Annotated in this window: 400 protein-coding genes, 1 tRNA gene, 3 rRNA genes, 4 pseudogenes, 5 CRISPR repeat arrays and 1 riboswitch (2 of these 414 running past the window's edge); of the genes and pseudogenes, 137 read left to right on the forward strand and 271 right to left on the reverse strand. The window is 72.5% G+C overall.

Annotation, left to right across the window (positions count from 1 at the left end):
- Positions 1–120: the start of a hypothetical protein gene (locus GA0070608_RS29195; RefSeq protein ID WP_245716009.1), read on the reverse strand. Its footprint begins 129 nt before the window's first position; 120 of the gene's 249 nt are visible here — the first part of the coding sequence; its start codon is at positions 118–120; the stop codon falls past the left edge of the window.
- 343 nt (positions 121–463) lie between these two features.
- Between GA0070608_RS29195 and GA0070608_RS29200 the strand changes: the two genes are divergently transcribed.
- Both GA0070608_RS29200 and GA0070608_RS32415 read left to right on the forward strand, forming a co-directional pair.
- Positions 464–952, forward strand: coding sequence for a hypothetical protein (locus GA0070608_RS29200; RefSeq protein WP_245716010.1), 489 nt, complete (start codon positions 464–466; stop codon positions 950–952).
- Between the two features lie 461 nt (positions 953–1,413).
- The gene (locus tag GA0070608_RS32415) at positions 1,414–1,689 is read left to right on the forward strand and encodes a hypothetical protein (RefSeq protein WP_141719594.1); all 276 of its coding nucleotides are present in this window, start codon (positions 1,414–1,416) and stop codon (positions 1,687–1,689) included.
- A 37-nt stretch (positions 1,690–1,726) separates the two neighbouring features.
- Here the strand turns inward: GA0070608_RS32415 and GA0070608_RS29205 are convergent, their stop codons facing one another.
- Together GA0070608_RS29205 and GA0070608_RS29210 are read right to left on the reverse strand one after the other, a co-directional pair.
- Complete coding sequence (locus tag GA0070608_RS29205; protein WP_091632564.1) at positions 1,727–2,623, reverse strand: IS3 family transposase; 897 nt, start codon at positions 2,621–2,623, stop codon at positions 1,727–1,729.
- Positions 2,620–2,922, reverse strand: a complete 303-nt coding sequence (locus GA0070608_RS29210) for a transposase (protein WP_176733888.1) — start codon at positions 2,920–2,922, stop codon at positions 2,620–2,622. The genes GA0070608_RS29205 and GA0070608_RS29210 overlap by 4 nt, the downstream gene beginning before the upstream one ends.
- Before the next feature lie 597 nt (positions 2,923–3,519).
- Between GA0070608_RS29210 and GA0070608_RS29215 the strand changes: the two genes are divergently transcribed.
- The 4 genes from GA0070608_RS29215 (at position 3,520) to GA0070608_RS29230 (ending at position 6,463) form a co-directional block, all read left to right on the forward strand.
- The gene (locus GA0070608_RS29215) at positions 3,520–4,140 is read left to right on the forward strand and encodes a hypothetical protein (RefSeq protein ID WP_091632567.1); all 621 of its coding nucleotides are present in this window, start codon (positions 3,520–3,522) and stop codon (positions 4,138–4,140) included.
- Between the two features lie 289 nt (positions 4,141–4,429).
- Positions 4,430–5,071 carry a GGDEF domain-containing protein gene (locus GA0070608_RS29220; RefSeq protein ID WP_091632570.1) on the forward strand — a complete coding sequence of 214 codons (642 nt, stop codon included), beginning with the start codon at positions 4,430–4,432 and terminating at the stop codon, positions 5,069–5,071.
- 146 nt (positions 5,072–5,217) lie between these two features.
- The gene (locus tag GA0070608_RS29225) at positions 5,218–5,661 is read left to right on the forward strand and encodes a hypothetical protein (protein WP_141719596.1); all 444 of its coding nucleotides are present in this window, start codon (positions 5,218–5,220) and stop codon (positions 5,659–5,661) included.
- Positions 5,662–5,791: 130 nt separating this feature from the next.
- Positions 5,792–6,463: a hypothetical protein gene (locus GA0070608_RS29230; protein ID WP_091632578.1), complete on the forward strand. Its 672-nt coding sequence runs from the start codon at positions 5,792–5,794 to the stop codon at positions 6,461–6,463.
- An 18-nt stretch (positions 6,464–6,481) separates the two neighbouring features.
- Here GA0070608_RS29230 and GA0070608_RS29235 read toward each other — a convergent pair whose 3' ends face one another.
- The gene (locus GA0070608_RS29235; protein WP_091632580.1) at positions 6,482–6,910 is read right to left on the reverse strand and encodes a hypothetical protein; all 429 of its coding nucleotides are present in this window, start codon (positions 6,908–6,910) and stop codon (positions 6,482–6,484) included.
- A 235-nt stretch (positions 6,911–7,145) separates the two neighbouring features.
- Here GA0070608_RS29235 and mobF point away from each other — a divergent pair, with 235 nt between their 5' ends.
- From mobF to GA0070608_RS29250, 3 genes are all read left to right on the forward strand, one after another.
- Positions 7,146–11,393, forward strand: a complete 4,248-nt coding sequence (gene mobF / locus GA0070608_RS29240) for a MobF family relaxase (protein WP_176733896.1) — start codon at positions 7,146–7,148, stop codon at positions 11,391–11,393.
- Positions 11,393–12,262, forward strand: coding sequence for a DUF3800 domain-containing protein (locus tag GA0070608_RS29245; RefSeq protein ID WP_091632589.1), 870 nt, complete (start codon positions 11,393–11,395; stop codon positions 12,260–12,262). Before mobF ends, GA0070608_RS29245 begins: the two co-directional genes overlap by 1 nt.
- A gap of 361 nt (positions 12,263–12,623) precedes the next feature.
- Complete coding sequence (locus tag GA0070608_RS29250; protein WP_091632593.1) at positions 12,624–12,974, forward strand: histone-like nucleoid-structuring protein Lsr2; 351 nt, start codon at positions 12,624–12,626, stop codon at positions 12,972–12,974.
- 7 nt (positions 12,975–12,981) lie between these two features.
- Here the strand turns inward: GA0070608_RS29250 and GA0070608_RS29255 are convergent, their stop codons facing one another.
- The 5 genes from GA0070608_RS29255 to GA0070608_RS29270 form a co-directional block, all read right to left on the reverse strand.
- The gene (locus tag GA0070608_RS29255) at positions 12,982–13,161 is read right to left on the reverse strand and encodes a nucleotidyltransferase family protein (RefSeq protein ID WP_091632596.1); all 180 of its coding nucleotides are present in this window, start codon (positions 13,159–13,161) and stop codon (positions 12,982–12,984) included.
- Between the two features lie 44 nt (positions 13,162–13,205).
- Entirely contained in the window at positions 13,206–14,210 is a 1,005-nt protein-coding gene (locus tag GA0070608_RS29260; protein WP_091632599.1) for an ATP-dependent DNA ligase, read from the reverse strand.
- 173 nt (positions 14,211–14,383) lie between these two features.
- Entirely contained in the window at positions 14,384–14,533 is a 150-nt protein-coding gene (locus GA0070608_RS32930; RefSeq protein WP_176733897.1) for a hypothetical protein, read from the reverse strand.
- A 26-nt stretch (positions 14,534–14,559) separates the two neighbouring features.
- The gene (locus GA0070608_RS29265; RefSeq protein ID WP_091632602.1) at positions 14,560–15,549 is read right to left on the reverse strand and encodes a transporter; all 990 of its coding nucleotides are present in this window, start codon (positions 15,547–15,549) and stop codon (positions 14,560–14,562) included.
- A complete protein-coding gene (locus GA0070608_RS29270) occupies positions 15,546–16,433 on the reverse strand; it encodes an ABC transporter ATP-binding protein (RefSeq protein WP_091632607.1) in 888 nt (295 codons plus the stop codon). The genes GA0070608_RS29265 and GA0070608_RS29270 overlap by 4 nt, the downstream gene beginning before the upstream one ends.
- A gap of 121 nt (positions 16,434–16,554) precedes the next feature.
- Here GA0070608_RS29270 and GA0070608_RS29275 point away from each other — a divergent pair, with 121 nt between their 5' ends.
- Positions 16,555–17,217 (forward strand): response regulator transcription factor, encoded by a 663-nt coding sequence (locus tag GA0070608_RS29275; protein ID WP_091632612.1) that lies wholly within the window; start codon positions 16,555–16,557, stop codon positions 17,215–17,217.
- Positions 17,217–18,302, forward strand: a complete 1,086-nt coding sequence (locus GA0070608_RS29280) for a sensor histidine kinase (protein WP_091632615.1) — start codon at positions 17,217–17,219, stop codon at positions 18,300–18,302. The genes GA0070608_RS29275 and GA0070608_RS29280 overlap by 1 nt, the downstream gene beginning before the upstream one ends.
- 299 nt (positions 18,303–18,601) lie before the next feature.
- Here GA0070608_RS29280 and GA0070608_RS29285 read toward each other — a convergent pair whose 3' ends face one another.
- From GA0070608_RS29285 to GA0070608_RS29355, 15 genes are all read right to left on the reverse strand, one after another.
- A complete protein-coding gene (locus GA0070608_RS29285; RefSeq protein ID WP_141719597.1) occupies positions 18,602–19,909 on the reverse strand; it encodes a pyridoxal-dependent decarboxylase in 1,308 nt (435 codons plus the stop codon).
- Positions 19,819–21,075, reverse strand: coding sequence for an MFS transporter (locus GA0070608_RS29290; protein ID WP_245716011.1), 1,257 nt, complete (start codon positions 21,073–21,075; stop codon positions 19,819–19,821). The genes GA0070608_RS29285 and GA0070608_RS29290 overlap by 91 nt, the downstream gene beginning before the upstream one ends.
- Before the next feature lie 265 nt (positions 21,076–21,340).
- Positions 21,341–21,865 (reverse strand): MarR family winged helix-turn-helix transcriptional regulator, encoded by a 525-nt coding sequence (locus GA0070608_RS29295; protein WP_141719598.1) that lies wholly within the window; start codon positions 21,863–21,865, stop codon positions 21,341–21,343.
- Positions 21,866–22,049: 184 nt separating this feature from the next.
- On the reverse strand, positions 22,050–23,126 hold the full coding sequence (locus GA0070608_RS29300) for a M23 family metallopeptidase (protein ID WP_091632632.1): 1,077 nt from the start codon (positions 23,124–23,126) through the stop codon (positions 22,050–22,052).
- Complete coding sequence (locus tag GA0070608_RS29305) at positions 23,123–23,614, reverse strand: hypothetical protein (protein ID WP_091632637.1); 492 nt, start codon at positions 23,612–23,614, stop codon at positions 23,123–23,125. The genes GA0070608_RS29300 and GA0070608_RS29305 overlap by 4 nt, the downstream gene beginning before the upstream one ends.
- Positions 23,611–23,829 carry a hypothetical protein gene (locus GA0070608_RS29310; protein ID WP_091632640.1) on the reverse strand — a complete coding sequence of 73 codons (219 nt, stop codon included), beginning with the start codon at positions 23,827–23,829 and terminating at the stop codon, positions 23,611–23,613. The genes GA0070608_RS29305 and GA0070608_RS29310 overlap by 4 nt, the downstream gene beginning before the upstream one ends.
- Positions 23,830–23,834: 5 nt before the next feature.
- A complete protein-coding gene (locus tag GA0070608_RS29315; protein ID WP_091632643.1) occupies positions 23,835–24,101 on the reverse strand; it encodes a hypothetical protein in 267 nt (88 codons plus the stop codon).
- Positions 24,098–24,703: a hypothetical protein gene (locus tag GA0070608_RS29320; RefSeq protein ID WP_091632646.1), complete on the reverse strand. Its 606-nt coding sequence runs from the start codon at positions 24,701–24,703 to the stop codon at positions 24,098–24,100. The genes GA0070608_RS29315 and GA0070608_RS29320 overlap by 4 nt, the downstream gene beginning before the upstream one ends.
- The gene (locus GA0070608_RS29325) at positions 24,703–26,553 is read right to left on the reverse strand and encodes a type IV secretory system conjugative DNA transfer family protein (RefSeq protein WP_245716012.1); all 1,851 of its coding nucleotides are present in this window, start codon (positions 26,551–26,553) and stop codon (positions 24,703–24,705) included. The genes GA0070608_RS29320 and GA0070608_RS29325 overlap by 1 nt, the downstream gene beginning before the upstream one ends.
- Positions 26,553–28,127, reverse strand: coding sequence for a hypothetical protein (locus GA0070608_RS29330; RefSeq protein WP_245716013.1), 1,575 nt, complete (start codon positions 28,125–28,127; stop codon positions 26,553–26,555). Before GA0070608_RS29330 ends, GA0070608_RS29325 begins: the two co-directional genes overlap by 1 nt.
- A complete protein-coding gene (locus GA0070608_RS29335; protein WP_091632650.1) occupies positions 28,124–29,590 on the reverse strand; it encodes an SCO6880 family protein in 1,467 nt (488 codons plus the stop codon). The genes GA0070608_RS29330 and GA0070608_RS29335 overlap by 4 nt, the downstream gene beginning before the upstream one ends.
- Before the next feature lie 21 nt (positions 29,591–29,611).
- Positions 29,612–31,795 (reverse strand): hypothetical protein, encoded by a 2,184-nt coding sequence (locus tag GA0070608_RS29340; RefSeq protein WP_141719599.1) that lies wholly within the window; start codon positions 31,793–31,795, stop codon positions 29,612–29,614.
- A gap of 3 nt (positions 31,796–31,798) precedes the next feature.
- Positions 31,799–32,488 carry a hypothetical protein gene (locus tag GA0070608_RS29345; RefSeq protein WP_141719600.1) on the reverse strand — a complete coding sequence of 230 codons (690 nt, stop codon included), beginning with the start codon at positions 32,486–32,488 and terminating at the stop codon, positions 31,799–31,801.
- Between the two features lie 12 nt (positions 32,489–32,500).
- A complete protein-coding gene (locus GA0070608_RS29350) occupies positions 32,501–32,869 on the reverse strand; it encodes a hypothetical protein (protein WP_245716015.1) in 369 nt (122 codons plus the stop codon).
- 2 nt (positions 32,870–32,871) lie between these two features.
- Positions 32,872–33,843 carry a MinD/ParA family ATP-binding protein gene (locus tag GA0070608_RS29355; protein ID WP_176733898.1) on the reverse strand — a complete coding sequence of 324 codons (972 nt, stop codon included), beginning with the start codon at positions 33,841–33,843 and terminating at the stop codon, positions 32,872–32,874.
- Positions 33,844–34,249: 406 nt separating this feature from the next.
- Here GA0070608_RS29355 and GA0070608_RS29360 point away from each other — a divergent pair, with 406 nt between their 5' ends.
- From GA0070608_RS29360 to GA0070608_RS29380, 5 genes are all read left to right on the forward strand, one after another.
- Entirely contained in the window at positions 34,250–34,717 is a 468-nt protein-coding gene (locus GA0070608_RS29360) for a hypothetical protein (RefSeq protein ID WP_245716016.1), read from the forward strand.
- Positions 34,718–35,005: 288 nt separating this feature from the next.
- Positions 35,006–36,205: an IS110 family RNA-guided transposase gene (locus tag GA0070608_RS29365; protein ID WP_141719626.1), complete on the forward strand. Its 1,200-nt coding sequence runs from the start codon at positions 35,006–35,008 to the stop codon at positions 36,203–36,205.
- Between the two features lie 261 nt (positions 36,206–36,466).
- On the forward strand, positions 36,467–37,666 hold the full coding sequence (locus GA0070608_RS29370) for an IS110 family RNA-guided transposase (RefSeq protein WP_141719627.1): 1,200 nt from the start codon (positions 36,467–36,469) through the stop codon (positions 37,664–37,666).
- A gap of 486 nt (positions 37,667–38,152) precedes the next feature.
- Positions 38,153–39,463: direct repeats of the CRISPR family, unit length 28 nt; unit sequence CTGCTCCCCGCGCACGCGGGGGTGATCC.
- Positions 39,464–39,557: 94 nt separating this feature from the next.
- Positions 39,558–39,860, forward strand: coding sequence for a transposase (locus GA0070608_RS29375; protein ID WP_176733888.1), 303 nt, complete (start codon positions 39,558–39,560; stop codon positions 39,858–39,860).
- Entirely contained in the window at positions 39,857–40,753 is an 897-nt protein-coding gene (locus GA0070608_RS29380) for an IS3 family transposase (RefSeq protein ID WP_091632405.1), read from the forward strand. The genes GA0070608_RS29375 and GA0070608_RS29380 overlap by 4 nt, the downstream gene beginning before the upstream one ends.
- A gap of 66 nt (positions 40,754–40,819) precedes the next feature.
- Positions 40,820–41,945: a CRISPR direct-repeat array (repeat unit 28 nt; unit sequence CTGCTCCCCGCGCACGCGGGGGTGATCC).
- Between the two features lie 165 nt (positions 41,946–42,110).
- On the opposite strand, the gene istB is transcribed toward GA0070608_RS29380, so the two are convergent.
- The 21 genes from istB to ald all read right to left on the reverse strand — a co-directional run bounded on the left by istB (position 42,111) and on the right by ald (position 74,610).
- Positions 42,111–42,902: an IS21-like element helper ATPase IstB gene (gene istB, locus GA0070608_RS29385; protein ID WP_088999046.1), complete on the reverse strand. Its 792-nt coding sequence runs from the start codon at positions 42,900–42,902 to the stop codon at positions 42,111–42,113.
- On the reverse strand, positions 42,899–44,401 hold the full coding sequence (gene istA, locus GA0070608_RS29390; protein WP_088999612.1) for an IS21 family transposase: 1,503 nt from the start codon (positions 44,399–44,401) through the stop codon (positions 42,899–42,901). Before istA ends, istB begins: the two co-directional genes overlap by 4 nt.
- A 180-nt stretch (positions 44,402–44,581) precedes the next feature.
- Positions 44,582–50,225: a CRISPR direct-repeat array (repeat unit 28 nt; unit sequence CTGCTCCCCGCGCACGCGGGGGTGATCC).
- A gap of 225 nt (positions 50,226–50,450) precedes the next feature.
- Entirely contained in the window at positions 50,451–50,861 is a 411-nt protein-coding gene (gene cas2e, locus GA0070608_RS29395; protein WP_091632662.1) for a type I-E CRISPR-associated endoribonuclease Cas2e, read from the reverse strand.
- Positions 50,861–51,829, reverse strand: a complete 969-nt coding sequence (cas1e, locus tag GA0070608_RS29400) for a type I-E CRISPR-associated endonuclease Cas1e (RefSeq protein WP_091632665.1) — start codon at positions 51,827–51,829, stop codon at positions 50,861–50,863. Before cas1e ends, cas2e begins: the two co-directional genes overlap by 1 nt.
- Entirely contained in the window at positions 51,826–52,509 is a 684-nt protein-coding gene (gene cas6e, locus GA0070608_RS29405; RefSeq protein ID WP_091636463.1) for a type I-E CRISPR-associated protein Cas6/Cse3/CasE, read from the reverse strand. Before cas6e ends, cas1e begins: the two co-directional genes overlap by 4 nt.
- Before the next feature lie 9 nt (positions 52,510–52,518).
- Positions 52,519–53,241 (reverse strand): type I-E CRISPR-associated protein Cas5/CasD, encoded by a 723-nt coding sequence (gene cas5e, locus GA0070608_RS29410; RefSeq protein WP_091632668.1) that lies wholly within the window; start codon positions 53,239–53,241, stop codon positions 52,519–52,521.
- Positions 53,238–54,404, reverse strand: a complete 1,167-nt coding sequence (cas7e, locus tag GA0070608_RS29415) for a type I-E CRISPR-associated protein Cas7/Cse4/CasC (protein ID WP_091632671.1) — start codon at positions 54,402–54,404, stop codon at positions 53,238–53,240. Before cas7e ends, cas5e begins: the two co-directional genes overlap by 4 nt.
- Before the next feature lie 2 nt (positions 54,405–54,406).
- On the reverse strand, positions 54,407–55,087 hold the full coding sequence (gene casB, locus GA0070608_RS29420) for a type I-E CRISPR-associated protein Cse2/CasB (RefSeq protein WP_091632676.1): 681 nt from the start codon (positions 55,085–55,087) through the stop codon (positions 54,407–54,409).
- Complete coding sequence (gene casA, locus GA0070608_RS29425) at positions 55,084–56,769, reverse strand: type I-E CRISPR-associated protein Cse1/CasA (protein ID WP_091632680.1); 1,686 nt, start codon at positions 56,767–56,769, stop codon at positions 55,084–55,086. The genes casB and casA overlap by 4 nt, the downstream gene beginning before the upstream one ends.
- 243 nt (positions 56,770–57,012) lie before the next feature.
- On the reverse strand, positions 57,013–59,898 hold the full coding sequence (locus GA0070608_RS29430; protein ID WP_091632683.1) for a CRISPR-associated helicase/endonuclease Cas3: 2,886 nt from the start codon (positions 59,896–59,898) through the stop codon (positions 57,013–57,015).
- A gap of 293 nt (positions 59,899–60,191) precedes the next feature.
- A CRISPR array of direct repeats spans positions 60,192–61,074; the repeat unit is 28 nt; unit sequence CTGCTCCCCGCGCACGCGGGGGTGATCC.
- A gap of 65 nt (positions 61,075–61,139) precedes the next feature.
- The gene (locus tag GA0070608_RS29435; RefSeq protein WP_091621200.1) at positions 61,140–61,919 is read right to left on the reverse strand and encodes a transposase family protein; all 780 of its coding nucleotides are present in this window, start codon (positions 61,917–61,919) and stop codon (positions 61,140–61,142) included.
- A gap of 67 nt (positions 61,920–61,986) precedes the next feature.
- Positions 61,987–64,395: direct repeats of the CRISPR family, unit length 28 nt; unit sequence CTGCTCCCCGCGCACGCGGGGGTGATCC.
- 185 nt (positions 64,396–64,580) lie between these two features.
- Positions 64,581–65,708: a tyrosine-type recombinase/integrase gene (locus tag GA0070608_RS29440; RefSeq protein WP_091632686.1), complete on the reverse strand. Its 1,128-nt coding sequence runs from the start codon at positions 65,706–65,708 to the stop codon at positions 64,581–64,583.
- A gap of 116 nt (positions 65,709–65,824) precedes the next feature.
- A tRNA-Pro gene (locus GA0070608_RS29445) sits at positions 65,825–65,898 on the reverse strand.
- Between the two features lie 200 nt (positions 65,899–66,098).
- Complete coding sequence (gene der, locus GA0070608_RS29450; protein ID WP_091632690.1) at positions 66,099–67,502, reverse strand: ribosome biogenesis GTPase Der; 1,404 nt, start codon at positions 67,500–67,502, stop codon at positions 66,099–66,101.
- Positions 67,499–68,179, reverse strand: a complete 681-nt coding sequence (cmk, locus tag GA0070608_RS29455) for a (d)CMP kinase (protein ID WP_091632696.1) — start codon at positions 68,177–68,179, stop codon at positions 67,499–67,501. Before cmk ends, der begins: the two co-directional genes overlap by 4 nt.
- 155 nt (positions 68,180–68,334) lie before the next feature.
- A complete protein-coding gene (locus GA0070608_RS29460) occupies positions 68,335–69,105 on the reverse strand; it encodes a pseudouridine synthase (RefSeq protein WP_091632700.1) in 771 nt (256 codons plus the stop codon).
- The gene (gene scpB, locus GA0070608_RS29465; protein ID WP_411970796.1) at positions 69,092–69,976 is read right to left on the reverse strand and encodes an SMC-Scp complex subunit ScpB; all 885 of its coding nucleotides are present in this window, start codon (positions 69,974–69,976) and stop codon (positions 69,092–69,094) included. The genes GA0070608_RS29460 and scpB overlap by 14 nt, the downstream gene beginning before the upstream one ends.
- 227 nt (positions 69,977–70,203) lie before the next feature.
- Entirely contained in the window at positions 70,204–71,247 is a 1,044-nt protein-coding gene (locus GA0070608_RS29470) for a segregation and condensation protein A (RefSeq protein WP_091636467.1), read from the reverse strand.
- A gap of 53 nt (positions 71,248–71,300) precedes the next feature.
- On the reverse strand, positions 71,301–72,224 hold the full coding sequence (locus GA0070608_RS29475; RefSeq protein ID WP_091632707.1) for a ParA family protein: 924 nt from the start codon (positions 72,222–72,224) through the stop codon (positions 71,301–71,303).
- A 266-nt stretch (positions 72,225–72,490) separates the two neighbouring features.
- Complete coding sequence (locus GA0070608_RS29480) at positions 72,491–73,483, reverse strand: site-specific tyrosine recombinase XerD (protein WP_091636469.1); 993 nt, start codon at positions 73,481–73,483, stop codon at positions 72,491–72,493.
- A gap of 11 nt (positions 73,484–73,494) precedes the next feature.
- Positions 73,495–74,610 (reverse strand): alanine dehydrogenase, encoded by a 1,116-nt coding sequence (gene ald, locus GA0070608_RS29485; protein WP_091632710.1) that lies wholly within the window; start codon positions 74,608–74,610, stop codon positions 73,495–73,497.
- 160 nt (positions 74,611–74,770) lie between these two features.
- Between ald and GA0070608_RS29490 the strand changes: the two genes are divergently transcribed.
- Positions 74,771–75,160, forward strand: coding sequence for a TM2 domain-containing protein (locus GA0070608_RS29490; RefSeq protein ID WP_091636474.1), 390 nt, complete (start codon positions 74,771–74,773; stop codon positions 75,158–75,160).
- Positions 75,161–75,270: 110 nt separating this feature from the next.
- Here the strand turns inward: GA0070608_RS29490 and GA0070608_RS29495 are convergent, their stop codons facing one another.
- From GA0070608_RS29495 to GA0070608_RS29555, 13 genes are all read right to left on the reverse strand, one after another.
- The gene (locus tag GA0070608_RS29495) at positions 75,271–75,876 is read right to left on the reverse strand and encodes an NUDIX domain-containing protein (protein WP_091632713.1); all 606 of its coding nucleotides are present in this window, start codon (positions 75,874–75,876) and stop codon (positions 75,271–75,273) included.
- A gap of 67 nt (positions 75,877–75,943) precedes the next feature.
- On the reverse strand, positions 75,944–77,695 hold the full coding sequence (locus GA0070608_RS29500) for a CTP synthase (protein ID WP_091632716.1): 1,752 nt from the start codon (positions 77,693–77,695) through the stop codon (positions 75,944–75,946).
- Positions 77,696–77,845: 150 nt separating this feature from the next.
- The gene (locus GA0070608_RS29505) at positions 77,846–80,233 is read right to left on the reverse strand and encodes a hypothetical protein (RefSeq protein WP_141719602.1); all 2,388 of its coding nucleotides are present in this window, start codon (positions 80,231–80,233) and stop codon (positions 77,846–77,848) included.
- Positions 80,233–81,399 (reverse strand): glycosyltransferase family 4 protein, encoded by a 1,167-nt coding sequence (locus GA0070608_RS29510; protein ID WP_091636479.1) that lies wholly within the window; start codon positions 81,397–81,399, stop codon positions 80,233–80,235. Before GA0070608_RS29510 ends, GA0070608_RS29505 begins: the two co-directional genes overlap by 1 nt.
- A gap of 55 nt (positions 81,400–81,454) precedes the next feature.
- The gene (gene murJ, locus GA0070608_RS29515; RefSeq protein ID WP_091632719.1) at positions 81,455–83,158 is read right to left on the reverse strand and encodes a murein biosynthesis integral membrane protein MurJ; all 1,704 of its coding nucleotides are present in this window, start codon (positions 83,156–83,158) and stop codon (positions 81,455–81,457) included.
- 1 nt (position 83,159) lies between these two features.
- Positions 83,160–84,026, reverse strand: coding sequence for a hypothetical protein (locus GA0070608_RS29520; protein WP_091632722.1), 867 nt, complete (start codon positions 84,024–84,026; stop codon positions 83,160–83,162).
- A 61-nt stretch (positions 84,027–84,087) separates the two neighbouring features.
- A complete protein-coding gene (locus GA0070608_RS29525; RefSeq protein WP_091632725.1) occupies positions 84,088–85,023 on the reverse strand; it encodes a copper transporter in 936 nt (311 codons plus the stop codon).
- Positions 85,024–85,050: 27 nt separating this feature from the next.
- Positions 85,051–86,229 carry a putative cytokinetic ring protein SteA gene (gene steA, locus GA0070608_RS29530; RefSeq protein ID WP_091632728.1) on the reverse strand — a complete coding sequence of 393 codons (1,179 nt, stop codon included), beginning with the start codon at positions 86,227–86,229 and terminating at the stop codon, positions 85,051–85,053.
- A gap of 119 nt (positions 86,230–86,348) precedes the next feature.
- Entirely contained in the window at positions 86,349–88,106 is a 1,758-nt protein-coding gene (gene recN, locus GA0070608_RS29535; RefSeq protein WP_091632731.1) for a DNA repair protein RecN, read from the reverse strand.
- A 127-nt stretch (positions 88,107–88,233) separates the two neighbouring features.
- Positions 88,234–89,118 (reverse strand): NAD kinase, encoded by an 885-nt coding sequence (locus GA0070608_RS29540; protein ID WP_091632734.1) that lies wholly within the window; start codon positions 89,116–89,118, stop codon positions 88,234–88,236.
- A 73-nt stretch (positions 89,119–89,191) separates the two neighbouring features.
- Positions 89,192–90,052: a TlyA family RNA methyltransferase gene (locus tag GA0070608_RS29545; RefSeq protein WP_091632740.1), complete on the reverse strand. Its 861-nt coding sequence runs from the start codon at positions 90,050–90,052 to the stop codon at positions 89,192–89,194.
- A 21-nt stretch (positions 90,053–90,073) separates the two neighbouring features.
- Positions 90,074–90,418 (reverse strand): hypothetical protein, encoded by a 345-nt coding sequence (locus GA0070608_RS29550; RefSeq protein WP_245716175.1) that lies wholly within the window; start codon positions 90,416–90,418, stop codon positions 90,074–90,076.
- Between the two features lie 28 nt (positions 90,419–90,446).
- Positions 90,447–91,058, reverse strand: coding sequence for a phasin family protein (locus GA0070608_RS29555; protein ID WP_091632743.1), 612 nt, complete (start codon positions 91,056–91,058; stop codon positions 90,447–90,449).
- A gap of 113 nt (positions 91,059–91,171) precedes the next feature.
- On the opposite strand from GA0070608_RS29555, the gene GA0070608_RS29560 reads away from it, so the two are divergent.
- Entirely contained in the window at positions 91,172–91,510 is a 339-nt protein-coding gene (locus tag GA0070608_RS29560) for an SCP2 sterol-binding domain-containing protein (protein ID WP_091636485.1), read from the forward strand.
- Between the two features lie 30 nt (positions 91,511–91,540).
- On the opposite strand, the gene GA0070608_RS29565 is transcribed toward GA0070608_RS29560, so the two are convergent.
- Positions 91,541–92,557 (reverse strand): HAD-IIA family hydrolase, encoded by a 1,017-nt coding sequence (locus tag GA0070608_RS29565; protein ID WP_091632748.1) that lies wholly within the window; start codon positions 92,555–92,557, stop codon positions 91,541–91,543.
- The gene (locus GA0070608_RS29570) at positions 92,554–93,498 is read right to left on the reverse strand and encodes a tetratricopeptide repeat protein (protein ID WP_245716019.1); all 945 of its coding nucleotides are present in this window, start codon (positions 93,496–93,498) and stop codon (positions 92,554–92,556) included. Before GA0070608_RS29570 ends, GA0070608_RS29565 begins: the two co-directional genes overlap by 4 nt.
- On the opposite strand from GA0070608_RS29570, the gene GA0070608_RS29575 reads away from it, so the two are divergent.
- Positions 93,457–95,121, forward strand: a complete 1,665-nt coding sequence (locus tag GA0070608_RS29575; RefSeq protein ID WP_176733901.1) for a hypothetical protein — start codon at positions 93,457–93,459, stop codon at positions 95,119–95,121. The genes GA0070608_RS29570 and GA0070608_RS29575 overlap by 42 nt on opposite strands.
- Positions 95,122–95,212: 91 nt before the next feature.
- On the opposite strand, the gene rrf is transcribed toward GA0070608_RS29575, so the two are convergent.
- From rrf to tyrS, 4 genes are all read right to left on the reverse strand, one after another.
- Positions 95,213–95,329, reverse strand: a 5S ribosomal RNA gene (gene rrf / locus GA0070608_RS29580).
- 89 nt (positions 95,330–95,418) lie between these two features.
- Positions 95,419–98,530 (reverse strand): 23S ribosomal RNA (locus GA0070608_RS29585).
- 374 nt (positions 98,531–98,904) lie between these two features.
- Positions 98,905–100,420 (reverse strand): 16S ribosomal RNA (locus GA0070608_RS29590).
- The 16S, 23S and 5S rRNA genes sit together here, the layout of an rRNA operon.
- Before the next feature lie 644 nt (positions 100,421–101,064).
- Positions 101,065–102,351: a tyrosine--tRNA ligase gene (tyrS, locus tag GA0070608_RS29595; protein WP_091636488.1), complete on the reverse strand. Its 1,287-nt coding sequence runs from the start codon at positions 102,349–102,351 to the stop codon at positions 101,065–101,067.
- Positions 102,352–102,457: 106 nt separating this feature from the next.
- Here tyrS and GA0070608_RS29600 point away from each other — a divergent pair, with 106 nt between their 5' ends.
- The gene (locus GA0070608_RS29600; RefSeq protein ID WP_411970797.1) at positions 102,458–102,841 is read left to right on the forward strand and encodes a PaaI family thioesterase; all 384 of its coding nucleotides are present in this window, start codon (positions 102,458–102,460) and stop codon (positions 102,839–102,841) included.
- Positions 102,842–102,902: 61 nt separating this feature from the next.
- On the opposite strand, the gene GA0070608_RS29605 is transcribed toward GA0070608_RS29600, so the two are convergent.
- From GA0070608_RS29605 to GA0070608_RS29615, 3 genes are all read right to left on the reverse strand, one after another.
- Positions 102,903–104,219, reverse strand: a complete 1,317-nt coding sequence (locus tag GA0070608_RS29605; protein ID WP_091632754.1) for a hemolysin family protein — start codon at positions 104,217–104,219, stop codon at positions 102,903–102,905.
- A 131-nt stretch (positions 104,220–104,350) separates the two neighbouring features.
- Positions 104,351–104,995 (reverse strand): hypothetical protein, encoded by a 645-nt coding sequence (locus GA0070608_RS29610; protein WP_091636493.1) that lies wholly within the window; start codon positions 104,993–104,995, stop codon positions 104,351–104,353.
- 84 nt (positions 104,996–105,079) lie between these two features.
- Positions 105,080–105,562 (reverse strand): GNAT family N-acetyltransferase, encoded by a 483-nt coding sequence (locus GA0070608_RS29615; protein WP_091632757.1) that lies wholly within the window; start codon positions 105,560–105,562, stop codon positions 105,080–105,082.
- A gap of 145 nt (positions 105,563–105,707) precedes the next feature.
- Between GA0070608_RS29615 and GA0070608_RS29620 the strand changes: the two genes are divergently transcribed.
- Positions 105,708–106,718 carry a zinc-dependent alcohol dehydrogenase gene (locus tag GA0070608_RS29620; protein WP_091632761.1) on the forward strand — a complete coding sequence of 337 codons (1,011 nt, stop codon included), beginning with the start codon at positions 105,708–105,710 and terminating at the stop codon, positions 106,716–106,718.
- A 143-nt stretch (positions 106,719–106,861) separates the two neighbouring features.
- Here GA0070608_RS29620 and GA0070608_RS29625 read toward each other — a convergent pair whose 3' ends face one another.
- A complete protein-coding gene (locus tag GA0070608_RS29625; RefSeq protein ID WP_091632764.1) occupies positions 106,862–107,311 on the reverse strand; it encodes a cyclic nucleotide-binding domain-containing protein in 450 nt (149 codons plus the stop codon).
- A gap of 209 nt (positions 107,312–107,520) precedes the next feature.
- Here GA0070608_RS29625 and GA0070608_RS29630 point away from each other — a divergent pair, with 209 nt between their 5' ends.
- The 3 genes from GA0070608_RS29630 to GA0070608_RS29640 all read left to right on the forward strand — a co-directional run bounded on the left by GA0070608_RS29630 (position 107,521) and on the right by GA0070608_RS29640 (position 112,247).
- On the forward strand, positions 107,521–110,295 hold the full coding sequence (locus tag GA0070608_RS29630; RefSeq protein WP_411970753.1) for a cation-translocating P-type ATPase: 2,775 nt from the start codon (positions 107,521–107,523) through the stop codon (positions 110,293–110,295).
- Positions 110,296–110,344: 49 nt separating this feature from the next.
- Complete coding sequence (locus GA0070608_RS29635; protein WP_091632768.1) at positions 110,345–111,241, forward strand: universal stress protein; 897 nt, start codon at positions 110,345–110,347, stop codon at positions 111,239–111,241.
- 124 nt (positions 111,242–111,365) lie between these two features.
- Positions 111,366–112,247 carry a universal stress protein gene (locus GA0070608_RS29640; protein ID WP_091636496.1) on the forward strand — a complete coding sequence of 294 codons (882 nt, stop codon included), beginning with the start codon at positions 111,366–111,368 and terminating at the stop codon, positions 112,245–112,247.
- Between the two features lie 48 nt (positions 112,248–112,295).
- On the opposite strand, the gene GA0070608_RS29645 is transcribed toward GA0070608_RS29640, so the two are convergent.
- Together GA0070608_RS29645 and GA0070608_RS29650 are read right to left on the reverse strand one after the other, a co-directional pair.
- On the reverse strand, positions 112,296–112,919 hold the full coding sequence (locus tag GA0070608_RS29645; RefSeq protein WP_091632772.1) for an FMN reductase: 624 nt from the start codon (positions 112,917–112,919) through the stop codon (positions 112,296–112,298).
- Positions 112,919–114,055, reverse strand: coding sequence for an LLM class flavin-dependent oxidoreductase (locus GA0070608_RS29650; protein ID WP_091632775.1), 1,137 nt, complete (start codon positions 114,053–114,055; stop codon positions 112,919–112,921). The genes GA0070608_RS29645 and GA0070608_RS29650 overlap by 1 nt, the downstream gene beginning before the upstream one ends.
- Before the next feature lie 196 nt (positions 114,056–114,251).
- Here GA0070608_RS29650 and GA0070608_RS29655 point away from each other — a divergent pair, with 196 nt between their 5' ends.
- Positions 114,252–114,833 carry a GNAT family N-acetyltransferase gene (locus GA0070608_RS29655; RefSeq protein ID WP_091636501.1) on the forward strand — a complete coding sequence of 194 codons (582 nt, stop codon included), beginning with the start codon at positions 114,252–114,254 and terminating at the stop codon, positions 114,831–114,833.
- Here GA0070608_RS29655 and GA0070608_RS29660 read toward each other — a convergent pair.
- Positions 114,793–115,398 carry a DNA-3-methyladenine glycosylase gene (locus GA0070608_RS29660; RefSeq protein ID WP_091632779.1) on the reverse strand — a complete coding sequence of 202 codons (606 nt, stop codon included), beginning with the start codon at positions 115,396–115,398 and terminating at the stop codon, positions 114,793–114,795. The genes GA0070608_RS29655 and GA0070608_RS29660 overlap by 41 nt on opposite strands.
- An 801-nt stretch (positions 115,399–116,199) precedes the next feature.
- On the opposite strand from GA0070608_RS29660, the gene GA0070608_RS29665 reads away from it, so the two are divergent.
- Together GA0070608_RS29665 and GA0070608_RS29670 are read left to right on the forward strand one after the other, a co-directional pair.
- Positions 116,200–116,616, forward strand: coding sequence for a DNA-binding protein (locus tag GA0070608_RS29665; RefSeq protein WP_091632784.1), 417 nt, complete (start codon positions 116,200–116,202; stop codon positions 116,614–116,616).
- 50 nt (positions 116,617–116,666) lie between these two features.
- On the forward strand, positions 116,667–117,023 hold the full coding sequence (locus tag GA0070608_RS29670) for an MmcQ/YjbR family DNA-binding protein (RefSeq protein ID WP_091632789.1): 357 nt from the start codon (positions 116,667–116,669) through the stop codon (positions 117,021–117,023).
- Positions 117,024–117,065: 42 nt separating this feature from the next.
- On the opposite strand, the gene argH is transcribed toward GA0070608_RS29670, so the two are convergent.
- The 11 genes from argH to GA0070608_RS29725 form a co-directional block, all read right to left on the reverse strand.
- The gene (gene argH, locus GA0070608_RS29675; protein ID WP_091632792.1) at positions 117,066–118,529 is read right to left on the reverse strand and encodes an argininosuccinate lyase; all 1,464 of its coding nucleotides are present in this window, start codon (positions 118,527–118,529) and stop codon (positions 117,066–117,068) included.
- 14 nt (positions 118,530–118,543) lie between these two features.
- Positions 118,544–119,749: an argininosuccinate synthase gene (locus tag GA0070608_RS29680; RefSeq protein ID WP_091632795.1), complete on the reverse strand. Its 1,206-nt coding sequence runs from the start codon at positions 119,747–119,749 to the stop codon at positions 118,544–118,546.
- Positions 119,746–120,261 (reverse strand): arginine repressor, encoded by a 516-nt coding sequence (locus tag GA0070608_RS29685; RefSeq protein ID WP_091632798.1) that lies wholly within the window; start codon positions 120,259–120,261, stop codon positions 119,746–119,748. Before GA0070608_RS29685 ends, GA0070608_RS29680 begins: the two co-directional genes overlap by 4 nt.
- The gene (gene argF, locus GA0070608_RS29690) at positions 120,258–121,235 is read right to left on the reverse strand and encodes an ornithine carbamoyltransferase (RefSeq protein ID WP_091632801.1); all 978 of its coding nucleotides are present in this window, start codon (positions 121,233–121,235) and stop codon (positions 120,258–120,260) included. Before argF ends, GA0070608_RS29685 begins: the two co-directional genes overlap by 4 nt.
- A complete protein-coding gene (locus tag GA0070608_RS29695) occupies positions 121,232–122,581 on the reverse strand; it encodes an acetylornithine transaminase (RefSeq protein ID WP_245716021.1) in 1,350 nt (449 codons plus the stop codon). The genes argF and GA0070608_RS29695 overlap by 4 nt, the downstream gene beginning before the upstream one ends.
- The gene (argB, locus tag GA0070608_RS29700; protein WP_091632805.1) at positions 122,578–123,645 is read right to left on the reverse strand and encodes an acetylglutamate kinase; all 1,068 of its coding nucleotides are present in this window, start codon (positions 123,643–123,645) and stop codon (positions 122,578–122,580) included. Before argB ends, GA0070608_RS29695 begins: the two co-directional genes overlap by 4 nt.
- Positions 123,642–124,814: a bifunctional glutamate N-acetyltransferase/amino-acid acetyltransferase ArgJ gene (gene argJ / locus GA0070608_RS29705; protein WP_091632809.1), complete on the reverse strand. Its 1,173-nt coding sequence runs from the start codon at positions 124,812–124,814 to the stop codon at positions 123,642–123,644. Before argJ ends, argB begins: the two co-directional genes overlap by 4 nt.
- A 115-nt stretch (positions 124,815–124,929) precedes the next feature.
- Positions 124,930–125,931 carry an N-acetyl-gamma-glutamyl-phosphate reductase gene (gene argC, locus GA0070608_RS29710; protein WP_091632813.1) on the reverse strand — a complete coding sequence of 334 codons (1,002 nt, stop codon included), beginning with the start codon at positions 125,929–125,931 and terminating at the stop codon, positions 124,930–124,932.
- 411 nt (positions 125,932–126,342) lie between these two features.
- Complete coding sequence (locus tag GA0070608_RS29715; RefSeq protein WP_091632816.1) at positions 126,343–127,368, reverse strand: NAD-dependent epimerase/dehydratase family protein; 1,026 nt, start codon at positions 127,366–127,368, stop codon at positions 126,343–126,345.
- An 8-nt stretch (positions 127,369–127,376) separates the two neighbouring features.
- Positions 127,377–128,171, reverse strand: coding sequence for a glycosyltransferase family 2 protein (locus tag GA0070608_RS29720; protein WP_245716022.1), 795 nt, complete (start codon positions 128,169–128,171; stop codon positions 127,377–127,379).
- Positions 128,168–129,373, reverse strand: coding sequence for a nucleotide sugar dehydrogenase (locus GA0070608_RS29725; RefSeq protein WP_091632819.1), 1,206 nt, complete (start codon positions 129,371–129,373; stop codon positions 128,168–128,170). The genes GA0070608_RS29720 and GA0070608_RS29725 overlap by 4 nt, the downstream gene beginning before the upstream one ends.
- Before the next feature lie 232 nt (positions 129,374–129,605).
- Between GA0070608_RS29725 and GA0070608_RS29730 the strand changes: the two genes are divergently transcribed.
- A complete protein-coding gene (locus GA0070608_RS29730) occupies positions 129,606–131,435 on the forward strand; it encodes an AfsR/SARP family transcriptional regulator (protein WP_176733902.1) in 1,830 nt (609 codons plus the stop codon).
- Here GA0070608_RS29730 and GA0070608_RS29735 read toward each other — a convergent pair.
- From GA0070608_RS29735 to GA0070608_RS29790, 12 genes are all read right to left on the reverse strand, one after another.
- Entirely contained in the window at positions 131,405–133,249 is a 1,845-nt protein-coding gene (locus tag GA0070608_RS29735) for an ABC transporter ATP-binding protein (RefSeq protein WP_091632826.1), read from the reverse strand. The genes GA0070608_RS29730 and GA0070608_RS29735 overlap by 31 nt on opposite strands.
- A complete protein-coding gene (locus tag GA0070608_RS29740; RefSeq protein ID WP_091632831.1) occupies positions 133,246–133,785 on the reverse strand; it encodes a TlpA family protein disulfide reductase in 540 nt (179 codons plus the stop codon). The genes GA0070608_RS29735 and GA0070608_RS29740 overlap by 4 nt, the downstream gene beginning before the upstream one ends.
- Before the next feature lie 29 nt (positions 133,786–133,814).
- Positions 133,815–134,366, reverse strand: coding sequence for a MauE/DoxX family redox-associated membrane protein (locus tag GA0070608_RS29745; protein WP_091632835.1), 552 nt, complete (start codon positions 134,364–134,366; stop codon positions 133,815–133,817).
- Positions 134,367–134,809: 443 nt separating this feature from the next.
- The gene (locus GA0070608_RS29750) at positions 134,810–135,280 is read right to left on the reverse strand and encodes a S26 family signal peptidase (protein WP_091632838.1); all 471 of its coding nucleotides are present in this window, start codon (positions 135,278–135,280) and stop codon (positions 134,810–134,812) included.
- Between the two features lie 2 nt (positions 135,281–135,282).
- A complete protein-coding gene (pheT, locus tag GA0070608_RS29755; RefSeq protein ID WP_091632841.1) occupies positions 135,283–137,862 on the reverse strand; it encodes a phenylalanine--tRNA ligase subunit beta in 2,580 nt (859 codons plus the stop codon).
- 40 nt (positions 137,863–137,902) lie between these two features.
- Positions 137,903–138,994, reverse strand: a complete 1,092-nt coding sequence (pheS, locus tag GA0070608_RS29760; protein WP_091632846.1) for a phenylalanine--tRNA ligase subunit alpha — start codon at positions 138,992–138,994, stop codon at positions 137,903–137,905.
- Between the two features lie 167 nt (positions 138,995–139,161).
- Positions 139,162–140,055 (reverse strand): TrmH family RNA methyltransferase, encoded by an 894-nt coding sequence (locus GA0070608_RS29765; protein WP_091632850.1) that lies wholly within the window; start codon positions 140,053–140,055, stop codon positions 139,162–139,164.
- A gap of 32 nt (positions 140,056–140,087) precedes the next feature.
- Entirely contained in the window at positions 140,088–140,480 is a 393-nt protein-coding gene (gene rplT / locus GA0070608_RS29770) for a 50S ribosomal protein L20 (protein ID WP_088947486.1), read from the reverse strand.
- A gap of 31 nt (positions 140,481–140,511) precedes the next feature.
- Entirely contained in the window at positions 140,512–140,706 is a 195-nt protein-coding gene (gene rpmI, locus GA0070608_RS29775; protein WP_007458415.1) for a 50S ribosomal protein L35, read from the reverse strand.
- 19 nt (positions 140,707–140,725) lie between these two features.
- Entirely contained in the window at positions 140,726–141,352 is a 627-nt protein-coding gene (gene infC, locus GA0070608_RS29780; RefSeq protein WP_091632855.1) for a translation initiation factor IF-3, read from the reverse strand.
- A 337-nt stretch (positions 141,353–141,689) separates the two neighbouring features.
- Positions 141,690–142,163, reverse strand: coding sequence for a PH domain-containing protein (locus GA0070608_RS29785; protein ID WP_091632860.1), 474 nt, complete (start codon positions 142,161–142,163; stop codon positions 141,690–141,692).
- Between the two features lie 69 nt (positions 142,164–142,232).
- A complete protein-coding gene (locus GA0070608_RS29790) occupies positions 142,233–143,123 on the reverse strand; it encodes a Crp/Fnr family transcriptional regulator (RefSeq protein WP_245716023.1) in 891 nt (296 codons plus the stop codon).
- 214 nt (positions 143,124–143,337) lie between these two features.
- Here GA0070608_RS29790 and GA0070608_RS29795 point away from each other — a divergent pair, with 214 nt between their 5' ends.
- From GA0070608_RS29795 to GA0070608_RS29805, 3 genes are read left to right on the forward strand one after another with little or no spacing between them, the layout of a single operon-like run.
- Positions 143,338–144,129, forward strand: a complete 792-nt coding sequence (locus tag GA0070608_RS29795) for a hypothetical protein (RefSeq protein ID WP_245716162.1) — start codon at positions 143,338–143,340, stop codon at positions 144,127–144,129.
- The gene (locus GA0070608_RS29800; RefSeq protein WP_091632866.1) at positions 144,126–146,405 is read left to right on the forward strand and encodes a hypothetical protein; all 2,280 of its coding nucleotides are present in this window, start codon (positions 144,126–144,128) and stop codon (positions 146,403–146,405) included. The genes GA0070608_RS29795 and GA0070608_RS29800 overlap by 4 nt, the downstream gene beginning before the upstream one ends.
- Positions 146,402–147,232: a hypothetical protein gene (locus tag GA0070608_RS29805; RefSeq protein ID WP_245716024.1), complete on the forward strand. Its 831-nt coding sequence runs from the start codon at positions 146,402–146,404 to the stop codon at positions 147,230–147,232. Before GA0070608_RS29800 ends, GA0070608_RS29805 begins: the two co-directional genes overlap by 4 nt.
- A gap of 27 nt (positions 147,233–147,259) precedes the next feature.
- Here the strand turns inward: GA0070608_RS29805 and GA0070608_RS29810 are convergent, their stop codons facing one another.
- The 30 genes and pseudogenes from GA0070608_RS29810 to pyrR all read right to left on the reverse strand — a co-directional run bounded on the left by GA0070608_RS29810 (position 147,260) and on the right by pyrR (position 179,876).
- Complete coding sequence (locus GA0070608_RS29810) at positions 147,260–148,297, reverse strand: DMT family transporter (RefSeq protein WP_245716025.1); 1,038 nt, start codon at positions 148,295–148,297, stop codon at positions 147,260–147,262.
- Entirely contained in the window at positions 148,294–149,139 is an 846-nt protein-coding gene (hisG, locus tag GA0070608_RS29815; protein ID WP_091632871.1) for an ATP phosphoribosyltransferase, read from the reverse strand. The genes GA0070608_RS29810 and hisG overlap by 4 nt, the downstream gene beginning before the upstream one ends.
- 45 nt (positions 149,140–149,184) lie before the next feature.
- Positions 149,185–149,448, reverse strand: coding sequence for a phosphoribosyl-ATP diphosphatase (locus tag GA0070608_RS29820; protein ID WP_088947482.1), 264 nt, complete (start codon positions 149,446–149,448; stop codon positions 149,185–149,187).
- A gap of 112 nt (positions 149,449–149,560) precedes the next feature.
- On the reverse strand, positions 149,561–150,058 hold the full coding sequence (ribH, locus tag GA0070608_RS29825) for a 6,7-dimethyl-8-ribityllumazine synthase (RefSeq protein ID WP_091632874.1): 498 nt from the start codon (positions 150,056–150,058) through the stop codon (positions 149,561–149,563).
- Between the two features lie 2 nt (positions 150,059–150,060).
- The gene (locus GA0070608_RS29830) at positions 150,061–151,323 is read right to left on the reverse strand and encodes a bifunctional 3,4-dihydroxy-2-butanone-4-phosphate synthase/GTP cyclohydrolase II (protein ID WP_091632877.1); all 1,263 of its coding nucleotides are present in this window, start codon (positions 151,321–151,323) and stop codon (positions 150,061–150,063) included.
- Between the two features lie 114 nt (positions 151,324–151,437).
- Positions 151,438–152,136: a nicotinamide mononucleotide transporter family protein gene (locus tag GA0070608_RS29835; RefSeq protein ID WP_091632882.1), complete on the reverse strand. Its 699-nt coding sequence runs from the start codon at positions 152,134–152,136 to the stop codon at positions 151,438–151,440.
- Complete coding sequence (locus tag GA0070608_RS29840) at positions 152,136–152,831, reverse strand: riboflavin synthase (protein ID WP_091632886.1); 696 nt, start codon at positions 152,829–152,831, stop codon at positions 152,136–152,138. The genes GA0070608_RS29835 and GA0070608_RS29840 overlap by 1 nt, the downstream gene beginning before the upstream one ends.
- Before the next feature lies 1 nt (position 152,832).
- Complete coding sequence (gene ribD / locus GA0070608_RS29845; RefSeq protein WP_091632889.1) at positions 152,833–153,894, reverse strand: bifunctional diaminohydroxyphosphoribosylaminopyrimidine deaminase/5-amino-6-(5-phosphoribosylamino)uracil reductase RibD; 1,062 nt, start codon at positions 153,892–153,894, stop codon at positions 152,833–152,835.
- Positions 153,895–154,052: 158 nt separating this feature from the next.
- A riboswitch (FMN riboswitch) is annotated at positions 154,053–154,227 on the reverse strand.
- Positions 154,228–154,309: 82 nt separating this feature from the next.
- Entirely contained in the window at positions 154,310–155,266 is a 957-nt protein-coding gene (locus tag GA0070608_RS29850) for a GGDEF domain-containing response regulator (protein ID WP_091632893.1), read from the reverse strand.
- 1 nt (position 155,267) lies between these two features.
- The gene (rpe, locus tag GA0070608_RS29855; RefSeq protein WP_091636513.1) at positions 155,268–155,948 is read right to left on the reverse strand and encodes a ribulose-phosphate 3-epimerase; all 681 of its coding nucleotides are present in this window, start codon (positions 155,946–155,948) and stop codon (positions 155,268–155,270) included.
- 208 nt (positions 155,949–156,156) lie between these two features.
- A complete protein-coding gene (locus tag GA0070608_RS29860; protein WP_091632897.1) occupies positions 156,157–157,902 on the reverse strand; it encodes a M28 family peptidase in 1,746 nt (581 codons plus the stop codon).
- Between the two features lie 157 nt (positions 157,903–158,059).
- The gene (locus GA0070608_RS29865; RefSeq protein ID WP_091632902.1) at positions 158,060–159,667 is read right to left on the reverse strand and encodes an RsmB/NOP family class I SAM-dependent RNA methyltransferase; all 1,608 of its coding nucleotides are present in this window, start codon (positions 159,665–159,667) and stop codon (positions 158,060–158,062) included.
- Positions 159,664–160,590, reverse strand: coding sequence for a methionyl-tRNA formyltransferase (gene fmt, locus GA0070608_RS29870; protein ID WP_091632905.1), 927 nt, complete (start codon positions 160,588–160,590; stop codon positions 159,664–159,666). Before fmt ends, GA0070608_RS29865 begins: the two co-directional genes overlap by 4 nt.
- A gap of 4 nt (positions 160,591–160,594) precedes the next feature.
- Positions 160,595–161,155, reverse strand: coding sequence for a peptide deformylase (gene def, locus GA0070608_RS29875; RefSeq protein WP_091632908.1), 561 nt, complete (start codon positions 161,153–161,155; stop codon positions 160,595–160,597).
- Positions 161,156–161,197: 42 nt separating this feature from the next.
- Positions 161,198–161,496: pseudogene (locus GA0070608_RS29880) on the reverse strand (cytochrome P450); the annotation flags it as partial.
- On the reverse strand, positions 161,497–162,480 hold the full coding sequence (locus GA0070608_RS29885; RefSeq protein ID WP_091632912.1) for an AAA family ATPase: 984 nt from the start codon (positions 162,478–162,480) through the stop codon (positions 161,497–161,499).
- Positions 162,481–162,804: 324 nt separating this feature from the next.
- Positions 162,805–164,943, reverse strand: coding sequence for a primosomal protein N' (locus GA0070608_RS29890; protein ID WP_091632915.1), 2,139 nt, complete (start codon positions 164,941–164,943; stop codon positions 162,805–162,807).
- A 65-nt stretch (positions 164,944–165,008) separates the two neighbouring features.
- Complete coding sequence (gene metK, locus GA0070608_RS29895; protein ID WP_091632919.1) at positions 165,009–166,202, reverse strand: methionine adenosyltransferase; 1,194 nt, start codon at positions 166,200–166,202, stop codon at positions 165,009–165,011.
- Positions 166,203–166,290: 88 nt separating this feature from the next.
- On the reverse strand, positions 166,291–167,499 hold the full coding sequence (gene coaBC, locus GA0070608_RS29900) for a bifunctional phosphopantothenoylcysteine decarboxylase/phosphopantothenate--cysteine ligase CoaBC (RefSeq protein ID WP_091632923.1): 1,209 nt from the start codon (positions 167,497–167,499) through the stop codon (positions 166,291–166,293).
- A gap of 14 nt (positions 167,500–167,513) precedes the next feature.
- Positions 167,514–167,777, reverse strand: a complete 264-nt coding sequence (gene rpoZ / locus GA0070608_RS29905; protein ID WP_007075826.1) for a DNA-directed RNA polymerase subunit omega — start codon at positions 167,775–167,777, stop codon at positions 167,514–167,516.
- A 43-nt stretch (positions 167,778–167,820) separates the two neighbouring features.
- Positions 167,821–168,354: a nucleoside/nucleotide kinase family protein gene (locus GA0070608_RS29910; RefSeq protein WP_091632927.1), complete on the reverse strand. Its 534-nt coding sequence runs from the start codon at positions 168,352–168,354 to the stop codon at positions 167,821–167,823.
- Positions 168,355–168,379: 25 nt separating this feature from the next.
- The gene (gene mihF / locus GA0070608_RS29915) at positions 168,380–168,697 is read right to left on the reverse strand and encodes an integration host factor, actinobacterial type (RefSeq protein ID WP_007458370.1); all 318 of its coding nucleotides are present in this window, start codon (positions 168,695–168,697) and stop codon (positions 168,380–168,382) included.
- Positions 168,698–168,875: 178 nt separating this feature from the next.
- Complete coding sequence (pyrF, locus tag GA0070608_RS29920; protein WP_091632930.1) at positions 168,876–169,712, reverse strand: orotidine-5'-phosphate decarboxylase; 837 nt, start codon at positions 169,710–169,712, stop codon at positions 168,876–168,878.
- 131 nt (positions 169,713–169,843) lie between these two features.
- Positions 169,844–171,118, reverse strand: a complete 1,275-nt coding sequence (locus GA0070608_RS29925; protein WP_091632934.1) for an adenosylmethionine--8-amino-7-oxononanoate transaminase — start codon at positions 171,116–171,118, stop codon at positions 169,844–169,846.
- Positions 171,119–171,256: 138 nt separating this feature from the next.
- A complete protein-coding gene (locus GA0070608_RS29930; RefSeq protein ID WP_091632939.1) occupies positions 171,257–172,279 on the reverse strand; it encodes a quinone-dependent dihydroorotate dehydrogenase in 1,023 nt (340 codons plus the stop codon).
- A gap of 145 nt (positions 172,280–172,424) precedes the next feature.
- A complete protein-coding gene (gene carB / locus GA0070608_RS29935; RefSeq protein WP_091632943.1) occupies positions 172,425–175,826 on the reverse strand; it encodes a carbamoyl-phosphate synthase large subunit in 3,402 nt (1,133 codons plus the stop codon).
- A complete protein-coding gene (gene carA / locus GA0070608_RS29940) occupies positions 175,819–176,982 on the reverse strand; it encodes a glutamine-hydrolyzing carbamoyl-phosphate synthase small subunit (RefSeq protein WP_091632946.1) in 1,164 nt (387 codons plus the stop codon). Before carA ends, carB begins: the two co-directional genes overlap by 8 nt.
- Entirely contained in the window at positions 176,979–178,256 is a 1,278-nt protein-coding gene (locus tag GA0070608_RS29945) for a dihydroorotase (RefSeq protein WP_091632950.1), read from the reverse strand. The genes carA and GA0070608_RS29945 overlap by 4 nt, the downstream gene beginning before the upstream one ends.
- The gene (locus tag GA0070608_RS29950) at positions 178,253–179,179 is read right to left on the reverse strand and encodes an aspartate carbamoyltransferase catalytic subunit (RefSeq protein WP_091632955.1); all 927 of its coding nucleotides are present in this window, start codon (positions 179,177–179,179) and stop codon (positions 178,253–178,255) included. Before GA0070608_RS29950 ends, GA0070608_RS29945 begins: the two co-directional genes overlap by 4 nt.
- A 115-nt stretch (positions 179,180–179,294) precedes the next feature.
- A complete protein-coding gene (gene pyrR / locus GA0070608_RS29955) occupies positions 179,295–179,876 on the reverse strand; it encodes a bifunctional pyr operon transcriptional regulator/uracil phosphoribosyltransferase PyrR (protein WP_091632958.1) in 582 nt (193 codons plus the stop codon).
- 283 nt (positions 179,877–180,159) lie between these two features.
- Between pyrR and bldD the strand changes: the two genes are divergently transcribed.
- Entirely contained in the window at positions 180,160–180,648 is a 489-nt protein-coding gene (bldD, locus tag GA0070608_RS29960) for a transcriptional regulator BldD (protein ID WP_091436620.1), read from the forward strand.
- Between the two features lie 120 nt (positions 180,649–180,768).
- On the opposite strand, the gene nusB is transcribed toward bldD, so the two are convergent.
- The 5 genes from nusB to GA0070608_RS29985 all read right to left on the reverse strand — a co-directional run bounded on the left by nusB (position 180,769) and on the right by GA0070608_RS29985 (position 184,401).
- Positions 180,769–181,179, reverse strand: a complete 411-nt coding sequence (nusB, locus tag GA0070608_RS29965; RefSeq protein ID WP_176734024.1) for a transcription antitermination factor NusB — start codon at positions 181,177–181,179, stop codon at positions 180,769–180,771.
- A gap of 23 nt (positions 181,180–181,202) precedes the next feature.
- Positions 181,203–181,760, reverse strand: coding sequence for an elongation factor P (gene efp / locus GA0070608_RS29970; RefSeq protein WP_091632965.1), 558 nt, complete (start codon positions 181,758–181,760; stop codon positions 181,203–181,205).
- A gap of 106 nt (positions 181,761–181,866) precedes the next feature.
- Complete coding sequence (gene aroQ, locus GA0070608_RS29975; RefSeq protein WP_091632969.1) at positions 181,867–182,298, reverse strand: type II 3-dehydroquinate dehydratase; 432 nt, start codon at positions 182,296–182,298, stop codon at positions 181,867–181,869.
- A complete protein-coding gene (aroB, locus tag GA0070608_RS29980) occupies positions 182,295–183,371 on the reverse strand; it encodes a 3-dehydroquinate synthase (RefSeq protein WP_091632973.1) in 1,077 nt (358 codons plus the stop codon). Before aroB ends, aroQ begins: the two co-directional genes overlap by 4 nt.
- Before the next feature lie 64 nt (positions 183,372–183,435).
- Positions 183,436–184,401 (reverse strand): helix-turn-helix transcriptional regulator, encoded by a 966-nt coding sequence (locus GA0070608_RS29985; protein ID WP_091632976.1) that lies wholly within the window; start codon positions 184,399–184,401, stop codon positions 183,436–183,438.
- A gap of 80 nt (positions 184,402–184,481) precedes the next feature.
- Between GA0070608_RS29985 and GA0070608_RS29990 the strand changes: the two genes are divergently transcribed.
- Positions 184,482–185,210, forward strand: coding sequence for an alpha/beta fold hydrolase (locus tag GA0070608_RS29990; RefSeq protein WP_091632980.1), 729 nt, complete (start codon positions 184,482–184,484; stop codon positions 185,208–185,210).
- A gap of 49 nt (positions 185,211–185,259) precedes the next feature.
- Here the strand turns inward: GA0070608_RS29990 and GA0070608_RS29995 are convergent, their stop codons facing one another.
- The 27 genes and pseudogenes from GA0070608_RS29995 to GA0070608_RS30135 all read right to left on the reverse strand — a co-directional run bounded on the left by GA0070608_RS29995 (position 185,260) and on the right by GA0070608_RS30135 (position 217,717).
- Positions 185,260–185,763 carry a shikimate kinase gene (locus GA0070608_RS29995; protein WP_091636522.1) on the reverse strand — a complete coding sequence of 168 codons (504 nt, stop codon included), beginning with the start codon at positions 185,761–185,763 and terminating at the stop codon, positions 185,260–185,262.
- A 70-nt stretch (positions 185,764–185,833) separates the two neighbouring features.
- On the reverse strand, positions 185,834–187,012 hold the full coding sequence (aroC, locus tag GA0070608_RS30000) for a chorismate synthase (protein WP_091636518.1): 1,179 nt from the start codon (positions 187,010–187,012) through the stop codon (positions 185,834–185,836).
- 211 nt (positions 187,013–187,223) lie between these two features.
- A complete protein-coding gene (locus tag GA0070608_RS30005; protein ID WP_091636526.1) occupies positions 187,224–188,144 on the reverse strand; it encodes a glycosyltransferase family 2 protein in 921 nt (306 codons plus the stop codon).
- The gene (locus GA0070608_RS30010) at positions 188,141–188,755 is read right to left on the reverse strand and encodes a glycosyltransferase (RefSeq protein WP_245716163.1); all 615 of its coding nucleotides are present in this window, start codon (positions 188,753–188,755) and stop codon (positions 188,141–188,143) included. The genes GA0070608_RS30005 and GA0070608_RS30010 overlap by 4 nt, the downstream gene beginning before the upstream one ends.
- Before the next feature lie 74 nt (positions 188,756–188,829).
- Positions 188,830–189,312 carry a glycosyltransferase family 28 protein gene (locus GA0070608_RS30015; RefSeq protein WP_091632989.1) on the reverse strand — a complete coding sequence of 161 codons (483 nt, stop codon included), beginning with the start codon at positions 189,310–189,312 and terminating at the stop codon, positions 188,830–188,832.
- Between the two features lie 225 nt (positions 189,313–189,537).
- Entirely contained in the window at positions 189,538–190,800 is a 1,263-nt protein-coding gene (locus tag GA0070608_RS30020) for a hypothetical protein (RefSeq protein WP_091632992.1), read from the reverse strand.
- Complete coding sequence (locus GA0070608_RS30025) at positions 190,797–191,699, reverse strand: sulfotransferase domain-containing protein (protein WP_091632995.1); 903 nt, start codon at positions 191,697–191,699, stop codon at positions 190,797–190,799. Before GA0070608_RS30025 ends, GA0070608_RS30020 begins: the two co-directional genes overlap by 4 nt.
- Positions 191,700–191,707: 8 nt before the next feature.
- Positions 191,708–193,354 (reverse strand): lipopolysaccharide biosynthesis protein, encoded by a 1,647-nt coding sequence (locus tag GA0070608_RS30030; RefSeq protein WP_091632998.1) that lies wholly within the window; start codon positions 193,352–193,354, stop codon positions 191,708–191,710.
- Complete coding sequence (locus GA0070608_RS30035) at positions 193,351–194,706, reverse strand: O-antigen ligase family protein (RefSeq protein ID WP_091633002.1); 1,356 nt, start codon at positions 194,704–194,706, stop codon at positions 193,351–193,353. The genes GA0070608_RS30030 and GA0070608_RS30035 overlap by 4 nt, the downstream gene beginning before the upstream one ends.
- A gap of 3 nt (positions 194,707–194,709) precedes the next feature.
- Positions 194,710–196,332 carry a P-loop NTPase family protein gene (locus GA0070608_RS30040; protein WP_091633007.1) on the reverse strand — a complete coding sequence of 541 codons (1,623 nt, stop codon included), beginning with the start codon at positions 196,330–196,332 and terminating at the stop codon, positions 194,710–194,712.
- Positions 196,325–196,876 (reverse strand): acyltransferase, encoded by a 552-nt coding sequence (locus GA0070608_RS30045; protein WP_091633010.1) that lies wholly within the window; start codon positions 196,874–196,876, stop codon positions 196,325–196,327. The genes GA0070608_RS30040 and GA0070608_RS30045 overlap by 8 nt, the downstream gene beginning before the upstream one ends.
- Before the next feature lie 95 nt (positions 196,877–196,971).
- Complete coding sequence (locus tag GA0070608_RS30050; RefSeq protein WP_091636530.1) at positions 196,972–198,900, reverse strand: hypothetical protein; 1,929 nt, start codon at positions 198,898–198,900, stop codon at positions 196,972–196,974.
- A gap of 221 nt (positions 198,901–199,121) precedes the next feature.
- Entirely contained in the window at positions 199,122–200,822 is a 1,701-nt protein-coding gene (locus tag GA0070608_RS34095) for a glycosyl hydrolase (RefSeq protein ID WP_091633013.1), read from the reverse strand.
- 153 nt (positions 200,823–200,975) lie between these two features.
- Positions 200,976–201,800, reverse strand: a complete 825-nt coding sequence (locus tag GA0070608_RS30060; RefSeq protein ID WP_091633017.1) for a shikimate dehydrogenase — start codon at positions 201,798–201,800, stop codon at positions 200,976–200,978.
- Positions 201,800–203,002 carry an endolytic transglycosylase MltG gene (gene mltG, locus GA0070608_RS30065; protein ID WP_091633021.1) on the reverse strand — a complete coding sequence of 401 codons (1,203 nt, stop codon included), beginning with the start codon at positions 203,000–203,002 and terminating at the stop codon, positions 201,800–201,802. The genes GA0070608_RS30060 and mltG overlap by 1 nt, the downstream gene beginning before the upstream one ends.
- Positions 202,999–203,460, reverse strand: coding sequence for a Holliday junction resolvase RuvX (ruvX, locus tag GA0070608_RS30070; RefSeq protein WP_091633024.1), 462 nt, complete (start codon positions 203,458–203,460; stop codon positions 202,999–203,001). Before ruvX ends, mltG begins: the two co-directional genes overlap by 4 nt.
- A 73-nt stretch (positions 203,461–203,533) precedes the next feature.
- Complete coding sequence (gene alaS, locus GA0070608_RS30075) at positions 203,534–206,212, reverse strand: alanine--tRNA ligase (RefSeq protein ID WP_091633028.1); 2,679 nt, start codon at positions 206,210–206,212, stop codon at positions 203,534–203,536.
- Positions 206,209–206,514: a hypothetical protein gene (locus tag GA0070608_RS30080; protein ID WP_091633032.1), complete on the reverse strand. Its 306-nt coding sequence runs from the start codon at positions 206,512–206,514 to the stop codon at positions 206,209–206,211. Before GA0070608_RS30080 ends, alaS begins: the two co-directional genes overlap by 4 nt.
- Before the next feature lie 26 nt (positions 206,515–206,540).
- Positions 206,541–207,002 carry a DUF948 domain-containing protein gene (locus tag GA0070608_RS30085; protein ID WP_089000990.1) on the reverse strand — a complete coding sequence of 154 codons (462 nt, stop codon included), beginning with the start codon at positions 207,000–207,002 and terminating at the stop codon, positions 206,541–206,543.
- Positions 207,003–207,153: 151 nt separating this feature from the next.
- The gene (locus GA0070608_RS30090) at positions 207,154–207,777 is read right to left on the reverse strand and encodes a hypothetical protein (RefSeq protein WP_091636534.1); all 624 of its coding nucleotides are present in this window, start codon (positions 207,775–207,777) and stop codon (positions 207,154–207,156) included.
- 2,728 nt (positions 207,778–210,505) lie between these two features.
- Positions 210,506–212,020 (reverse strand): replication-associated recombination protein A, encoded by a 1,515-nt coding sequence (locus GA0070608_RS30105; RefSeq protein WP_091633042.1) that lies wholly within the window; start codon positions 212,018–212,020, stop codon positions 210,506–210,508.
- Positions 212,021–212,093: 73 nt separating this feature from the next.
- A complete protein-coding gene (locus tag GA0070608_RS30110) occupies positions 212,094–212,315 on the reverse strand; it encodes a hypothetical protein (protein ID WP_091633047.1) in 222 nt (73 codons plus the stop codon).
- 140 nt (positions 212,316–212,455) lie between these two features.
- Positions 212,456–213,826, reverse strand: coding sequence for an MFS transporter (locus GA0070608_RS30115; protein WP_091633052.1), 1,371 nt, complete (start codon positions 213,824–213,826; stop codon positions 212,456–212,458).
- Positions 213,823–214,419: an ArsR/SmtB family transcription factor gene (locus GA0070608_RS30120; RefSeq protein WP_091633056.1), complete on the reverse strand. Its 597-nt coding sequence runs from the start codon at positions 214,417–214,419 to the stop codon at positions 213,823–213,825. Before GA0070608_RS30120 ends, GA0070608_RS30115 begins: the two co-directional genes overlap by 4 nt.
- 85 nt (positions 214,420–214,504) lie before the next feature.
- Positions 214,505–214,936: pseudogene (locus GA0070608_RS30125) on the reverse strand (sugar nucleotide-binding protein); the annotation flags it as partial.
- Between the two features lie 158 nt (positions 214,937–215,094).
- Positions 215,095–216,900 carry an aspartate--tRNA ligase gene (gene aspS, locus GA0070608_RS30130; protein WP_091633062.1) on the reverse strand — a complete coding sequence of 602 codons (1,806 nt, stop codon included), beginning with the start codon at positions 216,898–216,900 and terminating at the stop codon, positions 215,095–215,097.
- A 130-nt stretch (positions 216,901–217,030) separates the two neighbouring features.
- Positions 217,031–217,717, reverse strand: coding sequence for a hypothetical protein (locus tag GA0070608_RS30135; RefSeq protein ID WP_091633066.1), 687 nt, complete (start codon positions 217,715–217,717; stop codon positions 217,031–217,033).
- 472 nt (positions 217,718–218,189) lie between these two features.
- On the opposite strand from GA0070608_RS30135, the gene GA0070608_RS30140 reads away from it, so the two are divergent.
- The gene (locus GA0070608_RS30140; protein WP_091633070.1) at positions 218,190–218,792 is read left to right on the forward strand and encodes a hypothetical protein; all 603 of its coding nucleotides are present in this window, start codon (positions 218,190–218,192) and stop codon (positions 218,790–218,792) included.
- On the opposite strand, the gene GA0070608_RS34205 is transcribed toward GA0070608_RS30140, so the two are convergent.
- The 3 genes from GA0070608_RS34205 to GA0070608_RS30150 form a co-directional block, all read right to left on the reverse strand.
- On the reverse strand, positions 218,789–218,956 hold the full coding sequence (locus GA0070608_RS34205; protein WP_342672644.1) for a hypothetical protein: 168 nt from the start codon (positions 218,954–218,956) through the stop codon (positions 218,789–218,791). The two genes, GA0070608_RS30140 and GA0070608_RS34205, sit on opposite strands and share 4 nt — an antisense overlap.
- A gap of 133 nt (positions 218,957–219,089) precedes the next feature.
- A complete protein-coding gene (locus GA0070608_RS34210) occupies positions 219,090–219,254 on the reverse strand; it encodes a hypothetical protein (protein WP_323135688.1) in 165 nt (54 codons plus the stop codon).
- A 103-nt stretch (positions 219,255–219,357) separates the two neighbouring features.
- Positions 219,358–220,407 (reverse strand): S1 family peptidase, encoded by a 1,050-nt coding sequence (locus tag GA0070608_RS30150; protein ID WP_091633074.1) that lies wholly within the window; start codon positions 220,405–220,407, stop codon positions 219,358–219,360.
- A 255-nt stretch (positions 220,408–220,662) separates the two neighbouring features.
- On the opposite strand from GA0070608_RS30150, the gene GA0070608_RS30155 reads away from it, so the two are divergent.
- Positions 220,663–221,493: a GDSL-type esterase/lipase family protein gene (locus GA0070608_RS30155; RefSeq protein WP_091633077.1), complete on the forward strand. Its 831-nt coding sequence runs from the start codon at positions 220,663–220,665 to the stop codon at positions 221,491–221,493.
- A gap of 178 nt (positions 221,494–221,671) precedes the next feature.
- Here GA0070608_RS30155 and GA0070608_RS30160 read toward each other — a convergent pair whose 3' ends face one another.
- Positions 221,672–222,148, reverse strand: coding sequence for a winged helix-turn-helix transcriptional regulator (locus GA0070608_RS30160; RefSeq protein ID WP_091633082.1), 477 nt, complete (start codon positions 222,146–222,148; stop codon positions 221,672–221,674).
- Between the two features lie 56 nt (positions 222,149–222,204).
- On the opposite strand from GA0070608_RS30160, the gene GA0070608_RS30165 reads away from it, so the two are divergent.
- Positions 222,205–222,720: a PaaI family thioesterase gene (locus GA0070608_RS30165; RefSeq protein WP_091633087.1), complete on the forward strand. Its 516-nt coding sequence runs from the start codon at positions 222,205–222,207 to the stop codon at positions 222,718–222,720.
- A 293-nt stretch (positions 222,721–223,013) separates the two neighbouring features.
- Here GA0070608_RS30165 and GA0070608_RS30170 read toward each other — a convergent pair whose 3' ends face one another.
- The 3 genes from GA0070608_RS30170 to GA0070608_RS30180 all read right to left on the reverse strand — a co-directional run bounded on the left by GA0070608_RS30170 (position 223,014) and on the right by GA0070608_RS30180 (position 226,145).
- Positions 223,014–223,946, reverse strand: a complete 933-nt coding sequence (locus GA0070608_RS30170; RefSeq protein ID WP_091633092.1) for an acyl-ACP desaturase — start codon at positions 223,944–223,946, stop codon at positions 223,014–223,016.
- A 69-nt stretch (positions 223,947–224,015) separates the two neighbouring features.
- The gene (hisS, locus tag GA0070608_RS30175) at positions 224,016–225,344 is read right to left on the reverse strand and encodes a histidine--tRNA ligase (protein WP_091633097.1); all 1,329 of its coding nucleotides are present in this window, start codon (positions 225,342–225,344) and stop codon (positions 224,016–224,018) included.
- Between the two features lie 84 nt (positions 225,345–225,428).
- Positions 225,429–226,145, reverse strand: a complete 717-nt coding sequence (locus tag GA0070608_RS30180; protein ID WP_091633100.1) for an MBL fold metallo-hydrolase — start codon at positions 226,143–226,145, stop codon at positions 225,429–225,431.
- 345 nt (positions 226,146–226,490) lie between these two features.
- On the opposite strand from GA0070608_RS30180, the gene GA0070608_RS30185 reads away from it, so the two are divergent.
- Together GA0070608_RS30185 and GA0070608_RS30190 are read left to right on the forward strand one after the other, a co-directional pair.
- Entirely contained in the window at positions 226,491–227,378 is an 888-nt protein-coding gene (locus GA0070608_RS30185) for a peptidylprolyl isomerase (RefSeq protein ID WP_091633103.1), read from the forward strand.
- 64 nt (positions 227,379–227,442) lie between these two features.
- Positions 227,443–228,279: a peptidylprolyl isomerase gene (locus GA0070608_RS30190; protein ID WP_091633108.1), complete on the forward strand. Its 837-nt coding sequence runs from the start codon at positions 227,443–227,445 to the stop codon at positions 228,277–228,279.
- 324 nt (positions 228,280–228,603) lie between these two features.
- Here GA0070608_RS30190 and GA0070608_RS30195 read toward each other — a convergent pair whose 3' ends face one another.
- From GA0070608_RS30195 to ruvC, 8 genes are all read right to left on the reverse strand, one after another.
- Positions 228,604–231,051, reverse strand: a complete 2,448-nt coding sequence (locus GA0070608_RS30195; protein WP_411970798.1) for a RelA/SpoT family protein — start codon at positions 231,049–231,051, stop codon at positions 228,604–228,606.
- 234 nt (positions 231,052–231,285) lie between these two features.
- Positions 231,286–231,852: an adenine phosphoribosyltransferase gene (locus tag GA0070608_RS30200; protein WP_091636539.1), complete on the reverse strand. Its 567-nt coding sequence runs from the start codon at positions 231,850–231,852 to the stop codon at positions 231,286–231,288.
- A 146-nt stretch (positions 231,853–231,998) separates the two neighbouring features.
- The gene (gene secF / locus GA0070608_RS30205) at positions 231,999–233,192 is read right to left on the reverse strand and encodes a protein translocase subunit SecF (RefSeq protein WP_091633116.1); all 1,194 of its coding nucleotides are present in this window, start codon (positions 233,190–233,192) and stop codon (positions 231,999–232,001) included.
- Between the two features lies 1 nt (position 233,193).
- On the reverse strand, positions 233,194–235,119 hold the full coding sequence (gene secD / locus GA0070608_RS30210) for a protein translocase subunit SecD (RefSeq protein WP_176733903.1): 1,926 nt from the start codon (positions 235,117–235,119) through the stop codon (positions 233,194–233,196).
- 258 nt (positions 235,120–235,377) lie between these two features.
- Positions 235,378–235,719, reverse strand: coding sequence for a preprotein translocase subunit YajC (gene yajC, locus GA0070608_RS30215; RefSeq protein ID WP_218107611.1), 342 nt, complete (start codon positions 235,717–235,719; stop codon positions 235,378–235,380).
- A 138-nt stretch (positions 235,720–235,857) separates the two neighbouring features.
- Positions 235,858–236,928: a Holliday junction branch migration DNA helicase RuvB gene (gene ruvB / locus GA0070608_RS30220; RefSeq protein ID WP_091633127.1), complete on the reverse strand. Its 1,071-nt coding sequence runs from the start codon at positions 236,926–236,928 to the stop codon at positions 235,858–235,860.
- On the reverse strand, positions 236,925–237,527 hold the full coding sequence (gene ruvA, locus GA0070608_RS30225; protein WP_091633131.1) for a Holliday junction branch migration protein RuvA: 603 nt from the start codon (positions 237,525–237,527) through the stop codon (positions 236,925–236,927). The genes ruvB and ruvA overlap by 4 nt, the downstream gene beginning before the upstream one ends.
- A complete protein-coding gene (gene ruvC, locus GA0070608_RS30230; protein ID WP_091633135.1) occupies positions 237,524–238,051 on the reverse strand; it encodes a crossover junction endodeoxyribonuclease RuvC in 528 nt (175 codons plus the stop codon). Before ruvC ends, ruvA begins: the two co-directional genes overlap by 4 nt.
- Positions 238,052–238,243: 192 nt before the next feature.
- On the opposite strand from ruvC, the gene GA0070608_RS30235 reads away from it, so the two are divergent.
- Entirely contained in the window at positions 238,244–239,026 is a 783-nt protein-coding gene (locus GA0070608_RS30235; RefSeq protein ID WP_091633139.1) for a 3-hydroxybutyrate dehydrogenase, read from the forward strand.
- A gap of 14 nt (positions 239,027–239,040) precedes the next feature.
- Positions 239,041–240,960: a helix-turn-helix domain-containing protein gene (locus GA0070608_RS30240; RefSeq protein ID WP_091633142.1), complete on the forward strand. Its 1,920-nt coding sequence runs from the start codon at positions 239,041–239,043 to the stop codon at positions 240,958–240,960.
- 11 nt (positions 240,961–240,971) lie between these two features.
- Here the strand turns inward: GA0070608_RS30240 and GA0070608_RS30245 are convergent, their stop codons facing one another.
- Together GA0070608_RS30245 and GA0070608_RS30250 are read right to left on the reverse strand one after the other, a co-directional pair.
- Positions 240,972–241,580, reverse strand: a complete 609-nt coding sequence (locus tag GA0070608_RS30245) for a TetR/AcrR family transcriptional regulator (protein WP_091633146.1) — start codon at positions 241,578–241,580, stop codon at positions 240,972–240,974.
- 11 nt (positions 241,581–241,591) lie between these two features.
- A complete protein-coding gene (locus GA0070608_RS30250; RefSeq protein ID WP_091633149.1) occupies positions 241,592–243,160 on the reverse strand; it encodes an MFS transporter in 1,569 nt (522 codons plus the stop codon).
- Positions 243,161–243,715: 555 nt separating this feature from the next.
- Here GA0070608_RS30250 and GA0070608_RS30255 point away from each other — a divergent pair.
- Positions 243,716–244,312 (forward strand): hypothetical protein, encoded by a 597-nt coding sequence (locus GA0070608_RS30255; RefSeq protein WP_091633153.1) that lies wholly within the window; start codon positions 243,716–243,718, stop codon positions 244,310–244,312.
- Positions 244,313–244,613: 301 nt separating this feature from the next.
- A complete protein-coding gene (locus GA0070608_RS30260) occupies positions 244,614–245,474 on the forward strand; it encodes an SPFH domain-containing protein (protein ID WP_091633156.1) in 861 nt (286 codons plus the stop codon).
- A gap of 40 nt (positions 245,475–245,514) precedes the next feature.
- Here GA0070608_RS30260 and GA0070608_RS30265 read toward each other — a convergent pair whose 3' ends face one another.
- The 4 genes from GA0070608_RS30265 to GA0070608_RS30280 form a co-directional block, all read right to left on the reverse strand.
- Positions 245,515–246,552, reverse strand: coding sequence for an aminotransferase class V-fold PLP-dependent enzyme (locus GA0070608_RS30265; RefSeq protein ID WP_091633161.1), 1,038 nt, complete (start codon positions 246,550–246,552; stop codon positions 245,515–245,517).
- A gap of 189 nt (positions 246,553–246,741) precedes the next feature.
- Positions 246,742–247,983: an RNA polymerase sigma factor gene (locus tag GA0070608_RS30270; protein ID WP_091633166.1), complete on the reverse strand. Its 1,242-nt coding sequence runs from the start codon at positions 247,981–247,983 to the stop codon at positions 246,742–246,744.
- Positions 247,984–248,050: 67 nt separating this feature from the next.
- Positions 248,051–248,422: a YciI family protein gene (locus GA0070608_RS30275; protein WP_091633169.1), complete on the reverse strand. Its 372-nt coding sequence runs from the start codon at positions 248,420–248,422 to the stop codon at positions 248,051–248,053.
- A 41-nt stretch (positions 248,423–248,463) separates the two neighbouring features.
- Positions 248,464–249,099 (reverse strand): DUF998 domain-containing protein, encoded by a 636-nt coding sequence (locus GA0070608_RS30280; RefSeq protein ID WP_091633172.1) that lies wholly within the window; start codon positions 249,097–249,099, stop codon positions 248,464–248,466.
- A gap of 150 nt (positions 249,100–249,249) precedes the next feature.
- Between GA0070608_RS30280 and GA0070608_RS30285 the strand changes: the two genes are divergently transcribed.
- Positions 249,250–249,675: a hypothetical protein gene (locus GA0070608_RS30285; protein WP_091633177.1), complete on the forward strand. Its 426-nt coding sequence runs from the start codon at positions 249,250–249,252 to the stop codon at positions 249,673–249,675.
- A gap of 78 nt (positions 249,676–249,753) precedes the next feature.
- Here GA0070608_RS30285 and dnaE read toward each other — a convergent pair whose 3' ends face one another.
- The gene (gene dnaE, locus GA0070608_RS30290) at positions 249,754–253,284 is read right to left on the reverse strand and encodes a DNA polymerase III subunit alpha (protein WP_091633181.1); all 3,531 of its coding nucleotides are present in this window, start codon (positions 253,282–253,284) and stop codon (positions 249,754–249,756) included.
- A 235-nt stretch (positions 253,285–253,519) separates the two neighbouring features.
- Between dnaE and GA0070608_RS30295 the strand changes: the two genes are divergently transcribed.
- Together GA0070608_RS30295 and GA0070608_RS30300 are read left to right on the forward strand one after the other, a co-directional pair.
- Complete coding sequence (locus GA0070608_RS30295) at positions 253,520–254,068, forward strand: RNA polymerase sigma factor (RefSeq protein WP_091636542.1); 549 nt, start codon at positions 253,520–253,522, stop codon at positions 254,066–254,068.
- Positions 254,065–254,634 carry a hypothetical protein gene (locus GA0070608_RS30300; protein ID WP_091633185.1) on the forward strand — a complete coding sequence of 190 codons (570 nt, stop codon included), beginning with the start codon at positions 254,065–254,067 and terminating at the stop codon, positions 254,632–254,634. The genes GA0070608_RS30295 and GA0070608_RS30300 overlap by 4 nt, the downstream gene beginning before the upstream one ends.
- A 10-nt stretch (positions 254,635–254,644) precedes the next feature.
- Here GA0070608_RS30300 and GA0070608_RS30305 read toward each other — a convergent pair whose 3' ends face one another.
- Positions 254,645–256,087, reverse strand: a complete 1,443-nt coding sequence (locus GA0070608_RS30305; protein ID WP_091633188.1) for a serine/threonine-protein kinase — start codon at positions 256,085–256,087, stop codon at positions 254,645–254,647.
- Positions 256,088–256,282: 195 nt separating this feature from the next.
- On the opposite strand from GA0070608_RS30305, the gene GA0070608_RS30310 reads away from it, so the two are divergent.
- The 3 genes from GA0070608_RS30310 to GA0070608_RS30320 all read left to right on the forward strand — a co-directional run bounded on the left by GA0070608_RS30310 (position 256,283) and on the right by GA0070608_RS30320 (position 258,326).
- Positions 256,283–256,903, forward strand: coding sequence for a hypothetical protein (locus GA0070608_RS30310; protein WP_091633191.1), 621 nt, complete (start codon positions 256,283–256,285; stop codon positions 256,901–256,903).
- Positions 256,904–257,037: 134 nt separating this feature from the next.
- Positions 257,038–257,379, forward strand: a complete 342-nt coding sequence (locus GA0070608_RS30315) for a PadR family transcriptional regulator (RefSeq protein WP_091633194.1) — start codon at positions 257,038–257,040, stop codon at positions 257,377–257,379.
- Positions 257,376–258,326: a permease prefix domain 1-containing protein gene (locus GA0070608_RS30320; RefSeq protein ID WP_091633198.1), complete on the forward strand. Its 951-nt coding sequence runs from the start codon at positions 257,376–257,378 to the stop codon at positions 258,324–258,326. The genes GA0070608_RS30315 and GA0070608_RS30320 overlap by 4 nt, the downstream gene beginning before the upstream one ends.
- Positions 258,327–258,490: 164 nt before the next feature.
- Here the strand turns inward: GA0070608_RS30320 and GA0070608_RS30325 are convergent, their stop codons facing one another.
- Positions 258,491–258,697, reverse strand: coding sequence for a DUF397 domain-containing protein (locus GA0070608_RS30325; RefSeq protein WP_091633201.1), 207 nt, complete (start codon positions 258,695–258,697; stop codon positions 258,491–258,493).
- A complete protein-coding gene (locus tag GA0070608_RS30330) occupies positions 258,688–259,605 on the reverse strand; it encodes a helix-turn-helix domain-containing protein (RefSeq protein ID WP_245716026.1) in 918 nt (305 codons plus the stop codon). The genes GA0070608_RS30325 and GA0070608_RS30330 overlap by 10 nt, the downstream gene beginning before the upstream one ends.
- A 246-nt stretch (positions 259,606–259,851) precedes the next feature.
- Between GA0070608_RS30330 and GA0070608_RS30335 the strand changes: the two genes are divergently transcribed.
- The 4 genes from GA0070608_RS30335 (at position 259,852) to GA0070608_RS30350 (ending at position 263,884) form a co-directional block, all read left to right on the forward strand.
- On the forward strand, positions 259,852–261,135 hold the full coding sequence (locus tag GA0070608_RS30335; RefSeq protein WP_091636551.1) for a sensor histidine kinase: 1,284 nt from the start codon (positions 259,852–259,854) through the stop codon (positions 261,133–261,135).
- Entirely contained in the window at positions 261,132–261,851 is a 720-nt protein-coding gene (locus GA0070608_RS30340; RefSeq protein ID WP_091633205.1) for a response regulator, read from the forward strand. The genes GA0070608_RS30335 and GA0070608_RS30340 overlap by 4 nt, the downstream gene beginning before the upstream one ends.
- Positions 261,852–261,932: 81 nt before the next feature.
- The gene (locus tag GA0070608_RS30345; RefSeq protein WP_091636555.1) at positions 261,933–262,826 is read left to right on the forward strand and encodes an ABC transporter ATP-binding protein; all 894 of its coding nucleotides are present in this window, start codon (positions 261,933–261,935) and stop codon (positions 262,824–262,826) included.
- Positions 262,823–263,884, forward strand: a complete 1,062-nt coding sequence (locus GA0070608_RS30350) for an ABC transporter permease (RefSeq protein WP_091633209.1) — start codon at positions 262,823–262,825, stop codon at positions 263,882–263,884. The genes GA0070608_RS30345 and GA0070608_RS30350 overlap by 4 nt, the downstream gene beginning before the upstream one ends.
- Positions 263,885–263,950: 66 nt before the next feature.
- Here GA0070608_RS30350 and GA0070608_RS30355 read toward each other — a convergent pair whose 3' ends face one another.
- The 8 genes from GA0070608_RS30355 to pgsA form a co-directional block, all read right to left on the reverse strand.
- The gene (locus GA0070608_RS30355) at positions 263,951–264,613 is read right to left on the reverse strand and encodes a ribonuclease FAU-1 family protein (RefSeq protein WP_245716027.1); all 663 of its coding nucleotides are present in this window, start codon (positions 264,611–264,613) and stop codon (positions 263,951–263,953) included.
- Positions 264,614–264,842: 229 nt separating this feature from the next.
- A complete protein-coding gene (locus GA0070608_RS30360; RefSeq protein WP_091633213.1) occupies positions 264,843–265,592 on the reverse strand; it encodes a YebC/PmpR family DNA-binding transcriptional regulator in 750 nt (249 codons plus the stop codon).
- A gap of 244 nt (positions 265,593–265,836) precedes the next feature.
- Positions 265,837–266,445 (reverse strand): pyridoxal 5'-phosphate synthase glutaminase subunit PdxT, encoded by a 609-nt coding sequence (gene pdxT / locus GA0070608_RS30365; protein WP_091633216.1) that lies wholly within the window; start codon positions 266,443–266,445, stop codon positions 265,837–265,839.
- Positions 266,446–266,523: 78 nt separating this feature from the next.
- Positions 266,524–267,441 (reverse strand): pyridoxal 5'-phosphate synthase lyase subunit PdxS, encoded by a 918-nt coding sequence (gene pdxS / locus GA0070608_RS30370; protein ID WP_091633219.1) that lies wholly within the window; start codon positions 267,439–267,441, stop codon positions 266,524–266,526.
- 179 nt (positions 267,442–267,620) lie between these two features.
- Positions 267,621–268,115, reverse strand: coding sequence for a hypothetical protein (locus tag GA0070608_RS30375; RefSeq protein ID WP_091633222.1), 495 nt, complete (start codon positions 268,113–268,115; stop codon positions 267,621–267,623).
- 12 nt (positions 268,116–268,127) lie between these two features.
- On the reverse strand, positions 268,128–269,288 hold the full coding sequence (locus tag GA0070608_RS30380; protein ID WP_091633226.1) for a glycosyltransferase family 4 protein: 1,161 nt from the start codon (positions 269,286–269,288) through the stop codon (positions 268,128–268,130).
- A 3-nt stretch (positions 269,289–269,291) separates the two neighbouring features.
- Positions 269,292–270,236: a phosphatidylinositol mannoside acyltransferase gene (locus GA0070608_RS30385; RefSeq protein WP_091636563.1), complete on the reverse strand. Its 945-nt coding sequence runs from the start codon at positions 270,234–270,236 to the stop codon at positions 269,292–269,294.
- A gap of 43 nt (positions 270,237–270,279) precedes the next feature.
- Positions 270,280–270,912, reverse strand: coding sequence for a phosphatidylinositol phosphate synthase (pgsA, locus tag GA0070608_RS30390; protein WP_091633229.1), 633 nt, complete (start codon positions 270,910–270,912; stop codon positions 270,280–270,282).
- Between the two features lie 251 nt (positions 270,913–271,163).
- On the opposite strand from pgsA, the gene GA0070608_RS30395 reads away from it, so the two are divergent.
- Positions 271,164–273,323, forward strand: a complete 2,160-nt coding sequence (locus tag GA0070608_RS30395; RefSeq protein ID WP_091633231.1) for an elongation factor G-like protein EF-G2 — start codon at positions 271,164–271,166, stop codon at positions 273,321–273,323.
- Between the two features lie 383 nt (positions 273,324–273,706).
- Here GA0070608_RS30395 and GA0070608_RS30400 read toward each other — a convergent pair whose 3' ends face one another.
- Together GA0070608_RS30400 and GA0070608_RS30405 are read right to left on the reverse strand one after the other, a co-directional pair.
- A complete protein-coding gene (locus GA0070608_RS30400) occupies positions 273,707–274,765 on the reverse strand; it encodes an aldo/keto reductase (RefSeq protein WP_091633236.1) in 1,059 nt (352 codons plus the stop codon).
- Between the two features lie 140 nt (positions 274,766–274,905).
- Positions 274,906–275,418, reverse strand: a complete 513-nt coding sequence (locus GA0070608_RS30405; protein ID WP_176734026.1) for an HIT family protein — start codon at positions 275,416–275,418, stop codon at positions 274,906–274,908.
- Positions 275,419–275,641: 223 nt separating this feature from the next.
- On the opposite strand from GA0070608_RS30405, the gene GA0070608_RS30410 reads away from it, so the two are divergent.
- Together GA0070608_RS30410 and GA0070608_RS30415 are read left to right on the forward strand one after the other, a co-directional pair.
- The gene (locus GA0070608_RS30410) at positions 275,642–276,385 is read left to right on the forward strand and encodes a D-Ala-D-Ala carboxypeptidase family metallohydrolase (protein ID WP_245716028.1); all 744 of its coding nucleotides are present in this window, start codon (positions 275,642–275,644) and stop codon (positions 276,383–276,385) included.
- Positions 276,386–276,575: 190 nt separating this feature from the next.
- The gene (locus tag GA0070608_RS30415) at positions 276,576–277,313 is read left to right on the forward strand and encodes a D-Ala-D-Ala carboxypeptidase family metallohydrolase (protein ID WP_245716029.1); all 738 of its coding nucleotides are present in this window, start codon (positions 276,576–276,578) and stop codon (positions 277,311–277,313) included.
- Positions 277,314–277,440: 127 nt separating this feature from the next.
- Here the strand turns inward: GA0070608_RS30415 and thrS are convergent, their stop codons facing one another.
- A complete protein-coding gene (gene thrS, locus GA0070608_RS30420; RefSeq protein ID WP_091633250.1) occupies positions 277,441–279,450 on the reverse strand; it encodes a threonine--tRNA ligase in 2,010 nt (669 codons plus the stop codon).
- Positions 279,451–279,656: 206 nt separating this feature from the next.
- Positions 279,657–280,577, reverse strand: a complete 921-nt coding sequence (locus tag GA0070608_RS30425; protein WP_091633252.1) for an ADP-ribosylglycohydrolase family protein — start codon at positions 280,575–280,577, stop codon at positions 279,657–279,659.
- A 73-nt stretch (positions 280,578–280,650) separates the two neighbouring features.
- On the opposite strand from GA0070608_RS30425, the gene GA0070608_RS30430 reads away from it, so the two are divergent.
- A complete protein-coding gene (locus GA0070608_RS30430) occupies positions 280,651–281,340 on the forward strand; it encodes a response regulator transcription factor (protein WP_091633255.1) in 690 nt (229 codons plus the stop codon).
- A gap of 29 nt (positions 281,341–281,369) precedes the next feature.
- On the forward strand, positions 281,370–282,758 hold the full coding sequence (locus tag GA0070608_RS30435; RefSeq protein ID WP_176733904.1) for a HAMP domain-containing sensor histidine kinase: 1,389 nt from the start codon (positions 281,370–281,372) through the stop codon (positions 282,756–282,758).
- 230 nt (positions 282,759–282,988) lie between these two features.
- Here the strand turns inward: GA0070608_RS30435 and GA0070608_RS30440 are convergent, their stop codons facing one another.
- Together GA0070608_RS30440 and GA0070608_RS30445 are read right to left on the reverse strand one after the other, a co-directional pair.
- The gene (locus GA0070608_RS30440; RefSeq protein WP_091633257.1) at positions 282,989–284,014 is read right to left on the reverse strand and encodes an adenosine deaminase; all 1,026 of its coding nucleotides are present in this window, start codon (positions 284,012–284,014) and stop codon (positions 282,989–282,991) included.
- Entirely contained in the window at positions 284,011–284,808 is a 798-nt protein-coding gene (locus GA0070608_RS30445) for a trans-aconitate 2-methyltransferase (protein WP_091633259.1), read from the reverse strand. The genes GA0070608_RS30440 and GA0070608_RS30445 overlap by 4 nt, the downstream gene beginning before the upstream one ends.
- Positions 284,809–285,047: 239 nt before the next feature.
- Here GA0070608_RS30445 and GA0070608_RS30450 point away from each other — a divergent pair, with 239 nt between their 5' ends.
- Entirely contained in the window at positions 285,048–285,242 is a 195-nt protein-coding gene (locus tag GA0070608_RS30450; protein WP_091633261.1) for a hypothetical protein, read from the forward strand.
- A 115-nt stretch (positions 285,243–285,357) separates the two neighbouring features.
- Here GA0070608_RS30450 and GA0070608_RS30455 read toward each other — a convergent pair whose 3' ends face one another.
- From GA0070608_RS30455 to GA0070608_RS30485, 7 genes are all read right to left on the reverse strand, one after another.
- Positions 285,358–285,561, reverse strand: a complete 204-nt coding sequence (locus GA0070608_RS30455; RefSeq protein WP_091633263.1) for a cold-shock protein — start codon at positions 285,559–285,561, stop codon at positions 285,358–285,360.
- A gap of 289 nt (positions 285,562–285,850) precedes the next feature.
- Positions 285,851–286,123: a DUF4235 domain-containing protein gene (locus tag GA0070608_RS30460; protein WP_091633265.1), complete on the reverse strand. Its 273-nt coding sequence runs from the start codon at positions 286,121–286,123 to the stop codon at positions 285,851–285,853.
- Positions 286,120–286,470, reverse strand: coding sequence for a DUF3618 domain-containing protein (locus GA0070608_RS30465; protein ID WP_091633268.1), 351 nt, complete (start codon positions 286,468–286,470; stop codon positions 286,120–286,122). The genes GA0070608_RS30460 and GA0070608_RS30465 overlap by 4 nt, the downstream gene beginning before the upstream one ends.
- Positions 286,467–286,901 (reverse strand): phage holin family protein, encoded by a 435-nt coding sequence (locus GA0070608_RS30470; protein ID WP_091633270.1) that lies wholly within the window; start codon positions 286,899–286,901, stop codon positions 286,467–286,469. Before GA0070608_RS30470 ends, GA0070608_RS30465 begins: the two co-directional genes overlap by 4 nt.
- Positions 286,902–287,465: 564 nt before the next feature.
- The gene (locus tag GA0070608_RS30475) at positions 287,466–288,662 is read right to left on the reverse strand and encodes a mechanosensitive ion channel family protein (protein WP_091633274.1); all 1,197 of its coding nucleotides are present in this window, start codon (positions 288,660–288,662) and stop codon (positions 287,466–287,468) included.
- 82 nt (positions 288,663–288,744) lie between these two features.
- On the reverse strand, positions 288,745–289,566 hold the full coding sequence (locus GA0070608_RS30480) for a DUF1206 domain-containing protein (protein WP_091633277.1): 822 nt from the start codon (positions 289,564–289,566) through the stop codon (positions 288,745–288,747).
- A 60-nt stretch (positions 289,567–289,626) separates the two neighbouring features.
- Positions 289,627–289,992 carry a hypothetical protein gene (locus GA0070608_RS30485; protein WP_091633280.1) on the reverse strand — a complete coding sequence of 122 codons (366 nt, stop codon included), beginning with the start codon at positions 289,990–289,992 and terminating at the stop codon, positions 289,627–289,629.
- A 90-nt stretch (positions 289,993–290,082) separates the two neighbouring features.
- On the opposite strand from GA0070608_RS30485, the gene GA0070608_RS30490 reads away from it, so the two are divergent.
- Together GA0070608_RS30490 and GA0070608_RS30495 are read left to right on the forward strand one after the other, a co-directional pair.
- The gene (locus GA0070608_RS30490; protein ID WP_091633283.1) at positions 290,083–291,309 is read left to right on the forward strand and encodes a cysteine desulfurase-like protein; all 1,227 of its coding nucleotides are present in this window, start codon (positions 290,083–290,085) and stop codon (positions 291,307–291,309) included.
- Positions 291,306–291,593, forward strand: a complete 288-nt coding sequence (locus tag GA0070608_RS30495; RefSeq protein ID WP_091633286.1) for a GNAT family N-acetyltransferase — start codon at positions 291,306–291,308, stop codon at positions 291,591–291,593. Before GA0070608_RS30490 ends, GA0070608_RS30495 begins: the two co-directional genes overlap by 4 nt.
- Before the next feature lie 58 nt (positions 291,594–291,651).
- Here the strand turns inward: GA0070608_RS30495 and GA0070608_RS30500 are convergent, their stop codons facing one another.
- The gene (locus tag GA0070608_RS30500) at positions 291,652–293,148 is read right to left on the reverse strand and encodes a glycoside hydrolase family 3 protein (protein ID WP_091633288.1); all 1,497 of its coding nucleotides are present in this window, start codon (positions 293,146–293,148) and stop codon (positions 291,652–291,654) included.
- 178 nt (positions 293,149–293,326) lie between these two features.
- Between GA0070608_RS30500 and GA0070608_RS34100 the strand changes: the two genes are divergently transcribed.
- Both GA0070608_RS34100 and GA0070608_RS30505 read left to right on the forward strand, forming a co-directional pair.
- Positions 293,327–293,449 (forward strand): hypothetical protein, encoded by a 123-nt coding sequence (locus tag GA0070608_RS34100; RefSeq protein WP_255474757.1) that lies wholly within the window; start codon positions 293,327–293,329, stop codon positions 293,447–293,449.
- 95 nt (positions 293,450–293,544) lie between these two features.
- Positions 293,545–294,495, forward strand: a complete 951-nt coding sequence (locus GA0070608_RS30505) for a TIGR03557 family F420-dependent LLM class oxidoreductase (protein WP_091633290.1) — start codon at positions 293,545–293,547, stop codon at positions 294,493–294,495.
- Positions 294,496–294,538: 43 nt separating this feature from the next.
- Here the strand turns inward: GA0070608_RS30505 and GA0070608_RS30510 are convergent, their stop codons facing one another.
- Entirely contained in the window at positions 294,539–295,357 is an 819-nt protein-coding gene (locus tag GA0070608_RS30510; protein ID WP_091633293.1) for a PH domain-containing protein, read from the reverse strand.
- 145 nt (positions 295,358–295,502) lie between these two features.
- On the opposite strand from GA0070608_RS30510, the gene GA0070608_RS30515 reads away from it, so the two are divergent.
- A complete protein-coding gene (locus tag GA0070608_RS30515) occupies positions 295,503–297,134 on the forward strand; it encodes a RecQ family ATP-dependent DNA helicase (RefSeq protein WP_091633297.1) in 1,632 nt (543 codons plus the stop codon).
- A gap of 67 nt (positions 297,135–297,201) precedes the next feature.
- On the forward strand, positions 297,202–297,705 hold the full coding sequence (locus GA0070608_RS30520) for a hypothetical protein (RefSeq protein WP_091633299.1): 504 nt from the start codon (positions 297,202–297,204) through the stop codon (positions 297,703–297,705).
- 68 nt (positions 297,706–297,773) lie between these two features.
- On the opposite strand, the gene GA0070608_RS30525 is transcribed toward GA0070608_RS30520, so the two are convergent.
- Positions 297,774–298,547 carry an ABC transporter permease gene (locus GA0070608_RS30525; protein ID WP_091633303.1) on the reverse strand — a complete coding sequence of 258 codons (774 nt, stop codon included), beginning with the start codon at positions 298,545–298,547 and terminating at the stop codon, positions 297,774–297,776.
- Positions 298,540–299,505 (reverse strand): ATP-binding cassette domain-containing protein, encoded by a 966-nt coding sequence (locus tag GA0070608_RS30530; RefSeq protein ID WP_091633307.1) that lies wholly within the window; start codon positions 299,503–299,505, stop codon positions 298,540–298,542. The genes GA0070608_RS30525 and GA0070608_RS30530 overlap by 8 nt, the downstream gene beginning before the upstream one ends.
- 103 nt (positions 299,506–299,608) lie before the next feature.
- Between GA0070608_RS30530 and GA0070608_RS30535 the strand changes: the two genes are divergently transcribed.
- Positions 299,609–300,367, forward strand: coding sequence for a TetR/AcrR family transcriptional regulator (locus tag GA0070608_RS30535; protein WP_091633310.1), 759 nt, complete (start codon positions 299,609–299,611; stop codon positions 300,365–300,367).
- A 107-nt stretch (positions 300,368–300,474) separates the two neighbouring features.
- Positions 300,475–301,512 carry an AraC-like ligand-binding domain-containing protein gene (locus GA0070608_RS30540; protein WP_091633312.1) on the forward strand — a complete coding sequence of 346 codons (1,038 nt, stop codon included), beginning with the start codon at positions 300,475–300,477 and terminating at the stop codon, positions 301,510–301,512.
- Between the two features lie 140 nt (positions 301,513–301,652).
- Here the strand turns inward: GA0070608_RS30540 and GA0070608_RS30545 are convergent, their stop codons facing one another.
- The 8 genes and pseudogenes from GA0070608_RS30545 to GA0070608_RS30580 all read right to left on the reverse strand — a co-directional run bounded on the left by GA0070608_RS30545 (position 301,653) and on the right by GA0070608_RS30580 (position 310,480).
- Entirely contained in the window at positions 301,653–302,636 is a 984-nt protein-coding gene (locus tag GA0070608_RS30545; protein ID WP_091633315.1) for a DNA topoisomerase IB, read from the reverse strand.
- Positions 302,620–303,573, reverse strand: a complete 954-nt coding sequence (locus GA0070608_RS30550; RefSeq protein WP_091636573.1) for a glycosyltransferase family 9 protein — start codon at positions 303,571–303,573, stop codon at positions 302,620–302,622. The genes GA0070608_RS30545 and GA0070608_RS30550 overlap by 17 nt, the downstream gene beginning before the upstream one ends.
- Positions 303,570–304,271, reverse strand: coding sequence for an SDR family oxidoreductase (locus tag GA0070608_RS30555; protein ID WP_091636577.1), 702 nt, complete (start codon positions 304,269–304,271; stop codon positions 303,570–303,572). Before GA0070608_RS30555 ends, GA0070608_RS30550 begins: the two co-directional genes overlap by 4 nt.
- Before the next feature lie 64 nt (positions 304,272–304,335).
- A pseudogene (locus GA0070608_RS30560) lies at positions 304,336–305,856 on the reverse strand (PfkB family carbohydrate kinase); the annotation flags it as partial.
- A 13-nt stretch (positions 305,857–305,869) separates the two neighbouring features.
- Positions 305,870–306,526, reverse strand: coding sequence for a D-sedoheptulose-7-phosphate isomerase (locus tag GA0070608_RS30565; RefSeq protein ID WP_091636580.1), 657 nt, complete (start codon positions 306,524–306,526; stop codon positions 305,870–305,872).
- A complete protein-coding gene (locus GA0070608_RS30570) occupies positions 306,523–307,740 on the reverse strand; it encodes a glycosyltransferase (protein WP_091633318.1) in 1,218 nt (405 codons plus the stop codon). The genes GA0070608_RS30565 and GA0070608_RS30570 overlap by 4 nt, the downstream gene beginning before the upstream one ends.
- The gene (locus tag GA0070608_RS30575) at positions 307,725–308,702 is read right to left on the reverse strand and encodes a glycosyltransferase (RefSeq protein WP_091636583.1); all 978 of its coding nucleotides are present in this window, start codon (positions 308,700–308,702) and stop codon (positions 307,725–307,727) included. The genes GA0070608_RS30570 and GA0070608_RS30575 overlap by 16 nt, the downstream gene beginning before the upstream one ends.
- Entirely contained in the window at positions 308,699–310,480 is a 1,782-nt protein-coding gene (locus GA0070608_RS30580) for an HAD-IIIA family hydrolase (RefSeq protein WP_091633322.1), read from the reverse strand. The genes GA0070608_RS30575 and GA0070608_RS30580 overlap by 4 nt, the downstream gene beginning before the upstream one ends.
- Before the next feature lie 186 nt (positions 310,481–310,666).
- Here GA0070608_RS30580 and GA0070608_RS30585 point away from each other — a divergent pair, with 186 nt between their 5' ends.
- Positions 310,667–311,095 carry an SRPBCC family protein gene (locus tag GA0070608_RS30585; RefSeq protein ID WP_323135689.1) on the forward strand — a complete coding sequence of 143 codons (429 nt, stop codon included), beginning with the start codon at positions 310,667–310,669 and terminating at the stop codon, positions 311,093–311,095.
- A 142-nt stretch (positions 311,096–311,237) separates the two neighbouring features.
- Entirely contained in the window at positions 311,238–312,005 is a 768-nt protein-coding gene (locus GA0070608_RS30590) for a polyprenol monophosphomannose synthase (RefSeq protein WP_091633331.1), read from the forward strand.
- Positions 312,006–312,178: 173 nt separating this feature from the next.
- Here GA0070608_RS30590 and GA0070608_RS30595 read toward each other — a convergent pair whose 3' ends face one another.
- Complete coding sequence (locus tag GA0070608_RS30595; protein ID WP_091633336.1) at positions 312,179–313,783, reverse strand: phytoene desaturase family protein; 1,605 nt, start codon at positions 313,781–313,783, stop codon at positions 312,179–312,181.
- Positions 313,784–313,853: 70 nt separating this feature from the next.
- Here GA0070608_RS30595 and GA0070608_RS30600 point away from each other — a divergent pair, with 70 nt between their 5' ends.
- Positions 313,854–315,287 carry an aldehyde dehydrogenase family protein gene (locus tag GA0070608_RS30600; protein WP_091633339.1) on the forward strand — a complete coding sequence of 478 codons (1,434 nt, stop codon included), beginning with the start codon at positions 313,854–313,856 and terminating at the stop codon, positions 315,285–315,287.
- A 106-nt stretch (positions 315,288–315,393) separates the two neighbouring features.
- On the opposite strand, the gene GA0070608_RS30605 is transcribed toward GA0070608_RS30600, so the two are convergent.
- The gene (locus tag GA0070608_RS30605) at positions 315,394–315,795 is read right to left on the reverse strand and encodes a ChaB family protein (protein WP_091636587.1); all 402 of its coding nucleotides are present in this window, start codon (positions 315,793–315,795) and stop codon (positions 315,394–315,396) included.
- 163 nt (positions 315,796–315,958) lie between these two features.
- Between GA0070608_RS30605 and GA0070608_RS30610 the strand changes: the two genes are divergently transcribed.
- The 4 genes from GA0070608_RS30610 to GA0070608_RS30625 all read left to right on the forward strand — a co-directional run bounded on the left by GA0070608_RS30610 (position 315,959) and on the right by GA0070608_RS30625 (position 318,359).
- Positions 315,959–316,939 (forward strand): YihY/virulence factor BrkB family protein, encoded by a 981-nt coding sequence (locus tag GA0070608_RS30610; RefSeq protein ID WP_091636591.1) that lies wholly within the window; start codon positions 315,959–315,961, stop codon positions 316,937–316,939.
- A 55-nt stretch (positions 316,940–316,994) separates the two neighbouring features.
- Complete coding sequence (locus GA0070608_RS30615) at positions 316,995–317,411, forward strand: DUF2795 domain-containing protein (RefSeq protein ID WP_091633342.1); 417 nt, start codon at positions 316,995–316,997, stop codon at positions 317,409–317,411.
- Between the two features lie 52 nt (positions 317,412–317,463).
- Entirely contained in the window at positions 317,464–317,925 is a 462-nt protein-coding gene (locus tag GA0070608_RS30620; RefSeq protein ID WP_091633345.1) for an SRPBCC family protein, read from the forward strand.
- A 173-nt stretch (positions 317,926–318,098) separates the two neighbouring features.
- Positions 318,099–318,359, forward strand: coding sequence for a hypothetical protein (locus GA0070608_RS30625; RefSeq protein ID WP_091633348.1), 261 nt, complete (start codon positions 318,099–318,101; stop codon positions 318,357–318,359).
- Between the two features lie 115 nt (positions 318,360–318,474).
- Here the strand turns inward: GA0070608_RS30625 and GA0070608_RS30630 are convergent, their stop codons facing one another.
- Complete coding sequence (locus tag GA0070608_RS30630) at positions 318,475–319,683, reverse strand: MFS transporter (RefSeq protein WP_091633351.1); 1,209 nt, start codon at positions 319,681–319,683, stop codon at positions 318,475–318,477.
- 154 nt (positions 319,684–319,837) lie between these two features.
- On the opposite strand from GA0070608_RS30630, the gene GA0070608_RS30635 reads away from it, so the two are divergent.
- Positions 319,838–320,050 carry a hypothetical protein gene (locus GA0070608_RS30635; protein ID WP_091633354.1) on the forward strand — a complete coding sequence of 71 codons (213 nt, stop codon included), beginning with the start codon at positions 319,838–319,840 and terminating at the stop codon, positions 320,048–320,050.
- Positions 320,051–320,061: 11 nt separating this feature from the next.
- Here the strand turns inward: GA0070608_RS30635 and GA0070608_RS30640 are convergent, their stop codons facing one another.
- Positions 320,062–320,625: a TetR/AcrR family transcriptional regulator gene (locus GA0070608_RS30640; protein ID WP_091633358.1), complete on the reverse strand. Its 564-nt coding sequence runs from the start codon at positions 320,623–320,625 to the stop codon at positions 320,062–320,064.
- Positions 320,626–320,770: 145 nt separating this feature from the next.
- Here GA0070608_RS30640 and GA0070608_RS30645 point away from each other — a divergent pair, with 145 nt between their 5' ends.
- On the forward strand, positions 320,771–322,468 hold the full coding sequence (locus GA0070608_RS30645; protein WP_176734027.1) for an ABC transporter ATP-binding protein: 1,698 nt from the start codon (positions 320,771–320,773) through the stop codon (positions 322,466–322,468).
- Between the two features lie 125 nt (positions 322,469–322,593).
- Complete coding sequence (locus GA0070608_RS30650; RefSeq protein ID WP_091633366.1) at positions 322,594–323,202, forward strand: class I SAM-dependent methyltransferase; 609 nt, start codon at positions 322,594–322,596, stop codon at positions 323,200–323,202.
- Between the two features lie 51 nt (positions 323,203–323,253).
- Here the strand turns inward: GA0070608_RS30650 and GA0070608_RS30655 are convergent, their stop codons facing one another.
- On the reverse strand, positions 323,254–323,703 hold the full coding sequence (locus GA0070608_RS30655; RefSeq protein ID WP_091633370.1) for a hypothetical protein: 450 nt from the start codon (positions 323,701–323,703) through the stop codon (positions 323,254–323,256).
- A gap of 163 nt (positions 323,704–323,866) precedes the next feature.
- Here GA0070608_RS30655 and GA0070608_RS30660 point away from each other — a divergent pair, with 163 nt between their 5' ends.
- Positions 323,867–324,244, forward strand: coding sequence for a DUF6401 family natural product biosynthesis protein (locus GA0070608_RS30660; RefSeq protein ID WP_091636595.1), 378 nt, complete (start codon positions 323,867–323,869; stop codon positions 324,242–324,244).
- 189 nt (positions 324,245–324,433) lie between these two features.
- On the opposite strand, the gene GA0070608_RS30665 is transcribed toward GA0070608_RS30660, so the two are convergent.
- The gene (locus GA0070608_RS30665) at positions 324,434–325,300 is read right to left on the reverse strand and encodes a mechanosensitive ion channel family protein (RefSeq protein ID WP_091633373.1); all 867 of its coding nucleotides are present in this window, start codon (positions 325,298–325,300) and stop codon (positions 324,434–324,436) included.
- A 189-nt stretch (positions 325,301–325,489) separates the two neighbouring features.
- On the opposite strand from GA0070608_RS30665, the gene GA0070608_RS30670 reads away from it, so the two are divergent.
- The 3 genes from GA0070608_RS30670 to GA0070608_RS30680 all read left to right on the forward strand — a co-directional run bounded on the left by GA0070608_RS30670 (position 325,490) and on the right by GA0070608_RS30680 (position 329,726).
- The gene (locus GA0070608_RS30670; protein WP_091633377.1) at positions 325,490–327,613 is read left to right on the forward strand and encodes an ATP-binding SpoIIE family protein phosphatase; all 2,124 of its coding nucleotides are present in this window, start codon (positions 325,490–325,492) and stop codon (positions 327,611–327,613) included.
- 40 nt (positions 327,614–327,653) lie between these two features.
- Entirely contained in the window at positions 327,654–328,331 is a 678-nt protein-coding gene (locus GA0070608_RS30675; RefSeq protein ID WP_091633380.1) for an HAD family hydrolase, read from the forward strand.
- A 105-nt stretch (positions 328,332–328,436) separates the two neighbouring features.
- The gene (locus tag GA0070608_RS30680) at positions 328,437–329,726 is read left to right on the forward strand and encodes a cation:proton antiporter (protein WP_091633384.1); all 1,290 of its coding nucleotides are present in this window, start codon (positions 328,437–328,439) and stop codon (positions 329,724–329,726) included.
- Between the two features lie 64 nt (positions 329,727–329,790).
- Here GA0070608_RS30680 and GA0070608_RS30685 read toward each other — a convergent pair whose 3' ends face one another.
- Positions 329,791–330,732 carry an NAD(P)/FAD-dependent oxidoreductase gene (locus tag GA0070608_RS30685; protein WP_176734028.1) on the reverse strand — a complete coding sequence of 314 codons (942 nt, stop codon included), beginning with the start codon at positions 330,730–330,732 and terminating at the stop codon, positions 329,791–329,793.
- A gap of 150 nt (positions 330,733–330,882) precedes the next feature.
- Here GA0070608_RS30685 and GA0070608_RS30690 point away from each other — a divergent pair, with 150 nt between their 5' ends.
- A complete protein-coding gene (locus GA0070608_RS30690; protein ID WP_091636598.1) occupies positions 330,883–331,098 on the forward strand; it encodes a DUF3072 domain-containing protein in 216 nt (71 codons plus the stop codon).
- On the opposite strand, the gene GA0070608_RS30695 is transcribed toward GA0070608_RS30690, so the two are convergent.
- Both GA0070608_RS30695 and GA0070608_RS30700 read right to left on the reverse strand, forming a co-directional pair.
- Positions 331,092–331,607: a metallophosphoesterase family protein gene (locus GA0070608_RS30695; RefSeq protein ID WP_091633393.1), complete on the reverse strand. Its 516-nt coding sequence runs from the start codon at positions 331,605–331,607 to the stop codon at positions 331,092–331,094. The genes GA0070608_RS30690 and GA0070608_RS30695 overlap by 7 nt on opposite strands.
- A 145-nt stretch (positions 331,608–331,752) precedes the next feature.
- Entirely contained in the window at positions 331,753–331,980 is a 228-nt protein-coding gene (locus GA0070608_RS30700) for a hypothetical protein (RefSeq protein ID WP_091633397.1), read from the reverse strand.
- A 216-nt stretch (positions 331,981–332,196) separates the two neighbouring features.
- Between GA0070608_RS30700 and GA0070608_RS30705 the strand changes: the two genes are divergently transcribed.
- From GA0070608_RS30705 to GA0070608_RS30720, 4 genes are all read left to right on the forward strand, one after another.
- On the forward strand, positions 332,197–333,000 hold the full coding sequence (locus tag GA0070608_RS30705) for a helix-turn-helix domain-containing protein (RefSeq protein ID WP_091633401.1): 804 nt from the start codon (positions 332,197–332,199) through the stop codon (positions 332,998–333,000).
- Positions 333,001–333,114: 114 nt separating this feature from the next.
- Positions 333,115–333,699, forward strand: a complete 585-nt coding sequence (locus GA0070608_RS30710; RefSeq protein WP_091633406.1) for a general stress protein — start codon at positions 333,115–333,117, stop codon at positions 333,697–333,699.
- A gap of 252 nt (positions 333,700–333,951) precedes the next feature.
- Positions 333,952–334,422, forward strand: a complete 471-nt coding sequence (locus GA0070608_RS30715; protein ID WP_091633409.1) for a MarR family winged helix-turn-helix transcriptional regulator — start codon at positions 333,952–333,954, stop codon at positions 334,420–334,422.
- 10 nt (positions 334,423–334,432) lie between these two features.
- Positions 334,433–335,419, forward strand: a complete 987-nt coding sequence (locus tag GA0070608_RS30720) for a pirin family protein (protein ID WP_091633413.1) — start codon at positions 334,433–334,435, stop codon at positions 335,417–335,419.
- 69 nt (positions 335,420–335,488) lie between these two features.
- Here the strand turns inward: GA0070608_RS30720 and GA0070608_RS34105 are convergent, their stop codons facing one another.
- Positions 335,489–335,617 carry a hypothetical protein gene (locus tag GA0070608_RS34105; protein ID WP_266316137.1) on the reverse strand — a complete coding sequence of 43 codons (129 nt, stop codon included), beginning with the start codon at positions 335,615–335,617 and terminating at the stop codon, positions 335,489–335,491.
- Positions 335,618–335,755: 138 nt separating this feature from the next.
- Here GA0070608_RS34105 and GA0070608_RS30725 point away from each other — a divergent pair, with 138 nt between their 5' ends.
- Entirely contained in the window at positions 335,756–337,345 is a 1,590-nt protein-coding gene (locus GA0070608_RS30725; RefSeq protein ID WP_091633417.1) for a phospholipase D family protein, read from the forward strand.
- A 51-nt stretch (positions 337,346–337,396) separates the two neighbouring features.
- Here GA0070608_RS30725 and GA0070608_RS30730 read toward each other — a convergent pair whose 3' ends face one another.
- On the reverse strand, positions 337,397–338,149 hold the full coding sequence (locus tag GA0070608_RS30730; protein WP_245716031.1) for a hypothetical protein: 753 nt from the start codon (positions 338,147–338,149) through the stop codon (positions 337,397–337,399).
- Between the two features lie 354 nt (positions 338,150–338,503).
- Between GA0070608_RS30730 and GA0070608_RS30735 the strand changes: the two genes are divergently transcribed.
- The gene (locus GA0070608_RS30735) at positions 338,504–339,331 is read left to right on the forward strand and encodes a SigB/SigF/SigG family RNA polymerase sigma factor (RefSeq protein WP_091633424.1); all 828 of its coding nucleotides are present in this window, start codon (positions 338,504–338,506) and stop codon (positions 339,329–339,331) included.
- Between the two features lie 122 nt (positions 339,332–339,453).
- Here the strand turns inward: GA0070608_RS30735 and GA0070608_RS30740 are convergent, their stop codons facing one another.
- The 3 genes from GA0070608_RS30740 to GA0070608_RS30750 are packed head-to-tail and all read right to left on the reverse strand — an operon-like array spanning position 339,454 to position 342,248.
- Entirely contained in the window at positions 339,454–340,044 is a 591-nt protein-coding gene (locus GA0070608_RS30740; RefSeq protein WP_091633428.1) for a GNAT family N-acetyltransferase, read from the reverse strand.
- Complete coding sequence (locus tag GA0070608_RS30745; protein ID WP_091633431.1) at positions 340,041–341,567, reverse strand: APC family permease; 1,527 nt, start codon at positions 341,565–341,567, stop codon at positions 340,041–340,043. The genes GA0070608_RS30740 and GA0070608_RS30745 overlap by 4 nt, the downstream gene beginning before the upstream one ends.
- 39 nt (positions 341,568–341,606) lie before the next feature.
- Positions 341,607–342,248: a GOLPH3/VPS74 family protein gene (locus GA0070608_RS30750; RefSeq protein ID WP_091633434.1), complete on the reverse strand. Its 642-nt coding sequence runs from the start codon at positions 342,246–342,248 to the stop codon at positions 341,607–341,609.
- Positions 342,249–342,374: 126 nt separating this feature from the next.
- On the opposite strand from GA0070608_RS30750, the gene GA0070608_RS30755 reads away from it, so the two are divergent.
- From GA0070608_RS30755 to hrpB, 3 genes are read left to right on the forward strand one after another with little or no spacing between them, the layout of a single operon-like run.
- A complete protein-coding gene (locus tag GA0070608_RS30755; RefSeq protein ID WP_091633437.1) occupies positions 342,375–343,217 on the forward strand; it encodes a helix-turn-helix domain-containing protein in 843 nt (280 codons plus the stop codon).
- Positions 343,218–343,254: 37 nt separating this feature from the next.
- The gene (locus GA0070608_RS30760) at positions 343,255–343,455 is read left to right on the forward strand and encodes a DUF397 domain-containing protein (RefSeq protein WP_091633441.1); all 201 of its coding nucleotides are present in this window, start codon (positions 343,255–343,257) and stop codon (positions 343,453–343,455) included.
- 29 nt (positions 343,456–343,484) lie between these two features.
- Positions 343,485–346,013 (forward strand): ATP-dependent helicase HrpB, encoded by a 2,529-nt coding sequence (hrpB, locus tag GA0070608_RS30765; protein WP_091636602.1) that lies wholly within the window; start codon positions 343,485–343,487, stop codon positions 346,011–346,013.
- Between the two features lie 86 nt (positions 346,014–346,099).
- On the opposite strand, the gene GA0070608_RS30770 is transcribed toward hrpB, so the two are convergent.
- Complete coding sequence (locus GA0070608_RS30770) at positions 346,100–346,825, reverse strand: PP2C family protein-serine/threonine phosphatase (protein WP_091633445.1); 726 nt, start codon at positions 346,823–346,825, stop codon at positions 346,100–346,102.
- A 230-nt stretch (positions 346,826–347,055) separates the two neighbouring features.
- Here GA0070608_RS30770 and GA0070608_RS30775 point away from each other — a divergent pair, with 230 nt between their 5' ends.
- The 4 genes from GA0070608_RS30775 (at position 347,056) to GA0070608_RS30790 (ending at position 352,122) form a co-directional block, all read left to right on the forward strand.
- The gene (locus GA0070608_RS30775; protein ID WP_091633450.1) at positions 347,056–349,668 is read left to right on the forward strand and encodes a glycoside hydrolase family 9 protein; all 2,613 of its coding nucleotides are present in this window, start codon (positions 347,056–347,058) and stop codon (positions 349,666–349,668) included.
- A 198-nt stretch (positions 349,669–349,866) separates the two neighbouring features.
- Positions 349,867–350,784 (forward strand): hypothetical protein, encoded by a 918-nt coding sequence (locus tag GA0070608_RS30780; protein WP_091633453.1) that lies wholly within the window; start codon positions 349,867–349,869, stop codon positions 350,782–350,784.
- 74 nt (positions 350,785–350,858) lie between these two features.
- The gene (locus tag GA0070608_RS30785) at positions 350,859–351,116 is read left to right on the forward strand and encodes a hypothetical protein (RefSeq protein WP_141719604.1); all 258 of its coding nucleotides are present in this window, start codon (positions 350,859–350,861) and stop codon (positions 351,114–351,116) included.
- 472 nt (positions 351,117–351,588) lie between these two features.
- Positions 351,589–352,122, forward strand: coding sequence for a GNAT family N-acetyltransferase (locus tag GA0070608_RS30790; RefSeq protein WP_091633460.1), 534 nt, complete (start codon positions 351,589–351,591; stop codon positions 352,120–352,122).
- Between the two features lie 16 nt (positions 352,123–352,138).
- On the opposite strand, the gene GA0070608_RS30795 is transcribed toward GA0070608_RS30790, so the two are convergent.
- From GA0070608_RS30795 to GA0070608_RS30805, 3 genes are read right to left on the reverse strand one after another with little or no spacing between them, the layout of a single operon-like run.
- Positions 352,139–353,104 (reverse strand): TIGR03885 family FMN-dependent LLM class oxidoreductase, encoded by a 966-nt coding sequence (locus GA0070608_RS30795; protein WP_091633467.1) that lies wholly within the window; start codon positions 353,102–353,104, stop codon positions 352,139–352,141.
- Positions 353,105–353,161: 57 nt separating this feature from the next.
- A complete protein-coding gene (locus GA0070608_RS30800) occupies positions 353,162–354,574 on the reverse strand; it encodes an NADP-dependent succinic semialdehyde dehydrogenase (protein ID WP_091633470.1) in 1,413 nt (470 codons plus the stop codon).
- A 12-nt stretch (positions 354,575–354,586) separates the two neighbouring features.
- The gene (locus GA0070608_RS30805) at positions 354,587–354,850 is read right to left on the reverse strand and encodes a DUF6343 family protein (RefSeq protein WP_091633473.1); all 264 of its coding nucleotides are present in this window, start codon (positions 354,848–354,850) and stop codon (positions 354,587–354,589) included.
- Positions 354,851–355,026: 176 nt separating this feature from the next.
- On the opposite strand from GA0070608_RS30805, the gene GA0070608_RS30810 reads away from it, so the two are divergent.
- Both GA0070608_RS30810 and GA0070608_RS30815 read left to right on the forward strand, forming a co-directional pair.
- Positions 355,027–355,638 carry an antibiotic biosynthesis monooxygenase gene (locus tag GA0070608_RS30810; RefSeq protein ID WP_091633476.1) on the forward strand — a complete coding sequence of 204 codons (612 nt, stop codon included), beginning with the start codon at positions 355,027–355,029 and terminating at the stop codon, positions 355,636–355,638.
- Between the two features lie 173 nt (positions 355,639–355,811).
- Positions 355,812–356,663 carry a GDSL-type esterase/lipase family protein gene (locus GA0070608_RS30815; RefSeq protein ID WP_091633478.1) on the forward strand — a complete coding sequence of 284 codons (852 nt, stop codon included), beginning with the start codon at positions 355,812–355,814 and terminating at the stop codon, positions 356,661–356,663.
- A 96-nt stretch (positions 356,664–356,759) separates the two neighbouring features.
- Here GA0070608_RS30815 and GA0070608_RS30820 read toward each other — a convergent pair whose 3' ends face one another.
- From GA0070608_RS30820 to GA0070608_RS30825, 3 genes are all read right to left on the reverse strand, one after another.
- On the reverse strand, positions 356,760–357,518 hold the full coding sequence (locus GA0070608_RS30820) for an EcsC family protein (protein ID WP_091633481.1): 759 nt from the start codon (positions 357,516–357,518) through the stop codon (positions 356,760–356,762).
- 38 nt (positions 357,519–357,556) lie between these two features.
- Entirely contained in the window at positions 357,557–357,700 is a 144-nt protein-coding gene (locus GA0070608_RS32935) for a hypothetical protein (protein WP_176733905.1), read from the reverse strand.
- Between the two features lie 103 nt (positions 357,701–357,803).
- Entirely contained in the window at positions 357,804–358,652 is an 849-nt protein-coding gene (locus GA0070608_RS30825) for a peptidase M23 (protein WP_091633484.1), read from the reverse strand.
- A gap of 417 nt (positions 358,653–359,069) precedes the next feature.
- Here GA0070608_RS30825 and GA0070608_RS30830 point away from each other — a divergent pair, with 417 nt between their 5' ends.
- From GA0070608_RS30830 to GA0070608_RS30840, 3 genes are read left to right on the forward strand one after another with little or no spacing between them, the layout of a single operon-like run.
- Positions 359,070–359,990: a proteasome assembly chaperone family protein gene (locus tag GA0070608_RS30830; RefSeq protein WP_091633487.1), complete on the forward strand. Its 921-nt coding sequence runs from the start codon at positions 359,070–359,072 to the stop codon at positions 359,988–359,990.
- A gap of 37 nt (positions 359,991–360,027) precedes the next feature.
- The gene (locus GA0070608_RS30835; protein WP_091633490.1) at positions 360,028–360,825 is read left to right on the forward strand and encodes an exodeoxyribonuclease III; all 798 of its coding nucleotides are present in this window, start codon (positions 360,028–360,030) and stop codon (positions 360,823–360,825) included.
- A 28-nt stretch (positions 360,826–360,853) separates the two neighbouring features.
- A complete protein-coding gene (locus tag GA0070608_RS30840) occupies positions 360,854–361,168 on the forward strand; it encodes an antibiotic biosynthesis monooxygenase family protein (protein ID WP_091633493.1) in 315 nt (104 codons plus the stop codon).
- 142 nt (positions 361,169–361,310) lie between these two features.
- Here GA0070608_RS30840 and GA0070608_RS30845 read toward each other — a convergent pair whose 3' ends face one another.
- Entirely contained in the window at positions 361,311–361,988 is a 678-nt protein-coding gene (locus GA0070608_RS30845; protein WP_091633496.1) for a class F sortase, read from the reverse strand.
- Positions 361,989–361,996: 8 nt separating this feature from the next.
- The gene (locus GA0070608_RS30850) at positions 361,997–362,641 is read right to left on the reverse strand and encodes a hypothetical protein (protein ID WP_091636609.1); all 645 of its coding nucleotides are present in this window, start codon (positions 362,639–362,641) and stop codon (positions 361,997–361,999) included.
- Between the two features lie 140 nt (positions 362,642–362,781).
- Between GA0070608_RS30850 and trmB the strand changes: the two genes are divergently transcribed.
- The 5 genes from trmB to GA0070608_RS30875 all read left to right on the forward strand — a co-directional run bounded on the left by trmB (position 362,782) and on the right by GA0070608_RS30875 (position 370,091).
- A complete protein-coding gene (gene trmB / locus GA0070608_RS30855; RefSeq protein ID WP_091636606.1) occupies positions 362,782–363,498 on the forward strand; it encodes a tRNA (guanosine(46)-N7)-methyltransferase TrmB in 717 nt (238 codons plus the stop codon).
- A gap of 111 nt (positions 363,499–363,609) precedes the next feature.
- Positions 363,610–366,114 (forward strand): DEAD/DEAH box helicase, encoded by a 2,505-nt coding sequence (locus GA0070608_RS30860; RefSeq protein WP_091633499.1) that lies wholly within the window; start codon positions 363,610–363,612, stop codon positions 366,112–366,114.
- Between the two features lie 233 nt (positions 366,115–366,347).
- Positions 366,348–366,992, forward strand: a complete 645-nt coding sequence (locus GA0070608_RS30865; protein ID WP_091633505.1) for a hypothetical protein — start codon at positions 366,348–366,350, stop codon at positions 366,990–366,992.
- Positions 366,993–367,166: 174 nt separating this feature from the next.
- Entirely contained in the window at positions 367,167–368,954 is a 1,788-nt protein-coding gene (locus GA0070608_RS30870) for a hypothetical protein (RefSeq protein ID WP_245716032.1), read from the forward strand.
- A 60-nt stretch (positions 368,955–369,014) separates the two neighbouring features.
- The gene (locus GA0070608_RS30875; protein ID WP_245716033.1) at positions 369,015–370,091 is read left to right on the forward strand and encodes a glycosyltransferase family 2 protein; all 1,077 of its coding nucleotides are present in this window, start codon (positions 369,015–369,017) and stop codon (positions 370,089–370,091) included.
- 45 nt (positions 370,092–370,136) lie between these two features.
- On the opposite strand, the gene GA0070608_RS30880 is transcribed toward GA0070608_RS30875, so the two are convergent.
- From GA0070608_RS30880 to GA0070608_RS30895, 4 genes are read right to left on the reverse strand one after another with little or no spacing between them, the layout of a single operon-like run.
- Positions 370,137–371,081 carry an ABC transporter substrate-binding protein gene (locus GA0070608_RS30880; protein WP_091633509.1) on the reverse strand — a complete coding sequence of 315 codons (945 nt, stop codon included), beginning with the start codon at positions 371,079–371,081 and terminating at the stop codon, positions 370,137–370,139.
- The gene (locus GA0070608_RS30885; protein WP_091633512.1) at positions 371,081–372,019 is read right to left on the reverse strand and encodes an ABC transporter ATP-binding protein; all 939 of its coding nucleotides are present in this window, start codon (positions 372,017–372,019) and stop codon (positions 371,081–371,083) included. Before GA0070608_RS30885 ends, GA0070608_RS30880 begins: the two co-directional genes overlap by 1 nt.
- A 25-nt stretch (positions 372,020–372,044) precedes the next feature.
- Positions 372,045–373,136: a FecCD family ABC transporter permease gene (locus GA0070608_RS30890; protein ID WP_245716034.1), complete on the reverse strand. Its 1,092-nt coding sequence runs from the start codon at positions 373,134–373,136 to the stop codon at positions 372,045–372,047.
- Complete coding sequence (locus GA0070608_RS30895) at positions 373,133–374,179, reverse strand: FecCD family ABC transporter permease (RefSeq protein WP_091633517.1); 1,047 nt, start codon at positions 374,177–374,179, stop codon at positions 373,133–373,135. The genes GA0070608_RS30890 and GA0070608_RS30895 overlap by 4 nt, the downstream gene beginning before the upstream one ends.
- A 153-nt stretch (positions 374,180–374,332) precedes the next feature.
- Between GA0070608_RS30895 and GA0070608_RS30900 the strand changes: the two genes are divergently transcribed.
- On the forward strand, positions 374,333–374,692 hold the full coding sequence (locus GA0070608_RS30900; protein ID WP_091636620.1) for a YciI family protein: 360 nt from the start codon (positions 374,333–374,335) through the stop codon (positions 374,690–374,692).
- Between the two features lie 7 nt (positions 374,693–374,699).
- Here GA0070608_RS30900 and GA0070608_RS30905 read toward each other — a convergent pair whose 3' ends face one another.
- The gene (locus GA0070608_RS30905) at positions 374,700–375,140 is read right to left on the reverse strand and encodes a cytidine/deoxycytidylate deaminase family protein (protein WP_091633522.1); all 441 of its coding nucleotides are present in this window, start codon (positions 375,138–375,140) and stop codon (positions 374,700–374,702) included.
- A 170-nt stretch (positions 375,141–375,310) separates the two neighbouring features.
- Here GA0070608_RS30905 and hrpA point away from each other — a divergent pair, with 170 nt between their 5' ends.
- Positions 375,311–379,333 (forward strand): ATP-dependent RNA helicase HrpA, encoded by a 4,023-nt coding sequence (hrpA, locus tag GA0070608_RS30910; protein ID WP_091633525.1) that lies wholly within the window; start codon positions 375,311–375,313, stop codon positions 379,331–379,333.
- A gap of 16 nt (positions 379,334–379,349) precedes the next feature.
- On the opposite strand, the gene GA0070608_RS30915 is transcribed toward hrpA, so the two are convergent.
- Complete coding sequence (locus GA0070608_RS30915) at positions 379,350–380,678, reverse strand: FAD-dependent oxidoreductase (protein WP_091633530.1); 1,329 nt, start codon at positions 380,676–380,678, stop codon at positions 379,350–379,352.
- Between the two features lie 73 nt (positions 380,679–380,751).
- Positions 380,752–381,681 carry a LysR family transcriptional regulator gene (locus GA0070608_RS30920; protein WP_091633535.1) on the reverse strand — a complete coding sequence of 310 codons (930 nt, stop codon included), beginning with the start codon at positions 381,679–381,681 and terminating at the stop codon, positions 380,752–380,754.
- Positions 381,682–381,716: 35 nt separating this feature from the next.
- Here GA0070608_RS30920 and GA0070608_RS30925 point away from each other — a divergent pair, with 35 nt between their 5' ends.
- From GA0070608_RS30925 to GA0070608_RS30950, 6 genes are all read left to right on the forward strand, one after another.
- Positions 381,717–382,448, forward strand: coding sequence for a succinate dehydrogenase cytochrome b subunit (locus tag GA0070608_RS30925; protein WP_091633538.1), 732 nt, complete (start codon positions 381,717–381,719; stop codon positions 382,446–382,448).
- 1 nt (position 382,449) lies between these two features.
- Positions 382,450–384,387, forward strand: coding sequence for a fumarate reductase/succinate dehydrogenase flavoprotein subunit (locus tag GA0070608_RS30930; protein WP_091633541.1), 1,938 nt, complete (start codon positions 382,450–382,452; stop codon positions 384,385–384,387).
- Entirely contained in the window at positions 384,384–385,148 is a 765-nt protein-coding gene (locus GA0070608_RS30935) for a succinate dehydrogenase/fumarate reductase iron-sulfur subunit (protein ID WP_091633546.1), read from the forward strand. Before GA0070608_RS30930 ends, GA0070608_RS30935 begins: the two co-directional genes overlap by 4 nt.
- Before the next feature lie 697 nt (positions 385,149–385,845).
- Positions 385,846–387,030, forward strand: a complete 1,185-nt coding sequence (locus GA0070608_RS30940; protein WP_091633550.1) for a zinc-dependent alcohol dehydrogenase — start codon at positions 385,846–385,848, stop codon at positions 387,028–387,030.
- A 109-nt stretch (positions 387,031–387,139) separates the two neighbouring features.
- Positions 387,140–388,141, forward strand: coding sequence for a serine hydrolase (locus GA0070608_RS30945; protein WP_245716035.1), 1,002 nt, complete (start codon positions 387,140–387,142; stop codon positions 388,139–388,141).
- Positions 388,142–388,252: 111 nt separating this feature from the next.
- Positions 388,253–389,398, forward strand: coding sequence for an MBL fold metallo-hydrolase (locus GA0070608_RS30950; protein ID WP_091633559.1), 1,146 nt, complete (start codon positions 388,253–388,255; stop codon positions 389,396–389,398).
- Positions 389,399–389,404: 6 nt separating this feature from the next.
- Here GA0070608_RS30950 and GA0070608_RS30955 read toward each other — a convergent pair whose 3' ends face one another.
- Positions 389,405–390,916, reverse strand: coding sequence for a deoxyguanosinetriphosphate triphosphohydrolase family protein (locus tag GA0070608_RS30955; protein ID WP_091636623.1), 1,512 nt, complete (start codon positions 390,914–390,916; stop codon positions 389,405–389,407).
- A gap of 189 nt (positions 390,917–391,105) precedes the next feature.
- On the opposite strand from GA0070608_RS30955, the gene GA0070608_RS30960 reads away from it, so the two are divergent.
- The 6 genes from GA0070608_RS30960 to GA0070608_RS30985 all read left to right on the forward strand — a co-directional run bounded on the left by GA0070608_RS30960 (position 391,106) and on the right by GA0070608_RS30985 (position 399,298).
- The gene (locus GA0070608_RS30960; RefSeq protein ID WP_091633562.1) at positions 391,106–393,679 is read left to right on the forward strand and encodes a Tex family protein; all 2,574 of its coding nucleotides are present in this window, start codon (positions 391,106–391,108) and stop codon (positions 393,677–393,679) included.
- A gap of 415 nt (positions 393,680–394,094) precedes the next feature.
- Positions 394,095–394,529 (forward strand): hypothetical protein, encoded by a 435-nt coding sequence (locus tag GA0070608_RS30965; RefSeq protein ID WP_091633565.1) that lies wholly within the window; start codon positions 394,095–394,097, stop codon positions 394,527–394,529.
- A 253-nt stretch (positions 394,530–394,782) separates the two neighbouring features.
- Entirely contained in the window at positions 394,783–395,496 is a 714-nt protein-coding gene (locus tag GA0070608_RS30970; RefSeq protein ID WP_281186169.1) for a sugar transferase, read from the forward strand.
- Positions 395,493–396,641, forward strand: coding sequence for a DegT/DnrJ/EryC1/StrS family aminotransferase (locus GA0070608_RS30975; protein WP_091633569.1), 1,149 nt, complete (start codon positions 395,493–395,495; stop codon positions 396,639–396,641). The genes GA0070608_RS30970 and GA0070608_RS30975 overlap by 4 nt, the downstream gene beginning before the upstream one ends.
- A complete protein-coding gene (locus GA0070608_RS30980) occupies positions 396,638–397,282 on the forward strand; it encodes an acetyltransferase (RefSeq protein WP_091633573.1) in 645 nt (214 codons plus the stop codon). Before GA0070608_RS30975 ends, GA0070608_RS30980 begins: the two co-directional genes overlap by 4 nt.
- A 144-nt stretch (positions 397,283–397,426) precedes the next feature.
- On the forward strand, positions 397,427–399,298 hold the full coding sequence (locus GA0070608_RS30985; RefSeq protein WP_091633577.1) for a nucleoside-diphosphate sugar epimerase/dehydratase: 1,872 nt from the start codon (positions 397,427–397,429) through the stop codon (positions 399,296–399,298).
- 183 nt (positions 399,299–399,481) lie between these two features.
- Here the strand turns inward: GA0070608_RS30985 and wecB (GA0070608_RS30990) are convergent, their stop codons facing one another.
- Genes wecB (GA0070608_RS30990) through GA0070608_RS31005 form a run of 4 tightly spaced genes read right to left on the reverse strand, consistent with a single transcriptional unit; the run spans position 399,482 to position 403,999 of the window.
- Positions 399,482–400,606: a non-hydrolyzing UDP-N-acetylglucosamine 2-epimerase gene (wecB, locus tag GA0070608_RS30990; protein WP_091633580.1), complete on the reverse strand. Its 1,125-nt coding sequence runs from the start codon at positions 400,604–400,606 to the stop codon at positions 399,482–399,484.
- Positions 400,603–401,841 carry a glycosyltransferase family 4 protein gene (locus GA0070608_RS30995; protein ID WP_091633583.1) on the reverse strand — a complete coding sequence of 413 codons (1,239 nt, stop codon included), beginning with the start codon at positions 401,839–401,841 and terminating at the stop codon, positions 400,603–400,605. Before GA0070608_RS30995 ends, wecB (GA0070608_RS30990) begins: the two co-directional genes overlap by 4 nt.
- The gene (locus GA0070608_RS31000; RefSeq protein WP_091633587.1) at positions 401,838–402,965 is read right to left on the reverse strand and encodes a polysaccharide biosynthesis C-terminal domain-containing protein; all 1,128 of its coding nucleotides are present in this window, start codon (positions 402,963–402,965) and stop codon (positions 401,838–401,840) included. The genes GA0070608_RS30995 and GA0070608_RS31000 overlap by 4 nt, the downstream gene beginning before the upstream one ends.
- Complete coding sequence (locus tag GA0070608_RS31005; RefSeq protein ID WP_091633591.1) at positions 402,959–403,999, reverse strand: SDR family NAD(P)-dependent oxidoreductase; 1,041 nt, start codon at positions 403,997–403,999, stop codon at positions 402,959–402,961. Before GA0070608_RS31005 ends, GA0070608_RS31000 begins: the two co-directional genes overlap by 7 nt.
- Before the next feature lie 280 nt (positions 404,000–404,279).
- On the opposite strand from GA0070608_RS31005, the gene GA0070608_RS31010 reads away from it, so the two are divergent.
- On the forward strand, positions 404,280–405,719 hold the full coding sequence (locus GA0070608_RS31010; RefSeq protein ID WP_091633594.1) for a hypothetical protein: 1,440 nt from the start codon (positions 404,280–404,282) through the stop codon (positions 405,717–405,719).
- A gap of 48 nt (positions 405,720–405,767) precedes the next feature.
- Here GA0070608_RS31010 and GA0070608_RS31015 read toward each other — a convergent pair whose 3' ends face one another.
- The 6 genes from GA0070608_RS31015 to GA0070608_RS31040 all read right to left on the reverse strand — a co-directional run bounded on the left by GA0070608_RS31015 (position 405,768) and on the right by GA0070608_RS31040 (position 413,109).
- Positions 405,768–406,919 carry a glycosyltransferase family 4 protein gene (locus tag GA0070608_RS31015; protein WP_342672645.1) on the reverse strand — a complete coding sequence of 384 codons (1,152 nt, stop codon included), beginning with the start codon at positions 406,917–406,919 and terminating at the stop codon, positions 405,768–405,770.
- Positions 406,916–408,238 carry a glycosyltransferase family protein gene (locus GA0070608_RS31020; protein WP_245716037.1) on the reverse strand — a complete coding sequence of 441 codons (1,323 nt, stop codon included), beginning with the start codon at positions 408,236–408,238 and terminating at the stop codon, positions 406,916–406,918. The genes GA0070608_RS31015 and GA0070608_RS31020 overlap by 4 nt, the downstream gene beginning before the upstream one ends.
- On the reverse strand, positions 408,238–409,527 hold the full coding sequence (locus GA0070608_RS31025) for a lipopolysaccharide biosynthesis protein (RefSeq protein ID WP_091636632.1): 1,290 nt from the start codon (positions 409,525–409,527) through the stop codon (positions 408,238–408,240). Before GA0070608_RS31025 ends, GA0070608_RS31020 begins: the two co-directional genes overlap by 1 nt.
- Positions 409,528–409,726: 199 nt before the next feature.
- The gene (locus GA0070608_RS31030) at positions 409,727–410,845 is read right to left on the reverse strand and encodes an acyltransferase family protein (protein WP_091633601.1); all 1,119 of its coding nucleotides are present in this window, start codon (positions 410,843–410,845) and stop codon (positions 409,727–409,729) included.
- A complete protein-coding gene (locus GA0070608_RS31035; protein ID WP_091633604.1) occupies positions 410,842–412,104 on the reverse strand; it encodes a glycosyltransferase in 1,263 nt (420 codons plus the stop codon). Before GA0070608_RS31035 ends, GA0070608_RS31030 begins: the two co-directional genes overlap by 4 nt.
- A 60-nt stretch (positions 412,105–412,164) precedes the next feature.
- A complete protein-coding gene (locus GA0070608_RS31040; protein WP_091633607.1) occupies positions 412,165–413,109 on the reverse strand; it encodes an NAD-dependent epimerase/dehydratase family protein in 945 nt (314 codons plus the stop codon).
- A gap of 243 nt (positions 413,110–413,352) precedes the next feature.
- On the opposite strand from GA0070608_RS31040, the gene GA0070608_RS31045 reads away from it, so the two are divergent.
- Positions 413,353–414,282, forward strand: coding sequence for an NAD(+)/NADH kinase (locus tag GA0070608_RS31045; RefSeq protein ID WP_091633611.1), 930 nt, complete (start codon positions 413,353–413,355; stop codon positions 414,280–414,282).
- Positions 414,283–414,777: 495 nt separating this feature from the next.
- Here the strand turns inward: GA0070608_RS31045 and pgm are convergent, their stop codons facing one another.
- Positions 414,778–416,424 (reverse strand): phosphoglucomutase (alpha-D-glucose-1,6-bisphosphate-dependent), encoded by a 1,647-nt coding sequence (pgm, locus tag GA0070608_RS31050; RefSeq protein ID WP_091633616.1) that lies wholly within the window; start codon positions 416,422–416,424, stop codon positions 414,778–414,780.
- A complete protein-coding gene (glgC, locus tag GA0070608_RS31055; RefSeq protein WP_091633620.1) occupies positions 416,421–417,653 on the reverse strand; it encodes a glucose-1-phosphate adenylyltransferase in 1,233 nt (410 codons plus the stop codon). The genes pgm and glgC overlap by 4 nt, the downstream gene beginning before the upstream one ends.
- Positions 417,654–417,722: 69 nt before the next feature.
- Between glgC and glgA the strand changes: the two genes are divergently transcribed.
- From glgA to glgB, 5 genes are all read left to right on the forward strand, one after another.
- Positions 417,723–418,925 (forward strand): glycogen synthase, encoded by a 1,203-nt coding sequence (glgA, locus tag GA0070608_RS31060; protein WP_091633625.1) that lies wholly within the window; start codon positions 417,723–417,725, stop codon positions 418,923–418,925.
- Positions 418,926–418,966: 41 nt separating this feature from the next.
- A complete protein-coding gene (locus tag GA0070608_RS31065) occupies positions 418,967–419,482 on the forward strand; it encodes a DUF3592 domain-containing protein (RefSeq protein ID WP_141719606.1) in 516 nt (171 codons plus the stop codon).
- Positions 419,483–420,241: 759 nt separating this feature from the next.
- Positions 420,242–421,084: an SDR family oxidoreductase gene (locus GA0070608_RS31070; protein WP_091633631.1), complete on the forward strand. Its 843-nt coding sequence runs from the start codon at positions 420,242–420,244 to the stop codon at positions 421,082–421,084.
- Positions 421,085–421,165: 81 nt separating this feature from the next.
- On the forward strand, positions 421,166–423,259 hold the full coding sequence (locus GA0070608_RS31075; RefSeq protein ID WP_091633635.1) for an alpha-1,4-glucan--maltose-1-phosphate maltosyltransferase: 2,094 nt from the start codon (positions 421,166–421,168) through the stop codon (positions 423,257–423,259).
- Positions 423,247–425,349, forward strand: coding sequence for a 1,4-alpha-glucan branching protein GlgB (gene glgB, locus GA0070608_RS31080; RefSeq protein WP_091633639.1), 2,103 nt, complete (start codon positions 423,247–423,249; stop codon positions 425,347–425,349). Before GA0070608_RS31075 ends, glgB begins: the two co-directional genes overlap by 13 nt.
- 431 nt (positions 425,350–425,780) lie before the next feature.
- On the opposite strand, the gene GA0070608_RS31085 is transcribed toward glgB, so the two are convergent.
- Both GA0070608_RS31085 and GA0070608_RS31090 read right to left on the reverse strand, forming a co-directional pair.
- Entirely contained in the window at positions 425,781–427,805 is a 2,025-nt protein-coding gene (locus GA0070608_RS31085) for a family 10 glycosylhydrolase (RefSeq protein WP_459382606.1), read from the reverse strand.
- 178 nt (positions 427,806–427,983) lie between these two features.
- Entirely contained in the window at positions 427,984–429,024 is a 1,041-nt protein-coding gene (locus GA0070608_RS31090; protein WP_091633643.1) for an App1 family protein phosphatidate phosphatase, read from the reverse strand.
- Positions 429,025–429,158: 134 nt separating this feature from the next.
- Between GA0070608_RS31090 and GA0070608_RS31095 the strand changes: the two genes are divergently transcribed.
- From GA0070608_RS31095 to GA0070608_RS31110, 4 genes are all read left to right on the forward strand, one after another.
- On the forward strand, positions 429,159–430,778 hold the full coding sequence (locus tag GA0070608_RS31095; RefSeq protein WP_091636641.1) for a hypothetical protein: 1,620 nt from the start codon (positions 429,159–429,161) through the stop codon (positions 430,776–430,778).
- A 67-nt stretch (positions 430,779–430,845) separates the two neighbouring features.
- Positions 430,846–431,643, forward strand: a complete 798-nt coding sequence (gene yaaA / locus GA0070608_RS31100) for a peroxide stress protein YaaA (protein WP_091633646.1) — start codon at positions 430,846–430,848, stop codon at positions 431,641–431,643.
- 101 nt (positions 431,644–431,744) lie between these two features.
- Complete coding sequence (locus tag GA0070608_RS31105) at positions 431,745–432,422, forward strand: hypothetical protein (protein WP_091636645.1); 678 nt, start codon at positions 431,745–431,747, stop codon at positions 432,420–432,422.
- A 120-nt stretch (positions 432,423–432,542) separates the two neighbouring features.
- On the forward strand, positions 432,543–433,517 hold the full coding sequence (locus GA0070608_RS31110) for a TAXI family TRAP transporter solute-binding subunit (RefSeq protein ID WP_091633648.1): 975 nt from the start codon (positions 432,543–432,545) through the stop codon (positions 433,515–433,517).
- Positions 433,518–433,809: 292 nt separating this feature from the next.
- On the opposite strand, the pseudogene GA0070608_RS31115 reads toward GA0070608_RS31110, so the two are convergent.
- Together GA0070608_RS31115 and GA0070608_RS31120 are read right to left on the reverse strand one after the other, a co-directional pair.
- A pseudogene (locus GA0070608_RS31115) lies at positions 433,810–435,213 on the reverse strand (sensor histidine kinase); the annotation flags it as partial.
- 7 nt (positions 435,214–435,220) lie between these two features.
- Positions 435,221–435,889, reverse strand: a complete 669-nt coding sequence (locus GA0070608_RS31120; RefSeq protein WP_176733906.1) for a response regulator transcription factor — start codon at positions 435,887–435,889, stop codon at positions 435,221–435,223.
- A 93-nt stretch (positions 435,890–435,982) separates the two neighbouring features.
- On the opposite strand from GA0070608_RS31120, the gene GA0070608_RS31125 reads away from it, so the two are divergent.
- Positions 435,983–437,242 (forward strand): hypothetical protein, encoded by a 1,260-nt coding sequence (locus GA0070608_RS31125; protein ID WP_245716038.1) that lies wholly within the window; start codon positions 435,983–435,985, stop codon positions 437,240–437,242.
- Positions 437,243–437,471: 229 nt separating this feature from the next.
- The gene (locus GA0070608_RS31130) at positions 437,472–438,020 is read left to right on the forward strand and encodes an acyltransferase (RefSeq protein ID WP_091633655.1); all 549 of its coding nucleotides are present in this window, start codon (positions 437,472–437,474) and stop codon (positions 438,018–438,020) included.
- Between the two features lie 64 nt (positions 438,021–438,084).
- Here the strand turns inward: GA0070608_RS31130 and GA0070608_RS31135 are convergent, their stop codons facing one another.
- The 6 genes from GA0070608_RS31135 to GA0070608_RS31160 all read right to left on the reverse strand — a co-directional run bounded on the left by GA0070608_RS31135 (position 438,085) and on the right by GA0070608_RS31160 (position 448,142).
- Positions 438,085–439,368, reverse strand: a complete 1,284-nt coding sequence (locus GA0070608_RS31135) for a nucleotide sugar dehydrogenase (protein WP_091633659.1) — start codon at positions 439,366–439,368, stop codon at positions 438,085–438,087.
- Positions 439,369–439,373: 5 nt separating this feature from the next.
- Positions 439,374–440,930 (reverse strand): glycosyltransferase family 2 protein, encoded by a 1,557-nt coding sequence (locus GA0070608_RS31140; protein ID WP_091633663.1) that lies wholly within the window; start codon positions 440,928–440,930, stop codon positions 439,374–439,376.
- Entirely contained in the window at positions 440,927–442,543 is a 1,617-nt protein-coding gene (locus GA0070608_RS31145) for a glycosyltransferase family 4 protein (protein WP_425413248.1), read from the reverse strand. Before GA0070608_RS31145 ends, GA0070608_RS31140 begins: the two co-directional genes overlap by 4 nt.
- Positions 442,544–442,767: 224 nt before the next feature.
- Positions 442,768–445,026, reverse strand: coding sequence for a glycosyltransferase family 4 protein (locus tag GA0070608_RS31150; RefSeq protein ID WP_245716172.1), 2,259 nt, complete (start codon positions 445,024–445,026; stop codon positions 442,768–442,770).
- A 2-nt stretch (positions 445,027–445,028) separates the two neighbouring features.
- Positions 445,029–446,543 (reverse strand): glycosyltransferase, encoded by a 1,515-nt coding sequence (locus GA0070608_RS31155; protein ID WP_091633666.1) that lies wholly within the window; start codon positions 446,541–446,543, stop codon positions 445,029–445,031.
- Between the two features lie 57 nt (positions 446,544–446,600).
- Complete coding sequence (locus GA0070608_RS31160) at positions 446,601–448,142, reverse strand: glycosyltransferase family 4 protein (protein ID WP_091636664.1); 1,542 nt, start codon at positions 448,140–448,142, stop codon at positions 446,601–446,603.
- Positions 448,143–448,375: 233 nt separating this feature from the next.
- Here GA0070608_RS31160 and wecB (GA0070608_RS31165) point away from each other — a divergent pair, with 233 nt between their 5' ends.
- The 3 genes from wecB (GA0070608_RS31165) (at position 448,376) to GA0070608_RS31175 (ending at position 453,090) form a co-directional block, all read left to right on the forward strand.
- Positions 448,376–449,461: a non-hydrolyzing UDP-N-acetylglucosamine 2-epimerase gene (wecB, locus tag GA0070608_RS31165; RefSeq protein ID WP_091633669.1), complete on the forward strand. Its 1,086-nt coding sequence runs from the start codon at positions 448,376–448,378 to the stop codon at positions 449,459–449,461.
- Between the two features lie 63 nt (positions 449,462–449,524).
- Positions 449,525–450,952, forward strand: coding sequence for a glycosyltransferase (locus tag GA0070608_RS31170; protein ID WP_218107612.1), 1,428 nt, complete (start codon positions 449,525–449,527; stop codon positions 450,950–450,952).
- A complete protein-coding gene (locus tag GA0070608_RS31175; RefSeq protein ID WP_091633673.1) occupies positions 450,949–453,090 on the forward strand; it encodes a glycosyltransferase in 2,142 nt (713 codons plus the stop codon). Before GA0070608_RS31170 ends, GA0070608_RS31175 begins: the two co-directional genes overlap by 4 nt.
- 69 nt (positions 453,091–453,159) lie before the next feature.
- Here GA0070608_RS31175 and GA0070608_RS31180 read toward each other — a convergent pair whose 3' ends face one another.
- The 4 genes from GA0070608_RS31180 to GA0070608_RS31195 form a co-directional block, all read right to left on the reverse strand.
- Positions 453,160–454,752, reverse strand: a complete 1,593-nt coding sequence (locus GA0070608_RS31180; protein ID WP_091633678.1) for a glycosyltransferase family 4 protein — start codon at positions 454,750–454,752, stop codon at positions 453,160–453,162.
- Positions 454,753–454,782: 30 nt separating this feature from the next.
- Positions 454,783–455,811 (reverse strand): Gfo/Idh/MocA family protein, encoded by a 1,029-nt coding sequence (locus GA0070608_RS31185; RefSeq protein WP_091633684.1) that lies wholly within the window; start codon positions 455,809–455,811, stop codon positions 454,783–454,785.
- Entirely contained in the window at positions 455,808–456,917 is a 1,110-nt protein-coding gene (locus GA0070608_RS31190; RefSeq protein WP_091633688.1) for a DegT/DnrJ/EryC1/StrS family aminotransferase, read from the reverse strand. Before GA0070608_RS31190 ends, GA0070608_RS31185 begins: the two co-directional genes overlap by 4 nt.
- A gap of 103 nt (positions 456,918–457,020) precedes the next feature.
- Positions 457,021–457,671, reverse strand: coding sequence for a TetR/AcrR family transcriptional regulator (locus GA0070608_RS31195; protein WP_091633691.1), 651 nt, complete (start codon positions 457,669–457,671; stop codon positions 457,021–457,023).
- Positions 457,672–457,820: 149 nt separating this feature from the next.
- On the opposite strand from GA0070608_RS31195, the gene GA0070608_RS31200 reads away from it, so the two are divergent.
- The 3 genes from GA0070608_RS31200 to GA0070608_RS31210 form a co-directional block, all read left to right on the forward strand.
- Positions 457,821–458,720, forward strand: a complete 900-nt coding sequence (locus GA0070608_RS31200; RefSeq protein ID WP_091633694.1) for an ABC transporter permease — start codon at positions 457,821–457,823, stop codon at positions 458,718–458,720.
- Positions 458,713–459,522, forward strand: a complete 810-nt coding sequence (locus tag GA0070608_RS31205; RefSeq protein WP_091633698.1) for an ABC transporter ATP-binding protein — start codon at positions 458,713–458,715, stop codon at positions 459,520–459,522. Before GA0070608_RS31200 ends, GA0070608_RS31205 begins: the two co-directional genes overlap by 8 nt.
- A gap of 187 nt (positions 459,523–459,709) precedes the next feature.
- On the forward strand, positions 459,710–460,171 hold the start of the coding sequence (locus GA0070608_RS31210) for a bifunctional cytidylyltransferase/SDR family oxidoreductase (RefSeq protein ID WP_091633703.1). 1,071 nt of this gene lie beyond the right edge of the window; only the first 462 of its 1,533 coding nucleotides appear in the window; the start codon lies at positions 459,710–459,712; its stop codon lies beyond the right edge, outside the window.

The following is a 460,171-nucleotide window of genomic DNA, read 5'->3' on the forward strand; positions in this document are numbered from 1 at the left end:
CCGCACCGTGGCATCCAACCCCGCCGGGCCGACCAGCTGCGGGCGCGCTCGCATCGCGCTGATCTGGTCCACCTCACGCGCCGAGGTAGCGAACAACTCATCGAACTCCGCCAGCCGCAACGGCTGCTCCGCCAGCGGCAGCGTGCAGGCGCCGGCCTCCTCGAACAGGGCGCCATCGGCGCCAGCCGTACGACGATAAGCCTGTACCTAGGTACCGGTTGCGACCCCTTCGACGTCCGCGATCACAGCAGGAGGAGGACCCGGATGAGTCTCGACTAGCCACCAATGCCACTCGATTAAGCATCACACCGGAACTAAATCCTCATCACCTGAGCGCCGCGCACCCACAGGGTGTGCGGCGCTTCCGCGTTCACAGGAAGGCTCGTCCTTGACAGCAAGTCAGGTAACGATCACACCAAAATCATGCGACACGGATCGTGTCTTCAGTTGCTTCCCCATCCAAGTGCAGATAAGCACCGTCACACTGAAAATCCGACCCTGCCGACGCTGGCTAGACGCCCACGCCGACCCCGCGACCACCACCCTGTATATCGGCCTCGACGCCTCAACCCGCGACCGCCGCCGCGCCCCCGCCATCGCCACCGGCTGGAACCCCTGGACCACCCGCTTCCCCCTACTCGACCCGCCGCACCTGACCAAGCAGGAACTGTTGGACTCGGCCCGGCAACTCGGCCTACGCCCACCACGGCTCTACGCCCTCGGCCTACCACACAACAACTGTGGAGGCGCATGCGTCCGCGCCGGCAAACACCACTGGGCACGACTACTACACGTCCTGCCCGACCACTACACCGCCGCCGAAGCAGCCGAAACTCAACTACGCGAAGAACTCGGCGACGTCGCCATCCTCACCGAACAACGCCACCGCCAACGCCACCGACTCCCCCTGACCGAGCTGCGCCGCCGCCTCGCCACCGGGCAGCGTCCGTGACCTTCGCCCACCACCGCCAGCCGGAAAGTTGACGGCTGGTGCCGACGCTGGCACCAGCATTCTCTGCGGCGCCACGGCAGCCCAGGCTTCGAGTTTGACCGATGAACGGTGGCGCCGGCCGCCGTCTCCGCCACGGGCTCACCGACCGCGCCAGGCGGGCCGCGATCTCTCCCGCTGTCCTCAGCCCAGATATTGCCTCGGCCCGCACTGGTCCAGACCGTTGCTCCCGCAGACAACGGCCGACACGGCCGCTCGCTACGCTCGCAACCAGCCGCGTCGGCCTGCCAGCTCCGTCGTCCGCCCTACGATGGATCGCCCGCCACCACCCGAGCAGGCCCGCCGCCCAGCGAACAACGCTTTGACGTTGACAAAACGCCTTCAAAAAGGGTATAGTAGTAGCTCTTCTGATGGAGACGGCGAACCTTCATCAGAAGCCCACACGGCGACCCCAAGGAGCAGCCATGCCGTTTAGACCCCTCACCGATTCCGAACGCGCAATGGCACGCCACCTACCGCTGTGTGGTCACTGGCAGTGCCACGCGACGCGACCCCAGGTACTCGACGAGCAGGCAGACGTGGTGATGGTTCGTGATTGCGCCGGCCAGTACCACCTGTTCCGCGATGGCACCGACCACGGTTTGATCCTCAAAGCCGACAAAGACCGCTGGTCGCTGACCCGCGAGCGTCACGCTCACATCGCCTCAGCCGAAGGCGAACGCTGGGAGCTCTGGGCTTGACCCGTTTCGACGGACAGGGTCAATGTGTTGATCTTAGTCAGGCTGCCTGGACGGCTGGTTGCAGGTGCGGGCCGGTGGCTTCGAAGGCGGCGGGGCTGAGGTAGCCCAGGGTCGAGTGCCGGCGGCGGGTGTTGTACCACCCTTCGATGTACTCAAATATGGCTTGGTGGGCGGCTTGATGGGTGGGCCATGGCTGGCGGTGCAGCAGTTCTGTCTTGATGGTGGCGAAGAACGATTCGGCGACCGCGTTGTCCCAGCACTGCCCGCGCCGTCCGACGGACAGGCGGATGCCGTGACGTTGCGCGAGGCGGGCGTGCTGGGCGCTGCTGTATTGGGCGCCGCGATCCGAGTGGAAGACCAGTCCAGACTTGGGTCGGCGCCGCACGAGGGCGTCGGTGAGAGCGGCGTCGATCAGGTCGGTTTTGAGGTGGTCGGCGATGGCCCAGCCGACGATGCGGCGTGAAGCCAGGTCGATAACGGTGGCCAGGTAGAGCCAGCCCTGCCAGGTGTTGATGTAGGTGATGTCCCCGCACCAGCGGGAATCGAGGGCGGCCGGATCGGTGGTGAAGTCACGCCTGACCAGGTCAGGGCGTCTGCTGGCGTTCGGGTCCGGGATCGTCGTGGCCCGCCACCGGCGAGGGCTCTTACCGGCCAGTTCAGCGGCGCGCATCAGCCGGGCGACGCGTTTACGGCCGTGCCGCATGCCGGCGTCGGCGAGGTCGGCGTGGATCCGTGGCGCCCCGTAGGTGCCCTTCGACCCCGCATGAACCTGGATGATCTTCTCGGTGAGCTGGGCATCAACGCGCCCACGGACGGACTGGACACCGGATGTGCGCTGGTAGTAGGCGGACCTGGAGACCTCGAGCAGCTCACACGCACGCTTGACGTTGTGTTTGCCGGCTCGCTCCGCCTCGATGAACGGGTGCACGTTCACCGGGTCTCCTTCGCGAAGAAAGCCGTCGCCCGCTTGAGGATGTCCACGTCCTCGCGCAACCTGCGGTTCTCCCGCCTCAACTGCGCGAGCTCGTCTCGTTCGCCGGTGGTCAGCCCGTCGGCGCGGACGCCGGTGTCGAGTTCGGCCTGCTTGACCCAGTCACGCACCGCGGTCTCGGTCAGGTCGAAATCCTGGCTGACCTGTCGAAGCGTGCGGTCACCGCGCTGGCACAACTCGACGATCTCGGCCTTGAACTCCGGCGTGAACGAACGCCGAGGCCGCGGCCGCTTCTTCCCCATGCTCTCCATGATGATGGACATCCTCCCGGAGACCCCAGGTCCCCTGATCTTGGATGTCCGTCAAAACGGGGCAGGCCCACTCGTCGCCGAGTCGGACCCTGTGTGCGCCGGTGGATGGGACGCGTTGCGACGTGAGTACGTGGCACGCCACTTGCCGAGCGGACGGGTGATGGCACGATGGGACACGCAGTACGGCCTGCTCGCCCGAGCCGCTCGCCGCTACCTTCGCGTTACCACCAGCAGCCCGCCACACCGGTGACGCCACCGGCGGGCGTCGCCGAATCTTGCGCCGTCAATGCTCGCAGCGCCGGGCCGCTGACGGACAGGGCAACGGCCGGGGGTTAGTTTGGCGAACTCCCCCCGGCCGCCTGGTGCCGACGCCACACAGGCCCCCAAAGGCCCATACGCCGAGCACGTGCCCGCCATCCTACGACAGCCCAATCATCGACCAACGAAGCAGTAAGCATGGTCAACGCTCGTCTCGAACGGCTCGCCCATCCCCTACAGCCGTCCCACCGACCGATACGGCATCATCGGCGCATGCCCACCCGCGATGCCCACAGCGGCAACCACGTAGGTCGCACCCAGGCTGCGGCGATGCTCGGCATCTCCGTCAGCCACCTGGACCGGCTCTACGGCGAACGGGCCACCAGCGGCTTCCCTGAGCGCGTCGACGGCACCAGATGGCGCACCGACGACATCGCCGCCTTCCAACTGCCCCGGGACAAGGCCCGACGCGCCGCCAGCGCCGCCGTGGACCGCAGCGGCGATCCCGACGAACTCGTCAACACCACCACCGTCGCGCACATGCTCGGCTATCAAAGCGTCGACTCCCTGCAAGGACGCAATCGGATCTGGCCACTCCTACTTGAGCGCGTCGACGACGAATCGCTCACTCCCACCGGCCGCAAGCGCCGCCGCTGGAGGCGCCGCACCGTATGGGACATCGCCGGCAGCCGCACCGGCCAAGGCGCGCCCCACACCGGTCGCCCCCGGGCCACTCCCCACGGCCACCCAGACCGCTCCGGCGACCCCGACGAACTCGTCGGCACCGTCGAGGCCGCCCGCGTGCTCGGCTACAACCACCCGACCGCCCTACCCGACGACGTACTTCGCCAGGCGGACGAAGACACCACCGGCCCGAAAGGCCGCCACCGCCGCAAGTGGAAGCGCGCGACGTTATGGGCGATCCTCGATGAATCAGAGCAGCGCCGATAGCTTCCCGCAGACTCGAAACCGGTACCCGCTCGCACTGCCCGCCGGTCGGTGGCGGGTCGCAGGCCCGGTCCTGACGGACCGGAAACCGGAAGCGGCCTCCGGCCGCACGCCGCGAGTTGGTCGGCGTAGCCGCCGGCATCCCACCATCAAGATCAAGATCCTGACGTCCGAACAGGACAGACACAGGTAGCCAGCAGACCTAAAACCGGGTATAGTAATAACTGTTCGGAGGGGACGGCGAACCCCCACCGCACACCACACACAAACCCCCAACCCAGGGAGAGCGCACATGCTCACCGCATCCACGATCCTGCTCGCAACCACCACCGCGTCATGCATCGCCCTTCTCATGCGCAACACGAAGCTTCGCGCAGACCTGGCCACCGCCCGCCACGAAGCCGACCACGACGCGCTGACCGGACTGCCGAACCGCCGCGCCCTGCTCCGGCACCTCAACACCCTGCTCGCAGACCCCGCCCGCCCGGTAGCCGTCGCCCTTCTCGACCTCAACCGCTTCAAAGAGATCAACGACGAACACGGCCACACCGCCGGGGACCTCGTGCTCTGCCAGGTAGCGAACACCCTGACAGCGCTCGACCTTTCGCGCGCGAAGGTCGGTCGAATGGGAGGCGATGAGTTCATGATCATCACCGACGACGGCATGCAGACCGCCCGGATCAACGCCAAGGCCGCCGCTCAGGCTCTCGACGCAGCGACGGTCGCCCTCGGGGAAACGAACTTCGGTTGTTACGCCAGTCTCGGGCTCGCCCTCGCGGACCACAACGAGGTGACCGCCGCCGACCTACTCAGCCGAGCAGACGCAGCCATGTACGCGGCCAAGCGACGCGGCGGAGGCGTCAAGGAGTGGCACCCCAACATCGGCGCGACCGTCACCACGAAGCGCCCTAAGCAGCGCCGCCGCTACCGGTAGCCGGCATCCGTTCGGATGGCCCGAAGCACTGAATAGGCCTCCGGCCACCCGGACGAAAAAGCCCTCAGCGGTCAAGCAACAGGTGTTCGAGCGGGACAGCGAACCCCGCTCGAACACCCCACCAAACCCCACAGCAGGAGTCCCCCATGACAGCACCAGCCGGCCCCACCATGCTCCTACCAACCCTGCCCGCCGACCAGCGCACACGGCACATCATTCACCTGCTCAACACTGCCCGACGCCGCATGGCACAGGCGCTCACCGTCCTGCACCTCTGCGAGCACGCCCCGACGTGGCCCACCACACGCATCAACAACACCGCCGCCGCCATCGAGCTGCGCGCCGCCACCGTCGCCCTGATCAAGTACGCCCGCCGCCACCGCTGCGACGCCTGCAACCCCGGCCGCATGCGCCACACCCTGCGCCTGGCCGCCCTCCTGCTCGACCTCTGGCAGAGCAGCAAACACCACGCGCAGCGACCCGACCTGTACTCCATCACGCTCGCCCACCGCGCCGAACGGCTCTTCGGCGATACCGCCGGATGGGTCACCACCGGCGACCACCGCCGCCTCCTCGGTCAAACCGACTGATCGACGCGCCGCCCGGCCGCCAACTCGGCGGCCGGGCCGCCGCACCGCGACGGCATCAACGCGCGTCGAGCACGCCGCCGCCGGCTACCGCTCCCGCCCCTCACCCCCACGACGAACGGAAGGCAGAACCTTGAGTCCCCTCAGCCGCGCCGATCGGATCACCATCGCTCACGTCTGCCAGGACTGGGCTCCCACCTATCACAACGGCCCGTTCAACTTCTCCACCGCTGAGACCGTTCGCTACCTCGCCGACGGCCACCTAGAAGCCCTCACCGACCGGCACGGCCGAGACACGATCTGGCGCGCAGTCGCCGCACACCTCGCCGCCCACCCCGACACCCTCACCGCGCCCCGCACCACCCAAGCGCTGCGCGATCAGCGCCGCGCCGAGCGCGCCGCCCGCGCCGCCGCATACCTGGACGCGGCCCGCGACCACCACCGCCGGGACCTGCCGTACGAAGCACTCGCCCTCATCGACCGCGCCGAGCTGCGCTCGCCCTCGTACGACAACTTCGACCGCTTCCGCGCCAGCGTGCACCGCAAGTTCCCCCCGTACGCCCCTACCAACCTGGACGGGACCGAACTGCGCTACCGCCGCACCCTGCCCCTGGCCAACCCCACAGCGCCCGTCGCCTTCCACGGCGCGCGAGAGCAGCAATGGGTCTACCCCGGTCGACAGGTCATCGTCGGTCCCTGGCCCACCCCGACCCCCGAGCAGTGCACCGCAGTGGAACAGGACGGACTCTGGCTGGACGAAGGAACCGCCCTCGTATGCGTCGGCTGCGGGCTGGACATGACCTGATCCGCACTCGCCTTCCGCTCAGCCGCCGGCCGCCGGGCCGGCGGCTGACGCCGTGTCGTCCACCAGGCCCCCGCGCAAAGAGTTGTCCGCCGCGCGGGGACGGCCGCGACGACGCGGCACCACCGCGCCGAGCTGCGCGACGCGCTCCCGCACCCCTGCCCCGTCCGCCATGCGCCGCAGCGCTCGCACCCTACTGACGTCCATTCCGGACAACTCAGCGGCCAACGCGTCATCACGCAGAACCGCCGCCAGGACCACCACCGCCAACTCATGCGCCGCCGTCGCGTCGCGGACCTCCCCGTCGAGCTTCGCCAGCACCTCAGCGCGCCGCTGCGCGACCTCAGCGACCGCCGCCCCGAACTGCGCGACCGCCCGCACCGCACGCCGCTCCACCTCTTGCCGCGCCCTCAGCGCGCGGACCGCATCATTCCCCGTTTGACTCGCCATGCAACGACCGTATCGACATTCCACGACCACCAACACATTCCCAGCCCATCAATCTGCCAATTCGTTCGACAGTAGCCGCAATTCCAGAACTCATTTGCCAACCACTCCCCACCTAGCCACACGTACACCTGCCTGCCCAAACACACTTATCATGATCATCTAGCCACCTTGGATGCGATACACCCTCTTGCATTCTCTGTAGCCGCTAATGGTGTTGATCTTCTACGGTTTCGGCATGTTGGCCATCACGCGTATCTCGCCGGGCAGCGGATACCGGTACGTGATGGAACAGGTCGCCGCCGGACGGCACGACCTGCGCGCCCCGACCAGCGATGACCCCACCGCCTACTACACCGACCCCACCGCGCGAGGCGAGAGTCCTGGGTGGTGGGCCGGTGACGGCGCCGCGGTGCTGGGCGTGAGCGGTTGGGTCACCGAGAGGCAGATGCGTCTGCTCATCGGTGAAGGCCGGCATCCGCGCGTCGGCCATCAGCTCGGGCAGCGGTGGCGCACCTACGCGCCGCAGACCGACGAGTACCGGGCTGCCGCCGCACAGCGGGCGCTGGACCTTCTCCCGCCGGATGCGACGGTCGAGCAGCGCGACAAGGCGTGGTACGACGCGATGACCGCCCCGGAACGCCGAGCCGTCTCCGGGTACGACGTCACCGTATCCCCGGTCAACAGCGTGTCGTTGCTGTGGGCCTTCGGGGATGACGACGTCAAACGCGACGTCATGGCCGCCCACCACGCCGGTGTCCGCGCGGTGCTCGCTCACCTTCAACGCCACGGCGCCTACGCCCGCGCCGGCGCCGGCGGTGTCCGGCAGCTCGACACCGCCGGCCTGGCGGCCATGGTCTTCGACCACCGCCTCAGCCGCGCACGCGACCCCCAACTGCACGCGCACATCGTCATCAGCGCCAAGGTCCTCGCCCACACCCACGACGCAGACCCCCAATGGCTGGCACTGGACGGCAAGGCCCTCTACCGCGCCGCGATCGGCGCCCGGATCGCCTACGAACGCGCGATCGAAGCCGAGCTAGGCAACCGCCGCGGCATCACCTTCGCACCCCGCCCCGACTCCGAGATCCGCGAAATCGTCGGCATCAGCGACGCGTCTCTGCGCCACTACGCCAAACGCCGTACCGCCATCACCGAACACCTCCAGCACACCCCGAACCCGCAACAGCGCACCTCGGACCGAGGATGGCGTGCGCGGGCGCAGCACGCCACCCTGCGGACCCGCCGACCACACAAGGGCGCCGAGTCCACGCACGAGGCGGTGCGGCGGTGGCTTGCCGAAGACCGCAAGGCTGGCCTCGACACCAATGGTCAGGTCGACCGTCTGCTCGCCGGCCACGCCCACGACAACACCGCCGACACCGCGGCCAGGGTGCTGCGCCGTGCCCGGCGGATCGCTGGGAGCGCCGCTGCCGTGGACGAGGCCGTGTTGCGGGCCGCCGCCGCCCAGCTCCGCGTTCCGCGCGCTCACTGGCCGCGCGTCCTCGACGCCGCCGTGCGCGCCGACGAACGCCTCGCGGTCGCCCGCGCCGTGCACACCCTCAGCCGCGAACGCGCCGTCTTCAGCCCCGACCACCTCGAACTCGCCATCGGCCGAACCCTCGGCATCACCCCGGGCCACTCCCCCACCGACGACTGGCGACGCGTGCAGCAGCTCGCCACCACAGCCGTCACCCAGCACGCCGCGGGCCTGCGCGTCCTCACACCTCCCGCGCTCCTGCAGTGGGGCCCCAACCTGCGACGCGCCAGCGACCAGCACAGCGAATACACCCGCCACCGCGACCTTCACCTGACCACCCGTAGCGTCCTGGCCGCCGAGCACCACGTCATCGCCTACGCACGCCGACGCGGCGCCCGACCCGCACCCACCCACGCCATCAACGCCGCCATCACCGAATCGAACCTGCGGGGCGAGAAGACCGACGTCCTACGGTTCATCGTCGGTGACGACCGCCGCGTCACCGGCGTCATCGGCCCTGCCGGCAGCGGCAAGACCCACCTGCAACGGGCCGTCGTCGCCGCCGCGGCCCGCGCGGGAGTACCCGTGCTCGGTCTCACCGTCGGCCAGGCCGCCGCGAACCTGCTCGCCGACGCCACCCGTCGACCCGGCGGCACGGCGCTGCGTACCGAGAACATCGCCCGGTGGCTGCACGCCCGACAGCGGCCACCCGCCGGCACCAGCGCCCGCGACTGGCAGTTCGCGCCAGGACAGTGGGTCATCATCGACGAGGCGTCCCAGGTCTCCAGCCACGACCTCGCCCGCCTCACCCTCCAACTCGACCGTGTGCGCGGGAAACTGATTCTCGTCGGCGACCCCCACCAGACCTCCGCCGTCGGCCCCGGCGGACTGCTGCGGTACCTCGCCACGCTCGGCATCACCCGCACCCTCGCCGACGTGCACCGCTTCCACCAGCCGTGGGAAGGGCCTGCCTCACTGCGGCTACGCCACGGCGACATCACCGTCCTGGCCGACTACGACCGACACCACCGCCTCATCGGCGGACACCGCGCCGACCTCGTCGACCAGATGCTCACCCGCTGGCTCGCCGACACCACCGCCGGGCGGCGCAGCCTGATCCTCGTCGACACCAACGACGAGGCATCCGACATCGCCCACCGCGCCCGCGCCATGCTCATCGCCGCCGGCCACGTTCAGCGCGGCCCATCGGTGCGCCTGGGCGACGACAACATCGCCAGCGTCGGCGACATCATCGTCACCCGACGCAACGACCGGCGCATCGCCGCTGGCCCTGACTACGTCACCAACCGCGACCAGTGGCGCATCAACGCCGTCGCCCGCGACGGCCAACTGCACGTCACCAACGTCGTCACGGGCACCACGACCGTGTTGCCGGCCGCCTACACCGCCCGGCACACCCACCTCGCATACGCCCAGACCGTCGACACCGTCCAAGGGCAAACCGTCGACACCGCCCGCGCGCTCATCGACGACAGCACCTCTTTGGAGCGCGTCTACGTCATGCTGACCCGCGCCCGAACGCTCAACGAGGCATACGTCGTCACCGACGACGAACCCCGCGAAGGCACCCCATTTGCGCCGCCCACCGCGGCCGTCGCCGTGCTCGCCGACATCATGCGCCGCACCGCACCCGAGCGCTCCGCCACCGAGACCGAACAGCAGCTCCTTGCAGACGTCGACGCCCTGCACGTCTGGACGCCGATCTACGACGACCTCGCCGCCCGCGCCCGCATCCCCGAATACCTCGCCATCGTCCGCCAACTACGAGGTCCCGCCGTCGCCGACCGTCTCGCCCGCGACCTCGCCCTGCCGGCGCTTATCACCCGACTCACCACCTACGCCGCCGCCGGACACGACCCCCGCGACGTCCTGAGCCGCGTCATCCGCGGCCGCGAGCTGGACAGCGCGGAAGACCTCGCCGCTGTCCTGTCCTGGCGCATCGACCGCCTGATGCAACGCGCCACCGCGGACCCGGCCGTCGCCGAGCGTCCTGAGCAGTGGGGCACCTACACCGATCGCCTGCCAGCCAACGTGACCGGCGACATCGGCGACGCGCTGCGCCAGGTCGCCGCGATCTGTGACCGCCGCACCGACGCACTCGGCCGGCTCGCCGCGCACGACCGGCCCGCCTGGACGGCAGCTCTCGGCGACCTACCCACCGACGACGCGGGCCGCCAGCAATGGCTCACCCGCGCGAAAGTCGTCGCCGCCTACCGCGACACCTACCAGTACACCGGCGAGCACCCCATCGGGCCCGAACCACACACCAGCGACATCAGCCGCTGGAACGCCTGGCACCGCGCCCGACTCGTCCTCGGCACCGCCACCCTCGCCGGACAACTCACCACCGCACCCGACACCGAACTCACCCGCCTCATCACCGCGCAGCAGACCGCCGACCGTGCCGCACCCACCTACGTCGGCGACGACCTCCGCGCCGCCTACCGCACCCTCACCGATGCCGAACACCAGCGCCACGACCTCACCCACCAGGTCGCCACCACCAACACCGCACACCAACAGGCGCGTACACAAGCTCAGCGGCTGCAACCGCGCTGGTGGCACCACGGCCCCGCACGCACCCGGCGCCTCACCGTCCAACGCGACGTGCTCACGTACGCCACCACCGCCGCCCACCAGATCAACCACCTCCAGCAGCAGCTCGTCCGCCTCGACCACCAGATCGCGGGCAGCACCCGCCGGGCCACGGCCCTCGACGGCCAGCACGCGACCTGGAAACGCTGGTACGACGGCGCCCTGCCCACGCGCTACGCCGGACTCGCCGCCGCCGCCGAACAAGCCCGCCGCGCCGCCAGCCGCAATACCGCCCTCGCTGACGCCGTCGCCGCCACCACCGCCCGCGTCACCGCCGTGCACGACACCCGTCCGGCACCCCAGAGCACACCTGTCCCCGCACAGCTGCGCGAACACGCACACGACGCACAGCAGCGCATCGCCGCTGAACATGAAACGGAGATCGACTGATGTTTCCCAGTGCGTTCGTCGACGAGTCCTTCTGGCAACCACAGGGCCGCCCCGGCGCCTACCTCATGTCCGCCGTCATCATCGACCAAGACGACGTCGCCCCCGCCCTCGCCGCCGCCAGCGCCGCCGCACGCGGCCAGCCCTACCACTCCAGCGAGCTCTACCACCGCGGACACGTCGGCATCATCGAAGACATGCTCGACGTCGCCGCCAACCACGCCGGCTGGTCCGCCGTCTCGCTACAAATCCCCCTCGACACCCGACCAGCCGAAACCCCCAACGACAGCACGCGCTCCATCCACCGCGTCCTCGGCGAACGCGAATACGCCCGACAGGCCAGCCTCGAACAACTCCTGCGCTACCTCAACACCCAACGCGTACGCGACGTCTACCTCGAAAGCCGCGCCAGCCACCGCGAATGGCAACAAGCACGCACCGAAAACCGCCGCATCCCCACCACCGACCGCAACGACGTCCGCACCTACCGACGGCTGCTCGAACAACACGCCATCAGCCACCGTGTACGCATAGTCCACATCAAAGACCACACCCACCCCGGACTTTGGCTCGCTGACGCCGTCGCCTGGTCCGTCGGCCGCGCCATCCGCACCAACGAGCCCCAATGGTTCAACCGCATCACCGACACAGCCACCATCATCGAAGCCACCACAGGCAAAGAACTCCACATTAACGAGAGAGGGGCCGCTCCACCAACCGGCGAACGCGACCCCCACAACCTGAGCCAACGCGCCCAGATCATGTCCTCACCAATAGCCTACCCGACAACCACACCACCCGACCACACCCCGAACATCTACACCACACTGCTACACCAAGCACAACAAGTACGCGACCAGCCGCCCCGCTAGCCCAGCAACTGTTGAACAACATGCAATTACTCACCGCCAGAGTCCAACAACTCCAAGAAACCGTCGAGAGACTGGCGCCCCAACCAAGAGCCGCCACGCAACCCCCGGAACACACCCCAAAACTCCCAGCGCAGATCTCCTCGTCACCGCAACAGCCTTCGAGCGCCGAGCCCGACCTTTCGTAGAAAGCGGAGCGAGGAAGTGTGCTCAACGCGCAAACCTGCTCGCCGTTGAGAAGTCCTGCATCATGCTCCAGCGTTCCCCGCGACGGCTACCGCCGTCCGGTTGGCCCAACGGACATCCCGCAAGCTATTGTGCACCCCGTGTTTGTAGACACGACTTGCCTCGAAAGGATGCCGTCATGGCCAAGCAGGTTATTCACAAGCTAGTTGACGACTTGGACGGTGGAGACGCTGTCGAGACCGTCAAGTTCTCACTCGACGGCGTTCAGTACGAGATCGATCTGTCGAGCACCAACGCCGAGAAACTGCGTGGCGCGTTCGCACCGTACGTCGCTCACGGCACGAAGGTAGGCCGCGGTGGCGTAGTCATCGGCGGGCGGGCCGTCCGCGGCCGGGCAGCTACCACCGCCGACCGCGAGCAGAACAAGGCAATCCGTGCCTGGGCAAAGAAAGCCGGCAAGGAAATCTCCGACCGAGGCCGGATCCCACAAGAAGTCGTCGACGAATACCATGCCAAGGCAGGCCGCTAGCCCTGTTTCACGTCACGACGTGGACGCCAGGCCAGCGTTCGGCGGGGCGGTGGCGGGCAAGTCGTTGCCGGGATCGCTCCGGGCTGATCCGACTCGGGTTGCGCCGCCACACTCCGTCGAGCAGATCGTCAAGGCCGTGCGGTGCACAGACCTCGATCTGGTCGTGCGCGTCGAGCTGGACGGCCACGGCGGCTGGTCAGTCGTGGCCTACAGGTCGGACAGCGATAGTCCTCATGGTTCGTCGAAGTAGCCTTCGACTTCTCCGAGTAGCAGCGGTACGTCGTACACCGACATGTCTGGCCTGGCCCGCGCGTATCGGACCCGGTGCCTCCACCGCTGGTGTTCGAACGCCATGTCCGCCTCGATCTCCACCACCGTTGTCGGCTCCACCTGCACGTACCGCAACGCCTCTGGCCGGTCCAGCTGCCCAGACCACGATGCCGGCAACGGCTGCGGCCACGGATGCACCACGGTGGCGCGGCGGTGTTGCAGAGGCCGCAGCGGCGACACAAGCAGTCCGAGTTCCTGCCGCTGGTCGGTGTGCAGCGGGTGAGTGCGGCCTGTGTATCGGAGCCGGCCCCACCGATCGAACCGACCCAGCAGCAGCGTTTCTAGGCTGTGGAGGCTGCCGGTCACCCCGGCGACGATTGCTTCCGTAGTGAGATGCCTCCGAAACTTCCACCAGCCGGAACGCCGTCCCGGCTGGTATCGGCTCCCGAGCCGCTTGGTCACGACCCCCTCGATGCCGGTCGCGACGGTCCATTCGGTCAGCCAGTCTGACACTTGCCCCATGTCCGTTGTCTGTGGCGTCAGCGTGAGCTGGGCGGGGGCGCCACCGAGCAGGCGCTCCAGTTGTGCCCGCCGGTCCGATAGGGGCAGGTCCAGGACCGGCCGACCGTCGGCGGCGGCTAGCAGGTCGAACAGCACGTAGTGGGCCGGGTGGTCGTTGACCATGCGTAGTAGACCGCGACCGGCGGTGACTCGCCGCTGAAGCAGCGCAAAGTTTGTCCGGCCGCGTTCCCAAACGATCAGCTCACCGTCCAGCACCACTCCGGGTGGGAGCGTTCGCACGGCCCGGGTGATGTCCGGAAAGTATGTGGTCAGGTTCCTGCCAGCACGCGACTGTAGGTAGACGCGGTCATCCTCGTGGAATGCGATGCACCTCCACCCATCCCACTTGGGTTCGTGGATTAGGTCGGTGCCTTCGGGTACAGCGTCGACTGGCGTGGCGAGCATCGGTGCGACGGGACGCCGTAGAGGCGGGTCTGTCGCACCGACCCGACGTTGCCCGAGGCTCACCGCCTTCCCGGGCTGTGAGTGTTTCTCATCGCCGCCCCCTCGCCCATCGTGCGGGAGGGCCACCGACGAGGGGTGTAAATCGACTAAGTGCGTGTTTGAGATGGGGTTGATCAGGTCCGGTTGAAGGTCAGGTCGAGGAAGATGTCGTTCGCGCCGGCGCCGCCGGCGATGGCGGCCGGCGATGAGTCGGACGGGATGATGGCCAGCAGGGGCGCGCCGCCGGCTAGGGCCGCGGCGGCGATGTAGGTAAGTGTGCGCATGGGGCCTCCCGTGGACGGCTTCGCGGTCATGCGACGCGGCGGATGCGGCGGACGGCGAGGTAGAGCAGCAGGGCGGCGACGGCGACGAAGATGCCGGTCTCGATGCCCTGGAACAGCCAGAATCGGGTTCCGGGCTGGTAGAGCTGCCAGTTGTAGGCGCCCGAGGTGATGCCGAGGTCGGCGCCGCACGCGGCTCCCGGTCCGGTGGCGTCGGGTGCGCAGGCGATCTGCGCGTTGGCCGTGATCATCTTGCCGGAGGCGTCGCGGATGCCGTAGGACAGGATCCAGTCGCCGGCGGCCGGGTTGGTCTGCTCGGTGGCGTCCTTGAGCGGGAAGGTCACGACGCGGGCGGGCAGGTAGTGTGGCCGGGCGAGTGTCGTCAGGGCGATGCGCAGCCCGAGGAACCCGACGAGCGTGGCGGACATCGCGGGCAGCACCTTGGGCCAGATGGTGCCGGCGAAGATGCCGAGCGTGACTGCGAAGATCGTGTAGCCGATCGGGGCCGTGCCCTGCATGTCGAAGAAGAAGATGTTGAAGCGGCCGTGCTGCCCGGCCTGGCTCATCGGGTTCAGCCACCACGAGACGCCCAGTCCGTAGACCAGCGAGGCGACGAGCGCGACGGCGCCGGCGACCCCGAACTTGACCAGTGCCCAGTGTCCCCGGCTGACGCCCTGGGTCCAGACCATGCGGTGGGTGCCCTGCTCGATCTCGCGGGCGACCAGCGGCGCACCCCAGAACAGTCCGACCAGCAGCGGCAGGACGAGGAAGAGCACACCGATCATGGTCATCACGCCGTACTGGCCGTTGAACTGGATGGACGCCTTGCCGCAGGTGTCGGCGTCGGCCGGGATCATCGAGGCGGTACCCAGCGCGCGGACGCAGTCGTCCAGGCCCAGGTCGGCGAAGGTGTGCCGCATGGCCAGACCAGTGGGGACCATGAACACGGCGAGGAGCGCGAGGCCGATCGCGGTGAACAGTGCTTGCTTGCGGTGCTGCCGCCAGGCGAGCCAGATCATGCCGGCACCTCCCACGCGGCGTGCGGCCGGGAGTCGCCCTCGCCGAGGTAGGCGAGGATGAGGTCTTCCAGAGTCACGTCGTACGCCTTCCATGCCGGATCTCGCAGCGCAGTGTTCGTGCGGACCAGCAGCGTGGACTGCCGATCGGTGTGCTCAGCCCGCACGACCTGCGCGACCCCGGCGGGCAGCGGGCCACCGTATCGAGGGCCGACCAGCTGCCGGTGCTCGGCGAGCAGGGCGCTGACGTCGCCGACGAGCTTCACCTGCGAGGCGTGCAGCACGATGAGGTAGTCGCAGGTACGTTCGAGGTCCGCCAGGATGTGCGAGGACAGCAGCACCGTGGTGCCCGTCTCGGCGACGACGCCCATCAGCGCTCGGAGGAACTCGCGCCGGGCCAGCGGGTCGATGCTGGCGACCGGCTCGTCGAGCAGAAGAAGCCGTGGGCGCTTGGCCATCGCCAGGGCGAGGGCGACCTGGGCCCGCTGACCGCCGGACAGCTTGCCGACCGGCTTGTCGCGCGGGATACCGATCTGCGCCAGCCGGCGGTGCGCCAGCGCCGTGTCGAAGCGCCGGTTCAGCTTGGCGCCCATGGTGAACAACTCGTCCGCCGTGAAGTCCCGGTACAGCGGCGTGTCTTGGGCCACGAAACCGACCTCGGACAGGACGGCGATGTCGTCGTACGGCGTCCGGCCGAAAACCCGTACGGCGCCGTCGTCCGGCCGCAGCAGACCGACCGCCAGGTGCAACAAGGTGCTCTTGCCTGCCCCGTTGGGACCGACCAGCGCGGCCACCCTCCCGGCCGGCAGGCGCAGCGAGCAGTCCCGCAGCGCCCAGGCTCTGCCATACGTCTTCCCAAGTCGGTCAGTCTCGAAGACGATGTCCATCCGTAACCCTTTCATCCTGCTGACACGGTTTGCAGGTTTCGGTTCTACGCGGACGCCGGTGTCAGGACGGTGCCGCCGGGTGACACCGTTCTGACACCCGCGCCGTGGCAGGGTAGGGATCATGCGCGTGCTGGTAGTCGAGGATTTCGAGGTGCTGGCCCGTACGGTGGGTGTCGGACTGCGTCGTGAGGGCATGGCGGTCGACGTGGTCCTCGACGGCGGCGCGGCCCTCGATCACCTGGCTGTGACCCGCTACGACGTGGTGGTGCTCGACCGCGACTTGCCGGGCGTGCCGGGTGACGAGGTGTGCCGGCGGATCGTGGGCGAGCACTCGGCGACCCGGGTGCTGATGCTGACCGCGGCCTCGTCGGTGAAACAGCGGGTCGACGGCCTGGGCCTCGGCGCCGACGACTACCTCGCCAAGCCCTTCGACTTCGCCGAGCTGGTCGCGCGGGTGCGGGCGCTCGGCCGGCGGCCGGGTACGGCCGTGCCACCGATCCTGGAGTACGGGGATCTCACGCTCGACCCCGGCCGCCGGGTCGCGACCCGCGACGGACGCCGGCTGGAGCTGAGCCCGAAGGAGTTCGCCGTCCTGGAATGCCTGCTCGCCGCGCACGGCCGGCTCGTGTCGGCGGAGGATCTGCTCGAACGGGTCTGGGACGAGGCGGCGGACCCGTTCACCACGGCGGTGAAGACCACCATCCGGCGGCTGCGGACCAAGCTAGGCGACCCTGCGCTCATCCACACCGTTCGCGAGGGCGGTTACCGGATCGGCGAACCGTGATGCGCGTCCGGATTCCCCGGCGGAGCCTGCACGTCCAGCTCACGCTGCTCTACGCCGTACCCTTCCTGATCTCCGGCGTCGTGCTGCTCGCGATCCCGCTGCTGGGCAACAACGAGGCCACCCCGGTGGGCCCGGTCGCGGACCCCGTCGGCGTCCCCAGCGACGGCGGTCACCTGGACCGGCAGTTCACCACCTCGGCGTGGGCCATAGCCGGCATGGTGGTGGTCTCCCTGCTGCTCGGCTGGTTCGTCGCCGGCCGGTTCCTGCGCCCTCTGCGCACCATCACCGCCACCGCCCGGGAGTTCTCCGCCAGCGACCTGCACCGCCGGCTCGGCCGGACCGGTATACACGACGAGTTCACCGACCTGGCCGAGACACTCGACGACCTGTTCCAGCGGTTGCAGGCCGCTTTCGAGTCGCAGCGGCACTTCGTCGCCAACGCCTCGCACGAACTGCGTACCCCGCTCACCGCCGAGCGGACGGTGCTCCAGGTGGCGCTCGCCGACCCGGACGCCACCGCCGAGACGCTGCGGGCGGCGTGCCACGAGGTCCTCGCGCTCAGCGACCAACAGGAACGCCTCATCGAGGCGCTGCTCACCCTGGCGCACGGCGAACAAGGCCTCCAAGTGCACACCCCACTCGACGTCGCCGGCACCGCCGCCGAGGTCCTCGCCGCCCGCCACCAGGACGCCGGCCGGCGAGGCATCCGGATGCACGCGGCCCTCGAACGGGCACCGGCGACCGGCGACCCCGACCTGATCGAGCGCCTGGTCGTCAACCTGGTCGACAACGCCGTGCGACACAACGCACCGGGCGGCTGGGTCGAAATCAGCACGACAACCACCGCGACCGGCGCCGCCCTCCGGGTCAGCAACTCCGGCCCGGTAGTGCCATCCGGCGAACTCGACGCGCTGTTCCAGCCGTTCCGCCAGGTCGGCAACCACCGGACCAGACACCCCGACGGACACGGACACGGACTCGGCCTGGCCATCGTCCGCGCGATCGCCGAGGCACACGGGGCGACCCTCGACGCCCAGGCCCGGCCCGCCGGTGGTCTCGACATCGAAATCGGGTTTCCCGGATAAATCAGCCCGAGGACGGATCCTACCCAACTCAGAATGCGAGCGGCTGGCTTCGTGTGGCTGGGGTGCCGTCAGGTGCGGCGGGGATGCCTCTTAGGCGGCGGCGTTGATTGCGCCGGCAGCTTGCTTTACCACATCGGACCACCACCACGGATGATCGTTTACGAGGAGGCATGGCGCCGAGGCAATCGCCGTCACGGGGCCGGACAACTGGATGCCGCGCTCGTGCAGCGCCTGCACGAAGACGTCGATGTTGTCTGGGGTTCTCCACTGGCTGGGGCCCCGGGTTGATTACCACCTGGTTACCGTAGCCATGAGCTGTGGAAAGGATCGCTGGTAGCCGCAGCATGTCGGGCTGATCGGTAGGCGCGAAGGTGGTCGACGCTGTACTGCGCGAGGTCGGTCACGAACTGGTCGACGTGCTGGTAGGTCATGCCGGGGTGGCAGGTGATTCGGCTGATTCTGCCGTCGGTCAGCAGGGTCCATCGAGCGGTGACGTCTGGTGGCGGTGTGGGCAGGACAACGGCTGGTGCGCCTGGGCGGCGCCAGTTCGGCCAGCCGATGTCGTGGAGTCGCTGTTCGGTGTAGGCGGCCAGGTCGATGCCGTACTGGACCCGTTCGCGGAGTCCCTGGCGGCCGAGGCGGGCGACGACATGCCAGAGCATGATGGTGGCCAGACCGCCGCGGGCGTCGATGAGGTCGCCGCTGCGGTTACTGCTTGTTAGGGCGGCTGTGGCGTGTCGGCGGCGAGTGACGAGGACGCCAGCCGGCACGGGTAGGCCGAGAACGCCGTTGCCGCTGATGCTGATGCTGTCGGCTCCGTCGGACAGGTCGAACGGTGGAGGGGCGTCGGTGAGGGCCAGCGGGATGCCGGTGCCTGCGGCGTCGCTGTGGACGTGCCGTCTGATGATGGCGAACTGGTCCAGGCGTCGGTGGATCTCTGCGACGTCATCCGCGGCGTCGGTCCAGGGTGTGCCGATGCTCGCCACGACGATGGCCGCCGGGCCGCGGTGGTGGGCGAGTTCGTGGGTGAGGTGGTGGTAGTTCATTTCGCCGGTCTCGGTCGTCTGGATGGCGATGGAGTGCAGTCCGAGGATCCGTGCCGCGTTCGGCACGCTGGGGTGCGCGGCGGCCGAGTGGTAGACGACTGCCGGGCCCAAGCGGATGCGTGCCAGGTGTAGGGCGCGCAGTGTGGCGTCGGCGGCGTTGTTGGTGACGCAGCCCCACCAGCGTTCGGGGGCGCGGAACAGCCCGGCGAAGAAGCTCACGGCTTCGCGTTCGAGGTCGTGGCAGTGGTTGAGGTGGGTGGGGTCGGAGTCGGTGTCGCCGCTGTTGTAGATCGCGAAATCGAGCAAGGGAGCAAGGGCGCGGAATCCGGTGGTGGCGGCGGTGCCGGTCAGGTCGGTTCGGCGTGCGGTGGTGAGTCGCTCGCACAGCGCGGCCAGCCGGGAGCCCAGGTCGGGATCAGGGTGAGCGGTGTGGGGCATCAGTGTTCCTTCGTTGGTCGGGGGATGCCGTGTCAGGGGTGCAGGCGTGAGGCCGCGGCGGCGGCTGCGGCGGGCAGCAGCGCGGCGAGCGCCAGGGCGATGCTGGGCCCGCAGGGCTGCCACAGGGCGGCGCAGAGTGCGGTGCCGCCTCCTCCGCCGGTGAAGATCGCGAGCATGAGCAGGCCGGTGGCGCCGCCTCGCTGCTGTGGGCTCACGTGGCGGGTGACTTCTGCGGTGAGCAGCATCTGCGCGGTCGCCGAGGTGGCGAACGCGGCCGTGGCTGCTGAGGCGACGCCGAGCGGCCTGGGATCGAGTGCGGCATAGCAGAGCGTGCCGGCGAGGAGCAGGCTGGCTGCCGACAGGACGTGCCGGGCGGGTAGCCGTCGGGCGGCGACGGCGGCACCTCGGGCCAGGCCGGCACCGACTGCGGCGCCGGGCAGCAGGAGCAGCCCGATGTCCATCGTGCTGTAGCCGAGCGTGGTCAACAGGTGGGGTGCGGCGTAGAGAACGGCGAACAACCCTGCGTAGACGCCCGCGCCAGCGAGCGCCGCGCGCCGAAACCATGGGGCCGCCAGCACGCCGTCGACGACGAACCTGTCTGTGCGGCGGCGGCTGCGGATGGCGAGGGCCAGCGCGGCAGCTGCGGTGGCTGCCGCGGACGCCGCGATGGTGAGAGCACTGGTGTGCTGAGCAGCGGTCTGGGCGGTCAGGAGAGGTCCGGCTGCCACAGCGGCGAGTAGTCCTGCCCCGGGCCAGTCCAGCGATTGCCGCTGGCGTCGAGGGGTGGTCAGGGGCCAGCAGAGCGGGATCGCGGCGATGGACAGCACGGGCAAAGCCAGGGCCACGCGCCAGGACCAGGCTGCCGCGAGTGCGCCGGCCAGCGGCGCGGTAGCGCCGAAGGCAGCCAGGCACGCGCCGAAGCGGGCCAACGCCGTAGGGCGTTGTGATGCGGGTAGGCGGGCTGCCGTTGCGAGGCTGGTGGCTTTGACCGCGCCGGATCCCACTGCCAGCAAGATGCGGCCCGTAACGGCGACGGCCAGGTTGGGAGCCACGACACAGGCCAGTGTTCCGGCGGTAAGCAGGGTGACGGCGATCAGAAGGACCGGTCGGTCACCCCACAGGTCGATCATGCGCCCACCAGTGACGGCGCCGACGCCGATGCCCACGGCGTAAGCGGTGAGCAGCCATGCCAGAGCTGGGCCGCTGGCGTGCAAATGCCGGGCGGCGTCCGGGAGCGCGACGGCCGCGGCGCTGACGCCGTAGACCGCAGGCCCGTACAACAGGCCCAACCGCCACCCCGCCCCTGCGGTGATGCGTCCGGCGATGACTCGGGCCGGCTTCGGGCTCGACAGTGTTACCTGTGTGGTCATCGGATTCTCACTTCCGTAGCCACCGCTTAAGCGGGGGCCTGCATGGAGGCGGCGCCTTGGACAAGCGCCCCAACCAGCAATTCGGCCGGTACGGCACCGCTTACGGCCGAGGCCGGCGTGACGAGGACGCTGGGGCCGCGGACGGTGCTGACGCACGGGGCGGCGTGTTGGGCCCTGCGGCTGGTCATCGCGTGTTCCCTCCCGTGGCAGGGGTGTCGTTGGGGTGGCTGCGGGTGGCCACCACTCGCAGCACCTTCGTGAGGGCGTCTCTTGGTGGCATCCCTGGAGCGGCGAACAGTTCCGCCTGCTGTAGGTGGACGCGGTGTTGCAGCTCGCGTGCCAGTTCCACGCCGGCTTGTGTGGGTCGGACGACGATTCGTCTGCGGTCACGCTCGTGCAGTTGGCGACGCACAAGGTCGCGCTCGACAAGGTCGCGGAGCACTTTGGTGAGGGTGGCTTTGGCGATGCCGACTTCCACGGTGATGGCGCGGGTTTCGATGACGCGGTGGGTGCAGATGAGCACCAGCACGTCGTAGCTGGTCCAGGTGAGGTCGGCCTCGCGCAGCACGGTGCGTTCCAGCAGGGCGCGGACGCTGTTCGCGGTGCGGCACAGCTGTGCCACCGCGTCGGGACGCGGTGGTGCGACGGGGCGGGTGTTGACCGGTGGGCGGTAGACACCGGCGGTCTGCCGGCGGTGGCTGTGGTTCATCGCGGCCTGCACAGGTGTCGTGGTCGGCGCAGGGTGTTGCGGTCGCGGCGCTGGCCCTTGCCGCCGGCACGGTCGGCCGGTGGCGGCGGTTGTGGTGTGGGCATGCGCGGGTGCCCGCTCTGATCGGTGCGCATCTTCACCCCCGTGATTGGTGCGCTATCGATGTGCTGTTGAAGGCCCGGGTTTAGCTGCTGTCGCCGAGTGGGGCGCCGCGTTCACGCATGAACGGCACCGGGTCGGTGGAGTTGGCGTTGCTGACGTCGCAGCGCGACTGGTCGCAGACCGCCTGGTGGGTTTCGAAGTGCAGGTGTGGGCCGGAGGAGTGGCCGCTGGTGCCGACCAGGCCGATGGGCTGGCCCGCCTGGACGGTGTCGCCGTCGCGGACGTCGGGGCGGCGGACCATGTGGCAGTAACGGGTGCCGTAGCCGCCGGCGTGCACGAGGTCGACGTACCAGCCGCATCCCCGGGTGCTCGGGCTGCCGTCGATGTCGCAGTTGCCGGTGCTCGGGTCGCAGCCGGACCACACCACCTCACCGGCGCTGGCCGCACGGATGACGGTGTTGCGGGGCACGCTGAGGTCCACGCCGGCGTGCAGCCGGCCAGCGCGCGGCCCGTAGCCGCTGCCCACTTTCGCGCGCAACGGCACGGTCCAGCCCGACGCCGCCACGTTCGGTGCGCTGCCGCAGGAGGCGAGACTCGCCCCGGGCAGCTCGCCGATCGCGTTGACGCCGACCACGGCCGCGACAACCTGCTCGGCGTCCTGCTCAAACTCGCCGTAGCGGTCGGGGAACGCCGAGACCTGTACCCGCTGCGCGGCAACGGTGAGCGGTATCTTCTCCCAGCCGTCGATGCGCAGCAGCTTGTCGTAGAACTTGGCGCTGGCGTAGACGGGATCGAGGATCTGCGCGGGAGTGCCCCATCCTTGGCTGGGCCGCTGCTGAAACAGGCCAAGGGAGTCACGGTCGCCGCCGCGCAGGTTACGCAGACTGGACTCGACCATCGCCGTCGCTACCGCGATGACCCAACCTCGGGCAGGTATCCCCCGCTGCTGACCGACCGCGATGATCGTGGCCGCGTTGGTGACCTGCTCACTGGTCCACCGGCCGACTCCGCCATGAGCACCGGCACTGCTCGCGGTCTGCGCCGCTGTGGGGCCGCAGGCCGCCGCCGGCGCCTCGGTGATCACCGACGCCACCGGCAGCACGCACAGCAGCAGCGCGGCCACCACCGCTACGACGAGCCCGGCCCGGCCCCGGCTCATCGGCGGTTACCCGAGTTCCTGCCGACGGTGGCCACCAGCCACCGCTGGTCGTCGCGCACGCACACCACGCGGATCACGCCTGCGTCCGTGCCGACGTCGACCTCCGCCCGGGTGTCGCTGGCGGACACGACACGGGCGGGCGCGGTGATGCGGGTGGCGGGCACGTTGGCCGGGTCGACGGTGTCGAGCAGGTCCGCGTAGGCCGGCACCGCGTAGGGTCGCAGTTCAGCGCGCCACCGGGCGGCCGGCACTGCGGGGCGGGCCCAAAGTCCGACGAAGCGGGCCGCCGCGGTCGCGGCAGCCTGATCGGCAGCGGCGGAGCGGGTGGGCAGCACCCCGTCCGGGTCCGCCGCCAGTCCCGATGGCGGCTGACCGGCTGAGATGCTGGTAGCCGGCGCCGCTGGGGCCTGGTACGTCGGGTTCGCGCATCCGCCGGTCAGCAGCACGGCCGCCGCCAGGGCCTGGGCGGTGAGGTGGTCGCGGGTCATGTCGGCTCCGCGGGCTCAGCGTCCGGGGCGGGCGCCGGGCCGAGCGCGGTGTTGACGCACTGTCCGAGCACACGTAGTTGGTGGTGCACGTCGACCAGCGCGGCGCGGCGCTGCGCCGAGAGTTGCCCGGCGGAGGCGTCAACGAAGTCGTTGATATCGATGTGCAGGTAGGTGAGGCTGGTGATGATCGCGGTGAGGCGAGCGTCGCGTGACATCGCGTCTACTCCTCGATGTCGCGGTGGTAGTCGCCGTCGAGGTAGCCGTCGCTGGCCCAGTCCAGCTCGGTGTTGCGTCGTGTCTGCTGGTCGATGTCCGTCCACTGCGGCTTCTCCTCGGGGTTGCGGCTGTTGCCGTATGCCTCGTTGGGGTCTTCACGCAGGCCGGTGATGAAGTCGTCGAGGGTGTCGACCCCGACGCGCAGCCCTGCCAGGGCAGCCTCGAAGCGCTGCCAGTCCCACACGTTGGTGATCTCGGCGGGATGTGTCATCGGCTGGTCTCTCCTTCCTGGGCTACCGCCGCGGCGGGCGCCGGGCGTGCGTCGATGTCGGCGCGCACGGCGTCTTCGGCCGGTGTCGGCCACGGCTGCGACCAGACGGCGTCCGGGCTGGGTTCGCTGTGCTGGCCGTAGCGGCAGCGGGTGTAGTCCCACTGCTGCCAGCGGGTGCGTGCGCGGTGCAGCGCCTCGTGCCAGCGCAGCGGCGCGTCAGGGTCAGCTGTGGTCGAGTAGGCGTGGTGCCACGACACCGCCAGGGCGGTCAGTTCCTCCACCAGCGGCGGGTGTGCCGGCCAGCAGGCTCCGAAGTCCTGGGCCAGCCCGTAGCGGTCGGACAGCCAGCGGGTCCACGCGATGAGCCACGCCCACAGCTCCCGGGCGCGGTCGCGGTCCAGCTCCCGCCAGCAGTGCCGTGCCGGCACGAAGCCAGTCGGTGAGTCGAGGGCGTCGACGCGCTCGGACAGCGTCACGTGGGCCTCGGCGAGTTGTTCCACCGAGCCGCGCAGCGTGTCGATCAGCGCGGCGAGTTCGGCGGTGGCGCGTTCCTGCGGTGACGCCTGCTCAGGGATGTGGAACAGGAAGGTGCGGTCCGGCATCAGCTGGCCCTCCTCAACCGTGCGTTGAAGGCGTCCTGCGCGGTGTGGAATCGGTCGGCGTCCGGGCGTTCCCACCACGCCTGCTGCACCACCTCGACCGGTGGCATGTTGCCCAGCAGCACCAGGGCGTGCCCGGTCGGCAGGGTGCGCAGTTCCGCCAGGTCGACCAGGTGCTCGCGGCGGGTGTTCTCCTGCACGCTCGCCTTCCCGCCACCCCAGGACGCGGACGAGGACAGTTCCTGTACCTGCCCGAGGAGGGCTTGGGCGTCTTTGAGGGCGTTGACGTCCTGCGTGCCGCCCATCACGAAGCGGGCGTTCGCGCCGTCTCGGAGGGCTTGGCCGCCGTCGCGGCCCCAGCGTTCTTCGAGTTGATGGGTGTTCTGGCAGGCGATCGACAGGGCGATACCGGAGCCGCCGCCCTCGGACGCCAGCGCCGGTAGTGAGGGCAGCGGCGCGATGTTGGTGATCTCGTCGCCAACCAAATACAGGCAGGGCTCGACCCGGCCGCCCGGGGATACGAACGAGCGTTGCAGGGTGCGGTAGATGATGTCCTCAGCGATGGCGGCGAACAGCGGCGCGGTCAACGCCTGACCGCTGCGGGTGCCAACCAGGTAGAGGGTGCCGGACTCATCCAGCCACTGCTCGGGGTCGAACTGCTGCCCGCGAGGCGGTGAGCAGGCGTGCAGGATACGGGGGTTGCTGAACGCATCAAGCGCGCCGAACACCACCGACTGGATGGCGTCACGGCTACGGCCGGAGGACTCGCGGTGGAAGGCGAGGCGATCGGCCCACACCGTCTGCCCGTGGTGGCGCAGGATCCGCTCGGCGCGCGGCACGCTCGGGTTGGCCGCCCAGCTCGCCACCTCGGTCATGGTGGCGTGCTCGTCGAGGGCGGCGGCGTGCAGCAGCCCACGGATGATCGCCGCCGCCTGGTCCTGGAAGTATTGACCGTTGTCGACGTTGCCCTTGAGCCCGGCACCAGCGGCGAAGCCCTTGGCGCGCAGTGCCGCGATGTCCGGGTCGTCCGCGCCGTCGATCGGTGACCAGCGCAGCCGAGGCACCCCCGGCACCTGGCCCTGCGGTTCGAAGATCCACGTCGGACCGAGCGCGGCACGCAGGTCGTAGGTGACGGAGGCGACGTCGAGGCGGGTGGAAGTGGTGATGACCGCGCCGCGAGCGTCGGCGACCCTCGGGATGATGTAGCGGGACGTCTTGTTCGCGAACCGGGCCGCTCCGGCGAGCAGCTCGGTGTACTCGTTGGCGAGATAGAGCGGTTCGCCAGTGAGGGCGTGCCGGCCGAGTAGCCGGGCCACTTCGAGGGGATCGCTGCGGCGGCGCTCCTTGACCGTCACCATGCCGGCAGAGTCCGTGTCGCGGATCGTCAGGCCAGGTCGCAGCACGTCAACGCGACGCAGCACCGCTTCGGCGGTCACCACCCGGTCCAGGTCCTTGCGGCCGGCGAACCCACGCCGCCGCGCCCACCGGCGAGCCACCCACAGCGCCGGCACACCGACCCCGGCGAGAGCAGCGATGAACAGGACGATCCACAGCCCGTACAGCAGCGGGCCCGGCGGCAGGTCCTGGCGGGCTGCGCCCGGCCACGCCTGCTCGGGGTCGCCTGGCGCGGTGACGAACCGGGCGGCGATGCCGGGCATGTCGGCCGGTGAGCTGTCTGGCCACGCGGCGTGGGTGAGTAACCCGCCCACCTGCCCGGCCAGCCACAAGGTGACCGTCCCGGTCAGGACGAGCAGGACGGCGATGCCGGCCAGGGTCAGTCGGGCGAGGATGTCGGCGCGGGCCACCCCACGGCGGGGCAGCCGATGCCCGGGAGACATCAGCGAGCCGGCCATCACCGCACCGCCTCGGCCTCGTCCGGCTCCCCCGGCGAGGCGGTCGCTGCGCGGGGGGTCTGCCGCATCCGACTGTCGGTGTCGACCATCTGCCGCTCGATGGCGGAGAGCTGGTGCTTGACGACGTAGGAGCGCAGCCCCACCTTCCACAGCCCGACACCACGACGTAGGTGCAGCAGCAGGTTCGTCTCCACGTCGGTGGTGCCCAGGAACTCGCGGGCCGCGTCCAGGGAGCCGGGCGCCTGCCTGTAGGACACCCGCACACCGGTGTCCTCGATCAGGCCCCGGGCGATACGGACCTGCTCGGAGTCGGCGGCGCCGCTGGCGGCGAGGTCGGAGAATCGGTGGAACGCGAGGATGTTGGCCGTGCCGAGGGCTCGGGCGAGCTTCAGCTGTTCGCGCATTCGCCGCATGAGCCCGAGGTGGCGGCTGACGAGGGCGAACTCGTCGTAGAGGCAGACGCGGGTCGGGGCGTCCGGGCGGGTCAGCTCCGTCTCCAGCCACGACTGGGCGCAGGTCATCGCCATCGCCGTCATCTGGTCCGAGGCGCGCACCGCCCGCAGGTCCAGGATCGCGCCCGGCTGGTCGAAGTCGATTGTCAGCGTCGACGCGGCCGGGGCGTCGAAGATCCCGCCGAGCGCGCCGGTGATCAGCCGCTCCAACGCCAGGCGCACGCGGCGGCTGTCGGCGGTGAACTGGTCGACGTCGTAGTGCACGCCGGCCAGCCGGTGCGCCCACCGCGGCGGGTCGCCCATCGCGGCGAGGACCCGCGACAGCGTCGGAACATCCATCCGGTCCGGGCTGGTGCCGTCATCGGCGCGGGTCACCGCGTCGAGGGCGTATTCGACCAGGGACCGTTCGGCCTCACCGAGCAGGCCGCCGAGCTGGATCTCCAGCAGCCCTTCCAGCAGCAGCAGTCGGCGGGCCCGCTGGAGCTGCAACCACTCCGCCTCACCCTGCCCCGGCAGCCGGCGGATCCCCGCCAGAGGGTTCATCACCACCCCCGACCCCGGGCCGACGCGCACCGGGCGGATGCCGGCGGCGGTGGCGAGGGTGTCGTACTCGCCCTTGACGTCGACGATGTAGAACCGCACCCCGAACGGCACACCACGAAACGCGATGGTCTTGAGCAGCGACGACTTCGCCGACCCGATCTCCCCGGTCACCACCATGTTTGGGGCGCTCAGCACGCCCGCCCGGTACAGCTCGTGGATGCCGAAGACAAACCCGGCGCGGGAGTACACCTCCTGCCCGATCAGCGGCCCGTCCACCCCCAACCCCGGGTCCGCGACGAACGGGTACACGCTGCACAACTGCGCGCTCGTGGTCACCAGCGGCGGAAGCCGCAGCCGCCAATACACCCGCCCCGCCGCCCGCCCGAACGCGCCACGCCCATCCACAGACGGCGGACCCAGCAGCCGATCCGACAGCCGCCGCACCGCCCGCTGCTCCCGCACCAGATCCGCCTGCGCTGCCGCGAGGTCACGGCGGGCAGTCGAGTCGGCGAGGCGCTGCGACCACGACCCTTCCCGGCGCACCCGAGGCGCGGCACTCCCTTTTCCACGTGCGGTCATGCGAACCACCCCCGCATCGGCTTGAGCCCACGCGCCAGCGGCAACGCCCCGGCCCCGAACGCCTGGTCCTGCTCGCCGTAGAGCACGACCGCGTGGCAGCCGCAGCGGCCCAGCACCCGCCGCATCGCACGCACGTCGTGGCGCAGCTGCTCGGGACTGTCGGCGGTCACGGTGACCAGCACCGCGTACCGATAGCGCACGTGCCCCGCGGCCTGCTCCCGGTCGACCTGCTCGACCGCGCGGGCCTCCTCGTCCTCGCGGGCGGTGCGCACCAGCCGCATTCGCCGCTTGGTCACCTCGTCCCCGGCACGGGCGACCTTGTCCCGCCGCGTCGCCAACTGCGCCAACTGCGCCGGCACCGGCTCCGCCACCACCGTCACCGCGCGCCGCCCGACCGTGCGGGTGAACAGCGGCGTCATCCACGTCATCGGCACCGCCTGCCGCGGCATCTCATACACCCACAGCGTCTGCGAGAACCCCGAGTCGTGCCGATACGCCGACCAGCCCACCGTCTCCGCCGCCACCGGCCCGCCCGCGTACGGCGCCACCTGCGCCTCGACGTCCTCCGGGTCGAACTGCCCGCGCAGCACCGCCGCATACTCACGCGGCGTCAACCAGCCACCAGCGTCGATACCGGCCTCACGCACCGCCGCCTGCACACCGGTCAGCTTGTCCAGCACCACCGCGGCGATAGCGGCGTCCGTGCCGCCCGCGTCCGCAACTTCCCCCGACAGCTTCCGCACATCGAACACCGCCGTGAGGAACACGTCGTGGCGTTGGGTGCCCGGCCCCGCCGCCGCAGTCAGCTCCGCCAGCGACCGAAACGCCCGCGTGCCCGTGTCCACCGCCTGACCGAGGTAACGCTGCGCCCGGTTCCCGACGTCCGGCACCGCCCGCGCCGTCACCGCCCACCGCACCAGGCCGCTGTCGGCGTACTCGGTGCCCAGCAGGTTCAACACGTCCGCCCACGAGGCGAGGCGCTGCTGCTGCACCGCCGTGTCCGCCAAGACCAGGTTGCTGCCCGCGCACGATAACGTCGCGGTCACCGTGCCCTCCCGACGGTGATGCAGCAGCCCCACCTCCGTCAGCCCGTCGGCAGCCACCGCCGCCAACCACTGATAGCCCGCCGCCGGCCCCGGCAGATGCAGATGCGCGGTACCCGGGTTCGCCGCCCACACCGCCCCCCGGTAACGGTCCTGCCCCGCCGCCCGCTGCACCAACGCGCCCACGACGATCGGCGTCCACTCGGTGACCCGCCTACCCCGGATCCGCAGCAGCCCCACGGTCAGCAGCAGCACCGCCGCCGCGAGCATCCCGGCAGCAGCGCCCTGCCGGCCCACCGCCAGAAGGTTCGCGGCAATGACCAGACAGATCACTCCGGCAACCGCCGTGCCGATCTGCCCCCACGAGAACCCCAGCATCGACCCCCGCGTCGAGCGCGGCGGAAACTGGAACTGAGTCACAACCTCCCCCTCTCCACTGATCTAGACCGGCACGATCGGAACCTCGGCAGCACCACCAGCGGCAACGCCCTGCCCACCGCTCCGGCCCGCCGCACCGCCACTGGCCCTGCCCTCGTCCTCGGGCGGCAGCGGGTCACCGCCAGAACTCGGCGGTCCCGCGCTCACGCCCGGCGGGGCAGAAGCCCCGCCGCCCACGCCAGCACCACCAGGGCTGGACAGCGGCGCGCTGCCAGCGGGTACACCGGCGCCCGAACCGCCCGACGTAATCGCCTGGTCTTGGGACGCCGCTTCCCCATTGGCCCGTCCGAGGGTCTCGCTGTCGTCCGCGGGCTGCGACAGCGGACTCCCGCTAAGGCTCGGCGATCCTGCGCTCGGACCCGACGGGGCAGCAGCCCCGCCGCCCACACCGGTGCTGCCGGGGGCATCATCGCCCGAGCCGGCCGACGCGGACGCCTGTTTCTGAGCTTCCTGCGGTGTCACCGGCAGGGCACCTTGCTCGCCGGTGGCGTCACCCGGCATGGTGAGTTGCCCGCGCGTCACGTCACCCTGGGCGGTGCGGAAATCCCGCTGCACCCCGGCAGCCTCGTCGGCGTTTTCACCCCCAGCGTCCTGCTCGCCGCCCGTAGAACTTGCGGGCTGACCGAACTGGTCGCTGTCGCCCCTGCCGCGCAGTGCCTCCACCTCATCCGGCAGCCCCGCCAGCGCACCAGCCGGGCCGGTGGGAGACGCCGGGATGGTGGGGATAGCGTCGGCGTTGCCCTGCATCAGCGACGCCGCATCCAGGTCGCCCCCACCGTCCGACGGGTCGGCTAGACGCCGCGACGCGGCGTCGAGCCCGACCGCCCCGGCTGCCGAGGTCAGGAACCCTCGGGCGTCGACATCGGCGAGATAGCCGTCCCACATGCTCGTCAACCGCAGCAGAATCCACGGCGCGAGAACCATCAACACGATGATGAACAGACCCCGCAGCACGTTGACCACGTTGTCGCTCTCATAGGTAGTGCGGGTGCCGTAGATCCACAACGCCGCGATAAAGAACTTCGACGCCGCCAGCGCGTTGCAGGTCCAGAACCACTTCCGACCCCACGCGCGGGTTTCAGTCATGACCTGCCCGGTCATCGCCATCGCTCCGAACAACGCCGCCCCTGCGGCCAGCAACGAGCGAAACACCAGCATCACGAACACCACCACCAGGCCGAACACGCCGACCACCGCGACAACGAAGGCCAACAGAACCGTGCCCGTGTCCGCAGTCAACGCGTTCAAGGCGTCGACCCACATACTCGGCTGCCACTCCCGCTGCTGGTTACGGGCGATCAGCGCCAGCGTCGCCTCATCCCAAGCCGCCATCAGCAGATACGCGATGCCGCCGGCGAACGCGATGCCGAACATCGCCCGGACCAACCCGCCCAGGCTCGACAGCGGTCCCGGCCCGCTCACCCGCAGCCCGTTGATCGCCGTGGAGATCACGAAGACGATCAGCACCATCACGATCAGCACGCCGGAGATGTCGTTGTAGACGCCGTAAAACGGCTCATCAACCACCGTCGACGACTGCGTAAACACGACCTCGGCGAGCTTGCCCAACGCCCACGCGAACCCCGCCACCGCGATATCGGCCAGGCCCTCGAACCCCGTGCGCGCCGCTTCCTTCACCTGGGCGCCGACCTTGCAGGACACGTCCAACGGCCCGCACTCCGACGACGCCTTCAGCGACGACGACGCCACCAACACCGACCGTAGCGCGCGGCAACGCTCGGCCTTCGCCGTCCACCGCGACGCGTTCGGTACGTCCTGCGCTGCTTTCGCGTCCAGCCGCTCGCAGCGCACCGGCTGCTCACCGACGGTCGGCAGCCGCTCGTCGAGCACCGACGGCGTGCCGTCCGGCGGCGGGGACTGCACCGTCACCGCCACCGCGTCGCAGTGCTCCTGCTCGATGGTGCTGGCTGCCGCGCTGCACACGGTCGTCCAACTCTTCCCTGCCTGCCACCGGGCCCACGGCAGGCACCAAGCAACCTGCGGCTGTGTCAACGGCTCGGCGCCGGTGCCGGGCCGAGTGTCAACCGGCGGGGCCGGGCACGCCGGGCCTGACGATGACGGCGACGGCGTTGGTGCCGCTGCGGCGGACGCGGGGAAAACCAACGCGACCGTCGTCGACGACACCACCGCGAGCAGCAGACGCAGCACCACGGGCAGGGCAGCCATCGCTCACACCGTCCCCGGCGCCCACGACCGCACGCCGAGCACATCGACCAAGGGCTGCATGTCCCTCGGCCCGCCGTCACGGCGGGTGCCACGCTGATCCGGCGGCGGCACCGGCACCGCACGCTCCGCACCCACCAGACGCCACCGGCCCTGCACCCACCGCACCGTCGCCGACTGCACGTACCATCCGCCCGCCAACCCGGCGCCCGGGTCTCCTGGATTGCCGGTGTTGCCGCTCAGGGTGCAGACGAGCATCCGCACCGCCACGTCGCGGTCCTCGGGCACGACCACGTCGAGGTCCATGTCGGGCACCCACACCCGCACAACGACCGTCTGCGCAATCGTCGGCTCGTCGGCCGGCGGCCCAACGAGGGGCTGCACCGCTGGTGCGGCGCCCTTGGCGGCGATCAGCTCCACCAGGGCCTGCCGGCTCGTCACGTCCCGTGTACCGGCCGCCGCCAGCACCTGAGTGAAGGCCGCTGCCGCGTCCGCGCCACCGCGCGGTGTGGCAGGGAAACCGACCGGCACCCCGGACTGCATCCGCTCGACGTACCGGGCAGCCACCTGCTGCTGCCGAACGCTCGCGCGCCCGATAGCGAACACCGCCGCGCCAATGACCATCACCCCGACCAGTACCGCCACGAGGGCACCTGGCCGGTGGCCGGTGCTCGGCTTGAACTCCGCTCGACTCATCGCCGCCCCCGGTCAGATTTCGCTGAGCAGGAACGCGATGATCGACGTAGCCGACCCGACCACAATCGCCACCAGACCGGCCTTCCACATCATCGACTTGCCACGGTCGCTGATGATGTGCGCGCCGAAGATCGGCCCAATCCCGAACGCGATCGCCCCCGCCGCCAACCCCGCCACCGCCGAGATGACCCCGAGGAACAGAGCAGCGTTCGCGAGCTTGTAGAACAGATCCGAGCGCGGCACTGCCGCCGGGTCCGGGCTGATCCGGCTGAAGTCGAAGCCGCCACCCGACGGTTCGGGCGTCGGCGTAGGTGTCGGCGCCAGAAGCGCCACCACGCCAGGGGCACGCACCGTCATGACAGCCGCAAGCTGATGCAACACGATTACTTCTCCCCGTTCGGGGCCGACCTTGGGCCGTTGGCAGCCACAGGGTCAGCCGGACATCTGTCAACAACTGCCGCGGCGACCTCGGTCAATGCCGACCGTGTGGCCTTCGTCAACACCCGCGGGTCCAGTGGATCCGGGTGCACGAGCGTCGGGTCGTATGGCACGCGTACCAGCACCGCTGCAGATTGGCGCGCCAGCTGCTCTACCGCTCGCACCTCACGCGCCACGGACGGCGACGTCGCCATGACGACCACCACGGCCCGGTCAGGCACCTGCGTCAGTCCCGCGGTGCGCATGTGTGCCAACAGCCGCAAGGTGTGCTGCACCGAGTCCACCGTCGCCCGCGACACCAACACCGGAACCGTCGCCCAACTCAACGCCCGCCACGTCGACGCGCTGTGCGCCGTCGGCAAATCCAGCAACGCCAACTGGAACACCGCGCGCAGATGAGCGACCACCCCGAACAGCTCCGGCCACGTCGGCGGTCGCCGCTTCGACGACAGTTTGCTTTCCCCCACCAGCACCCGCAGGCCCGTCGGACCAACCTGCGTCAGCCGCTCCGCTACGCTGCCGGCCGCCAGATCCGCGCCAGCCGTCACCGCGTCCCACACCGTCGATGAGCTACGGCGGACCACTCGGTGCTCCAGACCGCCCCACGCCCGCAACGTGGCGTCAACCGCGACCACCGGATCAGGCACCGCAAGCGCCAGGAGACCACCCAGCGCAGCGGTCAACGCAGACCGCCCCACCCCGCCGTCCGCCGACGACACGCAGACCAGTGGGCATCTTTCGCTCAGCAGCGCCGCCCGCCACCACAGTGACTCCACCCGCCTGCCCGCACCGAACTCGCGGGGGATTCCCCGCCTCGCCGCCGCATCCGCACGGCGACGCCATTGCAAGGTCAACGCCTGAACCCGGGCGGCAATCTCTTCAGGGGTAGGCGCCGGCGGAAAGGTCCTCTGCCCCACCGCCGGCTCCCCCAGCCCGCCACCGCGCTCACCCAAAGGCACGCCAGCGGTGGCCTGTTCGGGCTGCCCGTCTGATGGATCTTGCACGTCCGCCTCCCGAAGGCTTGCCGTACAGCACTAGCCGCCGCCCACATCGAGGCGGCCGGTCCCCCGTTGCTGTCACGACCTGGACGCTGACCAAACGAAGCAGGCCCACAGAGTCCAGCGCAAACGCTCCAACGCCGACCTCCCACAAACCGAGAAGCCACCTCACCGGCAGCGGCCCGATCCGCTACGCTCACCCAGCGCACTTCACCTGATGTGAAGTGCACTTCATGAGAGATACTGCGAGCTAAGCACGGACTACACAGCGAGGTCAACTAAAGTTCTGAGTTGCAGCTACAAGTGGTTGAAGTTGGGAGGCTCCATGGAGGACAGACCAGCCGACCAGACCGAGGCCGCAACCTCCGAGCTCATCCAAAGCAGACTCCGCGCCCTCTTCGCCGCCAGCCCGCCGGGCAGGGCGCCATACACAGAACACGAAGTCGCAGTCGCACTCACCAAAGCCGGCCACAAGATCACCGCGAACGGTATCCGCCACCTACTTAAGGCACCACGAATCAACCCCAAGGCCTCGACCGTCCGCGGCCTTGCAAAGTTCTTCAACGTGCCGGTCGGCTATCTCCTCGGCGACAGCAAACAGCCCGAGGATCCCAATCCAAGAGTCCGCGTGATGACACGATCCATCACAAAACTCTCACCCGCCGCTCAAGACGGCCTCCAAGTGATCATCGACAACCTGCTCCGAGTCGAAGAGGACGCGCGCGGCGGCGAAAGCAGGATCGACACGCAACGGCCCGACCCCGATCGCCGACAGGAAAGCACGGACCAGTAAGGCTTTTCCCTGGATATTGCCGGTGCGAATGCCTACACCAGACAGCCCCCCGTTACCTTTTTGATTGTCCCCAGTCGGGGACCCTCGGTCGCCCGGCCCGGTATGACTTACTTCCCCTGTCGTGTGGATGATCCGGGGGGTGTTGTCGCCGGGTCGGGTGGCGTCGGCGGACCGCTGATAGGGACACGGCCACCCGTGTTGGGGTAGGTCTCTTCGTAACGTGGCTGCCGGCAGTCCGACGCCTGACCAGCGGCCGGGGCCACGAGAGGATGCGTGGAGGCGGGTGTGGTGCACGACGGTTACGGCGTCTACCTCGGGTTGGACGTCGGCAAAGAAGGCCATCACGCGGTCGGGTTGGGCCCGGACGGCAAGCGGCTGCACGACGCGCCGTTGCCGAATACCGAGGCCCGGCTGCGGCAGCTGTTCGACAAACTCGCCCGTCACGGCACGGTGTTGGTGGTGGTCGACCAGCCGGCCTCGATCGGCGCCTTGCCGGTCGCGGTGGCTCGGGCGTGTGGGCATCAGGTGGCCTATCTGCCAGGGCTGGCGATGCGTCGGATCGCTGACCTGCACCCGGGTTCGGCGAAGACTGACGCTCGTGACGCCTATGTCATCGCTGACGCGGCCCGCACCCTGCCGCACACGCTGCGGCGGGTCGACATCGGCGACGAGACCTTGGCCGAGTTGGAAGTCCTGGTGGGCTTCGACGACGACCTTGCTGGCGAAGCCACTCGAGTGTCGAACCGTATCCGGGGCCTGCTGACGCAGATCCACCCCGCCCTGGAACGGGTCCTCGGCCCGAAAGTGCATCACAAGGCGACCCTGGAGCTGCTGTCGCGCTGCGGCGGTCCGGTCGGGTTACGCAAGGCCGGCCGCCGCAAACTGATGTCCATCGCCGGGCCTCACGCACCACGCATGGGTGAGCGCCTCGTCGAGCAGGTCATGATCGCCCTCGACGAGCAAACCGTCACCGTCCCCGGCACCCAAGCTGCGGAGACGATCCTGCCCCGCCTCGCCGACAGCCTCCGCGACGTCCTACGACAACGCGACCAAATCGCCGACCAGGTCGAGAGGATGCTTGATGCGCACCCTCTTGCCCCGGTCCTGACCTCGATGCCCGGCATCGGCGTCAGGACCGCAGCCCGGATCCTGCTCGAAGTCGGCGACGGCACCGCCTTCGCCACCCCCGGGCACCTCGCCGCCTACGCCGGCCTCGCCCCGGTAACCCGACGATCCGGCAGCAGCATCCGCGGCGAACACCCACCGCGAGGCGGCAACAAAAACCTCAAACGCGCGTTCTTCCTCGCCGCGTTCGCGTCCCTCGCCGACCCCGTCAGCAGGGCCTACTACGACCGCAAACGCGCCGAAGGCAAACGCCACAACGCCGCACTCATCTGCCTCGCCCGACGCCGCTGCGACGTCCTCTACGCCATGCTCCGCGACAAGATCCCCTACCAACCCCGCCCCACCACACCCATCGTCGCTTGACGAAACCCATAGGGACACCCCCCCGTTACCTTTTTGATCGTCCCCAGCCGGGGACCCTCGGTCGCCCGGCCCGGTATGACTTCCTGCCCCTGTCGTTTGGATGATCCGGGGGGTGTTGTCGCCGGGTCGGGTGGCGTCGGCGGACCGCTGATAGGGACACGGCCACCCGTGTTGGGGTAGGTCTCTTCGTAACGTGGCTGCCGGCAGTCCGACGCCTGACCAGCGGCCGGGGCCACGAGAGGATGCGTGGAGGCGGGTGTGGTGCACGACGGTTACGGCGTCTACCTCGGGTTGGACGTCGGCAAAGAAGGCCATCACGCGGTCGGGTTGGGCCCGGACGGCAAGCGGCTGCACGACGCGCCGCTGCCGAATACCGAGGCCCGGCTGCGGCAACTGTTCGACAAACTCGCCCGTCACGGCACGGTGTTGGTGGTGGTCGACCAGCCGGCCTCGATCGGCGCCTTGCCGGTCGCGGTCGCTCGGGCGGCCGGGCATCAGGTGGCCTATCTGCCAGGGCTGGCGATGCGTCGGATCGCTGACCTGCACCCGGGTTCGGCGAAGACTGACGCGCGTGACGCCTATGTCATCGCTGACGCGGCCCGCACCCTGCCGCACACGCTGCGGCGGGTCGACATCGGCGACGAGACCTTGGCCGAGTTGGAAGTCCTGGTGGGCTTCGACGACGACCTCGCCGGCGAAGCCACCCGAGTGTCGAACCGTATCCGGGGCCTGCTGACGCAGATCCACCCCGCCCTGGAACGGGTCCTCGGCCCGAAAGTGCATCACAAGGCGACCCTGGAGCTGCTGTCGCGCTGCGGCGGTCCGGTCGGGTTACGCAAGGCCGGCCGCCGCAAACTGATGTCCATCGCCGGGCCTCACGCACCACGCATGGGTGAGCGCCTCGTCGAGCAGGTCATGATCGCCCTCGACGAGCAAACCGTCACCGTCCCCGGCACCCAAGCTGCGGAGACGATCCTGCCCCGCCTCGCCGACAGCCTCCGCGACGTCCTACGACAACGCGACCAAATCGCCGACCAGGTCGAGAGGATGCTTGATGCGCACCCTCTTGCCCCGGTCCTGACCTCGATGCCCGGCATCGGCGTCAGGACCGCAGCCCGGATCCTGCTCGAAGTCGGCGACGGCACCGCCTTCGCCACCCCCGGGCACCTCGCCGCCTACGCCGGCCTCGCCCCGGTAACCCGACGATCCGGCAGCAGCATCCGCGGCGAACACCCACCCCGAGGCGGCAACAAAAACCTCAAACGCGCGTTCTTCCTCGCCGCGTTCGCGTCCCTCGCCGACCCCGTCAGCCGGGCCTACTACGACCGCAAACGCGCCGAAGGCAAACGCCACAACGCCGCACTCATCTGCCTCGCCCGACGCCGCTGCGACGTCCTCTACGCCATGCTCCGCGACAAGATCCCCTACCAACCCCGCCCCACCACACCCATCGTCGCTTGACGAAACCCATAGGGACACCCCCCCGAGGCGGCCGAGTTGGCGAGCCTGGACTTGACCATGCTCCTCGTCACGACCGAGTGACGCAGCAAATCCGCCGTGCGAGAACTACTCACCCAACAAGGCATCATCACCGTAGAAATTGGCTCGCTACATCTACTACGAACGCCTCCACACCGCTTGCCCGACATTTCCGGGGCCGGTAGTCGGCCGCCGATCGAGGAAGAGAGACGTGATTACACCAGCTTTTCGGAACAACTCGGACGCCACACTGAGCTGATCACCCATCAACCGCCACATTGGATGGGGCGTAAGTCCCGTACGACCCGAGCCGACACCACCGACGCAACACTCGCCACCGACACCCTGCTCACGCACCCCGCTAGGCTGAACTCAGCACCTCATCGCCTAGGTCCGGAAGGGACGATCTTGCAGGACCTAGTGAATGAAAACTGCCCTGTTGATCTCTAGAGCTGCAGGTCAGCAAGTCTGCTCCCCGCGCACGCGGGGGTGATCCCTACCTGACGTTCCTCCGGCAGCAAGGGCAAGCCTGCTCCCCGCGCACGCGGGGGTGATCCCGACTGCGCTGCTGATGCTGGCCAACCCGACCGACTGCTCCCCGCGCACGCGGGGGTGATCCCACCTCTGCGACGGGCAAGGCGCTGGCGCTCACCTGCTCCCCGCGCACGCGGGGGTGATCCGGTCGGTAGCTCGGCCGGGGAGCACGACGACGACTGCTCCCCGCGCACGCGGGGGTGATCCCACGATTTGCGCGTGGCTGGCCTGGCAGAACCACTGCTCCCCGCGCACGCGGGGGTGATCCGTCTGCGGACCGCGCTGCGGGCATCAGCGACGACTGCTCCCCGCGCACGCGGGGGTGATCCGGCGATCAGGTAGACGTACCCGCCTTCCCTGGTCTGCTCCCCGCGCACGCGGGGGTGATCCGATCGGGGGCGGGTGTGGCTATCGGCGAGGGCTCTGCTCCCCGCGCACGCGGGGGTGATCCGCCGACGAGATACCGCTGGTCGCCGACGCCCTCCTGCTCCCCGCGCACGCGGGGGTGATCCCCAGTTCGTCCAGAGGCTCTGCCTTGATCGCGACTGCTCCCCGCGCACGCGGGGGTGATCCCGGCGGTAAGCGTGTCCATCCAGCCGACAAGAGCTGCTCCCCGCGCACGCGGGGGTGATCCGTCCGTCACGGCTCACTCCAGGGACAGCTCGACCTGCTCCCCGCGCACGCGGGGGTGATCCGGGTCGAGCGGAGACGTCGCCGACGTGGAGGATCTGCTCCCCGCGCACGCGGGGGTGATCCGAGGAAGAGATGGATGCGAAGCAGTTCGCCGCGCTGCTCCCCGCGCACGCGGGGGTGATCCCTACTGACTTCCGTAGTTACTGACTTACTGAGCCTGCTCCCCGCGCACGCGGGGGTGATCCCCAGTGGAGCCCGCCGTGACCCTTCGGCAACTCCTGCTCCCCGCGCACGCGGGGGTGATCCTCCCCTGAAAGGTGGCCGCCTGGTCGATCTTGACTGCTCCCCGCGCACGCGGGGGTGATCCGGAGCGGAACCGCAATGCTTGCCAACAGGGTAGCTGCTCCCCGCGCACGCGGGGGTGATCCCGGCTTCGATGGGTTGAGCAAGATCCTCACCGGCTGCTCCCCGCGCACGCGGGGGTGATCCCGCTGAGACGGCGGCCGGCGACCGCAGCGGAATCTGCTCCCCGCGCACGCGGGGGTGATCCCTTGAAGCGGGTCGCCGACCAGGCCGACAAGACCTGCTCCCCGCGCACGCGGGGGTGATCCGGACCCGTACGCCAGCTGGGCCTGCCCCGTTTTGACGGACATCCAAGATCAGGGGACCTGGGGTCTCCGGGAGGATGTCCATCATCATGGAGAGCATGGGGAAGAAGCGGCCGCGGCCTCGGCGTTCGTTCACGCCGGAGTTCAAGGCCGAGATCGTCGAGTTGTGCCAGCGCGGTGACCGCACGCTTCGACAGGTCAGCCAGGATTTCGACCTGACCGAGACCGCGGTGCGTGACTGGGTCAAGCAGGCCGAACTCGACACCGGCGTCCGCGCCGACGGGCTGACCACCGGCGAACGAGACGAGCTCGCGCAGTTGAGGCGGGAGAACCGCAGGTTGCGCGAGGACGTGGACATCCTCAAGCGGGCGACGGCTTTCTTCGCGAAGGAGACCCGGTGAACGTGCACCCGTTCATCGAGGCGGAGCGAGCCGGCAAACACAACGTCAAGCGTGCGTGTGAGCTGCTCGAGGTCTCCAGGTCCGCCTACTACCAGCGCACATCCGGTGTCCAGTCCGTCCGTGGGCGCGTTGATGCCCAGCTCACCGAGAAGATCATCCAGGTTCATGCGGGGTCGAAGGGCACCTACGGGGCGCCACGGATCCACGCCGACCTCGCCGACGCCGGCATGCGGCACGGCCGTAAACGCGTCGCCCGGCTGATGCGCGCCGCTGAACTGGCCGGTAAGAGCCCTCGCCGGTGGCGGGCCACGACGATCCCGGACCCGAACGCCAGCAGACGCCCTGACCTGGTCAGGCGTGACTTCACCACCGATCCGGCCGCCCTCGATTCCCGCTGGTGCGGGGACATCACCTACATCAACACCTGGCAGGGCTGGCTCTACCTGGCCACCGTTATCGACCTGGCTTCACGCCGCATCGTCGGCTGGGCCATCGCCGACCACCTCAAAACCGACCTGATCGACGCCGCTCTCACCGACGCCCTCGTGCGGCGCCGACCCACGTCTGGACTGGTCTTCCACTCGGATCGCGGCGCCCAATACAGCAGCGCCCAGCACGCCCGCCTCGCGCAACGTCACGGCATCCGCCTGTCCGTCGGACGGCGCGGGCAGTGCTGGGACAACGCGGTCGCCGAATCGTTCTTCTCCACCATCAAGACAGAACTGCTGCACCGCCAGCCATGGCCCACCCATCAAGCCGCCCACCAAGCCATATTCGAGTACATCGAAGGGTGGTACAACACCCGCCGCCGGCACTCGACCCTGGGCTACCTCAGCCCCGCCGCCTTCGAAGCCACCGGCCCGCACCTGCAACCAGCCGTCCAGGCAGCCTGACTAAGATCAACACATTGACCCTGTCCGTCGAAACGGGTCAAGCCCAAGCATCCTGCCCAAGACCACCTGCTCCCCGCGCACGCGGGGGTGATCCGGTCCTCCGGCCGGACTCGGCAGGCAAGGACGACTGCTCCCCGCGCACGCGGGGGTGATCCGCCCTCGACGCCGTCCGCTGGCCCGCCGCCCAGCTGCTCCCCGCGCACGCGGGGGTGATCCCGGCATCGGCGCCCGGGTGCGGGAGGACTGGGTCTGCTCCCCGCGCACGCGGGGGTGATCCCGATGTCCGCAACGTGTTCTACGCCGGCAAGGCCTGCTCCCCGCGCACGCGGGGGTGATCCGGTGCGGGTGCCGTCATCGCTGCTGCGCCGTCCCTGCTCCCCGCGCACGCGGGGGTGATCCGTCGGACATGAAGAAGGGGCCGGCAGTGGGAGTCTGCTCCCCGCGCACGCGGGGGTGATCCGGACTGATCAAGGTTTTGGTCGGCTACCGGCTCCTGCTCCCCGCGCACGCGGGGGTGATCCCACCGAGGCCGCGCCAGTAGCCGGCGTGGGCGACTGCTCCCCGCGCACGCGGGGGTGATCCCGGGGATGACCAGCTCCGCCAGCTCATCCTGGCCTGCTCCCCGCGCACGCGGGGGTGATCCCTACGCCAGCGGCGGCGCGGTCTACGTCAACGCCTGCTCCCCGCGCACGCGGGGGTGATCCGTGCCTGCTCGACTGCTACGTCAGCGGTAATAGCTGCTCCCCGCGCACGCGGGGGTGATCCCGGCGAGTCTCCGCCCTTGACGATCCAGCGCATCTGCTCCCCGCGCACGCGGGGGTGATCCCGCCTGCCGCATTGCCGGCACCGCCCTCACCGGCTGCTCCCCGCGCACGCGGGGGTGATCCACCGCTTTCCTCTGTCGCTTGTCGTACCACACCCTGCTCCCCGCGCACGCGGGGGTGATCCCACGCTCAGCGGTACATTGACTCACTTAACTGACTGCTCCCCGCGCACGCGGGGGTGATCCCCGCGGGGTGACGACGGCCGGCTGGATGATGGGCTGCTCCCCGCGCACGCGGGGGTGATCCGGGGGACAGAGGGGCCGAAGGCCCCATTACCCCCTGCTCCCCGCGCACGCGGGGGTGATCCTGATCGCCGTCAAGTTCGACCGGCCGTGCTCGGCTGCTCCCCGCGCACGCGGGGGTGATCCCGGCATCGTCTGGGCGGTCCGCCGGATCACCGCCTGCTCCCCGCGCACGCGTGTCAACGGCCAATCAGATCTCCCCGTAGGCGGCCAGTAGTTTTCCCCGCTGGCGGCCATGGTTTCTCCCCAGTGGCGGCCAGATAGTTCCCCGCCTGTGGGGTGGTGCTGGGGTCAGTGCAAGGCTTTGACGCCCTGTCCGGCGGTGGCTTGGTTGAACCGGTAGCTGTCACCCTGGGTCACGACGACGTGGGCGTGGTGCAGGAGTCGGTCGACGGTGGCGGTGGCCAGGGTCTTGGGCATGATCTCGTCGAAACCGGACGGGTGCAGGTTCGAGCTGACCGCGAGGCTGCGGCGTTCGTAGGCGGCGTCGACGAGGCGGTAGAACCCTTCGGCGGCGTCCGGGGAGACCGGTAGCAGGCCGATGTCGTCGATGATGATCAGGTCGGTGCGGATCAGTCTGGCCATGGCTCGGGCGACGGAGTCGTCGGGGCGGTGGCGGCGGACCATGACGCCGAGGTCTTCGATGGTGAACCAGGCGACGGTCATGCCGGCCTCGACGGCGGCTTGGCCGAGGGCTTCGCAGAAGTGGCTCTTGCCGGTGCCGGACGGGCCGCAGATGGACAGGTTCTCCTTGCGCTGCACCCATTCCAGGCTGCGCAGGGCGTCCTGGGTCGGCCGCGGGATCGAGGAGGCCTGCTCGTCCCAGTCGCCGAAGGTTTTGCCGGCGGGGAACGCGGCGCGTTTGCGCCGGGTGCGCAGGTTGGCCTGGTCCCGGCCGGCTGCCTCCTCCGCGAGGAGGACCCGCACGACTTCGGCCGGGTCCCAGCGTTGCGCTTTCGCGGTGGGGATGAGGTCGGCCATGGCCCGGCGCAGGTGCGGCAGTTTCAGCCGGCGGGTGAGCTCGATCGCTTCGGTCAGCGGGTCACCGGCTGCGCCGGTGACCCGCAACGGGGTGATGGTCACTGTTCTCCAGTCGTCGTGCCGAAGGTTGACCAGGCAGAGGTGCCTGGTTGCAGGCTGTGGGTTTCGCTGGCCCGAGTGGGTGGGGTGTCGTCGTCGCGTTGGTGGGCCAGGATGCGGATCAGGTCGTTGTCGGCGAACCTGCCCGCCAAAGCGGCGGTGCCGAGGGCCCGGTCGACGTGGTCGACGCCGTGCAGCTTCGCGAGAGCGACGGCTTCGGCCATCTTGCGGCGCACCCCGCGGACCCCGGCGGCTGCGGCCTCGACCAGCCACGCGGCGGCGCCGGGGCCGAGAGCCAGGAACGCGGCCTCGTCGGCGGTGCGGGCCCGCGGCACCCGATCGGCGGTGTCGGACTGGCGTGATCGGGGCGGGTAGTGCTCGTCGAGGATCGACGGGCGGCCCGGCTGGGCCCGCTGGTGGCGGGCGACCTCGGCCGGCCCGTCCTCGCTGACGGCGGTGACGATGAGTTCGTCGCCGTGGAACCGGGCCCAGACCCGGGTGTCGACCAGGTGGTGCGGGACCGAGTAGCGGACTCCGTCGACGGAGATGGTGCAGTCCCAGTTCACTCGGCGGGTGGTGCCGAACGCGACGGTGAACGGCTGCGCCGGCAGCGGATGCAGCCGGTCGCGTTCGTCCAGGAGGGCTTCGGCCGGGCGGCGTCGGGTGTCGCGGTGGATGCGGGCGTTGACCTCGTCGGTGAAGTCGCGGCAGGCCGCCTCCAGTTCCGCGAACGTGCGGTACTGGCCGAGCAGGTTCGCGCTGGTCGGGACCAGGTCCGCCTTGGCGATCTTCACGGTGTTCTCGGCGCCGCCCTTGGACTGCGGGTCCGCCGGCACGCAAGTGCGGATCGTCATCCCGTAATGCCGGGCCACCTGCACGATCTCCGGATTACGCACGGCGATGTCCGCGACGTGCTCCACCGTGATCGTCTTCTCGTTGTCGGTCAACACATAGGCCGGCACCCCACCCAGGCGCCGCAGGGTGGCATCCAGGCAGGCCACGACCGTCGGCAGGGTCTTGTCCAGCACCGGGATCACGACCCGGAACCGGGACCAGGGCAGCCACGCGCACCACAACGTGGTCCGCCGGCCGCCGATGCGTGGGCCTTCGCCCCAGTCGAACTGAAGCCACAAACCGGGCTCGGGGATCCACGGGCGGAACACCCGTCGCTGCCCGGCCTGCCAGGACTTCTTCACCGCCGCGACCGCCCGGCGGGTGGTGCGCTCTCCGCCGGCGAAGCCCATCGTGGTGATCCGCCGGTGCACCACATCGGCGCGGACCCGGCCACCCGAGCGGGCCACCAACTCCTCGATCTTGTCCATGAACTCGTCGATCGGCCGAGCCCGCTGGGTCCGCTCCTCGGGGCTGCGTCCCTCGGCCCGCAACTTCACATACCGGGCCACGGTGTGGTGATCACACCCGGCCAGCTCGGCCGCCGCACGGTAACTACCCGTGAGGTCGTATGCCTCCAAAATTTCCACGATCTCCCTGCCGCGTTTCACGCCGCCGACCCTCGCCGACCAGCGTCTCGTCATGATCAGCGGGGAGGTATCTGGCCGTCCACGGGGAGAACCCTGGCCATCAGCGGGGCGGTAAATGGCCGCCTATGGGGATCTTTCACTGGCCGCCGACACACGCGGGGGTGATCCCATGGCACCACCCAGCAAGGGGCTCCGGGGAAGCTGCTCCCCGCGCACGCGGGGGTGATCCCTGCACCACCTGCATCTGCAACCCCTGCATGGACTGCTCCCCGCGCACGCGGGGGTGATCCGCGGTGGCTGGAGGCGTACGAGCGGGACGAGAGCTGCTCCCCGCGCACGCGGGGGTGATCCGAAACCCAAGCCGGTCAAGAAGGCGGCTGGGCGCTGCTCCCCGCGCACGCGGGGGTGATCCGTCGGCGCGGGCGAGGAAGTCGTTGGCGATGGCCTGCTCCCCGCGCACGCGGGGGTGATCCCGATGACCGACACGAGCGGTGACATGTCGAACGCTGCTCCCCGCGCACGCGGGGGTGATCCCACACCGACCGATCGCACGGACTCGGCCGCCTCCTGCTCCCCGCGCACGCGGGGGTGATCCGTCGGAGGTCCGTACGGCCATCGCGTCGCAGCACTGCTCCCCGCGCACGCGGGGGTGATCCCGACGTCACGCCCTGGTCGACGAACCGGGCGTACTGCTCCCCGCGCACGCGGGGGTGATCCCGTGTGGGAAGGCGCGGTCCGGAGCAGCAAGACCTGCTCCCCGCGCACGCGGGGGTGATCCCTGGGTCGCCCACTGCAACATGGCGTTCGTGCGCTGCTCCCCGCGCACGCGGGGGTGATCCTGATGGTCAACGAGCTCGCCGGTGCAGGCGGACCTGCTCCCCGCGCACGCGGGGGTGATCCTCAACGACCCGGGTGCCAGACGAGGCAGCTCCCCTGCTCCCCGCGCACGCGGGGGTGATCCCTGGTGGAGGACCACGGCAATCTGCTGGCCTACCTGCTCCCCGCGCACGCGGGGGTGATCCCGCGGCGAGCAGCTCGTCGGCGTCCTTCTCCAACTGCTCCCCGCGCACGCGGGGGTGATCCCATGCGCCGCGCCCACTCCATCTGCCAGTGGTACTGCTCCCCGCGCACGCGGGGGTGATCCAGACCCGACCGGCAACGCCGTCCTCGTCACCCTCTGCTCCCCGCGCACGCGGGGGTGATCCCGAATCCGGCGACACGGTCCTTGCCGTCGGGGGCTGCTCCCCGCGCACGCGGGGGTGATCCCATCCGTGCCGTACGGGGTCAGGCGCGGCTTGACTGCTCCCCGCGCACGCGGGGGTGATCCCGTCCTGAGCGAGACGCTCACCCTCGCCCGGACCTGCTCCCCGCGCACGCGGGGGTGATCCCTCGAGTTCGAGTTCTTCCTCGCCGACCGGTTGCTGCTCCCCGCGCACGCGGGGGTGATCCGGGCGCCGCGGCCGGCGAGATCGGCAGGGTGCTCTGCTCCCCGCGCACGCGGGGGTGATCCCGAGGCGCAGGGGCCGATCAACGACCAGGGCTGCTGCTCCCCGCGCACGCGGGGGTGATCCCGCCTTCCACTTCTTGCGGGGCATCGCCCGCAGCCTGCTCCCCGCGCACGCGGGGGTGATCCCAGGCAACATGCCGCTATCCCGGTTGCGCGTTGCTGCTCCCCGCGCACGCGGGGGTGATCCGAACCCGCCAACGGCAGCCGCCGCGCCAGCGAGCTGCTCCCCGCGCACGCGGGGGTGATCCCGCCTTGTTGGTCTTCTCGCCGTCGGCGACGTACTGCTCCCCGCGCACGCGGGGGTGATCCCCCCGATGGTGTACGGCGAGGGCGAGACGTGGACTGCTCCCCGCGCACGCGGGGGTGATCCCGCCGCCGGCTCGACGCCGAGCACCACGCTGCTCTGCTCCCCGCGCACGCGGGGGTGATCCGGTGCGCGCCTCGCGGACGTTGCACGAGCGGCACTGCTCCCCGCGCACGCGGGGGTGATCCTCGGGTCTTTGCCCGGGCGCGCGGCGACTCCGTCTGCTCCCCGCGCACGCGGGGGTGATCCACGATCGCCCCGTTGCAGGAGCCGGTCGAGGTCGCCTGCTCCCCGCGCACGCGGGGGTGATCCCTGGGCCGGCGACGCCACCGCCGAGTACGCCGTCTGCTCCCCGCGCACGCGGGGGTGATCCCTTCGGGTGACGCTCCATGGGTGTCACCCCCCGCTGCTCCCCGCGCACGCGGGGGTGATCCCTCTTCACTCGCGCATCGCCTTGCGCGTCATGACTGCTCCCCGCGCACGCGGGGGTGATCCGTAGAGCTGGGTGTTGGCGGCGGTCTTCACCGTCTGCTCCCCGCGCACGCGGGGGTGATCCTCGCGGGACGCGACCGAGCCGTCACCGTAGATCCTGCTCCCCGCGCACGCGGGGGTGATCCTGCCCTGGTACGCCTCGGGCTTGCCCTGCTTGTCTGCTCCCCGCGCACGCGGGGGTGATCCCGCGCTGCTCGTGCACCGCGTGCCTTCTGCTGCCTGCTCCCCGCGCACGCGGGGGTGATCCCACGTCGTGTGTGGATAATGCCAGTTATCCACACTGCTCCCCGCGCACGCGGGGGTGATCCCACCTGGGCAAAGCTCCTGGGGGTGTGACGGTGCTGCTCCCCGCGCACGCGGGGGTGATCCCATCAATCTCCCGTGGCCGGCCCCCGGCCGGCCCTGCTCCCCGCGCACGCGGGGGTGATCCCGTTGAACAGTTCTTCCGTGGCTAGTCCGGTTGCTGCTCCCCGCGCACGCGGGGGTGATCCTGTCCACCTAAGTTGATCGCCGGCCGCCCACGCCTGCTCCCCGCGCACGCGGGGGTGATCCCCGCCGTCTTTGCCCGCTGATCCGGTCCGCAGACTGCTCCCCGCGCACGCGGGGGTGATCCCTGGCGGCGGGCCTCCAGCACGATCGTCTGTCCCTGCTCCCCGCGCACGCGGGGGTGATCCCCGCTCGTACTCGTCGCCGAGCGCGCCGGCGTACTGCTCCCCGCGCACGCGGGGGTGATCCCCCCGGGTGGCCTGCCTCGACCCGGGCCTGTCCCTGCTCCCCGCGCACGCGGGGGTGATCCCAAGGCCGAGGCGGTGTGGCCGATTGCCGAACTCTGCTCCCCGCGCACGCGGGGGTGATCCCGCGGCCACGGACACCGTGAGGACGCTCAGCGACTGCTCCCCGCGCACGCGGGGGTGATCCCAGGGCCACGCCGGCCGCGTCGCGGGCAATCGGCTGCTCCCCGCGCACGCGGGGGTGATCCGGTCACGGCGCGCGAAGTCACCGCCGACCAGCTCTGCTCCCCGCGCACGCGGGGGTGATCCCGCGGGACCAGCGACGCTCGCCAAGATGCGGACCTGCTCCCCGCGCACGCGGGGGTGATCCCTCCCCGCGGACACGAGGCCACCGAAGAACCACCTGCTCCCCGCGCACGCGGGGGTGATCCCACCGCGCCGGCGATGCCCATGAAGTTCTCGGCCTGCTCCCCGCGCACGCGGGGGTGATCCGTACGAGGAGACGGGCAGCGTCAAGGCCGCGAACTGCTCCCCGCGCACGCGGGGGTGATCCCACGTTCACGGCCGTGAGGCCGGAGAAGTGACTCTGCTCCCCGCGCACGCGGGGGTGATCCCGGGCAGGTCAACGTCGTCAGGCCACACGGTCACTGCTCCCCGCGCACGCGGGGGTGATCCCCCCGAGGTCACGTCGACACACCGACCAACGGTCTGCTCCCCGCGCACGCGGGGGTGATCCGGTGGCGCACGACCCGGGCGCGGCCCGCCCGGCCTGCTCCCCGCGCACGCGGGGGTGATCCAGAGGCGGAGACGGTCTACATGTACGCCCAGGCCTGCTCCCCGCGCACGCGGGGGTGATCCGCCACAGACCGGCTGCCGCGAGCAGGGCCGCCCCTGCTCCCCGCGCACGCGGGGGTGATCCCTCGCGGCGATCCGGACTGGCGTCCGCAACCAACTGCTCCCCGCGCACGCGGGGGTGATCCCGGTCAACATGTGCCGCGACCGGCCCCATTGGACTGCTCCCCGCGCACGCGGGGGTGATCCCGGAGGAGCGCGCAAGGGCGGCGGAGCAGGAGCCTGCTCCCCGCGCACGCGGGGGTGATCCTGGGCGATCCGGCAGGCTGCGGAATGAGTTCCGCTGCTCCCCGCGCACGCGGGGGTGATCCCACGATGGCCGCCGAGGCCGGCAAGATCCAGATCTGCTCCCCGCGCACGCGGGGGTGATCCGTCGAGATCGCGGTGGTGCGGGGCACGGCCCTCCTGCTCCCCGCGCACGCGGGGGTGATCCCACGCTGCGCACCCAGCGGCCGCCGGTCTTGGCCTGCTCCCCGCGCACGCGGGGGTGATCCGTTGTTCGGCCGGTGAGCGGCTGGACTAACGACCTGCTCCCCGCGCACGCGGGGGTGATCCTCGCGCAGAATGAAGATGAGATTCCGCACCGGGCTGCTCCCCGCGCACGCGGGGGTGATCCGGCCGGTGCCGACGCCCGGGCCCGGCGGTACCCCTGCTCCCCGCGCACGCGGGGGTGATCCCTCGGCCTGGCCGGCCTTGTCGAGGCCGTTGACCTGCTCCCCGCGCACGCGGGGGTGATCCACGCGGCAGCCCACGCCTCGCGGTTGCGCAGTCGCTGCTCCCCGCGCACGCGGGGGTGATCCGCCGGCCACCGCCAGATACTGCGCTGCCTCGTCCTGCTCCCCGCGCACGCGGGGGTGATCCCCGGCCCGCCCAGTAGGCCCGGCCGACGTCAACCTGCTCCCCGCGCACGCGGGGGTGATCCCATGATGTCGCGAAACGCCTGAATAGCCGGGGACTGCTCCCCGCGCACGCGGGGGTGATCCCGCGATTGCCGGGCTGTGGAATCGGACCGTGGGCTGCTCCCCGCGCACGCGGGGGTGATCCCGACAACGTCAACGCCCGTAAGCTGCGGAAACTCTGCTCCCCGCGCACGCGGGGGTGATCCGTCCAGGGCGAGACGCTTCGTTCGATCCGCTCTCTGCTCCCCGCGCACGCGGGGGTGATCCGCAGACCGGCCGGCGCCACTTCGAGGCCCCCGACTGCTCCCCGCGCACGCGGGGGTGATCCGTCGTTAGGGAATCGCCCAGCCGCGCCGTAGTGCTGCTCCCCGCGCACGCGGGGGTGATCCGACCTCGGCGGCCCCGGCCGCCACGAAGAGCACCTGCTCCCCGCGCACGCGGGGGTGATCCTGTTGTTGTCGACGATGACCGGGGTGCCGTTGGCTGCTCCCCGCGCACGCGGGGGTGATCCCGTGCTGCCGCCAATGCCGGTCACATCCGTGTACTGCTCCCCGCGCACGCGGGGGTGATCCCGACTCGGTGATCGTGGGGCGGGCGGCGTCTGGCTGCTCCCCGCGCACGCGGGGGTGATCCGTCGGCCAAGTAGCGGGTGCATCCGGGCTTGTGCTGCTCCCCGCGCACGCGGGGGTGATCCGGTCACCCACCGGCGCGGCGCCGCCAAGCTGGCCTGCTCCCCGCGCACGCGGGGGTGATCCGTCCAAGACCCCGCCCGAGGCGGCGCGCCACGACTGCTCCCCGCGCACGCGGGGGTGATCCCGCAACAGGGGCAGACGCCCGTAGCGGATGCCTCTGCTCCCCGCGCACGCGGGGGTGATCCGTTCTCCCCCGGTCTGATCCCGGTCCCGACACACTGCTCCCCGCGCACGCGGGGGTGATCCCGAAGCCGTCTTCTCGCTGTTGGTCGCCCTTCACTGCTCCCCGCGCACGCGGGGGTGATCCCGGTCTACATCTACCGCGACCGGCCCCATTGGACTGCTCCCCGCGCACGCGGGGTGATCCCAGGTGGCGGGCCGCAGTGCACGGCGTCAGTGCTGGGCCGGCTGCGGAAGAACTCCCGGTCCCAGGCGGCCTGGACCTGGGGCCGACGGGCAGGCAGACGCAGTGTCTGCAGGTCGTCAGCGAGCAGGCCGTAGTCCTATCCAGCCGATTGATCGGTCTTCATGATCAGATTCCGCACCAGCACGGGGCATGATCACATCTCATCTAACAGGAGACGCTATAGAAATCAACTACTTCTTTTTCCTTCGCTTTGCGTGGGGATCGTCGGCACTCCGTCGCTGGCTTCTGGGACCCGGCGGCCAAACCTGCGGCGTTTGGAGGCTTTGCTCCACCCGGAGGACAGCGCAGGGTTGTACGACTTCCGTTCTGTCGGCCGGCGCATCAACGTGACCCCGTCAAAATCTACGGGTTCCCAGTGGTGGTCGTGCACCTTGAAGGAAAGCCGCTGCTCGCCCGGCTGTTGATAGACGAGCAGCGCCCGGCCCGGTCCGGCCATTTCGAGGACCTTGGCCCAGAGTCGGCTACGGATCCGACTGCTTATGTATCCCACGTATACCCCGGCGGAGATCTCCAGTAGCCACTGCGTCAGGTGCCCTCGAAGCCCTTCGGGGCACGCAGTGAGGATGATGACGGTCATCAGAAGTCCACGTCTCCGCTGTAGTTCCGGCCACCGGCCAGCTCGAAACCGCCTTCGTCCCAGAGGCGTACGGTGTCGTTGCCGGCTTGCTCGTCGACCTCTTCCTCGTCGATCGGCCCGGCAGATCCGTCGGTAAGCAGCAGACTTCGGATGTCACGGGCGCAGCGGCCGAGGAGTGCGCCGTCGTGCACCCGGTCGCGCACGGCCCGGCGTGTGTCAGCGCCGATGTCAGTCGACTCGCTGGCCGCGATCTCGAAGGCAACCGGGATGGTGATCTCGGCCTTGTAGAGGTCGGCGATGTCGTAGACGAATGATCGTTCGTGGCCGGTGTGGACAAAGCCGAGTCCGGGTGAGGCCCCGAGGGCGACGATGACCGCGTGCACTATCCCGTAGAGGCAGGCATGAGCCGCTGACAGCGCCTGATTGACCGGGTCGCTGCCGGAAAAGTCGTCCGGGTCGTACTCACGGTTGTTCCAGGCCACACCGGTCCGCAGGGCGTGCTCGCGGTAGGAGCGGCGTACCCTCGCACCCTCCTTGCCACGCAACTGCTGCATGGTGAGGTTGGTGGTGTCCTCGCCGGGGAACCGCATCCGGTACATCGCTCGCGCGACCTGGAGCCGTCGGTCGCGGTGCGACACGGCGGCGGCCTGGGCTACGAGGAGTCGGCTCGACCGGGCGAGGGTACGACCGTGCGCGTAGTAGCGGACGCCGTGCTCGCCGACCCAGACGACGGTGGCGCCGTTGTCGGCGATCAGCATCATCGCCTGCTGCGTGATGCTGGTGCCCGGCCCGAGCATCAGGGCACCGAGGGTAGCCGCCGGAATGTGCACGATTCCCTTCTCGTCGGTGGCCGTGATCGCGTTGCTGTCTCGATGGATGACGCAGCGTTCGAGGTAGACGAAGCTGATCCGATCCTGCGCACGGCTGAGATCCGGCAACTCGGCCGGCGGCACGCCGGGGATCTTCACGGGGCGACCTCGGCGGGGGCGAGGGTCAGCAACCCACAGCCGTATGCGCGGGCGTGCCCGATGCCCCGGGTGAGTACGCCCCGGAACAGGGTCGGGTCGTTGACTTCGAGAACGCCGTCGTAGGTGGCCGTGACCAGGGTGACCGGGCGTTGACCGTGGTTGCGGGTGAAGCGGTGGACCTGGCGGTTGTAGGTGACGAGGTTGAGTTCCCCGTCGGCCTGCCGGACGACGGTGAACCCGTTGCGTTCCGTGCGCCTGGTCAACCATTCGACCTGTTGAACGGGGGTGACATGACCGTACCGCTGGGTCGTCGGGGTGTCCTGGTTCCGGCGTCCGGTCCGGGTGGGATTCGCGGTGAGCCGGAAGGCCCATCGCTGGCCCTTGTCGAGGGATTCGAGCAGTCGAGCGTACGGTCGGGTTTCCCAGGTTTCGGCGCTGCTCGGCCAGCCGGCCTGCTCGACCATGTGGGTCAGGTCGGGTGCGGTCGGGCTGACGACGTAGAGCATGACCTTCCGGTCCCGTCCCTGGTCAAGGCGCCACAGGGTACGGGCGTCGTCGCGGGTGTGGTCCTCGAGGCGGGGGAAGCCGGACAGGACAGCGGCGTGCATTGCCTGCGGTGAGGCGAGCAGTTTGCGCGCGTCCCGTCGGGCCGGATTCACGAGGAATCGGGTGAGGTACATCGTCATCCCTTACAGCGCCGCAAGCGGATCGTGGTAGGCCGGCGCATGGGCGCCGGGGGCTGCGGTGGCAACCGGAGGACGACCGTCGGGGTTCGGCACGACGACCCGGGTCCGGATGACCGCCCGCCACGCGTACTGCCGGTGGGCAGGGTCGAAGCTGATCGGCTGGTCCGGCAGAGTTTCGGTGACTTCCGCCCCGGGTGGCGCGTCGCTGAGCACCTCTAGCGGAACGGTCATTTCACCGCGCTCACGGAGGCGTTTCGATGCCTGCCACGGCCAGTCGCCGAGCACCTCGGCGACTGTGCCGGAGTGGACGCCGAGGGAGATCGGTGCCACCGGAGGGCAGGAGCGGCGGCCGAGATAGAGCGGGAAGTGCGGCCGGCGTACCGCTTCGTGCAGCCCGTCGAGCAGCGTCTGGTCACCGCCGATCGCGGCGAGGAACACCGCGTCGGAGAGGTAGTAACGGTGGGTCAGCGGCATGCTGTCGCGGCCGTCGAGGGTGCGCGCGACCTGGAAGTCGCGCAGTATCTGGCCGGGCTGGTCGATCCGAACCCCGAAGTCGAGGCGGAGCAGTTCGGTAAGGGGGTCGGTACGCCGCAGTCCCCGGGCTGCGGCCAGCATCCCGATGACTCCGCTCTTGGTGGGGGCGACCTCGGTGTGCCGCTGGGTGAAGCGGCTGGTCGCGCCCCAGGACTGGAGCGGACCGGCCAGCCGCAGCAGCAGGACGTTCATGCCGGCGTACCGAGACGGTCGGCGACCGCCGCCCCGACAGCGTCGACCAGTCCGGGCAGCGGCAGCACCTCGCCGAGGGGTGCCAGGGTTGCGGTACGGCTGCCGACGTGGGTGACCCAGGCGGCGACAGCAGGGTCGCCATACGCCTGCTCGACCTCGGTCGTGTGCGCGGCGAGCTTCTCGGCGGCGGCGGTGACCACGCCGGACCGGTCGCCGAACTGCCTCTCCCGGACAGGCTCCTCGAAGGCCCCGACCAGGTTGATCGACTGGGTGTCGCGCAGCCGCACCATGACCGCGTCGGGGCGAGTGCCGTTGGCGAAGGTGTTCCGCTTGCCGGACGGCATGCTGGTGGTAAAGGCGAGCAGGAACGCCTCCACGGCCTGTCGGGTGGCGGCGAGGTCGCCGAGGGTGTCGTGCAGCCGGTCGACGTCGACGGTGGCGTACCGGTAGAGGGTGGAGGAGTTGAACTCGATCGTGCCGATCATGCCGGCACCGGTTTCCTGGTTGTCGTGCTTACGGTCGTCGACTGCGGTGTAGTAGTCGAATTCGTTGTCGACGGCGTGCACGCTGAGGGCGTGGGCGACCTGGACGGCCGCATCGACGTTCAGGTCGGGCACCTCGGCGACCATCCGGCCGAACATGGCGATGTCGATGGAATGGTCGGTGTCGGCCAGCTTCTGGAGCTGCTTGGCGTCGAGCTTCGCACCGGTCCGCTCGGCCTCGATCGCGGCCCGCGCCAGGTTCTCCTGCTGGCGGTGGCTGAGGAAGAGGAGATAGCCGGACTCGACATCGGTGCCTTGCCCCGGCTCCTTGCCCTTCTTCGCCGCCGCCTCCTTCTTGGCTGCTGCTTCCTTCTTCACCAGGCCGGCGGCCTTGAGGACCTCTGCCGCCAGGACGGAGGCCTTGTCCTTCAGCTCGGGGTCGAGGTCGGCGATCCGGGCGGCGACGGCTTCCCCGACACGCTTGGTGCGCTCGCCGAGCTGGGCGTCGTCGAGAGAGTCGGCGAACGCCAGCCGCACCGCCCGCTTCCACGCCTGGGACGAGACCCGGGCCCGGCGGACCCCGCCATAGGTGGCGGTCTTGGGGGAGCCGGAGTCGTCCCTGTTGACGTTGCTCGGCGGCAGGGTGTGCAGGATGTGGACGTCCAGGATGGTCCGGGTCATGGTCACTCCTCGGTGGCGGTCTGGTTGGGTGCCGGGTCGGTGGCGTTGGCCTCGTGGCGGTCCTTGGGATCGGGCTGGCGGTAGAAGTCGCGGCCCCACCGGCCGCGAACTTGGGCCGGCCCCCACGGCTTCTGCAGAGCAACCAGATCCTCGGCGAGCACCCCGTAGTCGAGGGGTATCCGCTTGTCCCGCAGGAGCCGGACCAGGCTGCGCAGGTGGGTGGTGGCGGAGGGGTACGTGGTAGCGGTGCCGAGGGCGGCGAAGCGACGGTGTACGGCCTCGGCGCTGGCGGACTGCCGGGCCAGCAGGCTGACCGCCGCACCCAGGCCGATGCCGTCCTGATGCATGGGAAGATCGCGGATCGACTGCTGGTGCACCGCGTACAGGGTGAGCACGGTGTGCATGGCCTGTTCGGTGTGGGTCACGGTGTCGTCGCTGAGCCACCCCTGGTCGAGGTGGTCCTCCGTCACCCGGGTCTGTTCCAGGATCGTGAAGTCGGCGGCAGGTTCCCGGCCGACCGCGCGACGCAGCCGGGCCAGGACGGCCACGGCGGAGCTGGATTCCCTCAGGTAGCCGTCCTGCAATCCCGCGACCTTCGCGGCGACGTACCCGCCGAAGGGGCCTCGGCGACGGGCATGGCGGACGGTGGGGCTGTCGTTGTCGGCGGGGACTGTAACGGTCACGCCGGCACCTCCTGGGAAGCGGACGGGGTGGCGAGGGTGGTGGCAAGCGGCAGCGCCCGGCGCATGGCGTCGCGAAAGAACCTGTCGGCCAGTGGGCTGCTGAGGTGCTTTTTCTTTTCCGAATCCACGTAGCGGCCGGCCCAAGCCTGCGGTCCGGACCACTCGACCAGGTTGCTGCCGAGGCTCCAGACGCATCGCCTCACCTGCGTCTGCCACTGGATGCGGGCCTGCGTCGGGTCGTCGGCCGGGCCGAGGCCGGCCAGCCACTGCCGGAACAGGACGTCCAGTTCGGCGTAGGCGAGTTCGGCGGCCCGGTCCGCGGCAATGGCCGGGGGGTCTTCGGACCTGTCCCCGTACCCGCCACCGGCCCGGCAGAGGTTGGCGGCGAGCCCGCGCAGGACCTTGACGGCGGCCTCGGCGTCGGCCGCGCCGTCGACGATGGTGGTGGTGAGCGGACCGGCCGGGTCGAATGCCTGCACGGTCATGGTCAGCCCGTCGTGGTAGATCTCGTCCACCACCGACATGTTGTTGCCGTAGACGACGCCGACCGCGCGGGTGGTGACCCGGTATCGATCGTCGATCAGCCCTTTGATCCGCAGCCGGGCCAGCCACTGGCTGACCGCCGGTGGGCGCCGGGCCGGAGCGTCGGCACCCGGTTTCTCGGCACGCGCCGGCAACAGCCGGTCCAGCCCGCGCCAGAGGGCCCGGGTGTGGTCATGCAGGCCGGGCAGGTAGACGACGGGGAGCCCGAGCTTTTTCTCCTGGTTGGGGCTACGCCGCCAGCCGCTCATCGGTTCCTGGCGGTGCAGATTCGTCCAGGCGATCCGGTCACCGTTGGCGATCATGGCGCCGGTGATGCCGGTCTGGTCGCCGAAGAGCCGGATCCGCCGGGACTGCCAGGTGTAGAGGTTGAGCACGCCGTGTGGACCCCGCTCCCGCTCGCCCTCCTCGGCCGGGCCATGCGGGTCGCGTTCCCAGACCGGGGAGTCACGCTCGGGATCCTGCTGGAGATAGGCGCTGTCGAGGGGGACGAGGTTGAGCAGCAGGGTCTCGCGAAGCGTCCGGCCTTCGAGGTAGATCAGGCCCAGGGAGCCACCGGACGCGGGGCCGATGGGGTAGCCCTTGCCGCCGCTGACCCGGTCGTCGCCGACCGCCCCGGACTTGATGCCGGAGGTGTCGTACGCCTGGCAGTGCACCAGCCACACGGCGGCCTCCGCCAGGGTCAGCCGTTCCAGGCCGGGTCCCAGCCGGGTGGTCAGGTATGGCGCGTTGTTCGGCACGTCGGCGATGAACCGTTGCAGGCCGAACACGTCGTTCTGCTTCTGCGTGCGCAGGCCGGCGACCTGATAGAACGGCGTGACCGGGTGTAGCAGGTCGAAGCGGTCCCGGTATTCGTCGAGGTAGCTGGCGATGTCGCCGGCCGGCAGGCCGGGCTGCCGCCACAGATCCTGCCAGGCGCGTTCGTCCTCGGGGCCGCCGACTGCGCGGTGCAGGACGGCGAGCAGGAGTCTTAAGATCGCGGACGTCTGCGTCGGCAGGTCACCGGCGACGGCTCGCAGCTCCGCCGCCTGGGCGAACAACTCGGGGAGGGAAGTCAGGCGACGGCGGCCGGCCAGGTCGAGCACCGGGATCCAGGGTTGCCCGATCAGGGAAAAGGAGGGCGTAGGTTCCGACATGAGCATTCTCCGTCGCGTTGACCAGCAGAGACGGGATAGACGAAGTTTTCACTACGAATAGCTCGACCGAGGGACTCTAACCGTTCCCGCCTTACAGCGGGGTGATCCGTTTTCGCTACGGATATTCGCCGTGCTCCCTGCGTATGCAGGGTTTCGGCAGGTCAGCGCGGCGGCAGTGACGCCCACCCGCGCCGAACCGGCCTGCTTCGCCGGCTCTTGTCCGGTATCGGACAGTCGGCGGCTGATCACTCACCGGCCGACCTTCTCGACCCGTAGACCGCTGTCCTGGTCGTAGGTCAGGCCGAAGTCGGTGAGCCGACTTCGGCCCTGTTCGTCGAGGTCAAGGATCAATTCCCCGCCGAGAAGCCGGTCCTTCTCCCAGGCCGGGAACGTGTTCCGCTGCTCCAGTTCGGCGATGACCCGATCGATGCCCCCGTTGACGGTTACCGCTCGCGGCAGTGGCAGGGCACAGCGCAGCATGGTGCGAGCCACCGTTCGAGGTGCCTCGAAGTCGATCGGCACCTCGACGTCACCGCCCCGGTCGAGCCACGGCGGGGTCACCAGCTTTTCGCCTCGGCGTATCAGGATCAGCACCTCCAGCGCCTCGGCCCCGTCGTCACGGACGTGGGCCCGCCCACGCCGCTCGTTGCCGTTCGCGGCCTCGCTGTCGCCCACGCTGGAGTCGAGCCAGCTCACCAGGCTCGCCCCCGGCGCCCGGACCGGCCCGACCCGGAAGGTGTCCGCCCGTTTGCGCGCCGCCTCGGCGCGGTCGTCGGCCTGGATCGCCGCCTCGGCCAGTGCTGCCTGCCACGACGGCGGACCCACCGGCCCGGTGCCGTACGCGGTCTGCACCAGGGGGGCGATGTCCTGCGGCAGGCCCAGTGCCCGGCCGCCGTCGAGATGCGGCAGCAGGACGGCGGCGGCCCGGAGCAGGGCGTGGTGCTGATACACCCTGGCCGACCCGGGGACCGGGGTGGGCGGGACCGTCGTCCAGTCGGCGCCGGTCACCAAACAGCGGGGCTGTGCCAACCCGGCGGGGCGGCCGGAACGCCGGTGCCGGTGCAGGCGTCCGAGTCGTTGCAAGATCAGGTCCACCGGTGCCAGGTCGGTCACCAGCAGGTCGAAGTCGATGTCCAGGGACTGCTCGGCGACCTGGCTGGCGACGACGACGTGGCAGGTGGGCCGGGTCCGTCCCAGCTTCGCGAGATGCTCGGGCGGACCGAAGGTGTCCCGTAGCCAGGTGTCCTTGGCGGCCCGATCAGCGGCCATGAAGCGGGAATGCGCCACGCTGACCGGGATTCCCGGACCAAGTTGCCTCCGCAACTCGTCGGCGGTTTCCAGCACGCGGGCGACGGTGTTGCGGATGACCAGGACACATCCGCCGTCGGCGAGGTCGGTCCGGAGTCGGTCGGCGAGGACGGCCAGGTCGTCGTCCGTGCGTTCCAGCCGTACGTCGAAGCTCCGGCCGGACGCCTCGCACCCGGCCACGGCCGGCACCCGGTCCACGCCCGAGACGCTGAGCAGCGGATACCGTTGCTCGTCGCGGAGCACCTGATACTCGTCGGCGATTTCGCCGCCCCCCACACCGGACCGATGCCGGCGGCGTACACCTCGGCGGGGGCCGAGCCGGCCGATGTCGTACGCCCGCATCATGTCCGCCCGCCGACGAGCCGGGAGGGTCGCGGAGAGAATGACCACCGGTACGCCGTGCGCGCCCAGCCACTCCAGGGCCCGGTCGAGATACTGGCTCATGTAGACGTCGTAGGCGTGGGCCTCATCGATGACAACCACCTTGCCGGCCAGACCAAGATGCCGCAATGCCACGTGACGGGCCTGCAACGCGGCGAAGAGCAACTGGTCGACGGTGCCGACCACGAAGCTCGACAGCATCTTCCGCTTACGCCCGGCCAGCCAGCCGTGCGCGGCGGTGGCCGTGCCACCCTCGTCCACCCCGATGGCGCTGGGCAGCACACCGCGATAGAGGCGAGAGTGTTCGTCGTTGAGAATCGCCTTGCCGTGAGCCACCGCCGCATCCCGGGCACCCCGGCCGCGGTCAGCGTCCGGCAGCCGGCTCAACCAGCCAAGCACCCGGCTGAACATCGCGTCACTCGTCGCCCTGGTGGGCAGCGCCACAAAGCACCCGCCCGCCCCGGTACGTGCGGCGATGATCTCCACGGCCGCGAGGGCAGCCTCGGTCTTCCCCTCGCCCATCGGCGCCTCGACGATCAGCAGCCCCGGCAGCGGCATGATGCGGGCCTGCTCCACCACCGCCGCCTGCACCGGGTACGGCTGGGACCCGGCCGGCATCTCGAACCGCCGGGAGAAGAAGGTTGCCACGTCAAGGTTGACGGTGTCGACGGCCTGCCACGGGGTGGGCAGATCCAACTCCTCCCACGCCTGCTCAAGCCGATCGGGAGCATCCTCCTGCCGGAAGCCGTACGGGAAGAACTGCTCATTGCTGGCGATCCAGTCGGCGACGATGACGATCGCGGTTAGCAGCACCTGTACCGGCTGCGGCAGAATCACCTCCCGCCACGCGGCCAGCCGGTCAGCGGCGGCAACGCGACGGGTCATCCAACCGAGTAGTTCGTCCTGCACGCCGGGCCAGATCCCGCCCACACCGAGCAGGTACGGCCGATCGCGGATCTGCAACAGATCGGCGTCGGTCGGCGGGACCCCGTGGTGACCGCCGACCACCACCGTGTACGTCTCGGCATGCGCCCGGTCCCAGCCGTGCCGGGCGGTCAGCCAGTCGGTGAGAACGACCTGCCCGGCCGCCCCGTGCGGTGCAAGCAGACGGCTCGCCTCGACCTGACGGTCGAAGGTGAAACCGTGGTCCCGCATCGTCTTCCGTAAAGGCTCGACCTGCCAGGTAAAAGCGGGTGTGGCCTTTCCGATGTCGTGAATGCCGGCGAGCCAACGCACCAGGATGCGCCCGTCGTCAAAGCCGCCGGGAAGCGGCCCGGCGATGTGCTGCCGCACCGTGGCCGGCAGCCAGACGTCCCACAAGAGCCCGGCCACATCGGAGCTGTCAGCGAAGTGCCGGAACAGCGGCAGCCAGACCAACCCTCGGTCGCGGTTCGTTTTACCCCAGACGAGACGCGCAGTCTCGCTAAGGCCACCCCAATCGGTCACGCCAGACAGAAAACCAGAGGGGTGTGACAATACGAACCACCTCAGCATCTACCGTGAAATGGTGTTCGCACCACCCGTAGAGGTCCTACGGGCGATCCGCTGCCCCCAACCTCACGTCTACGTCCAATGCGCGTTACGCGCGTGCAATTCACGAACCCCAGGAGCATGACCGACCGATAGGCTGACCCGAGCGGACAGCACCAACCCCCGCGCGATCCACACGATCGGTGATCTTGGGAGCCAAAGTGAACAAAAACCAGAAAGTTGATCTATAGCGCCACAGGTCAGAAAGCCTGCTCCCCGCGCACGCGGGGGTGATCCAAGGGATAAGAAAAAGGCCCCCGAAAGCTCGGGCTGCTCCCCGCGCACGCGGGGGTGATCCCGAGGCGCAGGATGGCGTCATCACCTTTTCGTTCTGCTCCCCGCGCACGCGGGGGTGATCCCTTGACCTCGTGCTGGTCGTCGCTGCCCCACTTCTGCTCCCCGCGCACGCGGGGGTGATCCGGTGGAGCAGGTGATCGACCGCTATGACGCTGCCTGCTCCCCGCGCACGCGGGGGTGATCCGGCGCAGCGGGAGAACTGGAAGGCACGCAAGCGCTGCTCCCCGCGCACGCGGGGGTGATCCGGTGGGCCGCTCGAAGGCGAAACCAACGACCAGCTGCTCCCCGCGCACGCGGGGGTGATCCATGAGGTGGGCGACCTGCGCGCGGTTGAAGGTCCTGCTCCCCGCGCACGCGGGGGTGATCCCTCGAAGCCGGGCGACACCCTGTCGGAGCACGTCTGCTCCCCGCGCACGCGGGGGTGATCCCCGCTCGCGGGCGGATCGGCCATGGCCGGCCTGCTGCTCCCCGCGCACGCGGGGGTGATCCCCGCCGCCTGCATTTCCGCCTCGGTGCTGGCGTCTGCTCCCCGCGCACGCGGGGGTGATCCGGCACAGTCATCATCGACCGCACCAGCCGGTACCTGCTCCCCGCGCACGCGGGGGTGATCCACGTCCGTAGTCGGCGATGCTGGTCGAATCCTCCTGCTCCCCGCGCACGCGGGGGTGATCCCCCGGGTGAGGGCCTGTCGATGTACACCCCGGTCTGCTCCCCGCGCACGCGGGGGTGATCCGGCGTGGGGACACGACATCACGGGCGTGTGGAACTGCTCCCCGCGCACGCGGGGGTGATCCCTGTAGTGGGTACCTAAGGGACGTCTCGTAACTGGGTGAAGGCGTTGCCTGGGACGGGGTCGGCGGTCAGCCGGCGAGGATGATGTTGTGGAGGTTGGCGATGCCGGAAGCGGCGTCGGCCAATGTGTGGGCGGCGCGGCGGTAGTCGCGCAGGATCTTGAAGCACTTCATCCTGGCCAGGGCGTGTTCGACCCCCGCTCGGACGGTGCGGTGTTCGACGTTGAGGGCTTCCTTCCAGGTCGGCAGCGAGCTGCCGTCGGCGGGCTTGCGGTACGGCATGATCACCTCGGGGTTACCTCGGTAGCCGCCGTCGGCCATCACCGGCCGCCCGTTCAGCTTCTGGTCGATGTCTGAGGTGCGGTAGACGATCGTGTCGTTGCGGTTGCCCGGCTGCGGATCGCCAACGGCGATGACCAGGCGGGTGCTGGCGTCGATGGCGACCTGCAGGTTCGTCGAGTAGCGGTAGTTCTTGCTGCGGGCGGCCAGGCGGTGATCGCGGGTGGGGATCAGGGTGCCGTCGACGATGGCGATCTGTTCGACCGGCCGTTTACGCACTGGTGCCAGGGCCAGTAGCGGCGCGAGGGTGTCGATGACCCGGTGCGCCGCGGAGTGCGACACCCCGAACAGCGGGCCGATCTGCCGCATCGTCAGGTTCGTACGCCAGTAGGCGGCCACCAGCAACACCCGATCCGGGAGGTCGAGGGCCCACTGCCGGCCCGGCCGGCCGTCGGCGATGCCGTCACCGCCGCGCTCGGCGACCAGCCGGACCAGCCTGCGGAACTGGGCGGGCTGCAACCCGGTGAACGGAAAGACCCACTCCGGACGGGCTGCCGAGATCACCTGCACCCCACCATGATCCACGATGGACGCGAGACCCAGTTACGAGACGTCCCTTAGGCAGGCTGACAAGCCCCTGCTCCCCGCGCACGCGGGGGTGATCCCCGGCTGGCGCAGATCGAGCGCCGCCGGCAGGACTGCTCCCCGCGCACGCGGGGGTGATCCCTCGCGGGACGCCCTGGCGGAGGTGCGGTCGCTCTGCTCCCCGCGCACGCGGGGGTGATCCCCGGAGTGGTCGTGTCGGCCCCCTCGCCGACCGCTGCTCCCCGCGCACGCGGGGGTGATCCCGGGGGGCCCGCCGTGGTCTACCGCGCCAACCCCTGCTCCCCGCGCACGCGGGGGTGATCCTGTCAATGACGGTCGATTCGGGCTGAAACCCTCCTGCTCCCCGCGCACGCGGGGGTGATCCCTCGCGGGGCTGGTGGGTCAGGTGCTGTCCACCCTGCTCCCCGCGCACGCGGGGGTGATCCGTCGGGGTGTGTGGCGACGTGAACGGGTGCGGTCTGCTCCCCGCGCACGCGGGGGTGATCCGGTCAGGCCGAGCTTGACGGCGATCTCGGAGACCTGCTCCCCGCGCACGCGGGGGTGATCCGTACCCGCAGCCCGTCGACGAGCTGCTGCCGAACTGCTCCCCGCGCACGCGGGGGTGATCCGTGGGCACGTGCCCTCAACCACCGCATCGTTCTCTGCTCCCCGCGCACGCGGGGGTGATCCCAGCGACAAGACCCGCCGACCCACCGGCCGCACCTGCTCCCCGCGCACGCGGGGGTGATCCCTGGTGGAGGACCACGGCAATCTGCTGGCCTACCTGCTCCCCGCGCACGCGGGGGTGATCCGGCCGTCCGGGCGGCCGTCGAGGACGGCATTTTCTGCTCCCCGCGCACGCGGGGGTGATCCCGCCGTGAGTGTGCCGATCCCCCTGGCGGTGGCCTGCTCCCCGCGCACGCGGGGGTGATCCCGAGATCACGGCCTGCCGCTCCGCCCGCAGGCCCTGCTCCCCGCGCACGCGGGGGTGATCCGCCGTCCCGCTTGTGCCAGATACGGCCGTTGTACTGCTCCCCGCGCACGCGGGGGTGATCCCGTCATCAACCCGCTTGTGCGGCTGGGTGGTGACTGCTCCCCGCGCACGCGGGGGTGATCCCGCGTCGAAGGCCCCGTTCAGGGTCGGCCCGGCCTGCTCCCCGCGCACGCGGGGGTGATCCCATGCCGCCACTGGGGGCGTCGGGCGCGCTCGCCTGCTCCCCGCGCACGCGGGGGTGATCCGGCCGTCCGGGCGGCCGTCGAGGACGGCATTTTCTGCTCCCCGCGCACGCGGGGGTGATCCCGCCGTGAGTGTGCCGATCCCCCTGGCGGTGGCCTGCTCCCCGCGCACGCGGGGGTGATCCCCGGACGCCCCGCACGCCGTGAAGACGCCGGTGCTGCTCCCCGCGCACGCGGGGGTGATCCCTCGTCGGCGCGCTCCTTGGCCCGCGTGATGCCCTGCTCCCCGCGCACGCGGGGGTGATCCCGAGATCACGGCCTGCCGCTCCGCCCGCAGGCCCTGCTCCCCGCGCACGCGGGGGTGATCCGCCGTCCCGCTTGTGCCAGATACGGCCGTTGTACTGCTCCCCGCGCACGCGGGGGTGATCCCGTCATCAACCCGCTTGTGCGGCTGGGTGGTGACTGCTCCCCGCGCACGCGGGGGTGATCCCGCGTCGAAGGCCCCGTTCAGGGTCGGCTCGGCCTGCTCCCCGCGCACGCGGGGGTGATCCCATGCCGCCACTGGGGGCGTCGGGCGCGCTCGCCTGCTCCCCGCGCACGCGGGGGTGATCCCGGCACCACCCACCCCACCGGACGGTCGTGGGAACTGCTCCCCGCGCGCGGGGGGGTGATCCGACGCCATCCGTCCGGCCGCATGGGAGCAACAACTGCTCCCCGCGCACGCGGGGGTGATCCCACCCTCTGCGTCAACCCGTGGCACCTGGAGCCCTGCTCCCCGCGCACGCGGGGGTGATCCGCAGGGACACGCGCGGATGGCTGAGCGGTTCGTCTGCTCCCCGCGCACGCGGGGGGTGATCCGTCGGCTATCCGCTGGTCGCGGGGACTTCGGGCCTGCTCCCCGCGCACGCGGGGGTGATCCCACCGAGGCGGGTCGCAAGAACATGGCCATGCTCTGCTCCCCGCGCACGAGGGGGTGATCCCTGTTCAGGCCCGGCCCGGTGTATGCCCGCTACCTGCTCCCCGCGCACGCGGGGGTGATCCCTCCCGCCGACGCCCCGCCGTGTCGTGGTCCTGCTGCTCCCCGCGCACGCGGGGGTGATCCCTCGCGTTGGATGTTGCGCCACAGATCGAAGTCCTGCTCCCCGCGCACGCGGGGGTGATCCCGCCCACGGGTTGGCCTGCGGATGCCGTTCCCCCTGCTCCCCGCGCACGCGGGGGTGATCCGGCCTGCAAGGAATCCAGCAGCCCGGCCGGTGACTGCTCCCCGCGCACTCGGGGGTGATCCCACACCAACCACGTTCACATATCCGCCTACCAATTACTCTCCGCGCCCGCCACAACCGTCCGCCGCCGGCAGGAGTAGCCAGGTGCGCTGGGATCTCCCCGGTATCAGACCTTCGCATGCAGCGACAGGATCGCCTTGTGGAACCTGTCCAGGCGACGGGCATGCTTGGGCCCGATGCGCGGCACTCACCCTCCCGACAGCAGGGCATTCTCCATGAGTTCGGCTGCTCTTCGTTCGGCGTCCGGAAGGACGTGGGTGTAGACCATTCTGGTCATCCGACCCTCGGCGTGACCGAGCCGATGTTGCATCACGTGCTCAGGCACGCCCCCATCCGCCCCGGCGGTAGCCGACGTGTGACGCGCATCGTGCAAAGCAATCACAGGCAGGCCTGCCGCCCGGCACGCGAGCTCCCACTTGTCGGTGAAGTACTTCGGGTAGTACGGCTTGCCATCCTCCCGGCAGAAGACGTAGCCCAGATCCTGATAGGCAATGCCCGCCGCAGCCTTCTCGGCCAACTGTGCTTCGTGATGAGCTTCGAGAACCGCGACAACGAGGCCTCCGATCGCGATGGGTCGCGTACTCCTGCCCTTCGGGCTCTTCTCCACCACGCCCGCGCTCGTCGTCGTCCGTTGCCAGTCCACGAACAGAACTCCACGCGCAAGGTCAAGCCTCGCCCATTTCAAGCCGGCCAGCTCACCGCGCCGCATGCCCAGTACGACAGCGAGCACCCAGGCCGCGTGAAGTCGATGCGTCACGTGGAACTTCAGGAAGACGGCGGCTTGTGGTGCCGTCCACACACCTTTGCGGCCCATCGTCGGCCGCTGAACCTTCTTGGGCTGACGCACACCTTCGATGCTGATACCGAGGTCCTTGAGGGCCTTCATGAGGACCCGATGGACAATGCGGACGGTCGTGGCCGACAGCGGTCCGCCTTTCTTGTTGCCCGAGCGGAGCAGCGTCTTGTAGAACTCGTGGATGACGCGCTTGTCCAAGGCGTAGAGCTGCCGAGAGCCGATGTGTGGATTGACGTAGCACCGGATGAGGTCACGGTAGTTGCACAGCGTGGTTTCTTCGACGTCGAGTTCACGTTCGTCCAGCCAGCCCTGCAGTTCAGCGGCGACGCTGCCGTCGGCGGCCAGGCCTGCATGCCCGAAGGACTGCAGCGCGGCCTTCTCGGCAGCCGCTGCGGCTTTCTGACTGGGGAAACCTCGGCGCTTCTGCTGGCGCCGTTTCCCGTCCTGCCCTGCCGGCAGATCGATGACGTAGTACCAGGCCGTCTTCTTACTCGCGAGACGGTAGCTGCTGACGGTCATGAGGACACCCCCGTGGTCACGACGTGAGACCTACGGTTCAACCGTAGCGATCACTGTGACCACGTCCGTGACCACAAGATCATCGATGATCTTGTGGGTGCCCTGCTCAATACCCGTCGGGACGGCCGGATTCGAACCGACGACCCCTTGACCCCCAGTCAAGTGCGCTACCAAGCTGCGCCACGTCCCGATACTCCCGCGCGAATCTCCCCGCGGCAGCCGGTACAGCTTAGCGCAGGATCTTCACGCCGTCCGCACTGCCCCTCCCGGGGCCGGTAACGCATCGTCCATCCCACTACCCCTACGGCGTCCTAGGAGGATAGGGAAGTTGGCGGGGCGGCAAAAAGCCGGGTGGGAGCACGCTCCCACCCGGCTTTTTGAACGAGCGGGTCAGCCGTGCGCCTTGCCCCGGCCGCCCGGGCCGAGCTTCTTGCGGGGGCGTACGGAGATCTCGATCGGGCTGCCCTCGAAGCCGAACTCCTCGCGCAGCTTGCGCTCGACGAACCGCTGGTAGCCCGCGTCCAGCGGAGCGGTGGTGAACAGCACGAAGCGCGGCGGGGCAACGCCCGCCTGGGTGGCGAAGAGAATCTTCGGCGCCCGTCCGCCACGCACCGGGTGCGGGGTGGCCTGCACCAGCGCGGTCAGCCACGCGTTGAGCTGCGCGGTCGGCACCCGGGTCTCCCAGCTGGCCAGCGCCTTGCGCAGCGCCGGCGCGAGCTTGTCGACCGCCCGGCCGGTCTGCGCCGACAGGTTGAGCCGGATCGCCCACGGGATCCGCCGCAGCTCGCGATCGATCTCCTTGTCCAGGTAGTACCGACGGTCGGCGTCGACCAGGTCCCACTTGTTGAAGGCGATCACCAGCGCCCGACCGGTCTCGGTGACCATGGACAGGATCCGCTGGTCCTGCTCGCTGATCGGCTCGCTGGAGTCCAGCAGCACCACGGCGACCTCGGCGGCCTCGATCGCCCCGGCGGTCCGCAGGCTGGCGTAGTACTCGGTGCCGCTGGCCTGGCCGACCCGCTTGCGCAGGCCCGCCGTGTCGACCAGCTGCCAGGTCTCCCCGCCGATCGCGACCAGGCTGTCGACCGGGTCGACTGTGGTGCCGGCGACCGCGTCGACGACCGCCCGTTCCTCTCCCGAGAAGCGGTTGAGCAGGCTGGACTTGCCAACGTTCGGCCGGCCGACGAGGGCCACCCGGCGCGGGCCGCGCGGGCGGTTCTCGACGATCTTCGGGGCCTCCGGCATCGCGCTCATGATGGCGTCGAGCAGGTCACCGGAACCGCGCCCGTGCAGCGCCGACACCGGGAACGGCTCACCCAGACCCAGCGACCACAGCGAGGTGGCCTCCATCTCGATGGCGGTGTTGTCGGCCTTGTTCGCGACCAGGATGACCGGCTTGGCGCTGCGGCGCAGCATCCGTACGGCCGCCTCGTCCACGTCCGTCGAGCCGACCATCGCGTCGACCACGAACAGCACCACGTCGGCGGTGACGACCGCCGTCTCGGCCTGCGCCGCGATCGCGGCCGCCCGATCCTTGGCGTCGGGCTCCCATCCGCCGGTGTCCACCACGGTGAACTGCCGGCCGCCCCACTGCGCGTCGTACGGGACGCGGTCCCGGGTGACGCCGGGGACGTCCTCGACGACCGCCTGGCGGCGACCGATGATCCGGTTGACCAGGGTCGACTTGCCCACGTTGGGGCGGCCGACCACAGCCACGACCGGCTGCGGACCGGTCGGCTCCTCGTTGGCGGCGTCCGGCTCCCGCAACTCGACCCACCCGTCGATGTCGGTCATGCCACTCCCCGATCGGTCAGCAGGTCGCGCAGCCGCGCGACGACCTCGTCGATGCCCAGCTCGGTGGTGTCCAGCACCACGGCGTCGGCGGCCTGGGCCAGCGGATGGGCCTTGCGGGTCGAGTCGAGCCGGTCCCGCCGGGCCAGGTCGGCCGCGGTTGTCGCCACGTCGGTGGCGTCCTCGGCGCTGCGCCGGGCGGCCCGGGCCGCCTCGGAGGCGGTGAGGTAGACCTTCAGGTCTGCGTCCGGGGCCACCACGGACCCGATGTCGCGGCCCTCGACCACGATCCGGCCCGCATCGGCGATGATCTCGCGCTGCCGGGTGACCAGCAGCACACGCACCGCCGGCACGGCGGCCACGGCGGAGACCGCTCCGGTCACCTCCGGCCCGCGGATCTCCGCGTCGACGGTCACGCCGTCGGCGGTCACGCCGTACCCCTTCGGGTCGGTGCCGATACGCAGGTCCACCTCGCCGGCGACCTTGGCCACCGAGCCGGCGTCGGCCAGGTCGATCCCCGAGCGCAGCACCGCCCAGGTGATGGCCCGGTACATGGCGCCGGTGTCGAGATAGCGGGCACCGAGGCCGACGGCGAGCCGCCGGGAGACGGTGGACTTACCTGAACCGGACGGCCCGTCCACAGCGACCACACATCGCCCGGCCCGTTCGTTTTCCTCCACCGTTGTCCTCCTCAGCCCGTACCTCACGACACGCCCAACGCGTCCCGCAAGCGGTTGTCCAAACGCTCTCAATGATGCCCGGGCGTCGCGCGGAAGGCGCCACCGGCGCCGGGCCGCCACGGAGCCTACCGGCAGCCGTACCCCGAACCCGGGGGTCAGTCACCCACGGCCTTGAACAGGGCGGCGACCTCCGCGTTGGTCAGCCGCCGCGTCCGCCCCGCGCGCAGGTCGCCCAGCCGGATCGGCCCGATCGCGGTACGCACCAGCCGGCTCACCGGGTGGCCGACCTCACCGAGCAGCCGGCGGACGATGTGCTTGCGCCCCTCGTGCAGGCTCAGCTCCACCTGGGCGCTGCGTCCCAGCGTGTCCACCACCCGGAAGGAGTCGACCTTCGCCGGGCCGTCCTCCAGCTCCACGCCGGCCATCAGCTTCTTGCCGAGGTTACGCGGGATCGGCCCGGACACCTCGCACAGGTACGTCTTCTGCACCCCGTACGACGGGTGCATCAGCTTGTGCGCGAGGGTGCCGTCGTTGCTGAGCAGCAGCAGGCCCTCGCTGTCCGCGTCGAGCCGCCCGATGTGGTAGACGCGCTGCTCCACCCGGTTGCCGAGGAAGTCCGCGAGTGCGGTGCGCCCCTTCTCGTCGGCCATCGTGGAGACCACCCCACGGGGCTTGTTCATGGCCAGGTACACCAGTCGGGTGTCGGCGACGAGGCGCTCGCCGTCGACGTGGATCACGGCGGTGGCGGGGTCGACCTTGTCGCCGAGGTGGGCGACCCGGCCGTCGACGGTGACCCGGCGGCGGAAGATCAGGTCCTCGCAGGCGCGCCGGGAGCCCACGCCGGCGGCGGCCAGCACCTTCTGCAGGCGCTCAGCCCCCTCGTAGGCGGGCGCGTCGGGGCGGGGCGTGCGGTCATCGCGTGGCATCGGCAAGCTCTTCTACGTCGTCGGGAAGGAACGGGGCCAGCGGCGGGAGGTCGTCGACGCTGTTCAGCCCGAGCTTCTCCAGGAACATCGTGGTGGTCCGGTAGAGGAACGCCCCGCTGTCCGGTTCGGTGCCGCACTCCTCGACCAACCCGCGGGAGACCAGGGTACGGATCACCCCGTCGCAGTTGACACCCCGGATGGCGGAGATCCGCGACCGGGTGACGGGCTGCTTGTAGGCGACCACGGCCAGTGTCTCCAGCGCGGCCTGGGTCAGTCGCACCGACTGCCCGTCCAATACGAACCGTTCCACGTAGGTGGCGTATTCCGGCCGGGTGTAGAGACGCCAGCCACCCGCCGCCCGGCGCAGCTCGAAGCCGTGCCCGGCGGCCGTGTAGCCCGCGGCGATCTCGTCCAGCATCGGCCCGATCCGCTCGGGGGACTGCTCCAGCACCTGGGCGAGCGTCAGCTCGCTGACCGGCTCGTCCACCACCAGCAGGATCGCCTCCAACGCCCCACGCAGCTCGGCGTCGTCGAGCTCCGGCGCCGGCTCGGGCGTCGCCCGCCGCCGCCCCGTCGGCCCCTTCGCCGGTACGCCCCCCGTCGGCCCCTTTCCCGCCGGTACGCCTCCAGCGCCGCGCTCCCCTTCGGCCCCCTCCGGCCCCGCTGCCCCCGCCTGGCCTGCTGGCTCCGCCGGCTGCCCCTCGGTCTCGGTCGGCTCCTCCGACCCCGCCGGCTCCTTCGGCTGACCCGAGGCCGCGGTCGGCTTCTCCGGCCCTACCGGCTCCTCCGACTGACCCGCGGTCGCGGTCGGCTCCTCCGGCCCCGCCGGCTGACCCGCGGTCACTGTCGCGAATCCCGAGCCCACCTCCACCTCGAACGCGGCCCCGGCCCCCTCGAAGCCCGCGCCCAGCTCCGCCGCGTGTGCGATGTCGGGGTCTCCGGCGATCTTGGTAGGTTCTGGCCCCTCTAGGGGCTCGGAGCTACCAAGATCGCCGGTGTCGGGGGTGTCGGGAGCGACGGAGGGAGGCGTGGGGCGCTGCCAGGGTGGTACCCAGGCAGCGGCCTGGTCGGCCAGGGAGTCCCGACGTTCGTCGCTGCTCATCCCGCTCGCTCCTCCGTCGTCGCCGCCCCGCTTTCGCCCGCCACCACACCCGGCGCCGCACCGCTGTCCTCCGCCGCCGCACCCGACGTCGGATCCGGGCGCGGGCCGGAGCCCGGCGGCTCCGACGGGGGCGAGGCCGACTCGGACGGGGTGCCCGCGTACTCGTCGATGTGCAGGTCGGGGCCGCTGTCGGCGGGACCGGTCCAGCGTACGGTCAACTCCTCCAGCGCCTGCTCCTGGACGAAGGCGACCAGGCCCTCCCGGTAGAGCTCCAGCAGCGCCAGGAACCGGGCCACCACCTCCAGGGTGGCCTCACAGTCGGCGCAGAGCAGCGAGAAGGTGGCCGTGCCGGCCCGGCGCAGCCGCTCGCTGAGGATGGCCGCGTGCTCCCGGACACTGACCCGGACCATGTGCACGTGGGCGATGGACACCTCGGGCACCGGCCTCGGCGTCATCGCCCTGATCGCCAGCTTCAGCAGCCGCTCGGGGCCGATGCCGAGCACCAGGTCGGGCAGCGCGTCGGCGTACCGTGCCTCCAGGGTCACCGCCCGGGGGTAGCGCCGGCCGCCGACCTCCTCCAGCGCGGCGATGTGCGCCGCCGCCTCCTTGTACGCCTTGTACTGCAACAGCCGGGCGAAGAGCAGGTCCCGCGCCTCCAACAGGGCGAGGTCCTCCTCGTCCTCGACCTCGGCGGCGGGCAGCAACCGGGCCGCCTTCAGGTCGAGCAGGGTCGCGGCGATGAGCAGGAACTCGCTGGCCTCGTCCAGGTCCCACTGGTCGCCCATCGCGCGGATGTACGCGATGAACTCGTCGGTGACCCGGTGCAGCGCCACCTCGGTGACGTCGAGCTTGTGTTTGCCGATCAGTTGGAGCAGCAGGTCGAACGGGCCGGTGAAGTTCGCCAGCCGGACGGTGAACCCGCCGCTTCCCGTCGCCCCGGGCACACCCGCCGGGTCTGTCGGCACCTCGGCGGCGGCCTCGGCGGCCCGCACGGGCGGCTGCTCCGGCGTCGTCGGAGGGTCGAGGGGTGGCGCGGTCACCGGAAGACCGTAGTCCACGTCCCGCCCGGCACGGCGCGAAGGTGCATCCCGGCCTACCGCTCGGCCTGGGCGGCGATCACCTCGCGGGCCAGCTGGCGGTAGTTGCGGGCGCCCGACGAGGCCGGGTCGAGCGTGGTGATCGGGGCACCGGCGACCGTGGACTCGGGGAACTTGACGGTCTTGGTGATCACCGTCTGGTAGACCTTGTCGCCGAACGCCTCCACCACCCGCTGGAGCACCTGACGGCAGTGGGTGGTGCGGCTGTCGTACATGGTGGCGAGGATGCCCTCGAGCTCCAGGTCGAAGTTGAGCCGCTCGCGCACCTTGTCGATCGTGTCCAACAACAGGGCCACACCGCGCAGGCTGAAGAACTCGCACTCCAGCGGGATGAGCACGCCGTGCGCCACGGTCAGCGCGTTGATCGCCAGCAGGCCCAGCGAGGGCTGGCAGTCGATCAGGATGTAGTCGTATTCCTTTCGGACCGACCGGAGCACGCGGGCCAGGGCCATCTCCCGGGCGACCTCGTTGACCAGCTGGATCTCGGCCGCGGAGAGGTCGATGTTGGCCGGCAGCAGGTGCAGCCCCGCCACGTCGGTCTTGATCAGGACGTCCTCGGCGGTGACGTCGTCCTGCATGAGCAGGTTGTAGACCGACAGGTCGAGGTTGTGCGGGTTGACCCCCAGCCCGACCGAGAGGGCGCCCTGCGGGTCGAAGTCGACCAGCAGCACCTTGCGGCCGTACTCGGCCAGCGCGGCGCCCAGGTTGATGGTCGTGGTGGTCTTGCCCACGCCACCCTTCTGGTTGGCCATCGCGATGATCCGCGCCGGGCCGTGCCGGTCGGTCGGCATCGGCTCGGGAATCGGCTTACGCATCGTGTATGCCGCTGGATCCGCCGGACCGAGACCCGCCCCGAGCGTGGCCTGCTGCTCGCGGAGTTCCGTCGTCCAGGTCTCGGCACGGTCACCATTGCCCGCCATGTGCTCGTTGCCCCCTCCCGACGACCACCCGGCGTCGGAGCCGTCCGACGTCCCTCGCGGCGCCGCTGCGCACCCCGGTCTGCATCACCATCGCCCCAGGAGGTCCGCGCCGATGCCGACTGTACGCCACCGGCCGGCGGCCCGGTCGCACCCGCTCGGCGTGTCGCCGCCCCCGCCGAGCAGGCCAGCCGCCGGTGACGTCCACGGCGGACCACCCCGGGCACCGACTCCGCCGCCGGCGGCCACCCCGGCGGTCCGGCCCGCGCTCAGCCGCGTGCCCGGGGGTGGGCGGTGGCGTACACCTCACGCAGCCGCTCGACCGTCACCAGGGTGTAGACCTGGGTGGTGGTCACCGAGGCGTGGCCCAGCAGTTCCTGCACCACCCGCACGTCCGCGCCGCCGTCGAGCAGGTGGGTGGCGTAGGAGTGACGCAGGGTGTGCGGGGAGACCGCCTCCGGCCCGTCCACCGGCAGCCCGGCCCGCTGGGCGGCGCGACGCAGGATGGTCCAGGCGCCCTGCCGGGACAGCGCACCGCCGCGGGCGTTGAGGAAGACCGCCGGGGTGCCCCGGCCGGCGGCGGCCAGCCCGGGCCGGGCCCGGACCAGCCAGGCCCGCACCGCCTCGATCGCGTACCCGCCGATCGGGACCAGCCGGTTGCGGCCCCCCTTGCCGCGCAGCAGCACGGCACCCTCGTCGACGTCCAGGTCGTCCACTGCGGCACCGACCGCCTCGGAGATCCGCGCCCCGGTGCCGTACAGAAACTCCAACAGCGCCCGGTCACGCAGCGCGAGCGACGCACCCTCGCCGGCAGCGGTCACCGCGCCGGCGGTCTCCAGCAGCCGCACCACGGCGTCGACCGGCAGTGCGCGGGGCAGCCTGCGCGGCGGGGTGGGTGGGCGGACGTCCCGGCTCGGGTCGGCGCCGGTCAGCCCCTCGCGCAGCGCGAACCGGTGCAGCCCGCGTACCGCGCTGGCGGCCCGCGCGGCGGAGGAGACCGCGAGCGGCGGGTGCTCGTCGTCGCCGGCGCGCAGCCGGGCCAGGTGCGCCTCGACCTGCCCGGGGCCGACGGCGGCCAACTCCGGCACACCGGCCGCCGCCAGAGTGTCCAGGTAGCGCTCCAGATCCCGCCGGTACGACGACAGCGTGTTCGCCGACAGTCCCCGTTCGACGGTGAGGTGGTCGAGGTAGCCGCGCACGGCACGGCGCAGGGCCGGCGCGGGCTCCGCGCCCGCGCCGGCTCCGTCCGGTGTGCCGGTCAGCCCGCCACCCCTCAGGCCAGCGCGTCGGCCAGCGCGAGGGTCGCCATGCCGTGCGCCTCGCCGACCGGGCCGTAGGTGACCTGGCCGTCGTGGGTGTTGAGGCCCAGTGCCAGCGCCGGGTCGCGACGCAGCGCCTCGCGCCAGCCGTGGTTGGCCAGCTCCAGCGCGTACGGCAGGGTGACGTTGGTCAGCGCGTAGGTGCTGGTGTGCGGCACCGCGCCCGGCATGTTCGCCACGCAGTAGAAGATCGATTCGTGCACCTGGTAGGTCGGCTCGGCGTGCGTGGTGGGACGTGAGTCCTCGAAGCAGCCGCCCTGGTCGATGGAGATGTCGACCAGCACGCTGCCCGGCTTCATCCGGGAGACCATCTCGTTGGAGATCAGGGTCGGGGCCTTCGCGCCGGGCACCAGCACCGCGCCGATGACCAGGTCCGCGTCCAGCACGGCCCGCTCGATCTCGTACGCGTTGGAGGCCACCGTCTGCAGGTGGCCGCGGTAGATGGCGTCGGCCTGGCGCAACCGGGCCACGTTCTTGTCCAGCAGCAGCACCTCGGCCTGCAGGCCGAGCGCGATCGCGGCGGCGTTCATGCCGGAGACACCGGCGCCGATGACCACCGTCTTCGCGGCGTACACACCGGAGACGCCGCCCATCAGGATGCCGCGCCCGCCGCCCTGCCGCTGGAGGTGGTAGGCGCCCACCTGCGGGGCGAGCCGACCGGCCACCTCGGACATCGGGGCGAGCAGCGGCAGCGACCGGTCGGGCAGCTCGACGGTCTCGTACGCGATGCCGGTGACCTTGCGGTCGACCAGCGCGTCGGTGCACACCTTCGAGGCGGCCAGGTGCAGGTAGGTGAAGAGCACCTGCCCCTCGCGCATGCGGTGGTACTCCTCGGCGATCGGCTCCTTGACCTTGAGCACCAGCTCGGCGGTTTCCCACACCTCGTCGGCGGTGGCCAGGATCTTGGCCCCGGCGGCGGCGAACTCGTCGTCGCTGATGCTGGACCCGACCCCGGCGCCGGACTCGACGAAGACCTGATGACCACCGCGGACGAACTCGTTGACGCCCGCCGGCGTGATCGCCACGCGGTACTCGTGGTTCTTGACCTCGCGGGGGATTCCGACCTTCACGATGCAGACACCTCTCTTCGGGGCTGCGCTCCCCCGACTGCGCGGCGCCACGGCGGCCCCTTTGCCGCCGCGGTCCACCGGTCCCGCCGGCGGCAGTCTAGGCGCGCCGCCGCCCCCGTTGAGGCAGCACAGTGACATCCGGTGCCCGTGCACGCTGACGATGTGTCAGGTGTCAACCAGGGCCGCCGGAGGGACGTCACCTCAGCCGTCAGGACAGTGTTCATCCATTATCGTCCCACTCTTCGGGTGCCGCTGCGGACAGGAGGCCGGTGGATCACTAGGGTGTCGCCTCATGACCACTCCTCCTTACCAGCCCGGATACCCGTCGGGCGTCTCCGACAAGAGCAAGATCGTTGCGGGTCTCCTCGGCATCCTGCTCGGCACCTTCGGTGCCGGCCGGTTCTACACAGGTCACACCAAGCTCGGTGTCCTGCAGCTCGTGGTGAGCCTGGTGACCTGCGGCGCCGGCGGGCTCTGGGGCCTCATCGACGGCATCCTGATCCTGGTCAACGGCGGCACCGACGCGCAGGGACGCCCGCTGCGCGACTGATACCGACAACCGATGACCAAGGGGCCGTGCGGCGAACCGCACGGCCCCTTCCGTCGTACCCCCGTCGGCGGGCCGCCGGAGGATGGCCCGGTGGCTCGCCGACGGCTCGCTCAGCGCGGCAGCGGCGCGTCGGCCCGGCGCAGCGCCGACCAGCCGGTGTCGCGGGCCCGGGCGGCGGCGAGCAGCCCGGCCACGCAGGAGGCGTTGGTGATCTCGCCCGCGAGGACCATGCCGACCGCCTCGTCCAGGTCGACCCGGACCACCTGGAGGTCGGCCTCCTCCTCGCGCCGCTCGTGCCGCCGCTCCGCCGGCACGTCCGCCAGGTCCCGGGCCAGGAACACCCGGACCAGCTCGTTGGTGAAGCCCGGCGAGCTGTGCAGGTCCACCAGGACGTCGAGCCGCCCGGCGGTCAGGTCGACCTCCTCACCCAGCTCCCGCACGGCGGCGGCGGCCAGGTCCTCGCCGGAGACGTCGGTCAGCCCGGCGGGCAGCTCCCACAGATGCCGCCCGACCGGATGCCGGTACTGGCGGATCAGCACCACCTGACCGGCCGCGTCGAGCGCCACCACGGCGACCGCGCCGACGTGCCGGACGAAGTCACGGACCCCCGTCCCGCCGCCCGGCATGGTCACCTCCTCGCTGACCACGTCGAAGACCGGGCCCCGGTAGCGCTCGGTGCGCGACCGCACCTCGTAGCGGTGCTCGACGGCGCTCACGACGCCCCTCCACTCCGCGTGCCGGCGTCGCGAGGCGCCCCGCCGCGCTGCCCGATGGTTCGCCCGCTCACGAGGCCGACGCCGCCTTCGCGGCGGCGCCGCCGTTGCGGGCGGCCTTCTTCGCCGCCGCGGTCTCGACCGCGTCCAGGTCGACCGGGAGCTGGTCGGCTTCCGAGTAGGCCACCGCCGCCTTCACGAAGGAGGCGAACAGCGGGTGCGGCCGGGTCGGCCGGCTCTTCAGCTCCGGGTGCGCCTGGGTGGCGACGAAGAACGGGTGCAGGCTGCGGTCCAACTCGACGAACTCGACCAGCCGCCCGTCCGGCGAGGTGCCGGAGATGTGCAGGCCCGCCTTGGTCAGCGCGTCGCGGTAGGCGTTGTTCACCTCGTACCGGTGCCGGTGCCGCTCGCTGACCTCGGTACTGCCGTACGCCTCGGCGACCAGCGAGCCCTCGGTGAGTGCCGCCGGGTACGCGCCCAGCCGCATGGTGCCGCCCAGGTCGCCCCTGCCGGCGACGATGTCCTCCTGGTCGGCCATGGTGGCGATGACCGGGTGCGCGGCCTCCTCGTCGAACTCCAGCGAGTTGGCGCCCTCCAGACCGGCCAGGTGCCGGGCCACCTCGATGGTCATGCACTGTAGGCCGAGGCAGAGGCCGAGCAGCGGGATGCCGTTCTCCCGGGCGTACCGGGCGGTGCCGATCTTGCCCTCGATGCCGCGCACCCCGAAGCCACCCGGGATCACGATGCCGTCCACGCCGGCCAGGGCGGCTGCCGCGCCGGCCGGGGTGACGCACTCGTCGCTGGGCACCCAGCGCAGCTGCACCCGGGCCCGGTGGCCGAAGCCGGCGGCCCGGATCGCCTCGCTCACCGACAGGTACGCGTCGGGCAGGTCGACGTACTTGCCGACCACGGCGACGGTGACGGTGTGCCGGGGCTGGTGCACCCGGTCCAGCAGGTCGTCCCAGCTGGCCCAGTCGACGTCGCGGAAGGAGAGGCCGAGCCGGCGCACCACGTACGCGTCGAGGCCCTCCCGGTGCAGCACCTTCGGGATGTTGTAGATGCTCGGCGCGTCCGGGGCGGCGACGACCGCCTCCCGGTCCACGTCGCAGTAGAGCGAGAGCTTCTCCTTGAGCTTCTCCGGGATCTCCCGGTCGCAGCGCAGCACGATCGCGTCCGGCTGGATGCCGATGTTGCGCAGCTGCGCCACCGAGTGCTGGGTCGGCTTCGTCTTCAGCTCGCCCGACGGCGCCAGGTACGGCACCAGCGAGACGTGCAGGTAGAAGCAGTTGTCCCGGCCAAGGTCGTGACGGACCTGGCGGATCGCCTCCAGGAACGGCAGCGACTCGATGTCGCCGACGGTGCCGCCGACCTCGGTGATCACCACGTCCGGCACCTGGCCGTCGTCGTCCGGGTCGGCCATCGCCAGGACCCGTGACTTGATCTCGTTGGTGATGTGCGGGATGACCTGGACCGTGTCGCCCAGGTACTCGCCGCGCCGCTCCTTGGCGATCACGTCCGAGTAGATCTGGCCGGTGGTGACGTTCGCCTTGCCGGAGAGCGCCCGGTCCAGGAACCGCTCGTAGTGCCCGACGTCGAGATCCGTCTCGGCGCCGTCCTCGGTCACGAAGACCTCGCCGTGCTGGAACGGGTTCATCGTCCCCGGGTCGACGTTGAGGTAGGGGTCGAGCTTCTGCATCACCACGCGCAGTCCGCGCGCGGTGAGCAGGTTGCCGAGGCTGGAGGCGGTGAGGCCCTTACCCAGCGAGGAGGCGACTCCCCCGGTGACGAAAATGTGCCTGGTCGTCCGTGCTGATGGGGCCAAGGCCTGCTCCCGTGTCGTCCGTCGCGGTCGTGCAGACCGCCGTGACGATCAGCAAAGTGATCACGCGATCCACGGGATTCCACGCTAACACCTCACCCACCCCCTCCGCCGGGCGCACCCGGACCGGACGGCGGGGTGTCCCGCCCCGAATCAGGAGGCTGTGACCTCGGTCGATGACCGGCCGGCCGGCGCGCGCTCCCCGGCGTCGGTCCCGGCCGTCGGCCCGTCCGCCCCGCGGCCCGTCCCCGGGGCGCGCGGGGCCGGGGGCGCCGGCGCGGCGGACGGCTGCGCACCCGGGTTCGGCGTACGGGCGACGTCCTCCCCCGCGCCGGCCGGTGCCGGCCGGTCCGGTCCGTCGCCGTCCGGTCCCCCGCCGGTGTCGCCGTCCGACCCGCCGCCCGACCCGCCGGGCCCCTCGTCGCGCTGACGGCCCGCGTCGGGCAGCGTGCGGTCCGTGGAGTGGTCGAGCACCCGCAGCGCGGCCAGCGCCGCCATCGGCACCACCAGGGCGGCTGCCGCACCGGCGACGTCCAGGGCGTCGCCGGCCAGCACCCCGCCGATCACTGCGGCGACGGCGGTGCCGGCCATCGCCGCCCGCATCGCCGGGTAGATGCCGAACAGCCGCTTCAGCCCGCCCCATGGCTGGAGCAGGGCAAACCAGACCAGCAGCGCGCCGGCCAGGGCCAGCACGGTCAGCGGGCTGTTGACCAGGGTCTCGAAGTTCGCCGTGCTGGAACGGTGCACGGTGAGCCCGCCGGTGCCGTCGCCGACGGCGGCCAGGAACCGGCCGAGGCTGCCCCGCTCGGCGGCAGGCCGACGCACGTCGAGCACCGCGAAGCCGATGGTCAACGCGAGCCCCGCCATGGCCGCCCAGGCCAGCCGGCTGACCGTCAGCCAGCCACCGGCACTGATCGCCGCGGCGACGCTCAGCCCGGCGGTCAGGGCGATCGCGCCGATCGGATCGGCTCCCAGGTACGGACTGCCGACGACCAGCACGGCGGCGCCACCGACGGCCACCATCACGGGTGGCCGCCAGGACCGGCGGACCCGCTGGGCCAGCCACCCCGCGCTCAGCAGCGCGCCGGCCAGGAACACCCCGAGCCCGACGGTGCCCAGCCCGGCGTACCGGCCGCCTTCCAGGGCGGAGTAGCCGACCACCCCGTTGAGCTGGAGGCGGGCGCCGGTGAGCACGTCCATTCCCACGGTCAGCGTGGTCAGGCCGGCCACCGCGCCGAGCGGGCCGAGGGTGCTCGCGTATCCCGGCGTGAGCCGGACCACCGCGGTGGCGGCGGCCAGCAGCAGCACGGTCACCCCGGCGAAGTACACGCCGGCGTGCTCCCCCCGCCACCAGGGCACGACATCGGCGAGCAGGGCGGCCGGTACGGCGAGGGCCGCCGCGACGAGCAGCAACTCCACGACCGCCACCACCCGCCGCGACACCGGCTCCGGGCCGTACGGGCCGGCGTGCCGGCGGGCCCGGCGCAGCAGCGGCAGCACCGCAACGGCCAGCAGCACCTGGGCGCCGGCCAGCAGAGTGAAGAACCAGTCGGCCACCCGGCGCTGGGCGGCCGCCTCCTGGTCGGCGTCCGCGGGCTCGGCGATCGCGGCGGCGAGGTCCGCCGGCCGGCCGCCGACCGACTCGGCCGGCCGGCCGAGGAAGAGCCGCTCCGGCATCGGCCGGCCCAGCGCGGTGAGCGCGGTCGGCGCGAGGTCGACCAGTTGCAGGTAGCCCTCCCGACCGGTGCTGGTCGAGGTGAGCCACCCGCGTTCCCAGCCCGGCCCGTCGGCCACGGCGACGTGCAGCCGGGACGGGGAGTCGGTGTCGGACACCCCGGCGACGAGCACCAGCGATCGGGGCGGCCGGGCGGCCAGCACCCGGGCCAGGCGGGTGTCCGCCTCGCGCGCGTGCGCGGCCCGGGCCGCCGGGTCCTCGCCGGCCACCGTGCCGAGGTCGACGATGCTCAGCACGCAGGAGCCGAGCAGCTTGGCCGGGTCCGCGGGGAGCGCCGGCGCGTACCGGTCGACGCGGCCGAACGGCCGGGCGGCGGCCACGGCCGCACCGGGCCCGACCGCCACCGAGCAGCGCACCGACTCCGCCAGCGCGCCGGGCACCGTGCCCCAGGGCAGCCGCTCCTGGTTGTGCAGGACGACGCTCTCCTGGTCGGGCAGGTTCGCGCCGATGCCGTCGGGCTGCTCCACCGTAACCTGGGCCGGCGGACAGGCCCCGGCCTGCCGGCTGCCGTTCCAGGCGGCGTAGCTGCCGGCGCCGAGGGTCAGCCAGCCGTCCACCGGGCAGGTCGGCCGGTGCGCGGAACGGACCGACAGGGAGCCGATCGAGCCATCCTGGGCCATCCGCCACAACGTCGGCGTGGTCTGCGGGTCGACGTCCTCCCAGCGCAGCCCGGCCACCCCGACCAGCACCACGAAGTCAGCGGTACGCTCGGGCGGCGCCTCCCGTTCGGGACGGGCGGCCAGCGCGGTGATGCCCAGCACCACCACGACCAGGGTCAGCAGGATCGGGGCGATTCTGCGCCGCATCACCGGCGTCCCGTCGACGGGGCGTCGGCGCCGGGAGCGGCCGGTCCGGCGCCGTCCGGGGCCAGCTCGGCGTAGAGCGCCGCCAGTTGGGCGAGAGTGTCCGCCTCGGTGGGCCAGGTGGCGGCCCGCTCGGCACCGCGCCGCCCCAGCCCGCTCCGCCCGGCCTCGTCGTCGAGCAGGGCGCGCACGGCCGCGTCGACTGCCTCCACGTCCCCCGGCGGCACCAGCACCGCGGCGTCGCCGACCAGCTCCGGCAGGCCGCCGACCGCGGTCGTCACCAGTGGTACGCCGGCCCGCATCGCCTCCTGCGCGAAGAGCTGACGGGCCTCCCAGTCGCTCGTCACCACCGCCAGGTCGGCTCCGGCGAGCAGGTCCGCCACGTCGGTGCGGTGCCCGAGCAGGGTCACCGGGGCCCGGGCGGCGGAGATCCGGGCCGCCAGCGGCAGGTAGGCGGGGCCGCTGCCGGCGATCACCACGACCGGTGCCGGTGTCCGGGTACGCCACCGGGCGGCCGCGTCGATCAGCACGTCGTACCGCTTCTGCGGGTGCAGCCGGCCGACGGACAGGATCAGCGGCTGGTCCGGCCCGACGCCGAACTCGGCGCGGACGGCGACGCGGCGGCGGCGCGGCGCGGGCAGTGCCGGCGCCGCGACCGGGGCGAGGCGGGCATCCGTCGCGCCCAGTGCGGCGGCCCGCTCGACCAGGTCGGCGGAGGCGCCGAGCGCCACCCGGGCACTCCGGGCGACGACCCGCTCGACGAGACGGGACACGCTGCCGCGCAGGCCGCCCGCGAGTACCGCGTTGTGCCAGGTGACCACGAGCGGGGCCGCCGGGCGGGCGAGCACGGCGACCAGCCCGGCGCGCAGACCGTGGGCGTGCAGCACGTCGACCGGTTCGGCGGCGAGCGCCCGGCGCAGCGCGGTGACCGCGCGGGCGTCGGCCGGGGTCGGGCTGGCCGGGATCTCCACCGGCACGAAGCGGGCGCCCACGCCGGTGAAGTCGAACTGTTCCTGTGTCGCGGCGGGCCCGCAGACCAGCACGGAGGCGCCCGCGGCGGTCAGGCCCTCGGCCAGCGACCGGACGTGCTGCCCGACGCCGCCGGTGCTCGAGGCGAGCAGCAGGGCCACCGTGCCGTGCCAGTCGGGAACCGGTGTCGGTTGCGTCACCGCGACCACCCCCGCTCGCCGGTCGCCGTCGGCCGGTCACCCGTCCTGCACCCGCTCACCGGGACACCGTCTCCTTCCCGCCACCCCGTTCCGGGGGGATGTCACCCTCGCCCGTCGCGTCGGCGGAGGCCGCCGGCCCACGCCGGCCCACCCTGCCCAGCCGCCGGAGCACCCCGGCGAGCAGCGGCGTCACGTCCCGCCGGTCGACCAGCCAGACGACGGCGAGGAACACGACGCCGACCAAGACTCCGGACAGCATGCCCTGCACGAGTGCGCCGAGTGTCGTCGGGGTGCCGCCGGCAGCCGTGTCCAGCAAACGGGCGACAGCCGTTCCGGCGAGCGCGGCCAGGGCGCCGGCGAGCAGTCCGGCGGCGCCAGCCCGGGCCGCGCCGGCGAGCGCGGAACGCCCGGCCGCGCGCCGTACGGCGACGAGCAGCAGCCCGCCGAGCAGCACCATCCCGACCGAGTTGGCCAGGCCCACCGCGAGCACCCGGTCCCGCAGCGGGAGCAGAGCGCCCAGGACGAGGGCGGTGGCCGGCACCGCCAGGAACCCGACGGCGGTGGCGACGGTGGCCACCCGGGTCTCGCCCCGGGCGTAGAGGGCCCGGCTCAGTAGCGCGTAGAGCCCGTATCCGAGCAGGCCCGGCGCGAACCCGGCGATCGCCCCGGCAGCCGCGTCCGCCGCGGACGGCGCGAAGAAGAGGTGACCGACGGGGATGGCGGTCCCGGCCAGCGCGGCGGCGCCCAGGCAGCTGAACAGCAGCACGCCGCGCACGGCCGGCGCCAGGGTGCTCCGGTAGCCGTCCTCGTCGCCGGCGGCGTGGGCCGCCGCCAGCGTCGGGTACGCGGCGACGGCCAGCGGCACCGCCAGCACTGCCCACGGCAGCAGGTAGACGGTCTGGGCCAGGTTGTAGACGCCCGGGCTGTCTGCGGCGCCGTAGGTGACCTGGTTGAGGCTCACCATCAGGGCGACCTGCTGGGCGGTGACGGTCACCGCGCCGGCCACCACCAGCCCACCCACGCGGGCGCGGGCGTCGGCGGGGAACCCGAACCCCGGCCGTGCCCTCAGCCGCAGCCGGCGGACCGGAACCAGCAGCGACAGGGAGAGCACGACCACGCCCAGCGTGGTGCCGACGGAGAGCAGCAGTTCCCCGCCGACGCTCACGTCCGCGACCGTGGCCAGCGGCCCCTCGACCGCGGTGAAGACCAGGTAGACCACGATGACGGTGAGGCTGGACAGCAGCGGCGCGAGGACCGGCCAGGCGAACCGCCGGTGTGCCTGGAGCACCCCGGTGAGGACGATGCCCACCCCGTACAGCGGTAGTTGCGGAGCGAAGATCCGCAACATCCGCTCGCCGCTGTCCTGCTGGGCGGCGGTCAGTCCGTCGCCCAGCAGCGCGACCGCCGGCCCGGCGAGCAGGGCCACCAGCACGGCGAGGGGCACCAGGAGGCTCACCGTCCAGGTGAGCAGCGCGCCCGTGGTGCGGGCCACCGCCGCCCGGTCACCCGCCGCTACGGGACCGGCCAGCAGCGGTACGACCAGGCTCGCCAGCGCGCCACCGGCGACGATCTCGAAGATGAAGTTCGGCACCGCGTTCGCGACCACGTAGGTGCCGCCGAGGTCGGTCGGCGCGAGCGTCCAGGTGAAGACGGCGGTGCGGCCGAAGCCGGCGAGCCGGCTGACCACGGTGAGGACGGCGATGAGCGCGGCCGCTCCGGCGACACGGCCGGCGCCGGCGAGGGGTGCCGGGGTCGTCACGTCAGTCGGCGCGACGGCCCAGCGCGTCGAGCTCGCGCAGCCCCGGGGTGCGCTGGATGACCTGGGTGAAGCTGACCTTCTCGCTGGCCGCGGTGAGGCCGGCGAGCACGGCGAGCAGTCCTGCCCGCCCGAGGGGCCCGGTACGGGCGGCGAGCGCCACGCCGAGCAGCGCGCCGAGCGCGTTCGCCCCGCTGTCGCCGAGCATCACGTCCTCGTCGAGGTCGGCGGGGAGCAGCCCGGCGGCGGCGCCGACGGCACCGGCGGCGATCCCGCCGTGCGGGCCGCTGGTCAGCGGGGCACCGAGCAGGATGCCGGACTTCAGCGCCCGGCCGGGACGCAGGTCGAGCAGGTTGAGCAGGTTCGCGGTGCCGGCGATGACACCGGCGCCGAGCAGCACGTCGACACCCCGGCCGAACGGGCCCTGTCGTTGGCGGCGCCGGTGCCCGGCGACCCGGGGGTCGGCGGCGAGCAGCGCGGCGGCACCGAGGCCGGCGGCTCCCACCCCGACGACCTTGACCAGCCCGGCGGTGACCCGTCCCTCGCGCAGCGCGGCCAGGTGCCCGGCGAAGCCCTTGGCCGCCTTCTGCTCCGGCCGTGCACCGACCACGTCGTCGTAGAGCCCGACCGCCCCGGCGCCCACCCCGGCGACCAGGGCAGCGGCGCCCGACGGGCCGCTGGAGGCGCCGAACGCGCCCGCCCCGGCGGCACCGGCCGCGAGGGCGGGGCCGGCGGCCAGGGTCAGCGTGCGGCCACGGAAGTTGGTCCGGTCGAGCGCGGGCCCGGCCGGTGAGGTGCGCACCTCGCGCAGTGCGTACCGGGCGGCGGCGGCGCCCGCGCCGGCGATCAGTAGTCGACCGAGCAGGCTCACGCGGTCACCGCCCGTCGTACGTCGGTGAGGCGGGATCCGGACACCGGGGTACGTCGTCGCATCACTGGGGCATTCTAGGCAGCAGGGTGGCGTTGTCGGCGATGCCGTACTGCCCGGCCTTCTTCACGGTCACCTGCTCCACCAACGCGAGGGCGGTGACGAGCTGGCCCTGGACGGTGTTGGCGTTGTCGACGGTGGAGATGCTCTGCACCAGCACGGGGTCGCTCCGGACGGCGGCCACCACATTGCCGCCGGCCGACCCGTTGCCGCCGACGACGATCGTCCCGGCCCGGTCGAACTGCTCGGCGACCTTGAGCACCGACTCGTCCTTCTTCGCCGAGTCCTTGTCCACGTACGGCTGTCCGCTGACCAGGACGACGGCCTCCGCCGACGCGGTGACCGGCTTCTCGGTGGTCAGGTAGTTGGCGTTGATGTAGGCGGCGAGCACCGCCCGCCGGTCGGCCTCGCTGACCGGGGTGGCGCCGGGCGCCCGGTCGAGCAGCACGCTGGCCAGCAGCGCGCTGGACGTCTCCACCCCGTTGCTGTTACTCGGCAGGTCGGTGGTCGGCGCGCCGGTGGGGCGCGCGGCGGTGACCGCCAACTCCAGCAGGTTGTTGTTGTTGTCCGGTTCGATGAACTTGTCCTGGAGGTCGACGCGGCTCACCTGGGCCCCGGCGAGCTGGAGCATCTTGACCACGGCCTCGGTGTGGTCGCGCCCGACGGGCAGGCTGACCACCACCACCCGCTTGCCGGTCAGCGTGCCCGGCAGGACGACCTCGGCCATCTGGGCCGCGAAGTCCTCCTCGAGCTCCAGTTCCTTCTGCATGCTCTGGACCGCCTGGCGCATCTGCTGGTTGTCCTTGCGCAGCCCGTTGACGGTCTCCTTGAGCGAGTCGGCCACCGGGCCGTTCAGGGCGGCGGTGCCGACCACCAGACCGATCGCCAACGCGAGGAAGACCGCGGTCAGGGACACCACGTGGTACCGGAAGTTGATCACACCTGCAGCCTCTTGATCGGTCGGACGCTAGAAAAGCTGTTCAAGCTGGAACACGAAATTGTTCCACCACTCGGAGACCACGCCCAAATAGGCCTTGCCGACGGTGGAGACCGCCACGGCCGAGGCCATCGCCGCGATCGCGGAGAGCACCAGCAGCAGCAGCGACGACCCGGAGATGTTCTGTCGGTAGAGCCGGCTCACACCCTTGGCGTCGACCAGCTTGCCGCCGACCTTGAGCCGGGTCAGGAACGTGGAGGCCATTCCGCCGCGGCCCTTGTCGAGGAACTCGACCAGGGTGGCGTGGGTGCCGACGGCCACCAGCAGCGAGGCGCCCTTCTCGTCGGCCAGCAGCATGGCCAGGTCCTCGCTGGTCGCCGCCGCCGGGAAGGTCACCGCCGGTACGCCGAGGCCGTTGACCCGGGCCAGGCCGGGCGCCCGGCCGTCCGGGTAGGCGTGCACGATCACCTCGGCGCCGCAGCGCAGCACGTCGTCGGTGACCGAATCCATGTCCCCGATGATCACGTCCGGCGTGTAGCCGGCCTCCACCAGCGCGTCCGCGCCGCCGTCGACGCCGATCAGGACCGGCTTGTACTCGCGGATGTAGGGACGTAGCACGTCCAGGTCGGCCTTGTAGTCGTAGCCGCGCACCACGATCAGGCAGTGCCGCCCCTGCATCGCGGTCTGGATATCGGGCACGCCGACCCCGTCGAGGAGCAGGTCGCGCTCCTGGCGGAGGTAGTCCATCGTGTTGGCGGCGAACGCCTCCAACTGGACCGAGAGCCCCTCCCGGGCGTCGGCCATCGACTTGGCCACCGACTCGGCGTCCTGGAGGCTGCCGTGCGCCACCGGCTCGTCGCCGACGAAGACGGTGTTGCCCTCGATCCGGACGGTGTCGCCCTCCCGGACCCGTTCGAAGACCGCCTCCCCCAGGTCGTCCAGGAGCGGGATACCAGCCGCGACCAGCACCTCCGGCCCCAGGTTCGGGTAGCGGCCGGAGACCGACGGCTTCGCGTTGAGCACGGCGCCGACACCGACGGCGACGAGCGAGTCGGCGGCGACCCGGTCGAGGTCGACATGGTCGATGACCGCGATGTCACCGGGGCGAAGCCGGCCGACCAGGCGTTTTGTCCGGCGATCGAGGCGCGCGGTGCCGAGGATCCTGCCCGGTTCCGTGTTCCGGGTCCGGCGCAACGTGGGTAGACGCATCGTGACCATCCTGGCATGTGAGGCAGGCAAATCCGTCGCGACATGCCTGAGCAGGGCTGACTACCCAGAGAAGCACACTAGCGCGCAGGCCGGTGTGCCGGTGCTCACAATCGCCGACCTCACGGGCGCCTCTCCCGGGTCGCCACGGCGAGAAGCTCCTCAGCGTGCGCGATACCCAGGTCGGAGTCGGGCAAACCCGCGAGCATCCGGGCCAGCTCCCGGGCCCGCTCGGTGTCCTCCACCACCCGGACCCCGCTCGTGGTGACCGCCCCGCTCGTGTCCTTCGCCACCACCAGATGCCGGTCGGCGAACGCGGCCACCTGCGGCAGGTGGGTGACGACCAGCACCTGATGGCTGCGGGCCAGCCTCGCCAGCCGCCGGCCGATCTCCACCGCGGCCTGGCCGCCGACCCCGGCGTCGACCTCGTCGAAGACCAGCGTGGGTGGCCCACCCGAGCCGGCGAAGACCACCTCGATGGCGAGCATCACCCGGGACAGTTCCCCGCCGGAGGCGCCGCGCTGCAACGGCAGTGAGGGTGCGCCCGGATGGGCCAGCAGGCGCAGCTCGACCTCGTCGCCGCCGTCCGGGCCGACACCGACCTCGGTGCCGTTGACCGGCAGGGTCGGCTCGGCGCGGCCGGCCGCGCGGGGCAGCACCGCCACCTCGATCCGGGCGTGCGGCATGGCCAGCCCGGCCAGCTCGACGGTGACCTGCTCGGCGAAGCGGGTCGCCGCCTCCTGCCGCGACCCCGACACCCGGCCGGCCAGATCGGCCACCTCGCCGGCCAGCCGGGCTGCCTCCCGGTCCAGCTCGTCCAGGAGATCGTCGGAGGTGTCCAGGTCGGCCAGCCGGGTGCGGGCCCGCTCGGCCCAGGCGATCACCCCGTCGACGTCGTCGGCGTACTTGCGGGTGAGCGCCCGCAGCGCCGCCCGCCGCTCGTAGACCGTCTGCAACCGGGCCGGGTCGGCGTCCAGCGCCGCGAGGTAGGCCGACAGCTCGGCGGAGACGTCCGTGACGAGGGTCGCCGCCTCCTCCAACCGCCCCGCCAGCTCGCCCAGCGCCGGGTCCGTGCCGGCCTGCGCCTCCAGGGTGCGGCGGGCGGTGCCGAGCAGCGCCGCGGCGTCCGGCGTCTCGTCGGTCGCCTCCACACCGCCGGCCACGCACTGCTGGGCCACCTGCGCCGCGGTACGCAGCCCCTCGGCGTGCTCCAGCCGCTGCGCCTCCGCTTTCAGCTCGGCGTCCTCGCCGGGCTGCGGGTCGACCCGGGTGATCTCGTCGAGGCCGAGCCGCAGCAGGTCCGCCTCCTGGTTGCGCTCGCGGGCGTTGCGCCGCCGGTCGGTCAGGTCGTCGGCCACCGCGCGCCAGCGGGCGTACGTCTCGCGCAGCGCGTCGAGAAGCTTCTCGTGTTCGGGGCCGGCAAACCGGTCCAGCGCGGCCCGCTGCTCGGCCGGCCGCAGCAGCCGCAGCTGGTCGGACTGGCCGTGCACGGCCACCGCCTGCTCGCCCACCTCGCCGAGCATCGACACCGGCATGCTCCGCCCGCCCAGATGTGCCCGGGAGCGGCCCTCCACCGTGACGGTGCGGCTCAGCAACACCGAACCGTCCTCGTCGGGCTCACCGCCCGCGTCGATGATCCGCGCGTGCACGGTGGCGGCGACGCGGCCGTCGAGCCGCAGCCGGCCCTCGACCACCGCCCGGCCCGGCTGGGCGCGGACCCGCCCGGCGTCGGCACGCCCCCCGAAGAGCAGGCCGAGGCCGGTGACCACCATGGTCTTGCCCGCACCGGTCTCGCCGGTGATGACGTTCATGCCACCGGTCAACGGCAGCGTGGTGTCCTCGATGACGCCCAGTCCGGTGATGCGCAGCTCTTCCAGCACAGCAACCGACAGTAGACGCGGGCCCCGACAGTTGACCAGCCGGCGTGGGCGCGCCGGTGCGTCCGCCCGCCGACACTCCGGCCGGGGCGAACCGGACGCGGCCGGTCGGCGCCGGCCCGGCCGGGGGTCACCGGCGGTTGCCGCGCCAGCCGTGCACGGGCAGGTCGAACTTCGCCACCAGCCGGTCGGTGAACGGACGGTCCCGCAGCCGCACGACGCGCACTGGCAACGCGCCACGCCGCACGGTGACCCGGGCCCCGGGTGGCAGGTCGTAGACCCGCCGGCCGTCGCAGGACAGCACCGCGAGGGTGGTGAACGGGTCGACGGTGATGGCGAACGTGGACGTGGGCGCGGTGACCAGCGGCCGGCTGAACAGCGCGTGGGCGCTGATCGGCACCAGCAGCAGGGCCTCCACCTCCGGCCAGACCACCGGGCCGCCGCCGGAGAACGCGTACGCCGTCGAGCCGGTGGGGGTCGCGCAGACCACCCCGTCGCAGCCGTACCGGGACAGCGGGCGGCCGTCCACGTCGACGAGCAGCTCCAGCATCTGGGCGCGCTCGCCCTTCTCGACGCTGATCTCGTTGAGGGCCCAGGACTCGATGGTCGGCCCGCCGTCGAACTCGGCGGTCACGTCGAGGGTGAGCCGTTCGTCGACGGTGTAGTTGCGCCCGACCACGTCGCGTACCGCGCTGTCCAGGTCGTCGATCTCCGCCTCGGCGAGGAAACCGACCTTGCCGAGGTTGATGCCGATCAGCGGCACCTTCGCCGGTCGGGCCAGCTCGGCCGCGCGCAGGAAGGTGCCGTCCCCGCCGAGCGCGAAGACGATCTCCGCGCCCTCGGCCGCCTTCAGGCCGGTCACCGGGACCACTCCGGGCAGGTCGAGGTCGTCGGCCTCCTCGGCGACGACCCGCACCTCGAAGCCGGCCGCGATGAGATCGGCGGCGACGGCGCGGGCGTGCTCGGTGCTGCGCCGGCGGCCGGTGTGCGTCACCAGCAGGGCGGTACGGCTCACCGGGACGGCCGTCCCGTCGCGCCCGCCCGGCTGTCGCGTGGCACACCCACGACCCCGGGGCTCGCCAGCTCGCTCACCCGGCCACCTCCTCCGTCGCCGCGTCCGGCCGGTCGGCGGACGGCACCGGGCCACCCGGCCCGGCGGCGACCACCGCCCGCACCCGCTCCGGGTCGGCCGGCGGTGCGCCCCGGCGTAACCATACGAAGAACTCGACGTTGCCGCTCGGCCCCGGCAGCGGGCTCGCGGCCACGTCGGCCAGGCCGAGGTCGAGCCGGGCCGCCGCGGCGGCCACGTCGAGCACCGCCTCCGCCCGCAGCAGCGGGTCGCGAACCACCCCGCCGGCGCCGACCCGCTCCTTGCCGACCTCGAACTGCGGCTTCACCATCAGCGCCAGGTCACCGTCGGGCCGGGTGCAGCCGGCCAGCGCCGGCAGCACCAGCCGCAGCGAGATGAACGACAGGTCGGCGACCGTGAGGTCGACCGGTCCGTCGATGACCTCCGGCGTCAGCGTACGGACGTTGGTGCGTTCGAAGACCCGCACCCGGGGGTCGTTGCGCAGCGGCCAGGCGAGCTGTCCGTAGCCGACGTCGACCGCGACGACCTCCGCCGCGTCGGCGCGCAGCAGCACGTCGGTGAAGCCGCCGGTGGAGGCGCCCGCATCCAGGCACCGCCGACCGGCCACCGTCAGCCCGCTCGGGGCGAATGCGGCCAGCGCGCCGGCCAGCTTGTGCCCGCCCCGGGAGACGTACTCGGAACCGGGGTCCTCGCCGGTGACCAGGAGCGGGTCGGCCGGGTCGACCATCGCGGCGGGCTTGCGGGCCAGCACCCCGCGCAGCTGGACCCGGCCGGCCTCCACCAGCGCGGCGGCCTGTTCCCGGGACCGGGCCAGCCCGCGGCGGACGAGTTCGGCGTCCAGCCGGTTACGACGTGCCATGCGTGGTTCTTCTCCGGTCGGTCAGGCCTGGTCGATGGTGGCGAGGGTTTCCCGCAGCGTCTCGTACGCCGCCTCGTACTGCGCGATCTGGTCGGCCGGGGCGAGCGTCGCGGCGTTGGCCATCGCCCGCACGGCGGCGTCCACGGCGGGATGCCGGTCCTCGCCGACGTCCTCGACAGGCTCGGGGATCGACGGCGGAGCGGAGGGCGACGCCGGCCGGGCCGGTGCTCCCTGCGCCGCCGCCGGTCGCACGGCGGCGCCGGGCGGCGGACCGGGGCGGTAGGGGCCGGTCGCGGAGCCCTGGCCGGCACCGGGCAGGCCGGGGCGGGCGCCGGGCGGCGGGCCGGGACGGAAGGGGCCGGTCACGACCTTCTCCCAGCCGGGGCCGGGCAGGTCACGCCTCGCCCTCCGGCGGCGGCTTGCGGGCCGGCGCCTTCTTCGCCGGCCGCACCGGCGCCGCGTCGCCGCCCTCGGCCGGGGCGAGGGCGGACGGCGTCCGCTTGGCCACCGCTTTCTTGGCGACGGCCTTCTTGGCCAGTGCCTTCTTCGCGACGGTCGGCCGCGCGACCGGAGCGACCGGGGCCGGGGCCGCCGAGGTGGGTACGGCCGGCTCCGCGGCCCCCGGGGCGGCCGACGTTCCGGCACCGGCGGGCACCGGGCGTGACGGCTCGGCCGTGCTGGCGGGCGCGGGAGTGCCGAGGGTCGATCTGGTGTCCCGGAGTTGGCGCTCCAGCCCGTGTACCCGTCGGGTCAGCTCGGCGACCTCGTCGGCGGTGGCGAGCCCCACCGCGCCGAGAGCCCGGTCCACCTCGAACCGGACCAGCTTGGTCAGCGCCTCACGGTTGGCCGCGCCGGTGGAGACCAGTTCCTCGGCGAGAGTCTGCAACTGGGCGGCGGTCGCCCCGCCCGAGCCGACGAGCCGGCGAACCGCGTCCTGGGCCTTCTTCCGGGGCGCCTCCGTCAGGCCCATGGCCAGCTCGAGATAGGCGCGCCACGCGTCCTGCATGCCTCATTCCTTCCGCGGGGCGGGGGTGTGCAGGTGTCACGCTACCGGGCGCCCGGCGACGCCCTGTGCGGTACGGTGCCGGGGACGGCGTGGCGAGCGGCGAGGGGGCGATCGTGGCCAGCGTGGACGAGTGCCGGCAGGCGTTGCGTGATCTGGCAGCCCGGCTGGACCACAACGCGGACACCGTGCGGGAGAAGGTCGACTTCGACCGGACGCTGGCCTGCCGGATCACCGACCTGGAGACCGCCTTTCACGGTCGGCTCTCCGGCGGCCGCCTGGTCGACCTGACCGACGGCGACGATCCGAAAGCCAAGATCGCACTGAGCACCAGCAGCGACGACCTGCTCGCGCTGGTCCGCGGCGAGCTCGACGTCACCCGCGCGGTCACGTCCCGGCGGGTGTCGATCAAGGCGAACCCGCTCGACCTGATGAAGCTGCGCAAGCTGCTCTGAGGTTCGCCGGCCGAGGATGCCGGCGGGCGGTCAGCCGGACAGGCCGAGCTCGGCCAGCGCCTTCTCCGCCTCGGCCGACCCGGAACGGATCCGCGCCGGCTGCGCTGCCCAGGCGGCCCCGCAGAGCGCCGCCAGGGCGTCCAGTGTGCGGCCCGCCCCGGACAGCTCCAGCGTGTCGTCCCGCGAGGCCACCGACCATCCGCCGGCGTCCGCCGGGCCCGGGACCCGCACCACGGCCGCCGGGTCGAAGAGCCCCGCCAGATCCATCGAGACGTACGTCGGCCTGCGGTGTGGCGGGGCGGCGAGCAGTTCGGCCGCGTCGCTCACGCCGGTGAGCACCAGCAGGCTGTCCAGCCCGGCCCGACGGGCGCCCTCGATGTCGGTGTCCAGCCGGTCGCCGACCAGCAACGTCCGGCCCTCCCCGGCGCGGCGGGCCGCCGTGGTGAACAGTGCCGGCTCGGGTTTGCCGACGACCATGTCGGGATCCCGCCCGAGCGCGGTCCGCAGCACGGCGACCAGGGCACCGTTGCCCGGCAGCGGTCCCCGCCCGCTGGGCAGCGCCGGGTCTGCGTTGGTGGCGACCCAGGTCGCGCCGCCCCGTACGGCCACCGACGCCTCGGCCAGATCCGCCCAGCAGACCTGCGGACCGAACCCCTGCACCACCGCGACCGGCGACTCGTCGGCCCGGGACACCGGGGTCAGCCCCACCGCACGCAGCTCGGCCCGCAGCGCCTCCGTACCGACGACCAGCACCGCGGCGCCGGCGGGAAGCCGGTCACGGAGCAACTCGGCGGCGGCTGCCGCAGAGGTGAGCACCTCCTCGGGCCGGGCGGGCACGCCCATCCCGGTGAGCAGGTCGGCCACCTCGCTGGAGCGGCGCGAGGCGTTGTTGGTCGCGTACGCCACCGACCGGCCCTCGGCGTGCAGCCGGCCGACCGCCTCGACCGCACCGGGGACCGGCCGGTCGATCAGGTAGATCACGCCGTCCAGGTCGAACACGACCAGGGCGTACCCGTCGACCAGCCGTTCCCCGGCACCTGTCGTCATCGCTGCGCGGTGTCCGACCCGCCGGTGACCGTGGGCTTGTCGCCACCGTCGCCGGCCGCGGTGTCGTCGCCGGCTGGCCCTGCGACGACGGCAGGCGCCTCGTCCTCCACCAGGTCGTCGTCGGCCAGGTCGTCGTCGGCAGCCTCGTCCGCCGGCACCGTGTCCTCGTCCTGCCGCTCGTCGCCGTCCGCCGAGTCGTCCCGCCGATCGTCGGCGTCCTCTTCGGTCGGCTCCGCGTCGCCGCCGAGGTCGGCGTCCGGTCGGGCCGGCACCGCGCCCGGGGCACCGGGCCCGGAGGCGATCTCCTCGGCGGACTCCTCGTCCTCCTCGTCGCCCTCGATCACCACACCGTCGAGCTCCAGCAGCCGCTCGGCGGCGTCGGTCTCACCCTCGGTGTCGACGTCGGACGCCCGGGAGAACCACTCACGGGCCTCGTCGCGACGACCGACCGCGAGCAACGCGTCGGCGTACGCGTACCGCAGCCGGGCCGTCCACGGATCGGCCGTCTCGCTGGTCAGCTCGGGGACCTGGAGCATGGCCACGGCGGCGTCCTTCTGGCCCAGGTCGCCGCGCGCCCCGGCCGCCACGATCAGCAGTTCGGTCGCCACGGCCTGGTCCAGCTTCTCCCGGTCCGCGCCACGGAACAGGTCGATCGCCCGCTCCGGCCGGCCCAGCGCCCGCTCGCAGTCCGCGAGCACCGCCAGGTGGCTCTGCAACCCGCTCATCCGGTGGTACGTACGCAACTCCGCGATCGCGGTCTGCCACTCTCCCGCGTGGTACGCGGCCAGACCCACCGCCTCGCGGACGGCGGCGATCCGGGACGCCAGCCGACGGGCTGCCAGCGCGTGCGCCAGCGCCTCGGCCGGGTCCTCGTCGATCAGCTGACCCGTCGCCACCAGGTGCCGGGCGACCGTCTCGGCGACCGGCTTCGCCAGCGACAACAGCTCGGCCCGGACGTCCTTGTCGAGGTCGGTCGCGACGATCTCGTCGGGCAGCGCGGGGGCCGCCGTACGCTCCCCCTCCGCCTCCGGACGCTCCCGCCGGTCGTCGCGACGCTCTCCGCCACGGAAGCCGCCGTCACGACGGTCATCCTGGCGCTCTCCGCCACGGTAGCCACCCTCGCGGTCACCGCCCCGGAAACCGCCCTGGCGATCGCCGCCCTCGCGGCGCTCTCCACCACGGAAGCCACCCGGACGGTCGCCGCCCTCACGACGCTCGCCACCGCGGAAGCCACCTTCGCGCGGCGGACCCGAACGGAAACCGCCCTCACGACGCTCGCCACCACGGAAGCCGCCCTCGCGGTCACCGCCCCGGAAACCGCCCTGGCGATCGCCGCCCTCGCGGCGCTCTCCACCACGGAAGCCACCCGGACGGTCGCCGCCCTCACGACGCTCGCCACCGCGGAAGCCACCCTCGCGCGGCGGACCCGAACGGAAACCACCCTCACGACGCTCGCCACCACGGAAGCCACCCTCGCGGTCACCACCCTCGCGACGCTCTCCACCACGGAAGCCACCCGGACGGTCACCGCCCTCACGACGGTCACCGCCACGGAAGCCACCTTCACGCGGCGGACCCGAACGGAAACCGCCCTCACGACGCTCACCGCCACGGAAACCACCCTGGCGGTCACCACCCTCGCGACGCTCACCGCCACGGAAACCGCCCTCGCGGTCACCACCACGGAAGCCACCCGGACGGTCACCGCCCTCACGACGGTCACCACCGCGGAAACCACCCTCGCGCGGCGGACCCGAACGGAAACCACCCTCACGACGCTCACCGCCACGGAAACCACCCTCGCGGTCACCACCACGGAAGCCACCCGGACGGTCACCGCCCTCACGACGGTCACCACCACGGAAACCACCCTCGCGGTCGCCACCTTCACGACGGTCACCACCACGGAAACCACCCTCGCGGTCGCCACCTTCACGACGGTCACCACCACGGAAACCACCCTCGCGCGGCGGACCCGAACGGAAACCACCCTCACGACGCTCACCGCCACGGAAACCGCCCTCGCGGTCACCACCACGGAAGCCACCCGGACGGTCACCGCCCTCACGACGGTCACCACCACGGAAACCACCCTCGCGCGGCGGACCCGAACGGAAACCACCCTCACGACGCTCACCACCGCGGAAACCACCCTCGCGGTCACCACCACGGAAGCCACCCGGACGGTCACCGCCCTCACGACGGTCACCACCACGGTAGCCGCCGGAACGCTCGTCACCGTCTCGGCGGAAGCCACCTTCGCGGCGGTCGCCGCCTCGGGAACCCTCGCGGTCGCCGCGGAAGCCGCCTGGGCGATCGCCGGTGTCGCGGCGGGGGGCGCCGCCATCGCGGGAATCGCCATCGCGTGGACCGGACCGGAAGCCTCCCTCGCGGCGGTCGCCGCCGCGGAAGCCGCCGTCACGGCGGTCGCCGCCGGCGGGCCCGCCTCGCTGGCCGCCCCGGTCATCCCGGTACGGGGGCCGGTCGTCGCGGCGCGGCGCTCCCTCGCGTCCGCCCGAACGGTCTTCGTAGCGACGGGGACGATCTCCGCCCTGCGATTCTGAACTCACAGGTACATCCTTCCTCATTGCGTCACCAACGACGCTACGCAGTCGAGGGCCGACCCGGATGGGGCGGCCCTCGACTGGAAAAGTTGTCCGGCGGTGTCCTACTCTCCCACACCCTCCCGAGTGCAGTACCATCGGCGCTGGAGGGCTTAGCTTCCGGGTTCGGAATGTTACCGGGCGTTTCCCCTCCGCCATGACCGCCGTAACTCTATCGACATATCAAACAACACCACACACACGCGTGGGTTTGTTGTTCGTTTGCCAAGAGTTGCACAGTGGACGCGTAGCAGCTTAGTAGTCAAGTCCTCGGCCTATTAGTACCGGTCAACTGAACCCGTTACCGGGCTTACATTTCCGGCCTATCAACCCAGTCGTCTAGCTGGGGGCCTTACCCCCACAAAGTGGGGTGGGATACCTCATCTTGAAGCAAGCTTCCCGCTTAGATGCTTTCAGCGGTTATCCCTTCCGAACGTAGCTAACCAGCCGTGCCCCTGGCGGGACAACTGGCACACCAGAGGTTCGTCCGTCCCGGTCCTCTCGTACTAGGGACAGCCCTTCTCAAGTATCCTACGCGCACGGCGGATAGGGACCGAACTGTCTCACGACGTTCTAAACCCAGCTCGCGTACCGCTTTAATGGGCGAACAGCCCAACCCTTGGGACCTGCTACAGCCCCAGGATGCGACGAGCCGACATCGAGGTGCCAAACCATCCCGTCGATATGGACTCTTGGGGAAGATCAGCCTGTTATCCCCGGGGTACCTTTTATCCGTTGAGCGACACCGCTTCCACTCGCAAGTGCCGGATCACTAGTCCCGACTTTCGTCCCTGCTCGACCTGTCAGTCTCACAGTCAAGCTCCCTTGTGTACTTGCACTCAACACCTGATTGCCAACCAGGCTGAGGGAACCTTTGGGCGCCTCCGTTACCCTTTAGGAGGCAACCGCCCCAGTTAAACTACCCACCAGACACTGTCCCTGAACCGGATAACGGTCCGAAGTTAGATACCCAAATCAACCAGAGTGGTATTTCAAGATTGCCTCCACCCATACTGGCGTATGGACTTCACCGGCTCCCACCTATCCTACACAAGCTAATTCGAATACCAATGTCAAGCTATAGTAAAGGTCCCGGGGTCTTTCCGTCCTGCCGCGCGTAACGAGCATCTTTACTCGTAATGCAATTTCGCCGGGCCTGTGGTTGAGACAGTGGGGAAGTCGTTACGCCATTCGTGCAGGTCGGAACTTACCCGACAAGGAATTTCGCTACCTTAGGATGGTTATAGTTACCACCGCCGTTTACTGGCGCTTAAGTTCTCCGCTTCGCCCCGAAGAGCTAACAGGTCCCCTTAACGTTCCAGCACCGGGCAGGCGTCAGTCCATATACATCGAATTACTTCTTCGCATGGACCTGTGTTTTTAGTAAACAGTCGCTTCCCCCTGCTCTCTGCGGCCATACAACGCTCCACCCGCATGGGGCTTCACGTCTCCGGCCCCCCTTCTCCCTAAGTTACGGGGGCAATTTGCCGAGTTCCTTAACCACAGTTCGCCCGATCGCCTCGGTATTCTCTACCTGACCACCTGTGTCGGTTTGGGGTACGGGCCGCTAAGAACTCGCTAGAGGCTTTTCTCGGCAGCATAGGATCACTGACTTCACCTGAATCGGCTCGGCATCACGTCTCAGCCTTCATGCACCACGGATTTGCCTATGGTACGGCCTACACGCTTACCCCGGCACAACCACCGGCCGGGCTCAGCTACCTTCCTGCGTCACCCCATCGCTTGACTACTACCCGCCAGGTTCCCACGCTCCCCAAACATTGACCCGAAGGTCGCCGCCGGTTCGGATGGTTAGCACAACGAGATTCATCAGGGACGCTCTTTCGCGGGTACGGGAATATCAACCCGTTGTCCATCGACTACGCCTCTCGGCCTCGCCTTAGGTCCCGACTCACCCAGGGCGGATTAGCCTGGCCCTGGAACCCTTGGTCATCCGGCGGAAGGGTTTCTCACCCTTCTTTCGCTACTCATGCCTGCATTCTCACTCGTGCCGCGTCCACAACTGGGTCACCCCGCTGCTTCACTCGCGGCACGACGCTCCCCTACCCATCCACACACCTGCACAAGGAATCAAGTCCAAGCGAGGATAAAATGTGAATGCCACAGCTTCGGCGGTGTGCTTGAGCCCCGCTACATTGTCGGCGCGGAACCACTTGACCAGTGAGCTATTACGCACTCTTTAAAGGGTGGCTGCTTCTAAGCCAACCTCCTGGTTGTCTATGCGACCCCACATCCTTTTCCACTTAGCACACGCTTAGGGGCCTTAGCTGGTGATCTGGGCTGTTTCCCTCTCGACTACGAAGCTTATCCCCCGCAGTCTCACTGCCGCGCTCTCACTTACCGGCATTCGGAGTTTGGCTGATTTCGGTAAGCTTGTGGGCCCCCTAGACCATCCAGTGCTCTACCTCCGGCAAGAAACACGCGACGCTGCACCTAAATGCATTTCGGGGAGAACCAGCTATCACGGAGTTTGATTGGCCTTTCACCCCTAACCACAGGTCATCCCCCAACTTTTCAACGTTGGTGGGTTCGGCCCTCCACGCGGTCTTACCCGCGCTTCAGCCTGCCCATGGCTAGATCACTCCGCTTCGGGTCTAGGACACGCGACTGAATCGCCCTATTCAGACTCGCTTTCGCTACGGCTCCCCCACACGGGTTAACCTCGCCACATGCCACTAACTCGCAGGCTCATTCTTCAAAAGGCACGCCGTCACCCCGCAAGGCTCCGACGGATTGTAGGCGAACGGTTTCAGGTACTATTTCACTCCCCTCCCGGGGTACTTTTCACCATTCCCTCACGGTACTTGTCCGCTATCGGTCACCAGGAAGTATTTAGGCTTACCAGGTGGTCCTGGCAGATTCACGGCAGATTACAGGGGTCCGCCGCTACTCGGGAATACCCACAGAAGGTCAGCAACTTTCACCTACCGGACTTTCACCGTCTACGGTCAGCCATTCCAGACTGTTCGACTAGCCACTAACTTTGTAACTTCTCGAACAAGTGTCAGCTCGTTCAGCAGGGTCCCACAACCCCGACCACGCAACCCCTGACAGGTATCACACGCAGCCGGTTTAGCCTCGATCCGCTTTCGCTCGCCACTACTCACGGAATCACTAAATTGTTTTCTCTTCCTACGGGTACTGAGATGTTTCACTTCCCCGCGTTCCCTCCACACACCCTATGTGTTCAGGTGTGGGTGACTGGACATGACTCCAGCCAGGTTTCCCCATTCGGACACCCTGGGATCACAGCTTGGTTGACAGCTCCCCCAGGCCTATCGCGGCCTCCCACGTCCTTCATCGGCTCCTGGTGCCAAGGCATTCACCGTTCGCCCTTGACAACTTGACCACAAAGATGCTCGCGTCCACTGTGCAATTCTCAACAAACGACCAACCCACAACCAGATCCACCCCACACCAGCACCACCACAGTGATCGGTATGCGAGGCCAGGTCATGCCTGGCAGCCCGACGAGCTCACGCTCGCCAACGGCTCCGAAAGAAACAACCACCGGTTGTTCTTTCAGGACCCAACAGGGTGCTCTACATCCTCCCTCAGCCGCACCAGAACAATCCGTTCCCACCACCCCAAAAGGCAGCTGTACTAGGTTGCCCCGGCCGTTGCCGAAGAAAAACTCGCCAGTGTCTCCGCCATCGAGCACCCCACCACCACATGCGGGCAGTGCGGGCTCCTTACCGACTTTCGTCGGAAGGTGCTCCTTAGAAAGGAGGTGATCCAGCCGCACCTTCCGGTACGGCTACCTTGTTACGACTTCGTCCCAATCGCCAGCCCCACCTTCGACGGCTCCCTCCCTTACGGGTTGGGCCACCGGCTTCGGGTGTTGCCGACTTTCGTGACGTGACGGGCGGTGTGTACAAGGCCCGGGAACGTATTCACCGCAGCGTTGCTGATCTGCGATTACTAGCGACTCCGACTTCACGGGGTCGAGTTGCAGACCCCGATCCGAACTGAGACCGGCTTTTTGGGATTCGCTCCACCTCACGGTATCGCAGCCCATTGTACCGGCCATTGTAGCATGCGTGAAGCCCTGGACATAAGGGGCATGATGACTTGACGTCATCCCCACCTTCCTCCGAGTTGACCCCGGCAGTCTTCGATGAGTCCCCGCCATAACGCGCTGGCAACATCGAACGAGGGTTGCGCTCGTTGCGGGACTTAACCCAACATCTCACGACACGAGCTGACGACAGCCATGCACCACCTGTGACCGCCCCCGAAGGACCTCACATCTCTGCGAGTTTTGCGGCCATGTCAAACCCAGGTAAGGTTCTTCGCGTTGCATCGAATTAATCCGCATGCTCCGCCGCTTGTGCGGGCCCCCGTCAATTCCTTTGAGTTTTAGCCTTGCGGCCGTACTCCCCAGGCGGGGCGCTTAATGCGTTAGCTGCGGCACAGGGAACCGGAGAGGCCCCCCACACCTAGCGCCCAACGTTTACAGCGTGGACTACCAGGGTATCTAATCCTGTTCGCTCCCCACGCTTTCGCTCCTCAGCGTCAGTTTCGGCCCAGAGACCCGCCTTCGCCACCGGTGTTCCTCCTGATATCTGCGCATTTCACCGCTACACCAGGAATTCCAGTCTCCCCTACCGAACTCTAGCCTGCCCGTATCGACTGCAGGCCCGCAGTTGAGCTGCGGGTTTTCACAGTCGACGCGACAAGCCGCCTACGAGCTCTTTACGCCCAATAAATCCGGACAACGCTCGCACCCTACGTCTTACCGCGGCTGCTGGCACGTAGTTGGCCGGTGCTTCTTCTGCAGGTACCGTCACTTACGCTTCGTCCCTGCTGAAAGAGGTTTACAACCCGAAGGCCGTCATCCCTCACGCGGCGTCGCTGCATCAGGCTTCCGCCCATTGTGCAATATTCCCCACTGCTGCCTCCCGTAGGAGTCTGGGCCGTGTCTCAGTCCCAGTGTGGCCGGTCGCCCTCTCAGGCCGGCTACCCGTCGTCGCCTTGGTAGGCCATCACCCCACCAACAAGCTGATAGGCCGCGAGCCCATCCCAGGCCGAAAAACTTTCCACCAAACACCATGCGGTATAAGGTCATATTCGGTATTAGCCCCCGTTTCCGAGGGTTATCCCAAAGCCTAGGGCAGGTTGCTCACGTGTTACTCACCCGTTCGCCGCTCGAGTACCCCGAAGGGCCTTTCCGCTCGACTTGCATGTGTTAAGCACGCCGCCAGCGTTCGTCCTGAGCCAGGATCAAACTCTCCAACAAAAACTTGTTGAAAAACTGTCCCGGCAACAAACAAATGTTGCCAAAGGAATCCAAGACCAGCCAAACCGAAGCCTGACCAATCCCGGGGTATAAATCATTTTGGCACTGGCTTATCAAGCACCCTGTTGAGTTCTCAAAGAACAACCACACACCGCCCAGAAACCCCACACCGTGGAGCACCCGACCCGGGGCATTTCGTTCGCATCCCCGCCGCTCTCGCGCCGGGCACTTTTACTACGCTACCCGGTGATTTCCGCCGAGTCAAACCGCTCTGTAGCGATCCGCACCACTTCAACCCTATTTCCGGGCGCCACCTGACAACGGCTCTCGCCGTTCCCGACAGTGGCTTCCGGCAGGCCGGCCGCTCTGCGATTTCCCGCGAGCTCGCCCGGTTCCCTACCGGCGATGAACCATACCCGGTCGGCTCCGCCTCGCCAAATCCGCCTCGCGGCAGACTCGGGGCACCGCCCGGCCCGGGTACCGGAAAGTGCAACTCTCCGGCCCCGAAGCTCAATCCTGCGCCCGGCCGCCGGTGCTTTCGCCCCGATTCGTCCGTTCCGCGCTGGCAGAGAGAAAGTTACGCCCCCGGCGGATTGATCGTCAAATCCGCCGGGGGCGTCCCGCGTCACATCCGCGACGTACGACTATCCGCGCAGCTCGACCCCGGCGAACGACCGCTTGCCGCGACGCAGCACCAGGTACCGGCCGTGCAGCAGCTCGTCGAGGCCCACCGTGGCGTCAGTCTCGGTGACCCGGGTGTTGTTCACGTAGGCGCCGCCCTCGGCGATCACCCGGCGCGCCTCCTTGAGGCTCGGCACCAACCCGGAGTCGCGTAGCAGCCCGGCGACGTCGGGCAGCTCGTCGACGTGGACGAGGCCGGCCTCAGCCAGCGCGGCCCGCAGCGTCGCCGGCGCGAGGTCGTCCAGCGAGCCACGGCCGAAGAGCGCCTGGCTCGCGGCGACCACCTGCGCCATCTCCCGCTCGCCGTGCACCAGGGTGGTCAGCTCCTCGGCGAGCGCCCGCTGTGCCGCCCGGGCCGCCGGCCGCTCGGCGGTCTCCTTCTCCAGCGCCTCCAGTTCCTCGCGGGAACGGAAGCTGAAGTAACGCAGGTAGCGACCCACGTCCCGGTCGTCCACGTTGACCCAGAACTGGTAGAACGCGTACGGGCTGGTCATCTCGGGGTCGAGCCAGATGGCGCCGCCCTCGGTCTTGCCGAACTTCGTCCCGTCGGACTTCGTCACCAACGGCGTGGTGAACGCCTGCACCGGGCCGGCGCCGCGCCGGCGGATGTAGTCGACGCCGGCGGTGATGTTGCCCCACTGGTCCGAGCCGCCGAACTGGAGCTGGCATCCGTGCCGGCGGTGCAGCTCGAAGAAGTCGTTCGCCTGGAGCAGCTGGTAGCTGAACTCGGTGAAGCTGATGCCGCTCTCCAGCCGCGCCCTGACCACCTCCCGCGCCAGCATCTTGTTGACCGGGAAGTGCTTGCCGACGTCACGGAGGAACTCGACCACCGACATCTCGCCGGTCCAGTCCAGGTTGTTGACCAGTCGCGCCGCGTTCTCGCCCTCGTACGAGACGAAGGGGGCGAGCTGGTCGCGGATCCGGGCCACCCAGCCGGCGACCACCTCGGGCGGGTTGAGGGACCGCTCGGCGCTCTCCTTCGGGTCGCCGATCTGCCCGGTGGCGCCGCCGACGAGCAGCAGCGGCCGGTGCCCGGCGAGCTGGAGCCGACGGGCCGTGGCGACCTGCATGAGGTGGCCGACGTGCAGGCTCGGCGCGGTCGGGTCGAAGCCCACGTAGTAGGCGGCGGAACCGCCGTCGAGCAGCGTACGCAGCTCGTCGAGGCCGGTGGAGTCCTGGATCAGGCCCCGCCACCGCAGGTCGTCGGTCAGGGAGTCCCGCCCGGGAGGCGGGGGGCTGCTGTCGGTCACGGTCACCGATTCTCCCCCATGACCGGGGACGGACCGTACCGGGTTTGCCGGGTGGGCCGCGGCGTAGGCTGGCCGCGCCCTGATCGAGGAGGAGAACGCCGTGGAGATGCCGGATCTGACGGGCGGCTTCGTCGCCCTGCTCGGCCTCAAGCTGGACGAGGTCGACGGGAACCGTGTGGTGATCCGCTGGCAGGTCCGCCCTGAGCTGCACCAACCGTTCGGGATCCAGCACGGCGGCGTGTACTGCTCGGTGGTCGAGACGGCCGCCAGCATCGGCGGTTCGCTGTGGCTGGGCGATCGGGGGCGCGTCGTGGGCGTGTCGAACCAGACCGACTTCCTCCGGGCGGTCCACGACGGCGAGCTGAGCGCCGTGGGCACCCCCGTGCACCGGGGACGCAGCCAGCAGCTCTGGCAGGTGGAGATCACCGACGCCGACGACCGGCTCGTGGCCCGCGGCCAGGTCCGGCTGCAGAACCTCTACCCGGCCTGACCGCGCCGCGGCGACGCGGCCCGCGGCGGGGGCACGACGGACAGCCGCTCGTCCGCGTGGCTCAGCCCCGGGCCTCGTCCAGCACGGCCTCGGCGTCGGGGGTCGACTCGGCCCGTCGGCGCAGCCGCACTCCGGTGATCGCGCGGTGGTCGATGCGGGTCACTTCCAGCTCCCAGCCGTCCACCGTGACGCTCTCCCCCGCGACGGTGGGGATGTGGCCGAGGCAGGTGAGCACCAGACCCGCGATGGTGGTGTAGTCGCCGCCCGGACGGCCCGGCAGCTCGACCCCGAGATCGACCAGGTCGTGCACGGGGAACGTGCCGGGAAGCGACATCGCGCCGTCCGGCTCGGTGCGCACGGAGCGCACGTCCCGGTCGGTCTCGTCGTAGATCTCCCCGACGATCTCCTCCAGGATGTCCTCCAGGGTGACGATCCCGTCGACGGCGCCACGCTCGTCGACCACCAGGGCGATGTGCTGGCGTTCGGCCTTGAACTGCCGCAGCGCGTCCACCACGGGCAGGGAGTCCGGCAGCAGCATCGGTGGTCGGGCGCACTCGTCGACCGGCCGGTCGTCGGGCACCCCGACCAGGTCACGCAGGTGGATCACCCCGACCGCGTCGTCGAGCCCGCCGTGCCGGACCACCGGCGCCCGGGAGTGGCCGGTGGCGGCCAGCAGCAGCCGCGCGGCCTCCGCCGTGGTGCCGCTGTCGAGCGTGAAGACCTGCAACCGGGGTACGAGCACCGCCCGCAGCTGCCGGTCGGCGATCTCCACGGCACCGGCGATGATGGTCCGCTGCTCCTTGGTGAAGCCGTGGTTGCCGGCGACGATGTCACGCAGCTCGTCCGGGCCGATCTCGTCGGGCTCGTGCTTGGGGTTCAGCCCGACCAGACGTACCACCAGGTCGCTGGTGGCGCCGAGGGCCCAGACGGCCGGGCGGGTCGCGGAGGCCAGCAGATCGAGCGGGCGGGCCACCAGCAGCGCCCACCGCTCCGCGGCCTGCATGGCGATCCGTTTCGGGGCCAGCTCCCCGAAGACCAGGGTGACGAAGGTCAACGCGAGGGTGACCAGCACGATCGCGAGGGTCTCGGCGGCGCCGCCGAACGCGCTGAGCAGCGGTACGAGAGGCTTGGCCAGCGACACGGCCGCCGCCGCCGACGCCAGGAAGCCGGCGAGGGTGATCCCGATCTGGATGGTGGCCAGGAAACGGTTCGGATCCTTGGCGAGACGGGCCAGCACCCGGCCGGCGCGGCTGACGCGTTCCAGCCGTTGGATCTGGCTGTCCCGCAGTGAGACCAGCGCCATCTCGCTGCCGGCGAAGACCGCGTTGAGGATGACCAGGACACCGACCAGGGCCAGTTGGGTCCAGATGCTCTGCACGCCTGGCTCTCCTCACGCGGGACCGGTGCCCGCCGGCACGACGGGCACCGCCGGCCGAAGGTCACGGCCGGCGTAGGCCAGTCTGTGCCCGCCGGGCCGGCCGGTGAATCCTCATCCGGTGCCCGAAGTGATCAGGTCCGCGCGGCGGCCGGCCCGGCGGGCAGGTCGAGGGCGTACGAGCGGCCCTCGGGGCGGAAGCCCAGCCGGTGGTAGTACGGGGCGACCATGCCGGGTGGGGTGACGACCCGGCGGAAGCCCCGGTCGGTGAAGAGGCTGCTGCGCCGGTAGACGAACTCGCCCGGGGTGAAGTCCCGGAACCGCCGGGTGACGTAGTCGAGGTCGACCTGTGCCACGCCGTCCGCCGCGGCGTGCGACAACACCACGCCGACCACCTCGTCGGCGCGGACGACCAGGAACGCCGTACGTTCGGCGACGGTGCCGGGGGGCCAGCGGAAGCCGGGGTTGAACCGGGCGATGTCGGCGGCGTGCACCCGCAGCGTGTGGGCCAGGAACTGGTCGTCGACCCCGACCTCGACCACCTGGTAGGTGGCCTCGTCGTGGCGGGTGGCGAGCATGGTCCGCAGGTACCAGACGTTGATCACGGCGAGCACGACGTTCAGCCCGACCATCGGCCAGACCTGCACGGCGGCGTTGTAACCGATCAGGATCAGACAGCCGACCAGGTTCAGGGCACGCAGCCGGAGGATGCGCGTCTGCAGCAGCGACCAGACCAGCAGCGCCGAGCCGGTCCAGCCGATCAGTTCCAGCCAGTTCACCCCGCGAGAGTAGTGGTCGCGCGGATGCGGTGGCCGGGTGGGCGCCGCGGTCGGGCCCGGCATGCCCGGTCACCTGCGGATGGGTCAGTCGCCGGCGAACTCCAGCACCCACTCCTGCACCTCGGCGCCCCGGCCGTTGGCGTACCCCTTGTCCTCGCCGGTGACGACGAAGCCGCACTTGCGCAGCACCGCGAGCGAGGCCCGGTTGTCCTTGGCGGCGCGGGCGCGCACGGGTCGCTGGGGCAGCTCGCGCAGCAGCGTGGCGAGCGCCGCCGTGGCGTGCCCCCGGCCCCAGCGGCGCGGGTCGATCCAGTAGCTGACCTCCGTCTGCTCGTCGGCGGGAAAGGCGACCACGTGGCCGACGACCTCGTCGTCGACGACCACCGTGCGGGCGACGATCCGCTCGTCGGCGCGCACGCGGCGCCAGTGGTCGTCGAACCGCCCCCGGTCGGCCGGGTCCGCCGGCCCGAAGGCGGCCATCCAGTTGGCCTCCGCGTCCTGCTCATGGGCGAAGAAGAAGGGCAGGTCGTCGTCGCGTACGGGGCGCAGGCGCAGCTCGGCGGTCACGGGCCCGAGGATAGGGCCGGCCACCGACAACCACGCTCGCCAGAGGGCCGGAGGTCCTGTTCACGGTGGTCCTCCGGCTCTGCCCGGCGCCGGTCCCGCCCGGCAGAGTGGTGGTCGAAAGCGAGAAGCGAGCTGGGAGGCCCCGATGCGCGCCACGGTTGTCACCGCGTTCGACCGTCCGCTGGAGATCCTCGACGTGCCCGTGCCGCAGCCCGGTCCCGGCCAGTTGCTGGTCCGGATCGAGGCCAGCGGACTGTGCCACACCGACATCCACGCCGCCCGCGGCGACTGGCCGGTCAAACCGAACCCGCCCTTCGTCCCGGGCCACGAGGGGGTCGGCATCGTCGAGCGGGTGGGCGCCGGGGTCACCGAGCACGCCGTCGGCGACCGGGTCGCGCTGCCGTGGCTCGGCTGGGCCTGCGGCACCTGCGACTACTGCGTCACCGGTTGGGAGACGCTGTGCGAGTCGCAGCGCAACACGGGCTACGCCATCGACGGCGCGCACGCCGAGTACGCGGTCGGGTCGGCCCGCTACGCCGTACGGGTGCCCGAGGGCGTCGACCCGGTGGAGGCGGCTCCGTTGACCTGCGCGGGTGTCACCACGTACAAGGCGGTCAAGGTCGCCGGGGTACGGCCGGGCGACCGGGTGGCGATCTTCGGCATCGGCGGCCTCGGTCACCTCGCCCAGCAGTACGCCCAGCTGCACGGCGGTGAGACGGTGGCCGTCGACGTCACCGACGAGAAGCTGGCACTGGCCGCCTCCCTCGGCGCCGCGCACACGGTCGACGCGGCCCGGGTCGACCCGGTCGAGGCGATCACCGCGCTCGGCGGGGTGGACGTGGCCGTCGTGCTGGCCGCGAGCCCGACCGTGATCGCGCAGGCCCACGGTTGCCTGCGCCGCGGCGGCCGGCTGGTGCTGGTCTCGCTGCCGAAGGAGAACGCGATGACCCTGCCGGTCTTCGAGACCGTACTCAAGGGGATCACTGTGATCGGCTCGATCGTCGGCACCCGGGCGGACCTGGCGGAGGTGTTCCGGCTGCACGCGGCCGGCCGTACCCGGGTGATCCACGAGGTGCGCAAGCTCGATGAGATCAACGATGCCATCGAGGACGTGCTCGCCGGCCGGGTCGCCGCCCGCCTGGTGCTCCAGCCCTGACCCCGCGGCCCGGCCGCCGTTGCCGCGGCGGCCGGGTCGACGGTTCCGACCGGCGCGGACCCCGGCGGCGGGCCGGCCCGGGTGGTCTCTGCCGACGACGGCGCGGGCCGGGCTGGTCCGCCGGCGGGCGGGGCGCCCACCGGTTAGCCGTAGAGGTCGAGCAGCCGGCCCCGGGCCGCGTGCAACCGGTCCACCACGACGCTCATGAAGCGGGTGGTGAGCTGCCGGCCGAGCGCGTCGTCGGACTCCATCAGCCGGCGCACCCCCTCCGCGGTGAACTCCACCGCCGTGCTGCGTTGCGCGGCCACCGCCCCGAACTGCCAGCGGTACGGCGGGAACAGCCACGACCAGCCCAGCACCCCGCCCGGGCCGATCGTCTCGATCTCCACGTCGCCCCGGCCGGGCACCTCGAAGTCGAGCGTCACCCGACCGGTGCGGACCAGCCAGAAGCGCTCGGCCGGCCGGTCGGCCCGGAACAGCCGGTGCCCGGGGTGCCAGACCACCGGCCGGGCGTGGCCGGCCAGCCGGGGCAGCCACGGCTCCGGCAGCCCGGCCAGGAACGGATGTGCGCGTAGCACGTCCACGGTGGTCATGCGGTGCCCCTTTCGTCGGGCGGGGCCGGCGGTGGCCGGGTGCCCGCGACGGGTCGTCCCGTCCCATCCCACCGCACGACGGAGTCGGGCGGCAGGGCCGTTGGTCCCGGGCCGCGCGGGCGGAACTCCCCTGGCGGGTTCGCACCCGGCGCGGCGAGGGTGAAACCGGGACGGTGCGCCGCGACGGCGCCACGGCATGGCGGAGGGTGATGTGGGACAGTCCGGAGAACGGCGGCCACGGGGACGTACCGGTGCCTGCTGACATCTCGACCAGGCCGGTGACCGGGCTCAGCTCGGCACAGGCCGCCACCCGGCTGCGCGCGGACGGGCCGAACGCGGCCGTCGCGCCGGCCCGCCGGCACCTGGGCGGCCGGGTCCTGCACCAACTCACCGACCCGCTGGTGGCGTTGCTGCTGGCCGCCGCCGTGGTCACCACCGTGCTGCGCGACTACCCGGACACCGCGGTGATCGTGCTGGTGGTGCTGGTGAACACCGCCATCGGGGTGGTGCAGGAGGTCCGCGCCGACCGGGCGATCGCCGCGTTGGACCAGCTCGCCGCGCCCACTGCCCGGGTCGTCCGGGACGGCCGGGACGTCGTCCTGCCCGCCGCCGAGATCGTCCGTGGTGACCTGGTCCGGGTCGAGGCCGGCGACGTGGTCCCCGCCGATCTGCTGCTCGCCGAGGCGGCCCGGCTGAGTGTCGACGAGTCGGCGCTGACCGGCGAGTCGGTGCCGGTGACCCGGGCCGTCGGCGAGGAGGCCAGCGCGGGGACGGTGGTCACCACCGGACGGGCCACCGGCACGGTGGTACGCACCGGCGCCGCGAGCGCACTCGGCCGGATCACCGCCCTGGTGGCGTCCACCCGGCCCGCCGCCACCCCGTTGCAGCGTCGACTCACGGGGCTCGGCCGGGTGCTCGGTCTCGCGGCGGTGCTGCTCTCCGGTCTGGTCTTCGTCATCGGCGTCGTCGGCGGGCGGCCGGTGGTCGACATGGCGGTCACCGCGGTGAGCCTGGTGGTGGCGGCCGTGCCCGAGTCACTGCCAGCGGTCGTCACCCTCGCCCTCGCCCTCGGCGCCCGCCGGATGGCCGGGGCACGGGCCATCCCCCGCCGGCTGCACGCGGTCGAGACGCTCGGCTCCGTCACCGTCATCGCCTCGGACAAGACCGGCACGCTCACCGAGGGCCGGATGGCGGTGCAGCACGCCGTCACCGGCGACGGCTCCCGCTACGGCGTCACCGGCAGCGGCTACGCGCCGCACGGTGCCGTACACCGGCGGGGTACGCCGGTGGCCGTACCGGACGACCTGCGCCGGCTGGCGCGGGCCGGACTGCTCTGCAACGACGCGACCCTGGCGCCGCCCACCGACGAGCGGCCGGGCTGGGCCGCCGTCGGCGATCCGCTGGAGGCGGCGCTGGTCGCCTTCGCCGCCCGGTGCGGGCTTGACCCGGAACGCACCCGGGCGGCGTGGCCGCGGGTGGCCGAGCACCCCTTCGACCAGGAACTGCGCCGGATGACCACCGTGCACCGCTGCTGCGACCGGCGGTACCTGGTGGTGTGCAAGGGCGCGCCGGAGAACGTGCTGGCCGCCCCACTGGTCGACGCCTCCGCCGAGGAGATCGCCGAGCTGACCTCCGCCGCGCACCGGCTGGCCGCCGAAGGGCTGCGGGTGCTGGCGATCGCGTCCGCCGTGGTGGACGCCCCGCCGGCCGACCCCGCCCGGCCGGCCGGGCTGCGACCTGTGGGGCTGGTCGCCGTCGGCGACCCGCTGCGCCCGGGCGCGGCCGACATCGCGGGCAGCTTCGACGACGCCGGGGTCCGGCTGGTGCTGATCACCGGCGACCATCCCGCGACCGCCGCGGCGATCGGTGGCCAGTTGGGGCTCTGGCGCGAGGGCGACCCGGTGGTACGCGGGGACGACGGCGACCCGGCGCGGGCGGACCCGCAGGCGCGGGTGTTCGCACGGACCCAGCCGGAGCAGAAGCTCGACATCATCGCCGGCCTGCAGTCGCGGGGGCACGTGGTGGCGATGACCGGCGACGGGGTGAACGACGCTCCGGCGCTGCGCCGGGCCGACATCGGGGTGGCGATGGGCGGCGGCACGGAGGTCGCCCGGCAGGCCGCCGACCTGGTGCTCGTCGACGACGACCTGTCGACGGTGGCCGCCGCGATCGGCGAGGGCCGCCGCATCTACGACAACATCCGGCGGTTCCTGCGCTACGCGCTCTCCGGCGGCGTCGCCGAGATCGCGGTGATGCTGCTCGGCCCGTTGTTCGGGCTGGCCGTGCCGCTGCTGCCGGCGCAGATCCTCTGGGTCAACCTGCTCACCCACGGCGTGCCGGGGGTGGCGCTGGGCGCGGAGCCGGCGGAGCCGGGCACGCTGCGCCGGGCGCCCCGCTCACCGTCCGAGTCGGTGCTCGGGGCCGGTCTGGGTCGGGACGTGCTGGTCACCGGCGGCCTGATCGCCGCCGTGGTGCTCGGCGCCGGCGTGCTCGCCGCGCACTGGGACCGGCCCTGGCAGTCGGTGGTCTTCGTGGTGCTCGGCCTGGCGCAGCTCGGGGTGGCGCTCGCGGTCCGCGCGCCACGACCGCACGGTACCCGGCGCGGCAACCACGCACTGCCGGTAGCGGTGGCAGTCTCCGCGCTGCTCCAGGTCGCCGGGGTGCTGCTGCCCCCGCTGCGGGAGTTGCTCGGCACCCAGCCGCTCGACGCGGTGGAACTGCTGGCCTGCGCCGCCGTCAGCGTGTTGCCCGGGTTGGTGCTGCGGCTGGCCCGCCGCCCGGCCGGCCGGGCCACCCAGGCGGACGAGGCCGCACCGGACAGGGCCCCGCAGGACGGGCCCGCCGCCACGGACGGGGCCACGCCCGACGCTCTGGCCGGGGCCCGCCCACCCGCTCAGCGCGCGCCGTCATCGGTCGGCCCGGCCGATGGCCAGGGGCCCGTGATCCGGGACCAAGGTCCCGGTGCGCGGGACGACCTCCTCTGACCGGTAGCGTGCGGATGGAGCAGGATGAAGGTGGACGAAGGAGGAGTCAATGACCATCAACACCGGTGCCCCCGTCATGGTGGGTGTGGACGGTTCGGCCGCCGCACTGGACGCGGTCCGGGTGGCGGCGCGGGAGGCTGCGGAGCGGCAGCGTCCGCTGCGGGTCGTACACGCCTTCATCTGGCCGCTGACGCGCGCCCCGCTCGGCGCCGCGGCGGGCGCCCCGGCCGGCGCCGGCCTGCGCAACCAGGCCGAGCGGTACGTGGCCGAGGCGATCACCGCGGCCACCAAGGTCGCCCCGGACGTGCCGGTGACCGGTGTGGTGATCGACGGCGCGGCGACCCCCGTCCTGCTCGGGGAGTCCCAGGACGCCGCCCTGCTGGTGCTCGGCAACCGCGGCCTGGGCGGCTTCGCGGGGCTGCTGCTCGGCTCGGTCACCGTGCAGGTCTCCGCCCACGCGCAGGTCCCCGTCCTCGTGGTGCGCGGCGAGCAGCGCACCGAGGGCCCGGTCGTGGTGGGCGTCGACGGCTCCGAGTGCTCCCTCGAGGCCGTCGCGTTCGCCTTCGACGAGGCGAGCCGCCGGGGTGCCCCGCTGGTCGCGGTGCAGGCCTGGCTCTATCCCACGCCGGTCGGCCCGGGTGACATCCTGCCCCTGGTGTACGACCTGGACGCCCTCGCCGCCGACGAGGAGCGGGTGCTCGTCGAGTCCCTCGCCGGCTTCGCCGAGCGCTACCCCGACGTGCCGGTGCAGCACCGGCTGGTCCGTGGTTCCCCGGGCGGGGTACTGGTCGAGGAGTCGAAGAGGGCCCAGTTGGTGGTCGTCGGGGCGCGCGGCCGGGGCGCGCTGGGCGGGCTGCTGCTCGGCTCGGTCAGCCACGCGGTGCTGCACCACGCGCACTGTCCGCTGGTGATCGTGCGGACCCCGAAGGGTGCCGCGAGGTCCTGACCCGGTCACCACCGCGACGCCGTCGTGCCGGCCACTCCCCCCGGCCGGCACGACGGCGTCCGGGTAAATGCCGGTGAGTCGGCGGTGGCACGTCGACAATGACCTGATCGACCTGGGAGGACTCATGAACCGACCCGTGGTGGTGGGTGTGGACGGATCGGCGGCGAGCCTGGTGGCGGCGGAGCACGCCGCACGGGCCGCCGTGCTGCGGTCGCGTCCGCTGCACCTGGTGCACGGCTACCTGCATCCGCTCGGTTACGGCGTGCCCATCAACCCGTACGACGTGGGGTTGCCGGCGCCGACCGAGGAGGCGCAGAAGATGTTGGAGACGACGGCCGCTGACCTCGTCGGGCGCTGTCCGGGGCTGACCGTCGAGGTGCGCCAGGTGGCCGGCGGGCCGGGTGCGACGCTGGTCGCGGAGTCCCGGCAGGCCGAGTTGGTGGTGGTGGGCAGCCGGGGGCTGGGCGGCTTCGCCGGGTTGCTGCTCGGCTCGGTCGGCACGCAGGTGGCCGCCCACGCGCACTGCCCGGTGCTGGTGGTGCGCCCCGCCGAGGAGCCGATCCCGGTCGCCGGGCCGGTGCTGGTCGGCGTGGACGGGTCGGAGTCCGCCGAGCTGGCGGTCGGGTACGCCGCCGACGAGGCGGCCCGCCGTGGCGACGGGCTGGTGCTGGTGCACGTCCAGCCGCCGGACGGGGACCGCCGGGTGCCGGACGAGGTGACGGAGACTCAGGCCGCCGCGCACGCGGAGTCCGCCGAGCTGCTGGCCACCGCCGCGGCGGCGGTCCGTGGCAGCCACCCGGGGCTGGTCGTCGAGGGGCGGTTGCTGCGGGCACCGAAGGCCGAGCAGGCGCTTGTCGAGGCCAGCGGGGACGCGGCGCTGGTGGTGGTCGGTTCCCGGGGCCGGGGCGGGTTCACCGGGCTGCTGCTCGGCTCGGTCAGCCAGGCCCTGGTGCAGCACGCGCGCTGCCCGGTGCTGGTCGCCCACCCGTACGGTCACGCCCGCTGACGTGCCCCGACCCGCCGGCCCCGAGCGGGGTCGGCGGGTCGGCGGCGGTCAGTGGCCCCGGCCGCCGAGGAGTTCCTCGAAGCTGGTGGTGAGGGCGAACGGGTCGGCGGGGCCGACGGACGGCGGACGGCGGTGGATCTGCTCGGCCAGCTCACCCCCGGCGCGGACGATCCGCGCCCGCAGCGCGCCGTCGGCGGCGCCGGCGGACCAGTCCTCCGGCGCGGCGAAGACCGCGGTGGGCACCACGACCGCGCGCAGGTAGGCGAACATCGGGCGGACGGCGTGCTCCAACGCCAGCGAGTGCCGGGCCGTTCCGCCGGTGGCGCCGGCCAGCACCGGCCGGTCCGCCAGCGCGCCGGATTCGACCAGGTCGAAGAACGACTTGAACAGCCCGTTGTACGAGGCGTGGAAGATCGGCGTGACGGTGATCAGCCCGTCCGCTCCGGTGACCGTGTCGAGCACCTCCCGCAGTGCGGGCGACGGGAAACCGGTCAGCAGGTGGTTGACGATGTCGTGGGCGTGCTCGCGCAGCTCGACGGGGCGTACGTCGACGTCGTCGCCGCGCCGGGCCAGCTCGTCGCGGGTGGCCGTGGCGAGCTGGTCGGCGAGCAGCCGGGTCGACGAGGGCTGCCCCAGCCCGGCCGACACCACGGCGAGGGTGCGGCGGGTCATCAGCCCTCCTCCGTCCCGGCACGGTCCGCCGCGTCCCGGGCGACGGCGTCCCGGTTCGCGGTGTCGCGGGCGGCGGCGTGCAGGGACTCGTGGGTGGGGGCGGTCGGCACGTGCGCCGGACGCAGCGACTCGAACTCCTTGCGCAGCACCGGGACGACCTCCTCGCCGAGCAGGTCGAGCTGCTCCAGCACGGTCTTCAGCGGCAGGCCGGCGTGGTCCATGAGGAACAGTTGGCGCTGGTAGTCGCCGACGTAGTCGCGGAAGCCCAGCGTGCGGTCGATGACCTGCTGCGGGCTGCCCACGGTCAGCGGGGTCTGCGCGGTGAACTCCTCCAGCGACGGGCCGTGGCCGTAGACCGGCGCGTTGTCGAAGTAGGGCCGGAACTCCCGGACCGCGTCCTGCGAGTTGCGCCGCATGAACACCTGCCCGCCGAGGCCCACGATGGCCTGGTCGGCGGAGCCGTGACCGTAGTGGGCGTACCGCTGCCGGTAGAGCGCGACCATCCGCTGGGTGTGCTCGCTGGGCCAGAAGATGTGGTTGGCGAAGAAGCCGTCGCCGTAGTAGGCGGCCTGCTCGGCGATCTCAGGGCTGCGGATCGAGCCGTGCCAGACGAACGGCGGCACGCCGTCGAGCGGACGCGGCGTCGACGTGAACGACTGCAGCGGGGTGCGGAAGCGGCCCTTCCAGTCGACGACGTCCTCACGCCAGAGCCGGCGCAGCAGGTCGTAGTTCTCGATGGCGAGGGGGATACCGTTGCGGATGTCCTGGCCGAACCACGGGTAGACCGGCCCGGTGTTGCCGCGTCCCATCATCAGGTCCACCCGGCCGTCGGCGAGGTGCTGGAGCATCGCGTAGTCCTCGGCGATCTTCACCGGGTCGTTGGTGGTGATCAGCGTGGTGGAGGTGGAGAGCAGCAGGCGCTCGGTGCGGGCGGCGATCCAGCCCAGCATGGTGGTCGGCGACGACGGCACGAACGGCGGGTTGTGGTGCTCGCCGGTGGCGAAGACGTCCAGGCCGACCTCCTCGGCCTTGAGCGCGATGGTGACCATCGCCTTGATCCGCTCATGCTCGGTCGGCTCGCGACCGGTGGTCGGGTCGACCGTGACGTCGCCGACGGTGAAGACTCCGAACTGCATGACCAGCTCCTCGCGTTGTCCCGGCCGGGGCCGCTGCGGCTCCCGGACGCACGGCACAACATATTTGACGAGTCAACTATTCCATGGCCGGTGGCGCCACCAGTGGCCGCCGTCACCCCCACCACCGACCCGCAGGACGACGGAGCTGACCTGCGATCGGTTGACGCCAGCGGAGTTCCGGCAAATGATCGAGTTCATGAAGATGATCATGAGGGATCGTTGCCCGGCGGACCTCGACCGCTGTGTCGAGGCGCTCGCCGTCGTACACCACACCGACGGTTACCCGCTGAACTGGCCGGTCGACCCGCACGGCTGGCTGAGTCCCGCCGGGCTGCTGCACGCCTGGATCGCCGAGGACCCCGGGGGAACCCTCGCCGGCCACCTGGCTGTCGACCGGGTCACGGGCCCCTGCCCGATGGAGGCGGTCACCGTCTCGACCTCCGCGGATCCGCCGACGAGCCGACCGGCCGCCGAGGTCAGCCGGCTCTTCGTCGTGCCCGCGTACCGCCGGCAGGCCGTCGGTCGGCGCCTGTTGAAACAGGCGCAACAGTGGGCCGGGTCCCGGGGGCTGGCCCTGATCCTGGAGGTCGTCGACGACGGAAGATCCGGCGCGGTCGCCACGTACGAGGCCACCGGCTGGCAGCTCAACCACCTCAGCCAGGCGGACTGGACCGGTCCCGGCGGCGAGCCCGTCCGGCTGCGTCACTACCGGTATCCGTCCCAGGACGACAGCGGCGTCACGACCGCCGACGGGGAACGTGCCGGCGGTATGCGCTGACGGTCGGGTCGCCTGCGATCCAGAACCGCCACGGCACGTCGTGCGCAGCGGCCACCCCGACCCTCGGGCCAGCGGAGATGACTGCCGGCGAGACCGGGCGCGTGGGTGGCGTCAGCAGGAGTGGCCCCTTGCCGTCGATGACCGAAGTGCCGTTGGCTTCGGCGGTGACCCCCAGCGCGACCACCAACCGAGCTGGCCCCCGCGCAAGGTCGCGGTCAGCTATCTCCCCACGACGCTTGCGGGCTACGTCCAGTCCGTCAACGACCTCGCCCGCGCGCAGCAGGACTGCCGCTGCCTCCCCCGCACGGCCCAGAACGATGTTCAAGCACCAGTGAACACCGAACACGAAGTAGGTGTAAGCGTGCCCGGACGGCCCGAACATGACCTTGGTCCTGGGCGTGGGCCCCCGGTGGGCATGTGAGGCGGGGTCTTCCCCGGTGCCGGCGTACGCCTCGACCTCTGTCAGCCTGATCCGGACGCCCTCCGCCGAGATCTCCCAGCCGAGCAGCGTCTGCGCCGTCTTGGGTACCTCTGCCGCTGGAGCACGAAGCCAGGAGTAGTCCACCAGTCCAGGAAACGCCGGAAGCTGGCGATCGACAACCGGACAGCGATGATGCCGCCGGACGGACTAGTCCCCGCCACCACCTGCATCGCCGCCAGCGCCTCCGTCTGGCGGAGGGTGAAGCGGGTAATCGCCGGCCTCGTCGCCGGGCCGGGAGACTCGCGGCTTCAACAGATGGATCACCATGAGCACCAGGAGGATTAGCGAGACCGCGACAACGAAAACAAGCCCCACCATCTCAATCACCGACGCCACGAAACGAATCTACGATCGCCCGGGGGTGGAGTCCAGGCGACGACCATTACGCCCCACCCACCCGACAGACGAGCGGTTCGCATCCAGCTCGCAAGAGGTTGACGGACGGCGGGGAGCGGTGTGAGTTGTCGAGAGGTATTTCCGCTGCCGCCGCTGCCGCCGGCACCCGGCGTGCGGGACGGCCACGATCCGGAGCGGCTGACCGCACGGGAGATCTTGGTACGCAACGGCCCCTCCAGGGGCCACCCCCTACCAAGATCTCCCGTCATCCCACAAAACGGAACGGCCTTCCCGAAATGCGGACGCTGAGCCTCCCCATTGCTCGAGCCTCGTCCACCGGGCGACGATTCCAGCCCTCGGGCCAGTGACCCTGCCGGATCTTGCCCAGCGCGCTGTGCAGCGGCCGGTCAACTCGCTCGCGCAGATCCTCAGACAGGTGGAGTAGACGCATCCGCCCACACCGTCGACCAGCGGTCGGCGGCTACCGACACACCCCTGTCGCTTCAACAAAGCATTGACAACGGCTCGTTGATGCGCTGGGATGGGGGCATGACCGAAGCCTTCACCGCACCCGACGCCAGTCGTTCCCGGGCCCACCGCACCTACGCGGCGCTACACCGGATCGCCGAGCGGCACGCCGACACCGAGACCCGGCGCCGCCGACACACCAACCCCTACCTGCCGGACTCCTTTGAGGCGATCGCGCTGGTCACCGCGCTCGCCGCCGGTGGAGCCGAGCTCGAGCCCGGCGAGGAACCCGCCGACGAGGCGGACCTCATCGCTGCGCTCACCCTCGTCCCACATCTGCGCGCCGAGGTCGACACGATGGAGGCGGGGCTGCTCACGCTGGCCCGGGGGCGTGGCCTGACCTGGCAGCAGATCGCGTACGGGCTCGGGCTCGGCAGCGCGCAGGCCGCCAAACAGCGCTTCGAACGGCTCTCGGCCCGCACCGCCGCCACCGACTGACGCCGCCGATGGGCCAGACTGTGCGCGGGAGCGGTGCCGAGGAGGACGCGATGACCCGCGAGGAGATGCTGTCGTACTGCCTGGAAAAGCCGGGGGCCTGGCTGGACCAGCCGTGGGAGGGCGACGAGGTGGTCAAGGTCGGCAGCCGGATCTTCGCCTTCCTCGGCTCCTCCGACGGCGACGACCCGAGCGTCGGCGTCAAGTGCGGCCCGAGCCGGGAGGTGGCCGACGAGTGGCTGCACCGGCATCCGGACGACGCGCGGCCGTCGCCGTACATCGGGCGATCCGGCTGGAACCGGCTGCGCCTGGCCGGCGGGATCGACGAGGAGGAGCTGATCGAGGCCGTCGACGGGTCGTACGACGCGGTGGTGGCGAAGTTGCCGAAGCGGGAGCGCCCGGCGGGCTGAGTCCCGCGCGGCGCCGGCGGCGCCGCGCGGGACTCGGCAGGCTCAGCGAGGCACGACCACCTCGGCGGCCCACTCCCGCCAGCCGACGAGCTGGTCGGCGGCGGTGGCGAGCTGGTCGGCCACCGGGCCCGGGCCGGTCGAGCCGGGCGTCGTCCTGGCGGCGAGCGCCGACCGGACCGAGAGCACATCCCGCACCGACGGGTCGAGGTGCTCGCTGACGGCCGACAGGTCGGCGTCGGAGACCTCGTCCAGCGCACAGTCCCGGGCCACGCAGAGCGCCACCAGCCGGCCGGTGATCTCGTGTGCGTCACGGAACGGCACGTTCCGACGGACCAGCCAGTCCGCGACCTCGGTGGCGAGGGAATAGCCGACCGGCGCGGCGGCGACCAGGCGGTCGGCCCGTACGGTCATCGTGGAGATCATCCCCGCCAGGGCCGGCAGCAGCAGCTCCAGGGTGTCGACCGCGTCGAAGGCCGGCTCCTTGTCCTCCTGCATGTCCCGGTCGTAGGACATCGGCAGGCCCTTGAGCATGGTGAGCACGCTCACCAGCCCGCCGACGAGCCGGCCGGACTTGCCCCGGGCCAGCTCGGCGATGTCCGCGTTCTTCTTCTGCGGCATGATCGACGAACCGGTCGCGAAGGAGTCGTCCAGCTCCACCCAGCCGAACTCGTGCGACGTCCAGAGCACCACCTCCTCGCCGAGGCGGGACAGGTGCACCCCGATCATCGCCGTCACGAACAGGAACTCGGCGACGAAGTCCCGGTCGGCGACGGCGTCCATCGAGTTGGCGAAGGACGTACGGAAGCCCAGTTCCTTGGCGACGGCCACCGGGTCCAGCGGCAGGCCGGAACCGGCGAGCGCGCCCGCACCGAGCGGACTGACCGCCGTCCGGTGATCCCAGTCGCGCAGCCGCTCCAGGTCCCGCAGCATCGGCTGCACGTGGGCCAGCAGCCAGTGCCCGAAGGTGACCGGCTGGGCGTGCTGGAGGTGCGTCATGCCGGGCGCGGCGGTCTCCACGTGCCGCTCGGCCTGCTCGACCAGTGCCTCGGCCAGCTCGACCAGCCGACCGGCCACGCCCCGGGCGTGGTCACGCAGGTAGAGCCGCAGGTCGGTGGCGACCTGGTCGTTACGCGACCGGCCGGCACGCAGCTTCCCGCCCAGGCTGCCGAGGCGCTCCAGCAGACCGCGCTCCAGGGCGGTGTGCACGTCCTCGTCGTCGATGGTCGGGCGGAACTGCCCGGAGGCACAGGCCGCCTCCAGGTCGTCCAGGGCGGCGAGGATCCGGCCCAGCTCCTCAGGGTCGAGCAGGCCGGCTCCGGCGAGCACCCGGGCGTGCGCCCGGGAACCCGCGATGTCGTACGGGGCCAGCCGCCAGTCGAACTGCACGCTCACCGACAGTCGGGCCAGCGCCTCGGCGGGGCCGCCGGCGAACCGGCCGCCCCACAGGCTGGTGCGGTTGGTGGCGGCGCTGTTCTCGGTCAGGCTCTTGTCGTCCACGCCGTCCATTGTCGTTGCCATGCTCAGAAGCCTCCCAGCCGGGCGTCCCGCGCGGCGGCCATCTTGCTCGGCAGGCCCCAGAGCTGCACGAAGCCCTTCGCCTGGGACTGGTCGAAGGTGTCCCCCGTGTCGTAGGTGGCCAGGCCGAAGTCGTAGAGACTCGCCTCGGAGCGCCGCCCGGTGACGGTGGCCCGGCCGCCGTGCAGGGCCAGCCGCACCTCGCCGGTGACGTGCCGCTGCGCGTCGTCGATGAACGCGTCCAGCGAGTACTTCAGCGGGGAGAACCAGAGGCCGTCGTAGACCAGCTCGCCCCAGCGCTGGTCGACGCCGCGCTTGAACCGGGCCAGGTCCCGCTCCACGGTCACCGCCTCCAGCTCCTGGTGGGCGGTGATCAGCGCGATCGCGCCCGGCGCCTCGTACACCTCGCGGCTCTTGATGCCGACGAGGCGGTCCTCGACCATGTCGAGCCGGCCGACGCCCTGGGCGCCCGCACGCCGGTTGAGCTCCAGGATCGCCTGGTACGGGGTGACGGTCTCGCCGTCGATCGCCACCGGCACGCCGGCGTCGAAGGTGATCACGACCTCGTCGGCGTCGCGCTCCTGCGCCGGATCGGAGGTGTACGAGTACAGGTCCTCGACGGGGCCGTTCCAGATGTCCTCCAGGAAGCCCGTCTCGACTGCACGGCCCCACAGGTTCTGGTCGATGGAGTACGGCGACTTCGCCGACACGTCGATCGGCAGCCCCTTCTCCTCGGCGAAGGCGATCGCCTTGTCCCGGGTCCAGGCGAAGTCCCGAGCCGGCGCGACGATCCTCAGGTCGGGCGCGAGCGCGGCCAGGCCAACCTCGAAACGGACCTGGTCGTTGCCCTTGCCGGTGCAGCCGTGCGACACGATGGTGCCGCCGTGCTTGCGGGCCGCGGCCACCAGGTGCTTGACGATCAGCGGCCGGGACAGCGCGGACACCAACGGATAGCGGTCCATGTAGAGCGCGTTCGCGCGGATGGCCGGCAGGCAGTACTCGGCGGCGAACTCGTCGCGCGCGTCGACCACCTCCGACTCCACCGCGCCGCAGTCCAGGGCGCGCTGCCGGATGGCGTCGAGGTCCTCGCCGCCCTGCCCGACGTCGACCGCCACCGCGATCACCTCGGCGCCGGTCTGATCGGCCAGGTACGGAATGGCCACGGAGGTGTCGAGCCCTCCGGAGTACGCAAGAACGACCCGCTCGGTCATGGTGAGGTGTTCCCTTCGACGTTCTCTTCCCGGCGGGCCCAGCCGGCGAGCTTGTCGCCGAGCGCGGCCCCGCCGACAGCCTCACGGGCCACGACGAGGATGGTGTCGTCGCCGGCGATGGTGCCGACGACCTCGGGCAGGCCCGCTCGGTCCAACGCGCTGGCCAGGTACTGGGCAGCGCCCGGCGGGGTGCGCAACACGGCGATGTTGCCGCTGGCGTCGACCCCGTTGAGCAGCTCGTGCAGCAGCCGGACCAGCCGGGCCGGTGCCGCCTCGGCGTCGCGCAACGGCCGGTGACCGTCCTCGGGGATCACGTAGACGGCCCGCCCGTCGCCGCCGCGCGCGGTGACCGCGCCCAACTCCTTGAGATCCCGGGACAGGGTGGCCTGGGTGACCTGGACGCCGTCGCCGGAGAGCAGGTCGGCCAGCTCGGTCTGCGAGTGGATCGCCTTTTCCCGGATCAGCTCGACGATGCGGCCGTGCCGGGCGGCGCGGGTCAGCGGGGCGGTCATGGTGTCTCCCTGGTCGCGGCGACGGCTGGCGCCGCCGCGTCCGGGGCGGCGGAGGCGGCCCCGAGGAGGAACGTCAGCAGCGCCTTCTGGGCGTGCAGCCGATTCTCCGCCTGGTCGAACACGACGCTCTGCGGGCCGTCGAGCACCTCGTCGGTGATCTCCTCGCCCCGGTGCGCGGGCAGGCAGTGCAGCACGACGGCATCGGGTGCGGCGTGCCCGAGCAGCGCGGCGTTGACCTGGTAGGGCAGGAACGGGGTGATCCGGTCCAGCCCGTCGTCCTCCTGCCCCATCGAGGTCCAGGTGTCCGTGGCGACCACGTCGGCGCCAGCCACCGCCGCGACCGGGTCGGTCAGCGCCCGCACCGAACCCCCGGTGCTGGCGGCGATCTTCTCGGCGCGGGCGACCACCTCCGGGTCGGGGCCGAAGCCGGCCGGCCCGGCGACCCGGACGTGCATCCCGGCGGTGGCGCCGGCCAGCAGGTAAGAATGGGCCAGGTTGTTCGCGGCGTCGCCGACGTAGGCCAGCGTCCGGCCGATGGTGCCGCCGCAGTGCTCACGCACGGTGAGCAGGTCGGCCAGGAGTTGGCAGGGGTGGAAGCCGTCGGTGAGCGCGTTGACCACCGGCACGGTGGCGCCGTCGGCGACCTCGGCGATCCGGTCGTCGCCGTGGGTACGCAGCACGATCGCCGCGACGTAGCGGGACAGCACCCGGCCGGCGTCGGCCAGGGTCTCACCCCGCCCGAAGTGGGTGACCTGGGTGTCCACCACGAGGGGATGCCCGCCCAACTCGGCGATGCCGACGTCGAACGAGAACCGGGTACGCAGGCTCTGCTTGTCGAACAGCACCGCCACCGACCGTGGCCCGGCCAGCGGCCGGTGGCCGAAGCGGTCGGCCTTCATCCGGGCCGCGAGGTCGAGCACGTTCGCCTGCTCGGCGGGGGTCAGGTCGTCGTCCCGCAGGAAGTGCCGGATCATGCGTTCGTCTCCGTCGTACTCAGCGTCGGCGTCGCGGCCCCGATGGGCGGCGTCGAGATCTTGGTGACTTCTGGCCCCTCCAGGGGCCGTTTCTCACCAAGATCCGGAGCAGCGCCGGGGGTGCGGACAACGCCGGCCGGGATCACACCGGTAGCGGTCGGGGCAGCGCCCGCAGCAGCCGGGGACGCCGCGGCGAGGGCGGCCGGGAGAGCGGCCAGAAAGGCGTCGACCTGGGCGGCCGTGAGGATCAGCGGCGGGGCGAGCCGCACCACGCCGGGCTGCACCGGGTTGACCAGGAAACCGGTCTCCCGCAGTGCCTCGGCGAGCACCTTCGCGACGGGCGCGGCGAGCACCACGCCGAGCAGCAGGCCCGCGCCACGTACGCCGTCGACCAACGGGTGGCCGAGCGCCTCGATCCCCCGACGCAGCCGCTCGCCGACCCGCTTGACGTGGTCGAGCAGCCCCTCGCTGGCGATGGTCGACACCACCGCGAGGGCGGCGGCACAGCTCACCGGGTTACCGCCGAAGGTGGTGCCGTGCGAGCCGGGGGCGAGCAGTTCGGCGGCCCGGCCGAAGGCCAGGCAGGCGCCGATGGGCAGGCCGCCGCCGAGCCCCTTGGCCAGGGTCACCACGTCGGGCTCGACCCCCTCGGCCTGGTGCGCGAACCAGTGCCCGGTACGGCCGACACCGGTCTGCACCTCGTCGAGCACCAGCAGCGCGCCGTGCCGGGCGGTGATCCGACGAGCCGCGGCCAGGTAGCCGGCCGGTGGGACGACCACGCCGTTCTCCCCCTGGATCGGCTCCAGGATCACCATGGCGGTGGCGTCGGTGACCGCCGCCTCCAGGGCCGCCACGTCGCCGTAGTCGACGTGGCTCACCTCACCGGGCAGCGGACGGAACGGATCGGCCTTGGCCGGCTGGCCGGTGAGGGCGAGCGCGCCCATGGTCCGCCCGTGGAAGCCGCCCCGGGTGGCGACCACGTGCGAGCGGCCGGTGAGCCGGGAAAGCTTGAACGCCGCCTCGTTGGCCTCCGCGCCGGAGTTGGCGAAGAAGACCCGCCCGGGCCGCCCGGCCAGAGCCAGCAGCAGCTCGGCCAGGGCCACCGGCGGTTCGGCGACGTAGAGGTTGGAGACGTGCCCGAGGGTGGCGACCTGCTTCGACACGGCCGCCACCACGGCCGGGTGGGCGTGACCGAGGGCGTTGACCGCGATGCCGCCGACCAGGTCGACGTACTCCCGGCCGGCGTCGTCGACCACGACGGCGCCGGCGCCGGAGACGAGGGCGAGCGGCGGCGTGCCGTAGTTGTCCATCATGGACTGCGCCCAACGCTCGACGAGCGTACTCATCCGGCGACCGTGCCTTCCTGGTTGACGACTGCGGGGCTCGTGGAGACGGCCCTCGCGCTCACGGAGTCCTCTTTGTTCGCGACTGCGGGGCTTGGTCGCTCCGCTCCCGCACTCCTCGCGCTCACGGAGCCCTCCCTGTTCGCGACTGCGGGGCTTGGTCGCTCCGCTCCCGCACTCCTCGCGCTCACGACCATGGTTCCGAATCCTTCCGAGGTGAAGACCTCCAGCAGCGTGGAGTGGGCGACCCGACCGTCGACGACGTGCGCGGCGGGTACCCCGTCCCGCACCGCCCGCAGGCACGCCTCCATCTTGGGCACCATGCCGCTTTCCAACGACGGCAGCAGCGCCGCCAGCTCGTCGACGGTGATCTCGCTGACCAGGCTGGAGGTGTCGGGCCAGTCGGCGTAGAGGCCCGGCACGTCGGTGAGGACGACCAGCTTGCGGGCGTCGAGGGCGACGGCGAGCGCGGCGGCGGCGGTGTCGGCGTTCAGGTTGTGCAGCACCCCGTCGGCGTCGGGCGCCACGGTGGAGATCACCGGGATGCGGCCGGCCGCGATCAGGTCGCTGACCGCCGAGACGTCGACCGACTCGACGTCGCCCACCTGCCCGACGTCGACCGGTTGCCCGTCCACGTACGCGGGCCGCCGCACGGCGGTGAACAGCCCGGCGTCCTCGCCGGAGAGACCCACCGCGAACGGGCCGTGGGCGTTGATCAGGCCGACCAGTCCCCGGCCCACCTGGCCGACCAGGACCATCCGGACCACGTCCATCGCCTCCGGGGTGGTGACCCGCAGGCCGCCCCGGAACTCGCTGGCGATGCCCAGCCGGGCGAGCATGGCGGAGATCTGCGGGCCGCCGCCGTGCACCACGACCGGCCGGAGGCCGGCGTAGCGCAGGAAGACCATGTCGGCGGCGAAGGCCCGCTGGAGCTCGGGATCGATCATGGCGTTGCCGCCGTACTTGACCACGACGGTCGAGCCGGAGAAGCGGGCCAGCCAGGGCAGCGCCTCGATCAGCGTGGCCGCCTTGACCTGGGCACGGGTGACGTCGGTGGAGAGGCTCATGTCGAGTAGGCCGAGTTCTCGTGCACGTACGCGTGGGACAGGTCGTTGGTCCAGATCGTGGCCTCGGCGGCACCGGCGTGCAGGTCGATCCGGAGGGTGACGTCCCGCCCGGTCAGGTCGACCTTCGACCGGTCCTCGGCCGCGGCGCCGGAGCGGCACACCCAGATTCCGTTGACCGCGACGTCGATGCCGTCGGGCTCGAACGCGGCGGCGGTGGTGCCGACGGCCGCGAGGATCCGGCCCCAGTTCGGGTCGTTGCCGAACAGTGCGGTCTTGACCAGGTTGTTGCGGGCCACAGACCGCCCCACCTCGACCGCGTCCTCCTCGCTCGCCGCGCCGACGACGTCGATGGCGATCTGCTTGGTGGCGCCCTCGGCGTCGGCGATGAGCTGCTGGGCCAGGTCGTGGGCGGCGGCGGTGACCGCGGCCGTCAACTCGGCCCCGGTCGGCGCGATGCCGCTCGCGCCGCTGGACAGCAGCAGCACCGTGTCGTTGGTCGACATGCAGCCGTCGGAGTCGATCCGGTCGAAGGTGACCCGGCACGCCTCGCGCAGGGCGGCGTCGAGGGCCTCCGGCCCGGCCACCGCGTCGGTGGTCAGCACGCAGAGCATGGTGGCCATCGCCGGGGCGAGCATGCCGGCGCCCTTGGCCATGCCGCCGACGGTCCAGCCGCTGCCCCGGGCCACCGTGGTCTTGGGCCGGGTGTCCGTGGTCATGATGGCCTCGGCGGCCGTCGGGCCGCCGTCGCGCGACAGCCGGCGGATCGCCGAGCGTACGCCGGGGAGCAGCTTCTGCATCGGCAGCCGCTCGCCGATCAGGCCGGTCGAGCAGACCGCCACGTCGGCGGCGCCGAGCATCAGCCGCGGACTGGCCGAGGTGAGCGCGGCGGCGGTGTGCTCGGCGGTGGCGTGGGTGTCCTGGAACCCGGCCGGCCCCGTGCAGGCGTTGGCGCCGCCGGAGTTGAGCACCACGGCGCGGGCGACGCCGCCGCGCACCACCTGCTGGGTCCAGAGCACCGGCGCGGCCTTCACCCTGTTGGCGGTGAACACGCCCGCGACGCCGGCATCCGGGCCGTCGTTGACGACCAGCGCGATGTCGCTCGCGCCGCTGGCCTTGAGCCCGGCGGCCACCCCGGCCGCCCGGAACCCCCGCGGAGTCGTGACACTCACAGCAATGCTCCTTCGTTCGCGACTGCGGGACTCCACTGCGCTGCACTCCTCGCGCTCACCGATCCTGCTCCTTCGTTCGCGACTGCGGGGCTCCGCTGCGCTGCGCTCCTCGCGCTCACGGTGCGATCCCCCAGACGGACAGGCCCGTCGTCTCCGGAAGGCCGTACATGAGGTTGGCGTTCTGCACGGCCTGGCCGGCGGCGCCCTTGCCGAGGTTGTCCAGCGCGCTGAGCACGATCATCCGGCGCGAGTCGACGTCGACCGTGGCCTGTAGGTGACACGAGTTGGAGCCGAGGGTGGCGGCGGTGTGCGGCCAGGCCCCCTCCGGCAGGACGTGCACGAAGGGCGAGTCCGCGTACGCCTCGGCGAGCACCGCCCGCGGGTCGACGCCCCGGGCCGGCACGGCGGTCACAGTGGCGAGGATGCCCCGGGGCATCGGTGCGAGCACCGGCGTGAGCGACAGGCCGGTCGCGCCGGTGGCCTGCTTGATCTCCGGGACGTGCTGGTGGGTGCCCACGCGGTAGGGCGACAGGTCTCCCATCACCTCGCTGCCGAGCAGGTGCGGCTTGGCCGCCTTGCCGGCGCCGGAGGTGCCGGAGGCGGCGACGACCACCACGTCGGCCGGGGAGGCGGCGCCGGCGGCGATCAGCGGGGCGAGGGCCAGGATGATCGCGGCGGCGTAGCAGCCGGTGCTCGCCACCCGGGTGGCGCCGGCGATCAGCTCCCGCTGGCCGGGCAGTTCGGGCAGGCCGTAGGTCCACGGGCCGGCGTGCGTGCCGCCGTAGTAGTTGGCCCAGGCGTACGGGTCGGCGAGGCGGTGGTCGGCGCCGAGGTCGACGACGCGGACCTCAGGCGAAAGCTGGGCTGCCAGCGCCGCCGACTGGCCGTGCGGCAGGGCCAGGAAGACCAGGTCCGCGTCTGCCAGCGTCGCCGCGTCCGTCTCGCCGAGGACCATGTCCAGGCCGGCCAGCTGCGGATGTACGACGTCGAGCCGGTGCCCGGCCTGGCTGTGCGCGGTGGCGGCGACCAGGTCGAACTCCGGGTGCCCGGCGACCAGGCGGATCAGCTCGCCCCCGGCGTAACCGCTCGCCCCGGCGACCGCGACTCGGATACTCATTCCCACCTCCGCATGACTATGCAGCGAAGGCTAACAAACGAAGATCCCCTTCTGCAAGTTCATACAGCAACCCGCATGACCATGACCCCACCCCCTTCACCCCCCTTCACCCCGCCCCATGCCCACGCCCGCCCCACGCCCACGCCCACGCCCGCACCATGCTCCACGTGCGCCGATCTTGCAGCTTGCGCCCCCGATATGCGACGGAACACCCCATTCGCCCGGGCAGAAAGTGCAAGATCGGCGCGGGAGAGGGCGGGGAACGGCGCGGGAGAGGGCGGGGAACGGCGCGGGAGAGGGCGGGGGACGGCGCGGAGGGGCGGGGTGGACGGCGCGGAGGGGCGGGTGGGGGGACGCGTGGGTTGGAGTGGGGCGGGGTGGGGGGACGCGGGGTGGGAGGGGCGGGGGCGGTCAGAGGCGGCCCTCCTGGACTGCCCGGGTCACCCACGGGATCACCTCGTCGAGCATCTCGTCCAGCGAGGTGGTCGCGGTGAAGCCGAGCACCTCCCGGGACTTGGTCACGTCCGGCACCCGCTTCTGCACGTCGTACTGGTAGGGATCGTCGGAGACGTACCGGAACGGCACGTCCGGTCCCTTGATCTTGCGCCAGATCAGCTCGGCCAGCTCCAGCACCGTGGTCGACTCGGCCGTGGAGAGGTTGAAGTCCTCGTTGTGCGCCGCCGGATGCTCGATCGCCGTGGCGATGCCCCGGGCCAGGTCGCCGCCGTAGGTGTAGTGGCGGACCTGGTTGCCCTCACCCAGGATGTGCAGCGGGTCCTGCCCCTTCACGATCTTCTGCACCAGGTCGGGCACGACGTGCGACATGGCCAGCTTGACGTTGCCGGAGAGCACCTCGGCCTGGCCCAGCGCACGCCCCTCCCCGATGCCGACGCAGTTGAACGGCCGCACGATCGTGTACGGGATCTGGTACTGCTCCCAGGCCGCCCGGGCGTAGTACTCCACGGCCAGCTTCTGGAACCCGTACGACGACAGCGGCGGCGGGATGCGGCGCTCGTCGCCCTCCTGGCTCGGCCAGTGCCCGGTGGACTCGAAGACCATCGAGGAGGAGAGGTAGGTGACCTTCACCAGTCGGCCGTCCCGGTGGGCGCGGATCGCCGCGTCGCAACTGGCCGCCATGATCCGCTCGTTGGTGGCGAGCAGGTCGTAGGCGTACGCGTGGAAGTAGGAGATGCCGCCGATCATCGCCGCTCCGGCGACCAGGTGGTCGCAGCCGTCGAGCAGCTCGGTGAGCAGGTCCGCGTCCCGGGCGTCGCCCTCGACGAACCGGAACCGGGGGTGCTCGTCATAGCTGTGGGTGACCGGGCCGTACTTGGAGAAGTCGTCGATGCCGACGACCTCGTGACCCCGGTCCAGCAACTCGGAGACGAGGTAGCCGCCGATGAAGCCGGCCGAACCAGTTACCAGGACCTTCGCCACGTGCGCTCCTATGCGGTCTTCTCGAACTTGGTGCTGCCCTGCGGGTCGCGCTGGCCGGGTACGACCCCGGTCGGGGCGGCACGCCCGGCCAGCTTCTCCCGACTCAGCCGTCGACCGTATGCGAAGAAATACCAGCGCAGGTAGCCGGGCAGGAAACGACCCAGGTCGAAGTGGGACTCCCCCAGCGGCCGGTCCAGCCAGATCGTGGGGATCTCGGCCACCGGCAGCCGCAGCCGGGTCGCCTTCGCGGTCAACTCCAGCCCGATCTCGAAGCCGGTCCGCGACTCGATCCCCACCTCGCGGACGAACGTGGTGTCGTACGCCTTGAAGCTGTTGGTGGCGTCGCGGGTGCCGACCCGGGCGAGGGTGTAGAGGCTGCGCCCCGCCCAGCGCGACATCATCCGCTTCAGCCGGGGCCCGCCGACCTGCTGGCCGCCGGGCATGTAACGGGACGCGGCGGCCACCACCACCCCCCGGTCGACCAGCCGGGCCAGCTCGTCGATCTGGCGGGGGTCGTCACAGCCGTCGGCCATGGTCACCACCACGACCGGGGCGAGCGCCGCGTCGATGCCGAACCGGATCGCGTTGGCCGGACCGCGGCCGTAGGTGTTGAGCACCGCCCGTACCCGCGGATCGGTGCGGGCGACCTCCTCGACGTACGGCACGGTGGTGTCCTCGGGCATGTCGTGCACGACCAGCACCTCGGCGGGCAGCAGCATCTCCCGGAGCATCCGCTCCAGGCAGCGCAGGATCGCCTCGCCCTCGTCGTAGACCGGGACGATCACCGATACCCGGGGCCTCACACCCGCACCCCCTGCCCGGTCAGGCCCCACATGTCGATCACCGGCTTGTCGGTCTCCAGGCGGGCGTACTGCTCGTGCGGGGCGGCGATGACCAGCAGGTCGGCCCGGCGCAGCACCTCATCCAGGTCGACGAACCGGTCGTCGACCACGTGGGGGTCCGTGCAGAGCGTCTCGCGGGTCTTCAGCGCCAGGATCTTGCGCAGCTTGTACGCCAGGCTCTCCCGGGGATCGTCGCTGCCGCCCTTGAAGGCCATGCCGAGGATGCCCACGGTCAGCTCGGACAGGTCGAAGCGCTCCTCCAGGCGGGACACCAGGTAGAGCGGCAGCCCTTCGTTGATCAGCATGGCGGAGTGGCCGAGCACGAAGTTGTTCCGGTTGAACGCGGCCAGCTGCATGGTGTCCTTGAACAGGCACGGCCCGGCCGCGAACCCGGGCATCGGCAGGTCCGCCGCGCGCGGGTAGTCGTACGCCACGGCGTGCCGGATCCGGGCGAAGTCCAGCCCGAAGTCGTTGGCCATCATCCAGAACTGGTTGGCGGTGGCGAACTTGATGTAGCGCCACGTGTTGGTGAACAGCTTCGCCAGCTCGGCCTCCTCCGGTTCGAGCGGCACGATCTGCTCGGTGAGGTGCCGGAACAGCTTCTCCGCCCGGGCCAGCGCCCCCGGCGTACGGGCGGCGACGATCTGCGGCAGCGCGAACAGCTCCGTCATCGCCCGCCCCTCGGCGATCCGCTCCGGGCAGAACGCCACGTCGGCGCGGATGCCCTTGCCGGCGAGCAGCTTCTCGGTCAGCGCGGTGACCCCGGGGTAGACGGTGCTGCGCAGCACGACGAGCTGCCCGTCGCGCAGATGCTCGGCGCAGCGCTCCAGGGCCCGGGGCACCGCGCCCAGGTCCGGATTGAGGTGCTCGTCGACCGGGGTGCCGACCACCACGACGAGGTGCTCGGAGACGCCGACGCTCGCCGGGTCGGTGGTGGCCCGCAGCCGGCCGGCGGCGACCGCCTCCGCGAGCGCCTCGGCCGCGCCGGGTTCGGCGAAGGGCAGGGTGGCCGCGTTGACCGTGGCGACCGCGTCGGCGTTGATGTCGTACAGCAGCACGGACAGGCCGCGCGAGGCGAAGGCGATGCCCAGCGGCAGCCCCACCCGGCCGCAGCCGCCCACGATGCAGACATCCACGGTGGTGAACGGCGGATCCTCGGACATGACTGGACTCCCGTGGGGGTGGCGGGGTGTGACTCCGACTACATCCGGAATCCAAGCAGGTTAACCGCTCGGATGTGACTCGCGGGTAGCCAAAAATGCCGACGGCGCTGACCTTTCAGCCGATACTCGGCTCAGCCATTCCCACTTCACCGTAATTGCATCGACTGACATGATTGGCCGGCGATGGTGTGGGGCCGGGAGACCGGCCCGCGGGGGCACAGCGGAGGTCGCATTGGAGCTGACGTTCCGGATTCTCGGCCCGGTCCGGGTCTGCCGCGACGGTGGGCCGCTGCGCCTGCCCCCGGGGCGCCCCACCGCCATGCTGGTCACCCTGCTGCTGCACGCCGGCGTCGCGGTGCCGGTCGAGCGGCTGCGCGAGGAGCTCTGGGCCGGGCCCGCCCCCGCGTCGGCGGTGGCGAACCTGCGCAGCCACGCCAGTCAGCTGCGCCACCTGCTCGCCGCGCCCGACGAGCCGGCCCGACTGCACGCCCAGCACGGTGGCTACCGGCTCCGGGTGGGCCCCGGTGAACTGGACGCGGCCGAGTTCGAGCGGCTGGCCGCCGAGGGCCACGCGGCCCGGGCCGCCGGTCAGCCGGCCGTCGCGGCGCCGCTGCTGGCACGGGCACTGGCCCTCTGGTCGGCAGCGGACCCGCCACCGGCGTACGGGCCGGCGACCGCCACCGCGTTCGACCGGCTGCGCGAGCGCCGCACCGCCGCCCGGGAGGCGTACGCCGCCTGCCGGCTCGACCTCGGCGACCGGGGCAGTCCGGAACTGCTGGCCCTGCTGCACGGGCACCTGGCGGAGAACCCGCTGCGGGAGCCCGGTTGGGCACTGCTGATGACCGCCCAGTCCCGGGCCGGAGACCCGGCCGCCGCCCTGGAGACGTACCGGGCCGCGTCCCGGGCCCTCGCCAGGGAACTGGGGATCGCCCCCGGCCCCGAGCTGACCGGGTTGTACCGCGCCCTCCCGCGACGCGATCTCCGCCCACAGCCGTCCGCGGGCCGACCGGCCGTGCACGCCCGGGACCGCCCCGCCCGGGTCCGGCCCGTGCTGGTGCCGCACGAGCTCCCCTGCGCCGCCGCGCCCTTCGTCGGCCGGCGCGCCGAGCTGACCCGGCTGCGCACCGCGCTGACCGGTGCCCGGGAGTACCCGGTGACCGTTACCGCGTACGGCATGGCCGGCGTCGGAAAGTCGGCGCTCGGGCTGCGCGCGGCGGTCGCGGTGCTGGAGGCCTTCCCCGACGGCCAGCTCCACCTCGACCTGGGCGGATCGGTGGCCGGCACCCCGCTTCCACCGGCCGAGGTGGCGGCCCGGGTGCTCCGGTCGTTCCGGGACGCCGCCGGCGAGCCGGAGCCGGTCGGTCTCGCCGAGGCACGGGCCCGGGTACGGTCGTTGCTGTTCGGCCGGCGGGTGCTGTTGGTGCTCGACAACGCCGCCGACCCGGCGCAGGTCGACGGCCTGCTCCCGGCACGGGGCGGCTGCGCGCTGCTGGTGACCAGCCGCTGCCCGGTGCCCGACGGGGACACCCGGCCGCTGCGGGTGGACCCGTTGCCGCCCGGCGACGGGCTGGCCCTGCTGCGGGCCGCCGCCGGGGACCGCCGGGTGGACGAGGAGCCGGAGGCGGCCTCGGCGGTCGTCGCGCTCTGCGAGGGTCTGCCGCTGGCGCTGCGCACCGTGGCCCGCCGGCTGACCGAGGGGCCGCACTGGTCGATGGCGCGGCTGGCCCGGCTGCTGCGCGACGAGCGCTACCGGCTCGCGGAGACCGGACTGCGACCCCGGCTGACCGCGAGCTACCGCCGGCTCGGCCCGGCCGCGCCGCTGTTCCGCCGGCTGGGCGGCAGCAGGAGCGAGCCGATCACCGCCGAGACGGCCGCCACGCTGACCGGCCTGCCGCCGGAGGACACCGTGCGGGCGCTGGACCGGCTGGTGGCGGCGCAGCTCGCCGAGCCCACCGGGCCGGGCCACTACCGCATCGGCGAGCTGGTCCGCCTCTACGCCGCCGAGCTGGCCGCCGTCGAGCCACCACCCGGTCAGACCGGCGCGGCAGCGTCCTCCCGGTAACCACGGGCCTGGAGGGTGAAGAGCCGGGCATACCCGCCGCCCGCGGCGAGCAGCTCGTCGTGCCGGCCACACTCGGCGATCCGGCCGTCGGCCAGCACCACGATGGTGTCCGCGTCCCGGACGGCGTTGAGCCGGTGCGAGATGAGCAGGCTGGTCCGCCCCCGACGCAGCTCGCGCAGCCGGGTGTGCAGGTCGTGCTCGGCCTCGGCGTCCAGGCCGGAGCTGGGCTCGTCGAGGATGAGCAGGTCGCGGTCGGCGCGCAGGAAGCCGCGGGCCAGCGCCACCCGCTGCCACTGGCCGCCGGAGAGGACCACCCCGGCCTGTGGATCGTCCCGGTCCGGGCCGTCGAAGAAGATCCGGGTGAGCAGGGTGTCATAGCCCCGGGGCAGCGCGGTCAGGGCCTCGTCGATGCCGGCCTGCCGCGCGGCGGCCCGCAGCCGGTCCGGGTCGTCGCGGGCGTCGAGGTCGCCGAGGGCGATGTTCTCCGCGGCGGAGAGGTCGTACGGCATGAAGTCCTGGAACACCGCGCCCAGCCGCTGCCGCAGCTCCGCCGGGTCGAACTCACGCAGGTCGGTCCCGTCCCACCGGATCGTGCCGCGCTCCGGGTCGTAGAACCGGCAGAGCAGCTTGACCAGCGTGCTCTTTCCGGCGCCGTTCAGCCCGACCAGCGCGGTGGTCCCGCCGGCCGGCAGGAACAGGTCGACCCCGCGCAGCACCCAGGGATGCCGCGGCGAGTACCGGAACCAGACGTCACGCAGCTCGATGCCGTCCCGCAGCGGCGGCACCGGCCGGGCGGTGGGCGGCGCCGGCAGGTCGGGCTCGGCCCGGATGACCTGGTCGTAGTGATCGAACAGGAGCAGTGCCTGGTGGATCGCGCCGAACTGGCCGACCAGCCCGCCCAGCGCACCCTGGACCCCGGGCACGGCCGCCAGGTAGAGCACCACGTCGCCGGCGGTGAGCCGACCACCGGCGGCAGCCGTGACGGTGTAGACCACGCCCGCCCCCGCCACCCCGGCGCCGAGCAGGCCGAGCAGGCCCTGGGCCCACAGCTCGCGGCGGTCCAGCCGCTGCTCCACCCGGTGCATGCCGTGCAGTTCGTCGAGCATCCGGTCGCCGAAGAACCGGCCGAGGCCGAAGAGCCTGACCTCCTTGGCGGCCGGCACGCCCACCAGCAACTGGGCGAAGAAGAAGTCACGCCGCTGGAAGTGCTCCAGGTGCAGCACCATCGCCACCCGAGCCCGGTTGAGGCGCAGTTGCATCCAGAGTGTGGGCAACGCCGCCGCCAGCACCAGCAGACCGATGGTTGGGCTGAGCACCAGCAGGACGCCGAGGAAGCCGCTGAGCGCGAGCAGGCTCTGCACCGCGCCGAGGGCGTTGCCGGTGAGCTGGGTCGGCCCCAGGTGACCGGTCTGCTGGGCGGCCTGCAACCGGTCCTGGAACTCCGGGTCCTCCAGCCGGACCAGACCGACCAGGCGCAGCACCGCGTCGTACAACCTCCGACGCACCAGCCGGGACACCGCCCGGATGCGCTCCTTCTCCACGTACCCGCGCAGGTGGGGCAGGACGACGCCCGCCGCGGCGGTGACCGCGAGCCCGACGCCGAGCAGGGCCAGCGACGCGTCCGCGGGACGGCCGCCGGACAGGCGGTCCAGGACGAGCTTGGTCAGCGCGGCAACGAGCACCGGTGTCACCCCGGCGAGGATCGCCAGCAGCAGGTCGGCTGCGGTGCCCGTGGGGGCCGCCCGCCAGGTGATCCCCAGGGCCGCCCGGGCGTGCCGGACGGCCCGGCGGGGCGCCAGTCGGGGCCCGGTCACCGTGCTACCGGCAGGTCCAACCGGGCGATGCCGAACGCGGCCGACGCGACCACCCCGCGCTCGTCGAGCAGGCCGAACGCCGGGTAGCCCTTGACCCCGAACGCGAGCGGCAGCGCGCCGCTGCCCGGCTCGATGAAGACCGTCGCCAGCCCGGCGAACTGGGCCGCGTACGCCTCGGTCTCCCCACCCTTGCCGACCACCACGATCCAGACGTGCTCCGCTCCGCCGGGCATCGTCCGTGCCCGGTCGATCAGCAGCGGGACCTGCTCGGCGCAGTGCTCGCAGCTCGGCGTCATGAACGCCACCAGCGTCATCGGCGGCAGGTCGGCGCGGGTACGTACCTCGCCGTCCACCGTGGTGGAGACGAAGTCGCCCGGGGCGGAGCCCGCCTCCAGCATCACGGCCGGCGGCTGGGACTGCCTGTCGCTGAGCAGCTCGGTGTGCTCACGCAGCCGGCGGACCACGCCGAGCGTCAGCACCAGGTTGAGCAGGCCGAGCGCGGCGACGAGGACGACAGCGACGGTCAACAACGCCATGGGGAGCTCCTTCGGATTGCCGGGCGGGGTCAGGGGCGGCCGGCCGGGCGGGTCGCCCGGGACACGGTGGGGGCGAAGAGGGCGACCAGGTCGTCGAGGCGGACCACCACGGCGGCCAGCGGGACGGCCAGCCCGGCGGCGAGCAGCGTGGTGGCCGGCGACGGCGAGGCACCGGCGGTGGCCCCGGCGAGCAGCCCGAGCAGCGCCACCACGGCGAGGGCCAGGTTTCGCACGACGTGCCGCGGGCCGATCGGGGCGTCCGCGGCGCCGAAACAGCGGCAGGCCGGGCGGGCGCCGCGACGCAACGCGCCGACGATCGCGGCGGTGAGAACGCCGAGCAGCCCGGCGGCGATCAGCAGCCCGACGGGGACGGTGGACGGCACGGCGAGCAGGACGACCACGGCAGCCTCGGTGGCGACCGCGATCCGGGCGACCGGGGCGGTCCACCGCGCCGGCACGCCGAACTGCCCGACCGACCCCACGAACCCGGCAAAGCCCGCCCGGGTCCGCAGCTTGCCGAGCACCGCGGCGAGAAACACCAGGCCCAGCAAGATCCGCGCAGCCAGTTCCACCGCTCGCATCCGTCGGCACCTCCTCGTCACGGGGGGCCCACGCTAGGAGCGGCGGATACATCGCGGATACACCGGCGCGCGCCGGTGGTGGCGTCGGCTGTAGGCCCGGTGTACCGGGCGGCCTTAGCGTGCCGACATCTGTCGATCCCTGGTGAGAGGAGGTGAACGGATGTTCCGTCGACTGGAGCGCCTCGGCGAACGGATGCTCGGCGTGTTCGTCCCGAAGGTGACGGCCGCGGCCGGCTGTCCACCGGACCCGTGGTGTGCGGCGTGTGGCACGTGCCATCTCAAGCGGTGCAGCTACACCCCTACCTGCAAGACGACGTGCGGCTCGTGCGGGTACTACTGCAGCGCGGGAGCGAGCACGATGACCGCTCTGTGCTGATTTCCGGCACCGGTGTGCCGCGCGGCCCGGTGCCGCGCGGCACGCCACCCCCGGCGTGCCCCGAAGGTCACCCCGTGCGGGGTCTCGGCCGGACGAGCACTCCGAGCAGGTCCGACTCGGGGATGTAGCCGCACTCGCGGGAGTCGTAGCTGAACGGCGGGTTGTCGCCGAGCACCACCAGCTGCCCGGATGGCACGAGCCGCTCCGGTCGCTGCCGCAGCAGCGGCACCCGGTCGACCGGCACCGGCTCCCCCGGCACCGCGTACGCCCGCTTGATCAGCAGGCCCGGCCCGGTGTCGCCGGGCTCGGCCTGACGGCCGGCGGTCATCGCCGCCGGGGCCGCCACCACGACCACGTCGCCGGGGCGGACCCGGGCCAGCGGCACCCGCCGGGCCAGCACCCGGTCACCCGGGCGGAGCGTCGGCTCCATGCTGCGGCCCACGACGGAGACCAGCAGCAGGTGCCGGCGGGCCCAGAGCAGGCCGACGGTGGCCGACGCGAGCACGCCGGCCACCACCAACCATCCGAACGTCGGCACGCTCAGGCGCCGCGCAGGGTGGCGCCGAAGCGTTCCGCGGCGCGGGCGACCGCCGCGTCCCGGGCGGCCACCGCCTCCTCCACGGTCAGCGTCCGGTCCGGGGCCCGGAAGGTGAGCTTGTACGCCAGCGACCGGCGGCCCGCCCCGAGCTGCTCGGAGGCGTACACATCGAAGAGGCGCACCTGCTCCAGCAGCCCACCGGCGCCCTCGACGAGGGCCTGCTGCACCTGCTCCGCCGGCACCGAGGAGTCCAGCACCAGCGCCACGTCGATCAGCGCCGGGGGGAAACCGGAGACGACCGGCGCGGACGCCACCGGGGCGGCCGGCAGCGCGTCCAGGTCGAGTTCCATGGCGCTGGTCCGCCGGGGCAGCTCCAGCGCCGCCACGACCGCCGGGTGCAGCTCGCCGGCGTGCCCGACCACCGTGCCGTCGACCAGCAGCTCGGCGCACCGGCCGGGGTGCCAGGGGGCGTACTCGGCGGCCCGGACCTCGATCCGGTGTGCGGGGACGTCGGCGGCGGCGAGCACGTTCCGGCCGGCCTCCACGGCGTCCGCCCAGCCGGCCGGGCGGCCCGCACCCCACCAGCCGGCCGGCTCGACGTCGCCGGTCAGGACGACGGCGACGTGCCGGGGCTGGTCGGGTACCACCGCGTCGGCGGCGGCGAACTCCTCGTCGCTGGGTCGCCGGTCCACGCCCATCGCCGGCGGGCGGCCGGCGCCGGGACGCGGGTGGAACACCGCGCCGATCTCGTAGAGGGCGAGGTCGCGGTGGCCCCGGCCCAGGTTGCGCTTGACGATGCCGAGCAGCGGGCCGAGCAGCGTGGTGCGCAACAGCGGCTCCTCCTCCGACAGCGGGTTCGCCAGCCGCACCGCCGGCCGGCGCGGATCGTCCGCGGGCAGGCCGAGCTGGTCGGCCAGCCCGGGGGCGACGAACGGGTGCGCGAGCACCTCCACGTACCCCCGCTCGGCGAGCGACCGGGCCACGGCCCGGCGGCGGCGCTGCTGCCAGGTCAGGCCGCGGCCGGGCGGCGCGGTCGGCAGCACCGACGGCACCCGGTCGTACCCGTCGAGGCGGACCACCTCCTCGACCAGGTCGGCCGGGTCGGTCAGGTCGGGCCGCCAGGTCGGCGGGGTGACGCTGAGCGCGCCGCCGGTGCCGGCGGCCACGCCGACCTCGCCCGGGTCCTCGGCCAGCCGGTCGGCGCCCCGGGCGACCGTGCAGCCGACCTGCTCCAGCAGGGCGACCACCCGCGCCGGTGGGTAGCTCACCCCGATCCGCCGGGTCGGCAGATCCGCCGGCAGGACGACCGGGGTACGCGGCCGGACGTGGTCGATGTCGAGGATCTCGTCACCGGCCGCGCCGCCGGCGTGCTCGGTGAGCAGCCGGACCGCCCGTGCGATGGCGACCAGCGGCAGGGCCGGGTCGACGCCCCGTTCCCACCGCTTCGCCGCCTCGCTGAACAGCTTGTGCCGGCGGGCGGTGCGCCCCACCATCACCGGATCCCAGTGGGCGGCCTCGAGGAGCACGTTCGTCGTCCCGGCGACGACCTCGCTGGTCTCGCCACCCATCACGGCGGCCAGCGAGATCGGGACGCCGGCCCCCTCGCCCGCGAGGGGGTTCGGCAGCCCGGCGTCGCAGATCACCATGTCCTCGGGCGCGAGGACGCGGGTCACCCCGTCCAGGGTGGTGAGCTTCTCCCCCGCCCCGGCGCGGCGGACCACCAGCGGGCCGGCGATCCGGTCGGCGTCGAAGGCGTGCATCGGCTGGCCCAGTTCGAGCATCACGTAGTTGGTGATGTCGACCGGCAGCGAGATGCTGCGGATGCCGGCGACGGTGAGCCGCCGCTGCATCCAGCCGGGGCTCTGCACCGTCGGGTCGACGCCACGGACGAGGCGGGCGGCGAACCGGTCGCAGCCGGCCGTGTCGCGCACCTCGACCGGGTACGCCGGGGTGTCGGTGCCGCCGGGCGCGGGCGCCAGGCCCGGATCGCGGAACGGCACGCCGAGGGCGTGCGACAGCTCCCGGGCCAGGCCGCGGATGCTCATCGCGTACCCCCGGTCGGGGGTGATCTCCAGCTCGACCACGACGTCGTCGAGCCCGACGACGGGCCGTGCGTCGTCACCCGGCTTGGCCGGGGTGTCCTCGGGCAGCACGATGATGCCGTCGTGGTCGTCGCCCAGGCCCAGCTCCCTCGCCGAGCAGATCATGCCGTTGGAGTTGCGCCCGTACGTCTTACGCGCGCCGATGGCGAAGCCGCCGGGCAGCACGCCGCCGGGCAGGATCACCACGACCCGGTCGCCGGGGGCGAAGTTGCGCGCCCCGCAGACGATCTCCTGCGGCTCGCCGGTGCCGTTGGCGTCACCGACGTCGACCCGGCAGAACCGGATCGGCTTCTTGAAGCCGGTCAGCTCCTCGATCTCCCGGACCTCGCCGACCACCAGCTGACCGGTGACGGTCTCCCGCAGGTCCTCGACGGACTCGACCTCGATGCCGAGGTCGACCAGGGCCTGCTCCAGGTCGCCGGTGGGCAGGTCGGCGGGGAGGTCGACGTACTCCCGCAGCCAACTGACAGAAACTCGCATGACTTCAGACCACCGTTCCCATGACTCGTACCCGCATCGCCTACGCCCCGGCCCCGAACGCGCGGGTGAACCGCACGTCGCCCTCGGCCATGTCCCGCATGTCGCTGACCCCGTGCCGGAACATCACCGTCCGGTCGATGCCCATGCCGAACGCGAATCCGGAGTAGACCTCGGGGTCGATGCCGCAGGCGCGCAGCACCCGTGGGTTGACCATGCCGCAACCGCCCCACTCGACCCAGCGCGGGCCGTCGCGGTGCTCCGGGAACCAGACGTCGAACTCGGCGGACGGCTCGGTGAACGGGAAGTAGTGCGGCCGGAAGCGGGTCTTCGCACCCTCGCCGAACATCGCCCGGGCGAAGTGGTCGAGGGTGCCGCGCAGGTGCGCCATGGTGATCCCCCGGTCCACCACGAGGCCCTCCACCTGGTGGAAGACCGGCGCGTGGGTGGCGTCCAGCTCGTCGGTGCGGTAGACCCGCCCGGGCACGATCACGTAGATCGGCGGCTTGCGGGTCAGCATGGTGCGTGCCTGCACCGGCGAGGTGTGGGTACGCAGGACGAGGCCCGACCCCGCCGGTTCGCCATCGCCCCCACCGGTGGGGGCGATGTGGAAGGTGTCCATCAGGCCCCGCGCCGGGTGGTCGGCCGGGATGTTGAGGGCGTCGAAGTTGGTCCACTCCAGCTCGACCTCAGGGCCCTCGGCCACCTCGTAGCCCATGCCGACGAACAGGTCGTTGATCTGCTCCATCAGGGTGCTGACCGGGTGCCGGGCGCCCCGGGGCCGCCGGTCGTGGGGCAGCGTCACGTCGACGCGCTCCTCCACCAGCACCCGCTGCGCCTGCTCCCGTTCCAGGACCTCCTGGCGGGCGGCGTACCCGGCCTCGACGGCGCGGCGGGCCTCGTTGACCCGCTTGCCGGCGTCGGACTTGGCGGCCGGCGGCAGCGCGCCGATCTCACGGCGGGCCAGCGAGATCGGCGACCGGTCGCCGAGGTGCGCCGGACGCAGCGCGGACAGCGCGTCCGGGTCACCGGCCTCGGCGAACGCCTTCTCGGCGGCAGCGACGGCCTCGGCCAGGGCGGCCGGGTCGAGCAGGGCGACCTGCTTCGGATCGTACGGATCGTTGCGGTAGCTCATGACGTACGGGCACTCCCTCACGGCGGCGCCAGCCTCACTCAGGCGGCGAAGCGAGTCTACGGACGCGCGGCTGTGCCGTAGCCCGCCGGTGGGAGTTGCGCGGAGAGCAGGTCAGGCCCGCCGCCCGCCGACACCGGCGGGCTGGCTAAACGAACGCCGTGGCGCGTTCATGGGCGGAGGCTCTCCCCTGCGGTCGGTGCCTGCGACAGCCGGGTCACACCCCGGCGCTGTGCTCTCGCTGAAGCGTACAGGCAGACGGCGGCGGCCGCCGCAAGGTTAAGGCTCTCGGCGCGCCCGTGCAGGGGCACCCGGACCCGGGCGTCGGCGGCGGCGGTGAGCCTCTCGGGCAGGCCGTGCGCCTCCGAGCCGAAGAGCCAGGCGGTGGGGGTGGCGAGCCGGCCGTCGTCGCCGAGGTCGTCGAGGTCGTCCTCGCCGTAGCCGGTGGTGGCGAACACGGTGAGCCCGGCGGCGCGCAGCGCCGCGACCACACCCACCGGATCGGGCGCGCGGACCACGTCGACGTGGAAGAGGCTGCCGGCCGACGCCCGCACGCACTTGCCGTTGTACGGGTCGACGGCCTCTCCGGCGAACACCACCGCGGCGGCCCCCGCGGCGTCGGCGGTGCGCAGCACGGTGCCGGCGTTGCCCGGGTCACGGATCTCGGCGAGCACGGCCACCAGACGGGGCCCGGCGGCCAGGGCCTGCTCCAGGGGCACGTCGAGGTGCCGGCAGACGGCGACGAGGCCCTGCGGGGCGACGGTCTCGGCCAGCGCGGCGAGCGCCTCGTCGGTCACCTCGGAGACGGGCACGTCGGCGGCGGCCGCGCGGGCGGCCAGCTCGGCGTGCCGGTCCAGGGCGGCGGGCGTACCGAAGAGCTCGGTGACCACCCCCGGGCGGGCCAGGGCCTCGCGGACCGCCTGCGGCCCCTCGGCCAGGAAGCGGCCGGCGGCCTCGCGGTCCCGGCGGCGCTGCAACCGGCGGGCGGCGGCCACCCTGGGGGTACGCGGGGTGAAGGGGCCGGAGACAGCGTCGAGGCGTCTCCCGCGCGATGATGACTGCATGGGAGACGCCTCGATCTACTGGTGCGCGGGGATCAGGCGGCCTGGGCCGCCGCGCCGCCGGTGCCCTCGGCCGTGACCGCGGCCCGGGCCAGCTCGACGATCGCCGCGAAGGAGGCGGCGTCGTTGACAGCCATGTCGGCCAGGATCTTGCGGTCAACCTCGATGCCGGCCAGGCGCATGCCCTGGATCAGGCGGTTGTAGGTCATCCCGTTGGCACGGGCGCCCGCGTTGATCCGCTGGATCCACAGCTGCCGGAAGTCGCCCTTGCGGTCACGACGGTCCCGGTAGGCGTACTGCATCGAGTGCAGCACCTGCTCCTTGGCCTTGCGGTAAAGGCGGGAGCGCTGACCGCGGTAGCCGCTCGCGGATTCCAGCAGGGTACGACGCTTCTTCTGGGCGTTCACAGCCCGCTTGACGCGTGCCATCTCAACTCCTAATTACGTAAGGTGGCGCGCGTCAGCGGCCGAGCAGCTTCTTGATGCGCTTGACATCGGCCTTGGCCAGCACGACGGTGCCGGTCAGCCGACGGGTCTGGGTGGAGGGCTTCTTCTCCAGGTTGTGCCGGAGGCCGGCCTGCTGGGCAACGATCTTGCCCTTGCCGGTCACCTTGACCCGCTTGCCCATCCCCGTGTGGCTCTTCATCTTCGGCATGTGGAACGTCTCTCCCCTGTTACTCGCCGCTGTTGTCGGCGACTGTGCCGGTGTCAACGGCCGCTGCGGGCTCGCCGTCCGGGGCGACGCCCTCGGCGTCCCGCTCCCTCGGCCCGCCCCGGGTGGCCGTCGCGGCGACCGCGGCGGCCTTCGTGGCGCGGTGCGGCGCGAGCACCATGATCATGTTTCGACCGTCCTGCTTGGGAGCGGCCTCGACGTACCCCAGCTCCGAGATCTCCGACTCGAGCCGGCGCAGGAGCCGGTAACCCAGCTCCGGGCGGCTCTGCTCGCGACCGCGGAACATGATCGTCACCTTGACCTTGTCGCCGGCCTTCAGGAACCGCACCACGTGACCCTTCTTGGTCTCGTAGTCGTGCGGGTCGATCTTCGGCCGGAGCTTCATCTCCTTGATGACGGTCTGTTGCTGGTTACGCCGCGCTTCGCGCGCCTTGAGTGCGCTCTCGTACTTGAACTTGCCGAAGTCCATGAGCTTGCACACCGGCGGGCGCGCCATCGGCGCAACCTCGACCAGGTCCAGGTCTACGTCCGCGGCCAGCTGAAGGGCGCGCTCCAGCGGGACGATGCCCACCTGCTCACCCTCGGGGCCGACCAGTCGGACCTCACGTGCCCGGATCTGCTCGTTCACGCGTGGTTCGACGCTGATGGGGCCTCCTCGAGTCAAAGTCTCTGCGTGGCCGACCCCTGCGGCTCCCGGGTGGGAGCCGACCCGGAAAGCAGAAGGCCCCGGCGCATGCCAGGGCCCGCTCGACCGGTCAGCACGATCACATGATCGCGCATCCGGCGCCGGGACGTGCCCGGAACCGGTGACCGGACCCGGCCACCGTGATGGCGACTCGGGTGGGAGCAGGCGCTCCTCTTTCATGGCTGTGTGCCCGCGTGCGACTGCGCACACGCGAAGACAGCCTGGTCGACTCAGTCACACTACACCCCTCGCCCGAGCACCCCCAAACCGGGCACCCTGCTCAGCGGCCGGTGGCGCTCTCGGCGAGCCGGGCCTGGTGCGCCTGGTGCAGCCGGCGCAGGGCGCGGACCCCCTCGACGGCCAGTTCCTTGTCGGCGGCCTGCAGGGCGACCATCGGCAGCAGGTCGTCGTCGTGCAGCTCCAGGCTGGCCCAGGGCGCACCCCGATCGAAGCGGACCCCCCGTACGACCTCCCACGGCAGCTCGTACGAGCCGACGACGTTGCGCACCCGCACCCCGCGCGCGTCCGCCTCGACCCGGGGGCGGGTGAAGATCAGGAAGGCGAGCGCCCCGAGGACGCCGAGACCGACCATCGCGATCTGGTCACCGCGCTGGAAGCTGCCGTAGCCGTTGCCGGTCGCGCCGCTCAGCGAGGTGGCCACCAGGCTGAACACCACGAACAGCACAGCCGCCGAGATCCAGCAGACCACCCGGATGCGGTGCGGACGGAGCTGGACGGACTCGATTTCGCTCACCCCACCAGTCTGCCACCCGCTCCGGGCCGTTCCCGCGCCGCCACACGTTTCCGACACCGGCACGCCCCGTCAGCCGTCCTCGGCCTCCAGCTCGCCCAGTTGCCGCAGGCGGGGCAGGTCGCGAACGGTGATCCGGCGATAGTCCGTGTCGACCAGACTCTCCGTGCGCAACTCACGGAGGGCCTTCTGGATGGAGGTCTCGGCGGCGCCGCAGATGCTCGCAAGCTCGGGCTGCGTGAGCCGCACGTCGATGACGACGCCGTCGCGGCCCTGGCGGCCGTGGGTGCGACAGAGTTCGGCGACGACCCGGGCGACCCTGATCATCACCGGGTACGAGGTGAAGTCGATGCGTCGCCGGTTGGACCAGCGCAGCCGGTCCGACACCATCGCCGCCAACTCCAGGGCGGCGTCCGGGTACTCCTTGAGGAACGCCTTGAACCGGTCGGGCTGGATGACCCGGTAAGTCGCTGGCCCGCAGGTGGTGACACTTGCCGAGCGGGGCCGGTCGTTGAGGGCCGACATCTCGCCGACGAGGTCACCGCCGACGCGCAGGGCCAGCAGCGCGGACCGCCCGTCCGGGAGAGTCGCGGTGACCTTCGTCAGCCCCTCCTCCAGCAGCACCAGGTGCGACTCCCGTACGCCCTCGTGGATGACGATCTGTCCGGGCGGGACCCGCCGGCGGACGCCCAACTCCAGCAGGGCGATCCGGACCGGAGGGCCGAGCCGTTGCAGGAACGTGCCGTAGGGCCAGGTGACGTCGGACAGCTCGGCTGGTCCTCGCATCAGCGGTCTCATCCTCCTCGGCCAGCGACAGCCGTCGAAGCGTAGCCGGCCCTGCGCGTAACGCGATGTCCGCAGACGCCGGGCGGCAGCGACCGCGAGTTGGACGATCACCAACGCCAGCAGGACGCCCGGCGGCCAGCCGACCGCGAGCAGCAGCTCCATCAGACCGATCCTCATGCGACCAGGACACCGCCTGACCGCGCGCCGGAGACCCGCACAGGAGGGGATGACGCCCTGACGACAGTTCCGGCGATGCCGTACTTCTACGGGGTTCCGCAGAGCCTGCCTCGGTTCGATGTCTCCTGCGGTGCCCGCCTGTGGGGCGGGTCGGGCGAGGAAGGGCGGCACGACGATGCGACATCCCGAGCGACGACTGTTGATATCCGTGGACATGGAGCGGTACAGCCGGCGCACCAACCTCCAGCAGTACGAGGCGCAGCAGCACTTCCGAGAACTGCTGCACGAGGCCGCCGGCGACGTCGGTCTGAACCGGGTCGCCTGGACGACGCAGCAGGCCGGGGACGGCGAGCTGGCGATCCTTCCCCAGGACGTGGCCGAGTCCCGCGTCATCGGCCGGTTCGTACCGGAGCTGAACAGGCGGCTGCGCAGCTACAACAGCAGCCGGGTGCCAGCCGCCCAGATCCGCCTGCGGGTCGCTGTCCACCAGGGACTCGTCCACCTCGACGGGGCCAACGGCTTCCCCGGCAACGCCGTCGTCTTCGTCTGCCGGCTGTGCGAGGCGAAACCCGTCAAGCGCGCCCTGGCGGCCTTTCCCGACGCCGGGGTGGCACTGATCGTGTCGGCGGAGATCTACCGCGACGTCGTCACCGAGTACCCGGAGGAGATGCGTCCGGAGCGGTTCCGGCGGGTCGAGGTCGTCCATCCGGACAAGGGGTTCCAGGAAGACGCGTGGCTCTGCGTCGTGGACGAGGACATGTCCGCCCCGTCGGCGGCGGAGAACTCGACGCCGACGCCGCCCGCACCACGAAACATGGGGCCCGGTGCGGACCACCGACAGGAGGCGTCGGACTCTCCGTCGACCCGGACACCGCGCACGGGCGGCATCCGGACGGGCGACATCCGGGTCGACGGCCAGAACGCGATCGGGCCCGGCGCCACGGCGATCGGCTCCGTCGGCCGCGATCTGACCTTCGGCGGCGGACGGGAGGGCCGGGCACGGTGACTGCACCCGACTTCCCGTACCCGCACGGCGTCGGCGACGACGGCGCAGGCGACCCGGACGGGCACCGGGACGTCCCCGGCGACGACGGGTACGACCGTCCCGAGGAGGGCCCGGCGGCGACAGGCCCCGACCAGGGTCCACCGGACAGACCGGTGGACCCGGCAGAGTCGTCGGACGGCGGCGAGGCGGACGAGCCGGAGGAGCCGCTCGACTCGGGAGATGTGATCCGCAGGCTGGCCGATCTGCTCGGCGGTGCCACGATCGGCCTCGGCGACGTGCGTGTACGGGGGCAGAACGCCACCGGTCACGGCGCCGTCGCGATCGGCACCGTCAATGTCACCACTGCAGGAACCGACGGCACGGGGCGGATCTGGTACGAGCGTCTGAGCGAGACCGACGTCCGGGAACTGGCGCAGGGGTACGCGCCGACGTCGAGCGACCAGCAACTCGACCGTCACCTCAAGCGCCGCCACCTGGTGTGCCTGTCCGGCCCATCCTCAAGTGGCCGGTTCACCTCCGCCGTCCTCGCCACCGTCCGCAGGCACGGGCACGACCGCGCCTGCGTCCTGGGCGCGGAACAGCCCGACGACCTGCTCGGACCGAGCGAACGGTTGCCCGGCGGACGCGGGTACGTGCTCCGGCTCGCGGATACCGCGGCGAACGCCGTCGACGGGTTCACCCTGGTGGCGCTCGCGGCTCGGGCCGAGGCGACCGGTATGACGCTGATCCTGGTGGGCGATTTCTCCCGGCGCCGTCAGGATCTCGCCGGCCACGTGGTGGAACATCGGGTGCCGCCCGCGGTGGAGGTGTTCAGGGCGCGACTGCGCCAGCAGCTGACGGGACGATGCGTCGGCTGGTGCCCGGACGGCTGCGACGGCATCTGTGTGGAGCGGTATCTCGACGACGGATGCGTCACCCATCCGCTGCTCTCGGCCTACCTCGCCGGCGAGCCCCGTCCGGGCGAGGTCGTGCCCGTGGTGGAGCTGATCGCCCGATCGGTTCCGCACGGCCCCGCCCTGACCGAGAGGTTGGAGCAGCTACTCCCCCGCCAGTTGCGGGAACGCGCCACGCAGATCCTCGACATCGGCCGGCACGACGGCCCGGACGGGGTCGACGGTTGGGCTGCCGACCAGGCCCGCGCGTTCCGGCTGGCCTGTGCCGTGCTGGCCGGGCAGCCGGTGGCGGAGATCCGTCAGGCGGCCGAACGCCTGGCCGGGGCCGACCTCACCGGGATTCCGTCCACCGGTCCCCGGCTGCGCGGCCCGGACCTCGACACGCTCCTCGGATCGACGCTGCGCCAGGCCGTCGTCGTGGTCAGCGACGAACGCGCCGCGGGTGGTCAGCGGATCGAATTCGGCACCGGCAGCGAGCAACTCCGGTCGACGTTGCTGGAGGTCGCCTGGACGGACTGGTGGCTGCCCGGACAGCTGCTCGGCTGGCTGGCGGACCTGGTCCGCTCCGACGTGCCGGGAGTCCGGCAGGCCGCCGCGGGCGCCATCGGCTGGTCGGCCGGACGGGACGTGCGGGCAGCCCTGGAGACGGTCGGCGACCTGGCCCGGGAACGGCGGGCGGGCGTCCGACAGGCCGCCGCCATCGTGCTGGTCGCGATGGCGATGCAACCCGGCCTGCGACAGCGCGTGCGGACCGAACTCGACCAGTGGGCGGCAGGGCCGGCGGCGCACCTACGGGACACCGTCGCCCGGGCGTACGGCCTCGGACTGGCCCGCCTCTGGCCCGACGCCGCCCTGACGCAACTGCGTCTGGTGGCGCAGGCCCGCATGCAGCGGCGGAACAACTCCGTGGTCCGGGGCCTGGTCGAGGTCTACCGGGACGGTCACGCGGCCACGCTCGTGCCGGAGCTGGTCGACTGGACCGCGTCCGAGGACCCGGAGGTGCGGCTGCACGCGGCGCGGACGCTGCGCGTCCTCGCCGACCGGTGGGCGGAGCCGCCCAGGGAGCACTGGCCGGAGCTGCTGGATCTCGTCCGGCGGCGGATTGTCGGGCCGGGCGACGTCGCCGCGCTGTGGGCCGCGGCGCTGGGCATGCCGCAGACGGCCTACCGATCGTGGCGGACGCTCGGCTTCTGGCTGAACCGGGCGGACGGCGACCCCGAGGTCGCGGCCCACTGCCTGGCCCTGCTCCGGCACGTGATCGCCGGTCGGCCGCCGCTGTGCCACCGCCTCGACCACCAGATCCGCCACGTCTGGCGGCCCATCATGCCGCGCAACGACCTGCTCGACGCCGTACACGCACTCATCGACGAGGACCTGTCATGACCACTCACCCCACCGGGCCTCCCACCACGGGAGCGTCCGTGCCGTCACAGCCGGAGCGCCGCCGCTGGTGGCACGCCTTCCTCCCGCCGGCCGAACCGGTCACCCTCTTCCCGCCGCCGGCGCCACCGGTCCCCAGCACGGTGACGTTCCGGCACGACGTGCCGCAGCCGATCCTGGTCCCGGCGTGGGGAGACGCCTTCGACTTCCGCCTGCACGCCGTCTACACCTGGACCGCGCAGAACATGGCCTACGAGGAGCTGCGGCTGCGGGCCGAGCGGCATCTCGCCTGGGCGGGCGGCATCGTCCGAGATCGGGCGGTGGACCTGGCCCGGCAGTACGAGCCGCACCGCTCACACGACCTGGAGCGGGCGCTGAACGACCGGCTGACCGGTCAGCGCTGGCCCCGGGAGGGTTCCCAGCCGCACTTCTGGGTGCAGGTGCGGGTCAGCCCGGACGAGCGGGTGCGGGAGCGGCTACGGCCGTACTGGGAGGAACGGATCAAGCTCGAATGCGACCACGAGCTGCAGAAGATCAGGGCCCAGCAGGCGGACGAGTTGACGCGCCGGTGGTGCACCGTGCTGCAGAGCCTCGAGGACGATCCGGTGACCGCGCACGCGGCCCGGCTGACCGGTGAGCAGTTCGCCGAGGTCTTCCGTCGCTATGTGCAGGAGCGTCGGGAGACGGTGCCGGACCTGGTGGCGCTGCTACGCGAGGCCGTACGTGGACACGGCGACCTCGGCATGGGGCCGTCGGAGTACACCGAGGCGTGGGACGCGGCGATCCGGACGTACGAGCGACGCCACGGGCTCTCCGATCGGGTGAACTGACGGCCGCGACCGTCGGATCATCGGGGCCTACTTCGGCGTCGATGATCCGGCGGTCGCGGCGGGAACTGCCGGACCATCGCTGGCGGGCGGGGCGGCGCGGGTGCTCCGGCGGCCGGTACCTCGGCCGGCGAGCAGGGCGGCCAGCAGGGTGAGCAGCGCCCCGGCGAGCACCGGCAGCCGCAGACCGGGGCCACCGGGCAGCAGCGCGTCCAGCAGCAGGGCGCCGCCCAGTTGCCCGGCGACCAGGGCGAGCCCGGTCCGCAGCACGCCGACCGCCGGGACCCCGACCAGCAGGGCGGCCACGATGACGACGCCGAGCAGGCCACCGGTGTAGAGATACCAGTCGCCCGGCCAGGTCGGGGCCGGCCCGGTGAGGGCGCCGGCCAGCCCCGCCACCAGCAGCACGACGGGCGTGGCCGTGGCGAAGTTGACCACCATCCCGGCGGCGGCCGAACCGGCGGCGGAGACCCGCGCGTTCAGCGCGGACTGGAGCGCGACTGCCAGCCCACCGGCCACGGCGAGCAGGACCAGACCGAGGGCGAGGTCGCCGACGGGCTGGCCGAGCTGGGCCAGGGCCACGGCGGTCACGCCGAGCAGCGCCCCGGCCACGCGGGCCCGGGTGAGCGCCAGCCGCCCCACCGGGGCCAGCCCGGCCCGGTCCACGGCCAGCCCGCCGAGGCTGCCCCCGGCGACCTGGGCGATGGTGAAGACGGCCACCCCGAGCACCGGCACGATGTACACACTGAGCAGCACGATGGCCGCGCCGCCGAGCCCGCCCAGGTACGCCCACCAGGGCAGCCGGGCCCGGCGCAGCGCGACCAGGCCGGTCCGCGCCGACGGCAGCGCCAACGCCCCGAGGCCGACCAGCAGTGCCCCGCCGAGGTTGTTGACCACCGCGCCCAGGGTCGCGTTGCCGGCCCGCTCGCCCAGCTCGGCGTTGACCGTGCCCTGGACCGCCGAGGCGACCCCGGCGAGGGTGACCACGGTCAACGCCGCCCACGGCGGCAGACCGCGCGAGACCGGGGGCGACGCCGGGCCGCCCGCCGCCACGGGAGGGCGTCTCACAGCCGGCAGGCGTGGATGTTGGTGACCAGGATCGCGCGGGCGCCGAGCTCGTACAGCTCATCCATGATCCGGTGCACGTCGTCGCTGAGCACCATCGCCTGCACCGCCACCCAGCCCTCGCGGTGCAGCGGGGAGACGGTCGGCGACTCGATGCCCGGGCTCAGCGAGCTGGCCCGGTCGAGCAGGCCGGCCGGCACGTCGTAGGCGAGCATCACGTAGCGGCGGGCGACCAGCACGCCGTGCAGGCGGCGCAGCAGTTGCGCGGCCTGCGGGTGGGCCGGGGCGTCGGCGCGGCGGACCAGCACCGCCGAGGAGCGCAGCAGCGGCTCGCCGAAGACCACCAGGCCGGCCTGGCGCAGTGTGGTGCCGGTCTCGACCACGTCGGCGACCACGTCGGCGACACCGAGCCGGATGGCGTTCTCCACCGCTCCGTCGAGGCGGATCACGTCGGCTTCGACGCCCAGCTCCGTGAGGTGCCGCTCGACCAGCCCCGGATAGGCGGTGGCGATCCGGTGCCCGCCCAGCTCCCGCACGTCGTCGACATCCTCGGGGCGGGCGGCGAAGCGGAAGGTGGCCCGGCCGAAGTCGAGATCCACGACCTCCTCGGCCGGCGCGCCGGAGTCGATCAGCAGGTCGCGGCCGGTGATCCCGACGTCGAGGTCGCCGGAGCCGACGTAGGTGGCGATGTCCTTCGGGCGCAGGTAGAAGAACTCGACGTCGTTGGGCTCGTCCCGGCAGACCAGGTCCTTCGGGTCGGTGCGCTGGCGGTAGCCCGCCTCGCGCAGCATCTGGGCGGCCTTCTCGGCCAGGGCGCCCTTGTTGGGTACGGCGACACGCAGCATGACGGAGTGCTCCTTCGATCGATTCTGATCAACGACGGGGCGCACTCACAGATGTCGGTATACGTCCTTCAGGTCGAGACCGCTGGCGAGCATCAGCACCTGGACCTGGTAGAGCAGCTGGGAGATCTCCTCGGCGGTACGCTCCGGCCCCTCGTGCTCGGCGGCCATCCACGACTCGGCCGCCTCCTCGACGACCTTCTTGCCGATGAAGTGCACGCCCTTCTCGAGCGCGGCGACCGTGCCCGAGCCGGGGGTGCCCGCAGCGGCCTTGGCCTGCAGCTCGGCGAACAACTCCTCGAACGTCTTCACGAAAGGCGATTCTTCCAGTCGTCCGGCTGGCCCGGACGCGCCGGGTCAGGCCCTGCTCACCGACCGGGACCGCGCGGGAATCCCACCCGGCGTCGGCACGCCCGGCGCCGGGTCAGCCGCCGAAGCCGACCCGGTGGCCGTTGCTGGCGAGGCCGCGGATGGCCAGGGCGGCGTCGAGGGCCGCGACGGTGGCCGACCAGCCCTTGTCCTCCGCCGAGCCGGGCAGCCCGGCCCGATCCCGGGCCTGCGCGATGGTGTCGACGGTGAGGACGCCGTGCGCGACGGGCTTGCCCTCGTCCAGCGCCACCCGGGTCAACCCGTCGGTGACGGAGCGGCAGACGTAGTCGAAGTGGGCGGTGGCGCCCCGGACCACCACGCCGAGCGCTACCACCACGTCGCAGTGCCGCGCGAGGGCCTGGGCCACCACGGGCAGCTCGACCGAGCCGGCCACCCGGGCGGTGACCGCCCGGGCCCCGCACGCCTGTGCTGCGGCGACCGCCCGGTCGAGCATGTGGTCGGTCAGCTCGCCGTGCCACCGCGCGGCGACCACACCGACGGTCATCCCGGCGGCGTCCACCGCCGTCACGCCCGGTTCACCGAAACCCGCCATGCCTAAGCTCCGATCTCGTCACCGGGGACCGGGTGGCCCATCGGGGCCTCGGTCACCTCGTCCAACTCCAGCAGGTGCCCCATCCGGTCCCGCTTGGTGCGCAGGTAGCGCACGTTCTCCGGATGTGGTCGCACCGGCAGCCCCTCGCGGCCGGTGACGGTCAGCCCGTAGCCCTCCAGGCCGGCGCGCTTGGCCGGGTTGTTGGTGAGCAGCCGCATCGAGCGCACCCCGATGTCGTAGAGGATCTGCGCGCCGGTGCCGTAGTCCCGGGCGTCGGCCGGCAGGCCAAGGTCGAGGTTGGCGTCCACCGTGTCCCGGCCCTGGTCCTGGAGCTGGTACGCCTGGAGCTTGTGCAGCAGCCCGATGCCGCGCCCCTCGTGGCCGCGTACGTAGAGCACGACGCCCCGCCCCTCCTGGGCGACCCGGTCCAGCGCGGCGTCGAGCTGTGGGCCGCAGTCGCAGCGCACCGAGCCGAACACGTCCCCGGTGAGGCACTCGGAGTGCACCCGCACCAGCACGTCCCGCCCGTCGCCGATCTCGCCCGTGACCAGGGCGACGTGCTCGGCCGAGTCGTGCTCGCTGCGGTAGCCCAGGGCCCGGAACACGCCGTGCCGGGTGGGCATCCGGGCGTCGGCGACCCGCTCCACCTGCTTCTCGGTCCGCCGCCGGTACGCGACCAGGTCGGCGATGGTGACCAGGATCAGCGAGTGCTCGACGCAGAACTTCTCCAGGTCGGGCACCCGCATCATGGTGCCGTCGTCGTTGACCAGCTCGCAGAGCACGCCGGCGGGGCGCAGCCCGGCCAGCCGGGTCAGGTCGACGGCGGCCTCGGTGTGCCCGGGCCGGCGCAGCACGCCGCCCTCGCGGGCCCGCAAGGGCACCACGTGCCCGGGACGGGCCAGGTCGGCCGGGCCGGTGCCAGGGTCGGCGAGCAGCCGGATGGTGTGCGCCCGGTCGGCGGCGGAGATGCCGGTGCTCACCCCCTCCCGGGCGTCCACGGTCACCGTGTAGGCGGTGCCGCGCCGATCCTGGTTGGTGTGGTGCTGCGGCGGCAGGTCCAGCCGGTCACACTCGCCCTCGGTCAGCGGCGCGCAGATGTAGCCGGACGTATGGCGCACCATGAACGCGAGCAGCTCCGGCGTCGCCAGTTCGGCGGCGAAGATCAGGTCGCCCTCGTTCTCCCGGTCGGCGTCGTCGACCACGACGACGGGCCGGCCGGCGGCGATGTCCGCCACCGCCTGCTCGATGCTGCCAAAGGCGGTCATGCCGACCCTCCGCTTCGCTCCGTGCCGCCATGAGCCATCCGGACTGCGCCTCTGATTCGCTCGCTCATGCCGACCCTCCGCTTCGCTCCGCGCCGCGCCTTCTGATTCGCTCGCTCATGCCACGGCCTCCGAGTAGGTCGACGGGATCGGGGCGGGCGCCGGTCGGGCGACCCGCGAGGTGTGCCACCAGGCGACGAGGCCCCAGGCACAGAAGCCGCCGTAGACGAGGTACATGGCGGCCGATGGATAGAACCCGCCGCGCAGCAGCAGCGGTACGCCGACCGCGTCGACGGCGATCCAGATCAGCCAGAAGTCCACCCAGCCACGAGCCATGCCGTAGGTGGCGAGCAGGCTGCCGGTGAGGATCCAGGCGTCCGGTAGCGGCCCCCAGGAGCCGAGCGCGGCGAGCACCGGGTACCCGGCGGCGATGCCGATCCCGGCCGCGACCAGCAGGCCGAGGCGCTCCCGGCCGGTGGCCCAGCGGGGTGCCACCGCGACCCCGTCCCCGTCGCCGCTCCGGCGGCGGTTGCGCGACCAGCGCCACCAGCCGTAGACGCTGACCGAGAAGAAGAAGACCTGCCGGCCGGCCTGCCCGTAGAGGTCGTGCGCCTGTGGCGTGGCGAAGACGCCGCCCAGGAAGACGGTGAACAGCAACGCGTTGCCGATCATGCCGACGGGCCAGGCCCAGACCACCCGGCGCAGGCCGAACACCGCCGACGCCAGCCCGAAGCCGTTGCCGACGATCTCCCGGACCAGCACCGGCGAGCCGGCGAGGCTGACCTGCGCGTCGAGCAGCCACCCGAGCGGGCCCATCAGGCCACCTCGCCCGGCGCGACGGCGCCCGGCAGACCGCCGCGCGGGTCGACGGCCGACAGCCCGCCGCGCAGGTCGGCGTCCGGGGCGGCGGGATCGGCCAGCCGGGCGCCCAGCAGCCGCTCGACGTACTTGGCGAGCACGTCCACCTCGAGGTTGACCGGGTCGCCGACCCGGCGGGCACCGAGGGTGGTCAGCTTCAGCGTGGTGGGAATCAGCCCGACCGCGAACCAGTCCGGGCCGACCCCGGCGACGGTCAGCGAGACGCCGTCGACGGTGATCGAGCCCTTCTCCACCACGTACCGGGCCAGGGCGGCGGGCAGCCGGAACCGGACGGTCTCCCACTGCGCGGCCGGCTCGCGGGCGATGACCTCGCCGACGCCGTCGACGTGCCCCTGCACGAGGTGCCCGCCGAGGCGGCTGTTCAGCGCGGCGGCCCGCTCCAGGTTGACCTGGTCGCCGGCCCGCAGCGCGCCCAGCGCGGAGCGGCGCAGCGTCTCCCCCATCACGTCCGCGGTGAACGTCCCGTCGGAGACGTCGACCACGGTCAGGCAGACGCCGTTGACCGCGATCGAGTCACCGTGCCGGGCGTCCGAGGTGACCAGCGGACCGCGGACCGCGACCAGCGCCGAGTCTCCCGCCGTCTGCGTGATCCGGACGACCTCACCCAACTCCTCGACGATTCCGGTGAACATGTCAGCCCTCCCTCTTCCGGGGCAGCGCGGTGATCCGCAGGTCGGGTCCGACCTGCGTAACGTCGATGAACTCCAGGTCGATGGCCTCGGCGATGGTGGTCACACCGGCGTCGAGCAGGGCGGTGGGGCCGGCGCCGAGCAGCCGGGGCGCGACGTAGCCGACGATCTTGTCGACCAGGCCGGCGGCCAGGAAGGCCCCGGCCAGCTTCGGGCCGCCCTCCAGCAGCGCGGCGCGGACCCCGCGCCGGTGCAGCTCGGCGAGCAGCGCCGGCAGGTCGACCCGGCCGTCGGGCCCGGCGCCGACCTCCGCCGCGGTGGCGATCCACGTGCGGGCCGCACCGTCGCGGACCCGGGCGTCGGCGGGCGTACGTCCCGCCGAGTCCACCACCACCCGCAGTGGCTGCCGGATGGCGAGCGTGCCGTCACGCAGGTTGCGGGCGGTGAGCCGGGGGTCGTCGACGAGCACCGTGCCCACCCCGGCGAGCACCGCGTCGACGGTTCCGCGCAGCGCGTGCACGTCCATCCGGGCGGCCTCGGAGGTGATCCACATGCTGGTGCCGTCGGCCGCCGCCGACCGGCCGTCGAGCGTCGCGGCGAACTTCCAGATCACGTACGGCCAGCCCCGGCGCATCGAGGTGAGCCAGGCGATGTTGCCGGCCTCCGCCTCGTACGCGCGTACCCCCGTGTCCACCTGGACCCCGGCGGCGCGCAGCGTGGCGGCGCCCCCGGTGGCGAGCGGGTTGGGGTCGGGCACGGCGATGACGACCCGGTCGACGCCGGCCCGGACCAGCGCGGTGCTACAGGGGCCGGTGCGGCCGGTGTGATCGCAGGGTTCCAGAGTGACCACGGCGGTGCCGCCGCGAGCCCGCTCCCCCGCCTGGGCGAGCGCGACGATCTCGGCGTGCGGTCCCCCGGTGTAGGCGTGGAACCCCTCGCCGACCACCTGCCCGGCGGCGTCGAGCAGCACGCAGCCGACCACCGGGTTGGGGCTGGTCGTGCCGAGACCGCGCGCGGCGAGTTCCACCGCGCGACGCATCGCCTCGTCAACGGAGACGCCGGCCATGCCCTGCCCTCTCACTCGCCGGTCGACGCGCGGGCGGTCATGGGAGGCAACGGCATGGGGCCGCGAGCGTGCGGCGGCGGAATCCGGGTACGGCACAGCCGCCCCGGGGGGCGCGCACGGCACGCTGAGTCAGCGGCCGGGCAGGGCCCGTCCGTCCCGCGCGCTGTCTCCCATCCGGACTGTCAGGGGGCGGGGGTTTCCCGCTCCCAACCGTCGGCCCCGGATTCTCACCAGGTCCACCGGGCGGCACGAGGCCGACCGGGTCGCGGGCTTACCACGGTCACGCCGTGGATCACCGCCGGTTCGGAATTTCACCGAGTCCCGCCAGCGCGTGGTGGGTACACGGGCAGTCTTACACGCCGTACGGGGGGTGGCGCCACCCGGGCGAGGTAGTTCACAGCAACAGGGCACGAAATCACGTAACCCCGCGCCGCCGGTCCACCGCCACGTACGAGCCGGGTTGGCTCTTGGCCACGGTCTTCATCTCGGAGGCGACCGCGATCGCCTCCAGCGGGTCGGTGAACCGCTTGCCCGGGTCGGAGAGGGAGACGCCGATCGAGAGGGTGACCAGGGCGGACCGCCGGATGTTGCCCCGGCGGTCCTTCAGCTCCACGTAGCCGCGCGCGGCGTCGACCGGGTCGTAGAGCGAGTCGGCGGCCTTCTCGAAGTCGGCGGAGACCCGGGAGGTGAGCGGCCGGACCTGGTCCGGGGTGCAGACGATGACGAAGTCGTCCCCGCCGACGTGCCCCAGGAAGGCCGGTGGCAGCCCGACCGAGACCACCGCCCGGTGCAGGCTGCGGGCCAGGGCGGAGATGAAGTCGTCGCCGCGGACGAAGCCGTACCGGTCGTTGACGCTCTTGAACCGGTCGATGTCGATGTAGCCGACGGCGTAGTCGACGCCGTTGCGGACCCGGTCGGCGATCTCCCGGCGGATCCGGCTGTTGCCGGGCAGCCCGGTCAGCGGGGAGACCTCCCGGAACTCCTTGTTGCGACGCAGCGTGGAGCTGACCCGGGCGACCAGCTCCGCGGTGTCGAAGGGCTTGACCAGGTAGTCGTCGGCGCCGGCGCTGAGCCCGTGCACCTTGTCCACCGTCATGCCCTTGGCGGTCAGCATGATCACCGGCAGGGCCGAGGTCATCGGGTCGGCGCGCAGCCGCCGGGTCAGCTCCAGCCCGTCGATGCGCGGCATCATCAGGTCGACCACCGCCAGGTCGGGCCGTTGCCGCTCGATCGCCTCGAGCGCCTCCTGGCCGTCGCTGGCGTGGATCACGTCGAAGCCGTGCAGCCGGAGGTTGAACTCGACGAAGCGCACGATGTCGTCGTCGTCGTCGACGACGAGGATGACGTCCTTGCGGTCGCCGTCCGGTTCCACGTCAGGCCCCGGAGGCGGCGCGTTCCGCGAGTGCCCGCAGCTTCCGGACGGCCTCGGCGGGGTCGTCGGCGCCATAGACGGCGGTGCCGGCGACGAACGCGTCGGCACCCGCCTCGGCCGCCTGCTCGATGGTGTCGGCGGCGATCCCGCCGTCGACCTCGATGCGCAGTTCGAGGTGGCCGGCGTCGACGTGCCGGCGGGCCGTACGCACCTTGTCCAGCAACTGCGGGACGAACCGCTGCCCGCCGAAGCCGGCCTTGATGGTCATGATCAGCAGCGTGTCGAAGCTCGGCAGCAGCTCCAGGTAGGGCTCGATCGGGGTGTCCCGGTCGATCGCCAGCCCGGCCTTGGCCCCCGCGGAGCGCAGGTCCTTGGCCAGGGCCACCGGGTCGTCGCACGCCTCGGCGTGGAAGGTGACGTTGTACGCCCCGGCGTCGGCGTACCCGGGCGCCCACCGGCGCGGATCCTCGATCATCAGGTGCACGTCGAAGGGCAGCTCGGTGGCGGCCCGCAGGCTCTGCACCACGGGCAGCCCGATGGTCAGGTTGGGCACGAAGTGGTTGTCCATGACATCCACGTGCAGCCAGTCCGCGGCGTTCTCGACAGCGCGGACCTCCTCGGCGAGGCGGGCGAAATCGGCGGCGAGAATGCTGGGCGCGACGATGGGCGGCGGTACGGTCACCCGGCCAGTGTACGAACGCGGCCAGCGGCCACCCACAGCGCGCCACCCACCGAACAACCGGTGATCCGACGGTGACCGGTAGTGCGGAACCGGCGGTCCGGGCGGCTCGGCCTGAACGTGGTGCTGCCCTCGCCGCAGGCGTGGGGCGGCCTGCCGGTCACCTGAGCGGGGCGGCCACCACGGATGGCCGCCCCGACCCGTGCCGCGCCTAGCTGGCCTGGAGGGTGACGTCGTCGACGACGAAGCTGGTCTGCAACGAGTAGTCCTCCGTGCCGGTGAACTTCACCGTCACCGTCTGCCCCGCGTACGCCGCCACGTTGAACGACCGCTGCACGTAGCCCGCCGCCGCGTTCAGGTTCGAGTACGTCGCCAGCGTCGCCGACCCCACCTGCACCACCAGCCGGTCGTACGCCGTGCTCGACGTCGTCTCGGCCGTGTCGATGTGCAACCAGAACGACAACGTGTAGCTGGCACATCCCGCCGGGATCGTCACCGACTGCGACAGGGTTTCCGTCCGCGTCGTGCCGGAGCCGGCCAGCCACGCCTTGTACGAGCCCGACCGGGCCGGCTGGGCGCTGTCGTTCGTGATCACTCCAGACGACGCCGTCCACGGCGACGTCCCGTTCTCGAACCCACTGTTGCCGATCACCTGCCCACCGGCGCAACCACCACCCCCACCGACGGTCAGGGTGTAGCTGGCGGAGCGCGACACCCCGCCGGAGCCCGCGCCGGTGACCGTGACGGTGTAGGTGCCCGCCGGGGCCGAGGCCGACGCGCTGACCGTCATGGTGGCGGAGCCGCCGGAGGTGACCGACGACGGGCTGAACGACACGGAGACCCCGGCCGGGGCGCCGGTCGCCGACAGGCCGACCGTCTGGGCGGTGCCGCTGGTGGTGGCCGTGCTCACCGTCGCCGTGGTCGACGCGCCCGGCTGCACCGAACCCGACGTCGGGCTCACCGCGACCGAGAAGTCGTTGGTGACCGTGCCCACGGCGGTCTGCCAGATGGCGTACGCGATCCCGTCGGCGCTGCGGTTGAGCACCGTGGCGCTGACGTTCGAGGTGGTGTCGCAGGACCGGTGGTAGCACGGGTCGTACGCCGAGCCGGACGTGCCGCCCCACTTGGCCGCCTGCGCCGTGGTCTTCCGGGCGCTGGCGCCCGAGGCGTACCCGGAGGTCTGGATGCCGGCCTGCTGGAACGAGTAGTCGTCGGAGCGGCCCTGGCCCTCGACGTTCTCCTCCGGCTGGATGTTCAGCGAGTCCCAGTACGCCTTGAGCGGCGCGGCGGTGGTGGAGGTGATCCGGTTGATGAAGTAGCCACCGTTGGTGGAGCCGACCATGTCGAAGTTGTAGTAGCCCTTGATGTAGCCCTTCTGGACGGTGCTGAGGGAACGGACGTAGAAGTCGGAGCCGTTGAGGCCCTGCTCCTCGTCGGTCCACCAGGCGAACCGGACCCGCTTGGTCATGGCCGGGTTCTGCTGGGCCAGCACCAGCGCGTTCTCCAGCAGCGCCGACGAGCCGGAGCCGTTGTCGTTCATGCCCGGGCCCGCGGACACGCCGTCGAGGTGCGCGCCGAACATGACGACCTGGTCGGCGGGGCCGCCGGGCCACTCGGCGATCAGGTTGTTCGACCGGTACGTGCAGTCGGTGCAGACCTGCTCGGTCACCGTGTACCCGGCGGCCTGGAGCTTCGTCTTGACGTACGTGAGGGAGGCCGTGTAGCCGGCGGTGCCGGCCCGCCGGTTGCCGCCGTTCTGGGTGGCGATGGTCTGGAACTGCGTGAGGTGGGCCTGGACGTTGGCCACCGCGATGTCCGGCGCGGCCAGGGACTGCGCGGCGGGCGCGGGCGCGGCGGCGGACTGCGCCGGGGCGGCCGACGCCGGCATGCCGGCCAGCGCCGCCGCGCCGGTGAGCACGGCGAGCGCGACGCCGGCGGTCAGGACTCTTCGCTTCATGGACGCTCCTCGATAAAGGGGGACGCCTGATGATGCCATCCAGGAATACGAATGGGCGAGCACGAACTGAGCCGACCGACACCGCCGCGCCGACCCGTGTGGTCCACACAGGTCGGCGCGGCGGTGCAAAGCGGGGCAGTGCGGGTCGATGCGCCGCTCAGGTGCGGCGAAGCATCGCGAGGAACATCGCGTCGGTGCCGTGCCGGTGTGGCCACAGCTGCACCGTCGGCCCGGCGCCGAGACCGGGCATCCCCGCCGGCAGCAGCGGCCGGGCGTCGACGAAGTCGACCGGCACGCCGGAGCGGCGGGCCGCCTCGGTCACCGTCACGTGCGTCTCCACGGTGTGCGGGGAGCACGTCACGTAGGCGACCAGCCCACCCGGACGGGTCGCGCGCAGCGCCGCGGCCAGCAGCTCGCGCTGCAACCGGGTCAGCGGGGGCAGGTCCGAGGGCTGACGCCGCCAGCGGGACTCCGGCCGCCGGCGCAGCGACCCCAGCCCGGTGCAGGGCGCGTCGACCAGCACCCGGTCGAAGTGCCCCTCCGGCAGGTCCGGGTCCGCGCCGACGGTGCGGCCGTCGATGTTCAGCACGGTCACCGGCAGGCCCCGGGTGGCCTGGGTGACCAGCCGGGCCCGGTGCTCGGAGACCTCCACCGCGGTCACCCGCGCGTCCCGCTGGGCGGCGAGGGCGCCGAGCAGGCCGGACTTGCCGCCCGGGCCGGCACACAGGTCCAGCCAGTGCCCGTCCGGGCCGTCGAGCGGGGCCACCGCCAGGGCGTTGGCCACCAACTGGGAGCCCTCGTCCTGCACGTGGGCGCGGCCCTGCGCGATCGCCGGCAGGTCGCCGGGCGCCCCGCCAGCGAGATAGACCGCGTACGGGGAGAAGGCCCCCGGTGCGCCGCCGGCCGCGTCGGCCAACTCCGCCGCGTCGGCCAGCCCCGGCCGGGCACACAGGTGCACCGGCGGGCGCTCGTTGTTCTCGATGAGCAGCCGGGTGGTCTCGCCGAGGTCTCCGCCGAGCGCCTCGGCGAAGGCCCGCACGATCCACTGCGGATGGCTGTACGCCAGGGCGAGGTGGCCGATCGGGTCGCTCTCCGCCGACGGGGCCAGCTTGGCCACCCAGGCGTCGGCGTCCCGGCCGGAAACCTCGCGCAGCACCGCGTTGGCGAAGCCCGTCGCGCCGGGGCCCACCGCCCGGACCAGGTCGACGGTCGAGGAGACCGCGGCGTGCGCCGGCACCCGGGTGTGCAGGAGTTGGTACGCCCCGAGCCGCAGCGCGTCGCGCACCGGCGGGTCGATGCGCTGCACGTCCCGCCCGGCGGCGTCGCTGAGGATCGCGTCGATGGTGCCGAGGTGCCGCAGCGTGCCGTAGGTCAGCTCGGTGGCGAAGGCGGCGTCCCGGCCGGTCAGCCCGGCGTCCCGCAGGAACAACGGAAGCACCAGGTTCGCGTACGCGTCGTCCCGGTGCACCGCCGCGACCGCCTCGTAGGCCACCTGGCGGGGCAGGTCCGCCGCCGGACGAACCGGGCGCCGGCCGCCGTCGCGGCGGTCACCGCCGGCCCGGTCGCCCCACTGGCCGCCCCGCGCCGGCCGATCGCCGCGCTGGCCGCCCGAGGCACGCTCACCGCGCCCACCGAACCGGTCACCACCGGATCGCTCACCGCGCCCACCGGAACGCTCGCCGCCGAACCGCTCACCGTCGGGTCGCTCGCCGGGTCGTCCGGCGGAGTGACGGTCGCCCGTGGGCCGTTCCGTAGGGCTCGTCACGCGAGTTCCTCCCCGCTCGTGACCCGGACGCCCCGCGCCCAGTCGGTCGCCGGCATCGCCCGCTTGCCCGCCGCCCGGACCTCGCCGAGCCGCACCGGGGTCGTGGCCGTGCCGACCAGCAGTCGGGACTTCTCCACCAGCAGCTCGCCCGGCTTCAGCTCCGGGCCGTCGGGCACCGGCGTGACCGGGCCCAGCTTGACGCGCTCACCCCGCAACGTCGTCCACGGGCCGGGCGCCGGGGTGCAGGCCCGGATCCGCCGGTCCACCGCGAAGGCGGGATCGGACCAGCGCACCCGGGCGTCCTCCACGGTCAGCTTCGGCGCCAGCGACACCCCGTCGGCGGGCTGCGGCTCGGCCCGGGCGGTGCCGTCGTCGATCGCGTCGAGGACGGCCACCAGCAGACCGGCACCGGAGTGGGCCAGCCGCTCCAGCAGGTCGCCGGACGTGTCGGTCGGACGGATCTCGTCGGTCAGCGTGCCGTAGACCGGGCCGGTGTCCAGCCCTTCTTCCAGCTGGAACACGCTCGCGCCGGTCAGCTCGTCGCCGTGCAGCACGGCGTGCTGCACCGGCGCGGCCCCGCGCCAGGCGGGCAGCAGCGAGAAGTGCAGGTTGATCCAGCCGTGGCGGGGGATCTCCAGGGCGGCCGGCGGCACCAGCGCGCCGTAGGCGACCACGGGGACGCAGTCGGGGGCCAGCTCGCGCAGCCGGTCCAGGAACTCGGGCTCACGCGGCCGGGCGGGGGTGAGCACCTCGATGCCGTGCTCGTCGGCCCATGCCCCCACCGGGGAGCGGACCAGGCCACGACCACGACCGGCGGGAGCGTCCGGCCGGGTCACCACGGCGACCAGCTCGTGACGGGAGGCCGCCACGGCGGCCAGGGCGGGAACGGCGACGGCCGGCGTACCGGCGAAGATCACGCGCACGGGCTCACCGACCCAGGCCGAAAAGGCTGCCGGAGGCGTGCGGGTTGAGCTTCACCATCGGCGGGGTGGCCGGGTCGTACCACTCCGCCTGGCGGATCGCCTTCATCGCCTCCTTGCGCCCGGCCGGGTCCAGCCGGTCCAGGAAGAGCACCCCGTCGAGGTGGTCGGTCTCGTGCTGCACACAGCGCGCCATCAGGCCGGTGCCGACGATCTGCATCGGGTCGCCGTAGCCGTTGAAGCCCTTGGCGATCACGTTCTGCCGGCGCTTCGTGTCGAAGTAGAGGCCGGGGATGGACAGGCAGCCCTCGGGACCGTCCTGCTCCTCGGAGTCGGGAAACTCCAGCACCGGGTTGACCAGATGGCCGACCACGTCGTCGACGTCGAAGGTGAACACCCGCAGGCCCACACCGAGCTGCGGCGCGGCGAGGCCGGCGCCGTTCTGCTCACGCATCGTGTCGGTCAGGTCGGCGATGAGCTTGCGCAGCTCGACGTCGAAGTCGACCACCGGATCGGCCGGCGTGCGCAGCACCGGATCCCCGAACAGACGGATGGGCTGGACGGTCACTCGGCATGGCTCCTTCGGCGGGCGGGCTGGTGCCGTACCAGTCTACGGAGTGCCGCCGGCCGCCCCGGCCGGCGGACCGCGATCCGGCGCGGACGGCTGCGTGTCGATGGTCACCGGGAGGGTCTCGTAGCCGCGCAGCGCCAGCCGGCCCGGTGCGGTGGCGGGGCGGCCAGGGCCAGCCCGGGCAGCCGACGCAGCAGCAGCGGGAAGGCAACCTGCGCCTCCAGCCGGGCCAGGCCGGCACCGAGGCAGTAGTGCGGACCGGCGCCGAAGGACAGGGGGTGGCTCTGCTCCGGGGGCGGGCGGCGTGGTTCCCGGTCCCGCCGTCGCGGGCGGGCGGCTCAGACGGCGGTGCCCGCCTCCCCGGCCAGGACCGCGTCGCCACCGAGCAGGGCGTGCTCGGGCAACGGCAGCTTGATCCGGTGGGCGGCCTCCCAGTCGTGGATCAGGCCGGGCCGTGCCTGGGCGGCGAAGTAGTCCACCGCGCTCATCCCACCGACCACCGGCTCGTCCACCTCGGCGACGAGTTGGGCCGGCACCAGCCGGAAGCCGCTCTGCAGGGCGGCGCTGAGCCGACGGTGCCCGTCGACGACGAAGAAGTACTCCCCGGTGTAGCCGATCCGCAGCGGCTCCAGCGCCTCGTCGCCGCCGGCGGCGACCTCGCCGACGAACTCCGAGTCCCACAGGTCACGCAGGTGGGCGATGTCCTCGGTCGGGTAGACCCGGCCCGGGTCGAGCAGCAGCAGCGGCGGGGCGTCGCGCAGCACGTCCGCGCACAGCCGGCCCTCGTACGCGTCGATGATGTGCTCGATGACCTCGCTGGCCGGGGCGCGGGTGGTGTCGCAGATCAGGTCGTAGTTGCGCAGCCGGGCCTTGTCCACCCCGTAGCGGACGATGAACCGGCCGCGCTCGCTCTCGCTGCGTTCCCGCAGCTTGGCCTTGGCCTCCTCCTGGGAGGCGTAGCTCTCGGCCGGGCCGGAGGGACGGTCGAGCACCCGGCGGGCCGCCTCGCCCGGCTCGGTGATCATGTGCACCTTGAGCGCGTCGGTGAAGAAGTGCCAGGCCAGCCGGGAGTCCATGACCAGCCGCTCGCCGGAGGCGGCGATGTCCCGCTGGAGCTGGTCGACGTAGCCATCGACGGCCTGGTCCAGCTCGGCGTGCAGGTTGAGCTGGAGCGCGGTCATCTGTCGGTCCTGCGCCATCTGGCGGTAGAGGTCACCGACGCTGACCCGGCGCAGGCCGAGCCGCTTGGCGATCTGAACGGAGACGGTGCTCTTGCCGCTGCCGAGGTCACCATTGAAGACGATCGACTGACGAACGGTCACGACTGGTCCACCCCTGATCACCGGCTGTTTGACATCATCGACATCGCGCCGAACCGACGCGCTCCCGCCATCGTCGCGCGATCCTGCGACAACTCCAGCTCGGCGCCTCTGGCGCCGCGCCGCGACCTGGAGCCGTCGTACGCCCGGGCATGACGGGCGATGCTATCACCCGCCCCACCGCGTGCCGCCGGACACGGCGTGCGACGACGGGCCAGGCCAGCCGGCCCCGACCGGTGTGGCCGCGCGGCGGCGTCGACGGACCCGCGTCGGAGGACGGCAGTCCCCCGACGGCGGTGTTGACCTGCGCCCCGGGCTCCGGCCCGCTCAGAAGAGGGCCAGCGGATCGACCTGGAGCCGGACCGGGTCGGCGGCCTTGCGGGCGGCGCGCACCCCGGCCGCCGAGTGCAGCGCGCCGGCCAGCGCGGCGGCCCGGGCCCGGGGCACCCGGACCAGCATCCGCTCCCGCTCCCCGTCGGCCGGCACCGGCCCGAGCAGTTCGGCCTCCGCCGGCAGCCGGGCCTCGGCCAGCAGGTCGGCCACCGCGGCCGGCGAACCGGTCACGCTGGCCATCCGCACCGCCGGCGGGAAGCCCAGTTCCCGTCGCTCGGCCAGTTCCCGGGCAGCGAACCAGCCGGCGTCCCAGCGCAGCAACGCCTGCACGGGGGCGAGGGCGCCGTCGGCGACCACCACCACCCGGCCGCCCGTGGCGGCGGGACGGGCCAATGCGGCAGCCGCCAGCCAGCGGCGCAGCGCTTCCTCCCCCGCCCGCAGGTCGGCCCGGGTGAGCAAGGCCCACGAGTCGAGCAGCAGCACCGCGCCGAAGCCACCCTCGGCGACCGGCTCGGCGCCGGGGGTGGCGATGACCAGGCCGGCGCCGCCCGGGACCGTGGCCAGCACCTCCTCGCGGCCCGAGGTGCGCACCGGCACGCCGGGGAAGGCCCGGCCCAGCTCCTCGGCGGTGCGCCGGGCGCCGGTGACGGAGGCGCGCAGCCGCCGTCCGCCACACTCCGGGCAGGCGTACGCGGCGGCGACCCGCCCGCACCAGCGGCAGGCCGGGGTGCCCTCGGCGGAGGGCAGCGCGAGCGGTCCGGCGCAGTGCGGGCACCGGGCCGGGGTGCGGCACTCGGCGCAGGCCACCGAGGGCAGGTAGCCACGGCGGGGCACCTGGACCAGCACCGGCAGGTCGGCACGGAGCGACTCCCGGGCGGTGGTCCAGGCCAGGCTGGGCAGCCGGGCGGTGGCCGCCCCGGGGTCCCGGGCCAGCTGCGGGTCGTCGCCGGTGGGCGCGATCACCGGCATCCGGGCCCGGACGGTCGCCCGGTCGGGCAGCACCTCGCGGGCCCATCCGGTCTCCACCAGCAGCTGTGCCTCGGCGGTGCGGGTGTACCCGCCCACCAGGGCGGCGGTGTCGCCCTGGTGGGCGCGGGTGAGCAGCACGTCCCGGGCATGCGGGTAGGGGGCGCGGGGCTCCGCGTGCAGGTCGTCGCCGTCGTCCCAGATCGCCACCAGCCCGAGTCGGGCGACCGGGGCGAACATCGCGGCCCTGGTCCCGACCACCACCGCCACCTCGCCGCGCCGGGCGGCGAGGAACGCGCGGTAGCGCCGGGCGGGGCCGAGCGCGGCGGAGAGACAGACGTGCCGCCCCGGACCCAGGGCGTCGTGCAGCGCGGCGTCGAGGCGGTCCAGGTCGCGGTTGTCGGCGACGACCACCACCGCGCCCCGGCCGCCGGCCACGGATGCGGCGACAGCCTCGGCGTACCGGGCGGGCCAGTCCTCCCCCGGCAGCGCCGACCAGACCGCCCGGGGGGCCCGACCGTCGGCGAGCGCCCGGAGCATGGCCGGCCCGGCCGGGTAGTCCCGCCAGGCGTCGGGACCGGGTGCGGCCACCGGAGCGGGGTCCCCCGGGTCCTCGCCGGGCCGCGGCTGGTCGCCGCCCGGGGTGTCCGACGGTTCGGCGACGCCCGCCCCGGCCGGGCCGCCGTCCGGCCCGGTGGCGTCCCCGGCGGGCCCGGTGGCGTCCCCGGCGGGCCCGGTGGCGTCCCCGGCGGGCCCGGTGGCGTCCCCGGCGGGCAGGGCGGAACCCTCGACGGGCAGGGCGGAACCCTCGGCGGGCGCGGTGGAGCCCTCGGCGGGCAGGGCCCTGGCGCGGACGTCTTTCTCGACCCGGGCGTGCCGGGGCGGGACGGCTAGGCGGAGCACGTCGGCGAGGCTGCCGGCGTAGCGGTCCGCGACCGCCCGGGCCAGCCGGGCGACCTCCGGCGCGAGTACCGGCTCCGGCGAGACGACCTTCTCCAGGTACGCCAGCCGGCCGGTGTGTCCCGAGTCGTCGGCCCGTTCCAGCAGCCAGCCGTCGACGAGCTGCCCCGCGAAGCGGACCTTCACCCGTGCGCCGGGGACGGCGTCGGCGTCCAGCTCGGCCGGGACGAGGTAGTCGAACGGGCGGTCCAGGTGGGCCAGCGGCACGTCGACGCAGACACGAGCGACCGGCGACCCCTGCGCGGGTCGCCGGTCGCTGCGCCTGGTGCCGGTCAGGCTCCCGCGGCCGACTTGAGGTCGGCGGCCCGGTCGGTGCTCTCCCAGGTCAGATCCGGCAGCTCCCGGCCGAAATGGCCGTAGGCAGCGGTCTGCTGGTAGATCGGACGGAGCAGGTTGAGGTCCCGGATGATGGCGGCCGGGCGCAGGTCGAAGACCTCGGAGACGGCCTTCTCGATCGAGGCGACCGGCACGGTCTCGGTGCCGAAGGTCTCGACGAAGAGGCTGACCGGGTGGGCCTTGCCGATCGCGTACGCGACCTGGACCTCGCACCGCTCGGCCAGGCCGGCGGCGACCACGTTCTTGGCCACCCACCGCGTCGCGTACGCCGCCGAGCGGTCGACCTTCGACGGGTCCTTGCCGGAGAACGCGCCACCGCCGTGCCGGGCGTAGCCGCCGTACGTGTCGACGATGATCTTTCGTCCGGTCAGGCCGGCGTCGCCCATCGGGCCGCCGATCTCGAACCGGCCGGTCGGGTTGACCAGCAGCCGGTAGCCCTCGGTGTCCAGGCCGAGGCTCTCCAGCTCCGGGGCGATGACATGCTCGCGCACATCGGGGGTGAGCAACGAGTCCAGCGAGATGTCCGCGGCGTGCTGGCTGGAGACGACCACGGTGTTCAGCCGGACGGGGCGCAACCCCTCGTACTCGATGGTGACCTGGGTCTTGCCGTCCGGGCGCAGGTAGGGAATCGTGCCGTCCTTGCGGACCTGGGAGAGCCGTCGGGCCAGCCGGTGGGCCAGGGCGATCGGCAGCGGCATCAGCTCCGGTGTCTCGGAGCAGGCGAAGCCGAACATCATGCCCTGGTCGCCGGCGCCCTGCGCGTCCAGCGCGCTCTCCGACGCCCCGGTACGCAACTCGAAGGCGTTGTCGACGCCCTGCGCGATGTCCTCGGACTGGGCACCGATGGAGACGCTGACGCCGCAGGAGGCGCCGTCGAAGCCCTTCTTCGACGAGTCGTAGCCGATGTCGAGGATGGTCCGGCGGACGATGGTCGGGATGTCGGCGTACGCCTTGGTGGTCACCTCGCCCGCGATGTGCACCTGACCGGTGGTGATCAGGGTTTCCACCGCGACGCGGCTGCGTGGATCCTCGGCGAGCAGGGCGTCGAGAATACCGTCGCTAATCTGGTCGGCGATCTTGTCCGGGTGGCCTTCCGTGACCGATTCGGAAGTGAAGAGGCGGCGTGTCACGGCACTCCTAAATTGTGGAAGTCGTTCCGCGGCAGTGTAATCATCCGCGTTGAAGCCTGGACCCTTCGGTCGTGCCCGATTCCAGCCGTCAGGAACGACCGGGCAATCGGGCCACCACGAGATCCCAGACACCGTCGGCGAGGTCCTCCTTGGACCGTTCGGGCATCCGGTTGACCGAACCGTCCACACCGATAACCGTCGCCGCGTTGGTGTCGGCGCCGAAGCCCTTGTCGGGCCCGACCTCGTTGATGACGACGAGGTCCGCCCGTTTGCGGGCGAGCTTGGCCCGGCCGTTGGCCTCGGCGTCGCCCGTCTCCGCGGCGAACACCACCAGCACCTGCTCCGGGCGACGGCGTCGGCCCAGCTCGGCCGCGATGTCCGGATTTGTGACGAGCTCGATGGTGGGCGCGCTGCCGTCGTCCGACTTCTTGATTTTGCCAGGCGCGTAGGTCGCCGGACGGAAATCGGCCGGAGCCGCCGCCATCACCACCGCGTCGGCGTCGGCGGCCGCCGCCAGGGTGGCGTCGCGCAGCTCGCCCGTGGTGCCGACCCGGACCAGGTCGACGCCGGCGGGATCGGGCAGCGAGACGTTGGCCGAGATCAGGGTGACCCGGGCGCCCCGGGCCACCGCGCAGCGGGCGAAGGCGTAGCCCTGCTTGCCCGAGGAGCGGTTGCCCAGGAAGCGGACCGGGTCGAGGGGCTCGCGCGTGCCGCCGGCGGTCACCACCACGTGCCGCCCGGCGAGGTCGGCGGGGGCCTCGACGCCCCGCGCGAGGGCCCGGCTGGCGACCGCGAAGATCTCCGCCGGATCGGGCAGCCGGCCCTTGCCGGTGTCCGCTCCGGTGAGCCGGCCGACGGCGGGCTCGACGACCCGCACGCCCCGGGCGCGCAGCGTCGCGACGTTGGCGACGGTGGCCGGGTGCTCCCACATCTCGGTGTGCATGGCCGGGGCCAGCACGACCGGGCAGCGGGCGGTCAGCAGCGTGTTGGTGAGCAGGTCGTCGGCGAGGCCGTGGGCGGCCTTGGCCAGCAGGTCGGCGGTGGCCGGCGCGACCACCACCAGGTCGGCCTGCTGACCGAGTCGGACGTGCGGCACCTCGTGCACGTCGGACCAGACGTCGTCGGCGACTGGTTGGCCGGAGAGCGCGGCCCAGGTCGGGGCCCCGACGAAGCGCAACGCCGACGCGGTCGGCACGACCCTGACCTGGTGGCCCGATTCGGTGAAGAGGCGCAGCAGCTCACACGCCTTGTAGGCGGCGATGCCGCCGCCTACCCCGAGGACGATCCGGGGGGACATCGACGCGCGGCGGATTACGGCTGGTCGGTCGGCTCGGCGGTGAGCAGGCCCGCGTTGATCTCGCGCATGGCGATGGAGAGCGGCTTCTCCTGCGGCGTGGTCTCGACCAGCGGGCCGACGTATTCCAGCAGGCCCTCACCGAGCTGGCTGTAGTAGGCGTTGACCTGGCGTGCACGCTTGGCGGCGAAGATAACCAGCGCGTACTTCGAGGTCGTCTTCTCGAGAAGCTCGTCGATCGGCGGGTTGGTGATGCCTTCGGGGTTTGCGATGGATCCCACGAATTAACCTCTGCGTCTATCGCACCGCGCGCGGTGCTGGCGGTCAACCGCGCACATGCGGTGGCGCCGTAGCCAGGAAAGAAGAACCGGACAAGCCTAACAGCTCGTCGACGACCCGCCCGGTGCGGTCGTGCGCGAGGGTGTGTTCGAAGGCGGCCAGCGTGGCCTGCGTGGGGACGACTCCGGGCGGGTGCAGCAGCACCAACCGGGCGTCGGGAAGCGCCGCCCGGACCAGCAGCGCGCCGGCGAGGTCGAGGCCGACCAACACCGGCTGACCGGCGGCGAGCCGGGACCACAGCGGTTCGTACGGGGTGCCGCGCCGGTGGGGCCCGGCCCGGCTCCACTCCAGCAGCTCGCCGGCGGCGAGCATCCGGTCGAACTCGGCCGGGGCCAGGAAGAGCCGGTCGACGCCGTCCAGCTCGCGCTCGCGGCGGGGTCGCGTGGTGGCCGGCACCGGGATCCAGACGGACGGAGAACGCGCCCGGACGCGCTCGACGACACTCTCCGTGCCGGAGCCCGAAGGCCCCGCCAGGACAGTGAGCCGAGCCGCCGGGCGCGCCTCGTCATCCGTGCTCACTGCTTGTTTCTACACGCAGCCAGCCTCAGTTGGCGGCGAACTCTCCAAGCAGTGCCTTGCGCTGCTGCTCGCCGAGGCCACGCAGGCGACGGCTGTCGGCGATCTTGAGCTTCTCCATGATCTGGGTGGCCCGGATCTTGCCGATACCCGGCATCGCCTGCAGCACGGCGGAGACCTTGAGCTTGCCGACGACGTCGTCGGACTCGGCACGCTCGAGGACGGCTCCGAGGGTGGTCTTGCCCTGCTTGAGCTGCTCCTTCAGCTCAGCACGGGCCTTGCGGATCTCCGCGGCCTTCTCCAGCGCGGCAGCGCGCTGTTCCGGGGTCAGTGACGGGAGCGGCACCAGTTCTCCTCAGGTCCCTATCGCGACGGGCGGATCGCACCGCCGCATCTGTGAAACGTGATGTGGCTGTGAACCAAGGGGTCCATGGTTCCCAGCGCGGGGAAAACTAGCGGGCGACGACGTATTCGGCAACGTGGGCGCGCGATGATCATCGCAAAGTGACCGACCCGTCAGTCAGTCACCGGGCGCCGAGAGCCGCCCGGCAGTCGGTCAGGGCCCGGTCGGCGGCGGCCCGCAGGGCGTCCGGATCCGGTCCCGCGCCCAGCACCTCACGGGAGTACGAGGGCAGCACCGCGGGCAGTGCGGAGCCGAAGACGACGCGTAGATCCGCCGCCGTGGCGCCCTGCGCCCCGAGGCCCGGGGCGAGCAACGGACCGTTCACGGCGGACAGGTCGTGACCGGTGTCACCGATGGTCGCGCCGACCACCAGCCCGATGCTGCCGAGCGGCTTCGCACCCGCGTTGAGCTGGGAAATCTCGTCGATGACGAGCTGCGCGACGGTGCGTCCGTCGGCGGTGCGGGCGCGCTGCACGGCGGCCCCCTCGGGGTTGGAGGTGAGCGCCAGCACGAAGACCCCACCGCCGTGTTCGGCGGCCAGTTCGAACATCGGCGCGAGCGCGCCGACGCCGAGGTACGGACTCGCGGTCACCGCGTCCACATGGACCGGGCTGGATGGGTCGAGGTACGCCGAGGCGTAGGCGGCGACGGTCGAGCCGATGTCGCCGCGCTTGACGTCCAACAGAACGAGCGAGCCGGCAGCGCGTAACTGTCGGATAGTTGACTCAAGAATCGCCATACCTTTCGAGCCGAACCGCTCGAAAAAGGCCGACTGGGGCTTGATCACCGCGACCCGGTCACCGAGGGCTTCCGTGACCGTCCGGGCGAACCGGTCAAGCCCCCGGATGTCGTCGTCGAGCCCCCAGCGGGCCAGCAGCCCGGGGTGCGGGTCGATGCCGACGCAGAGCGGTCCCCGCTCGGTGACGGCCCGGTGCAGGCGGGTGCCGAAGCTGTCCATCCGGTTCTCTTCCTCTCCTGCGCACCCCGGGGCGGCACCGCCGGGGCAAGTCGCGTCCAGTGGGCGGCAGGCGCCGCCCGCGTACTCCCGCCGGCGGATGACCGGCGGGTGACCGTCCAGTGCCCGGCCGCTCAGCCGGCCCGCACGGCGGCGGCGACCCCGGCGGCGATCCGGGCCAGGTCGGCGTCGTCGGTGACGTACGGCGGCATGGTGTAGACCAGGTCACGGAACGGCCGCAGCCAGACCCCCTCGGCGACCGCGGCGGCGGTGGCGGCGGGCAGGTCCACCTCGCGGTCGAGCTGGACCACGCCGATCGCGCCGAGCACCCGCACGTCGGTCACCCCCGGCACGCCGCGCAACGGCTCCAGGCCGGCCCGCAGGCCCGCCCGCACCCTCGCCACCTGCCCCGCCCAGTCGCCGGCCCGCAGCAGGCCGAGGGAGGCGTTGGCGACCGCACAGGCCAGCGGGTTGCCCATGAACGTCGGGCCGTGCGCCAGCACCCCGCCGGCGGAGATGCCGCGGGCGACCTCCGCCGTGCAGAGCGTGGCGGCCAGCGTCAGGTATCCCCCGGTGAGCGCCTTGCCCACGCACATCACGTCGGGCGCCACCCCGGCGTGCTCGGCGGCGAACATGGTGCCCGTCCGCCCGAAACCGGTGGCGATCTCGTCGAAGATCAGCAGCACCCCGTGCGCCCGGGTCACCTGGCGCAGCACCCGCAGGTAGTGCGGATGGTGGAAGCGCATACCGCCGGCGCCCTGGACCACCGGTTCCACGATGACCGCGGCCAACTCGTGGGCGTGCCGCTCGACCGCCTCGACCAGGGCCGCCTCGTAGGCCGGGTCGGGCGGGGTGTCGAAACCGCCGGGCGGCACGGGGGCGAAGACCTGCCGGGGCAGCACGTCACCCCAGAGGTGGTGCATGCCGCCCTCCGGGTCGCAGACGCTCATCGGGTGGAACGTGTCACCGTGGTAGCCGCCCCGCCAGGTGCCCAGCCGGCGGCGCTGCGGCCGGCCGGTGGCCCGCTGGTACTGCAGGCACATCTTGACCGCGACCTCGACGCCGACCGAGCCGGAGTCGGCCAGGAAGACGTGCTCCAGCCCGTCCGGGGCCAGCTCGATCAGGGTGGTCGCCAGGCGCACCGCGGGCTCGTGCGTGAGCCCGCCGAACATCACGTGGCTCATCCGGCCGAGCTGGTCGGTCACCGCCGCGTCGAGCACCGGGTGCCGGTAGCCGTGGATCGCCGCCCACCACGACGACATCCCGTCGACCAGCTCCCGCCCGTCGGCTAGCCGCAGCCGTACGCCCTCGGCGCTCTCCACCACGTAGGGCGGGCTGGCCGGCGGCAGCGCCCCGTACGGATGCCAGACATGCGCCCGGTCGGCAACCAGGATCTCCTCAGGCGTCACCCGCCCTCCCCTCTCTCCCCGCCCTGCCCTCCCCCGCCCCCGTTCGCGCTCCCCGCGATCTTGCACTTTTGGCCCGCGGTACGCCCGGTGTGAGCGATATGTCGGGGCAGGAAGTGCAAGATCGCGGGGAGAGCGGGGTCATGGGGTGAGGGTGGGGGTGGCGCGGATGGCGGCGCGGACCAGGGCCGGACCGCGGTAGATGAAGCCGGTGTAGAGCTGGACCAGGGCGGCGCCGGCGTCGAACATCCTCGCTGCGGCGTCCGGGTCCACGATGCCGCCGACGCCGATCACCGGTAGTCGGCCGTCGGCCTCCCGGTGCACGAAGGTGACCACCTCGCGGGCGCGGTCGGCGAGCGGGCGACCGGAGAGGCCGCCGGTCTCCGCGCCGCGGGCCCGGTCGACCGGGGCGAGCCCGTCGCGCGCCAGCGTGGTGTTGGTGGCGATCACCCCGGCCGCGCCCCGGGCCAGGCAGACCTCCAGCAGCTCGGCGATCGCCGGCTCGGTGAGGTCCGGGGCGATCTTCACCAGCACCGGCTTCTCCCCCACCAGCGCCGCCAGGATGGCGTCCAGGTGTGCCCGGTCCTGTAGGGAGCGCAGACCGGGGGTGTTCGGCGAGGAGACGTTGACCGCGAAGTAGTCACCGTGCTCGCGCAGCGCCCGGTACGAGGCGAGATAGTCCTCCACCGCCTCGTCCAGCGGGGTCACCTTGGACTTGCCGAGCGAGATGCCCAGCGGCGCCCCGATCGGGCGGGGCAGCGCCGTGAGCCGGGCCGCGAGGGCCTCGGCACCGGCGTTGTTGAAGCCCATCCGGTTGACCACCGCCTCGCTGGCCGGCAGCCGGAACAGCCGGGGCCGGGGGTTACCCGGCTGCGGACGCGCGGTGACCGTACCGACCTCGACGAAGCCGAAGCCCAGCGCCGGCCAGGCGGGCAGCGCCACGCCGTCCTTGTCCATCCCCGCGGCGAGCCCGACCGGGTTGGGGAACTCGACGCCGAACACCGTGCGCGGCGCGCGGACGGCGTACCGGGCCCGCAGCACGGCCAGGGCCGCCGGCCGGCGGGAGAGCCCCGCCAGCCGGCGCAGCGTCCACTCGTGCGCGACCTCGGCGTCGCCGCCCCCGAGCCGGAACAGCCCCGGCCGGACCACCCGCTCGAAGATCACCGCGTCCTTCCCCGTGCCGGACCGCCGGTGCCCGCGCAGGCGACACCTGTCTCGGCAACCCCACGGCCGCGAAGGTCCGCCGGCAGCGGTCCCGGGGTGAGCAGCCACTCCCGGACCGACGGACGCGCCACGGGGGCGGCGGCCGTCACTCGGCGGCCCGCAGGGCGGCGTGCAGCTCCTGGAGCGGGCGCACCTGCATGTCGCCTCGGATCAGTGCCTCGATGCCCATCACCGCCGCCGCCGCGCCCGGCACCGTGGTGATGCACGGGATGTCCGCCGTGACGGCGGCGCTGCGGATCTCGTAGCCGTCCGAGCGCGCGCTCGCGCCCGAGCCCTGCGGGGTGTTGATCACCAGCGCCACGTCGCCGCCGAGGATCAGGGACACCGCGTCCTCGCCCCCGCCGGACTCGTAGTGCTTGCGGATCTGCTCGCAGGCGATGCCGTGCCGGCGCAGCACCTCCGCCGTGCCGGTGGTGGCGACGATCTCGAACCCGAGGTCGGCCAGGCGCTTCACCGGGAAGATCATGCCGCGCTTGTCCCGGTTGGCGACCGAGACGAAGATCTTCCCGCCGGTCGGCAGCGAGCCGTACGCGGCCGACTGAGACTTGGCGAAGGCGTGCCCGAAGGCGGTGTCGATGCCCATCACCTCGCCGGTGGACTTCATCTCCGGGCCGAGCAGCGAATCCACGCCCTTGCCGGTGGGGGTGCGGAACCGCTTGAACGGCAGCACCGCCTCCTTGACCGCGATCGGGGCGCCGGCCGGCAACGAGCCGCCGTCCCCGGTGGACGGGAGCAGCCCCTCGGCGCGCAACTCGGCGATGGTGGCGCCCAGCGCGATCCGGGCCGCCGCCTTCGCCAGCGGCACCGCCGTCGCCTTGGAGACGAACGGCACCGTCCGGGACGCGCGCGGGTTCGCCTCCAACACGTAGAGCATGTCGTCCTTCAGCGCGTACTGCACGTTGAGCAGGCCGCGCACGCCCACGCCCCGGGCGATCGCCTCCGTGTAGCGGCGGACCTGGGCCACGTGCGAGCCGGCCAGGGTGATCGGCGGCAGCGCGCAGGACGAGTCGCCGGAGTGGATGCCGGCCTCCTCGATGTGCTCCATCACCCCGCCGAGATAGACCTCGCCGTCGGCGTCGCAGAGCGCGTCCACGTCGATCTCGATGGCGTCGTCGAGGAACCGGTCCACCAGCACCGGATGGTCCGGGGAGATCTCGGTGGCCCGCCCGATGTAGCCACGCAGCGTGGGGTCGTCGTAGACGATCTCCATGCCCCGCCCGCCCAGCACGTACGACGGCCGGACCAGCACCGGGTAGCCGATCTCGTCGGCGATCGCCTTCGCCTCGTCGTACGAGGTCGCCATGCCGTGCGCCGGGGCGCGCAGCCCGGCCCGGGCCAGCACCGCCCCGAACGCGCCCCGCTCCTCGGCCAGGTGGATCGACTCCGGGGAGGTGCCGACGATCGGCACGCCCGCGTCCTTCAACCGCTGCGCCAGGCCCAGCGGGGTCTGCCCGCCGAGCTGGACGATCACCCCGACCACGCCCGGCCCGCCGGCCGCCCTGCCGGAGGAGTCCTCCGCGTGCCAGACCTCCAGCACGTCCTCGAAGGTGAGCGGCTCGAAGTAGAGCCGGTCGGCGGTGTCGTAGTCGGTGGAGACGGTCTCCGGGTTGCAGTTGACCATCACGGTCTCGTAGCCGGAACCGGCCGCGCCGCCGAGGGGCGCGCTTCGCAGCGCTTGAACGGCGTGCACGCAGGAGTAGTCGAACTCGATGCCCTGGCCGATCCGGTTCGGCCCGGAACCCAGGATCAGCACCTTCGGCCGGGCCGACGGCACGACCTCCGTCTCCTGGTCGTACGTCGAGTAGTGGTAGGGCGTGGTCGCCTCGAACTCGGCGGCGCAGGTGTCCACCGTCTTGTAGACCGGACGGACGTCGAGGCGGTGCCGCAGCGTCCGTACACCGTCCTCGGCGGCCAGCTCCGGACGTAGCGCGGCCAGCTGCCGGTCCGACAGGCCGGCCCGCTTGGCCCGGCGCAGCAGCTCGGCGTCGAGCACCGGGGCGTCCACGATCTCCGCGCGCAGCTCGACGAGGGCCGCGATCTGGTCCACGAACCAGGGGTCGATCCCGCCGGACGCGGCGGTGACCTCGGCGACCGACGCGCCCAGCCGCAGCGCCCGCTCGACGGTGTAGAGCCGGCCGTCGTGCGGCATCCGCAGCGCGGCGAGGGTGTTCTCCTTCGTCACTCCGGCCGGGTCGACGCCCGTAGCGGCGGCGACGACCGAGTCCGGCACGGTCCAGAACCCGGCTGCCTTCGTCTCCATCGAGCGCATCGCCTTGTTCAGCGCCTCGCTGAAGTTGCGGCCCAGGCTCATCGCCTCGCCGACGGACTTCATCGTGGTGGTCAGCTCCGGATCGGCGCCCGGGAACTTCTCGAACGCGAACCGGGGGATCTTCACCACCACGTAGTCCAGGGTCGGCTCGAACGCCGCCGGGGTCTTCAGGGTGATGTCGTTGGGGATCTCGTCGAGCGTGTAGCCGATGGCCAGCTTCGCGGCGATCTTCGCGATCGGGAAGCCGGTGGCCTTGGAGGCCAACGCCGACGACCGGGACACCCGGGGGTTCATCTCGATCACCACGATCCGGCCGTCGGCCGGGTTGACGGCGAACTGGATGTTGCAGCCGCCGGTGTCCACCCCGACCTCACGCAGTACCGCGATGCCCAGGTCGCGCAGTTGCTGGTACTCACGGTCGGTGAGCGTCATGGCCGGGGCGACGGTGACGCTGTCGCCGGTGTGCACGCCCATCGGGTCGACGTTCTCGATCGAGCAGACCACCACGACGTTGTCGTGCCGGTCGCGCATCAGTTCGAGCTCGTACTCCTTCCAGCCGAGCACGCTCTCCTCGATGAGGACCTCGTGCACCGGGCTGGCCGACAGTCCGTCGCCGGCGATGCGGGCCAGGTCCTCCGGCGTGTGCGCCATGCCGGAGCCCAGGCCGCCCATGGTGAACGACGGCCGGATCACCACCGGCAGGCCCAGCTCGGCGGCCGTGTCCTCGACCTCCGCCATCGAGTGGCAGACCCGGGAGCGGGGCACCAGGCCCGCCGGGTCGTCGAGACCCAGGCGTACGCCGGCCTTGGCGACGATGTCCTTGAACAGCTGCCGGTCCTCGCCGCGGTTGATCGCCTCGATGTTGGCGCCGATCAGCTCCACGCCGTACTTGTCGAGCACGCCGGCCTCGTGCAGGGCGACGGCGGTGTTCAGCGCGGTCTGCCCGCCGAGGGTCGGCAGGATCGCGTCGGGGCGCTCCTTGGCGATCACCAGCTCGACGAACTCCGGGGTGATCGGCTCGACGTACGTGGCGTCGGCGAACTCGGGATCGGTCATGATCGTCGCCGGGTTCGAGTTGACCAGGCTGACCCGGATCCCCTCGGCACGCAACACCCGGCAGGCCTGGGTGCCGGAGTAGTCGAACTCGCAGGCCTGCCCGATCACGATCGGCCCGGAGCCGATCACCAGGATGTGCTTGAGATCGGTCCGCTTAGGCATCTGTGCGCCCCTCGCTCTCGGTCCGGCCCTCGATCAGCTCCGCGAAGCGGTCGAAGAGGTAGTCCGCGTCGTGCGGACCGGCTGCCGCCTCCGGGTGGTACTGGACGGTGAAGGCGGGCACGTCCCTCGCCCGCAGCCCCTCGACCACGTTGTCATTGAGGCAGACGTGTGACACCTGGACGCCACCGAACTCGGTCTCGATCACCTGGTCGGGTACGACCGCGCCGGCCACGGCGCCCGGGACCTCGACCGCGAAGCCGTGGTTGTGGCTGGTCACCTCGACCTTGCCGGTGACCCGGTCGAGCACCGGCTGGTTGATCCCCCGGTGGCCGTAGCCGAGCTTGTACGTGCCGAAGCCCAGCGCCCGGCCGAGGATCTGGCTGCCGAAGCAGATGCCGAACAGCGGCACCCTACGGCGTAGCACCTCCCGGGCCAGGGCCACCGGCCCGTCGGCGGTTGCCGGGTCGCCCGGGCCGGGCGAGAAGAAGATCGCGTCCGCACCGGTGGCGAGCAGGTCGTCGATGGTGGAGTTGGCCGGGAGCACGTGGGTGGTGACCCCCCGGGCGGCGAGCCGGCGCGGGACGTTGCGCTTGATGCCCAGGTCCAGCGCGGCGACCGTGAACCGGTGCGCACCGACGGCCTGCACCACGTAGGGCTTCGCGGTGGTGACCTCGGCGGAGAGGTCCGCGCCGACCATCTCCGGGGACTGCCGCACCCGGGCCAGCAGCGCCCGGGGGTCGGTCTCGACGCTGGAGATGCCGACCCGCATGGCGCCGCGCTCACGCAGGTGCCGGGTCAGCGCCCGGGTGTCCACGCCGCTGATGCCGACCACGCCCTCGGCGGCCAGCCGCTCCTCCAGCCCGCCGGTGGCCCGCCAGTTCGAGCCGATCCGGGCCGGGTCGCGGACCACGTAGCCGGCGACCCAGATCCGGCCCGACTCGTCGTCCTCGCCGTTGACGCCGGTGTTGCCGATGTGCGGGGCGGTCTGCACCACCACCTGGCGGTGGTAGGACGGGTCGGTCAACGTCTCCTGATAGCCGGTCATGCCGGTGTTGAAGACCGCCTCGCCGAAGGTCTCCCCGACGCTGCCGTACGCCTCGCCGTGGAACGTCCGCCCGTCCTCCAGGACGAGGATCGCCGATTGTCTGCGGGTCACTTGAGAGCCTTTCCGTCCAGGACCGTCGGCTCGCCGCGCAGGAAGGTCGCCACGATGCGACCTGGCAGCGTCATGCGGGCGTACGGGGTGTTGCGGCTACGACTGGCCATTTCCGCCGGCTCGATGGTGCGGCGGGCGGCCGGGTCGACCAGGGTCAGGTTGGCCGGCACGCCGGGAGCGGGGTCGAGGCCGTGCTCCTCCAGCCCGGCGATCCGGGCCGGGGTGCGCGACATCCGCTCGGCGATCAGGTCCCACCGTGGGCCCAGCACGTCGAGGGCGATCGACAGCGCCGTCTCCAGGCCGAGCATGCCAGGCCGGGCGTACGCCCACTCGCACTCCTTGTCCTCCACCGCGTGCGGGGCGTGGTCGGTGGCGACGATGTCGATCACGCCCTCGACCAGGGCCGCCCGCAGCGCGGCGATGTCGGTCGCGGTGCGCAGCGGCGGGTTGACCTTGTAGACCGGGTCGTAGGTCTCCGCCCGGGAATCGGTGAGCAGCAGGTGGTGCGGGGTGACCTCGGCGGTGACCCGGACGCCCCGGGCCTTGGCCTGGCGCAGCACCTCGACGCTGCCGGCGGTGGAGACGTGGCACACGTGCAGCCGGCTGCCGACGTGCTCGGCGAGCAGCACGTCCCGGGCGATGATCGCCTCCTCGGCGACCGCCGGCCAGCCGGTCAGGCCGAGCCGGGTCGAGACCTCGCCCTCGTGCATCTGCGCGCCCTCGGTGAGCCGGGGCTCCTCGGCGTGCTGGGCGATGGTCCCGTCGAACGCCTTCACGTACTCCAGCGCCCGGCGCATCAGCATCGGGTCGGCGACGCAGTACCCGTCGTCGGAGAAGATCCGCACCCGGGCCGCCGAGTCGGCCATCGCACCCAACTCGGCGAGGCGCTCGCCGGCCAGGCCGACGGTGACCGCCCCGATCGGCTGCACGTCCACCAGCCCGGCCTCCCGGCCGAGCCGCCAGACCTGCTCGACGACGCCGGCGGTGTCGGCCACCGGCGAGGTGTTGGCCATCGCGCAGACCGCGGTGTAGCCGCCGAGTGCCGCCGCCCGGGACCCCGACTCGACGGTCTCGGCGTCCTCCCGGCCGGGCTCACGCAGGTGGGTGTGCAGGTCGACCAGGCCGGGCAGGGCGACCAGCCCGGTGCCGTCGACGACGGTCGCGTCCGGCGCGGCCAGTCCGGCACCGACGGCGGCGACGACGCCGTCGCGGATCAGCACGTCGGTCGGCGCGGCGCCGACGACGCTGACGTTGGAGATCAGGTATGAGCTCACCGGTTGTTACCCCCGAGCAGCAGGTAGAGGACGGCCATCCGCACGGAGACCCCGTTGGCGACCTGTTCGACGATGGTGGAGCGGGGCGAGTCGGCGACCTCGGGCGTGATCTCCATCCCCCGGTTCATCGGGCCGGGGTGCATGACGATCGCGTGCTCGGGCAGCCGGCGCATCCGCGGGCCGTCCAGGCCGTAGCGGCGGGCGTACTCGCGGGCGGACGGGAAGTAGGAGTCGTTCATCCGCTCCCGCTGCACCCGCAGCATCATCACCACGTCCGACTGCGGCAGTACCGCGTCGAGGTCGTAGGAGACGTCGGTGCCGGGCGCGAGCGCCTGCGCGATGTGGACGGGGATCAGGGTCGGCGGTCCGACCAGGGTCACCTTGGCGCCGAGCGTGGAGAGCAACAGCACGTTGGAGCGGGCCACCCGGCTGTGCAGGACGTCCCCGACGACCGCGACCGACAGGCCGGCCAGCCGGCCCAGCCGGGAGCGCATCGTGTACGCGTCGAGCAGCGCCTGGGTCGGGTGTTCGTGGGTGCCGTCGCCGGCGTTGACCACCGAGCCGTCGACCCAGTCGGCGAGCCGGTGCGGGGCGCCGGAGGCCGGGTGCCGGACGACCACCGCGTCGGCCCCCATCGCCTGGAGGGTCAGCGCGGTGTCCTTCAGGCTCTCACCCTTGGTCACGCTGGAGCCCTTGGCCGAAAAGTTGATCACATCGGCGCTGAGCCGCTTCGCCGCCGCCTCGAAGGAGATCCGGGTCCGGGTGGAGTCCTCGTAGAAGAGGTTGACCACGGTGCGCCCGCGCAGCGCGGGCAGCTTCTTGATCTCCCGGCCGGCGACGGTGGCCATCTCGGCGGCCGTGTCCAGGATCGCGGTGGCGGTGGCGGCGTCCAGGTCGGCGCCGGAGAGCAGGTGCCTGATCACTGTGTCCGCCTTTCGTTCGCGACTGCGGGGCTCCGCTGCGCTGCACTCCTCGCGCTCACCGGGGCCTGCCTTTCGTTCGCGACTGCGGGGCTCCGCTCCGCTGCACTCCTCGCGCTCACCGGGTACCCCCGTACAACTTGACCTCGTCGGTGCCGTCGGTCTCCGCGAGGGTGACCTTCACGCTCTCGGCGAGGGAGGTCGGGATGTTCTTGCCGACGTAGTCGGCGCGGATCGGCAGCTCGCGGTGTCCGCGGTCGACCAGGACGGCGAGCTGGACGGACGCCGGCCGCCCGACGTCGTTGAGCGCGTCGAGCGCGGCCCGCACCGTACGGCCGGAGAAGAGCACGTCGTCGACCAGGATGACCCGCCTGCCGTCGATGCCGCCGGGCGGCACCTGGGTCGGCCCGACCGCGCGGGTGGCGTGCCGGCGCAGGTCGTCGCGGTAGAGGGTGATGTCGAGCACGCCGACCGGGACGGTCACGTCCTCGAAGGTGCTGATCCTGGCGGCCAGCCGCCTCGCGAGCGGGGCGCCCCGGGTGGGGATGCCGAGCAGCACGGTGTTCTCGGCACCCTGGGTCTTCTCCAGGATCTGGTGGGCGATGCGGTCGACCACGCGCTGAACATCGGCGCTGGCGAGGATCACCTTCACCGAGGGTTGTCGCGGCGACGGCGACTGCACAGTCGGTGGGTAGGCCACGGCGGACCTCCTTCCCCGCCTCACGGGACGGGTCGTTAAAGGACGTCGGATGCCGGCACCGGACCGCGAACGGCCTGGACCGGGGCTTCCTGCCACGTTACCAGTGGTCACCGGCAGGAACGCCGCCGGCTGCTGACCCCCTGGTCAGCCCGGCGAAATGGTGACAACTTCCCCGATGATCCCAACGGTAAGGTCACGACCACTTGACCAGTTGTACCAATCCCCGTACCGTCACGCTCCGTAGCGACCCTGGGAGAACCCCGAGCAGCACTGGGAGTGTTTAATGCCCTCTGAATACGCCAAGTCTCTGGGCGCCCGCCTGCGCTCCATCCGCCAACAGCAGGGCCTGTCCCTGCAGGGTGTGGAGGAGAAGTCGAACGGGCGGTGGAAGGCGGTGGTGGTCGGCTCCTACGAGCGTGGCGACCGCGCCGTCACGGTGTCGCGCCTGGCTGAGCTGGCCGACTTCTACCGCGTACCCGTCTCGGAGCTGCTGCCCGACGGCAGCGGGGTTCGTCACGAGCCCACCAGCAAGATCGTCCTCGACCTGGAGCGGCTGTACGACGAGGCCTCCGAGGAGCTGGCCTACGTCGCCCGGTACGCCCGCGCCATCCAGCAGCAACGCGGTGACTACAACGGCCGCGTGCTCTCCATCCGCGCCGACGACCTGCGCGCCCTCGCCATCGTCTACGACGCCTCGCCGTCCGGCCTGATCGAGCGGCTCACCGAGCACGGTGTGCTGGTCGCCGACCCGCGGGCGTTCTTCGCCAGCTGACCTCGACCGCGAAAGGGCCCGTGCCGTCCGGCACGGGCCCTTTCGTCGTCGTTCGTGTCGCGTCCCCACCCGCCGTCACCCCGCCGGGTGTGACCCACGTCGGGTGTGACGTGTGCCGCGTCAGCGGGTGGCGTACTCGGCGATGCGGCCGAGGATGCCGTTGAGGAAGCGCGGCGAGTCGTCGGTCGACATCTGCCGGGCCAGTTCGACGGCCTCACTGATGGCCACCGCATCGTCGATCTCGTCGACGTAGAGCAGCTCGTAGACCGCGATCCGGGCGAGGTTACGGTCGACCGCCGGCATCCGCTCCAGCGTCCACCCCTCGGCGTAGCTGGCGATCACCTCGTCGATCCGGTCGAGGTGGGCGGCGACACCCTCGACCAGGCCCACCGCGTATCCCAGGTGCTCGGGGCGGGGTTTTTCGATCCGCTCGATGTAGCCGGCGAGCACCTCGACCGGCGGGCGGTCCCGTAGGTCGGCCTCGAAGAGCACGTCCAGCGCCCGCTTGCGCGCCTTGCGGCGCGCCGGCATCTGCTGCTTGGGGCCCTCGGCCATCAGGCGCGGCCGAGGTAACGGCCGTCGCGGGTGTCGACCTTGATCTTCTCGCCGGTGGTGATGAAGAGCGGCACCTGCACGGTCGCGCCGGTCTCGACGGTGGCCGGCTTGTTGCCACCGGTGGACCGGTCGCCCTGCAGGCCCGGCTCGGTGTAGGTGACCTCCAGCACGACGCTGGTCGCCAGCTCGATGTAGAGCGGGAGGCCCTCGTGGGTGGCCACGGTCGCCTCGGCTTCGGGCAGCAGGTAGTTCGCCGCCTCACCGACGGTGGCGCCCGGCACGGTGATCTGGTCGAACGTCTCCAGGTCCATGAAGACGTAGTCGTCGCCGTCGGCGTACAGGTATTGCATGGTGCGCTTGTCCACGGTCGCGGTCTCGACCTTGGTGCCCGCGTTGAAGGTCTTGTCGACCACCTTGCCGGACAGCACGTTCTTCAGCGTGGTACGCACGAACGCACCACCCTTACCGGGCTTGACGTGCTGGAACTCAACGACGGACCAGAGCCCTCCGTCGAGGTTGAGTACCAGGCCGTTCTTCAGGTCGTTGGTGGTGGCCATTTCCTGCCTTGATCATCAATTGGCGGACAGACCTGGCAAGTCTACTAGTTGCGCCGAACGCCGCTGCCCGCCGCTGTCCGCGACGTTTCCACCGCCGCTCCCGACGTCAGCGGGAGCGGGCGGCCAGATGGTGCAGGGCCAGGCGGTAACCGTCGACGCCGAGGCCGCAGATCACCCCGGTCGCCACCGCCGACACCACCGAGTGGTGCCGGAACTCCTCGCGGGCGTGGATGTTGGAGATGTGCACCTCGACCAGCGGCCCACGCAGCATGGCGCAGGCGTCCCGGACCGCGTACGAATAGTGTGACCAGGCGGCCGGGTTGAGCACCACGGCGGCGCCCTCGTCGGCGGCGGTGTGCAGCCATCCCAGCAGCTCGTGCTCGGCGTCGGTCTGCCGGACCGTCACGTCCAGGCCGAGCTCCCGCCCGGTCGACTCGCAGAGCGTCACCAGGTCCGCGTAGCTGGTCGCCCCGTAGACGTCCGGCTGTCGGGTGCCGAGCCGGCCGAGGTTCGGGCCGTTGAGCACGTGGACCTTCATGCGGCCACCTTGCGGTAGGCCGCCGCCAGCAACTCGTCGTCCGGGCCCTCCAGGATCGCCGGCCGGGCCAGCCCGTCCAGCACGACGAAACGCAGCTGGCTGCCCCGGGCCTTCTTGTCCACCCGCATCGTGGCGAGCAGTCCCGGCCAGGCCTCGGCCGGGTAGCTGGTGGGCAGGCCGAGCGCCGCCATGGCCGTGCGGTGCCGCTCGGCGGTGGGGGCGTCCAGCCTGCCGGCCAGCCGGGCCAGCTCACCGGCGTAGACGACGCCGACCGACACCGCGTGGCCGTGCCGCCAGCGGTAGCCCTCCGCCTTCTCGATGGCGTGGGCCAGGGTGTGGCCGTAGTTGAGCACCTCCCGCACGCCCGCCTCGCGCAGGTCGCCCGAGACCACGTCGGACTTCACCCGGATCGCCCGCTCGATCAGCTCGCGGGTCACCGGCCCGGTCGGGTCGGTGGCCGCGGCCCGGTCCCGTTCCACCAGGTCGAGGATCACCGGGTCGGCGATGAAGCCGCACTTGACCACCTCGGCCAGGCCGGCGGCAAGGTCGGTCTGCGGGAGGCTGTCCAGCGTCGCCAGGTCGGCGAGGACGCCGACCGGCGGATGGAACGCCCCGACCAGGTTCTTGCCGGTGGCGGTGTTGATCCCGGTCTTGCCACCCACCGCAGCGTCGACCATGCCCAGCAGCGAGGTCGCCACCGGCACCCAGCGCACCCCACGTAGCCAGCAGGCCGCGACGAAGCCGGCCAGGTCGGTCACCGCGCCGCCGCCGACACCCACCACCGCGTCGGTACGGGTGAAGCCGGCCTCGCCCAGCCGGTCCCAGCAGGTCGCCGCGACGTCGATGTGCTTGCCCGCCTCGGCGTCCGGCACCTCGATCAGCAGCGGCGCGACGCCGGCCGCGCGCAGCCGCCCGCCGATCGCGTCGGCCAACTCCTTGAGCGGGCGCGCGTGCAGCACCGCCACCCGGGTCGCGTCGGGCAGCAGGCCGGGCAGCGCGTCGAGCAGGTCGCGTCCCACCAGCACGTCGTACGGGCGCTCGCCGCCGACCGGGATCCGGGTCACCTCGTCCATCGCCGGCAGCCTAGTCCAGCCGCCCTGTCCCGGGCGGGACCTGTCCACTTCGTGGCCACCCCGGTCACCCGGACACCCGCGCCGCCCAGCCGGTCAGCCGGCGGGCGTGCTCGGCGACCTCGTCGCGCAGCGCGTCGGGACGCAGGACGGTGAACGGCCAGCCCAGCCCCGAAAGCAGTTGGGCCATCCCGTCCAGGTTCTCCGCGCGGGCGCGCAGCAGCACGCCGCCGGCGGTCGTGGTCAGCTCGGCCACGCTCGGCGGGACGCGGCGTCGGGCGGCGACCAGATCAGTCTCCAGCAGCACCTCGACGTCGTGGGCGTACGGCACGCGGGCCAGCGAGCGGGTCACCTGGGCCACCGCGTCGAAGCCGTCGGGCGCGGTGAAGGTCTCCTCCCCCTGTTCCACCGCGCCGATCCGGTCCAGCCGGAACGTGCGCATCTCCCCGCGCAGGTGGTCGTGGCCGGTGACGTACCACCGACCGGCGTGGAAGACCAGCCCGTACGGGTCGAGTTCCCGGCGGGTCGCCGCGCCCGAGAAGGAACGGTGCTCCAGCCGCACCCGGCGCCGCTGCCGGGTGGCTGCCCCGAAGGTGAGCAGCGTTCCGGTCGCGGGTCGGGCCTGCGACGTGGAGCGGCGCAGGGTGAAGCCGAGGTGCTCCTGCACGGCGGCGAGGCGGTCGGCCAGCGGGGGTGGGAGCACCCGGCGGATCTTGGCCAGGGCGGTCGCGGTCGCCGGCTCCTCGGTGCCCAACCCGAGCCGCTCGGCGGCGACCAGACCGAGCAGCACGGCGACGGCCTCGTCGTCGGTGAGCATCAGCGGTGGCAGCTTGTAGCCGGGGCCCAACCGGTAGCCGCCGTCGCGGCCCCGCTCGGCGGTCACCGGGATGCCCAGCTCGGCCAGGGTCGTGGCGTAGCGGCGCACGGTGCGCCCGTCCACCCCGAGCCGGCGGGCCAGCTCCGCCCCGGTGAGCCGGTGATGGCTCTGGAGCAGTTCGAGCATGCCGAGCACCCGGGCGGCGGGATGTGACACGGGCCATTCCTAAAAGCGGGCGGAAAGCGTCCTGATTCAATCGTACGGTGGCTCCGGACGACGAGAGAGGGAGGTCGCAGATGGCGACGTTCGTGCTGGTTCCGGGTTTCTGGCTGGGCGGTTGGGCGTGGCGCGAGGTGACCGCGGCGCTGCGCGGGCAGGGCCACGAGGCCCACCCGGTGACGCTGACCGGAGTGGCCGAGCGCGCCCACCTCGCCGGGCCGGAGGTGGGCCTGGAGACGCACACCACCGACATCGTCCGGTTGATCGAGGTGGAGGACCTGCACGACGTGGTGTTGGTGGGGCACTCCGGCGGCGGGCTGCCGGTGACCCAGGCCGCGGACCGCGTCCCGGACCGGATCGCCCGGGTGGTCTACGTGGAGAGCGGGCCGATGCCGGACGGCATGTCGCAGTTCGACAGCAACCCGCCGGAGGAGCAGGAGCGGCTGCGCGCCGAGATCGGCGCCGGGCACCTGCTACCGCCGCCCCCGTTCGACCCGGCGGCGGACCCGGAGAACCTGGCCGGGCTGGATTCCGCCGCGCTCGCACTGCTGCGGCAACGCGCCACCGCCCACCCGCTGCGCGCCGCCACCGACCCGGTCCGCCGCACCGGTGGGCGCGCGGTGCCGACGGCCCTGGTGGCCAGCACCTTCCCGATCGAGGTGGTCGAGGGCATGATCGCGCAGGGCCACCCGTTCTTCGCCGGGCTGGCCGGCGGTCAGCTGCACGCGCTGCCCACCGGGCACTGGCCGATGCTCAGCGAGCCGAAGGGCCTGGCCGACGTGCTCGACCGGATCGCCCGCGACTGACGGCCGGCGGAACGCGGCGTGCCCGGACCGCGCACGCCGGCATCCCGGCTCAGCGCTTCAGCAGCGCGACTATCTCGGCGGCGATCTCCGCCGGGGACCGTCCGTCGGTGACGACCGTCGCGGTGGCCACCTCGGCGTAGAGCGGGCGGCGCTGGTCCAGCAGATACTTCAGCGTCGCCCGGGGGTTGATCGCCAGCAGTGGACGGCCCGCGCCGAGCCCCACCCGCTTCACGGCGTCGGACAGGTCGACGGAGAGGTACACCACGGCGTGCCCGACCAGGGCCGCGCGGTTCTCCTCGGCGAGGACCGCGCCGCCGCCGAGGGCGAGCACGCCCCCGCACGAGGCCAGCCCCGCCGCCACCGCCGCCCGTTCGAGGGTACGGAAGTGGTCCTCACCCTCGTCGATGAAGATCTCCGAGATCGGCTTGCCCGCCTGCCGCACGATGTCCAGGTCGGTGTCGCGGAACTCCACGCCGAGCAGCTCCGCGAGCGCCAGCCCGACGGTGGTCTTGCCGGAGCCGGGCGCCCCGACCAGTACGCAGACCGGCGCCATCAGCGGCACCGCCGGTCGGCAGCGCGTCCCGGCCGGCGGGCTGCCACACGCTCTGGCCGCTGGCCCGCGCTCACCGGATCACCAGCGCGTCGAGGTAACCGGCCAGGTTGCGGCGGATCTCGGCGACCGAGTCGCCGCCGAACTTCTCGGTGGCGGCCTCGGCGAGCACCAGCGCCACCATCGCCTCGGCGACGACGGCGGCGGCGGGCACCGCGCAGACGTCCGAGCGTTGGTTGATCGCGGTGGCCGGCTCGCCGGTGGTGACGTCCACCGTCGCCAGGGCCCGGCTCAGCGACGAGATCGGCTTCATCGCGGCCTTCACCCGCAGCGGCTCGCCGGTGGTGATGCCGCCCTCCAGCCCGCCGGCCCGGTCGGTGACCCGACGCACGCCGGTCGCGGTGGGAATGATCTCGTCGTGCGCCTCGGAGCCCCGGGAGCGCGCCTGCTGCCAACCGTCCCCGATCTCCACGCCCTTGATGGCCTGGATCGACATCAGGGCGGTCGCGAGCCGGGCGTCGAGCTTGCGGTCCCACTGGACGTGGCTGCCCAGGCCCGGCGGCACCCCGTACGCCAGCACCTCGACCACGCCGCCCAGGGTGTCGGCGGCCTTCTTCGCGGCGTCGACCTCGGCGACCATCCGGGCGCTGACCTCGGGGTCGAGGCAGCGCAGCGGGTCGGCGTCGATGCGGGCGGCGTCGGTGGGCGTCGGACGGAGCCCCGGCTTGACCGCGACCGGGCCCAGCTCCACCACGTGGGAGACGATCTCGATGCCGAGCGCCTGCCGGACCAGCGCCTTGGCGACCGTGCCGACGGCGACCCGGGCAGCGGTCTCCCGCGCGCTGGCCCGTTCCAGGATCGGCCGCGCGTCGGTGTGGCCGTACTTCTGCATGCCGGCCAGGTCGGCGTGGCCCGGACGGGGGCGGGTGAGCGGCGCGTTGCGGGCCTGGCGGGCCAGCTCCTCCTCGTCGACCGGGTCGGCGGCCATGACGGTGCGCCACTTGGGCCACTCGGAGTTGCCGACGCGGATCGCGACCGGGCTGCCGAGCGTCACCCCGTGCCGGAGCCCGCCGATGATCTCGACCTCGTCCTGTTCGAACGCCATCCGCGCGCCCCGGCCGTAGCCGAGCCGCCGCCGGGCCAGCTCACCGGCGATCTCCCCGGTGGTCACCTCGACGCCGGCGGGTACGCCCTCCAGCATCGCGACGAGGGCGGGTCCGTGCGATTCCCCTGCAGTCAACCAGCGCAACACAGCGGTCAGTCTGTCACGCCCGGTGCCCACCGGCGTGCGGTGCCCGCCTCGTCCCGCCCTGCGGACGCGACACGGCTCACCGGGGGCCTCGGCCGCGGCGGTTCCGGGTGGCGCTCGCCCGGCCGCCGCCCGGACCCGACCCGCCGGTGGGACCCGCGCCGCCCGGGGCCGGTCCGGTACACGCCGGAACCGGACCCGGGCGGCGCGGGGCTCAGATGCCCCGGCCCCGCTTGTGCAGGGTGCGCAGTACCGCGTCGGCGCGGATCACCCGCCCGGCCACGGCGAGGGCCAGGTACGCCCGCGGCTCGCGCGGGTTACGCCGGATGGTGTGCCGGGCCCAGCGCATCGCGCCCCGCCGATCGCCGGACGCGGCCCGGGCGAAGGCGATCTGCCCGGTGACCCGCGCCTCGCCGGCGGGCTGGGTGCCGAACTCGGGGTAACGCTCCAGCAGCCACTGCAACGCCTCGGAGATGGTGTCCCAGCGCTGCGCGAAGTAGGACCGCTTGTGCCAGCGCACCAGCACGTACGGCGTGCGCAGGTTGCGCAACGGCGCGCTGCGGGCGGCCCGGAGCAGGAACTCGTAGTCCTCCGCGTAGCTGCCCGGGATCTCCTCGTCGACCAGCCCGAACCCGTCGCGCAGCGCGGCGGCGCGGATCAGGAAGGTCGACGGGTGCAGCTCCGTCATCCGGTCCCGCAGCAGGTCGGCCAGGGTGACCGAGTCCTTCGGCAACGCCCGGTCGACGGTGTGCCCGTCGTAGCTGACCCGGATCCCGCAGCTGACGAACTCCGCCTCGGGGTGGGCGGCGAGCGCCTCGACCTGGGCCCGCAGCTTGCCGGGCAGCCACTCGTCGTCGTCGTCGCAGAATGCGACGAGCTCACCGGTGGCGGCCAGCACCCCGGAGTTGCGGGCACCGGCCAGGCCGGGGGCACGCTCGTTGCGGATCACCCGGACCAGCCGGTCCGGGCGGGACAGCTCGGCCAGCGAAGCGTCCGGCTCGGACTGGTCGTACACCACCACCACCTCGATCGTGCCGGGGTGGTCCTGGTCGAGGATGGCGCGTACGGCGGCCCGGAGCAGCTCCGGACGGTCCCGGGTGGGCACCACCGCGCTCACGCTCGGGTGTTCGGTCATCGCCGCTCTCCGTTCCGGTCCGGCCGTGCCCACGGCCGCCACCTCGTCCGCTGCCGCCGTCCGGTCGACGCGGCCACCAGGTCCTCCACGATCCGCCCCACCTGCTCGACCGCCGCGCGGCGTGCTCGCGACGCGTCCGGGTCGGCCGCGACGGCGAACCGGGACGGGTCGGCGAGGCCGGCGGTCAGCGCCTCGAACAGCGCCTCCCGGGTCTCGGCCAGCGCCACCATGCCGGCCGCGCCCAGGCGACGGGCGAACAGCTGCTGGTGGTCGTCGACGTGCTCGCCCCGGGCCGGGTCCCGTGGGACGACGATCGGCAGGTGACCGTGCCGTCGGGCCTCCAGGATGGTGGCCGGGCCGCCGTGGCAGACCACCAGGTCGGCCTCGGCCATCGCGGTCTGGAGCTCGTCGTGGCCGAGGAAGGCCACCGCCCCGGGCACCCCGGGGACCCGGGTGTGTCCGTGCTGGACGGTCAGCCCGACGTCCTCGGCGAGGGCGGGGTGCCATTCCTCCAGCCAGCCGACCAGGCGGTCGAACGGATGCTTGTCGGTGCCGACGGCGACCAGCAGCCGGGCCCGGGCGAGGTCGCCGGAGTCGCGCGGCTGGGGCAGCCGGTTGGCGGGCGCCGGCCGGGGCCGGCCGGGGGCGACCCGGTGCACGGGGGCGGTTCCGGTGCTCTCGGCGCTCACAACAGGGTCCCCACGACGGTGGCCTCCGGGTACTGCCGGCGCTGCTCGTCCCACTGCACGAGCATCGCGGAGAGGAACGGCCGGCAGAGCCGGGCGGTCAGGGTCGGGGTGTCGATCCGGTCGTACACCTCGATGTAGACGGTCGGCACGCGCCGCAGCCGGGCGAGCACCACGAACGGGACGGCCACCCCGGCGCCGGTGGTCACCACCGCGGCGACCCGGCGCGACCGCAGCACCCGCCAGGCGAGGACGGCGTTGCGCAGCAGGTTCGGCACGTTGCGGGTGGTCGGGTGGTGCGCCGGGATCAGGTCCTCGCCGGCGAGCAGCGAGAGCGCCTCGGGTGTGTCGAAGGTGACCCAGCATCGAGGCCAGCGTTCGTACCACGGGCGTAGGGCGAGCAGTTGGGCCAGATGGCCACCGCTGGAGCCCACCAGGAGCAGAACCCCGGGCGCGCCGGCATCCTCGGTTGTCGTTCCCACGCGACTCCCCACAAGTTCGCTTGGATGTTCGGTGGCCGCCACCCGACAGCAGATCACACGTCCTGCGGCCGTCAAATAGGGCGACCGGACGACTGGTAGATCTCCGCGGGTGGCGGATCGGGCGTGTCGCGCCGGCCGCCGACATCGACGGTCGTTACGACCTGGAGTTCTTCCGTCACTTTCCGGAGTGGACGGCGGACCGCAGGCTCCGGTGATTTCGGCGGATCAGCCGCTATGTCGTTTCTCGATGACGTCCAGCAGGGCGGGATGCAGCGCGGCGTTCCAGCCCGCGCCGGCGTCGGCGAGCCGCCAGGTGCGCAGCCACATCTCCAGCAGGTAGGCGTCGGTCACCAGCCGCCGGGGCGCCGGCCCGAGCCCCAGCTCGGCGCCGTACCGGTCGAGGTGGGCGTCGACGGCCCGCGCCGCCGCCGAGGCCGGCTCGCCGCGCAGCACCAGGGCCCGCTGGAACGCGTCGTGCGCCAGGTCGAAGCCGAGCGGCACGTCCGGTGCGCTGTGTTCCCAGTCCCAGGCGACGAGACGCCCGGCGTGCACGCCGAGGTTCCAGGGCACCCAGTCGCCGTGCCAGTGCCCGAACTCGACGGCCGTGTCGCCGTGCCGGCTGGTCAGAGCGGCCACGGCGGCGACCGCCCGGGCCCCGTCCGGTACGTTGGCGGCGGCACGTCCGGCCTCGGCGGCGAGCCGGGCCAGGAACGCCGACCCGGCCAGGGGACGCGGTGGTGCCGGTGGGCGGCCCCGGCGGGCCACCGCCAGCAGCGCCGCGATCCGCGGCGGTTCGCCGGCCGACACCCCCCGCACGGCCGGCGGCAGCGGCTCGACCAGCGCGACCGCCTGCCCGTCGGTGGCCGACTCGGTAAGCAGCCGGGGTGCCGCCGGGTGGTCGGGCGCGCCGGTCACCGTGGGCAGTTCGCGCAGGGCCGCCGCCTCGGCGGTCACCAGTGCACGGGTGGCCCCGTTCCAGCCGATCTTCGCGTAGCCGAGGGCCCGACCGTCCGGGGCGAACAGTTGCAGGGTGGGCTTGTGGTTCGGATCCGGCGGGCGGACCCCGCAGGCCGCGTGGACCGCCGCCTCGCCGAGCGCGGCGCCCAGTCGCCCGGCCAGCAGCGCCTCGTCGGCCGCGACCCCCTCGGGCAGCGACACGGTCAGCCGGGGGAACGGGGCCAGGTCGACCGCACCGACCCGCGCCAGCGTGCCGAGCGCGGCCCGCACCGCCCGCACCTTCGGCGGGCGCAACGCGTTGTACGCCAGCAGCGAGGCAGCCGTGGCCCGGGGCGCGCCCAGCGGCAGCAGGAACCGGGCCCGGGCGAGCGACGGGACGACCGCGTACCGGGCGACGGCGCGGTGCCCGGGCGGCGGCGGGCCGCCCACGGTCAGGGCGATCCGCTCGTCGCCGAACACGGCCCGGGTGACCCAGCCCAGCCCGTCGGTCCGCGACCGGGGGTCGGCCGCGTCAGTGGCCCGCGCCGTCACGGGGCCCGGTCCGGCCAGTCGAGCTCCAGCCCCAGCCGCTGCCGCAACGCGTCGTTGTACGGGCGGTAGTACTCGGTCAGCTCGGCGCGCACCGCCGGCTCCAGCGGCGCCGAGCGACGGTCGTTGTAGACCTTGAAGTCGGGCAGGTCGTGCGGGGGCAGGCCGAGGAAGTCCAGCGTCCGGCGATAGGTCGACCGGGCGTCGCGGTAGAGGTCCTCGCTGGGCAGGAAGAGGATCTGTTGCCGGTCGAACCGCTCCAGCCACGGCTCCAGATGTTCCAGGTAGCGGCCCCGGGCCCGGTAGGTGTACCAGTCGTACGGCTCGCTGAAGTGCTCCGGCTCGGCGATCAGCCGTTCCCGCTCCCCCGCCGTCCGTTCCTGCTCGGCGGCCAGCGCGGCGGCGAACTCCAGCGGCTCGATGCCGTGCGTCCGCCGCTCCTTCCAGTGCGAGTACGCCCGCTCCACCGGATCGCGCAGCAGCACGATCAGCCGCACCGACGGCATCAGCGCGGCGACCCGCTGCGCCGCGAGGGGATGGAACATGTACAGCGGCGCCGCCTCGCCGACCCGTACCGGCCCGCCGTGCCGCTTCTCCAGCGCCTCCCGCTGGCGTTGCGTCGGGAAGTGCGACCGGTACCAGGGCTCGCCGCGCCGCCAGTGCTCCTCGAAGTAGTGCGCGGACTTGGTGTTCCAGGCCGGGAAGAGCCGGGGCACCAGCGGGTGCTGGATGAGGTAGTTCCACAGCGAGGTGGTGCCGCCCCGCTTGGTGCCGATGACGAGGAAGTCCGGCAACGGCCGACGGTCGCTGGTACGCACCCCGTACTCGACGAGTGACTCCCGCACCCGATCTGTCACCTGGGTCGGTACGAGCTGCTTCACCCGGTCTCGGATGGACGACACGACGGACCTCACCTGCCCTTCGATTCCTCCGGGGCGGGCCCGGCGGCGGCCGGGGCCGCCTCCTGCCGCCCACGGACCTGCACCATGGTCACCCGGATGCGGCGTCGCACCCGGGGCAACGTCAACAAGCCGACGCAGCCGGCAGCCAGTACGGCCACGGCCACGGCCAGGCCGCCGATCCCCCGCCCGCCGGCCAGCACCCCGACCGCCGCCGCGGCGCCGACCCCGGCGACGGTGGCCGCCCCGGCGCGCAGCATCGCCGCGTCGACCAGCGGCTCCCCGATGACGGCCCGGGCACAGCCGACCGAAGTTAGGTTCTCGGTGGCGATGCCGAGCGCCCATGCCAGCGCCGCCCCGGTCGCGCCGTGCGCCGGGATCAGCCACAGGCCGAGGGAGACGGTGACGAGCAGCCCGGCCAGCGTGGCGACCAGGTGCAGCCCGCTGCGCCCGCCCATCAGCAGCAGGCTCTGCACGTTGCCGACCCCGGTGTTGACCAGCATGGCCAACGCGAGCACGGTCATCGCGGGGGCGCCGGCGGTGAACTCGGGCCCGAAGAGCTGGAGGAAGGCCAGCCCGAAGACGGCGAGCAACAGGTAGACCGGCCAGGACAGCACCAGCCCCCACGTGGTCAGTTGCCGGTGCACGGCCGCCGCCGCAGCCCGGTCGCCCCGCCCCAGCAGCCGGGACAGCTGCGGCGACACCGCGACCCGGAGCCCCTGCATGGCCAGTTGGCCGGCGAGGATGTAGCGCCCGACGGCGCCGAACACACCGGCGTCGGCCGGCCCGGCGAGCACCGACGTGAGCAGCACGCCGACCCACATGTTGCCGGCGTCGATGGCGGCGGACGCGGCCCGGGGCAGCGCGAATCGCCAGAACGCCGACCAGTCCTGCGGTTCGGGCCGCAGCGTCGCGCCCCGGCCGACGCCGAGCGGGCCGGCCACCAGCGTCAGGCAGGCCAGCAGGGCGAGCGCCGCCGGCACCAGCCAGCCGGTCATGCCGGCCAGCAGGCCCCCGCCGGCCAGGGCCGCCGCGCCGACCAGCACCGGTCGGGCCACCGGCAGCAGGAAGAACTGCACCCCGACGTACGCCCGGATCGGGCGCACGCAGCGCAGCGCGGCGAGCAGCAGCGTCATCGCCACCACCACCGGCACCGCGGCGAAGCTGACCGTCAGCAGGGCCGCGCCGTCGACGCCGGAGCCGTCGAACAGGCTCGGGGCGAGCCTGTCGGCGGCGAGCACCCCGCCCACGGCGACGACGACCGCCGCCAGCAGCGGCGGGACCAGCGCCACCGGGAGCATCCGGGCGGCGTCACCCCGGGCGCCGAGGCGCCGGCGGGGCAGCGCCCACATCAGCCCGGTCTCCGCGCCGAGGGTGCACACGGCGGTGGCGACGGTGACCACGCCGATCGCGGCGAAGAACGCCCCGGAGCCGACCGTGCCGTAGCCACGGGTGATGACGACCGCGAGCAGGAAGCCGAAAAGTCCGCTGGTGGCCGCCCCGATCAGCCCGGCCACGCCGCTGCGGACGCTGCGCCGCGTCTCCGTGTCGTCGGCGGGCGGGCCGGCCGGGGCGGTGGCCGGCGACCGGCCCGGGGCCGATCCGCCCGGTTCGGCGGCCGGGTGGGGCCCGGCCGGCGGGTGGGTGGCGGCGGTCATGCGGGCACCGCTTCCGGGCGCGGGAGACGGGGGCGGTGCAGGCGGGCCGCCCTCTCCCGCTCGGTGAGCGCCATCGCGAAGGCGACCGCGAAGAAGGCGACCGCGAGGTTCTGGTTGGCCATGCCGTAGAAGGGGATCTGCACCAGGCAGACGACCGGCACCACGGCCAGCCACTGCCCGGCGGCGGAGCTGGCCCGGGCGCAGATCAGCGCGGCGGCCACGAACCAGGCGAGGAAGCACAGCAGCGCGGGGACGCCGTGGCTGAACAGCACCATCCACAACTGCCCCTGGGTGCCGATCGGCGCCTCGGCGCTGACGGTGTCCACGTTCACCGGCGCGCCATAACCGAGCCAGGGCGACTCCCGTACCCGCCGGATCACCTCGACGTAGAGCGACAGCCGGTCGGTGTTGGTGTCGCTGGACTCGACCCGGTTGCCGATCAGCTGGGTGACCGGGATGAACAGGGTGACGAGGCCACCGGTGACCACCACCCCGACGATCGACGCGGCCACCCGGACGTTGCCGCGCAGGGCGGCTCGGACGCCGAGCACCGCCAGCCCGGCGCCGAGGCTGAGGAACATCGCCCGGTTGAGCGTGAGGAAGGCTGGGGCCAACGACAGCGGCAGCGACGCCAGCAGCGCCCAGCGCAGCACGCCACGCTTGCGCAGCATGGTGAAGGCCACCACGCAGGGCAGCGTCATCGCGTACGCGCTGCCGTAGTTGTTGGTGTACGCGAACGGCGCGGCCGGCCGGTAGATCGGGTTCAGCGACCGGGCGCTGTATTCCGCGGTGGTGAGATGGACCATGTCCTGGATGAACGGGGTGTTCGCCACCCCGCCCGGCAGCAGCACCTCCACCGGGGTGGTCAGCGCGAACCGGGGCGCCAGCACGCCCAGCCAGCCCAGGGCGACCAGCGCGAACCAGAAGGCGCAGAGCGGCACGAGCACCGCAACCTGGTCGGGGCGTTCCCGGGTGACCGCGTAGACGTAGACGCCGACCACCAGCGCGGTGAGATAGAAGGCGAGCCGCAGGGCGAACGTCAGCAGCGAGGCCGGCGTCTGGAGCTGGGTGGCGCTGACCACCACGATGGTCAGGAACAGCAGCCAGATCCCGGCGGCCGGGGGCAGCGGCACCCGCCCCCGGATGAACAACAACGCGAACAGCAGCGCCCCGAGCAACGGCCACCCGAGGTAGAACGCGCCGGCCAGCCACCACACCGGCACCATGCCGAACATCAACGCCAGCGGCCAGAGCGGCAGCCGTGGCGGGGCCGGCGGCTGCGGCAGCCGTACGGCGTCGCCGCCTGGGCCGCCGCCCGGCTCGGTCGTCGCCGGCGCGCGGGTGACGGGCACGGATCAGCCCCGGCCGCTGTGGGTCAGTACGAAGCCGAGCGGGGTGACCCCGGCGGCACGCAGCCGCTCCACGAGCCGGCGCAGGTCGCCCTGCCGGGTCCGGTCCTGCTCGACCACCACGACCGCGGTGCCCTGCCGAGCGACGGCGACCCCGCGTTCGTCGGATTCGGCCGGCGGGGCGTTGAACAGCACCAGGCTGTGGTCGGCGCCCTGCCGCCAGGTGCCGAACCGGACGCTGCCCGCGCCCACGTTCACCGGGTCGGTGCTCGCCACCTTCCCGTTTGCGCCGGCCGCCATCGAGGTGACCCGGGGCAGGGTCAGCGTGGCGTCCGGGTCGGTGGACGGGCGGGCGCCGATCGGGTGCGGGGACGGGCGGCGGACCGCCGCCGACTCCGGCGTACCTGCGCCCTTGCCGTCCACCGGCGAGCCGGCCGGACGGGGCTTCGGGAGGGCCGGGCGGGACGGGTCCGCCGCGGCGGGCAGCCGTTCCCGGTCGGCGAGCACGGTGGTGCGCAACCGGTCGGCCCGGCCACTGTCGTCGGCGACGAAGACCTCCCGGCCGACGGCCGCCAGGGCCACTGCCAGCCCGGCGGTGATGGCCGTGGGGTCCTCCTCCCGGGCGGTCAGCAGGGACACCCGGGCGGGTTGGCGTACCCGCTCGGCGATGGCCATCGCCACGTACCGGATGTCGGCGTCGACCGCCTCCCGGCCACCGCGCCACCGGCGGCTGCGGACCGTGCCGAGCAGCGCCAGCCCGGTGGCGTCGCGACCGTCGTCGACCGACCGGATCCGCCGGTCCATCGACTCCCAGGCGTACGCCAGCACCACGCCGAGCAGCATCCCGCCGAGCAGGCCGGCGAGCAGGTAGAGCGGGCGGTTGCCGGCCGAGGAGGCCAGGGCCCGCTCGGCGGTCTGGGTGACCCAGCCGGGGTTGACGTCGACCGCGGCGATCTCGGTCCGCGCGGCGTTGAGCTGGGTGAGCTGGTTGTTGATTCCGGTGAGCTCGGTCACCGCGGCGTCGACGGTGCCCGCCCGGGCGTTGTTGACCCGCTTCTGGAGGGCGGCCTGCTGGGCGGCGACCTTGGCGATGCTCTCGTCGTACGAGCGCAGCATCTCCTCGCGCTGCTTCTCGTACATCGCCCGCCGCACGTCGATGTACGCCTGGGCGGCGAGGTTGACGCCGTCGACCGCCTGCTCGGCGGTGGGGGCCTGGTAGACGAAGCGCAGGATCTGCCCGCCCGTGGGCACCTCGACCTCCAGGGCGTCGCGCACCGCGCGCGGGTCCAGCCCGCCCGAGTCGGCCAGCCGCTGCACCACGTCGGTGCCCGTGGCGATGCCGCTCTCCACGTTCATGTTCACCGCCCGGTCGGCGTTGGCGCCGCTGGGCGTGAACGCGTCGGTGACGACGGGACGGACGGCCACGACCGCGCTGGCGGTCACGGCGGTGGGGACGAGCACCACGTAGCCCACCGCGGCGAGCAGGCCGACCGCGGCGACGGCTCCGACCAGCCGGATCCGGTGCAGCGGGACGCGGAGCAGGTCGGTCAGCGTGACGGTGCGGCCCGGTGTGCCGCCACCACCGACGGGGGTGTCCGTGGGCCAGGAACCGGGGGAAGCATCAGTCATGGAACTTCTTCACCGTCTGTTGTGGATTTCCGGCGACCACGACCCGCGGCGGCACGTCCGTACGGACCACCGTGGCGGCGCCCACGACACTGTCCCGGCCGATCCGCACGCCCTTCAGCACCAGGGCGTGCGCCCCGATCCACACGTTGTCCTCGACCGTGATCGGGGCGCGGGTCGCCGGGACGGGCGGGTCGTGCCGCTGTTCGGGTGGCAGGTTGTGGAAGTCGTTGTCCAGCAGCTCGCAGTCCGAGAGCAGGCACCGGTCGCCGATCGTGACCGACGTCCAGGTGCCGATCCAGGTGGCGTTCAACAGGCAGTCGGCGCCGACCCGCACCTCGCCGGGGCCGGCGAAGCGGACCAGCTTGTTGATCCGGGTGCCGTCGCCGATGCTCACCCGTACGCCCCGGCGCAGCCGGATCCGGCCGCGGATCTCCACGCCCCGACCCAGCGTCAGCCGGGGATAGCGCAGCGTGTACCAGCCGCGCTTGACCGCGAAGACGACCCGCACCACGAGCCCCCTGCGGTTGCCACCCGCGCCGACCAACGCCCCTCCCCCACGTCGTGCGGGCCGGCGACGGCTGATCCGTCGCCGGCCCAATGTGAACAATCTACCGATGTTCCGTTACGAACAGTCGACCGTCACTGCACGGAGAAGAAGGTCGACGGCGTTGACCACGTCACGCCGGCGGTCGCCGGGACCACCGTCGCCGTCGTTCCGTTGACCGCCGGGGCGACCGTCGGGTCGAACGGCACGCTGCGCAGCGTTCCGTCGGTGGCACCGTACACGACCCGGCCGCCGACCCAGGCCATGCCCCGCACGGTCGACCAGGTCACCCCGGTGGTGGGCAGGGTGAACTCGGTGGCGCCGAGGTAGTTGCCGTCGATCTCGAAGTACCGGTAATAGAGGCCGCTGGCGCCCGTACGGGTGTAGTAGAGGCGGCCGTCGAGGTAGAAGGCGCCGGTCATCACCGCGGGGTTGAACCAGTCGTTGTAGCCGGACGCCTCCCACGGCGCGCCGATCGCGCCGCCGTTGAACAGCGAGATGTCGATCCGGCTGCCGGTCGGGGTGCCGGCGACGGTGTGCGACCAGTAGATCCGGTCGCCCACCCGCCAGGTCGCGCCGGCCGCCGTGTAGTTGGGCTGGCTGACCGTGGCCGGGGTGCCCAGGCTGGTGCCGTCGAACGGAACCTTGGCCAGTTCCCCGGCGCCGGTGCCGACGTAGAGGTTGCCGGTGGTCTCGGTCGGCGGGTTCTTCGGGGTGATGGTGCGCCCGCCGGCCAGCGGGAACATCCCGAGCCGGCCGTGGTACTCGTTGCCCATGCCGTCGGAGTTGTGGCCGAAGTAGAGGCCGTCGGTGCCGCGCCAGAGCACCGGCACCGAGGAGCCCCAGTTGCTGGTGCCGGCCGGCATCGACGCGCTGCCGCTGCGGCGGGGGTTCCAGTTCACCGGCATGCCGGTGGCGGGGGTGACCGCGGCGATGCCGAGCCGGTCGACCGCGCCGTTGCCGGCGTTGTCGCTGGCGTTGGGGTTGTTCACCCAGCGGAAGTGCCCGCCGAGGTAGATGACGTTGTCGGCGACCTCGACGGAGGTGATGGTGTCGTTGCCGGTGTAGTCGACCCAGGTGCCGAGCTGCCCGGACCCCTGGGCGGCGGTCTCGAAACGCACCAGCGCGTCGCAGTACGCGGCCGGCCAGCCGGAGCCGCCGTTGGTGCCGACGACGAACCAACTGCTGTCGGCGCCGAACTTGACGTCCTGCACGTAGTGCACGAAGGTCGCCGGCGCCGCGCACGGCGGGACGAACTTCTCCGTGCTCCAGTCCCGCACGGTCGGGGTGCCCGAGAGGTCGACCAGCGCCATCTGGTTGCGCGGCAGGTCGTTGACGAACTTGAAGTTGCCGCCGACCACCAGGGTGTTGCCGTCCGGGGAGACGTCGATGGTCCAGACGTACGAGGTGGTCTCGTGCCGCCCGACGGTGGCGTTCACGTCGAAGGTCGGGTCGATCGCGCCGGTCGTGGCGTTGAGCCGGCCGAGGCCGGCGTGCGCGGTGCCGTTGAGCCAGTTGAACGCACCGGCCACGTAGAGCCAGTTGCCGTGCAGCGCCAGGTCACGGACGGTGCCACCGTCGGAGCGGCCGACCCAGCTGTCGACGATCTCGCCCGTGGCGGGGTTGAGCGCCACCAGGTTCTTACGGGAGACGCCGTTGACGTTCTTGAAGGTGCCACCGACGATCAGCGTGCCGCCGGGCCCGGCGACCAACGTGTTGACCGCGCCGTCCAACACCGGCAGGAAGCTGGTCGAGATCGTGCCGGTGGCCCGGTCGTACGCGAAGAGGTAACGCTGGGTGGTCCAGGCCGCGCTGGCGGTCTGCCTGATCTGGGTGAAGCTGCCACCCACGTACACCGTGGAGCCGACCTGCGCGAAGGCGCGGGTCTCGCCGTCCCGGGCGTGCGGTGTGGCGTCGGCCGGGTTGGCCGAGACCAGGGTCGCCGTTTCGGGAGCCGGCACCACGGCGGCGGAGGTCCCGGTGGGGACGGCCAGCACGACGGCGGCGGTCACGACTGCGACCACCGCCGCCCGGGTACGGAGTCCGGCGAATCGCCGAGAGAGCGGGATTTCGGGCACGCTACGCCTCCATGTCGGGAGAGAACCCGCGTAGCGTGCCTGCTCGACCCCGGCTGGCGATATCCGCCGATTGGGCGGTCAGTGCATCGGCAACATGACACCGCACACAGGGAGTCAGATGTCCGACTCACCCCCATCACGTTGCGTCGAATTGTGAACGCACGGTGTCAGCGGGCGCCCCCGGTGGGCTGCCGGAGATAGCTGTCGCGCCCGGCGCGGGCGAACCCCGCCACCGACGAGGCGTCGTGGTTCATGGTCATGTCGCAGGTGTTCGACCGGCGGGTCATCCCCGGGGAGTTGAAGTAGATCGCCGCCTTGATCTTCGGGTGCGCCTTCAGCGCCGCCGGGAACTCCTCGAACCAGCGCCGCTTCGCGTCCGGGTCGGCCGTGTCGAAGTTGGTGCCGAACTCCGCGAGCATCCGTGGCTTGCCGACCCCGACGCGGTGCTCGTCCAGCCACCGGTAGAAGCCGCCGATGGTGGTGGCCGGGCTCTTCCAGACCTTGCTGCCGTTGCAGACGTGGAAGTTGTACGGGTCGTAGCCCACCCAGTCGACGTACCGGTCGCCGGGATAGAGGGCGGTGTAGCGGTTGTAGTGACCGGACCAGCCCATCATCGTCCAGACCCAGACCGCGTTCTTCGCGCCGGCCGCGGCGAACCGGTCGTGCACGTACCGCCAGGCGCGGACGAAGTCGGCGTCACTGCCCTTGGCCGGTTCGTCCTCCGGCTCGTGGTCGAAGCCCATGAACACCGGCACGCCGGTGTCGCGGATCCGGCCGGCGACCGCGTCGATGGTGGCGTCGTACCGGCCGCTGTAGACGTCCTGCCAGGTCAGCACGGTGCCGGAGGAGAAGATCCGTGACTCCCAGGCGAAGAACATCAGTCGCCCCTCACGCATCTGCTGTTGCTGGTAGGCGTCGGGGAAGGCGCCGTTGCTGCCGGCGTTGGAGAAGTCGTGGTAACGGTGCACGACGTCGAACTTCCGCCCGACCTGCGCCTCCACCTCGGCGACCGCGGCGCCGTGGTCCCACCCGTCGCCGGCACCGGCCGGGGAGTACATCCCCCACCAGGCGCCGCACGAGGGCACGAGCCGGCTCGACACGTCGCCGCACCGGTCCGTCCCGCCCGAAGGGCTCGCCGTCGGGCTCGGGGAGGTGCGGGTGGGGCTGGCGCTGGGCGTCGGCCTCGGCGCGGGGCTCGGCGCGACCGTCCGGCTCGGCGACGGCGCGGCGCTGGTCACCACCGGCGTCGGCCGGGCGTCGACGTCGTAGCTGATCTCCAGGCGCGGACGCAGGTCAGGGTTGCGGTTCTCCGTCGCCGCCCAGTAGATCCTGGTCTCCAGGCCCGTCTGTGCCAGCGAGACCGTCCAGGTGCCGTTGCCCTTCACCAGGGCCGAGACGTCCCACTCGTTGAAGCCCGGCGCCACACCGGAGACGGTGTCCAGCACCGCCCCAGGCAGGGCCGGCGTCGGCCGCGCCGCGCGGGCGTCCAGCGGGGAGGCGTGCGCGGTCACCGTCGCCGGGAACTTCTGCCACGCGTGCACCCGCAGCGTGGCCCGCACGTTGACCGCCGTCGCCGGCAGGGTGGTCACGGCGAACTGGACGACCGCCTCCCGGTTGCCCCGGGGGTTGCCGTCGCAGCGGACCGCACAGGTCGCCAGCGTCGTCTTCGCGCCATTGTCCCCGTCCTGCGACACCATGGTCGCCGTGGTGTCTGCGGTCGCCCGGATCGACAGTTCGTCGGCGGCCAGCAGCGGCATCGTGGTGGCCACGATGCCGGCCACGACCGTGGCGCCGGCCACGCCGAGGACGACGGCCTTGCGCCGTGGGCCGGGGTGCCGGGTGAGGCGGTGCAGTCCGTGCCTGCTCAAGGAGTACTCCCTGTGTGTCGGGCGGTGACGGTCAGCAGCGTAACCACGGCCACGGCGTGACGTGGGGAGGACAGCCGGACCTAAGCGCGTCTTAACCGTCGCCTAAGGATGCCCTGGCGGACCACAGGGGACACTCCCGTCCCATGTCGGCGGTCAGGTGGCGCGGGCGGCGGCCAGTGCGGCGGCCATCGCGGCCCGGGGCGCGGCGACGCCGGTGAAGTGCTCGAACTGGCCCACCGCCTGGGCCAGGAGCAGGTCGAGCCCGGAGACGATCCGGCAGCCGGCGGCCTCGGCCGACGCCGCCAACGGCGTCGGCCACGGGTCGTAGAGCGCGTCGAAGACCACCGAGCCGGGCCGCCAGGCGGCCGTCACGGCGAGCGGGTCGGCGCCCCCCTTCGGCACGGTCGAGATCACCACGTCGGCGTCGAGGTGAGCGGCCGCGTCGTCCCACGCCGCCGCGCGCATCGGCACGTCGACCGCACGTGCCACCGGGCGGATGTCCTCGGTTGCGGCCATCCGACGAGCCACCACGGTCACCTCCCGGGCGTCCAGCCGGCCCGCCGCAGCCACCGCCGCGCGCGCCGTGCCACCCGCGCCCAGCACGGTCACCGTCGCACCGGGCCGTACCCCGGCGTCGGTGAGCACCTCGACCATGCCGACGACGTCGGTGTTGTCGGCGTACCAGGAGCCGTCCGGCCGGCGTACCAGCGTGTTGGCGGCACCGACGGCGGCGGCGACCGGCGAGACCTCGGCGGCCACCGCGAGCGCCGCTTCCTTGCCCGGCATCGTCACCGACAGCCCGGCCCACTCCGGGCCCAGGCCGGCGACCAGGGCCGGCAGCTCCGCCGCCGCGCACTCGATCCGGGTGTACGACCACCCGGTCAACCCCGCCGCCGCGTAGCCGGCGTTGTGGATCACCGGGGAGAGGGAGTGCGCGATCGGCTTGCCGAGCACCCCCGCCCGCCGTGCGGTCGTCATCAGATGACCCCGGCCTCCCTGGCCTTGACCTTGTTCCGCTCATGCTGCTCGACCGTCTCGGCGAACTCGGAGTGCCCCTCCTTGTCGATCGCCACGAAGAAGAGCCACTTGCCGGGCGGCGGGTCCATCGCGCCCTCCATGGCCTGCTTGCCCGGGTTGTTGATCGGAGTAGGGATCATGCCCCGCAGCTTGCGGCTGTACGGGTTCTTGGTGTCGAGCAGCTCTTTCTCGGTCATATCGGCGGAGGTCTTGGTGTCCTTGCCGATGAGCTCCAGGTAGTAGTTGACCGTGACGTCCATCTCCAGGCAGTTGCACGGGAACTCGCCGTACGCCCGGTTGTAGGCGACCCGGGCGACCTTGCCCAGGTCCTCCTTGTTGCCGGCCTCGGCCTGGGCCAGCGACGCGACGATCAGCGCCTCGTACGGGCTGATGCCGCCGCGCTCCTTCTGGACCCGGTCGGCGAACTGCATCGCACCAGCCACGGTGAGGAAGTTCTCGACCATCTGCTCGATGATGGTCTCTGCGGTCGCCTTCGGCGGGATCTCGTAGGTGTCCGGGTAGAGGAAGCCCTCGATCGCCGGCTTGACCTTCTTGCCGTCGGTGCGCTTGAACCACCAGTCCGGCACGCCCCGGGCGATCGGGTCCTTCGCCGCCGCCTCGAAGTCCTTCACCGGGATCTTGGTCTCCTTGGAGAGCAACTGGTAGACGTTCTTCGCCGTCCGGCCCTCCGGGATGGTGACCCCGTTGACGATCCGGTTCTTCAGGTCGAGCATCGCGGTGACCGCGCTCTCGCCGCTCATCTGCTTGCGAAGCTTGTAGGTGCCCGGCTGGATGTTCTTGCTGCGGGCGTTCGCCTCGGCGGCCTCGATGAAAGCCTTGGTGCTCTTCACCACGTCGGCGGCGACCAGCGCGTTGCCCATGTCGGCGATCAGCGCGCCCTGCTTGATCTCGACCGACACCTCGCCGGTGCCGGCGCCGTCGTAGTCGGGGGTGACGAAGTAGCCCTGGATCCGGTCGAAGCCGTAGAAGGCGCCACCACCGATCCCGCCCAGCAGGGCCAGGGTGAGCAGCAGAGCCAGGACCGTCCTGCCCCGCCCGCCACCGCCGGAGCCGCCCTTGCGCTTACGCACGGCGCCGCGCCGGTGCTTGCCCTTCTCTCCCCGGTCCTGCTCGTCGAACCCGAGGTCCAGATCGTCGATCATCGCGTCCGCCTCCGCTGCGTTTCCAGCCAGCTCTGCAGAATCTCCACCGCGGCGGCCTGGTCGACCACCGCCCGTTGCCGTTTCCCCCGGACACCACGCTCGGCAAGCCTACGAGACGCCACCACCGTAGACATCCTCTCGTCGGTGAGCGCCACCGGAACGGGCGCTATTACCGCGGCCAGTCGGTCAGCGTACGCCTTCACGTGTACGGCCGCGGGGCCGTGCTTGCCGGCGAGATTGACCGGAAGGCCGACGACGACCTCCACCGCCTCGTGCTCGGCCACCAGCGCCTTGAGCGCGGCCATGTCGGCCGGCACCGCGTCCGGCGCCGCGCCGAGGTCGCGGGAGAGGGTCACCAGCGGGGTGGCCAACACGCCGTGCGGGTCCGAGCGGGAGACCCCCACCCGGACCTGCCCGACATCCACCCCGAGCCGGACACCCCGGGACAACTCGTTCACGCGCGGGAACTCCCCCTGTAATGGCCAACCAGGGCGGACCGTGCGGGTCCGCCCTGGTCGCTACGGTCACGCATCACGCCTCGGCGATCGCCTTCTCGACTGTGAGGAGCAGCTTCGGCGCCTCCGCGGCGGGCAGGCCGCCGCCCTGGGCAAGGTCGGGACTGCCCCCGCCGCGCCCGGAGAAGGCCGCCTTGACCAGGTCCGACGCGGCCAGGCCCCGGCTACGGGCGGCCGGGTTCACCGCGACGACCAGCGATGCCTTGCCGTTGGCCCGGGCCGCCACCGCGACGACCGCCGGCCGCGCCGGGTCGATCCTGCCGCGGATCTCCTGGGCGAGGGTCCGTACGTCGTTGCCGGCCGCGCCCTCCGGCGCCTCGGTGCCCACGTACGCGACCCCGTGCACGTCCTTGGCCTGCGCGGCGAGCGCCGCCGCGCCGCCGAGCACCAACTGGGCCCGCAGCTTCTCCAACTCCTTCTCGGCGTCGCGCAGCTGCGTCACGGTCTGCTCGACCCGGTCGGCGACCTGGTCGTTGGGCACCCGGTACAGCTCGGCGAGGCGGGACACCAGCAGGTGCTCGCGGGCCAGGAAGTTGAAGGCGTCCATGCCGACCAGGGCCTCGACCCGGCGCACCCCGGAGCCGATCGACGACTCGTTGAGGATCTTCACCAGGCCGAGCTGGCCGGAGCGGGCGACGTGGGTGCCGCCGCACAGCTCGCGGGCGTAGTCGCCGACCTCGACGACCCGCACCTCCTCGCCGTACTTCTCGCCGAACAGCGCCATCGCGCCGATCCGCCGCGCCTCCTCCAGCGAGGTGATGAAGGCGTGCACCTCCAGGTCGGCGAGGAGCACCTCGTTGACCTGCTGCTCGACGTCGCGCAGCACGCTCGGCGCCACCCCGGTCGGGGTGTTGAAGTCGAACCGCAGCCGGCCCGGGGCGTTCAGCGAACCGGCCTGGGTGGCGGACTCGCCGAGGAAGTTGCGCATCGTCTGGTGCACCAGGTGGGTCGCGGTGTGCGACCGGGAGATGGCCCGCCGGCGGGTGGTGTCGATCTCGGCGTAGCCGGTCTCGCCGGCCCGCACCTCGCCCCGGAGCACCCGGGCGCGGTGCACGATCAGGCCGGGCACCGGCTGCTGCACGTCGAGCACCTCGACCTGGCCACCGCCCACCGTGATCATGCCGAGGTCGGGCTGCTGCCCGCCGCCCTCGGCATAGAACGGGGTGGCGTCGAGCACCAGCTCGACCATGTCGCCCTCGACCGCCGCCTCGCGGGGGCCGTCGACGCCGAGCACCGCCCGCACCGTCGACTCCCGGGACACCTCGCCGTACCCGGTGAACCGCACCGGCCCGCCCGAGTCGAGCACCGACCGGTACGCCGACAGGTCGGTGTGCCCGGTCTTGCGCGCCTGCGCGTCGGCCTTGGCCCGGGAACGCTGGTCGGCCATCAGCCGGCGGAAGCCCTCCGCGTCGACCTTGAGGCCCTGCTCGGCGGCGATCTCCAGGGTCAGGTCGATCGGGAAGCCGTACGTGTCGTGCAGCTGGAACGCCTTCTCACCGGAGAGCGCCGGCTTGCCGGCGGTGCGGGTCTCGGCGATCGCCGTGTCCAGGATCGTGGTGCCGGCCCGCAGGGTGGACAGGAAGGCGTCCTCCTCCGCGTACGCGTACTGCGAGATCCGGTCGAAGTCGGCGGCCAGCTCCGGGTACGACGGGGACATGCAGTCCCGGGCCACCGGCAGCAGCTCCGGCAGCGCCCGATCCTGCCAACCGAGCAGCCGCACCGACCGGATCGCCCGGCGCATGATCCGGCGCAGCACGTAGCCACGCCCCTCGTTGCTCGGGGTGACCCCGTCGCCGATCAGCATGAGCGCCGTACGCACGTGGTCGGCGATCACCCGCAGCCGGACGTCGTCCGGGTGCGACTCGCTGGCGACCTGCCCGGAGTGGGCGCCGTAGCGCTTGCCGGTCAGCTCGGCGGCCCGGTCGAGGATCGGCCGGACCTCGTCGATCTCGTAGAGGTTGTCGACGCCCTGGAGGATCGACGCCATCCGCTCCAGGCCCATACCGGTGTCGATGTTCTTCGCCGGCAGGTCACCGAGGATCGGGTAGTCCTCCTTGCTGGTGCCCGGACCCCGCTCGAACTGCATGAAGACGAGGTTCCAGAACTCCATGTAGCGGTCCTCGTCGACCGCCGGGCCGCCCTCGCGGCCGTACTCCGGACCCCGGTCGTAGAACAGCTCGGAGCACGGACCGCACGGCCCGGGGATGCCCATGGACCAGAAGTTGTCCGCCTTGCCCCGGCGGACGATCCGCTCCGCCGGCACGCCCACCGAGCGCCAGATCTCGTACGCCTCGTCGTCGTCGAGGTAAACCGTCGGCCAGACCCGCTCCGGGTCCAGCCCGTAGCCACCCTCCGCGACCGACTTGGTGACCAGGTCCCAGGCGAGCGGGATCGCCCCGTCCTTGAAGTAGTCACCGAAGGAGAAGTTGCCGTTCATCTGGAAGAACGTGCCGTGCCGGCTGGTCTTGCCGACCTCGTCGATGTCGGGCGTGCGGATGCACTTCTGGACGCTGACCGCCCGCCGGTACGGCGGGGTCTGCTGCCCCAGGAAGTAGGGGACGAACTGCACCATGCCGGCGTTGACGAACAACAGGTTCGGATCGCTGATGGCGGGCAGCGGAGCGGACGGCACCACGGCGTGCCCGTTCGCCTCGAAGTGGGCGAGGTACCGCCGCTTGATCTCCGCCGTCTTCATCGCTGGTGTTCCTCCGGAAAGATCTCTCGGTCGCCGATGCGCGGGTCCTCGCGCAGCTCGGCGAACTGGTCGTCGAACGCCTCGCCCTGGGCGAACGCCTCGTGGATCTCCTGCTCGCGCTCGGCCATCGCGACCCGGACGTCCTCCACGAAGCTACGCAGCGACTCCGCCAGCCCGCCAGCGGATTCGGTCAACGTGCTGGCGACGCCGGCCGGGGTGTACGCCTGCGCGGTGCGGGTGGCCTTGCGGACCACCACCACGCCGACGGCCAGCCCGATGCCGAGCCAGAACAATCGCCTCATTCCGAGCTCCTCCTGGTCGTACCGGGTCAGCGGTTGCCGCGCTTGGCGGCCCGCCGCTGCTGCTTGATGGTGTCGCGCACCTCACGCTCGGTCTCGGCGTGCCGGCGGGCCGAGGCGGCCTTGCGGACGCCGTAGCCGAAGGCGGCCACCTTGACCAACGGGTTGGCGGCGGCGGCGGAGACGACGGTCGCCAGGTTCGCGACGTTGGCGGTGACGTTCTGCGCGTGGCTGGTCATGGTGTCGACCTTTGCGAGCTGGAGGTTGACCCCGTCCAGGGAGGTCTGCACCTGCTCCAGGGCGGTGTTGACGTTCTTCACCGTGGTGTTCACGTCACCGAGCAGCGGCGCGGTCCGGTCGTTGAGGTCGTTGATCATCCGGGTGGTGGCGTCCACGGTGTGCCGCAGCCGCAGAATGGGCAGCGTCAGGATCAGCACCAGCATCGCGAACGCGATCGCCGCGATCAGCGCCGCGACCTCGAAAAAGCCCACGCCTGTCCTCCTCAAGCAGAGTTCCGGGAACCCTACGTCCCCGGAACGCGCGATCGTCCTACCCACACCGCCGCTCGGCGACCCGCGAATAGCTGGCGAGGGCTGACGGATCCGCCAGCCCCAGACCCTACCGTCCGTGATGGAAACCGGCTCAGGACGGTGAGGGTGTCGGTGTCGCGAGCGGATCCTCGCTGATCGTCGGGAAGGGATCCTCGCCGGTGAGTGACGGATCGGTGCTGGGCTGGGGCCGGGTCCGCTCGTCGTCGATCGCGTTGCGAACCTTCACCGACACCAACGAGCCGGAGCACTGCTCCGCGGCGGTCGCCGGGTCGGGCGACGGCACCACGGCCGGCTCACCGTCCACGGGCGGCGGCACACACGCGGGCTCGCGTACCCAGAGGTCGAGGGTCAGCTCGTCCCGGCGCCAGCACGTGTAGCTTCCCTTCGCCGGTTGCTCGGGGCAGCGGGTCACCTTCCACGGCCGCCATCCGTTGCCGGTCAGCGCCCGTTCGTAGACCTGTGCCGTCTCCTCCGGCGACCGCTCGGACGTGGCCGTGCGTTCGCGCAGCCGGCAGTCGAGCAGACACCACCGGCTGCCGCTGACGTCGTCGACGGGCTGCACCGCCGCCCAGCCCGGCACGTCCAGCTCGTCGAGGGTGTCGAAGACCGGATCGTGGCTGAGCGTACGAATGCCGAAGTAGAGCGGGATCGCGCCGAGCAGCACCACGCTGACCAGGGCGAGAATGCCCATCCGCAGCCGCCGCCGCTCGCGCATCTGGCGGCGCAGCTCGGACCGCGCGCCACGCAGCCCGCCAGGGCCGGGCTCGTCGTCGTCCGGTGACTCCGGCTCCGCGGGCCGGCGCAGCGCCGGTCCGTCGGTCGGCTCACCGGGCGGTACGACCGCTGCGGCGGCCCGCGCCACCACCGGTTCGCCCCCGCCCCCGGCGGCGGCACCGGCGGGACACCCGACGGCTCCGGCCGCCCAGGCTCGCGGTGTGGCGGGAGGGCCCGCCCGGCCGTACGGTCCTCGGGCCCGGGGCGGGGCGCCGGGGCGGCAGCCCGGGCCACCCCGGCCGGCCCGACGGGGCCGGGCCGGGGGCCCTCGCCGGACGTCGGCTCGGGCCGGTCCCGCCCGTCAGCCGGTGGCCGGACGGCACCGGGACCCGCACCGGGCCGGGCCTGGCCGGGCGGAGCCGCGGCCGGACCGGCCGGGCCGGACGCGATCTGATCAGGCCGGACCTGGCCGGACGGGGCAGGCCCGGGACGGCGCGGCCCGGGCGGCGGCGCGCTCGGGCCGGCGACAGCCGGTGACGGCACGACGCCGGGCGCCGCGCCGGTGGCACCGGGTGGCGGCGCGTCCGGTCGTGCGGCACCCCGAGCAGGACCAGCCGGGCCGCCGTCGGGCCGTGCAGCACCCCGAACGGGACCAGCCGGGCCGCCGTCGGGACGCGCAGCACCCCGAACGGGACCAGCCGGGCCTGCGTCCGGATGCGCAGGACCCGCCGGGCTGGCGTCGGGACGCGCGGTGCCCCGGGCGGGTCCGGCCTGGGTCGCGTCGGGGCGGGCCCGGCCGACCTGGGCGCCGCTCGGCAGCGGGGGGCCGGCCGCCGTGGGTCGGGCGGCGCCCCGAACCGGCGGCGGCCCGGGGTGCGGGCTGTCGGCAGCCCGGGGCGGCTCGGCCCCGGGCCGGGCCCGGCCGGCCGGCTGTCCGCTCTCGGTGGCGTCGGTGGGCCGTGGCGGCTGCACACCGGGCCGGGCCCGGCCCGCGGGCGCGGGGCCGGTCTCGACGCCGCGCTGCTCCGCTCCGGGTGGCGTCGGCGACGGACCGCCCGGAGCGGGCGGCGGCACGGACCGCTTGACCGTCGGCAAAGCGGGATCGGTGTGGTGGGCGCGGCCGGCCTGCCGCAGCCAGTCGGCCGGGCGCTCCGGTCGACCGGCCCGGGAGTCACCGGGCTGGCGTTGCCGCCCCGTTTCCCCCTCGACCGGGCGCGGCGCGTGAGCCGGGATCTCCACCTCGTCCGGGGATGCCGGCCGACCCGGGGGCGGGACCAGCGTGTCGTCCGCACGCCGCGCGGCTGGCTGGCCGGCCTCCGTGGCGTGCCGGGCCCGGCCGGAGGCCTCATCGTCGCCAGCCGGACGCCGGCCCCGACCCGCGATCCCGGCGTCGTCGGCTGCGGCGCGCCGGCCACGGGGGGCGGGGCCGTCCGGCCGCTGCACCCCGACACCGGGCGGCGCGGCGGGCGCACCGGGTACCGGCGGGGCGTTGCCGGACCGGGGCACCGGCGGGGCGTTGCCGGATCGGGGTACTGGCGGGGCGTTGCCGGATCGGGGTGCTGGCGGGGCGTCCGCCTCGGCGGCGCGACGCCGGCCGGTCGGCGCCCCGGGACGTCGACCGTGGTCGGTCCCCTCAGCGCCGGGCACCGGCGGGATGGCGATCGGCACGGGTCCGGTGCCGTCCGCCGGCACCGGCACGTCGGCATCGACCGAGCCCCGCCGCATCCGGCCGGACCGGGGATCACGTCCGTCGGCCGGGGCGCCGCGCAGTTCGCCGGTCGGCGGACCGGCCGGCGGCTGGGGGGCGCCGGGAGGCGGGACGCTGACCCGGGCGGCGCCCACGGCACCGCCCGGCCGCCCGGCGGCATTCAGTGGCGGCGTACCACCTGGCACCGCCGCCCGGCCGTCGGAACGCCGACCCGGCACCGACCCGGCCGGGTGCGGCGCGTCGACGGGCGGGGGCACCGGCACGCCCGGATGCTGCCCGGTCGGCACGCCGACGTGGGAGCGGACGGGCGGTCCTGGCTGCGGCCCGGTCGGTGCGCCGGCATGAGGGTCGGCGGCCGGTCCGGGCTGCGGCCCGGACCGAGGGCTGGCCTGCGGGCCTGCCGGGAAGCCGGCCTGCGGCGTCCCCGGATGGCCCCCCTGTGGGCCGGTCGGTGTGCCCGCCGGAGGAGTCCCCTGCGGACCCGCCACGGTGCTGGCCGGCGGACCGGCCTGCGGACCCGTCGGGGAGCCCGGGACCGGGCGGGGCCGCTGGTCCGGTCCGTCCGGTCCGGGTTGCGGCCGACCGGCCGCCGGGGGCCGGCGGACGGGCTGGTGCGGGGGGACGGGACCGGGGGCCACGGGGCCGACCGGCCGGGGTGGTTCCGGCGCACCGGGCCAGGGCCCGTCCACCGGACGGGGCCGCGGGGGCTCCGCCTCGCCACGGCGCACCGGGGGCGCGGCGGACGGACCGGGGCCGCGGTGGGGCGGCGGGGCGGCCGGGCCCGGGAGCGTCGGGCCACCCGGACGCTGGCCGGGAGGCGAGGCGGGTTCCGCCCCGTCCGGACCCAGCTCGGACCGCTGCTGCTTGGCCGACCGCAGATCGTCGATCCAGCCGAATTCCTCGCCGCTGGCCGGTTCCTCGGGCTCGGCCTCGGCCTTGCCCCGCCCCCAGCGGCGGCCCTTGGCGCGAGAGTCACGCCGCTCGTCGGGGCCGTCCTCCGGTCGCTCCGAACCACGCGATTTCACTGCTGATGACCCTCTCCGGCGGCGTCACTGCCGCTCTCTCGCGCCGCACCGGCGCCACTCGTGTCCGTCTGGCGGCCGTTGCCCGCCGATCCGCTCGCGACCGTCACCGGCGCCTGCGGGGGCACGGCCGGGGCCGGCAACCCCCGGACGATGCGGCGCAGCAGCGGCAGCCGGGTGGCCACCGAGCGCTCGGCACCGTGCTGGCTGGGCCGGTAGTAGTCGGCGCCGACGAGATCGTCGGGAGCGTACTGCTGGGTGACCACACCGCGCTGGTCGTCGTGCGGATAGCGGTAGCCGGTCCCGTGCCCCAGACCCTTGGCGCCCGCGTAGTGCGCGTCGCGCAGCCCGCGTGGCACCGGCCCGCCCCGGCCGGCGCGCACGTCGGCGATGGCCGCGCCGATCGCCATGGTGGCCGAGTTGGACTTCGGCGCGGTGGCCAGGTGGATCACCGCCTGGGCGAGGTTGAGCTGGACCTCGGGGAGGCCGACATACTCCACGGCGTGCGCGGCGGCGGTTGCCACGCTCAGCGCGGTCGGGTCGGCCATGCCGACGTCCTCGCTGGCGAAGATGACCAGGCGGCGGGCGATGAACCGGGCGTCCTCGCCGGCGACCAGCATCCGGGCCAGCCAGTGCAGCGCGGCGTCCGCGTCCGAGCCGCGCATGCTCTTGATGAAGGCGCTGACGACGTCGTAGTGGGCGTCGCCGGCCCGGTCGTAGCGTACGGCCGCCACGTCGACCGCCTGCTCTGCGGTGGCGAGGTCGATCCGCCCGGCGCCGAGAGCCGTGGCGGAGGCCGCCGCCGCCTCCAGCGCCGTGAGCGCCTTGCGTACGTCGCCGGCCGCGAGGCGTACGAGATGGTCTTCGGCCTCGGCCTCCAGGGTGAGCGCGCCGCCGAGGCCGCGCTCGTCGGTGACCGCGCGGCGCAGCAGGTCGCGCACCGCCGCGTCGTCCAACGACTGGAGGGTGAGCAGCACGCAGCGCGACAGCAGGGGCGAGATGACCGAGAAGTACGGGTTTTCGGTGGTCGCCGCGAGCAGTGTGACCGTGCGGTCCTCGACGGCGGCGAGCAGCGAATCCTGCTGGGTCTTGCTGAACCGGTGCACCTCGTCGATGAAGAGCACCGTCTGCGGGCCGCCGGAGCGGCGCTGGCGGCGGGCCGTCTCGATCACCGCACGCACGTCCTTGACCCCGGCGGTGAGGGCCGACATGGCGACGAAGCGGCGGTCGGTGGCCCGGGCCACCAGGTGCGCGATGGTCGTCTTGCCGCTGCCGGGCGGGCCCCAGAGGATGACCGACATCGGCGCGGTGGCCGAGACGAGCTGACGCAGCGGGGCACCCGGCGCGAGCAGGTGCTCCTGCCCGACCAGCTCGTCGATGCTGCGCGGACGCATCCGGACGGGCAGGGGTGAATCCTCCCCCACCGCCGTGAACCCGTCCACACCGACGGAACCCGCGGGCGCGGGGGGCGCTCCGGCGGGTTCACCGAGGGAGAAGAGGGCGTCGGACTCCATCAGGGGAACAGTACCGGGCCCGGCCGACAGCGCCGGAAGCGCCGTCGGTCGGGCCCTCGCTGATCATTTACGGTCAGCCGCGGCCGGGACGCCGGCCCCGGTACCACCGGCCGCCGCCACCACCGCCACCGCCGCGCGGGCCGTTGCCCACCCCGGCCAGGTAGAGCGAGAGCAGCAGCAGGCCGATCAGCACGAGGGTGTTCCAGTTGAACAGGTCCGGGGCACCGAAGTCGGTGTTGAGCAGGTCGATGAGCAGGGCGAAGCCGAAAACGATCGCCGCGAGAATGGCGAGCATGGCGTTCCTCCGGTGGGGGTTACCAGTGGGTCGGCGCAGGATGTACCCAATCGGTCCGCCCGCCAATCTCCACCATGGAACGGTCGACAGAAACCCTTCGCGGAGGGTTTCCGCCGACCGTGCCGCGGGACGGCGACCGGTCAGCTGCCGTGGACCGGGGCGGATACGGACGCGGCGTCCACCCCCGGGCGCCCGCCCGCCGGCTCGACGGGACCGGGCACCGGCACGGCACCGGCCCCCGGCTCGGTTCCGGGGCCGGGCCCGGCGACGCCCTCGGGCCGGCGGCCTGCCCGCCAGGCGGGCAGGTAGAGCGGGGCGGCGGCAGCCAGCACCACAGCGCCGACGAGCAGCGCGGTGCTGATGCTCGTCGCCTGGGCCAGCATGGTGAGCACCACCCCGCCGATCGCCCCCGCCGGCTGGGCCACCATCGAGTTCAGCGAGATCACGCTGGTCCGGTAAGGTCCGTCGACCTGCCGGTGCAGCAGTCCCATGTGCAGCGGGTTCGACGCGCCGTGCACGGTGTAGCAGGCAAGATAGGCGACCAGCACGCCGACCGGGCCGGCGAAGAGTCCCATGCCGACCACGGTGAGGCCCTGCAGGATCCGCAGCAGCGCCGCCCCCGGTGCGGCCCCGGGCCAGCGCAGCAGCAGCGGGGTGAGCGCGGCGCCGGCCGCCGAGGCGAGCCAGGCCGCCGAACTGGCCGGCCCCAGCAGCGCGGCGGCCCGGTCCGCGTCGCCGACCACCTCGGCGAGACGCAGGGGCAACAGGGACTCGAAGGTGACCATGCCGAAACCCCAGAACAGCTCGACGGCGACCAGCGCGAGCAGGACCCGGGAGCGGCGCAGCAGCCCGACCGCCTGCCCGACCATCCGTGGCGCCTCGACGACCGACGCCCGCAGCGCCCCGGGGCCCTTCGCGGGCCGAACCTCCACCAGCAGCACCAGCAGGGCGACCAGGGCCACCGCCTGGAACGCGAACGCGACCAGCACCGGCACGGTGAGCGCGCTGACCGGCCCCAGCGGACCGAGCGCGACCAGGCCGCCACCGATCAGCGCCCCGGCGCTGATGGCGACGCCGATGACAGTGCCGGCATGGCCGAGGCCGCGCTCGTACGCGGCCTTTGGATCGGCGGCGAGGGTGGCGTCGACGTACCAGGACTCCATCGGGCCGCTGTCCAGCGCCCGGAAGACGCCCTGCAACGCCCAGACCAGGAAGAACAGCGCGAACGAGTCGGCCACGGCGAAGAGCGCGAGCGCGGCGAGATTGACCAGCCAGGCCGCCACCAGGACCGGGCGGCGTCCGAGGGCGTCGGCGAAGCCCCCGGTGGGCAACTCCAGCGCGAGGACGAGCACGCCCTGGGCGGTGAAGACCAGGCCGATCTGGGTCAGCGAGAGGCCGCGCTCCTGCATCAGCAGGATCATCACCGGGACCATCAGGCCGGTCGGCAGCCAGCGCAGGCCGTGCAGCACCAGGAAGCGGCGCCGGACCTGGCGTACGGACAGCGTGCTCACCGGTTCCCCTCCACCCGGGGGAACGCGGCGAGGAAGACGAGCACAGCCTCCGCCTCCGGCTCGTCGGGCACCGGTTCGTCACGGTAGCGCTGGAGCAGCTGCCACAGCTCGTCGTTGAGAGCCCGCAGGCGCGCCGGGCCGAGCGTCAGCAGTACGTCGCTCATGCCGGCGGCGTCCCGCCATTCCCGGGAGTAGCCGTGCTCGACGGCCATCCAGCGCTCGGCCTGCTCGGCCAGCAGTCGCACCTGGTCGGCCTGGATCCACTGCACCGCCGCCCGGGCGTCCGGGTCGTCGTCGAAGTCGGTCGGCTCGAAGCTGCTGATGTCGTGCGCCGCGCGCCACCACCGCTGCCGGCCGGTGCCCCGGTCGGGATCCTCGGTCACCAACCCCACCTCGGCGAGTTGGCGCAGGTGGTAGCTGGTCGCCCCGGTGTTGGTGTCCAGCTTCCCGGCCAGCGTGGTCGCGGTCGCGGGACCGTCCGCGCGCAGCGTGCCGAGCAGCCGCATCCGCAGCGGATGGGCGAGGGTACGCACCTGCCGGGCGTCCAGGTGGACGGCACGCGGTGCGTTCGAGGGCGGGGATGCGTTCTCCATGAACGCACAATAACTCTGCACAGAATCTATGCACAAGAGTTATGCATACTATATGGCATGATGGGTGCGTGGTCGCCCGCAGGCGTCAGGGGGCGACCAGCTCGCGGATGCCGCGCAGGCGGGTCGGCAGCAGGGCGGCGGCGCGCAACGAGTCGAGGCGTACCTCGGCGGGGCGGACGAGCCCGGAGTCGGCGAGCGTGGTCGTCTTCAGGCCGGCCGGATCGAGGCCGAAGCGCGCCGCCACCAGCAGCCCCATTTCGGCCCGACTCACCGCGTCCGGGCCGCCCACGTTCAGTGGGCCGGCGTACCGGCTGTCGACCAGGCCCAGCACGACGGCGGCCAGGTCAGCGACGTGCACCGGGCAACGGACCTGGTCGGTGAACAGGACGGCCTGCCCCGCGAGAGCGTCCAGACAGAGCCGGATCTGCTTGCTCCGCTCGTGCCCCACGATCAGCGAGGTCCGCACCAGCGCGGCATCCGGATCGATCGCCCGCACGGCGGTCTCCGCCGCCGCCTTCGCCGCGCCGTACGGGAAGACCGCGCCCCCGCCTCGGCGCTCGCGTCCCGCTCTTCCCGTCGATCAAGAAGTTTGCGTCACGTCGTCCGGGCGAATCATGACGCAAACCTCTTGATCGACACGCGAGTCGGGCCGGCGAGCCGGCGGTTGGGGGTTGGTCAGGTGGGGTCGGCGACCGGGGCGGCCGGGCCGGCGGTGCCGGTGTGCGGCGCCGCCGCCGGCTTCGGCTTGGCGTCGATGCCGGCCTCGGTACGCTGCTGCGCGGTGATCGGCGTCGGCGCGCCGGTCAGCGGGTCGAAGCCGCCGCGGGTCTTCGGGAAGGCGATGACCTCGCGGATCGAGTCCGCGCCGGCGAGCAGCATGCAGACCCGGTCCCAGCCGAACGCGATGCCGCCGTGCGGCGGGGCACCGTACTTGAACGCCTCCAGCAGGAAACCGAACTTGTCCTGCGCCTCCTCGGGGGTGATGCCGAGCAGGTCGAAGACCCGCTTCTGCACGTCGCCCCGGTGGATACGGATCGAACCGCCACCGATCTCGTTGCCGTTGCAGACGATGTCGTACGCGTACGCCAGCGCCCGGTCCGGCGCCTCCTCGAACCGGCCCACCCACTCGGAGTTCGGCGAGGTGAACGGGTGGTGCACCGCCGTCCAGCCACCGTCGTCGGTACGTTCGAACATCGGCGCGTCGACCACCCAGCAGAACGCCCAGGCGCTCTCGTCGACCAGGCCGGCCCGCTTGGCGATCTCGATGCGGGCCGCGCCGAGCAGCTCCTGCGCCTCACGCGTGTTGGTGCTGGCGGCGAAGAAGACCGCGTCACCCGGCTTGGCGCCGACCGCGTCGGCGAGCCCGCCCAGGTGCTCGGCGGAGAGGTTCTTCGCCACCGGCCCGCGTGCCTCGCCGGTCTCGGCATCGAGCACCACGTACGCCAGGCCACGCGCGCCGCGCGCCTTGGCCCAGTCCTGCCAGCCGTCGAGCTCCTTGCGGCTCTGCGCCGCGCCGCCCGGCATGACGACGGCGCCGACGTAGCCGCCCGCGTCGATCGCGCCGGCGAAGACCCGGAACTGCGTGCCGCGCAGGTAGTCGGTCAGCTCGGTCAGCTCGACGCCGTAGCGCAGGTCCGGCTTGTCGGAGCCGTACCGGGCCATCGCGTCGTGCCAGGTGATGCGCGGGATCGGCCGGGAGATCTCGTGGCCGGCCAGGTCCTTCCAGAGCGTCGAGACGATCGCCTCACCGAGGTCGATGACGTCGTCCTCGGTGACGAAGGACATCTCGATGTCGAGCTGGGTGAACTCCGGCTGCCGGTCGGCGCGGAAGTCCTCGTCGCGGTAGCACCGGGCGATCTGGTAGTACCGCTCCATGCCGCCGACCATCAGCAGCTGCTTGAACAGCTGCGGCGACTGCGGCAGCGCGTACCAGCTGCCGGGCTGAAGCCGCACCGGCACCAGGAAGTCGCGCGCGCCCTCCGGCGTGGACCGGGTCAGCGTCGGGGTCTCGATCTCCAGGAAGTCCCGCTCGTGCAGCACGGTGCGGGCAAGCTGGTTGGCCCGCGAGCGCAGCCGCATCGCCTTTGCCGGCCCGCTGCGGCGCAGGTCGAGGTAGCGGTAGCGCAGCCGGATGTCGTCGCCGGCCTCGACCTGGTCGTCCACCGGCAGGGGCAGCGGCGCCGCCTCGGAGAGCACCTCCAGCTCGGCGGCGGTCACCTCGATCTCGCCGGTCGGCAGCTCCGGGTTCTCGTTGCCCGCCGGGCGGCGGGTCACCTCGCCGGTCACCCGGACGCAGAACTCGTTGCGCAGCGCGTGCGCGTCCTCCTCGCGGAACACCACCTGGACCACGCCGGAGGCGTCACGCAGGTCGACGAAGATCACGCCGCCGTGGTCGCGCCGGCGGGCCACCCACCCGGCGAGCGTCACCGTGGTGCCGGCGTCCGTCGCGCGCAGGCTGCCGGCGTCATGGGTACGGATCACGGCTTGCGTCTCCTCATCTGCGGTACGTCCTTACCCCTGGCATTCTGTCAGCCTCGCCGGGCACGGGTCCGCACCACCCGTCGACCGTCCGTGCTCCGCACCGGTCGACCGTCGACTCCGACGGCGAGCCTCAGTCGTCCGGGATGTTCCAGGCGGTGGAGCGGATGACCACCGCCCGCTCGTTGCTGATCGAGACGACCTCGATCAGCACCATCCGCCAGTCGTCGCGCCGCTCCCGGGCCTGGGTGTAGTTCGTGTGGATGCAGAGCCAGCCGCCCTTGCGCAACGGCACCTCGTCCTCATCGGCGATGGGCGCGGCGCGGATCGCGTCCCAGCATTCCTGGGGCTTCATGCCGGCGCGCGCCGCCTCGCTACCCCGTACCCCGGACCGGAGCTGGATGTACGGCGCCCCCGCCTGGCAATCCGCCTCCAGCGCGAACTCCGCGCCGTTGAAGCCGACGTTCGCGCGCGGCTCGTCAAGGTCCACGTACATCTCCGACGAGCAGTCCGCCGGCTTGAGAGTCAGGCTCTGCGCCTCGTAGCTCGTCTTGTAGACGGTCTGTGGGTTCAACTCTGGGGGTTCGCCCGGCGAACGCGGCGTGTCCCCCGGCTCGCCACTTCCGCCGGGTGCGGGCTCCGACCCCGCCGGCGTCGGCGACGAGGACGCCCCGGAGTCGCCAGGCTCGGCGGGGGGCGCGGTGAGCGGCGAGCGGGCCGACGCGATGTCCCGAGCGGTACGCGCCTGGTCGAGTGCGCGCCAGGAGACGGCAGCGGACCCGAGGGCGGCCAGCAGGGCCAGGCAGGCGATGCCGATCACGAGTACGCCGAACCGGTTGGCCCCCGGGCCGCCCCGCTGGGGCCCGGCGGGGCGCCCCGGAGGCGGTCCGGGCGGCGGCGGGACCCCGGCGCCACCCGCCGGCGGGACGGGAGGCGTCGATCCGTGCTGCTGCGACGCAGCAGGGTTCGGCGGAGACGGAGACGAATCCCGCTGGTTGTCGGGCTGATTCATGCCCACCACCTCCTGCAATGGCAGAGATCAATTAGAAAGGGTTGGGCCGGCAGTTCCCGGCAACCAGAATCGGCACGGTATCAGGAACTCGCCACGGCCTGGGGCAGAGTATTCTTCGCCGACGCGACGGCGACGATGACCGTCACAATCTGCGCCGCGCTTAGGCGGCCACAGCGGAGGGACAATTGCGGACATGACGAGTTCCGGTCAGGCACCGACGCCGCCTCGGGACGGAGGACCGTGGGCGGCCCGCCTCGCGTGGTTAGCCGCGACAGGCGCCATGCTGGGGGTGCTGATCGCCTCGCTCGCGTTCGCGCGGGACGTCTTCGACTGGCAGGTCGGGGCGGAGACCGCAGCCCCGTCCGCCACACCGACCGGCGTGCCGGTGGCGGACTCGTCGACCGGTTCGGGGCCGGCCAGCAGCCCGCAGTCCGCTCCGTCGGCGGCGGTCCGATTGGACACGCTGCCGGTCGAGGCCGGTGCGGCCAACCTCGTCAAACTGCCACGGCCACTGGCAGATCGCCCCGAATACGAGCGGGCGATCGTGATCGGTTGTCCGACAAACGCCGGGGCGGATAATCAGCGGGAGGTCGCCTTCCGGGTGCAGCGTCGTTTCCTCGACCTGAACGCGACCGTCCGGCCGCACTTCCCGTCGCCGGATGACCGCGAGGGTGTGGTGATCGTCCATGCGCAGGTGGCAATCCGCAATGCCGACGGCACCGTATCCCGGGTGAACCGGGGGCAGCAGTTCGACGCGCGCATGGACACCCCTCGCGGACTCGTCGCGGACCTCGACGGCGCCGACGAGTTGATCCTGCGGGTCGAATGTGAGTTCCCCGGCGGATCGGTTGTCTTCACCGACGCCACCGTCAGCCGAGGCTAACCGACCAGATCAGTCGCGGGGTCTGCGGGGAGCAGGATCCGGCGCACCACCGGCGAGTACCGCACGTACCGGCCGCCGGCGTGCGGCGCCGCCGTGAATCGCTCCGGCAGGTCGTCGCAATCGGGTCGTTTCGGCCGCCAGCGCAGCAGGGCCAGCGCGAACACGGCTTACGAGGCGGCGTTGACGGCGAAGAACGGTGGCGACGCCGGCCCGGGCGACCAGCACGCCGGCCACGGCGGGTCCGACCGCGCGGGCCAGGTTCACGCTAATCGACCCGAGCGCCGAGGCCGATACGAGCTAGGACCGGGGCACCAACTCGGGGATGCTCGCCTGCCAGGCCGACAGAGTCAGCGCCTGACCGACGCCGAGCGCGAAGATGTGGGTGAACAGCAGCGCCGGCGGCATCCGGTCGGCAGCCGTGGACGCGGCGGCGCCGTCGGGCGAATCGGCGGGAGCACGCACCGACGGGTGCGTACCCCGGCCGCCCTGCTCCGGTCGGACGAACGTGCCCGGACACGCGGACGGGCCGCCGGGTGAACCCGGCGGCCCGCTGAGGTGCGATCGATCAGAAGATGCTGACGCCGTAGCGGCTCAGCGCCTCACCGACCGGCTGGAAGAAGGTGGTGCCGCCGGTGGTGCAGTTGCCGCTGCCGCCGGAGGTCAGGCCCAGGGCGATGGTGCCGCTGAACAGCGAGCCACCGCTGTCGCCCGGCTGGGCGCAGACGTTGGTGCGGATCATGCCGGAGACCGAGCCCTCGGCGTAGTTCACCGTGGCGTTGAGCCCGGTGACCGAGCCGCTGCGCAGGCCGGTGGTGCTGCCGGAGCGCTGCACCGACTGGCCGACGTAGGCGTTGCCGGCGGCGGTGATGTCCCGGAAGCTGCCGTTGTAGAGGGAGACGTTGCCGGCCGCGTTGGCGGAGTTGTTGTGCCGCACGATGCCGTAGTCGTTGCCCGGGAAGCTGGTGCCGGTGCGGGTGCCGAGCAGGCTGGTCTGACCGGAGTTGCTGTACCAGCTGGACGAGATGTTGGTGCAGTGCCCGGCGGTCAGGAAGTAGTAGGTGCTGCCGCTGCGGACGTTGAAGCCCAGGGAGCAGCGACCGCCGCCACCGGCGTAGATGGCCTGGCCACCGGAGATCCGGGTGCTGAACACGCCAGCCTCGGCCTCGATCCGGATCGCGCCGTTCATCTTCGCGGCGGCGGCCTTGACGCGCTCCAGCTTGGCGCCGGTGACGGTGCTGTCGACGGAGACGACGACCTGGTTGGTGGCCGGGTCGGTCCACCAGGCGGTGCCGGGGATCTTGGCGGAGCGGTCCAGCTCCGAGGTGGCCCGGGCCAGCTCGCCGGCGCCGCGCTTGACGAACTTCGGGGTGGCGCCGGCGGCGCTGACCTGGCGGGCGGCGAGCGCGTCGGTCACGGCGACGACCATCTTGCCGTTGGCGTCGGCGTACGTGCCGGCGGACCGGTCGCCGAGGCGCTCGGCCAGGCCGGCGGCGGCGTCCGGCGAGGCGAACGAGGGGGCGGCCTGGGCGGGTGCGCCGATCAGCGAGCCGGCGACCATGGCACCGGCAGCGGCGATGACGGCGGCACGACGGAGCGAGGACCTCGTGGGTCGCATGTAACGAACCTCCAGGGAGGGGATGTCGGGCCCTCGCCAGGGAGACAAGGGCCTTGATCAGCCCGGCCGATCTGGGGGAACCGGTCGAGCAAAGTGAAGTATTCACATACTTAAGTTCGTATGCAAGACCCGACTTTGTCCTTTTCGCCCCGGCTGCGGTGGCCACCTGCCGGAAACATTGTGGACACTGATGTACGTCTATACGCTCGGTCCACCGTCCCACCACCACCCGGCAACCGCGATCCGGAGGCCACCATGAAATCCGTCCGACGGCTGCTCGTCCCCCTCGCCGCCCTCGCCGCCCTCGTCCTGCCGGCCGCCGCCCCGGCCGCCGCGGATCCCGGCCCACCCCCGAACTCGATGGCCAGTCTCGGCGACTCCATCACCCGCGGCTTCAACGCCTGCGGCTGGTACGTCGACTGCACCTCCCGGTCCTTCAGCACCGGAGACAACTCCACGGTCAACAGCCAGTACCTGCGCATCCGCGCGACCAACGCGGCCATCAACGGGCGCAACCACAACGACGCGCGCAGCGGAGCGAAGTCCGCCGACATGCCCGGTCAGGCCAGCACCGCCGTCAGCCAGGGCGTCGACTACGTCACCATGCTGATCGGCGCCAACGACGCGTGCACCGGCACGGAGGCGGCGATGACGCCGGTGGCCACCTACCGCGCCAACATCGACGCCGCGCTCGACCGCCTCAAGACCGGGCTGCCCACCGCCCGGGTGCAGCTGATCAGCGTGCCGGACATCCACCGGCTCTGGTCCGTCGGCAAGGGCAGCGGCAGCGCCCGCTCCGCCTGGTCCCTGTTCAGCGTCTGCCAGTCGATGCTGGCCAACCCGACTTCGACGGCGCAGGCGGACGTGGATCGGCGCGACCGGGTACGCCAGCGGGTCGTCGGCTACAACACGCAGCTCGCCCAGGCCTGTGCCGCGTACGGGCCGAACTGCGACTTCGACGACAACGCCGTGTTCGGCTACCCGTTCACCCTCAGCCAGCTCTCCACCTGGGACTACTTCCACCCGAACGCCTCTGGGCAGCAGGTCCTGGCGAACGCCTCGTACGCCGCCGGTTTCGGCTGGTAGCGGGCCGGCCGACGCGCGGACGGCAACCCCGTCCGCGCGTCGCTGCCACGCCGAGCCTCGGCCACCCGGACCTGACGCCGACCGAGCCGCTGCCGCGCCGCACCGGCGGCCGGTCCCGGACCGGTCGACCTGCCGGCAGCGCGCTCACCCGGTGCGGGCCCCGGCTGCGGCACCACGCTCACCCGGTGCGGCGGCGCGCCCCGGGTCCCGGCTGCGGCACCACGTCGCGCGGCCGGGCCACCTCGTGCCCGCGCTCGCAGCGCAGCGCGACGCGGACCTCGGCACCGCAGTCGCGGTGGGTGACCGTCAGCGGTGAGCCCTCCGGATCGGCCAGGTAGCGGTCCCCCCAGCCGAGGACGGCGACCAGCACCGGCCAGAGGTCGAGGCCCATCTCGGTCAGCCGGTACTCGTGGCGCACCCGGCTGCCCGGCTCCCGATATGGCTCGCGCCGCAGCACGCCACGCTCCACCAGCATCGCCAGCCGGTTGGTGAGCACCTGCCGGGGGACGCCGGTACGCACGCGCATGTCGTCGAAGCGGCGGACGCCGTTGAAGACCTCGCGCAGGACCACCAGGGTCCACCGCTCGCCGAGGATCTCCATCGCCCGGCCGATGGTGCAGTTCTCCACCGACCAGTCCAGTGCCGCGGGTCTCATGCGCTCCAGGCTAGGTCCGATTGACAGACTCAGCAATGCACTGACAGGCTGAGTCCATGACGCAGATGCAGGATCCGGTGCGCAGCCGCACCTTCTCGTGGTCCGACCCGGGCATCAACGCCGCGCACGTCGGCCGTCGCGGCGGCCTGGAGCTGATGCGCGCGATGATCGCCGGGGAGCTGGCGGCGCCGCCCATCATGCACCTGGTCGACATCTCCCGGATGGAGGCCGACGAGGGGTGGGTGGCCGTCGAACTGGTCCCCCAGGAGTTCCACTACAACCCGCTCGGCACCGTGCACGGCGGGGTCATCTCCACCCTGTTGGACACCGCCGCCGCGTGCGCGGTGCACACCACCCTGCCGGCCGGGATCGGCTACACCTCACTGGACCTGAACGTGAAGTTCCTGCGCCCGGTCACCGTCGCGAGCGGCACCCTGCGCTGCGAGGGCACCGTACTCCAACGCGGCCGACGCACCGCCCTCGCCGAGGCGAAGCTGCTCGACGCGAAGTCCCGCCTCATCGCCCACGCCACCTCGACCTGCCTCCTCTTCCCCCTCGACCAACCCACCTGACCACCCCCACACCCCTCGCGCCCCGCCCTCTCCCTCGCCCCTCGCGCCCCGCCCTCTCCTTCGCCGATCTTGCACTTTCGGCCCCCGAAAGGCGGTGATTGCGGCTTTCGTCCGGGCAGCAAGTGCAAGATCGCGGGGCGGGCGGGGCGGGCGGGGCAGGGGCGGGGCGAACGAGGGCGGGAGGGCGGGGCGGGGGTGGGAGAGACGCTTCGGGTGTGGTCGTCGTCGAGAGAGCCAGCGGCGGCCACGCCCGGAGCCCCGGCGGCCGGGAGGCCAGCGGGTCAGCCAGCGGGTCAGCGGGCGGCGCGGCGGGCGTCGCGGGCGTCGCGCTTCTCCTCGAAGCGGGCGGCGGCACGCTCCAGGTCGTCGAGGTGGGCGGCGACCTGGTCGCGGGCGACCTCGCCGTCGGCATCGAGCCCGGTCACGTTGAAGACGTCCCATTGGCGCAGCACCGGCGCCACCACCTCGTCGCGGTGCTGGCGCAGGTCGTAGATGCCGGCGAGGGCGATCGCCACGGACTTGCGGGCGAAACCGTCGATGCCGTTGCCGGGCATCTGGAAGTCGGCCACCACGTCGGCGACCGCCCGCATCGCCTGGCTGGGCGCCAACTCGAAGGCCGCGGCCAGCAGGTTGCGGTAGAAGACCATGTGCAGGTTCTCGTCGGCCGCGACGCGGGCCAGCAGCGCCTCGCACGCCGGGTCGCCGGTGACCCGACCGGTATTGCGGTGCGAGATCCGGGTGGCCAACTCCTGGAACGAGACGTACGCCAGGGAGTGCAGCACCTCGTCGTCGTGCACGTTGGCGTAGCCGGCGGACATGTGCGTCATCCGGGCCCGCTCCAGCGCCACCGGGTCGACCGCCCGGGTGACGGTCAGGTAGTCGCGGATGGCGGTGCCGTGCCGCCCCTCCTCGGCGGTCCACCGGTGCACCCAGGTGCCCCAGGCGCCGTCCCGGCCGAACAGGGTAGCGATCTCGTGGTGGTACGAGGGCAGGTTGTCCTCGGTCAGCAGGTTGACGATCAGCGCGGTGCGGGCCACCTCGGGGATCGTCGAGTCACTGGCCGACCACGCCTCGCCGCCCAGCGGCCCGTCGAAGGTGCGTCCCTCGCTCCACGGCACGTACTCGTGCGGGAACCACTCCTTGGCGACGGCCAGGTGCCGGTCGAGGTTCTTCTCCACGACGGGCTCCAGCTCGCGGAGCAGGGCGGTCTGGCTGAGTGTGGTCACGACGATCTCCCTACGGTGGCGTAACTTACGCCACCGTAGGTCCGATCGTGCGTACGCGCCAGTAGCGTCTCAGCCGACCAGCGGCCTGAGGTCGCCCCTGGGCGGCGTCCACTCCCCCGCCGCCGCGGCGGCCTGCTCACCGGAACGGATGTCCTTCACCTCGTCGGCCGCGCCGTCCACCCCGGGGAACCAGACGTACGGGATGCCGCGCCGCTCGGCGTAGCGGATCTGCTTGCCGAACTTCGCCGCGCTCGGCGACACCTCGGTCGGCACGCCGCGGCGGCGCAGCGCGTCGGCCACCTGGTTGCTGGCGGCGCGCTGCTCCTCGCCGGTCACCGCGACCAGCACGCAGGTCGGCACGTCCCGCGACACCGACAGCGCGCCGGCGCCGAAGAGCAGCCCCAGCAGCCGGGTCACCCCGATCGAGATGCCCACCCCCGGGAAGCGGGTGGCGCCGGCGCTGGCCAGGTTGTCGTACCGGCCGCCGGAGCAGATCGAGCCGAACCGCTCGTAGCCGACCAGCTGCGTCTCGTAGACCGTGCCGGTGTAGTAGTCCAGGCCGCGGGCGATGCGCAGGTCGGCCACGCACAGCCCCGGGGAGTGCGCGGCGGCGGTCTCCACCACCCGGACCAACTCCTCGACACCCTCGTCGAGCATCGGGTCGCTGACGCCCAGGGCGCGTACGGCGTCGGCGAAGGAGGCGTCCGGGGCGGAGATCTCCGCCAGCGCTAGAACCGCCTTGGCCTGCGCCTCGCTCGCCCCAGCCGTCCCGGCGAGCAGCTCGGCCACCTTCGCCGGGCCGATCTTGTCGAGCTTGTCCACCGCGCGCAGCGCCGCCTCGGAGTCGGTCAGCCCGATCCCCCGGTAGAAGCCCTCGCAGATCTTGCGGTTGTTGACCTGGATGCGCACCGGCGGGATCGGCAACGAACGCAGCGCGTCGCCGATCACCAGCGGCATCTCCGCCTCGTGGTGCGGGGCCAGGGTGTCCCGGTCGACGATGTCGATGTCGGCCTGGAGGAACTCGCGGTAGCGCCCCTCCTGCGGCCGCTCGCCCCGCCACACCTTCTGGATCTGGTAGCGCCGGAACGGGAACTGCAACTTGCCGGCGTTCTCCAGCACGTAACGGGCGAACGGCACGGTCAGGTCGAAGTGCAGGCCGAGCGTGTCGTCGCCGGCCGGTCCGTCGGCGTCGGCCTGCAACCGCCGGATCAGGTAGACCTCCTTGGAGGTCTCCCCCTTACGCAGCAGCTGGTCCAGCGGCTCCACCGCACGGGTCTCCAGCGGGGCGAAGCCGTACAGCTCGAAGGTGTCGCGGATCCGGTCCAGGACGAACTGCTCGATCATCCGCTGCGCGGGCGTCCACTCGGGAAAGCCGGAGATGGGCGTGGGCTTGCTCATGATGCTCCGTTCGGCATCCGCGCGGTCCGCGCGGGAAGGTCGTCGGTGCGGCCGTCGGGGGCCGCAGGGGGCCGATCCGGCCGGTTACAGGCCGCGGGCGGGGACGGCCGGGTGCGCGCCGCCAGCCGCCACCTCGACGAGGTACGGGTTGCTCGCGCGCTCGCGGCCGATGGTGGTCGCGGGGCCGTGGCCGGGCAGCACGACGGTGTCGTCGGCCAGCGGGAGAATCTTGTCCCGGAGGCTGGTGACCATCCTCGTCATGCTGCCGCCCGGCAGGTCGGTGCGGCCGATGGAGCCGGCGAACAGGACGTCGCCGGAGAGGCAGAGCTGATCCGCCTCCCACAGCGAGCCGGCAGCCGGCAGCCGGAAGATCACCGACCCGCCGGTATGGCCCGGGGCGTGGTCGACGGTGATCTCCAACCCGGCGAGGGCGAGCGTGGCGCCGTCGGCCAGCTCGGCGACATCCTCCGGCTCGGTGTACGGCAGCCGCCCGCCGAAGAGCGAGCTGAGATCCGCCGACAGCCCCTTGGCCGGGTCGGCGAGCATCTCCCGGTCGCCCGGGTGCACGTACGCGGTGATGCCGCGCGCGCCGCAGACCGGCGCCACCGAGAAGGTGTGGTCGATATGGCCATGGGTGAGCAGGACGGCAGCCGGGTGCAGCCGATGCTCGGCCAGCAGGGCGTCGAGCCGGTCGAGCACCCCGATGCCGGGATCGACCACCACGCACTGTTCCCCCGGCCCGGCGGCGACCACGTAGCAGTTGGTGCCGAAGACGTCCGCGGGAAAGCCGGCCACGAGCACGTCCGCTCCCCTTCCGTCGAGCTTGCTCTCTCCGGGCAGCCTATCGGGCGGTGCGACCCGGTTCTGCGGCGTCCGTCCCGGGCATTCTGCGGCGTCCGTCCCGGGCGCCCCGAAGGCAACACCCGGGTCCGTTCCGGGCGCCCCGAAGGCAACACTCGGGTCCGTCCCGGGCACCCCACAGGGCACAGTGACGCGTTCCGATAAAAGCGGTCCGGACCTCGTACACCACTTTCCCAGTCGGTAGCCGTACACTCTGGCGGGCGTGTGGCGCGGCGCACCTGCCGCCGAACGGGCGCAGGGCGCCCGACCACCGGTGACAACCAGGGTAGAGGAAGGGGAGCACGGGTGGCTTCCAGCAGGGACCGGCAGCGCAAAATGGCGCGTGCCAAGCTCGACCGGCAACTCGCCCGCCGAGCCGCCGCCGCCAAGCGTCGACGGCAGATCCAGGCCGGTGTCGGCGTCGCTGTCGTCCTCGTGCTGATCGTGGCCGGTTCGGCGTGGGCACTTGGCGCCTTCGACGACGACCCGAAGGAGAACACGGCCGCCGAGGACGTCTGCCTGTGGACCCCGCAGGATGCCTCCACGAACACCAACCTCAAGGACGTCGGCACCCCGGCCACCGAAGGGCTGCCCACCGACGGCGTACGCCCGATGACGGTCACCACCAACCAGGGTGCGCCGATCACCGTCGAACTCGACCTCGCCGGCTCCCCGTGTGGGGCGGCGAGCATCGCGCACCTGGCCAGCCGGTCGTTCTACGACAACACCAAGTGCCACGAGATCACCGCCGAGGGCGCGGTGCGCTGCGGTGACCCGAGCGGCACCGGGCTCGGCGGCCCCACCTACTCGTTCTACGACGAGAACGTCCCCACCGCGCCGTCGCCGTCGGCGAGCCCCGCGGCCGGCCAGCCCGCGACCTACCCGAAGGGCACGGTCGCGATGGTCGCCAACCCGCCGGGTGCCAACGGCAGCCAGTTCCTGATGTTCTTCAAGGACTTCACCACGGCCGACCCGAAGTTCCCGATCATCGGCCGGATCACCGGTGGGATCGACGTGGTGGAGAAGATCGGTGCCAAGCCGACCGTGGACAATGGGACCGGGGCCAAGGTCAAGCCCAAGGACGACGACGTGGTCGTCCAGAGCGTGACCGTCGGTGAGCCCGGGGCGCAGGTGAACTCGACGGCGACGCCGTCCGCTTCGGGCGCTCCGGCGTCCAGCCCGAGCGCCGGCTGACCCGGCCGCCCCACCAACCTCAGCGGCACCGACCGCGCCAGAGACAGCCCAGGAGGATCCAGGCGTGACGTCCACCAGAGAGCGGCAGCGCGCGGCAGCGCGTGCCCGGCTCGAGAAGGAGATGGCCGAGCGCGCGGCCAGGGCCCGCAAGCGCCGGCAGACCCAGGCGATCGTGGGGGCCGCCTCGGTCCTGGTGCTCGTCGTCGCCGGCACGGTCTGGCTCGTTACCAGCCTCGGCGACGACGACAAGACCGACACCGCCGGCCCGGCGGCCGGCAATGTGCAGTGCGCCTGGAACGAGGTCCCCGCCGACCAGCGGAGCCCGCAGATCAAGGACGTCGGGCTGCCGGCCGCACAGCAGTCGAACACGGGCACCCAGACGTTGACGCTCGACACCAACCTGGGCCCCATCACCGCCACGGTCGACCGTTCGGCGGTGCCGTGCACCGCGGGCAGCTTCACCCACCTGGCGGAGAAGAACTTCTTCGACAACAGCAAGTGCCACCGTCTGGTGACCGAGGGCATCAAGGTGCTCCAGTGCGGTGACCCGAGCGCGACGGGCAAGGGCTGGCGGGAGACCGACGGCACCGGTGGCCCGAGCTACCGGCTCGCCGAGGAGAACCTGCCCACCGACAAGCGCCCCCCGTACCCGGAGGGCGTGATCGCGATGGCCAAATCCAGCCAGCCGGGCAGCACGGGCAGCCAGTTCTTCATCGTCTACGGCGACTCCCCGCTGGACCCGAGCTACACCGTCCTTGGCACCATCACGGGCGGCATGGACATCGTCAAGCAGGTCGCGGCGGCAGGCGACGACAAGGCGTTCGCGCAGCAGGCCGGTGGCGGCCACCCGAAGAAGGAAGTCACCATCAAGAAGCTCACCATGAGCGCCCCGCAGGGCTGACACCCTTCCTGACGTACGACGAAGCGCCCGCCGGCCCCGCTGGCGGGCGCTTCCCTATCCCCTATCCCCTACCCGCCCCGCGAGCCGCGAGCCGCGAGCCGCGAGCCGCGGCGATCTTGCACTTTGTGCCTCGACAAATGGGGTGATCCGCGCGTTTCAGGGGCCGAAAGTGCAAGATCGCGGCGCCGAGGGCGGGGCGGGCGAGGGCCGGCAAGGGCGGGACGGGGTGGGTGAGGGTGGGTGAGGGTGGGATGAGGGTGGGGTGGGGCTGTCCGGCTCGGTCGGGGACCGGGTCGGCGTGGGTGTGCGGCGGGTGGGGCGGGGTCAGGCGCCGGAGGTGACGCGGTAGGCGTCGAAGACGCCGTCGACCTTGCGGACCGCCGCCAGCAGGTGGCCCAGGTGCTTCGGGTCGGCCATCTCGAAGCTGAACCGGCTCACCGCCACCCGGTCGCGGGTGGTGGTGACCGTCGCGGAGAGGATGTTCACCCGCTCCTCGGAGAGCACCCTGGTCACGTCGGCGAGCAGCTTGTGCCGGTCCAGCGCCTCGACCTGGATGGCGACCAGGAACGTCGACGCGGAGGTGAGCTTCCAGCTCACCTCGACCACCCGCTCGATCTGCGCGCGCAGGTCCTCGGCGTTGGCGCAGTCGTCCCGGTGCACGCTCACGCCGCCGGAGCGGGTGACGAAACCGAAGACCGAGTCCGGCGGCACGGGCGTGCAGCAGCGCGCCAGCTTGATCCACACGTCGCTGACCCCGCGTACCACCACGCCGGGATCGGCGCTGCTCTGCCGGCTGCGGGGCGGACGGGTGGCGACGGCGGTCTCGGCGATGTCCTCCGCCGCGCCCTCCTCGCCGCCGTACGCGGCCATCAGCTTCTGCACCACCGACTGGGCGGAGACCTGACTGTCGCCGACTGCGGCGTAGAGGGAGGCCACGTCGGCCAGGTGCAGGTCCCGGGCGATCGACATCAGCGCGTCGGAGGTGAGCATCCGCTGCAACGGCATGCCCTGCTTGCGCATCGCCTTGACGATCGAGTCCTTACCGGCCTCGATCGCCTCCTCGCGCCGCTCCTTGTTGAAGTACTGGCGGATCTTCGTCCGCGCCCGCGGGCTCTTGACGAAGCCCAGCCAGTCCTGCGTCGGACCGGCCGTCTCCGACTTCGACGTGAATATCTCGATCACGTCGCCGTTGGACAGCGTCGACTCCAACGGCACCAGCTTGCCGTTGACCCGCGCCCCGATGCACTTGTGCCCCACCTCGGTGTGCACCGCGTACGCGAAGTCCACCGGCGTCGACCCGGTCGGCAGCGGGATGACGTCACCCTTCGGGGTGAAGACGTACACCTCCTGGCTGGACAGGTCGAAGCGCAGCGCGTCGAGGAACTCGCTCGGGTCGGCCGCCTCCCGCTGCCAGTCCAGCAGCTGACGCAGCCAGGTCATCTCGTCGATGTGCGCCGGCGGACCGACGATCTGGGTGCCCTTGTGCTCCTTGTACTTCCAGTGCGCAGCGATGCCGAACTCGGCGGTGCGGTGCATCGCGTACGTGCGGATCTGCATCTCCACCGGCTTGCCGGTGGGCCCGATGACCGTCGTGTGCAACGACTGGTACATGTTGAACTTGGGCATCGCGATGTAGTCCTTGAACCGGCCCGGCACCGGCTGCCAGTTGGCGTGGATCACGCCCAGCGCGGCGTAGCAGTCCCGCACCGTGTCGACCAGGATCCGCACCCCGACCAGGTCGTAGATGTCGTTGAAGTCGCGACCCCGCACGATCATCTTCTGGTAGATCGAGTAGAGGTGCTTCGGCCGCCCGGTGGTCTCCGCCTTGATCTTGGCGGCCTTCAGGTCGGTCTGCACCTTCTGGGTCACCTGGCGCAGCAGCGCCTCGCGCTGCGGCTGGTGCTCCCCGATCAGCCGGTTGATCTCCTCGTAGCGCTTCGGGAAGAGCGTCCCGAAGGCGAGATCCTCCAACTCCCACTTGATCGTGTTCATACCCAGCCGGTGGGCCAGCGGGGCCAGGATCTCCAGCGTCTCCTTCGCCTTCTGCTCCTGCTTCGGGCGGGGCAGGAAGGTGAGGGTGCGCATGTTGTGCAGCCGGTCGGCCAGCTTGATCACCAGCACCCGCGGGTCCTTGGCCATCGCCACGACCATCTTGCGGATCGTCTCGGCCTTGGCCGCGTCGCCCAGCTTGACCTTGTCGAGCTTGGTCACCCCGTCGACCAGCAGCGCCACCTCGCCGCCGAAGTCGGCCCGCATCTGGTCGAGGGTGTATTCCGTGTCCTCGATGGTGTCGTGCAGGAGCGCGGCCACCAGGGTGGTGGTGTCCATCCCGAGGTTGGCCAGGATCGTGGCCACCGCCAGCGGGTGGGTGATGTAGGGGTCGCCGGACTTGCGGTACTGCCCGGAGTGCCAGCGTGCCGCGGTGTCGAAGGCGCGCTGGAGCAGCCGTGCGTCGGCCTTGGGGTGGGCGTCCCGATGGGTCGAGATCAGCGGTTCCAGAACCTCACTGACCTGCGATGACTGCCACGGCGCGTTGAACCTCGCCAGCCGCGCCCGGACCCTGCGGCCGGTGGGCGCGGTGGAGAGCGCGAAACCGGCGCTCGGCAGGGGATCGCCGGCTCCGTCGCCGGGGAACGGGAGCACGACCCCCTCGGCCGCCGTGCCCGCGCCACCCGCTGTCGCGCCCGGCCTGTCGGGGCGTACGGGCTCAGCCGTGCCGGTCGCGCCGGATCCCGCCTCCCGGGCTGGCGCGTCACCGTTCCGTGCGGCCACCGAGCCGTCCGCGTCGCCTGTCGGGTACACCGTGCCCTCCACCGGAGGGGCGACATCGTGGGACACCGGCCTCCTCACCGCTCGCCGGGAAAAACCGACCGTGCGCCGGCCGGCCTGGTCTCGCGCCGCCCGGACGGTCCCGCCCGGTCAGCAAAGGGCAATGCTACCCGCACGCACCGTGCCCCGCCGCTCCGCCGGACGGTCGGCACCGGGTCCGTCCGGCGGTTGGTCCGGTCAGACGGTCAACAGGGCATGGACCGGACGCGGTGCCAGCCGCTCCCGGCCGCCGAGGAGCGCCAGCTCCAGCAGGACGGTGAAGCCGGCCACGGTCCCGCCGGCCCGCTCCACCAGGTCCAGCGTCGCCTCGGCGGTGCCCCCGGTGGCCAGCACGTCGTCGACCACCAGCACCCGGTGCCCGGCGGTGAACGCGTCCTCGTGCACCTCCAGCGTGGCCTCGCCGTACTCCAGGGCGTAGGAGGCCGAATAGGCCGGACGGGGCAGCTTGCCGGCCTTGCGCACCGGCACCACGCCGATCCCGGTCGCGTACGCGATGGCCGCCGCGACCACGAACCCCCGCGCCTCGATGCCGACCACGACGTCGAACGAGTCCCGCCCGTGGTACGCGATGATGCCGTCGATCACCTCGCGGAACGCGTCGCCGTCGGCGAACAACGGCATCAGGTCCTTGAACATGACACCGGGCTTGGGAAAGTCGGGCACGTCGAGCACCCGGCTTGCGACCAGCTCGGCGGCTTCCGAGCCGCTGTCTCCCCGTACCACGGTGCTGTGGGTCTCCGTCACGGCAGTTCCGTTTCCCTTCACGACGACGGCGTCCTTCATGTTGCTCACAGCATGAAGGACGCCGCACGACGACGGCGTCCTTCATGTTGCTCGCCAGCATGAAGGACGCCGTCGGATCGGTTCCTACCGGGTCTGCCCGGCCCGGCTCAGCGCCGCTTGCCGCCACCCGGCCGGTTGCCACCGCCGCCGGCCGGTCGGCCGCCCCGGGCCCCGGTCGGCCGCTTTCCGGCCGGTCGGGCGCCCACCCTCGGCGCGGCGCCGGCCAGTTCGGCCGACTCCGGGTCGACCGGCTCGTCGTCGGACTCGTCGGTGCGGGGGGCGGTGCCCTTCGGGGTGACCTCGCCACGGGCGATCGCGCCCCGGCGGGACAGCACCCGCTTGTTGTGTGCCTGGATCCGCGGGTCGTAGTTCTTCAGCAGCACCAGCAGTGGCGTGGCCAGCAGGATCGAGGTCAGGAACGCCACCGCCATACCGACGAAGAGCACCAGGCCGAGGTCCTTCAGGGTGCCCGCGCCGAGCAGGCCGGCACCGATGAAGAGCAGACCACCGACCGGCAGCAGCGCGACCACCGAGGTGTTCAGCGACCGCATGAGGCTCTGGTTGATCGCCAGGTTGGCGGCCTCGCCGTACGTCTGGTTGTTGTTGGCGGTGATGCCTCGGGTGTTCTCCTGCACCTTGTCGAAGACCACCACCACGTCGTAGAGCGCGAAGCCCAGGATCGTGAGGAAGCCGATGACCGTCGACGGGGTGACCTCGAAGCCGACCAACGAGTAGATGCCGGCGGTGAGGATCAGGTTCACGATCAGCGAGGAGACCGCGGCGACCGCCATCCGCCACTCGAAGCGCAGGATCAGGTAGACCAGCACCACCGCGATGAAGACGAACAGGCCGAGCAGCGCCCGGGAGGTGACCTGGCTGCCCCACGCCTCGCTGACCTGGTTGCCGCTGATGGTGGCGGCGTCGATGCCGAACTCCTCGGCGATCTGGACCTTGACGGCGTTGGCCTGCTCGGTGTCGAGCTGGGTGGTGCGCACCTCGTAGAAGTCGCCGCCGGGGCCGCCGACCTTCTGCGTGGTGACCACCTCGGCGTCGCCGCCGGCCGTCTCCAGGGCCTCCCCGACCTTCAACTCGGTCTGGTCCAGGGTGCCGACGCTGGCCGGGATCTGGAACGAGTTGCCACCGGCGAACTCGATGCCGAGGGTGAAGCCGCGCAGCCCGAAGCTGAGCACGGACAGCAGGATCAGCCCGAGCGCGACGCCGAACCAGACCTTGCGCCGGCCGATGATGTCGAGGCCGGCCTCGCCGCGGTAGAGGCGGCTCGCGAGACCACTCTTTGCCATCTCAGGCCTCCTTGGCGCGCGGGTTGCGGGACGTGGTCGGCTCGACCGTCCGGGGTGGCAGCGCCCGCCCGAGACCGCTGACCCGCGGGGACATGAACGCGGAAGTGCGGGCGAACATCGTCATGATCGGGTGTCGGAAGAGGAAGACCACGACGAGGTCCAGCACCGTGGCCAGGCCGAGGGCGAAGGCGAAGCCCTTCACCGTTCCGACCGAGACCACGTAGAGCACCACCGCCGACATCAGCGTGATCGCGTTGGCCGAGATGATCGTGCGGCGGGCCCGGATCCAGGCGCGCGGCACCGCGCTGCGCGGGCTACGCCCCTCCCGGATCTCGTCCTTCAGTCGTTCGAAGTAGATGACGAAGGAGTCCGCCGCCACACCGAGTGAGACGATCATGCCGGCGATGCCGGCGAGGGTGAGGGTGAAGCCGATCTGCCGGCCGAGCACCACCAGCGCGCCGAAGACCAGCAGCGCCGAGAGGATCAGGCTCAGGAAGATGACCGAGCCGAGCAGGCGGTAGTAGAAGAACGAGTAGATGATGACCAGCAGCATGCCGATGCCCGCCGCGAGCAGGCCGGCCCGCAGGTGGCTGGCGCCCAGGGTGGCGGTGACGTTCTGTTGCTCCTGCTCCTCGAAGGTCACCGGCAGCGCGCCGTAACGCAGCTGACCGGCCAGCGTGTTGGCGTCACGCTGGTTGAAGTTGCCGGTGATCTGCGAGTTGCCCGTCAGCACACCCTGGATCTCGGGCGAGGAGACGATCTCGTTGTCCAGCACGACGGCCACCCGGCACTTGCCGTCCTGGCCGAGGGCGGTGGCGTCGCAGGCCTGGGCCTCGTTGTTGAACGCCTCGCGGGTCAGGTTGGTCCACTTCGTCTGGCCGTCGCCCGTGAAGTCGAGGCTGACCACCCACTGGCTGGTCTGGTCCATCACCCCACTGGCGCCCTTCACGTCGGTGCCGAGCACCTTCGCCTGGTCGAGCAGGTACTTCGCGGCGCCGTCCTCGCAGGCCACCACCTGCTGGTCGGGGGCGGAGATCGACGCCGGGGGGCGCTTGTCGAGCTGGGCGCAGCTGATCTGCGGCACGTTGAACTGCATCGTCGCCGGCAGCACCGCGACCTCGCGCGGCTCCAGGGTGGCGAACGGCTTGAGCTTCTCGGCCAGCGACGGGTCGGCGGTCAGGTCGGCCGGGGCCTGGAGCCCGCTCGCGGCGGCCCAGGCGGGGGCGCCGACCTTCTGCTCGACGGCCTTGCGCTGGTCCTCGACGCTCTGCGGCACCGGCTCCTCGCTGGCGCTCGGCGTCGGGGTCGCGGCGCCGGACGAGGGGGTGGCGCTCGGCGAGGCCGACGCGCTGGCGCTCGGGGCCGGGGCCATCCCGCCCTGACCACCGGTCGCCGACGGGGTCACCTTCGGCCCGGCGCTGCCCGACGGGGCGGCGCTGCCCGAGGGGACGGCGCTGCCCGAGGGGGCCGGTGCCGCGCTGCCCGACGGGCTCGGGGCGGGCGCCGGGGCGGCGGTCGCGCCGCTGCCGTCGGCCGCCTTGAGCACCTTGCGGAAGCGCAGCTCGGCGGCGCTGCCCACCTCGGTCAGGTCGCGGTTCTCACCGGGCAGGGAGATCACGATGTTGCGGTTGCCCTCGGTGACCACCTCGGCCTCGGCGACGCCGAAGGCGTTGACCCGGCTCTCGATGATCTGGCGGGCCTCTTCGAGGTTCTCCGCCGTGGGGGGCCGGCCGTCGACGCTGTTGGTCGCCTCCAGCGTCAGTCGGGTGCCGCCGACGAGGTCCAGACCGAGCTTGGGCTCGAGCCGTTCCTTCAAGCCGCCGCTGGCGCCGCCCGCGAAGAACACCAAAAGATAGAGGACGACAAAGATGAGCCCGAGCACGGCCAACTGCCGTCCGGGGCGCATCTGTCCCTGAGGTGGTGCCACGGCTGTCCTGTCTCCCTGTACGGTCGCGCCGCTGCTGCGGCGGGGGTCGGCCGGTCCGTCCGGCGGTTCCGACGGTCCGGCGTCGGGGGCCGAACCCCGGCTCCGCGGCTCGGCGTGAGGCACCGAGCGGAACGGGACGGGACGGCTTCCGACGTCGGGCCCAACTATCCTGTTTTCACGTCGCCTCCGCTGCCCCGTCGGGTGAACTGGTCACCGGAGGCCGGCGACCGACAACCCGTGCGGGACGGGGAGCAACCGTCACTCCTTGACGACGTCCGCGTCCTCGGCGACCGGCTCGGCGGGGCGTTCCGCCTGGCTGACCACCCGGGCGATGGCCGGACGGGCGTACCGGGTCTGCACACCGGGCGCGACCTCGAGCAGGACGGTGTCGTCGTCCACGCCGGTGACCGTGCCGTAGAGCCCACCGATGGTGACCACCTCGTCGCCGGGGGCGAGGGAGGACTGCATGGACGTCGCCTCACGGCGGCGCTTCTGCTGGGGGCGGATCATCATGAAATACATGACGCCGAAGAGCAGAGCGATCATGAGGATCGGCGTCAGGCTGCCGGCACCCCCGCCGCCCTCTGCTGCGTAAAGCACGGTGAAAGACCTTCCCATTGGCCCCCGGTCCGACGCGGGCGCGCCGGAGCGGAGGCGGATTCTCACGTCCTGTACAGACCGGCGCGAGTCTAATCCCTGCACCTGGGAACGCCGAATGCGGCACAGATCACGTTCGCATCACGGCTGATCGGCGTCCATCGAGAACAGATCGGGCACGGGAGGGGTATCCATACCAAATGTACCATTCGGCGGCGTACGGCCCAGGTGCCGCCAGGCGGCCTCGGTGGCGACCCGGCCGCGCGGCGTACGGGCCAGCAGACCGGCCCGGACCAGGAACGGCTCGCAGACCTCCTCGACCGTGTCCGGCTGTTCCCCCACCGCCACGGCCAGCGTGGACAGGCCGACCGGCCCACCCCGGAAGGAGTCGACCAGCGCGGTCAGCACCGCCCGGTCCAGCCGGTCCAGACCCAGCGCGTCGACGTCGTACACCTTCAGGGCGGCCCGGGCGGTCTCCAGGGTGACCACGCCGTCGGCCCGGACCTCGGCGAAGTCGCGGACCCGGCGCAGCAGCCGGTTGGCGATCCGGGGCGTTCCCCGGGAGCGGCCGGCGACCTCGGCGGCGCCCTCGTCGGTGATCGGCACGCCGAGGATCCGGGCGGAGCGGCGCAGCAGCACCTCCAGGTCGGCCGGCGAGTAGAAGTCGAGGTGCGCGACGAAGCCGAACCGGTCGCGCATCGGCCCGGTGAGCAGCCCGGAGCGGGTGGTCGCGCCGACCAGGGTGAACGGCTCGACGTCCAACGGGATCGCCGTCGCGCCCGGGCCCTTGCCGACGATCACGTCGACCCGGAAGTCTTCCATCGCGCTGTAGAGCAACTCCTCCGCCGGCTTGGCGATCCGGTGGATCTCGTCGATGAAGAGCACGTCGCCCTCGGTGAGGCTGGTCAGGATCGCCGCCAGGTCGCCCGAGCGCTCGATCACCGGGCCGCTGGTCACCCGGATGCCCGAGCCCAGCTCGGCGGCGACGATGTTGGCCAGGGTGGTCTTCCCGAGCCCGGGCGGGCCCGACAGCAGGATGTGGTCGGGCGGGGAGCCGCGCCGCATCGCGCCCTGGAGCAGCAGGTCGAGCTGGTCGCGGACCCGGTGCTGGGCGATGAACTCCTCCAGCCGCTTCGGCCGGACGGTGGCCTCCGCGTCCAGGTCGGCGTCGTGCACGTAGGCGGAGACCAGGCCGTTGTCGGGGCCGGTCATCGGGTGCGGCCCAGCAGCCGGATGGCCTGCTTGAGCAGGACCGGCACCGGCGGGACCTCACCGTCGACGGTCTGCGCCACGGCGGCCACCGCCTGGTCGGCCTGACCGGCTGTCCAGCCGAGCCCGACCAGCGCCTGACGGACCTGCTCGGGCCAGGCCCCGCCGGTGACCCCGGCTGCGCCGTCGGCGCCGACCGGCACCGGGCCGACCCGGTCGCGCAGCTCCAGGACCAGTCGCTCCGCGCCCTTCTTGCCGATGCCGGGCACCCGGGTCAGCGCGGCGGTGTCGGCGTTGGCGATCGCCTTGCGCACCGCGTCGGGGGTGTGCACGGCGAGCACGGCCTGAGCCAGCCGGGGACCGACGCCGCTGGCGGTCTGGAGCAGCTCGAAAAGCTGTTTGGCGTCGTCGTCGGCGAAGCCGTAGAGGGTGAGCGAATCCTCCCGGACGATCAGGCTGGTGGCCAGCCGGGCGGGCTGGCCGACCCGCAGGTCCGCGAGGGTGCCGGGAGCGCACTGCACCGCCAGGCCCACCCCGCCGACCTCCACCACGGCGTGGTCCGGACCGGTCGCGGTCACCACCCCGCGCACGCTGGCGATCATCTGGCTCCTCCTCGTCGTACCCGGTCGGCCGCGGCGGCCAGCTTGGAGCGCGTCCCGCCGCGCCACACGTGACAGATGGCCAGGGCCAGGGCGTCGGCGGCGTCGGCCGGCCTCGGCGGCTCGGCCAGCCGCAGCAGCCGGGTGACCATGGCGGTCATCTGCGCCTTGTCGGCCTGCCCGGAGCCGGTCACGGCCGCCTTCACCTCGCTGGGCGTGTAGGTCTGCACGGGCAGCCCGGCGCGGGCGCCGGCGAGCACGGCGATCCCGCTGGCCTGGGCGGTGCCCATCACGGTGCGGACGTTGTGCTGGCTGAAGACCCGCTCGACGGCGACGCTGTCCGGCCGGTGCTCGGCGACCAGGTCGGTGAGCGAACGGTCCAGATGCAGCAGGCGCAGCGCCAGCTCGTCGCCCGGATCGGTCTGGACGACGTAGTAGGCGACCAGTGTGCAGGGCCGCCCCGGCACACCCTCCACCACGCCGACCCCGCACCGGGTCAGCCCCGGGTCGACGCCGAGCACGCGCACGCCGCCTCCTCCCCCAGCCGTCAGCAGTACGTGTGTTCGACACCCTACCGAGCCGGGCGACACCCCGCCGTCGGGGACACGCCGGGCAGGCCGACACGCCGCCCGGGCGCGCGGCGGCCACACAGTCCGGCCGTCGAGTATGTGTCACCGGCCCATGTGCCCCCGGACACACAGCTCGTAACTTCTTGCGCCATGACGGCAGAACCCGTGGCGGTCCCCCACGTCGTACACGTCGACCTCGCCGGTCGTACCGCCCTGGTGACCGGGGGCGGGAGCGGCATCGGCCGGGCCTGCGCCCTACGGCTGGGCGCCGCCGGGGCCCGGGTGCTGGTGGTGGACCGCAACATCGAGGCGGCCGAGGAGGTGGCGGCGGAGGCCGGCGGGCGGGCCGCGGGCGTGGACCTGGCCGACCCCGACGCGGTGGACCGGCTCGACGCCGACGTGGACATCGTGGTGAACAACGCGGGCCTGCAGCACGTGGCGCCGGTGCAGGAGTTCTCCCCCGAGCGCTTCTCGCACCTGCACCGGGTGATGGTGGAGGCACCGTTCCTGATCATCCGCCGGGCGCTGCCGCACATGTACGCCAGGGGCTGGGGGCGGATCGTGAACATCTCCTCGGTGCACGGACTGCGGGCCTCGCCGTACAAGTCGGCGTACGTCTCCGCGAAACACGCGCTGGAGGGGCTGTCCAAGGTGGTCGCGCTGGAGGGCGCCGCGCACGGCGTCACCGCCAACTGCATCAATCCGGCGTACGTGCGGACCGCGCTGGTGGAGAGCCAGATCGCCGACCAGGCCGCCAGCCACGGCATCCCGGAGAGCGAGGTGTTGGAGAAGATCATGCTGGCCCGGGCGGCGATCAAACGGCTGATCGAGCCGGAGGAGGTGTCCGAGCTGATGGCGTACCTCTGCTCACCGCCGGCGGCTTTCATCACGGGCGCGTCCATCGCGCTCGACGGGGGCTGGACGGCGAACTAGTGGCAAGCCGCACAATGTCGGTCATGTCGTCACCGGTGGAGTTCCTGGAACTGCTCGCCCGCGAGGCCGCCGCGGTGGAGTTCGAGGGGCCGCTCGTCGCCGCGCGCGCCGCCGGGCTGCCGTCCGAGCGGCTCGCCGAGCTGGAGCAGGCCAGGACGGTGGCGCTGCGGGTCCGCGCGCTGCTGGAACGCCGCCGCCGCCGGGAGATCGAGCTCTCCGGGCTGTACGACACGGTCAGCGACCTGGCCGGGCTGCGCGACCTGGACGACGTGCTGCGCGCGATCGTGCACCGGGCGCGCAACCTGCTCGGCGCCGACGTCGCCTACATGACCCTCGACGACGACGAGCGCGGCGACACGTACATGCGGGTCACCGACGGTTCGGTCTCCGCCCGCTTCCAGCGGCTGCGGCTGCCGATGGGCGCCGGCCTCGGCGGACTGGTGGCCCAGTCCGGCGCCCCGTACGTCACCGCGGACTACCCGCAGGACGAGCGGTTCCACCACACCGGCGAGATCGACGCCGGGGTGGGCGAGGAGGGCCTGGTGGCCATTCTCGGGGTGCCGCTGCGGCTCGGTTCGACCTCGATCGGGGTACTCTACGCGGCCAACCGCTCGGCCCGGCCGTTCGTCCGGGAGGAGGTGGCGCTGCTGGTGTCCCTCGCCGCGCACGCGGCGGTGGCGATCGACACCGCGCGGCTGCTCGGGGAGACGCAGGCGGCCCTGGAGGAGCTGTCGACGGCGAACACCACCATCCGGGCGCACAGCAGCTCGGTGGAGCGGGCCGCGGCGGCACACGACCGGATGACCGCGCTGGTGCTGCGCGGTGGCGGCGTGGAGGACGTCGCCGCGGCGGTCACCGACGTGCTCGGCGGGGCGCTGCTGGCGCTCGACGCGGAGGGCCGGCTGCTGGCCCGGGTCGGCGAGATCGAGGAGCCGGACCGGGCCGACATGGTGGAGGCGGTGGCCGCCTCGCGTACGGAGGGGCGCAGCGTGCGCCGGGGCCGGCTCTGGTACGCAGCGGTGGTGGCCGGGGCGGAGAACCTGGGCGCGCTGGTGCTGCGCCCCGACGACGAGCTGGTCGACGCCGACCAGCGGATCCTGGAGCGGGCGTCCCTGGTGACGGCGCTGCTGCTGCTGTTCCGGCGTACCGTCGCCGAGGCGGAGGGGCGGGTCCGGGGCGAGCTGCTCGACGACCTGATCGCCCGGCCGCTGCGGGACACCGACGCGCTGCGCAGCCGGGCCCGCCGGCTCGGGGTGGACCTGGACGCGCCGTACGTGCTGGTGGCGGTCGGCGACGACGCGATCGCCGCGACCGGCTCGGCCCGGCAGCGGGTGCTCTCCTGGGCCACCACGTACGCCTCGACCCGCGGCGGGTTGGCGGCGGCGCGCGACGGTCGGGTGGTGCTGATGCTGCCGGGCCGGGACGCGGGCGGCAGCGCCCGGGCGGTGGCCCGGGACCTGTCCCGGGTGACCGGCCGGCCGGTGACCGCCGGGGCGAGTGGCCCGTCGACGGGGCCGGCGTCGCTGGCCGCGACGTTCGCCGAGGCGGAGCGCTGCCTGACCGCGCTGGGCGCGCTGGGCCGCTCGGGGCAGGGGGCGAGCACGGCCGAGCTGGGCTTCGTCGGGCTGCTGCTGGGCGCGGTCGGCGACGGGGGCGACAAGGACGTGAACCGGTTCCTGACCGCCACCGTGGGGCCGGTGGTCGACTACGACGCCCGGCGGGGCACGGCGCTGGTGAAGACCCTGGAGGCGTACTTCGGGGTGGGCGGCAGCCTGGCCCGGGCCGCCGAGCTGCTGCACGTGCACGTCAACACGGTCACCCAGCGGCTGGAGCGGGTCGGGCAGCTGCTCGGCGCGGACTGGCAGAAGCCGCAGCGGGCGCTGGAGGTGCAGCTGGCCCTGCGCCTGCACCGCCTGCGTACGCCGACCGGCTGACCGCCGGGCGGTCAGCGGGCGCGGAGGCCGTCCAGGACGCCGTCGACGATCCGCTCGGCGAGGGTCGCCTCGTCAAGGTCGGGGTGCCAGCGCATCACCCGCTGCACCAGCATCGGGCCGGTCAGCATCGCCATGGCCACCTCGACGTCGAGATCCGCGCGGAGCTCGCCGGAGCGCACCCCGCGCCGCAGCACCTCGCGCATCATCTCGCGCCGGGGCTCGATGATGTTCTGGTAGAGCTGGTACTGCTCGGGGCTGCGGTTGACCTCCGGCACCAGGCAGGGCATGATCCGCGCCGCCCGCGGGTCGATGTGGTGGCCGACCGCGCCGACCAGCAGGATCAGGTCGTCGCGGACCGGGCCGCCGGTGGGCTCCGGCGGGGTGCCCTTGAGCGTTCGCAGGGCGTCGCGCAGCAGCGCCTCCTTGCCCGGCCAGCGGCGGTAGATGGTCGCCTTGCCGACCCCGGCGCGGGCGGCGATCGCCTCGATCGAGATCGCCTCGATCGTGCTGCCCTCGGCGAGCAGGTCGAGGGTCGCCTCGATGATCGCCTCGGCCGCGCGGACGCTCCTCGGCCGCCCGGGCGGCCGAGGAGCGTCCGCGGTGGAAGTCATGTCGGACATTGTTCCCGAAGCTAGGCGGTCCCGGCCAACTCGGGTTCCTCCACCGCCGCCGGCGCTCCCGCCGGTGTGGCGGGACGGCCGGGCATCCAGCGCAGCACCACGAGGATGCCGAGCGCGGCGATGGCGGCGGCGAGGCCCGCCGCCCAGTGCATCGCGGCCAGGAAGGCGTCGTCGGCGACCGCGATCAGCTGCGGCGCCGCCGGCCCGAGCTGACCCGCCGCGGCGTACGCGCCGGAGATGGACTCACCGGCCGCCTCCCGCGCCCCGGCGGGCAGGTCCCGCAGGGCGGGGTCGACGTCGGCGCGGTAGATCGCGGAGAGCACCGACCCGAGCACCGCCACGCCGAGCGCGCCGGCCACCTGCCGGACCGTGTTGCTGACCGCCGAGCCGACGCCGGCCTTCTCCCGGGGCAGCGCGGACATGATGGACTCCGTGGCCGGGGGCATGATGTTGGCCATCCCGGCGCCTTGGAGGAAGAAGACGACCAGCACCACCCAGATCGGGGTGGTCGCGTCGACGAAGGCGAACGCGCCGAGCGCGACCACGGTCAGCGCCAGCCCGACCGTCGCGACGGCCCTGCCCCCGTACCGGCGGACCATCGCCGCGCTGCTCGGGGCGAAGATGAGCTGGGCGACGGCGAGGGGCAGGTAGAGCAGGCCGGTCTCCAGCGGGCTGAAGCCGCGCACCAGTTGCAGGTAGAACGAGCTGAAGAACATCACGCCCATCGCGGCGAAGAAGATCAGCCCGACGATGGCCACCGGAGCGGCGAAGCGGGGCACCCGGAACAGCCGTACGTCCAGCGACGGGTGGTCGGTGCGCCGCTCGTACGCGACGAACCAGGCCAGCACCGCCAGGCCGCCGAGGATCGCGGTCCAGACCAGCGGGCGGCCGAAGCCGTGCTCGCCGCCGTCGATGATGCCGTACGTCAACGCGACGAGCCCGACCACCGACAGCAGCACGCCGACGACGTCGACCCGGCCCGGATCCGGGTCCCGCGACTCGGGGACCAGCAGCGCCACCAGCACCACGCCGAGCGCCACCACCGGCACGTTGATCAGGAAGACCGAGCCCCACCAGTAGTGCTCCAGCAGCGCGCCGCCGAGGATCGGGCCGATGGCCACGGCTAGGCCGACCGCGCTGGCCCAGACCCCGATCGCTCGGCCCCGCTCGCGGGGGTCGAACACGTTGGAGATGATCGAGAGCGTGACCGGCATGATGGCCGCGCCGCCGATGCCCATCAGGGCGCGGGCCGCGATCAGTTGCGCGGGGCTCTGCGCGTACGCCGACAGCAGCGACGCCAGGCCGAAGAGCACCAGGCCGATCAGCAGGAAGCGCCTGCGCCCGGCGCGGTCGCCGAGCACCCCGAAGGTGAACAGCAGGCCGGCGAAGACCAGCGTGTAGGAGTTGATCGACCACTCCAGCTCGCCCTGGCTCGCGCCGAGGCCGTGCACCGGGTCGGCGAGCGTCCGCAGCGCGACGTTGAGGATCGTGTTGTCCAGGACGACCACGAGGAGGCTGATCACCAGCACCCCGAGAATCGCCCACCTCCTCGGGTGTCCGGTGTTCTCGTGCGGTGACATCTTCGCGTGCTCCCCCCGGGTCCCGTTTCGAGACGGGTCAGACTCGTAATGCAGGTGTCAGCGTAGGCGGGCGATTATCGATACGGAACCGATCCGTATCTTATGTGACAGCGGTCACTCGCGCCCCTCTTCACGGTTGCCGCGTCGGTTCGTCACGGCTGTCCGTCGGGGGTTTCGCCCAGCAGGTGGCATCGGGTCGCGGATGGGGCGGGTGTCCGGTTTCGGGGTGTGACCGGGGGCATCGTGGGGGCGGAATCGTGGCCGGCCCGGAGTCGTTACACCATGCGTACGACCGAGCAAGGCCACGCCGACAGGCTGGTGCGCGAGGCCCGGAATGATGGCGGGCCGCCGGTCGTTACACATGGTCCCGGCCGACGTGCGGGCATCCCCCGCCAAGAGCCTGGCTTTCCGGCCCACCCGGGTCGGCCTGATCTTTCCTTCGGCCGAGACGCCGGAGATCCCCCAGTTTGTTGAGCGCCGGACGGTGCTTGCATCCGCGCGTGTACCCGGTCCCCCTCGGGTGTGCGGGTGCCAACCCCCGAATGGAGCATCCTCATGAACTCGATCATCCGTAACAGCGTTCTTGGTATCGCCGGTCTCGCGTTCGCCGGTGGTGTGGCTGCTGGCCCGCTGACCGACACCCACACCCCGACCGTGGACACCACGCCCGTCGCTGCCATGGCGGTGCAGGCCGACAAGCCGGCCGTGGACAAGGCCAAGCTGATCCCGCACGGTGTGCAGGGTGCGCAGTCGCGTATCGACCTGTCGGACGAGCAGGTCGCCAGCACGAAGGCGATCATCGCGGCCACGAAGAAGGCCGGCATGGACGAGCGGGCCGCCGTGGTGTCGATCGCGACGGCGTTGCAGGAGTCGAAGCTGGAGAACCTGGGTCATCTGGGTGACCGCAACGACCACGACTCGCAGGGTCTGTTCCAGCAGCGCCCGTCGAGTGGTTGGGGCACGGTCGAGCAGATCACCGACCCCGAGTACTCCACGACGGCGTTCCTGAAGGGCCTGAAGCAGGTCGACGGCTGGCAGGACATGCCGCTGACCAAGGCCGCCCAGACCGTGCAGGTGTCGGCGTACCCCGACCACTACGCGCAGTGGGAGCAGCAGGCCGCCGACCTGGTCGCCAAGCACTGGAACAGCTGACAACCCAACACAGACCTTCCACGCAAGGGGGACCGCTGGCCGGCACCGAACTCAGGTGCCGGCCAGCGGCACATCCACACCAGCGGCCGGCGCCCCGACACAGGGTGCCGGCCGTCGGCATACCCGGGCGAGGTGCTCCCGGCGCTGGTGGCGGAAAGCCGGCACCGACAGCGGCGGGAGCAGGCGGCAACTGCGGCGTACAGCGCGTCGTCAGGGGCCGCGCACCCCGCCCCGCCTGCGCCTCGCCTTGACGGGCGCCCCTAGGGTGATGGCCCACTCCCCTCGAAAGGTGCCGAGCGAAATGCCCTTCGGCTTCACTGTTGCGATCATCTTTGCCGTCGCGCTGGCGATCTCCGGCCTGCTCGCGGTCGCCGCTCCGAACAGGTCTACGAAGCGGGCCGCCACGCTGGCGGCGCTCGGCTGCCTCGTCGGCACGGCGGTGTTCGTCGTCGGCTCCAGCGCCCACTCCGTGCCGATCCGCTCGGTCGGGATCGTCACCAGCTTCGGCAAGCCGACGGGCAAGGTCACCGGCTCCGGCCTGAAGTGGGTCGCCCCCTGGCAGAAGGTCGGCGAGTGGGACGCGGGCCGGCAGAAGTACGACCACATCGGCGGCGACCACTGCGTCCGGGTCCGCACCGGCACGCTCGCCGACGCCTGCGTCGAGGTGCTCGTCGAGTGGCAGGTGAAGCCGGAGAACGCGCCGAAGCAGTTCATGGACTACAAGGGCGACTTCGACAGCTTCCGGGGTCAGCGGGTGGGCGTCCAGCTCGACAGCGCCGTCAACGACGCCTTCGCCACGTACAACCCGCTGGAGAAGATCGACTCGAGCACCGGCAGCCTGAACGTGGACCTGAAGCCCTTCGCGGAGAGCATCAAGGCCAGCGCGGAGACGCGGCTCTCCAACGACGTCGACATCCTGTCGGTCACGATCACCCGGGTCAACCACGACGACAAGACCGAGGGCAACATCAAGGCCTTCCAGGACAAGCTCGCCCAGACCCGCAACCTGGAGCAGGACCGGAAGAACGCCGCCATCCAGAAGCAGATCACCGAGACGAACGCGAAGGTCGACAAGGTGTCGCGGTGCCTGGAGATCGCCGAGCGCAACGGCAGCAACCCCGGCCTCTGTATCAACCCCGGGATCATCACCGGCGCCAAGTGACGGCCGACCGGCGCTGACCCCGCCCCGGACGCGCCCCGATTCAGCCGGTGAGCGCGTCCAGGGCGAGGTCGACGTCATCCTCGGTCGAGTAGACGTGGAAGGACGCCCGGATCCGGCCGGCGCGGACCGCCGCCCGGACGCCGGCCCGCTCCAGCCGCTCCGCCGCGCCGGGCACCTCCACGGTGACGATCGCGCTGTCCCCCGGCGGCCGGCCCAGCCCGGCTAGGAACCGGTTGGCCAGCGCGACGTCGTGCGCCTGCACGGCCGGCACGCCGATCTCGGCGACCAGTTCCAGGGCGGGGGCCGTGCCGACCCAGCTGAACCAGGCCGGCGAGATGTCGAACCGGCGGGCGTCGTCGGCCAGGCGCAGTGGCGGGCCGTAGTAGGAGGCGTGCGGGTCGTCGCCCGCGTACCAGCCGGCGGCATCGGGACGCAGCCGCTCGCGCAGCGCGGGCGCGAGATAGGCGAATGCCGAGCCGCGCGGAGCCATCAGCCACTTGTACGCCCCGACCACGACCACGTCGGCGAGGCCCGCCTCGAACGGCAGCCAGCCGCATGCCTGGGTGGCGTCGACGGCGACGAGCGCGCCGTGCGCCCGGGCCGCCGCGACGATCTCGTCGTACGCGGCGATCGCGCCGTCGGCCGACTGCACCAGGCTGAACGCGACCAGGTCGGTGTCGGCGTCAATCGCGTCGACCAGCCCGGCCAACGGCACGGTGCGCACCCGGACGCCCCGCTCGGCCTGCACCAGCCACGGGAAGAGGTTGGAGGTGAACTCGACCTCCGGCACCACGACGGTCGCGCCGGCGGGCAGGGCGGCGGCGACCGGGGCCAGCAACTGGGACACCGTGCTGCCGACCGCGATGTCGGCGACCGGCACCCCGACCAGACCGGCGAAGGCGGCCCGGGACCGCTCGGTGGCCTGGCCCCAGCCCTCCCACGACGTACTCCCCGCCCGCCAGTCGGCCAACGCCTCCTGCACCGCGTCCCACGCCGGCTGGGGCGGCAGCCCGAAACTGGCGGTGTTCAGCCAACCCGGCTGCGGCTGCCACAACTTCTGCGCCTGTGCGATCTCCATGCCGCCGAGGCTAGTCAGCCGGGCCGCGCACCGGGACGGCCAATTCCGCGCTCACGGCCCCGACGCCCGTAGGTGCGTGCGGTGCGCCTCCCCGGCGGGCACGGTCGTGCCACATTCGCCGCAGGTCCGCCCGACCGGGTTGTTGGTCCGGTGGGACGCTGTCGAGCTGCCCCGTCGACGGGGCAGGTGTCAGTCGAGGCGGTCGGCGCGGTGTAGTAGGTACCGCCGCTCGACCTGGTTGTCCGTCAGGATGGCCGCCTCGCGGTACAGGGTCGCCGCGTCGGCCGCGTCGCCGGTCATCTCGCGCAGGTGGGCGCGCACCGCGCGTTCCCGCTGCCGGGTCAGCGGTTCCCGATCCAGTCGGAAGCGCCGGTTGAGGTCGTCGAGCAGGGCCAGTCCCCGGACCGGGCCGTACGCCCGGGCCACCGCGACCACCCGACTCAGCCGGACCGGCGCGGTGGGGTTCAGCCGTTCGAGCCACAGGTACAGTGCCGCGATCTGTGGCCAGTCGGTGCTCTCCGGCGACGCGGCGGCGGCGTGTACGGCCGCGACTGCCGCCTGCAACTGGTACGGGCCCACCTCGCGCCGGTTCCAGACGCTGTCGATCAGCGCGGTGCCCTCGCGGATCAGGTCGGGATTCCACCGCGTCCGGTCCTGCTCGTCCAGCGGCACCAGTTCCTCGTCGTGGCCGGTACGGGCGGCCCGCCGCGACTCGGTGAGCAGCATCAGCGCGAGCAGTCCGGTCACCTCGGCGTCGTCCGGCAGGGAATCGCGGAGCATCCGGGTCAGCCGGATCGCCTCACGGGTCAGGTCCACGCGGGCGAGTTCGGCACCGGCGGAGGCCGTGTAACCCTCGTTGAACACGAGGTAGAGCACCTGCGTCACGGCGACCATCCGAGTGTGTCGGTCGGCGGCGGTCGGCGGGGTGAAGCGGGCGCCGGCGCGGGCCAACTGCTGTTTGGCGCGACTGATCCGGGTACCCATCGTGGCTTCGGTCGTCCCGTGGGCGTGTGCGATCTCGGCGGTCGTCAGACCGCCCACCGCGCGCAGCGTGAGCGCGACCTGGGAGGTGGTACTCAGCGCCGGATGGCAGCAGAGCAGCAGCAGGGTGAGGCTGTCGTCGGTCTCCGGCGGAGGGCACGCCCGGCGGGCCGGCTCCCGCATGGCCAGCTCGGCCACTCCGGCCTCCCGCTCGCGCCGGCGCCGGGCCTGGTCGGAGCGGAGCAGGTCGACCATCCGCCGGTAGCCGATCCGGATCAGCCAGCTGCGCGGGTTCTCCGGCATGCCGTCGACCGGCCACGCCCGGCTCGCGGTGAGCAGCGCCTCCTGCACGGCGTCCTCGGCGACGTCGAAGTGGCCGAAGCGCCGCACCAACGCCCCGAGCACCTGCGGCGCCTCCGTACGCAGCAGGTGCTCGACGTCCGCGGTCATGCCGGTCCCCCGCTCGTACCCTCTCCCGGACGTCCGCTCGCGCCGGGCGCGGGCTCGCGCGGGTGGGTCATGCCGTGAAGTCCTCGCCCATGATCGGTCGTACCTCGATCGGCTCGCCCAGCACCTCGACGATCCGCGAGGCGATCTCGACAGCCCGTTCCCGGCTCGCCACGTCGATCACGGCGAAACTGGCCAGCACCTCCTTGAGCTCGGCGAACGGTCCGTCGGTCGCGACCACGCCACCCGGGGTCGGGCGGACGGTGGCGCTGACCACCGGGTGGCCGAGGCCCTCGCTGCCGACGTACTCGCCGGTCTCGGTGAGCTCCCGCTCGAACTCCTGGTACGCGGCGAACGCCGCCATCGCCTCCTCGGACGGGACGTCGGCGGTCGCGGCGTCCCAGGCGGCGGCCGGCGTGTAGCTGAGCAGCAGGTACTTCATGGGTCCTCTTCCTGGTCGGGAGTGGCTGACGGTACGTGGGGTCAGGCGGAGCGGCGCAGGGACAGCGCGAGGACGGTCGTCCAGGTGAAGGCGACCAGCCCGTTCACGGCGATCTGGATGCTCATCCGGTCCGGCGACATGGGCAGCAGCAGGACGAGCGCGGCGAGGCCACTCAGCACGGCCGGCAGCACGGCCCGGCGGCGCACGCACCGGACGGCCAGCACGATCGCGGCGACGGCCAGCGCGGTGAAGGCGACGGTCGCCGCGGTCGAGTGCGCGACGCCGTGCCAGGACATCCGGTCGGCCGGACCGTCGGGGGTGCCGGCCGGGAAGCCGTGCTCCGGATCCATGGTGAACAGACCGGCGGCGACCAGGCCGGCGCCGAAGATCCCGACGAGGATCGGCAGCGCCCGCCGGCCGACCCCCTCGGTGAGGGTGCGCCTGATCCCGGCGGCCAGCGCCAGCCCGCCGAGGCCGGCGAGCACGAACGTCGTGATCTGGATCCAGCCGAGGCTGCCGGTGGCGAGCTGGCTGATCGGGTGCCGGGTGATGTCGAAGCCCTCCCGGGTCAGCATCTGGGCGGCGGCCGAGGCGAAGAAGACCGGCCCGGCGAGGGCACCGGCGAGCAGCAGATGGTCGGGCGAGCGGCGGACGGTGGGGGCGGCGAGGGGGGCCATGGGTTCCTCCTTGGTGGGTTCCTGCCGCTACCTCGTGGCCGGGCCCGGGATCTCGACACGACCGGACAGTGACCGGGGTCACCTCCGGTACGGGTCGAGACCCGCCGGCCGCCTCCGAGGTACCGGCAACAACCCACCGAGGAGGACGAGATGTCTGAGACCCATCAGCCGAGCGTCGAACTGAAGGCCCTGGACCGCCTGGTCGGCACCTGGACGGTCACCGGCGGCGCCGAGGGCACCGTGACGTACGAATGGATGGACGGCGGGTTCTTCCTGCTCCAGCGCGTCGCGCTCACCCAGTTCGGCCAGCCCGTCACCGGCCTGGAGGTGATCGGTAACCTGCGCCCGTTCGGTGAGCCGGCGAGCGCGGACGTGATGTCGCGGTTCTACGACTCGACCGGCAACACCCTCGACTACGTCTACGAACTGACCGGCGACACGCTGACCATCTGGGGCGGCGCGAAGGGCAGCCCGGCGTACTACCGGGGCACGTTCAGCGCCGACGGCACGACGGTCGCCGGCGAGTGGGTCTATCCCGGCGGGGGCGGCTACCCCTCGGCCATGACCCGGGTCTGACCCCGGCCCGCCTCGCCGGCCGGAACGGCGTGCGGCTCCGGAAGGAGACCGACACACCCCGGCCGGCGGGTGGCGGCGTCAGCTGACGTTGGCGGGGCCGAGGACGCTCTTCAGGTCGCCCATCAGCGCGGTGGTGGCCGCCACCCTGAACGGCCCCAGCCGCAGGGTGGTGGTCCGGCCGCCGTTGAGCAGCTTGACGTGCACCTCGGTGTCGCCCGGGTGCAGCACCAGGGTCTCCTTGAGCAACTCCACCAGCGGCGGGGTGCACCGGTGCACCGGGATGGTCAGGGTGATCGGCTTGCTCCCCGGGCTGCTGCTGACGTCCGGCATGGACATGTCCATCGCCATGATCCGAGGGGTGTCGTCGCGCCGGTCCACCCGCCCCTTGACCACCACGATGGCGTCCTCGGCGATGTACTGCCCGATCACCTCATAGGTGTTGGGGAAGAAGAGGGCCTCCACGCCGCCGGCGAGGTCCTCCAGGGTGGCCGACGCCCAGGCCCGGCCCTGCTTGGTGACCCGCCGCTGCACCCCGGAGAGGATGCCGGCGAGGGTGACCACGGCCCCGTCCGGGACGGTGCCGTCCTCGGACAGGGAAGCGATGGTGCAGTCCGCCGCCGCGCCGAGGACGTGCTCCAGACCGAAGAGCGGGTGGTCGGAGACGTACAGGCCGAGCATCTCGCGTTCGAAGGCGAGCTTGTCGCGCTTGTCCCACTCCCCGTCGCCGATCACCGGCATCACCGTCGTGCTGTTGGCGTCCGAGTCGCCGAAGCCGGCGCCGAAGAGGTCGTACTGGCCGACGGCCTCCTTGCGCTTGACGTCGGCGTACGCGTCGATCGCCTCCGCGTGCACCACGAGCAACGCCTTGCGGGAGTGCTTGAGCGAGTCGAACGCTCCGGCCTTGATCAGCGATTCGATGGTCTTCTTGTTGCAGACCACCGCGTCGACCTTCGACAGGAAGTCGTAGAAGTCGGCGTAGTCGCCCTTCTCCTCCCGGCAGCGCATGATCGCCGCCACCACGTTGGCGCCGACGTTGCGTACCGCGCCCAGGCCGAACCGGATCTCCTTGCCGACCGGGGTGAACGGCCCGGCGGAGGTGTTCACGTCCGGCGGCAGCACCTGGATGCGCATCCGGCGACACTCCGCCAGGTAGAGCGCCATCTTGTCCTTGTCGTCGCCGACGGAGGTGAGCAGCGCCGCCATGTACTCGGCCGGGTAGTGCGCCTTCAGGTACGCGGTCCAGTACGACACCAGGCCGTACGCCGCCGAGTGCGCCTTGTTGAAGGCGTACCCGGCGAACGGGACCAGCACATCCCACACCGCCTGGATGGCCCCGTCGGAGTAGCCGCGCTCGCGGCAGCCGTCCCGGAACGGAATGAACTCCTTGTCGAGGATCTCCTTCTTCTTCTTGCCCATCGCCCGGCGCAGCAGGTCGGCCTGCCCGAGGCTGTAGCCGGCGAGGATCTGCGCGGCGCGCTGCACCTGCTCCTGGTAGACGATCAGGCCATGGGTCGGCGCGAGGATCTCCCGCAGCGGATCCTCCAGCTCCGGGTGGATCGGGGTGACTTCCTGGAGCCCGTTCTTGCGCAGCGCGTAGTTGGTGTGCGAGTCGGCACCCATCGGGCCGGGCCGGTACAGCGCGATGACGGCGGAGATGTCCTCGAAGTTGTCCGGCTTCATCATCCGCAGCAGGGAGCGCAGCGGCCCCCCGTCGAGCTGGAACACGCCCAGGGTGTCGCCCCGGGCCAGCAGCTCGTAGGCGACCTTGTCATCCAGCGGCAGCTCCAGCAGGTCGAGCTTGCGACCGTGGTTGAGCTCGATGTTCTTCACCGCGTCGTCGATGATGGTCAGGTTGCGCAGGCCGAGGAAGTCCATCTTCAACAGCCCGAGCGACTCGCACGTCGGGTAGTCGAACTGGGTGATGATGACCCCGTCGGAGTCCCGGCGCATCAGCGGGATGTGGTCGATGATCGGCTCGGCGGACATGATCACGCCGGCGGCGTGCACGCCGGTCTGCCGGATCAGCCCCTCGATGCCCCGGGCGGTGTCGATGACCTTCTTGACGTCCGACTCGGCCTCGTACATGCCCCGGAGCTCGCCGGCCTCGGCGTAGCGGGGGTGCTTGGGGTCGAAGATGCCCTCCAGGGGGATGTCCTTGCCCATCACGGCCGGGGGCATCGCCTTGGTGATCCGGTCACCGACCGCGTACGGGTAGCCGAGCACCCGGGCCGAGTCCTTGATCGCGGCCTTCGCCTTGATCGTGCCGAAGGTGGCGATCTGGGCGACCTTGTCCTCGCCCCACTTGTCGGTGACGTACTTGATGACCTCGCCGCGCCGACGCTCGTCGAAGTCGATGTCGACATCCGGCATCGAGACGCGCTCGGGGTTGAGGAACCGCTCGAAGATCAGGCCGTGCTGGATCGGGTCGAGGTCGGTGATGCCCAGTGCGTACGCGACCAGGGAGCCGGCGGCCGAGCCACGGCCGGGCCCCACCGAGATGCCCTGGTTCTTCGCCCACTGGATGAAATCGGCGACCACGAGGAAGTACGACGGGAAACCCATCTGGGTAATGACGCCCAGCTCGTACTCGGCCTGGGTGACGTGCCCGTCGGGGATGCCACCGGGGTAGCGGCGGGCCAGCCCGGCGAAGGTCTCCTTGCGGAACCAGGAGTTCTCGGTCTCCCCGTCCGGGACGGGGAAGCGCGGCATCAGGTTGTGGAACTCGAACATCCCGGCGGGGTCGACCTTCTCGGCCACCAGCAGGGTGTTGCGGCAGCCCTCCAGCCAGAGGTCGGAGTTGTCGATGGTGCGCATCTCGTCGGCGGACTTGATGTAGTAGCCGCTGCCGTCGAACCTGAACCGGTTCGGGTCGGCCACGTTCGCCGCCGTCTGCACGCAGAGCAGCACGTCGTGCGCCTCGGCCTGGGACTCGTGGGTGTAGTGCGAGTCGTTGGTGACCACCGGCGGGATGTCCAGCTTGCGCGAGATGTCGTGCAGCTCCTGGCGGACCCGGCTCTCGATGCTGATGCCGTGGTCCATGATCTCCAGGAAGTAGTTCTCCTTGCCGAAGATCTCCTGGTATCTCGCCGCGGCCTTGAGCGCCTCGTCGTACTGGCCCAGGCGCAGCCGGGTCTGCACCTCGCCGGAGGGGCAACCGGTGGTGGCCATCAACCCCTCGGCGCTGGCGGCCAGCAGCTCCGCGTCCATCCGCGGCCACTTGACGAAGAAGCCCTCGGTGTACGACCGGCTGGTGAGCGCGAAGAGGTTCTTCAGGCCGGTCTTGTTCTTCGCCCAGATGGTCATGTGGGTGTAGCCGCCGCTGCCGGAGACGTCGTCGCTCTTCTGTTCCGGCCGGCCCCAGCGCACCCGCTTCTTGTGGAACCGTGACTCGGGCGCCACGTACGCCTCGATGCCGAGGATCGGGGTGACGCCGGCCGCCATCGCCTGCTTGTAGAAGTCGTTCGCACCGTGCATGTTGCCGTGGTCGGTCATCGCCACCGCCGGCATGCCCTGCCGCTTGACCTCGGCGAAGAGGTCCTTCAGCCGGGCCGCGCCGTCGAGCATCGAATACTCCGTGTGCACGTGCAGATGCGCGAACGAATCGCCCATGCGTGGCGCCCCCCGGGTCAGATCATGGGATGGTCGAGGTCGGTCGGCCTACCCTATCGCCGCCGCGAATGGCGGCTCCAGACGCCGCGCGGGGCGGAGCGGGCCGGGGTGTTGTGGATCTCTCTGGCCGCCCCGACGACGGCCTCGACCGTCGGTTCCCGGACTCCTGGCGGCCCGTCCGGCGGCGGCGACCGTAGCCTGGACGGACGGTATCCGGCGAGCATTGGACGACCTGATGCCCCTCCCGGACGGGGTCGAGAAACTGGCCGAGTCGGCGGCGCGTGGCGACCGCGCGGCGCTCGACGCGCTGCTGGTCGCGGTCCGACCGGAGGTGCTGCGCCTCTGCGCCCGGCTGCTGCCGCACCGGGAGGACGCCGAGGAGGCCTGCCAGGACGCGCTGCTCGCCCTGGCCCAGGGCATCGGCCGGTTCGAGGGCCGGTCGTCGTTCCACACCTGGCTGTACCGGCTGACGGCCAACCGGGCCCGCTCGACGTACCGGGTGCTGCGCCGGCGCTGGCGGGTGGAGGCCGGCGGCGTGCCGCTGCCGGACCCGGTGGACCCGCGCCGGACGAGCGTGGTCGCCGGCACCCGGCTGGACCTGCTCGACGCGCTCGACGCGGTCCGCCCCGAACTCGCCGAGGCGGTGACCCTGCGCGACGTCCTCGGGCTGGGTTACCGGGAGATCGCCGCTCTGCTCGGCCTGCCCGAGGGCACCGTCAAGTCGCGGATCCACGAGGCCCGCCGGCAGTTGCGGCACCGGCTGTCCGGGGAGGGACGACAGTGACGACGACAGGCCGGTGGGTAGCCACCGTCGCGGTGCTCGCCGCGACCCTGGCCGGGTCGGTCGCTGCCTGCGGCGGCGAGGACCCGCCGGTCTCCCCGTTGCCCGTGCAGCCGCCGGCCGCGACGACGGGTCACTCCTCCGGGCCACCGGCTGCGTCCCCGCCGTCTGTCTCACCGTCCGTGCCGGGCACGCCCGGCCCGGCGTCCGTCGTCCCGCCGGCCCGGCGTTCCCCGCCGGCTCCGCTCCCGACGACCGGCGCCGGGCGTACGCCGTCGGCGACGCGGTCACCGAGTGGACCGCCCGGCACCTGCTACGGGGCGGTGCGCTACGACCTGGTGCTGGCCGAGAACGAGCTGGCACTGCTGCGTTCTCTCTGCTTCGCCTCGGGTGGGGTGCTGCGGATCATCGGCATCGGCCCGGGCGAGGTGACCGTGGACCGCGAGGACCTGGTCTCCCGCAGCTACGAGGCCGGGGTGGTGGACATCCGGTTCGTCCGCCCCGGCACCGTGGACGTGCTGATCCCGCAGGGCGGCACGACGCACCCGGTCACCGTGGTGGTGCGGTGAGCTGCGAGGCTCACCGCACCCGCACCCCGGCGAGCAGCGTGTCGACGAAGCCGGGTCCCTCTCCCGCCGGCGGCACCACCTGCACGTAGATCAGGCCTACCCGGCCGGGCGCGAGCCCGGCGACCTCGACGACCTCCGGCCGGCCCTGGTCGCAGGTGAACCGGGCCACAACCCAGTCCACGCCCCCCTGCCGGGTACGGCGTACCGGCGCGGCGGCGCACGCCGAGTGTGGACGCTCGGCGACGAATCCCGCCGGGGTGGTCCGCGCGGCGATGCTCGCCGACAGTCCGACGAAGGCACCCGGCACCGTCGGGTCCGCTGCCCACCGGCGCGGGTCCGGCGACATCACCAGAGCCGGTTCGAGTCGTCCGTCGTCGCCGTACTGGCCGGCCCAGCCGGTGCCGGTGGCCCGCCAGCCGGGCGGCAACGCGACGGTGACCGGCCCGCTCGTCCACGTGCCGGCGGCCCGTCCGGCGGGCGCGGCGTCGCCCGCCGTGGCCCCGACCGCGACGAGCGCCGCGACGCCCAGCCCCACGGCCCCGAACCGCCGCCGGCCCGCCGGCCGGTCCCCCACCCGCGGCGAAGGTCCGGCGGGGGCGCACGGCGACCCGGCGGCGGACCGGGCCGGGTCGGGCCGGGCAGGCGCGGTGGTGGCGTGCCGCAGGGCGGTGCGGAAGGCCGTGGCGTCCGGGTGGCGGTCGGCCGGGCGTGGAGCGATAGCCCGGCGCAGCACGGCCGCCACCTGCGTCGGCACGCCCTCGCGCAGTCGGATCGCCCCGTCCGGGGAAAGCTGGTCCGGGGGCGGCTGGCCGCCCGCCACGCGCTCCGCGTCCGGGCCGAGGAGCCGGAGGCCGAGCCGGCCCAGGCCGTACACGTCGGTGCGGGTGTCGACGACGGCGAGCGGGTCGTCCTGTTCCGGGGCCATGTAGCCGGGGGTGCCGGCCCGGGCGGTGAGACCGGAGGCGGCGGCGAGGGCCTTGGCCAGCCCGAGGTCGGCGATCAGCACCCGCTCGCCGTCCGGGCCGGACCGGAACAGGACGTTGCCCGGGGTCAGGTCGCGGTGCACCACGCCGTGGCGGTGCAGGACGGCGACGCCGGCAGCGATCTCGGCCAGCAGGTCCAGGGCCGCCGGCGCGGGCATCGGGCCGGCCGCCAGCCGGTCGCGCAGGCTGCCGCCGTCGGCCCAGGCCATGACCGAGTAGGGCCGACCGTCGGCCAGTTCGCCGGCGGCGTGGACGCGGACCAGCCGCTCGTCGTCGAGCCGGCGCAGCAGGCGGGCCTCGTCGAGGAAACGCTCCCGTACCCGCAGGTCGTGGTGCCAGTTCTCGGCCAGCACCTTGATCGCCACCGGGGAGTCGAGCACCGGGTCGTGGGCCAGCCAGACCGTCGCGAACGCCCCCGTGCCCAGCAGCCGCTCGATCAGGTAGGGCCCGATCCGCTCCGGACTGCTCACCGCACCACCCCCGACACCGGCACCGCCGGCCGCCCCTCCGCCTCGACAGTAGACAGTGCGCCGGCTCGGCGGCAGCCCCGGCACCGCGACCGGTGCGGCCGAAAAATCCCGTCGGTCGGGAACCCGACGAACCGATCCCGCCGGCGGGGCGACCAAGAGGACAAGGACATCCGCACTTCACGAGGAGGAGATCCCGTGCACCGTCTCTCGTACACCGTCGTCACCGCCCTGCTGGTCACGGCCGGGCTCATGCCGATCACCGTGGCGGCCCCGGCCGCCGCCGCACCCCGGTCGGGCGTCGCCGGCGGGCACCTGACCGGCCGCTCCGGCGGCAACCCCGGCGCGGCGGCGGGCGACACCGCCGATCGGGACGAGGCTCGGCTCATCAGCGTCCGGGGCGCCGGACCGTTCCGGATCGGGGCCGGCCTGGCCCGCCTGTCGGCGGCCGGGCTCGTCGACTGGGTGGCCCCCGACTGCGACGGCGTGGTCCGGGCCGGCGTCACCGGGGCCTGGGCGGGCAAGGTCCTGCTGGTCTTCCGCGACGGACGGCTGGTGGAGGTGGGCACCGCCACCGCGCCGCCCCGCACTCCCGCCGGTGCGGGGGTGGGCATGTCCTTCGCCGCCCTGGAGGAGATCTACGGCCCACGGGGCTCGATGATCCGCAACGACGCGGGTGACGCCTCGGCGTATCTGGTGCGCATCGGTTCCCGGGTGGAACTGTTCACCGGCCACCCGATCCGGCCGGGGGTCGGTTACCTCCAGGTCGGGCCGGCGGCCTTCGTCGAGCGCCACTTCCGGCAGGGCACCTCCTGCTGAGCGACGCCCGGCACCGACGGCGGCGGACCCCTCGCGGGTTCGCCGCCGTCCGGTTCGCCTGAACACACTGATGTTGGCGCACACGATGATGTAGCACTGGACGATAGTGTGTGCCACACAGTATGGTGTGACGCATGGTGAGCGATGAGATCCTGCGAACGCACCTCCAGGAGTTGCGTCGGGGCACCGTGGTGGTGGCGAGCCTCGTCGCGCTACGCCGCCCCGACTACGGTTACGCGTTGCTGCAACGCCTCGCCGACCACGGTTTTCCGGTGGACGCCAACACGCTCTACCCGCTGCTGCGGCGGCTGGAGGAGCAGGGACTGCTGACCAGCGAGTGGAACACCGAGGAGAGCCGGCCGCGCAAGTTCTACCGGACCGGCGAGGAGGGCGAGTCGGTGCTGAGCCGACTCCTCACCGACCTGGCCGCAGTGCAGACCTCCCTGACCGGGCTGATCGAAGGAGCCGACCGATGACCACCCTGACCGACCGATACCTCGCCGCGACCCTGCGCTCGGTGCCGGTCGCGCGCCGCGAGGGGATCGCCACCGAGCTGCGCGCCTCGATCGAGGACATGGTCGAGGGCCGCACAGCCGGTGGCCAGGACGCCACCGCCGCCGAGCGGGAGGTGCTCACCGAGCTGGGCGACCCGGGGCAGCTCGCCGCCCGCTACGCCGACCGCCGGTTGCAGCTCATCGGCCCGACCTACTACCTGGCCTGGGAGCGGCTGCTGAAGCTGCTGCTCAGCTTCGTGCCGGCGACGGTCGGCGTGCTGGTCGGCCTGGTCGAGGCGGCCGACGGTGGCACCGTCGGCGAGGGGATCGGTGAGGGCATAGCCACCGCCATCCAGGTGGCGATTCAGATCGCCTTCTGGGTCACCCTGGTCTTCGCGATCCTGGAGCGCACCAACACTCCCCTGGGCCTGCCCAGGTGGAGCGTCGACCAGCTTCCGGAGGGCCCGGTCCACCGGCAGATCACCCTGACCGACGTCGCCGCCTCGATCGTCTTCCTGGCGCTCTTCATCGCCTACCTGCCGATGCAGCACTTCCGGTCGTTCGTCCCCACCGACGGTGACGGCAACCTGCCGATCCTCGACCCGGCGCTGTGGAGCTTCTGGCTGCCGTTCCTGATCGCGGTCCTGGTGGCCACGATCGGCCTGGAGATCGCCAAGTACCGGACCGGGCGCTGGACCTGGCCGCTGGTCGCGTTGAACGCGGCGCTCGACCTGGCGTTCGCGGTGCCGGTGGTCTGGCTGATGTCGACCGACCGGCTGCTCAACCCCGACTTCGTGGCCCGCTTCGAGTGGCTCGGCGAGGGCGAGAACCTGAACACCATCGCGACCGTCGTGGTCGTCGGCACCGCGCTGGTGACCCTCTGGGACATCGTCGAGAGCGTCGTCAAGAAGCGCCGCAACAGCGCCTGACCGAACAGCCGACGGTCCGGCACGCCAGTGGCGTGCCGGACCGTCGGCGTATGAGTGAACGGTTCGTGGCCATGGTGGTGTCGCGTGACATGGGACGCGAACCGAGCGTCACAGGACAGCACCGATTCGCCGGGTCAGTGTCACAGGCCACCCGGCCGGGGTCGTCAGTCGCCGGGGCGCAGCGCGCCGGTGGTGGCCGCGGCCAGGAAGTCGGTCCAGGCCGTGGGGCCGAAGGCCAGCACCGCTCCCTCACGGTCCTTGCTGTCGCGTACGCCCACCACGCCGGCCAGGTTCGTCGCCACCTCTACGCAGGTGGACCCGCCGTTGTCGCTGCGAGTGGACTTCCGCCAGACCGCGCCGGTCAATTCCATGACTCCGCCACCTCCGCGACGAGCTCCCGGGACGCCCGGCGGGGCAGCGCCTCGCCCCGCAGGTTCTCCCACCTGCGTTGAAGGCTATCAACGTCCTCCGAGCGGTCGCTGACGTGCGCGCGCAGCGGGGTGTCCACGTGCGCCACCTCGCCGCCCTCCGGGGTGCGGGCCAGGATGAACGCGCCGGCCAGCCCGGCGTGCATGCCGGCGTCGGCGGGCACCACGTGCAGGTCGACGTGCCGCGACTCGGTGACCGCGAGCAGGTGGGCGAACTGCTCGGCCATCACCTTCCGGTCGCCGATCTGCCGGCGCAGCACCGACTCGTCCACGACGAAGACGACCTCCGGCGGGGCCTCCCGGGTCAACACCGCCTGGCGGGCCAGCCGGGAGGTGACCCGCTGCTCGACCTCGGCCTCCCGCAGCATGCCGCCGCCCGCGAGCACCGCCCGGGCGTACGCCTCGGTCTGGAGCAGGCCGGGGATCAGGGACGGCTCGAACCAGCGGACCAGCGTCGCCTCCGCCTCCACCGAAATCCACTCCCTGAGCCAGGGCGGCGCGGCGTCCGCCCGGACGAGGGTCAGCAGCCGCTCGAAGAAGCCGCCGGACTCCAGCGCGGCGTCGACCCGGCCGACGAAGTCCTGCGACGGGGTGCGGCGCCCGATCTCCACCATGCCGACCAGCGACGACGAGTAGCTGATCCGCTGGGCCAGCTCGTCCTGGCTAAGCCCCCGGTCCCGCCTCGACCGGCTTAGCTCGCCGCCGAGGAACTCCAGCGTGGACAGCCGCCCGTCGCCCATCACACCTCCACCACAGCCCGGCCGGTCGCCGCCGACGCCCGCCACCGGGGACGCCCCGGCCGGCACCACCGGCCGGTGGCCCGTCGACGCCTTCCGACGGTAGTCGGTCACGCAGCAGAGTGTGAGCAGGCGCGACGGAGGAGGCGACATGGACACGCACCCGGGTCCCGTCCCCCTGAGGTTTCGGCGGCTGGACCCGCCCGGCCGGGTCGGCCGCCGCCCGGGGACGGGTGGACCAACTGCGCGACCGGGTACGTGCGACCACGCCCGGTGCCCCAACCCGCCGCCGGGCGGGACCGGGCCGTCCGGGCCGGGCTCCTGACCGGCGCCGACCCCCGGGATGAGATCCTCACCAGGGTGAACACCGTGACGGACGACGACTGGCGGCGGCCGGGGCCCACCCCGGAGCAGCGGCGGTTCGACGTCTACGTCGGGCTGGCGGCGACCCTCCTGTCGCTGGTCAGCCTCACCCTGGCCCGCAGCACCGGGGCGTTCCTGCTGGGGCCGCCGCCGTCCGGGCCGGAGCAGGTCTTCTGGACCGTCGCGCTGACGCTGCCGCTGATCTGGCGGCGCCGGTTCCCCGCCGCCGTCACCGTGATCATCTCGGTCGGGTTCATCGCCGCCCAGGCACGCTCCGCCCCGGAGATACAGCTCGCCTCGTGGGCGCTGTTCGCGGCCCTCTACTCGCTCGGCGCGTGGGGCCCCGACCGCCGGCTGGCCCGGCGGCTGCGCGTCGGCGTCATCGCCACCATGTTCGTCTGGCTGGGGGCGTACTACGCGGTCAGCATCGACAGCATCCCGGCGGACGCGTTCGCCGGTGCGGTCGGACCGGTGCCCCCGGTGGTCGCGGCGATGGTGAACGGGGTACTGGTCAACGGCCTTTTCTTCGGTTTCGCGTACTTCTTCGGGGAGACGGCGTGGCTGGCCGCCCGACGCCAGCACGAGGTGCAGGCGCAGGCCGAGGAGGTGCGCCGCTCGCAGGCCGAGATCCGCGAGCACGCGGTGGTGGGCGAGCGGGTCCGCATCGCCCGGGAACTGCACGACGTGGTCGCCCACCACGTGTCGGTGATGGGGGTGCAGGCGTCCGCCGCCCGCCGGGTGTTCGACAAGGACCCGGTCAAGGCCCGCACGGCGCTGAGCGCGATCGAGGAGACGGCCCGCACGGCCGTCGACGAACTGCGCCGGATGCTCGGCCTGCTGCGCGCCCGCGACGGCCACCCGGACCGCGCGGAGCAGCCGGGACCAGCCGGGATCGACCAGGTCACGGCCGTGGTCGACCGGGCCCGGGAGGCCGGACTGCGGGCCACCCTGGGGGTGTACGGGGATCCGGCGCCACTGCCGGAGTCGGTCTCCCAGGCCGCCTACCGGGTGGCCCAGGAGGCCGTGACGAACGCACTCAAGCACGCCGCCGGAGCGACCGCGCTCGACGTGCGGATCCGCTATCTGGCGCACGAGGTGGAGGTCGACGTGACCGATGACGGACGGGCCACCCGCCCGGCGAACGCCGACGGGCTCGGCCTGGTCGGGATGCGCGAGCGGGTCGCCACCCACGGCGGCGCGCTGGAGGTCGGCCCGCGTGCCGGCGGCGGCTGGCGGGTACGGGCCCGGTTCCCGCTGCCACTGCCGGTGCGGCCGGCATGAGGGCCGATCACGAGGTGCCCGGGACGGACCGCCCCGTCCGGGTGCTGCTCGCCGACGACCAGCATCTCGTCCGCACCGGCTTCCGGGTCATCCTGGAGGTGGAGGACGACATCGAGGTCGTTGGCGAGGCGGCGGACGGCGCGCGCGCCGTCACCATGACCCGGGCCACTCAACCGGACGTGGTGCTGATGGACGTGGAGATGCCCGGGATGGACGGGCTGGAGGCGACCCGGCAGATCACCGCCGAGCAGGACGGGCCGGGCGGGCCGGCCGTGCTGATCCTCACCACGTTCGACCGGGACGACTACCTGTTCGCCGCGCTGCGCGCCGGGGCCAGCGGCTTCCTGCTCAAGAACGGCACTCCGGAGGCCCTGATCGAGGCCATCCGGGTGCTCGCCCGAGGCGACGGCCTGCTCGCCCCGGAACTCACCCGGCGGGTGATCGCCACCTTCGCCCGCCCTGGTGAGCCCGTCGTGCCGGGCGGCCCGAGGACGGCCCCCGAGGCGGCACTGCGGGAACTCACCCCCCGCGAGCGGGAGGTCCTGGTCCTGGTCTCCGGCGGCGCCAGCAACGCCGAGATCGCCCGCGAGCTGCACCTGGGCGAGGCGACGGTGAAGACGCACGTCAGCCGGGTGCTCGCCAAGCTGGGCCTGCGCGACCGGGTGCAGGCGGTGGTCTTCGCGTACGAGCACGGGGTGGTACGGCCCGGCGGCTGACCGTCCTCCGCCGGGAGGCGGACGGCACGCTCGGTCTCGGGACGGACGGCGGGCCTCAGCCGACGATCTAGCGTGGACGCCGTGACCAATGTGCTCCGCCTCGACGGTGTCGACCGCAGCTTCGGCAACCGTCAGGTGCTCCAGAACGTGTCCTTCGACGTGGTGGCCGGCCGGATGACCGGCTTCGTGGGCGGCAACGGCGCCGGCAAGACCACCACCATGCGAATCATCCTCGGGGTGCTCGCCCCGGACGCCGGCCAGGTCACCTGGCAGGGGGCGCCGCTGACCCCCCAGGCCCGCCAGCGCTTCGGCTACATGCCGGAGGAGCGCGGTCTCTACCCGAAGATGAGCGTCCGGGAGCAGGTGTCCTACCTGGGCCGGCTGCACGGGATGACCGCCGCCGCCGCGCGACGCAACACGGATGCGCTGCTGGAGCGGGTCGGGCTCGCCGAGCGCGGCGACGACCTGCTGGAGACGCTGTCACTGGGCAACCAGCAGCGCGCGCAGATCGCCGCCGCCCTGGTGCACGACCCCGAGGTACTGGTGCTCGACGAGCCGTTCTCCGGGCTCGACCCGCTGGCCGTGGACACGGTCGTGGCGGTCCTGCGGGAGCGGGCCGCCACCGGCGTGCCGGTGCTCTTCTCCAGCCACCAGTTGGACGTCGTCGAACGACTCTGCGACGACTTGGTGATCATCAGCGGCGGCGTGATCCGCGCCGCCGGCAGCCGGGAGGAACTGCGCGCGACGTACACCGTGCCCCGCTACGAGTTGGTGGTGCAGACCGACGCCGGCTGGCTGCGGGACCAGCCCGGGGTGACCCTGGTCGACCTGGACGGTGCCCGCGCCGTGTTCGACCTCGCACCCGGCACGGACGAGCAGCCGGTGCTGCACGCGGCGCTGGCCCGCGGCCCGGTCCGCGCGTTCCGCCCGGTCAGCCCGTCTCTCACCGAGATCTTCCGAGAGGTCGCCCAGTGAACACCGTCCAGGCCACCCGACTCGTCGCCGCCCGGCAGATCCGGGTCACGCTGCGCGACCGGACCTTCCTCTTCAGCACCCTGTTCTTCCTGCTGATCGCCGCCGCCGCGACCATCCTCCCGCCGATGCTCTCCGGCGGGCCGTCCAGTGTGGCGGTCACCGAGGCGGCGGCCGGCCCGCTGCGTGCGGCGGGGCTGGAGGTGCGTACGGTCCCCGACGACCGCGCCGCCGAGCAGGCCGTACGCGACGGCGACGTCGACGCGGCGGTGGTCTCCGGGCCGGTGGTGCTGGCCATGGACGAGGCCCCCGACGACGTGGTGACGGCACTGAGCACGCAGCCCACGCTGCGGCTGCTGGATCCCGACGCGCTGGACCCGATGCTGGCCTTCCTGGTGCCGTTCGTCTTCGCGTTCATCTTCTTCATCACCTCGCAGATCTTCGGCCTGCAGATCGCGCAGAGCATCGTCGAGGAGAAGCAGACCCGGATCGTGGAGATCCTGGTGGCCGCAGTGCCGGTACGGGCGTTGCTGGCCGGCAAGATCATCGCCGGCACGGCGTTGGCCTTCGGGCAGATCGCCCTGATCGCCCTCGTCGCCGTGGTCGGTGTGCAGTTCGGCGACAACGGCGAGCTGCTCTCACTGCTGGCCCCGGCGATCGGCTGGTTCCTGCCGTTCTTCCTGCTCGGCTTCGTGCTGCTCGCCGCCATGTGGGCGGCGGCCGGGGCACTGGTCAACCGCCAGGAGGACATCAGCGCCGTGTCGACGCCCGTGCAGCTCGCGGTCATGCTGCCGTTCTTCGCGGTGAGCTTCCTCAGCGACAACGCGACGGCCATGAAGGTGCTGTCCTACGTGCCGTTCTCCGCGCCGACGGCGATGCCGTTGCGGCTGTTCAACGGGGACGCGGCCGGCTGGGAGCCGCTGGTGTCGCTGGCCCTGCTGCTGGTCGCCGCCGCCGCGTTCGTGGTCGCCGGAGCCCGCGTGTACGAGGGCTCGCTGCTGCGTACCAACGGTCGCACCTCGGTCCGGGCGGCGTGGCGGTCGCGCGAGACGCTGGGCTGAACGACAGGCCGCCCGGCACGCCCCCGGCGTGCCGGGCACCGTCCCTGCGGTCAGGCTTCCCGGCGGTCAGCGGGCCGGCGGGACGGTGTCCCAGCCGGGTGGCAGGGCCGGCACCGGCCAGGCCAGGTCCGGCCGCCAGGCCGACCACGCCTCGTCCCACCAGCGCTGCCCCGCGTCCAGCAGGGCGGCGATCCGGTCGCCCTCGGCCCGGATCGCGTCGGCCATCCCCGGGTAGCGCCCCTCTTCCAGGCGCTGGGCGAACATCTCCACGTCCTTCCAGGCGTAGCGGTCGTCGTCGGCTCCCCACCAGAGGTCCAGCTCGTGGTCGAGGGTGTCCACCCCGATCGGCGTACGCCGCAACGGCTCCTGGAGGTTGAAGTACCACCCGGCGAAGGCCCGCTCCGGCCCGGTCCAGAAGACATCGACGGAGTGCGCCTCGCCCGGGCGGTGCAGCATCAGCTTGCCGTGCCCGCTCCACGCCCGATGCCCGGCGACCTGCCACGGGTGCCGCCCGCACGGGAACCGGCCGGTCTCGGGGAAGCCGAACTCCGCGCCCGGGGGCAGGTAGAGCACGAGCAGGTCCGGCGAATCCTCGACGCAGATCGTCGGGCAGCCGAACCACACCTCGTCGCGCAGGATCTCGCGCCGGACGACCACCTCGCCGGGCGCGAACCGGCGCCCCTCGCCCGCCCCACCACCGCTTCGCCCCACCCCGTCCGGATGATCCACTCTCGCAGCCTAGCGAGCGCCGGGCGGCCTGCCCGCGCACGACGAGCCCATGCCTCCGTCCGGGTCAGTCACATGTCGGACAGGTACGCCGCGTCCCTACGATGTGGACCGATGCGACTGAGAATCCGGGCCGGGATGACGGGCGCAGCCGGAGGACGGGCCCGGCGACGGTAGCCGGTTCCCCGCCCACCGCATCCGGCGACGGGGAACCGGGCAGAGGCCCGTCGGGTCAGCCGACGGCCTCCATCACCTCGTCACTGACGTCGAAGTTCGCGTAGACGTTCTGCACGTCGTCGCAGTCTTCCAGGACGTCGATCAGCTTGAAGATCTTGCGGGCGCCGTCCTCGTCGAGGGGGACGTTCATGCTCGGGATCAGCGACGACTCGGCCGATTCGTACTCGATGCCGGCGTCCTGAAGGGCGGTGCGGACCGCGATCAGGTCGGTCGGCTCGGAGACCACCTCGAACGCCTCGCCCAGGTCGTTGACCTCCTCGGCGCCGGCGTCGAGGACCGACATCATCACGTCGTCCTCGGTGGTGTCGGCCTTGGGGACGATCACCACGCCCTTGCGGGAGAACATGTACGACACCGAGCCCGCGTCGGCGAGCGAGCCGCCGTTGCGGGTCAGCGCGGTGCGCACCTCGGTCGCCGCGCGGTTACGGTTGTCGGTGAGGCACTCGATCAGCATCGCCACGCCGTTCGGGCCGTAGCCCTCGTACATGATGGTCTGCCAGTCGGCGCCGCCCGCCTCCAGACCAGAGCCGCGCTTGACGGCGCGGTCGATGTTGTCGTTCGGGACCGAGTTCTTCTTCGCCTTCTGGATGGCGTCGTAGAGCGTCGGGTTTCCGGCCGGGTCGCCACCGCCGGTCCGCGCGGCGACCTCGACGTTCTTGATCAGCTTGGCGAACATCTTGCCGCGCTTGGCGTCGATGACCGCCTTCTTGTGCTTGGTCGTCGCCCACTTTGAGTGGCCGGACATCTGTTACCTCCGTTGCTACCCGCCGGCTGCATCGACCGCACCGCGCACGCCCCGCTCCCGCCGGCGCCCGCGGTGGTGCCGGTCAGCCCTGCCGGAAGCCGTGGACGGGCAGCTGGCCCCGCCGAATCTCGGCAATCCTACCGACGCCCGGCGGGTCGCTGTGCACCGCGCCGCGCCCCGCCGCCCCGCCCCACCCGCCCGGAAAGGGACAGACGGGACGAAGCGACGGCAGGGTCGTGGCCGCTCAACGGGCCGCGCGGACCAGCTCCACGAAGTACGCGTGCACCCGCGCGTCGCCGGTCAACTCCGGGTGGAACGAGGTGGCCAGCAGGTTGCCCTGCCGCACCGCCACGATCCGGCCGGCCGCCGGGCCCTCGGTCACCGTGCCGAGCACCTCGACGCCGTCGCCGACCCGCTCGACCCACGGCGCCCGGATGAACACCGCGTGGAACGGTCCGCCCCCGACGCCGGTGATCCCCACCGACGCCTCGAACGAGTCGACCTGCCGGCCGAACGCGTTGCGCCGCACGGTCATCTCGATGCCGGCGAAGCCGCGCTGGTCGGGACGGCCGTCGAGGACCTCGGTGGCCAGCATGATCATGCCGGCGCAGGAGCCGTAGACCGGCATCCCGTCGGCGATGCGCTTGTCGATCGGCTCGCGCATCTCGAAGATGTCGGCGAGCTTGCTGATCGTGGTGGACTCGCCGCCGGGGATGACCAGCCCGTCCACCGCGTCCAACTCCTGCACACGGCGTACCGGGCGGGCGTCCGCGCCGGCCGCCGCCAGCGCGGCGACGTGCTCGCGGACGTCCCCCTGGAGGGCGAGCACGCCGATCACGGGTGCGTCGCTCATCTGCCGCTCCTTTCCTGGACGTCGGGAAGGGCACCTTCCGCTACCTCAAGCGTCAGGAAGGGTGCCCTTCCCTACCGCTCACCAGCCGCGTTCGGCCAGGCGGTGCGGCTGCGGGATCTCGTCGACGTTGATGCCGACCATCGCCTCGCCCAGACCCCGGGAGACCTTCGCCAGCACCTCCGGGTCGTCGTGGAAGGTGGTGGCCTTCACGATCGCGGCGGCGCGCTGCGCCGGGTTGCCGGCCTTGAAGATGCCGGAGCCGACGAAGACGCCCTCGGCGCCGAGCTGCATCATCATCGCGGCGTCGGCCGGGGTGGCGATCCCACCGGCGGTGAACAGCACCACCGGCAGCTTGCCGCTCTCGGCGACCTCCTTGACCAGCTCGTACGGCGCCTGGAGCTCCTTGGCGGCCACGTACAGCTCGTCGGCCGGCAGCGAGCCGAGACGGCCGATCTCCTGGCGGATCTTGCGCATGTGGGTGGTGGCGTTGGAGACGTCACCGGTGCCGGCCTCGCCCTTGGAGCGGATCATGGCCGCGCCCTCGGTGATCCGGCGCAGGGCCTCGCCGAGGTTGGTCGCGCCACAGACGAAGGGGACGGTGAAGGCCCACTTGTCGATGTGGTTGGCGTAGTCGGCCGGGGTCAGCACCTCGGACTCGTCGACGTAGTCGACGCCGAGCGCCTGGAGGATCCGGGCCTCCACGAAGTGGCCGATCCGGGCCTTGGCCATGACCGGGATGGAGACGGCGTTGATGATGCCGTCGATCATGTCGGGGTCGCTCATCCGGGACACCCCGCCCTGGGCACGGATGTCGGCGGGCACCCGCTCGAGCGCCATCACCGCGACGGCGCCGGCATCCTCGGCGATCTTGGCCTGCTCGGCGTTGACCACGTCCATGATCACGCCGCCCTTGAGCATCTCGGCCATGCCGCGCTTGACGCGGGCGGTGCCGGTGACGGGGCTGGCGGTGGCGTTCTGGGCAGTGGTTTCGGGCACGGGTTATCGCTCCTCGAACGGGCTCGGGGGGTGGCTGCGGAAAATGCTACGACGGTCCCAACGCCGATCCGACAGCCAATCAGGCCAACGGTGGCCTGCACTGTGGCAGTCGTCACCGGCCCCGCCGCCCCGGGATTCCAAACGTCCCCGCGAGCACGTCCTGTCCGGTTTCGCCCCGGTCAGCCGGCGGGAACGTCGGCCGGCACCGTCAGGGTGGGATCGTCGATGTCGAAGTAACGCGGCCACGGACGCCGGCTCCCCATCCGCAACAGCCGCACCAACACCCGGCCGCGCGCCGAACGGGCGTCCCGGACCAGGTCCGTGTGCACCTGGCGGGCCAGGGCGAGCCGCCGGCTGGCGGCGATCACCGCGTCGCAGTCCGGATCCGTCGGGTCCAGCTCCACCGCCCGCAACTGGCGGGTGAGGTCGTTCTCGGCTGCCTCCCGCTCGTCCGGCTCGGCGTCCAGCGCGATCCGCGCCGCCGCGTACAGCTCGACGCCGAAGCGGCGCTCGGCCAGGACCGCGGCGGCCGCCCCCCGACGCAGCAGGTGGGCCTCCAGGGCGCGGGCCGCCAGCTCCGCCCGGGCGTGCAACCGGCCGACCCGGCCGGCGGTCCAGACGAGGTACGCCGCGACCAGCCCGACGACCAGGGCCGCGAGCACCACCCACCACATGCGCGACATCGTCTAGTCCAGCCCCACCCATTCGGTGTCCATGACCCGCCCGTCGGTGGCCTCGATCGCCGCCGCGTACACCTCCAGCACCCGCCGGGCGACCACGGGCCAGTCGAAGGTGCCCACCACCTGGTCACCGCAGTCGGTCAGCGCGGCCCGGCCGTCGGGGTCGTCGAGCAGGTCGGCCAGGGCGGTACGCAGCGCTGCCGGGTCCCCGGTCGGGAACAGCCGGCCGGCCCGGCCGCCGTCGAGCACGCGGCGGAACGCGTCGAGATCGCTGGCGACGACGGTCGTGCCCGCCGCGAGCGCCTCGGTGAGGATCATGCCGAAGGACTCACCGCCGGTGTTCGGTGCCACGTAGAGGTGCACGCTGCGCAGCATCCGCGCCTTGTCCTCCTCGGAGACCAGCCCGAGGAAGGTCACCTGGTCACGCAGGTCGGCCGGGAACCGCCCGAACAGGTCGTCCGCGTCGCCGGGGCCCGCCACCAGCAGCCGCAGGCCGGGCCGCTGCCGGGCCAGCTCCACGAAGGCGTCCCGCAGGATCGGGAAGCCCTTGCGGGCCTCCGTGAAGCGGCCGAGAAAACCGATCGCGCCGTCCGTGCCCGGCGGGCACTCCCCAGGCCAGCCCGGCAGGGGCCGCGCGTGACTGAACTTCGCGACGGCCACCCCGTTCGGAATCTCCACCGCGCCGCCGTCCATGTGCTCGACCTGCACCTTGCGGGCCAGCGCGCTGACCGCGATCCGGGCGGTGATCCGCTCCAGCACGATCTGGAGCACGCCCTGCGCGGCGGCCAACGCCCGTGACCGGGTCATCGCCGTGTGGAAGGTCGCCACCACCGGGCCACGGGCGGAGAGCACGGCCAGCAGCGACAGGCTCAGGGTCAGCGGCTCGTGCACGTGCAGCACGTCGAACTCGCCCCGGATGATCCAACGTCGCACCCGCGCGGTGGAGACCGGGCCGAAGGCGATCCGGGCCACCGAGCCGTTGTACGGCAGCGGCACGGCCCGCCCCGCCGGCACCACGTACGGCGGCAGCGGGGAGTCCTCGTCGGCCGGAGCGAGCACGCTCACCTCGTGCCCGAGCCCGATCAACGCCTCGGCGAGATCCATGACGTGGTTCTGCACCCCACCGGGCACGTCGAAGGAGTACGGGCACACGATGCCGATGCGCACGCCTCAACGCCTCTCGTTCGCGATCCCGGCAGCCGGGGAGGGTGAGGCCGCGCCGCCACCCGTGCCGTGCTGGTCCAGCCACATCCGCTGCAACATGTGCCAGTCTTCCGGATGCCGGGCGATGCCCGCCGCCAGACCGTCGGCGATCCGCTGGGTCAGCGACCGGACCCGCTGGTCGAGCGGGCCCTCCTCGGGGCCCGGTAGCGGCAGGGGACCCTCGATCGCCGCGCACGCCGCGTCCGGTTCGTACCACATCGAGGCGACGTAGAGGGGCGCTCCCGTGCGCAACGCGAGCAGGGCCGGCCCCGGGGGCATCCGGGTCCGGTGGCCGAAGAACTCGACCTCGACACCCCGCGCGGAGAGGTCACGGTCGGCCAGCAGCGGTACCACCGTGCCGGAGCGGACCCGGTCGACCAGCACGTCGAACGCGTTGCGGTCACCGCCGTGGGTGGGCAGGATCTCCATGCCCAGGCTCCGGCGGAAGGTGAGGAAGCGCTGGTAGACGGCCTCGGGCTTGAGCCGCTCCGCGACGGTGGTGATCGGCCAGCCGGTCGCCGCGACCCAGGCGCCGGCGGCGTCCCAGTTGCCGGCGTGCGGCAGCGCCACCACCGCGCCCCGGCCGGCGGCCACGTCGGCGGCGAGCTTCTCCTCGCCGTCGAGCCGGAAACCGGCCAGGATCTCCGGCCGGCTGAGCGCGGGCAGCCGGAACGCCTCCAGCCAGTACCGGGCGTACGAGCGCAGGCCGCGACGGACCAGCTCGTCGAGCTCGGCCTCCGGCAGGTCGGGGCCGACCACCCGGCGCAGGTTCGCACGCAGTCTGGCCGTACCCCCGCCGCCGCGACGGTGGGCGCGGTCGGCGCCCGCCCGGAACGCCGCGGCCGTGACGGACCGGGGCAGCGCGCGGATCACACGCCACCCGGCGACGTAGCCGAGCTCGGTGAGGTTCACCGGCGCCGGCCCCCCGACCACGGCCGACCGGCGCTCGTCGCGCTCACCCCTGCCCGCCCGGGGTGTGCACCCGCTGGGCCTGGCGGTACACGTGGGTCATCCGCTGGCCGACCGTGAAGATCGACACGGCGGCGAGCAGCCAGAGTGAGATCTCCAGCGCCGGATCGACACCGACGCCGGTGAGCACCCCGCCGACGCCGACGATGAGCAGCCGCTCGGTGCGCTCGGCGATGCCCACGTTGCAGGTCATGCCGAGCCCCTCGGCACGGGCCTTGACGTAGGAGACCAGCCCGCCGGCCGCCAGGCAGAGCAGCGCGGCAGCGACGCCGGAATACTGGTGCTGGGTGGCCAGCCAGTACGCCACCGCGCCGAAGACCGCGCTGTCGGCGACCCGGTCCATGCTCGAATCGAGGAATGCCCCGAACTTCGTGGACCCCCCGCTCATCCGGGCCATCGTCCCGTCGAGCAGGTCGGTGAGCGCGAAGAAGGTGACTATCAGGGCCCCGGCGACCAGATGACCGCGGGCACCGAAGCCGAGCGCACCGACGAGCACCCCGAGGGCGCCCGCCACGGTGACCGCGTTGGGAGTTACGCCTGCTCGTAGCAGACGACGTGCAACCGGCTCGACGACACGGGTCATCCCCGCGCGGGCCGTCACTTGGAAGATCTTCGCCATGGCGGTCCCACGATAACGGTCCGCGTAGCGGTGGCGGTACGGCCGGTCAGGCGACCCGCGGGAGGAAGTCTTGTGTCGGCCCCGGATCGGGTGTGAGATCGAGCCAGGGACGTGAGGCAGCTCACCCGCCCGCCCGTTGATTACCCGCAACCCGGCACAGCACCGGAGGATGTCGCCGCGGAACCCGACCGGGCCGCTTCCCCGTCGCGCGCGGCGGTCGCCACCAACCACGGCTGAGGGAGGTGCGCCCCATGGCGCAGAAGAGTCAGGAAAAGGGGACCGCCGGCGGCGCGCCGGTGGTGACCGAGCCCGGCAGGATCCGCAACGTGGTGCTCGTCGGGCACTCCGGAGCGGGCAAGACGACCCTGGTCGAGGCGCTGCTCACGGCGAGCGGCACGATCGGCCGGGCCGGCGACGTCGCCAGCGGCACCACCGTCTGCGACCACGACCCGGCAGCCGTACGCCAGCAGCGCTCGGTGAGCCTGGCCTGCGCGCCGCTGCTGCACGACGGGATTAAGGTCAACCTGCTCGACACCCCCGGCTACGCCGATTTCGTCGGCGAACTGCGGGCGGGGCTGCGGGCCGCCGACGCGGCGCTCTTCGTGGTCTCCGCCGTCGACGGGATGGACGCCGCCACCGCCGCCCTCTGGGAGGAGTGCGCGGCGGTCGACATGCCCCGGGCCGTCGCCGTGGCCCGGCTGGACCACCCGCGCGCCGACTTCGACGAGGCGGTCGCGCTGTGCCAGCGGGTCTTCGGCGACAACGTGATGCCGCTCTACCTGCCGATGCTCGGCGACGACGGAGTCTCCACCGCCGGCCTGCTCGGCCTGATCACCCGCCGGGTCTTCGACTACACCGCCGGCCTGCCGGCGCAGGTACGCGAGCCGGACCCGGAGCACCTGCCCGCCATCGCCGAGTCCCGCAACGAGCTGATCGAGGGGATCATCGCCGAGAGCGAGGACGAGTCACTGATGGACCGCTACCTCGACGGCGAGGAGATCGGCACCGAGGTGCTCGTCGACGACCTGGAGAAGGCGGTCGCCCGCGGCCACTTCTACCCGGTGGTACCGGTCTGCGCCGGGACCGGCGTCGGGCTGGACGCGCTGCTGGAGGTGCTCACCGCCGGCTTCCCGTCGCCGCTGGAGCACGAGCTGCCCGCGGTCGCCGGGGTGGACGGCTCCCCCCGACCGCCGCTGACCTGCGACCCGGACGGCCCGCTGGTCGCCGAGGTGGTCAAGACGACCGTCGACCGGCACGTCGGGCGGGTCTCCCTGGTCCGGGTCTTCTCCGGCACGCTGCGCCCCGAGCAGACCGTGCACGTCTCCGGGCACGGGATGGCCGAGCGGGGCCATCCCGACCACGACGCCGACGAGCGGGTCGGCCACATCTTCACGCCGCTGGGCGCGAGCCTGCGTGAGGTGGGCGCCTGCGTGGCCGGCGACATCTGCGCGATCACCAAGTCGGGCAGCGCGGAGACCGGCGACACCATCTCCGCCAAGGACGACCCGCTGCTGATCGCCCCCTGGGAGATGCCCGAGCCGCTCCTGCCGGTGGCCGTCGCGGCGCGCAGCCGCGCCGACGAGGACGCCCTCGCGCGGAACCTGGCCCGGCTGGTCGCCGGCGACCCCACCATGCGGCTGGAGCGCAACCCGGAGACCCACCAGCTGGTGCTCTGGTGCATGGGCGAGGCGCACGCCGACGTGGTGCTGGAGCGCCTGCGCGCCGGCGGCGTGGAGCTGGACACCGAGCCGGTACGGGTCGCGCTGCGCGAGACGCTGACCGTCCCGGCCAAGGGGCACGGCCGGCACGTCAAGCAGTCCGGCGGCCACGGCCAGTACGCCGTCTGCGACATCGAGGTCGAGCCGCTGCCGCCCGGCACCGGGTTCGAGTTCGTCGACCGGGTGGTCGGCGGGGCGGTGCCGCACAACTACATCCCCTCCGTCGAGAAGGGCGTACGCGCCCAGATGGAGCGCGGCCTGGTCGCCGGCCATCCGGTGGTGGACCTGCGGGTGACCCTCGTCGACGGCAAGGCGCACAGCGTCGACTCCTCCGACGCGGCCTTCCAGACCGCCGGCGCGCTGGCGCTGCGGGACGCCGCCGAGAAGGGCCAGCCGGCGCTGTTGGAGCCGGTCGACGAGGTGCTGGTCCGGGTGCCCGATTCCGCGGTGGGCGCAACGATGGGTGATCTGTCCGGCCGGCGGGGCCGGGTGCTCGGCACCGAGGCCGACCCCGAGGCAGAGGGACGCACCCTGATCCGCGCCGAGGTGCCCGCCACGGAACTACTCCGCTACGCGGTCGAGCTGCGCTCGATGACGTCGGGCACCGGCACGTTCCGCCGCCACTTCGTCCGCTACGACCCGATGCCCACCCACCTGGCCGACCAGATCCGCAAGGAACACCCCCAGCCCTGACCCCCCACCCATCCCGCCCACCCCGCCCAGCGCCCGGCCCGGCCCATCCCGCCCAGCCCGGCAGCCCAGCCCATCCCGCCCGGCCCAGCCCGGGCCGGCCCGGCCCGGCCCGGCCCGGCCTCGTCGATCATGCAGTTGCGGCCCCGGCAAAAGGGGCAACTCGGGGCACTGTGCCCGCCATAACTGCATGATCGGCGAGGCAACGTGTCCGTGGATCTAGCGGAGCCCTCTCCGCTCCCGACGCCTTGGCACGAGAGGTGCCGTTGGTGAGACAGCCCCGGCACGACGGGGTGAGGGTGATGGGGCGAGGGCGGCAGGGCCTCCGCGGCTCCGAACCGGGTGGTGGATCAGGGGCGGGTGGTGGATCAGGGGCGGGTGGTGGATCAGGGGCGGGTGGTGGGGAGCATCGGGTTCGGCCGGTAGGGGCGGTCGGCGTCGCGGAGGGCGGCTGACCGCAGCGCGGCCAACTGGCGCTCCACCTCGGCGAACTGGTCGGCCGGCAGCGGGCCCCGGTGCAGGGCGCCGGCGTTCTCCTGCACCTGGGCCACCGTGCGGCAGCCGGGAATCGGGACCGTGCGGTCGCTGCGCGCCCAGAGCCAGCCGAGCGCGCCCTGGGCGAGGGTACGTCCGTCGGCGGTCAACGCCGCCCGCACGGCGGCGACCCGGCGCAGCCACTCCGGTGCCGGCCGGCCGCCCCGGAACCACTCCAACCAACCGGGGGCGACCCCCCGTACGTCGTCGCGGGGCAGCGTGGAGCCGGCCGTGTACTTGCCGGAGAGCAGCCCCATCCCCAGCGGTCCCCGGTTGACACTGGCCAGGTCGTACTTGTCGCAGACGGCGAGCAGCTCGGGGGCGTCGCGGAGCACCGACAGCGCGTGCTGCACGGCAGTGGCGTGCCGGGCGCCCAGGCCGAACGCGGCGGCCCGGTCGGGGCGGTCGGTGCTCCAGCCGTACGCCCGGATCAGCCCCTCGGCGACCAGGTCCTCCAGGGTGCCGACGAGCGCCTCGGCCCGGGGCACCGGCAGGTCCGCGAGGTGCAGCTGGTAGAGGTCGATCCGGTCGGTGCCCAGCCTGCGCAGCGAGTGCGCGACGGCCTGCCGCAGGTACGCCGGGGAGGCGTCCTCGCCGGTGGCCTGGCGGGTGGCCTCGTCGAAGGTGCAGCCCCACTTGGTGGCGATCACGGCCTCGTCGCGCCGGCCGGCGAGGGCCCGGCCGAGCACCCGTTCCCCGTGCCCGGCCCCGTACGTGTCGGCGGTGTCGAAGAGCGTCACCCCGAGGTCGAGGGCGTGCCGGATCGCGCGGATCGACTCGTCGTCGTCGACGGCGCCCCAGCCCAGCGGCTGGACGCCCTGGGCCCAGGGGCCGCCGATCGCCCAGCACCCCATGCCGAGGGCGCTGACCTCGATGCCGCTGCGGCCCAACGTCCGCGTCGTCACTGCCATCGCCGCATCGTGCCACCTCGCGCCCCTACCCGGGGTGGAAAGTTCGCCGGCGAGGGCTACGTGCCCGCTGCGGCCCGCCTCGGGCGGAAGCGGCAGCCCGCCCCGGACGGAGGCGAGGGGCCGCGCGGCGGGCGGGTCGGTCAGGTCGGCCAGGCTCGGGTGAACAGGTCGCGGGTGTCGGTGAGCAGTTGCGGCAGGACCTTCGTGCGCCCGATCACGGGCATGAAGTTGGCGTCGCCGCCCCAGCGGGGCACCACGTGCTGGTGCAGGTGCGCGGCGATCCCCGCGCCGGCCACGCCGCCCTGGTTCATGCCCAGGTTGAACCCGTGCGCGTTGCTGACCTTGCGCACCACCCGCATGGCGGTCTGGGTGAACGCCGCCAGCTCGGTGGTCTCGGCCAGATCCAGCTCCGTGTAGTCGGCCACGTGCCGGTAGGGGCAGACGAGCAGGTGCCCCGGGTTGTAGGGGTAGAGGTTGAGCACCGCGAAGACGTGCTCACCCCTGGACACCACCAGGCTCTCCTCGGGCGAGAGCCCCGGCGCCCGGCAGAACGGGCAGCCGGCGGGCCGTTCGTAGCCGCCCTCGGGCTGGTCCTCCCCGGAGACGTAGGTCATCCGGTGCGGTGTCCAGAGCCGCTCCAGGCCGTCGGCCATGCCGCTGTCCATGTGCCGTTCCACCCCTGTCACGCCACGATCCTACGTTCCCCACGGGCGCCGTCCCGGAGCCCGTACGCCGGCCTGTGCCCGACGCCCGACGGCCCCGGCGGGCCGGACCACGTTCAGGGAGACGGACAGGGGGCCGAAGGTTCTTGACGAAGTGATGAACGCAAATGAAGAATCTAGCCACATGTATCGCCGCCCGTCGATTGGAGTCTCCGTGAGAACCGTATTCCGCCGGATCGGCCGGGTGTTCGCCGCCTGCACGCTCGCCGCGGTCACCACCCTCGTCGGGGTGGTGGCGACAAGCAGCGCGGCGCAGGCCGACGGCTGCTACACCTGGGGACGCACGCTTTCGCAGGGAATGTCCGGCGAAGACGTCCGACAGCTCCAGATCCGGGTCGCCGGCTACCCCGGCTACGGCGCGGTGCTCGGCCTCGACGGGGTGTACGGTCCAGCCACCCGCTCCGCCGTGATCCGCTTCCAGCAGGCGTACGGCCTGGGCGCGGACGGCGTCGCCGGGGCGCAGACCTTCAGCCGGCTCTACGCGTTGCAGGACGACGACTGCACCCCGGCCAACTTCGCCTACTCCGAGCTGAACAAGTGCAACAGCACCTGGGCCGGCGGCGCGGTCGCGGCGGGCACCGCCCGGTTCAACGCGCTGGTGTCGATGTGGAAGCTCCAGGCCCTCCGGCACGCCCTCGGCGGCGCGCCGATCCAGATCAGCAGCGGCTTCCGCAGCTACGCCTGCAACAACGCGGTCGGCGGCATCTCCACCAGCCGGCACCTCTACGGCGACGGCGTCGACCTGGTCGGGGCGCACTCCTTCTGCCGGCTCGCCCAGCAGGCCCGCAACCACGGTTTCAGCAACATCCTCGGCCCCGGCTACCCGGGCCACAACGACCACACCCACGTGGCCGCCACCCCGGGCCGCTCCTGGTCCGCCCCGAGCTGCGGAATCTGACGCCTGACGAGCCGGCATCGAAGGCCCCCCGCCTCGCGGAGGGTCTTCGATGCGCCGCGGGCCAGGCGCCCGAGCACCCCGGGCCCGCCCTGACCAAGGGGCTGGATAGGGGGTGAAGGTTCTTGACGAAGTGATGAACACAATTGAAGAATCTAGCCGCACGCATCGCCGCCCGTCGATTGGAGTCACCGTGAGAACCACATTCCGCCGGATCGGTCGGGCCCTCGCCGCCCTCACGCTCGCCGCGACCACCTCCCTCGTCGGGGTGGTGGCGACCAGCAGCGCGGCACAGGCCGACGGCTGCTACACCTGGGGACGCGTCCTGACGCAGGGCGCGACGGGCGAGGACGTCCGGCAGCTCCAGATCCGGCTCGCCGGCTACCCGGGATACGGCGGGGTGCTAGGCCTCGACGGCGCCTTCGGCCCGGCGACCCGCTCCGCCCTGATCCGCTTCCAGCAGGCGTACGGGTTGAGCGCGGACGGCGCGGCCGGCCCGCAGACCTTCAACCAGCTCTACGCGTTGCAGGACAACGACTGCACGCCGGTCAACTTCACCTACGCGGAGCTGAACCGGTGCAACAGCACCTGGGCCGGTGGCGCGGTCTCCGCAAGCACCGCCCGGTTCAACGCCCTCGTGTCGATGTGGAAGCTCCAGGCCATGCGGAAGGCCCTCGGCAGCGTGTCGATCAACATCAGCAGCGGCTTCCGCAGCTACGCCTGCAACAGCGCGGTCGGCGGCGCCTCCAACAGCCGCCACCTTCACGGTGACGGCGTCGACCTGGTCGGCTCGCCCTCGTTCTGCCGGCTCGCCCAGCAGGCCCGCTACCACGGCTTCGGCAACATCCTCGGCCCCGGCTACCCGGGTCACAACGACCACACCCACGTCGGGGCGGTCGGCGGCTGGTCCGCGCCGAGCTGCGGCATCTGAGGCCCGCTTCACCGTCACGCCGGATGCCCCCGTCCCGCCGCCGATCGCGGCGTCGGGCGGGGGCATCCGGCGTTCGCGGAGCCTGGTGTCGGTCAACCGGTCGGCGCGGGGCCGACCGGCGAGGGCGTCACGCCTCGGCGGCGGACGGGCCGATGTTGGTCCTTGAGCTGACCACGTCCAGCACGTGGGCCACCGCCTCGGCGATCGGCACCCCGTTACGCTGCGAGCCGTCCCGGTAGCGGAACGAGACCGTGCCGGCGGCCACGTCGTCGTCGCCGGCGATCACCATGAACGGGATCTTCTGCTGCTGGGCGGTGCGGATCTTCTTCTGCATCCGGTCGTCGCCCGCGTCGACCTGGGCGCGGATGCCCTCGGCGCGCAGCGCGGCGACGAAGCCGTGCAGGTAGTCGGTGTGGTCCTCGCGGATCGGGATGCCGACCACCTGCACCGGGGCCAGCCAGGCCGGGAACGCGCCCGCGTAGTGCTCGGTCAGCACCCCGAAGAAGCGCTCGATCGAGCCGAACAGCGCCCGGTGGATCATCACGGGCTGCTTCCTCGTGCCGTCCGCCGCCTGGTACTCCAGGCCGAACCGCGCCGGCTGGTTGAAGTCGACCTGGATGGTGGACATCTGCCAGGTCCGGCCGATCGCGTCCTTGGCCTGCACCGAGATCTTCGGGCCGTAGAAGGCCGCGCCGCCCGGGTCGGGCACCAGGTCCAGCCCGGACTGCGCCGCCGCCGTCCGCAGCGCCTCGGTCGCCTCCGCCCAGTCCTCGTCCGCGCCGATGAACTTCGGCGAGTCGTCGCGGGTGGACAGCTCCAGGTAGAAGTCGTCCAGGCCGTAGTCGCGCAGCAGGTCGAGCACGAAGGTCAGCAGCGCGGTCAGCTCGCCCGGCATCTGCTCCCGGGTGCAGTAGATGTGCGAGTCGTCCTGGGTCAGGCCACGCACCCGGGTCAGGCCGTGCACCACGCCCGACTTCTCGTACCGGTAGACGGTGCCGAATTCGAACAGCCGCAGCGGCAGCTCCCGGTAGGACCGCCCGCGCGACCTGAAGATCAGGTTGTGCATCGGGCAGTTCATCGCCTTCAGGTAATATTCCGCGCCCTCCAGCTGCATGGGCGGGAACATCGTGTCGGCGTAGTAGGGCAGGTGGCCCGAGGTCTCGAACAGCTGCGCCTTGGTGATGTGCGGGGTGTTGACGAACTCGTACCCCGCCTCCTCGTGCCGGCGGCGGGAGTAGTTCTCCAGCTCACGGCGGATGATGCCGCCCTTGGGGTGGAAGACCGCCAGGCCCGAGCCGACCTCGTCGGGGAAGCTGAACAGGTCCAGGTCAGCGCCGAGCTTGCGGTGGTCGCGCCGGGCGGCCTCCTCCAGCAGCTTCAGGTACGCCTTCAGCTCGTCCCGGGTCGGCCACGCGGTGCCGTACACCCGCTGGAGCTGTGGGTTCTTCTCCGACCCGCGCCAGTACGCGGCGGCCGAGCGCATCAGCTTGAACGCGCCGATCAGCCGGGTGTTCGGCAGGTGCGGGCCCCGGCACAGGTCCGACCAGCAGACCTTGTCCTCTTTCGCGGCGAGGTTGTCGTAGATGGTCAGCTCACCGCCGCCCACCTCCATCACCTCGGAGGTGTCCAGCCCTTCGCCCTTGACCTCGATCAGCTCCAGCTTGAACGGCTCGGCGGCCAGCTCCGCCTTCGCCTCGTCGAGGCTGCCGAAGCGGCGGCGGCGGAACCGCTGCCCGGACTTGATGATCTCCTGCATCCGCTTCTCGAGCTTGGCCAGGTCGTCGGGCTGGAACGGCTTGTCGACGGCGAAGTCGTAGTAGAAGCCGTTCTCGATGGGCGGACCGATGCCCAGCCTGGCCTCGGGGAAGACGTCCTGCACGGCCTGGGCGAGCACGTGGGCGCAGGAGTGCCGCAGCACGTTGAGCCCGTCCGGCGAGTCGAGGCTGACCGGCTCGACCTCGGTGTCGGCCTGCGGCGCCCAGTCCAGGTCGCGCAGCTGGCCCTGCGGGTCGCGGACCACCACGATCGCCTTCGGGCCGGACGCGGGCAGACCGGCCGCGGCCACCGCGTCGGCCGCCGTGGTCCCGGCGGCGACGACGACGGGGTCGGCCACGGCGGGGGTACGGGGTGCGGACACGGTGACTCCTCCAGCAGACGGCACGGATGACGCCGAACGTTCGGCTCCTGCGATGCTATCGGTCGCCCCCGCCGGCACGGTCGCCGACGCCACCGCCCCCGCGCCGTGTGGGACGCCAGAGCCGGGGACGCGGTAAGGAAGGGCACCTTCCCAACGCCTGATGCACAGGGAGGTTTCCTTCCTAGCCGCCATGCCGGTGGCCCGGGTCAGCCGGCCCAGTCCGGCAGTGGCTCCCGGGCGGCGAGCCAGTCGGTCGGCACCCCGCCCGGGGTGCCGACGCCGGTGTGCGCGGCCACCACCGCCCCGACGATCGCGGCGGTGGTGTCGACGTCCCCACCGGCCTCGACGCAGGCGCGGACCGCCGCCGGGTAGTCGTCCAGGTGCACGGCGGCCACCCAGCAGGTGAAGGCGACGGTGTCCTGCGCGGTGACCCGGGAGCCGTTGCCGAGCACGTCGGCGGCCTCGGGGACCGACCGGTCGAGCAGGCCGGCCGCCCGGCGTACGCCCCGGTGCACCTCGCTGGCCGGGTCCAGCGCGGCGGTCACGCCGGCCAGCAGCCGGTCCGGGGCGGGCCGGTGGCCGTCCAGCCGGGCGCGGGCGGCCAGCGACGCGGCCACCGCCACCGCCACCGCGCCGGCGATGCCCTCCGGGTGTGCGTGGGTCACCTCGGCCGAGGCGCGGGCCTGCGCCGCCGCCCGTGCGGTGGAGTCGGCGAACCACGCGCCCAGCGGGCCGACCCGCATCGCCGCGCCGTTGCCGCAGGAGCCCTGGCCGTCGAAGGCCGAGGCGGCGGCGACCGGCCACGGCGTGCCGGTGCGGATCAGCCGCAGGATGGTCACTGCTCCCGGCCCGTACCCCCGGTAGGGCTCGCAGCGCTCGGCGAAGGCCGCGGCGAGGGCGTCCCGGTCGATCCGGCCGGTGTCGGCGAGGGCGGCGACCACCGAGCAGGCCATCTCGGTGTCATCGGTCCACTGCCACGGCGGTGGGGGCAGTTTCCCGGCGGCCAGGTCGGCCGGGCGCCGGCCGGGGACGAAGAACTGCGAGCCGAGCGCGTCGCCGACCGACAGGCCGGCGAGTGAGTCCCGGGCGAGCGCGAGGCGGGTGTCAGGAAAGAGCGTGAAGGACATCGTCGTACCAGCTTGCCCTGTCACCCTGTGCGCCGCAACGCGATCAACTTGCCACCGCGAGTACGGTCTTGCTGTGGCCACCGTGCTCCTGGTCGAAGACGATCACGTCGTACGCGGCGCGATGCTGCGGTCCCTCGCCGACCGGGGGCACGCCGTGCACGCCGTCGGCACGGCGCTGGACGCGCTGCGCCGGGTGGCGGCCGAGACCCCCGACCTCGTGGTGCTCGACCTCGGGTTGCCCGACCTCGACGGCTCGGACGCGCTGCGGATGCTGCGCGGCATCACCGACGTGCCGATCATCATCGCCACCGCCCGCGACGACGAGCAGTCCGTGGTTCGGCTGCTGCGCGCCGGTGCCGACGACTACATGGTCAAGCCGTTCACCGGCGCGCACCTCGACGCGCGGATCACCACCGTGCTGCGGCGGGCCGGTCGGGCCAGCCGGGCGGTGCAACCGGCCGTGCACAGCGTCGGCGGGCTGCGGGTGGACGTCGGGGAGCGCAGCGCCCACCTCGACGGCGAACCGCTGGCGCTGACCCGCAAGGAATTCGACCTGCTGGCCTATCTCGCCGCCCGACCGGGCCGGGTAGTGTCCCGCCGGGAGCTTCTGGAGGAGGTATGGCGGCAGCCATCGGTCGGCGAGGACCAGACCATCGACGTTCACCTGTACTGGCTGCGCCGCAAAATGGGCGAGTCCGCGGCGAAGCCGCGCTTCCTGCGCACCGTGCGGGGGGTCGGCTTCCGGCTGGTGGCGCCGGACTGAGGCCGTCGCTGGCCCTGCTCACGGCCGGCATGTGCGCCCTGGTCGCGCTCGCGTTCCTCGTCCCGCTCGCGATCGGCCTCGACGACCGGGCGCGCGAGGAGGCGATCGCGGACGCCGCCCGGCGCAGCGCGCTGGTGACCGGCGCGCTCGCCGTCAGCACCGACCCCGCCGTGGTGCGGCGTGCCGTCACGGCCAGCGGCGACGACCCGGCCACCCGGCCGGTCGTACACGGGCTGGGAGTGGACGAGCCGTCGGCCCGGGCCGACGCCGGGAGCCTGGATCGGGCCCGGGCCGAACGCCACTCGGTGGTCGTCGACGTCGAGGGCGGAGTGCTCCGGCTGGAGCCGGTGGTGCTCGGCGACCGGACGGCCGTGGTAGAGGTCTTCGTGCCCGAGTCGGCGCTGGGCGGCGGCAGCCGGTGGCTGCTGCTGCTCGGGGTGGCCGCCGCCCTGGTGGGCGCGGCGGTGCTGGTGGTGGACCGGGTCGCCGCCCGCACGGTCGACTCGGCCCGGGGCCTGGTCCGGGCGGCGCTCGCGATCGGCGACGGCGACCAGGGCATACGCGTCGACCCGAGCGGCCCACGCGAGCTGGCCGAGGCCGGGTATGCCTTCAACCGGATGGCCGACCGGCTGGACGCGGCCCGTACCGACGAACGGGAGCTGGTCGCCGACCTGTCGCACCGGCTGCGCACCCCGTTGACGGTGCTGCGGCTGGACGCGGAGGCGCTGGAGTCCGACGACACCAGTGTGGGCTCGTTCAGTGAGGCGGAGCTGGACCGGCGGCGCGGCATCCGGCGGATCCGGCAGGCGATCGTCACCCTCGAGGGCGAGATCGACGTGCTGATCAAGACCACCCGCAAGACGGTCGCGCACGAGGCCGGGCCGGCGATGTGCGACGTCAGCGAGGTGGTCCGGGACCGGATGGTGTTCTGGGCCGCGCTGGCCGGCGACCAGAACCGCCCGCACCGGGTCGGTGGCGCACAGCTGCGCATTCCGGCACCGGTGCCCCGGGCCGAGCTGGCCGCCGCCCTGGACGCGGTGATCGGCAACGTCTTCCGCTACACCCCGCAGGGCACCGCGTTCGAGGTGGCGGTCTCCCGCCGCGACGGGTATGTGGCCATCCGGATCGACGACGCCGGCCCGGGCATCACCAACCCGGACCGGGCGCTGCGCCGGGGCGCCAGCGACCAGGGCTCGACCGGGCTGGGGCTGGACATCGCCAAACGGGTGGCGTTGCAGGCGAACGGCTCGGTGAGCATCGACCGGGCCCGGCTGGGCGGGGCCAGCGTGGTGATGCTGCTCGCCGACCCGGAGGCGACGCCCCGGCAGGTCAACCGGTTCGGTCTGGTCGGCCGGATGGCGCGGGAGCAGAAGAGCACCAGCCGGCGCTGGCCTCGCCAGCGACCCACCGACGGCTGACCGGCGGGCAGCCACACATCCCCCGATCGGCGGCCGGTTGTGGGGCGGCGCAAGTCTTCCTTAGATCGGGGTTAACCGTGGTGCCGGACAGCTCCGGCGCTGACAGGATCAAACCCGAACCCATCAGTTCCACCGGCCAATGCCTCGGGGCACCCCACCGGCCGGTGGAGCCTGGCGCGCGGCGGGAGAATCGGTCCCCCCACACCTGCTCCCGCCGCGCGCCGCCCCGCTCAGCGGGTCGCGGTGGCCAGGTAGGCGTCGATCTCGGCGGTGATCCGCTGTTTGCCCGCCGGTTCCAGGAACGAGGCGGTCACCGCGTCGCGGGCCAGCGCGGCCAACCCCTGCGGACCCGTGTCGAGCAGCCTGGCCGCGACGGCGTACTCGTCGTTGAGGGTGGTGCCGAACATCGGCGGGTCGTCGGAGTTGATGGTGACCAGCAGGCCGGCCTCGACCAACTGCCGCAGCGGGTGCTCCTCGATGGTGCTGACCGCCCGGGTGCGCACGTTGGAGGTCGGGCAGACCTCCAGGCCGATCCGGTGCTCGGCGAGGTGGGCCAGCAGCTCCGGGTCCCGCACGGCGGAGATTCCGTGCCCGATCCGCTCCGCGCCCAGGTCGCGCAAGGCGTCCCAGACGGTCTCCGGGCCGGTGGTCTCGCCGGCGTGCGGCACGGAGTGCAGCCCGGCCGCCCGGGCCCGGTCGAAGTACGGCTTGAACTGCGGCCGGGGCACCCCGATCTCGGGGCCGCCGAGGCCGAAGCTGATCAGCCCCTCCGGGTGTTCCTCCAGCGAGATCCGCAGCGTCTCCTCGGCCGCCGCCAGGCCGGCCTCGCCGGGGATGTCGAAGCACCAGCGCAGCTCGATGCCGAAGTCCGTCTCGGCCCGCTTGCGGGCGTCCTCGATCGCCTCGCACAACGCGGGCGCGGGGATCCCCCGGCGCACGTGCGAGTAGGGCGTGACGGTCAGCTCGGCGTAGCGGACCTGCTGGCGGGCCAGTTCCCGGGCGACCTCGTGGGTGAGCAGCCAGACGTCCTCCTGGTCACGGATGAGGTCCACGACGCTCAGGTAGACGTCGATGAAGTGCGCGAAGTCGCGGAAGGCGAAGTAGTCGGCGAGGGCGGCCGGGTCCGCGGGCACGGGGCTGCGGCCCTCGTGGCGGGCGGCCAGCTCGGCGACGATCCGGGGCGAGGCGGAGCCGACGTGGTGCACGTGCAGCTCCACCTTGGGCAGTCCGGCGATGAAGGTTTGCAGGTCGATCACAGGTTCTCCTCTGCGCGGGCGGCGGTGCGGGCGACGAAGAAGACGCGGCGGAACGGGAAGGGCACCTGACCGTGCCGCACCGGGTACGCCTCGGCAAGGCGTACGCCCAGCTCGGCTCGGAAGTCGGCCCAGCCGGTGGCGTCCAGGGCCGCGCGGACCGGCCGGAGCGCGGTCCCTTCCAGCCAGCTCAACACGGGGTGGTCCGCCTCGGCGCGGGCCGGCAGCAGGTGCACGTAGGTAGTCTCCCAGGCGTCCACCGCGCAGCCGGCACCGGTCAGCAGGTCGGCGTAGCCGACGGCGGTGTCGTCGGCCGGGGGCCGGCGCAGCAGCGGGGCGACGTCGGCGCGCCACGCCGGCCGGCCGGCGACCTCGCGCAGCGCCCGGTGCGAGGGCGCGTCGAAGTTGCCCGGCACCTGCACGGCCAGCCAGGCCCCGGCGGGCAGTTCCCGGGCCCACCGGGTGAGCAGTTCCCGGTGGCCGGGCACCCACTGGAGCACGGCGTTACTGACCACCACGTCCACGTCGGGTTCCGGATGCCAGTGTCGGACGTCGCCGACGGCGAAGGAGACTCCGGTGGCGGTGGTGGTGGCTTGCGCGATCATCTCCGGCGAGGAGTCGAGGCCGGTGACCCGGCTGTCCGGCCACTGCGCGGCAAGGATGGCGGTCAGGTTGCCGGGGCCGCAGCCGAGGTCGACCACCGCGCGCGGACGCTCGGCCGGGACCCGGGCGAGCAGATCGTGGAAGGGCCTGGAGCGCTCGTCGCCGTAGCGCAGGTACGTCGTCGGATCCCACATCACTGCCTCCCAAACCGTACGTCCGTCTTGCTACACGGTACGGCCCGTCGCACGACCGGACAAGCCGATCACTAGGCTCAGTCGCATGGAGCAGCGCACCTTCCCCCGGTGGGGGCGGCGCGTCGGGGTGATCGGGCTGGGCGCCTGGCAGCTCGGCTACGGCGAGCTGGTCCGCCCACGGGTGCACGACCGGTGGTGAGCCTGACGGCCGGCACGGGAATCGACGAAGGGGGATCACGATGAAGGGCTGGCTGCCGCTCACCCTCGGCCTGCTCGCCGTGGTCGGCGGTGCGCTGTGGACGGTGCAGGGCCTCGGCTACGTCGAGGGCAGCGTGATGACCGACCGGCGGATCTGGGCCGTGCTCGGGCCTCTCGTCGTGCTGGCCGGACTGGCCGCGCTCTGGTTCGGGCTGCGGGCCCGCAGCCGCCGCTGACCGCGCCCTGTCCGGGAAAACGCGGAAAGCCCCGCATCCCGGGCGGGATACGGGGCTTCGCGGTGATCCGGGCGCCGAATCACCGCAGTGGCCGGCGGCTGCCGACCGGCACTGCTCAGACGGGGCGGACCTGCTCGGCCTGCGGACCCTTCTGACCCTGGGCGATCTCGAACTCCACCCGCTGGTTCTCCTCCAGCGTGCGGTAGCCGCTGGACTGGATGGCCGAGAAGTGGACGAACACGTCAGCACCCCCGCCGTCGACGGTGATGAAGCCGAAGCCCTTGTCTGCGTTGAACCACTTCACGGTTCCCTGCGCCATGTCTATCTCCTTCTAAAACTGGCGGCCGAGCACGCCGTGCGGCCGATTGGCCGTTTTCGAGCAGCGGCGCCTGAGACGGCCCCCACGAGGGAGACTTATCTCGACCCACGCCATCTCTCAACAGCGTGGAATAGCAAACCACGTAGCGAAAACTCTGCACAGAGCCCCGGACGAAATTCTTCGACATGTGACCTGACGGATGCCGAAGATCCGCTGGGTGGGCCCTTGTCCCCGTCCGAAAGAGCCCCCGCACCGACGCCACGGTGCGGGGGCTTTCGTCGTCGTCCGGTCAGTCCGGCCAGCTTCCGGTGAACCGGCGTACGCCCACCGCGCCACCCCGGTCGACGGCGGCCCGGACGACCGCGAAAATGGCGCCCTGCAACGCCGCCGCCGCCAGGATCTCGCCCCAGCCACGGTCCTCGTCGGTGGCGCTGGGCGCCTCGCCGTCGCCCGCCGTCACCTTCCACACCTGCCGGAAGATCGCGCCCGCGACCGTACCGGCGGCGATGCCCATCAGCACGCCGACCGGCTTGTACGCGGCCTTCCTGATACCCCTGCTCACCGCTGCCTCCCCCGAACGATCATCAGTACGATCACCGCGGCCACCGCGCCGGCCGCGAGGGCGACGAACGGCGCCGGGTTACGCCGCACGACCGCACCCTTCTCCTGCGCCTGCCCCCGCGCGAGCTGTGCCTTCTGCGCCGCCTGCCCGCGCACCCGGGCCACGGTCTGCGCGGCCTGGTCCCGCATCCGTTCCTTCGCCTGGTCGGCGGAGGACCTCAGCCGTGCCTTGACGTCGGCCTTGGCCGCCAACGCCTCCACAGTCTCGCCCAACTCGACCCGGGTCCGCCGGATCTCCTCCCGCAAGGCCTCGGTGTCGCCGCTGCCCCGGCCGTTTCCCGTCGTCATGCCCGTCCCCTGTCCTTCACGGCGGCGGCGACCGTGTCCACGTCCGCCCGGACGCTGCGCACCGCTGCCGCCGGCACCGGCGGGACCGCCTGGCTGACCTGCTTCTTGCCGACCAGGGCGAGGATGCCGGCCAGCACGAAGAGCACCACCGCCACGATCAGCGCCGCCGCCCAGGCGGGAAGCACCAGGGCAAGCAGCAGGATCGCGGTGGCGATCAGGGCGCCCAGTCCGTAGAACGCCAGTGCCCCGCCACCGCCGAAGAGACCGATGCCGATACCGGCGTGCTTGCCCTTCTGAGTCAACTCCACCCGGGCCAGGGCCAGTTCGTCACGGACCAGACGGGAAACCTGCTCCGTGGCCCGCTGCACCAGCTCGGCGGTGGACGGCTCACTCCCGTTGCGGGATGTGCGGGTGTTCGCCACGTCAGCCATGCTGCCCTCCTTTCATCATCACCGCGCTGTATGCCCGGAGTCGCCGCCCGTCAATCCTTCGCCCGGCGACCGATGAGCCCGGACCGCCGAGTCCCCCGAACCGGCGGACGGCACGGAGAAAGGTGCAGAAGCGTCGCGCAGCAGGTCCCCACGAAACGCCGAGTCAAACTTCCCGACCCAGCACACTCCATCCGAACGACCACCCGAAACAACCCCCACCCCACCCTCCAACCGCCCCCACCCCCCACAGGTCACGCCCCACCCCCGAGGCCCGGGCAGCACACCCCGCCCGGAACGCCGGCAGCACCCGTGCCCCGGGGCACGGGCAGCACCCCGGGGCACACGGGCAGCACCCGCCCCCGAGGCCCGGGCAAGCGCACCCTGCGCGCGATCTTGCACTTTGGGCCCCGACAATCCGGACTTTCCACGCGATCCAGGGACACAAACTGCAAGATCGCGGGGCGGTAGGGCCCGGGCGGTAGGGCGGGGCGGGGTGGGTGGGGCGGGGCGGAGGTTGAGAGGGCGGAGGTTGAGAGGGCGGGGAGAGGGAGGGGGTGGGTGGGGTCAGCGGCGGGATTCGGCGGGTTCGTCGGGGCCGACGAAAGCTTCACTGCGGGCGTCGCCGTCGTCGCTGCCGCCGAAGACCCGCGCGTCGTCGGGCACCTCGGTGTCGGTGAGGCGACGTTCCGGCCGGCGGGGTCGTACCCACTGCCACGCCAGGTTGCTCGCCGCGTCGCCGACCTCGGTACGCATCCGGGGCATGGCGGTCGGCCGGTGGTCCCGGATCCAGGCGACCAGGTGTTCACGGACCAGGCAGCGCAGGTCGAACAGGCTGCCGGCGTCGGCGGCGCTGACCAGGGCACGTACCTTGACCATCCCGCCGGTCGCGTCGGTCACCTGGAGCACGCAGACCCGGCCGTCCCACAGGTCGGTGCTCTCCACCAGCCGGCGCAACTCCTCCCGCATGGCCTGCACCGGGATCGCCCAGTCGACGTCGAACTCGGCGGTGCCCAGCACCGCCGCCTCGGTCCGGGTCCAGTTCTGGAACGGCTTCGTGGTGAAGTACGAGGTGGGCAGGATCAGCCGCCGGTCGTCCCAGATCTGCACGACCACGTAGCTGAGCGTCAGCTCCTCGATCCGGCCCCACTCCCCCTCGACCACCACCACGTCGTCGAGGCGGACCGCGTCGCTGAAGGCGAGCTGGAGACCGGCGAAGACGTTGCCCAGCAGGCTCTGCGCGGCCAGCGCGGCGACCACACCGACGACACCGGCACTCGTCAGCACGCCGGCGCCGATGCCGCGTACGGCCGGGAAGGTCATCAGCATCACGCCGACCGCCAGCACGACGATCACCGCGATCGTCAACCGGCGCAGCATGACCACCTGGGTCCGCACCCGCCGCGCGTGCCGGTTGTCCGGCACGTCCACCCGGAACCGGGCCAGCGCGGTGTCCTCCGCCACGACGAGCAGCGAGGCGACCAGCCAGGCGGCGCTGGCGATCACGCCGAGCACCAGCAGGTGCAGCAGCGCCTGCCGCCACTGCTCGCCGACCGCGTAGCCGGTGCTGAACCGCACGGCGAACTGGACGGCGAGGACGGTGGCGGCGACCTGGATCGACCGGTGCGCGTGGTCGGTGAGCTCGGCCAACAGCAGTGAGCGCCGGCCCACCCGCCGGATGACGCGGTGCGTGACCCCGACCGCGAACAGGGCGATCGCCGCCGCGGCGAACGCGGCGACGATCGTCCCGAGGTAGCTCTGCACAGGTTCTTTCCTCCTTGTGGCGCCGGGCACCTGCTTCGGGCAAAGGCCCAATGGTGCCCGGCGTCGCCTAAATCGACCAGGCTCAGACCTTGCGATACCGGGACTGGAGGAAGCAGAACAGGCCGAAGGCGGCGATACCGAGCGCCACCAGGGTGAGCAGCACCTGGCCGTACGCCTGGTCGCGCAGCGTGCGCAGCGCCGCGTCCAGGCCGCGGGCCTTCTCCGGGTCGTAGTTGACGGCGGCCACGATGATCAGCAGGCCGGAGATGCCGTACGCGACGCCCTTGGAGACGTAGCCGGCGGTGCCCAGGCGACGGGTGAGCTGACGCGTCTTCGGGCTCATCTCGCCGGTCTTGAGGTGCTTCTCGAAGCGCTTGATGATCCCGTAGATGACCAGGCCGACGCCGATCGCGGCGAGGCCGAGCCCGACCAGACCGACCAGCCAGCGGCCGCCGGAGGACTCCATCGCCTTGCCGGTCAGCGCCTCCTGCTGGTCGGCGCTGTTGGAGCCGGCATCCTTGAAGACCTTGAAGGCCGTAAAGGCGAAGTAGAGGTAGACCAGGGTCCGCCCCGCCGAGGCGACCCGCTCCCAGACCCGGCTCTTGCCACGCTCGGCGCGGTGCCCGACGGCCGCTTCCAGCGCCTGCCAGATCGCCATGGCGAGCAGGCCGACCGCGATCGTGATGACGAGGAACTTGCCCAGCGGCTGGGCGGCGATGGTGCGCAGCGCGCCGGACTGGTCGCCGTCGTCGGCGGGCTTGCCGAACGCGATCTGCAACGCCAACCAGGCGAACAGAAGGTGCACGATGCCGTAGCCGATGAAACCGACTCTGGCCAACAGTTCGAGCCACCTGCTGTTCGCCGTACGGGAGGCGGTGGCTTCGGCGTTCCGGGTGAGTGACATGGCGCCACAATCACCGAATACGAAGATTTCCAAACGTCGGCCACCGCCGCCCCGGGTGGATCAGTTGCCCGGGTTCCTCGCAACCCGGATCTTGACCTCCTGGTCGGTGACGCTGTCCAGCGTCACCGCGAGGCCGCCGACCTCGGTGGCCTGCTGGCCCGTCGTCAGCGACAACTTCTCGCCGGCGACCTCGACGGTCACCTGGTCGTCCTGCGCGCCGATGAGCTTGGCCTCCACACCGAGGATGTTGGCGCTGGCGTTCACGCCCCGGTCGAAGGTGACCGTGCAGGCGTCCAGACCGCAGTCTGTGCTGGCGCCCTCGGAGCTGCAACCGGCGAGCACGGCGACGCCGAGGGCCAAGCCGGCGAACAGGCCGGCGGCCCGGCGGGTGGGGGTCAGCGGGGAGTCAACACGTCGGTTCGTCACCCGGCCAAGGGTACGAGACGCCGGCCACTGTGGCAGCGCGTGATCATCCGCCCAGGTGGGGTGCCCGAGACGGGGGTTAGGGTCCCGGTCATGCCCTTCGACATCGCCCGCACCCGGGCCGCCTACCCTGCCCTCGCCGAGGGTTTCGTCCACCTCGACGGCGCCGGGGGCACGCAGACCGCCAGCCCGGTGATCGACGCGGTCACCAACGCCATGCGCGCGGCGGTGGGCAACCGCAGCGCGGCCTTCGCGCCGGGCCGACGGTCGCTGGAGATGGTGGCCGCCGCCCGCTCGGCGGTGGCCGACCTGCTCGGCGCGGAGCCCGCCGGGGTGGTGCTGGGCCCGAGCGCGACGGCACTGACGTACACCTTGGCCCGGACCCTGGGTGCCGGGTGGCGGCCCGGCGACGAGGTGGTGGTCTCCCGGCTCGACCACGACGCGAACGTACGCCCCTGGGTGCAGGCCGCCGAGGCGGCCGGCGCGACGGTGCGCTGGGCCGAGTTCGACCGGGGCACCGCCGAGCTGCCGGCGGCCCGCTACGCGGAGCTGGTCGGCGGGCGGACCCGGCTGGTCGCGGTGACCGCGGGCAGCAACGCGACCGGCACCGTCCCGGACGTGGCGGCGATCGCCGCCATCGCGCACGCCGCCGGCGCGCTGGTCTGCGTCGACGGGGTGCACTCGGTGCCGCACGGTCCCACCGACCTCGCCGCGTCGGGTGCCGACTTCCTGGTCACCAGCGCCTACAAGTGGTCCGGGCCGCACCTGGCCGCGATGGCGGCCGACCCGGCGACCTGGGAGCGGCTGCGCCCGGCGAAGCTGCTGCCGTCCGCCGACACGGTGCCGGACCGCTTCGAGTACGGCACCCCGAGCTTCCCTCTGCTGGCCGGCGTGGCCGCCGCGGTGGACCATCTGGCCGGGCTGGACCCGACGGCCACCGGTAGCCGGCGCGAGCGGCTGCTCGCCGGGCTGACGGCGGCGCGCGCGTACGAGGAGTCGCTGCTGGACCGGCTGCTCGCCGGACTGACCGCGCTGCCCGGAGTCACGGTGCTCGGCTCCCCCGCCCGGCGTTGCCCGACGGTGTCCTTCCGGCTGGCGGGGCTCTCCCCGCAGGAGACCCAGGAGAAGCTGGGTGCGGCCGGCTTCTGCCTCTCCGCCGGCGACTACTACGCGTACGAGTACTTCCAGGCGATGGGGCTGCGGGACAGCGGCGGGGCGGTGCGCGCCAGCCTCTATCACTACAACACCGCAGACGAGGTGGACGGGTTGCTCGGCGAACTGGACCGGCTCGCCGGTGGTGGGGGCAGAATGGCCGGGTGAGCACCCTGGTCGAGGACGATCCCGCCAAGCACCGGTTCGAGATCCTGGTCGACGACGCGCTGGCCGGGTTCACCGCATACCTGCCGCGTGGCGAGGTGCTGGTCTTCACCCACACCGAGGTCGACCCGAGGTTCCAGAACATGGGCGTCGGCGCGGCGCTGATCCGGGGCACCCTCGACCAGCTCCGCGAGCGCGGCACGACGGTGGTGCCGCGCTGCCCGTTCATGGCGGCCTTCATCGACCGCCACCCCGAGTACGCCGACCTGGTCACCCCCGAGCCGTAGCGCGGGGGTGACCGGGCCGGTCAGCGACCCGTCAACAGCACGGCGGTGACCAGGCCGGTCAGCGACCCGTCAACAGCGCGGTGGCGGCGTGGGCGGCGGCCCGGGTGGCGCCGTGGGTGGCGACGTGGACCGCGCCGGTGACCAGCTCGGGCACGCCCAGCTCGACCACGACCGCGTCCGGGCGGGCGGCCAGCGCGCGGGTCACCGCCGCCCGCATCCAGTCGTGCCGGTGCAGGTCGCGCACCACCAGCACCACGCACCGGCCGGCCGCCCCGGCGGTCGGGTCGGCGGGCACGTCAGCCTCGGCGTACCGGGCGGTGGTGGTGCCGGCGAGCAGGTCGGCCAGCGGGGCGGCGAGCCCCCACGGGGTCTCCGGGCCGATCGCGATGTTGCGCGGCGGCTCGAACTCGACCACGTGCGCGGGGCCGGCCAGCGGCAGCGCGTCGACGCCGGCGGGCGCGGTGGTGACCCGCAGCGCCCGGCGGGCGGCGGCCAGCCCGACGGCCGAACCCGCGGCGGTCGGCCGGGGCCGGGGCGGCCGGGCGGCCCGGGCGGCCACCGTCCAGGCGGCGAGCTGCCCCACCCGCTTGGCCGCCTCGGTGAGGCGTTCCTCGGGCAGGTCACCGGCGACGACCGCGGCGACGATGGCGTCCCGCAGCAGCCGGGCCGAGTCCTCGTCGGCGCGCTCCCCGCCGATGCAGATCGCGTCGGCGCCGGCGGCGAGGGCGCGTACCGCGGCGCCCGCGAAGCCGTACCGGTCGGCGACCGCCCGCATCTCCACCGCGTCGGTGACCACGACGCCGGAGAAGCCCAGCTCGTCGCGGAGCAGCCCGCTCAGGATCCGGCCGCTGAGGGTGGCCGGCAGTTCCGGGTCCAACGCCGGCACCAGCAGGTGGCCGGTCATCACCGCCTGCACCCCGGCGGCCACGGCGGCCCGGAACGGGGCCAGCTCCACGGCGTCGAGGCGGGCCCGGTCGGCGGTGATCCGGGGCAGGTCGTGGTGCGAGTCGACCCTGGTGTCGCCGTGCCCGGGGAAGTGCTTGGCGCAGGCGGCGACCCCGCCGGCCTGGAGGCCACGCACCCAGGCGGCGGTGTGCCGGGCGACCAGCGCCGGCTCGGCGCCGAAGGCGCGTACGCCGATCACCGGGTTGGCCGGGTTGGAGTTGACGTCCGCGTCGGGGGCGTAGTTGAGGGTGATCCCCAGCGCGGCGAGGTCGGCGCCCAGGTCTCGGGCGACCCCCTCGGTCAGTGCCGGGTCGTCCACCGCGCCCAGGGCGAAGTTGCCGGGCCGGGAGCTGCCCCGGGCGGACTCGATCCGGGTCACGTCGCCGGCCTCCTCGTCGATGGCGACGATGACGTCGGGGCGTTGGGCGCGCAGGGTGGCGGTGAGGGCGGCCACCTGCTCGGGGGCGACCACGTTGCGGGCGAAGAGCACCACCGAGCCGAGGCCCTCGTCGAGCCAGCGGCAGATCCAGGGTGGCGGCGTGACGCCGACGAACCCCGGTTGCAGGACGGCGGCGGCCAGGGCGGACAGGCTTCCGCCGGGGGCGCTCACGCCGGCCCGCCCGCGTGGTGGCTGATGTGTCGCTGGCTCATGCGGTTGTCGTACCCCCGTTTTCTCCGCCCCCGGCGGCCCGCCACCGGCGGCGGTGCTGCCATGGTCACACCGCCAGATGAAATAGTCAATAAACCTTACAGTTGCCGTCCGGCGCGGAGCTGGGGAGAGTTCGGGGATGGATCCCCTGCTGCTGGCCGACGCGACGAGCCCGGCCGACATCCCCGGCGTACGCCTGCTCGGCCTGGTGGTCGGCGGCCTGTTGCTGCTCGCCGCGATCCGCGCGATGTTCCGGCGCTGAGCGCCCGCGTGCCGGCCGGGACGCCGGACGATTCGACGGCGGCCACCGGGGTACCGCTGCCTCGTCGGAGCGGTCAGACGCGGCGAGGGGGAACGATGAGGATCGGCTACTTTCTGTCCACCGAGGAATACCCGCCGGCAGAGCTGCTGGAACAGGCGCGCGGCGCGGAGCGGGCCGGCTTCGAGGCGCTCTGGATCTCCGACCACTACCACCCGTGGACGGACGCGCAGGGGCAGAGCCCCTTCGTCTGGTCGGTGATCGGCGCGCTCAGCCAGGTCTGCCGGCTCCCGGTCACCACCGCCGTCACCTGCCCGACCGTGCGCATCCACCCGGCCGTCGTGGCGCAGGCGGCGGCCACCAGCGCGGTCATGCACTCCGGCCGGTTCGTGCTCGGGGTGGGCAGCGGCGAGGCGCTCAACGAGCACATCCTGGGCGACGCCTGGCCGCAGACCGACGTCCGGCTGGAGATGCTCCAGGAGGCCGTCGAGGTGATGCGCGAGCTGTGGCGGGGCGGCTTCGTCAACCACCACGGCAGGCACTACACCGTCGAGCACGCCCGGATCTACACGCTGCCGGACACTCCCCCGCCGGTCTACGTCTCAGGCTTCGGCCCCAAGGCGGTCGACCTGGCGGCCCGGATCGGCGACGGCTTCGTCAACACGTCCCCCGACGCCGAACTGGTCCGCCGGTTCCGGGAGGGCGGCGGCGGCGACAAGCCCTGCCAGGCCGGCTTCAAGGCGGCGTACGCGCCGACCGAGGAGGAGGGCGTGCGGATCGCGTACGAGCGCTGGCCGAACGCCGGGGTGCCGGGTGAGCTGTCCCAGGTGCTGCCGTCGCCCCGGCACTTCGAGCAGGCCGCCGAGCTGGTCCGGCCGGAGATGATGAAGGACGCGTTCGTCTGCGGGCGGGACGTCGACGCGCACCTGGCGAAGATCGACGAATACGCCAAGGCCGGCTTCGACGAGGTCTACGTGGCCAACACCGGCCCGAACTGGCAGGGCCTGCTCGACCTCTACCAGCGCGAGGTGTTCCCCCGCCTGCGCTGACCGGCCGGGCACCCGGGTGCCCCGCATGCCGGAGCGCCCTGGCTCAGGCCAGCGCCTGGCGCAGCCGCTCGTACCCCTCGGGCTCGCCGATGGCGTCGCGCTCGTCGGAGTGGTCGACGTAGTAGCGGATCGCGTCGGCGAGGAACCACGGGTGCACCCGGAGCCAGGCGAGCACCAGCCGGGGCGTGGTGCGCGAGCCGAGCAGCAGACCACGCCGCTCGACCAACTCGGGACGGGTCACGGTGAGCACCAACTGGTCCCCGGTCGACTGCCGGGCCGGGGTGCCGGGGCACAGCGCCACCCAGGGGATCGTCCGGCGGCCGAACGGCTCCCGGACCTCGATCCCCGAGGGTGTGAGGTCGACCCGTGGACGCCCGCTGAACACCGCCGCTACGAGAACACCGATCAGCAGCGCGGCCACCGCCAGCATGACGGCCGGCGGCAGCACCAACGCGTACCGGAGCGGCGCCGGCGGGGCGTCGGGGTCGTCCAGCCAGTCGAAGTCCGCCACCGGGACGGTCGCGCTCGCGAGCACCAGCACCTGCCCGGCGACGAACCAGCCGAAGCCGGGACCCGGCGGCACCCGCAGCCGGGCCCCACCGGTCAGCGTCAGCTCGGCCGGCCGCCGCCACCTGCCCCGCGTGCTCAGCACCGCCGCGCCGAAGGCCAGCAGGGCCAGCCCGAACGGCACCGAGCGCAGCAGAAGGCCGGCCCAGAAGCCGCGCGGCTCCCAGGTGGTGACGACAGCCGGCCAGGCCACCGCGATCACCAGGGCCGCGACGACGAGCAGTTGGGGAAGGCCGATGGCAGTGGTACGCGATGCCCGGGCGGGGGCGGTCGGCCCGGGGGCGATGGGATGCATGGTGACAGGGTGACCCGCGCCGTCCAGTCGCGCGTCGCCCGGAACGGCGGTTCGTCCCTGTCACCGGGCCCGCGTCGCACCGGCTCACCGGGCCGCCCGACCCGCCGGTTTCGCCGCTGTTGACGGCGGGTACCTCCGGCTCTCGATGAAACTGTCCACGCACTCGACGACATTGCGCCGCGCGGCCAGGAGCCTCTTCGGCTGGACCGCACTGCGGCCACACCAACTGGCCGCCATGCGGGCGGTGATGAAACGCCGCGACGCCCTGGTGGTGCTGCCCACCGGCGCCGGCAAGTCGGCGATCTACCAGATCCCGGCCAGCCTGATCCCCGGCCCGACCGTGGTGATCTCCCCGCTGCTCGCCCTCCAGCAGGACCAGATCGCGGCGCTCAACGAGCGGCAACGACCGGAGCTGCGCGCGGTGCGGATCAGCTCCAACGAGTCGGCCGCCCAGCAGGCGCAGGCCATCGCCGAGATCCGCGACGGGCGGGCCGAGTTCCTCTTCATCACCCCCGAGCAACTCGCCAACCCCGACCGGATGGCCGAGGTCAAGGCGCTCAAGCCGGCGCTGGTGGCGATCGACGAGGCGCACTGCATCTCCGCCTGGGGGCACGACTTCCGCCCCGACTACCTGGCGCTCGGCCACCTCATCGACGGCATCGGCCGGCCACCGGTGGTGGCGCTGACCGCCACCGCCTCCCCGCCCGTACGCGATGACATCATCGCCCGGCTGCGGCTGCGCGAGCCCGAGATGGTGGTCTCCGGGCTGGACCGGCCGAACCTGTTCCTCGAGGTGGCGCACTGCCCGACCGAGGACTACCGGTGGCGACGGCTGATCTCCCTGCTGCGCGACGACACCCGGCCCGGCATCATCTACGTGCCCACCCGGCGCTCCGCCGAGGAGCTGGCGACCCGGCTCACCGACGCCGGCTTCCCGGCGCAGTACTACCACGGCGGGATGGCGGCCGGGGCCCGCGCCGAGCTGCACGAGGCGTTCCTCGCCGACCATGTGCCGATCATGGTGGCCACCTCGGCCTTCGGCATGGGCATCGACAAGCCGAACATCGCCTGGGTGACGCACATGGCGCTGCCGGACTCGCCGGACAGCTACTTCCAGGAGATCGGGCGGGCCGGCCGGAACGGCGCCCCGGCCCGGGTGCTGCTGCTGTGGCAGGCCGAGGACGTCGGGCTGCAACGGTTCTTCAGCGGCGGCCTGCCGGACCTCGGCGAGCTGCGCGACCTGTCCGCGCTGCTGCGCGGGAAGGCACTCAACAAGAAGGAGTTGCGCGAGGTCACCGGCCTCGGTCCGCGCAAGCTCGGCCAGTACCTCGCCCTGCTGGAGCAGGTGGGCGCGGCCGAGCCGAGGGCGAAGCAGCGCATCGGTGCCCCCCGCTACTCCCCCGCCCCTGTGGACGCCGCCGCAGCCGCCCTGGCGGAGGCCGAGCGGCAGCAGACCGTGACCCGCTCGCGTACGGACATGATGCGGGCCTTCGCCGAGACCACCGCCTGCCGGGGGCAGACGCTGCTGGCCTACTTCGGTGAGCAGATGACCGAGGTCTGCGGGCACTGCGACAACTGCCACGCCGGCACCAGCACCCCCGACGACGGCGCGGTCGGGCCGTTTCCCGTGCACAGCCGGGTCCGGCATCCGGAGTGGGGTCCCGGCCTGGTGCTGAACTACGAGGAGGACCGGATGACGGTTCTCTTCGACGAGGTGGGGTACAAGACGCTGTCCGTCAGCGTGGTGTCCGAACAGGGCCTGCTGACCCTCGACTAGCCTGAGCCCGGCACCGCTGGCGGGGCCGTGGACGACGAGCGACATCAGTACGGAAAGGGGCGTTGCCGTGATCGAGCAGCCGGCGTACACCGGATTCGGATTCTCCGACGAGGAGTGGGGGCTGCTGGTCGGCCTGCCGCAGTCGGTGCTGACCGCGGCGAGTGCCGCAGAGTCCGACGGCACCCGGCGCACCATGGCCGAGAACGCGGCCGGGCTGGAGACCATCGCCGCCGCCCGGGAGTCGGCCAGCCCCCTGGTCGCCGCCGTGGCCGGCGAGATCGTCTCGCGGGTGGGCGACCCGGAGGCCGGCGAGGAGCTGCCGGTGATCGCGCCGTCCGATCCGCGCGCCTACCTGGAGGACGTGCTGGGCCGGGCCAAGAAGGCCGCGGCGCTGTTGGCCGTCCGGACGGACGAGGGCGAGGCCGGCGCGTACAAGCACTGGCTGGTGGACATCGCCGAGCAGGTGGTGGGCGCGGCGTCCAGCGGTGGCATCCTGGGCCTCGGCGGGGATGTCGTGAGCGACTCGGAGCGGCGCTTCCGCGACCGGCTCTCCCAGGTGCTCAACGACTGACGCGATGACGACGAGGGCGGCACCGGACGAGGTCCGGTGCCGCCCTCGCGCGTCCCGGTGGGAGGCGGTCAGGCAACGCGGCGGCGGAACACTACGGCGGCCAGCGGCACCGAGACGGCCAGGATGCCGAGGCACCAGGCGACCGCCAGGGCCGGGGCGGTGCCCGTCGGGGTGCCCAGCAACAGGGCCCGCAGCGTCTCGATGACGGGCGTCACCGGCTGATGGTCGGCGAAGCCGTGCAACCAGCTCGGCATCGTCTCCACCGGCACGAACGCGCTGCTCGGGTAGGGCAGGAACATCGCCAGGAAGGTGAAACCGTTGGCGGCCTCCGGGGTGCGGACCAGCAGGCCGAACGCCGCCGACAGCCAGGACACGGCGAGCAGGAAGAGCAGCAGCACCCCGAAGGCGGCCAGCCAGCGCAGCGGGGCCACGGCCGGGCGGAAGCCGATGGCGACGGCGACGGCCAGCACCAGCACGGTGGAGACGGTGTTGCGGGCGACGCTGGCGGCGACGTGCCCGCTGAGGATGGCGGTGGCGCTGACGTCCATCGTGCGGAACCGCTCGATCACCCCGTTGGTCAGGTCGGTGGTCACGCTGACGGCGGTGGTCGCCGCGCCGAAGCTGGCGCAGAGCAGCAGGACGCCGGGCACGACGTAGGTGACGTACCGGGTGCCGGTGTCGATCGCGCCGCCGAACAGATAGACGAAGAGCAGCATCAGCAGCACCGGCAGCAGCAGCGACGTGAGCAGCGCGTCGACGTTGCGCCGGGACAGCCGCAGGCAGCGCGCCACCATGACGAGGGTCTCGCCGGCGCGGGTCGGTCGCAGGGTCAGCTCAGACATTGGCCACCTCCCGGCGGGCGGTCACCGGGTCGCCGGTGAGGGTGAGGAAGACGTCGTCCAGGGTCGCCTCGCGGACGGTGAACCGGGCGATTCCCCGCCGGTCGGGGTCGACCTCGTCGAGCAGACGGCGGACCTCGGGCGCGGCGCCGTCGGTGGCCACCGCGAGCTCCAGCCGGGTCTCGTCGCGGTGCGTGACCCGGTCGCCGAGGCGGTGCGCTGTCGCGGCGAAGCTCTGCGCGTCGTGCAACGTCAACTCCAGCCGGTGGGCGCCGAAGCGGCGCTTGAGCTCGCTCGCGCTCCCCTCGGCGGCCAACCGGCCCCCGTGCAGTACGGCGATCCGGTCGGCGAGCCGGTCGGCCTCCTCCAGGTACTGCGTGGTGAGCAGCACCGTCACCCCGGCGCCGGCCAACTCGGCGACCACCTCCCACAGGCCCTGCCGGCTGCGCGGGTCGAGGCCGGTGGTCGGCTCGTCGAGGAAGATCACGGACGGCTCGCCGACCAGGCTGGCCGCGAGGTCGAGCCGGCGGCGCATCCCGCCGGAGTAGGTCACGACCTGCCGTCCGCCGGCGGTGACCAGGTCGAAGCGCTCCAGGAGGTCGGCGGCGCGCCGTCGGGCGGCGGCCGGGGCCAGCCCGGCCAGCCGGGCCATCATGTGCAGGTTCTCCGTGCCGGTCTGCTGGTCGTCGAGCGCCGCGTGCTGGCCGGCGAGGCTGATCGTCCGCCGCACCCGGCGTCGGTCGCGGACCACGTCGTGGCCGTCCACCCGGGCCGCGCCCCCGTCGGGTGCCGTGAGCGTGGCCAGGATCCGCACGGTCGTGGTCTTGCCCGCGCCGTTGGGGCCGAGCAGGGCGTACACGCTGCCCCGGGCGACCCGCATGGTCAGGCCGTCGAGCACCGGCACCCCGCCGTAGGACTTGCGTAGGTCGACGGTCTCCACCGCCCCGGTTGTTGTCGCCATCACCGATCACCCTCCGTGTTCTGCGTATGGCATACGCTGTACTGCGTGCACCATACGCAGAAGCTAGGATGGCGGTCAACACCACGTGCATCGGGAGGTGAGGATGAGCGACGCCGACGTCGAACTGCCGGAGAGCATCGAGCTCGCCTGGGGCCTGCGGGAACGGCCCGGCAAGGGACCCCGGCGCAGCCTCACCATGGAGCAGGTGGTGGCCGCCGGCATCCGGGTGGCCGAGGCCGACGGGCTGCCGGCGGTGTCGATGAGCCGGGTGGCCGGCGAGCTGGGCGTGGGCACCATGTCGCTCTACCGCTACGTCTCCGCCAAGAGCGACCTGCTCGAACTGATGGCCGACGCCGCGTACGGCGATCCGCCCGCGCCACGCGGCCCGGGAGAGGAATGGCGGCCGGCGCTCGCCCGCTGGGCGCGGGCCAACGTGACGGCGGTCCACCGCCACCCGTGGACCCGGCAGGTCCCGGTCGGCGGCCCGCCGATGGGCCCCAACGGGGTCCGCTGGATGGAGGCGGGACTGGCCGCCCTGCGCGGCACCGGCCTGCGCGGCACCGAGCGGCTCTCGACCATCATGCTGGTCAGCGGGTACGCCCGGAACTGGGCCACGCTCACCGCCGACATGACCGAGGCGGCGGCGCGCGAACAGCTCAGCCCGGACGCCGTCGGCGTGCGGTACTGGCAGCAGCTCGCCCGGCTGACCCGGAACGGCCCCTACCCCGCGATCCGGGAGCTGTACGCGGAGGAGGTCGATGGCGGGGAAGAAGAGGACTTCGAGGCGGAGTGGCGGTTCGGCCTCGACCGGATCCTCGACGGCGTCGAGGTGCTGATCCGCAGCCGCACGGCGGCGGACTGAGCCACCGGGTTCCCCGCGCCGTCGTCGGCGGTGGCCGGAAACGCGCTGGGCGGGTGACCGGCCACCATGGACAATGGCCACCGGAACGACCGGGGGCGGAGGCACGGATGCTGCTGCGGACCACCATCGACACCGAGCAGGTGCCGGCGGCCGAACGCTTCGGGATGTGGCTCGACCTGGTGGCGCGTACGGCGTCGCCGCTGCGGATCCGCACGGAGCACGCACACGACTTCGCCGCCCGGGCGGAGATCATCGAGCTCGGCCCGATCCAGGTGGTCAACTACCGGTACCCGTCGTTGGAGGGCGTCCGGACGCCGAGGCTGGGGCGCGAGTCGGCCCCGGAGATCTACACGCTGGCGCTCACCGTCAACGGTGACGGCGCGGCCAGTCAGGCTGGTCGGAGCAGTGTGCTGGGGCCGGAGGAGTTCATCTTCTACGACGGGTCGCGACCGCACGGGGTCCGGCACCTCGGCGACGACGACGGCCGCGAACCGGCCCGGTCCGTCGTGGCGATCATCCCGCACGCCGCGCTGCCGCTGCCGCCGGACCGGCTCGCCCCCCTGCTCGGCGGCCGGATGTCGGGCACCGAGGGGATCGGCGCGCTGCTGGCCCAGTTCCTCCTCCAGGTCGCCCGCCATCCCGAGCAGTACCATGCCGCCGACGCCGCCCGGCTCGGCACCGTCGGGCTCGACCTGGCGTCCACCATGCTCGGCCGGCACCTGACGGTCGAGGACACGGTGCCGACCGAGGTCCGCCGGCGCGCGCTCGTCACCCAGGTGCGGGCGTACCTCCAGCGCCACCTCGGGGACGCGACGCTCAGCCCGCAGGTGGTGGCGGACGCGCACCACGTCTCGCTGCGTACCCTGCACCGGCTCTTCGAGGCCGAGGAGTCGACGGTCGCGTCGTACATCCGCGAGCTGCGGTTGGCGCGGTGCCGGCACGACCTCGCCGACCCGGGCCTGCGTGGCCAGTCGATCCAGACGATCGCGGCCCGCTGGGGCTTCCCGGACAAGGCGCACTTCAGCCGGGCCTTCCGCAAGGCGCACGGCGTCGGGCCGCAGACCTGGCGGGCCGCCCAGGCGGAGGGAGCGGCACGGAAAATCAACCCGACGGCGTCCACGGTCAACCCCGGCGGGGCAGACTGACAGCCGAGGCGGCCGATCCCCTCTCCCGCCCGGCGGCACCGTCGGGATCGGACCGCCAACGGGGGCCGTGGCGAGGCGCCCACCGCCCGCGGAGGCGGTGGGCGGCCGCCCGGTGACACCTCCCCCACGACTGGTCCGCCTCAGGCGTCCTCGAGCAGTTCGAGCACGATCCGTTCAGCGTTCTCACGGGCCGTTCCCGGGTCCACCGGGGCCACCACCCCGCCGTGGAAGAGGTCGACCACGCGCGGATCGACATAGGACGTGCGGGCCACCGTGGGGGTGTTGCCGAGCAACTCCGCGACGGCGCGCATCACCCCCGCGACCGCCCTCTTGCGGGCCGTGGCCGAGCGTGGCGACCCCGCCGTCGCCAGTTCGGTCGCCGCCAGCACCGTCGCGTGCCAGGTCCGGAAGTCCTTCGCCGTCATCTCCCCGCCGCTGGCGTCGCGCAGGTACTCGTTGACCTCGTCGCTGCGCACGTCGCGCCAGTCCTCGCCGTCCCGGTAGCCGAACAGCCGGTCGGCTGCCCGCCGCTGGCGCCGCAGGTTGGTCAGCACCCGGCACAGCTCCGGGTCCTCGATGCGGCACACCTGCTCGATGCCGCCCTTCGCGGGGAACTCGAACACCACGTAACCGTCCCGGGATCGGGCGTGCTCGGGGCGCAGGGTCGACACTCCGAACGTCGGGTCGTCGCCGGCCGCGTACTGGTCGCTGCCGACGCGGAACATCCCCATGTCCAGCAGCCGGGTCACCGTCGCCAGCACCCGGTCACGGTGCAACCCTCGGCCGGACAGGTCCCGCCCGACCCGTTCGCGCAACACCGGCAACCGGCGGGCCACCTCCAGCACGTGGTCGAACTTCGCCTCGTCGCGCTTCTCACGCCACTTCGGGTGGTAGAGATACTGCTTGCGCCCGGCCGCGTCGACGCCGGTGGCCTGGATGTGCCCGTTCGGGTACGGACAGATCCACACGTCCCGCCAGGCGGGCGGGATGACCAGCTCGCGCAGCCGGCCCAGCTGGTCGGGGTCGCGGACCGGCTGCCCGGACGGATCGAGGAAGAGCCAGCCCCGGCCGCGCCGGCGTCGCCCGTACCCCGGCCGGCCCGGATCGCTACGCCGCAACCGCACCGGAGACCCGCACCGCCCGTTCCGCCTCGTCCACGGCGGCCAGCACCTCGTCCACCCCGATGGCCGCCAACGTCGGATGGCTTCCCATCCCGTCCCACCTGGGCCGATATCCCGCGCCCGCCCACAGTGCCCGGTGCCGGCCCCGCTCCGGCGGCGGTCCCCACCGGGCCGGGGAGACCGGACCGAAGAGCACCACCGACGCCGTGCGGTAGCCGGTCGCCAGGTGCGCCACGCCCGTGTCCCCGCTGACCACCAGCCGGGCGTACGCCACCAGTGCCGCCAGCTCGCCGAGGTCCGTCCGGCCGGCCAGCACCGCGTCGACGGGCAGCCCCGCGGCGTCCGCGATCCGCTGGGCCGTCGCCCGCTCGTCGGGGCTGCCGGTCAGCACCACCCGGTGCCCCCGGGCGGTCAGTTGCCGGGCCAGCGCGGCGAACCGTCCGGGCGGCCAGCGCTTCGCCGGGACCTTGGATCCCGGGTGCAGCACGGTCACGCCGGCCGGGGCGTCGGCGGGGGGCGGGCGGCGCAGGTCCAGGTCGGCGCGGTCGGCGGGGATGCCGTACCAGTCGAGCAGCCGGCACCAGCGGTCGACCTCGTGTTCGTCGACGCGCCAGTCGGGGCCGTCGTGGTGGCCGGCCTCCGGGTTGGCGTAGGCGAGCAGCCGGCCGGGGCGGGTGCTGTCGAGCAGCCGGTGCGACTCGGGGCCCCGGCCGTGCAGGTTCACGGCGATGCGTGGCGTCCGCAGGGCCGGATCAGGGCGACCGAGCCCGTCGGTGGGCACCAGCCGGTCGATGCCGCCGACCAGGTCGACCAGCGGCGCCAACCAGCCGGGGGCGGCGAGGACGAGTTCCCGGTCGGGGTGGGCGACGCGCAGGGCGCGCAGGGCCGGCGTGGCGGTGGCGAGGTCGCCGACGCCGAGGGCGCGCAGGGCGAGGATCACGGGTAGGAGGTTTCCTGGTCGGCGCAGACGACCATCTCGCGGACGGCGCAGCCGGCGGGTTGGGACAGCGCGAACATGACGGCGGCGGCGGTATCGGCGGGGTCGTTGAGGACGGCGTCGGGTCCGGGCCGGTACGCGGCGTCGCGGTCGTCGAAGAAGGCCGTGCGCATGCCACCGGGAACGAGGAGGGTGACGCCGACCCTGCCGGCGAGTTCGGCGGCGAGGGCACGGGTGAAGCCGACCACCCCGAACTTCGCGGCGCAGTACGCGGTCGCGTCGGCGACCGCCTTGATCCCCAACGTGGAGGCGACGGTGACGACGCTCCCCCGGGAGGTCTCCAGGAAGGGCAGGGCGGCCCGCACCACGGCCGCCGTGGCGAGCAGGTCGACCGCCACGATCCGGTCCCACGTCTCGCCGGGGATGTCCGCCAGCTTGCCCGGCACGTCCATGCCCGCCGCGGTCACCACCGCGTCCAGCCCGCCCGACCGCTCGGCGAGCCGCCGGGTGGCGGCCTCGGCGGCGCGGGTGTCGGCCAGGTCGCACTCCACCCACGGCACCCCGCCGGCGGGCGCCTGCCGGTCCAGCACCAGTGGCCGGCCGCCGGCCCGGGCCACGGCCGCGACCACGGCGGCGCCCAGGCCGCTCGATCCTCCGGTGACCAGCACCGTGCGCCCCGCCCCGGGCGTCCCGGCGCTCACCGGGCGCCCTCCGTCGTGGCCGGCCCGCCGAGGACCGCCCGGCCGGACCGGGCCCGGTCCGGCTCACCGCCGGACCCCGCCGACGCCCCGCCGGGGCGGGACCGGGTGGCGGGCAGGCCGGCGGCACGGTGTCGGTGAGCGGCGCCCCGATCGCCGGACCGGCCGCGACGACGGTGCCGGCCGACCGGGCGGCGGCGATCAACCCGGTGGTGGAGCGGCCGTCCAGGTACGGCACCACCACGGTGTTCCCGCCCCACCGGCTCAGCACCTCCGCCTCGGGCAGGGCGGGCTCGCCACCGTCGCCGGCGTAGTCGCCGCCCTTCACCCAGACGTCCGGCCGCAGCCACGACAGGGCCGCGTGCGGAGTGGGCTCGTCGAAGATCATGACGGCGTCGACGCAGCTCAGCGCCGCGAGCAGTCGGGCCCGATCGCCCTGCGGGATCACCGGCCGGTCCGGGCCCTTCAACCCCGCCACGCTCCCGTCGGAGTTCAGGCAGACCACCAGGCAGTCGCCGAGCTGCCGGGCGGCCTGCAACGTCGCCACGTGCCCGGCGTGCAGCAGGTCGAAGCAGCCGCCGGTGGCCACGACCGTGCCGCCGCGGGCGCGTACCGCGGACACCACGCCGGCGGTCGCGACCACGCCGACGCGCTCGCCGCCGGGGCTGGAGACCGCCGGCGGCAGTGGACGCACCGGCCGAGGCAGCGCCGTCGCCACTCCCCCACCGGCCACGTACGCCGAGGCCTCGGCGACCGCCTCCTGCACCGCCTCCGAAACCAGCGCCCCCCGGGCCAGGGCGAGGCTGGCGGTGGCCGCGAACCGGTCACCGGCGCCGCAGGTGTCCCCCTCGGCGGTGGCCGGGGCGGACACCACCATCGGAGTCGCCCCGGCGTGGCAGAGCAGCGCGCCGTCCCCGCCCAGGGTCACCGCGACCGCACCGGCGCGCCAGCGCTGACGCAGCCCCTGCGCGCCCCGGGACGCCGCTGCCAGCCGGGTCGTTCCCGGCGCGACCGTGACCAGCTCCCGCACCTCGGACTCGTTGGGGGTCACCAGGTGCACCCCCGGCACCGCCGCCGGTCCCCGCGGGTGCGGGTCCCAGACCACCGGCGCCCGGGTCGCGGCCAGGGCCGCCCGCAGCGCGGGCTGCCGGGCGACGCCCCGGCCGTAGTCGCTGACCAGCACGACGGAGGCACGGCCGATCACCCGCAGCACCGCCTCGGAGGGCTCGCCCGGCGTACCGGCCGCCCCGCCCCGGTCGTGGCGCAGCAGCACCCGGCCCCGGGCGCGCAGGCGGACCTTCTCCGGCGTGGCGCCGCCCAGCCCGAGGGGATACACCTGCACGCCGGCTTCGGTGAGCAGTGAGCTGAGCCGGGCGCCTCCCGCATCGTCCGCCAACGCGGTCACCAGCACCACGTCGGCGCCCTGCGCGGCGGCGAAGACCGCGGCCAGGCCGGCACCGCCGGGCCGGTCCACGTGTGCGGTCTCGTCCAGCACCGGCACGGGCGAGTCCGGGCACAACCGGTTCACCACCCCCTCGACGTCCCGGTCCAGCAGGGTGTCACCGACCACCACGACGGGTCCCCTCACGCTGCCCTCCTCATCACGCCTGGACCTGCTGACCTGTGCCGCCGTCGAGCACCACCTCGACCCCGGTCCGTACGGGCGCCCCGGGCGCGGCGGAAGCCACCGGCAGCGCCCGCTCGACGTACTCGCAGAGGAGGTGGCTGGTCACGAGATGCAGTTCCTGGACGACCTGGCTGTCGGGCGAGTCGACGGGGAGGACGTCGTGGCACAGCTCCGCCAGCGGGTTGGGGGTGGGGCCGGTCAGGGCCCAGCAGGTGAGTCCGCTGCCACGGCCGGCGCGGGCCGCGGTGAGCAGGTTGGCGCTGGCGCCGCTGGTCGACAGCAGCAGCAGGATGTCGCCGTCGCGGCCGTGGGCGCGTACCTGGCGGGCGAAGACCTCGTCGTATCCGTAGTCGTTGCCGATGGCGGTCATCGCGGAGGTCTCGGCGTGCAGGGCGATGGCGGACAGCGGCTGACGGTCGTCACGCAGCTTCCCGACGAGCTCGGCGGTGAGGTGCTGGGCCTCGGCGGCGCTACCGCCGTTGCCGGCCACCAGCAGCCGGCCGCCGTCGGCCAGCCGGCGCGCGAGGGCCTCCCCCCACCGGGCCAGCAGCGTCTCGTGCCGCCGGTAGGGCACCAGCGCCGCCGCCAGGTTCGTCAGGTGCGCGTCGAGCGGCGTGACCGCCGCCATCAGGCCACCACCCGGGTGGGCCGGCGGACCGCCGCCACGTCGCCGTAGACCTCCACCAGCCGCTCCGCGGTGGCCGCCCACGAGTACCGCCGCCGGGCCCGTTCCCGCGCCGCCGTCGCGTACGCGAAGCGGCGGATCCGGTCGTCGAGCAGCCGCTGGATCGCGGCGCCCAGCGCGCGCGGGTCCCGGGCCGGCACCAGATCACCGGTGACGCCCTCGACCACCGTGTCCTTGATCCCGCCGACGGCGGTGCCCACCACGGGCACGCCGCACGCCATCGCCTCCAGCGGGGTGAGCCCGAACGGCTCGTACCAGGGGGCGGCCACCAGGACGTCCGCCGAGCGGTACCAGCGGCCCATCTCCTCGCGGGGCACCGCCCCGACCAGCCGCACCCGGTCGGCCACCCCGCAGCTGACCGCGAGGGCACGCAGCCGGCGGGCGTACGGGTCGGTCTCCAGCAGGCCGGCGGGCGGGCCGCCGACCACCACGCACTCGGCCTCGGGCACGTACGACATCGCCCGGACGACGGTCTGGAAACCCTTCCGCTCGACCAGCCGGCCGACGGTCAGGATCCGCGGCCGGCCGTCCTCCCGCTCGGCCGCCGGACCCAGCGGGGCGAACGTGCCGAGGTTGACCCCGGACGGGACGACCGTCATCCGGGACCGGGGCACCCCCATCCGGACCAGTTCGCCGACCTCGTCGCGGCACTGGGCGATGACCCGGTCGACGGCCCGGCCGAGCTCCTGCTCGTAGCCGATCCGGCGGGCTGGGCTGGTGTCCTGCACGCCCTGGTGCCGCCGCTTGACCACCCCCAGCGCGTGGTACGTCTGCACGACCGGCACCCCGGTCTGCCGGCTGGCGGCCAGCGCGGCGAGGCCGCTCATCCAGAAGTGCGCGTGGATCACCTCGGGCATCCAGTCGCCGCCCCGCCATTGGTCGACCAGCCAGCGGCTGAACTCCCTCATGTGCGGCAGCAGGGCGTCCTTGGCGACCGGCTCGGCCGGCCCCGCCGGCACGTGCACCACGTCGTAGCCGTCCGGGCTGCGTACCGTCACCGGCAGGTCCACCGCGTCGCGGCGGGTGTACACCCGCACGTCGTGGCCGGCGGCCGCAAGGGCGGCGGAGAGCTCGGCGACATGCGTGTTCTGACCGCCGGCGTCCTCGCCGCCCAGGATGGCGAGCGGGCTGGCGTGCTCCGAGATCATCGCGATGCGCATACTTCCTCCTCCAGCAGCCGGTCCCAGTCGGCGAGGAAACGGTCGAGGCCGTAGCGGTCCCGGGCGGCGGCGCGGGCCCGCTCCCCCGCCCGGCGTGCCTGCGCCGGCTCGTCGATGAACCGACGGGCGGCGTCGAGCAGGGTGTCAAGCCGGGTGGACAGCGCTCCCGCCCCGGGTGGCACCGCCATCGCCGCCTCGGTGGCGGCCAGTGCGACCACCGGCATCCCGATGGACATCGCCTCGATCAGGCTGAGCCCCAGTGAGGTCCACCGGCACAGGTGCAGGTACGCCCGCCGCCGCCCCAACTCCGCGTGCATCCGGTGCTGGGGGACGTCGTCGTGGCTGGCCAGCCGGTCGGGCGGCAGGCCCAGGTGCTCGGCCAGCCCGGCCACCCGCATGCCGAAGACGTCCAGCGGGGCGATCTCGGCGAACCGGGGCAGCAGGTCGGTGCCGGTGACCCGCCAGCGGCGTACCGGCTCGTTGATCACCACCGCGAGCCGTTCGAGTTCGCCGGTGTACTGCACGGCGGGGGTGACGATGCCGTGGTCGACCACGGTGGTACGGGTGGCGCCGGTGTCCCAGAAAAGCTCGTTGAACCCGGTGACGTGGGCGATGAGCAGGTCGTCGCGGTCGGCCATGGGGTGCCGGCTGTTCGGTACGTCGCCGTCCTTGGGGGTGTTGTGCTCGACGTAGACGGCGGGCACGTCGCGGCCTGGCCGGCGACCGAGCCAGCGCTCGGCGAGGTCGACTTCCTCGGGGCGTTGCAGGACGACCAGGTCGACGTCGGCGGTGCGCAGCTGCTCGGGGGTCACCTCGACGGCGGTGTCGGGCCACGGGTAGGTGCGGGCGCGGCCGAGGCCGTAGGGCCCCCGGTCCGGGGTGACGGGCACCAGGTACCGGTGCTTGCCGTGCACGAACGACGTGGTCCAGGAGCCGTGCACGTGCCAGAGCAGCAGGTTCATCGGCTGCTCCCGCCGATGCTGGCCCCCGCCGGCACGCCGGTTCCGCAACCGACGGCGGGTGGCCCCGGTCGGACCTGTGGGGTCACCCCGAGCAGCCGCAGGGCGTCGAGGACCTGCCCGGGCTCGACGCCGCTGAGGCAGGGGTGGCCGGGCACCGGGCAGCGCGCGGCCCGGGTGTCCCGGCAGGGCGCCTCCGGGTCGCCGAGCCGCACCGTGGGCACCCGCCACGGCCCCCACTGCCCGAACGGGACCGTGGGGGCGAACAGGCTGACCACCGGCACCCCGTGGGCGGCGGCGAGGTGGGCGGGGCCGGTGTTGCCGACCACGACCGCGCCGGCGCCGGCGACCGTGGCGGCCAGCCCGGCGAGAGAGGTCCGCCCGCCCAGGTCGACGGCGACGTCGCCGGCCACCCACGCGGTCAGCTCCCGCTCGCCGGGGTCGCCGGTGACCACCACCCGGTGGCCGGCGGCGGCCAGGGCGCGGACGATCCGCACGGCCAGCTCCGGCGGGCAGCCCCGGGCCTGCGCCGCCGAGCCGGGGTGCAGCACCACGTAGCCCGGCGCACCGACCTCCGGCGGAGGTGCCGACGCCGGGCGCAGGCGCAGGGCGGGGCCGTCGAAGGCGGCGAGGGTGAAGCCGGCCGCGGCGGCGAGCGACAGCGCGCGTTCCGGTTCGGGTACGCCGGCCGGCACGCGGTGCCGGACATCGAGCAGGCTGCCCGGGTAGTCGTCGCTGATGGCGCTGACCCGGCGGACCCCGGCCAGTCGCAGCAGCAGGGCCAGGGGTAGGGGCGACTGGTGGAAGCTGGTGAAGACGACCGCCTCGTCGGCACCCACGGCGGCGAGACGGGCGGTCAACGCGGTCATGTCGGTGGGGTCGACCGGGTCGGGCGCGGGGTCGATCCAGGGCAGCCGGTGTTCGATGATCTCGTCGACGCCGGGCAGGAGTTCCGCCGCGGCACGGCCCCGGGGTCCGCACAGCAGCACCACCCGCTCGGCGTCGGCGGCGACCGCGCGGATGCCGGGCCCGGTGACCAGGACGTCCCCGGCCGAGTCGGCACGCACCACCAGCACCGTCCCCGCCCGCCGCCCACCGACTTGCCGTAGTGCGTCAGGTCGATCGGTCGCGGACCGGTCGGTGGCGGGGTCCGCCCGCCGCCAGGTGGCCGGGTCGACCGCCGCCCGGCGGCGCAGGATCTCCGCCACCGCAGCCGGCAGGTCCGGGGCCACCTGCGGCGCGGCGGCCACCTCCTGCGGTCGGGTCACCGGCGTGGGCACCAGGATCCCGGCGGCTCCCGCGGCGAGCGCCGCGGTCATGTCCCGCCCGATGTCCCCCACCAGCACGCACCGCGCCGGCACCGTGCCCAGTTCTCGCGCCGCCGCGTGCACCAGCCCGGGCGCCGGCTTTCGGCACCCGCATCCGTCGCCGTCGTCGTGCGGACACACCAGCCAGGCGTCGAACCGCCCCAGCAACTGCTCGACGCGGGCGTGCACCGCCCGCATCCGCTCCTCGGTGAGCAGCCCCCGGGCCAGGCCGGACTGGTTCGTCACCACCGCCAGCCGCAGGCCCGCCGCCCGCAACCGGTCCAGGGCGGCCCGGGCCCCCGGCACCGGCCGCACCTTCTCGGGATCGCCGTTGTACGGCACGTCCTCGATCAGCGTGCCGTCCCGGTCCAGCAGCACCGCGTCGAACAGGACGGGCCCGGAAGCGGCCTCGCCAGCGCCGGCACAAACCCGGGCTGACCTGCGCTGATCCGGCTCCACCTGGTCCTGTCGCACAGCCGGCGGGTTCCCGGCGCCCCGGGGAGTAAACGTCGTCCTCGACGCGCCCGACGCGTCGTACCGGCGTCGACACGCCGGCCCGCAGGGGTGGCGATACCCGTCGCCCGGGAGAAGCTAACCCGCCGGCGCGGTTAGCCCCGACCGCACCCGGGGTACGGCAGGGCGGTGGCGATTGTGGAGAGAGTGATCGACGCGCTCCCGGAGCAGGTCTGGGCGGTGCTGGCGGACGGCTGGACGTACAGCGACTGGGTCGTCGGCACGGTGCACGTCCGCGACGTGGACGATGCCTGGCCCCGGGTCGGCAGCCGACTGCACCACAAGGCCGGGCCGTGGCCGGTCTCCCTGCACGACTCCTCGACGGTGCTGGCCTGCGAACCGCCGCACCGGTTGGTCATCCGCGCCGGGCTCTGGCCGGCCGGGGAGGCCGTCGTGGTCTTCACCCTCGAACCGGTCGGCGTGGGCGCGACCCGGGTACGCATCGGCGAGGACTTCGCCGCCGGCCCGTTGCACTGGGCACGCAACAAGGTTAACGACCTGGTGCTGCACCAGCGCAACAAGGAGACCCTGACCCGGCTGGCCGACATCGCCACGCGACAGAAGGCGAACGGCTGACCGCGGAGTTCCGGCTGCGGTCGAGCCGGCATCCGTCCTCGTCGCGGCGGAAGACGGGGCGATAGGGGTGGCCTTTTCGACCCGGATGTGGCAACTGGCTACGCTCTGAGGGAGCCCTGTCCGCCGACCGAGGATGTCCGACATGATCGAACCCGTGCAGTTGCCCGTGCCGTGGCGGGACGCACGCCTGACCGTCGTGGTTCCCACCTACAACGAGGCGGGCAACCTCCCGGTGCTGGTCGAGCGGCTGCTGACCCTGCCGCTGCCGGGCCTGAAGATCCTGGTCGCCGACGACAATTCGCCGGACGGCACGGGTGAGGTGGCGGACAAGCTGGCCATCGAGCACCCCGACCGGGTCGAGGTCGTGCACCGGGCCGGCAAGGAGGGCCTCGGCCGGGCGTACGTCGACGGCATCGGGCGTGCCCTCGACGGCGGCGCCGAGTACGTGGCACAGATGGACGCCGACCTGTCGCACCCGCCGGAGGCACTGCCGGGGATGCTCGGCGCGTTGCTCTCCACCCAGGCCGGCGTGGTGATCGGCTCCCGGTACGTGCCGGGTGGCGAGCTGGACGAGAACTGGCCGCTCTACCGGCGGGCGCTCAGCGGCTGGGCCAACCTCTACGTGCACACGCTGCTGCGGGTCCGGATCCGCGACCTCACCGCCGGCTTCAAGATCTGGCGGGCGGACGCGCTGCGCGACATCGGCCTGGAGCGGGTGCAGTCCAACGGCTACAGCTTCCAGGTGGAGATGCACTACCTGGCCACGAAGCTGGGGCACACCATCCTGGAGGTGCCGATCCGCTTCGAGGAGCGGCGCGACGGCGACTCCAAGATGACCACCGCGACCAAGATCGAGAGCGCGCTGATGCCGTTCAAGCTACGCAGCAAACACCGCAACGTCGAACGCTAACCCCCACCCCACCCCCACCCTGCCCACCCCCACCCTGCCCCGCCCGACCCCGCGATCTTGCACTTCCTGCCCCGACAAAGCGGTCACTCTTCGCATTCTGGGGGCACAAAGTGCAAGATCGCGGGGTGCTGGGGTGGGGTGTGCGGGGACGCGTGCCGTCGGCGAGGGGGCGGTCAGCGGTAGAGCGTGCGGTGGGCGGCGTCGATACCGGCCGCGTACAGCGGGCCGGTTAGGGCGCGGTCGCGGGCCAGGGCGGCGCGGGCGGCGTTCGCGCCGGGAGCGCCGTGCACCCCGCCGCCCGGATGCGCCGACGCGCTGGCCAGAAAGAGCCGGTCCACCGGGGTGTCCGCGCGGCCCAGGCCGGGGATCGGGCGCAGGAACAGCTGCTGGTACGCGGCGGCGGTGCCGCCGCCGAGCGCGCCGCCGACCAGGCTCGGGTCGCCCGCCTCCAGGTCGGCCGGCCCGGCCACGTGCCGCCCGACGATCAGGCTGCGGAAGCCCGGCGCGGCCTCCTCCAGCACCCGTTCCATCCGCTCGACGTGCACGGCGATCTCCTCTGCCCGCCACTGCCGGCGGAACGGCAGGTGGGTGTACGACCAGAGTGACTCCGTGCCCGGCGGCGAGTGGCTCGGGTCGGCCACCGACATCTGCCCCACCAGCAGGAACGGGTCGCGGGGCACCTCCCGACGGGCCAGCGCGGCGGCGTAGCCGGTGAGCCCGTCCAGATCCGCGCCCAGGTGCACCGTGCCGGCGGTGGCGACCGCCCGGTTGGTCCACGGCACGGGAGCCGACAGCGCCCAGTCCACCTTGAGCGTCGAGCCGTCCCAACGGAAGTGCGCCAGGTCCTCCACCAGCCGCGGCGGCAGCACCGCCGCGCCGACCAGGTCCAGGTAGAGGGCGGGCGCGGGGACGTCGGCGAGCACCGCCCGGCGGGCCCGCCAGAGGGCGCCACCGGCGGTACGCACTCCCATCGCCCGGCCGCGGGCGGTCAACACCCGGTCGACCCGGGCGCCGTAGAGGATCCGGCCGCCACGCTCGGTCAGCCGGGCCACCAGCGCGTCGGTGATCTTCTGTGCGCCGCCGTCGGGCACCGGCCAGCCGACCTGCTGACCGAGCATGGCGAGCAACCAGCCGTACACACCCGAACCGGCCTCCTCGGGCGACAGGTCGGTGTGCAGGGCGCAGCCGGCCAGCAACGCCGGTCCGCCCTCGCCGTCGAAGAGTTCCTCGCCGAGCTTGCGCGCCGGCACCACCAGCCGCCGGGCCAGCCTCAGCGCCCCGGACACCCGCAGCCGGCGCAGCAGGGTCAGTCCTCCGCGCACCGGCGGGAACGGCGTGGTGATGCTCTCCAGCATCGGCTCGGCCACCTGGCGCCAGTCGTCGTACGCGTGCAGCCAGCGTTTGCCGTCACCCGGCGCGAACGCCTCCAGCGATGCCGCGGTGGCCTCCGGGTCGCGGTTGAGCACCGCCGCCCGTCCGTCGGGCAACAGATGGGCCAGCACGTCCGGGGAGTGCCGCCAGCGCAACCCGTACCGGTCGAGCCCCAGCCCGCGCAGCACCGGCGAGGCGTAACCGAGGGGGTAGAAGGAGCTGTAGAGGTCGCTCAGGTAGCCGGGTGCGGTCACCTCGGCGGAGCGGACGGCCCCGCCCGGCGTGGCCGTGGCCTCCAGCACCAGCACGTCCCAGCCGGCGTCGGCCAACAGGTTGGCGGCGACCAGACCGTTGTGGCCGGCGCCGACGACGACGGCGTCAGCGCTCTCCGCGCCGGTCGAACTCATCCGATCCGCCTACCCGGCCAGCAACCGGGCGAAACGCGTTTGCCGCGCCGGGACCGGGGCATGCACTGCCATGTACACGGTTGCGCAGCTCATAGGCGGAGTGTGGGGCGCGGGCGGCGAGGGTGGCGAGTTGGTCGTACACGATCCGGCCGACGGATCCCCGGTCAGCTCGGCCCCCGTGGCGACGGCGGACGAGGTCGGCAAGGCGGTGGAGGCGGCCCGCGGCGTCGCCGCGGAGTGGGCGGCGACCGCACCCGCGGAACGCGCGGCGGCCCTGCACCGGGCGGCGGACGCCGTGGCGGCGGCGGCCGACGACCTGGCCAGGGCGACGACGTCCGAGATGGGCAAGCCCCTCCCGGACGCCCGGGGCGGTGTGGAGGCGGGCATCGGCACGCTGCGACAGTACGCGGAACTCGCCCCCGTGCGCGGCGGGCGGACCCTGCACGGGCCCACCCACGCCCTCGACTTCATGGTGCCGCAGCCGCGCGGGGTGGTCGCCGCGATCACTCCGTGGAACGACCCGGTGGCGATCTCCTGCGGGCTGCTCGGCGCGGCCCTGGTCACCGGCAACGTGGTCCTGCACAAGCCGAGCGAGCGCACCCCGGCGACCGGCTGGCTGCTGGCGAAGGCGCTCGACTCCGCACTGCCGCCCGGGGTGTTGTCGCTGCTCACCGGAGGCCCGGAGGTCGGTGCGGCGTTGGCCGCGCAGGAGGTGGACGTGGTCGCCCATGTCGGTTCCACCGGCACCGGGCGGGCCATCGCCGCCGCCGCGGCGCGGACCGGGGCGAAGGTGCTGCTGGAGAACGGCGGCAGCGACCCGCTCGTCGTGGACGGCAACGTCGACCCGGTGTGGGCGGCCCGGCAGGCGGCGCTCGGCGCGTTCGCCAACGCGGGACAGATCTGCGTCGCGGTGGAACGGATCTACGTGCACCGGGACGTCGCGGAGGACTTCACGGAGGCGCTGGTGGAGCGGGCCGAGGCGCTGCGGGTGGGCCCGGGCGGCGACCGGCGCACCGAGTTGGGGCCGCTGGTGGACCGGCGGCACCGCGACCACGTGCACGGGCAGGTGACCGCGGCGGTGGCGGAGGGCGCCCGGATCCGCGCCGGTGGCACGCTGCCCGACGGTGCGGGGGCGTTCTACCCGGCGACCGTGCTGGCCGACTGTCGGCACGACATGACGGTGGTACGCGAGGAGACGTTCGGGCCGGTCGCCGCGATCGTCGTGGTCGACTCGTTCTCGGAGGGGCTGCGGTGCGCCGCCGACTCCCCGTACGGGCTGGCCGCGACGGTGCTGACCGGATCGATGAGCCACGCCCAGCGTGCCTGGCGGGAACTGCCGGTGGGCACCGTGAAGGTCAACGCGGTGTTCGGCGGGGCGCCGGGCGGCGCCGCGCACCCCCGCCGGGGCAGCGGGCACGGCTTCGGCTACGGGCCGGAACTGCTGGACGAGTTCACCGCGACGAAGGCGGTCCACATCGAGGCGCCCGGCGGCGGGCACTGGTGACTGACGCACACGCAGGGGCTGTCCGCGCGCGAACAGCCCCTGCGTGGCGTACCCGATGACGGGCGTCGCGTACCCGACGACGGGCGTCGCGTACCCGATGACGGGCTCAGCGACCGCGGGCCCGGGCGGTCTGCCGGTTGTTCGCCTTCTCGATGGCCTTGACCAGTTCCGGCTTCGTCATCGCCGAACGGCCGGGCACGTCCAGTTTGCGGGCCACCTTCATCAGGTGGTCCTTGGTGGCGTTGGCGTCCACCCCACCGGCGGTGGGCGCCCGGCGCTCCGGTCCGCCGCCGGCCGCCTGGCGGTCGCTCGGCCCCTTACGGCCCTTCGGCTCCCAGTGGTCACCCACCTTCTCGAACTCGTGCTTCACGGCGGCGAAGGCGGTGCGGTGCGCCCGCTCCCCCTCGCCATACGTCTCCACCGCCGAGTCGTGCGTCTTCTCCCACGTGCGCTGCGCCTTCTCCGGGGAGCGCCGCAGCGTGCTGGGCAGTACCTCGCGCCCGGGCATCTCGTCCTCCTCCGCGTCGATGGGTTCTGTGTCGACCGTTCCCCCGCGCCCGGTCGGCAAACCGGGGGGCCGAGTTTGTCGGTTTCCGGCCGGGGGTACCGGCGGGGCCAGGCGAAGCCGGATGCACCGGGTCATCCGGCGGCCGGGGCACAGGGAGCGGGCCATGACGACGACGGAGCCCGGCGCGGCACTCACCGACGAGCGGCGACTGCGGCTTCCCCGGCGGGTACGGCAGCTGAGCTGGCGGACCTGGCGTGGCGTGCTGGTCCGCAGCGTGCGCAACTTCGTCAGGGACAACTGCGCCGACCGCGCCGCCGCGCTGACCTACTACGGGGTGCTGGCGCTCTTCCCGTCCACCATCGTGGTGGTCGCCCTGGTCGGGCTGGTGTCCAACGGCGAGCAGACCGTCGACACCGTGCTGGACCTGGCCCGGGACATGGGTGCCGGCTCGGTGGTGGCCAACGAGGGCTTCGTCGGCGTGGTCCGGGGCGTGGTGGACCAGAACGACTCGGCGAGCGTGCTGCTGAGCTTCGGCCTGCTCGGCGCACTCTGGTCGGCCTCCGGCTTCATCGGGGCGTTCACCCGGGCCTCCAACGCCGTCTACGGGGTCGAGGAGGGCCGGCCGGTCTGGAAGCTGCGCCCGGTGCAGATCGGCCTGGCGGCGCTCTCGCTGGTGCTGCTGGCGATCGTCGCCACCGGGCTGATCGTCAGCGGGCCGGTCACTGACGCGGTGGGCGACCTAATCAACGCCGGCGGACTGGCGCGTACGGCGTGGAGCGTCGCCAAGTGGCCCGTACTCGCGTTGATCATGATGGTGCTGCTGAGCCTGCTGTTCTGGATCGCGCCGAACGTCCGGCAGCCGCGCTTCCGCTGGCTCACCCCGGGCGGTGCGGTCGCCCTGCTCGCCTGGGCTCTCGCCTCCTTCGGTTTCGGCCTCTACGTGGCCAACTTCGGCTCGTACGACGCCACCTACGGCAGCCTCGGCGCCGTGATCGCGTTCCTGGTCTGGCTCTACCTGTCCAATTCCGCGCTGATGCTCGGCGTGCAGATCAACGCGGAACTCCAGCGCGGCCGGGTGCTCCAGGCCGGCGAGCCGGACCCCGACGAGCCGGTCCTGTCCCCGAAGACGCCAGCGGCCACGTGAAGGCAGCGGTGGTACCGGCGGTTTACCGCCGGTGCCACCGGGTAGCGCAGAAGGCATGGAACGTGGCAGCAGCAAGCACGGACCGAGGGTCGACGAGCAGATGAGCCGGGAGGTCAGCGGCCTCGTGCAGGGGCCGGGGACCGGCGGCTCACGGGTCGACGAGTCCCGTGTGCCGGAGCCGGCGGGTGAGGACCAGCCGGAGGCGACCACGGCACCGGCCGGCGACCTGCGTACGGGCTCGCCCCAGGGAATGAGCTCCGAGGACGTCGAGCGACGCAGCCGCCTCGGACGGTTCATCACGATGACCGCCCTGCCCGGTGACCGGGAGGCGCTGATCGCCAACGCGCGGGACAACAACGCGCCGGCGGACATCCTCGCCGAACTGGAGCAACTGCCCGAGGGCACCCGCTACCAGACGGTCTCCGAGGTGTGGGCGGCGCTCGGCCACAAGAACGAGACGACCCGCTGGTGACCGGATCCCCGCACGATCCGGCCCGTCACCGGCGGAAGAAGGAGGATGCCTGATGAGTGGCGTTACCGAACACGTGGACGTCTCCGTCCCGGTGCGCACGGCGTACGACCAGTGGACCCAGTTCGAGGACTTTCCCCACTTCATGGAGGGGGTGCAGGAGGTCCGGCAGCTGTCGGACACGATGACCCACTGGACGGTGGAGATCGCCGGGGTGAAACGGGAGTTCGACGCCGAGATCACCGAGCAGCTCCCGGACGAGCGGGTCGCCTGGCGCTCGACGGGCGGCACCCAGCAGGCCGGGGTGGTGACCTTCCACCGGCTGGACCCCGGCACCACCCGGGTCATGCTCCAGCTCGAGTTCGAACCGCACGGCGTGGTCGAGCAGGCCGGCGACAAGCTGGGCATCGTCGACCGGCGCGCGAAGGGCGACCTGGCGCGGTTCAAGCAGTTCATCGAGCGGCGCGGTCAGGAGACCGGTGCCTGGCGCGGCAAGGTCGACCGTCCGCAGCCCTGATCCCCCGCCCCCGGGATACCGAACCACCGATGGCCGCCGGCTCCCCCGGCGGCCATCGCCGTTCCTCCTCGGCCAGCTTGTCGCGGGAACGGCCCCGGGTGTGCCGGATCGGCGTGTCCGGTGAGCACCGCGACGGTCGTTTGCGGGCGCCGGGCCCGGGTACCGCGACAGGTATGACGGACGACGACAAGGTGTGGCGGGACGAGGAACGGACCTCGATGCGGGAACTGGACCGGGCCGTCGCGCGTTCGAGCCTGGACGGTCAGGCCGACGACGTGACGGCGAACGACGCCGGCGAGGAGGCGGCATTCGGACACGGGCCGGAGCCGGTGGACCGCAGCGGACAGGCCGCCGGGGCGGGCCGGGAGCCGACCGACCCGGAGCGCGCGTACCGGCCCTCGACGACCGGCCGGACCGGGCCCGACAACATGTGAGCGGCGCGCGGACCCACCCCGGTCCTTCAGGTTGGCGGGCCGGGCCGCTCCAGTTGGCCCGGCCGAGTTCTCCGACCGGCCCGGCCGAGTTCTCCGACCGGCAGGGCCGGGCCGCTCAGCGGGGTGCCGGGGCCGGTCGGCGGGTACCGGCCGCGTGCAGGGCGATCAGGCCCACCGCGAGCACGACCAGCGCCGGCCCGAGCAGTTCCACCGAGGTGTTGCCGAGCAGCACCCCGATCCCGGCCGGCACCAGCGCGGCTCCCAGCCCGGCCGCGCCGATCTGGAGGCCGATGGTCCGGTCCGCGTGCGCCGCACCGACCCGCTCGGCGGTGGTGAGAGTGAGCAGCGGGAAGACCGGGGCGGCGGCGAAGCCGACGACGAACAGCCCGGTCACGGCGACCCAGGCCGGTGCGGGCAACGCGACCAGGACCGCGCCGGCCGCCATTCCGACCAGGCTGCCCCACAGCACCACCGCCACGCTCAGCCGCTCGGCGACCACACCCTGCACCACCCGTCCGACGAACAGGCTTCCCCAGTAGCCCGAGACGCAGACGCCGGCGATGGCCGCGCCGAGGCCGCGCCCCTCGGTGAGCAGCAGGAACGCCCAGAGCCCGGCGGCCACCTCGATGGCCACGTACACGACGAAGGCCGCCGCGCCGAGCCAGACCGCCGGCAGGCGCAGCGTCTCGCGTACCGGCACGGCGGTCGGCGGGGCGGCGGTCGCCGAGCCCGGCGCGGACCCGGCGGGCTCGCGGGCCGGGGCGCGCTCCCGCCAGGCCCGGACGGTCAGGGCGAACGCGGCGGCCAGCGCGAGCTGGGCCGCCGCCACCAGGCCGTAGCCCCAGCGCCAGGAGAGCCCGGCGCTCAGCGCGCCGGTCATGATCAGCGGCCCGAGCGCCACGCCGAGACCGAAGAAGGCGTGCATCCAGTTCATGTGCCGGGGGCCGAAGGCGCCCGCCGCGTACGCGTTCAGGCCGGAGTCGATCGCGCCGGAGCCCAGACCGAGCACCAACGCGCAACCCACCAACAGGGCGAGCCCGGGACTCAGCGTGTAGCCGGTGAGCGCGAGGCTGGCCAACAACGTGCTGCCGGCCAGCAGCCAGCCGACGCCGAGCCGGGCCAGCGTGAACCCGGCCAGCACGCTGGAGGTCAGGTAGCCGGCGGTGCCCGCGGTGAGCACCAGGCCGACGGCTTCGGTGGGTACGCCGAAGTCGGCCCGGATCGACGGCCAGCCCACCCCGATCAGGCCGTCGGGCAGGCCGAGGCTGACGAACGCGAGATAGGCCAGCAGGAGCAGCGAGGCGCGGGGCGGGGCGTTGGACACGGAGGACCATCCTGCCTCCCGTCAACGACGGCGTCGCCCGGCCTCCCCCGCTGGGACGAGCGTTACGGTCCGGATGGTCGGAAAAACGGACAGCTCATCCAGAATCGGCCGTTCGGCTGACGGCAAGCCCCGGCTCGCGCGCAAGACTTTCGGGATGCATCAGGGCTCCGGCATTCTCTCCACGCGTCAGCGCCGCCTGGCATGGCTCGGCTTTCTCCTCGCCGCGCTCCAGGCTCCCGTCTCCGCCAAGCTGGTCTCGGACGACTCCTGGTTGTTCAGCCTCTGCGTCGCGCTGATGGTGGCGACCGTGATCATCGCCGACGACGCGGCCCGGCGCCGCCCGGCCGACGCCCGGCCCACGGAGTAGCCGAGCAGCGCTCAGCCCGGCCTGACCGCGATCGCGCCGTCGACGGTACGCAGGATCAGACGCAGCACCTCGTGCCGGGAGGCGTCGGTCTCGGCGAGGTAGGACCATCCGGCGTACAACTGGGACCAGATCAGGCTCTGCACCCAGTCCACCGGCAACTCCGGGTCGATGGTGCCGTCGCGATGGCCGCGCTCGACCATCGCGGCGAAGTCCGGGTCGCACCCGCCGCCGGTCGTGCCGGCCCCCGTCTCCGGCTCCGTGAAGATCAGCGAGAGCAGGCTGCCGAGGTCGAAGTATTCCTGGCAGAGCCGGTGCACGGCTGAGGCGCCGGTGCCCTCGGCCATCCGCGCCTGGGCGGTGGCGCGGTCCAGTCGGGCGTTGGCCTCCGTACCGACCGCGGCCAGCAGGTCGGCGCGCTCGGCGAAGTAGCGGTGCAGTGTCGTACGCCCGACATCGGCGGCGGTGGCGATGTCCCCGAGGGAGGCGGCGGGATTACGCCCCAGCACCTCTATCGCCGCGTCGACGATGGCCTGGCGGGTCCGGGCCCGGCTGCCGGACACCTGCGCGTCGGTCACGTCGCGAGGATAGCAACACCTCGTTTCGGAATAGCGATTGACTACATTGGAACAGCACTGTTCCAATAAAGGCGTGAACTCTCCCACTCTGGTGCTTCCCCGGTTGCGCACTCTGGTGTCCTTCCTCGCCCCGCACAGGCGGACGATGCTCCTCGGCCTCGCGTTGGGGCTCGCCGCCAACGCGGCCGGGCTCGCGACGCCGATGGTCACCAAGTGGGTCCTGGACACGCTCGGCGCCGGCGAGTCGATGGCCCGCCCGATCGGCGCCCTGCTGGCGCTCGTCGTCGTCGGCGCGGCCGTCTCACTGTGGCAGTGGCGGCTGCTCGGGACGCTGGCCGAACACATCGTGCTCGACGCACGGGCCGCGATCGTCCGGCACTACTTCCGGGCCCGCGTCGGCGACCTGCAACGCCGGCCCGTCGGCGAGCTGGTCACCCGGGCCACCTCCGACACCCAACTGCTGCGCGAGGCGTCCGGCAGCATCGTCGGGCTGGTCAACGCCGGCATCGCCCTGCTCGGCACGCTCGTGCTGATGGGGGTGCTCGACCTTTATCTGCTGGGCTGCACCGTGGCCGCCGTGCTGGTCGTCGCGGCGGTCATGGGCGCGCTGATGCCCCGCATCGCGAAGGCGCAGGCCGCCGCGCAGGAGTCGATGGGCGCGCTCGGCGGCGCGTTGGAGGGGGCGCTGCGCGCGATCCGTACGGTCAAGGCCAGCCGGGCGGAAGCCCGGTCGACCGAGCGGATCGTCGCCGACGCCCGGCAGGCGGCGGCGCACAGCGTACGAGCGGCACGGGTGACCGCGTCGGTCTGGACGATCGCCTGGACGGGGATCCAGCTCGCGGTGATCGCGATCCTGGGCATCGGCGCCTGGCGGGCCCAGCGCGACCTGCTGGAGATCTCCAGCCTGATCGCCTTCCTGCTGTACACGTTCCAGCTGATGGGGCCGATCACCGAGCTGACCCAGAACACCACGGCGTTGCAGGCCGGGATCGCGGCGGCGGGGCGGATCCGCGAGATCGAGAACATCGCGACCGAGCCTTCGGGACCGGCGTCCCTGCCGGCGGAACCCCTCCGGGCGCCCGTCGCGGAGCAGCCGGTGCTGGTGTTCCGCGGGGTCACCGCCCGGTACGGGCCGGACGGGCCCGCCGCTGTGCAGGACATCGACCTGGCCGTTCCCCGGCGTGGGCACACCGCGATCGTGGGCCCGTCGGGGGCCGGCAAGACCACGCTGTTCTCGCTGATCCTGCGATTCCTGGAGCCCGAGCGGGGTCAACTGCTCCTCGACGGCCACCCGTACGCGGCCTGCGGGCACGACGAGGTACGGTCCCGGCTCGCGTACGTCGAGCAGGAGACGCCGGTGGTGCCGGGCACCATCCGCGACAACCTGCGGTTCACCCACCCCGACGCGACCGAGGAGGAGATCCGGGCGGTGCTCCGTGCCGTCCGCCTCGACGACAAGATCGATTCCCTGCCGGACGGACTGGACACGTCGCTGTCGTCGACGGAGGTGTCCGGCGGGCAGCGCCAGCGCATCGCGCTGGCGCGGGCCATGCTGCGCACCCCCGAGGTCCTGCTGCTCGACGAGGCGACCGCACAGGTCGACGGGCTGACCGAGGCGGCGTTGCAGGAGTGCGTCCGGCAGCGGGCGGCGGCCGGCGCGGTGCTGACCATCGCGCACCGGCTCTCCACGGTGCTCGACGCCGACCGGATCGTGGTGATGGAGCACGGCCGGATCCGGGCCCAGGGCACCCACTCCGAGTTGCTGGCCGGCGACGTCCTCTACCGCCGCCTGGTCGAGGCGCTGCGCATCGCGGCCGAGGAGCCCGCGGTCGCGACTCGCTAGTCGCGCCCCGCTCCAGCTCAGGGAACTGTTCCGCGAGCTCTTCCCACGGTTGCCACACCCTGGTGCGGCGACCGTGGGGGATCGGGGCCTGCTCGGCCGGATCCAAAGGCCCATATAGTCACCCGGTGAACGTGGAGCAGGTTCGGGACGCGTATGCCTCCGTCGCAGGCCTCTACATCGAACTGTTCGGCACGAGCCAGCAGGCGCATACCGATGATCTCGCCTTCATCGGGCGACATCTGTCGATTCAGCCTGGCAACGTGCTCGATCTGGGCTGCGGACCTGGCCATCTCACCGGCTACCTTCGGTCGCTGGGTGTCGACGCGACGGGGATCGACATGGTTCCCGAGTTCATCGCCCATGCGAAGGCAGCCCATCCGACCGGCAAGTACCAACTCGGGTCGATGAGGAGCCTCGACGTCGAGAGCGGTTCCATCGCCGGCATCCTGGCCTGGTACTCGCTGATCCACTTACCGCCGCAGGACCTCGACGGTGCACTCGCCGAGTTCCGGCGAGTGATGACTCCAGCTGGCACGCTGGTGATCGGCTTCTTCGACGGCGACGAGATCGCCGCCTTCGACCACAAGGTCGTGACGGCCTATCGCTGGCCCGTCGACAAGCTCTCCGAGCGGTTGACGCGGGCTGGCTTCACGGAAGTCGAGCGCCAGCATCGGCCCGGCGATGGCACTCACCGGCCGCACGCCGCGATCGCGGCGGTCGCGGCCGAACTGTGAGCTGAGTCAGTCCCGGGCCACGGTGGTCGGCCTGCACACCCGGGCCGACGGCTAGCCGTCGGCCCCGGGGCGGGCCTCGTGCCCGGGGCGGCCCCGACTGCGCCGCCGCTCCTTCATCTCCGCCTCGTAGAGGTGCTGGCGACCGCCGACCAGTTCCTCCCGGGCGGCCCGGTCGAGGTCGCGGAAGAGGGCGTAGTAGCCGTCGTCGAAGTCCTCGACGATCTGGAACGTCCACCGCCCGGCGATGACGTTGCGGCCCAGCAGGTCGGTGTCGATGCGGTCGGCGATCCGGTCGTGCCCGGCGGCGCGGAACATCTCCACGGCGTCGTCGAGCATCAGGTCGGCGTGCCCGACCAACTGGTGCAGCGAGTAGAGGTGGCCGCGGACCCGCTCGACGCACTCCAGCGCCTCGCTGAGCTTGCCGAGCGCCACCACCGTCTCGTCACTGACCCCGGCGGGCCTGCGGTGCCGTTCGTCCGGCCCGTCCTCGTGTCGTCCCATCCGTTCCTCCAGGTGTCGGCCCGCTCCCGTCCGGGCGGTTCTCCTCCTGCCCCGCCCGCGTCGGGTCAATCCACGGGCGGTCCGCTGACCGTTCGGGGGAGGGTCAAAAACCCGCCGAGTGGCCGAGGTCGACCCGGGGACCGACCGGATAGCCTCGGTCACCATGCGTGTGCCGTTCAACCGGGTCGAGGCCCGTTCCGCCGCCAACTCGGCGCGAGCCGCCCTCGCCCTCCTGTCCGCCTCGGTCGGCGCCGAAGGACTGGCCGCCGCCGCCGCGCGTCCGGCCCTGCTCGCCCTGGTCGACCAGCATGCCGCGGCGGTACGGGAGAGCCTGGACGGCGACCGCCGGGCGTTGAGCGCCGCGGCGCTCGCCGGCTACGCGGAGGGTGTCCGCGCCGGCGCGCTGGAGCACGGCTGGCAGCCGCCGGTGGCGCCGGTGGACTGGTCCGCGCCGGACTGGCTGCTCACCCGGCTGCTCGCGGTCTGCGCGCTGACCCGCTCGCTCGGGGCCCCGGCGACCGCTCCGCTCCCCCCGGTCTGACCGAACTGCCAACCCGACGGTGCCGGGCGTCGGCGGCCACACCGCGGGCGTGTCCGGCTCCGGCGGCCACACCGCAGGACGTCCCGACTCCGGCGGCTGCACGGGAGGAACACCGGCCCCCGACGGAGACGCCGGAGGGGCGCCCGCACGTCCGCGGACACCCCTCCCCGTCTCGCCTCACCGGCCCGGTCAGCGGCGGAACTGCTGGGTCTCGTCACCCACGTTCCCCGACTGGTAGGTGCCGCGCCCGCCAGCCGTCGCGGACTCCTGCCCGCGCGGCATGACCTCGGTACGCTCGGCCCCCGTCCGGTCGGCCATCTGCCGCCCGACGTCGGTCTGGCCGGCGTCCCGGGCCCGACGGTGCTCCTGCACCGCGCGCGACTCCTCGGCCATCCGGTTCAGCCAGCCGTCCCAGCGGTTCTGCATCGGCCGCACCAGGCCACCGCCGACGCCGACGATCAGGATGCCGGCCACCGTGGCGAGCACCGCGATCAGCACCGGCGTGGTCACCGTGGTCGCGATGCCCACCTGGTTCAGCGCGGCGATCACACCCAGCGCGATGATGAAGACCGCCGTCAGGTCGGCCAGGATCTTGCCGTACGAGAGCCCGCCCAGTGCCCCGCTGACCAGGTCCCGGACGGCGTTGGCGATCGCGGCGGCCACGACGACGATGACGATGGCCACGAAGGCGCGTGGCAGCCACGCGACCACGCCGCTGATCAGGTCACTGATCGCGTTGGGTCCCCACACCCCGAAGGCGAACTGCAGGGTGAACAGCAGTACGGCGTAGTACGCCAGTTTCGCCAGGATGTCACTGGCGTCGTACTTCGTACGTTCCAACGCACGCTTGATGCCGCCCCGTTCCACCGCCCTGTCGAAGTTGACCCGTTCCAGCGCCGCGTCCACGATCTTGAGTACGGCTCTGGCGATGAGCCATCCGACCACGAGGATCGCGATGAACGCGATGGCCCGCGGTATGAACAGCAGCACCGACCTCCACATGTCGGCCACGGCGTTGCCGATGTCGACCTGCCTGACCGCGAGGGTCTCCGGCATGATGTCCCTCCTGTCGCATGGACTGCGCCGCGCGCTTACCCGGTCACCGACGCGGCACGCCGTACCGGTCCCCGAGTTTTTCCCGACATGTCACCACGGAACGGCTCTGAACTGCCCGGACGTTCTGCTCCGACGGCGCGCGGGGCATGATCGGAAACAGGCGACAAGCCCTCCCGCTAGGCTGCGGTCATGCCAGGAACGGTCGGACGGGTCCCGAACCCACCAGCCCCGGTCTCGGGAGCCCCCTCCGCGTCGGGCACGGCGGCCGTCGTCCTGCGCCACGACTGGGCCGGCACCCCGCTCGGCCCGTGGCGGGCCTGGGATCCGGCGGTCCGGGCGGCCACCGAACTGCTCCTCGCCTCGCCCGTACCGATGACCCTCACCCTGGGCGACGACCACCTGCTCGTCTACAACGACGCGTACGCGGAGCTGATCGGCGACCGGCACCCCGACGCGGTGGGCCGGCCGGCGGCCGAGGTGTTCGCGGAGTCCTGGCCGTTGCCCGGTGTCGGCGAGGCCATCGAGCGCACCTACCGCTCGGGGGAGCCGTTCCTGGAGAAGGAAACCACCCTCCCGCTGCACCGCCGTCCCGGCCTGGTCGAACAGTCGGTCTTCACCCGGGGCTACTCCCCCGTACGCGACAGCGCCGGGCGGATCGTCGGCGTGCTGACCGTGGCCGCGGAGACCACCCAGGTCACCCAGCAGCTCCAGAGCCTCAGCGACTTCGCCGCTGCGCTCGCCGGCACCCTCACTCTGGACGACGTGGCCCGGGTGGCGCTGCGCTACGCGATCACCGCGTTCGACGCCGACCGGGTCTCGTTCGCCGTTGACGAGGGCGGCGGCTGGCGGATGGTCCGGCGCATCCGCGGCGAGCTGGTGGACGAGGCCGACGAGCGACTCCCCCCGCTGTGGCGGCGCATCCCGCCGGAGTGGCAGGGGCCGGTGGCGACCGCCGCCCGGAGCGGCGTACCGCTCGTCGTCGACGACGGCCAACCGCTGCGGGAGATCGCGGTGGACCGGCACGACCAGAAGGTCCGCTCGCTCGCGACGGTGCCGCTGCGGGCCTCGGTGGTGCGCGGCAGCCTGACGGTCGGCTATCAGGTCCCGCACGTCTGGTCGGCCGCCCGGCGCGCGCTGCTCGCCACCTCGGCCGAGCTGGTCGGCCAGGCCGCCGAGCGGGCCCGCCGGTTCGAGACCCAGCACGGCACCGCCCAACTGCTGCAACGCAGCATGCTGCCCGCGCACCTGCCCGACCTGCCCCGGATGCGGATCGCCGCCCGCTACGACCCGGGTGTCGACGGCAATGCCGCCGGTGGGGACTTCTACGACGCCTTCCTGCTGCCCGACGGCCGCCTGGGCATTGTGCTCGGCGACGTCGCCGGCCACGACGTGCAGGCCGCGGCCCGGATGGGTCAGGTCCGCGCCGCGCTGCGGGCGTTGGCGTTGACCGACCCCCGCCCGGACGCCGTGCTGGCCGGGCTCGACCGGTTGGTCACCAGCCTGGGCGCCGAGGGCGAGACGCACGAACTCTTCGTGACAGTGGTCTTCGGGGTCGTCGACGCCGACCGGCAGCGGCTCACCCTGGCCAGCGCCGGCCACCCCGCCCCGCTGATCCGCCGGTGTGCCCCGGACGGCGCTCCGGTCACCGAATACCTCGACGTGCCCGCGGGCGCCCCGCTGGGCCTGGGCTGCCGGCCACCCACCGTCACGGTGCGCTTCGCCCCCGGCGACACATTGCTGCTGTTCAGCGACGGCGTGGTGGAGCGGCGCTGGCAGGACCTGACGACCGGGCTGGACGCCCTGGCCGACGCCGTCGCCGGCGCGGGCAGCGGCGACCCCCGTGCGTTGTGCGCGGTGGCCACCGCGGCGGTGCCCGGGGCCACCGAGGACGACGTCGCCGTGCTGGCGGTGGAGCACGCGCTGCGGCCGTCCCGGTCGACGAGCATGGAGGTGCCGGCCGAGCCGACCGCGCCGAGCCGGGTGCGGCACTGGATGACCGCGCAGCTCACCGAGTGGCAGGTGCCCGAGTCGATCATCGGCGCGGCGGTGCTCTGCACCAGCGAGCTGACCACCAACGCGCTGCTGCACGCGGGCACCGCCGCCCGGGTGGAGATCGACCTCAGCCCGGAGCGGCTGCTGGTGTCGGTCGCCGACTCGGGCACCCGGGGTACGGTGACCCGCGCCCAGACCGACACGCTCAGCAGCCGGGGCCGGGGGCTCGGGCTGATCGAGGAGCTGAGTGACGCGTGGGGGACGGACCCGACCCTACGCGGCTCGACCGTCTGGTTCGAGATCCTGATCCCGCCCGGCTGAGCGGGTGGATCAGCACGGCCCACAGGGGGTAAAGGACAGCATGCCCGCCGACAAGCCCAGCGGTGTCCTCTTCGACGTGGACGGCACCCTCGTCGACACCACCTATCTGCACACCGTGAGCTGGTGGGAGGCGCTGCGCCAGACCGACCGGCCCGTGCCCATGGCGACGATCCACCGCGCCATCGGGATGGGCTCGGACAAGTTGCTCGACCACCTGCTCGGCCCGGAGCGCGACCGGAGCGCGGACCAACGGCTGCGCGACGCGCACGACACCCTCTTCGCCGAGTACTGGGAACGACTCGTCCCGCTGCCCCGCGCCGCCGACCTGCTGCGGGCCTGCGCGGAGCGAGGGCTGCGGGTGGTGCTGGCGACCTCCGCCGCCGAGCACGAGGTGACCGCGCTACGCCGGGCACTGGCCGCCGACGACGTGATCCACACCGTCACCTGCGCGGCCGACGCGCGGGAGAGCAAGCCGGCGCCGGACATCCTGGTGGCCGCGCTGGAGCAGTCCGGGCTCGCCGCCGAACGGGTGGTCTTCGTCGGCGACTCGGTGTGGGACGTCGCCGCCGCCGGCGAGCTGGACATCCCCTGCGTCGGGCTGACCTGCGGCGGCACCGGCCGGGGCGAGCTGGCCGGGGCCGGCGCGGTGGCCGTCTACGAGGATCCCGCCGCGCTGCTCACCGCGCTCGACGACTCGCCGGTCGCCAGGACGAGGTGACCGGCTCCGGCCCCATCGCTCCGAACAGGAATACGAGGACTCTTCCGGGGGCAAGGACTTGCACCACCTGCCCGCACGCCGTGGGCGAGGCGGAGAGGTGGGGTCGTGGAGCCGGTAGACGTGGCGTTCGCGGTGGTCGGTCTCGGCGCGCTGCTGGCGGGAATCCTGCCCCGGGTGCTCGAACGCCGACCGCTGTCCATGCCGATCGCCTTCCTCGGGCTCGGCATGCTGGTCTTCCTCCTCCCCGTCGGGCTGCCGGACCCTGATCCGCTCGCGCACCCGCAGCTCGCCACCCATCTCACCGAGATCGGAGTCATCGTCGCGCTGATGGGCGCCGGGCTCAAGATCGACCGGCCGTTGAGCTGGACCCGCTGGTCGTCGACCTGGCGGCTGCTGGCCATCGCCATGCCGTTGTGCATCGCGGCGGTGGCGCTGCTCGGCTGGTGGTGGGCCGGGCTGGTGCCGGCCGCCGCGCTGCTGCTGGCGGCGGCCCTCGCCCCGACCGATCCGGTGCTCGCCGCCGACGTGCAGGTCGGTGAGCCCACCGACGTCGAGGACTCCGAGGACGAGGTCCGCTTCGCCCTGACCTCCGAGGCCGGGCTGAACGACGGGCTGGCCTTCCCCTTCGTGTACGCGGCCATCGCCATCGCCACCACCAGCCTGGCCCCCGGCGACTGGCTGGGCCGTTGGCTCGGCGTGGACGTGCTCTGGAAGGTCGCAGCCGGAGTGGCGGGTGGGTGGCTGATCGGCTGGCTGCTCGGCAAGCTCTTCTTCCGGGCCCCGAGCAAACTGCGGCTGGCCCGGCACTCCGAGGGCTTCCTCGCGCTGGCCGCGACCTTCCTGGCGTACGGGCTGGTGGAGGTCGTGGGCGGGTACGGCTTCCTCGCGGTCTTCGTGGCCGCCCGGGCGATCCGGGCCGCCGAACGCACCCACGAGTTCCACTCCGTGCTGCACGGCTTCGCCGAGCAGGTCGAGCGGTTGCTCACCGTGATGCTGCTGCTGCTCTTCGGCGGCGCGGTGGTCGGCGGCCTGCTGGGCCCGCTGACCTGGACGGCCGCCGCGGTCGGGCTGGCGCTGGTCTTCGTGGTCCGTCCGCTGGTCGGCTGGTTGTCGCTGCGGGGCGCGCCCGGCCGGCCGGCCGAACACTGGGTGATCGCCCTGTTCGGCATCCGGGGCGTCGGCTCGTTCTACTACGTCGCGTACGCGACGGCGAAGACCGACTTTCCCCAGGCGGACCTGATCTGGGCGACCGTCGGCCTCGTGGTGATCGTCTCGGTGGTGGTGCACGGCGTCGCGGCGACTCCGGTGATGCAGTTGCTGGACCGGGCCGGGGAACGCACCTCCGACCCGTCCGAACGCCGCCGCACCGGCGAGCCCGTCGCCGCCGGCGGCTGAGGGCTCGGCGACGCCAGTGCGAGGAAGGGCTCTTCCTGTCCATATGTGACAGGAAGAGCCCTTCCTAACCTGCGGACAGGCGGGTGACGAGGGCGCGGCCCAGGTCACGACCGGAGCGCCAGGCGCTCTGCACCCGGGGCTCACCGAAGGCGTCGCCGGCCAGCCCGACACCGTCGGCGTCCAGGTGGTACGTCCCACCCGGGCCGGCGGTCGGTTTCGCGTACGTCCAGCGGTGCACGTGTACGTGCTCCGCCGGTTCGGGCAGTCCGAGCAGGTCCCGGACGGCCTCCTCGATCGCCGGCCCGGCCCCGGTGGGCTGGGCGAGGTGACCGGCGGCGAACTCGGGCGTGGTGTGGGCGACCAGCACCGGTGCGTCGTCGCCGCGCCGGTCGCCGTCGTCGCAGACGACGTTCAGCAGCGGGTGGTCGTTGACGAAGGCGCCCCGGAAGGTGGCCCACCGGCGGGCCGGGAATCGCAGCACCCCGGCCAGCGACGGCGACCAGCGCTGGGTCTGCGTGACCCGGGTGGCGGCGTCCAGGGCCGGATCGAGCAGCAGGGCAGCCTGTGGCCCCGGCATGGCGAGCACCACCGCCTCGCAGGGCCGCCCGTCCACCACCGGCCCCGGCTCGACGCCGAGCACGAGCCGGTCCACGGTCACCGGCAGGTCCCGGGCCAGGTGCTCCACCAGCGACCGCAGGCCCCGGGTCGCCGCCCAGCGCATCGGGCCGGGCACCCCGCGCCGGCCGTCGGCGCCGTACGCGACGAAGGTGTCGGTCCACTCGCGGGCCAGGCCGGCCGACCGCCACCCCTCGGCCACCTCGGCGAAGTCCGGATCACTGACGGTGAAGTACGCGGCGCCGGTGTCGGCGGGCCGACCGTCGAAGCGCCGGCTGGCCATCCGACCGCCGGACACCCGGGCGCGCTCCCGGATCTCCACCGGGATGCCGGCGCGGGCCAGTTCCGTCGCGCACGCCACCCCGGCGATGCCCGCGCCGACCACCACCACACCCGCCCGATCCTGCGCAGTCATCCGGTGATCGTATGCGCGCCGCCCCGAACGGCCGGGACGCATGCCGGGAGCACGACGCGCCGGAGAGCCGCATGAACCGGTGCCATGCGGGGTATTGGCACGCCTGTTCGAAGAGAGGTGGAGACCATGACGGACCGCAACAGCAGCCAGGCCGACCCGCAGGGCGCCATCAAGGACCCGGACGAGTGGGTCACCGGCGAGGAGCCGCCGACCGCCGCCCAGGAGTCCTATCTGGCGACCCTGGCCCGGGAGGCCGGCGAACAGCCGCCGGAGGGCCTGACCAAGGCCGAGGCCTCGAAGCGGATCGACCAACTTCAGGAGGAGACCGGCCGCGGTCAGTGACCGGGCGTACGGCGGGGTGGCAGGCGGTGCAGTTCGACCTCGTCGAGCCGCCCCGCCGTCACCCGCGCCGTCAGGTACGTGGCGTACGGCTGAGCCCGGCGGTCGGTGGGCGAGCCCGGATTGAGCAGCCGCGGACCGTCCGGGGAGACGGTGTCCCAGGGGATGTGTGAATGGCCGAAGACCAGCACGTCGGTGTCGGGGAAGCGGGCCGCGCAGCGGCTCTCCCGCCCGGCCTTCGGGCCGGTCTCGTGCACGACGGCGACCCGCAGCCCGTCGAGTTCCACCCGGGCGACCTCCGGCAGCCGGGTACGCAGCGCCGGCCCGTCGTTGTTGCCGTACACCCCGACGAGATGGCGGGCCCGGGCGGTCATGGCGTCCAGCAGCGCCTCGTCGACCCAGTCCCCCGCGTGCAGCACCACGTCGGCGGCGTCGACCGCTGCCCAGAGCGGCTCCGGCAGGTCCCTGGCCCGTTTCGGCACGTGGGTGTCGGCGGTGATCACCAGGCGCATTTCGCCATTCTCCCTCGCACCGTCCCCACGGCACCGCCTGTTCCTGGCCTCCGCGCCTCGCCCGTCCCCGGCGGGCGGGCGAGGCGCGACCGGCCGCCCCGGCGGGCGCCCTCTCCGGGGCGGGAGGCCGGTGGACACACCCGGGTCATCTCCCGCGAGCGGTGACTCGTCCGCCGCGCCATCTGACGGCGTACGGCAGCACGAACAGGTACAGGCCGGTGGACAGGAGCAAGGCGAGCGGGAGCAGCGGCAGGTAGGACACCCAGACGACAGGCTCCTCTTGCGCCAGGGCGACGAAGGTGGCGACGACGGTCACCGTGAAGGCGATGGACAGCCAGCGGTGGATCTGCCGAATCCACTTGTTCCAGTTCAAAGGGACCTCCTCAGAAGACGAGCAACCTGGGCCTCCGGCGACCTGGCGGGTGGGATGCCCATGACGGCCACGCTAGTTACGGCTCGGCGACGGGAGCTTCTCGATTCCTGACCGGTCTGGTCACCTGATCCGCCACGCACGGCGGCATCCGCCGTCGTGCGTGGCGCAGCGCCGGTGGGCGCTGGTTGGCCGGTGAATCAGGCCTAGGATCGGCGCATGGGCGCGGCGGTGCGGGAACGGCGGGCGCCGTTCGGGGTGCTGCTGCGGCAGTGGCGGCGGCAGCGCGGGCTCAGCCAGCTCGCCCTCGCGGTCGGGGCGGAGGTCTCCACCCGACACCTCAGCTTCGTGGAGACCGGGCGCTCGGTCCCGAGCCGGGAGATGGTCCTGCGGTTGGCCGAGCATCTCGACGTGCCGCTGCGGGACCGCAACCGGCTGTTGCTGGCCGCCGGGTACGCCCCGGTCTACTCCCACGCCCCGCTGGACTCCCCCGAACTGCGTCGGGTCCTCGACGCGGTACGCCGGGTCCTGCGGGCGCACGAGCCGTACCCGGCGGTGGCGGTGGACCGGCACTGGAACCTGGTCGCCGGCAACGCCGCCCTGCCGCTGTTCACCCGGGGCGTGGCCGCGCACCTGCTCCGGCCGCCGGCCAACGCGCTGCGGCTGACCCTGCACCCCGAGGGCATGGCGCCCCGGATCGCCAACCTCGCCGAGTGGCGGGCCCATCTGCTCGGCCGGCTGCGCCGGCACCTGGGGCTGGCCGCCGACGCCGGGCTGGCCGCGCTCCACGACGAGTTGCGTGGCTATCCGGGCGGGCCGACCGAGCCGGATGCCGCCCTTCCCCGCGCCGGGGACGTGGTGGTGCCCCTGCGGCTGCGTCACGCGGGTGGCGAGCTGACCTTCCTCAGCACCGTGTCGACCTTCGGCACTCCTCTCGACGTGACGGTCGAGGAGCTCTCCATCGAGTCGTTCTTCCCGGCCGACGAGGTCACCGACGCCTACCTGCGCGACGCCGGCCGCTGAGCGCGGCGTTCCCGGCCACCGAACGCGCCAGGCCGCCCGGCGGGCATCCGCTCCGGTGGTGACGTTACCCCGGGACGGCGGCGGGAACGCGGACGGTTGACGAAGGAGGAACTCATGACCACATCGTCGAGTCCCACCTCGGCATGGCGGCCCGGAATGCCGGGCGGCGACACTCTCCCGTCCGGCCCCGCCGGGCGGCCCACGACCCCCGGCCACGACGGGCACGGCCCGGAGGCCGGCCCGGCCACCGTGACGATCGGGTCGTACCCGGACTATCCGTCCGCCCAACGGGTCGTCGACCATCTGGCGGACAACCGGTTCCCGGTCGAGCACAGTGCCATCGTCGGCACGAACCTCACCCTGGTGGAGACCGTGCTCGGCCGGATGACGACCGGACGGTCGGCCCTGTTGGGCGCCGGCACGGGCGCCTGGTTCGGGCTATTCATCGGGCTGCTGTTCGGCATCTTCACCGTCGGCAACTGGATCACGGTGATCCTGGTCGGGCTGGTCATCGGCGCGATCTGGGGAGCGGTCTTCGGCGCGGTCGCGCACGCGATGACCGGCGGGCGACGCGACTTCACCTCGGCCAGTTCGCTGCGCGCCGGCCAGTACGCCGTCACCGTCGACGCGCAGTTCGCCGAGCAGGCCCGTCAGCTACTCGGCCGGATGCACATGACGGCACCTCCGTCCGCCCGGTGAGGAGTCGCCGTCAGCGAGGCCCGGGCGGGATCCCGCCCGGGCCTCGTCGTCCGGCAGCCGGCGGAAGTGCGCCACGGTGTGCGTCCGCCACGACGGGTCAGCGGTCGATCAGGCCGAGTTCCGCGAGTCTCCACCGGTGTCGCTCCAGCTCTACCGGGCACATCCTTCAAAGCTGAATAATTACTCTCCCATACCCGGTGACGGCGCTCACGGCAGACTAGTTAAATTTTGAAACAGTGCTACTGTCATGGCGTGACCGAGAGCCTGGACAGTGCCCGACTCGCCGCCTGGCGCGCCTACATCGAGGCCAGCCAGCGGCTCTACACCCGGCTGGAGGACGACCTGCGCACCGACAGTGCGCTCACCTTCGCCGACTACCACGTGCTCGTCCTGCTCTCCGAGGCGCCGGGCCAGCGGCTACGGATGGGCGAGCTGGCAAGCCGCCTGATCTTCTCGCCGAGCCGGCTGACGTACCAGATCTCCACCATGCAGCGGCGCGGCCTGGTGGCCCGGGAGTCCTGTCCGGACGACCGGCGCGGCAGCGAGGCGGTACTCACCGCCGCCGGGCTGCTGGCCCTGCGCGAGGCTGCACCGCGCCACCTGCTTTCGGTGCGTACACACCTGATGGACGACCTCGACGATGCCGAGGTCGCCTGCCTCACCCGGATCTTCGAGCGACTCGGCCGGCGCCTGCGCGCGGCGACCGGCCGCCCCCACAACTGAGGAGTTCCCGATGCCCGCCATCACCGTCGACAACGTGCTCGTCCTGCCCCGCCTGCCCAGGCTCGACGAGTCCACCGCGTTCCGCCCGGTCCAGCGACTGACCACCGCACCCAGCGGCTACGAGGGCGAGGGCTTCCCGGTGCGCCGGGCGTTCGCCGGCGTACCGGTGACCGAACTGGACCCGTTCATCCACCTGGACCAGATGGGCGAGGTGGACTACGCCCCGGGCGAGCCGAAGGGCACCGCCTGGCATCCGCACCGCGGCTTCGAGACGGTGACGTACATGATCGACGGGATCATGGACCACCAGGACTCGCAGGGCGGCGGCGGCACGATCACCAACGGCGACACCCAGTGGATGACGGCCGCGAGCGGCCTGCTGCACATCGAGGCGCCACCGGAGCACCTCGTCATGAGTGGTGGGCTGTTCCACGGCACCCAACTCTGGGTCAACCTGCCCCGGGCGGCCAAGATGAACCCACCCCGCTACCAGGACATCCGCGGCAAGGAGGCCGCGCTGCTGACCACGCGGGACGGCGGCGCGCTGATCCGGGTGATCGCCGGCGAGGTCGCCGGACATCGCGGGCCGGGCTCCACCCACACGCCGATCACCATCACCCACGTGACCGTGCAGCCGGGTGCCCGGGTCGACCTGCCATGGCGGCCGGACTTCAACGCCCTGGTCTACGTGCTGGGCGGGCGGGGCACGGTGGGCACCGACGGGCGGCCGGTGCACACGGGCCAGCTCGCCGTGCACGGTCGGGGCGACGCGCTGACCTTCGCCGCGGACGGCAACCAGGACAGCCACACCCCGGGACTGGACCTCTACATCATGGGCGGCGAGCCGATCCGGGAGCCGGTGGCGCACTACGGCCCGTTCGTCATGAACACCCGCGACGAGCTGCTCCAGGCGTTCGAGGACTTCAAGGCCGGCCGGCTGGGCGTCGTCCCCGCCGAGCGGTTGCCGCACACCGACGGCCAGGGCTCCAGGCCCTGACCACATGCGCGGGTGGTTGGGCGCCTCCGGCACTGCCGGTGGCGCCCACCGGCGCGTCGAGGTGCGGCGTCAGGAGACGGCGAAGATGCCCGCCACGCCCAGGATCACCATGAGCAACACCGTCACCAGCGCACCCCGCTCACTTTCCACCGCCGGCTCGCGGTACTCGGTCACGGAGTTCGTCGTCTCGCCGGGCATGGTGTTGCCTCCTCGGTGTCGCGTGATCGGGCGGGATGTCGGGGGTCGGTCGACCGGTCACCGCAGTGTCGGTCGGGATGCGGACCCGCGACGGGGGTCCTACCGTGAGGACGTTGTCGACCTCGGAGGGCTGGAGCGGTGGCACCGAGCAACTGGTTCCTCAGCGCACGGGAACGCGCCAACCCGGTCTCAGAGTTACCCGTCTGGGCCGGCGGAAACCTTGCCGAGCCGTTAATTCACGGCACCGCGTACTTCGACCGGCTGGTCGACGAGGTGGCGGCCCTCCAGTCCGGCGACCACCTCTTCTTCACCGACTGGCGGGGCGACCCGGACCAGCTACTACGCCCGGACGGGCCGACCGTGGCCCAACTCTTCGCGCGGGCCGCCCAGCGGGGCGTGCTGGTCAAGGGGCTCATCTGGCGCTCCCACCTCGACATCCTGGCCTACAGCGAGGCGGAGAACCGCAGCCTGAGCGAGACGGTCTCCGCCGCCGGCGGCGAGGTGCTGCTCGACCAGCGAGTCCGCCGGGGCGGCTCCCACCACCAGAAGCTGGTGGTGCTGCGACACCTCCGGGCTCCGGAGCGGGACATCGCCTTCGCCGGCGGGATCGACCTCTGCCACAGCCGGCGTGACGACGCCGCGCACGGGGGCGACCCGCAGGCCGTGCAGATGTCCGTCCGCTACGGCGAGCACCCGCCCTGGCACGACGTGCAGCTCGCCGTGCGGGGGCCGGTGGTGGGCGCGCTGGACACCACCTTCCGGGAGCGGTGGACCGACCCGATGCCGCTGGACTCGGAGAATCCCCTCGCCTATCTGCGGGACCGGCTGCGCGGCGCGGACCTGCGACCCGACCCGCTGCCGGCGCAGCCGGCCGACCCGCCGCCCTGCGGCCCGCACCACGTCCAGGTGCTGCGCACCTACCCGGCGGTACGGCCCCGCTACTCCTTCGCCCCTGACGGCGAACGCACCGTGGCCCGTGGCTACACCAAAGCGGTCCGGCGGGCCCGGCGGCTGATCTACCTGGAGGACCAGTACCTCTGGTCCACCGAGGTGGCCGACCTGTTCGCCCGGGCGCTGCGGGACAATCCCGACCTGCACCTGGTCGCCGTGGTCCCCCGGTATCCGGACGTGGACGGCCGGCTGGCGCTGCCGCCGAACATGGTCGGCCGCGAGCAGGCGCTGTCGCTCTGCGAGCGGGCCGCCCCGGAGCGGGTGCACGTCCTCGACGTGGAGAACCACGCCGGCAACCCGGTGTACGTGCACGCCAAGGTGTGCGTGGTCGACGACGTGTGGGCCAGCGTGGGCAGCGACAACTTCAACCGCCGGTCCTGGACGCACGACAGCGAACTGTCCTGCGCGGTGCTGGACGACACCCGGGACGGGCGGGCGCCGACCGACCCGGCCGGTCTCGGCGACGGGGCCCGGGTCTTCGCCCGGGACCTGCGGCTACGGCTGTGGCGCGAGCACCTGGACCGCGATCCGGCCGGCGGCGAGGACGCCGACCTGATCGACCCGGCCGACGCCGTGGCGGCGATCACCGCCACCGCCGACGGGCTGCAACGGTGGTACGACGGCGGGCGGGTCGGCCCCCGGCCACCGGGCCGGCTGCTGCCGCACCGGGCGAAACGGCTGCCCTGGTACACCCGGGCCTGGGCGCTGCCGGCGTACCGACTGGTCTACGACCCCGACGGTCGGCCGTTGCGGGCCCGACGATCCGGCACGTGGTGAGCGCTCGGGCCCGCAGTTGGTGAGTTTTCCGGCCTGGGGCGTGGTCAGCGTTCAGGCGGGCACGGAGAGGGCGTCGACCCTGCGGCGGTCGGCCTCGGCGGCGTCGGGCGCCCCGGGGTGGACGGTCAGCCCGCCGGGATAGGCGAACGCGGTGCGCGGGGAGTAGAAGCCGAACCCGATCGTCAGCGGGTTCTCCGGGCGGAGTGCGTAGATCGGATGCCCCGGCTCCAGGAACTCCACCGACTCGACCACGAAAGGGTTTACCGGTTCGGCGACGAACGGGTACATGGAGCTGAGCAGTTCCCCGTCGCGGGCGGTGAAGTAGCGGTGGTGGCCGCTGCTGATCGTCTGGCTCGTCTCGCCCACCTGGCACCGGGCCCGGATCACCGGCACGCCGTCGATGTCCGTCTCGGCGACGATCTCCCCGGCGCGGCGCTCGATGCGGGTGCGGCCGACGACGGCGGGCGCGCCCCGCGCCGCGGCGTAGGCGCGGACCCGTTCGCTACAGGTCACGTAGTGCGTCCACCAGCCACCGGGGCCGACCCCGCCGGGCGTGTCCACCCCGGCCAGCGCCACCCCGAGGTAGGTCATCGAGAACGCGCCGAAGCCGGAGGTCTGGGTCTCGTCGTCGACGACGTACTGGTTCATGAAGACCAGCCGGTCGGCCGACGGGCGCAGCCCGGCCGGGACCAGCGCCGCGACCGCGTCCGGGTCCGCCGGCAGCCAGCCGAAGTAGAGCGTGCGGCTGTCGACGACGAGGTGGGGAGCGGCGGGGTCGAGCACGGCACCTCCGGGGCGGGGCATGTACCCGCACGCTACGGCCTGTCCCGTTGACGGGACAACGACGGAAAGCCGACATTCGACGCCCTGTCATCCGGGGACCCTGACCGCCCGGCTGACCGACCCGCTCCGCCTGGATAAGGACTCGTCGATGTCTGGCCGGCTCGGCCGACCGTACGTCCGAGGTGAGTCGACCCAGAACCCGAGTGGCGATTGCCCGATTCACGGCTTTCCTTGTCGAAAATCACTTAAGTACATCATACTTTCGGCTAGATTTCGCGTGGCTGATCGGGTTAAGGTGGCCTCTGAACGGCCATCTGAAGTTAAACCTAAGCGTCACGTCTTTCATCCGCGGACGAGGTGCAGGGAGGACCACCCATGACCGCGCCAACGATCAGTGAACCGGCGACCACAACAACGCCGAGCACCACCCGGAAGCTCGACCCGCGGGCACTCACCGACAGCGCCGCCGATCTGCTCAACGCGATGGCCGCACTGCCGGCCAACCACCCGTCCCGCGCCGCCCTGCGCGACAGGGCGATCGAGGCCTGGCTGCCGCTCGCCAGCCACCTCGCCCACCGCTACAGCGGCCGGGGCGAGCCCACCGACGACCTGGCCCAGACCGCTGCCATCGGCCTGATCAAGGCGATCGACAAGTTCGACCCGTCGCGCGGCGTCGACTTCGCCGGCTACGCGATCCCCACCATCATCGGCGAGCTCAAGCGGCACTTCCGCGACCGCACCTGGGACATCCGCGTCCCGCGCCGGCTCCAGGAACTGCGCCTCGCCATCTCCGACGCCAACAGCTCGCTGCTTCAGACACTGGGCCGTTCGCCCACGGTCGCCGACATCGCCGCCCACCTCAAGCTCACCGAGGAAGAGGTGCTGGAGGGCCTGGAGGGAGCCCGCGCCTACAACGCGGTGTCCCTCTCCACCCCGACCGGCGACGGCGAACGCGCGACCGAGCTGGGCGACATGCTCGGCGGCGAGGACGGCGAGTTCGAGCTGGCCGAGCTGCGCGTCGCCCTCGGCCCCGCGCTGGCCACCCTCGACGAGCGGGAACAGAAGATCCTCACGCTGCGGTTCTACGGCAACCTGACGCAGTCGCAGATCGCCGAGCAGATCGGCGTCTCGCAGATGCACGTCTCCCGGCTGCTGACCCGCGCGCTGACCAAGCTGCGGGGACAGCTCGACGGCACGTACTAGGGGTGGTGGAGGTGCTGGCCGGGTCGGCGGGCCCGGCCAGCACCATGTCCGGTGCGGCCGCGCCACCACCGGAGAACCGACGCCCGAGCCACTCCTCGCGGGGTGACCCGGGCGTCGTCGTCTCAGCGCGCGGGCTCCCGCCACATCGGCCAGAACGGCGTGCCGTCGGGCAGGTGGAACGGCTCGGCGACCCGGTAGCCGTGCCGCGCGTACAGGTCGCGGCCGATCTCGCTGGCCGCCTCCAGGTAACCGGGAATCCCCTCGGTGTCCAGGACGGCGTGGTGATGCCGCAGCAGCGCGCCACCCAGCCCCTGCCCCTGCCGGTCCGGCGCGACGGCGAGGAACGCCAGGTGGTGGTGGTCGGGGTGTGGATGGTGGGCCGCGAAGAGGTTGTCCAGGTGCACGAACCGGTCGGTCCACTCCCCGCACGCCGCGGCCAGCCGGGCGTCGTAGTCCTCCGGCGGTGGGGCCGGGTCGCCCACCGACGGGAACCAGACCGCCACCCCCGCCCGGTCCGCGGTCGCATGGACCAGGCCGTGTCGCATCGCGTGGTCCACCAGGATCGCGAAGTTGCCGGCCAGCACGGACTGCCGCCGCCCGGCGTCGGGCACCAGCCAGCGGGGGGCGTCGAGGACCAGGAACGCCTCGGCGATCCGGCCGGCCACCAGCGACGTCTCCGCCGGCCCGAGCCGCTCGACCCGCACCTCGCTCATCGCCGCACCGCCGTCCCGCTCGGCTCGTGCCCGCCGACGTGTCCGGTCGCCGGCACCGTCGCCGCCAGGCTCCCCGCGCCCAGACCGATCCGGGCGTACGTGTCGGGCCGGCTGCCGCGCAGCACCAGCGCCCACAGCACGCCGAGCAGCGCGGCGACCGGGTAGACAGCGGGGACCGCCCAGCGCAGGGGCGAGTCCGACGCCACCCCGAGCAGGTCGGCGAAGTTGGCCACCGCCAGCGTGACGATCACGGCGAGGGCCACGGCGGCGAGACCGGGAGCGAGCGCGCGGCGCCACAGCGTCTCGGCCACCCCGCCCCGGGCGAAGAAGGCGATCACCGCGACCGAGGTGGTGGCGATCAGCAGCAGCACCCCGAAGCCGCCGGCCGTGCCGACCCAGTAGAACAGCCGCACCACCGGGTCCCAGCCGTTGAACGCGTAGAGCACGATCACCACCAGCCCGAGCGCGCTCTGCGCGAGGGAGGCCGCCCGGGGCGACCCGGTGCGCGGCGAGGTCCGCCCGAACACGGCCGGCAGCACCCGCTCCCGGCCGAGCGCGAAGGCGTACCGGGCGGTGGTGTTGTGGAAGGAGATCATCGCGGCGAGCACCGAGGTCAGGAAGAGCGCCTGGCCGATGGTGACGGCAGTGCCCCCGAGGTGCGCCTCGGCCAGGTTGAAGATCAGCCCGATGCTCTGCTCGCCCGCCTCGGCGGCGATCCGGTCCGGCCCGACGGCGACGGTCATGCTCCACGACGACAGCGCGTAGATCCCCGCGATGATCGCGATGGAGAGATAGGTGGCCAACCGCACCGTCCGCCGCGGGTCCCGGCTCTCCTCGCTGAACACCACGGCGGACTCGAAGCCGACGAAGCCCAGGATGGCCAGCACCAGCACCGCGCCGGCGCCGGGTACGACGAGGTTCTCCGGCGACAGCGCGGCGAAGCTGACCCGCCCGCCAGCCGGGTGGGTCAGCTGGCCGAGGTCGAAGACGACGATCACCACCAGCTCGGCGACCAGCAGCGCCGCCAGCACCAGACCGTTGAGGTCGATCCGGAGCAGGCCGAGCACGCCGACCGTCGCCCAGGCGACCAGCGCCACCACCCACCATGCCGGGGACACGCCGAACAGACGGCCCAACACCGGTTCCGCGGCGGCGCCGATGGTGCCGTAGAGCCCCACCTGGAGGGCGTTGTAGGCGATCAGCGCCACCCAGGCGGCGCCGACGCCGGCCGGGCGGCCCAGCCCCCGGGCGACGTAGGCGTAGAACGCGCCGGCGTTGGTCATCCGCCGGGCCATCGCCACGTACCCGATGGAGAAGAGGGCGAGCACCGCGGCCACCGTCAGGAAGGCCACCGGGATGCCGAGCACGCCGACGACCCCGTAGCCGGTGGTGACGACGCCGGCCACCACGGTCAGCGGGGCGGCGGCGGAGAGGACGAAGAAGATCACCGACGGGACGCCGAGCCGGCCGCGGGCCAGGGCCTCGGAGACGTTGCTCGGTCGGTCGAGCGTGGGTGTCGACATGCACGGGCTCCGGTTCGAGGGGAGGGGTGGGGGCGGCGGTCAGCCGGCACCGCGCAGCACGGCGGCGCCGACCGCCGCCTCGGTGTGCGCCACGAGCTCCCGCAGTGGCGGGGGCAGCGCCGGGATGAGCACGTTCAGCCGGTGGTGCGCCCGGGGACCGGCGCTCCACAGCACCTCGCGGCTCAGCCCGACGGCGACGACCAGACCCAGCAGCAGCCCGTCAGGCACGCTTGGCGGGGCCGGCCGGTCGAGCAGCGCGCGCAGCCGGGTGGCCGGCCAGGCCACCGCGTTGAGGTCGATCGGCGGATAGCTGACGGTGGTCCGGAGCAGCCGCCGGGTCTCCTGCCGGCGCAGCACTCCCGCCCTGACCAGCCGCTCCCGCACCGAGGCGGCGGCGGTCTGCGCCAGGAAGCTCAACCAGGTGCGCACCGAATGCTGCTGCGCCTCGCCGACCAACTGGTCGAGCACGGTGTGCGCCAGCGCGTCCCCCGGCGGTCGGCGGTCGACCACCGTGACGAGCCCGGAGGAGACGGCGACATGTCCGTGCAGGACCAGTTCACCGAGCAGCCCTCCGGCGAGGCCGAGGCCGGTCGCCGTCGGGTGCAGCTTCGCCTTGCCCCTACTGTCGTTGTGGGTGATCAGGAAGAACTCGTCGGCGATGAGCAACCGGTCCTCCCCCACGAGTTGTCCACAGTGATCGCAACCGGGCAAGAATGCATCGGCCGTGACTGCAACGCAACTCCCGTTTTCGGTAGTTGCACTCCGTACAGAGGCGACCTGCGGATCTTGTCGTGACAGACTCGGAGGGTGACCGCGAGCCCCACCGTCCGCCGCCGCCGCATCGCCCGGGAACTCCGCCAGTTGCGCGAGCGCGCCGGCATGACCCTGGACGTCGCCGCCCGGCAACTGGACATGTCCAAGAGCAACCTGTCCCGCATCGAGAACGCCCAGATCGGCATCAAGCCGCGCGACGTCCGGGCCGCGCTGGCGCTGTACGAGGTGACCGGGGCGGATGCCGAGGCGCTGATCGAGATAGCCCGCGGGGCGCAGCAGCGCGGCTGGTGGCAGAGCTACAGCGACGTCCTGCCCGAGTGGTTCGAGTTCTACGTCGGGCTGGAGGCGGAGGCGGCGACGCTGCGGACGTACGAGGTCGAGGCGGTGCCCGGGTTGCTCCAGACCGAGGCGTACGCACGGGAGGTGTTCCGGCGCACCGCGGGCGAGGACGGCATCGAGCGCAAGGTCGCCGCGCGGCTGCACCGGCAGAACGTGCTGCACAGCGACAATCCGGTCGAGTTGTCCGTCGTGCTCAACGAGGCGGTGCTCTGTCGCCCGGTCGGCGGCACCGCCGTGATGGCCGACCAGATGGCCCACCTCGCGAAGATCTCTCAACTACCGAACGTAACCCTCCAGGTACTTCCGTTCACGGCCGGCGGGCACCCGGCGATGAACGCCCCGTACGTCGTGTTGACGTTTTCCGATGTCGCCGACGCGGCCGTGGTTTACCTGGAAAACCTCACGATGGGGCTGGCTCTGGAGGAGGTCGGCCAGGTGCGCGGGTATAGCCTTGTGCACGAGGAGCTGTGCCGGATGGCACTCGGTCCGGAGGCGTCTCTGACGCGCCTGATGGAGGCTTCTCGTTACTTTGCGTGACCGTGATGCGGCACGCCGGCACACACGGGGGTACGCGATGACCGCGCTCGACCTGACCCTGGCCCAGTGGCGCACCAGCACCCGCAGCGTGGGCAACGGCAACTGTGTGGAGGTCGCCGCCGCCGGGGACCGGGTCGCGGTCCGGGACAGCAAGGACCGGCCCGGCCCGGTGCTGGCCTTCCCGTCGCCGGCCTGGCGGGCCTTCGTCACCGGCATCGACGGGGTACGCCCCGACTGAGCCACCACCGGGCGGTGCGAGACTGGGCCGTGCTCTCGGACGTACCCCTCGACCTGCCCGTACGGCCGGTGCTGCCGGAGTTGGTCGCGGCGCTGCGCGGGACCGGCGCCGGGGTGCTGGTCGCCCCGCCGGGAACCGGCAAGACCACCCTCGCCCCGCTGGCCGTGGCCGACGAGGTTTCCGGTCGGGTGCTGGTCGCCCAGCCGCGCCGGGTGGCCGCCCGCGCGGCAGCGCGCCGGATGGCCGCGCTGCTCGGCGAGCGGGTCGGCGAGCGGGTCGGGTACGCCGTGCGCGGCGAACGCCGCAGCGGGCCGCGAACCCGGGTCGAGGTGGTCACCACCGGGCTGCTCCTCCGACGGTTGCACCGCGATCCCGAGCTGGCCGGCACCGGTGCCGTGCTGCTCGACGAGTGCCACGAGCGCCAGCTCGACGCCGATCTGGCGCTCGCGTTCACCGTGGAGGCCCGGGCCGCGCTGCGCCCCGACCTCTGGCTGCTGGCGATGTCGGCCACGCCCGAGGCGGACCGGTTCGCCGCGCTGCTCGGCGGCGGGGGCGGCCCCGCGCCGATCGTCCGGGCGTCCTCGGCCCTGCACCCGGTGACCCGGATCTGGGCGCCGCCGCCCCGGCCGGTGGCCGCATCCGGCGCCGGCCCGGTCGACCGGGGCCTGCTGGACCACGTCGCGGCGACGGTACGCCGGGCGCTGCGCGAGCACGCCGGGGACGTGCTGGTCTTCCTGCCCGGGGCCGGCGAGATCGCCGCCGTCGCCAGCCGGCTGGCCGACCTGCGCGACACGGTCGCCGTCCTTCCGCTGCACGGCCGGCAGCGCGGCGCCGACCAGGACGCGGCCCTGCGCCCGGCCGACCGGCGGCGGGTGGTGCTGGCCACGGCGGTGGCCGAGAGCAGCCTGACCGTGCCGGGTGTCCGGGTGGTGGTGGACGCGGGGCTGTCCCGGGTCGCCCGGATGGATCTGGCCCGTGGACTGGGTGCGCTGGTCACCGTCGGCGTGTCCCGGGCGGCGGCCACCCAGCGGGCCGGCCGGGCGGGCCGGGAGGCGCCCGGGCAGGTCTACCGCTGCTGGTCGGCGGCCACCCACGAGCGGCTGGCCGCGCAACCGGAGCCGGAGATCGCCACCGCGGACCTGACCGGCTTCGCCCTGGAGTTGGCCGCCTGGGGGTCGCCGGACGGCGTGGGACTGGCCCTGCCGGATCCGCCCCCGGCGGCGGCGATGACGGTGGCCCGGGACACCCTCACCACCCTCGGCGCGCTCGACGCGGACGGCCGGATCACCGACCGGGGCCGGGCGATTGCCGCCGTCGGGGCGCATCCCCGGCTGGCCCGGGCGCTGCTCGACGGGGCCGGCCGGGTGGGACCGGACCGGGCGGCGGAGGTGGTGGCGGTGCTCGCCGAGGACACCGCCGCCGGGCCGGGCGACGACCTGACCGCCGCCTGGCGCCGGCTCCGTGCGGGCGCGGACCCGGGTGCCACCGCCCGCTGGCGCTCGGAGGTACGCCGGCTGCGCGCCGCCCTGCCCGAGGCACCCTCGGCGTCGGCGAGGCAGTCCGGCCGGGACCGGCTGACCGACGACCTGGCCGCCGGGTTGCTGGTCGGGCTGGCCCACCCGGAGCGGCTGGCCCGGGCTCGGCGGCCGGGCGGCTCGGCGTACCTGATGAGCGGCGGGACCGCGGCGGAGCTGGCGCCCGGGTCGGGGTTGGCCGGTGCCGACTGGCTGGCGGTCGCGGTGGCGGACCGTTCCCCCGGCGCGCCGACCGCCCGGGTTCGGCTGGCCACCCCGCTCGACGAGGCGACCGCCCGGGAGGCGGGCGGGCCGCTGCTGCGCACCGAGCGGGAGGTCGGCTGGTCCGGCGAGGACGTGGTGGCCCGGGAGGTGGTGCGGCTGGGCGCGATCGAGCTGGTCGAGCGACCGCTCACCCGGCCCGATCCGGCGGAGGTGGCGGCGGCCCTGCTGGCCGGCCTGCGTCGTACCGGCCTCGGGTTGCTGACCTGGACCCCGGCGGCGCGGGCGCTGCGCGAGCGGCTGGCGTTCTGCCGGCACGCGCTCGGCGGCGACTGGCCCGACGTGGGCGACGAGGCGCTGCTCTCCGCCGCGCCCGCCTGGCTGGGCCCGGAGCTGGCCCGCGCCCGCCGCCGCGCCGACCTGGCCCGGATCGACGTGACCGGGGCGCTGCGCCGGCTGCTGCCGTGGGCAGTGGCGGCCCGGTTGGACGAGGTGGCGCCGGAGCGGATCACCGTGCCGAGCGGGTCGCGGATCAGGCTCGACTACGCCGACCCGGCGGCGCCGGTGCTCGCGGTGAAGCTCCAGGAGACCTTCGGATGGCGGGACGCGCCACGGGTCGCCGCCGGCCGGGTGCCGGTGCTGCTGCACCTGCTCTCGCCGGCCGGGCGGCCGGTGGCGGTCACCGCCGACCTGGCGTCCTTCTGGCGAACCGGCTATCCGCAGGTACGGGGGGAGCTGCGCGGGCGCTACCCGCGCCATCCGTGGCCGGAGGACCCGACCACGGCCCCGCCCACCCGGCACGCCACCCCGCGCCGACGCTGAGCGGCCTCATGTCGTCACCTCCCTGCGGTCGGCGACGCCAGGAGGCTCCAGAGCGCTGAACCGGCTGGTTCGCTCGCGACGCTCGCTCACTCCTCCACGACGTCGGCGACGACCACCGTGACGTTGTCCGGCCCACCGGCGCGCAGCGCCAGGTCGATCAGCCGGCGGGCGCAGTCCGCGCGGTCCGGCTGCTCGGCGAGCACCTCGGCGAGGGTGTCCGGGCGGACGACGTTGGACAGCCCGTCGCTGCACAGCAGCCAGCGGTCCCCGGCCCACGGCACCATCGTCGAGTACGCCGGGGAGACCTCCTCGCCCTGCAACGCCTGGGTGACCACGGCGCGGCGGGGGTGGCTGCTGGCCTGGTCGGGGGTGATCACCCCCTGGTCGACGAGCATCTGCACGAACGTGTCGTCCCGGGTGATCTGCTTGAGCACGCCTTCCCGGAACAGGTAGGCACGGGAGTCGCCGACGTGGGCGAGGGCCAGGCAGCTGCCCGTACGGGCGAAGAGCAGGGCGGTCAGGGTGGTGCCCATGCCCTGCCGCTCCTGATCCTCGGCAACCGCCTGGTGGATCCGCTCGGTGGCCAACTGGATGCCGTTCTGCAGTGCGGCCACCAGCGCGTGCTCCGGGGTCTCCAGGTCCAGCGGAGCGACCGCGTCGATGGCGATCGCGCTGGCCAGGTCGCCGGCCGCCATCCCGCCCATGCCGTCGGCGACGGCGACGAGCCAGGTGCCGGCGTGCAGGGCGTCCTGGTTGCCGCTGCGGATCAGCCCACGGTCGCTCGTTCCCACGGAACGCAGCTTCAGGGTCATGGGTGGCAGCCTGCCAGGCGAAGGGCGCAGTTGTCTCTAGGAGATCAGCACCTCGGCGCGTCGCGCGGCGAATCTCACGTTGCCCGCGCCCCACGGCTGGCGCCCACACCATCCAGAAGGATCGATTGACAGGATGCCGGCGACACTGCCACCATCGACACCAACTGGGAGCGCTCCCAGTCCTGTCACCTCCAACTCCCGTCCCCCGTAGCCGTCCGGAAGGAACACCCGTGACGCCACCCCGACGCCGCCTCGCGCTGCTCGCGGCCGCGACCACCATCGCCCTGACCGGCGCCACCGCCGGTGCGGCCCACGCCGAACCGGCCCCCGACGCCCCCGAACAGATCGACAACGGCGACTTCAACGCCGGCGTGGCCCCCTGGTTCTCCTACGGCACCGGCACGCTCGGGGTCACCGACGGCCGACTCTGCACCACCGTGCCCGGCGGACTCGCCAACCCGTGGGACGCCGGCATCGGCCAGGACGGCGTGCCGCTGGTCGCCGGGGCCGAGTACACCCTCGGCTTCGACGTCTCCGCCACCCCCGGCACCGCCGTCAAGGCCGTCCTGCAACTGGGCAGTGCCCCCTACACCACGTACGCCAGCGTCGACGCCACCGCCGGCGGCACCGCCCAGCGGTTCGAGAAGACGTTCACGGTCACCGAGGGCAACCCGGCCGCCCAACTGATCTTCCAGGTCGGCGGCAGCGCGGCCGAGCAGACCGTCTGCCTGGACGACGTCTCGCTGCGTGGCGGCGACCCGCCCGAGCCGTACGTGCCCGACACCGGGCCGCGGGTGCGGGTCAACCAGGTCGGCTACCTGCCCGGCGGGCCGAAGAACGCCACCGTGGTGACCTCGGCGACCGACGCCCTGCCCTGGCAGCTCAGGTCGGCCGCCGGCGGCGTCCTGGCCAGCGGCGCCACCACCCCGCGCGGCGTCGACGCCGCCTCCGGGCAGAACGTGCAGACGGTCGACTTCTCGTCGTACCGGACGCCGGGGGCGGGACTGACCCTGGTCGTCGACGGGGAGACCAGCCACCCGTTCGACATCTCGGGCACCCTGTACGACCGGCTGCGCGCCGACTCCCTCCAGTTCTTCTACGCCCAGCGCAGTGGCATCGCCATCGACGGCGACCTGATCGGCACGGAGTACGCCCGCCCCGCCGGGCACCTCGACGTCGCGCCCAACCGGGGCGATACCGACGTGCCCTGCCAGCCCGGCGTCTGCGACTACTCCCTGGACGTGCGCGGCGGCTGGTACGACGCCGGCGACCACGGCAAGTACGTGGTCAACGGCGGCATCGCCACCTACCAGCTGCTGAACACCTTCGAGCGGACCAGGACCGCCGCCACCGCCGGGCACGGCGCCGCCCTCGGCGACAGCACGCTGCGGCTGCCCGAGCGTGGCAACGGCGTGCCGGACGTCCTCGACGAGGCCCGCTGGGAGCTGGAGTTCCTGCTGCGCATGCAGGTGCCGGCCGGCAAGCCGCTCGCCGGGATGGCCCACCACAAGATCCACGACCGAAACTGGACCGGGCTGCCGCTCGCCCCGCACGACGACCCCGAGCCGCGCGAGCTGCACCCGCCGTCCACCGCCGCCACCCTCAACCTGGCCGCCGTCGCCGCCCAGTGCGCGCGGCTGTTCGCCCCCTACGACGCGGCGTTCGCGAAGCGCTGCGGCACGGCGGCGAGGACCGCCTACGCCGCCGCCAAGGCCAACCCGACGCGGTACGCCAGCCCGACCGACAGCACCGGCGGCGGCGCGTACGACGACACCAACGTCACCGACGAGTTCTACTGGGCCGCCGCCGAGCTCTACCTGAGCACCGGCGACCAGCCGTACCTGGCGGACCTGACCGCCTCGCCGCACCACACCGGCAACGTGTTCGACCCGCGCGGCTTCGGCTGGCAGGGTGTCGCCGCACTGGGCCGGCTGGACCTGGCCACCGTGCCGAACGGGCTGCCGGCCGCCGACCTGGCCCGCGTCCGCGCCTCGGTCACCGCCGCCGCCGACGCCCACCTCGCCGAACTGAACCGGCAGGCGTACGGGCTGCCGATGCCCGGCGACCCGGACAGCTACTTCTGGGGCGGCAACGGCAACGTCATCAACAACGCGGTCGTGCTGGCCACCGCCTTCGACCTGACCCGGGACGCGAAGTACCGCGACGGCGCGGTGCAGGCGATGGACTACGTCCTCGGCCGCAACGCGCTGAACATCTCGTACGTGACCGGGTGGGGCGAGCACGCGGCGGAGAACCAGCACAGCCGGATCTTCGGCCACCAGCTCGACCCGGACCTGCCGAAGCCGCCCGCCGGCTCGCTCGCCGGCGGACCGAACGCGGCCCTCCAGGACCCGTTCGCCGCCAAACTGCTCGCCGGCTGCAAGCCGATGTTCTGCTACGTCGACGACATCAACTCGTACGCGACCAACGAGGTGGCGATCAACTGGAACTCGGCGCTCGCCTGGATCGCCTCGTTCCTGGCCGACCAGGGTGACTCGGCGGCGGTGCCGGTGCCGACCTGCACGGCCACGTACACCAACTACGGCGCCTGGCACGGCGGCACCGGTTTCACCGCCCAGGTGACCATCCGCAACACCGGCACCAGCGCCGTCGACGGCTGGACGACCCGCTTCGCCTTCACCGGCGACCAGAAGGTACGCGAGGCGTGGTTGGCGAAGACCACCCAGGCCGGCGCCACGGTCACCGCGAAGAACGAGTCGTACAACGCCCGGATCGCCCCGGGCGGCACCGTCACCTTCGGCTTCAACGCGCTGACCGGCGGCGGCGCCAACCCGGAACCGGGCCTGATCACCGTCAACGGCGCGGCCTGCACGCTCTCCTGACCGCCCCGGGGTCGGTCCGCTCCGGCGACCCGTCCCGGCGATGATCGCGCTGCTTCCGAGGTGGCCTCCCCCGAGGGTGAGGGGGAGGCCACCACTTCGCCCGGACGTTGTCGCACGCCGCCCAACGCCCACCCGCGAGGCCGAGAGCCGCCCAATTCTTGGTGGACGGCGTACAGGGCGTACGAAATGGTGGCTGGCATGGACGACGCGGAGCGGCGGGTGTGGGGGCGGCTGCCGGACGGCGCCCGGGCGGCCCTGGCCGGTCTACCCCCGGCGGACCTGCGCACGTTGCTGCTGGCGGTGGCGCGGGACCGGGCGGCGGTGGTGCGCCCGGCGGACCTGGTCCGCCGCTGGCGGACGGACCGCTTCACCCGCCCGTCGGCGGCCGACCCGCGCGCGCTGGCCGCCGTCGAGGCCCGCCTGTGGAAGCTGCTGCCCGCCGAGTTCGCCGGACTCGACCTCTCCCCCGTCGCGCCGCTGGGCACCTGCTCGGCGGTCACTCCGGCCAGCCAGAACCGGATCGTCACCACCATGCGCGCCACCGAGGTGCTCAGTGACCCCACCAACGCCCTCGCGATCGAGGCCGCGCTACGCCGCCGCGAACAGCCGACCGACGGCAGCGTGCACCTGGCCGCCTGTCACCGGGTGCTGCGGGCGCAGGACTTCGGGCCGGGCTGGTCGGCGCACTTCCGGCTCTTCACGCTGGTCTCCAGCGCCCGCGACGTCGGCTCGGGGCGCACCGAGGCACGGCTGCTCACCCTGCACCTGACGTACTGGCGGAAGGTGCTCGCCACCCTGCTGCCGCAGTCGGCGGCGCAGGTGCGGCTGACCGTGCTCGACAGCCCTGTCGTCGGGGAGCGGATCGAGGACACCGTCCGGCCGACACTCGGCCCGGCGGGCGTACCGCTGGTGGACGAGCCGGAGCGCCGACGCGGCCGGGGCTACTACGTCGGTGCCGCACTGCGGATCACCGCCGGGCACGGCGCGGACGAGGTCGAACTCGGCGACGGCGGCTTCACGGCCTGGACCGCCCAGTTGACCAGCGACGGCAAGGAACGCTGCCTGACCTCCTGCCTGGCCACCGAGCGGCTCACCACGCTCACCACGCCTGCTTAGGGCCGGAGGCCGGAGGCCCTGAGCCGCGACGGGACCGGCCTGGTGATTGGCGCACCACGCCTACCATCACGACCATGGATGCGATGGGGTGGGTCCTCACCGGGACTGCGGTGGTGATCGTCGCCGCCGCCCTGGTCGTGCTGCCGCTGCTGCGGCGGCGGGCGTCGCCCGCCGGACGGGACGCGGCGATGACGGCGGCGCGCAAGGCCATCCGGCAGTCCCGCCGGCACGGGCGGCGCCGTGGGCGGGGCAACATCCGTGGCGAGGGGTACGGCGGGGATCCCAGCACGATGGGCACCGCCAGCACCAGCGACTCCGGTGGGATGCCCTGACCTTTCGGCGGGCAGGGCGCCGAGCCAGGACGGGGTCAGGCCAAGCCGGGACGGGGCCAGGCCAAGCCGGGACGGGGCCAGGCCAAGCCGGGCAAGAGCAGACCGAGAGCCGGCCGGGCGGGCGGCGAACCAGGCGGGCGGGGCGGAGCGGCCGGATCCGGCATCGGTCGGCGAGTGGTCCGAACCGTTGCCATGTACCCCAGTCGGTGCGCTGTCGAGCTGCCCCCACAGATGGGGCAGGAGCCAGCCGCACCGCCCAGGGACGTTGGTCCCGTCGGCGGGGCAGCTCGACAGCGTTCGCGGTGCGGACGACCGCCGCCCGACGACAGGCGGGTCCCACAGGCACGGCGATGGCAGGGCAGTGCCAGGGGGCCAGGGGACCAGGGGCCGGGCTCGGCTGGGCCGAGGGCTGGTGCGGCTGCCGAGGGAATCGCGATGCATCGAAATGCCTGGTTGTAGCAGCATGTCTGCCATGGACGACCAGAGGATTCCGAACCTGCGTCCCGGCGGCCCGGCCGACGCGCCCGCCGTGCTGCGGCTGCTCGACGACGCCACTGCCTGGCTGATGGCGCGGGGCCGCACCGGCCAGTGGGGCACCGAACCGGCCTCGACCGACCCACGGCGGATCGCGCAGGCCGAAGCCTGGGCGACCGGCGGCGGGCTGTGGCTCGCGACGCTCGCCGACCTGCCGGTGGGCGCGCTGGTGGTGGGGGTGGCTACCGAATACGTGCCACCCGCCACCGAACCTGAGCTGTACGTGAACCTGCTGGTCACCGACCGGGCGCACGCCGGCGCGGGGATCGGCGGCAGGCTGCTGGCGTACGCCGCGCAACTGGCCCGGGAGCGCGGGCTCGGCCTGCTCCGGGTGGACTGCTACGCGGGCGGCGACGGCGCGCTGGTCCGGTGGTACGAGCGGCAGGGCTTCACCGCGACCGACCCGTTCACGGTCGAACGCCCGGGTCGCGACCCGTGGCCCGGGCAGGTTCTCGTCCGCCGCCTGCCCTGACCCGGGCCACCGCCGTTCAGCCCGCGCTGCGCAGCTTCGGCAGCACCTCGGCACCGAACGCGTCGATGAAGTCCCGCTGTTCCTGCCCGACGTGGTGCAGGGCGATCTGGTCGAAGCCGAGATCCAGGTACTCCTCCAGCCAGCCGACGTGCCGGCCGAGGTCGGCGGAGATGTTCACGGTCGAGGCGACCCGCTCCATCGGCACGTCCTGCGAGACGACGTCGAAGTGCTCCGGGGTCTCCAGGTCCCAGCAGACCGGCGGGGCGAAGACGTTGCTGCGCCACTGGTCGTACGCGAGCCGCTCGGCCTCGGCCTGCTCCGGCGCCCAGCTCACGTGCACCTGGAGGTGCAGCGGCCCGCGCCCACCGGCGTCCCGGTACGCGTCGATCATCTGCCGCAGGTGCGCGGGCTGGGCGTTCACGGTGATCAGCCCGTCCGCCCACTCGGCGCACCAGCGGGCGGTGGCCACGCTGACCGCCGCCCCGATCAGCGCGGGCGGCTGCTCCGGCCGGGTCCACAGCTTCGCCCGGTCCACCCGGACCAGGCCGTCGTGGCTGACCTCCTCGCCGGCCAGCAGCGCGCGGATCACGTCCACGCACTCGCGCAGCCGGGCGGTGCGGAGGTCCTTGCGCGGCCAGCCGTCGCCGGTGATGTGCTCGTTGCTCGCCTCGCCCGTGCCGAGGGCCGCCCAGAACCGGCCCGGGTACATCGCCCCCAGGGTGCCGATCGCCTGCGCGATGATCGCCGGGTGGTAGCGCTGCCCGGGGGCGTTGACCACCCCGAACGGCAGGTTGGTGGCCTGTAGCGCGGCGCCCAGCCAGGACCAGGCGAAGCCGGACTGGCCCTGCCGCTCGCTCCAGGGCGCGAAATGGTCCGAGGACATGGCGGCGTCGAAACCTGCCCGCTCGGCGTGGATCACCGCCTCCAGCAGGGCGCGGGGATGGATCTGCTCGTGGGACGCGTGGAAGCCGAACACCGTCATGGCGTCACTCCGTACCCATGACGGCGTCTGGCTACGCCGACGAATCCCGGAGGCGGGCTACTCGGCGTGCGCCCCGGCGCCGGCCGAGGCGGCGCCCTCGCCCACCCAGACGGTCTTGGTGTTGCAGAACTCCCGCATGCCGAGCGCGGACAACTCGCGTCCGTAGCCGGAGTTCTTCACCCCGCCGAAGGGCAGCTCCGGGTAGGACGTGGTCATCCCGTTGACGAAGACGCTCCCGGCGTCGAGGTCGGCGGCGAAACGCTCCTGCTCCTCCCGATCGCGGGTCCACGCGTTTGAGCCCAGGCCGAAGGAGGTGCCGTTCGCCACCTCGACCGCCTCGTCGTACGACGACACCCGGAAGAGGCCCGCGACGGGCCCGAAGACCTCCTCGGACCACATCCGCATCTCCGGCCTCAGGTCGGTGACCACCGTCGGCGGGTAGAACCAGCCGGGGCCGGCGGGCGGCTCGCCGCCGCAGAGCACGGTGGCGCCCTGGTCGACGGCGTCGCGCACCTGGGCGTGGATCTCGTCGCGCCCACCCTCGCTGGCCAGCGGGCCGACGTCGGTGTCGGGGTCCATCGGATCGCCGACCCGCAGGGCCGACATGTTCGTGGCGAACTTCTCGGCGAAGGCGTCGAAGACGTCGGCGTGCACGATGAACCGCTTGGCGGCGATGCAGGACTGGCCGTTGTTCTGACAGCGGGCGGTGGTGGCGACCTCGGCGGCCCGGTCCAGGTCTGCCGACGGCATCACCACGAACGGGTCGCTGCCGCCCAACTCCAGCACGGTCTTCTTCAGCTCCCGGCCGGCGATCTGGGCGATGGACCGGCCGGCGCCCTCGCTGCCCGTCAGCGTCGCCGCGCGCACGCGGGGGTCGCTGAGCACCCGGTCGACCTCGCCCGAGCCGATCAGCAGGGTGCTGAACGCCCCTTCCGGGAAGCCGGCGCGGCGGAACAGGTCCTCCAGCAGCAGCGCGGTCTGCGGCACGTTGGAGGCGTGCTTGAGCAGGCCGGTGTTGCCGGCCATCAGAGCCGGCGCGGCGAACCGCATCACCTGCCACAGCGGGAAGTTCCACGGCATCACCGCGAGCACCGGCCCGATCGGCTGATAGCGGACGAAGGCCCGGGTGGCCTTGACCGCCCCCGCGTCGGCGGGCTCGTCGGCGAGGAAGCCGGCCGCCTTCGCCGCGTAGAAGCGGCAGGCGGCGGCACACTTGGTGACCTCGGCCCTGGCCGACGCGTACGTCTTGCCCATCTCGGTGGTCATCAGCCGGGCGATCTCGTCGCGCTCGGCCTCCAGCAGGTCGGCCGCCGCGTTCAGCCAGCGCCCGCGCTGGTCGATCGTGGTGCCGCGCAACTGCCGGTACGCCAGGTCGGCCCGCTCGATCGCGGCGTCGATCTGCTCCGCCGTCATCGGGTCGTAGCTCTTGAGCGTCTGTCCGGTGGCGGGGTTGGTGGTCGCGATGGGCATCTCGTACTCCTGTCACTCGAAGAGTGAGTGGCGGGCGCCCGGCTCCTCCCGGCGGCGGGCGGCGCGACGGCGCTGGATGATGATCAGGTCGACCACGGCGACCACCGCGAAGACCACGCAGAGGACGCCCAGCCAGACCAGGTCGGCGGTGAAGGCCAGCACCGCGAAGACGACCATGGTGACCAGGCCGAACCCGGCGAGCAGGAGCCGCAGGTTGAGCGCGCTGTACGCGTGGCCGACCGTGCCACGGGCACGCCGGGGCTGCGATCTCGTCATTGCACCGACCTACCCCCGTTCGGCCCGGTTAACCCGCCCCGGTCCGCCCGTCCCCGGCCCGCGACGGCCATCCCCGGCCCGGTGGGGAGGGCGGCGGCGGGCACCGCCGGTGGGTTGCGTTACACCGTGGCCCGCCGAGCCGGTCGAACCGGCTCCGGCCGGGAAGGATGGCCGGTATGACGATGACCCACGCGCTGCCGGTGACCGTCGCCGTCGCCCGGCGCACCGACCCCGCTCGGACCAGCGAGATGGTGGCCTGGATGCGGGCCGGCACCGCGCTGGCCGAGGCGTTCCCGGGGTTCCTCGGGTCCGGCTGGGTACGCAGCGCCCCCGGCTCCGGCGAGTGGCACGTCATCTACCGTTTCGCCGACCACGAGACGCTGCGCCGCTGGGAGGAGTCCCCGCAGCGGCACTGGTGGCTCTCCTCGGCGCAGGGCATCGTCGAGCACACCCGGGTCGAGCGGCGCACCGGCGTCGAGGGCTGGTTCGACCCGCCGCGGGAGCACGTCGTGCAGACCGTGCCGGTCAGCGCCGAGCCGACGGTGCCGCCGCCGGCCCCACCGCGCTGGAAGCAGGCGGTGACCATCTGGCTGGCGTTCTTCCCGCTCAGCCTGACCGCGACGCTGCTCACCAGCCGGTATCTCCCGGACCTGCCGCTGGCCGCCCGGGTGCTGATGATGACCCTCACGTTGACCCCGCTGATGACCTATCTGGTGCTGCCCCGGATCACCCGGGCCCTGCACTGGTGGCTGCACGGCCAGCGCGCGCCCTGGCGCCTGGCGCGCTGACCGGCGTCCCGTCGCGCGCACCGGCGGGCCGAATACGATGGCCGCCTCGACCTAGCACGGCGGCCCGCGCCGGAACAGCCCTCTGCCGCATAGCCGACAGCGGCGGATCACCTCGCCGCAGTCGCGCTTAGAGTTACCGCGCTGTCGCTCTAAGCTGCGGGACTGGGGATGGTATGCCTCGACGCTGGGTCACCGTGGCCGCCTGCCTGTTGGCGCTGGTCGCGCTCGCCTGCGAGGGCGGCGGGGAGCCCGGCTCCCGCCCGCCACGGGAGACGCCGTCGCCCGGCTCGCCCGGCGGCGTCGCGGCCCTCGGCGACTCGATCAGCACCGGCTTCGGCTCCTGCCTGGTACTCGTCTCGTGCGAACGCAACTCCTGGGCCACCGGGGACGGGCTGCGCGTCGACAGCCTCTACCGGCGGCTACTGGACCGGAACCCGGCGATCCGGGGCCGGGCGCACAACCACGCCAGCCCCGGGGCCCGCGCGGCGTCGCTGGAGGGGCAGGCCCAGCGGGCGGTACGCGACCGCGTCGACCACGTCACCGTGCTGATCGGCGCCAACGACGTGTGCCGGGGCGGCATCGAGGCGATGACTCCGGTGAAGCAGTTCCGCACCGAGGTGGACCGCGGCCTGCGGGTGCTGCGACAGGGCCGGCCGAAGGCGCGAGTGCTGGTGGTGAGCGTCCCGAACCTGCACCGGCTCTGGGAGGTCGGGCACACCGACGCGCGGGCGGTCCGGGCCTGGAAGCGGGGCGTCTGCCCGGCACTGCTGGCCAACCCCGCCTCGACGGATCCGCTCGACCGGGCCCGCCGGGCGGCCGTCCGGGAGCGGATCGCCGACTACAACGTCCAGCTCGCCGCCGCCTGCAAGGCGTACGGCTCGCGCTGCCGGCACGACGGCGGGGCCGTGCACCGGGTGCGGTTCGACCTGAACCTGGTCAACCCGCTGGACTGGTTCCATCCCAACGCCGCCGGGCAGGACCGGCTGGCCGACGTGGCGTGGCGCGCCTGGGGCCTCGGTTCCTGACCCACCCGGTCGGGTCGGGACGCCCACGGCGGCGCGCAGGGGGCGATCCGCCTGCCGCACCGGCCCTCGCCCGGTCGACGGCGAGGACGGTGCGGGTCAGGGACGGCGGGGTTCGGGGACGGCGGGTGTGCCGTACTGGCGGTAGAGGGCGCGGGAGCGCACGGCGAGATCCTTGGTGGCCGACGAGTTGGCCCAGGTGCCGAGGACGATCGCCGCACCGGGCACCACCTTGGCGAAGACCCGCTTCGCCGCGCGTACCCCGGCCATCTGGGCCAGGCGTACGCCGAGGCGCAGCATCACCTTGCCGAGCGGGTTCTGGCTGCCGCTGCCGAAGAGGGCACCGGCGCGCTCCCGGCCGGCGGCCACCCCGAGCGCGAGCCGGGCGCTCTCGGCGACCTTGTGCACCTTCTGCAACACCAGCAGGTCGGTGGCCCGGTCGCCGTGCTGCGGGTCGACGCCGTACGCGGCGGCGATGTGCAGCACCATCCGGGCCTGGGTCCAGGCGAGCACTCCGACGTCGATCACGGCGCCGGGCAGCCCGGCGGCGCCGGAGACCGCCCCGGAGAGCCGGGCGTGGTTGACGAACTTGCGTACCGCCTGCTCCGCCAGTGCCTCGGCGGAGGTCCCGGGCTGGCTGGCCCGGGCCCGCGCGGCCCACAGCGCCGCCTCCGGCCCCAGCCGGCGTACGGCCTCCAGGGCGAGGTGCTCCGGGGCGTACTGCGGATCCTCCCGCATCCGGTCCCAGAGCCTCAGCGGCGGCGCCTCGGTGGCCTCCTGTGTCGGTGCCGGAACCACGGCCGGCGGCTGCGGTACTCCGGCGGCGGGCTGGCCGTCGGTGGGCGCGGAATCGGTCACAGGGTCTCCCGGGGGTCGGAGAGGTCGTCGGTGACGGGTCAGCGGCGGTTCTGGAGCTTGGCCGCGAGGCCCTTCAGCTTCTGCTGGGTGCCGGGCTTGGCCAGCTCGCGCCGGCCGCGGTCGACCAACTGCTGCCCCTTGGGCGAGCGCAGGAAGGTGCTGATCTTCTGCATCAGAGACATGTCGTCCTCCAGTTGGTGGTGTCTGCTCCATGTGTACCTCGGAGTGACAACATGCGTACCCCGGTTGCCCGAACCGCAACCGTCCACTGTGGTCGACAGGAGCCTACTGCCCGGCCTTCAGGATCGCCCCGACGACCGTCGTGGCGCGTCCCTCGTGCTTGGCGTAGTGCTCCGGGTAGGCGGAGATCTGCACCGCCTGGGCGGCGTCGGTCAGCCGCATCTGCTGCCAGCCGGGCACCTGGGCCAGGGCGGCGAGGAACTGCCGGGTGGCGAACTCCGGGTCCATCAGCTGACCGACCTCGCCCCAGCCGCTGCTGGAACGCTGTTGGAACAGCCCGACCGAGTCGTGGTCCCACCCGATGCCCTGGTGCGGGTGGTTACGGGACTCCGGGAGCACCCCGCTGGCAACGTTGTAGAGGTTGCTCTCCTGCATCGCGGTGGCGACCGCGATCACCAGTGCGCGCCGGGGCATCTCCATCTCGCGCCCGGTCCGCACGATCGCCTGGGCGTTCTTCATCTGGGCCTTGTCGAGCCCGGCGACCGGAGCGGGGTCGACCGGCTTACGCGTGGTCTGCTTCGGCGCGGGGGTGGTGGTGTCCGGGTCGGCGGCGGCCCGGGTGGGACTGGCGGAGGCCGCGACGGGGACGCGCTCGGAGTCGCGGGAGGCCGGGTCCGGCTCGGCGCGCTCGGCGAGCGCGGAGGGGGCGGCGGCGGGGACCGCGTCGGGGGTCCCGTCCCCCCGCGCGACCTGGGCGACGGCGGCCAGTCCGAGGCAGCACAGCACGCCGGTGGCGAGGGCGATCCGGGCGCGGGCCGGGCCGCGCGTCAGCAGTTGGGCGTACGCCCCGGCGGAACGGAGGGAGGTTGGCCGGTCGTACGAGTGGGTATCGTCCGAACGGTCGATCGGGTCACCGGGGGTGATCTGGCGGTCGAGGGTGCGGTCGTCACGCATCAGCCGAGGCTAGGCAGGCCGACACGCCGATCACCTGAGGTGATCTATGGCTTTCCTCACGAATTGAACCCAGTCGGGTGGACGCCCCTGCCGCGCCGGGCAGCCCACGGGACGAACCTCGCGGACTGGTCAAACCTCCGGATCGCCCCGGCGTACCCCGCACGGCCGGAACGCGGACAATCCGCGACGCCCGGCCCATGATCGCCAAACTCCCCCGTTCGACCGATATCCTGGTCATCCTGACGGTCATCCTTCGTCGCCTGACGGTGGGCTTGCGGGCATACGCCCGATTACTGGTCACGGGACGGCCCCCGGCGGGGCGCGGCGAGGAATGCACGAGGATGGCGGGTACGTTCCCCGAACCGGGTGCCGTCCCCGCACGGCGACCCGTACGCACGACCAGGGAGGTCCGCACCGGTGCTCGACCCACACGAGCTCTACGAACTCACCGACGATCTGCCCGACCTCGGTCAGCCGGTCCTGATCCAGACCCTCACCGGTTTCGTCGACGCCGGCAGCTCCACCCGACTGGCCAGGGAGCAGTTACTCACCTCGCTGGAAGCCCAACCCATCGCCCGGTTCGACGTCGACCAGCTCTTCGACTACCGCTCGCGCCGCCCGGTGATGACCTTCGTCGAGGACCACTGGGAGTCGTACGACGCCCCGGCGCTGGAGCTGCACCTGCTGCGCGACGACGACGAGACCCCCTTCCTGCTACTCACCGGCCCGGAGCCGGACCTGCAGTGGGAGCGCTTCGTGGCCGCGGTGGCCGGGATCTCCACCCGGCTGGACGTCCGGCTCACCGTCGGGCTCAACTCGATCCCGATGGCGGTGCCGCACACCAGGGCCGCCGGGGTGACCGCTCATGCCACCCGCCCCGAGCTGATCGCCGGCTACGAGCCGTGGTTGCAGCGGGTGCAGGTGCCGGGCAGCGTCGGGCACCTGCTGGAGTACCGCCTCGGCGAACAGGGCCGCGACGCCCTCGGCTTCGCGGCCCACGTGCCGCACTACGTGGCGCAGACGGAATACCCGGCCGCCGCCGAGGTGCTGCTCGCCTCGGTGTCCCGCAGCACCGGGCTGCTGCTGCCCCGCGACGGGCTGCGCTCGGCGGCGGAGGTGGTCCGCGTGGAGATCGACCGGCAGGTCGCCCAGACCGACGACGCCGCCCAGCTGGTGCGGGCCCTGGAGGAGCAGTACGACGCGTTCGCGCGCGGCCGGGGCGAGAAGAACCTGCTCGCCGCCGAGGCCGGGCCGCTGCCCACCGCCGACGAGCTGGGCGCCGAACTGGAGCGGTTCCTGGCCGAGCAGACCCGCCCGGGCGACGCCCCGGGCAGCTGACGCGGCGGCGCGGCCCGCGATGGGGCAGGCTGGTCACATGCGCCTGGCGACCTGGAACGTGAACTCGGTGAAGGCCCGCCTGCCCCGACTGCTGGACTGGTTGGCCAACACCGGGCCGGACGTCGTCTGCCTCCAGGAGACGAAGTGCCCGGACGGGGCGTTCCCGGTGGCCGAGGTGGGCGAGCTGGGCTACACGGTGGCCAGCCACAGCGACGGCCGGTGGAACGGGGTGGCCGTCCTGTCCCGGGTCGGCCTGTCCGACGTGACGGTCGGCTTCCCCGGCGAGCCGGGCTTCCCCGATCCGGAGGCCCGGGCCATCTCGGCGACCTGCGACGGGGTCCGGGTCTGGTCGGTGTACGTGCCGAACGGCCGCGCCGTCGACGACCCGCACTACGCGTACAAGCTGGCCTGGTTCGCCGGGCTGCGGGACGCGCTGGAGGCGGAGCTGACCGGCGGCCTGCCGCTAACGGTCTGCGGCGACTTCAACGTGGCGCCCACCGACGCCGACGTCTGGGACCCGGCGCTGTTCACCCACTCCACGCACGTCACCCCGGCGGAGCGGGCAGCCCTCGCGGCGCTGCGCGACCTCGGGCTCAGCGACGTGGTGCCCACGCCGATGAAGGGCCCGCACCCGTTCACCTACTGGGACTACCGGGCGGGAATGTTCCACCAGAACAAGGGCATGCGGATCGACCTCGTGTACGCCTCGGCGCCGTTCGCCCGGACGGTCCGCTCGGCGTACGTCGACCGGGAGGCACGCAAGGGCAAGGGCCCCTCGGACCACGCGCCGATCGTGGTCGACGCCGACCTGGTTCCGGCGGTCGAGTCGTTCTGAGCCCCGGCGTCGTCGCTAGGGTGGAGCCATGGCAGTCGTGAAGATCAACGCAATCGACGTACCGGAAGGCGCGGGCGAGGAGCTGGAGAAGCGGTTCGCCGCCCGGGCCGGCGCGGTGGAGAACTCCCCCGGCTTCCTCGGCTTCGAGCTGCTGCGCCCGGTCGCCGGCGAGAACCGCTACTTCGTCTACACCCGCTGGGAGACCGAGGAGGCCTACCAGGCATGGGCCGCCGGCCCGTCGCGCACCGCCCACGCCGGGACGGGCGAGAAGCGTCCCCCGGTCGCCTCCAGCGCCAGCCTCCTGGAGTTCGAGGTCGTCCAGCAGGTCCCACCCCGCGCCTAACCCACCCCTCCCCCTCCCCCTCCCCGCCCCCTTTCGACACGTCGATCATGAGGTTGGCGGCGAAGTGGATCTCCCTGACCGCCGCCAACTTCATGATCACCGCGGCGGGAGCCGGAGCCAGGGGCCGGGTGCCCGGCCAGGGTCAGGGGGTGCGGGAGGAGATGAGGGTGGCGAAGGCGATGATGTTGTCGGCGTAGCCCGTCCGGCCGCCGAGCCAGTCGCCGCCGCAGGTGATCAGGCGCAGGCCGGCGGGGCCCTCGTCGCCGTAGACCCGCTCCGCCGGGAGCCGGTCCTTGGGGAAGTGCTCCACCGAGTCGACCCGGAACACCACGACCGAGTCGTCCGCCCGGGTCACCTCGACGGTGTCGCCCGGGCGCAGCTTGTGCAGGTCGTAGAAGACCGCCGGGCCACGCTTGGTGTCCACGTGCCCGACGATCACCGACGGGCCCGGCTCACCGGGGGTGGGGCCCCGGTCGTACCAGCCGGTCTCGTCGGCCCGCTCGATCGACGGGACGGCGATCGAGCCGTCCCGTGCCTGACCGACGGGAGCCACCGGGGCGGACACCTTGATCGCGGGCACCGACAGGCGCACCGGCCGACTGGCCGACAAGCCCCCGCGCTCGCTGCCGGCCGGCCGTTCCCGCCCCCCGCCGGCCGCCCAGTCGAACGGCCCGGCGGTGCGCCCGAGCCCCGCTCCGGTGGCGAAGACCCCGGCCAGCACCAGCACCACGGCCAGCGGCACCGACCAGGGCCGGCGGCCGGGCGGCCGTGTGCCACGGTCCGGCGCGGCGGTCGGCTGCGGGGCGGACGTGGTGGCCATGACCGGGCTCAGCGTCGGGTGGCGCCACGGGCGGTACGCGGGCGGCGCGCCGCCCGTACCGCGAGCACGATGCCGGTCACGATCAGGGCGACGCCGCCCGGAAGCAGGATCCCGCCGGTCACGCCGCCGCCGGAGCCCCCGCCGAACCCGGTCGCCGGGCCCCGACTGGGCTTCACGGTCTTGACGACCTGGAGCATGGTCGAGGCGGTCTCGCCGTCGCGGCACTCCAGCTTGATCCGGTAGTTGCCGGGCCGGGTGCGCTCGCGCACCATCGGCGCGGCGGTCAACCCGCCATGCTGCGGCTGCGCCTGCACCCGGCCGAAGGCGTCCGAGACCACGGTGGCGGGTACCGAGTTGTCCCGGCAGCTGGCCCGGATCCCGATCAGGAAGCCGGGCTCCACCGTGCTCGGGCTGACCTCGACGAAGACGCGCGACCCCGGCGGCCCCGGCTGGGGCGCGCCCACCGGCGCGGGCTCGGCCCCCCACCCGGAGGCGACCGCCCGGACGGTGGCCGGCACGACGACGGTGGCCGGCAGGGTGGCGGTGGTCGGCACGGTAGCGGTGGTCGGCAGGGTGGCGCGGGCGGGCTCGGCCGCGAACAGGGGGCTGACGACCACGGTCACGATCGCCAGCGCCAGACCGCCGCGGTGCACCGACACGACGCCCCCTCCCGGCGCGTTGGGGCAGTGCCGGGCAACCCAGAGACCCGGTCTGCCGTACGGGATGGATCCTCTCACCCCCGGGCGAACATCACATCCGATTCGGCGTGGTCGTCGCGTACGCTCAGGTCGTTGTGACCCTCACCGACTCCCCCACCGCCGCCGTCCCCGCGCCGCCCGCCGCCCGGACGATCCGGACCTTCCATCCGCGCCGTGGCCGGATGAGCAGCCGCCAGACCGACGCCCTGGACCAGCTCTGGCCGGTCTACGGCCTGCGCGTCCCGGAGCAGCCCGGTACGCCGGTGGACCTGGCCGGCCTGTTCGCCCGCCGGGCCCCGCTGGTGCTGGAGATCGGCTCCGGGATGGGCGACACCACGGCCGAGATGGCCGCCGCCGACCCGGACCGAGACTATCTGGCGGTCGAGGTGCACACGCCCGGAATCGCCAACCTGTTGGACCTGCTGGACCGGCACGCCCTGCGCAACGTTCGGGTGGCGCAGGGCGACGCCCTGGACCTGGTCGCGGGCCTGCCGGCGGGAGCGCTGGACGCCGTGCACATCTTCTTCCCCGACCCCTGGCCCAAGTCCCGGCACCACAAGCGGCGGATCATCCAGCCGGCCCACGTCGCGCTGTTGCGCTCCCGGCTGGCGCCCGGCGGCACTTTGCACTGCGCCACCGACTGGGCCGAGTACGCCGAGGCGATGCGGGTGACCCTGGACGCCGACCCGGGGCTGGTCAACGCCCATGACGGCTTCGCACCTCGGCCCGCCCACCGCCCGGTGACCAAGTTCGAGCGCCGGGCCCTGCGAGCGGATCGGCCGATCTTCGACCTCATTTACCGCCGGACGTGAAAGGAGGGCACCCTGTTGACGGATTCCGTTGTACAGGGCGCCCTTCCTGACACCTCGTCCGCAGCGGCCGGTTGGCGCTCGGGGGCATCCGCCAGGCACCATGGACGAGCTATGACGCTCACCGCCGCGCTGCCGACAAGCGCCGACCCCGACACCCTCTTCGACGCGTTCGCCGGCTGGGCGAAGGAGCGCGGCCTCGACCTCTACTCCCACCAGGAGGAGGCGGTCATCGAGATCGTCTCCGGCGCCAACGTGATCATGAACACGCCGACCGGCTCCGGCAAGAGCCTGGTCGCGATCGCGGCGCACTTCGCGGCCCTGGCCGACGACCGGACGACCTTCTACACCGCCCCGATCAAGGCGCTGGTGTCGGAGAAGTTCTTCGCCCTCTGCGAGGTCTTCGGCGCCGACAACGTCGGCATGCTGACCGGCGACGCCAGCGTCAACGCCGACGCCCCGATCATCTGCTGCACCGCCGAGATCCTGGCCAACCTCGCGCTGCGCGAGGGCGACCGCGCCGACGTCGGCCAGGTCGTCATGGACGAGTTCCACTTCTATGCCGAGCCGGACCGCGGCTGGGCGTGGCAGGTGCCGATCGTCGAACTGCCGCAGGCCCAGTTCATCCTGATGTCCGCCACGCTGGGCGACACCACCCGCTTCGTCGACGACCTGACCCGGCGTACCAGCCGGCCCACCGCCGTCGTCCGCTCCGCCGAGCGGCCGGTCCCGCTCATCTTCTCGTACGCGACGACGCCGATGCACGAGACGCTCGAGGAGCTGCTCGAGACGAAGCAGGCACCCGTCTACGTCGTGCACTTCACCCAGGCCGCCGCCCTGGAACGCGCCCAGGCCCTGATGAGCGTCAACGTCTGCACCCGCGCCGAGAAGGACATGATCGCCACCGCGATCGGCAACTTCCGGTTCACCTCCGGCTTCGGCAAGACCCTGACCCGGCTGGTCCGGCACGGCATCGGCGTGCACCACGCCGGGATGCTGCCCAAGTACCGCCGGCTGGTCGAGACCCTGGCCCAGGCCGGCCTGCTCAAGGTCATCTGCGGCACCGACACCCTCGGCGTCGGCATCAACGTGCCGATCCGCACCGTGCTCTTCACCGGCCTGTCCAAGTACGACGGGGTACGTACCCGGCTGCTCAAGAACCGCGAGTTCCACCAGATCGCCGGCCGGGCCGGGCGGGCCGGCTTCGACACCGTCGGCCGGGTCGTCGTGCAGGCCCCCGAGCACGTCATCGAGAACGAGAAGGCGCTGGCGAAGGCTGGCGACGACCCGAAGAAGCGGCGCAAGGTGGTGCGCAAGAAGCCGCCGGAGGGGTCGATCGGCTGGGGGAGGCCCACCTTCGACCGCCTGGTCGAGGCCGAGCCGGAGCCGCTCACCTCCAGCTTCCAGGTCAGCCACTCGATGCTGCTCAACGTCATCGGCCGCCCCGGCGACGCGTTCGCCGCCATGCGGCACCTGCTCACCGACAACCACGAGGACGCCGCCGCCCAGCGCCGGCACATCCGGCGCGCCATCGCCATCTACCGGGCGCTGCGCGCCGGTGGGGTCGTCGAGCAGCTCGACGAGCCCGACGAGACCGGGCGGCGGGTCCGCCTCACCGTCGACCTCCAGCTCGACTTCGCCCTCAACCAGCCGCTCTCCCCGCTGGCACTGGCCACGATCGAGCTGCTCGACGTCGAGTCCCCCTCGTACGCCCTCGACGTGCTCTCGGTGATCGAGTCGATCCTGGACGACCCGCGCCAGGTGCTCTCCGCGCAGCAGTTCAAGGCCCGCGGCGAGGCGGTCGCCGCGATGAAGGCCGAGGGCATCGAGTACGAGGCCCGCCTCGAACTCCTCGACGCGGTGACCCACCCGAAGCCCCTCGCGGAACTGCTGGACGCGGCGTACGAGATGTACCGGCAGGGGCATCCCTGGGTGGCAGACCATCAGCTCTCCCCCAAGTCCGTCGTCCGTGACATGTACGAGCGGGCGATGACCTTCACCGAGTTCGTGCAGTTCTACGGGCTGACCCGCTCCGAGGGTCTCGTGCTGCGCTACCTCGCCGACGCGTACAAGACGCTGCGGCAGACGGTGCCCGAGGACGCCAAGACCGAGGAGCTGATCGACCTCATCGAGTGGCTCGGCGAGCTGGTCCGGCAGGTCGACTCCAGCCTCATCGACGAGTGGGAACGGCTGCGCAACCCCACCGACGCCGCCGAGGCCGCCGAGGCGCTGGACGACCGCGTGCCGGCGGTCACCCGCAACGCCCGCGCGTTCCGGGTGCTGGTGCGCAACGCCCTGTTCCGCCGGGTCGAGCTGGCCGCCCTGCGCCGCTGGTACGACCTCGGCGAGCTGGATGCCGCGTCGGGCTGGGACGCGGACGCCTGGGCCGCGGCTCTGGAGCCGTACTTCGAGGCGTACGGGGAGATCGGGGTGGGTCCGGACGCGCGTGGGCCGGCGCTGCTCATGATCGAGCAGGGTCGGGAGCGGTGGACGGTCCGGCAGATCCTCGACGACCCCGATGAGGACCACGACTGGGGGATCAGCGCCGAGATCGACCTCGCGGCCTCCGACGAGGCGGGCTCGGCGGTCGTCCGGATCACCTCGGTCGGGCAACTCTAGGAACCACCACGACTGCGGGGGGCCGATCCGGCCCCCCGCAGTCGTTCCACTCCCCTGACGAGCACGGGGCTGCTGGACCGCCCGCCTCGAATCCCGGCTGTCCGGTCACCGCGGTGACCGGTGTCGCGACGCCTCCGAACGTGCCGGGACTGCCTCCTCCAAACCCTGGGAGATGTCACACCCGTCGATTAGAATGTGTGTACTAATCGAGGCCCTGACCTGGGAGGACGCCCGTGACCACGCCCGCCTCCGCGCCGCCCACCCCCTACGCCACCCTGCTCGGCTTCACCCGCTACGTCGACCGCACCGGCCCGACGAAGGCCACCTTCGTCGGGGGCCTGCGCAAGCAGCGGGCCAGCCGCTCCGGCTTCAACCCGCACAGCCAGTTCGTCAAGGCACTCAAGGCCGACATCGCCTTCCACACCGGCGGCACTCACCTCGACCAGGTGGTCGACGTGGTCAAGCCCCGCTGGCGCCCGCTCTACCAGGCCCTCGTTCCCGGCGCGACGGCCTGGCTGCACTCACTCGGCGAGCCGAGGGCCGTCGACCTCGCCCAGACCCGCGACGCGCTCGCGATGCTCGGTGACCTGCCCGTCAAGATCAACCCCCACTTCGGCGTACGCCACGCCGACGGCCGCGTCGAGGCCGTCCGGCTGCACTTCGACGAGGCCCCGCCCAGCGAGGAGGCGACGCTCGCCACCCTGCACCTGATGACCCGACACATGGACGGGGTGCTCCCGCACGCCGAGCCGGTCCTGGTCGACATCCGCCGCGGTGAGGCGCACCGGATGCCCTCCGGTGCCCGCCCCGAGCAGATCGAGCGCTGGCTGGCCGGCGAGGCGGCGGCCTTCCGGGCCATCTGGGCCACCGCCGCCTGATCCCTCCCAGCACCCACCCGCCCCGCTCGCCCGGTCCGGCCGACATGGCCGGGCCGGGCCCCAACCGGGATCCTCGAAAGCCGCCGGCCCGGCCGGGTCGACGGACACGCCCAGAAGCCCACATCCCGGGCGGCGGATCGACACGACGACCAGCATCGTGAATCATCTATCTTCATGACCACCGGGTCCACGGACGCCCGACCGCCCGCCGAGATCACCGACCACGACCAGGGTCCCGCCGTCACCGGTGACCCCGGCGGACGGGACCGGTGGCGCTGGCTGCGACACGAATGGACGCTGGTGGTGCTCGGCGGGCTGCTGCTGGCGGTGCTGCTCACCTGGCCGACGATGCGACATCCGGCGAGCACGGTCCCCGGCGACATCGGCGACCCCACCCTGCAGGCGTGGCAGGTGGCCTGGGCCGGGCACGCCGTGTTCACCGACCCGGCCGGCCTCTGGCACTCGAACACGTTCTTTCCCGAGAGATACACGTACGCCTACAGCGACACCCTGCTCGGGTACGCCCCGATCGGGATGCTCGGCTCGGGCTTCGAGGCCGCCCTGGTCCGCTACAACGTGCTGTACGTGCTGGTGCACGCGTTGGCGTTCGTCGGGGCGTACGCGCTGGTCCGGCAGCTCGGGGCGGGCCGGCTGGGCGGAGTGGTCGCCGGGGTCGCGTGGGCGTACGCACCCTGGCGGCTGGCGCACGCCGGTCACCTGAACATCCTGTCCAGCGGCGGGATCGCGTTGTGCCTGGCGATGCTGGCCCGGGGCCACGGCTGGTCGTTGCGGCACGGATACCGGCCCGAACGACGGCGGCCGGGCTGGGCGCTGGCGGGGTGGCTGGTTGCCGCCTGGCAGATCAGCCTGGGCTTCGGCATCGGGCTGCCACTGGTGTACTTCCTGCTGGCCGCCGTGCTGGTCGGGGCCGGCGGCTACGGCTGGTCGTGGTGGCGGCGTGGGCGACGGCCCGCGTTCGGCCGGCGGTTGCTGGTCGCGGACCTGGCCGGCGGGGCCGTCTTCGGCGCGGTGACGCTGCTGCTCGGCCTGGTCTACCTGCGGGTCGTCGACCTCAATCCGCAGGCCGAGCGGTCGCTGGCCTGGACGGAGATGTTCTCGCCGCCGCTGATCGGGTTCGCCACCGCGCCAGCCGACTCGTGGCTCTGGGGCGAGCGGCACGCGGCGGCCCGGGAGCAGCTCTCCTGGCCGCCGGAGATGGCGTTGCTGCCCGGGATGGCGCTGCTCGCGTTGGCCGCGGCGGGGCTGTTCGTCTCGGTCTATCCGGCCCGGCACCGGGTCGCGTTGGGGCTCGGCGTGCTCGGCACGGTGCTGCTGGGTCTGGGCGCCACCCTCGGTGGCGATGGCGACCCGGGCTACCTGACCCTGTCGAAGCACCTGCCGGGCTGGGACGCGCTGCGGACGCCGGGCCGGATGATGCACTGGACCAGCCTGCTGATGGCACTGCTGGCGGCGGGCACGCTGACGGTGTTCGCCAGGTCGGTGCGGCGGTGGTCGACCCGCGGCTGGGCCAGGCTCCTGGCGCCGGTGGTCCTGCTGGTGCCGCTGGCCGTGGTCGGGCTGGAGGGGGTCAACCGGACGGCGCATCCGGTGGTGCCGCCACCACCGGCCGCGATGCGTGCGGCGGCGGAGCCGATGCTGGTGCTGCCCGCCGGCGGCGCCGTCGACCTGATCTTCATGCTGTGGACGACCGACGGGTTCCCCCGGGTGACGAACGGGCTGGGCGGGTTCGAGCCGGTCACCCAGGCACAGACCCGGGCCGCCACGGCAGCCTTCCCCGATCCGGGCAGTGTGGCGTACCTGCGCGGCATCGGGGTGCGGTCCGTGGTGGCCCTGCCGGGCTGGGCCGCCGGGACGCCATGGGAGGGCATCGCGGACCGGCCGTTCGACGGGCTGGGCATCACCCGGGAGGAGATCGATGGTGTGCTGGTCTACCGTCTGTGACCGGGCCCGCGCCGCTCGGCGTGGCGCGGGTCGGGGATCCTCGGGCCCGGGCCGGGCGGGGTGACGGACGTGCGTCTGTCGGTGGTGGTGCCCTGTTTCAACGAGGAGGCCTCGGTGGAGCGGTTGCACACGGCGGTGACCGCCGCGGTCGCGGAACTGTCCGACGTCGACATCGAGGTGGTGTACGTCGACGACGGCAGCTCCGACGACACCCTCGTGGCACTGCGTCGGCTCGCCGCCGCCGACCCCTGCGTGCGGTACACGTCGCTGAGCCGGAACTTCGGCAAGGAGGCGGCGATGCTGGCCGGACTGAAGCGGGCCACCGGGGACGCGGTCGTCATCATGGACGCCGATCTCCAGCATCCGCCCCGGCTGCTGCCCGAGATGGTGGCGTTGTACCGGCAGGGTTTCGACCAGGTGATCGCCCGCCGGGACCGGCGTGGCGACCGGTTCGTACGGATGCTGGCCTCGCGGTCCTTCTACCGGGTGGTCAACTGGTGGATCGACGTACGCCTGCTGGACGGGGCGGGTGACTTCCGGCTGCTGTCCCGGCTCGCGGTGGACGCGGTGCTGGCGATGCCGGAGTACAACCGGTTCTCGAAGGGGTTGTTCTCCTGGATCGGGTTCAGGACGGTGGTGGTCGCGCACGCCAACGAGACCCGTCAGACGGGCCGGAGCAGGTGGACGTTCGGCAAGCTGTTCAACTACGCGTTCGACGGGCTGCTGTCGTTCAACAACCGGCCGCTGCGGCTGGCGATCTACGGCGGCCTGTTCCTCACCCTGATCGCGGTGGTGTACATGGCCTGGGTGGTCGCCGACGCCGTCAGCAAGGGAATCGACGTTCCCGGCTACACCACCATCATCGTCAGCGTGATCGGTCTCGGTGGCATCCAGATGACGATCCTGGGCGTGATCGGGGAGTACATCGGCCGGATCTACTACGAGGCCAAGCGTCGGCCGCACTACCTGGTCCAGGAGACCGAGGACCTGGTGACGGAGAGCGGGAAGGCGCCCCGGGTGCCGGACCAGCCGGCGGTGCGGCGGGCGAACCGGCAGGACGCGGCCCGAACCGCCAGGATCCGCGCGACGTCCGGGCGGGGGCCGGTTCGACGGGTCGTCGAGCGGCGCCTTCGGTGACGTTGCGCGGATCCTGAGTGGTGTGCCGGGTCCCGGGGGGCCGGCTCAGGCGGTGAGGTACTTCTCCAGGTCGTCGAGGATCCTGTTGGCGGCGCCGACGCCGATGCCGGTCATCCAGATCTCGTCGGAGACGATGTGCGTCTTGCCCGCCTTGACCGCCGACAGCCCCTTCCAGAGCGTCCCGCCGGTGACCTTGGCCTGCTCGGCGGCGGACTTCTCGCCGTACGCCGTCACGAAGATGACGTCACCGTCGGCCTCGCTGATCCGCTCCGGGCTGACCCGGTCCATCCGCCGGTCCTCCTTGCCGGTGAGCTGCTGCCGCTCGGGGCGGCCCAGCCCGGTGTCGCCGAGGACGATGCCGGAGAACGAGTCCGGGCCGTACACCCGGATCTCGGTCGGCATGAAGCGCACGATGGAGACCTTGCGCGTGGCGGCGTCGCCGAGCTTGCCGCCGAACTCCCTGGCCCGGGTCTCGTACGCGGTGAGCAGGTCCTTGGCCTGCTGCTCCTTGCCGAGCGCCTTGCCGTCGAAGAGGAAGTTCTCCTTCCAGGTGATGCCGACCTTCTCGGTGAAGACGGTCGGCGCGATGGCGGCCAGCTCGTCGTAGAACTTCTCCTGGCGGAACTTGCTGCCCAGGATCAGGTCCGGCTTGAGGGCGTTGATGGCCTCCAGGTCGGGCTCGGTGAGCACCCCGACCTCCTTGATGCCGGCGAGCTTCTCCTCGCCGAAGTAGGTCGGCCAGCTCCTCGCCTCGCCGGCGGTGGCGGCACCGACCGGTGTGACGCCGAGGGACAGCGCGGTGTCGATCTTGTCTGTGTCGAGCACGACGACCCGCTTGGGTTCCGCCGGCACCTTGGTGGTGCCCATGGCGTGGGTGATCTCCCGGGTCTCCCCGGTGGTGGTGTCGGCAACCGGGTCACTCTCACCACAGGCGGTGAGACCGACGCCGAGGGCCAGCGCCGCGGTGAGGGCGACGGCGAGACGACGCATCAGATTCCTTTCGAAGGGTACGAGCCGGTCAGCGGCATCGCCGCGGGACCGGCGGAGGGGCGGGGCGCCGGTGTCGGCGCCCCCGCCGGAGCAGGGCCGACGGAGTCGGCCGCGTCAGCGGAGCCAGCCGGGTCGGCCGCGTCGGACGGCCGGGCCAGCGAGGGGCTGGTGAGCCCGGGCACCACCAGGGGCGCCCCGGTCACCGGGCAGGGCACGACCACGCAGTCGAGACCGAAGACGTCCCGGACCAGGTCGGCGGTGAGGATCTCCCGGGGCGGCCCGGCGGCCACCACGGCGCCGGAACGCATCGCGATCAGGTGGTCGGCGTACCGGGCGGCCTGGTTGAGGTCGTGCAGCACGGCGACGACCGTGCGACCCCGCTCGACGCGCAGCCGGTGCAGCAGGTCCAGCACCTCCACCTGGTGGGCGAGGTCGAGGAAGGTGGTCGGCTCGTCCAGCAGCAGCGCCTCGGTGTCCTGGGCGAGGGTCATGGCGATCCAGACGCGCTGCCGCTGACCGCCGGAGAGGGTGTCCACCGGCCGGTCGGCCAGCCCGGCCACGTCGGCGAGTGTCATCGCCCGCTCGACCGCGGTGCCGTCCTCCTCCGACCACTGCCGCCACCAGCGTTGGTACGGCTGCCGGCCCCGGCCGACCAGGTCGGCGACGGTCACCCCCTCCGGCACCAGCGGGCTCTGCGGGAGCACGCCGAGCCGGCGGGCGACCTCGCGGGTCGGCAGCTCCCGGATGGCGGTGCCGTCCAGCAGCACGGCGCCGCGCCGGGGGGTGAGCAGCCGGGCCATGGTGCGCAGCAGGGTGGACTTGCCGCAGGCGTTGGGCCCGACGATCACCGTGAACGCGTCGCCGGGCAGCTCCAGGTCGAGCCCGTCCAGCACGGTCCGCTCGTCGTAGCCGGCGACCAGGTCGCGGGTGGAGAGCATCACGCCTCCTTGCCAGGGTGGGACATCACGAGGACCGCCGCCGACCGCGGAGCAGCAGGAAGATCAGGTACGGGCCGCCGATGGCGGCGGTCAGCACGCCGGCGGGCAGCTGGGTGGGGGCGAACAGCCGCCGGCCACCCAGGTCGGCCAGCACCAGCAGCAGCGCCCCGAGCAACGCGGCGCAGAGCAGCGGCGGGCGCTCGGCGCGGACCAGCCGGCGGGCCAGTTGCGGGGCGACCAGGGCGACGAAGTCCACCGCGCCCACCTGGGCGGTGACCATCGCGGCGGCCAGCACCCCGGTGCCGGCGAGGCCGACCCGGCGGGCCACCGGGCGCAGGCCGATCCCCCGCGCGGTGTCGTCGTCCAGGGCGGTGCTGTTCAGCGCCCAGCCGGCCCAGGCCAGCACCGGCAGGAGCGCGGCCAGGGTGAGGGCGATCCACAGGCTCTCGGTCCAACCCTTGCCGGCGAGCGTGCCGATCAGCCAGATCTGCGCGCGCAGCCCGTCGATCGGGTCGGCGGTGAGCATGACCACCTCGGTCAGGGCCCGCAGCGCGAAGGCGACCGCCACCCCGGCGAGCACGAAGCGCTGGGCGGCCAGCCCGTGCCGGGCGCCGAGGACGAACAGCAGCACGGCGGCGACCAGCCCGCCGACCAGCGCGGCCGGCGCCACCAGCACGGCGGCGGCACCGGTGGTCAGGGCCACCGTCGCGGCGAGCCCGGCGCCCTGGGTGATGCCGACGACGTCGGGGCTGGCGAGCGGGTTACGGGCCACGCTCTGGATCAGCGTGCCGGCCACCCCGAAGGCCGCGCCGGCCACCGCCGCCAGCACCAGCCGGGGCAACCGCAGGTCGAGCACCACCAGGTCGTACGGGGTGCCGGCGCCGGAGAGCGCGCGCAGCACGTCGACCGGGGCCACGTACGGGGTACCCAGGGAGAGGCTGAGCAGCCCGGCGGCCAGTAGCAGCACGACCAGCGTGGCGGCGACCAGCACCGAGCGGCGGCGGACCTGCACGTTGACCGGGCCGATCCGCAGCAGCGAACGCCCGGGCAGCGCGGTGACGCCCACCCGGGGGCGACCCGTCGGCCGTTCGGTGACCGGGGTGGCGGGGGCGGTCACGCCGTCACCACCTTCGCGCGGCGGACCAGGAAGGCCAGCAGCGGGGCGCCGATCAGCGCGGTGACGATGCCCGCGGGCACCTCCCCGGGCGGGGCGACGAGCCGGCCGACGACGTCGGCGCCGAGCAGCAGCGCGGGCCCGAGCAGCGCGGAGACCGCCAGGGTCCAGCGGTGGTCAGCCCCGACCAGGGCACGGGCCAGGTGCGGCACCGCCAGCCCGACGAACGCGATCGGCCCGGCCGCGGCGACGGCCGCCCCGGTGAGCAGCACCGCGGCGATACCGCCGCCGATGCGGACCAGCCCGATCCGGTGCCCGAGGCCCCGGGCCACGTCGTCGCCGAGGGCGAGCGCGTCCAGGCCCCGGGCGACCAGCGCGGCCAGGACCAGTCCGGCGAGCACGAACGGCAGCACCTGGGTGGCCACCGCGAGGTCCCGGCCGGTCAGCCCCCCGACCACCCAGAACCGGTACTCCTCGAAGGTGCGGGCGTCCATGCTGAGCAGCGCGTACACCATGGAGGCGAGACTGGCGTCGAGGGCCGCGCCGACCAGCGCGAGGGTGACCGGGCTGGCGCCCTCGCGGGCCTTGGCGGCGACGGCGAAGACCAGCACTCCGGCGCCGAGCGCGCCGCCGATGCCGAACCAGACGTACCCGGCCAGCGTGCTCACGCCGAAGACGGAGATGGCCAGCACCACGCCGACCGAGGCGCCGGCGCTGATGCCGAGGATCCGCGGTTCGGCCAGCGGGTTGCGGGTGAGCGCCTGGAAGAGAACCCCGGCGACGGCGAGCGCCAGCCCGACGGCGAGGCCCAGCGCGGTACGCGGCATCCGCAGTTCCCGCACGATCGTGGTGGCATCGCCGCCGTCCGGGGCGACCAGCGCGCGCCACACCTCGTCGACGGCCAGCGCCCGGCTGCCGAGCGCGAAGCTCGCCAGTACGGCCAGCAGCAGCACCAGCGCGGCGGCCACGGTGACCGCGAACCTACGGCCGCCACGAGCCCGGGGCCGGGCACCGGCCGGGGCCGGGCGGGTGGCGAGGGTGGTCACGAGGCTCCTGCACGTTCAGGCTTAGGGTCGCCTTACCTTAGCGGAGCGCCCTGGCCGAGCCTAACTCGCGGTTGTCGATCCGATCGACGCTGACCAGGGCGGACAGCGTCGGATGCCGGGCGACGGCGGCCCGGACCGCCCTAGGGTGTGGGCATGCGATTCGACCAGCACACCGTGGTGCTCCTGGTCCGCCCGGCGGACGCGCCGGACCTGCCGCTGGACGCGGCCGACCGGTTGCAGGACGCCCACCTGGCCCACCAGGCGGGGCTGGTGGAGCAGGGGCTCGTCCTGGCCGCGGGCCCGTTCGTCGACACCGACGACGACCGGCTGCGCGGGTTCGTCGTGCTCTCCATCTCTCCGCAGGACGCCCGCGAGCTGTATCACAACGACCCGGCCGTGCGGGCCGGGCAGCTGGTGGTGCAGGTGATGAGCTGGATGGTGCCGGAGGGCAACGTGCGGTTCGAAAGCGTGCCGATGCCCCGGTCGATGCTGGAGGCCGCGGCCGGCGACTGACGGGCCGTCAGTCGGCCGGTCGTGGTGTGGGGACCGGACCGGTCGGCCCGTCGACCTGCTGGTCGGCCCAGACGTACGTCTCCGGCAGCAGTTCGGCGACGTGCACCACGCGCAGCGCGTCCATCGGCCCGACGATGACCCGGACGGTGGGAAAGTAGTCGCGCAGCACCTGCCGGCAGCGCCCGCACGGCGGGATCACCCCGCGCCCCCGGTCGCCCACCGCGACGATCGTCTCCAACTCGGTGACGCCCTGGGTGGCGGCGGCACCGACCGCGACCACCTCGGCGCAGGGGCCGCCGGTGAAGTGGTAGACGTTCACGCCGGTGAAGACCCGGCCGTCGGTGGTCCGCGCGGCGGCGGCGACCGTGTGGTTCTCGCTGCGGCAGCGCAGCCTGGCGACCGCCGTGGCGGCCTGCACCAGGGCCCGGTCGGTGTCCCGCATCGTCATCCCAGTCCCCCGTGGCCAAGGTCGGTCGGCGCCCCACTCTAAACCGGCGGACGGACCTCGCGCGTCCCCTGCCCGGAGCCCCTCCACGGGTGCGGCCGGGGGCGACCCGGGCCGGTGCGGCGGTAACCCGGGGGCGCTCCGGCCGTCGGCTGCCTATCCTTGGCGACGACATGCAGAATCCAGCCGCACCCGCCGCGACCGACCCCGTCCGCGAGCTGCACCGCCGCCTCCGTCCCCTGATGTTCCGCGACCAGCGCCGCCTGCAACGGCGGCTGGACGGGATACGCCGGCTGCGCGACCCGCAGCGCCGGGACACGACGCTCGGCGAGATCGCCGCCGACGTGGCCCGGGCCGAGGCGGTGCTGGAGAACCGTCGCGCCGCCGTGCCGCTGATCACCTATCCGGCCCAGCTGCCGGTGAGCGAACGCCGGGACGACATCGCCGCCGCGATCCGCGACCACCAGGTGGTGATCGTGGCCGGCGAGACCGGCTCCGGCAAGACCACCCAGCTGCCGAAGATCTGCCTGGAGCTGGGGCGCGGGATCACCGGCCTGATCGGGCACACCCAGCCGCGCCGGTTGGCCGCCCGTACGGTGGCGGACCGGATCGCCGAGGAGCTCGGCACCGAGCTGGGCGACGTGGTCGGCTACAAGGTGCGCTTCGCCGACCAGGTGAGCGACCGCAGCCTGGTCAAGCTGATGACCGACGGCATCCTGCTCGCCGAGTTGCAGACCGACCGGATGCTGCGCCAGTACGACACGTTGATCATCGACGAGGCGCACGAGCGCAGCCTCAACATCGACTTCATCCTCGGCTATCTCAGGCAGCTGCTCCCCCGCCGGCCCGACCTCAAGGTGATCATCACCTCGGCGACCATCGAGACCGACCGGTTCGCCCGGCACTTCGCCGGGCCGCCCACCGCCGACGAGCCGGACGGCGTCCCGGCGCCGGTGGTCGAGGTCTCCGGACGGACGTACCCGGTCGAGGTGCGCTACCGGCCGTTGGTGGAGGTTGCCGAGGGCGAGGACGACGGGGACGACGAGGAGAACGTCCGCGACCAGGTCCAGGCAATCGGCGACGCCGTCGAGGAGTTGGCCGCCGAGGGACCCGGCGACGTCCTGGTCTTCCTCAGCGGCGAGCGGGAGATCCGGGACACCGCCGACGCGCTGGGCAGGCTGGTGGAGAAGAAGCCGGCGCTGCGCGGCACCGAGATCCTGCCGCTGTACGCCCGGCTCTCCACCGCCGAGCAGCACCGGGTCTTCGCCCCGCACGCCGGGCGCCGGGTGGTGCTCGCGACCAACGTCGCGGAGACCTCGCTCACCGTGCCCGGCATCAAGTACGTGGTGGACCCGGGCACGGCCCGCATCTCCCGCTACAGCAGCCGGCTCAAGGTGCAGCGGCTGCCGATCGAGCCGGTCTCGCAGGCATCGGCCAACCAGCGCAAGGGGCGCTGCGGGCGCACCTCGGACGGCATCTGCGTCCGCCTCTACGACGAGCAGGACTTCCTGTCCCGCCCCGAGTTCACCGACCCGGAGATCCTGCGTACCAACCTCGCGTCGGTCATCCTCCAGATGACCTCCATCGGGCTCGGCGACATCGCCGCGTTCCCGTTCCTCGACCCGCCGGACCGGCGCAACGTCACCGACGGCGTCAACCTGCTGCAAGAGTTGGGCGCGCTGGACCCGGCCGAGGCCGACCCGGCGAAGCGGCTCACCTCGCTCGGCCGGCGGCTGGCCCAGCTCCCCGTCGACCCCCGGCTGGCCCGGATGGTCGTCGAGGGCGAACGCAACGGCTGTGCCACCGAGGTGATGGTGATCGCCGCCGCGCTGTCGATCCAGGACCCACGCGAGCGGCCCGCCGAGAAGAAGGCCCAGGCCGACCAGGCGCACGCCCGGTTCACCGACCGCGAGTCGGACTTCGTGACCCTGCTCAACCTGTGGCGGCACCTGCGCGAGCAGCAGCGCGAACTCTCCTCCAGCGCGTTCCGCCGGATGTGCAAGGCCGAATACCTCAACTACCTGCGGGTACGCGAGTGGCAGGACATCGTCAGCCAGCTGAGGCGTACCACCGAACCGGCTGGTGGGCGACCGGCCGACGGCGGCGGCGGACGCCGGGGTGGCGCGGACCTGCCGGAGGAGATCGACACCCCGAAGGTGCACCAGTCGCTGCTGGCCGGGCTGCTGTCCCACGTCGGGCTCAAGGACGCGCAGAAGCACGAGTACCTGGGGGCCCGGGGCGCGAAGTTCGCGCTCTTCCCCGGCTCGGCGCTGTTCAAGAAGCCGCCGCGTTGGGTGATGGCGGCCGAGTTGGTGGAGACCTCCCGGCTCTGGGGCCGGGTGGCCGGCCGGGTCGAGCCCGAGTGGGTCGAGCCGCTCGCGGCGCACCTGGTCAAGCGCAGCTACAGCGAGCCGCACTGGGAGAAGAAGCAGGCGGCCGTGATGGCCTACGAGAAGGTGACCCTCTACGGTGTCCCGCTGGTCACCGCGCGCAAGGTCAACTTCGGCCGGATCGACCCGGCGCTGTCCCGGGAGCTGTTCATCCGGCACGCCCTCGTCGAGGGCGACTGGCAGACCCACCACCGGTTCTGGGCCGACAACAAGCGGCTGCTGACGGAGCTCGAGGAGCTGGAGCACCGGGCCCGCCGCCGCGACATCCTCGTCGACGACGAGACCGTCTTCGACTTCTACGACGCGCGGATCCCGGCCGACGTGGTCTCCGGGCGGCACTTCGACGCCTGGTGGAAGCAGACCCGCCGGGAGCAGCCCGACCTGCTCACCTTCACCCGGGAACTGCTGGTCAACGCCGGCCGGGTCGGGGTCGACGAGGCCGACTACCCCGACGAGTGGTCCGCCGACGGGGTCACCCTGCCGCTGACCTACCGGTTCGAGCCGGGCACCCCGACCGACGGCGTGACCGTCGACATCCCGCTGCCGCTGCTCAACCAGGTGCCGGCGGAGAGCTTCGCCTGGCAGGTGCCGGGGCTGCGCGAGGAACTCGTCGTAGCGCTGATCCGCTCGCTGCCCAAGGCGGTGCGCCGCAACTTCGTCCCGGTGCCGGACTACGCCCGCGCGGCGCTCGCCGCGATGCCTGCCGGCGAGGAGCCGCTACTGGACGCGCTGGCCCGGCAGCTGCGCCGGATGACCGGCGTCACCGTGCCCCGCGACGCCTGGGACACCGAGCGGCTCCCCGCGCACCTGCGGGTCCGTTTCCGGGTGCTCGACGAGGAGAACAAACCGGTCGCCGAGGGCAAGGACCTGCCGGCCCTGCAACGCCAGCTCAAGGCGGAGGTACGCCAGGTCGTGGCCGCCGCCGCCCCGGACGTCGCCCGGACGGGCCTCCGTACGTGGAGCATCGACGATCTTCCTCGCACCATCGAGCAGGTCCGCGCCGGGTACGCGGTCACCGCGTACCCGGCCCTGGTCGACGAGGGCGACACGGTCGGAGTGCGGGTCTTCGACTCACCGGCCGAGCAGGAGGCCGCACACTGGGCGGGCACGAGGCGGCTGCTGCGGCTGACCGTGCCGTCGCCGGCGAAGTTCCTCCAGGGGCGGCTGTCCAACGAGGCGAAGCTGGCGCTGAGCCGCAACCCGCACGGCGGCGTGCAGGAGTTGATCTCCGACGCGGCCGGGGCGGCGATCGACAAGTTGATCGGCGACGCGGGCGGCCCGGCCTGGGACACCGAGGGCTTCGCCGCCCTGCGGGAGAGGGTCCGGGCCGACCTGGTGGACACCGTGGTCGGGGTGATGGACCGCGTCCGCGGGGTGCTGGCCGCCGCGTACGCCGTGGAGCAGCGGCTCGGCGCCACGAGGGACCTGACCGTGGTGGCCGCGCTGGCCGACATCCGGGCCCAGCTCACCGGCCTGGTGCACGCCGGGTTCATCACCGAGACCGGGTACGCGCGCCTGCCCGACCTGCTGCGCTACCTCACCGCGATCGAGCGGCGACTGGACCGGCTCCCGGGCAACCCGCAGCGCGACAAGCAGCAGCAGGACCGGGTCGCCGTGGTGCAGAAGGAGTATCAGGACATGCTCGCCGCGCTGCCGCCGAGCCGCCGGCAGTCGGCGGCGGTCCGGCAGATCCGCTGGATGATCGAGGAACTGCGGGTGAACGTCTTCGCCCAGGCGCTGGGCACCCCGTACCCGGTGTCGGAGCAACGGATCTACCGGGCGATGGACGACGCCGAGGGCCGGTAGCGACGTCACCCGTCGGTCAGGGGGTCGGCGCCGAGGCCGGGGAGCCGCGCAGCACCCGGAGCAGCACCGGCGGGGAGAGCAGCCGCGTCGGCGGGTCGACGAGGTTCACCACCCGCAGGAACGCCGCGCCCAGCGCCGGGTCCCGGGTCGCTGCGGCGTGCAGCCGGCCCACGTACGCGTTGACCAGCCGCACCCGCGGCGAACGTCGGCCGGGCACCTCGGGAAAACGCAGGTCGGTGCCGACCGCGATGGACCACGGGCCGTCGATCAGCCGGGCCGCGCCCCGGAAGAACCGCCGGGCGAGCCGGCCGGACGACCGCCGCAGCAGCCGGCGAAGCAGCAGCGCCTCCAACGCGGCCACCGTCATGCCCTGCCCGTAGACCGGGTTGAAGCTGCACAGCGCGTCCCCCACCACCAGGTAGCCGGCCGGGAAACGGCGCAGCCGCTCGTAGTGCCGCCGCACGCTGGCCGGGAACCTCATCGTCGCCGGTGGGCTCTCCGGCTGGGCCGTACGCAGCAGGTCGGCGATCTGCGGGGCGGCGAGGGTCTCGGCGAAGGCGGTCATCCCCTCGTCGTCGGCCGGCGGCTCCTCGCCGAACATGCCGCTGAGCGCCACCGCGAACCGGCCCTGCTCCTGCACGGCGACGATGCCGCCCCGGGGCTGGCCTGGCACGGCGTTGGTGAGCGCGCCGAGCAGCCCCTCCAGGTGGTGCGGCTCGCGCCGGTAGGTGCGGGTGAGGTAGGTGACGCCCACCCTGACCTGCTCCTCCGGCGCCGGCCGGTAGCCCAACTCGGCCAGCCACACCGGGCTGCGGGTGCCCCGGCCCCCGGAGTCCACGACGAGGTCGGCCGTGACGGTGGTCGGTTCACCGTCGCGGGGGCGCAGCCGTACGCCGGTGACCCGTCCCCGGTCGGCGGTGGTGGTCAGCCCCTCCACCTCGCAGCCCGACACGATCCGCACCCCGGGCAGGGCGGCCACCCGCTCCCGGACGACCTGTTCGAGCAGCGGCCGGCTGACCCCGAGGGCAAGCAGCGGCGACGGCGCGCGCCGCATCCGGTGGCCGTTGTTGTACCAGTGGACCTGCTCGTGCAGGTCGACCGTGGGCACGCCGCACGCGGTCAGCTCCGCCGAGATCCCGGGCAGCAGTTCCTCGAACGCCTGCCGGCCCCGGGTCAGCAGGACGTGCAACTGCCGCCCCTGCGGTACGCCCCGGCGGCTGTCCGCCCGCTCGGGCAGCAGGTCACGGTCCACGAGGGTGACCCGGTCGTACGCCTCGGTGAGTGCGCGGGCGGTCAGCAGGCCGCCCATGCTGGCGCCGATCACCACGGCGCTGCCCGTTGCCATGCCGGCAGCGTAGGCAGGCCGGCAGGGGCCGGGCGTCTTCCGTCGTGCGCACTCGCGGTGCCCGTCGGCGGGGTCAGAGTGGCTCGACGCCCGGCGGCAGGTCCCCGTCGGTGGTGGCGTCGCGGACGTAGTCCAGCAGTATCCGGCGCAACTCCCGGCCGGCGTGGGTGGGCACCACGTCGCGGCGCCGGGCGACCGCGATGGTCCGCCGGACGCCGGGCGGGGCCAGCCGGGTGACGCGCACGCCCGGACGTCGGGCCACCACGATCCCGGGGACGAGCGCGATGCCCAGCCCGGCCTCCACGAAGCTCAGCACCGCGTCCATCTCGCCGCCGTCGACGGCGATGGTCGGCTCGAAGCCGGCCTCCCGGCAGGCCTGGATGGTGGCGTCGCGCAGGTCGTAGCCCTCCCGGAACATCACCATCGGCTGGTCGCGCAGGTCGGTGACGTGCAGCCGGCCAGTGTCCCTGGCCGCCGGCAGTTCCTCGACCGAGGCGACCACCAGGCTCTCCCGCAGGATCGGGTCGGCGCGCAGCCCGGGGTCGGTGCCCTGGGCCGGCATGATGATCAGCGCCAGGTCGAGGTCGCCGCGGAGCAGGCCGCGGACCAGGTCCTGCGAGCCGCTCTCCTCCACCCGCAGGTCGATGGTGGGGTGGGCGTCACGGAACCGGCGCAGCACCGGCGGGGCGAGCGAGGTGGCCAGGCTGGGGGTGGCGCCGAGCCGGACCCGGCCGCGACGCAGGCCGACCAGCTCCTGCACCTCGCGGGTCGCGGTGTCCACGTCGGCCAGGATCCGTTTGGCCAGCGGCAGCAGCACCTCACCTGCCGCGGTGAGGGTGATGTTGCCCCTTACCCGCTCGAACAGCGGGGCCCCGAGGGCCTCCTCAAGAGCGTGAACTTGCTTACTCAGCGAGGGCTGGGTGATGCCCACGATGTCGGCGGCCTGGGTGAAATGTCGTACTTCCGCCACCGCTACGAAGTACTTCAGCTGATGGAGCTGCATCTACATAGCCTATAGCTATCAAGACTGCGAGTTCGATGCATTGGACGACTGAATCAAGTGCTCCTAGCGTCGATCGCGTGGTAGTCACGCAAACTCGGTCGCCCATCCGCTCCAGCGTCGGCCTGAAGGCCGTCATGGCGGTGACGGGCATCATCCTGGTGTCGTTCCTCATCGCGCACATGCTCGGCAACCTGAAGATCTTCACGGGGGCTGCCTCCTTCGAGCACTACGCGCACTGGCTGCGCGAGATCGGCGCCCCGCTGCTGCCCGGCACGTGGTTCCTGTGGATCATGCGGATCGGCCTGCTGGTGGCGGTGCTCGGCCACATCTGGGCCGCGACCACCCTCGCCGTGCGCGCCCGCGCCGCCCGCCCCGTGCGGTACGCGCACCGCAAGAAGGTCCGGGGCAGCTACGCGGCCCGCACGATGCGCTGGGGTGGCGTGATCATCCTGCTCTTCGTGATCTACCACCTCCTGGACCTCACCACCGGCACGCTGAACCCCGTCGGCGACCCCAGCCGGCCGTACGCCAACGTGGTGGCCGACTTCGCCCCGGAACGCTGGTACGTGACGCTCTTCTACACCCTGGCGATCGTCACCCTCGGCTTCCACCTGCGGCACGGCCTGTTCAGCGCGCTGCGCAGCCTCGGCCAGCAGAGCCCGCGCGGCGAGCGGCGGGCCCGAGCCGTGGCGCTGGGCTTCTCCGTCGCGCTCTGCGCCGGCTACCTGGCGGTCCCGTTCGCCGTACTCACCGGATTGGTGTCCTGACATGGATCTCTACACCGAGGGCGACCCGATCGCCGACACCAAGGCTCCCGACGGCCCGGTCGAGACCCGCTGGGAACGCCGCCGCTTCGAGGCCAAGCTGGTCAACCCGGCCAACCGCCGCAAGCTGACGGTGATCGTGGTCGGCACCGGCCTGGCCGGCGGCTCGGCCGCCGCCACGCTCGCCGAGCAGGGCTACCAGGTCAGGTCCTACTGCTACCAGGACAGTCCGCGCCGGGCGCACTCCATCGCCGCGCAGGGCGGCATCAACGCCGCCAAGAACTACCGCAACGACGGTGACTCGGTGCACCGGCTCTTCTACGACACCGTCAAGGGCGGCGACTTCCGTTCCCGGGAGTCGAACGTGCACCGGCTGGCCGAGGTGTCGGTCAACATCATCGACCAGTGCGTCGCCCAGGGCGTCCCGTTCGCCCGCGAGTACGGCGGCCTGTTGGACACCCGTTCCTTCGGCGGCGCGCAGGTGCAGCGCACCTTCTACGCCCGGGGCCAGACGGGCCAGCAGCTGCTGCTCGGCGCGTACCAGGCGCTGGAACGGCAGATCGGCCTCGGCAACGTGGAGATGAACGCCCGGCACGAGATGCTGGAGCTGATCGTCGTCGACGGCAGGGCCCGGGGCATCGTCGTGCGGGACATGGTCACCGGCGAGATCACCACCGAGTTCGCGGACGCGGTCGTGCTCGCCTCCGGCGGCTACGGCAACGTCTTCTACCTCTCCACCAACGCCAAGGGCTGCAACGTCACCGCCACCTGGCGGGCGCACCGCAAGGGCGCGTACTTCGCCAACCCCTGCTACACGCAGATCCACCCGACCTGCATCCCGGTCTCCGGCGACCACCAGTCGAAGCTGACCCTGATGAGCGAGTCGCTGCGCAACGACGGCCGGGTCTGGGTGCCCAAGGCCAAGGGCGACGCCCGTGGCCCGAAGGACATTCCCGAGGAGGATCGGGACTACTACCTGGAGCGGATCTACCCCTCCTTCGGCAACCTGGTCCCCCGCGACATCGCCTCCCGCGCCGCCAAGAACGTCTGCGACGAGGGACGCGGCGTCGGCCAGACCGGGCTCGGCGTCTACCTGGACTTCGCCGACGCGATCAACCGGCTCGGCCGTAAGGCCATCGAGGCCAAGTACGGCAACCTCTTCGAGATGTACGAGCGGATCACCGGCGAGGACCCGTACGAGGTCCCGATGCGCATCTACCCCGCCGTGCACTACACGATGGGTGGCCTCTGGGTCGACTACGACCTCCAGTCGTCCATCCCGGGCCTCTTCGTGATCGGCGAGGCGAACTTCTCCGACCACGGCGCGAACCGGCTCGGCGCCTCGGCGCTGATGCAGGGCCTGGCCGACGGCTACTTCGTGCTGCCGAACACCGTCGCCCACTACCTGGCGTCCAACCCGCTGGAGAAGGTCGACGCCACGCACCCGGCGGCCGTGCAGGCCCGCGCCGACGTCGAGGACCGGATCCAGCGGCTGCTGGCCGTCGACGGGGACCGGACCGTCGACTCGTTCCACCGTGAGCTGGGCCAGATCATGTGGGAGCACTGCGGCATGGAGCGCAGTGAGGCCGGGCTGCGCAAGGCGATCGACGAGATCCGCGCCCTGCGCGAGGAGTTCTGGCAGCGGGTCAAGGTGCCCGGCAGCGGCGAAGGACTCAACCAGTCGTTGGAGAAGGCCGGCCGGGTGGCCGACTTCTTCGAACTGGCCGAGCTGATGTGCATCGACGCCCTGCACCGCGAGGAGTCCTGCGGCGGTCACTTCCGCGCCGAGCACCAGACGCCCGACGGCGAGGCGGAGCGCGACGACGAGCGCTTCGCGTACGTGGCGGCCTGGGAGTTCACCGCCACGGGCGAGCCCTCGGTGCTGCACAAGGAAGACCTGAACTTCGAATACGTCCACCCCACGCAGCGGAGCTACAAGTGAACCTGACCCTGCGCATCTGGCGCCAGACCGGCCCCGAGGACAAGGGTCGGATGGTGACATACAAGGTCGACGACGTCTCCCCGGACATGTCCTTCCTGGAGATGCTCGACGTGCTCAACGAGCGGCTGATCCTCGCCGGCGAGGAGCCGGTGGCGTTCGACCACGACTGTCGCGAGGGCATCTGCGGCATGTGCGGTCTGATGATCAACGGTGACGCGCACGGGCCGCAGCGCGGCACCACGGCCTGCCAGCTGCACATGCGGCAGTTCACCGACGGCGAGACGATCGACATCGAGCCGTGGCGCGCCCGGGCCTTCCCGGTCATCAAGGACCTGGTGGTCAACCGGAGCGCCTTCGACAAGATCATCGCGGCCGGCGGCTACATCACCGCGCCGACCGGCAGCGCCCCCGAGGCGCACTCGACCCCGGTCGCCAAGGCCAACGCGGACGCCGCCTTCGAGGCGGCGGAGTGCATCGGCTGCGGCGCCTGCGTGGCGGCCTGCCCGAACGGTTCCGGCATGCTCTTCACCGCGGCGAAGGTCACCCAGCTCTCGCTGCTGCCGCAGGGCCAGCCGGAGCGCTACACCCGGGTGATCGGCATGGTCGACGCGCACGACGAGGCCGGCTTCGGCGGCTGCACCAACGCCGGTGAGTGCACCGTGGTCTGCCCGAAGGGCATCCCGCTGAACACCATCGGCCGGCTCAACCGCGACTTCCTGATGGCCACGTCGAAGCGGGGCGACGACACCCCCGGCTCCTGAGGACCAGACCGGACGGGCGGGCCGCCGTACCCCTGCGGGTGCGGCGGCCCGCCCGCTTTCCGCTCTCCCCTTCACGACTCGACGACCAAATTTCCACCGCGTCGAGGTGACGGGGCAGGACTCGACGGCCCCTGTCGAGCTGCCCCGTCCATGAGACCAGCCATCGTCGCCGTGGCGTTGCTCGGCGCGCTGTCCCGGCTGTCTGGCCAGCCCTCCGACCGGCCAGCCCTCCGACCGGCCGCCATCACGGCGGCACCCGCAGCACACTTCCCGCCAGCGTTCCGATACGGGGCCGGCACCAACCGGACGCCCCATCCCGACCTGCCGGCACCATCCCGACGCACACCTCACGCACCCCACGCCCCAACCTGCCGGCACCACCCCGACGCCCCACGTACCCACATGCCCCATCCCACGGGGCAGCTCGACAGGGGCTGGACCGCCCACCCCACCGGTCGAGCTGCCCACACCTTGGGGCAGCTCGACCGCGCCCGCGCGGCGCACCCCGGCACACCTCTTCACCCGGGACTTCGGGCCGTCGCAACGCCGCCAGGAACAAGACCGCCGGGAGCAAGGCCACCGGAGCAAGGCCACCGGAAAGGAAGCCACCGGGAATCGGACGGCGGGTGGTTCTCCGGTTCACCCCGCCGCAGGCGGGTAGCACTCCGGGGGACGACACGAGGAGGGACGGCGGGACATGAGGGCACTGACCTGGCAGGGCAAGCGGGACGTACGGGTGGAGGAGGTGCCCGACCCGCGGATCGTGGAGCCGACGGACGCGGTCGTCCGGATCACCTCGACCGCGATCTGCGGCTCCGACCTGCACCTGTACGAGGTGCTCGGGCCGTACCTGAAGCCCGGTGACGTCCTCGGCCACGAGCCGATGGGCATCGTCGAGGAGGTGGGTCCTGGAGTGACCCGGCTCAGGGCGGGTGACCGGGTGGTGGTGCCGTTCAACATCTCCTGCGGCGCCTGCTGGATGTGCGACCGCCAGTTGTACGCGCAGTGCGAGACCACCCAGGTCACCGCCGAGGGCAAGGGCGCCTCGCTGTTCGGCTACACCTCGCTCTACGGCTCGGTGCCCGGCGGGCAGGCGGAGTACCTGCGGGTCCCGCACGCCCAGTTCGGCCCGATCAAGGTTCCCGACACCGGGCCCGACGAGCGCTGGCTCTACCTGTCCGACATCCTGCCGACCGCCTGGCAGGCGGTGAGGTACGCCGACACCCCGCCCGGCGGCACCCTCGCCGTCTTCGGGCTCGGGCCGGTGGGCCAACTCTGCGCCCGCATCGGGCGGCACCTCGGCGCGGACCGGGTGATCGGGCTGGACCTGGTGCCGGAGCGGCTGGCGATGGCCCGCCGGCACGGCATCGAGGTGCTCGACGTCAGCGAACTCGACGACGTGCCGGGCGCGCTGATCGACCTCGTCGACGGGCGCGGCCCCGACGCCGTCATCGACGCGGTGGGCATGGAGGCCCACGGCGCGCCCCTCGGCAAGCTCGCCCAGACCGCCGCCGGGCTGCTGCCCGACAAGCTCGCCCAGACCATGACCGACAAGGCGGGCGTCGACCGGCTGGTCGTGCTCAGGGCCGCGGTCAAGGCCGTCCGGCGGGGTGGCACCGTCTCCGTCTCCGGCGTGTACGGCGGCGAGGTCGACCCGATGCCGCTGATGGAGATGTTCGACCGGGGCATCCAACTGCGGATGGGACAGTGCCACGTGCGCCGGTGGACCGACGAGATCATCCCGCTGCTCTCCGGCGACGACGACCCACTGGGCGTGGAGGACCTGCGTACCCACCGGGTGCCGCTCGCGCAGGCGCCGCAGGCGTACGAGATGTTCCAGAAGAAGGAGGACGGCTGCGTCAAGGTCGTGCTCGCACCGTGACCGGACGGTGAGCCCCTCGCGGGATCACCGGCGTCGATCATCTCACCTAGGGTGGTGGGCCGGAGAGCACTCCGGCCCACCACGACGGGAGAGACGATTGACTATCCGGGTGAACCGCAGGACCGCGCTGGGACTGGGCACGGTGGCCACGGCGGGAACGGTGCTCGGCGCCGCCACGCCGGCGTCCGCCGCCCCCGAGGTCGACGAGCCGGCTCCGACGACACCCTCGCAGGCCGCCCGTCGGGTGGCCGCGAAGTATGCCCGGGAGACCGAGAGCGCCGGCGGCAACTGGCAGGCGTACGTCAGCGTCGCCGACCCGGCCGGTGAGCCGGTGGTGGCGGTGTCCGACGAGCCGGACCGACGGATCGAGGCCTACAGCGTCAACAAGATCGCGGTGGCCGCGGCGGTGCTCGACAAGGTCGACCGGGGGCTGCTGACGCTCGACCAGCGGGTCGAGGTGACCGCCGCGATCGTGGTGCCCGGCGGGGACGGCATCTTCAGCCTGGACGGGGCGTACCCGAGTTCCGTGACGCTCGGTCACGCGTTGGCCAACCTGCTGACCGTCTCCGACGACACGGCGGTACGGCTGTGCGGCCTGGTCTGCCCGGCTGCCGAGCTCAACGAGATCCTGCGCAGCAAGGGCTTCCCGAACACGCAGGTGCAGCCGGTCGCCAACCCCAACCGGTTCTTCCTCGGCACCAGCACCCCCCGGGAGACCCACGACCTGCTGCGCGCGCTGGTGGGCGGCACGCTGCTCTCGCCGGCCAGCACGGCGTTCGTGCTCCGGCAACTGCGCGCCCCCGTCGCGTACACCGACGGGGTCCGGCGCGTCATGTCCTCGGTCGAACGGGCCCGGATCGCCACGAAGGCCGGCTGGTTCGCTGACGCCCGGCACGAGGCCGGGGTGATCTTCGACGCCGCCGGCGCGCCCGTGCTGACGTACGCCCTCTTCGCGGACGGGCAGGCCGAGCCGGACAACTACGGCGCGACGCACCCCGCCGTCGAGGCCCGGGCCCGGATGGGCCGGCGCTTCCTCGCCGCGGTCGACCGCCTCACCGGCACCGGCGTCACCCACCGGCCGGCCACGCAGCGGCCCAGCAACGGCGGCTGAGTCACCCTGCGACGCGGAGGGCCCGCCGTGGCGGCGGGCCCTCGGCGACCCTCCGGCGGTCCCTCGGTGGCCGGGCTACCGTGTACGACGGGACACGGCGGAGGGACGACGATGGGCGCACCAGCGGAACGCGCGGGACTCGACCGGGCGCTCGGGCGACGGCTGCGCGGGGCGGCCGGACTGGCCGCGCTGGCCGGGCTCGCGTGGGTGGCCCGGGACGTGCCGGCGGCGCTGGGCGGTCGGCTCACCGGCGCCCGTGCGGAGCGGGCCGCCCGCTCGCCCCGGTTCCGCGACGGCACCTTCCACAACCCGGGCGGCACCCGCTCGATGGCCGGCGCCCCCGACCGCGGCCTGGTCCGTGAGCTGATCTTCGGGAAGCAGAAGCGCCGGCCGGGCACCGCGGTGCCGCTGCTGCGCCCGGGCACCGCCCCGGCCACCGACGTCACACACGAGCTGAACATCGTCTGGTACGGCCACGCCTCCGCGCTGATCGAGATCGAGGGCCGCAAGGTGCTGCTCGACCCGGTGTGGAGCGACCGGTGCTCGCCGTCGGCCCTGGTCGGGCCGCGCCGCCTGCACGAGCCGCCGGTACGCCTCGACGAACTGCCCCCGGTGGACGCGATCCTGATCTCGCACGACCACTACGACCACCTCGACATGGCAACCGTCCGGGCGCTGCTGACCAGCCAGTCGGCGCCGTTCCTGGTGCCGCTGGGGGTGGGCGCGCACCTGGACCGCTGGGGCGTACCGGCGGAACGGATCGTGGAGCTGGACTGGTCGGAGAGCCACCGGGTGGCGGGGCTGGAGATCACCGCCACCGCCGCCCAGCACTTCTCCGGCCGGGGGCTGCGCCGCGACGGCACGCTCTGGAGCTCCTGGGTGGTGGCCGGTGCGCACCGGAAGGTCTTCTACACCGGCGACTCCGGCTACTTCGACGGCTACGCCGAGATCGGCTCCCGGCACGGGCCGTTCGACGTCACGCTGATGCAGATCGGGGCGTACGACCGGGCCTGGCCGAGCATCCACATGTTTCCCGAGGAGGCCGTCGCCGCCCACCTCGACCTGCGCGGCGGGCTGCTCCTCCCGGTGCACTGGGCGACGTTCAACCTCGCCCTGCACGCCTGGTCCGAGCCGGTGGACCGGATCTGGGCCGAGGCGAAGGCCCGGGACGTACGCCTCGCCGTACCCCGCCCCGGTGAGCGGGTGGTGGTGGACGACCCACCCCCCGTCGACGGCTGGTGGCAGGCGGTCGCCTGACGGCCCTCAGAGGACGAAGGCGTCGGTCCAGAGGGCCCCGGAACGGCCCGACAGGGCATCCAGCATGGCGACCGCCTGGCCGTCGGTGAGCTGGGCGACGAAGTCGACGATCGCCCGCCCGCGCGCCTTGCCGATCCGGTCCGGCGTACGCGGGTGCAGTTCCGCCTCGGCGAGCTCCACCAGGTCGTGTAGGCGCCGCGGCAGCCGGGACTCCTCCTCGGGGTCGAGCAGCCACTCCAGCAGCGCCTCCACCAGGGTGCCCAGCAGCCGCGCCTGCCCACGCTGGTGCAGGGCCAGGTCCGGCCGGGCCAGCACGAACCGGTGGTGGACGAACTTGAGCACCTGCACCTCGTGCCACTGCGCCGGAGCGAGCAGCACGTGGCCGGAGCGGACCGCCGGCTGCCCGACCACCGTGATCGCGTCGACGAAGCGGGTCGTCCAGCGGGCGGAGAACCGGGCCACGTACTGCTCCGCCTCGATGGATCCGTCGAAGGGCATGGCCAGCAGCCCTTCGACCAGTTCCTCGCGGACGTGTTCGACGGCGGCGGCGAACGCCTCGTCGTCGGCGATCCAGGCGTCCTTGCGGTGCAGTTGCCGGCGCAGCCGCTCGATCGCCGCACCGGGCCGTCGGGCGGCAGCGGCCAGGGCCGCGTCGGTGATGGCCCGGAAGTGCCCGCTCTCGCGCTGCCAGGCCATCAGTTCGGCGGCCACCGCGCCCTGCTGGAGCACTCCGACCCGGTAGAAGTCCTCCACGTCGTGGATGGCGTACGCGATGTCGTCGGCGGTGTCCATCACCGACGCCTCGACGGTCTGCTGCCAGTCCGGGATCCGGCCGACGAACGGCTCCCGGGCCTGCCGCAGGTCGTCGATCTCGGTCCGGTACGCCCCGAACTTCGACGAGCCGCTGTCCGGGTCGTCGGGCGGCGGGGTGGCGCCGCGCGGCGGCGGGTCCAACAGCCGGGGGTGCGGGTCGGGATGGTCCAGCCGCGTCCACGGGTACTTCAGCAGCGCCGCCCGCACCGCCGCCGTGAGGTCCAGACCGGTGGTCGCCGCGCCGCGGATCTCGGTGCTGGTGACGATCCGGTACGACTGGGCGTTGCCCTCGAAGCCGTCGGTCAGCCCGAGCCGCTGCCGGGCCAGCCGGTCCAGCACCCGCTCCCCCAGGTGCCCGAACGGCGGGTGCCCGAGGTCGTGCGCGAGGGCAGCGGCCTCCACCACGTCCGGGTCGCAGCCGCCCAGCTTCTCCAACAGGTCGCGGTGCCGGTCGTCGGCGGTGAGCCGCTCGGCGATGGCGCGCGCCACCTGCGCCACCTTCAGGCTGTGGGTGAGCCGGTTGTGCACGAGCAGGCCGGAGCCGCCGGGGCTGACCACCTGGGTCACGCCGTTCAGCCGGGCGAAGAACGGCGAGGCCACGATGCGGTCCCGGTCGGCCCGGAACGGGCTGGCAGCGAGGTCGCCGAGCGCCCGGGCGCTGCCGCCGAAGAGCCGCCGGGCACGCGGGTCCGCGGGAGGTTCCATGATCGCCACGCTAGCGCAGCGCGGGCCGGTACGGCGCACGCCGGCCGGGTCGGAAGGCGACGGCGCGCCGGCCGGCAGCGTCGCGGGCGGCGCGGGTGGGAACGGCACGCCGGGCCGGGGGCGGGGGCGACCGTCGGTGCGGGCCGGCAGAATGCACAGCGGAACCCACACCTAAGGCGGATCGAGATCGTGACCCTCTCTGTTCATCAGCGGATCGCCGAGGAGCTCGGCGTCGCCGAGCGCCAGGTACGGGCGGCCGTGGAGCTGCTCGACGGCGGCTCGACCGTGCCGTTCATCGCCCGCTACCGCAAGGAGGCCACCGGCCTGCTCGACGACACCCAGCTGCGCACCCTGGAGGAGCGGCTGCGTTACCTGCGCGAGTTGGACGAGCGGCGCGCGGCGGTGCTGGAGTCGATCCGCGGCCAGGGCAAGCTCGACGAGGCCCTGGAAGCGCAGATCATGGCGGCCAACTCGAAGTCCCGCCTGGAGGACATCTACCTGCCCTACAAGCCCAAGCGCCGGACCCGGGCGCAGATCGCCCGCGAGGCCGGGCTGGAGCCGCTCGCCGAGTCGCTGCTCACCGACCCGGGGCAGGATCCGCGCCAGGCCGCCGCCGGCTACGTGGACGCGGAGCGGGGCGTGGCCGATCCCGCCGCCGCCCTGGAGGGCGCCCGGGCCATCCTCATCGAGCGCTTCGCGGAGGACGCCGACCTGATCGGCACGCTGCGCGAGCAGATGTGGTCGCGGGGCCGGCTGGTTTCCCGGGTACGCGACGGGCAGGAGTCGGCCGGGGCGAAGTTCGCCGACTACTTCGACTTCGCCGAGCCGTACCCGAAGCTGCCCTCGCACCGGATCCTGGCCATGTTCCGGGGCGAGAAGGAGGGCATGCTCGACCTGACCATGGAGCCCGAGGAGGCCGGCGAGACCGACGCGCCGGTCACCGGGCCGACCCGCTACGAGGCGGCGATCGCGGGCCGGTTCGGCATCAGCGACCAGGGCCGGCCGGCCGACCGGTGGCTGGCCGACACGGTGCGCTGGGCCTGGCGCACCCGGGTTCTCATCCACCTCGGGGCAGACCTGCGGATGCGGCTGTGGCAGGCGGCCGAGGAGGAGGCGGTGCGGGTCTTCGCCACCAACCTGCGGGACCTGCTGCTCGCCGCGCCGGCCGGCACCCGGCCCACCATGGGGCTGGACCCGGGCCTGCGTACCGGCGTGAAGGTCGCCGTCGTGGACGCCACCGGCAAGGTGGTCGCCACCGACACGATCTACCCGCACGAGCCGCGCCGGCAGTGGGACGCCTCGATCGAGACTCTCGCCCGGTTGGCCGGGGCGCACGGCGTCGAGCTGGTCGCCATCGGCAACGGCACCGCCAGCCGGGAGACCGACAAGCTCGCCGGCGAGCTGATCAAGCGGTACCCGCAGCTCAACCTCACCAAGGTGGTGGTCTCCGAGGCCGGCGCGTCGGTCTACTCCGCCTCCGCGTACGCCTCGCAGGAGCTGCCCGGGATGGACGTCTCGCTGCGCGGCGCGGTCTCCATCGCCCGCCGTCTGCAGGACCCGCTCGCCGAGCTGGTCAAGATCGACCCGCGCTCGATCGGAGTCGGCCAGTACCAGCACGACCTGTCGGAGGTGAAGCTCTCCCGGTCGCTGGACGCGGTGGTCGAGGACTGCGTCAACGCGGTCGGGGTCGACGTCAACACCGCCTCCGCGCCGCTGCTGACCCGGGTCTCGGGCATCGGCGCCGGGCTGGCGGAGAACATCGTGCTGCACCGCGACGCCAACGGCCCGTTCCGCACCCGGGTGGAGCTGAAGAAGGTCGCCCGGCTCGGGCCGAAGGCCTTCGAGCAGTGTGCCGGCTTCCTGCGCATCCCCGGCGGCGACGACCCGCTGGACTCCTCCAGCGTGCACCCCGAGACGTACCCGGTGGTGCGCCGGATCCTGTCCAGCACCGGGCAGGATCTGCGGTCGTTGATCGGCAGGAGCGCCATCCTGCGGGGGTTGCGGGCCACCGACTTCGTCGACGACACCTTCGGCCTGCCCACCGTCACCGACATCCTCGCCGAGTTGGAGAAGCCGGGTCGCGATCCCCGGCCGGAGTTCCGCACCGCCACCTTCGTCGAGGGGGTGGAGAAGATCGGCGACCTGGTGCCCGGAATGGTGCTGGAGGGTGTGGTGACCAACGTTGCCGCGTTCGGCGCGTTCGTGGACGTCGGCGTGCACCAGGACGGGCTGGTGCACGTCTCGGCCATGTCCCGGACCTTCGTCAAGGACCCGCGCGAGGTGGTCAAGTCCGGCGACGTGGTCCGGGTCAAGGTGCTCGACGTCGACGTGCCCCGCAAACGGATCTCGCTCACCCTCCGGCTCGAGGACGACGCGGAGGCGGGCGCCGGGCGCGGCGGCCCGGACGGCGGTCGCCGCGAGCGCGGCGGGCAGGGCGGGCCGGGCGGGCCACGCGGTGACCGGGGTGCCTTGCGGGGCGGTCAGGGCGGTGACCGGGCCGCCCCGCAGGGCGGTCAGACCGGCCAGGGCGGCGGGCGCGGCGGGCAGGGCGGCGGGCAGGGCGGCGGGCGCGGCGCGCAGACCGGGCAGGGCGGTCAGACAGGTCAGGGCGGCGGGCGCGGTGACCGGGGTGCCTCGGGCGGCGGACGCGGCGGGCAGACCGGGCAGGGCGGCGGGGCGCAGCGGCAGGGCCGTGGTGGAGCGGGGCCCGCGCCGGCCAACGACGCCATGGCGGACGCGCTGCGTCGGGCTGGACTGGCCTGACATCGTCACGCCGGCCGGCAAGCGGCTCGGGGCGCTGCCGGCCGGCGGAGGATCCACACCCGGGACGCTGTCGAGCTGATGTCGCAGACGATTCAGGGCCGTCTGGTGCCACAGCGGATCCACGCACCGCCTGATGTCGCAGACGACTCAGCTCGACAGCGTCCTACGACCCTTTCGCCCGCGGACCGGCTCGGCGGCCACCACCGCCCACCACCGCCCACGGAGCGGTCGCCCATCCGGCGGTCGGACCGGCGAGGGCCGGTGGGTAGGACCCGGTGGGTGGGACCGGCGGGTGGGACCGGCGAGTGGGACCGGCGAGTGGGACCGGCGAGTGGGACCGGCGAGTGGGACCGGCGAGTGGGGACCGGGGCCGGACGCTTTCCCGTGGCGGGCGTCGGGGCGTACCGTCGCCGTCGTGGATGAGGGCGACGGCCTGGAGTGGCGGGAGCGGCAGCGACGGGCGGTGCGGGCGCACGCGGCGGCCGACGAGCGCCGGCGGGCCGCCGAGCAGGCCGAGGCGGCGGAGCTCGTCGCCTGGTTCGTGGCCGAGGCGGCCCGGCGCGGGCTGCCCACGGAGCGGCTCACCGCGCGGGGCCTCGACGGGCGTGGAAGCTACCGGACGGGGCTGCGCGGCTGGTACGTCGACCGGGCCCGTACCCGGGCCGTCGACGTCGACGGGCGGTTCCACCTGCTGACAGTGACGGGCGGCCTGCGTGCCCGGCTGTTCGGGGCCGAGCCGCAGCCCGGTCCGCCACCGCTCGTGGTCGGTGCGGGTGGTCGCGACGGCGAGTCGATCCCGCTGCGCACCCTGCTCACCCGGCGGCTGGACGCGGGCGACGAGACGCCCTGACCTGGGTCAGCGGGCGGCGGACCTCGGGCCGGACGCGATCGGCGACGGCCGGCGGCACGGCATGGGTGGCGGAGATGGGTGGCGGAGAGTTCCGTCCGTGCCGGGCCGCGTCCTGACAGGCCGTTGGGCGGTTGACCTGTCGGGATCAGCGTCGAGTGTCGCGATTCGGCGCCTATGCGACGTTAATCCCTGTTAGAACGGGTTTGTCGCGTGTGCCTGACTCTACCTGGAGGTCGAGACCTTGCCTGGTTCCGTGGACACGCCGGTGGACCTCGCGCGCCGGTCCCACCGGGAGACGCTCAAGCGGGCGGTCGACGTGGCGGCGGCCGTGCTGCTGCTCGTGCTGGCCGCGCCCCTGATCCTCGTGGTGGCGGTGCTGGTGGCGGTGGGACTCGGCCGGCCGGTGTTGTTCCGGCAGCCGCGCGTGGGACGGCACGGCCAGGTGTTCGAGCTGGTCAAGTTCCGCACCATGCTCCCGCCCGATCCGCAGCGGGGGCGGGTGCGTGACGGGGACCGGCTCACGCCGCTCGGGCGGTTCCTGCGTTCCACCAGCCTCGACGAGCTGCCGACGCTGGTCAACGTGCTGCGCGGCGACATGAGCCTGGTCGGCCCCCGTCCCCTGCTCACCGCGTACCTGCCGCGCTACTCCCCCACCCAGGCCCGCCGGCACGAGGTCAGGCCGGGCGTCACCGGGCTGGCCCAGGTGCGCGGGCGCAACAGCCTGGGCTGGGAGGAGAAGCTGGACCTGGACGTCTGGTACGTCGACCACCGCTGCCTGCGGCTGGACCTGTCGATCCTCGCCGCGACCGTCCGCACCGTGCTGCGCCGCGAGGGGATCTCCGCGGCGGGCTCGGCCACCGCGCCCGAGTTCCTCGGCACGCCCTCACTGGTCCCCGCCCGGTCAGGGCCGGACGCCCGGCCGGGACCGGACGCCGACCTGGCCGTCCCCGCCGGAGGTCGCCGATGAGCCGGACCATCCACCTCTCCCCGCCCGACGTCGGGCCGCTGGAGGAGTCGTACCTGGTCGCGGCCCTGCGATCCGGCTGGGTAGCGCCCGTGGGGCCGGACCTCGACGCGTTCGAGCGCGAGGTCGCCGCCCGGGTGGGCACCTGCGGGGCCGTGGCCGTGAGTTCCGGCACGGCCGCGCTGCACCTGGCGCTGCTCGGGGTGGGAGTCAGGCCCGGGGACGCCGTCATCGTGCCGACGCTGACCTTCGTGGCCACCGCGAACGCGGTCCGGTACACCGGTGCCCGGCCGGTCTTCGTCGACTGTGATCCGTATTCCGGGAACATCGACGTCGCCGGCGTGGAGGAGCTGATCCGGACCCTCACCGCCCGGGGGGAGCGCGTCGGGGCGGTCGTCCCCGTCGACCTCTTCGGCAGCTGCGCCGACCACACCGCGCTGGCCCCGGTCTGCGCGGCGGCGGGCGTGCCGGTCGTCGAGGACGCCGCGGAGGCCCTCGGCGCGACCCATCACGGCCGACCGGCCGGCTCCTTCGGGCAGGTGGGCATCCTCTCCTTCAACGGCAACAAGATCATGACCACCTCGGGCGGTGGGATGCTCGTCTCCGACGACCCGGACCTGCTCGCCCGGGCCCGGTTCCTGTCGACCCAGGCCCGCGAACCGACACCGCACTACGAGCACCGCGAGACGGGCTACAACTACCGGCTCAGCAACCTGCTCGCCGCGCTGGGGCGTGCCCAGCTCGTCCGGCTGGACGGGATGATCACCCGACGCCGGCACCTGCGCGACCGCTACGCCAAGCTCTTCGCCCCGGTTCCGGGTGTGCGCCTGCTCGGCGTGGAGGATGCCGGCTCCAACTGCTGGCTGACCACCATCGCGGTCGACCCGGAGCGGTCCGGCTGGCGGGCCGCCGACCTCGCCGCCCACCTGGCCGGGCGGGACATCGAGACGCGACCGGTCTGGAAGCCGATGCACCTGCAACCGGCGTACGCCGACGCCGAGCGCCTCGTCACCGGGGTTGCCGAGCGGTTGTTCGCCGACGGGCTGGCCCTGCCCAGCGGCAGCGCCCTCAACGAGCGGCAGGTCGGCCTCGTCCTCGCCGCCGTCGGCGAGTTCCTGACGGAACGGGTGGGAGCGTCGACGGCGTGACGATCCCCCTGGTGGTCGTCGGCTGCGGCGGCCACGGCCGGGAGGTCCTCACGATCGCCCGGGCGATGGACGCCGCCACCGGCCGGCCGCGCTGGCGCCTCCTCGGGTTCGTCGACGACCGGCCCTCCGAGGAGAACCTGAAACGGATGCAGCGGCTCGACGTGCCCTGCCTCGGCGGCGTCGCCTGGCTGCGCGACGCGCCCCCGGACACGCACCACGTCATCGGCATCGGCGACCCGCGCGTCCGGCGGGCGGTCGCCGCCCGGGTCGACGCGTACGGCACGGCGGCGGCGAGCCTCGTGCACCCCGCGGCGACGATCGGGCCGGACATCGTGCACGGCCCCGGTTTCGTGGCCTTCCCGGGGGCCCGGGCCACCACCAACATCACCGTCGGCCGGCACGTGCACCTCAACCAGAACGCCACGGTCGGGCACGACTGCACCCTCGCCGACTTCGTGTCGGTCTACCCGCTGGCCGCCGTCTCCGGCGACTGCCACCTGGCGGAAGGGGCGCTCGTCGGCACGACGGCGGCCGTGTTGCAGGGCCTGCGGGTGGGACGGGACAGCACCGTCGGGGCGGGTGCCTGCGTCGTGCGGGACGTGCCGGACGGCGTGGTCGTCAAGGGCGTACCCGCCCGCTGAACCGACGCCCGCCCGCCGGGAACGAAAATCGGTCATCAAACCTGAAAAGCTCCAAACATCGCGTTAAGGCATGTATCAACTAAAGGAGCCCAAAGCTCCTTCCGCCTCACGGCGGAAGCGGTCGGAGACTGACAGGGAGCACAGATGCCGCCGGAAACAGAGCCCGCCCGCCTCGGTGGGCAGAGGTCGTACCGGGCCAGGGTGCGCCGCCGCACCATCGGATTTCTCGCCACCGACAGCACCGCCTGGATCGGCGGGTTCATCGCCGCGGTCTGGTTCCGCTACGAGTTCGACCTGACGACCGACCACCTCGCCCGCGCCGCCGCCTGCGGCGTCCTCGCCGCCGCCGTGCACGTGGCCGTCGCGGCGGTGCGCCGGATCTACTCCGGACGCCACCCGCTGGGCAGCCTCCAGGAGGTGCAGGGGGTGGCGGGCACCGCGGCCACCACGGCCGCGATCCTGCTGGTCGGGCTGCTGCCGGCCGGCGTACGACCGGTGCCGGCGAGCACGCCGCTGGTCGGGGGCGCCCTGGCGCTGCTGTTCATGCTGACCGCCCGGTTCACCTACCGGCACCGCCGCGACCTCGCCATGCGGCCGGACGCCCGATCCTCCGACCCCGTGCTGCTGTTCGGACTCGGCGACGCCGGGCAGGGGCTGCTCCGGGCCATGCTCGGCGACCCGCGCGGGCGCTACCGGCCCGTCGGCGCCCTCGACGACGACCCCGACAAGCGGGACCTGCGCATCGGCGGGGTACGGGTGCTCGGCGGTCGCCGGGACGTGGCGACGGCCGTACGGCGTACCGGCGCGACGACGGTGATCTTCTCCGTCGCCAACGCCGACGCCGCGCTGATCCGGGAGATCCGCGAGGCCACCCTGCCGACCGGGGCGGCGTTCAAGGTGCTGCCTCCGGTCCGGGACCTCGTCGACCACCGGATCACCGTCACCGACGTCCGCGACGTGCAGATCGGTGACCTGCTCGGTCGCCGGCAGGTCGTCGCCGACATGCAGTTGAGCGGCAACGGGCTCACCGGCCGGCGGATCCTGGTCACCGGCGCCGGTGGCTCCATCGGCTCGGAGCTGTGCCGGCAGCTGATGAAGGCGGATCCGGGCGAGCTGATGATGCTCGACCGCGACGAGTCGGCCCTGCACGGCCTCCAGATGTCGCTGGCCGGCCGGGCCATGCTGGACGGTCCCGAACTGATCCTCGCCGACCTCCGCGACGACGAGGGCATCCGGCGGATCATCCGGGACCGCCGGCCGGACGTCATCTTCCACGCCGCCGCGCTCAAGCACCTCACGCTGCTCCAGCGGCACCCCGGCGAGGCGGTGAAGACGAACGTCTGGGGCACCCTCTCGGTGCTCGACGCGTGCCGCGACGTGGCCCGGTTCGTCAACATCTCCACCGACAAGGCCGCCGACCCGATCAGCGTCCTCGGATACTCGAAGCGGATCACCGAGCGGTTGACCGCGCACGCCGCCTCCCGTTTCCCCGGCACCTTCCTCAGCGTCCGCTTCGGCAACGTGCTGAGCAGCCGCGGATCGGTGGTGACCGCGTTCCAGCGGCAGATCGAGCTGGGCAACCCGCTCACCGTCACCCACCCGGAGGTGACCCGCTACCTGATGACGGTGCAGGAGGCGGTGCACCTGGTGTTGCAGGCCGCCGAGATCGGCCGCGACGGGGAGGCGCTGGTACTGGACATGGGTGAGCCCGTCCGCATCGCCGACCTGGCCCGGCAGATGGCCGAGCAGGCGGACAGCGGTGTACCGATCGTCTACACCGGACTGCGACCCGGCGAGAAGCTGCACGAGGACCTGTTCGGCGACGGCGAGACCGACACCCGGCCGCTGCACCCGCTGGTCTCGCACGTGACGGTGCCCGCCCTGGACCCGATGGAGGTCAGCGGCCTCGACCCGTACGACGATCCGGAGAAGGTGGTCGCGCAGCTGGCCCTGCTCTGCGACCACCCGGCCGGGCCGGTCCGCCGCTCCTCGGTGCAGGTGCCGCTGTCCCGCTGACACCGTCGCGTGCGGACGCCGCCGACCCCGAGGGGTCGGCGGCGTCCGCAAAGGTGGCGGCCGACGCCGCCGTCCGGGCCGTCCCGATCAGGCCGGAGGTACCCGCCTCTGTCACCCGCATTCCGTCGGCAGCACGAAACCGGCGACCGGAGGTTCCGGTCGCCGGTTTTCGTTCTGCCGGTCTCAGCGGCGGATGCCCGCCCAGTCGTGGTGCCTACGGACGGTGGAGAGAACGAAGTCGACCACCCGGCGGGAGGTGTCCGGGACCCGGTAGTCGACCGGGCACGGCACCCCCTGGGCGGCGACCTGACCCACGGTCACGTCGACCGCCTCGACCACGCCCTGCGGGTCGAGGCCGGTCATGATGATCCCGCCGGCGTCCAGCGCCTCCGGGCGCTCGATCGACTCGCGCAACGTCACGGCCGGGAAGCCGAGGATCGCGGCCTCCTCGCTGATCGTGCCGCTGTCGGAGAGCGTGCAGAAGGCCCTGGTCTGCAAATGCACGTAGTCGAAGAGGCCGAACGGCTCGTGGAACGCGATCCCGTCGAGGACGCTCGCGTCCGGCGCCAACGCCTCCAACCGCTTGCGGGTGCGGGGATGCGTGGAGACCAGCACCGGATGCCCCCACCGGTCGCGGACCGCCTTGAGGCAGTCGAGCAGACGCTGGAGGCGGGCCGGCTGGTCCACGTTCTCCTCGCGGTGCGCGCTGACCACGAAGTACCGGCCGGGTGCGAGGTCGAGTTGGCGCAGCACCCCCGACGCGGCGATGTCGGCCCGGTAGTGCTCCAGCACCTCGCGCATCGGCGAGCCGGTGTGCAGGATGCGGCGCGGGTGCAGCCCCTCGGCCAGCAGGTTGCGCCGGGCGTGCTCCGTGTAGACCAGGTTGAAGTCGGCGACGTGGTCGACCAGCCGCCGGTTGGTCTCCTCGGGGACGTTGAGGTCGAAGCAGCGGTTGCCGGCCTCCATGTGGTAGACCGGCACCCGCATCCGCCGGGCCATCAGCGCGGCGATGCAGCTGTTGGTGTCGCCGAGCACGAGCAGCGCGTCCGGCCGCGTCTCGGCGATCGCCGCCTCCATGCCGACCAGCACGCCGCCCAGCACCCGGCCGAGCGACGAGGTGTCCACCCGGAGGAACCGGTCCGGCTCGCGCAGTCGCAACTCCTTGAAGAAGACGTCGGAGAGCGTGCTGTCCCAGTTCTGTCCGGTGTGCACCAGCAGGTGGTCCACGGTGTCGTCGAGCCGGGCGATCACCCGGGACAGTCGGATGATCTCGGGTCGGGTGCCGACCACCGTCATGATCCGGGTCATGCCCGTCCTCTCTCTGCTGCCAGCTTGATCAGGATGTCCTCGAACTGGTCCACGCCCACCCGCAGCGACATACGCTCCTGGTAGACCCGTCGGGCCCGCTGGCCCAACTCCGCCCGGACGTCCGCGGACTCGGCCGCCGCGACGCAGAACCGCGCGGCGAGCGCCCGCCAGTCCCCCGGCGGGGAGACCAGGCCGACCCCGGCCGAGCGGACCAGGGCCGCGGCGTCGCCGCCCACCGACGCGATCACCGGGCTGCCGCAGGCCAGGGCGGCCTGCAGTTTCGACGGGATGCTGCCGCGCAACGCGGGCAGGTCACGCAGGCAGACCAGCTGCCAGTCGGCAGCCGCGTACAGCTCGGCCATCTGTTCGGCGGGCCGCCGGCCGACGAACCGCACGTTGTCGGCGCCGAGGTCCGCGGCGAGCCGGCGCGCGGCCTCCTCGCCGGCACCCGAGCCCACCAGCACCAGGTCGATCAGGTCGCGGGCGGCAGCCGCCGCCCGGATCGCGGTCTCGACACCCTGCAACAGGCCGATGTTGCCGGCGAACATCACGGTGTGGCGCCCGCGGTGGCCGAGCACCGCACGGGCCTCGTCGGTCGCCGGCACCGGCCGGAACAGCGCGTCGTCGGTCCAGTTCCACACCACCCGGACCCGGTCCGGGTCCGCGCCACGGGCCACGACCAGGTCGGCCATCGCCGGCGAGATCACCACGACGGCACCCGCCAGGCGGTACGTCGCGCGCATCAGTGCCCCGACGCTGCGCTCCAGGGCCCGGCCGGTCCGGCCGGCGGGCGCCATGCCCGACCCGAGCACCGACTCCGGCCACAGGTCCTGGACGTGCAGCACGATCGGCGTACGCCGGGCCAGACGGTGCAGTGCCGCCGCGGCGATCGAGGTGGGTGGCGGATGGTAGACGTAGGTGACGTCGGCGTCCGCCAGCCAGCGGAGACCGCCCAGCGCGCTGCTGGCCCCGAAGGACAGGTGGCTCAGCGCGCGCCGGGCGGCGGACGTGTCGTGGCTGGGATAGGCGGGCACCCGCCGGACGGCGACCGGCCCGTCGGTCTCGGTGTGTCGCCAGCGCTGCCGCCAGCCGGGGAAGATCCGGCCGTACGGATAGCTCGGAAAGGTGGTGAGCACCCGCACCTCGTGGCCCCGCTCGGCCAGTTGACGCGCCAGGTTGCCGGGGATGAACACCCCTTCGGGCGGGTACCACTGGCTGACCAGGCCGATCCTCACGCGGCGACCACCGCGCGCTCCGGTCGGGCCGTCTCCACCGGCTCGGGCCAGGTGTCCGGCCGGGCCGGGTCGAACAGCTCGTTGGTCCAGAACATGGTGACCAGGTCGTCCGGACCGGTGTTGACCAGCTTGTGCACCCACATGGTGGGCATGTCCACCAGCACCGGCTCGTCGCCGGAGACCGGGAACCGCACCACCTCGGTGTCGCCGACCCGGCGCAGGCTGATCTCCGCCGTACCGCGCAGCACCACGAAGCGTTCCACCTTCGCCAGGTGGAAGTGCTCGCCCCGGGTGATCCCGGGACGGGTCGTGGAGCAGAAGGTCTGCCCGCCTCCCCCGTGCGTCCTGACCGTCTCGACCAGCTCGCCACGGGCGTCGGCCCGGCGCGGCAGCGCCAGCGGGTAGTGCGCCGGGAAGCAGTGCGACCGGTAGGTGTTGAACAGCCGCACGTCGTGCCGGTCCACCAGGGCCGGCAGCTCGCCCGTCCGGTAGGTGGCGGCGACGTCGGCGAGCCGGTCGGCGAGGGCCCGCACGCCGGTCCGCAGCGCCGGCATGGCCGGGTCCCACGAACCTGCGGCCGGAACGCCGACGATCCGGGCCGCCGCGTCGGTGACGTGCACCAGGCTCAGCTCACGGTCGCCGTGCACCTCCGGCTGCCCGCCCTCGGCGAGCAGCCGGCAGAACGTCGCGACCGCGGAGTTGTAGAACGGCCGGCCGTGCTCCCCGTACAGGTTGGGCAGCAGGACATCGTCGACAGGCAGGCCCGTGTCGGCCAGGGTGCCGGCGGCGGCGGCCTTGGCGTCGCCGTAGGGCGTGCCGTTTCCGGCCTGCACCGAGTTGGCGAAGACCACCGCGCCGGGCGGCGTCGGGCAGTGCTTGAGTCCCTGCGCGAGCTGGGCGGCGAGCTGCACGTTGCCGGCTGCCACGTCGGCCGGCTCACCCCGGTTGACCCCGGCCAGGTGCAGCACCCGGTCGACCCCGTCGAGCTTCGCCGCGGCCCGCTGCGGGTCGGCCAGGTCGGCCTGGGTGACGACGACCGGCTCCGGCCAGCCGAGGACGCGCAGCAGCACCCGCACGTGCCAGCCGAGGAAGCCGCCGGCGCCGGTGACCGCCAGCCTCAGCACGCCAGCACCGGGTCCCGCAGGGCCAGCTCCGCGCGGACCTCCGGCAACGTCTTCAGCAGCTCGACGATCTGCGGTACGCCCAGCCGCGGCGCGTTGGCGGAGTTGAAGTCCTCCGGCGGCCCCTGGTCGAGTTCTCCCTCGGAGACGTAGAGCGCGTAGTTGAGGTCGCGGCCGTCCAGCGGCACCCGGAGGAAGTCACCGAAGTCGTCGGCCTGGGCGAGTTCCTCCCGGCTGGCCAGCGTCTCGTCCTGCTTCTCGCCGTGTCGTACGCCGATCACGTCGAGCTTGGCGGGCACGTCGAAGAGTTCGCAGACCGCCTCGGCCAGGTCGCCGACGGTGCAGGCGGCGGCCTTGCGGATGAAGATGTCGCCGGGCCGGGCGTGCTGGAAGGCGTGCTCGACCAGCTCCACCGAGTCGGCCAGCGACATCAGGAAGCGGGTCATCCCCGGGTCCGTCACCGTGGGCGCCCGGCCCGCCTTGATCTGCTCGATGAAGAGCGGGATCACCGAGCCGCGCGAGTACATGACGTTGCCGTACCGGACGCAGGAGACGGTGGTCGCGCTGTGCGGGTTGTTCCGGGCGTGCGCCTGGGCGACCTTCTCCATCATCGCCTTGCTCATGCCCATCGCGTTGACGGGGTAGACGGCCTTGTCGGTGCTCAGCACGACCACCGAGCCGACGCCGTTGCGCTCCGCCGCCTCGACCACGTTGGCGCTGCCCAGGACGTTGGTCCGCACCGCCTCCAGCGGGAAGAACTCGCACGAGGGCACCTGCTTGAGGGCCGCCGCGTGGAAGATGTAGTCGATCCCCCGGCTGGCCCGCAGCACCGAGTCGTAGTCGCGCACGTCCCCGACGTGGTAGCGCACCCGGTCGTCGCCGAGCAGCCGGCGCATGTCGTCCTGTTTGGCCTCGTCGCGGCTGAGCACCCGGACCTCGCCGACGCCGCGGTCGAGGAGCCGGCGCACCATCGTCTTGCCGAAGGAACCCGTGCCTCCGGTGATCAGGACCCGGCGGCCGTTGGTCGAATACGTCACTGGTTGCTCCCCGTCTCGGTTCTCAGGTGGCGACCGACGCCGCAGGTCACGGGGCGGCGGTCCCACCTCGGGAAACGAGCCAGTTGACCCCGGGGGAACGCTCAAAACGGACGAAGCTGCCGGCAGGACCGCTGCTGAGTCATCGGCCAACCGACATTCATGAAACACCCGAGCGTGCCGGCGGATCGTTGCTATAACCAGGGCACTCACCCATCAAGCCAGGTCATCGGTCGGGCGGTCCCTCCGCCGGCAAGGCCGTAAGGGCAGGAGCGCTGACCACATGACGACGACCATCGTGAAGAGGGCCACGTCGCACGGCGCGAGGCAAGACGGCGCACACGGCTGGGCCTTGGCCTACATTCCACTCAAGCTGGCGGTCATTTACCTGGTAGGCACCTATGGGCTCTTTCTGACTCTGGGCAGGGCAGCGGAAAGCCCGAACCTGATGAAACTCACCCTGTTCGTGTCAGCAGCCACAGGAGCGCTGTGCGTCGGGTACGTGATGCACGTGGCCCTTAGGTCCTCGCCCACGGCGTTCGGGGCAACCGTCGGTCGCCGCCACGCCCCACCGCGAACACTCGTAGTCGTCAGCGCCACCTACGTTCTTCTTCTCGGGATCGCGCAACTGAACGTGATTGGCATCTCGAGCCCGACCGAACTCGCCCATGCCGTCACCAACCCCGGCGAGCGGTATTTTCTGCAATTACAGCAGGAGGGACAGTTCTCGCGCCCGGTGCAGCTCCTCACGTTGCTGGCAGCGCTCTATCCCCTGCTCATACCAGTTGCTGTCCTCCACTGGTCGAGGCTGGGTCGACTCTTGCAGCTGTATGTCCTGGGCAGCCTTACCACCTTTGCGGTCTACTACATGGCGATCGGAATTCTCAAAGGACTGGGCGACATGCTGATCTGGTGGGCTGCCAGCTATCTTTTGCTTCTCGGCTCCAGATCCATTCGACCGGCACGGGCGATGAAGCTGACAAACTGGCGTCATCTCGCTGCCTTCGCCGCGATGTTGGTGATCTTCCTCGGGTACATGTCCTTCAACCAGAGCGATCGAGCACGTACGTCCGGACAGGGACCGGCGGTACAGGGCAGCCCTGTGGTTGCCGGCCTGATCGGTGACGATCTCGCCGCCGGCCTCGCAGTCACCATCTCCTATCCCACGCACGGCTACCTGGGCTTGAGTCACAACCTCAGCGTGCCGTTCGAGTGGGCCAAGGGGACGGGCTCGTCACCGGCGCTTGGCAGCTACCTGGAGCAGTACACACCTTTCGATCCCCAGTTCGAAAGGCGGTACACCGCCCGTACAGAGGTGGCGACCGGCTGGCCTGACGGAATGTACTGGTCGACGATCTATCCGTGGCTCGCGTCGGATCTCACGTACCCGGGCGCCGTCTGCCTGATGGCAGTGGTGGGATGGTTCCTTGCGAAGTTCTGGCGTGAGGCGGTCCTACAGCGCCGTGTCCTCTCAATGGCACTGTTCGGCCAGCTTGCTCTCCTGATCGCCTTCGTGCCCGCCAACAATCAACTCGGACAGACAAGACCGGCGCTGATCGCGTTCGTCTCGCTGTGCGCACTGTCGGTGTTCGCAAGGATCCAGCGACGCGTCTCGCTGACAGCCGAGCCTGCGGAATCGTCTTTGCCCACCGGTCGACACCACCGTCCCACCACGAGCGGCGCCACCCGAGGCCGTCGGCCCGACAGCGTCCTCACGGCCTGAGGTATCACCACCAGCGCGACACCCGGCCGCCATGACGGGTGCCGCGCCTCAGCCGGTGGCATCTTGGACGGCGGTCAACTCAGCGTCATCGCCGGTCGGTGATGACGCGTCACGATGCGAGACTCGGCGCCACAGTGCCTCGTACCGATCGAAGACGGCGGGCAGCGCGTATTCGGCAGCCGCCTTCCTCCTGGCCCGTTCGCCGAGCTCGCTTCGGTGACTCGGGGAGCTCATCACCGCCGTCAAGGCGGCAGCAAGTCGATCCGGTTCGTGTGGCGGAACCACGACGCCGCAGCCGTCGCCCAGCATCTCCCCCACCGCCCCGACATCCGTGGCCACCACCGGACGCCCGAGCGCCATCGCCTCAAGAATCACGTTGGGGAAACCCTCCGAGTGGCTGGGCAGTACGAACACCTCGCAGCCCGCCATGAGTTCCAGCAGTTCCTGCCCGCCCAACTCGCCGAGGAAGGTCACGGCGGGCTCGGGCGAGGATGGCCGGATCTGCTCCAGGTAACCCCTCTCGCCAGGGCCGGCGACCACCAGTTCCCAGCCCGTGGTCTCGATGTCGTTCCAGGCGGCCAACAGGTCCTCGACGCCTTTCGCGGGGATCACCCACCCCGCGAAGAGCACCTGCTTCCGCGGAGATTCCTGTCCGGGACGCAGCGGCAGCGTCGACAGGTCCACGCAGTTGGGAACGCGCACGAGCAACTTGTGGTCGGCGTATCTGTGGATGGCGTCTTCGGTCTTCTCGTCCAGGGCCACCACCGCTGACGCCCGCTCGATGACTCGCCGCATCAGACGCCACTCCCAACGGCCTGCGGCGGCGATCTCCGGCACCCTGCCGAACCGGATGTGATAGACGAACGGCACCTCGAACACCCGGGAGATCCGGAGCATCACGAGGTCGCGAACCACGCCGAGGTGCCCCGAGGTGTTGACGTGCACAGCGTCGGGCCGCCGTCGCACCATCTGCCAACCGAGCGAGCAGGCGCTTCGGGCGATCTGGACGGCTCCCGCGAGGATCCGGCGTGCCAGCGACGTCTGATGGATCGACCTTCCCCGCAGCGCGATGTCCACGACAACGACGTCGACGGTGTCCATGCTCCGCGCAGCGCCTGCGATCATCGCGGTCCAGCGCGCGATACCTCCCTGCGGCGGTGGCAACGGCGAGACCAGGGCCACCCGGAGTGGACGGCTCACCGCGCACCCTCCCGGGCCGTACCCGCCACCTGCGCCAGTTGGGCCACGAACGCCGATGCCACTTCCTGGCGCGAGTGGCGCACCTTCGCGTAGGAGTATCCGTTGTCTCCGAAGCGCTGACGGAGCAGGGGATCGCCGCACAGTTGCTCGATGCGCCGCACCAACGGCTCCACCTTCTCCTCACCTACCACCAGCCCGGCGTCCGCCGTCACGATGTGCCGCATCGAGGCCAACTCTCCCGGGCCGTGCCCGAGGATGGGCCGACCGGCGGCCAGGTACTGCGGGATCTTCGTCGACAGCGACAGGCGCGTGTACCGCACGAGCTCGGGCGCGAACGACTCGACGTGGACGAGGACATCCGCGCTACGCAGGATCGAAAGAACCTCCGTGCTGCCGACGGACCGCGCGAGGCGGACCGCCGGCAGGTCGGCGAAGGCCGAGGCGTAGTGCTCCAGGTCACGCTCGGGCGCGTACACGGTCAGCCGTGCCGGTGGGAGCGGCGACACGATGCGCTCCAGCGCCGCCCCGATCCGCGCCAGTGAAGCCCATCGCCCCAGATGCAGGCCACCGGCGTAGACGAACTCCACCCCGCCCTCGGCCGACCTCGGGTCAGGCGGCCGCGCGCCTGCCCGATATCCGGCAAAGGCCGCCCCGTCCACGCAGTTCATGAAGGCGGCGAAGGGGATGCGGTAGCGCCGGCGGTACTCGTCGGCCATGGGCGTGCTGATGCAGAGCCCGGAGCGGGACAGCCGCACCACCTCACGGAGGTTCGCCTCCTTCGCCCGCCGGCCGAGGCCGAGCAGTTCGCCGTCCGCATACAACGTGGTCGGCCAGTCGTCCATGAAGTGCGGCACCAACGGCACCCCGCAGTGCCGGGCGATGCCGCAGGCCAACCTCATGACCCGGACGCTGCCCAGGACCGAGTAGACGACCTCCGGACGGTACCGGCGGGTCCAGCGGAGCAGCTGTCGCGGAAGGACGAGCGGGCTCAGATCCGCGACCGCCCGCATGTGCTGCCACATCCGCCCGCCTGCCGACCGCGCGGCCGGATTGGCCGCCGGTGCCGGAGGGCCGCCGGGGGCACCTTTCGCCACGAACCGCCGCGTCCAGTAGTCGACCGGTGCGCTGCGCGGATCCAGCGGAAAGTAGTGCTGGCACACATCGGTCGAGGGCGCCCTGGCGGTCAGGTGCACCTGCGCCAACCGGTCCGTCGGCCAGCCACCGAAAAGGTTGGACAGAGTGATTCCTGTCCCCGTCGTATGTCCGAAGGGCTCCGCGCCCACCACGAGTACGCGCGGGTATGTCGACACGTCTGCCATCAGTCGGTTTCCTTTGCTGTAGCCGCAGGATCGTTGAGTACCGCGCGGTATCCGTGCAGAGCGCCCGGGACGACCGTGAGCAGATAGACCAACGCTCCGGTGATCGGTACGGCGGCCACGCCGTACCTGCCGGCCGCGTACCACTTGAGGGGAATCGAGACGGCCAGGTAGGCCGTCCACCCCAACAGCTGCGGGCGGATGACGCCGGCGGCGTTCTGCACCATGAAGCATGGCGACATCGCGGCCAGCAGCACCCACCAACAGGCGAGTCCAGCGAGCAGCAATCCGCCCCCCTCAAGACGGATGCCGGCCCAGGCGCCGAGCAACGGGCCACCGGCGAACACGAGTCCACCCCCGAGGACGACCGCCATGCTCGATGACACGATCGTCATCCGGCGGCTGGTCCGCCGCACCCAGTCGATCTCTCCCCGGGCGAGGGCGTCTCCGTTCGCCGTCCAGAGCGGCACGTTCACGAGCGATACCAGGATCCCGACCTGGGCAAAGAGCCGCGCGGCGACAGCAAAGTCGGTGACATCCCGCATCTGCAACACGTGAGCGATCAGCAGACTGTCGGCATTGTTCGCCACCGACATGACGATCGTCAGGAGGAAGAACAGTCCGCCGAGAGCCACCAGTTCCCGCGCCTCACCGCGATCGGCCGCACGTAACCGCGGTCGCAGTTGCGGCAGGGCTCGCCCGTACACCCAGCAGCTGGTGAGCAGGTTCGTCAGGACCGGTCCGGTCACGCTGGCCGTCACGACTCCGACCGGTGGCATGTCGACATGCACAGCGAGCAGCACGAGAGGCACGGCGGACAGGCCGCCGAGCGCCTGCCACAAATTGCTCTGCGCCACCTGCTGGTACGCGAACTGCACGCGGACGACCAGGGAGAGCGGCACGTTGACCACGAAGGCCGTGAGACAGGCGAGCATGAAGGGTTCGGCCTCGGCACCGGCCGGACCGTCGGCGCCGATCAGCCCCGACCACGGCACCAGCGGCGAGGCCGACCACAGGCACAGCAGGATCAGTACGGCGATGCCGGTGAGCAGGACGTAGGCGCTGGAGACGTAGCGACGGGCACGCGCCGTGTCCCCCGTCGCGAAGCAGGGCGCGAGTCTGGTCATCAGGCCGTTGCCGAGGCCGAGGTCGGCGAAGGCCGCCATCGCGGTCAGGGCACCGACCGCCGCCCACAATCCGTAGAGATTCGGCCCCAGCTCCGCCAGCATCACCGGAATCAGCACGAGCGGGGTCACCACGCCTACGGCCCGGCAGAGCACCGTGGCGGCCATTCCGGTGAGCAGACGCCGTTGTCGGTCGCGGGCCGGCAGAACGTCCGTGTCCGCTGTGGTCAGGGGCGGCTCGGCCCGCACCGACGTAGCGACTTCCCGGGACAGGGACATCACTCACCCGCCGATCGGCGGGGTACGCAGTCCGCCGCCGGGCGCCTCGGCGTCGCGCCACGGCCACACACCGGTCGCGGCCGCCAGCTCATGTGGCTCTGACGGAGTATCGCTTGAAGCGCAGTGCCGGCTTCTCCACCAGGTGCCATGAGGCGACGGCACAGCCCAGCGTGAGCGCGACCAGCAGGATGACCAACGCCGTGCCCCGTACCGGCCAGTGGTCGCGGCCGGCCCAGATGAAGACGTTGACGAGAGGCATGTGCCAGATGTATGCCCCGAAGCTGAGGTCACCGATACGGGCTGTCAGCCCTTGAAGGACGGCAGGCCCTCGGTGCCCCATCCAGAACACCAGGTAGGAGAGGGGAACACCGGCCAGTACGCCGAGCAACACCCGGCCCGAAGGGCCGACCAGGTGCTGGGTCCAGGTAAGCGCGCCGTACCCGCAGAGCACGGCGAGGGCCGTCGCGCCGGATCGGGGTGCCAGATGCCAGGATCGCGACCACATGACGCCGAGCAGGAAGTAGCCGAGCCACGGTAGGACGGAGACACCGAGCAGCCGTGCGATCTGGTTGTCGCCAGCCGTGCTCAGCGACCACGCGTACAGGCCACAGCCGGCCACGGCGACGACGACCGCGCCGTACATCATCGCCCGGAACGACCGACGAACGGCGACCAGCACCAGTGCCGGCACGATCAGGTAGAAACCGATCTCGGCAGGGATCGTCCAGAGGCTGCCGTTGACCACGCCCGTCCCGAAGTCCCCGAAGAGTGCCGGATGGTAGACCGGCACAAGGAACAGGGTGCTGGCGAACCAGCCCGCGAAGTGGACGTCGGTGAGCGATCGGGCATCCACGACACCGACGATCAGCAGGAGGCCGGTCATCGCCAGCAGATAGACGTAGATGGCCGGAGCGATGCGGAGAAACCTGTTGCGGAAGTATTCCGCCCAGCCTCGGCCGCTCTGCTGACACCTGAACGCCGAGCTGAAGACCAGCCCGCCACTGATGATGAAGAACACGGCAACCCCATCGCCGAACCACCTGCCGCTGCCCGGCTCGTACCACATGAAGCGACTGCCAGTGTGCTCAACGGTGTGTTGGACCACAACCGCGAGTGCCGCCACCAGTCGGAGCAAGTCGAAGCAGTTGCCGTCCTGCCGACGTGGCGTTCCGGTTCGGCGGGCCGCCGAACGGGCGATGGCCGTCATGTGATGTCGTCTCCCCGCGATCGACGTGTCCGTGCAACTGCCGGGCCGGTGGTCCCATCGATCGCATACCGCCGCCCGTGAAGAGAATCGAGGAATCCGGCAACGGGCTGGGCGAACCGTCGGTAGTCGAAGGAGGACTCGGCGGTGGCCCTCGCCGCCACCCGCATCTCCTCGTGCTGTGACCGGGGCAGCATGGCCGCACGCCGCAACACGCGCTCAAGCTCGGTGCTGCTGTGGTCGACGCAGACGAACCCCTGCCGGCCGTCCTGGAGGTAACGCCCCATGTCGCTGGTCAGGTTGGCGATCACGGGAGTGCCGCAGGCGAGACTCTCCACGAACTTGGTGGGGAAGCCCGCGTGCGTGAACCGTTCGGACGGCCGGACAAGGACGCTGAAGTCCGCGTTCCGGACGATGGCCTCGACGTCCTGCTGCGGCACTCGACCAGGCACTCGAACCGAGGAAGGAAGGTCTGCGCCGTCGAGCAGGTCGCGGACCTGCTCGACAGTGGGTCCGTAGACCGAGAGGGTGACCGGCGTCCTGCGGCTGACCGCGTCAGTCGCGCGGATGATCGTCGTCAGGAGATCCTTGCGACCCGGTGTTCCGAAGTACACGGCGTTGAGCGGACCAGCCTCCGTGGTGACCGCATGGCCGCCCGGCTTCACCTCGAACACGTCCAGGGTCGGCGGCACCAGCAGGACCCGGCAGCCGCGTTCCCGGTAGTGGCGCTCCAGCAGGGAACTGATCGCGATGATGCCCTGACAGCGGGGATACTGATGTCGCAGGGCGAGCTTCGCGCTCAGGTGCGGTGGTCCGAGTGCTCCACCCGGCATCTGGTGCGGGGCGTACCACTCCACGACGTCCGCGACCAAGGCAACGCCGTTGCGGCGGCACCATCGGCCCACGCGGGCCATGTACTGGGCCCCGCCGCCGTAGACGACGACGCACTCCGGGCGGGTGGGCTGTTCGTCGAGCCACCGTACGGTCCGCTCACCGAGGCGGACGACCATCTGGACCGCCTTCGACACGATGCTGGCATCGGCCGATGGCCGCTCCCCGGCGCCGACATGGCGCAACAGGCCCGCCCCAGCCGTACTGACGGTGACGGGCGTCTTCGGCCCGCTCTCGCCGCTGACCACGACGACGTCGCGGCCGGCTGCCGCCATCGACTGCGCCAAGCCGAAGACACGCCGCGAACCCGGCTCGCCCCAGGGAAAGCGGAACGGTCCCACGTAGGCGATCCATGTTCCCGCGCCGGTCATTGTCGTTTCCGTTCCGACGGACCCAACGGCTCACCGCTGCCCCGGCAGCGGTGCAACGGGTCACGGTTCGACGAGCACACGGTCCGACATCCCGCCGACGGTCGCCTCGAGGCCCGCACGCAACGGATACCGGCGCACCGAGGGGAACAGCTCGAGCAGTCGTGCGCAGTCCGCCTGCGAGTCCCGCACGTCGCCGGCGCGCGGCGGGCCGTGCTCCACGTCGAGGCGGCGGCCGAGCACCTCTTCCAGCTCCGCGATCAACTCCAGCAGCGAGACCCGCGCGCCGAAGGCGAGATTCACCACGTCCGGCGCGCAGACACGGCGCAGGACCGCGTCGACGATCACGTCCGTGACGCTGCCGACGTAGGTGAAGTCGCGGGACTGGGTGCCGTCGCCGTGCACCTGGAGCGGCCGGCCCTCCAGCGCCGCCGAGACGAACCTCGGCACCACGGCGGCGTACGCGTGGTTGGCGGCCTGGCGGGGCCCGTAGACGTTGAAGAAGCGGAACGGCAGCACCCCGATGCCGTAACAGGAGGCGTACGCGAGCGTGTAGGCCTCGGTTGCCAGCTTGGAGACCGCGTACGGGCTCACCGGCATCGGCCGCAGCGTCTCCTGACGTGGCAGGACCGGGTTGGCGCCGTAGACGGAGGACGACGAGGCGACAACGATGTGCGGGACCCCGTGGCGACGGACCGCCTCCAGCACGCTCAGGGTGCCGGTGGCGTTGGCGTGGTGACTGCGCAGCGGGTCGTCGATGGAGCGGGGCACCGAGCCGAGGGCACCCAGGTGAACGACGCTGGCCGCCCCGCTGACCGCCTCGTCGAGCAGGTCGGGGTCGAGGATCGTCCCGGTGAACAGCCGGACGGGCAGGTCGAGGAGGTTGTCCAACGACCCGGTAGAGAGGTCGTCGACGGCCACGACCTCGGTGACCTGCGGCGCGTCGGCGAGGGCGCGTACCAGGTTGGAGCCGATGAAACCGGCGCCACCGGTAACGACGATCTTCAAGGATCCTCCTCGTGGTCCCGGCCCGGCGCGCCACCTGCGCGCGGGCACGGGGCAGCGGGCCCCTTCGGACCCGCGCCCGTCTCTACAAACGACCGGGCAGGCCGCCCGTCACGCGAAAAGGCACAGAAGGGACTCCGGGGCGGAAACAGCCGACGGGTGCACCGGCGGCCCCCGAGGGCCGCAGGCGCGGACGCACCTTGCGGTACGCCCGTGCGGGGCCCCTGGATGTGGTGAGCTGTAGGCATGGACCGGAGCCGGCTCGGGCTGGTGCTGCATCCCACCCGGGACGTCTCCGCGGTGGTCGACACCATCGTGAACTGGGCCGCCCGGCACCGGATCGCCCTGGCCGTACGCGCCGAGGACCGGCACCGGGTGCCGGCAACGGTCGAGCCGTTGCCGGTGGGCGAGGTGGCCGTCCGGTCGGACGCACTGATCGCCATCGGCGGGGACGGGACGATGCTCGGCGCGTTACGCGCGGCCGTCCACGATCCGAAGCCGGTGCTCGGCGTACACGTGGGCAAGCTCGGCTTCCTGGTCGAGGTGGAGCCGCCGGAACTGCCGACGGCCCTGGACCGGCTGGTGGCGCACGATTTCACGGTGGAGAGCCACAGCTGCCTGGTCTGCGATCTCTGCGGGGAGGATCTTGTCGCGTTCAACGACGTCGTGCTGATCCGCCAACCCGGTTCGGGCTTCGTCGACGCCTCGCTCGCGGTCGACGGGCAGCAGTACGGCTACTACCGCTGCGACGCGCTGGTGATCAGCACCCCGACCGGCTCTACCGCGTACAGCTACGCCGCTGGCGGCCCGCTGGTCTCGCCAGCGGCCGACGTGGTGGTGGTGAGCCCGTCCGCACCGATGGCCGGTATCTCCCGCGCGGTGGTGCTCTCCCCCGACGAGACGATCCGGCTGGAGCTGCGTGAGGGCTCCGGGCCGATCGCCGTGGAGATGGACGGCCTGGTGATCCGGGACGCTTCGACCCAGGGAGCCATGCAGGTGCGCTACCGCCGCGACGCCGGCCTGGTCGTACGCCTGGACCCGCGCCGCTACCAGGAGCGCAACCAGCTCAAGCTGACTCTGCTGGACCTGCCACTGCTCCCCGAGCAGCTTCGCGAACTGCTTCCGGAGAGCCTGCGCGACCAGCTCAACCGTCGAGAGTTGCCCCCGCCCCGCTGACCCGGACCCATGCCCCGCCCCGGTCCTTGGTGCCAGGTGTCAGGGGTCTTGGTGCCTAGTCTGGTGCCCTGGTGCCCTTCGTGCCCTGGTGCCCGGCTGCTTGGGCGTGCGGCGATTGCGGGACCAGCGTCCATGGGGCTGGTGCGACGCTGTCGAGCTGCCCCATGCATGCGACCGACCCGGGGCTATTTCCCTGCCCCAGCTATGGGGGCAGCTCGACAGTGCGCACACTAGCCCTCCAGGACCCTGGCACCGCACCACCGCACCAACGCCGATTCGCCCAACGACCCGGCACCGCGCATTTCGGCGCCACGCGACCGAGACCACGAGACTCGGCACGCACGCACGACGCGGATGGCGTGCGGGGCGGGCTGGGCGGGCACCCCGCACCGCACGACCGCACCGCGCAGTTGCGCACCGCACGACCCCAGCACCCACCCACGCCGGGTCGGCTCCCGGACCGATGAGGTGGGTCGATGCGGGTGGCTCGGGCGTTCAGGCCTGCTTGAGAACCCCGGAGACCAGGTCCTTCGCCTCCTGCTGGATCCGGGTGAGGTGCTCCGGGCCCTGGAAGGACTCGGCGTAGATCTTGTAGACGTCCTCGGTGCCCGACGGGCGGGCCGCGAACCAGCCGGACTCCGTGGTCACCTTCAGCCCGCCGATCGGCGCGTCGTTGCCCGGTGCGGTGGTGAGCGTCGCGGTGATCGGCTCACCGGCCAGTTCGGTGGCGGTCACCTGCTCCGGCGAGAGCTTGCCGAGCACGGCCTTCTCCTCCCGGGTGGCCGGCGCGTCGATCCGGGCGTACGCGGGTGCGCCGAAGCGCTCGGCCAGCTCCGTCCAGTGCTGGCTCGGGGTGCGGCCGGTGGTGGCGATGATCTCGGCGGCGAGCAGGCAGAGCAGGATGCCGTCCTTGTCGGTCGTCCAGGTGCTCCCGTCGCGGCGCAGGAACGACGCGCCGGCGCTCTCCTCGCCGCCGAAGCCCACCGCGCCGTCGAGCAGCCCGGGCACGAACCACTTGAAGCCGACCGGCACCTCCAACAGGGGGCGGCCCAGGTCGGCGGCGACCCGGTCGATCATCGAGGAGGAGACCAGGGTCTTGCCGACCGCAGCGGCCGGCCCCCATCGTGTCCGGGTGCGGAACAGGTGGGAGATCGCCACCGCGAGGTAGTGGTTGGGGTTCATCAGGCCGCCGTCGGGGGTGACGATGCCGTGCCGGTCGGCGTCGGCGTCGTTGCCGGTGGAGACCTGGTAGTCGGCACGGGCGGCGATCAGGGAGGCCATCGCGTTCGGCGAGGAGCAGTCCATCCGGATCTTGCCGTCGCCGTCCAGGGTCATGAACCGCCAGGTCGGGTCGACCGTCGGGTTGACCACGGTCAGGTCCAGCCGGTGCCGCTCGGCGATCTCGCCCCAGTAGGCCACGCTCGCGCCGCCGAGCGGGTCGGCGCCGATGCGCACCCCGGCGTCGCGGATCGCGTCGACGTCGATGGCCGCCGGCAGGTCGTCGACGTAGCGGGCGAGGAAGTCGTACGACCCGGTGGTGTCGGCGGCGCGGGCCCGGGCGTACGGGATCCGCCGGACCTCCTTCAGTCCGTCGGCGAGGATGGCGTTGGCCCGGTCCTGGATCCACCTCGTGGCGTCGGTGTCCGCCGGGCCGCCGTGGGTGGGGTTGTACTTGAAGCCGCCGTCGTCGGGCGGGTTGTGCGACGGGGTGATGACGATGCCGTCGGCGAGCCCGCTGGTGCGGCCCCGGTTGTGGGCGAGGATGGCGTGCGACACCGCCGGGGTGGGCGTGTAGCCGTCGCGGCTGTCCAGCAACACGGTGACCTCGTTGGCGGCGAGCACCTCGAGGGCGTCCACCGTTGCCGGGGCGGAGAGCGCGTGGGTGTCCCGGCCGAGGAAGAGCGGGCCGTCCGGGCCCCGCTCCCGGCGGTAGTCGCAGAGCGCCTGGGTGACCGCGAGGATGTGGTCGGAGTTGAACGCGTTGCGCAGGCTCGACCCGCGGTGCCCGGACGTGCCGAAGGAGACCTGCTGCGCCGGGTCCTGCGGATCCGGGTGCTCGGCGTAGTAGGCGGTCACCAGCCGCGGCACGTCGACCAGGTCGGCGGGCTGGGCGGGCTGGCCGGCCCGGGGATGACTGCTCACGGTTCCACCTTCTGTCCCTTGCCGATCACCACGATGCCGTTGTCGGAGACTGTGTAGCGCTGCCGGTCCCGCTCCAGGTCGACGCCGATCTCGGCGCCCTCCGGCACGATCACGTTCTTGTCGAGGATGGCCCGGCGGACGACCGCGTGCCGGCCGATGTCGACCCCCTCCATCAACACCGCGCCGTCCACGTGCGCCCAGGAGTGCACCTTGACCTTCGGCGCCACGACCGAGTTCTCCACCAGCCCGCCGGAGATCACCGCGCCGGGCGAGACCATCGAGGCGACCGCCCGGCCGACCCGCTCGCCCCACTGGTGGACGAACTTGGCCGGCGGGTACGGCGACAGCCCCGTGTAGATCGGCCAGTCGAAGTTGTAGAGGTTGAAGACCGGGTGAACGTTGATCAGTTCCATGTGGGCGTCGTAGTAGGAGTCGAGTGTCCCCACGTCGCGCCAGTAGCCGCGGTCCCGGTCGGTGCTGCCCGGCACCTCGTTGTCGCGGAAGTCGTAGACGTTGGCCTCGCCGCGCTCGACCAGCATCGGGATGATGCTGCCGCCCATGTCGTGCTTGCTGGACTTGTCCTCCGCGTCGCGCTCGACCGCCTCGCACAGCGCCTTCGTGCTGAACACGTAGTTGCCCATCGAGGCGTAGATCTCGTCGGGTGCGTCGGGCAGGCCGACCGCGTCGGTGGGCTTCTCGCGGAACGCCCGGATCCGCCGGCCGTCCTCGCCGACCTCGATCACGCCGAACTGGTCGGCCGTCGACAGCGGCTGCCGGATGCCGGCCACGGTCACGGCGGCGCCGGAGGCGATGTGGTCCTCCACCATCTGCCGGGGGTCCATCCGGTAGATGTGGTCGGCGCCGAAGACGATCACGTGGTCGGGCTGCTCGTCATGGATGAGGTTGAAGCTCTGGTAGATCGCGTCGGCCGAGCCGGCGAACCACCACGGGCCGCGGCGCTGCTGCGCCGGCACCGGGGTGACGTAGTTGCCGAGCAGGGTCGACATCCGCCACGTCTTGGTGATGTGCCGGTCGAGCGAGTGCGACTTGTACTGGGTCAGCACGACGATCTTCAGATAGCCGGCGTTCGCCAGGTTGGACAGGACGAAGTCGACCATGCGGTACATCCCGCCGAACGGGACGGCCGGCTTGGCCCGGTCCGTGGTGAGCGGCATCAGGCGCTTGCCCTCTCCGCCGGCCAGGACGATCGCGAGCACCTTGGCAGCCATGTCCAGACGCTATCCATCCCCGTGGGAGTTCACCACTCGTACGGGCACTTCTGCACTAGGGTGCGGGGGATGACGGCACCGGCACCCCTTCGCGTCGACCTGCTCACCCGGGAATATCCGCCGGAGGTGTACGGCGGGGCCGGGGTGCACGTCGAGTACCTGGCCCGTGAGCTGCGTCGGCTGGCCGACGTGCGGGTGCACTGCTTCGGCATGCCGCGCACCGAGGCGGGTGTCACCGCGTACGCCGAGCCGGCGGGCCTGACCGGCGCGAACGCCGCGTTGCGGACGATGGGCGTGGACCTGGAGATGGCGGCGGCGTGCGCCGGCACCGACGTGGTGCACAGCCACACCTGGTACGCCAACCTGGCCGGGCACACCGCGAAGCTGCTGCACGACGTGCCGCACGTGGTGACCGCGCACAGTCTGGAGCCGCTGCGGCCATGGAAGGCCGAGCAGCTCGGCGGCGGGTACGCGCTCTCCTCCTGGTGCGAGCGCACGGCGTTCGAGGCCGCCGACGCGGTCATCGCGGTCAGCGAGGGGATGCGGCGTGACGTGCTGACCGCCTACCCGGCGGTGCACCCCGACCGGGTCCGGGTGGTCCACAACGGCATCGACACGGCGCAGTACGCCCCGGACCACGGCACGGACGTGCTGGAGCGGCTCGGCATCGACCCGGCCCGGCCCAGCGTGGTCTACGTGGGGCGGATCACCCGGCAGAAGGGCCTGCCCTACCTGCTGCGCGCGGCACGCGACCTGCCGGCGGACACCCAGCTCGTGCTGCTCGCCGGCGCACCGGACACCCAGGAGCTCGCCGCCGAGGTGGAGGGTCTCGTCGCCGAACTGCGGGCGAACCGGTCGGGCGTGGTGTGGGTGGCCGAGATGCTGCCCAAGCACGAGGTGATCCAGGTGCTCACGCACGCCACGGTCTTCGTCTGCCCTTCGGTCTACGAGCCGATGGGCATCGTCAACCTGGAGGCGATGGCCTGCGAGACGGCGGTGGTGGCCACGGCCACCGGCGGCATCCCGGAGGTGGTCGCCGACGGCGAGACCGGGCTGCTGGTCCCGATCGAGCAGGCCGGCGACGGCTCCGGCACCCCGCTGGACCCGGACCGCTTCGTGGCCGACCTGGCGGCGGCGATGAACGAGATGCTGGCCGACCCGGTGAAGACCGCCGAGCGGGGCAGGGCCGGGCGTCGACGCGCGGTCGAGCACTTCTCCTGGGACGCCATCGCCGCCCGCACCCTCGACCTCTACCGCTCACTGTTGGGGTAAGGCAGCAAGGCCCGCTTGCCGACGGTCGGCAGAATGGCGGCATGGGTTGGCGGAGAAAACGTGCACCAATCCCCCCGCGCAGCCGTTGGCTGCCCGGGTACTGGCTGCGCCACCCCCTGTTCAGCCTCGTGGCTCTGCTGCTCGGAACCCCGGTGCTCCTGCTGCTCGAGATCGACTCGGCATACCGCAGCCACCGGTTGAACACGTACGGCGTGCACGCCGAAGCGACGGTGCTGGAAGTGCATAGCCTTGAGCGGAACTCGTACGTGGTGGCCTCGTTCACCACCGCCGACGGCCACCACGTCGTCACGCAGATCACCGACTACTACTGGTCTCCCTGGCCCCGGGTGGGCGATGCGGCCACCGTGCTCTACGACCCCGCCTCGCCCGACGCGATCGTCCGCGACATACGCATCGGCGACGAGTCCCTCACAGCGTGGGTCTTCTTCGGCCTGGTAGTGACGCTGGTGTCGGGCGGTGGCGTGTCCCTGTGGCGCACCTGGTCAATGTGGCGGGAGAACGCCGAAGACTGGCGGTCCGGGCGCCACTTCGCCTGACGGCGACGCTGGTGTCAGGTGACTTGGAGGGTGGCGGCCAGCCGGGCCAGGCCGGCCGGGGCGGCGGTGGAGCGGGCCACGACGGCGACCAGGTCCCGTACCATCGGCCGGTCGGGCACCTCGCCGCGCGCGGTGCGCTCCCATCCAGCAGCGCCCGGCCCGCCCGCAGCATGTCGCCCGGCCGAAGCCCCCGCCACCGGCCGCGACGTCCCGGGCGGCCTCCGCGGCCCGGTCGAGCAATTCCCGAGTGCCGGGTTCATCGCCCCGGCCGGCGGCGAGGGCAGCTGGATCGAGGTGCACCAGGGCAAGGGCTCGTTCGTGGCGCCGGAAACCACCCACCTGAACGCCACCACTCCCACGTACTGGCCTTCTGCTTCCACATGCCAGGAAGCCCCTAGATCTTGGCAGGAAAAGGCCCCTATAAGGGCATATTCTTACCAAGATCTAGGACGAGTCAGGAGGACAGCAGTTCGCCGACGTCCTCGGCAGGGGGACCCGCGCTTCGTTCATCGGTCACGGCAGGCGGGTGAGTCGTTGACGACATCAGCTCGACAGGGCCTCGGCAGGCAACACGGTCCACCGCCGGTCACCGGGACACAGTTCCCGGGCTCCGCTGCCAGATCCTGGTACGACGTGGGGGGCGCGCACCGCGCTGGCAACCCCGGAGACCTCGCAGCCGGGGCGGCCACGCCGTGCCAGCATCCGGCGAGACGGAGCAGCCAGGTCCGACCGGCTGCCAGCTGGCCGAAAGGAACCGACATGGGAACGTACGCGGTGACGGGTGCCGCCTCGGGCATGGGCAGGGCCGCGGCCGAACGGTTGCGCGGCGACGGGCACACCGTCATCGGCGTGGACCTACGGGACGTCGAGGTCATCGCCGACCTGTCCACGCCGGCGGGGCGCTCGGCGGCGGCGGCCGAGGTGCTGGAGCGCGCGGGCCGGCTCGACGGCGCCGTCTGCGCCGCAGGGCTCGGCGGCATCCCGGGACGCGACGGCATGGTGCAACAGGTCAACTACTTCGGCGTCGTGGACCTGCTCGAAGCCTGGCGGCCGGCACTGGCCGCCGCAGGCAACAGCAAGGTCGTCGTGTTCGGGTCGAACTCCACCACCCTCACCCCGATGGTGCCCGAAAGCGCAGTCCGGGCCCTACTCGACCGCAACCCCGCCAAGGCGCTACGCGTGGTCGGTCGCTTCCGCGGACGCTCGGCACCCTTCGCGTACGCCAGCTCGAAGATGGCGGTGACGCGGTGGGCGCGGCGCAGCGCGGTCTCGCCGCAGTGGGCCGGTGCCGGCATCCGGGTCAACGTCCTCGCCCCCGGCATCATCGCCACACCGCTGCTCGAGGAGCAGATCGCCCGCGGCGAGAAGGACGCCGTCGAGCAGCTGGCCGTACCGATCGGCGGACGCGGCAAACCGAAGGACGTCGGCGACTGGGTGGCGTTCATGCTGTCGCCGGCCGCCGACTTCCTCTGCGGCTCGGTCATCTTCCTCGACGGCGGATCCGACGCCTACTTCCGCACCGACGACTGGCCCGCCTCCACCGGCCCGGCCGGGGTGATCCGCTACCTGCGGCGCGCGAAGGAATGGCGGGCCCGGCACTGACCCGGCTCCCGTCCGGCCGGCAGCGGAGCCGAAGGAGCGCGCAACCGAGCGCGAGACGATCTCGGGCAGTAGGTTGGCGGGGTGACTGGACGGTTCCCGATCGAAGACGTCTCCCCCGTCGTCTCCTGCGGTCGCTACCCGGCCAAGGCGGTGATCGACGAGCCGGTGCCGGTGTCGGCCCGGGCCTACCGGGAGGGGCACGACGCGCTCGGCTGCAACGTCGTCTGGCTCGGCCCCGACGGGCGGGCCCGGCCGTTCACCCGGATGCGCCCCGGCGAGCCCGGGCAGGACCGCTGGCACGCGATGATCCGCCCCGACGCCGTCGGCGAGTGGAGCTTCGCCGTCGAGGCGTTCCAGGACCCGTACCTGACGTGGCAGAACGCGGTGACCAAGAAGATCGCCGCAGGGCAGGGGCCGGCGGAACTGGCCAACGACCTGGCCGAGGGCGCCCGGGTGCTGACCGCCGCCGTGGAGCTGGTGCCGGCCGGTGACGCGGGGCGGGTCCGCGCGGCGGTGGCGGCGATGGGCGACACCGACCGGGAGCTGGCCCGGCGGGTCGCCCCGGCGCTGGAGTTGGCCGACCTGCTCTGGGCGCACCCGGTGCGGGAGCTGGTCACCACCGGCGACGAGCACCGGCTGTGGGTGGACCGCCCCCGGGCGCTCTTCTCCTCCTGGTACGAGTTCTTCCCCCGCTCGGAGGGGGCCGTCCCGGCCACCGCCGACGCGGCGGCCCGTTCCGGCACCTTCGCCACCGCCGCCGAGCGGCTGCCGGGCGTCGCGGCGATGGGCTTCGACGTGCTCTACCTGCCGCCGATCCACCCGATCGGCCGGGTCAACCGCAAGGGCCCCAACAACTCGCTGACCGCCGGCCCGGACGACGTCGGCTCGCCGTGGGCGATCGGCGCCGCCGAGGGCGGCCACGACACGATCCACCCCGACCTGGGTACGCCGGAGGACTTCCGGAACTTCGTCGCCGCCGCCGCCGAACAGGGCCTGGAGGTGGCGATGGACCTGGCGTTGCAGTGCGCGCCGGACCACCCGTGGGTGGCGGAGCACCCGGAGTGGTTCACCGCCCGGGCCGACGGCAGCATCGCGTACGCGGAGAACCCGCCGAAGAAGTACCAGGACATCTACCCGGTGAACTTCGACAACGACCCGGAGGGCATCCGGGCCGAGGTGCTGCGGGTGGTGCTGCACTGGGTCGGCGAGGGCATCCGGATCTTCCGGGTGGACAACCCGCACACCAAGCCGTTCGACTTCTGGCACTGGCTGATCGCCGAGGTGAAGCAGGTCGACCCGGACGTGCTCTTCCTCGCCGAGGCGTTCACCCGACCGGCGATCATGCACGGGCTCGGCAAGGTCGGCTTCACCCAGTCGTACACCTATTTCACCTGGCGCACGACGGCGGCGGAGATGCGGGCGTACTGCGAGGAGCTGGTCGGGGCGGCCGACTACATGCGGCCGAACTTCTGGCCGAACACGCCGGACATCCTGCATGAGTCGTTGCAGCACGGCGGCCCGCCGATGTTCAAGATCCGGGCGGTGCTGGCCGCGCTGCTCTCCCCCTCCTGGGGCATGTACGCCGGCTACGAACTCTTCGAGCACGTCGCCCGCCCCGGCGCGGAGGAATACCTCGACAACGAGAAGTTCGAGTTGCGCCCCCGGGACTGGGCCGACGCGCAGGCGCAGGGCCGCTCCCTCGCTCCGTTCGTCGCCATCCTCAACCGGGTACGCCGGGAGAACCCGGCCCTGCACCAGTTACGCAACCTGGTCTTCCACGAGATCGACAACTCGGCGCTGCTCTGCTGGTCCAAGCACGACCCGGACACCGGCAACACGGTTCTCGTGGTCTGCTCGTTCGACCCGCAGGGCGTGCAGTGGGGCAACACCACGCTGGACATGCCCGCCCTCGGTCTCGACTGGCACGACCGGTTCACGGTGCGCGACGAGCTGACCGGCGCCAGCTACGACTGGGGGCAGCGCAACGCCGTACGCCTCGACCCGTACCTGCAACCGGCGCACGTGCTGACCGTGCGGCGGCCCACTCCCGGCGCCGGCCCGGTGTCGGCGACGGTGGCTGCGGACCTGACCGTCGAGAACGTTCCCGACGACCTCTCGGGCGGCACCGCCCCCACCGTTCCCGCCCAGGAGGACGACGCCCGATGGACCAGCTGATCGCCGGCGCCACGCACGACCCGCACGCCGTCCTCGGCGCCCACCCGGCCGACGGGCGGACGGTCGTCCGGACGCTGCGCCGGGGCGCCGCCGACGTCGCACTCGTCGTCGACGGCGAGCGGCACCCGATGCGGCGGGTGCACGACGTCGGCGTGTTCGAGGCGACGGTGCCGGGCGAGGTGCTCGACTACCGCGTCGAGGCCGACAGTCACCTCCACGACGACCCGTACCGCTATCCGCCCACCCTGGGCGAGCTGGACCTGCACCTGATCGGCGAGGGTCGGCACGAGCGGCTCTGGGAGGCGCTCGGCGCCCGGGTCTTCGACGAGGGCGTGGCGTTCACGGTGTGGGCGCCCAACGCGCGCGGCGTGCGGGTCGTCGGCGACTTCACCGGCTGGGCACCGGACGACGGCTGGCCGATGCGTTCACTCGGCGGCAGCGGGGTGTGGGAACTGTTCGTCCCCGACGTCGGGGCCGGGGCCCGCTACAAGTACCGGGTCCTGGGCGCTGACGGGCACTGGCGGGACAAGGCCGACCCCCTGGCGGCGTACGCGGAGGTGCCGCCGGCCACCGCGTCGGTGGTGCACCACTCGACGTACGAGTGGGGTGACGCCGACTGGCTGGCGCGGCGGGTCCGGCGGCAGCCGCACCAGGAGCCGATGAGCGTCTACGAGGTGCATCTCGGCTCGTGGCGTCCCGGGCTGAGCTACCGGGAGTTGGCCGAGCAGTTGACCGCGTACGTCACCGAGCTGGGCTTCACACACGTGGAGTTCATGCCGGTGATGGAGCACCCGTTCGGCGGTTCCTGGGGCTACCAGGTCACCGGCTACTACGCCCCGACGTCCCGCTTCGGTGACCCGGACGAGTTCCGGCACCTGGTGGACGCCCTGCACGCCGCCGGGATCGGCGTCATCCTGGACTGGGTGCCGGCGCACTTTCCCAAGGACGAGTGGGCCCTCGGGCGTTTCGACGGCACCCCGCTCTACGAGCACCCCGACCCGCGTCGCGGCGAGCACCCCGACTGGGGCACGTACGTCTTCGACTTCGGCCGCCCCGAGGTGCGCAACTTCCTGGTCGCCAACGCGCTCTACTGGTTCGATCAGTTCCACGTGGACGGGCTGCGGGTCGACGCCGTCGCCTCGATGCTCTACCTGGACTACTCCCGCCCCGAAGGGCAGTGGGTCCCGAACCGGCACGGCGGCCGGGAGAACCTGGAGGCGCTCGCCTTCATGCAGGAGGTCAACGCCACCGTCTACAAGCACCACGCCGGGGTGACGATGATCGCCGAGGAGTCGACCGCCTGGCCGGGCGTCACCCGCCCCACCGCCGACGGCGGGCTGGGCTTCGGGTTCAAGTGGAACATGGGCTGGATGCACGACACCCTGCTCTACACCTCGAAGGACCCGGTCCACCGGCAGCACCACCACCATCAGCTCACCTTCTCCCTGGCGTACGCCTGGAGCGAGAACTACGTGCTGCCGATCAGCCACGACGAGGTGGTGCACGGCAAGGGCTCACTGGCCGCCAAGATGCCCGGCGACACCTGGCAGCGGCTGGCCAACGTGCGCGCCCTGCTGGCATACATGTGGGCGCACCCGGGCAAGCAACTGCTCTTCATGGGCTGCGAGCTGGCCGACGACCGGGAGTGGAGCGAGGAACGGGGGCTCGACTGGTACCTGCTGCACGACCCGGCCCGGGCCGGCGTGCAGCGCCTCGTCGGCGACCTGAACCGCGTCTACCGGGGCACCCCGGCGCTGTGGGCGCAGGACACCGAGCCGGCCGGCTTCCGCTGGATCGCCGGTGACGACGTCGCCAACAACACCGTCTCGTTCGTCCGGATCGCCCCCGACGGCGCGACCCTGGTCTGTGTGGCGAACTTCTCCGCCCTGCCGCTGGAGGACTACCGGGTGGGGCTGCCGGCCGGCGGCACCTGGGCGGAGGTGCTCAACACCGACGCCCACCACTACGGCGGGTCCGGGGTGGGCAACCTGGGCGAGGTGCACGCCGAGGACGTTCCCTGGCACGGGCTGCCCGCCTCGGCGGCGCTGCGGGTGCCACCGCTCGGCGTGCTCTGGCTGCGCCGGGACTGAGCCGGGCGTTCGTTGGTGCAGACGCGGAGATCCAGCACGAGCAGACTGTCGGGTACGAGCGGCGCGGGCCGTTCCGGGGCCGGTGACCGAGACGCGTTCTGACTGGTTGTCGTCGGACGCCAGTCCGATCCGGACCGCGCCTTTCACCTGGAACGCACTCATACCAGCACCACGAGCAGGAGCGCCATCTCCGACAACAAGCCGGGGCCACGACTCATCGCACGGGAGATCTTGGTAGGAATCGGCCCCTGGAGGGGACTTTTCCCACCAAGATCTCCCGTCATCCTGAAATGCGGAACGAGATTCCCGAAGTTTGGACGAAATCGGGCGGGATCGGCAGGGTCGGGGGCGGCGAGCAGGTACCCACAGGGGAACCCACTCGCCGGACAGACCGGCACGGCTTCGGCCGTACGACAGGCTTCTCTATCAGCTCAGAGCCGGGTGATCCGGACGGCGTCGGCGACGACGTACCCCGTCGTGCTGGTCCAGCGGCTGACCCCGACGACCTGGCGCGTCCCCGCGGTGAGGTCGTAGGTGCCGAGCACCCGCCACTGGCCGCCGCCGGCGCGCTGGTCGACCCTGGCCGTCACGGTCCCGCCCGCCGTCGCCACCAGGTACGGCGTGGCGCTGTTGTAGCCGGGGTCGGCCGGGTACCAGACCTCGACCCGGTACGAGCCGGCGGCGGGCAGCGTCGCGCTGAACCAGGCCGGGTCGCTGACCGCCTGCGGTTCGGCGAACCGGTAGTTGGCGCCGTACCGCGCCGGGAGGTACGACGACGTGCCCCAGGTGGCGGCGGCGGTGAAGCCACCGGCGGTGGCGTTGTCCACGATCACGCTGAACGTGCCGCCGGTGCCGGTGACCACCCGCGCGTTGCTGGCCGGGCTCTCGTGGTGCAGCCGGTCCAGCCCGGTCACCAGGTAGCGGTAGGTGGAACCGGCTGCGGCGGTGGCGTCGGTGAACGTCCCGGTGCTGCCCGAGGCGCGGACCGTGCCGAGCAGGTTGCGGCCGTCGGCCAGATCGCAGGGGTCGACCGCGCCGTCACCGGGCAGCCGGTACACCGCGTACGCGGCCGTGCTGCCGGTCGCGCCGCGCTGCCAGTTCAGCGTGACGCCGCCGCTGCCGCGTACCGCCGAGGTGAGGTTCGGCGCGGCGGGCGCCGCGCCGCCCACCCCTGCCGGCGCCAGCGCGGGCCGGCGGTAGTGGTCGGTCGCCGCCCGGGAGACGGCGCCGATGCGGTCGGCGCGGACGTCCTTGGCGCTGAAGTGGATGTCGCCGACGATCCGGGGGTACGCGCGGTTGAGCGTGAGGTGGTCGGTCAACTCGGCCGGGTCCTGCCAGGCGGCGTCCTGCCCGGACGCCCCGGCGCGGTAGGTGGCCTGCCCGACGAGCAGCTGTACGTTGGTGCCGGTCACGGTCTCGGACCACCAGCGGACCAGCTCCGCGTAGTCGGCCGAGGGGTGGCCGATGTGCCAGTAGATCTGCGGGGCGATGTAGTCGATCCAGCCCTGCTTCACCCAGCGGCGGGTGTCGGCGTAGATCGCGTCGTACGACTGGAGGCCGGTGGTGCGCGAGCCGAGCGGGTCGGTGCCGGCGTTGCGCCAGATGCCGAACGGGCTCACGCCGAGCTTCACCCACGGCTTGACCGCCCGGATCTTGGCACTCATCTCCTGCACCAGCAGGTTGACGTTGTTACGCCGCCAGTCGCCGATGTTGCTGAAGCCGGCGCCGTACTGGGCGAAGGTGGCCTGGTCGGGGAAGCCCCCGCCGCTACCCGGGTACGGGTAGAAGTAGTCGTCCCAGTGCACCGCGTCGATGTCGTAGCGGTTGACGGCGTCCATCATGGCGGTCTGCACGAAGGCGCGGACGGCGGGGATGCCGGGGTTGTAGTAGAGCTGGCCGTTGTAGGCGACGGCCCAGCCCGGGTTCTTGCGGGCCGGGTGGCTGGCCGCCAGCTTGCTCAGGTCGGTGTGGTTGGCCACCCGGTACGGGTTGAACCAGGCGTGGAACTCCAGGTTGCGGGCGTGCGCCTCGGCCACCATGAAGGCCAGCGGGTCGTAGCCGGGATTGCCGCCCTGGGTGCCGGTGAGCCACTGCGACCACGGCTCGTAGGTCGACGGCCAGAACGCGTCAGCGGTCGGGCGGATCTGCACGACGACGGCGTTCATCCGCCGCTGCTTGGCCAGGTCGAGCCAGCCCCGGTATTCGGCCTGCTGGGCGGCCGGGGTGAGCCCGGTGCGGCTGGGCCAGTCGATGTTGGCCACGCTGGCGATCCACATGCCCCGGAACTGCCGTTTCGGGGTGGCCGGATCGGTCACGCAGGCCGCCTGGGCGGCCACCGGCACGGTGTCCGGCGCGGCGGGCGGGGAGGTGGGGGCGGCCGTGGGAACGGCTGCGCCGAGCGCCAGCGCCGCTACCAGCGCCAGCCCGGGAAGGAATCGACCATAATCTCTGCGCACGAAAATATATTCAACGGCGTCGAGACGTTACGCAAGTAACCTTCACGACTTTCCCGGAGCGGGGTCATGTCGTGACGACACCCGGTAGCCGCTGCGGTCGCGCAGGGCCCACATGCGAGCCAGGAGGATGGCGCCAGCCACGGCAGCCACGACGAACGCTGCCTCGATGGCCACGATGTCAGACCAGGCCGGCGTCGCGCAGCAGCTTCCACAGCCCCGCGCCGTCGGGCGCGGAGAGCCACTTCTGCCCCACCGGTCCCGCCGACGACTCGCCGGCCGCGGCGGGCAGGCCACCGGCCAGCACCGCCTGCGTGGGCGACAACCGACGGATCGCCACCCCGGCCACGTTCTCCGGATGGGCCGCCGCGAACTCGCGGTAGATCTCCGGGTCGTGCTGCCCGTCGTCGCCGACCAGCAGCCACTTCACCTCGGGGAACTCCCTGGACAGCCGGGCCAGGGTGACCCGCTTGTGCTCCCGCCCGCTGCGGAACCAGCGGTCGGCGGTCGGCCCCCAGTCGGTCAGCAGCAACGGCCCGGCCGGGTAGAGGTGCCGGGACAGGAACCGGGTCAGCGTCGGCGCAACGTTCCAGGCGCCGGTGGAGAGATAGAAGACCGGGGCGCCCGGGTGCGCGGTGACCAGCCGCTCGTAGAGCACCGCCATGCCGGGCACGGCGTTGCGGGCGTGCTCGTCGAGGACGAACGTGTTCCAGGCGGCCAGCAGCGGGCGGGGCAGCGCGGTGACCATGACCGTGTCGTCGATGTCGGAAAGGATGCCGAAGCGCACCTCCGGGTCGAGAATGCGCACCGGCGCCTCGACGGGCTCGGCGTCCGGCAGGCTGATCCGCACCGAACCCCAGCCGGGCGGCAGGTCCGCCTCGACGACGACGTCGACGAACCCGCTGCGGTCGGCCCGCGCCTCGTGCCGCACCCCGCCGGCCTCGATGCTCACGGTGACGTGCTTGGCCGGCAGCGTGGTGAAGCTGCGCCACCCGCGCACCTTCTCCAGCCGGCCCCGCTGCCGGATGTCCGGCCGCCCCAGCAGCACCCGGCACATCACCCGCACCCAACCGGACCCGCCGTAGCCGGCGTACGCGATGATGTTCGTCCGCCAGCCGGTACGCCGCAGCCGGCGCTCCACCAGCGAGTGCACGGCATCCTCGATCCGCGCGGCCCGGTGCAGGTTAGGTACGGCCAACTGGCCGGCGGGAGTGGGTGGCACGCCAGCAACCCTGCCACAGCCCGGCCACCTCGGCCACGCGAGGCGATCTTCCCCGACCGTGCTGCGCCGATCCGCCCCACCCGGCCCCGGCGGCGTGAAACACTCCGGTCGGGACGACGACGGGGGCGTTGGTCGTGTCGCAACCAGTACGCAAGCGTGGACGGTGGCGCCCACGGCTCGACCGGCCGGCGCTCGTCGCGCTGCTGTTCGGGCTCGCCGGGGTCGGCTACCGGCTGATCCTGACCCTGCACACCGTGCCCGTCTCCAACAGCGACGAGGCGACGTTCGGGCTGGCCGCGCTGCACATCGCACAGGGCCGCGAGCTGCCGGTCTTTCTCTACGGGCAGCGCTACATGGGGGTGCTGGAGTCGTACCTGGCCGCGCCGCTGATCGCGGCGGCCGGGCCGAACTGGCCGCTGCTGCGCCTGCCGCTGCTGCTGCTCTACGCACTCTTCCTCTGGTTAATCCACCGACTGACCCGGCGGATCTGCTCGCCCTGGTTCGCCACCGGCGTCGTCGGCCTGCTGGCCCTCGGCGGAGAACGGGTGGTCCGGGACCAGCTCACCGTGGTCGGGGGCCGCCCGGAGGTCAAGGTCGCGGTGCTGCTGATGCTGCTGATCGCGGTGGGACTCGCCCGGGGCACGGTCCGGCACCGCCGGCTGGCCGTCGGGCTCTTCGGCCTGCTCGCCGGGGTGGCTGCCTGGTCGGACTGGCTGATCCTGCCCTACCTGGCGGTGGCCGCGCTGGCGCTGGTGTGGGTGGCCCGCCGGGAGCTGCTCGGCTGGGCCGGGGTACTGCTGCTGGCCGGGTTCGCCGTCGGGATCGCGCCGATGATCCGGGACAACCTCCTCGCCCCGCCCGGCGAGGACTCGCTGTCGGTGTTCCGCGAGATCAGCACCCGGGCCGGGCCGACCCCGTCGTGGTCGCGGCGGCTGGACGGCGGGCTATTGGAGGGGGTGCCGCTGGCCACCGGCCTCTGCCCGGTGGACGGCTGCGCCCGCTGGCAGGGGTGGTTCGGGCTGCTCTACCCGGTGCTGCTGGCCCTCGCCGCCGCGCTCGCCGTCCGCGCGTACCGCCGGGCCGCGGGTGCCCCGCGCGGCGAGCGGGTCGGCCCGGTGGTGCACCTCGCGCTGGTCGTCGGCGCGGCGCTGACCATGCTGTCGTACGTGCGCAGCCCGCTCGCCGCCACCAGCCCGCTGGACAACGCCCGCTACCTGTCGGTGCTCCAGCTCTCCCTGCCGGCGGTGCTCTGGCCGCTCTGGGTGGCGGCGGTCGCCTGCTGGCGGGGCACGGTGGGGGTGCTCGGCCGGCTGGCCGGCGCGCTGGCCACCGCCGTGCTCGCCGCGCTGGCCGCGACCCTGCTGGTGGTCACCGTGCTGTTCGCCACCACCGGCGCCGAGGCGTCCCGGGTCGAGGAACAGCAGGCCCGCGAGCTGGCCGACACGCTCCGCGCGGGCGGCCCACGCGAGGTGTACGGGGACTACTGGACCTGCAACCGGCTGATCTTCAACACGGCCGAGGAGGTGGTGTGCGGGGTGCTCGACGGCGACCTCACTCCCGGGCAGAACCGTTACCGGGCGTACTGGCGGCAGGTGGGGCGGGCCGACCGGCCCGGGTACGTGCTGGAGGCCGGCTCGGCGGCGGAACGACGGCTGCGCCGGCTGCTGGGCGACCGGGCCGACGCCGCGCTGGTCACCGAGGTCGGCGGCTATCGCGTGTACCACCCGCAGACGCCGGTGCGGCCGTGGCGGTAGGAACGGCCCGTACGCTGGCCGGACCGGCGCGCGCAGGCCGCGCCGAGCCCAGCCGAGGAGTCCACCGATGCTCATCCTGCTGCCGCCCTCCGAGGGGAAGGCCGACGCCGGCACGGGCCGGCGGCTGGACCTCGCCCGGCTCTCCCTGCCGGAGCTGACCGGCGCCCGGGAGGAGGTGCTGACGGCGCTGGTGGCGCTCAGCGCCGACGGCGACGAGGAGGCGGCCCGGGCGGCACTGGGGCTCAGCGAGGGCCAGCGCGGCGAACTGCGGCGCAACGCCCGGCTGTGGGCGGCGGCCACCGCGCCCGCCGGCCACGTCTACACCGGGGTGCTCTACGAGGCGCTCGACCTCGCCACGCTGCCGGCGACCGCGCAGCGGGCCGCCCGCCGGTCGGTGCTGATCAGCTCAGGGCTGTGGGGCGCGGTACGCCTCACCGACCGGATCCCGCCCTACCGGTGCCCGATCGGGGCGAGGCTGCCGGAAGTCGGCGCCCTGTCGGCGTACTGGCGGCGGGCGCTCGCACCGGTGATGGCCACCGCCGTCGGCGACGGGCCGGTGCTCGACCTGCGCTCCGGCGCGTACGCGGCCACCTGGGCGCCCCGGGGCGAGTTGGCCGAGCGCACGGTGACCGTCCGGGTGCTGCACGAGCGGGAGGTCGACGGCGTGCCCGTCCGGTCGGTGGTGAGCCACTTCAACAAGGCGACCAAGGGCCGGCTGGTCCGCGACCTGCTGACCGCGGGCGCCCGACCGCGCACCGTCGGCGGGCTGCTGACCGCGCTGCGCGACCTGAAGTATCCGGTGCTGGAGCAGCCCGCCCCGGCCGGCCGGCCACGTCCGGTCGACGTGATCGTCACGGAGCTGTAAGACAGCCGCAAGATTTCCTCAAGGCTGGGGCGGATCGGTTTCCCCGTCGGCGTCGACCAGCCACGGTAGAGGAACCCCGACGCCGACAAGGAGTGCCTGAGTTGGCTCCCGAACAGATCCTGCTCGACCGGCCGCGCCCGCCCTCGACCCCGCCGCCGCTGGACTGGTCGACCCTGGCCGACGCGTTCGAGGCCGCCTGCCTGCTGCGCTGCACGCCCCCGCCGGCCATCGCCGGTGCCCGTCGACCGGCGCCGGACCACCGCCCCCCGTCGGTGGAGTTCAACCGTGAGGAGGCGGCGCACCGGATGCGGCAGCTACTCGGTCGGCTGGACGTCCCCATCGTGCACGAGGTGGCCGTCGGCGGGCTGCGCCGCCGGTACGAGTTGCACCGGCTCTCCGTGCCCCGCCAGCACCAGCCCACGTACGCGAGAATGCTGGAGGCCGGCTGGCGACAGGGCCGGCGCGAGCTGCTGGGCGGGCCGGTTCCCGGCGCGTCGACCGTACGGCGGGCGTGGCGGCCCCGGCTGGCCGCGGCGGCCTGGCGGGCCGCCCTGCTCGCCGGAGGCCGGCACGTCCGCCGGCACATCCTCGGCGTTCGGATCACCGACCGGGAACTGGCCGCCGTCCTGGTGCGCGGGGCCGCCCTGCTGGACGTTCCGGCGCTGCTGCGCCCTGGCACCGGGTGTTACCTGGTCTGTGTCGCGGACGGCCCGGACCGCCAGCGGATCCTGCACAGCACCGCGCTGGGTCCCGCCGCCCACGTGCCCGATCGGGCCTGAGCGCCGGATGAGCGCGATCGGGGTCGCCCGCCGAAACTGACCACCACCGTCGACCCACCCGCCGGGGCCGTAGCCCGACGGGCGGGTTGCGGGTTGCGGTGACGGCGCGCGCGGCGCAGAGTGCAGCGCGTGAGTCGCACCCGGTTCCACCGTGTCCGTCCGCGCCCCGCCCGTCCACCGGCGCTGCTGGCGCTGCTGCTGGTGGTGACGTCGCCCGGCCTCGCCGGCTGCCAGGACCCTCCCGAACCGCCGATGCGGATCCGGATCGCGACCGGCAGCCCGACGGCGGTCTACCACGCCTTCGGGCAGTCGCTGGCCGCCATCCTCAACCGGGAACTGCCGGACGTCCAGGCCAGTGTGGTGGTCACCGCCGCCTCGGCGGAGAACGTCCGGCTGGTCGGCGCCGGCGAGGCCGAGCTGGGATTCACCCAGGCCGACGTGCTGCCGGCGGCACCGGCGGCACACCCGTCCGTGGTCGCGGTCGCCCGGGTCTACGACGACCTGCTGCACCTGGTCACCACCGCCGGCGGTCCCGTCCGCACGCTGGCCGACCTACGCGGGCGGCGGGTGTCCGTGGGCGCGCCCGGGTCCGGCACCGAGATCACCGCCGTCCGGCTGCTGGAGGTGGCGCGGCTGGGCGGCGACCGGGTGCGCCAGGAGCGGCTCGGCCTCGACGACTCCGTCGCGGCGCTGCGGGCCGGCACGATCGACGCGTTCTTCTTCTCCGGCGGGCTGCCCGTGCGGGCGGTGGAGCAGCTCACGGCCGACAGCGCGACCCGGATCGTCGACCTCGGCGAGTGGACCGGGCCGCTACGCGAGAGCAACCCGGAGGTCTACGTGTCCCGGGACATCCCCCGCTCGGTGTACGGCACGGACCCGGTGACGACGGTGGCCAATCCGAACTTCCTGATCGTCCGGGCCGACCTGCCGGCGCCGCTGATCCGGGAGGTGACCCGGCTGCTGATGGAACGCCGTCAGGAGCTGGCCGCCGCGCATCCGGCCGCCGGCCGGATGAGCCAGCGCTCGGCCATCGCCACCGCCCCGCTGCCGCTGCACCCCGGCGCCGCCGACTGGTACCGCTCCGCCAAGCCCTGACCCCACACCCCCGGCGCCGCTGTCGAGCTGCCCCGTGGCGCGGGGCAGGTCTCATGGACGGGGCAGCTCGACAGGCCCCGACCGCACCGCACCACCGGCCGCGCCGCGCCACCGACCGCACCGCACCACCGGCCGCGCCGCACCACCGACCGCGACCCGCACCGGCCTGGCCTCAGCGCTCGGCCGCCCGCGCCGGCCGCGCCGCCCGACGGGCCGACGGGAGCCTGGCGGAGGCCGGTGCGCCGGCCTCCTCCAGGGGCGACGCGGGACCGTCATCGCGGGCCGACGCGCCGGGATCGGCGGGACCGGAGTCGGCGGGGGCGGGGGCGGCGGGAGCGGGGAACCAGAGGCCCGCGACCAGACCACCCGGGTCACCCCGGCGCATCGTGAGCCGCCCGTCCGAGGCGTCGACCAGCACGGCGACGATGGTGAGGCCCAGCCCGGCACCGTCGACGTTCTGCACCTCCGGAGCCCGCCAAAACCGCTCGGTCGCCTGACCGAGCTGGCTCGCCGTCATGCCCGGGCCGGTGTCCCGGACCTCCAGCGCGGTCCCTCCGTCGTGCTGCCGGACGGTCACCGTCACCTCCCCACCGGCGTCGCTGAACTTGACCGCGTTGTCGATCAACGCGTCCAGGGCCTGGTCGATGGCGGTCGGCACGGTCCGCGCGTACGCCGGGCCGTCCTCGCCCGCCAGTCGGAGCGTGATGCGGCGGTGCCGGGCAAGCGGCTCCCAGGCGGCGACCCGGGACGCGGCGACGGCCGCCGCGTCGACGGTGAACCGCTGGTTCTCCCGCCGTTCGGCGCGGGCCAGGGTCAGCAACGCGTCCAGCACCAGGGCCAGCCGGTCGGTCTCCTCCAGGGCCAGCCGGTGCTCGGCCCGCCCGTCCGCGTCGGTCAGGCTCGGCCCCAGTTCCTCCACCCGCAGCCGAAGCGCGGTCAGCGGGTTGCGCAGCTGGTGGCTGGCGTGCGCGACGAACGCCCGCTGCCGGTCCATCACGTCGGACACGACGTCGGCCATGTGGTTGAAGCTGGTCGCCAGGCGGCGCAGCTCCGGCGGGCCGAGGCGGTGCTGCACCCGGGCGCCACGGTCGCCCTCGGCGATCTCGTGGGTGACCGCGTCCAACTCGGTGACCGGGCGCAGCACCCAGCCGGCCAGCCAGAACGCGGTCAGCACGCAGGCCAGTACGACGAGCAGGCCCGTCCCGGCCAGTGCCAGCCACCAGGCGGTGACGGCCCGCCGGACCGCGTCGGTCGGGGTGGCGATGACCACCGCACCGAGCACCTCGCCACCGTCGTTGATCGGCACCGCCACCACGATCGGCCCGTCGACCCAGGGCCAGACCGAGTCGGGCCCGCTGGCCTGCTGGCCGGAGAGTGCGGTGTCCAGTGCCTCGCGGGTCCCCGGGGCCGGCCGCCAGCTCTCCGAGGCCGCCACCGTCCGGCGGTCCCGGTCGACCACCGCCGCGCCGATGCCGTACAGGGCGTCGTAGCTGCGCAGCTCGTTGTCGAGCGGGCCGGGGGTCCCACCCCGCAGCGCCGGGCCGGCCAGCGAGGCGAACCGGGTGGCGTCGGCGAGCCGGTCGGCGCGTACCCGGTCGGTCTCCCGGCTGGCCAGGGTGGCCGCCAACGGGGTCTCCAGCGCGATCAGCACCAGCACCATCAGCAGCAGATAGCTGATCACCAACCGACGTCGCACGGCGTCCTCACTCGCCGCGCAGCCGGTAGCCGACCCCGCGTACGGTCTCCACCAGGCGGGCGTCGCCCAGCTTGCCGCGCAGCGACCCGACGTGCACCTCGACCGTGTGCCCGTCGCCCCAGGTGGTGCCCCAGGCGTCGAGCAGGATCCGCTCCCGGGCCACCGCCACGCCGGGTTGCCGGGCCAGGGAGAGCAGGACGTCGAACTCCTTGCGGGTCAGTGCCACCGGCCGGCCGGCCACGGTGACCGTCCGGGCGGCCACGTCGACGCGTACGGGCCCCACCTCGATCAGGTTGCGTTCCGGCACGGCGTGCGCCGCGCGGCGCAGCACCGCCTCGATGCGGGCCTGTAGCTCGGTCATGGAGAACGGCTTCACCACGTAGTCGTCCGCGCCCAGCCGCAGGCCGAGCACCCGGTCCCGTTCCTCGCCCCGGGCGGTCACCGCGATGATGCCGAGCTGGCTGCTGCGCCGCCGCAGTTCCCGGCACAGATCGGTGCCGTCCCCGTCGGGCAGGGTCAGGTCCAGCAGCACCAGGTCGCAGGGGGCGGCGGAGAGCGCCGCGGCGACGGTCGCGGCGTGCTCCACCTCGTACCCCCGGCGGGTCAGGGCGGAGGAGAGCGCCGCGGCCACCCGACGGTCGTCCTCGACCAGCAGGATGCGCACCCGTGCCCCCATTTCGTCGGTCCGATCAGCGAATCGTCGCAGACACGCGCCCGCTGCGGCAGTACCGGATCCCGACCCGGTTCCCAGTTGGCTAGGGTCCCGGTCGTGATTGCCTCCCCCGACCCGTCGCACAAGCCCACCGCCCGCACACCCGACACGCCCGGCCACAGCAACCGGGAGGATCCCACCGACGCCGGGGCGTCAGGCCCGGCCCCGGGTCACGAGCACCGCTCCGGCCTCCTGCGAGGATGGCGGCGGCTGCCGGCGGCAACCACCGCGCTGGCGGTGTACGTCCTGCTCCGGGCGGTCGGGCTGGTCATTCTGTGGATCTTCGCGCAGCGGGCGGGCGTGGACTTCTGGCAGTTGCTCCACAGCCGGTACGACGCCCTCTGGTACCAGCAGATCGCCGCGGAAGGCTACGACCACGCGGCGGTCAACCACAACCCGGACGGGTCCCCCCGGCTGCCGAACCTCACGTTCTTCCCGCTCTACCCCGGGCTGATCGCGATGGTCGCCGCGATCAGCCCGTTCTCCCTGCCGGTCGCCGGCCTGATCGTGTCCTGGGCCGCCGGGCTGGCCGCGGCCTGGGGCATCTACGCGGTCGGGAGACACATCGGCTCGCATGCGGTCGGCGTGACGCTGACGGCTCTCTGGGCGGTGCTGCCGCACGCGGTCGTGCAGAACATGGGTTACACGGAGACCCTGTTCACCGCGTTGGTGGCCTGGTCGCTTTACGCGCTGCTGTGCCGCCGGTGGCTGACCGTGGGCCTGCTCTGCCTGGTCGCCGGCCTGAGTCGACCGACGGCGACCACCCTCGTCGCGGCGGTGGGCCTGGCCGCGCTGGTGGCGATCGTCCGCCGTCAGGACGGCTGGCGGCCGTGGGTCGCCGCGCTGCTCGCTCCCATCGGCTACCTGGGCCACCTCGCCTGGGTCGGCCACCGGCTCGGTCAGGTCGACGGCTACTTCCAGCTCCAGGACGACTACTGGCGCATCGGGTTCGACGGCGGGGCGAACACCCTGGGAGTCCTGAAACTGGTGCTCACCCGGCCGGTCCCGTTCCCGCTGTACACCTCGACCCTGCTGTTGAGCCTCGCGACCGTTCTGGCCGTCCTGCTCGTGCTGCACCGCTACCCGCTGCCGGTGGTGGTCTACTCGGTGACCTTCCTGCTCCTCACGGCCGGCACGGCTGGCTACTACTGGGCGAAGGGCCGCTACCTGGTCCCGGCGTTCACACTGCTGCTGCCGGTGGCGATGGCGCTGGCCAAGGCACGCCGGAGCACCCAGGTGACCGTCATCGTCTTCCTCGTGCTCGCCTCGGGGTGGTACGGGACGTACCTGAGCCTGATCTGGCACCGCTCACCGTGACGGACGGCCCGGCGCTGCCGGTGGACGATCCGGTCGCCGACGCGGTGGCAACTCTCCTGCCATGAGCGGATCGTTATGCTACGCCGAGTCCGTCCGCCCGGGTCCGGAACGTCGCACCTCGGGGCGGACGTGACCACCCCGCCCGTCCGGGTGCCGCGCGCCTCCGGCCGCCGCCCGGTGCGGGCCCTGACACGGCGCGACGGTGCGCCCCCGACCGATGCGAGTTGACATGACTGACAAGAACGACCGGCCTTCGGTATTCGTCCACCCCAGTGCCGACGTCGAGGAGGGCGCCCGGGTCGGCGACGGCACGAAGGTCTGGCACCTGGCCCACATCCGTTCCTCGGCGCAGGTGGGCGCCGGCTGCGTCATCGGACGCAACGTCTACGTCGACGCCGAGGTGACGGTGGGCAACCTCGTCAAGATCCAGAACAACGTTTCGGTGTACCAGGGCGTCACCATCGAGGACGAGGTCTTCGTCGGCCCCTGCGCGGTCTTCACCAACGACTTCCGCCCGCGCGCCCAGAACCCCGACTGGACCATCACGCCGACCATGGTCCGCCGGGGCGCCTCGATCGGCGCCAACGCCACCCTGGTCTGCGGCATCGAGGTGGGCGAGTACGCGATGATCGCCGCCGGTTCGGTGGTCACCAGGGACGTCAAGCCGTACCAGCTGGTCGCCGGCAACCCGGCCCGGCCGAAGGGCTGGGTCGACGCCAAGGGCGAGGTGATCTCGCGCGACGTGGAGAACCCGCCGGCGGGCCTGTCCGAGGGCTGAACCGCCAACGACGCGAAGCGGGTCCCGACCGTGTGGTCGGGACCCGTCGTCGGTGCGGGGCGGATCAGCCGCCGATGACCACCCGGCGGACGTCCGCCCAGCGGGCGGGGTCGGTGACCCGGCGGCCGTCGACCAGTACCCGCACGGTCGGCAGGTCGCTGGCGGCCAGCGAGCGGTACTCCGCGTGGTCGGCCTGGACCACCACGGCGGTGACCGGCTGACCGTCGTACGGGGGCAGGCCGTGTGCGGTCAGCTCCTCGGCCGTGTACATCGGGTCGGAGACGTACGGCTTCGCGCCCCGGGCGCGCAGCGCCTCGACGGTCGGGAAGACGCCGGAGAAGGCGGTCTCCTTGACCCCGCCCCGGTACGCGGCACCGAGCACCAGCACCTCGGCGCCGGTCAGGTCGCCGTAGGCGGCGGCGAGCAGGTCGACGGCGTACTGCGGCATCGCCGCGTTGGCCTCACGGGCGGAACGGACCACCGTGGCGGTCGGGTCGTTCCACAGGTACATCCGCGGGTAGATCGGAATGCAGTGCCCACCGACGGCGATGCCGGGCTGGTGGATGTGGCTGTACGGCTGGGTGTTGCAGGCCTCGATGACCTTGGTGACGTCCACGCCGACCGTGTCGGCGAAACGGGCGAACTGGTTCGCCAGCCCGATGTTGACGTCCCGGTAGGTGGTCTCGGCGAGCTTGGCCAGCTCGGACGCCTCCGCCGAGCCCAGGTCCCAGACGCCGTTCGGGCGGGCCAGGTCGGCGCGCTCGTCGAAGTCGAGCACCGCCTCGTAGAAGCGCACCCCGTGCTCGGCCGAGGCCTCGTCGATGCCGCCGACCAGCTTCGGGTAGCGGCGCAGGTCGGCGAAGACCCGGCCGGTGAGCACCCGCTCGGGGCTGAAGACCAGGTGGAAGTCCGTGCCGGCGGTCAGCCCGGAGCCCTGCTCCAGCATCGGCGCCCAGCGGTCGCGGGTCGTACCGACCGGCAGGGTGGTCTCGTAGCTGACCAGGGTGCCCGGCTTGAGCCCCGCCGCGATCGCCCGGGTCGCGTCGTCCATCCAGCCGAAGTCCGGCACGCCCTCGGCGTCGACGAAGAGCGGTACGACCACCACGACGGCCTCGGACCCGGCGACGGCGGCGGCGGTGTCGGTGGTGGCCGACAGCAGGCCGGCGGCGACCGCCTCCTTGAGCTTGACGTCCAGGTCGGTCTCGCCCGGGAACGGCACCGCCCCGGCGTTGACCAGGTCGACGACCCGCTCGGACACGTCGGCACCGATCACCCGGTGCCCCTTCGAGGCGAACTGCACGGCGAGCGGCAGCCCGATCTTCCCCAGCGCGACCACGCAGATGTTCATGACTACTACTTTCCTCCTATTGGGAGCCGGCGTCGCAGGCGGGCGACGAACCGGCTCGGCGTGACAGGTGCCACCGCGATGACGAGCTGACCCTTGTGGTTGGTGGTGCTGGTGACGACGTGCAGCCGGGTGCCCCGACGCAGCACGGTCCGTCGGGGCACCGGCCGCCGGGGACCGCGCAACGCCGCCGCCCCCGTGGTGCCGAACGCCTCGACGTGCGCCTGGATGGTGCGCAGTTCGCCGCCCGGCGCGCTGTCGGCCAGCAACCGGTCGAGGGGGATCCGGGACCGGACCGTGGTGCCGGTGGCGTCCGCGACGACCGAGAGGGTGACCCCGGCCGCCCCGCCCGCGTCGATCCGTACGGCCGTGGCGAGCTCCGGCAGATCCGGGCGGGGGCTGCGGGCGGTGACCAGCAGCGCCCGGGTGCCCTCGAAGGCGACCGAGACGGTGTCCAGCCGGGCGATCCAGTCCGCCACGTCGGCGGTGACCTCGTACCAGGCGTCCGGGATGTCCAGCGTCGGGTCGCGGAAACCCGGATAGCCGGCGTACCACCGGTCGCCGTCGACCACCGCTGGCGGGATTCCCAACTCGGCGTCCTGCCGGATCACCGCGAGGACGTGGTCCACGTCCCCGTACCGGGCGGCGGCCAACCGCACCCGTGCCTCGAGCGGCAGCCGGTCCCGGATGCCGTCGGTCAGGTGCTCCACGACCAACGCCCGCACGCCGGCCGCGACCCGCTCCTGGACCTCCCGGTCCAGCCCCAGGAAGTCGTTCTCCAGCAGCTTGGCGACCTCCCAGGCGAAGTGCCGCAGCAGCACCGCGTCACGCCCCCGGCCGGGCTCGATCAGCCCGGCCACGAACGCCACGAGTTCCTGCGCGCAGCGCAACCGCTCCAGGTGCCGGCTCTTGTACGTGATGTTGCGGGCGTTGAGCCGGCGCACCGCGAAGTAGTAGTCGTAGTCGGCGAGCACCGAGATCCGCCGGGCGCGTACGCAGGCCTCGATCGTGAACGGCTGGTCGCTGCCGACCGGCATGTCCTCCGGGTAGCGCAGCCCGTACCGCTCGATCAGCTCGCGGCGGAACAGTTTCGTGTTCGACAGCGACCAGGGCAGCGCCGAGTCGAACAGGTCCACGTCGGCCGTGGTCTCGGCGTAGACGGCCTGGTGGATGTGCCGGCTGTTCACCCCGACCAGGCGGCCCAGCACGACGTCGGAGTCCCACCGGTCGGCCGCCGCCACGAGTCGCTCCAACGCCTCCGACCCGAGGTAGTCGTCCGAGCCGATGAAGAAGACGTAGCGCCCGGTGGCCCGTTCCAGCGCCCGGTTGCTCGGTGCCGCCGGCCCGCCCGAGTTCGGCTGGCGGAGCACCTGCACCGTGCCCGGGTACGACTCGGCGAACCGGTCGAGTTCCCGGCCGCTGCCGTCGGTGGATCCGTCGTCGACCGCGATGATCTCCAGCCGGTCCCGTCCGATGGTCTGCTCGACCAGGGAGGTCAGGCAGCGGGTGAGGTACGGCATGGTGTTGTAGACCGCGATGACGACGGTGACGTCGGGAACGGTCACGTGCCGACCCCGAGTGCCGGCAGCGGATCACCCGGCACGGGCTCGTCGAGGTGGTCGGCTACGGCCGGGCGGCCGGGCAGCAGCCGGCGGTACACCCCGTCGAGCACCTGGGCCTGCGCCTCCCAGGTCCAGCTCCGCAACAGGCCGGCGCGGTCGTACGCGGCCCGGTAGCGCTGCGGATCGGCCAGCACGGCGCGCACAGCACGGATGTAGTCGGCGACGTCCTCGGCGCGGAACACCTCACCCTGACCGGTCGAACGCACCGTGCCGGCCATCGTCTTGACGTCGCTGACGATCAGCGGCAGCCGGCCGTGCGAGTACTCGAAGAACTTGGTGATCAACGCGATCTCGTGGTTGGGCCAGTGGTGGATCGGGATGACCCCGGCGTCCGCGCCGGACAGGAACGGCACCACCTGCCAGTGCGCCACGTACGGCAGGGCGTGCACCCGGTCGCCGACCCCGAGCTTCCTGGCCCGGGCGAGCACCCCGGAGACGTACGGGCCGGCCGGCTTGTTGACCACCAGCGCCACGTGCACACCGGGCAGTTTCGGCAGCGCCTCGACCATGACGTCCAGGCCACGCTGCCGAGCGGCGGCGCCGCTGTAGACCAGCAGCGGCACCTCCGGGCCGATCCCGCAGAGCTTGCGCAGGTCGGGGGCGGGCGCGTCGGGGTCGAGCTCGTCGTGCTCCACGGCGGGGGCGTTGAGCACCACGTCCGGCACGACGGCCAACCGGTGCTCACGCTGCAGAAGCTCGGCCAGGCCGTCGGAGACGGTCATCACCGCGTCGGCGTACGGGGCGTACTCCCGCTCGTGCGCGGTGTGCGCCGGCAGCCAGCGGGCGTTGTCCTGCCACGGCTTCAGGCCGGGGAGGAACTCGTGCGCGTCCCAGACCAGTTTGATGTCCCGCCCCGCGGCGGCGGCCCGGATCTTCGCGCGGGCGCCGACGCCCAGCATCCGGAAGTCGTTGGCGTGGATCAGGTCCGGCGCCAGTTCGTCGACGACCGGCCCGTAGGCCAGCTCGTAGTCCCACAGGCCCGGTTCCAGCCGCCGCCAGGCGCCGTCGCCCTTCACCGCCTGCCAGAACATGGTGTAGGCGCGGTCCCACGGGTTGCGGAACTTCCGCCGGGTCCGCGCCCTGGTCAACATCCAGTACCGCAGCGAGACCCACTTGCCGGCCGCCTTGGCGGCTGCCTGCTGCACGGTCAGCACCCGCCGGCGCAGCGCGAGCCCGGGCGTGCCCGGGTCGGCGACGGCGATCTCCGCGGCGCGTACGGCCAGGTCGGCACGCCACGCCTTGACGGCCTGGGCCCGGTGCGCGGCGATGCCACTCGGCGGGTAGGCCAGCGGCCAGCGCAGCCAGGCCCGGCGGAACTCGTGCCGGCGACGGGCGAGCGGTGCCGGCATGGCCAGCAGTCGGACTGTGGCGTCGCCCAGCTTCCAGGTCCGCTCCTCGGTCACCGGGGAACGGCCGAGCAGGGTGACCTCCCAGCCCGCCTCGGCGGCCGAGCGGGCCGCCTTCTGCACCCGGGAGTCGCCGTTAACGCCGTTGTCCACCAGCATGACCACCCGTCCACGTGCGGGTGGCTGCGCGGCAGCGCCGTCGAATTCCATTTCTGTCCGTTTCTGCCTCTCTGCGGACCTCTGATTCGCCTCCCGGAGGGAGGATCGCGCGCCGCGCGGCGGCCGGCCCGACGCGCCGGCACCCGCTCGCGAGCCTCCGCGAGTCTACGCGAGCGCACCGCGCGGACACCGACACCTCACCTCGGCACCGGCGGCACCCGTCCCGGCCCCGGTGGGCGGCACCGCCGTCACCGGCGCCGGGACGTGCCCACCGCTCAACGCGGAGCCGGCTCCGGCGGGACGAGCGAGGTGGTGACGGTCAGTTCCGGCCGCTTGCGGCCCAGTTGCCAGCCGATGGCCACCCCGTAGACCCCGGCCACCACGACCCGCTCGGTCCGGGCCAGATCGATCTTCGGCAGCACCTCGCGCTGCACGATCCGCCAGAGCACCCGCGGCCGGACCACCCGGTAGCCGGGATAGAAGACGGAGGTGTGGAACTTGCGGGCGAGCGAACCGTGGGTGCTCCCGATCCGGGAGACGAGCGCCTCGGGCCAGATGGCGTGCTGCTTGCGGGCCCGGTCCCGGGCCACCGAGAGGGCCTTTCCGGGCGCCCGGTAGACGACCAACTGCTCGACCCGGAGCAACGGTCGCCGCCGTTCCGCGACGTCCAACGGCAGCAGGCGCACCCGCTCGTCCACCTCCGACCGCTGCCACTGCCGCGGATCGTTGGTGATGATGTCCACGGCGTAGCCACGGTCGAGGAGCCGATCGACGTACTCGCGGACGAGCTTGAACTGCGGCGGGCTGATCGCCACCAGCACCACCCGCGGGGCCTCGGCCGTCCGGGGCGGGGCAGGGGCGTCGGCGGTGACCATGTCGGCCGGGACGACGGCGGTCACCGTGTCAGCGGGGACGGCGGCGGCCACCGTGTCAGCCGGGACGGCGGCCGTCGCCGGCACGTCGTCGGCTGCGGCCGGCTCGGGTGCCGCGTACACCTCACGGAGTCGGGCGGCGACCGCCTCACGTCCGTACCGCTCGATCAGGGCGGCCCGGGCGCCCGGCAGGTCCAGCTCGTCCACGCGCTTGCGCAGCTCCCGGAAGCCCTCCACGAGCACCGCCGGGTCTTCGCTGACGTCGACCAGGAGGCCCGCCCGCCCGTTCAGCCCGCCCAGCGTCTCCTGCGGGCCCTGGCTGCGGGCCACCAGGACCGGGGTGCCGCAGGCCACCGCCTCCACCACGGTCATCCCGAAGGTCTCGACCGGGCTGGCGTGCACGAGCAGGTCGTGGGTCCGCATCAGCTCCGGCACCTTCGCGGGCGCGACCGCCGGGCGGAGATCGACCCGGTCGCCGTACGGGCTTCCCGCGATCCGGTCGCGGATCTGGTCCACCAGCGGGCCCGCCCCGACGAGGGTGAGGGTGGCCTGCGGCTCCTCGGCGGCGACCGCCAGGAACGCGGACAGCAGGGTGTGTACGCCCTTGGCCTCGCTCAGCCGGCCGACGTACAGCCAGCGCAGCAGGTCCCGGGGCGGCTCGGTACGCGGCGCGAAGTCGCCGAAGTCGATCGCGTTCGGCACCACCCGCAGCTTGTGGGCGTGGTGCGGGAAGGCCTCCCGCACCTGTTCGTGCAGGTTCCGGCTGACGCAGAGAAAGACGTCGGCCCGGTGCAACGCCTCCTCGTAGAGCCGACGGGCGGCCGGCTGCGCGAAGATCTGCGCGAGGAAGCTCGCGTGCTCGGTGACGACCACCCGGGCGTCCGGACGGGCCAGCCGCTGGGCGACGACCCCGCCGTAGATGCCGGTGTGCGCGTGCACCAGCGGCGCCTCGATCCGGCCGGTGGGCAGGGTCCGCCGCATCGCCTCCACGTGGGCGAGCGCCCAGACGGCGTAGTCGCGCCGGGACGAGATGGGCACCGGCACCCTGGTCAGCTCCCCCGCCCCGGTGTCCCGCACCACCGGTCCGACCCGCCGGCCGGCCAGCCGTTCGGCGGCGACGGCGATGGCGATGGCGTCCGGCGCGTCGTGACGGTACGGCCAGTCCTCGGTGTGCAGGACGGCGATCCGGGGATGGTCCGCCCGCACCGCCCCGATGGTGGCCTCGACGAACGCACCGGCCAGCGCGTTGTTCGCGGACGGGTACCAGGGGGTGACGACTGCCAGGTCCGCCGGGGCGGGCCGCCGCCCGGACGGCGCTGTCGGCTCGTCGAGCGCGACGACGAGGTCGCCGCGCCGGCCCAGCGCGTCCCAGGCCGCCGGCAGGGCGTACGGGTCGCCCGCGACGAGCAGGTCGGCGTCGCGCAGCGGGCCGTTCGAGGCGCGCAGCAGGCGACGGGCGGCCCGGGCGGTGGCCCGGGCGTCGGTGGCGTCGACCCGGTGCACCGGCACGCCGGCAGGCAGCTCGGCGTCGGCCCACTCGGGCAGGTCGGGAACGACGAGCGCGACCTTCGCGCCGCTCGCCGCGAGCTCGGCGAGGTGCCGCTCGGCCGCCCGGACCCGGTGGGGACCCAGCGCCAGGTAGACGACGTTACGGGGCTTCACAGTCAACGGGACTCCTCGACCAGGGCGCGCATCCGGGCCTCCCACGGCTGCAATGTCGCACTCCGGGTGTACTTCTCGGCGTGGTCCTGGGCGGTCGCGTGCCGGGACGGGTCCTGCTCGCGGGCGGCCTTGGCCGCGGCGATCAACGACTCGGCGACGGCTTCCGCGTCCAACCGGTCCCCCGCGAACCAGAGCGGGTAGTCCTCCAGCACCTCGGCGGCGGCGATCTCCGGCTCGTGCACGGAGACGACCGGCTTGCCGGACGCCATGTACTCGAACACCTTGCCCGACGTCACGTACTTCGCGCCGGGGACGCAGAAGACCAGCACGTCGGTCTCGGCGTAGACATCCGCCACGTCGGCCTTGCCGAAGGGACCCCGGTAGCGGACACCCGCATCCTCGTGCCGGGCCAGCTGCTCCCGCAGCGACGCTGCGGTCTGGGCGAAGAAGCCCAGGTGGCCGTGGACGTGGAGCTCCGCGTCCGCCAGCAACGGGTCCTTCCGGGCCCGGCGCCAACCCTCGAACAACACCTCCAACGGCAGGTACGGCGTCACGGTGCCGAGGTAGCCGAAGCGCAACGGTCGGGCCGGGTCCGACGGCCGGAACGCGGGCCGGCCGACGAACTCCGGCTCCCAGCCGTTCGGCACCACCGTCATCCGGTCGGCCGCGAACGGGTACCGCTCGACGTGCCACTGCCGCATGCCGTCGTTGACGAAGACGATCTCGGCCGCGTCCCGCAGCACCCGCGCCTCCCACTTCGCGGTGCCCGTACCCGGCCCGAACCGGACCTCCTCGGTGAACTGGTTGAACGTCCACGCGTCGCGGTAGTCGACCACGTACGGCACCCGCCAGGCCCGACCCAGCATCCAGGCCGCGGCGAACGACACGAACGGGTTGCCGGTGGCGATGACCAGGTCGAAGCGCCGCCGGGCGTGCAGCTTGAACGCCCGGCGCAGCAGACCGGGGATCCAGCCGATGTAGTGCTCCGGCAGGAACGAACGTTGCAGACGCCGGTAGAACTGGTCGACCACCACCGGGAGCGCCTTGCGCAACCGGCCGTACCGCCGGACGTCGTTCTCCCAGTGGTAGGTGTTCATCGGAGGCCGCTCGACCCGCACCCGGGGGTCGACGGTCGCCTCCAGGGTCGGGTCGCTGCCGCCGTCGAGGTAGTAGCTGAAGAACTCCCGGGGGGCGGTGATGACGGTGACGTCCCAACCCGCCTCGGCGAAGTGGTTGGCGGTGGCCCGTCCGCGGAAGACCCCGCTGGCCCGGCTCGGCGGGAAGAAGAACGACAGGTAGAGCACGCGTGGCCGTCTGCCGGCGCGCCGCGCGGCCTGCTCCAGCTCGGCGACCGGGCTGGGGGCACCGGCCGGCACCGCACCGTTCGGCGCGCCGGTCGCCGATCCGCCGGGCGACGTCCGCCCGGCGGTCGACACACCGTCACCGCCGATGGCACCTGTCGAGTTTGCGAACTCGATCGATTCGATGGGCTCGGTCGACTCTACGTCTCGTCGCATCGCGCTTTCTTCGGTCGGGGTCGATGGTCACGGCGGAACGCCGGGCCGTCGCTCGGATCAGCGTGGCGTGGGGCCCGACGGCCCGCTGGCCGCGGCAGCCGGATCACGTGCGAGGTGTTCTGCGACGGTACCGCCGTGGTGGCCGGGCGTGCCGGGAAGGAGGCGGGAGTAGAGGTCGTCCAGCACCCGCGCCTGCGCCTCCCAGGTCCAGTTCGCCAAGAGTCCCGGCTGGTCGTACGCGGCCCGGTACCGCTGCGGGTCCGCCAGCACCCGCCGCACCGCGCCGACGAAGTCGGACACGTCCTCCGTCCGGAACACCTCGCCCTGCCCTGTCGAACGGACCGTCACGGCCATTGTCTTCACGTCACTGACCACCAGCGGCAGTCGCGCGTGTGAGTATTCGAAGAACTTCGTGATCAGGGCGATCTCGTGGTTCGGCCAGTGGTGGATCGGGATCACCCCGACGTCCGCCGTGGCCAGGAAGGACACGACCTGCCAGTGCGCCACGTACGGCAGCAGGTGCACCCGGTCGGCGACCCCGAGCTCGGCGGCCCGGTCCCGCAGCCCCCGCACGTACGGGCTGTCCGGCCGGTTCACCACGAACACGACGTGCGCGTCGTCGAGGTGCGGCAGCGCCTCCACCATCGTGCCAAGCCCACGCTGTTCCGCGGCGGCGCCGCTGTAGACCAGCAGGGGCACCGTGGGCCCCACCCCGCACCGGGCCCGCAGGTCGGGTGCCGGCTCCGCGCCCGCCTGCCCGGGCTGCATCTCGGGGGCGTTCAACACCACCGTCGGCAGTTCACGCAGGCCGTGGGTGGTGCGCAGCAGCTCGGCCAGCGACTGCGACACGGTCATCACCGCGTCCGCGTACGGCGCGTACTCCCGCTCGTGCGCGGCGTGGGCCGGCAGCCAGCGCGCGTTGTGCCGCACCGGCCGCACGCCCGGCAGGAACTCGTGGGCGTCCCAGACGACCTTCACCGGCCGGCCGGCCGCGGCGGCCCGGACCTTGGCCCGCGCCGCCACTCCCAGCATCCGGAAGTCGTTGGCGTGGACGAGGTCCGGCCTCAACTGGTCGACCACCGGGCCGAACGCCAACTCCCAGTCCCACAGACCGGGCGCCAGGCGCCGCCAGGCGCGGTCACCGAGCAGCCGCTGCCAGAACGCGGTCTGCGCGCGGTCCCAGGGCCCGTGCAGGGTGCGCGGCGCGCGGGTCTGCTGCGCGACGCGGAAGTCGACCCAGCGCTCCAACAACCCGGCCGCGAACTCCTCGGCCCGCAGCCGGGACGAGGATCCGGCCCGCGTCGCCCGCAGGCCCAGATCGGCCCGCCAGGCCCGAACCCACTGCTTGCGGTGCGCCGCCAGGCCACCCGGCGGGTACGCCAGCGGAGCCCGCAACCAGCGGCGGCGGTACTCGTGCCGGTGTTTGGCGAGGGTGGCCGGCACCGGCAGCAGCCGCACCTGGGCCTCTCCCAGTTGCCAACTCTCCGGCAGACCGGACGGCGAACGGCCGAGCAGGGTCACGTCCCAGCCGGCCTCGGCCGCCGATCGGGCCGCCTTCTGCACCCGGGAGTCACCGGTGACGCCGTTGTCCACCAGCATCACGATCCGCCCGCGCCGGACCGGGCTGGCCCCCCTGGACATCATCCGGCTCCGCGTCCCCTTCGTCGTCTTCTGCCCCACCCGGGGGCCTGGCGAGTCTACGGTAGTCAGCCGATCGGACTGTCTACACTCCCCCTGTAAGCTGACGGCAGTCCCCGCTCAGCGCCGGCCCGCCCCACGTCGGCGGCCCCGATGCCCGGACCCTGCCCACAACGAACCTGGAGTACCGCCACGTGAAGGTCGTCAGCGTCGTCGGCGCCCGACCCCAGCTGGTCAAGCTGGCCCCGATCGCCGACGCCTTCGCCGGCACAGAGCATCAGCACGTCATCGTGCACACCGGGCAACACTACGACGCCGACCTCTCGGACGTCTTCTTCACCGGCCTGGGCATCCCGCAGCCCGACGTACACCTGGGCATCGGGTCCGGCAGCCACGGGGTGCAGACCGGCCACGCCCTCGCCGCCCTCGACCCGGTGCTGGCGGCGGAGCGGCCGGACTGGGTGCTGGTCTACGGCGACACCAACTCGACCCTGGCCGCGACGCTCTCAGCGGTGAAGCAGCACCTGCGGGTGGCCCACCTGGAGGCCGGTCTGCGCTCGTTCAACCGCCGGATGCCGGAGGAGCACAACCGGGTGCTCACCGACCACGCCGCCGACCTGCTGCTCGCGCCGACCGAGGAGGCCATGCGGCACCTGGCGGGCGAGGGCCTCGCCGCGCGGTCGGTGCTGGTCGGCGACGTGATGGTCGACGTCTGCCTGGCCGTCCGCGATGCCGTGCTGGCGGGCGGGAAGCCGGCGGCGCTGCCCGAGGGGATCGACCCCACCGAGCCCTACCTGGTGGTCACCCTGCACCGGGCGGAGAACACCGACGACCCCGAACGGCTCGCCGCGCTGGTGGACGCGCTGGCGGGCCTGCCGGTGCCGGTGGCGCTCCTGGCCCATCCCCGGCTGACGGCCCGCGCCGAGGAGCACGGCGTCAAGCTGGACCGGGGTTCGCTGCGCGTCGGCCGGCCGCTGCCGTACGCCGGCATGGTGGCGGCGGTGCTCGGCGCGGCGGGTGTGATCACCGACTCGGGCGGCCTCCAGAAGGAGGCATACCTGCTCGGCCGGCCGTGCACGACGCTGCGCCCGCAGACCGAGTGGCCGGAGACCCTCGACGGCGACTGGAACCGGCTCGTGCCCGACCCGCACGAGCTGGGCGCGGCGCCCTGGGCGGCGGTGGCCACCCGCCCGGCCCCGCCCGCGCCCCGTGGTGAGCCCTACGGGGACGGCCGCGCCGCCCGCGAAGTGGTACGGGTGCTGACCGAAGCCGGCCGCTGACCTCCGCACCTCCCCACCCACCCCGAGCACCCCCACCAGCCGGAAGAGATCGGCAGCAGCGCGATGCAGAGCAGGTTCTCCCCCCTCACCACCCGGCCCCGGGCCGGCCGCCGCCGGCCGGGCCGGGGCGATCGTCCGCACGTCATCTACCTGGCCATCGGCTTCCCGCCGGCGGCGAAGAGCTCCGCCTACCGGATGCGGGAGACCGCCAACCAGTTCGCGGCCCAGGGCTGGGACGTGACGGTGATCACCCTCGCCGACGAGTCCTGGGAACGGGAGTACGGAGTCGACCACACCCTCTCCGCCGGGGTGGACCCACGGATCGACGTCGTCGGGTTGCCGCTGGCCCGGACGGATCTGGAGACCGACATCCGGGCGTTCTCGGAGGCCCGGTCACTGCGTCCGCGCCAGTGGATCGAGCAACAGCGCCGGCAGGAACTCAAGGTGTTCCCCGAGCCGGTCTTCGGTGGCTGGCGGCCGGAGCTGGAGAAGGCGGTGCTGCGCGTCCACCGGGATCGTCCGGCGGATCTCCTCATGACGACCTGTGCTCCGTACGTCAACCTCGCCGCGACCTGGCGGCTGTGGCAGGAGCACCGCGTGCCGTACGTGGTGGACTTCCGCGACGGCTGGTCGGTCGACGTGATCGACGGCGGGGCCGCCTTCGCCGAGCAGTCACCGGCCGGGCGCTGGGAGAAGCAGGTGCTGGCCGAGGCCCGGGCCGTCTGGTGCGTGAACGAGCCGATCGCCGAGTTCTACCGGGAGCGCTACCCGGCGGTGGCGGACCGGGTCCGGGTGGTGCGCAACGGTTACGACGAGGACTGCGTACCGGCGGGCACGCACCGCGCGGATCCCGCCTCCGGGCTCACCTTTGGCTACCTCGGCTCGATCAACTTCGCGCCCGCGCTGCTCGACTCGGTGCTCACCGGATGGCGGATGGCACGCCGGGAGGATCCCGTGCTGGCCCGCAGCCGGTTCGAGGTGCGTGGGCACATCGGGGCGGGGGCGCTGCGGGAGGCCAACGCCCACATGGAGCTGTTGCGGGCCGCCTCGGACGACGGGGTCGAGTTCGGCGGGCCGCTGCCCAAGGCGGAGGTGGCTGCCGCCTACGGACGCTGGGACGCCCTGGTGCTGATGCTGGTGGGCGGCCGTTTCGTCACCTCCGGCAAGGTCTACGAGTACGCCGCGAGTGGGCTGCCGGTGCTGTCGGCGCACGAGGTCGACCACGACGCCGCCACCGTGCTCGCCGGTCATCCGCTGTGGACCGGGGCGGTGGGGCTGGACCCGCGCCGGCTCGCGACCTCGTTCGTCGAGGCGGCGCGGCTCGCCGTCGAGGCGAGCGACGACGACCGGGCCGCCACCCGGGCACACGCCCGCAGGTACGCCCGGGACGCGCAACTGGCCCCGGCGGTGGCCGAGGTGACCGCGGCCGTGGTCGGCACGGCCACCCGGCAGTCCAGTGACGGCACTCCCTCCGAAGGCGGGCAGGCATGACCCACGTGCTCATCGTGGTCGGTGAACGGCCGCAACAGAAGTCCGTGCTCGTCGAGTCGCTGCGTCGTTTCCGCGACCAGGGGGCGCGGGTGGCCATCGTCGGCGACGTCCCGGCCGACGCGCTGGCCGTCGACGCGGACCTCGCCGACGTGCACCAGTTGGCGGCCTCCCCGAACGACCCACGTCTTCGACGGGCACTGGCCCGCACCCGGCAACCGTCGCGGGCCCTGTGGCTGCGGGCGTGGGCGGATCCCTGGGTACGGCGCCGGCTGCGGACCGCCGACGTGCTGGTCGCGCTGGACACGACGGCCGTGCACACCGTCTGGGAGTTGGCCCAGCGGCAGCCGCGTGCGGATGCCTGCAACGGGATCGGGGCAGCCGGCAGGATCGTCCGGGCCCGGCACGACGGGACACACCGGCGGACCGGCGGCGCGTGGGACGGGGTGTCCGCCCGGGCCGGCATCATCGCCCGGGGCGCCCGCCGGGCGGCGGTCACCGGAGCCCAGGAGTCGCTCGAGGCGGCCATGGCGCCCGCGGTGCTGCGCAGCCAGGTCGGCGGCCGGCTGTGGCGGACCGCGGTCGGCGCGCCGGGGCTGCCGGAGCGGGTACGGGTGGCCCTCGCGTACCGGGTGCACGTGCGCTCGGTGCAGGCGGGCAGGCCCGGCCTGGCGGCGGCCACGAGCGCCGCCGCCGCGAGTCGGATGAGTGGCCGTAAGAGCCGTGCCGAGCTGCTGACCCGGGAGGCCAACCACGAACTCGAGACGGGTCGGGTGCCGGTCTGCCTGACCGAGGCGGTCACGGCCGAGCTCGCGCTGGCCGACGAGCTGTTGTCGAAGCAGAAGGTCCGGGCGGCGAAGTCGCTGTACAAGGCGATGCGGTTGCTGTTCCACCGGGTGGCCCACTTCGACCAGCTCACCTCCCCGCTGGCCGAGCGGCCGGCCGAGTTCCTGGCGCCGCTGCGGGCCAGCGCCACGGCCCGCGTGATGGCCACGCCCCGGGGTCGGTCGACGCCCGCGGCGACGCCACCGGCGGACCGACCGCTGCGGCTGCTCATCATGACCAACGGCAACGCCCACTTCCTGCGCGAGATCCGACAGCGGTACGCCGAGACCCCCGGCGTCGAGCTGCGCTACGTGCACCTGGCCGACGACCCGGTTTCCGCGGCCCTGACGCACAGCCCGGCCGGCATCGTGGAGCACCTGGTCGCCGGCCAGAGCGAGTACGGCAACCGGGTCGAGGAGTGGCTGCGCCCGCACCTGGACTGGGCGGACACACTCTTCGTCGACTGGTGCGTGGCCGCTGCGGCGATCACCACCCTCGTCGACCCCGGCGACACCCGGGTCGTGATGCGGCTGCACAGCTTCGAGGCGTTCTCGTACTGGCCGCACCTGATCGACTTCTCCCGGGTCGACGATCTGGTCTTCGTCTCGGAGCATCTGCGGGACTTCGCCACCGAGGTGCTGCCCACGCTCACCGGGGCGGAGGCGCCGAGGTTGCGGGTGATCTCGAACGCCATGGACCTGCACGGCTACCAGCGTCCGAAGGACCCGTCGGCGCGGTTCACCCTCGGGCTGATCGGCACCAGCGCGGTGGCCAAGGATCCGCGCTGGGCCGTCGAGGTGCTCCGCCAGCTGCGGGCGACCGACGAACGGTACCGGCTGCTGCTCGTCGGCGGTGGCCTCAACCCGGAGGCGAGCGAGTCGGTGCGCCAGTACGACGCGGCGCTGTCGGCGGACCTCGCCGAGTTGGAGCCCTCTGGTGCGGTGACCCGGCTCGGCCACGTCGACGACGTTCCCGGGGTGCTGAGCGACATCGGGATCATCCTCAGCAGCTCGGTCCGGGAGAGCTTCCACTGCGCGCTGGTCGAGGGCGCGGCCAGCGGCGCCGTGCCGGTGGCCCGGGACTGGCCGTTCTTCGCGGGGCGGGCGACCAGTGCCCGGACCCTCTTCCCCGGCGACTGGGTGGTCGACTCTCCGCAGCAGGCGGCAGCCCGGATCCAGACGGCCACGGCCAGCGACGAGGTCTGGCGGGCGGAGGGCGCCGCGGCGGCCACGTACGTGACGAAGACGTGGGACTGGACTGTCGTGCGGGACGACTTCGACGAACTGTTCCTGCCGGGCGGCGACCGGCGGGGATAGAACGCAATCGCCGCCCCGTCCGACCCGCTGGCCGGGTGGCCGGGGCGGCGACAGGGCTGCCGGGCCGGTTCAGCCGGCGACGGCCACGGTGCGGTCGGCGAATGACGGAGCCAGGTCCGGGCGGACCCGACGGTAGACGCCTTCGAGCACCTCGACCTGCGTCTCCCAGGTCCAGCCCTCCAACAGCCCTGGACGGTCGTACGCGGCGCGGTACCGGCCCGGATCGGCGAGCACCGCCCGCACCGCCCGGACGTAGTCCGTCAGGTCCTCGGCGCGGAACACCTCGCCCTGCCCGGTCTCCTTGACGGTGTCCGCCATCGTGCGCACGTCGCTGACCACGATCGGCAGCCGGGCGTGCGAGTACTCCAGGAACTTGGTGATCAGCGCCAGCTCGTGGTTGGGCTGGTGGTGGATCGGGATGACTCCGGCGTCCGCGCCGGCCAGGAACGTCGGGACCTGCCAGTGCGGCACGTACGGCAGCAGGTGCACGCGGTCCGCGACGCCAGCGGCGACCGCCCGGGCGAGCAACGCCTCGGAGGCGGCGTTGCTGGCCGTCGGGTGCAGCGTGACCAGTGCTACGTGCGTCCCGGGCAACTGCGGCAGCGCGTCGATCATCAGCTCGACGCCGCGCGTCGGGTTCACCCCGCCGCAGTAGACCAGCAGCGGGGTCGCCGCGTCGATCCGGCACCGGGCACGCACGTCCGCGCCGTCGGCGAGCTGCGCACCGGCAACCGGCCGGGGCGGGGCGTTGAGCACCACGTCCGGCCGGACCGGCAGCCGGTGCGTCCGTTGCAGCAGCTCGGCCAGAGTGGCCGAGACGGTGACCACCGCGTCCGCCGTGCCGACGTACTCCTCGACGTGGGCGACCTGGGCGGGCAGCCAGCGCGGGTTGTCCGCCCGGCCGAGCACACCGCCGACGAACTCGTGCGCGTCCCAGACCAGTCTCGTGTCCAGCCCGCGGGCCCGTCCCCGCCGGGTGGCACGGACGCCCACTCCGATCATCCGGAAGTCGTTGGCGTGGATGATGTCGGGTCGCAGCTCGTCGATCACCGGCCCGAAGGCCAGTTCGTAGTCCCACAGGCCCCGGTCCAGCCGACGCCAGCTGCGTGGGCCCAGCAGTGCCTGCCAGAACCGGATGGGCGTGCGGGTGAACAGGGCGTCCGGATCCTGCTGCCGCTTGCGGAGCCGGTGCAGCTCGCCGGCCCGGAACTTGGCCCACCGGCCGAGTGCCTTCGCGGTCAGCAGGGCCGGGGGCGCCAGGAGGTCGGCCACGCGGTGCCGCAGCGACGCGCCGCCGGAGCGGCGGGCGACCGCTCGGGCCACCCGCCGCTCCTCGATCGCCGCCTGCCACGCCTTCATCCGCTGGACCCGGTAGCCGCCGTGCCGCCCGGGCGGATACGCCAGCGGCCTGCGCCACGACCGGTGGAACTGGCTCGGGTGCTGACCGAGCGACCGGGGCACACGGATCAGCCGGACCTGCGCGTCGCCGATCCGCCAACTCTCCTGCGCACCGTTGCTCAGCACACCGAGCAGCAGCACCTCCCACCCGGCCTCCGCGGCCGAACGGGCCGTCTTCTGCACCCGCGAGTCGCCCTGCACGCCGTTGTCCACGAGCATGACGATGCGACCCCGGGTGGGACGCGACGCGCTACCAGGTTCCATGACCGCCTGTTTCCTCGGGTCGCCGGCCGCTCAGGACGCGGTCGCGGCCGGCAACGGGTCGCTGTCGGACGGCGTGGCCGCCACCGTGGTCCCGGCCGAGGCCGACTCCAGCAGCGCCGCGGCGACCTGCACGGTGCGCAGCCCCTGCCGCAGCGTGACGATGTCGCTCTCCTTGCCCTCCACCGCGTCGCGGAAGCGCTCGTGCTCCACCAGCAGCGGCTCGCGCTTCGGGATCGCGTAACGGATCATGTCGCCGGTGGCGACGCCACGGAACGTCCGCAGCGCCTCCCACTCCATGTCGATGGCGGCGTTGGCATAGAAGGTGAGGTCAGCGGTGAGGGTGTCGGCGATGAAGCAGCCACGGTCGCCGGTGATCACCGTCGAGCGCTCCTTCAACGGGCTGAGCCAGTTCACCAGGTGGCTGACCATGATGCCGTCGGTGAGCTGGCCGACCGCGGCGACCATGTCCTCGTGCAGCCGGCCGCTGCGCGACACGGTCCTGGCCGACACCGAGGTGTAGTCCCGGCCGGTCACCCAGCTGGTGAGGTCGATGTCGTGCGTCGCCAGGTCCATCACCACGCCGACGTCGGCGATGCGGTGCGGGAACGGGCCCTGCCGCCGGGTGACGACCTGGTAGATCTCGCCCAGCTCACCGGCCTCCAGCCGGACCCGCAGGCTCTGCAGGGCCGGGTTGTACCGCTCGATGTGGCCGACGCCGGCGACGAGACCGGCCGACTCGAACGCCTCGACCAGACGTACCGAGGCCTCCACCGACTGCGCCAGCGGCTTCTCAATCAACGCGCTGACACCGTTGGCCGCGAGCTCCAGGCCGACCTGCTCGTGCAGGGCGGTCGGGCAGGCCACCACGGCATAGTCGATGCCCAGCGCCAGCAGGTCCTCCACGGCGGGCAGCACCGGCGCGCGGAGCTGCCCGGTCGGGTCGCCGGCCGGGTCGACGATGCCGACCAGTTCGACGCCGTCCAGGCCGGAGAGCACCCGGGCGTGGTTGCGGCCCATCGCCCCCAGGCCGATCAGACCGGCGCGCAGCTTCCGGCTCATCGGGCACCCCCGGCCAGGTTCGCGCCCTCGGCGATGCGCTCCAGGTCGTGCGAGCTCAGCGACGGGTGCACCGGCAGCGAGACGACCTCCGCGGCGGCCCGCTCGGTCTCCGGCAGCTCCCAGGGGCCAGGCTTGCCGTCCTCGGTGAGGTACGGCTTCAGCCGGTGGATCGGGGTCGGGTAGTAGACCGCGTTGCCGATGCCCAGTTCGGTGAGGCGCTTCTGGGCCGCGTCCCGGTCACCGCGGACCCGGACCGTGTACTGGTGGTAGACGTGCACGGCGCCCTCGGCCACCGGCGGGGTGAGCACGCCGTTGATGTTCGAGTCGAGGAACTTGGCGTTGGCCTGGCGCTGCGCGGTCCAATCGGGCAGCTGGCGCAGCTGTACCCGGCCGATCGCCGCCGCCACGTCGGTCATCCGCATGTTCGCCCCGACGATCTCGTTGGCGTATCGCTGCTCCATGCCCTGGTTGCGCAGCAGGCGCAGGGTGCGGGCGAAGCTGGCGTCACCGGTGGTGACCATGCCGCCCTCGAGGCTGTGCATGTTCTTCGTCGGATAGAAGCTGAAGCAGCCGGCGATGCCGAACGCACCCACCGGCGTGCCGCCCAGGGCGGCGCCGTGCGCCTGCGCCGCGTCCTCGACGACGGCCAGGCCGTGCCGTTCGGCGATGGCCGTGATCCGGTCCATCGCGGCCGGGTGCCCGTACAGGTGGACCGGCATGACGGCCACCGTGCGCGGCCCGACCGCGGCCTCCACGGCCGCCGGGTCCAGGCAGAAGCTGTCCGGCTCGATGTCCACGAAGACCGGGGTCGCGCCGACCAGGCGGACCGCGTTGGCGGTCGCGGCGAACGAGAACGAGGGCACGATGACCTCGTCACCCGGGCCGAAGCCGAGCGCCATGAAGGTGAGTTGCAGGGCGGACGTGCCGGAGTTGACGGCCACGCCGTGCCGGCCGGCGACGAGGTCGCCGAACTCCTCCTCGAAGGCCGCCACCTCGGGGCCCTGCACCACCATGCCGCTACGCAGCACCCGAACAGCCGCCTCGATCTCGGCCTCTCCGATCACCGGCCTGGCTGGGGGGATGAACTCTGCACTGGGCCCGGGCATTGGGCTTCCTCCTGTCGGTTGGAGCTCGTCCGGTCGCGATGCTAACCGGTACGAAATCAGATGGGACGGGCGGTACGGGTCGAACGGTGCGGGACAACCGTCACTACGGCTGGGGGACCAACGCCACCTCGTCCTGGGGTGGGCGGGGCAGCTCACAGGCGGCCCGGAGGGCGCCGACGACGGCCGCTACGAGGCGGGGCACGTCGGCGGGTTCCAGGGGCACCCGGGCGACCGCGAGCCGCCAGTACAGCGGGCCGACGATCAGGTCCGTGGCGACCCGGTGGTCGAGGCCGGCGGCCAGTTCGCCGCGCGCCACCGCGCGGCTGATCAGCCGCTCCCCCATCGCCTGCTGGTAGGTGTGCAGGGCCTGCTGGAGGGTCTGCCCGATCTTCGGGTTACGGGCGGCCTCGGCCAGCAGGTCCGGGATGATCTGGGACGCCAACTTGTGGCGCAGCGCGCGTGACATGATCATGAATACGAGTTCGAGGTCACCGGTGAGGCTGCCGGTGTCCGGAAGCTGGAGGCGCTGACCGGCGACCGACCCGACGATCTCCAGGACCAGATCCAGCTTCGAACTCCACCGACGGTAGACGGCGGCCTTGCTGACACCGGCCCGCCGGGCCACCGCCTCGATCGACAACCGTGCGTAGCCGACGACGGCGAGCTCGTGCATGACGGCATCCCGGATGGCGGTGGTGATGTCGTCTCGCAGCACCGCCGCGCCAGCCGGAGCGCGCCTCTTCTCGGTTGTCACGTGGAACAATGTAGCGCAGCGACGGAACGGTTGCGTCCTGACGTAACCATGCACTACCTTGCGTCCAGCGATCGGGCGGAGCGACCGGTTCCGCTCCTTCGTCCGTTGTCGCGCTCATCCCGCACACCGAAAGATCGGAGCGCCTACCCATGGCCCACACGGCGGTGGCCGACCCCGACTCAGGACTGACGCAGGCGCAACTCGCCGAGCGGTACGGCCTGAGCTTCGCCGGGGCAAGGCCCACTCTGGCCGCCTACGCGCGGCAGCTGTGGTCCTATCGACACTTCATCGCGGCGTACGCGAACGCCAAGGTCGTGGCGTCCTTCAGCACAGCCCGGCTGGGGCGGCTCTGGCAGGTACTGACACCGCTCACCAACGCGGCCGTCTACTTCTTCATCTTCGGTGTGATCCTGAACACCAAGGGTGGCATCGACAACTTCATCGCGTACCTCTGTGTCGGCCTCTTCGTCTTCAACTTCACCTCGGCTGCGGCCTCCGGCGGCGTTCAGGCCATCAGCGGCAACCTGGGTCTGGTCCGGGCACTGCACTTCCCCCGGGCCGCCCTGCCGCTGGCGGTCACGCTGACCCAGCTCCAGCACCTGGTCACCGCCATGGTGGTGCTGATCGGCATCGTGCTGGCCACCGGCGAGCCGATCACCGTCGAGTGGCTGCTGCTGATACCCGCGGTGGCCCTCCAGTCGATCTTCAACGCCGGGCTGGCGCTGGGGATGGCGCGGCTGGGCGCCAAGCTCACCGACCTCAGGCAGCTCATGCCGTTCGTCCTGCGCACCTGGATGTACGGCTCCGGCGTGCTCTACAGCATCGACAAGTTCGCCGAGAACCTGCCCAGTCCGGTGCTGGTCGAGATCGTGCACGCGAACCCCCTGCTGATCTACATCGAACTCATCCGGCACGCGCTGATGGAAGACGTCCCGCTCACCTCGTCGGCACCCCAGCTCTGGGCCATGGCGGCCATCTGGGCCGTCGTGATCGGCGTCGGCGGCTTCGTCTACTTCTGGCGCGGCGAACAGGAGTACGGCCGTGGCTGACACCAGCACCCTCAACCGCTCCGCGACCACCACCCCCGACGGGCGGCGCATCCCCACCGTCGTCGTCGACGACGCGCACGTGATCTACCGGGTGCACGGCGGCGGAGGCGGCGGCAACACCCCGGTCGGCGCGCTACGGCGCCTGGTCACCCGGGTGCCCGCCCCCACCGTGCGGGAGATCCACGCGGTCAAGGGCGTCACCTTCACCGCCTACCGCGGCGAGGCGATCGGCCTCATCGGCAGCAACGGCTCGGGCAAGTCCACCCTGCTGCGGACGATCGCCGGCCTGCTGCCGGTCAACAAGGGCGCCGTCTACGCCCAGGGGCAGCCGTCCCTGCTCGGTGTCAACGCCGCCCTGCTCAACGACCTCCCCGGCGAGCGGAACGTGACCCTGGGCCTGCTGGCCATGGGCCTGTCCCCGGAGGAGGTGCGCCGGCGGACGCCCGAGATCATCGAGTTCTCCGGGATCAACGAGCGGGGCGACTTCGCCTCGCTGCCGATGCGGACGTACTCCTCCGGCATGTCGGCACGGCTGCGCTTCGCCATCTCCTCGGCGAAGAACCACGACGTGCTGCTGATCGACGAGGCGCTGGCCACCGGCGACCGGAAGTTCCGCCGGCGCAGCGAGCAGCGGGTCCGCGAACTGCGCGAGGGCGCGGGCACGGTCTTCCTGGTCAGCCACCAGATCGGCACGATCCGGGAGACCTGCGAGCGGACCATCTGGCTGGAGTCGGGAGTGATCCGGGCGGACGGACCGACCAGCGACGTGGTCGCGCAGTACGAGGAGTACACCGCCAAGTAGCCGGGCCGGACATCCCGACACGGGTGGGGTGTCCGGTTCCGAGAGCTCCGGTTCGGCCGGGCGCTAAGGTCGTACGATCGAGCGCCCGGCCGTTGCCGCACCGCCCGACGGCACCTGCCGAACGCCCTTCCGCGGGCGGCGTCGACAAGGTTCGACGGCACCGCTCGTGACACCAGTGAGGCCCCGCATGACACAGCAACCGACGACGGTGGCGGACGCCGCTCCGGATTCGTGGCGACCCTCCCGGACCGTGGCGGTGATCCTGGCCGGCGGCACCGGCACCCGGCTCGGCCTGGGCATCCCCAAGCAGCTCCTCAAGATCGCCGGCAAGCCGATCATCGAGCACACCCTCGCGGTCTTCGAGGCCGCCCCGGAGATCGACGAGATCATCGTGCTGATGGCCGCCGGTCACGTCGCCGACGCCGAACGGATCGTCGAGCAGGCCGGCTTCCGCAAGGTCACCAAGGTCGTCGAGGGCGGCGAGAGCCGCAACGCCACCACCCGTCTCGCCCTCGACACGATCGGTCCCGCCGACTGCAACATCCTCTTCCACGACGCGGTCCGCCCGCTGGTCAGCGGCCGGATCGTGCGCGAGTGCGTCAACGCGCTGTGGACGTACGCCGCCGTCGACGTGGCCATCCCGTCGGCC

The sequence above is a fragment of the Micromonospora peucetia genome (assembly GCF_900091625.1).
In the GTDB taxonomy this organism is placed as follows: Bacteria; Actinomycetota; Actinomycetes; order Mycobacteriales; family Micromonosporaceae; genus Micromonospora; species Micromonospora peucetia.

What these genes read in the sequence shown, in the direction of transcription:
- GA0070608_RS32415 (WP_141719594.1), top strand. Translation starts at nt 1,414, where the DNA reads ATGCCGTTTAGACCCCTCACCGATTCCGAACGCGCAATGGCACGCCAC.
- GA0070608_RS29210 (WP_176733888.1), bottom strand. Translation starts at nt 2,922, where the DNA reads ATGGGGAAGAAGCGGCCGCGGCCTCGGCGTTCGTTCACGCCGGAGTTC.
- GA0070608_RS29215 (WP_091632567.1), top strand. Translation starts at nt 3,520, where the DNA reads ATGCTCGGCATCTCCGTCAGCCACCTGGACCGGCTCTACGGCGAACGG.
- GA0070608_RS29220 (WP_091632570.1), top strand. Translation starts at nt 4,430, where the DNA reads ATGCTCACCGCATCCACGATCCTGCTCGCAACCACCACCGCGTCATGC.
- GA0070608_RS29225 (WP_141719596.1), top strand. Translation starts at nt 5,218, where the DNA reads ATGACAGCACCAGCCGGCCCCACCATGCTCCTACCAACCCTGCCCGCC.
- GA0070608_RS29235 (WP_091632580.1), bottom strand. Translation starts at nt 6,910, where the DNA reads ATGGCGAGTCAAACGGGGAATGATGCGGTCCGCGCGCTGAGGGCGCGG.
- mobF (WP_176733896.1), top strand. Translation starts at nt 7,146, where the DNA reads ATGTTGGCCATCACGCGTATCTCGCCGGGCAGCGGATACCGGTACGTG.
- GA0070608_RS29245 (WP_091632589.1), top strand. Translation starts at nt 11,393, where the DNA reads ATGTTTCCCAGTGCGTTCGTCGACGAGTCCTTCTGGCAACCACAGGGC.
- GA0070608_RS29250 (WP_091632593.1), top strand. Translation starts at nt 12,624, where the DNA reads ATGGCCAAGCAGGTTATTCACAAGCTAGTTGACGACTTGGACGGTGGA.
- GA0070608_RS29260 (WP_091632599.1), bottom strand. Translation starts at nt 14,210, where the DNA reads ATGCTCGCCACGCCAGTCGACGCTGTACCCGAAGGCACCGACCTAATC.
- GA0070608_RS32930 (WP_176733897.1), bottom strand. Translation starts at nt 14,533, where the DNA reads ATGCGCACACTTACCTACATCGCCGCCGCGGCCCTAGCCGGCGGCGCG.
- GA0070608_RS29265 (WP_091632602.1), bottom strand. Translation starts at nt 15,549, where the DNA reads ATGATCTGGCTCGCCTGGCGGCAGCACCGCAAGCAAGCACTGTTCACC.
- GA0070608_RS29270 (WP_091632607.1), bottom strand. Translation starts at nt 16,433, where the DNA reads ATGGACATCGTCTTCGAGACTGACCGACTTGGGAAGACGTATGGCAGA.
- GA0070608_RS29275 (WP_091632612.1), top strand. Translation starts at nt 16,555, where the DNA reads ATGCGCGTGCTGGTAGTCGAGGATTTCGAGGTGCTGGCCCGTACGGTG.
- GA0070608_RS29280 (WP_091632615.1), top strand. Translation starts at nt 17,217, where the DNA reads ATGCGCGTCCGGATTCCCCGGCGGAGCCTGCACGTCCAGCTCACGCTG.
- GA0070608_RS29295 (WP_141719598.1), bottom strand. Translation starts at nt 21,865, where the DNA reads ATGAACCACAGCCACCGCCGGCAGACCGCCGGTGTCTACCGCCCACCG.
- GA0070608_RS29300 (WP_091632632.1), bottom strand. Translation starts at nt 23,126, where the DNA reads ATGAGCCGGGGCCGGGCCGGGCTCGTCGTAGCGGTGGTGGCCGCGCTG.
- GA0070608_RS29305 (WP_091632637.1), bottom strand. Translation starts at nt 23,614, where the DNA reads ATGACCCGCGACCACCTCACCGCCCAGGCCCTGGCGGCGGCCGTGCTG.
- GA0070608_RS29310 (WP_091632640.1), bottom strand. Translation starts at nt 23,829, where the DNA reads ATGTCACGCGACGCTCGCCTCACCGCGATCATCACCAGCCTCACCTAC.
- GA0070608_RS29315 (WP_091632643.1), bottom strand. Translation starts at nt 24,101, where the DNA reads ATGACACATCCCGCCGAGATCACCAACGTGTGGGACTGGCAGCGCTTC.
- GA0070608_RS29320 (WP_091632646.1), bottom strand. Translation starts at nt 24,703, where the DNA reads ATGCCGGACCGCACCTTCCTGTTCCACATCCCTGAGCAGGCGTCACCG.
- GA0070608_RS29325 (WP_245716012.1), bottom strand. Translation starts at nt 26,553, where the DNA reads ATGGCCGGCTCGCTGATGTCTCCCGGGCATCGGCTGCCCCGCCGTGGG.
- GA0070608_RS29330 (WP_245716013.1), bottom strand. Translation starts at nt 28,127, where the DNA reads ATGACCGCACGTGGAAAAGGGAGTGCCGCGCCTCGGGTGCGCCGGGAA.
- GA0070608_RS29340 (WP_141719599.1), bottom strand. Translation starts at nt 31,795, where the DNA reads ATGGCTGCCCTGCCCGTGGTGCTGCGTCTGCTGCTCGCGGTGGTGTCG.
- GA0070608_RS29345 (WP_141719600.1), bottom strand. Translation starts at nt 32,488, where the DNA reads ATGAGTCGAGCGGAGTTCAAGCCGAGCACCGGCCACCGGCCAGGTGCC.
- GA0070608_RS29360 (WP_245716016.1), top strand. Translation starts at nt 34,250, where the DNA reads ATGGAGGACAGACCAGCCGACCAGACCGAGGCCGCAACCTCCGAGCTC.
- GA0070608_RS29375 (WP_176733888.1), top strand. Translation starts at nt 39,558, where the DNA reads ATGGGGAAGAAGCGGCCGCGGCCTCGGCGTTCGTTCACGCCGGAGTTC.
- cas2e (WP_091632662.1), bottom strand. Translation starts at nt 50,861, where the DNA reads ATGACCGTCATCATCCTCACTGCGTGCCCCGAAGGGCTTCGAGGGCAC.
- cas6e (WP_091636463.1), bottom strand. Translation starts at nt 52,509, where the DNA reads ATGTACCTCACCCGATTCCTCGTGAATCCGGCCCGACGGGACGCGCGC.
- cas5e (WP_091632668.1), bottom strand. Translation starts at nt 53,241, where the DNA reads ATGAACGTCCTGCTGCTGCGGCTGGCCGGTCCGCTCCAGTCCTGGGGC.
- cas7e (WP_091632671.1), bottom strand. Translation starts at nt 54,404, where the DNA reads ATGACCCGGACCATCCTGGACGTCCACATCCTGCACACCCTGCCGCCG.
- casA (WP_091632680.1), bottom strand. Translation starts at nt 56,769, where the DNA reads ATGCTCATGTCGGAACCTACGCCCTCCTTTTCCCTGATCGGGCAACCC.
- GA0070608_RS29440 (WP_091632686.1), bottom strand. Translation starts at nt 65,708, where the DNA reads ATGACCGTCAGCAGCTACCGTCTCGCGAGTAAGAAGACGGCCTGGTAC.
- der (WP_091632690.1), bottom strand. Translation starts at nt 67,502, where the DNA reads ATGACCGACATCGACGGGTGGGTCGAGTTGCGGGAGCCGGACGCCGCC.
- GA0070608_RS29460 (WP_091632700.1), bottom strand. Translation starts at nt 69,105, where the DNA reads ATGCCACGCGATGACCGCACGCCCCGCCCCGACGCGCCCGCCTACGAG.
- GA0070608_RS29475 (WP_091632707.1), bottom strand. Translation starts at nt 72,224, where the DNA reads ATGGCGGGCAATGGTGACCGTGCCGAGACCTGGACGACGGAACTCCGC.
- GA0070608_RS29490 (WP_091636474.1), top strand. Translation starts at nt 74,771, where the DNA reads ATGTGTCAGGTGTCAACCAGGGCCGCCGGAGGGACGTCACCTCAGCCG.
- GA0070608_RS29505 (WP_141719602.1), bottom strand. Translation starts at nt 80,233, where the DNA reads ATGCGGCGCAGAATCGCCCCGATCCTGCTGACCCTGGTCGTGGTGGTG.
- steA (WP_091632728.1), bottom strand. Translation starts at nt 86,229, where the DNA reads ATGCGTCTACCCACGTTGCGCCGGACCCGGAACACGGAACCGGGCAGG.
- GA0070608_RS29545 (WP_091632740.1), bottom strand. Translation starts at nt 90,052, where the DNA reads ATGGCACGTCGTAACCGGCTGGACGCCGAACTCGTCCGCCGCGGGCTG.
- GA0070608_RS29555 (WP_091632743.1), bottom strand. Translation starts at nt 91,058, where the DNA reads ATGCAGGACGCGTGGCGCGCCTATCTCGAGCTGGCCATGGGCCTGACG.
- GA0070608_RS29565 (WP_091632748.1), bottom strand. Translation starts at nt 92,557, where the DNA reads ATGACGACAGGTGCCGGGGAACGGCTGGTCGACGGGTACGCCCTGGTC.
- GA0070608_RS29600 (WP_411970797.1), top strand. Translation starts at nt 102,458, where the DNA reads ATGCCGGATCTGACGGGCGGCTTCGTCGCCCTGCTCGGCCTCAAGCTG.
- GA0070608_RS29620 (WP_091632761.1), top strand. Translation starts at nt 105,708, where the DNA reads ATGCGCGCCACGGTTGTCACCGCGTTCGACCGTCCGCTGGAGATCCTC.
- GA0070608_RS29625 (WP_091632764.1), bottom strand. Translation starts at nt 107,311, where the DNA reads ATGACCACCGTGGACGTGCTACGCGCACATCCGTTCCTGGCCGGGCTG.
- GA0070608_RS29630 (WP_411970753.1), top strand. Translation starts at nt 107,521, where the DNA reads ATGTGGGACAGTCCGGAGAACGGCGGCCACGGGGACGTACCGGTGCCT.
- GA0070608_RS29635 (WP_091632768.1), top strand. Translation starts at nt 110,345, where the DNA reads ATGACCATCAACACCGGTGCCCCCGTCATGGTGGGTGTGGACGGTTCG.
- GA0070608_RS29640 (WP_091636496.1), top strand. Translation starts at nt 111,366, where the DNA reads ATGAACCGACCCGTGGTGGTGGGTGTGGACGGATCGGCGGCGAGCCTG.
- GA0070608_RS29645 (WP_091632772.1), bottom strand. Translation starts at nt 112,919, where the DNA reads ATGACCCGCCGCACCCTCGCCGTGGTGTCGGCCGGGCTGGGGCAGCCC.
- GA0070608_RS29650 (WP_091632775.1), bottom strand. Translation starts at nt 114,055, where the DNA reads ATGCAGTTCGGAGTCTTCACCGTCGGCGACGTCACGGTCGACCCGACC.
- GA0070608_RS29655 (WP_091636501.1), top strand. Translation starts at nt 114,252, where the DNA reads ATGAAGATGATCATGAGGGATCGTTGCCCGGCGGACCTCGACCGCTGT.
- GA0070608_RS29665 (WP_091632784.1), top strand. Translation starts at nt 116,200, where the DNA reads ATGACCGAAGCCTTCACCGCACCCGACGCCAGTCGTTCCCGGGCCCAC.
- GA0070608_RS29670 (WP_091632789.1), top strand. Translation starts at nt 116,667, where the DNA reads ATGACCCGCGAGGAGATGCTGTCGTACTGCCTGGAAAAGCCGGGGGCC.
- argH (WP_091632792.1), bottom strand. Translation starts at nt 118,529, where the DNA reads ATGGACGGCGTGGACGACAAGAGCCTGACCGAGAACAGCGCCGCCACC.
- GA0070608_RS29680 (WP_091632795.1), bottom strand. Translation starts at nt 119,749, where the DNA reads ATGACCGAGCGGGTCGTTCTTGCGTACTCCGGAGGGCTCGACACCTCC.
- GA0070608_RS29685 (WP_091632798.1), bottom strand. Translation starts at nt 120,261, where the DNA reads ATGACCGCCCCGCTGACCCGCGCCGCCCGGCACGGCCGCATCGTCGAG.
- argF (WP_091632801.1), bottom strand. Translation starts at nt 121,235, where the DNA reads ATGATCCGGCACTTCCTGCGGGACGACGACCTGACCCCCGCCGAGCAG.
- GA0070608_RS29695 (WP_245716021.1), bottom strand. Translation starts at nt 122,581, where the DNA reads ATGAGTACGCTCGTCGAGCGTTGGGCGCAGTCCATGATGGACAACTAC.
- argB (WP_091632805.1), bottom strand. Translation starts at nt 123,645, where the DNA reads ATGAGCCTCTCCACCGACGTCACCCGTGCCCAGGTCAAGGCGGCCACG.
- argC (WP_091632813.1), bottom strand. Translation starts at nt 125,931, where the DNA reads ATGAGTATCCGAGTCGCGGTCGCCGGGGCGAGCGGTTACGCCGGGGGC.
- GA0070608_RS29725 (WP_091632819.1), bottom strand. Translation starts at nt 129,373, where the DNA reads ATGTCCGAGGATCCGCCGTTCACCACCGTGGATGTCTGCATCGTGGGC.
- GA0070608_RS29740 (WP_091632831.1), bottom strand. Translation starts at nt 133,785, where the DNA reads ATGGCGTTGTTGACCGTCGCTGTCGTCCTCGTCGCCGCGCTCGGCCTG.
- GA0070608_RS29745 (WP_091632835.1), bottom strand. Translation starts at nt 134,366, where the DNA reads ATGCGAGCGGTGGAACTGGCTGCGCGGATCTTGCTGGGCCTGGTGTTT.
- pheT (WP_091632841.1), bottom strand. Translation starts at nt 137,862, where the DNA reads ATGCGAGTTTCTGTCAGTTGGCTGCGGGAGTACGTCGACCTCCCCGCC.
- pheS (WP_091632846.1), bottom strand. Translation starts at nt 138,994, where the DNA reads ATGAGCTACCGCAACGATCCGTACGATCCGAAGCAGGTCGCCCTGCTC.
- GA0070608_RS29765 (WP_091632850.1), bottom strand. Translation starts at nt 140,055, where the DNA reads ATGCAGTCATCATCGCGCGGGAGACGCCTCGACGCTGTCTCCGGCCCC.
- rplT (WP_088947486.1), bottom strand. Translation starts at nt 140,480, where the DNA reads ATGGCACGCGTCAAGCGGGCTGTGAACGCCCAGAAGAAGCGTCGTACC.
- rpmI (WP_007458415.1), bottom strand. Translation starts at nt 140,706, where the DNA reads ATGCCGAAGATGAAGAGCCACACGGGGATGGGCAAGCGGGTCAAGGTG.
- GA0070608_RS29790 (WP_245716023.1), bottom strand. Translation starts at nt 143,123, where the DNA reads ATGAGGATCGGTCTGATGGAGCTGCTGCTCGCGGTCGGCTGGCCGCCG.
- GA0070608_RS29795 (WP_245716162.1), top strand. Translation starts at nt 143,338, where the DNA reads ATGGAGCGGTACAGCCGGCGCACCAACCTCCAGCAGTACGAGGCGCAG.
- GA0070608_RS29805 (WP_245716024.1), top strand. Translation starts at nt 146,402, where the DNA reads ATGACCACTCACCCCACCGGGCCTCCCACCACGGGAGCGTCCGTGCCG.
- hisG (WP_091632871.1), bottom strand. Translation starts at nt 149,139, where the DNA reads ATGCTGCGTGTCGCCGTACCCAACAAGGGCGCCCTGGCCGAGAAGGCC.
- ribH (WP_091632874.1), bottom strand. Translation starts at nt 150,058, where the DNA reads ATGGCGGGTTTCGGTGAACCGGGCGTGACGGCGGTGGACGCCGCCGGG.
- GA0070608_RS29830 (WP_091632877.1), bottom strand. Translation starts at nt 151,323, where the DNA reads ATGACCGCCTTTGGCAGCATCGAGCAGGCGGTGGCGGACATCGCCGCC.
- GA0070608_RS29835 (WP_091632882.1), bottom strand. Translation starts at nt 152,136, where the DNA reads ATGGGCCCGCTCGGGTGGCTGCTCGACGCGCAGGTCAGCCTCGCCGGC.
- GA0070608_RS29840 (WP_091632886.1), bottom strand. Translation starts at nt 152,831, where the DNA reads ATGTTCACCGGAATCGTCGAGGAGTTGGGTGAGGTCGTCCGGATCACG.
- ribD (WP_091632889.1), bottom strand. Translation starts at nt 153,894, where the DNA reads ATGGCCGGCGTCTCCGTTGACGAGGCGATGCGTCGCGCGGTGGAACTC.
- GA0070608_RS29860 (WP_091632897.1), bottom strand. Translation starts at nt 157,902, where the DNA reads ATGAAGCGAAGAGTCCTGACCGCCGGCGTCGCGCTCGCCGTGCTCACC.
- coaBC (WP_091632923.1), bottom strand. Translation starts at nt 167,499, where the DNA reads ATGTCCCCCCGGATCGTCCTCGGGGTAGGCGGCGGCATCGCCGCCTAC.
- pyrF (WP_091632930.1), bottom strand. Translation starts at nt 169,712, where the DNA reads ATGGACAGCTTCGGCACCCGCCTGCACCGGGCCGTCACCGAGCGGGGA.
- carB (WP_091632943.1), bottom strand. Translation starts at nt 175,826, where the DNA reads ATGCCTAAGCGGACCGATCTCAAGCACATCCTGGTGATCGGCTCCGGG.
- bldD (WP_091436620.1), top strand. Translation starts at nt 180,160, where the DNA reads ATGCCCTCTGAATACGCCAAGTCTCTGGGCGCCCGCCTGCGCTCCATC.
- nusB (WP_176734024.1), bottom strand. Translation starts at nt 181,179, where the DNA reads ATGCCGGCGCGCCGCAAGGCGCGCAAGCGGGCGCTGGACGTGCTCTTC.
- efp (WP_091632965.1), bottom strand. Translation starts at nt 181,760, where the DNA reads ATGGCCACCACCAACGACCTGAAGAACGGCCTGGTACTCAACCTCGAC.
- aroQ (WP_091632969.1), bottom strand. Translation starts at nt 182,298, where the DNA reads ATGAAGGTCCACGTGCTCAACGGCCCGAACCTCGGCCGGCTCGGCACC.
- aroB (WP_091632973.1), bottom strand. Translation starts at nt 183,371, where the DNA reads ATGGACGAGGTGACCCGGATCCCGGTCGGCGGCGAGCGCCCGTACGAC.
- GA0070608_RS29990 (WP_091632980.1), top strand. Translation starts at nt 184,482, where the DNA reads ATGGCGACGTTCGTGCTGGTTCCGGGTTTCTGGCTGGGCGGTTGGGCG.
- GA0070608_RS29995 (WP_091636522.1), bottom strand. Translation starts at nt 185,763, where the DNA reads ATGGCGCCGGTCTGCGTACTGGTCGGGGCGCCCGGCTCCGGCAAGACC.
- GA0070608_RS30005 (WP_091636526.1), bottom strand. Translation starts at nt 188,144, where the DNA reads ATGACCGAACACCCGAGCGTGAGCGCGGTGGTGCCCACCCGGGACCGT.
- GA0070608_RS30030 (WP_091632998.1), bottom strand. Translation starts at nt 193,354, where the DNA reads ATGACCGCCGCCACCCACCCGCCGGCCGGGCCCCACCCGGCCGCCGAA.
- GA0070608_RS30040 (WP_091633007.1), bottom strand. Translation starts at nt 196,332, where the DNA reads ATGACTGATGCTTCCCCCGGTTCCTGGCCCACGGACACCCCCGTCGGT.
- GA0070608_RS30060 (WP_091633017.1), bottom strand. Translation starts at nt 201,800, where the DNA reads ATGACGACCGCACGGCGGGCGGGGGTGCTCGGCAAGCCGATCGCGCAC.
- mltG (WP_091633021.1), bottom strand. Translation starts at nt 203,002, where the DNA reads ATGATCGACGATCTGGACCTCGGGTTCGACGAGCAGGACCGGGGAGAG.
- alaS (WP_091633028.1), bottom strand. Translation starts at nt 206,212, where the DNA reads ATGAAGACGGCGGAGATCAAGCGGCGGTACCTCGCCCACTTCGAGGCG.
- GA0070608_RS30080 (WP_091633032.1), bottom strand. Translation starts at nt 206,514, where the DNA reads ATGAGGCGATTGTTCTGGCTCGGCATCGGGCTGGCCGTCGGCGTGGTG.
- GA0070608_RS30090 (WP_091636534.1), bottom strand. Translation starts at nt 207,777, where the DNA reads ATGCGCGAGCGGCGGCGGCTGCGGATGGGCATTCTCGCCCTGGTCAGC.
- GA0070608_RS30105 (WP_091633042.1), bottom strand. Translation starts at nt 212,020, where the DNA reads ATGGAGTCCGACGCCCTCTTCTCCCTCGGTGAACCCGCCGGAGCGCCC.
- GA0070608_RS30110 (WP_091633047.1), bottom strand. Translation starts at nt 212,315, where the DNA reads ATGCTCGCCATTCTCGCGGCGATCGTTTTCGGCTTCGCCCTGCTCATC.
- GA0070608_RS30120 (WP_091633056.1), bottom strand. Translation starts at nt 214,419, where the DNA reads ATGGAGAACGCATCCCCGCCCTCGAACGCACCGCGTGCCGTCCACCTG.
- GA0070608_RS30140 (WP_091633070.1), top strand. Translation starts at nt 218,190, where the DNA reads ATGCTGGGGGTGCTGATCGCCTCGCTCGCGTTCGCGCGGGACGTCTTC.
- GA0070608_RS30150 (WP_091633074.1), bottom strand. Translation starts at nt 220,407, where the DNA reads ATGCGACCCACGAGGTCCTCGCTCCGTCGTGCCGCCGTCATCGCCGCT.
- GA0070608_RS30155 (WP_091633077.1), top strand. Translation starts at nt 220,663, where the DNA reads ATGAAATCCGTCCGACGGCTGCTCGTCCCCCTCGCCGCCCTCGCCGCC.
- GA0070608_RS30160 (WP_091633082.1), bottom strand. Translation starts at nt 222,148, where the DNA reads ATGAGACCCGCGGCACTGGACTGGTCGGTGGAGAACTGCACCATCGGC.
- GA0070608_RS30165 (WP_091633087.1), top strand. Translation starts at nt 222,205, where the DNA reads ATGACGCAGATGCAGGATCCGGTGCGCAGCCGCACCTTCTCGTGGTCC.
- hisS (WP_091633097.1), bottom strand. Translation starts at nt 225,344, where the DNA reads ATGAGCAAGCCCACGCCCATCTCCGGCTTTCCCGAGTGGACGCCCGCG.
- secF (WP_091633116.1), bottom strand. Translation starts at nt 233,192, where the DNA reads ATGGCAAAGAGTGGTCTCGCGAGCCGCCTCTACCGCGGCGAGGCCGGC.
- ruvB (WP_091633127.1), bottom strand. Translation starts at nt 236,928, where the DNA reads ATGACCGGCCCCGACAACGGCCTGGTCTCCGCCTACGTGCACGACGCC.
- ruvA (WP_091633131.1), bottom strand. Translation starts at nt 237,527, where the DNA reads ATGATCGCCAGCGTGCGCGGGGTGGTGACCGCGACCGGTCCGGACCAC.
- GA0070608_RS30235 (WP_091633139.1), top strand. Translation starts at nt 238,244, where the DNA reads ATGACGGCAGAACCCGTGGCGGTCCCCCACGTCGTACACGTCGACCTC.
- GA0070608_RS30240 (WP_091633142.1), top strand. Translation starts at nt 239,041, where the DNA reads ATGTCGGTCATGTCGTCACCGGTGGAGTTCCTGGAACTGCTCGCCCGC.
- GA0070608_RS30245 (WP_091633146.1), bottom strand. Translation starts at nt 241,580, where the DNA reads ATGTCCGACATGACTTCCACCGCGGACGCTCCTCGGCCGCCCGGGCGG.
- GA0070608_RS30250 (WP_091633149.1), bottom strand. Translation starts at nt 243,160, where the DNA reads ATGTCACCGCACGAGAACACCGGACACCCGAGGAGGTGGGCGATTCTC.
- GA0070608_RS30255 (WP_091633153.1), top strand. Translation starts at nt 243,716, where the DNA reads ATGAACTCGATCATCCGTAACAGCGTTCTTGGTATCGCCGGTCTCGCG.
- GA0070608_RS30260 (WP_091633156.1), top strand. Translation starts at nt 244,614, where the DNA reads ATGCCCTTCGGCTTCACTGTTGCGATCATCTTTGCCGTCGCGCTGGCG.
- GA0070608_RS30265 (WP_091633161.1), bottom strand. Translation starts at nt 246,552, where the DNA reads ATGGAGATCGCACAGGCGCAGAAGTTGTGGCAGCCGCAGCCGGGTTGG.
- GA0070608_RS30270 (WP_091633166.1), bottom strand. Translation starts at nt 247,983, where the DNA reads ATGACCGCGGACGTCGAGCACCTGCTGCGTACGGAGGCGCCGCAGGTG.
- GA0070608_RS30275 (WP_091633169.1), bottom strand. Translation starts at nt 248,422, where the DNA reads ATGAAGTACCTGCTGCTCAGCTACACGCCGGCCGCCGCCTGGGACGCC.
- GA0070608_RS30280 (WP_091633172.1), bottom strand. Translation starts at nt 249,099, where the DNA reads ATGGCCCCCCTCGCCGCCCCCACCGTCCGCCGCTCGCCCGACCATCTG.
- GA0070608_RS30285 (WP_091633177.1), top strand. Translation starts at nt 249,250, where the DNA reads ATGTCTGAGACCCATCAGCCGAGCGTCGAACTGAAGGCCCTGGACCGC.
- dnaE (WP_091633181.1), bottom strand. Translation starts at nt 253,284, where the DNA reads ATGGGCGATTCGTTCGCGCATCTGCACGTGCACACGGAGTATTCGATG.
- GA0070608_RS30295 (WP_091636542.1), top strand. Translation starts at nt 253,520, where the DNA reads ATGCCCCTCCCGGACGGGGTCGAGAAACTGGCCGAGTCGGCGGCGCGT.
- GA0070608_RS30315 (WP_091633194.1), top strand. Translation starts at nt 257,038, where the DNA reads ATGGTGAGCGATGAGATCCTGCGAACGCACCTCCAGGAGTTGCGTCGG.
- GA0070608_RS30320 (WP_091633198.1), top strand. Translation starts at nt 257,376, where the DNA reads ATGACCACCCTGACCGACCGATACCTCGCCGCGACCCTGCGCTCGGTG.
- GA0070608_RS30325 (WP_091633201.1), bottom strand. Translation starts at nt 258,697, where the DNA reads ATGGAATTGACCGGCGCGGTCTGGCGGAAGTCCACTCGCAGCGACAAC.
- GA0070608_RS30340 (WP_091633205.1), top strand. Translation starts at nt 261,132, where the DNA reads ATGAGGGCCGATCACGAGGTGCCCGGGACGGACCGCCCCGTCCGGGTG.
- GA0070608_RS30360 (WP_091633213.1), bottom strand. Translation starts at nt 265,592, where the DNA reads ATGTCCGGCCACTCAAAGTGGGCGACGACCAAGCACAAGAAGGCGGTC.
- pdxT (WP_091633216.1), bottom strand. Translation starts at nt 266,445, where the DNA reads ATGAGCGACGCACCCGTGATCGGCGTGCTCGCCCTCCAGGGGGACGTC.
- GA0070608_RS30375 (WP_091633222.1), bottom strand. Translation starts at nt 268,115, where the DNA reads ATGTGGTGGGTGGTGCTCGCGGCCCTGGTCGTCGGGCTGGTCGCGGCG.
- pgsA (WP_091633229.1), bottom strand. Translation starts at nt 270,912, where the DNA reads ATGGCGAAGATCTTCCAAGTGACGGCCCGCGCGGGGATGACCCGTGTC.
- GA0070608_RS30395 (WP_091633231.1), top strand. Translation starts at nt 271,164, where the DNA reads ATGGCGCAGAAGAGTCAGGAAAAGGGGACCGCCGGCGGCGCGCCGGTG.
- GA0070608_RS30400 (WP_091633236.1), bottom strand. Translation starts at nt 274,765, where the DNA reads ATGGCAGTGACGACGCGGACGTTGGGCCGCAGCGGCATCGAGGTCAGC.
- GA0070608_RS30405 (WP_176734026.1), bottom strand. Translation starts at nt 275,418, where the DNA reads ATGGCCGACGGCCTGGAGCGGCTCTGGACACCGCACCGGATGACCTAC.
- GA0070608_RS30425 (WP_091633252.1), bottom strand. Translation starts at nt 280,577, where the DNA reads ATGTCCTTCACGCTCTTTCCTGACACCCGCCTCGCGCTCGCCCGGGAC.
- GA0070608_RS30435 (WP_176733904.1), top strand. Translation starts at nt 281,370, where the DNA reads ATGTGCGCCCTGGTCGCGCTCGCGTTCCTCGTCCCGCTCGCGATCGGC.
- GA0070608_RS30445 (WP_091633259.1), bottom strand. Translation starts at nt 284,808, where the DNA reads ATGTGGGATCCGACGACGTACCTGCGCTACGGCGACGAGCGCTCCAGG.
- GA0070608_RS30450 (WP_091633261.1), top strand. Translation starts at nt 285,048, where the DNA reads ATGAAGGGCTGGCTGCCGCTCACCCTCGGCCTGCTCGCCGTGGTCGGC.
- GA0070608_RS30455 (WP_091633263.1), bottom strand. Translation starts at nt 285,561, where the DNA reads ATGGCGCAGGGAACCGTGAAGTGGTTCAACGCAGACAAGGGCTTCGGC.
- GA0070608_RS30465 (WP_091633268.1), bottom strand. Translation starts at nt 286,470, where the DNA reads ATGACGACGGGAAACGGCCGGGGCAGCGGCGACACCGAGGCCTTGCGG.
- GA0070608_RS30470 (WP_091633270.1), bottom strand. Translation starts at nt 286,901, where the DNA reads ATGGCTGACGTGGCGAACACCCGCACATCCCGCAACGGGAGTGAGCCG.
- GA0070608_RS30480 (WP_091633277.1), bottom strand. Translation starts at nt 289,566, where the DNA reads ATGTCACTCACCCGGAACGCCGAAGCCACCGCCTCCCGTACGGCGAAC.
- GA0070608_RS30490 (WP_091633283.1), top strand. Translation starts at nt 290,083, where the DNA reads ATGCCCTTCGACATCGCCCGCACCCGGGCCGCCTACCCTGCCCTCGCC.
- GA0070608_RS34100 (WP_255474757.1), top strand. Translation starts at nt 293,327, where the DNA reads ATGGATCCCCTGCTGCTGGCCGACGCGACGAGCCCGGCCGACATCCCC.
- GA0070608_RS30505 (WP_091633290.1), top strand. Translation starts at nt 293,545, where the DNA reads ATGAGGATCGGCTACTTTCTGTCCACCGAGGAATACCCGCCGGCAGAG.
- GA0070608_RS30510 (WP_091633293.1), bottom strand. Translation starts at nt 295,357, where the DNA reads ATGCATCCCATCGCCCCCGGGCCGACCGCCCCCGCCCGGGCATCGCGT.
- GA0070608_RS30515 (WP_091633297.1), top strand. Translation starts at nt 295,503, where the DNA reads ATGAAACTGTCCACGCACTCGACGACATTGCGCCGCGCGGCCAGGAGC.
- GA0070608_RS30525 (WP_091633303.1), bottom strand. Translation starts at nt 298,547, where the DNA reads ATGTCTGAGCTGACCCTGCGACCGACCCGCGCCGGCGAGACCCTCGTC.
- GA0070608_RS30530 (WP_091633307.1), bottom strand. Translation starts at nt 299,505, where the DNA reads ATGGCGACAACAACCGGGGCGGTGGAGACCGTCGACCTACGCAAGTCC.
- GA0070608_RS30535 (WP_091633310.1), top strand. Translation starts at nt 299,609, where the DNA reads ATGAGCGACGCCGACGTCGAACTGCCGGAGAGCATCGAGCTCGCCTGG.
- GA0070608_RS30540 (WP_091633312.1), top strand. Translation starts at nt 300,475, where the DNA reads ATGCTGCTGCGGACCACCATCGACACCGAGCAGGTGCCGGCGGCCGAA.
- GA0070608_RS30570 (WP_091633318.1), bottom strand. Translation starts at nt 307,740, where the DNA reads ATGCGCATCGCGATGATCTCGGAGCACGCCAGCCCGCTCGCCATCCTG.
- GA0070608_RS30575 (WP_091636583.1), bottom strand. Translation starts at nt 308,702, where the DNA reads ATGAACCTGCTGCTCTGGCACGTGCACGGCTCCTGGACCACGTCGTTC.
- GA0070608_RS30590 (WP_091633331.1), top strand. Translation starts at nt 311,238, where the DNA reads ATGATCGAACCCGTGCAGTTGCCCGTGCCGTGGCGGGACGCACGCCTG.
- GA0070608_RS30595 (WP_091633336.1), bottom strand. Translation starts at nt 313,783, where the DNA reads ATGAGTTCGACCGGCGCGGAGAGCGCTGACGCCGTCGTCGTCGGCGCC.
- GA0070608_RS30600 (WP_091633339.1), top strand. Translation starts at nt 313,854, where the DNA reads ATGTACACGGTTGCGCAGCTCATAGGCGGAGTGTGGGGCGCGGGCGGC.
- GA0070608_RS30605 (WP_091636587.1), bottom strand. Translation starts at nt 315,795, where the DNA reads ATGCCCGGGCGCGAGGTACTGCCCAGCACGCTGCGGCGCTCCCCGGAG.
- GA0070608_RS30610 (WP_091636591.1), top strand. Translation starts at nt 315,959, where the DNA reads ATGACGACGACGGAGCCCGGCGCGGCACTCACCGACGAGCGGCGACTG.
- GA0070608_RS30615 (WP_091633342.1), top strand. Translation starts at nt 316,995, where the DNA reads ATGGAACGTGGCAGCAGCAAGCACGGACCGAGGGTCGACGAGCAGATG.
- GA0070608_RS30620 (WP_091633345.1), top strand. Translation starts at nt 317,464, where the DNA reads ATGAGTGGCGTTACCGAACACGTGGACGTCTCCGTCCCGGTGCGCACG.
- GA0070608_RS30625 (WP_091633348.1), top strand. Translation starts at nt 318,099, where the DNA reads ATGACGGACGACGACAAGGTGTGGCGGGACGAGGAACGGACCTCGATG.
- GA0070608_RS30635 (WP_091633354.1), top strand. Translation starts at nt 319,838, where the DNA reads ATGCATCAGGGCTCCGGCATTCTCTCCACGCGTCAGCGCCGCCTGGCA.
- GA0070608_RS30645 (WP_176734027.1), top strand. Translation starts at nt 320,771, where the DNA reads ATGCTCCTCGGCCTCGCGTTGGGGCTCGCCGCCAACGCGGCCGGGCTC.
- GA0070608_RS30655 (WP_091633370.1), bottom strand. Translation starts at nt 323,703, where the DNA reads ATGGGACGACACGAGGACGGGCCGGACGAACGGCACCGCAGGCCCGCC.
- GA0070608_RS30660 (WP_091636595.1), top strand. Translation starts at nt 323,867, where the DNA reads ATGCGTGTGCCGTTCAACCGGGTCGAGGCCCGTTCCGCCGCCAACTCG.
- GA0070608_RS30665 (WP_091633373.1), bottom strand. Translation starts at nt 325,300, where the DNA reads ATGCCGGAGACCCTCGCGGTCAGGCAGGTCGACATCGGCAACGCCGTG.
- GA0070608_RS30670 (WP_091633377.1), top strand. Translation starts at nt 325,490, where the DNA reads ATGCCAGGAACGGTCGGACGGGTCCCGAACCCACCAGCCCCGGTCTCG.
- GA0070608_RS30675 (WP_091633380.1), top strand. Translation starts at nt 327,654, where the DNA reads ATGCCCGCCGACAAGCCCAGCGGTGTCCTCTTCGACGTGGACGGCACC.
- GA0070608_RS30690 (WP_091636598.1), top strand. Translation starts at nt 330,883, where the DNA reads ATGACGGACCGCAACAGCAGCCAGGCCGACCCGCAGGGCGCCATCAAG.
- GA0070608_RS30695 (WP_091633393.1), bottom strand. Translation starts at nt 331,607, where the DNA reads ATGCGCCTGGTGATCACCGCCGACACCCACGTGCCGAAACGGGCCAGG.
- GA0070608_RS30705 (WP_091633401.1), top strand. Translation starts at nt 332,197, where the DNA reads ATGGGCGCGGCGGTGCGGGAACGGCGGGCGCCGTTCGGGGTGCTGCTG.
- GA0070608_RS30710 (WP_091633406.1), top strand. Translation starts at nt 333,115, where the DNA reads ATGACCACATCGTCGAGTCCCACCTCGGCATGGCGGCCCGGAATGCCG.
- GA0070608_RS30720 (WP_091633413.1), top strand. Translation starts at nt 334,433, where the DNA reads ATGCCCGCCATCACCGTCGACAACGTGCTCGTCCTGCCCCGCCTGCCC.
- GA0070608_RS34105 (WP_266316137.1), bottom strand. Translation starts at nt 335,617, where the DNA reads ATGCCCGGCGAGACGACGAACTCCGTGACCGAGTACCGCGAGCCGGCG.
- GA0070608_RS30730 (WP_245716031.1), bottom strand. Translation starts at nt 338,149, where the DNA reads ATGCCCCGCCCCGGAGGTGCCGTGCTCGACCCCGCCGCTCCCCACCTC.
- GA0070608_RS30735 (WP_091633424.1), top strand. Translation starts at nt 338,504, where the DNA reads ATGACCGCGCCAACGATCAGTGAACCGGCGACCACAACAACGCCGAGC.
- GA0070608_RS30740 (WP_091633428.1), bottom strand. Translation starts at nt 340,044, where the DNA reads ATGAGCGAGGTGCGGGTCGAGCGGCTCGGGCCGGCGGAGACGTCGCTG.
- GA0070608_RS30745 (WP_091633431.1), bottom strand. Translation starts at nt 341,567, where the DNA reads ATGTCGACACCCACGCTCGACCGACCGAGCAACGTCTCCGAGGCCCTG.
- GA0070608_RS30760 (WP_091633441.1), top strand. Translation starts at nt 343,255, where the DNA reads ATGACCGCGCTCGACCTGACCCTGGCCCAGTGGCGCACCAGCACCCGC.
- GA0070608_RS30770 (WP_091633445.1), bottom strand. Translation starts at nt 346,825, where the DNA reads ATGACCCTGAAGCTGCGTTCCGTGGGAACGAGCGACCGTGGGCTGATC.
- GA0070608_RS30780 (WP_091633453.1), top strand. Translation starts at nt 349,867, where the DNA reads ATGGACGACGCGGAGCGGCGGGTGTGGGGGCGGCTGCCGGACGGCGCC.
- GA0070608_RS30785 (WP_141719604.1), top strand. Translation starts at nt 350,859, where the DNA reads ATGGATGCGATGGGGTGGGTCCTCACCGGGACTGCGGTGGTGATCGTC.
- GA0070608_RS30790 (WP_091633460.1), top strand. Translation starts at nt 351,589, where the DNA reads ATGGACGACCAGAGGATTCCGAACCTGCGTCCCGGCGGCCCGGCCGAC.
- GA0070608_RS30795 (WP_091633467.1), bottom strand. Translation starts at nt 353,104, where the DNA reads ATGACGGTGTTCGGCTTCCACGCGTCCCACGAGCAGATCCATCCCCGC.
- GA0070608_RS30800 (WP_091633470.1), bottom strand. Translation starts at nt 354,574, where the DNA reads ATGCCCATCGCGACCACCAACCCCGCCACCGGACAGACGCTCAAGAGC.
- GA0070608_RS30805 (WP_091633473.1), bottom strand. Translation starts at nt 354,850, where the DNA reads ATGACGAGATCGCAGCCCCGGCGTGCCCGTGGCACGGTCGGCCACGCG.
- GA0070608_RS30810 (WP_091633476.1), top strand. Translation starts at nt 355,027, where the DNA reads ATGACGATGACCCACGCGCTGCCGGTGACCGTCGCCGTCGCCCGGCGC.
- GA0070608_RS30815 (WP_091633478.1), top strand. Translation starts at nt 355,812, where the DNA reads ATGCCTCGACGCTGGGTCACCGTGGCCGCCTGCCTGTTGGCGCTGGTC.
- GA0070608_RS32935 (WP_176733905.1), bottom strand. Translation starts at nt 357,700, where the DNA reads ATGTCTCTGATGCAGAAGATCAGCACCTTCCTGCGCTCGCCCAAGGGG.
- GA0070608_RS30825 (WP_091633484.1), bottom strand. Translation starts at nt 358,652, where the DNA reads ATGCGTGACGACCGCACCCTCGACCGCCAGATCACCCCCGGTGACCCG.
- GA0070608_RS30835 (WP_091633490.1), top strand. Translation starts at nt 360,028, where the DNA reads ATGCGCCTGGCGACCTGGAACGTGAACTCGGTGAAGGCCCGCCTGCCC.
- GA0070608_RS30840 (WP_091633493.1), top strand. Translation starts at nt 360,854, where the DNA reads ATGGCAGTCGTGAAGATCAACGCAATCGACGTACCGGAAGGCGCGGGC.
- GA0070608_RS30845 (WP_091633496.1), bottom strand. Translation starts at nt 361,988, where the DNA reads ATGGCCACCACGTCCGCCCCGCAGCCGACCGCCGCGCCGGACCGTGGC.
- GA0070608_RS30860 (WP_091633499.1), top strand. Translation starts at nt 363,610, where the DNA reads ATGACGCTCACCGCCGCGCTGCCGACAAGCGCCGACCCCGACACCCTC.
- GA0070608_RS30870 (WP_245716032.1), top strand. Translation starts at nt 367,167, where the DNA reads ATGACCACCGGGTCCACGGACGCCCGACCGCCCGCCGAGATCACCGAC.
- GA0070608_RS30880 (WP_091633509.1), bottom strand. Translation starts at nt 371,081, where the DNA reads ATGCGTCGTCTCGCCGTCGCCCTCACCGCGGCGCTGGCCCTCGGCGTC.
- GA0070608_RS30885 (WP_091633512.1), bottom strand. Translation starts at nt 372,019, where the DNA reads ATGCTCTCCACCCGCGACCTGGTCGCCGGCTACGACGAGCGGACCGTG.
- GA0070608_RS30900 (WP_091636620.1), top strand. Translation starts at nt 374,333, where the DNA reads ATGCGATTCGACCAGCACACCGTGGTGCTCCTGGTCCGCCCGGCGGAC.
- GA0070608_RS30905 (WP_091633522.1), bottom strand. Translation starts at nt 375,140, where the DNA reads ATGACGATGCGGGACACCGACCGGGCCCTGGTGCAGGCCGCCACGGCG.
- hrpA (WP_091633525.1), top strand. Translation starts at nt 375,311, where the DNA reads ATGCAGAATCCAGCCGCACCCGCCGCGACCGACCCCGTCCGCGAGCTG.
- GA0070608_RS30915 (WP_091633530.1), bottom strand. Translation starts at nt 380,678, where the DNA reads ATGGCAACGGGCAGCGCCGTGGTGATCGGCGCCAGCATGGGCGGCCTG.
- GA0070608_RS30920 (WP_091633535.1), bottom strand. Translation starts at nt 381,681, where the DNA reads ATGCAGCTCCATCAGCTGAAGTACTTCGTAGCGGTGGCGGAAGTACGA.
- GA0070608_RS30925 (WP_091633538.1), top strand. Translation starts at nt 381,717, where the DNA reads ATGCATTGGACGACTGAATCAAGTGCTCCTAGCGTCGATCGCGTGGTA.
- GA0070608_RS30930 (WP_091633541.1), top strand. Translation starts at nt 382,450, where the DNA reads ATGGATCTCTACACCGAGGGCGACCCGATCGCCGACACCAAGGCTCCC.
- GA0070608_RS30940 (WP_091633550.1), top strand. Translation starts at nt 385,846, where the DNA reads ATGAGGGCACTGACCTGGCAGGGCAAGCGGGACGTACGGGTGGAGGAG.
- GA0070608_RS30950 (WP_091633559.1), top strand. Translation starts at nt 388,253, where the DNA reads ATGGGCGCACCAGCGGAACGCGCGGGACTCGACCGGGCGCTCGGGCGA.
- GA0070608_RS30955 (WP_091636623.1), bottom strand. Translation starts at nt 390,916, where the DNA reads ATGGAACCTCCCGCGGACCCGCGTGCCCGGCGGCTCTTCGGCGGCAGC.
- GA0070608_RS30975 (WP_091633569.1), top strand. Translation starts at nt 395,493, where the DNA reads ATGAGCCGGACCATCCACCTCTCCCCGCCCGACGTCGGGCCGCTGGAG.
- GA0070608_RS30985 (WP_091633577.1), top strand. Translation starts at nt 397,427, where the DNA reads ATGCCGCCGGAAACAGAGCCCGCCCGCCTCGGTGGGCAGAGGTCGTAC.
- wecB (WP_091633580.1), bottom strand. Translation starts at nt 400,606, where the DNA reads ATGACCCGGATCATGACGGTGGTCGGCACCCGACCCGAGATCATCCGA.
- GA0070608_RS31010 (WP_091633594.1), top strand. Translation starts at nt 404,280, where the DNA reads ATGACGACGACCATCGTGAAGAGGGCCACGTCGCACGGCGCGAGGCAA.
- GA0070608_RS31020 (WP_245716037.1), bottom strand. Translation starts at nt 408,238, where the DNA reads ATGGCAGACGTGTCGACATACCCGCGCGTACTCGTGGTGGGCGCGGAG.
- GA0070608_RS31025 (WP_091636632.1), bottom strand. Translation starts at nt 409,527, where the DNA reads ATGGCCGCCACGGTGCTCTGCCGGGCCGTAGGCGTGGTGACCCCGCTC.
- GA0070608_RS31030 (WP_091633601.1), bottom strand. Translation starts at nt 410,845, where the DNA reads ATGACGGCCATCGCCCGTTCGGCGGCCCGCCGAACCGGAACGCCACGT.
- GA0070608_RS31035 (WP_091633604.1), bottom strand. Translation starts at nt 412,104, where the DNA reads ATGACCGGCGCGGGAACATGGATCGCCTACGTGGGACCGTTCCGCTTT.
- GA0070608_RS31045 (WP_091633611.1), top strand. Translation starts at nt 413,353, where the DNA reads ATGGACCGGAGCCGGCTCGGGCTGGTGCTGCATCCCACCCGGGACGTC.
- glgC (WP_091633620.1), bottom strand. Translation starts at nt 417,653, where the DNA reads ATGGCTGCCAAGGTGCTCGCGATCGTCCTGGCCGGCGGAGAGGGCAAG.
- glgA (WP_091633625.1), top strand. Translation starts at nt 417,723, where the DNA reads ATGACGGCACCGGCACCCCTTCGCGTCGACCTGCTCACCCGGGAATAT.
- GA0070608_RS31065 (WP_141719606.1), top strand. Translation starts at nt 418,967, where the DNA reads ATGGGTTGGCGGAGAAAACGTGCACCAATCCCCCCGCGCAGCCGTTGG.
- GA0070608_RS31070 (WP_091633631.1), top strand. Translation starts at nt 420,242, where the DNA reads ATGGGAACGTACGCGGTGACGGGTGCCGCCTCGGGCATGGGCAGGGCC.
- glgB (WP_091633639.1), top strand. Translation starts at nt 423,247, where the DNA reads ATGGACCAGCTGATCGCCGGCGCCACGCACGACCCGCACGCCGTCCTC.
- yaaA (WP_091633646.1), top strand. Translation starts at nt 430,846, where the DNA reads ATGCTCATCCTGCTGCCGCCCTCCGAGGGGAAGGCCGACGCCGGCACG.
- GA0070608_RS31120 (WP_176733906.1), bottom strand. Translation starts at nt 435,889, where the DNA reads ATGGGGGCACGGGTGCGCATCCTGCTGGTCGAGGACGACCGTCGGGTG.
- GA0070608_RS31130 (WP_091633655.1), top strand. Translation starts at nt 437,472, where the DNA reads ATGACTGACAAGAACGACCGGCCTTCGGTATTCGTCCACCCCAGTGCC.
- GA0070608_RS31135 (WP_091633659.1), bottom strand. Translation starts at nt 439,368, where the DNA reads ATGAACATCTGCGTGGTCGCGCTGGGGAAGATCGGGCTGCCGCTCGCC.
- GA0070608_RS31145 (WP_425413248.1), bottom strand. Translation starts at nt 442,543, where the DNA reads ATGGAATTCGACGGCGCTGCCGCGCAGCCACCCGCACGTGGACGGGTG.
- GA0070608_RS31155 (WP_091633666.1), bottom strand. Translation starts at nt 446,543, where the DNA reads ATGCGACGAGACGTAGAGTCGACCGAGCCCATCGAATCGATCGAGTTC.
- GA0070608_RS31160 (WP_091636664.1), bottom strand. Translation starts at nt 448,142, where the DNA reads ATGCTGGTGGACAACGGCGTCACCGGTGACTCCCGGGTGCAGAAGGCG.
- GA0070608_RS31170 (WP_218107612.1), top strand. Translation starts at nt 449,525, where the DNA reads ATGCAGAGCAGGTTCTCCCCCCTCACCACCCGGCCCCGGGCCGGCCGC.
- GA0070608_RS31175 (WP_091633673.1), top strand. Translation starts at nt 450,949, where the DNA reads ATGACCCACGTGCTCATCGTGGTCGGTGAACGGCCGCAACAGAAGTCC.
- GA0070608_RS31180 (WP_091633678.1), bottom strand. Translation starts at nt 454,752, where the DNA reads ATGGAACCTGGTAGCGCGTCGCGTCCCACCCGGGGTCGCATCGTCATG.
- GA0070608_RS31185 (WP_091633684.1), bottom strand. Translation starts at nt 455,811, where the DNA reads ATGAGCCGGAAGCTGCGCGCCGGTCTGATCGGCCTGGGGGCGATGGGC.
- GA0070608_RS31190 (WP_091633688.1), bottom strand. Translation starts at nt 456,917, where the DNA reads ATGCCCGGGCCCAGTGCAGAGTTCATCCCCCCAGCCAGGCCGGTGATC.
- GA0070608_RS31200 (WP_091633694.1), top strand. Translation starts at nt 457,821, where the DNA reads ATGGCCCACACGGCGGTGGCCGACCCCGACTCAGGACTGACGCAGGCG.